Raw genomic sequence first — 396,881 nt, 5'->3', positions numbered from 1 at the left:
GGGTGGGGTTCGCGGGGGACGCCGTGAACCCGTCCATGGGGGCTTGGCCGCGGCATCCATGCGGCGGACACCCCCGCGAACCCAACCCGCCCGCCCTCTGACAATTTCCTGTGGCCGCCCGCCACGGAAGAAAGAAAGAAGAGCAAACGCGGGTCGCGCGCTTCGCTTGCTCGGAGCCGAGCATGGCTCGGCTCTACAAGGGCAATGCAGAACCAAACAAAAAGGACGCGGCGAACGCCGTGTCCTTTTTGTTTTCCATCAGTTCGTCAGTAACCCAATGCTCTTTCCCACCGTCACCGGGAAACTGTCGGGGGTGGGGCGGTGTGGGTTGGCAGGACCGTTGGCGCCATGGATGGCGCCATCGAGCCCCCAGGGACGGGTTCACGGCGTGTCCTGCCAACCCACACCGCCCCACCCAACAAGCAGCAACCCAGAGCCGCTTTGGCTTTGGCTTTGGCTTTGGCTTTCAGCCGTTGACGTTGCCCGCCGCAGGCGGACCACCGCGCGTCAGCGCGGCGCCTCCACATCCAACCCGATCGGGCAGCTCACGCCGGTGCCGCCGATGCCGCAGTAGCCGTTCGGGTTCTTCGCCAGGTACTGCTGGTGATAGTCCTCGGCGTAGTAGTAGGCCGGTGCCGGGTACACGATCTCGGTGGTGATCGGGCCGTAGCCGGCCGCATCCAGCTGCGCCTGGTAGGCCTCGCGGCTGGCCAGCGCGGCGGCGTACTGCGCCTCGTCGGTGGCGTGAATCGCAGAGCGGTACTGGGTGCCGGTGTCGTTGCCCTGGCGCATGCCCTGGGTCGGGTCGTGGCTTTCCCAGAACAGTTGCAGCAGCCGCTCCAGGCTCACCACCGCCGGGTCGAACACCACCTGCACCACTTCGGTGTGGCCGGTCAGGCCCGAGCAGACCTCTTCATAGGTCGGATTCGGGGTGATGCCGCCGGCATAGCCCACCGAGGTGCTGTACACGCCCGGTTCGGTCCAGAACTTGCGCTCGGCGCCCCAGAAACAGCCCAGCGCGAAACGGATCTGCTGCAGGCCGGCGAAGCGGTCCTTCAGCGGATGGCTGTTCACGAAGTGCTGGTTGCTGTGCAGCGGCAACGGCTGGTCACGCCCCGGCAGTGCTTCTTCCGGGCGCGGCAGGCGCTGCTTGAAGGCGCCGATGCCGAGGATGCCCTCGCCAATTCCCAACATGATGCGCTCCTACGCCGGCAGTCCGGCTATGTCGTCTGCGTCTGAAATGGGGGCGTCCGGCGCATGGCCCAAGTCCAGCCCCGCCACGATGTCCTCAGCCTGCGGGCGTGCTGCGTCGGGGATACCGACCCGCAGCACACCGAACAGCGGCAGTTCACCCATGCCGCCCAGCAACGACTCGCCGAACACGAAGGCCGGAATGCCGGCATCTTCCAGCGCGTGCTTGACCAGATGGGCGTCGAACAGGTTGTCGGCCTTGTACACGATGTGCATGCGGCGCCTCCGTGGGAGAGGGTTCCAGCATACGCCCGGGTGCTGAATGGTGGTGGTGACGGCGCATGACCGTTCTGCCGGCCAGCGGCCGGCACTACCCAATTGCACGGCGATCCACATTCCGCCGGCCAGCGGCTGGCACTACCCGACTGCACGGCGATCCACATTCCGCCGGCCCGCTGCCGGCGCTGCCGGAAGATGGGTGGGAAGTTGCGGCCGCTGGCCGGCATCCCCACACCCCACCGGGCAGCCCTGCCCCGTACGCGCTAGACTGTTGGTCTTTCTGCCCTTTTTCGCCCCAGACTCATGTCCGAGCACACCCCCGCCAGCCCCGAGACCCCCGCCGACAGCCACGAGAAGCGCGATTTCATCCGCCAGATCGTGCGCGAGGACCTGGCCAGCGGAAAGCACCAGGCGATCAAGACCCGCTTCCCGCCGGAGCCGAACGGCTACCTGCACATCGGCCATGCCAAGTCGATCTGCCTGAATTTCGGCATCGCCGGTGAGTTCAGCGGCGTCTGCAACCTGCGCTTCGACGATACCAACCCGGCCAAGGAAGATCCCGAATACGTGGCCGCGATCCAGGACGACGTGCGCTGGCTGGGCTTCGAGTGGAACGAGCTGCGCCATGCCTCGGACTACTTCCAGGCCTACTACCTGGCCGCCGAGAAGCTGATCGAACAGGGCAAGGCTTACGTCTGCGACCTGTCGGCCGAAGAAGTGCGTGCCTACCGCGGCACCCTGACCGAGCCGGGCCGTCCGTCGCCGTGGCGCGACCGCAGCGTCGAGGAAAACCTCGACCTGTTCCGCCGCATGCGCGCCGGTGAATTCCCGGATGGCGCGCGCACCCTGCGCGCCAGGATCGACATGGCCAGCGGCAACATCAACCTGCGCGATCCGGCGCTGTACCGCATCAAGCACGTCGAACACCAGAACACCGGCAACGCGTGGCCGATCTACCCGATGTACGACTTCGCGCATGCACTGGGCGATTCGATCGAGGGCATCACCCACTCGCTGTGCACGCTGGAATTCGAAGACCATCGCCCGCTGTACGACTGGTGCGTGGACAACGTCGACTTCGCCCACGATGACGCGCTGACGCAGCCTCTGGTCGACGCCGGCCTGCCGCGCGAAGCGGCCAAGCCGCGCCAGATCGAGTTCTCGCGCCTGAACATCAACTACACGGTGATGAGCAAGCGCAAGCTGATGGCGCTGGTTACCGAGCAGCTGGTGGACGGCTGGGAAGACCCGCGCATGCCGACTCTGCAGGGCCTGCGTCGCCGTGGCTATACCCCGGCGGCGATGCGCCTGTTCGCCGAGCGCGTGGGCATCAGCAAGCAGAATTCGCTGATCGACTTCAGCGTGCTGGAAGGCGCGCTGCGCGAAGACCTGGACAGCGCCGCGCCGCGTCGCATGGCGGTGATCGATCCGGTCAAGCTGGTGCTGACCAACCTGCCGGAAGGCCACGAAGAGCAGCTCACCTTCAGCAACCACCCGAAGGACGAGAGCTTCGGCAGCCGCGAAGTGCCGTTCGCACGCGAAGTGTGGATCGACCGCGAGGACTTCGCCGAAGTGCCGCCGAAGGGCTGGAAGCGCCTGGTGCCGGGTGGCGAAGTGCGCCTGCGCGGCGCCGGCATCATCCGCTGCGATGAAGTGATCAAGGATGCCGACGGCACCATCACCGAGCTGCGCGGCTGGCTGGATCCGGAATCGCGTCCGGGCATGGAAGGCGCCAACCGCAAGGTCAAGGGCACCATCCACTGGGTCAGCGCCGTGCATGGCGTGCCGGCCGAGATCCGCCTGTACGACCGCCTGTTCTCGGTGCCGAACCCGGATGATGAATCGGAAGGCAAGACCTACCGCGATTACCTCAATCCGGAATCGCGCCGCACCGTCACCGGCTATGTCGAGCCGGCCGCGGCCAGCGCCGCGCCGGAGCAGTCGTTCCAGTTCGAACGTACCGGCTACTTCGTCGCCGACCGCCGCGACCACACCGAAGCCAAGCCGGTGTTCAACCGCAGCGTGACCCTGCGCGATACCTGGTCGGCCTGAGGACCTGCGCGGGCGCCAGCACGGCGCCCGCACGCCATCGACAATGATCACCGCCCTCTCCGTCCTGTTCTGGTTCATCTCGCAGCATCCGCTGCTGACGTTCTTTGCAGCAATGGTGCTGGCCGGGCTGGTCTCGTGGTGGCGGCGCTTTCCGGGCTACGCCATCGTGGTGTTCCCGCTGGCGATGCTCAACATGTTCCTCGGCCACTTCCTCAATGCCGCCTTCCTCAACGTGGTGGGCGAGCGTGGTGAAGCGGTGATCGTCAAGGCCGAGCAAACCAGCTCCACGCTCAACGAACAGTACATCTGGCGCTACGAAGGGGTGCTGCGTACCGCCGAGGGCCGCGACGTGGAGGTGGTGTTCCACACCAACACCGCCTCGCTATGGCCGCTGGAAAACGCCATCCGCATCCCGGCGCGCGACCAGCCGTTCGTGGTGAAGTACACGCCGGGCTTCCCGCGCAACTTCGTCATCCTCACCAACGAATCCCCGCATGGTGTCGCCCAGGCCCGGACCAGCGCGCGCGAGCGCGTGGAGGTGGCGGCGCGCAAGCTGCACTTCAGCCCGGGCAATGCCGATTTCCGCGCGGACTATCGCCGCGAGCTGGAAACCTGGCTGCGCGACCACGGCAACGATCCGCAGCAGCAATCCGACGCGCAGCGATATCGCGCCGAACTCGACGCGCTCGACCGCTAGATCCCCAGGCCCTGCCTGGATGTTCCACCCCATCCACCCACAGGCCTGACATGACCACGACCTCCGCCGCCCTCCTCCCGCTGCTGCAGCAGGTCCTGCAGGACGCGAGCGTCGCCAGCCACGTCGACGGCAACGCGCTGCTGCTGGACAGCGGCCTGCGCCTGACCCCGCATGCAATGGCCGCACACGCGCGCGACAACGGTGGTTGGCAGACCTCCACCGTCATCGAAAGCCAGCATCCGCAGTTGTTCGCCGATGGCCTGTTCGAGTACCAGCACGCAAATGGTGCCGATGAGCAGGCATCGCTGTTGTCCGGCTTCCAGGCCTGGGCCCGAGTGGACCTGGTGACCCTGCAGACCGCGATCGGCGCCCAAGACGCACAGGGCCTGCCGATGATGGGCCTGACCTATCCGGCCGGTGACAATGGCGAGGAACACGAGCGCACCGTGGTGCTGGGGCCGTTGGCGCACTACCGTGCACAGGAAGTGGATGCCTCCACCTGCAGCGAAGACGATCATGGCTCCTGCCCCTGCTGCCTGTTCACCCGCAGCATGGACGCCTTCGACGAGCTGCTGAAAGCCCGCCAGTTCCTTGCCATCCGCCTGTTCGCCTCGCGCGATGCCGACGGCCTGTGCGAGGCCGATTGCCGGGTCAACGGCCACGACTTCGCCGCCGCCCTGCCCCTGCTGCGCGCCTACGCGGCCAGCTGGCCGCAGGCCGGGCTGGAGTTCCGCAAGCAGTACGTGGTGATCCGCACCGGCTCGCCGGGCTGACCCACCGCCACACCCGATACAGGCCGGTGCAGCTACACTGCGCGCCGGTTTCCCAAGCAACCGCACCTTCTTCCATTCCACTACGAGGCACCCCCGCGATGCTGTACGCGCAAGTCCACCTGACCCTTCCCGCCTGGATCCACGACCAGATCGACCTGGATCGTCGATATCCAAGCGATGAGGCCAAGGTCGCGCTGGCGATCGAGCTGTCGCGGCTGAACGTCGAGCACGCCAGTGGCGGTCCGTTCGGTGCCGTGGTGTTCGGCCCGGATGACAAGGTCATCGCCGCCGGCGTGAACCGGGTGATGCCGCACGCGACCTCGCTGGCGCACGCCGAGAACATGGCTTACATGCTGGCCCAGCAGCGCCTGCAGACCCCGCGCCTGAACGCGGTGCTGTCGCCGGTCACCCTGGCCACCAGCTCGCAGCCGTGCTGCCAGTGCTACGGCGCCACCGTGTGGGCCGGTATCGACCGCCTGCTGATCGGTGCCAACTCGGCCGACGTCGAAGAGCTGACCCCGTTCGATGAAGGTCCGCTGCCGGCCGACTGGGTGGGTGAACTCAACAAGCGTGGCATCGAAGTGGTGCAGGGCCTGAACCGCGACGCCGCGCGCAGCGTGCTGCGCGCCTATGGGGAAAGCGATGGCGCCCGTTACTGAAACCGGCATCGGCCTGCTGTGCCTGTGCCGGCAGGGCTTCGAGCCCGAGCTGGCCGGCGAGCTGCAGTTCCGTGCCGGCGAAGCCGGTTTCGCCGGCTATGCGCGTACCCAGCGCAATGACGGCTACGTGCTTTTCATGTGCGACGAAGCCGCCGCGCTGGCGCCGCGCCTGCGCTGGCGCGAGCTGATCTTCGCGCGGCAGAAGCTGGTGGCGCTGGCCGAACTGCCGCAGCTGGACCCGGCCGACCGCATTACCCCGATGCTCGACGTGCTGGCCGATGCGCCGCGCTTCGGCGACCTGTGGGTGGAACACCCGGACTCGGACGCCGGCAAGCCGCTGTCCGGGTTGGCCCGCGCCTTTGGCAATGCGCTGCGCCCGGCGCTGCGCAAGGCTGGCAAGCTGACTGACAAGCCGAACAACCGCCTGCCGCGCCTGCACGTGGTGTTCGTCGACGGCACCCATGCCTTCGTCTGCGTGGCCGACCCGGCCGACAGTGCGCCGTGGGCACTGGGCATCCCGCGCCTGAAGCTGCTGCCCGAAGCGCCTTCGCGTTCGGCGCTGAAGCTGGACGAAGCCCTGCTGACCCTGCTGACGCCGGAAGAGCGTGAAGCGCTGGCCAAACCCGGCATGCGCGCGGCCGACCTGGGTGCCGCACCCGGCGGCTGGACCTGGGTGCTGACCCGCCAGCACATGCACGTGCTGAGCATCGACAACGGCCCGCTGCGCCAGCACGTGCTGGACACCGGCCTGGTCGAGCACCTGCGCGCCGACGGTTTCCACTGGCACCCGGAGCAGCCACTGGACTGGATGGTCTGCGACATGGTCGAGCAGCCGCGCCGCGTGGCCGAACGCATGGCCACCTGGTTCCGCGAAGGCTGGTGCAGGCACGCGATCTTCAATCTGAAGCTGCCGATGAAGAAGCGCTGGGACGAAACCCGCTTGTGCCTGGACCTGTTCCAGGACCAGGCCGGCAAGCCGCTGGTGGTACGCGCCAAGCAGCTCTATCACGACCGTGAGGAGATCACGGTATTGGCCTCGCCGCTGCGCTGAGGAACATGCCCGCCGGGCATGGGTCCGGCGCTACCGAGGAAGGGAACCATGCGATACCACTCGCTCGCCATGTTGATCACCCTGCTGGCAGCCGCACCTGCCATTGCCCAGCAGCTGCCGCACACCCCTGCGCAGAGCCAGCCGCTGGGCCCCACCGGCGGCGCGATCCGCCAGCAACCGCTGGATGCTGGCCGGGTCAGCGGCAGCGTCGAGATTGCACGACCAGCCGGCGAGGCACAGGTGACCGTGCGTTCGCTGGAACCGAGCAGCGTGGTCGGCCAGTACCGCATCCACTTCGCCGCGCTGGATGTGAACGGCGATGGTTTCATCAGCCGCGAGGAAGCACAGGCCAACCCGGCGCTGGCCGATGAGTTCAATGCGTTGGACGTGAAGCGTCGCGGCAAGCTGGATCGTGCCGACCTTGCCGGTTGGCTGGTTGACTGAAAAAAGGGACGGAGGGGATTAAGTCGCATGTGCACATACGACTTAATCCCCTCCGTCCCTTTTTTTCGTTAGACGCCGGCGGCGCGCTTCCAGAATGCCTGCACCAGCGGCGGCCACTTGCCGACACAGCCCAGCGCGCGGCCACGGGCCAGGGTCAGGTGCATTTCGTCGTTGGAGAACAGGCGGTTGATCGCATCGAAGCTGTAGGCGGCGATGTGGTTGTCGCTACGCCGTTCGCGCGCCCAGCGCTGCAGGCGCTGTGGCGACAGCCGCGGCTGGCCACGGCGCTCGGCCGATGGCGCCAGCCACTGCTGCAGGGCGGCCACGTCGCGCAGGCCCAGGTTCACGCCCTGCCCGGCCAGCGGATGCACCACATGCGCGGCATCACCCAATGCCAGCACACGGCCAGCCACGTAGTGACGGGCCAACTGGCGGCGCAGCGGGAAGGCTGCGCGCGGTGATGCCAGACGCAGCTCACCCAGCCGCGCCGCGAAGGCGCGGGTCAGCTCGCGGTTGAACGCATCTTCGTCCAAGGCCAGCACACGTGCCGCCTCATCCTCGGGCAGGGTCCAGACGATCGAGCTGCGGCGCTCGGCGACCGGCAACAGCGCCAACGGCCCGGTCGGCAGGAAACGCTGCCAGGCGGTGGCCTGGTTGGGAAGATCGCTGTCCACGTAGGCCACCACGCCACGCTGGTGGTAGTCATGCTTTTCAACCTCGATCCCGGCCAGCTGGCGCAGGGTCGACTCGGCACCGTCGGCGGCCACCGCCAACGCCGCTTCCAGGCGGCGACCGTCATCCAGGCGCAGGCGCACGCCGTCTTCATCCTGTTCCAGCGCTTCCACCCGTGCCGGGCAGTGCAGCTGCACGCCCGCCGCCGGCAACGCCGCCCACAGGCGATCCTGCAGCAGGCCGTTCTCGACGATATAGCCCAGCTCACGACGGCCGAAGCGATCGGCGTCGAACAGCAGATCTTCGCCACCGGCGGCATCCCACACCTGCATGCGCCGGTAGGGCCAGGCGCGGGCCTGGGCGATTGCCGGCCACACGCCCAAGCGGTTCAACAGTTGTACGTTGTCAGCGGCGAAGGCGAACACGCGCAGGTCCGGCTGTGCGGCCTGCCACGGTGCCGGCTCACGGCCTTCCACCAGCGCAACCGACAGGCCGGCATCGGCCAGCGCCAGCGCGCAGGCGGCACCGACCACGCCGCCACCAACGATGGCCACATCAAGGCGCATGCGCCGGCTCATGCGGCTTCTCCACGGCACAAGCGCGGCACGTCGCCACGGAAGCCCATCGCGCCACCGACCAGCATCGACTGCACCGAGGCGCGCTGTGCGGCCACCAGGCCGAGACTGCGCAGCGGCCGCATCAGCGGCGCCGGGTTGCTGGTCAGCCGCGCCAGGCCGCCGGAGAACGCCACGGTCTGCCGGCGGTCTTCCTCGCGGCGTGCGACGTAGGCCTGCAACAGTGCATCACTGCCGGCATCTTCATGCGCATCCTCCAGCAGTTCGGCCAGGGTCAGCGCATCGCGCAGGCCCAGGTTGAAGCCCTGTGCACCCAGCGGGTGGATGGTCTGCGCGGCATTGCCCAGCAGCACCATGCGCTCACCGGCCAGCGCCCGCGCCAGTACCTGGATGAGCGGGTAAGCACTGCGCGGGCCGGATTCGAGCAGGCGACCGGCACGCCAGCCGATCGCGTTCTGAAGGCGTTGCAGCCAGGCCGCATCGTCCAGCGCCATCACCGCATCGGCCTGGTCGCGCGCTACGCCATGCACGGTGCCGAAGTGACGATCGCCACGCGGCAGCAGGGCAGTCGGGCCGGTATCGGTGAACCGCTCCCAGGCCGTGCCGTCCGGCGCGCGCTGGCTGCGCACGCGGGCCACGAACAGGGTCTGCTGGAAATCATGGCGGTCGACCTCGATGCCCAGCGCGCCACGCACGCCGCTGGTGGTGCCATCGGCCCCCACCACCAGACGTGCCAGCAGCATGCGTTCGCCGGCCTCGTCAGCCACCCGTACCTGGCGGTAGCCATCGACCACGTCGCCCAGGCCCACGAATCGCATCGGCCGGTAACGGCGCAGGCGCGGCAGCTCCTGCAGGCGCGCTTCCAGCGCCTGGCCGAAATCGCGCGCGACCACCACCTGGCCGAACCACGGCCGGTCGTAATCGGCCGCTTCGAGCTGCACACGGCCGAAATCGCCGGCACGGCTGACATGGATGCGCCGGATCGGGCCCGGCGCCATCGCCAGTTTCTGCATCACCCCCAGCGCGGTCAGCGCATTGACGGTAGCAGCGGCGAAACTGAGATTGCGTTGATCGAACACCGCAGGCAGCTCACCGGCCGGGCTCGCCTCGAGCAGGCCCACGTCGCGGCCGAGGCGGTCCAGGGCAATGGCCAGGCTGGCACCAACCAGGCCACCACCGACGATCAGCACGTCATGTCGTTCACTCATGGTGTTCATGATACGCGCTCGCCCCGACTGTACGCCGAACGGGCGGCACCTGCGCCAACCTGCGCGGCGGGCTAGAATGAAACCTGAATCCGCTCCGGGCCCCCACCATGTCCGACACCGCCAACCGCGCCTTCGTCCTGTCCGTGCTCGTACTGCTGCTGGCGGCGACCCGGGTCAATCACTTCGCGGCGATCCCCGATGCCTCCTGGGCCGTGTTCTTCATCGGTGGCTTCTACCTGGCCCGCTGGACGCGCTGGGCGTTCCCGCTGCTGATGGTGTTCGCGGTGCTGGTGGACTGGATCGTGATCCGCAGCAGCGGCCTGGATTTCTGGCAGCACTACTGCATCTCCCCGGGCTACTGGCTGCTGCTGCCGGCCTATTTCTCGCTGTGGGCCGGCGGCATGCTGCTGGGCCGCAACTACCAGAGCGCGCGCTGGCCGGTACTGGCCAAGGGCGCGCTGCTGCTGGTCGCCTCGGTGGCGGTCTGCCACCTGCTGGCGCAGGGCGGCTTCTACTGGACCAGCCGCAACGTGGCCGAGCCGACCCTGGCGGGCTGGGCACAGAACTACGCGCAGTGGTTCGGGCCCTACCTGCGCACCACGGCGATCTACGTGGCACTGGCCGCCGCCCTGCAGCTGGCCGTGGAGCAGGTGTTGAAGCTCCAGCAGGCCCGCCGCGACATCCGCCACTGAGCCGCGCCATGGGTCATCGCCTCTCGCGCATCTACACCCGCACCGGCGACGACGGCAGTACCGGCCTCGGTGACGGCCAGCGCGTGGCCAAGGATGACGCCCGCGTGGCGTCCTTCGGCACCGTCGACGAGGCCAATGCCGCGCTCGGCCTGCTGCTGGCCGTGCCCCTGCCCGAGGATGTGCGCGCGCTGGTGGTGCATCTGCAGCACCAGCTGTTCGACCTGGGCGCCGAACTGTGCATCCCCGGCCACGCCGCCATCCATGCCGCCGACGTCTCGGCCCTGGAACAGCAGCTGGACCATTACAACGCCGACCTGCCGATGCTGAAGGAATTCATCCTGCCAGCCGGCGGCGAAGCCGCCGCGCGCTGCCATCTGGCCCGCACCATCGTCCGCCGCGCCGAGCGCGAAACGGTCACCCTGGCCCGCCACGAAGCCGTGCGCAGCGAGGCGCTGCAGTACCTGAACCGGCTGTCGGACCTGTTGTTCGTACTGGCCCGGGTACTGGCCCGCGCCGATGGCCAGGGCGAAGCGCTGTGGCAACCACAGCAGCGCCAGCGCTGAGTCGGCACGATGCTGGTCTATACCCACCCGTCCTGCCTGTTGCATGACCCCGGTCCCGGCCATCCCGAGTGCCCGCAACGTCTGCAGTACGTACTCGATGCGCTGCATGCAGCCTTCCCTGGGCAGCTCGAATGGCGCGAGGCGCCGCCAGCCAAGTTCGGCGAACTGACCCGGGTCCACGACAGCGCCCTGCTCGACTTCGTGCTGCAGCCGCAGACCGCGCCGCTGCGCCAGCTGGACATGGACACCTGGACCTCGCCGGGTTCGGCCAGCGCCGCCGTGCACGCCGCCGGTGCCGGTGTGGCCGCAGTCGATGCGGTGATGCTGGGCGAGGACCCTCTGGCCTTCTGCGCGGTGCGCCCGCCGGGCCACCATGCCACCAGCAGCACGGCGATGGGCTTCTGCCTGTTGAACAACATCGCCATCGCCGCCGCCTATGCCCGCGACCGCCATGGCCTGGAGCGGATCGCGGTGGTCGATTTCGACGTGCACCACGGCAACGGCACCCAGGACATCTTCCAGCACGATGCCCGGGTCTCGTACTACAGCACCCACCAGGCCGGGCTGTTTCCCAATTCCGGCCTGCGCCGCGACCGCGGTGCCGGCAACCTGATGAACATCCTGTTGCCGCCGGGCAGCGGCGGCTTCCGCTTCCGCAACGTCTGGGCCGACGAGATGCTGCCGGCCATTGACGACTTCCGCCCGCAGCTGCTGCTGATCTCGGCCGGCTTCGACGCCCACCTGCGTGATCCGCAGGCGGACCTGATGCTGGAGACCGACGATTTCGCCTGGATCACCCGTGAACTGCACGCGCTGGCGCGTCGTCACGCGGCCGGCCGGGTGGTGTCGATGCTGGAAGGTGGCTACGACCTGCAGGCCCTTGCAGAGTGCAGCGTAGCCCACGTCCAGGCCCTGATGTCACCGGCGTCCAGCGCCGCCGCCGGATGAACCCGAACCGGCAGGCTCCGGCGTCCTTCATTGCCCCTATGCAAGGGATGGGGCAAGCTACCGTCCGTTTTCGCCCGAATCCGAACCGCGTGCGCCGAGCCCTCCGCCTGCTTCCCCTGCCTCTGAGCATCGCCATCAGCCTGCCGGCGATGGCCGATGAAAAGCCGCTCAACTGGGGCCTGTGCCCGGCCACCGACGTCATTCCCGCGTTCACTGACGCCCCCACCCCGGTCCCGGCCCAGGACAAGGCTGCCGCCGCGGCCGCCCGCGAGAACCAGCCGACCGACATCGAAGGCGACCAGCTGCTGGGCACCACCACCGTGCCGCAGTACGAGGGCAACGTGGCGCTGCGCCGGGGTGACCAGTTCGTCGGTACCGACAAGCTCAGCTTCGACACCGAGACCGGCAACTACATCGCCGACGGCAATGTCCGCTACCAGGACGGGTCGATCCGGATGGTCGCCAAGCGTGCCGAAGGCAACCAGGAAAGCGACACCCACAAGATCTCCGACATCAAGTACCAGCTGGTGTCGCGACGGGGCAACGGTGATGCCGAGTCGGTCGACCTGCAGGGCGCGGTCGGCCAGATGCACCGCTCCACCTACACCACCTGCGACCCCTCGCAGCCGGTGTGGAAGCTGTCGGCGCCGCAGATCGAAGTGGACAACGACGAAGGCTTCGGCACGGCCCGCAACGCCGTGCTGCGCATCGGCAAGGTGCCGGTGCTGTGGGCGCCGTACTTCAAGTTCCCGATCGATGACCGCCGCAAGACCGGCCTGTTGTTCCCGCAGCTGGGCATGTCCGGGCGCAACGGCTTCGACTACGCGCAGCCGATCTACTTCAATCTGGCGCCGAACTACGACGATACGCTGACCCCGCGCTACATGAGCCGGCGCGGCCTGCTGCTCGACAACGAGTTCCGCTACCTCTACAACGGCGGCCGCGGCGAGGTGCTGACCTCGTTCATGCCCAACGACCGCCTGCGTGACCGTGACCGCGGCCGGGTGATGTTCACCGGCTACCACAACGTGGATAGCCACTGGCAGGCCCGCGCCAACCTGGCCTGGGTCAGCGACGAGCGCTATGTCGAGGATTTCGCCAACCGCCTGGTCGGGGTCACCGCCTCCAACCTGCAGAGCACGGTGGGCCTGTATGGCACCGGCCAGAACTGGACGGCAGGCATCATGGCCGACCGCTGGCAGCTGACCGACTACACCCTCGACGAGCGCGCCCTGCCCTACAACCGCCAGCCGCGCCTGTACTTCAACTGGGACAAGCCGGTCCGTTCATGGCTGGAAACCGGCATCTACGCCGAAGCCGTGCGCTTCACCCACGACGACATCAACTTCAAGAACGCCGTCGGCACCGGCGAGGATCTGCAGTACACCCGCAATGGAGTGCAGTGGACCGACGGCGTCGGTGTCAGCGGCGGTTCGCGATTGGACGTGAAGCCGTATGTGTCATTCCCGATCAGCGGCGCGGCCTGGTATGTGACCCCGACCCTGGCCTACCGCTACACCGCCTATCAGCTGGACCGTGGCCTGGTGGATGGTGTGAGAGGCATCCAGGCCCAGATCCTGAGTTCGCAAGGCATCGACCCGAACACCGCCACACCGGAACAGCTGCGCGGCAATACCTCGCCCAGCCGCAGCCTGCCGATCGGCAGCATCGACGCCGGCCTGTTCTTCGACCGCGAAACCAGCATCCGCGGCAAGTCCTTCCTGCAGACCCTGGAACCACGCCTGTTCTACCTGCGCACGCCTTACCGCAACCAGGACGAGCTGCCGATCTTCGACACCCGTGACTTCACCTTCAGCTGGGGCCAGCTGTTCCGCGATTCGCGCTATACCGGCGCCGACCGCCAGAACGACGCCAACCAGCTGACCCTGGCGGTGAGCACCCGGTTCATCGACCAGACCACCGGCAAGGAACGTTTCTCGGCCTCGATCGGCCAGATCCAGTACTTCGATGAGTCGCGGGTGACCGTCACCCCCGGCGGCGCGCCGGTGGAAAAGGGCAAGTCGGCCTGGATCGCCGACGGCAACTACATGATCAACGACCGTTGGACCCTGGGCGCCACCTACCAGTGGGACCCGAAGTACAAGCGCGAGGATCTGGCCAGCGTCCGTGCCCGCTACCTGATGCCCAACGACGGCGTGGTCAACCTGAGCTACCGCTACCGCATCAATGCCGGCGCGCTGCCCGGCGCCAACAAGCATGACCGGACCCTGCTTGAGCAGGCCGACCTGTCGTTCCTGTACCCGCTGAACGCGCGTTGGAGCCTGGTCGGCCGCTATTACTACTCGCTGCAGGACAAGGAGCCGCTGGAAATCATCGGCGGCGTGCAGTGGGACAGCTGCTGCCTGGCCGTGCGTGTGGTCGGCCGACGCTATGTGCGCAATCGCGAAGGCGAGATGAACAACTCCATCCAGGTGGAGTTCGTCCTGAAGGGCCTGAGCTCCATCGGCCAGGACACGGACCGCACGCTGCGCCGTGCTATCCTCGGCTATAACCGCGACGACCTCTATCTGGTGCCGCCCAGCAACACCGGGGCGACCCGGGATGACTACGATCCGAATCTGATCCCATGACCAAGCGCTTCCCCGTTCTACTCGCCTCGCTGCTGGCGGTGTCCAGCGTGTCTGCCCCCCTGCAGGTGCTTGCCCAGGAGGCGCAGCCGCTTGACCGCATCGCCGCCGTCGTCGATGAGGACGTGATCCTGCAGAGCGAGCTCCAGCGTGCGATCGCCAACATCAAGGCGCAGTACGTCGGCCGTGAAAACCAGCTGCCGCCGGAAGACGTGCTCAGCCGCCAGGTGCTCGAGCGCCTGGTGCTGGTCAAGCTGCAGGTGGCCCGGGCCCAGGGCAGCGGCATCCGTATCGGCGACCAGGAGCTGAACCAGGCGATGAATGCCATCGCCCAGCAGAACGGTTCGACCCTGGACGCCCTGCGCCAGCGCCTGGCCCATGACGGCATCGACTTCAATGATTTCCGCGCTTCGGTGCGAGACGAGATCACCGTGCAGCGCCTGCGCCAGAGCTTCGCGCAGAGCCGCATCAGCGTCAGCGAGGGCGAAGTCGATGCTGCGCTGAAGCAGCAGGCCACCGTCGGCAACCAGTATCACCTGGCGCACATCCTGATTGCCCTGCCCGACGGCGCCAATGCCGACCAGATCTCCACCGGCCAGAAGAAGGCCGACGGCGTGAAGGCCCTGCTGGACAAGGGCGAGCTGGACTTCAACGCGGCCGCCGTTCGCTATTCGGACAGCCCCAATGCGCTGGAAGGCGGCGATCTGGGCTGGCGCAGCCTGGATGAAATTCCGCAGGCGTTCGCGCAGATGATGGAAAAGATGAAGCGCGGCGAAGTGGTTGGTCCGATCCGTGGCCCCAGCGGCTTCCAGCTGCTGAAGCTGGTGGACGTGCGCGATGCCAGTGCCGCTGCCGGCGCCAGCACCGTGACCGAGTACCACGGCCGCCACATCCTGGTGCGCGTGGACGATCACCAGACCGACGCGGCCGCCAAGGCCAAGATCGATACCCTGCGTGCCCGCATTGCCGGTGGCGCGGACTTCGAGACCGTGGCCAAGGAGTCCTCCGAGGACAACAACAGCAAGGGCCAGGGCGGCGATCTGGGCTGGTTCCCGGCCGACGCGTTCGGCCCGGCGTTCGGCCAGCAGGTCTCCGGCATCCAGGATGGCGGCGTCAGCCAGCCGTTCCGTACCGATGCCGGTTGGCACATCGTGCAGCGCGTAGCCACCCGCCAGACCGACGTGACCAACGACAATCAGCGTGCCCAGGTCCGCGAGACCATCGGCCGCCGCAAGCTGGAAGACGAGTACAACCGCTTCCTGCAGGAACTGCGTGGCGAAGCCTACGTCAGCTTCCGCAGCGGCGACCGCGCGGAAAACACCGCCACCCCGCCGCAGTCCTGACCGATGCGCCCCGAGCTCGCTCTGGTACCGGGCGAGCCCGCCGGGATCGGCCCGGAGCTGTGCATCCGCCTTGTCCAGCAGCCGCGTGAAGATTGCCGGCTGCTGGCCTTCGCCGATCCGGACACCCTGCGCGCGGCCGCTGCCGCGCTGAACCTGCCTCTGCAACTGCTGCCCGAGGACGCCGAAGCACGCGTCCCCGGTGATCTGCGTCTGCGCGTTGTGGCCAATACCGTGCCCAGCCACTTCGGCCAGGCCAACCCGGCCAATGCCGGTGCCGTCATCGGAGCCCTGCTCGGTGCCGGCCAGGCCTGCCTGTCCGGCGAACTGCACGGCGTGGTCACCGGCCCGGTGCACAAGGCGGTCATCAACGAAGGCGGCATCGCCTACAGCGGCACCACCGAACTGCTGGCCGACCAGGCCGGGGTAAAGGTGGTGATGATGCTGGCCAACCCCATCGTGCGCGTGGCCCTGGCCACCACCCACCTGCCATTGCGCGAGGTGGCCGATGCAATCACTGCGCCCGGCCTGGAACACACCCTGCGCACCGTGCACGCCGCGCTGCGCCGCGAGTTCGGTCTGCCCGCGCCACGCATCGCCGTGCTCGGCCTGAACCCGCATGCCGGTGAAGACGGCCATCTGGGCCGCGAGGAACTGGACCTGGTCATCCCGCTGCTGCAGCGCCTGCGCGCGGAGGGCATGGACCTGATCGGGCCGCTGCCGGCCGACACTGCCTTCCTGCCGGCCAAGCTGACCGGCTTCGACACCGTGCTGGCGATGTACCACGACCAGGGCCTGCCGGTGCTGAAGTATTCGGGCTTCGAGCAGGCGGTGAACCTGACCCTGGGCCTGCCCTACCCGCGCGTGGCGGTGGACCATGGCACCGCGCTGGACCTCGCCGGCCGCGGCATTGCCGATCCTTCCAGCCTGCAGGCGGCAACGACGCTGTGTGCGCAGCTTGCGCGGCAACGTACACTGAGCGCATGAATTCCCCGCATTCCCCCTCCGGCCCGGTGTTCACCGCCCCGGCCAAGAAGCAGCTTGGCCAGCATTTCCTGGCCGACCGCCACTACATCGACAAGATCGTGATGGCGGTCAACCCGAAAGACGGTGACCGCCTGGTCGAGATCGGTCCCGGCCAGGGTGCGATCACCCTGCCGCTGCTGCGCGTGCATCCGAAACTGACGGTGATCGAGTTCGACCGCGACCTGATCGCGCCGCTGACCGCCGCCGCCGAGCCGCTGGGCGAGCTGACCATTGTCCACCGCGACGTGCTGCGCGTGGACTTCACCGAGCTCGCTGCCGGCCAGCCGATCCGCCTGGTCGGCAACCTGCCCTACAACATCTCCTCGCCGATCCTGTTCCATGCACTGGAACATGCCGCGGTCATCCGCGACATGCACTTCATGCTGCAGAAGGAAGTGGTTGACCGCATGGCCGCCGGTCCCGGCAGCAAGGTATTCGGCCGTCTCAGCGTGATGCTGCAGGCGTACTGCGAGGTGACCTCGCTGTTCGTGGTGCCGCCGGGCGCGTTCCGGCCGCCGCCGAAGGTCGATTCGGCCGTGGTGCGGCTGGTGCCGCGCGACCCGGCCACGATCAACATCAACGACCACAAGCGTTTCGCCGAGGTGGTCAAGGCCGCCTTCGGGCAACGCCGCAAGACCCTGCGCAACGCCCTGAACAACGTGGTGTCCGCCGAACAGTTCGTTGCCGCCGGCGTGCGTCCCGATGCCCGCGCCGAACAGCTGGACGTGGCCGAATTCATCGCTTTGGCCAATGCCTCCTGATTACACTGCCGGTATGGAAGACGCTGACGTTTACGCCATCTCCGTCGAAGTCGCACCGCGCTTCCTCGACGATCAATCCGCGCCGGAAGACGGGCGCTATGCGTTCGCCTACACGATCCGCATCCACAACCAGGGACGTGTTGCCGCGCGCCTGGTCGCACGCCACTGGCGCATCACCGATGCCAACGGTCGCGTCGAGCATGTCGACGGCGACGGGGTGATCGGCGAGCAGCCACGCCTGCGTCCCGGTGAAGACTTCCATTACACGTCCGGTGTCATGCTGGGGACCGATCACGGGACCATGCAGGGCCACTACGACATGGTCGCCGACGACGGCACCGAATTTGCCGCGCCGGTCGCACCTTTCGTGCTGGCCGTCCCGCGTACCCTGCACTGACACGGAGGCCGAACGATGAGTGTGTGGGCGATCGGCGACCTGCAGGGCTGCTATGACGTCACCCAGCGATTGCTGGAGAAGATCCGTTTCGACCCGGCCCAGGACACCCTGTGGTTCTGCGGCGACCTGGTCAACCGGGGTGGCCAGTCACTGGAAACGCTGCGGCTGGTGCATTCGCTGCGCGAGCATAGCGTGGTGGTGCTGGGCAACCATGACCTTTCGCTGCTGGCCGTCGGTGCGCGCACCGAAGAGGAACAGCGCAAGGTCAACCCGGACCTGCTGCGCATCGTGCAGGCCGAGGACCGCGACGAACTGCTGGACTGGCTGCGCCTGCAGAAGCTGGTGCACGTGGACCGCGAACTGGGCTGGATGATGGTGCACGCCGGCCTGGCGCCGAAGTGGACCACGCAGATGGCCGAGAAGCATGCGGCTGAAGTCGAGGCACAGTTGCACGGCGCCGGCTACCGCAAGTTGTTCCGCAACATGTACGGCGACAAGCCGAGCTGGGCGCCCAACCTGTCCGGCTACGACCGCTCGCGCGCGATCATCAACGTGCTCACCCGCATGCGCTACTGCACCCCGCGCGGGCGCATCGGCATCGAGAACAAGGGCACGCCGGGCACGCAGGAACAGGGGCTGTATCCCTGGTTCGAAGTGCCGGGCCGGGTCGAGCGTGACCTCAAGGTCGTCTGCGGCCACTGGTCGGCGCTGGGCCTGACCATCACCCAGGGCGTGCACGCCATCGATACCGGCGCGGTCTGGGGCGGCAAGCTGACCGCGATCCAGCTCGATACCGACGAGTTGCGCGTGGTGCAGGTGCCGGGCCGCGATGTACCGGCACCGGTGCCAAACGCCCGCCCGCCGGCGCGACCGGCGCACGAGCGTCCCGCCGCTGCGGCGCAGGGCAAGGAACAGGGCGGCGGCAGTGCCCCCGCTGCCAACCCGGGCAACCGTGGCCCGCGTCGTCGTCGCCGTCGAGGCGGCGGTGGCGGCGGTGGCAGCGGTGGTTCCGGCAGTCCCAACAACAACGGCGCAGCGCCGCAGGCATGACGCGACGCGGCTGGGCACCATGGACGGTGCTGCTGCTGACGCTGGCCCTGGCCGGCGGCTGCCAGCCCACGTCGGCCCCGACTCCCACCGGCGGCGGGAGTGCAGACCACACGCCATCGCAACCGCAGGCGCCTTCGCCGCCCCTGGTGGCTGCAGCGCGCGCGCAGATCGGCGTCACCACCCGCTACGACCCTGCCTATCAGGTGCTGGCCTATCCCGGCGGAGATGTCCCGGTTGATCGCGGCGTGTGCACCGACGTGGTGGTGCGCGCCCTGCGCAGCCAGGGCCTGGACCTGCAGGCGCGCGTGCACGAAGACATGCGCGGCAACTTCAGCGCCTATCCCACGATCTGGGGCCTGTCACGACCGGATCGCAACATCGATCATCGTCGCGTACCGAACCTGATGCGCTGGTTCGAGCGGCAGGGCTGGCAGCAACCGATCACGGCCCTCGCCGCCGACTACGCGGCCGGCGACATCGTCGCGTGGAAGCTCAACGGCAACGGCCTGCTGCACGTGGGCATCGTCTCCGACCGGCGCCTGTCCAATGGCACACCGCTGGTGCTGCACAACATCGCGCGCGGCACGCGCGAAGAGAACCTGCTGTTCCAGCACACCATCATCGGGCATTACCGGAGGCCGTAGGCAATCCTGTAGAGCCGAGCCATGCTCGGCTACGGGATGTGTCCGGCAACAGCAGCCGAGCATGGCTCGGCTCTACAGGAAACCATCTTCAGCGGCGCACGTAGTGCACGAAGCGGAACGCGTAGGCGTGTCGTTCGTCGGCCGGGTGCGGCTCGCTGCTCACTTCCCGCCAGTCCTGCACGTCCACTTCGGGGAAATGGGTATCGGCAGGGACTTCGGCATCCACCCAGGTCAGGTACAGGTCACTGGCCTGGTCCAGCAGCTGGTGGAAGATCTCGCCGCCGCCGATGATGCACAGCTCGCTGGCGCCCTCGCCTTCGGCAATCGCCTTCGCCTCGTCCAGCGACGCCACCGCCCGCATGCCCTCGAACGGCACCTGGCCGCTGCGGGTCAGCACCAGGTTGGTCCGCCCCGGCAACACGCGGCCGATCGACTCGGCCGTCTTGCGGCCCATCAGGATCGGCTTGCCCAGGGTGAGCGCCTTGAAGTGCTTGAAATCATCCGGCAGGTGCCAGGGCATGGCATTGCCCTGGCCGATGCCACGGCTGCGGTCCAACGCCACGATCATCGACAGCTTCATTACGACCACCTCCTCAGCTGGCATCGATCTGCAGGCGTTCGCAGGCAGCGTTGGCGGCACTGGCGGCCCGCAACGCCGCCGCCAGCGCAGGGCTGGACGTGGACCGCTCATCCAGGCCACCGAGGATCTTCTGCTTCTGCGCCTCTTCGATATCCTTCAGGCCCGGTCCTGACAGGATGTCTGCCGACAACGCAGCCGTGTCGGTGCTGGCACGACGTGCCAGAAATGCCTGCAACTGGTCACTGGAATAGACGGTGGCAAGCTGCTGCTCGAGCGTGCGCTGATAGGCCGGATCTTCGATACCGGCCTTCAGGTGCTCGGTCATCGCCTTGTACATGCCGGTTGCCGCCTCACGCATCTGCGCCCGGCAGCCTTCCGGCACATCCTGGGGCATCATCGTGCTGCCGTTGAAGGCCCCGGCGAACGCCTGTACTTCCTCGCGCATGTGCTTGTGCACGATCTGCTCATTGACCTGCCGGGCCAACGACAGCGCATCGGCCGGTCCGGCCTGCACCATGGCCAGCGGCAGCATGCCGCACAGGCCCAGCAGGCCGCTGGAAATCAGACGGGTACTCATACCGCCACCGGCGCCTTGATGGTCGGGTGCGGATCGTAGCCGTCGATGCGGATGTCGTCGAACTGGAAACCGAACAGGTCGGTCGCCTCCGGGTTCAACCACAGCTTGGGCAGCGCGCGCGGTTCACGCGACAGCTGCTCGCGCGCCTGCTCGAAGTGATTCGAGTACAGGTGCGCATCGCCCAGCGTATGCACGAAATCACCCACGCCCAGGCCGGTGGCCTGCGCCACCATGTGGGTCAGCAGCGCGTAACTGGCGATGTTGAACGGCACGCCGAGGAAGATGTCGCCGCTGCGCTGGTACAGCTGGCAGCTGAGCTTGCCGTCCACCACGTAGAACTGGAACAGGTTGTGGCACGGCATCAGCGCCATCTGCGAGAGCTCGCCCACGTTCCAGGCACTGACCACCAGCCGCCGCGAATCGGGATTGCGCTTGATCTCGTCCACCAACCACTGCATCTGGTCGATCTCGCGGCCATCGGCAGTGGCCCAGCTGCGCCACTGCTTGCCGTAGACCGGGCCGAGGTCGCCGTTCTCGTCGGCCCACTCGTCCCAGATCCGCACTTGGTTGTCCTTCAGGTAGCCGATGTTGGTGTCGCCCTTCAGGAACCACAGCAGCTCATGGATGATCGAGCGCAGGTGCAGTTTCTTGGTGGTGACCAGCGGGAAGCCTTCGGCCAGGTTGAAACGCATCTGCCAGCCGAACACGCTGCGGGTGCCGGTGCCGGTGCGGTCGCTCTTCTCGGCGCCGTGCTCGAGCACGTGCGAGAGCAGGTCCAGGTAAGCCTTCATGCATTGTCCCCGGCAGCCACCGGCAGCTGTGGCTGCAGTACCGGCGCACGGCGCGACATCACCAGCAGCACCAGGCCGAAGGCGATCAGCGGCAGGCTGAGGATCTGGCCACGGGTCAGCCAGTCGAAGGCCACGTAGACGCCGTTGTCGGGCATGCGCACGAACTCCACCGCGAAGCGGAACAGGCCGTACATCAGCGCGAACAGGCCACCCACCAGGTAGCGGTGGCGCGGCTTGGCCGACACCGCCCACAGCACCACGAACATCACCAGGCCTTCCAGGAAGGCTTCATACAGCTGCGACGGATGGCGCGCGAACTGGTTCAGCGCGCCGGTGGCGAACTGCGCCTGCAGGGTGGCGTGGTCGAGCTGGTTCAGCGGCGCCGGCAGGCCGGACGGGAACACCACGCCCCAGGTACCGTCGGTGTACTTGCCCCACAGCTCGGCACCGATGAAGTTGCCGATGCGCCCGAAGCCCAGGCCCAGCGGCACCAGCGGCGCCATGAAATCCATGGTGTCGAAGAAATGCAGCCTGTGCTTGCGCGACCACCACCAGCAGGCGCCCAGCACGCCCAGCAGGCCGCCGTGGAAGCTCATGCCGCCATCCCATACCTTGAACAGCAGCAGCGGGTTGTGCAGGAAATCGCCCAGCGCGTAGAACAGCATGTAGCCGACGCGCCCGCCCAGCACCACGCCGAGCATGGCGTAGAACAGCAGGTCGGAGAAGCCGTTGGCGTCGACACCCGGCAGGCGCCCATCGGCAATGCGCTTGCGGCCCAGCAGCCAGGCTGCGGTGAAGCCCAGCAGGTACATGATGCCGTACCAGTGCACCTTGATCGGCCCCAGCGAGAGGGCGATGGGGTCGATGTCGTGGAAATAGATCATGGAAGGTGCCTTGCGGTTGAACGCCTATTCTCGGGCCAGCGCCGCCCCGGCTCAACCAAGGAGCTGGGGCGAGTTCGGCAACGCGTCATCGTTCGACCGCGTCGAGGCCGGAAAGTGCCCTTCGATCAGGCTGGAGACCTCGTCGATGGCATCCTGCAGCGCCTCCACCGGATGGGAACCACGCAGGCCCTCGCGCAGGTGGGTGCAGACCCGCTGCCACTGTGCGGCGCTGACCCGGCCCTGCAGGCCACGGTCGGCAATGATCTCGATGGCATGGTCAGCCAGCAGCAGGTAGATCAGAACGCCATTGTTGTGGGTGGTATCCCAGGTGCGCAGGCGCGCGAAGGCATGCTCGGCGGCCTGGCGCGGGGTGACCTTGTGCCACAGCGCGGCCAGCGGCAGGTCCGCTTCCACCGCGAACATCACCTGCCCGCCGTGGCGCTGCTCACCGGCTGCGATGGCCTCGGTGATCGCCTGCAGCGTGGCCGGCGGGAACGCGCGCCGTACCGACGGCGAAAACACATGGCGACACAGTCGTTGGATCATCACCAGCCCCCCGAAGCACCGCCACCACCGGAGCGGCCACCACCGCCGCCCCAGCCGCCGCCACCACCGAATCCACCGCCCCCGCCGAAGCCGCCTCCGCCGCCCCAGCTGCCACCTCCCCAGCCACCCCCACCGGCAAAGCGGCCCGGGTGACCGGAGAGCATGGCCACGATCAGCCCTACGACGCCTGCCAGGCCACTGGCCAGCAGCGTGGAGGTGAACAGGAACGCCGCCAGCGCCGCACCGGCACCGCCGAGCAGGCCACGCAGCGGACGCGGCACGCGCGAGAACACGCCGCGCAGGATGCTGCCGGCGAACACGCCGATGAACAGCGCCAGGAACCAGGTATCACCGCCACCGCTGGGCTCACGCCCGCGATGGCCGCTGACCGGTGCCGGCAGCGTTTCGCCGTCGATCAGCTTGACCAGCACCGCCGTCGCGTCGGTGATACCACCGGCGTAGTCACCGCTTCGGAAGCGCGGCACCAGGTATTCCTGGATGACCCGGTTGGCGATGGCATCGGGGATGGCACCTTCAAGTCCGTAGCCCGGCTCGATGCGCACACGCCGGTCATCCTTGGCCACCACCAGCAGCACGCCGTCATCCACGCCCTTGCGGCCGATCTGCCATTGGTCGAAGACCCGCGTGGTGTACTGCGCGATGTCCTCCGGCTCGGTGGTGGGCACCACCAGCACCTGCAGCTGGCTGCCCTTGCGCTGCTGCAGCTCAATCGCCTGCTGCACCAGCGCCTGCTTCTGCGTGGCATCCAGCGTGCCGGTGGTATCGACCACCGGCGAATCCAGCGCCGGAATCGGAGCGAGCTGCTGTGCATGCGAAGCCAGCGGCAGCCACAGCAGCAGGGCCAGCAGCGCAGTGGCCAGGCGCATCGATCAGTGCCCCGGCTGCGGTGCCGGCTGCTGCTGCGGCGTGTTGCCGAAATCGACCGCCGGCGCGTTGGAGATCTGCGCTTCGTTTTCCACGGTGAAGTTCGGCTTGGTCTTGTAGCCGAAGAGCTTGGCGGTGATCACCTGCGGGAACGAGCGGATGTAGGTGTTGTAGTCCTGCACCTGCTGGATGTAACGGCCGCGGGCGACGGTGACCCGGTTCTCGGTACCTTCCAGCTGCGCCTGCAGGTCGCGGAAGTTCTGGTTGGACTTCAGCTCCGGGTAGTTCTCGGTGACCACCAGCAGCCGCGACAGCGCGCTGCCCAGTTCGCCCTGGGCCTGCTGGAACTGCTTGAGCGAGGCTTCGTCGTCGGCATTGACGTTGATCTGGCCGACACGCGAACGAGCGTTGGTGACTTCGGTCAGCACCCGCTCTTCCTGGCTGGCGAAGCCCTTCACGGTCTGCACCAGGTTGGGCACCAGGTCGGCACGCCGCTTGTACTGGTTGATGACCTCCGACCAGCTGGCCTTGACCGCTTCATCCTTCTGCTGGATGGCGTTGTAGCCGCAGCCGGACAGCAGGGAGGCCAGCAGCATCAGGGGCAGGACACGGGTGAACAGGCGCATGGCGGAGGTTCCGGGTGGGCTTGGCGCCGAGCATGCCACGGTTCGGGTGAAAGACCGGCCATCGGGCGCCGCCCCCTCCGCGGTGTTGTGTTTGCTGGATATCAGGGCTGGCCGGGAGGGTGGGTTGGCTGGGGGACGCCGTGAATACGTCCATGTAGGCTCGGTCGCGCCATCCCACGGATAGCCAGCTTTTGACGTTGACGTTGATTGCAGCGGGTGCAGGGCTGCAAGCCCTGCCGGAACCCCTCCCCCTCAGCAGGCTTCAGCCACCGCAGTGCGCGGACGCCCCAGCCACGCCAGCAGCAGGCCCGATGCAGCCAGCAGGCCACCGGCCACCGGAACCGCGGCGTAACCCAGCCCCGAACTGATCACCGCACCACCCAGCGCGGCACCCACCGCATTGCCCAGGTTGAACGCACCGACGTTGATCGACGACGCCAGGCCCGGCGCCTCGCTGGCCGCCTGCATCACCCGGATCTGCAGCGGCGGCACGATGGCGAAGGTCGCTGCGCCGAACAGCAGCACGCCCAGCGCCGCAGTGGCGTGGCTCATGAAGGCCAGTGGCAGCACGAACATGAGTACGGCCAGGACCGCCAGCAGGATGCGCGTGGCGCCATCCAGCGACCAGTCAGCCATGCGCCCGCCGATGCCGTTGCCGAAGGTGAAGCCGATGCCGATCAGGGCCAGCGACATCGCGATGAAGGCGTTGGAGGCGCCGGTCAACTCGGTCAGTACCGGTGCGACGTAGGTATAGAGGGTGAACATCGCACCGGCGCCGAGCACGGTGGTGGCCATCGCCAGCAGCACCTGCGGTTGCAGGATCGCCTTCAGTTCACGGCGCACGTCCGGGCGCGGTCCCGGCGCGGACGCCGGCAGCGCGAAGCCCAGCGCGGTGATCGCGACCAGGCCCAGCACCGCAGTACCGGCGAAGGACAGGCGCCAGCCCAGCTGCTGGCCCACCCAGGTTGCCAGCGGCACACCACCAATGTTGGCGATGGTCAGGCCCATGAACATGGTGGCCACGGCGGCAGCCTGCTTTTCCTTCGGTACCAGGCTGGCGGCGACCACTGCACCGATGCCGAAGAAGGCACCGTGATTGAGGCTGGTGACCAGACGCGACAGCAACAGCAGGCCGTAGTTCGGGGCCAGTGCCGAGAGCAGGTTGCCGACCACGAAGATCGACATCAGCAACATCAGCGCGGTGCGCTTGCCGAAACGGCCCATCAGCAGGGTCATCACCGGGGCACCCAGCATCACGCCGACGGCATAGGCGGTGATCAGCATGCCGGCGGTGGGAATGCCGACGCCCACGCCGTCGGCGATGACCGGCAGCAGGCCCATCGGCGCAAACTCGGTGGTTCCGATGGCGAAGGCGCCGACGGCAAGCGCCAGCAAGGCGGCTCTGGAATTCATGGGGGGTCCTGGGGGCGGGATTCGGGAGTGCGTAGCCTGCGCGCTTTGCTGCGCCGGATTAAGCCTCGCCCCGGGAAAACACTGTTGATCCAGGTTCACAAGTGGGGCCCGGAAACCCGCTACAAGTGCAAAAAACGCAGCGCCATGGTGAAGCCGAGCCCCCACAACGCAGAACCCCCGGCATGCCGGGGGTTCCGAGGGACACACACGCCAGTGGCGCGGTTACCAGTTACCGGCACCCGGCACGTTGTGCTCGCGGGCGCGACGGCGCATCAGCAGGTTCAGCCACTCGACCAGCACCGAGAAGCCCATCGCGGCGTAGATGTAGGGCTTGGGCACGTGCACGTCCAGGCCGTCCAGGATCAGCACCGCGCCGATCATCAGGATGAAGGCCAGGGCCAGCATCTTCACGGTCGGGTTGGCATCGATGAAGCGGCCCAGCGGGTTGGCGGCCAGCAGCATCACCAGCACCGACAGCAGGATGGCGGCCACCATCACCGGGATGTGGTCGGCGATGCCGACGGCGGTGATCACCGAGTCCAGCGAGAACACGATGTCGATCACCGCGATCTGCGCGATCACGTAGCCGAACACGGCCGAGGCCTTGGTGGTGCTGGGGTCTTCGTCCTCGCCACCGCTGATCAGTTCCTTGATCTCCATGCAGCCCTTGATGATCAGGAACAGGCCGCCGACGATCAGCACCAGGTCACGGATGGAGATGCCCATGCCAGCCACCGTGAACAGGTTGGCCGCCATATGTGCCAGATACGCCAGCGACACCAGCAGGCCAATACGGGTGATGCAGGCCACCGCGATGCCGAGCTTGCGCGCGAACGGGCGGCGCTCTTCGGGCAGTTTGCTGACGGCGATGGAAATGAACACCAGGTTGTCGATGCCGAGCACGATTTCCAGCGCGCTGAGCGTGAACAGGGTCACCCAGGCATTGGGGTCGGCGAGGAACTCAAAGGACATGGAAACTCTTCAGGGCAGTGGGGGAATGGGGATCAGCCGTAATTGCCGGCCATTGCGTGCGGGACCACGACCAGCGCCCAGCACAGAAGCACGTTCATCATCAGCACGAAGACCGCCGCCGAGCCCATGTCCTTGGCGCGGCCGGCCAGCTCGTGGATCTCGCTGCCGTAACGTTCGATCACCGCCTCGATGGCCGAGTTGGCCAGTTCCATCGCCAGCACCAGCAGCATCGAACCGATCAGCAGCGCGCGCTCGACCGGGGTCTGGCCCAGCCAGATCGCGACCGGAGTCAGCAGGATCAGCAGGTAGACCTCCAACCGGAACGAGGACTCATGCAGCCAGGCGGCGCGCAGGCCCTGCCAGGACCAGCGGGCGGCCTGGAAGATGCGGCGCGGGCCGCGGGGCAGATGGCCGAACTGATCAGCCACGGGTGGAACATCCAGCAACAGGGGCGCGGCGCAGCGACCGCTCAGACGCACGGCAGGGAATCATGGGTGCACAGGGATGGGCAGATGGCCGCCATTTTGCCACAAGGCCGCCAGCCGCATCCCGCGCACCGGCCCGGTGAATGGACTGCCAGGGGCAAGCCCCGGCCCGCCCCAGCTTCTATGATGGCGTTCCCCTTCCCTGCTGGAGCGCCTGATGTCCCGTCGCCGTACCTGCCTGCTGATGCTGGGCCTGCTGACCGCCGCCCCCCTGGCCCATGCGCTGGGCCCGGCCAAGCCGCCGCGCGTGCCCGAGCAGGTCTCCAACGTGGCCTGGGCCGGCGATATGGCCCGCTTCGCCAGCGCCGACCAGGCCAGCCCGCCGCCGCGCGGTGGCATCGAATTCATCGGCAGCTCCTCCATCCGCTTCTGGGAGAGCCTGGCCACCGACTTCCCCGGCCAGCCGGTGTTCAACCGCGGTTTCGGCGGTTCGGAAGTGCGCGACAGCACCTGGTATGCCGGCCAGATCGTGGTGCCGTATGCGCCGTGCAAGGTGTTCTTCTACGCCGGTGACAACGACCTCAACAGCGGCCGCAGCGCCGTGCAGGTGCGCGACGATGTGGCCGCCTTCGTGCAGCGCGTGCATCGCGACCTGCCAAAGACCAAGGTCGAGTACCTGTCGATCAAGCCGAGCCCGTCGCGTGCGCATCTGCTGCCGGCGATCAACGAGGCCAACACGCTGATCAAGGCCGCCCTGGCCAAGCTGCCCAACACCGGTTTCACCGACATCTACACGCCGATGCTGGGTGCCGACGGCCAGCCGGATGCGTCGCTGTTCCGCGAGGACATGCTGCACATGACCCCGGCCGGGTATGCGATCTGGACCAGGGCGCTGGCGCCGAAGGTCAACTGCAACTGAGCAACCCCATCCACGCATGGCGTGGATCTACTGCGGATCGCGGGAATCTGTCGAAGGCGGGGCGGTGTGGGTTTGCAGGACCGTTGGCGCCATGGGCGGGTTTACGGCGTGTCCTGCAAACCCACACCGCCCCGCCATTCCACGGAATGCCCGCTTTTGATGTTGATGTTGCCTCGGCGGGTGCCGGGCGCAGCCCGGCAAAATCCCTCTACCGGAACATCACCGTGGCCTCGGTGCCCTGCCCCGGCTCGCTGGCCAGGCTGACCTTCCAGCCGAAGCGGTCGCACAGCCGGCGCACGATCGACAGGCCCAGGCCGGTGCCCTGCGGGCGGCTCGGCTCGGCGCGGTAGAACGGTTCGAAGGCCCGCGACAGTGCCTCGGCGGACATGCCGATGCCGGTATCGCGCACCACCACCCGGTCGTTGTACACATGCACGTCGATGCGCCCTTCGTCGGTGTAGCTGCAGGCGTTGCGCACCAGATTGCTGACCACCACCTGCAGCACCCGCGGCGGCGCATGCAGCTGCACCGGGCCATCGCTGTGCAGATGCACCGACACCGGGCGCGTACCCAGCAACTCGTTGGCGTTGTCCACTTCGTAGCGGACGATGTCGTTGACGTCGAACAGTTCGATCTGCGGTTCGACGTCTGCCTCGCGGGCCAGGATCAGGAACGCATCGATCACCGCCTCCATGTCACGGCCGGCGCGCTGGATGCGCTGCAGGCTGCGGCGCAGGCGCGGCTCCAGGCTGTCATCGCCAAGCGCCATGTCGCTGGCAACGCGAATCACGGTCAGCGGCGTGCGCAGTTCGTGGCTGGCGTCGCGGGTGAAGTTGCGCTCGCGCGCCACATGCGCGCTGACCCGGTTGGCCAGCGAATGCAGTGCGGCCGCCAGCTGCCGGGTCTCGCCCTGCATGTCCGCCGGCAGCTTGTTCGGCTCCAGGTCGGCCGCCTCCGGGTGGCCCGGGTCCCAGCGTGAGACGCGCCGCGCCAGCCAGTTCACCGGCGACACCAGGCGCTTGGAGGCCCGATAGGTGACCCAGCTGGCGCCATACACCGCAAGCAGGGTCAGCAGCACCGGTACGATGCCGAACCAGAACGCCAGCATCTCCGCGCGCGAGCGCAGGAACACCAGGTACAGGCGGCCGGCCGGGCGCACATCGACCAGCACCAGCTGGTCGTCCTTGGGCAGCTCGTGGAAGCCGGGCTCAAGATTGCGCAGGTTGGCCGGCAACGACAGGGCCGACTGCCCGCTTTCCAGCAGGTAGCCGCGGATGTTCTGGGTGTTGGGCGGCGGCTGCACCGGCGAGGCCTCGTGCAGCGTCCAGAAGTACGCCGCCTCCTCGCGCAGGGCGGCGCCGACCAGGCTGTGCTTGATCACCAGCGAGACCAGCCACGCGCCCAGCAGGATGCCCAGGCTGGCCAGCACTGCCTGCAGGATGAAAGCGATACGGATCTTGCGCGGCAGGCCGTGCGGCATTGCGGGGTCCCGGTCAGAGCGCTGCGATTATAGGCAGCGCTCTGCGCCGTAGTCGTGCACGGGGGCTGACCGGCGGCGCTGCCGACCGGTCATCAGCTGCCCGGGTGCGTGGCGATTGCCCGGCCACGCCTGTTCCTGCACCTGTGGCGGCCCTGCTCAGGCCATCGGTTGGGCGATGTCGGCAATGCGGTAACCGGCGCTCTGCACGGTGTGCAGCAGCGGACGGTCGAACGGCTTGTCGATGATCTTGCGCAGGTTGTACAGGTGGCTGCGCAAGGTGTCCGAGTCCGGCAGGCCGTTGCCCCAGATCTCGCGTTCGATCTCCTGGCGGGTGACCACGCGCGGCGATTCGCGCATCAGGATGGTCAGCAGGCGCAGGCCGATCGGCGACAGCTGCAGCTCGGTACCGGCACGGGTGGCACGCATGCTGACCGGATCGAGCACCAGGTCGGCGACCTTCAGCACTTCCGAACCCACCTGGCGACGTTCGCGGCGGATCAGCGCGCGCAGGCGGGCTTCCAGCTCCTGGATCGCGAACGGCTTGGTCAGGTAGTCATCGGCGCCGAAACCGAGGCCGGTGAGCTTGTCGTCCAGCGTGTCGCGTGCCGTGAGCATCAGCACCGGGGTGGACTTGCGCGCATCGTTGCGCAGGCGACGGCACACTTCGATGCCATCCAGGCGCGGCAACATCAAGTCGAGCACCACGACGTCATAGCTGTTCTCCGCCGCAAGGCGGTAGCCATCCAGGCCGTCCTGTGCATAGTCGACTTCGAAGCCGCGACCTTCCAGGTATTCCCCGATCATCTCGGAGATGTTGCGGTTGTCTTCGACCACCAGCACCAAGCCGGAGGTCTCCTTCGTCTGACGCATGTGATTCCCTCTAACTTCAGCTTTGTGAAACATGCCGGATCGACGGTGGACGCGATGTGAAGTTCCGTCAAGAGGTACACAAACGGTTCAGAGCAGCGGCCTGAGCAGCGGCCAGACGTTGTCCAGCACCTTTGGCTGCGCCTGCGCGGTCGGGTGCAGGCCGTCGGCCTGCATCATGCCCGGCTGCAGGGCCACGCCCTCCAACAGGAACGGCAGCAGCGGCACCTTGTACTGCGTGGCCAGCGCCTTGTAGGCCGCCGCCAGGCGCTGGCGGTAGGCCGGTCCGTAGTTGGGCGGTACGTCGATGCCCAGCAGCAGCACCTTGGCACCGGCCTTCTGGCTGGCCTGCACCATCCTTTCCAGGTTGCCCTGCACCTGCGCCGGGGTCAGTCCGCGCAGCGCGTCATTGCCGCCAAGGGCAATCACCACCACGGTCGGTTTTTCCTTGGCCAGCAGGCCTGGCAGCCGGGTGAGCGCACCGGCGGTGGTCTCCCCGCTCATGCTGGCGTTGACGATGCGCGCCGGCGTTTTCGACTGCTGCCTGACCCGCTGCTGCAGCAGGCTGACCCAGCCGGCGTCGGCGGGGATATTGTGGGCTGCACTGAGGCTGTCGCCGAGGACCAGCACGGTGCCGGCCGGACCTTTGGCACAGGCCGGCCCGGGCAGCAGCAGGAACCCTAGCAGCAGCACCATCATCACGCCGGCTCGCCGGCTCCATCCCGTCTTGCGCATTGGAGTCTCCTCATCGACAGCCTGTCCCCCCGCAGCGCGTCCGTTGCCATCGCCGTCGACCAGGTCGGCAAATCCGTGCAGGGCCCGGAGGGTGAAGTCCACATACTGGACAACATCACCCTGACCGTCCATGAAGGCACCAGCGCGGCCATCGTCGGCGCCTCCGGTTCCGGCAAGACCACCCTGCTCGGCCTGCTGGCCGGGCTGGACCTGCCCAGCCGAGGCCGCATCAGCCTGGCCGGCCAGAATCTGGCGGCACTGGATGAGGAATCTCGCGCCCAGCTGCGCGCGCGTGAGGTCGGCTTCGTGTTCCAGAGCTTTCACCTGCTGCCGGCGCTGACCGCCGCCGAGAACGTGGCGCTGCCACTGGAGCTGGCCGGGCGCGAGGACCGCGCGCGCGTCGATGAGGTGCTGGCCCAGGTCGGCCTGGCCCATCGCGCCCGCCATTACCCGCGCCAGCTGTCCGGCGGCGAGCAGCAGCGCGTGGCGCTGGCACGTGCCTTCGTCACCCGCCCGCGCATCCTGTTCGCCGATGAACCGACCGGCTCGCTGGACCACGCCACCGGCCAGCACATCAGCGACCTGCTGTTCGAACTCAACGCCGGCAGCGGCACCACCCTGGTGCTGGTCACCCACGACCTGCGCCTGGCCCAGCGTTGCCAGTACATCCACCGCATCGACGACGGCCGCCTGCTGCCGGTCGAGCGCGGGGCGCAGGCATGAACCTGCTGCGGCACGCGTGGCGCGCGCTGCGCCGCGAGGCGCTGGCCGGCGACCTGCTGACGGTGTTCGCCGCGCTGGTGCTGGGCGTAGCAGTGATGACCGCAGTGGGCACGCTGGTGAACCGGGTCAACCTGGCGCTGACCGGCAGCGCGGCGGAAATGCTCGGCGGCGACCTCGGCATCGCCGGGCGCGACGATCCATCGCAGGCGTTCGCCGACGAGGCACAGCGGCGTGGACTGGCCCACACCCGTATCGCCAGTTTCGGCAGCGTGCTGTTCAACGGCGATGCCAGCCAGATGGCCAGCATCAAGGCGGTGCAGGCGGGCTATCCGCTGCGTGGCACGCTACGGGTGCGGGCCACACCCGGCGGCGCCCTGATCGCCGAGGCCGGCATGCCGCCCAAGGGCCAGGCCTATGCCGACCCGCGCCTGTTGCAGGGACTGGGGCTGAAGGCCGGCGATGACCTCGAATTCGGCGCCGGCACGCTGCGCATCGCCGGCATCATCGAGGCCGAGCCCGATGCCGGCGGCGACCTGCTGACGCTCTCCCCCACCCTGCTGGTCAACCGCGCCGATGTGGAGGGCACCGGACTGCTCGGCCCCGGCAGCCGCATCAACTACCGGCTGATGTTCGCCGGAGCAGCCGACCAGATCGCTGCGCTGCGGCAATGGCTGCTGCCGCAGGTGAAGGGCCTTCGCCTGCTGAGCGTGGACGACACCCAGCGCGGTGTGCGCCAGGCCTTTGATCTTGCCGGACGCTTCCTCGGCCTCAGCGCGCTGCTTGCGGTGCTGCTGGCCGGCGTGGCTACGGCGCTGGCGGCCAACCGCTTCGCGCTGCGCCGCATCGACCAGGTGGCGATCCTGCGCTGCCTGGGCGCGCGCCAGCGCGACATTCTGTCCGGTCTGGCACTGCAGCTGCTGATGCTGGCAGTGCCGGCCTGCGCACTCGGCATCGGCCTGGGCATGGCGGCGCAGGAAGGTCTGGTGCAGGTACTGGGCAGCCTGGTGCCGCAGCGCTTGCCGCTGCCCGAGGCAATGCCGGCGCTGACCGGCGCCGGCATCGGCCTGTTGCTGCTGTTCGGCTTCGGCCTGCCGCCGCTGCTGCGCCTGCGCGGGGTGCCGCCGATGCGCGTGCTCAACCGCTCCTTCGCCGCCCTGCCGCCGGCCTCGCTGCTGGCCTACGTGGCGGCACTGGCGGCCAGCCTGCTGCTGGCGGTTCAGGTCACCGACGACCTCAAGCTGGCGTTGTGGGTGCTGGGCGGCCTGGCCGCGCTGGCGCTGGCCGCCGGCGTGGTCGGCTTCGTGCTGTTGCAGCTGCTGCGCGGCCTGCAGCACCGCCTGCACGGCCACTGGCGGCTGGGCCTGGCCGCCCTGACGCGGCGCCGCCTGCTGGCCGTGATGCAGCTGGTGGGGCTGTCGCTGTCGCTGTGTGCGCTGTTGCTGCTGGCTGTGACCGGCCCCGGCCTGCTGCAGCAGTGGCGCGAGCGGCTGCCGGCGGACACGCCGAACTACTTCCTGATCAACATCCAACCCGAACAGCGTGACAGCGTGCTGGCCGCGCTGCGCGGACTGGGGGCCAACGACGCCAGCATCGAACCGATGGCGACCGGCCGCCTGATCGCCATCAACGGCAAGCCGCCGTTGCGCGTGGACCGCGAGCCCGTTCAGGACGGGCAACCGGCGCAGGGCGGCCAGCGCGATGACGATGACGAGAACCGGCCGCTGAATTTCAGCTGGCGCAGCAGCTTCCCGCCGGCCAATACGCTGATGAACGGCACCTTCTGGACGCCCGACAGCACGGCGCCGGAGGCGTCGGTTGAAATCGGCTGGGCCAAGCGCTACGGCGTGTATCCGGGCGACCGCATCACCATTGCAGTCGGCGAGCAGGAGCGCGAGTTCACCGTCACCAGTGTGCGCAAGGCCGACTGGAACACCTTCCGGCCGAACTTCTTCGTGCTGCTCAATCCCAACGCGGTGGGCGACACCCCGCACAACCTGTTGTCGGCATTCCATCTGCCGGCCGGCAGGGCGGCCGGGCTGGGCGAGCTGGTACGCGCGCAGCCCAACCTGTCGCTGCTGGACGTGGACGCGGTGATCTCGCAGGTGCGCGATGTGATGGAGCGGGTCGCGCAGGCGGTGCAGCTGGTGATGGTGTTCAGCCTGCTGGCCGGCGTGCTGGTGCTGCTGGCCGCGCTGCAGGCCACGGCGGGCGAGCGCCGCTACGACAGCGCGGTGCTGCGCACGCTGGGCGCGACCCGGCGCCAGCTGCGCGGTGCGGTGCTGGTGGAGTTCGGCGCACTGGGCACGCTGGCCGCGTTGCTTGCAGTGGGTGCGGCCGCTGCCATCGGTGTGGCGGTCTCGCAGAAGGTGTTCGAGCTGCCGTTGCTGCCGCCGTGGCCGGGCCTGCTGATCGGCGGCGTGGTCGGCATCGGGTTGAGCCTGCTGGCGGGTTGGTGGGGCACGCGGGCGATCCTGCATACGCCGCCGGCATTGGCGCTGCGCGAGGCCTGAATCGGTTGCGCCTCCGGACGGCGTGCCGAGCAAGCCCGGCACCCACCGGAAGCAGGTGGATGCGGTGCCGGGTACACCCGGCACCCATCTCCATCGCGCCGATCAACCTTCCTTCGGCGCCTTTTCCACGTACTTGGCGAACACTTCGTCGATCTGCTTGTCCTTCACCTTCTTGCCGGACTGGATTTCTTCGGCCTGGGTGAACAGCGGAATGATCATCGCCATGCCGTCGATCTTGGTCTTCAGGTGCACGCCCGGGGCCTGGCCGAGGAAGCCGTCCCAACGCTGGCGCACCTTGGCCCAGTAACCGGCAGTGGCCTTCCAGTAGTCACGCGCCGGGGTGAAGTCGACTTCGGTGGTCTTCACGTAGTCGTTGAAGCCGAACTCGCGTGCGATCTCCACCTGGCTGCCGTCGGCGTTGCGCTTCACCTTGGTGTTGAACTGCTCGTGGGTCCAGCCATTGGGCGTGAGCGTGTGGCGGTTGACCACGGCCAGCGCGTTGTAGTCGCTGCGCTTGGTGTACTCACGGCGCGGCAGCGGGCGCCAGCTCAGATCGCTGGTCCAGCTCGGCACGTTGTTGGTGTAGGTCCAGCTGCCGGTGCCGCAGTAGCGCGGTGCATCGCTCACTTCGTACACGCACTGGGTCCAGGCGCCCTGGTTCACCGCCGCCGGAATGCTGCGCACCTTCCAGGTCTGGTCGGCACTGAATTCGAAGCGGTTGGGTGCTTCGTAGACCCAGTCCTGACGCCAGTGCTTGGTGATGTGGCCGCTCTTTTCATCCAGCAGCAGGTGCTGCAGCACGATGCGCTTCGGGGTGTCCTCGACCACGATGACCACTTCGCTGCCGCCGCTGCGCATCGCCGGCGCACGCTCGTAGCCGGGCTTCAGCAGCACGGTCTCGTCGAAGGCGAAATCGACGGTGTACTCGCCCTGCATGGCGAGGATGCTGTCGTGGTCACGAGCGATATCGGAGGGCTGCGCGCCGGCCGCGCCGCTGGCGGCGAGCAGCAGCATCGCGCTGGCTGTCTGGAACTTCATCAGGGTCTTCCTTCGGGGTTGCAGATTCATTGAGCGGCCATCCGTGGCCAACGGGCGTTCCATCAGGAGAGGGTCACAGGCGGATCAGCGGCAGGTCGCCGGGAACCCGCAGCGCCGGACGCCGCGCGGCATCGGCACAGCAGCAGTCGTCAATCGCCAGTTCGCCTTCAGCGTTTTCCAGGCGGGCGATGCGGCGCGCGGTGGCCGCGCCCAGCGAAGACAGGGTCGACAGGCTGGCAGCCAGCGTGCGCCCGTCGTCGGCGGCATGCAGGCGCAGCGCGCACAGGCGCCAGCGCTGGCCACCGAGATGGCCGGCCAGGCGCCGCCACAGGCGTTCGCCGACGCTGCCATCGCTGTCGTGTTCCGGTCCCGGCGGCAGCGCGGCTACCAGCCGGTCCCAGGCCAGGAAGTCGCTGTCCGGCAGCAGGTACAGGCGCCACACGCAGCGGCCGCGGCCATCAAGGAAGCACAGGCTTTCGCGCAGGCCCTCGCTGTCCACGCCCTGGCAGGCGTGCACGCGTACGGCCTGGCGCCACCCGCCCAGCTCGTTGCCGTCGGCGTGGTACAGGCACAACACGGTGCCGAGCGTGGCCAGCTGTGCCGGGGTCGGCCAGGCCGCGCTGTGCGGCGCGGCGATGGAATCATTCCTGCGTGCGGACAGTGCTCGGCTCATGAGGTCACCAGGAAACGGCAAGGCTGGCGGAGAAGGTGCGGCCCGGGCTGCTGTAACGATCGCTCAGTGCGCGATTGGTGATCAGGCTCGGGGTGATCGACGACCATTCGATGTAGCGCTTGTCGGCCAGGTTGAACACGCCGACATTGAAGGTGGCACCCGGTGCGAAGTTCCAGTGCGCCATCAGGTCCAGCACGCCGTAGCCGGCCGGCTGGTAGACGAACGGCGCCGGTGCGTTCGGATTGGTCTGCGCAGCAGGCGGCGGCAGGCGGTTCTTGCGTTGTACGAAGGTGCCAGCCAGTTCGACGCCCCAGGTATCGGTGTCGTACATCAGGCCCAGCGTGCCGCGTAATGGGTCGACCGAGGCCAGCGGTTCGTCATCGGTCCGGTTGTCACCACGCGACCATGCCAACGCACTGCGCAGCGCCCAGCCCTTCAGCGCCGGGCTGAGTTCGCCGAACTCGATGCCGGCCTTCATTTCCGCGCCGTAGATGCGCGCGTCGGCGATGTTCTGCGACTGGAACACCATCAGGCCCTGTGCGTTGCGGCCAGTGTTGACGTTGGACTCGATGAAGTCCTTGTAGTCGTTGTAGTAGCCGCTGACGCTGACGTACGCCGCCGGTGCGATGAAGCGCAGGCCCAGCTCGTAGCCGTCGCTGGTTTCCGGCTTCAGGTCCGGGTTGGCGATGGCGGTGTAACCGAAGGCCACGTTGGTCAGGCCGATGTTGACGTCGTTGTAGGGCGGCGAACGGAAGCCACGCGCATAACCGGCGAACAGCGACCACTGGTCGGTGAAGCGCCAGACCATGCCCAGCTTCGGCGACACGCTGGTCTTCTTCAGCTGCGCCACGGCCGTGGTCGGGTTGTCTTCGGCGAAGATGCTGTCCACTTCCGGCTTCAGCTCATAGCGGTCCACGCGCACGCCCGGCACCAGCGACAACCGGCCATCGGCAAAACGCATCTCATCCTGTGCATACAGGCCCAGCTCGGTGGTCTTGCTGATCGGGAAGTCACGCACCGGGAAGGTGTCCGGCAGCACCGTGTTGCTGACCACGCCAGCCTTGCTGACCTGGTAGCCGTCGCGCTTCTGGCGGATCTCGGTACGGGTGCCTTCGAAACCGTAGGTCAACGCGTGCTCGATGCTGCCGGTGGTGAACGCCTTGTTGAACTGCGCCTGCAGGCCATAGGCATGCTGGTCGAAGGAGAACACGCGGTGGCGGCGGCTGCCGTCGGTGCGGGTCTCGTCGGTCTGCTGCCGGGTCTCGCTGTTCTGCGCGTACGCCTGCCAATGCAGGCTGTCGGCGAACGGCTGGTCCAGCGCATCCATCTCGTGGGCGAAGGAGATGCGGGTGCGCTTCTGGGTGTCGTGGGACGTCATGCCAGTGGCCGCAGCCGTCGCGCCCGGCCGCGGCGCAACGCTGGCGATCGCCGACAGCACGTTGGTATCGGTGGTGTCTTCGTTGCCTTCCACGGTCAAGCGGAAGCGCTGGTCTTCACTCGGTGCATAGACCAGCTTGCTGAGCAGGCTTCGGCCGTCGCGATCCTGCGGATTGGACGCGGTGCGGGTGTCGTTGTCGCTGCGTACCGTGCCCTTGTTGTCCGTTTCCTGGCCCTGGTGGTGGTTGACGTTGACCAGGCCGCTCCAGTGGTCGCCACCAAAAGCGGCCGTGGCACCGCCGAGCAGGCCCTTCCACTCGCCGTCGTAGCCGAACTTCAGGCCGAAGTAACTGTTCTTGCCGTCCTTGAGGTAGTCGGCCGGGTCCTTGGTCACGAACGCGACCACGCCACCGAGTGCATCGGAGCCGTACAGCGAACTGGCCGGGCCACGCACGATCTCCACGCGCTTGAGCGTATCGAGGTCGGTGAAGTTGCGGTTGGAACTGGCGAACGCACCGATGTCGAACCGGGTCGGCATGACGATGCCGTCGGTCTGGATGCGCACGCGGTTGCCGTCCAGGCCACGGATGCGGAAACCATCCAGGCCGAAGCGGGTCGCGCTGCGGGTAACCGACAGGCCCGGCTCGTAGCGCACCAGATCCTTGATGTCCTGCACCAGGTGCCGGTCCATCTGCTCACGGTCGATGACGTCCACGGTGGCCGCCACGTCACTCACGGCCCGCTCGGTGCGGGTGGCGGTGACCTGCACCCGATCGAATTCGCGCGCATCGGGCGCGGCAGTGGCAGCGGCATGGGCGGACAGCGGCAGCGCCATCCAGACAGCAAGGCAAAGGGAGGTATGGCGGGTCATCGGGTTCGTTCGGTCAGGCAGGGGAACCCCCGGTTACCGGCACACCTGGAAGGTGCACGCGGTAGACCGAGGGGGAGAGAGCGGGAGCGGACGGGTCGCCCACCCTGTCGGCGCTGCCGGCAGGAGGGAGGGAGGCGGGCGACCAGACCGCGATTACTTGGTCAGGATCAGCTTGTCGTTGCTGGTGTGCCGCAGGCGATAGAAGCGGTCGCCGTGCTGGATCAGGATTTCACGACGGCCCTTGAGCAGGGCTTCGCTGTCGATGACCTCTTCCGGCGGAACGACACGGACGGGACGATCGCGGAGGGTCAGCGTTTCGGGGCGCAGCAGTACAGGTTGAGCATTCATGAGCATCTGGACTCGTGCGAGGGACGAGTTAAATGATAATGATTCTCAGTTGACAATCAACAACCATTCTCACTTTCATTGATGAGATTAATGATCGAATTCCGAAATTCGATAGATCGCATCAATTAAATGGCGAGGCAGGTATGTAGAGTCGACTGTTAGTCGACTGCTGTTGCTCGAAGCAGTCGGTTATTCGAAGCAGTCGACTAACAGTCGACTCTACCGTTCCCGTTCCTGTTCCCTCGGCCAAGGCGGCCCGACCGAGGCCCCCGAGGCCCGGTCGGCCCCAGGGTTCAGGCGAAGACGGCTTCGACCTGCGCCCAGCCGCCCGCGTCGACCTGCTCCAGCACGTCCAGTGCCTTCAGGTTCTGCAGCAGCTGGCTGACCCGGCTGGCGCCGAGGATCACGCTGGAAACGTTCGGGTTGCGCAGGCACCATGCAATGGCCAACGTGGCAGGGGCGTGCCCCAGCACGCGCGCCACCTCGCTGAAACGACGCACCTGGGCCAGGCGGGCCTCGGTGTCGTCCCCCAGCACCAGATCCTGCAGCCACTCCATGCCTTCCCGCCCCAGCCGAGCGTCGGCCGGGATGCCCCGGTCGTACTTGCCGGTGAGCAGGCCCGAGGCCAGCGGCGAGAAGATGGTGGTGCCCAGGCCAGCGCGGGCGTACAGCGGCGCATACTCGACCTCGACGCGTTCGCGGTGCAGCAGGTTGTACTGGGGCTGCTCCATCGACGGGCCCTGCAGGTTGCGCGCCTCGGCGATGTCCAGCGCCTGCTGGATCTGCACCGCCGACCATTCCGAGGTGCCCCAGTAGAGGATCTTTCCCTGGCGCACGAGAGTGTCCATGGCGTGCACGGTCTCGGCAATCGGTGCATCCGGATCCGGGCGATGGCAGTAATAAAGGTCCAGGTAGTCCACCCGCAGGCGCTTGAGCGCGGCGTGGCAGGCGTCGGTCACGTGCTTGCGCGACAGGCCGCGCTGGGTCGGCCGCGGGTCCTTGGCGCTGCCGAAGAACACCTTGCTGGACACGCAGAAGCCGTCGCGCGGCAGGCGCAGGTCGGTGATCACGTCACCCATGACCTGTTCGGCGCGGCCGTTGGCATAGCCCTCGGCGTTGTCGAAGAAGTTGACGCCATGATCCCAGGCGGCGGCCACGAGGTTGCGGGCCTCATCGCGCGGGACCTGGTCGCCGAAGGTCACCCAGGCGCCGAAGGACAAGGCTGAAATCGGCAGGCCGGTGGAGCCCAGGCGACGGTATTGCATGCGAATCTCCTGTTGCGGGCCCGCATCCGGGCCGGGATCGAACCCCATTCTACCTGCCGCCGCCAGGCGCAAGCCCTTGCCGTTGCTGGCCTGATCGGTACCGTTGGCCGCGCACACGCTGCTTTTTCTTGCCCCGGCCCCTGCCCTGCACTAGGCTTCCCGTTTTTCGCGACGCCCCAGGGGAGTCACTCACATGGTCGAAGGTTTGGGCAGGATCGGCTTCGGCCTGTTCGGGTTGGCGGTGCTGATCGGCATCACCTGGTTGTTTTCCAATAACAAGCGCGCGGTTGACTGGAAGCTGGTTGCCACCGGTATCACCCTGCAGATCGCCTTCGCGGCGCTGGTGATCCTGGTGCCGGGCGGACGCGATGTGTTCGATGCGCTGGGCAAGGGCTTCGTCAAGATCCTCAGCTTCGTCAACGAGGGCTCGGGCTTCATCTTCGGCTCGTTGATGGATACCAAGAATTACGGCTTCATCTTCGCCTTCCAGGTGTTGCCGACCATCATCTTCTTCTCTGCGCTGATGGGGGTGATGTACCACCTCAACATCATGCAGGGCATCGTGCGCGTGATGGCCTGGTCGATCACCAAGGTGATGCGCGTGTCGGGTGCGGAAACCACCAGCGTCTGCGCCAGCGTCTTCATCGGCCAGACCGAGGCGCCGCTGACCGTGCGCCCGTACATCGCCAAGATGACCCAGTCCGAGCTGCTGACCATGATGATCGGCGGCATGGCGCACATCGCCGGCGGCGTGCTGGCGGCCTACGTGGGCATGCTCGGCGGCGGTGATCCGGCGCAGCAGGCCTTCTACGCCAAGCACCTGCTGGCGGCCAGCATCATGGCCGCACCGGCCACCCTGGTCGTGGCCAAGCTGCTGATTCCGGAAACCGGCACCCCGCTCACCCGCGGCACGGTGAAGATGGAAGTCGAAAAGACCTCCAGCAACATCATCGACGCGGCCGCTGCCGGCGCCGGCGACGGCCTGAAGCTGGCGCTGAATATCGGCGCGATGCTGCTGGCCTTCATCGCCCTCATCGCGCTGCTGAACGCACCGCTGACCTGGATCGGCGATGTGACCGGCCTGGCCGCCGCCATCGGCAAGCCGACCAACCTGTCGACCATCTTCGGCTACGTACTGGCCCCGATCGCCTGGGTGATCGGCACCCCGTGGGCCGATGCCACCACCGTTGGTTCGCTGATCGGCCAGAAGGTCGTGATCAACGAGTTCGTGGCCTACACCGAGCTGTCGCAGATCGTGAACGGCCAGATCGCCGGCGTGAGCCTGTCCGAGGAAGGTCGACTGATCGCAACCTACGCGCTGTGCGGCTTCGCCAACTTCAGCTCGATCGCGATCCAGATCGGCGGTATCGGCGGCCTGGCCCCGGAACGTCGCCACGACCTGGCCAAGTTCGGCCTGCGCGCCGTGCTGGGCGGTACCATTGCCACCTTCATGACGGCGACCATCGCCGGCGTGCTGACGCACTTCAGTTGAACCCTTGGTTGAGAAAAGATTCCCTATGAGCAGCAGTGTCGTTGTCGTCGGTTCCTTCAATGTCGATCACGTGTGGCGGTGCGAGTCGCTGCCGGCACCGGGTGCGACCATTGCCGGCCGTTACAGCACCGGCCCCGGTGGCAAGGGCTTCAACCAGGCCGTGGCGGCCTGCCGCGCGGGTGCCGACACTCACTTCGTGTGCGCGCTGGGCGATGACGCTGGTGGCGCCACCGCCCGTGAGCTGGCCGCGCAGGACGGCTTCGGCCTGATCGCCGAAGCCAGCAGCGAACCAACCGGCACCGCCGGCATCTATGTCGATGCCCGTGGCCGCAACACCATCGTGATCGGCCCGGGTGCCAATGCCGCGCTCAGCACCGACTTCCTGCAACAGCAGCAGGCCCTGCTGACCAGCGCCAAGGTGGTGCTGGTGCAGCTGGAATCGCCGGTGCAGACCATCGAAGCGGCACTGGCCACGGCCCGCGAGGCCGGCGTCACCACCGTGCTCAACACCGCACCGGCCGATGCCCCCTCGACCATCGGCCTGCTCAAGCTGGCCGACGTGATCACCCCGAACGAGACCGAGTTCGCCGCCCTGCTCGGCCGCCATGTGGGCGAGCGTGTGGATGCCAACGACGTCGCGGCGCTGGATGGCGCCAGCCTGCATGCGCTGTGCCGCAAGCTGGTCGGCAACGGCACGGTGGTGGTGACCCTGGGTTCGGTGGGCGTGTTCGTGTCGCATGCCGACGAGAACCTGCGCGGCGATACCCAGCCGTACTACCGCGTGGGTGCCGAACAGGTGCAGGCCATCGACACCACCGGTGCCGGTGACGCCTTCAACGGTGCGCTGGCCGCGTCGCTGGCGCAGGTGGCCGACGCCCCGTTCGCCCGCCACGTGCGCTTCGCCAACCAGTTCGCCGGCCGTTCGACCGAGAAGGAAGGCGCTGCTGCAGCCATGCCGCGCTTCACCCCGGCCGACGCTGAAGCAAAGTAGATCCACGCCACGCGTGGATGAAGAAGCCCGGGTGTGCAGACACCCGGGCTTTTTTGTTTGCCTTTCAATGAGGCAGATCGACGCCATGCATGGATGAACGAGACCGGGCAAGCCGCCGCAGCAGCAGGCCCGCGACGATTGCCAGCAGCGCCACGGCAGCGGCCACCACGCCCAGCGAGGCAAGCCCGAAGCGTTCGATGGCCCCACCTCCCAGCAGCGCGCCCAGGCCGATTCCGGCGTTGGCCGCGGACACATTCAAGGTTCCCGCCAGCGCCTGCGCCTGGGGCGCCGCACGCATCACCCGCACCTGGCACAAGGGGAACAACGCGGTATGCGCCACGCCCCACAGGGCCAGTGCGATGAGCACGAATGTGCCGTGGCCGGCCAGCCCGACACTGGCCAGCATGCCCAGCGCCAGCACCGCGCAGAACATCAGGGTCGCGCCCAGCGGCGCGCGATCGACCCAGCGCCCACCCAGTGCATTGCCGATCAACCCGACAGCTCCGAAGCCCATCAGCCACCAGCCCACCTGTGCCGCCGGTACCTGCATCAGCCGCTCCAGCACATCGGCCAGGTAGGTGTAGGCAGCAAACATCGCGGTGAACACCAGCACCGACAGCAGCACATGGCCCAGCAACTGCGGCTGGCGCAGCACTCGTGCCTGTTCGCCCAGCGCGCGCCGCGGTCCGGCCACGGTGTCCGGCATCCACACTGCCAGCGCGCCCGCCATCAACAGCGACAGAACGGCCAACAGCCAGAAGCTACCGCGCCAACCAAGGGCGTCGGCGGCCAATGTACCCATAGGGATACCGAACAGCATTGCGGCGGTGATACCCAGGTAGACCCGCGCGACCGCACGACCTCCCTGCCCTGCAGGAGCCAGCTGCGCGGCAGTCTCACTGGCGGTGCCCCAGAACACCGGCAGGGCCAGTGCCGGCAGCACCCGCGCCAGCGCCAGCAGCCACGACTGCGTGGCCATCGCGGCCAGCGCGTTGGAACCCGCGAACAACAGCAGGATGGCCACGAACAGGCGGCGCCGGCCGACATGTGACAGCAGCGCGGTCAATGGTGGCCCGGCCAGCATCACGGTGAACGCGAACAAGGTGACCAGCTGCCCGGCACGGGCAATGCCCAGGCCAAGGTCGCGCGCCAGAGCGGGCAACAGGCCGACGATCAGGAACTCGGTGGTGACGATGACGAAGGCGGACACCGCCAGCAGGACGACCGAAAGACGTGCGCGAGCGTTGGCGCGGACAGCGGCCACGGCGGAATCAAGGGAGGACATGGGCGGGCATCAGAACAGGGGCCGCCAGCCTATTTCCTCCCTGGATTCCGATTACTGCTATGTTTTCCGTCGATTCCGGACAGACATTCTCCATGCTTCCCACCGAGCGCCTGCGCGGCATCGAGGCCTTCGTCGCCACCGCCGATGCCGGCAGCTTCACTGCCGCCGCCGAACGCCTGCACCTGACCAGTTCGGCGGTGGGCAAGACCATCGCACGGCTGGAGGCGCGGCTGGGAGCGCGGTTGTTCGAACGCAGCACGCGCCGCCTTCGCCTGACCGAGGCCGGTGAGGGCTTCTACCGCACCTGCGTACGGGTGCTGGGCGAACTGGCCGATGCCGAGTCGGTGCTGGTCTCGCATGCAGACGCTCCCGTGGGCCGCCTGCGGGTGGATGCGCCGGCCACCTTCGGGCGCCTCAAAGTCTGGCCATTGCTGCTGCAGCTGGCCGCCGAGTTTCCGCAGTTGCACCCGCAGGTGACCTTCAGCGACCGCTTCAGCGACCTCGCCGAGGACGGCGTCGACCTCGCCGTACGCATCGGCGGTCCCGAGCCGCTCCCCGCCACGCTGGGCAGCCGCCTGCTCGGTTACGAATGCCTGCGCTTCTGTGCCTCCCCGGCCTACCTGCTTCGGCATGGCCAGCCCCGCTCGGCGGCCGAGCTGGCCGGGCATGACGGTGTGTTGTTCGGACGCGCGGACGGCAGCATCGGGCCGTGGCAGGTGGCCGATGGCGGGCAGCGCAGTACACCGCTGCAGGCCCGCGCGCGCCTGGTGGTTGGCAGCGCCGAGGCCCAGGTGGCGGCAGTCGAGGCCGGCTTTGGCATCGCGCAGCTGGCCACCTGGCTGGTCGATGACGCGCTGGCGCGCGGCAGCCTGGTCTCGATCCTGCCGTCGCTGGACTGCCGCGGCCTGCCGCTGCGCCTGTTGTGGTCGCAGGGCCGGCAGCGGCTGCCACGCGTGGACGTGGCGCTGGACCGTCTCGGCGCCGGGTTGCAGATCGATCCGCCGCGCTGAGGACAGCGCCATCACCGGCCGTCGCATCGAACGGCTGCGACTGCCGGTCGCATTGCCCACACCCTGCCCCTCGCCCACCATCCGCGCAGCTTCCTTGCACGGGCAGGACATGGACGGATTCCCCTGGTTGCTGGTCGCGGCCGCCGGCAGTGCCATCGCGGCCCTGCTGCATATCGGCTGCATCGCCTTCGGTGCCCCTTGGTACAGGTACTTCGGTGCTGGCCAGCGTATGGTCCGGCTGGCACAGGCCGGGCACTGGTGGCCGCCGCTGATGACCGCCGGCATTACTGCCGTGCTGGTGGCCTGGGCGCTGTACGCACTGGCCGCCGCGGGCTGGCATTCGCCGCTGCCGGCCAGTCGTCTGGTCCTGACGGGCATCGCCCTGCTGTTGCTGCTGCGCGCGGCGATGGGCTTTGGACTGGCGCTGCTCCGGCCCGGCTACAACGGCCGGCGCTTCTGGGTAGCCAGTTCACTGGTCTGCCTCTGCCTGGGGCTGGCCTTCGCGCTGGGGACCCGGCAGGCCTGGCAGAGCCTGAGCTAGCCGCCTACCATCGCCCGCCCTTGGGGGCGGCGGAAGCAACCGTCAAGCATCTGCTGATGCCGGTACGGCATGAGGTCGGTGCCGATGGGCCTGAACCGGGGCGGGGCTGACACGGCCGTACCGCCGCCCGCGCCCTACAATGGGCGCATGCAGATCGGCCCCTACACCATTGCCCCCAACGTCGTGCTGGCGCCCATGGCCGGCGTCACCGACAAGCCCTTCCGCCTGCTGTGCAAACGGCTGGGCGCGGGTCTGGCCGCCTCGGAAATGACCATCAGCGATCCGCGCTTCTGGAACACGCGCAAGTCGATCCACCGCATGGACCATGACGGCGAGCCGGCCCCGATCAGCGTGCAGATCGCCGGCACCGAACCGCAGCAGCTGGCCGAGGCCGCGCGCTACAACGTCGACCACGGCGCGCAGATCATCGACATCAACATGGGCTGCCCGGCCAAAAAGGTGTGCAACGCCTGGGCCGGTTCGGCACTGATGCGCGACGAGCAGCTGGTGGCACGCATCCTCGAAGCGGTGGTCAACGCGGTGGACGTGCCGGTCACGCTGAAGATCCGCACCGGCTGGGACTGCGACCATCGCAATGGCCCGCTGATCGCGCGCATCGCCGAGGACAGCGGTATCGCGGCACTGGCAGTGCACGGCCGTACCCGCGACCAGCACTACACCGGCCAGGCCGAGTACGCCACGATCGGCGAGATCAAGGCTGCGCTGCGCATTCCGGTGATCGCCAACGGCGATATTGATTCGCCGCAGAAGGCCGCCTTTGTGTTGGAGCAGACCGGCGTGGACGCGGTGATGATCGGCCGCTCGGCGCAGGGCCGGCCGTGGATCTTCCGCGAAGTGGCGCACTACCTGGCCACCGGCGAGGAACTGGCACCGCCGTCGCTGGCCGAAGTGCGCGACATCCTGCTTGGCCACCTGCACGCACTGCACGCGTTCTATGGCGAGCCGCAGGGCGTGCGCATCGCGCGCAAGCACCTGGGCTGGTATGCCAGGGACCGGCCGGAGAACGCCGCCTTCCGCGCCGTGGTCAACCGTGCCGAAGATCCGCAGAGCCAGATCGCATTGACCACCGAGTACTTCGACCGCCTGATCGGCGGGGAAACGGCGCTGTCTTCGGCGGCCTGAGCGTACGGCCCGCAACCTTTCCGACCACTTCGTTACGTAGAGTCGAGCTTGCTCGACTGAATTTCCAGAGCAGTCGAGCACGCTCGACGCTACAAGAGCCCACCATGACGCCGCCGATCTCTTCCCCGACCTATCTGCACGGCTTTTCCGGCACCGAGCAGCAGCGCCTGATGACCCAGGCACGCCTGCTGGAATCGAGCATCTTCGGCCAGATCGACTACGGCGGCGCGCGGCGCCTGCTGGAAGTCGGCAGCGGCGTCGGCGCACAGACCGAAATCCTGCTGCGCCGCTTCCCCGAGCTGCACGTGACCGGCGTGGACCTGAGCGAAACGCAGCTGGCCACCGCGCGCGAGAACCTGGCGCGCACGCCGTGGTGCAGCGACCGCTACACCCTGCAGCAGGCCGATGCCGGCGAGCTGCCGTTCGAGGCACGCAGCTTCGATTCGGCGTTCCTGTGCTGGGTGCTGGAACACGTTCCGTCCCCGGCACGCGTACTCAGCGAAGTGCGCCGCGTGCTGGCACCGGGTTCGCCGGTGTACATCACCGAGGTGATGAATGCCTCGTTCCTGCTCGATCCGTATTCGCCGCATATCTGGCGCTACTGGATGGCCTTCAACGATTTCCAGTACGACCACGGGGGTGACCCGTTCGTCGGCGCCAAGCTGGGCAACCTGCTGCTGGCCGGCGGCTTCCGCGATGTGCACACCGAGATCAAGACCATCCACCTGGACAACCGCGAACCGGCACGCCGCAAGACGATGATCGCGTTCTGGGAACAGTTGCTGCTGTCGGCGGCCGACCAGCTGCTACAGGCCGGCTCGGTGGACGAGGACACCGTGGAAGGCATGCGTCGCGAGTTCCGCCTGGTGCAGAACGACCCGAACGCGGTGTTCTTCTTCTCGTTCGTGCAGGGCCGCGCGACGGTGTATTGAGCCAACGCAGCACTGCCGATGGTCCCGCCATCCACGCATGGCGTGGACCTACGGGTGCGCGGCACCGGTCGCGGAGGCTGCCGGCTCGTGCCAGATGCGCTGCCACATCGCGGCAAGCCGGCGCCCGGCGTCGGCGCGCGCGGCGGGACTGCTGTAATCCGCCCGCACCTGCCCGGGCGTGATTGGCCGCCACTGGCCGTCGACCTGCTCAGCCACGACAAAGTTGAACGTGTAGTCCGGCTCCAGCCCCATGCGCAGGTCGCTCAGCACCAGCCGCCCGTCCAGCACCTGTGCTCGCATGAAGCCGCGATTGAACCACGTCAGCTGCTGCACCGCCGGGATGCGTTCTGCTTCGCGCAAGGCCTGCACGTTGGACGCGTGGCCTTCAAACTGCATCGGCCCGTGGTCGGCCACCAGCGAGCGGTCACCCACCACGTAGCCATTCGGTGTCATCGCCACCACCCGCCACAGCAGGGTGTTGAACGGCATCGGCACCGAGAAGCGCGGTGCATCGCCCAGGCCCATCGCCGCCAGGCTCTGCTGCGCGGCACGGTCGACCTGCGCTTTGGCGATCAGGCCCCAGCCCAGATAGGCACTGCTGAGCAGCAGGGCCACGCCCAGCACCTTGCCAGCCCAGGGGCGGGCACGGCCAAACCAGGCCAGCACGCAGCCCAGCAGCAGCCATACCGTGTAGCCGAGATCGATGATGAAGACGCTGGAACCCATCGTCGGGTGTGGCCGCAGCGGCCACCACAGCTGGGTGCCGTAAACGGTGAACGCATCCAACAGCGGATGGGTGACCAGCGCCAGCTGGATCGCCCAGAACCAGCGCATCGGTGATTGCGCGACACGGCCGTTGCCGAAGCGCTTGAACAACCACCAGATCAATGCGGCCACCCAGGGCAGCACCAGCAGTGAATGGCTGAAGCTGCGGTGCTCGATCATGTTCGCCACCGGGTCGGCGGCGGTGAAGCCGAGCCACAGGGCGTCGAGGTCCGGCAGGGTGCCAAGCGCGGCACCGGCCAGCAGGGCCGCGCGGCGGTGGCCGGGCGGGGCGATGGCAGCAGCGACGGCGCCGCCGAGCACGATCTGGGTCAGGGAATCCATGGGCCGATGCTAGCGGCTTGCAGGCGGTGCATGTAGAGCCGAGCCCATGCTCCGCTGCTCTTCGTTGGGCGCCACGTCAGCCGAGCATGGGCTCGGCTCTACAGGAGGACAGACGCGCGTTATGCTGCCTGCGACATCCGCGCGCCGGGCAGCTCCAGCAGCGTCTGGCCGTTGTGGTCGAGCAGGCGCAACGCGCCATCATGGTCTTCGGCCAGTGCGGTCAGGCTCTCCACCCAATCGCCGTCGTTGGCATAGACCAGGCCATCGCGTTCAATCAACGCAGCGCGGTGGATGTGGCCGCAGACGATGCCGTCCAGGCCGCGTCGGCGCACGTCGTCCAGCCCGGCCTGCACGAAGCGCTCGATGTAGCGTTCAGCGGCCCCGCTGCGCTTCTTCAGGAACTCCGACAGCGACCAGTAGCGCATGCCCAGCCGGCGCCGCACTGCATTCAAGGCCTGGTTGCCGGTGAGGATGCGGTAGTACAGCCAGTCGCCGAATTTCTCCTGCAGGCCACCGAAGTGGGTCACGCCGTCGTACTCGTCGCCGTGTGCGACCAGCAGCCTGCGGCCATCGGCGGTCACATGGATGGCGCGGCGGCGCACCTGCATCGCTGGCAGCATCAGCCCGCACACCTGCCGCAGCGAGGCATCGTGGTTGCCGGGAATGTAGATGATTTCGGTGCCTGCACGCCGCAACGCGTGCAGGGCCTGGATGACTTCGCTGTGCGACTGCCGCCAGTTGGCGCGGCGATGCGCCATCCACCACAGGTCGATGATGTCGCCGACCAGATACAACCGTTCGCAGCGCAGCTGCGAGAGGAACCCTGCCAGCTCGGTGGCATGGCAATGACGTGAACCCAGATGCACATCGGAGACGAACACTGCGCGCCGGTGTGGCGACAGGTTCGCCAGCGCGCTCATGCCGGCGTCCCCGCGTCGCGCAGGTAGCGTCTGCGCTTGTTCGGCCGGATCGCGCACAGATCCACTTCAATCAGGCCGTCGATCGAATCACTGAAGTCCGGGTCGACACCGAAGGCGAGGAAGCGGGCACCGCCTGGTTCGCACAGATCGGTGTACTGGCGGTACAGCGTCGGGACGCCAGTGCCGAGAGCGGCCAGGTTGGCCTTGAGCACATCGAACGCGGCGCCTGCATCCAGCTCGCCGAAACTCGGCGGCGCGGCGAAGTACTGGAACGGGCGGTTCGATTCGGCCAGGCCGGCGGTGCCGCTGTAATAGCGCTGGTAGTACGCCACCAGCTGCTCGCGCGCATCACGTGGCAGTGCCGCGCTGATCGACACCGCGCCGAACAGGTAGCGGATGCCCGGCCGGCATTGCAGGTAGGCGCCGATGCCCTGCCACAGGTAGTCCAGGCTGCGGCTGCCCCAGTAGTCGGGCACCACGAAGCTGCGGCCCAGCTCCAGGCCCTCGGCAATGTGGGTGATCGCATCGTCGGAATAGCGGAACAGCGACGCGCTGTAGAGCCCGGACAGTCCGTGCCGGGCCAACGCATGGGCACCGCGCATGATCCGGTACGCGCCGGCAATGCGCTGCGCGGCCGCGTCCCAGATCACGATGTGCTCGTACCGCGGGTCGTAATCGTCCAGGTCGCGGCTGCGCCCGGTCCCCTCGCCCACCTGGCGGAACGTCAGTTCGCGCAGGCGGCCCAACTCCAGCAGCAGCGGTGAATCAGCGGTACAGGTGGCCAGCAGGATCTGCTTGCCATCGGCGGTCTGGCCCAGCTGCGTGGCCGCCGCGATGCCCGCGGCGACCTGCGAGGGCGGCACCGGGGCGGCCAGCGGCTCCGGGCCTGCGCAGGCAACGGCATTACCGGCCCCACCATTGCGGCCCAGCGCATACAGCGCGCGGCGTACCGCCAGCAGCTGTGCGCCCGGGTCACCGCCCTTGCCCAGCTGCATCGGCTCACCGATGCTCAGCCGCAACGGACGGCCACGACGGGTGAACATCTCGCGCGCCAGCAGCGCGGTACCGGCCGGCTTGAACAGGGTCGAGGCGCCGTAGAACAGCGCCGAGTTTCGCGCTTCCACACGCACCGGCAGCACCGGCGCGCCGGCGGTACGGGCAAAGCGGACGAACCCGCGCTGCCAGCGGCCATCACGGATGCCGCGCAGCGACAGCCGCGAGACCTCGCCGGCCGGGAACACGATCACGCACTGCTCGGCAGCCAGCGCCTCCTCGACCGCATGCAGGCTGCCACGCTGGGCCTTGCCACCGAGGATGCGCACCGGCAGCAGCAGGTCCTGCAGTGGCGCGATGGCCCCCAGCAGGTCGTTGGCCACGATCCGCACGTCGCGGCGGATACGGCCAACCGCGTCCAGCAGTGCGAGGGCATCCAGTGCCCCGGAGGGGTGGTTGGCGACGATCAGCAGGCGGCCGGTGGCGGGAATCTTCGCCAGCGCGGCCGGATCCACCTGGTACTGGCCGTCGATGAATTCCAGGCCGGCGGCGACGAAACCGAATCCGCGCAATCCTGCACTGCGCTGCAGGAAAGCTTCGATCTGGTCCAACCGCGACCAGCGCCCCACGCTGCGCAGCAGCGGCCGCGCCAGTTGGCCTCGGCGGCCGTGGAACCAATCAGGGAAGCGTTGCTGGAGACGCTGTTCAAGTTCCTGCATGGCGGTTCCACTCATGCCCGGCGGCCGGATTGGCCGACAGCCTGCGCCCGGCAGGCGGCAGCCAGATGGCGGTTTTGGGGCAGAACGATGACCACGGGTCCGTCTTGTCGACAGGGACGCCGCTGGCGCGGTCGGGGGCCGCAGCGCCCACCCCGTTGTCACGCTGGTGGAACACTGGGCCTCGACGCTGGGCCCCAATCCCGGCCAGACGGCCCCTGCCGGGCCTACACGGGCTTAACCACCGGCAACCGGTACAGGTTCACAATGCACAGGCGGCGCACCCCGTGTATCATTCGCGCCCATCTTTCCATCCGAATCAAGGGATATTACGCCTGATGTCCAGCTATCTCTTCACCTCCGAGTCGGTCTCCGAAGGCCATCCGGACAAGGTTGCCGACCAGATTTCCGATGCGGTGCTGGACGCGATCCTGACCCAGGACCAGCGCGCCCGCGTGGCGTGCGAGACCATGGTCAAGACCGGTGTTGCCATTGTGGCCGGTGAAATCACCACCAGTGCCTGGATCGACCTGGAAGCGCTGACCCGCAAGGTCATCACGGACATCGGCTACGACAGCTCCGACGTCGGCTTCGACGGCGCCACCTGCGGCGTGCTGAACCTGATCGGCAAGCAGTCGCCGCACATCGCCCAGGGCGTGGATCGCAAGAAGCCCGAAGAAATGGGCGCTGGCGACCAGGGCCTGATGTTCGGCTACGCCACCAACGAGACCGACAGCTACATGCCGGCCGCGATCCACCTGTCGCACCGCCTGGTCGAGCAGCAGGCCAAGATCCGCAAGAAGAAGAACTCGCCGCTGTCGTGGCTGCGTCCGGACGCCAAGAGCCAGGTCACCCTGCGCTATGAAAACGGCGTTGTCTCGGCCATCGACGCCGTGGTGCTGTCGACCCAGCACGCCCCGGGCATCAAGCAGAAGGACCTCATCGAGGCCGTCCGCGAAGAGATCATCAAGCCGGTGCTGCCGGCCAAGTGGCTGCACAAGGGCACCAAGTTCCACATCAACCCGACCGGCAAGTTCGAGATCGGTGGCCCGGTGGGCGACTGCGGCCTGACCGGCCGCAAGATCATCGTCGACACCTACGGCGGCTGGGCCCGTCACGGTGGTGGCGCCTTCTCCGGCAAGGACCCGTCCAAGGTCGACCGTTCGGCTGCCTACGCTGCCCGCTACGTCGCCAAGAACGTGGTTGCCGCCGGCCTGGCCGACCGTTGCGAAGTGCAGGTTTCCTACGCCATCGGCGTGGCTGAGCCGACTTCGATCTCGGTCACCACCTTCGGCACCGGCAAGATCAGCGACGACAAGATCGAGAAGCTGATCCGCAAGCACTTCGACCTGCGCCCGTACGGCATCATCAAGATGCTGGACCTGATCCACCCGATGTACCAGCAGACCGCGGCCTACGGCCACTTCGGCCGCAAGCCGAAGGAGTTCAGCTACCTCAACGGCGAAGGCGAGACCGTCAACGCCACGGCCTTCTCCTGGGAGAAGACCGACCGCGCCGCCGCCCTGCGCGCCGATGCGAAGCTGAAGTAAGACAGACGAAGGGCCGCTCACGCGGCCCTTCTGCTTTCTGTAGAGCCGAGCCCATGCTCGGCTTTCTTTTGCCTGCGCCAAGAGCAGCCGAGCATGGGCTCGGCTCTACAAGAGCTACGCCACGCCGATACAATCGCCCCATGTCGACCGAACTGAAAACCCACCAGCTGTCCATGACCGTGCTGATGTCGCCGGAAATGGCCAATTTCTCCGGCAAGGTCCACGGCGGTGCGATCCTGCGCCTGCTCGACCAGGTCGCCTACGCCTGCGCCAGCCGTTATGCCGGCAGCTACGTGGTCACCCTGTCGGTGGACCAGGTGATGTTCCGCCAACCGATCGCAGTGGGTGAGCTGGTCACCTTCCTGGCCTCGGTGAACCACACCGGCACCTCGTCGATGGAGATCGGCATCAAGGTGGTGGCCGAGGACATCCTCAAGCGCAGCGTGCGCCACGCCAACAGCTGCTTCTTCACCATGGTGGCCGTGGATGAGGAAGGCCGGCCGACACCGGTGCCGCCTTTGCAGCCGGTCACGTCGGACGAGAAGCGCCGCCAGGCAGCCGCGCTGATCCGCCGCCAGCTGCGCCAGGAAATGGAGCAGCGCCATCTGGAACTGCTGGCGTCGAACCCGCCGTCGCCGGAGGAATGAGGGCGTGCGGGGCAAGCCCCACACCCACCGAGGCAGGTAGCGCCGGCGGATGCAGAAGGTCAGCCCGTGTTCTGCACGCCCTGCGAAACACCGTTCACGCACGCCACCAGCGCGCGCAGCAGCTCGTCATCCTCGCGTCCGCTGGCCCGCCAGCGCTGCAGCAGGTCCACCTGCAGCACGCTGATCGGATCGACGTAGGGATTGCGCAGGCGGATCGACAGCGCCAGCCGCGCATCGTGGTCCAGCAGCGTCTGCTGGTCCATCAATGCCAGCAGCCAGTGCCGGGTGAGTTCCAGTTCGCGCTGCACCAGCGGGAAGAAGCGCCCGTGCAGGTCGCCGGACAACTGCGAGAACTGCTCGGCGATGGTGATGTCGCCCTTGGACAGCACCATTGCGATGTCGTCCAGAAACGTACGGAAGAACGGCCAGTCACGCGCCATCCCGCGCAGCGTCTGTTCGTGGCCGGCATCAACCGCCGCCTGCAGGCCACTGCCCACGCCGTACCAGCCGGGGATCACCGCCCGCGCCTGGCTCCAGGCGAACACCCAGGGAATCGCACGCAGGTTGCCCAGTGCCGCGTCCTGGCCGAGCCGGCGCGAAGGACGCGAGCCCAGCGTCATCCGCTCGATCACGTCGATGGGTGTGGCGGTACGGAAGTAATCCATGAAGCCGGCCTGGCCAACGAACCCGCGATACACCTCGCTGCTGGCCGATGACACCACGTCCATCACCGGTCGCCACTCATCCTCGCGCGGCTCGGCGGCACGCGGGCGCAGGCTGGCGCGCAGCACTGCGCCCGTGGCCTGTTCCAGCGAGCGCAGGGCCAGCGCGCGGATGCCGTACTTGCGATGGATCACCTCGCCCTGCTCGGTCACCCGCAGGCGGCCATCGATGCTGCCGCGCGGCGACGCATCGACCGCGTGCGTGGTCTTGCCACCGCCACGGCTGATCGAACCGCCACGGCCATGGAAGAAGGTCAGGCGGATGCCGGCCTCGGCCGCCACCTCCAGCAGTTCCACCTGCGCGCGCTGCAGGCCCCAGCGCGAAGCAGCAATGCCACCATCCTTGCTGCTGTCCGAATAGCCCAGCATCACCATCTGCACGTCGTCGCGTGCTTGCAGGTGCGCGCGATAGATCGGGTCGGCCAGCAGGTCACGCAGGGTCGCGGTGCCGCGCTTGAGGTCATCCACGGTCTCGAACAGTGGCGCGATGTCGAGCGGCACCGCACCGCCCTCCTCTACCAAACCGCCACGGCGCGCCAGCGCCAGTACCGCCAGCACGTCGCTGCGGTCGTGCGCCATCGAGATGATGTAGCTGCCCAGTGCATCGCTGCCATGCCGCGCGCGCGCATCGGCCAGCGCAGCGAACACCGCATCCAGCCGCTGGTTGCCCTCGTCATCACCCTTGGGCAGCGTGTCTTCGCCGCTGGCGTGCGGGCCCAGCAGGCGCGCTCGGCCCAGCGCGTCCAGCGCCTGCCAGGTTGCTTCACCGCCCAGCACGGCGGCCAGCGCGCGCGCATGCACGCTCGATTCCTGGCGCACATCCAACCGCGCCAGGTGGAAGCCGAAGGTCTTCACCCGCCACAGCAGGCGCTGCACGGCAAAGCCGCCAGCATGTTCGCCGCGATTGGCGCGCAGGCTGTCGAGGATCAGCTGCAGGTCGTCGATCAGTTCAGCGGGGCCGGCGTAGGCGCCCTCGCCGTCATGCAGCGTCGCCTGCAGGCGTGCGCGCATGCGGTCGTTGAGCAGACGGTACGGCATGTCGGCATGGCGCGGGCGCGACCGCACCTGCGGCAGCAACTGCTGGTACTGCGCCACGCGTGCCTGCAATGCGTCGCTCACCCCTACCCGCTCGGTGGACTGGCTGAGCAGGCTGGCCAGCTGCAGCAGTTCCTTCTGATAGCGCCCGAGCACCGCCTGCCGCTGCGCATCCAGCGTGTTGCGGATGGTGGTGGCATCCACGTTCGGGTTGCCGTCCATGTCGCCGCCCACCCACGTACCGAAGCGCAGCAGGCGCGGCAGCGGCAGTTCTTCGCCGTAGGTATCGCGCAGCGCCTGCTGCAGTGATTCGTACAGCACCGGAATCACGCGATACAGCACCTGCACCAGATAGAAGCCGACGTGCTCGCGCTCGTCATCGACCGTGGGCCGCACTGGCGAGGAGTCGGTGGTCTGCCACGACGCCGTGAGCGCCATGCGGAAGCGCGCCGCATCGGCGGCGGCCTCGCCCGGCGTGCGCTGGCCGTCGAGGTTGTCGACCAGGCTGGCCACCATCAGCTGCTCTTTTTCCAGCAGCGCACGGCGCACGGCTTCGGTCGGGTGCGCGGTGAACACCGGTTCGATGTCGATGCGTGGCAGCCACTGCGCCAGTTCGTCCAGGCCCACGCCCTGCGCCTTCAGGTGCTGCAGCGCGTCCTGCAGGCCATCGGGCTGCGCACCTGCGGTACCGGCGCGCTGGTAGTCACGGCGACGGCGGATGCGATGCACGCGCTCGGCGATGTTGACCACCTGGAAGTAGGTGCTGAACGCCCGCACCATGGTCTCGGCCTGCTGCGGCGTGCGCCCGGCCAGGCCTTCGGCCAGCTCGGACAGGGGCGCCTGATTCTCGCGGCGGGCGATGGCGCGGGTGCGCACGTCTTCGACATCGTCGAGAAACGCGGCCGAAACCTGTTCAACCAGCAGGTCACCGACCAGCGCGCCAAGCCGGCGCACATCATCGCGAAGCGGAAGATCGGGAGAAGCAAATTCGATGCTGCTGCGGTACTCGTTCATCGGCGACGCACAGGCCTCGGTCAACGGATCCAGGCCCCAAGCCTAAACCAGAACGGGCGTCGTGCTGCGATGCAAAAATGGTTTCATCTGCACGCATCCGCAGCAGAAGCAGAAGCAGCCGAGCGTGGGCTCGGCTCTACAGACATCATCACGCGCTATACCGTGTAGCGCCGAGCCCATGCTCGGGCGGCGGCGCAGCCGCACAGGCGGCCCCTGTTGCAGGGGCCGCCCTCATGCAGGTATCAGCGCTTCTTCTTCGCCTTGCCCCGCTCGGCCGGGCCGATGGTCTGTTCCAGCCAGCGCTCGCTCTCGGCCAGCATGGTCATGATCGATTCGCGTGCGCGGTAGGCATGCGATTCGTTCGGCAGCATCACCAGTCGCGCCGTGCCACCCAGGCCCTTCACCGCGGCGAACATGCGCTCGCTCTGCATCGGGAATGTGCCGGAGTTGTTGTCGTCCACGCCGTGGATGAAGAGGATCGGATCCTTGATCCTGTCAGCGTAATTGAACGGCGCCATCTTCTGGTAGACGTCCTGCGCCTGCCAGTAGTTGCGCTCCTCAGCCTGGAAGCCGAACGGAGTGAGCGTGCGGTTGTAGGCGCCGCTGCGCGCGATGCCCGCCTTGAACAGGCGCGTGTGCGCCAGCAGGTTGGCGGTCATGAACGCACCGTAGGAATGGCCACCGATGGCGATGTGGTCGCGATCGGTCACGCCACGGCGCACCACTTCATCCACCGCTGCCTGCGCGTTGGCCACCAGCTGTTCGATGTAGGTGTCGTTCGGCTCCTTGTCGCCCTCACCGATGATCGGCATCGACGGGCTGGCCAGCACCACATAGCCCTTGGCCAGGAACGCCTGCGGGCCCCAGTAGCTGACCGCGTTGAAGCGGTACGGCGAATCGGTCACCTGGCTGGCCGCAGCCGCGCTCTTGAACTCACCCGGGTAGGCCCACATCAGCAGCGGCCGCGGGCCGTCGCGCTTGGGGTCGTAGCCCGGCGGCAGCAGCAGGGTCGCGGTCAGGTCGACGCCATCCTTGCGCTTGTAGCGGATCTGTTCCTTCTGCACGCCTTTCAACTGCGGCAGCGGATGGGCGAAGTGGGTCAGCGCGCGCGCTGCGGTACCCGCATCGGCCAGCGACTGCACGTAGAAATTGGCCGGCTCGTCCGGGCTCTCGCGGCTCAGCAGCAGCGAGCTGCCCTGGTTGTCCAGCAATGCCACAGGCAGCGAATAGCTCGGCGCCTGCGAGTGGAACAGGCGGGTGGCCTTGCCGCTGGCGATGTCGAAGCGGTCCACGAACGGACGGTCACCTTCCGGCGAAGCACCCGCACCAACCAGATACAGGCTGCTGCCATCAGCGCTGGTCTGCAGCAGCGAGCGTCCACGATCGTCGCTGGACACCTGCGGACGACCCGGGTCGGCGTAGCGGTCCTGCGCATCGCGGTCCCACAGGAGGCGCGGCTCGGTACCGGCGTTGTCCGGGGCGATCAGCCAGGTCCTGGTCTTGCGGGTCTTCCACCACGATTCGGTCAGCAGGGCCAGGTCACCGCGGCCCCAGCTGATGCCGGCCAGGCGGCTGCCAAGCTGGGCCAGCGTCACCGGCGGCTTGTCGAACGGCGCAGCCTGCATCAGTACCGCATCGCGCACCTTGGCGTCCCTGTTCGGGTCGCCGCCATCCTGCGCTTCGGCCCAGACCAGGGTTGCATCGGCATCGCCGCGCCAGCTGATGTCGCGCACGCCGGTCACTTCAGCATCGTTGCCGGTCGGCAGGCCTTCCACCAGTGGGCGCACGGCCACGGTGTGCACCAGCGTGCCGCTGGCACGGTCGATCACTTCAATGCGGCGCGGGAAACTGGTCACCGGCACCACGTAGGAGTACGGCCGCTGCACCGGCTGGCGCAGCACGAAGCGGCCATCCGGCGACACCGAGAAGCCCATGAAGATGCCGGCCGCGCCGATCGTGCGGATGTTGCCGTCCAGGCTGACTTCCACCGGCTGGGTAGTGGCGTAGTAGTCGAACTGGCGCGCGTCGGCCTCGTTCTTCAGCAGGTCCTGGTAGGTACGGATCGACACCACGCCGCCGCCCTGGCTGGTCTGCTGCACGGCCGGGCCGGTCGGAATGCCGTCGGCGGCCGGGGCCGCACCGAGGTTGGCCGGGCGGGTGAACACCACCAGGCTGCGGCTGTCCGGCAACCACTGGTAGCCACTGCCGATCACCGTGTTCAGGCCCGCGACCAGGCGGCGGGCGCTGCCGCCGGCCACGTCCACCAGCCACAGTTCATTGGCGCCACTGGCGCCGTCCACCTGGTTGAAGGCCAGCCACTTCTGGTCCGGCGACCACATCACACTGGCGATCGACAGCTTGGCCGGCAGGCCGCTGATCTGCCGTTCCTTGCCGTCGGCCACGTTCATCAGCCACAGCTTCTCGCCGAAGCTGAAGCGGCTGTCGGAGAACGTGCGCGGGTTGATGCGCAGGCCGGCCAGCTTCAGTTCCGGTTGCGCCACCACCTGGATCGACGGCAGCGATGGCATCTGCATCATCGCGGCCACGTCGCGGCGTGGCGACAGGTACAACGAGGGCGCACGGGGTGCGTCCACCACCGCCTGCAGCGCGGCCGAGGGCAGTTCGTAGCCGTTGACGCCCTGGGCCTGTGCGGCCGTGGGCTGCGGCGCCGCCGCCCAGGCCAGCGGGGCCACCGCCAGCAGTCCCATCGACAGGACCAGGCCGGTCCAGCGCCGTGTGCGGCGCGCGTGCGTGCTCATCGTTCCACCTGTGTGATGCGTGAAAACACCGACCTTAACAGGCCGTGCACGCCCGCCCATCTGCCGATGGTTGGGTCATCCGGATGTCATGCCGGGGCCGCGATATAATGGGGGTTCTCCCCTGCCGAGGGGCGCTGCGACCGGATCCCGTGAGGCCCGGCCAGGCTCGGTGAGGTGGCTTTGTAACAACGGCGCCCGGCTAGATGCGAGCACCCGCTCGCCCACAACCGGAGCACACGAATGAATGCTGTTGCCAAGACCTTCTCCACCGAAGGTGATTACAAGATCCGCGATATCACGCTGGCCGACTGGGGTCGCAAGGAACTGGACATCGCCGAGCACGAAATGCCGGGCCTGATGTCGATCCGCCGCAAGTACCAGGCCGAGCTGCCGCTGAAGGGCGTGCGCGTGACCGGCTCGCTGCACATGACCATCCAGACCGCGGTGCTGATCGAGACCCTGAAGGACATCGGCGCCGACGTGCGCTGGGCCTCGTGCAACATCTTCTCGACCCAGGACCACGCCGCTGCCGCCATCGCCGCCACCGGCACCCCGGTGTTCGCCTGGAAGGGCGAGACCCTGGAAGAGTACTGGGACTGCACCCTGGACGCGCTGACCTTCACCCTGGCCGACGGCACCCTGACCGGCCCGGAGCTGGTGGTCGACGACGGCGGTGACGTGACCCTGCTGATCCACAAGGGCTACGAGCTGGAAAACGGCAGCGACTGGGTCAACACCGCGTCCTCCTCGCACGAAGAACAGGTCATCAAGAACCTGCTCAAGCGCGTCGCCAAGGAACGCCCGGGTTACTGGGGCCGCGTGGTCAAGGACTGGAAGGGCGTCTCCGAAGAGACCACCACCGGCGTGCACCGCCTGTACCAGCTGGCCCAGGCCGGCACCCTGCTGATCCCGGCGATCAACGTCAACGACTCGGTCACCAAGAGCAAGTTCGACAACCTGTACGGCTGCCGCGAGTCGCTGGCCGATGGCCTGAAGCGTGCGATGGACGTGATGCTGGCCGGCAAGGTGGCCGTGGTCTGCGGCTACGGCGACGTCGGCAAGGGCTGCGCCGCCTCGCTGCGTGCCTATGGCGCGCGCGTGATCGTCACCGAGATCGACCCGATCTGCGCGCTGCAGGCGGCGATGGAAGGCTATGAAGTCAATACCATCGAATCGACCCTGGGCCGTGCCGACCTGTACGTCACCACCACCGGCAACAAGGACATCATCCGCATCGAGCACCTGAGCGCGATGAAGGACCAGGCCATCGTCTGCAACATCGGCCACTTCGACAACGAGATCCAGGTCGACGCGCTGGTGTCGTTCGCCGGCATCAAGCACGTCAACATCAAGCCGCAGGTGGACAAGTACATCTTCCCGAACGGCAACGCGATCTTCCTGCTGGCCGAAGGCCGCCTGGTGAACCTGGGCTGCGCCACCGGCCACCCGAGCTTCGTGATGTCCAACAGCTTCGCCAACCAGACCCTGGCACAGATCGACCTGTGGGCGAACAAGGACAGCTACGAGAAGAAGGTCTACCTGCTGCCGAAGAAGCTGGACGAGGAAGTGGCGCGTCTGCACCTGGAGAAGATCGGCGTGAAGCTGACCACCCTGAGCCAGGAACAGGCCGATTACATCGGCGTGCCGGTGGAAGGCCCGTTCAAGCCGGACCACTACCGCTACTGATCGTGCAGGGGTCGGATCCCTTTCCGCAGGAAAGGGCTCTGACCCTTGCAATGGAAGTTGAAAGAACGGGCGCCCTCGGGCGCCCGTTCTGCGCTCCGGCCCGGGGTCGGATCCCTTTTCGCGGGAAAGGGCTCCGCCCCCTCTGCCGATGCGAGCAGGTGGTCGTGGCGCTACATGTGCTGCCGATCATCCTGCAGCGCGCTCTGGCACTGCGCGACGAAGTCGCTCTGCCAGCAAGCCAGATCGAATCCCTCGCGCTGCTGGAATGAAACGGTCTCGGCGCTGAGCGCATAGCAGCGATTCTGGCTCAGGCGCAGCGCCGCCATCGTCTCACCCGCCTCCCAACAGCGTTCGATGCAGGCCTGCATCACGGCATAGTCCGGGTTGGTCTTGGCGCCACCGAAAGCAAACCCCATCTGCTGGGCCATCGCCAGCACAGGATCGCCGGCCGCATCGGCTGCACGCAGAATCCGCAGTACACCAGGCTCGGGAATGCCGAATGCCCAGTTCGCCAGGACCGCCGCACGCGCCGACGCCACGGCCGCCGCGTGCTGCCCCAGGCGCATCTGCTGCCCTGCCAGCATGGCCCATGCCCGCTGCAGCTCGGGAAAGCGGCTGCAGGCATCTTCCAGCAGCACGATGGCTTCAGCCGGTGCAGCGGCCTGCACATGCCGCTGCGCGCGCTCAACCAGAAGCAACGGCGAATCCGCATCTGCAACCTCGTGCTCGGGTGGATCGCGATCTTCATCGTCACCGTCCCACCCGCCACCGGCATCCAGCCACCGGACGAAGGCGTCCAGCGACGAATGGCTGAAGATCATGCGCCCTTCGTCATGGAACATCTCGCAGACCACCGGCGGCTCAGCTTCGCGCCCCAGCGGCCAGTACAGACCAAACAGATCGCCATTCCCCAGTGCGCCTTCGGCGACCGGCCAGAAGCCCTGCGGCGGGTACGGTCCCGCGCACGGTTCGGCATCCAGGGTCAGGTCATGAAGGCATTGCGGAGCGCGCATGTTCGATGTCCAGGCAGTGTCTACCGTCCATTATCACCCCGCTGCGCCTGGTAGTAGCCTCGGTCAAGGCAACGCCCCCACCCCGCGCTACGATTCACCCATGACTCCGGCCATCAACCTGCTCAAGCGCGAGAAGATCGCCCACACCGTGCGCAGCTACGTGCACGACGCCCACGCCGAATCGTATGGCGGCGAAGCCGTCGACAAGCTCGGCCTCGACCCGGCCCAGGTGTTCAAGACCCTGTTGGCCAGCACCGAGACACACGAACTGCTGGTGGCGATAGTACCGGTGGCCGGCCAGCTCGACCTGAAGGCCCTGGCCGAAGCCGCCGGTTGCAAGAAATGCGAGATGGCCGCTGCAGATGCCGCACAGCGCGCGACCGGTTACCTGGTCGGTGGCATCAGCCCGCTCGGGCAGAAGAAGCGCCTGCGCACCTTCCTGGACGCCAGTGCCGAAGCGCTGCCCGCGCTGCATGTCAGCGCCGGACGCCGTGGACTGGAAGTGGAACTGGCACCCACCGATCTGCTGCGCCTGACCGGTGGCCACTACGCTGCCATCGGCAAGTCACGTTGATGCGCTGGCCGTGGTCCACATCGCCGATTCCCCGGCTCGACGATGCACAGGCCGATGTGCTGCTGCAGGACCTGTTATCGCGCGACGCAACGCGCATCACCGATGCCGCCCGCGTCGTCGCACGACTGTTCAGTGCCTCATCGTTGGACGCGTTGAGCGCGCATGTGGACCTGATCGAACAGCGCTGCCAGGGCATCGCCCTCGGCGGCATGCTGATCAGCAATGAGGCCCACCTCAAGGCAGCCCTGCAACGGCTGCGATACTGGCAGGCACGCGAAGGCTGCCTGTGCACGCTCTACCCGTCCTATGTGTTCTTCAGCCCCGAGCCGCTGCTGGAACAAGGTCACGTGCAGCTGCGTGCACGGGGCGAAGCGGAGGACGGCTGGGGCGAGTGCTACCGGCTGACATGCACCCACTGCGCACAGCAATGGCGCGCGACCGAGCGCGAGTACCACTATCGGTGGTGGGAGTGGAAGGCCGAGCCCGCCCTGTAGGCGCCTCAGTCGAGCTTGAACGTGACCGTGCCGCGTATCAGGCTCATGTCTGGCGCCTTGCCTGCCGCTTCACGCTCGTAACGCCAGTCACGCGCGTGCTTGAGCGCCGCCGCATCGAGTAGTGGGTACCCACTGGATCGGGCCAGGATGATCGCCTGGATCTTGCCCTGAGCATCCAGCAGCAGCATCAGCTCGACACCCCCCTGCTGGGCCTCGCGCATGGCGGCCGCAGGATACGTCGGGGCCGACGAAAGTCGCCGCTGGTGCCAGCCTCCCTCCCGGGCAATCAACGGCATGCTGGAAGAGAGTGGGCAACGTGCAGGCATCTGCAGGTCGAAGCCTGCAGCCCTTTGCGAAGGCTGGGTGGTGGCTGGCGCACCACAGGCGATCGCCGACACGCTCTGGAGCAACGACTGCTGACGCGAAAGCGCTGCTGCGTCATCCGCTTCCACATGGAACGTGCAGCGCCCCGACGTTGCCTGCGCCTGCAGTGAACCCACGCCCGCGTCGCGGATCAGCGTCACATCGGACAGGGCCCCACAGGCGGCGCCTGCATCGTACGTTGCTGCCGGGCTTTCACTTGCGGCCAGCAGACCTGCGGCGACCCATGCAAACGGCATCCAGCTGCGAACATCCATCCCTGTGCTCCCTGCGTTGATTCACCGCCATGGTAGCGCCCCGCTGCAATCCTCCCTGTTCACATGCCGACTGTCCGGCCACAGCGCGGGCTCACGGCCGCCAGTTGGCGTTGTTCTCCCAGAACGCCACCGAGCGCCGGTAGGCTTCCCGGTCCAGCGGCACACCGGACCCACCCTCCTCCACGCCCAGCGCATTGCGCATCATCGTGATCGGTGCCATCGGTACCTCTTCCGGTTCGGCGGTGTAGATGCAGCCGACGATGCCCCAGTCGGCCTCGATCGGTGAACCTTCCTTCGCCAGCTGCCCGGCGCTGTACAGGATCACCACCAGGTAGTTCGCACGCGGTGATTCCACGCCCTCGAACCAGCGCACCAGCACCGGCAGCTCCTCGCGGTTGCGCGCTTCGTAACCACTGCGCAGCAGGTGGCGGTTGGCCTCGGTGATCGGTACGGTCAGGCAGCGCGTGCTGGTCCAGTTCTCGTAGACGAACAGCTTGCAGAACGGAGCGTAGCCGTCGAGTACCTTCAGCGGCGCATGCGCATTGAGGTGTGCCTCGAACTGCTCGGCGGTGCAGTCCTGGAGGGTGTTGCCGCGCGGCACGCGCGGGAACAGGCGGGGGCGGGCGAAATCGGTGAGGACGATGGACATGGCAGGGCGTGATCAGGGGTTCCACCGCACAGGGTAACCGCCCCGGAGGCAGGCAAGGCCGGATGTCGATGGTCACTGGCGCCCGCGCCCGGCTTGCAGCACTCTGCGGGCGACCCAATGCAAGGATCGCCGGCTCATGGATGCAGCACGCGCGTTGCCCCGTTCCGCCCGCCGTCGGCGATGGCCGATCGTCCTGGCCACCCTCCTGCTGGCGCTGCCATTGCTGTTCGCCGCCGCACTGCTCTGGCCGCTGTCGGCACCGCCGTTGCCCGAGCCGGGCAACAGCCGCGTGATCGTCAACGCGCGGGTGGTGGACGTGGCGCGCGGCCAGGTCAGCGAACCCACGACAGTGACAGTGCGCAGCGGCACGATCATCGCCATCGGCGAAACGCCACGGGACACCACATTGCCGGTGCTCGATGCCGGCGGCCGCTGGCTGCTGCCCGGCTTCTGGGACATGCATACCCACGCCCTGCAGCTGTCACCGCAACTGCAGTTTCCGCTGATGCTGGCCAACGGCATCACTGGCACCCGCGACATGATGGACTGCCCGCAGGCCACCGATCCGCTGATCGCCTGCGTGGCCGACAAGCGCCGCTGGACCGCACAGGCCGTTGCCGGCCAGCAGGTCGCACCGCGCTTCATGCAGATCGCCAGCTTCTACTTCGAGGATCCATCACTCTCGCCAGACGCCGCCGCCGAACGCGCACGCACCTACACTGCGCGCGGCATCGATGCATTGAAGGTCTACAACCGGCTGCGTGCGGACACCTACCAGCGGCTGGCCAACGAGGCGCAGCAGCTGCGTCGCCCGCTGGTCGGCCACCTGCCCAGGGCCGTGCCTCTGGAAAGCGCATTGCAGGCGGGGCAGCGCAGCTTCGAACACGCCCATCTGTTCGTGCGGCATTGCTTCGAAAACGCAGCCGCCTGGCGTGGCGGCACCCTCGATGGCGAAGATCCGACCGCGCTGGCCGAGCGGATGGTCAGCGGATACCAGCCCGCGCTCTGCGAGGAAGCACTCGGCCTGATACAGGCAAGCGGTGCCGCGTTCGTGCCGACCCATGTCACCCGTGAAGAGGATGCACGCGCACGCGATCCGGCCTTCGTCGATGATCCGCGCCTGACCTATCTGGACCCGCTCTCACGCTGGGCGTGGCGTGATGACCTGCAGGCCACCGTGGCGCGCTATCCCGGCCGACGCGGCGAAGACGCTCTGAAGACCTACTTCGAGCATGGCCTGGCGCTCACCGGTGCGGCGCATCGCGCCGGCGTCAACGTGCTGGTCGGCACCGACACCGGATTGGGCGGCCTGCGCTACCACGACGAACTGCAGTGGCTGCGGCAAGCCGGCCTGAGCCAGGCCGACGTGCTGCGCGCAGCTACGCTGCAGGCCGCGCGTCATCTGCAGCTGCAGGCATCGCATGGCAGCGTCGAGGTCGGCAAAGCCGCAGATCTGGTGCTGCTTGATGGCAACCCGCTCCACGACACCGCCAATACCCGCCACGTGCATGCGGTGCTGCTGGCCGGCCATCTCTACGACCGCCCCCGCCTGGATATGTTGCTGGTGTATGCGCGTTCCCAGGCGCGTTCTCCAGCAGTGATGGCACGCCTGCTGTGGGGCTTCGTCACCAGCCCGGTCAGTGCCGAGCTGTAGCGGCAGCTACAACGCCATCCGCTCGCGCAGTTCACGTGCCTGCCGCCGCGACACTTCCACCTCGCTTCCATCATCCAGCGACAGGTCGTAGCCGTCTGCGATGCTGGGCGTCACGCCACGAATGCGGCGCAGGTTGACCAGGGTGTTGCGGTTGGCACGGAAGAACAGATCCTGCGGCAGGCGTGCTTCCAGCGCGCTCAGGCTGCGGGTCAGCAAGGCGTTCTGGTCACGGAACCACAGCCGGGTGTAGTTGCCATCCACCACCAGCCGGCGGATCTCGGAAACCGCCACGAACCAGCAACGATCGCCCTCGCGCACGAACACCTGATCCTGCCCACCCAGTGTGCCACGCGACTCCGGCGCCCCGGCCGAAGCCACGTCGCGCTGGCGCGCCCGCTCGAGCGCCTCCAGCAGCCGCGGCGCTTCCACCGGCTTCACCAGATAGTCCAGCGCGTTGGTCTGGAACGCACGCACCGCATAGGTGTCGTAGGCGGTGACGAACACCACCGCCGGCACTGTCTCCAGACCGTCCAGCACATCGAAGCCACTGCCCGAGGGCATCTGCACATCCAGCAGCACCAGGTCCGGCGCCAGTGTGGCGATCGCCTCGCGTGCAGCGGGTACATCGTCGGCTTCGCCCACGCACTGCACCCAGGGCAGCGCCGACAACAGCGTACGCAGCTCCTGCCGCGCCAGCCGCGCATCATCAACGATCAATACACGCAGCATGGCACTCATTGTGGAATCTCCAGCAGGGCCTGCATGCGGTCGCCGACCGGCTGCAAGGTGAAACGCCCGCGTGAACCCAGCTGCGCACGCAGGTAGGCCAGGCCGACGCCATGCCCGTGGGTGGGCTCGCTGGCGCCGCCCAGCGGGTTGTCCACCTGCAGGCGCAGCACATCGTCGTCCAATGTCGCTCGAATCTCCATCCGGCCACCGCCGGGCCGGCTGGCGATACCGTGCTTGATCGCATTTTCCACCAGCAACTGCAGCGCCATCGCCGGCAACTGTGCCTGCATGGCTTCGGCGGCGATGTGCTGGCCGACCTGAAGGCGCTGCTCGAAGTGGATCGCCTCGATGGCCAGGTAATCGTCGACCACCGCCAGTTCCTCGGCCAGCGTGACCTGCTCGCTGCGGTTATGCGCCAGCGCCTGGCGCAGCGTACGCGACAGGCGGGTGACCATGTCGCGGGCCCGCTCGGGGTCTTCCAGGATCAACGCGCGCAGGTTGTTCAGCGCATTGAACATGAAATGTGGATTGAGCCGCGCACGCAGGGCATCACGCTCCAGGGCGCTGCGTTCGGCCTCGGCGCGCAGGCGCGCCAGCTCACTGTGGCGTGCCCGCCGCAAGCCGTGCAGGCCTGCCCACAGGCCCGTCCACATCAGCAGGAACAGCGCGGTGTTCATCCAGTACACCAGCAGCGAAGACCACTGGTAATCCGCATGGCCGCCAGGCAGGTGCACCCAACCCAATGCCAGCGCCGGCAGCAACAACGCGGCAGTTACCGCCTGTGCGACGCTGGCCCCGAGCACCACACCGGCGGCCAGTTTCAGCACCAGGCTGGCCAGGCTCCCCTCCCACCAGCGCTGGCGAAGTGCAACCATGCGCAGCGCGCCACTGCACAACCACAGAGAGGCTGCCACGCTGACAGTGATCAACACGATGCCACTGAACATCACGCCGCCGCCGATCCGCATGCCGGCCCACAGCCCATAGATCGCATAGCCGGCCCATGCCAGCGCGTTGAGCATCCAGAAGCGGCGGGATGACGTGGTGGCGTCCATGCGGGCTCTCGGCGGTGGCAGGAGGGCGGACAACGGTCAGGGGTGCGCGGCCAGGAAATGCCGCAGTTGCTCCTGCAGCCAGCGCGGATCATCCCACATCAGGAAGTGGAAGCCCTGCGCGCTCATCGCGATCTGCACGCCCTGAAGCTTCGCGTACTGCGCCTGGAACACCGCACGCGTGCTGTCCTCGGTGCCACCCATCGGCTGGTAGCCGGCCCAGCTGCCCAGCACCAGCGTCGGTGCGGTGATCGAGGCGATGCTGTCGCGCAGGTCGGTGGTCATCACCGCATGCATGGCGTCAGCCGTGGTCTGGCGGTCGCTCGCTTCGCCCCAGCGCCCCAGTTCGGCCTGCCGCTGCGGATCGCGGGTCATGCCCGGCAGGCCGGCTTTCAACTGCGCCTGCCATTGCGCGGCGTCGGCAGCCAGCATGCCCTTGCGCAGCTGGTCGGCCATTGGCCGCACGCTGTCTGCGGTGGCGTTCGGGTCACGCGCCGCCGGCAGGAACGGCAGTGCATCGACCACCACCAGTGCGCTGACCGCCCTCGGCTCGGCCTGCGCCATCTGCAGGCCCAGCAGGCCACCCAGGCTGTGGCCGATCACCACCACCGGGCCCAGGTGCTGGTCATGCAGGTAAGCCAGCAGCTGCCCACGCATCGCCGGCAGGAACCCGGCCGGGCGTGGATCAGCGGCTGCGGCGCCGGCAAAGCCGGGCAGCTGCACCAGATGGCACTGCACATCCTTCAGGGCCAGGCAGGTCTCGTGCCAGACCTCGGCGCTGCTGTTCAGGCCGGGGATCATCAGCAGCGGGCGCCCCTTGCCGACCACCTCGACCTGCACCTTGCCCGCAGCCAGGGCGCCGGCGGCATGCGCCGAGCCGGAGCCGAGTACGGCCATTGCCATGCCGATCATGGCCAGCCGGGCCAGGGCCTTCATTGCGTACCAGAGTGCCAGGAAGATCTTCATCGTCAGCTCCTTCATCGGGTGGGTGTTGCCGGGATGGGATCAGCGTGCCGCCGGCCGCGGCATCCGGGTTGCGATTTCGGAGCAGCGGCCGGAGACCGGGGCAAACGGTCGCAGGCGACGGACGGTGCCTTTCCGCGCAGTCAACCAACATCCATCTTGATGAAGCGATATACTGATCCGCACCCGCCGCTGCCGCCCGTGCCATGACCGCCATCAGCTTCGAGTTCTATCCGCCCAAGACCGACGAACAGCGCAGCCAGCTGGACCGCGCCGCGGCAAAGCTGAAGGACTACGATCCCCAGTACGTGTCGTGTACCTTCGGTGCCGGTGGCTCGACCCTGAGCTATACCTCCGAAACCGTGCGCCACCTCAACCAGCACCATGGATTCGATGCAGCACCGCACCTGTCCTGCGTCGGCGGCACCCGTCAGGAAATCCGCGAGCTGCTCAAGCTGTACCGCGCCATCGGTTGCCGCCGCCTGGTCGCGCTGCGCGGCGATCTACCGTCGGGCATGGGTTTTCCCGGCGACATGCGCTACGCCGCCGAACTGATCGACTTCATCCGTGCCGAGCACGGCGATGCGTTCCACATCGAAGTGGGCGCGTACCCCGAAACGCATCCGCAGGCCGCTGACGCACTGGCCGACCTGAAGCACTTCAAGGCCAAGATCGATGCCGGTGCCGATGCGGCGATCACCCAGTACTTCTTCAACCCGGATGCCTACTTCCACTTCGTCGATGAAGTGCGGCGGCTGGGTGTACAGGTGCCGATCACCCCGGGCATCATGCCGATCGCCAATTTCAGCCAGCTGCGCCGCTTCTCCGAACAGTGTGGTGCGGAGATTCCGCGCTGGATCAGCCGCAAGATGCAGGCCTACGGCGATGATGCGGAGTCGGTGCGTGCATTCGGCACCGAAGTGGTGGCCCGGCTGTGCCAGCGCCTGATCGAGGGCGGCGCACCCGGCCTGCACTTCTACACCCTGAACCTGGCCAAGCCGACCACCTCGGTCCTGAAGCTGCTGCAGGGCTGAGAACACGGCGCGCAAGCGTGATCGGCGCTACCCTGCGGGGATGACCCGGCTTTCCTTCCTGCTGTTGCTGCTGCCGCTGTGCGTGCTGTCGAGCGTCGCCCACGCACAGTCCACGCGCCTGAACCGCTGCACCGATGCGCGGGGCCAGAGCGTGTATACCGATCGTCCCTGCGACAGCCTGGGTGCGCAGTCGCGGCTGCCACCGCCTGCGCCCACCGGCAATACCCTGCAGCGCGACACCCTGGGGGCACGCTGCCCGCGGCGACTCAGCGAACTGGTGGATGCGCTGCGCGTCGGCATCGTCAGCAACGATGTGAACCGACTGTCCTCGCTGTACCTGTGGGGCGCGGTCTCCGATGCGGGCGCGCAGCGCATCCTCGGCCAGTTGGAATCGTTGGCGCGGCGGCCATGGGTGGACGTAGTGCCGGTGTACCCCTCGCAGGCGCTGCCGCAATCGCAGGAGGAGGGTCAGAGCCCTGCTGCGCAGGGATCCGACCCTGAGCCGCCGGCCGTTCGCCATCCGGTCGGACTCCGCCTGGAGCAGACGTTGCCGGGCAGCGCAGCGCGCGCTTCGACGGTGCTGGGATTGCGGCGGCAGTACGGGTGTTTCTGGATCACGTTGTGATCGGTAGGGTCAGAGCCCCGCGTTGCGATGATCTGACCCTGACATCACGCCGGCCACAGCGCGCGAATGGCGGCGATGCCCTGCCCACCATGGCGACGCGCCTCACTAATGTGGCCACTGCCCATGCCACCCAGCGCGTAGATCGGCAGTGACACCTGCGCACGCAGCTCGGCGAAGGCATCCCAGCCCAGCGGCACCGCATCCGGATGGCTGGCCGTGGCCTGCACCGGACCCAGCACGGCGAAGTCGCAGCCCAACTGCTGTGCGGCCTTCAGCTGCTGCAGGTCGTGGCAGGAGGCGGCCACCAGCTGGCCTTCGGGCAGCGGACGCTGCGACAGCTCCGGCAGCTGTTCGCTGCCCAGATGCACGCCCACGCCCAATGCGCGCGCCAGCTCGATATCGCGGTTGAGCAACCACTGCACCCCGCTGCGACGATGCGCGCGCACGGCCTGTTCGACCATCGCCTGCCGTTGCGGATGCGCCGTCGGCAAGCGCAGCTGGATGCGCTGCTGGCCCGCGGCCACAGCGCGCTGCAGCTGTTCATGCCAATGCTGCAAGCCGCCCTCATCATCCGCTGGCGCCGGGGTGATCAGGTAGCTGTCAGGCTGGCGCAGGGCGGCCACCACCGGCAGGTCTGCCGGTGGCATTGAATAGCGGCCCAGCTTGTCCGGCGCCACCCAGGTGATTGCCTGGCCCTCCCGCCCACGCGGTGTCCCCTTCCAGCTGCGCACGTGGCGCACTTCCAGGGTCAGATGCTTGTCCGGATAGCGCTGCGGCACATCCATCAGCCACTCGCCGACATCGGCCTCGATGCCCAGTTCCTCGCGCAGCTCACGCACGAGCGCCTGTTCGGAGGTCTCGCCGGATTCACGCTTGCCGCCGGGGAATTCCCACAGGCCGGCCATGTCGCGGTTCTCGGTACGGCGGTTGAGCAGCACGCGGCCACGGGCGTCGGTGATGACGGCGGCCACAACGTGGATCGATCGGGTGGGGGAAGGCATGGGGGAAGAATGCCCAGAACAGGGCGACTGGCGCAATCACGGATCCGGTGCAGCTCCGCCGCCATAAACGAAAAGCCCCGCTTTCGCGGGGCTCTTCGGGGTCAGCTCAGCTGGCCGTGGCAGTGCTTGTACTTCTTGCCACTGCCGCACGGGCACGGATCGTTGCGGCCGATCTTCGGCTCGTCGCGCTGCATCTGCGCCACGCCCTGCTGGGCAGCCTGCACCTGCGCGGCTTCCTCGTCGGCGCTGTAGCCGCCCACATCCTGGTGCTGGAACTGCGACTGGCTCAGGCGGGCTTCGGCCTGCTGGCGTTCGGCCGCTTCCAGCGCCTGCACTTCCTCGTCGCTGCGGATGCGCACGCGCGACAGCAGGGTCACCACTTCGCGCTTGACGTTCTCCAGCATGTCCGAGAACAGTTCGAAGGCTTCCTTCTTGTATTCCTGCTTGGGCTGCTTCTGCGCGTAACCACGCAGGTAGATGCCCTGGCGCAGGTAATCCATGCGCGCCAGGTGCTCCTTCCAGCTCTGGTCCAGCACGGTCAGCATCACGTGCTTCTCCAGCGCGCGCATGGTCTCTTCGCCCACGCCGGCTTCCTTCTCGGCGAAGTGCTGGTTGACGCGTTCCTGCACCTTGGCGGCAATCGCCTCGGCGTCCAGTTCCTCGTGTTCCTTGACCAGGTCGGTCAGCGACATCTGCAGGCCGAAGTCCGACTCCAGGGTCGCTTCCAGGCCACGCAGGTCCCACTGCTCGTCGATCGAATTCGGCGGCACGAAGCGGGCCACCACGTCGAAGATCACGTCGTCGCGGATGCCGTCGACGTTGTCCTTCACCGACTCGGCGTCCAGCAGTTCATCGCGCTGGGCGTAGATCACCTTGCGCTGGTCGTTGTTGACGTCATCGAAGTCCAGCAGGTTCTTGCGGATGTCGAAGTTGTGGGCCTCGACCTTGCGCTGCGCCTTCTCGATCTGGCGGCTGACCAGGCGGTCCTCGATGACGTCGTCTTCCTTCATGCCCATCATGCGCATGGCCTTCTGCACCCAGTCGGAGGCGAAGATGCGCATCAGGTTGTCTTCCAGCGACAGGTAGAAGCGGGACGAACCCGGGTCACCCTGGCGGCCCGAACGGCCCCGCAGCTGGTTGTCGATACGGCGCGATTCATGGCGCTCGGTGCCGACGATGTGCAGGCCACCTGCAGCCTTGACGGCCTCATGGCGCTTCTGCCATTCGGCCTTGACCGCGGCCTTCTGCTCGTCGGTGGCGCCTTCGCCCAGCTCGTGGATTTCCGCTTCCAGCGAACCGCCCAGCACGATGTCGGTACCACGACCGGCCATGTTGGTGGCGATGGTGACCGCGGCCGGACGGCCGGCATTGGCGACGATGGTGGCTTCGCGGTCATGCTGCTTGGCGTTGAGCACTTCGTGCTTCACGCCCGCCTTGCGCAGGTGCTCGGATAGCATTTCCGAGGTTTCGATCGAGGTGGTACCCACCAGCACCGGCTGGCCACGCTTGGCGCACTCTTCGATGTCAGCCAGCACCGCATTGAACTTGCCCTTGCGGTTGAGGAACACCTGGTCCGGGCTGTCCTTGCGGATGGTCGGGCGGTTGGTCGGAATCACCACCACTTCCAGGCCGTAGATGCTCTGGAACTCGAAGGCTTCGGTATCGGCCGTACCGGTCATGCCGGACAGCTTCTTGTACATGCGGAACAGATTCTGGAAGGTGATGCTCGCCAGCGTCTGGTTCTCGCGCTGGACCGGCACGCCTTCCTTTGCTTCCACGGCCTGGTGCAGGCCATCGGACCAACGACGGCCGGACAGGGTGCGGCCGGTGAACTCATCGACGATGACCACTTCGCCGTCGCGCACGATGTAGTCCACGTCACGCTGGTAGATCGCGTGCGCGCGCAGCGCGGCGTTGAGGTGGTGGACCACCGTCAGGTTCTGCGGTGCGTACAGGCCTTCGGTCTCGCCGTCGAGGATGCCGGCCTCGACCAGCAGCTGCTCGGCATGCTCCATGCCCGCTTCGGACAGGTGCACCTGCTTGCCCTTCTCGTCGACCCAGAAGTCGCCTTCGCCGTCTTCCACTTCCTGCTTGACCAGGTTCGGCACGACGCGGTTGACGCGGATGTACAGCTCCGGGGAATCATCCGCCGGGCCGGAGATGATCAGCGGGGTACGCGCTTCGTCGATCAGGATGGAGTCGACTTCGTCGACGATGGCGTAGTGCAGGCCGCGCTGGTAGCGGTCGGCCTTGGACAGCGCCATGTTGTCGCGCAGGTAGTCGAAACCGAATTCGTTGTTGGTGCCGTAGGTGATGTCCGAGGCGTAGGCTTCGCGCTTGTCGCTGTGCGGCATGCCCGGGTAGACCACGCCCACGCTCAGGCCCAGCCAGTTGTACAGCTTGCCCATCTGCGCGGCGTCGCGGCGCGCCAGGTAGTCGTTCACGGTGACCACGTGCACGCCCTTGCCTTCCAGCGCGTTGAGGTACACCGGCAGGGTCGCCACCAGGGTCTTGCCTTCACCGGTGCGCATTTCTGCGATCTTGCCCAGGTGAAGCACCATGCCGCCGATCAGCTGCACGTCGTAGTGGCGCATGCCCAGCACGCGGCGACCGGCCTCGCGGCAGACCGCGAACGCTTCCGGCAGCACCTTGTCCAGGGCTTCGCCATCGGCGATGCGCTGCTTGAACTCCGGCGTCTTGGCCTGAAGCTGCTCGTCGGAAAGCTTCTCGATCTCCGGCTCCAGCGCATTGATCTTGGCGACGATGCGGTTGAGCTGGCGCAGCTGTCGTTCGTTACGACTGCCAAATACGCGGGTAAGCAGGCTGTTGATCATTGAAGGAACCGGGTTGGATGGACACGACGCCCGGCCTCCCCCTTGGGATCCGTCCGCCGCAAACGAAACAGGGCGCCTGGCGCCCTGTCGATGGCAACACCCATTGTAGCTTGGGACGGCCCGCTGAGGTTTCAACCCCGAGGGGTAGTGCCGGCCGCTGGCCGGAGCCTCGTTCGGCAACCTCAAGGAATTGCCGGCCAGCGGCCGGCACTACCAGAACGGATCAGCCGCGGCTGACGCGGCCGACCGGCGTGTTGCCGCCGTCGCCGAGGAACTTGCGCGGGTTGACCACGTTGCCGTTCTCCCACACCTCGAAGTGCACGTGGGCACCGGTCGAACGACCGGTGGAACCGGCCTTGGCCACTTCCTGCCCGGCACGGACCAGGTCGCCGACCTTCACCACCAGGCGCGAATTGTGCGCGTAGCGGGTGACGTAGCCATTACCGTGGTCGACATCGACCACGTTGCCGTAGCCGCCCTTCACACCGGCAAAGCTGACCACACCCTCGGCCACGGCCATCACCGGGTCACCGACCTTGGCGTGGAAGTCCATGCCCTTGTGGGTGGCGGCACCGCGGCCGAACGGGTCGGCACGGGTGCCGAAGCCGGAGGTCACATAGCTGTTGCGGATCGGCATGCGCGAGGGCACGGCGTTCTGCTGCAGCTGGTGGTCGAACATCAGCGATTCCATTACCGACAGCTGGCGGCCTGAAGCAGCGAAGCGCTGCTCCAGCACCTGTAAGTCGGCGTTGACGTCCTTGACCGGGATGTCGCTGGTCGGGCCGCCGGCGTCACCGTCACCGAGACCGGGGGTCTCGTTGAAGTCGAACTCGCCGTCTTCCAGCTTGCCCATCTGGGTCAGCCGTTCGCCGAGGGCGTTGAGGCGGGTGGCCTGGGCCTGCAGCTCGCCGAGGCGGGCCGCCAGCGCGTTGACCTGGGTCTGCGCATCGCGCTTGACCTTGGCCAGCTCCGCATCCTGGCGCTCGACCTTGGCCTGCAGCCGGGAATCATTCAGCGCGCTGGCGCCAATGCCGCCAGCAAGGCCGATAATGCAGCCTACCCCGAGCACGCTGCCCAGCAGGGCGCGGGGGCGGTCCTCGAAATAGAACCGCAAACGCGCGATGGGCGACGCCTTGGCCTGTCCTTCACGCGTTTTGATTACGATCTTTTTGAATGCCATCAGTGAGTTTTCATGTCTGAGCCGAAATCCAGCGTTCGCCCCGCGTCAGTGCCGAAGCCGGCGCTGGATGCGGTGATGGCGGACAAAAGCGGGAACCCGCTGCGGCGTGCCTTGTGGCTCGACGCGCTGGACCGTCAGTTGCGCCCCCAGTTGCCGCCACCTCTGCGCAGCCGTTGCCGGCTGGCCAATGTGGACGGGGAACACCTCGTTTTTCTCGTCGAGTCCCCGGTCTGGCATGCCAAGTTGCGGCTTGCCGAAGCCCAGTTGCTCGACGCGGCCCGTTCCATCGGGCTGAAGGCCACCAGGGTGACCATCAAGACTGCGTCTCCCACTCCCACGCGCTCCCCAGCGCTCGACAACCGGAATGGACCCCACGCAGTTTCAGCCGCCACGCACAAAGGGCTACGCGACGCCTTGGCTTGCCTGCAGGACGTTCCTTCGAAGCCGAAGAATCGGTCCTGACGACAACGGAGCATCCGGCTCCGCTCCCCGTCGCGCGTGTCACCACGGCGTGAAACATTTCGGGGGCCGGGTCGCATCCTAGCTGCCATCCGGGGGCCTGTCGTTAGATTGTTGTTAAAACTGCGTTAAATTCAGGCTTCCGATCCAACAGGTTCACAAAACCGTGACCTCGAACCGGCCTTGACGCGCGTCAAGCATGCTGAATGCGCCGAACCCGCCTGAAACGACAACGCCGCCCTGGAAGGCGGCGTTTTTGTCTTTCAATTCAACAACCTACAGAAATCAGGCGTAGGCCGGAGTAGCGTATTCCACCGGGTCCGGCGTCGCCGGCGAGTCGAAGCTGACCCATTCCCAGGCAGTGGCGTCGGCCATCAGCGCCCGCACCAGCTTGTTGTTGAGGGCGTGACCGGACTTGAAGCCTTCGTAGGCACCCAGCACCTGGCCACCGGCCAGATAGAGGTCGCCGATCGCATCGAGGATCTTGTGGCGCACGAATTCGTCGGCGTAGCGCAGGCCGTCTTCGTTGAGCACGCGGAACTCATCCAGCACGATGGCGTTGTCCATCGAACCGCCCAGGCCCAGATTGCGCTCGCGCATGTATTCCAGGTCGCGCATGAAACCGAAGGTGCGCGCGCGGGAGATTTCCTTGGTGTAGGCCAGCGTAGAGAACTCGATTTCCTGGCGCGACTGCTTGGCCGGGATCATCGGGTGATCGAACTGGATGGTGAAGCCCAGCTTGTAGCCCTCGTACGGGGTGAAGCGGGCCACCTTGTCGCCCTCGGTCACTTCCACGGTCTTCAGCACGCGGATGAAGCGCTTGGGCGCCTCCTGTTCCACGATGCCCGCCGACTGCAGCAGGAACACGAACGGGCCGGCCGAACCGTCCATGATCGGCAGCTCGGCCGAGGACAGTTCGACGATGATGTTGTCCACACCCAGGCCGGCCAGCGCCGACATCAGGTGTTCGACGGTCTGGATCTTGGCGTCGTTGCAGGTCAAGCCGGTGCACAGGGTCACTTCGGTGACCAGCTCGGCCTTGGCCGGCACTTCCACCACCGGGTCCAGGTCCACGCGGCGGAACACGATGCCATGGTTGACCGGTGCCGGGCGCAGGGTCATGTAGACCTTGTCACCGCTGTGCAGGCCAACGCCGGTGGCGCGGATCGTGTTCTTGAGGGTGCGTTGCTGGATCATGGGGGATGGACCGGAAGTGACACATTAGATTAACACGCACGGTCCCCTACCCCGACTGAAACGCCGGCAGGACACACCGGCGCGCCGGTAGGACGCGCGTGAAGCAGGGCGGCCGGGCCCATCCTGGCCCGGCGCCCGCGTTTTCAGGACATGGTGGCGCAACCCGGGGAGGACAAGCCCCGGGCAGCCCCGCTCAGTCCGCCTGGCGGCGCAGGAAGGCCGGGATGTCCAGGTAATCGTTCGGCAGTTCCGCTGCAGCCGGGGCCGAAGCGGCCGGGGCCGACGGGGTGGAGGCTGCCGCGGTGTCGCTGCTGGCACGACGCAGGCCCAGGCCCATCCCGCCGACAGCCTTGGACACGGCGTCGCCGCCATTGTCGAACTCGCCGAACTCCGGCTGGCCGGTGGTGGCGTTGCGGACCAGCTTGATCGGCGCGCGCTCGCCCGGACGCTGGGTCTTGCTGGCCGAGATGCGGTTCAGGCCGGTGGCGACCACCGTCACGCGCACTTCGTCCTGCATGTCCGGGTCCAGCACGGTGCCCACCACCACGGTGGCGTCTTCGGAAGCGAAGCCATCGATGGTACGGCCGATCTCGTCGAACTCGGCCATGGTGAAGTCGGCGCCGGCGGTGATGTTGACCAGGATGCCGTTGGCACCGGCCAGGTTCACGTCGTCCAGCAGCGGGTTCTGGATGGCCGATTCGGCAGCGGCCTGCGCGCGGTCATCGCCGCGGGCGGTACCGGTGCCCATCATCGCCAGGCCCATTTCGGACATGACGGTGCGCACGTCGGCGAAGTCGACGTTGATCAGGCCCGGACGCACGATCAGGTCGGCGATGCCCTGCACGGCGCCCTGCAGCACGTCGTTGGCGGCACGGAAGGCCTGGATCATGGTCGCGTTGCGACCCAGCACGGTGATCAGCTTCTCGTTCGGGATGGTGATCAGCGAGTCGCAGTGCTGGCTCAGTTCCTCGATGCCCTTCAGCGCGACCTGCATGCGGCGACGGCCTTCGAACGGGAACGGCTTGGTGACCACGGCCACGGTCAGGATGCCCATTTCCTTGGCCAGCTGTGCCACCACCGGTGCAGCGCCGGTGCCGGTGCCGCCGCCCATGCCGGCGGTGATGAACACCATGTCCGCACCCTGCAGCGCGTCCATGATGCGCTCACGGTCTTCCAGCGCGGCCTGGCGGCCGACTTCCGGGTTCGCGCCTGCGCCCAGGCCCTTGGTCACGTTGGTACCCAGCTGCAGCTGCAGCTTGGCACCACAATTCTTGATGGCCTGCGAGTCGGTATTGGCAGTGATGAATTCCACGCCATCCACTGCCGAGTTGACCATGTGCGCCACGGCATTGCCGCCGCCGCCGCCCACGCCAACAACCTTGATCACCGCATTGGGTGCCATCTTTTCGATCAGTTCAAAATGCGCCATGTCCGTGTCCTCGTTGTATCCGCTTTCGATTGCATGGGCATTCGGGCGTCCTGCCTTCGTGCTGCATGCCGTCGTTGCGGCTGTGTGGGTTATGTGTTGCCGGTGTTGCGTCGTATTGCCGGTGTTGCAACCGGGCGAGCCCGGGTAGTGCAGGTTCCGCGTCAGAACTCGCCGCGGAACCAGGTCTTGAGTTTCTTGAACATGCTTCCAGCACGCCCGGTCGGCAGCGACGGCCGCCGCGGGTGCTCGATCTGGCTGCCCATCAGCAGCAGGCCCACGCCGGTGGCATGCACCGGGTTGCCGACCACTTCGCCCAGGCCAGTGACGTGCTGCGGGATGCCCACGCGCACCGGCATCTGCAGCATTTCCTCGGCCAGTTCGACCACGCCTTCCATCTTCGAAGCGCCACCGGTCAGCACCATGCCGGCGCGCACCAGTTCCTCGAAGCCGGAACGACGCAGTTCGGCCTGCACCATCTCGAAGATTTCCTCGTAGCGGCCCTGCACCGCCTGCGCCAGCGAATGGCGCGGCATGCGGCGCGGCGGGCGGTCGCCCACCGACGGCACCTGGATGCTTTCCTCGGCAGTGGCCAACTGGGCCAGCGCGCAGGCATAGCGCACCTTGATCTGCTCGGCTTCCGGAGTCGGCGTGCGCAGCATGTGCGCGATGTCGTTGGTCACGTGGTCGCCGGCGATCGGCAGCGAAGCCGTGTGGCAGATCGCACCCTGCACGAATACGGCGATGTCGGTGGTGCCAGCGCCCATGTCGACCAGCACCACGCCCAGCTCGCGCTCGTCGGCGGTCAGCACCGCTACGCTGGAGGCCAGCGAGGACAGCACCAGATCATCCACCTGCAGGCCGCAGCGCTGCACGCACTTGCTGATGTTGGCCGCGGCCGACTGCGCACACACCACCAGGTGGGCGTGCACTTCCAGGCGCACGCCAGTCATGCCAACCGGGTTGCGGATGCCTTCCTGCGAATCGTCCAGAACGTACTCGCGCGGGATCGCGTGCAGGATCTTCTGGTCGGCCGGAATCGCCACCGCCTTGGCCGCGTCCAGCACGCGATCCAGGTCGCCCCAGGTCACTTCACCGTCGCGGATCGGCACGATGCCGGGCGAGTTCTTGCACTGCACGTGGTTGCCGGAGATCGAGGCATACACCGAGCGGATCTCGCAGCCAGCCATCAGTTCGGCTTCTTCCACCGCGCGCTGGATCGACTGCACGGTCGATTCGATGTCCACCACCACGCCGCGCTTCAAACCGCGCGACTCGTGCGAGCCGATGCCGATCACTTCGATCGGGTTGCCCGGCGAATACTCGCCCACCAGCGCCACCACCTTGGAGGTGCCGATGTCCAGGCCAACGATCAGCGATTTGTCACCCTTGCGATTCATGTCCTTTCCTGCGTCCTGCTGGCTGGGGTCGCCGACGTTTTCGCCGGCGTGGCCGGGGTACCCCAGCTCAGCGTGAAACCATTGGTGTAACGGAGGTCGGCGCGCTCGATCGGCGCGTCCTGACGGTTCAACTGCGGCAGCACCTTGACGAAACGCTGCATGCGCGAGCGTGCATCGTCGCGACCGACCACCACTTCAGTGCCGTTGCTCAGCACCAGCGACCAGCTGCCACGCGCATCCATCGTCACCCGACGCACGTCGACGCCGGCCGGTGCGAACAATGCACGCGAGTCGCTGTACAGCTTCATCACTTCTTCGGTCTGGCTGTCCGGACCGTCCAGTTCGGGCAGCGCCAGATCGGCCAGCTTCTTCGGCGTGGGGAACAGCTTGCCCTGCTCGGAGACCAGGCGGTCGTTGCCCCAGCGCGCGAACGGCTTGTGCTCCACCAGGGTCACTTCCAGCACGTCCGGCCACTGCTTGCGCACCTGCGCGCTTTCCACCCAGGGCAGCTGCTCCAGTGCGTCCTGCGCGTCCTGCAGCTTGACCGCGAAGAAGCCCGCGTGCGCGTACGGCAGCAGCACCTGCTGCAGCTGCTCGGCCGGCACCCGCTTGAACTCACCATGCACGCGCAGCTTCGCCAGCGGCCAGCGCTCGGCGCCAACCCAGCCATTGACTACGGCCACCACCGGCAGTGCAACCACCGACAGCGCCAACAGCCAGACGAAGATGCGCAGCACCGCGTTCATGCGTGCGAGGCCTCCAGGGTCTGTTCCAGCACGCGCCACACCAGTTCCTCGAAACCGATGCCGGCCTGGCGGGCCGCCTTGGGCACCAGCGAGTGGCTGGTCATGCCCGGCGCGGTGTTCACTTCCAGCAGGAAGAAATGGCCGCTGCTGCGGTCTCGCATGACATCCACGCGGCCCCAGCCACGGCAGCCGGCGGCACGGAACGCGGCCAGCGCGATGCGCCGGATCTCGTCCTCGGCGTCACCGTCCAGGCCCGGGCACAGGTACTGGGTGTCCTCGGCGATGTACTTGGCGTTGTAGTCGTACCACTGGCCCTTGGGCACGATGCGGATCGACGGCAGTGCGACGTCGCCAAGGATGGCCACGGTCAGTTCGTCGCCGACCACCATCTGTTCCATCAGCAGCTGGCCGTCGTAGCGCGCGGCCAGCGCCACCGCCTCATCCAGGCCGGCGTCGTCGGTCACCCGGCTGATGCCCACGCTGGAACCTTCGTTGGCCGGCTTCACCACTACCGGAAGACCGAGCGTGGCGGCGTTGGCATGCACGTCTTCGGCAGTGACCTTCCGGTACTGCGGGGTCGGCAGGCCCAGCGACAGCCACACCTGCTTGGTGCGGATCTTGTCCATGCTCAGCGCCGAACCCAGCACGTTCGAGCCGGTGTACGGCACGCCGAAGGCGTCCATCAGGCCCTGCACGATGCCGTCCTCACCGCCACCGTTGTGGCCGTGCAGGATGTTGAACACGCGATCGATACCACCGGCGGCCAGCGCCTTGGCCAGCGCCGGGATGCCATCCACGGCGAACGCATCGACGCCGCGCGACTGCAGGGCTTCGAGCACGTTGCGGCCGGAATCCAGCGACACCTCGCGTTCGCTGGAGGTGCCACCGAGCAGCACGGCGACGCGACCGAACACAGCCGGGTCGGTCACGCGCAGCGGCGGGAAGGTCAGCGCGCTCACGCCTCGCCCTCCCCCTTGAAGCCTTCCACCGCGATGTGGGTGGCCACGGCGCCGATGTCGCCCGCCCCCATCATCAGCAGCAGGTCACCGTCCTGCAGCACGTCCGGCAGCACGCTGGCCAGCTCGGCGGCCTTGCCCACCACCACCGGCTCGCTGCGGCCGCGCGCGCGGATGGCGCGGGCCAGCGCATGCGAATCTGCACCGGCAATGGGTTCCTCGCCGGCCGGGTAGACCTCGCTCAGCACCAGCGCGTCGACGCTGGACAGCACCGCGGCAAACTTGTCGAACTGGTCGCGGGTACGGCTGTAACGGTGCGGCTGGAAGGCCACGACCAGGCGCTTGTCGGCCCAGCCACCACGCGCGGCGGCGAACACCGCTTCCAGCTCGCTCGGATGGTGACCATAGTCATCGATGATGCGCACTTTGGCACCGCTGGCGGTGGTCACTTCACCCAGATCGTTGAAGCGACGGCCGACACCGGCGAAGCTTTCCAGCGCACGTGCGATCGCATCCGGTGCCACGCCCAGCTGCCAGCCCACTGCGGCGGCGGCCAGCGCGTTGAGCACGTTGTGCCTGCCCGGCAGGGCCAGCACCACTTCCTGGCTGGTGCCCTGCGGCAGGCGCAGGGTGAAGCGCATGCGCGACCCTTCCTGCACCACGTTCTCGGCGCGCACGTCGGCCTGCGGGCTCATGCCGTAGCTCATCACGTGGCGCGGGGTCTTGGCGGCCAGCGCGGCCACTTCCGGGTCGTCGATGCACAGCACGGCCAGGCCGTAGAACGGCAGGCGCTGCAGGAACTCGGCGAACGCCGCCTGCACGCGGGCAAAGTCGTTGCCGTAGTTTTCCAGGTGGTCGGCATCGATGTTCGTGATGATCGACATCAGCGGGTTCAGGCGCAGGAAGCTGCCATCGCTTTCGTCGGCCTCGGCCACCAGCCACTGCCCGCCACCCAGCTTGGCGTTGGCACCGGCAGCCAGCAGCTGGCCACCGATCACGAAGGTCGGGTCCAGGCCACCTTCGCTCAGCACCGCCGCGGTCAGGCTGGTGGTGGTGGTCTTGCCGTGCGTGCCGGCCACCGCAATACCCCGGCGGAAGCGCATCAGCTCGGCCAGCATCGCCGCACGCGGCATGATCGGAATGCGCTGGCTGCGCGCTTCCATCAGTTCCGGGTTGTCTTCGCGGATGGCACTGGAGACCACCACGCAGTCGGTGCCCAGCACGTTGGCCGCGGAGTGGCCGCGCATGATGCGCGCCCCCAGGCCGGCCAGGCGGCGGGTGGCCGCATTGTCGGCGTTGTCCGAGCCGGATACTTCATAGCCCAGCGTCAGCATCACTTCGGCGATGCCGCTCATGCCGGTGCCGCCGATGCCGACGAAATGCACGCGCGGGAACGCGCGCACCAGGTCGTTGGTGTCGTGCAGGCGACGGATCATGCGCGGCCTCGCGCAGGGCAGGCGCGGTGGCATGCCTTCTTCATACAGCTTCCTCAAGAATGATATCGGCGATGCGCTCGGCGGCATCGACCTTGGCCAGGGCACGCGCGGCTTGCGCCATCTGCATGCGGCGGGCGGGATTTTCGGACAGATCGCGCAGCAGTGCGGCAATGCCGTCGGCCAGCGTTCCGTCCTGCTTCAGCAAAACCGCCGCGCCGCGCTCGACCAGGTACTCCGCATTGCGGGTCTGGTGATCGTCGACGGCGGCGGGGAATGGCACCAGCACGCTGCCGACACCGACCGCGCAAAGCTCGGCCAGCGTCGAAGCGCCTGCGCGGCACACCACCAGGTCGGCCCAGGCAAAGGCTTCGGCCATGTCGGCGATGAACGGCGTGATTTCAGCCTGCACGCCGGCCTTGGCATAGGCCTCGACCGCTTCGGCATGCATCTTCTCGCCACTCTGGTGGCGCACCTGCACCGGAACCCCGGCACCGAGCGCGGCGATCGCCTGCGGCACGCCGGTGTTGAGCGCACGCGCGCCCTGGCTGCCACCGACCACCAGCACGCGCAGCGGACCCTGGCGGTCGGCGAAGCGCTGTTCCGGCGGTGCGATGGCGGCGATCTCCGCACGCACCGGGTTGCCAACGAACTCCTCGCCCTTGGCGAAGGTACCCGGGAAGCCGGTCAGCAGCCGGCGCGCGTAGCGCGACAGGATGCGGTTGGTCATGCCGGGAGCGCGATTCTGTTCGTGCACCAGCAGCGGCAGGCCGTGCAGGCGCGTAGCCATGCCACCCGGGCCCGAGGCGAAACCACCGAAGGCAACCACCGCACGGGGCTGGCGCTTGCGGATGATCATGCCGGCGGCGCGCAGCGCGCGCATCAACCGCCACGGCGCGCCGAGCAGGGCCAGCTTGCCCTTGCCGCGCAGGCCGGTGATGGCCAGCGTGTCGATCGGAATGTCGTGCTGCGGCACGAGGCGGGTTTCCATCGCACCGTCGGCGCCCATCCAGGTGACCGGCACGCCACGCTCGCGCAGCACGCGGGCCACGGCCAGGCCGGGGAAGATGTGCCCGCCGGTGCCACCGGCCAGGATCATCACTGGACGTGCGGTGTGGGTGGCCGCGTTCATGACAGCCTCCCGAAGGTCGGTTCGATGCGCGACTGCAGGCGGCTGGTGCCGCGTGCAGCATTCGGGGCAGCGGACGCGGATGCGACCGGCTCGGCGCTCATCGGTACGCTGGCGGCCACTGGCGCGGCCGGCTCGTCGCTCGGCTCGGCAGCAACGTCTTCGGCGCCACCGATGCGCACGGCCTGGCGGCGCTCGGCGCGCTTGAGTTCATAGGACACGCGCAGCAGCAGGCCCATCGCCACGCAGGTCATCAGCACCGACGAACCGCCGGAGGAGATCAGCGGCAGGGTCAGGCCCTTGGTCGGCAGGATGCCCAGGTTCACGCCGATCGAGACGAAGGTCTGCATGCTGATCCACAGGCCGATGCCGAAGGCGATGTAGCCGGAGAAGTGCCGCTTCATTTCCACGCAGCGCATGCCCAGCCAGAAGGTCCGGCCGACCAGCAGCGCGTACAGCGCCACGATCACGCAGGTGCCCAGGAAGCCGAATTCCTCGGCGGTAACCGAGAAGATGAAGTCGGTATGCGCTTCGGGCAGGTAGTACAGCTTCTGCACCGAGTTGCCCAGGCCAACGCCGGTCCATTCACCACGGCCCACGGCCATCAGCGCGTTCGACAGCTGGTAGCCGTCACCCTGCTGGTCGGCCCACGGGTCCAGGAAGGAAGTAATGCGGCGCATGCGGTACGGCTCGATGATCGCCAGCGCGCTCATGCCGACCAGGCCGATGATCACCGGCATCGACATGCGCGGCATGTTCACCCCGCCCAGCACCAGCATGCCGGCGGTGATCGCCAGCAGCAGGGTCGACGAACCGAAGTCCGGCTGCAGCAGCAACAGCACCACCAGGGCACCGGCCACGCCCAGCGGCTTGAGCATTGCCGGCCAGGTCGCATTGACCTCGTCGCGGAAACGCACCAGGTAGCTCGACAGCCAGACGATGTAAAGCACTTTCACCGCTTCGACCGTCTGGAACTTGGAGATGCCCAGGTTGATCCAGCGGCGTGCGCCGTTGACCGTGCTGCCCAGGCCCGGTGCGAACACCGCCAGCAGCAGCACGAAGCAGCCCAGCAGCAGCATCTGGTTGTACTGCTCGATGGACTTCAGCTCGGTGCGGGCGGCGATGACCGCCAGCACGATACCTACCGCCAGGAAGATCAGGTGGCGGTTGAGGTAGTAGAACGGGCTGCTCATCAAGGCGATCGAGCTGGACGCCACCATCACCACGCCCACGCCGGTGAGCGCGATGATCGCGCCCAGCAGCCACTTGTCGTAGCTGCCTTCGATGGCTTCAAGGCGTGTTGCCTGGCGGGACAGGTCGTTCATCTCAGCGCACCTTCAACGTGGCCAGGCCGATCAGCACGAGCACGACGGAGATGATCCAGAAGCGCACGATGACGCGCGGCTCCGGCCAGCCCTTCAGTTCGAAATGGTGGTGGATCGGCGCCATGCGGAACACGCGCTTGCCGGTCAGCTTGAACGAAGCGACCTGGATCATCACCGACAGCGTTTCGATGACGAACACGCCGCCCATGATCACCAGCACCAGCTCCTGGCGGGTGATCACCGCGATGGTGCCCAGCACCGCACCCAGCGCCAGCGCGCCGATGTCGCCCATGAACACCATGGCCGGATAGGTGTTGAACCACAGGAAGCCGAGGCCGGCACCGGCGATGGCCGCGCAGATGATGACCAGCTCGCCGGCGCCCGGAATCTGCGGAATCTGCAGGTAGTTGGCGAATACCACGTTGCCCGAGGCATACGCGAATACGCCCAGCGCGCAGGCCACCAGCACGGTCGGCATGATCGCCAGGCCATCCAGGCCGTCGGTCAGGTTCACCGCGTTGGAGAAGCCGACGATCCAGAAGTAGGCGATGGCCACGAAGCCGATGCCGGCCAGCGGCAGCGCGATCGACTTGAACATCGGGATGTAGAAGGTCAGCGCTGCCGGCACGTCGGCCGTGTAGAACAGGAACAGGCCCGCGGCCAGGCCGAAGATCGACTGCAGCAGGTACTTCCAGCGCGACTTCAGGCCGTTCGGGTCGCGGCGGACGATCTTGATCCAGTCGTCATACCAGCCGATGGCACCGAAGCACAGCATCACCGCCAGCACCAGCCACACGTAGCGGTTGCGCAGGTCGGCCCACATCAGCACCGACAGGGTGATGGTGAGCAGGATCAGCGAACCGCCCATAGTCGGCGTGCCGGCCTTGGAGAAATGGGTCTGCGGACCGTCCTTGCGGATCGGCTGGCCGCCCTTGAACTGGGCAAGCTTGCGGATCATCGCCGGGCCAAGCCACAGCGACAGGAACAGGGCCGTCAGCGCGGCAAGGATGGCGCGGAACGTCTGGTAGTTGAACAGCCCGAACAGGCTCTCCAACTGCTGCAACCATCGAGCCAGTTCATACAACATGCGGGGATTCCTCTCCTTGCGCCAGCAGCGCTTTGACGATCAGGTCCATGGCACTGCCACGGGAACCCTTGACCAGGCAGCGCACACCAGCGTGCAACTCGTCCTGCAGCGCCTGTGACAGCGCACCATGGGTAGCGAAATGGCGTCCGCCTTCACCGAAGGCGGACGCAGCGGCGGCACTGAGCGGACCCAGCGCATAAAGCCGCTTCAGTCCGGCGGCGCGTGCACGGATACCGGCCTGCGCATGCAGTGCCTCGCCGTCCGGGCCCAATTCGCGCATGTCGCCCAGCACCAGCCAGCCCTCTTCCGGCGCGGCGGCCAGGGCGTCGATGGCCGCAGCCAGCGAACCCGGGTTGGCGTTGTAGCTGTCGTCCACCAGCACCGCGCCATTGCGCAGCTGATGGGCAATCTGGCGGCCCGGCACCGGCTGCGCTTCGGCCAGGCCGGTCGCGATCAGCGCCAGGTCGACACCGGCGGCCAGCGCCAGGCTGGCAGCGGCCAGCGCGTTGCTGACATTGTGGCGACCCGGCAGGCCCAGCACCACGCGGGCTTCGCCGCCCGGTGCGACCAGCGTGAACTGGCTGCCCTGCGCGCCGGCGCGGATGTCGCGCGCGGTCACCTCGGCGGTGTGTTCCAGGCCGTAGCGCAGCACGCGGCAACGCGGCGGGGTGCCGACGAAGTGCTGTTCGAACCAGCGGCCGTAGGCATCGTCCACATTGATCACGGCCACGCCATCGGCCGGCAGCGCGGCATAGATCGCGCCCTTGGTCACCGCCACGCCGAGCAGGCTGCCCATGCGTTCCAGGTGCGCCGGGGCGATGTTGTTGACCAGCGCATAGCGCGGGCGGGCGATGTCGGTCAGGTAGGCAATGTCGCCCGGCTTGCCGGCGCCCATCTCGTAGACGGCGTAGTCGGCATCTTCCGGTGCATCGATCACCGCCAGCGGCAGGCCGATCTCGTTGTTGCGGTTGCCCGGGTTGGCGTAGACCACCTTGTGGGCGTGCCGGGCCACCTGCTGCAGGATCGACAGCAGCAGGCTCTTCACGCTGGTCTTGCCGTTGCTGCCGGTGATCGCGAACACCTCGGTGCCACGGTCGCGCTGCATGCCGGTGGCGATCTTCGCCAGTGCCAGTTCGCTGTCGGCCACCAGCACCTGCGGCAGTTCGATCGGCAGCAGGCGCTCGACCAGCAGCGCACTGGCACCGCGCGCCTGCGCGTCAGTCGCGAAGTCATGGCCGTCGAAACGCTCGCCGCGCAGCGCCACATACAGGCTGCCCGGGCCGAGGCTGCGGGTGTCATTGCTGACCGCATCGATGGCCACGTCGTCGCCGTGGATCTCGCCGCCGGCCCAGTGGGCGATCAGCGAAAGCAGGGTGCGCTTCATGCGGCGCCCTCCCCGGCCTGCGCGCTGAGCACACCGGCCTTGGCCGCCAGTGCAGCGGCGGCCACTTCGGTGTCGTCGAAGTCATGGCGCACGCCATTCACTTCCTGGTACGGCTCGTGGCCCTTGCCGGCGATCAGGATGATGTCGCCGGCACCGGCACGCTTCACCGCCAGGCCGATCGCACGCGCGCGGCTGCGCTGCACGGTCACGGCAGAGGCATCGGTGAAGCCGGCCAGGATGTCGGCCACGATCACGTCGCCATCTTCGCCACGCGGGTTGTCGTCGGTGACGATGACCTGATTGGCAAGGCGCTCTGCGATGGCCGCCATCTGCGGACGCTTGCCGGTATCGCGCTCGCCACCGCAGCCGAACACGCAGAACAGCGCGCCGTGCAGGTGGCCATGCAGGCTGTCCAACGCCTGCTCCAGCGCGTCCGGGGTGTGTGCGTAATCGACCACCACGGTCGGCAGACCGTCTTCGCCGCCCAGGCGGTTCATGCGGCCACGGATCGGCTGCAGTGCCGACAGTACTTCGGCGATGCGCGGCAGCGGCTGGCCCTGCGCGTGCAGGGTGCCGGCCACGGCCAGGAGGTTGTCCACGTTGAAGCGGCCCAGCAGCGGCGACTGTACCGCCGCGCGCTGGCCGTCGATGACCAGTTCGAAGGCAATGCCGCGGCCGTCCAGCTGCAGCGCTTCGGCGCGCACGCTGGCATCGGTGGCACCGCGCGAGCTCAGACCGATCGGCTGCACGCCCGCCGGCAGGCCGGCGAACAGCTGGCGGCCGAAGGCGTCGTCAAGATTGATCACCGCGGACTTCAGGCCCGGACGATGGAACAGCCGCGCCTTGGCCGCGCCGTAGCTGGCCATGTCGCCGTGGTAGTCCAGATGGTCGCGGGTCAGATTGGTGAACACCGCCACGTCGTAGTGCACGGCATCCACGCGCCCCTGGTCCAGCGCGTGCGAGCTGACTTCCATCGCCACCGCGCGCGCACCGGCGTCGCGCAGCTGCGCCAGCAACGCATGCATCTGCAGCACCAGCGGCGTGGTGAAGCCGGTCGGTTCAACCGCACCATAAAGTCCGGCGCCCAGCGTGCCGATACTGCCACTGGGCGTTCCGAGCAGATGCCAAGCCTGGGCCAGCAGCTGCACGGTGGACGTCTTGCCGTTGGTGCCGGTCACGCCCACCATCGCCATCGCCCGCGACGGTGCGCCATGGAACTGGTCGGCCATCGCGCCCATGCGCGCGCGCAGGCCCGGCACGGCGATCGCATCGGCCGGGGCCGGCAGTTCGGCAGGCGCGGGCGGTTCGAACAGGATGGCGACAGCGCCCGCCGCGCGGGCCTGCTCGACAAAGCCCAGGCCATGCGCGCCGAACCCGGCGATGGCGACGAAGGCATTGCCGGGGCGCACGGCGCGGCTGTCCAGCACCAGGCCGGTCAGAACGGGATCATGGCCTGCCAGGGCCACGTCCGGAAGCAACTGCGAAAGCAACATCGAAGGACTCATTGCGTGCCTCCCGTAGCGGGCGGCGTCTGGGCATGCGCGCTGGGCAGCGCAGCATCGAATTCAGCGGCGGCATCCACCGGCAAGGCGGCTTCGGCCGGCGGCGCAGGCAGGATCGAGGCCGAGTGGCCGACCTTGCCGGACTGCTGCGCGGCCAGCCACGACTGCAGGTCGTCCAGCGGCACGTCCATCAGGCGCAGGGTGCCTTCCATCACGTTGTGATAGACCGGCGCCGACACCAGGCCGCCGTAGAACTTGCCGGCCTGCGGATCGTTGATGACGATGACGGTGGCGAAGCGCGGGTTGGTGGCCGGCACCACGCCGGCGAACAGCGCGTTGTAATGACCCCGCTCGTACCCCCCCGGACCGGTCTTGCGCGCGGTACCGGTCTTGCCGGCCACGCGGTAGCCCAGCACCGCCGCCTGCTTGGCGCCGCCCTGGGTGACCACCGTTTCCATCATCGCCACCACCTGCCTGGCGACGCTCTCATCGATGATCTGATGCGCTTCGTTGCGCTGGCCTTTGACGAAGGTCGGCGCGATCAGCTTGCCACCATTGGCCAGCGCCGAATAAGCGGTCGCGATCTGCAGCGGCGTCACGTTCAGGCCGTAGCCGTAGGACATCGTGGTCTTGGTGGCACCGTCCCAGTTGGCCGGGCGCCGCACCACGCCACCGGATTCACCCGGGAAGCCGCTGTGCGGCACCGAGCCGTAGCCGAAGCGGCGCACGCCGTCATAGAACACCTGGTCCGGCATCTTCGCCGCAACCTTGGCCGCGCCGATGTTGGAACTGCGGGTGATCACGCCGGTCACGTTCAGCACGCCGTTGTTGCGCGGCACGTCGCGAATGGTGAAGCGGGCTACCTGCATGTAACCCGGGTTGGTATCGATGATGGTGTCCTTGGTCACCGCACCGGCCTGCAGCGCGGTGGCGATGGTCAGCGGCTTCATCGTCGAGCCCGGCTCGACCAGATCAGTCACCGCACGGTTGCGGCGCGCATCGGGCAGCGCGCCGGTCAGCGAATTCGGGTTGTAGGTCGGCAGGTTGACCATGGCCAGGATCTCGCCGGTGGTCACGTCCATGATCACCATCGAACCGCCGGCCGCCTTGTTGGCCACCAGCGCGTTGCGCAGCTCCTTGAACGCCAGGTACTGGATGCGGCGATCGATGCTGAGGGTCAGGTCCTTACCCGGTTCGGCGGCGCGCAGCAGATCGCTTTCGACGGTCTCGCCCTTGCGGTTGCGGATCACCCGCTTGGCGCCGGCCTTGCCGCGCAGCCATTCGTCGAACGCCAGCTCCAGGCCTTCCTGGCCGCGGTCGTCGATGTTGGTGAAGCCCAGCACGTGCGCCATCGCCTCACCCTGCGGGTAGAAGCGGCGGAACTCGCGCTGCGCGGCCACGCCCGGAATCTTCAGCGCGACCACCTTCTCTGCCTCGTCCGGATTGATCCGGCGACGCAGGTACATGAATTCCTTGTCCGACTTCTGCGACAGGCGGCTGCTCAGCTCGTCCACCGACATGCCGACCGCCTGGGCCAGCTCCGGGATGCGCTCGGGCGAACGCAGCAGGTCCTGCGGGTTGACCCAGATCGAGGCGACCGGCGTGGACACCGCCAGCGGCTCGCCGTTGCGGTCGGTGATCATGCCGCGCGAGGTCTTGATCGGCAGCTCGCGCAGGTAGCGGGCTTCGCCCTGGCGCTGGTAGAAGTCGCTGTTGATGATCTGCACGTAGGCGGCGCGGCCGACCAGCGACACCGAACACAGGCCGAGCGCCAGCGCCACCCAGCGCAGGCGCTGGCGCAGATTGAAGGCGTTGCGCGGGCGGTTGCGGCCGGTCTTGCTCATGGCCGCACCACCACGATGTCCCCGGCTTCGGGGAACTTCATGCCGAGCTTTTCGCGGGCGATGCGATCCACCCGGTTGGCTTCGGCCAGCGTGGCCTGCTCCAGCTGCAGGCGGCCGAATTCGAGGTTGATGTCATCGCGCTTGCGTTCGGCGCGCGACAGCTCGATGAACGTCTGCCGGTGACGGTGACGCACGAACACGACGCCGATCGCAGAGGCCACGGTCGAGGCCAACAGGATGATCAGCAGCAGCCGGCTCATGCGTCGGCCTCCCGCTTCTGCGCCACGCGCAGCACGGCGCTGCGCGCACGCGGGTTGGCGGCCAGTTCCTCGTCGGTAGCCTTGATGGCACCGCCGATCAGGTCCAGCGTCGGCACGAACGCCACCGCCTCAGGCAGGCGGCGGTTGGCCGGCGGCGCCTTGGCCAGGCGGTTCATGTACTGCTTGACGATGCGGTCTTCCAGCGAATGGAAGCTGATCACCGCCAGCCGGCCACCGGGCTTGAGCCGTTCCACGGCCGCATCGAGCCCGGCTTCGAGATCGGCCAGCTCGCGGTTGATGTGGATGCGGATGGCCTGGAAGCTGCGCGTGGCCGGGTGGATCTTGTCTTTCCCACGCGGCATCACCGAGGCGATCAGCTCGGCCAGTTCGGCGGTGCGGGTGAACGGCTGCTTCTCGCGGCGGGCCACGATGGCGCGGGCGATGCGGCGGCTCTGGCGTTCTTCGCCGTAGGTCCACAGCACGTCGGCAATTTCGCGGTCTTCCACGCGGTTGATCCACTGCGCGGCGCTTTCACCGCTGTCCGGATCCATGCGCATGTCCAGCGGGCCATCCTTGCCGAAGCTGAAGCCACGTTCGGCCACGTCCAGCTGCGGCGACGACACGCCCAGGTCGAACAGCACGCCGTCCAGGCCTTCGGCCGTCGCATCCCACTGCAGCAGCTGGGCGAAGCTGCCACGGAAGATGGACACGCGCGGGTCCGGCGCAAAATCGCGCTCGGCTACGGCGATGGCTTCCGGATCCTTGTCCATGACCAGCAGGCGCCCCTCGGGACCGAGCTGGGTGAGCACGCCACGTGCATGACCGCCACGACCGAACGTGCCATCCAGATAACGTCCGTTTTCGATCACCCTCAGGCCTTCAAGGACCTGGGTGTACAGGACCGGCAGGTGCACCGCCGGCGACTGCGACACCGGAAGGTGACCGGTCTGCGCTTCTGGGCGCATCCGGGCACCCCGGCTCACAACTTCAGGTCGAGCAACCCATCACCCAGATCCTCGTCAGACAACGTCTGCTGGATCAGGGCCCGATGCGCCTGCTCGCTCCACAATTCGAACTTGTCGCCCATACCGAGCAATACCGCCTTCTTCTCAATGCCCACCGCACCGCGGTGGCTGGCGGGGATGCTGATGCGACCGTTGCCGTCCAGCTCCAGATGGGCGGCCGAGCCGACCAGCTTCTGCTGCAACAGGCGCACGACGCGCTGGGTGTTGGGCTTGGACATGACGTCGTCGCGGACCCGCTCCCATTCCGACTCTGCGTACAGCCACAGGCAGCCGGCTTCGAACGGGTTGTAGGTCAGCACGAGACGGTTGTTGCTGGCGCGCGCGACGAGGTCGCGGTAAGCGGTGGGAACCGCCATGCGCCCTTTATCGTCAACTGTGATGGCCGTCTCGCCCTGGAACACGACGCGTGCACCTATCCTTCGCCCGGTGAAACATTGAACCACGAAAACCCACAAAACACCCGGATTTCCCTCTGATGCCCACCTTAGCAGCGGCCGAAGGGTTGTCAACAACTTTTCAGCGGGGAAATCGCCAGCCACATCAATGGCTTGCAACAACCTTTAGAGAATTGTTCAAGGCTTATCCACAAGTTGCTGATCCGTCTCAATTTTTGAGATTGAACGGAAGTTCAGGGCTGTGGACAGCGCGTGAAACATCGGCCGCGCATTCATCCAAAACGGGCCGGAAGCGGCGCCAGACTGCGCAAACCGTGCACAATGAGGCCATGTGCCTGCTCGCTCTTGGCTGGATGCACCACCCGCGCTGGCGGCTGGTGATGACCGGCAACCGTGATGAGTTCCACGCCCGCCCGACGGCGGCGCTGGCCCCCTGGCAGGATGAGACCTCCGTCATCGGGGGCCGCGACCTGCGCTCTGGCGGCGGCTGGGCCGGCGTCGGTGCCGGCGGCCGCATGGCGGTGGTCACCAATGTCCGCGATCCGCTGGCCGCCCAGACCGGTCCTTCCCGGGGCGCACTGGTGGCCGACTTCCTGCGCGGCCGCGACCCGGCCGCCGTGCATATCGACCGACTGGCCACGGTGGCCGGCGCCTACGCGCCATTCAACCTGTTGCTGGCGGACGGCCACAGCCTGGAGTTCCTGGGCAACCACCCCGCCGAGCGGCAGAGCCTGGGCCCGGGCGTGCATGGCATGTCCAACGGTGCGCTGGACGCGCCCTGGCCGAAGACCCGACGGCTGATGGATGCGCTGTCGGCGTGGCTGCAGGCCGGCGATGAGGACCTGACCCCGCTCTGGGCCGCCCTGGCCGACGAACATCGCCCCGCCGACAGCGACCTGCCCGACACCGGCATCGGCCTGGAACGCGAGCGCTGGCTGAGCCCGGCCTTCATCCGCGGCGATGACTACGGCACCCGCGCCAGCACCGTGCTGCTGATCGACGCCGACGGCCACGGCGAGATCCACGAGCGCCGCTTTGGCCCGCAGGGCGTCGCCCTGGGCCAGAGCCAGGTCGATTTCTGACCCTGTACCTGTTTTCTGTGTCTATAAATGTCTGCACGCACGCCACACGATGATCTGGCGCGGTCCTGCCGCGCGCCTCACCGATCCACAGGAAGTCATCGATGCGCCGTGTTCTCGTACTTGTCGCCACCCACCTGCTCACCCTCGGCCTCGGCTTCGGCCTGGGCGTGTACTTCCTGCCGATCCTGATCGCTCCTGATGATCCGCCGGCGGCACAGGTGCAGGCTGCCATGAGCGACGCCACCTACCACACCACGTTCCGCCGTGACCTCAAGGGCAGCGACGCGGTGCACTGGGCCGAAGGCAAGGTCAGCGTCAGCGCGCGCCAGGTGGCCTTCGACGGCAAGATGGGACCGGGACCGGACTACAAGGTCTACCTGGTCCGCGATTTCGTCGACAACAAGGCCGACTTCCTGAAGATCAAGGCACAGGCCCGGCGCATCGGCGAGGTCAAGACCTTCAACCGCTTCCTGGTCGATGTACCCGATGACGTCAACGTGGACGACTACACCACGGTGGTGGTGTGGTGCGAGCGCTTCTCGCAGTTCATTTCGGCCGGGCAGTACCGTACGCCGGGTTGAACAACATCCCGAGCATCTGAACGGAGAGCAGCCGAGCATGGCTCGGCTCTACTGTAGAGCCGAGCCATGCTCGGCTTACCGTAAGAAAGAGGCGGAGCCGGCCGATAAGCCGGGTTCTGTCGTGGACAGTCATTCCTCTAGGCGTTACGTCACCGCAACGCTCAAGCAACCTACCCGGATCCAACGCGGGCCGCGCCAAAGGATCCCTATTTGGTCTTGCTCCAGGTGGGGTTTGCCGTGCCGGTCTGTTGCCAGACTCGCGGTGCGCTCTTACCGCACCATTTCACCCTTACCGGCCTTCCGAAGAAGACGTAGGCGGTATCTTTCTGTTGCACTTTCCGTCGGCTTGCGCCGCCCAGGCGTTACCTGGCACCTTGCCCTATGGAGCCCGGACTTTCCTCGGCACCCCCGAAGGGATGACGCGACTGTCTGGCCGGCTCCGCCAGCGCGCATTCTAGCCTACGCACGCCCTTCCTGCCGTGCTGATCGCGGCGTCGGGTTCATCCATCCACGCATGGCGTGAATCTACCGATTCCGTTGCTCTGGTGGGTGCGGACCTTGGTCCGCACGATCCATCAGCTCCCGTACAACGCCTTGCGCGGTGCGCCGGTCAGCTCGGCAGCCAGCTTGGCGGCGGTCGACGGCGGCAGATGCTCGCTCAGCTTGGCGTAGACGCGGCGGCCATGCGCCAGCTGCGCTTCCTCATCGTCGCCGGCGCCCTGCACCATCACCACGAACTCGCCCTTGCGCTGGTTCTCGTCAGCTTCCACCTTCGCCAGCAGGCCGGCCAGGTCACCATCGAGCACGGTCTCGAACAGCTTGGTCAGCTCACGCGCCAGCACCGCCGGGCGCTCGCCGCCGAAGATCGCCGCCATGTCAGCCAGCGACTCGGTGATGCGGTGCGAGGATTCGTAGAACACCATCGTGCGCACTTCACCGGCCAGCGCCTGCAGACGGTCGCGGCGGCCGCTGGCCTTGGCCGGCAGGAAACCCTCGAAGCTGAAGCGGTCACTGGGCAGGCCGGCCACGCTCAGCGCGGCGATGGCGGCACAGGCGCCGGGGATCGGGCTGACCTTGATGCCGGCCGCGCGCGCGGCACGCACCAGACGGAAACCGGGGTCACTGACCAGCGGGGTGCCAGCATCGCTGACCAGCGCCAGCGATTCGCCGGCCTGCAGGCGCGACACCAGGCGCTGGGCCAGGGCCTCTTCATTGTGTTCGTGCAGGGCCACCAATGGCTGCTGGATGCCGAAATGGGACAGCAGCTGGCCACTGCGGCGGGTGTCTTCGGCACAGATGGCCGCAACCGAGCGCAGCACCTCCTGCGCGCGCGGGCTCAGATCGGCCAGGTTGCCGATCGGGGTGGCGACGACGTACAGGGTTGGCACACTCATTTCAGCGGTACTCACGGGGCAAGGGTAGAATCGTAGCGTGTACCCGGCCAAGGCCGCTGCCCTCATCGCATGGACCCGATCATGAACAAGCCCGCCGCACGGATCTCCGCCCTGTCGCTGTCGTTGATGCTGCTGGCCGGCTGCGCCACCACCAGCCTGACCAGCGCGCCCGAATCGCCGGCCCAGAGCCAGGCGCTGGCGCTGATCGAACAAGGCAAACCGCGCGACGCCGCCCTGCAACTGGAAGCGCTGGCAGCAACCCTGAAAGGTGGTGCCCGCAGCAACACCCTGGCCGATGCCGCCTGGGCCTGGCACCTCGCCGGTGACAGCGCCCGCGCGCGCAGCCTGCTCGGCCAGCTCACCGCACGCCAGCTGTCCGGCGCCAGCCTGCAGCGCTACCAGCTGACCGCTGCCGAGCTGGCCCTGGCCGACAAGCAGCCGGCGCAGGCCCTGGCTCTGCTGAAGGAACAGGGCGACAACGTCTTCCCCGCGCTGCGCACACGCTGGTACGTGGCCCGTGCCAACGCGCTGCAGGGCACCGGCGATGCGTTCGGCGCCGCCACCGAACGTGCCCGCGCCCATGCCAGCCTGACCGGCAGCGCGCGCAACGAGAACCAGGCGGCCATCGCCGGCCTGCTCGGCACCCTCGACGATGCCACCCTGCGCAACCGGGCTGCCGCACTGCCGGCCAACGACCCGCTGTACAACTTCGCCGGCCGTGCGCTGATCGCGCGTGGCCTGCCGCTGCCGCGCCCGTTCGACCGCGATGGCGCCGCACAGTTCGACACCAGCAAGCGCCCGCCGGCGATGAGCGACGGCTACCGTCCGCCGGCCAAGCTGGCGGTGCTGCTGCCGCTCAGCGGCCGCCTGGCCACCGCCGCGCAGCCGGTGCGCGATGGCCTGCTGAGCGCCTACTACGGTGAAAGCCGCCGCCGCCCGGACATCAACTTCTTCGACACCGCCGGCACCCCGGCTGGTGCCCTCGCCGCCTACGACAAGGCCGTCGCCTCCGGTGCCGACTTCGTGGTCGGACCGCTGGGCCGCGACGAAGTGGACGCCGTGTACGGCCGCCAGCAGCTGCAGGTGCCGGTGCTGGCGCTGAACCGCGGCAAGGACGCACCGCCGGCCGGCAGCGCCGGCTTCTCGCTGGCACCGGAAGACGACGGTATCGTCGCCGCCGAATACCTGCGTGGCCGCGAGCGCGGCAAGGCGCTGGTGATCAACAGCGCCGACGACACCGGCCGCCGTGCCGCCGCGGCCTTCGCCCAGCGCTTTGCCCAGCGCGGCGGCCAGGTGGTGGCCACCGTCGGCGTCAGCGACGCGGTTGGCGATATCGGCGCGCAGGTGCGCAATGCCGGCCAGGTCGATGCCGTGTTCCTCGCCGTGCGCGCCCCGCAGGCCCGCCTGCTGGCGCCGCAGTTGGCGCTGGCCGGTGCCGGCGGCGCCACCCGCGTCGGCACCTCGCAGCTGACCGTCGGTAGCGGCAAGGTGGAAGAAGACGTGGCGCTGGACGGCATCGTCTACCCGAACGAAGCCTGGAACGTGCGCAGCGTGTCCGGCCTGCCCTCGGCCAGCCAGGTGGCCAGCACGCTGCCCAGCGCACGCGGTGCGGCCGGCCGCCTGTTCGCCTTCGGCGCCGACGCCTGGAAGATCACCGCCTACCTGGACAAGCTGTCCAACGAGGGCGGCCTGGACGGCGCCACCGGCACCCTGTTCCTGGACAGCAACGGCAACATCCTGCGCCAGCCGGCATGGTCCACCTTCAATGGCGGCCGGCCGATGCCGATCGCCGGTGGTCGCTGAGCGCAGCCAACGGGGCTCGGCGGTGGAAGCCGCCGCCGAGCAGCATCTGCAGCAGGCCGGACTGCAGCCGCGCGCGCGCAACGTGCGCTATCGCGGCGGTGAACTGGATCTGGTGATGGACGATGCCGGCACCGTGGTGTTCGTGGAAGTGCGCTATCGGGCGCGATCGGATTTCGGCGGCGGCGCCGCTTCGGTGGATGCGCGCAAATGCCGACGCCTGGCGCACGCCGCGCAGCTGTACCTGCAGGACAATCCCGCGCTGGCCAATGCGCCCTGCCGTTTTGATGTGGTTGACGCCACGGGCGAGCCGCCGCAGCTGCGGTGGCTGCGTGATGCGTTCCGGCTGGATGACTGCTGATGTGTACCGTCCGCCTTGGTAGAAGCCGACCTTGGTCAGCGCTTCTGTGCCAACCAAGGTTGGCACCTACCAGAGCGCAGCCTGGTCGGCACCACCGTGGTGTGTGACTGATGCCTTCGATCATCACCCATGCCGCTGTGCCGTTGGCGCTGTGGTGCGCCGCTGATCGTGGCCGCATCCCGCCGCGCCTGCTGGCTGCGGGTGTGATCGCAGCGATGCTGCCCGATGCCGATGTACTGGCCTTCGCGCTGCACATTCCCTACGCCGATGCGTTCGGCCATCGGGGTGCCAGCCATTCACTGCTGTTTGCCGGCGTGCTGGCGGCGTTGGCGGCGGTGTTGGCATTCTTTGGTAGCGGCCGACCTTGGTCGGCACCACACAGCCCCGGTAGTCGCCGACCCTGGTCGGCGGTTTCGTGCCAACCAAGGTTGGCACCTGCCAAGGCAGGGCCAACGGTGGCATCTACCATGCAGGCGGCGGTATTCGTCTTCGTCTGCGCTGCCAGCCACCCACTGCTGGATGCGATGACCTCCGGTGGCCTTGGCGTTGCCCTCGTCTGGCCTTGGAGCGAACACCGCTTCTTCGCGCCGTGGCGACCGATCCGCGTTTCACCCTTCGCCCCACAGTTCTTCAGCGCGCGCGGCCTGGCCACCCTGATGTCCGAACTGCGCTGGGTGTGGCTGCCGCTGGCTGGCGCCGTTGTTGCGTGGAAACTGATTCAACCCGCCCCTGCTGTCCCGCGAGATCCGTCATGAGTCCTGCCCTGCCTGCTGCCCTGGTTGCCGAACTGTCCGCCCTGCTGGGCACGGAGGGCTGGCGCATGGATGACAACGCGCTGGAGTCCAACGCGCAGGACAACTCGTGGCGCCGTCAACGCCCGGCGGCGGTGGCGCTACCAGCCGACATCGAACAGGTGCAGGCGCTGGTGCGTGCCTGCCGCGCCCATGGCGTGGGGCTGGTCGCGCGCGGCGCTGGCACTGGCACCACCGGCGCGGCGGTGCCGCTGCCCGGCAGTATCGTGCTGTCGTTCACCCGCATGGACCGCATCGTGGAAATCCGCGCGGGTGACCGCTGCGCGGTGGTGCAGCCGGGCGTGCTCAATGGCGCCCTGCAGCAGGCGCTGGCGCCGCACGGCCTGTTCTGGGCACCGGACCCGTCCAGTGCCGAGATCTGCAGCGTGGGTGGCAACCTGGCCTGCAACGCCGGCGGCCCGCGCGCGGTGAAGTACGGCACCAGCCGCGACAACGTACTGGGCCTGGTGGCCGTTACCGGCACCGGCGAGGTGATCCGCTGCGGTGGCGCCTACACCAAGGATTCCACCGGCTACGACCTCACCCACCTGCTGGTGGGCAGCGAAGGCACGCTGGCACTGATCGTGGAAGCCACCTTGAAGCTCACCCCGTTGCCGGTCAGCCAGGCCGGCCTGCGTGTGCTGTACCGCGATGCCGATGCGGCCGCCGCCGCGGTGTCACGCCTGATGTCGCAGCCGGTGGTACCCACGCGCCTGGAATTCATGGACGCGCGCAGCCTTGAGCTGCTGCGTCTCAACGGCGCGGACGTGCCGGAGGCCGGTGCGATGCTGCTGGTGGAAGCCGATGGTGACCACGACACCCTGCCCTATCTGCTGCAGGCACTGGCCAGCGCCGCTGAAGGCGACGGCATGATCGAACTGGACGTAGCGATGGAAGGCCGTGCACGCGACCAGCTGTGGGCCGCGCGCAAGGCACTGTCGCCGGCACTGCGCACCGTCGCGCCCGGCAAGATCAATGAAGACGTGGTGGTGCCGGTGTCGCGCATTCCAGAGCTGGTGGCTGGCGTGCAGGCATTGGCACGCGACTACACGCTGGCCATCGTCACCTTCGGTCATGCCGGCAACGGCAACCTGCACGTCAACATCCTCTATCACCCGGACGATGCCGAAGAGAACGCGCGCGCGCATGCCGCACTGCCGAAGATCTTCGAGCTGACCTTGGCACTGGGTGGCACGCTGTCCGGCGAACACGGCATTGGCCTGGCCAAGCGCGATTTCATGGCACAGGCGTTCACCCCGGAAACGCTGGCGACGATGCGTGCGATCAAGGCCGCGCTGGACCCGGATGGCATTCTCAACCCGGGCAAGGTGCTGCCGCCGGCATAGACCGCGCGCACTCCTGTAGAGCCGAGCCATGCTCGGCTCTACAGGAGTGCGCGCGGGCTTCCCGCCTGCGGAACGCAGAGCAGCCGAGCGTGGGCTCGGCTCTACAAAGGCTTGTCGCTCGCAACACCGATCAGGGTCTGCCTGAAGCCGGGCAACAGCACGCGGTTGCCATGTCCGCTCAGATGATCGTTGTCGAAGAACAGCGGTTCCCCCCCTTCCACCGCCGAACAGGTCTGCGGCCCGCACAACAGTGGCAGCGGATCCCACACCGTCAGCGATGGATAGCGTGCTGCCAGCTCGGCCAGCAACGCCATCTGCGGCGCGCGCAGCCTCTCCAGATCAGCACGCGACATGCTCAGGCCTCCCGCGCATGCCGGGTTGTGGTGGTTGAACCAGTCAGAGCAGCGGTACGCACCGGCCTTGAACAACGGCAACGGTGCATCCACAACCACGCGCACACCTAACCGCTGCAGCCGCCCCAGTACCCGATCAGCCTCATCGCGTGCCGCCTGCGCATGGGCCGGCGTGCGTTCGGCCAGCAGCTGCCGATAGATTTCCTGTGCATCCTGTCGCTGCCAGTCGAATCCGCGCAGCTCCGGCATGCGCAACGCCGCCAGCAGCACGATGTCTCCAGGGCGGGCCTCGCGCTCGATGGTCGACAACGCGTCTTCAATGAAGCCCTGGCAGTCGGCCGGGCTGGCCCGCAACAGATTGACGAAGCTGCAGCCGCCACGATCCTGCTGGCGCACCTCCATGCCGGTCTGGCGCGCGACCATGCTGGTCATGGTGCGATAGGCCGCTGCATGTGAGTCGCCGGCCACGAACAGGCGCCGCCCCTCAAGCGCCGGTGCACTCACCGGTTCCAGCGGGCGCCACGTCGGATAGCGGCGCGCCTGCCATGCGTAACCGTCGCGGGTGGCGCTCAGCGAGACCTGCTCGTGGTACTCCACCGTGGCCCAGGCGCCTGCACCACATAGCGCCACCAGCGGCAGCGCCATCGCCAGCACCTTGGCCGGCGCCAGCCGCAGCAGTGGCACCGCACTGCGCAGAGGACGCTCGATGAAGTGGTAGGACGCGGCCGACACTGACAGCAGCAGCACTGGATACAACCACAGCGCAGCACCGTGCAGGCCATACGTCCAGCGCAGCAGCACCAGCAGTGGCCAATGCCACAGGTACAGCGAATAGGACAGCCGGCCCAGGTAGGCCAGCGGTGCCCAGCCGAGCGCGCGCGCCATGCGCGATGTTCCCGGTGCCAATACGCTCGCCAACAGCAGCAGGGTACCGGCCACGGTGGCCAGCACGCCCGGCACCGGCATCGCCAGCTGAGGTGCAATTACCACACCTGCGGCGAGCAGCGACAGACCGACCACGGCAACCCCATCACCGCTCTGGCCCGGCGCACGCGCATGCATCCACTGGTAGAGCAGCGCGCCCGCGGCCAGCTCCCAGAAGCGCGCCGGCAGCAGATAGAACGCGGCCGCCGGTGCTGCCTGCGCCTGCCAGCCTGCCCACGCCAGCGACAACGCGGTGAGCACCGGCAACAACCAGCGCGACCACGGCCAGCGCTCACGCCCGCGCAGCCGCACGAAGAACAGCAGCGGGAAGATCAGGTAGAACTGCTCTTCCACACCCAACGTCCACGTATGCAGGAACGGGTTGAGTTCGGCGCCGGGTGAGAAATAGTCGTCCTGCTGGCCGGCCAGCACGATGTTGCTGAAGCCGACCAGCGCGGCCCAGCCGGTCTGGTCGAACTGTTCATTGCGCCACGCGCGGGGAATGAACAGCGCCGACAGCACGAAGGTGGCCATCAGCATCACCAGCAACGCCGGCAACAGGCGCAAGACGCGACGCCGGTAGAAATCGAGCAGCATCGCGCCCAGCGATGCGTGAGTGCGTGAGGCCAACGACTGGCTGATCACGAAGCCGGACACCACGAAGAACAGGTCCACACCGGTGAAGCCACCGGGCAGCCACGTCGCATTGGTGTGGAAGACCACGACGGCCAGCACCGCCAATGCACGCATGCCATCGATGGCGGCATTGTGGGAACGCTCGGGAGGGGACATGCGGGCAACGGGCGGAAAACGGTCCGACAGCATCACCACCGCTGCCGCAGTCATTCAATGGACAATCGCGACAGGCCAGCTATGTGTTTAGGTTCGATGCAGCCTGTCAGCCACTGTAGAGCCGAGCCATGCTCGGCTGCCCTTCGTCCAGATCGCAGTGAGCCGAGCATAGGCTCGGCTCTACAGCAGCCGTCGGGTCGGATCCCATTGCCATGGCAATGGGATCCGACCCCGCTGCACACCCACTTACCAGGCCATGCGCAGGCCCAGCTGGCCGCCCACATTGCGGTAGCCGTAGTCACCGTACTGCACGCTCACGCCACCCCATGCGCCCCAGCGCTGGCCCAGCTTCAGCTCGGCACCGGCCTGCACTTCGTAGCGGTTGCGCGGCACGTCCGCGCCCAGCGTGTCACCGTTGAACTGCAACGTGCTGGTGCCGCTGCCACGCAGCCAGTTCACGCCCAGGTACGGCTGCACCGTGTTGCCAGCTGCAGTGCCATGGCCAAACACGCGCACGCCCAGACGCCCGCTCAGGCCACCGGCATCGGCGTGGTCGATCACCGTGCCATTGCTCTCCACGTGGCGATCGGCGCGGAAATCGACATGGCTCAGCTGCACCTGCGGCTGCACGTACAGCGCGCTGGCGGGGCCCTGCCACACGTTGAAGGTGTAGCCGGCCTCCAGCGATGCACTGACCATGCGCGAATCGTAATGCTCCGGCGTCAGGCCGATACCCTGCACCCGGTTATCGAAACGGCCGTACTGCAGGTTCGCATCCATGTACGCACCCTGCGTGCCGTCAGTCGTCTGCAACCAGGTGCCGTACACACCCATGGCACTGCCACGCACCCGACCCTTGGCGCTGTAGCCGGTCAGATCGGACACTGCGCTGCTGTCAGCACGCCCTGTGCCCAACATCACGCCGAACGCTGCATTGCCCCGGCGAATCAGGTCAGTGCCAATCTGCAGCACCGAGGTGTTGCCATCAATCGACAGCTGGCCACCAACCGCACTGAAGTCCGCCTGCTGCCGGCCCACGCGCGCCCACGCGGCACGGCGTTCATCCAGCGAAACGGCACCGATGCGGTCGTTCATACGATGGGAAAACATGTTGATGGCTGCCGACTGGTTGGCCAGATAGGCACCGGCTTCCGGACGCAGTACCGGCGGCGGCAGGATCGGATCGGTGGGATCGACCGGATCGATGGGATCCGTCGGGTCGATCGGATCCGGATCGACCACACACCCCGGCGCGGCCGGGTTGTCCTGGCAGACATCGAACCACTGCGAACGCAGGTACCAGTTGCCATCGGCGGGATCCGCCAGGCCGCCCTGGAACAGGAAGTATTCGTACGATCCGCCCACCGCGCGGCCGCTCAGAGCGTAGCTCGCCCGTGATGCACCGTCGATCTCGATCAGTTGGATGCCATCGACCGTCGGCGCGCCCACGCCACCGATGTTCTTCACCGCAATCAGCGCGTCGCCGGAGGTGTCGCCACGCACGTGCAGGCGGTCCATCGCGCTGTCATCGCCGGCCAGCGCGCCCTGGAACAGGAATGTCGCGCCCTCGCTGTGCAGGTCGCCATACACGGTGAGCGTGTTGAAGCGGCCACCGCCGTCGGACAACGCCACACCACTGTTCAGTACGCTCAGTTCGCCCACCGTGGCATCACCGCTCAGTGTCCATTGGCTGCCGCTCTCGATCGCCATCGTCTGCACCAGGTCGGAACTGCCCTGCCACAGCGCCCCCTCCGCCAGCCGCACATGCACATCCGACTGTGGCGGCAATCCCGCGTCCTCATCTTCCGGGGTGATGACGATGTCGCCCTCCATCTGCGAGCGGCCTTCCACCACCACGTCGAAGCGTCCAGCCACTGCTGCATCCAGTGCCAGCGCAATGCCGTTGCCGCCCGATACCAACGCGCCATTGGACAGCGTCAGGCCCGCATCGCGGCTGCTGCGCAGCCACACACCGCCATTCTGGGCGCTCACCAGCGAACCACCGTCGATGCGCATCCGTCCGTTGTCGTTGATCACCGCCGCCCACGCGCCCACGCCTTCGGTGCGCACATGGGTGTTTGTCAGCGTCATTTCACCCGTGCCGCCAGACAGCACACCGTGTGAGTTGACACCCGTGGTGCGCACTACACTGTCGGCCAGATGCACGCTGCCGCCCAGGCGCGCGATCGCACCGATGGCGCCATGTCCTTCGGTCAGGATGTCGGTCATGCCTGCGCTCACCTGCGGATTTTTTCCGCCGGAACCCTCCGCATACAGGCCGTGGCCGTTCTGGCCGAGCGTGCGCAATCGGCTGGACGCCACCCGGGCGGTTCCATCCAGCACCGAGATGGCCTGCCAGAACTCACCGTCCGCGGTGATCTCCGAGCCGTCCACATCCAGCTCACCCTTGCCCATCATCAGGATGCCAACACCATCGCGCGTGGTGATGGATGAGCCGAGCACGCTGGCCACGCCGTCGCGTTGGTTGATGTTGATGCCCACCGAAGTGGTTTCGAGGCGGCTGTTGCGCATCGTCACCTCTGTGCCTGCAGTCATGTGAATGCCGTGATGCCCGGACATCTCAACACCCTCCAACAGCAACGTTCCGCTGCTGCCAGTGGCAAAACTGATCACACTGGCATTGGTTCCGCCGGCATGGATGCTGCCCCCGCGCATTTCGACGTCACCACCAATCATCAAACCGGCGCCGGAGCGCTCATGGCTGAGGTTGATGTCCACATCCTCCAGTATCGTTCTTCCCAGTGCGGCCAATACCCCCGTAGCACCCGCGCCACGCCCGTTGATCTGGACCGAGCGCAGGTGCACGTCCCCGCCGTTCTTGACCGAGACACCGTAGCCACTCCCACCAATCTCGATGCGGGTCCGCTCGGCGACCACGCTGCCGGCATCCGCATCCAGTCCATTGGATTGGCTGGCATTGACCTCGATCACGCTATCCACCACATGCGCATTGCCACCCTTCACCGAGACACCGTGTGACAGCGCCGCGTGCGTGGTGATATGAACCTGATCCAGTACCAGCTGGCCACCCATTGCCTCGGCGCCATTGGATGCCGTGCCAAAGGTCTGCATACGCGTACCGGTGGCCTGCACCAGCCCGTCATTGGCGGCGGAGAGACCTGCAGCACCATAGCCGGTGGTGGTCACACTCCCTTGCTGGAGCTCGACACGGCTCCCCGTGCCTTCGGCACGCGCGGCGGCAGCATACATACCCTCGGTGCGAAGATTGACCTCACCTGCGGGAACGATGGTGCCTGCATTGATGGCATGGAAGGCGTAGCCAGCCGGATTACCCGGCTCTACCGGCTCGGTCGTGGCGTACTCGCCAGCGGGCGGCGTCTGGTCATCGCCATCCGCCACCACCTGCTGTGCAACGACGGGAGACGCAGCTGCCAGCAGAACGGCAGCGAGGGCAATTGCCAGGGTATGGCGATGAAGGGGCAACTGTTGCATGGCAGGTCTCAATGGGAACAGGCGGCCATGCTCGACGCCGGGCCCGCACCCTCACCATCGAATGCGTTGCATTCCAGGGTGCGACCGTCTGTCACAGCCGTGTCCGCCACCTGAACCCGCTCACGGGGTCAACCAGGCTTTGCAACAAATTGCATGGGAACGGAGCCAGAGGATCGGGACACTGCAGGCCGTTAAGGGCACCCGCATTCGCAATCGACCTCATTGTTCACAAAAATTTCACATGTTGCCGGCGTATACGTCGCATCGCTGAACAGGGGTTCCCGGTTGTCGCGGCGTGTCCGTTGCCTCCCTCCGCTAAGGACAAGACCATGAACCTTCATCCCTATTCCCTGCCACTGCGCCCGCTCACGCGCGGCTTGATGCTTGCCTTGGCGATGCTGCCGGCAGCCACGGTCCTGGCCGGCGATCTGGACGGGCAAACCGCCGAGATCGACGGCACCGCCCCGTACGAAGACTGGACGCTGATCAACGGCTCGAGCCTGACCGCCAGGAATGCACGCACCAAGACGCTCGCCGCGAACGATTCCTCGGTTCTGGTGCTCGAACAGAGCACCGTCGACGCCACGGGCAATGCCGAACGCGCGGTATGGCTGCAGGGAGCGGCCTCACTGACCGCACGTGATTCCGGCTTCGTTGGCGGCATCCATCTTGAACCGGGCGCAACCTCTGCTCGCATCTATGGCAGCTCAATCCTGGTTTCCACTGCCGGTGTTTCGCCTGGTTCCCAGAAGACGATCGGCGTTGATATCTCCAGCGGCAGTTCCAGTTGGCCGACAAAGGATGCCTATGCCCTGATCGATTCGACCATGATCGACGTGGAAGCACTGCCCGGGGGCAACGTTCGATCCAGCGGCCTGGGCGTGCGCCTGATGGCGGGCAGCATGGATATCGTCAATGGCTCGCAGGTGAGGGGGGAAAACGTGGGCGCCCTGTTGTGGGCCGAATCGAACCCCGCACAGCGCATCGCCCTGACCATCGACAATTCTGTGGTGATCGGCAGCAAAGGTGCAGCGATCCAGGTGTATCCTGGCTCGGAAAGCACCTATGACATCAACGTGGTCAATGGCGCCCAACTCGGCGGTGGCGATGGCCATGTGTTGTACGTGGGCCGCGAAGTGGGCGCCGTACGTCGCACAGACGTGAACTTCAATGTGGATGATTCGCGGCTGCGTGGTGACGTTGCACTCGATCCGGCCAGCATTGCCAACGCCAACGTCATTGTCGTCCTGCGCAACAAGGCGCGGATCGACGGCCGCTTCATCAACGTCTCCTCCGCCAGCATCGACAGCGACAGCACCTGGCTGATGACCGGCGACAGCAATGTCGGCCACCTGGCGCTGGGCAACACCGGCACCGTGGCACTCGGCAATGGCAGCACCTTCAACACGCTCACTGTGGATACCTTCGACGGCGCCGGTGGCACCCTGCTGTTCAACACCCAGCTGGGTGACGACAGCTCGGCCACCGACACGCTGATCATCAAGGGCGACGCCAACGGCCAGGCCAACGTGCGGGTGCTCAATGCCGGGGGCGCGGGCGCCAAGACTGACAAGGGCATCGAGCTGATCCGCGTGGGCGGCGCGTCCAATGCGCAGTTCGACCTGCAGGGCCGTGCAGTGGGCGGGCAGTACGAGTACTTCCTGTTCAAGGACGCGACCAACGGCGGCTGGTACCTGCGCTCGGAACTTGCCGGGGCACCGGATCCGTGTGTGATTGATCCGACGCTGCCGGAGTGTAAGCCGGTCGATCCGGTGGACCCGGTCGATCCGGTTGACCCGACGCCAGTGCTGCGCCCGGAAGCCGGCGCCTACCTGGCCAACCAGTTTGCGATGGACCAGCTGCTGCGCCACGGCTGGCGCGACCGCCAGGGCGGCAACACCTCCGCCGTTGATGGCGTACGTGGCTGGGCCCGCGTGGACGGTGCGCAGAGCAAGCTGTCTGCCGTGGAAGACCAGCTGGACCTGCGCGTGGACCGCTCGCGCCTGCAGCTGGGTGCGGACATCGGCGTGTTCGACAACGGCCAGGGCCGCGTGGGTGTGATGGGCACGCTGGCCAGGTCCGATGCCACCTCGCGTTCGCAGCTGACCGGCTACAGCGCACGCGGCAAGCTCAACGGCGGCGCGCTGGGCGTGTACGGCAACTGGAGTACTGATGCACTGTATGTGGATGCCAGCGTGCAGCGCGGCCAGTTCCGCAACCGCGTGCAGGGCGAAGGCCTGGCCGAGGAACGCTACGACTCGGATATCTGGCAGAGCTCGCTGGAAGCCGGCTACCGCATCGGCATCGGCCGGATCGGCAGCACCGCGCTGAGCCTGCAGCCGGAACTGCAGCTGGTCTACACCGACGCCAACACCGACCGCCACGAGGAAACCAACGGCACCGTGGTGCGCAGCTTGGGCGACAGCGGTCTGTCCGGCCGCGTGGGCCTGCGCCTGCAGGGCGAGGGCCGCAGTGCCGCCGGTGCATCGGTCAGCCCGTATGTGGTGGCCAACTGGTACCGCGACGGCGCCAGCAACGGCATGGCATTTGATGATGAAGCACTGAAGGCCAGCGTGCCGCGCAACCGCTACGAGCTGAATGCCGGTGCGCGTGTGGACTTCCGTTCCGGCCTGAGTGCTTGGGGCGGCTTCGGCGTGATGCGTGGTGACCATGGGTACCGCGAAGCGACGGCCAATCTGAGTATGTCGTACAACTGGTGAGGTAATTGAAAGGACGGCGCCGGATGATTCCGGCGCCGTTTTTTTTCTGCGCGACGCGACGTCTTTGTAGAGTCGAGCCATGCTCGACTGGCTTTTCTCGGATGTCGCCGATAACAAGTCGAGCATGACTCGACTCTACAAAGGATGTCGCATTCGGCAGGCAGCGCCCTCTGCTGCCTGCCAACTACGAGATTGCAACGCTTTCGACATTTCCAACAATTCTCATTGGCAGCATGGGCGCTTCATGCAAATCATGTGGCGCCACCGACAACGGGTGGCACGGGCTTGCAATCCCGTTTGATCGATGTTGTTTACGCTTGCCTGCCGGCGTCGCCTCCTTCCCCTGTGCCCGGGCGGCGTCGGCAGGCATTCCGTCTCTGCCTACATGGCGGACGGTGCGCGGGGGCCTCGTGCCCGCCGGCGTTTCTACATCGGTCACCGGTATTGCAACCACGCACCGTCCGCCACCCTCGCTGTTAAGCGGGGTGGCCCCTTGTTTCCTGCACAAGGATGCCGCCATGACTGCTGCGCACTACCCCTCCCTGTTCGCCACCCTCGGTGAAGCTGCCAACCAGCTGCCCGAGACCATCGCCCGCGCACTGGAAACCACGCTCAGTGCCACGCGCGGCAGCACTGTCCCCACCAGCAACACCCTGCTGGCGTGCCTGCAGCGCATCCGCCACGTGGAGGCCGCCGACGGCCAGCCCTGGCCAGACAAGGGCCGTACATCAGGACAATGCATGGCGATGGCACGTGCGGACCGGGCCAATGCCGGCCTGACGTTGCTGCTGGAACTGCTGCATGCCACCGAACGCGTGCGCGTGGACGGCGATGATGATCAGCAGGTAGGCGACGACGTGCGCGAAGGGCTGCTGCTGGCCTGCCGTGGGCTGGCAGAGTATGTGGATGTGCAGTTGCACGCGACTTGAGCAGCTCGCGTTCTGAACTGCGGAAGAGCGCTCAGTTCCAAACTGCGCGGCTCGCGATTACAACAAATCTGATGGCCCACCGTCACGCTGGCACGGATAGTTCGCACTTCTTTTCAGGGAGTGTACCGATGCACAAGATGATGGTTCCGCTGAAGCGCTATACGCAGTTCAGTGGGCGCGCCAGCCGCAGTGAGTACTGGTGGTTCCAGTTGTTCATGTTGATATTCACCATTCCGTTGAACGTGCTGGGCTTCATCGCCGGGTACATCAACTCCACATCGCTGGCGCTGGTTTCGTCCGGGCTGATGCTGGTGGTATGGCTGGCACTGGCGCTGCCACTGATCGCGGTGACCATGCGCCGGCTGCACGATACCGATCGTTCGGGCTGGTGGTTGTTGCTGGGGCTCGTGCCGATTGCCGGCCTGGCCGTGCTGGTGTTCATGCTGCTGCCCAGCACGCCGGGCGACAACCGCTTCGGCGCGCCGGTTCCGCACGTGTAACCTCCCCGCTTGGGTAGGTGTCGACCTTGGTCGACACGGTGTTGCCACGGGCGGCTGATACGTTCGTGCCAACCAAGGTTGGCACCTACCAGAGCAATGCCGAGGTGCCTCCGCCACTGTGTGGGCGCGGGCGGCTGACACATTCGTGCCAACCAAGGTTGGCACCTACCACAGCAATGCCGATGTGCCTCCGCCACTGTGTGGGCACGGGCGGCTGACACATGCGTGCCAACCAAGGTTGGCACCCACCACAGCAATGCCGATGTGCCTCCGTCTCGGTAGGTGTCGACCTTGGTCGACACGGTTTCGTGCCAACCAAGGTTGGCACCCACCAGAGCAGTAACGCTGCGGCTACGCGAAGTGCTGGTATCCGCCGTCGGCGGCTTCGCCATCCACGTGTACGCCCTGCCCTTCGGCAATACGACCGATGCGGGTAAGCGGTACGTCCAGCGATTCGGCCAGGTAGTGCAGCGCGTCGCGCTGGTCGGCGGCGGCGGTGAAGCACAGTTCGTAGTCGTCGCCACCGCGCAGTGCGCAGTCGCGTGCACCGTCGCGGCCGAGCAGCTCACGCAGCGCGTGCGAGATCGGCAGCGAATCGGCATCCACATGCGCGGCCACGTTGCTGCGCGTGGCGATATGGCCCAGATCGGCCAGCAGGCCGTCGGAGACATCCACGGCCGCGTGCGCGAAGGCACGCAGGCGCAGGCCGAGGGTCACGCGTGGCGTCGGTCGCAGCAGGCGCAGGCGCAGGCTCTCGTAGTCGGCCAGTAGGGTGGCAGTGGTTACGCTCAGCGCCCCCTGCTGCCACAGGCGCAGCGCACCGGCGGCATCGCCCAGCGTGCCACTCACCCAGAGGTCGTCGCCCACCTGTGCGCGGTCGCGGCGCAGTGCCTGGCCACGCCCGACCTGGCCCATTGCGGTCACCGACAGCGACAGCGGGCCACGCGTGGTGTCGCCACCGATCAGCGCGATGTCGTGCTGGTCGGCCAGGGCGAAGAAGCCATCGGCGAAAGCCTCGATCCAGTCTTCGGTGGCTTCCGGCAGCGACAACGCCAACGTGCACCACGCCGGGCGCGCGCCCATCGCGGCCAGGTCCGACAGGTTGACCGCCAGGGTCTTCCAGCCGATGTCGAAGGCCGGGGTTTCCACCGGGAAGTGCACGCCGCTGTTGAGCGTGTCGGCGGTAACCACCAGTTGTTCATTGGCACGCGGCTGCAGCAGCGCGGCGTCATCGCCGATGCCGAGCAGGATGTCGTCGCGCTCGAGGGTACGGGCGCGGATGCGGTCGATGAGGGCGAATTCGGCCAGGGACATGGGGCGTTCCGGCGGGTTGCATGGATGGGCGGCGGGCGCGGATGCCGACCAGGTGAACCGGCTGGGGGGGTAGAGTCGACTGTCAGTCGACTGCTCTCCCGTCCGACACTACGACTGCTGATCGAAAGGCAGTCGACTGACAGTCGACTCTACCGAAGCAGATTCCCGCGCCGTTCAATGAACGATGCGGGACGCAGGGGGTCAGTGACCCGATTCGACCTTGCGCCATTCCACGGCGGCACGATCCAGCACGCCGTTGACGTAGGTGTGGCCGTGCTCGGAACCGAAGCGCTTGGCCGATTCGATGGCTTCGTTGATCACCACGCGGTACGGCACGTCCAGGCGGTAGCGCAGCTCGTAGGCGGCCAGGCGCAGCACCGCGCGTTCGATCGCGTCCACTTCTTCGATGCCACGGTCCAGGTACGGGCCGAGCGCTTCGTCGATGTCGCGGCGGTTGTCGAGCACGCCGTGCAGCAGCGCCTCGAAGTACGCCAGGTCGGCGATTTCGCGGGCCTGCTCGTGGGCGAACTGGGCGATCAGCGACTGGGCGTTGCCGCCGGAGATCTGCCAGGCATAGATGGCCTGCACGGCACGACGGCGGGCGCGCGAGCGCAGCACCGGATCGACGCCATCGCGGCGGACGGGTTTACCGGAGGGCTTGCCCTGGGTGTTCTTGTTCATGGCAGCTGCTCCAGAAGATTGACCATTTCCAATGCGGCGAGTGCGACTTCCTCGCCCTTGTTGCCGTGGCTGCCGCCTGCGCGGGCCTCGGCGTCTTCAACGCGTTCCACCGCCAGCACGCCGTTCAGCACCGGCACGCCGAAGTCCAGCTGCACGCGCATCAGGCCTTCAGCGCAGCGGTCGGCCACGTGTTCGTAGTGACGGGTATCGCCACGGATCACGCAGCCCAGGGTGAGGATGGCGGCGTGTTCATGGGCGGCGGCCAGGCGCGCGGCCACCAGCGGCAGTTCCCAGGCACCCGGCACGCGGATCACGTCGATGTTGGCTTCGGTGATGCCGTTGCCGGCCAGGCTCTGGCGGGCGCCAGCGACCAGCGTGTCGGTGATGCGGGCATTCCAGCGGCTGGCCAGGATGGCGAAGCGCGCCGATTCGGGAGTGCGAAGATCGCCTTCGAAGTGGCTCATATGCGGCTTGGGGGACTCGATAAGGGGGTAATTCTAGCGTGGATGGGCCCCGGCCGTGGTTGGCGGGGGCCTCCAAGGGGCCTTCTGTAGAGCCGAGCCATGCTCGGCTGCTCTCTGCCGCCGGACTGGACACCCCCGCGCTGCGCGCGTAAGCCGAGCATGGCTCGGCTCTACAAGGGTGTCATGGCCGGGGCGCGGGCCTCAGCAGCCCACCGTCTCCACCACTTCCAGGCCGTAACCGGCCAGGCCGACCTGGCGGCGCGGGGTGCCCAGCACGCGCAGCTTGCCCAGGCCCAGGTCGGACAGGATCTGCGCACCGGCACCATTGCGACGCCACTGGCCCACGTCCTTGTCCTTGCCCGGCACCACCGGTGCCGGCTGCTGGCGCAGGCGGGCCAGCAGGGCTTCGCCATCGCGCGGGGCCGACAGCACCACCATCACGCCGGCGCCTTCGGCATTGATCGCGCGCAGGGCATCGGTGGCGGCCACGCCGAAGTCATCGCGGCGCCAGTGCAGCAGGTCGGCCAGTGGGTTTTCCACCTGCACGCGCACCAGGGTCGGGGTGTCCGCATCCGGGGTGCCGCGGACCAGGGCGAAATGCAGGTCGTGGGCGATGCGGTCACGGTAGGTCACCAGCTTGAACGGGCCGAACTCGGTCTCGATCTCGCGCTCATCCACACGTTCCACGGTCTTTTCGGTGGCCAGGCGGTAGGCGATCAGATCGGCGATGGAGCCCATCTTCAGGCCGTGCTCGCGGGCGAACACTTCCAGTTCCGGGCGGCGCGCCATGCTGCCATCCGGGTTCAGGATCTCCACCAGCACGCCGGCCGGTTCCAGCCCGGCCAGCATGGCCAGGTCCACGCCGGCTTCGGTGTGGCCGGCACGGGTCAGCACGCCGCCCGGCTGGGCGATCAGCGGGAAGATGTGGCCTGGCTGGTGCAGGTCCGACGGCTTGGCGTTGGGCTTCACCGCGGTGCGGATGGTGTGGGCGCGGTCATGCGCCGAAATGCCAGTGGTGACGCCCTCGGCGGCCTCGATGCTGACCGTGAAGTTGGTCTGGAACTGCGCGGTATTGGCCTGCACCATCGGCGCTAGGCCGAGGTCGGCGGCACGGGTGCGGGTCAGCGGCAGGCACACCAGGCCACGGCCGTGGGTGACCATGAAGTTGATGTCCGACGGTTTGACCAGCTCGGCGGCCATGATCAGGTCGCCTTCGTTCTCGCGGTCTTCGTCATCGACGATGACGACCATACGGCCCAGGCGGATGTCTTCCAGGATGTCCGGAATCGGGGCGAAATTCATGCGACATCTCCCTGTGGGTACTGACCGTTGGCCGGCACACTGATCAGCCGCTCCACGTAACGGGCGACCAGATCGATTTCAAGATTGACCGCGCTGCCCACGCCTGCGGCGGAGAAGGCGGTGTTGGCGACCGTGTGCGGGATCAGGGCGACTTCAAAACCTTCATCGTCCACTTCGTTGACGGTGAGGCTGACGCCGTCCACGCAGATCGAGCCCTTCTTGGCGATGTAGCGGCGCAGCGAGGCCGGCGCGGCGAAACGCCAACGCTGGGCACGCGCGTCTTCGTGGATGGACACCACCAGGCCAAGGCCGTCGACGTGGCCGCTGACCAGATGGCCGCCCAGGCGGTCGGTCGGGCGCATGGCGCGCTCCAGGTTGATGACCGCCCCTTCGCCCAGCTGACCCAGCGTGGTCAGGCCCAGGGTCTCGGTGGAGGCATCGGCCTGGAAGCTGCTGGCGTCGAATGCGATGACGGTGAGGCAGACGCCGTTGATGGCAATGCTCTCGCCCATCTGCACGCTGTCGAACGGCAGATTCCCGACATTGAAGGTGAAGCGGACATCGCCGCCGATGGATTCGCGTGCGGCCAGACGGCCGACGCCTTCGATGATTCCAGTGAACACGTAACGTTCTCCGCGAAAAGTGAGCGAAAAACGCCGCAAGGCAAACAGGCGCACGCAGGGCATAAGCCCTGTGGCACCGTCTTCTTTCATCCGGACTATGACCGTCGGCTCCGGCATTGGACCGGATCTGCTGACCCCCGGCCGTGGGCCGGGGCGCTCGCGGGCTTGTGCTTGCGCACCTACCGCCGGTGGGGAATTGCACCCCGCCCTGAAGACGTTTGTATACCGGCGAACCGGCCCGCGTAGTGTACCAGCCTGGGCTGAACGGGGCCGGCACCCCCTCGCAGCCTGTGACGGCCGTCGCTCGCATTTTGTAAAACTTTCATTAAAATCGCTCACCGGACGACATGAGGTCGCCACGGGCTGCCCGGAGGGTCGGCCCGCCAATGGACTGAAATTCACAGGAATTCCCATGCGCAAGATCCTGATCGTGGCCGCCCTGCTGGCCGCCGCCCCGTTCTCGGCTTCGGCCGACGCCCTGAGCTACACCTACGTCGAAGGCGGCTGGACGCAGGTCAAGACCAACGACGACCTGCTGGATGACCCGAAGGTCGACGGCGGCTATCTGCGTGGCTCGGTCGCCCTGTCCGAACAGGTCCATGTGTTCGGTGGCTGGACCTACGCCAGCAAGTCGTACAACTACGACTACGGCTCCTACAAGCTGAAGCTGAACCAGCCGGAGCTGGGCATCGGCTACCACATGCCGTGGACCGACCGCGTCGACTTCACCGCTGACGCCGCCTGGGTCCGCCAGCAGGCCGAAATCACCGTCAACTCCGATTTCTACGGCCGCCTGCGCAACAAGGACCACACCAACCTGGGCCGCGTCACCGTGGGCCTGCGTGGCAAGCCGTCGCGCATGACCGAAGCCTGGGTCAAGACCGGCTACATGGACGGCGGCAACAACTTCAAGGGCACCTGGGTCGGCACCCTGGGTGGCCAGATCAACTTCACCAAGACCTGGGGTCTGGTGGGCGAGATCTCCGGCTACCGCGATGTCACCCAGTACTCGGCCGGCGTCCGCGCCAGCTTCTGATCCAACGATCGCTCCTCGTCGTGCGATCGAACGGGCCCCGCAAGGGGCCCGTTTTTTGTCCACTGCACACCGTCACCTGGCTGCACCGTGCCATCGAAAGTGTGGGCAGATGCGCTAGGCTTGCGCGCCTCTGGAACAGGAAAACACCGTCATGAAGACTCCCGCCCGTACCCTTCTGGCCAGCGTGCTGCTGTGCGCCCCGCTGATTGCCAGCGCTGCACCGGCCCAACTGACGCCCGAGCAGGCCTTCGACCTGTATGCACGCGTGCTGCTGGAAGACGACGCAGCCGCCACGCGCACGCTCAACGACGCACTGAAGCCGGCGTTCGAGGGCCAGGATGCCGTGACCCCCAACCCGGGTGCGCTGGCCAAGGCATTGGCCGAACCCTGGCAGACCGTACTGGCCAGCACCGGCGCCAAGGTCGACGCTGCGGCCACCGAAGCGCTGTATGCCAAGGCGCTGCGTGATTCGAAGTGCCGCGCGACCAAAGGCGTGATCGAAGACAACGAATACGTTGAAGACCAGAAGCTGGCGCGCATCACCTACAGCTGCCAGCTGCCGGACCTGGGCAAGGTCCGCCCGCTGTTCGCCGCCAGCCTGGCCGACGATGCCAGCCCGGCCTCGCGCAAGCAGTTCACCGATGCCTATGCCCAGGCACTGCAGAGTGGCGCGCGCGTGCCGGTCAGCGGCACCTTCACCCTGTACCCGGCCAAGGACAACGGTTACTGGTACAGCGGCAACTTCGATGACCTGGTGGGCACCGTGGCTGGTGCGCTGGCACCGTTCGAGGACTGGATGCAGGACGCGCAGGCAGCCAACGCGCCGAAAGTGACCGGCGTACCCGGCTGCGACCTGCTGCTGCAGCAGCACCGCGCCTGCGTGGCGAAGATCGCACCCGACCAGATCAGCGGCGTGGGCGCAATGGCCGAGGAACTGAAGGCCAAAGCACAGGTGAAGTCGACCGATGAGATGACGCAGGAGTGCAAGGCACTGCGCCCGATCGCCGAGATGATGTGGACCGACGAGTGCGCGTAAGCGGGTAGTCGGTAGCGCCGGGCCATGCCCGGCGACACCACGCTGCCGTCATTCATCGTCATCGTCGTCCGGATGTTCACCAAACTCCGGACGATTCTGCTGGTACTCGCAGCCGTGCAGGGTCTTGCCGGGCGACCACGCACGTACGATGCGCGCGCGATCTTCCAGCCAGCCATCGGCCGCCGTGTCGGTATCGTAGAAGCCTACGAAAGCAGCGTCGCTCCAGCCATCGTAGGGTGGCAGAAGCCATTCTTCGGCCAGCGTTTCGGCGATATCCCCGTCCAGCTCTGCGTACAAGGTCTGACCCACCTTGACCAAGCGTGAAGCGGGCCTGCCGGCGATCATGATCGGTGCCGGCGGCACCCACCAGCGATTGCCCTCTTCATCTTCTCCATCCTTCCAGCCTTTGAAACGCGCATCAGTGGTGTGTGCCGACATGGTCACCGCCCAATCGGCCGTGTAATTACGCAATGCGTCGGCGTTGCAGGTCAGCACCTCATCCAGCTCCTTGACGACATCGACGCTTGGCGCCAGATAGGTATCCGGCTCCTTTCCGCGCCTGCGCAGCTGCTCCATCCGCGTGTCGTAGCGCTCCTCGCACCCCACCAGTACAGAGTCGGGGTGGGTGGAGACGCGCGACGCCGTAAGTGAACGAACCGAAAAGCCGATTTCGCTGACATTGCGCAAGGACAGGTTCCGCACATGGATGTGAGGCACGGCCGTTGCATGCAGCGGCCTCATATCCAGCTGCTTGGATATCGTCTCAAAGGAGACATCATCCAGGATGGCCATCGTCCCTTCCGAAAGCACTGCAATGCGTTGGGTCCGGTGCCGAATACAGTGATCGGATTAGGCAGCTCGACCTCATGCAGATAGGAATTGGGCTGTTTGACAACGGTCCACGCATCGAATGGCGGCTTGGCACGCTTGCCATCACCCAGCACGACATCCCACACATTTCGCGACAGCGGCTCGCGCACCGAGGTGGGAGCCCGACACTCGATGACGGCGGCCAGATCATGCAGGGCCTGCACGCTTGTGATGGCACGCACGGCAGCGGGATCATCGCCATCTGCGAAGGCGGCAGGCGATACAACCATCCCAAGCGCGAGGAGCGCTGGAAGCATACGGTTCCGGAAAGATTGCGCCACGATGATCACCGCTCTGGGGAACCCAGTACTGTGCATTCGCGTCACGAAGGCGGCTATGAGGAAAGTTTCAAATTCCCCCGACGTTTTTGCCACGAGAGCAATACGTGACTTTCAGACAAGTTGCATGGCCGCATACATCCCATACCTGCGAGGCTATCCAGATTCCTTGCCAGAGCGTACCTCTCCATGGTGAAGCCGACCCTGGTTGTGCTGATGAGCCTCTCCCTTACGGCCACTGTTGCCGAAGCCTGCCCCCTGTCACTGAAAGATACTTTCGAAACGTATTTGCGTGTCACAACCCAAGGTGACGAGGAGGCGAAGGCCCATCTGCTTGCCAGCTTTCTCAATGCGCCCCCCGGCGACCGCCCCGCCATCCGAGAAGGTTTCGACAACCTTGCTGTGATCAGATACGTAGCCATGGCGTCTGAAGAGCCAGTGGCCAGCGCCATAACCGCACGACTCAAGAAGTTGGCATGCCACGCCACAAACGTCGAGGAAAATGCCTCCTCCGGGCGAGGCATCGTCGAGTATGAGTGTTCACTACCCGATCTCTCGGATGCCTTTGTGGCCTATCGCGAGAGCCAAGCTCGCTCGGTAGACCTGGATGCGGCCAAGCGGGAATGGAAGATGTTCTTGGAAAAGTACGCAGCGGCTCTGCACAGCGCGCCAAGCATCAGCCACTCCATGAAAGCGGAGTTTTATCGTGCCGACGAGAATGGTCCTTGGATCAGCACGGACATGATGATCAACGCAAAGGACCTTGCTGACCAGTTGATGCCCATGCCGCAATGGGAAGAGCGTATCCAGGCAGAGCCGGTCATTGCCTATTCCGGCATCCCCGCCTGTGACCTGGTGTTGGACGCACAGCTGAGCTTCGCCGAGCGCTATGACCCCGATAGCCCGCTGCAGCAGGGCACGACCTTGCAGGACATCGTGGCCGAGAAAGTACGATCACTTGGACCCAGCCTGGCCGAAGCGTATTGCAGGGGCACCCACGATCGGAACCGTGCCGTGTGGGAAGGCCCGATCAGCCAGGAAGACTCTCATCGAGTCCGGACAGAATAAGAGGCTTTCCAGATGCTCACCCACTTTCGCATTCTCGTACGCGCGGCTCTGCTTCTCCTGCAGGCCTTGCTGCTCGCAGGTTGCTCACAGGCGTCGCAGCCGTCAATGGCCGTGCCCGGCTCCGTCGTCAGCCTGTCGCCGCCTCCCGGGTTCGCCCCCGCCCCCAACTTCTCCGGGTTTGTCAGTGATGACGGCCGTGCCAGCATCCTGGTCGCCGAGCTGCCCGCCGAGGCCGGCAGCACAGTCGGCGGACTATTCGTGGATGAGCCCGCCGCGCGTCGCCGCTTCGCCAGCCAAGGCGTGCAGGTCGATCGCCTGGAATCGCTCAGCGTCGAGGGGCGGACGATCCCGGTGGTCATCGGCAGCCAGGTCGCGCACGGTTACACCTTCGAAAAATGGATGGCGCTTTTCAGCGGCTCCCCCACCGTCATGATCACGGTTCAAGCCCCGCGTGACCACGCACTGACGCACAGGCAGGCGATGCAGGCCTTGGCGACCGTAACACTGCGTCCGCAGGCCACGCTTGAGCAGAAGATCGCCGCGATGCCTTTCAGCGTTGAGCCGGCGTCCCCTTTCCGCCTCCTAAACACCCTGTCCGGGTCAGCCGTGGCACTTACGGCCGGTGAACTGGACACTGATCCAGATGGTCTGCAGCCCCTGGTAATCGTCGCGTCGCAGCTTTCTCTCCCCTTTGCCTCTGACGATCCAGAGAAGGTGTCCGATCAGTTGATTGCGGAGACCGTCAGGATTCAGCGCGGAACGATTGTCTCAAGAGAGAACCTGCCGTTCGGCGGTATCACCGGGCACCGGGTTGACGGTGTAACGCCTGACGGACGCCACTACCGCCACTATCTCGCCCTATGGCCAGGTGAGCGTTTCGTTCGTTTGGTTGCCATTCTGCCGGCAGACAGTTCCAAAGAAGTGGAAGACGCGGTTGAGACCATGGCCAAATCGGTCCGGTTCCGCGGGTCATGACATAGATGATGTGGACCGACGCGTGCGCGTATGCGCGATGTAACGCCGAGCCTACGCTCGGCTCAGCGTTGCCGACGGCAAGGGCAACTGCATTTTCAGAACCGTTGCATGGCCCTGTGTCGCCTGCGTGGTCAATGCTGTTGCCCTCTTCCACCGGGGCAACCGCATGAAACACCGCATGACATCGATCGCGATCATGGTGCTGGCGCTGATGGTGTGCTGGCAGGCCGAAGCGTCCAGGTTCAAAGCCACCAGGATTTTCGTCGTCCAACCCTCGGTCGCCTTCGAGTCGACCCAGCTGAGCGACAGGCACCTGGATGCGTGGATGAGCGAAGACGACGACTGCCACGCGTTCCTGATGTATCACGACCAGTGTGCCGTGCTGGTACTGCCCCATGAGTACGACGACGGTTTCACGCGGCACCAGCTGCGGTTGAAGGCTAGGCAACTGCCGGGCGAGGCGCTGGGCGCGTACTGCCGCAACCTGCATGTGCTGTGGAAGCAGCAGTGGAAGGGCCAGTGCCCCGTCGGCGAAGAAGACGACGAAGAGGCCTGACGCCAAGGGCGTAGCCCCTACTCTGCGTTAGTCCTTCATGGGCGCAGCAGCAGCCTGATGTCCTCGCCGACCTGGCGCTGGTCAATCACGCGCAGGTGACGCTGCTGGTCCATGCATCGATGCCGAGACCGGCCAGCAGCGGGCGAATCTTTTCAGAATAGTTGCATGGAGTCTGAGAGAGTTTGACGCGAGGCTGACGATTCTTCCAATGGAACGCGCCAATGCGACGAGTCTGCCTGCTTTTCCTGTTCTGCTTTCCCATCGCCACGCATGCATCGTCGTCCGGGAAACTCACGCCAGAGCAAGCATTTGACCTGTTCGCCCAGGCATTGCTGGAAAGTGATGCCCAAGCAGGTGAAACGCTCTCTCGCGCCATGCGCGCCGCCAAACATAGCGACGCCCCCATTGCGATCAAGGCCGCGCGCCTCGTGCCGGAAATGGTCGACGCGCTTGCGAAGGGCGAGATCGAAGACGATGTGCCGGCCGAGTTCGCTGAACAGCTTGGCGAGGTGCTCAGATCGACCTATCTTCGCAGCCGCTGCCGCGCGATCTCATCAGTTCCAATGGGCCACAGCAATCAGGCCTTCCAGGAGGTGCAGCTGTCCTTCAGCTGCCAGGTTCCGGATTGGAGTGCGGCAACGCCTGCACTGACCGGCGAAGTCATCAGCAGAATGATGGCGGATCCATCGTTCGCCTATCGATTGATCACGACTACGGTACCTGGCCTGCCCCGACGCACGATTACCGATACCGTCGCTCTCACCGCCGATGCAAACGGCAACTACTTTTTCGTCGACGTCCAAGCCCTGCTTGGTCCACTGATCCAGTCCACGATGCCAATGGTGATGCTGGCCGGCCACGACAGGCCGCAACTCCAGCCATGAGAAGCGTCCGGCTCGCAGCTATGGGCCAATGAATCTTATCAGCGCGACAACCACTTGCGTTTCTTTTCCTACTGTCAGGATGATCATGCGAACACTAAGCCTTACCCTCGTTCTTTACTTCGCGCTTTCCGGAAATGCATCGGCCAATCCGGAGATGAGCCCCGAGCAAGCATTCGATCTTTTCGCCAAGGCGGTGCTGGAGAGTGACGCCGATGCGAGTGCAAAGCTGCATCGCTCAATGGTGGACATCAATCACCACGAGGCAGAATCGGTAGCGCATCTTCATCAGTTGGCTCCGGCGCTTGTCGAGGAAATGGTAGACGGACTGGTTCAGTACAAACTCTTTTCTGCCAAGTCCGCTCATGAGTACGGCACGTTGATGACCGACGCTTATGCAGGCGCCCAATGCAAAGCAACGGGGACACGAGCGGCTTCGCAGTATGTGAAGGAAAAGGAGAGAGTCACGGAAATCATCGTGCAGTTCAGCTGCAAGGTGCCGGCTTTCAATACTGAGAGCGGTGAGGTGACGGATGCGGCCATTCTGAGAAAGATGCGCAAAAGCACGAAGTATGCCTTCCGCACATGGGCGGCAATGCTCAAAAGCGGCGAGAAGCGCACGATGACTGGTGAGACGGTGCTGACTGGAGATCCTGATACTGGTTACTTCCCCGACTCCTACAACCTGAGATCCCTGACATCAGTGCTGTACTCGGCACTACCGGCGGAACGGGTGGATCCCTTTGCAGATATGGAGCTGGATGCGGAATAAAGTCCCAAGTGCCGACCAAGGTCGGCACCTACCCGAACACTACGCCCGCAGCAGTAACCGCAGGTCGTCTCCCACCTGGCGCTGGTCAACCACACGCAGGCGACGCTGCTGGTCCATGGCATCGATGCCGAGACCGGCCAGCAGCGGGCGGCCGTTGTCGCCCAGCAACGTGGGGGCCTGGTACAGCAGCAGTTCGTCCACCCAGCCACCGCGCAGCAGCGCACCGGCAAGTGTCGCGCCGGCTTCGGTATGCACTTCGTTGATGCCGCGCTCGGCCAGCAGCGCCAGCACCGCGCCCAGATCCAACCGTCCCTCTGCGCTGGGCACGCTGGCAAATTCTGCGTCCGCAGCATCCGGCGCACTCACCGCCGCATCGTGCAGGTACAGCGTCGGTGCCCCGCCCTCGCGCACGCGACTGCATTCGAGCGAACGCAGGCGCGAGTCGAGCACCACGCGCAGTGGCGGCATCACCTCGGTGCCGGCCAGGCGCACCGTCAGCATCGGGTCGTCGGCGAGTACGGTGTCGGCACCGGTCAGGATCGCACCGGCACGCGCGCGCCAGTGCTGCACGTCCTCGCGCGCGGCCGCGCCGGTGATCCACTTGGAGCTGCCATCGGCCATCGCGGTGCGGCCATCGAGGCTCGCCGCCAGCTTCACCCGCAGCCACGGTCGATTGCGCTCCACGCGCGACAGGAAACCCTTGTTGATCTCACGCGCCTGCGCCGCCATCAGTCCTTCGGCGACCTCGATGCCGGCATTGCGCAGCAGATCAAAGCCACCGCCATCAACCTTCGGGAACGGATCGCGCATCGCCGCGACCACGCGCGACACGCCTGCTTCGATCAGCGCCAGCGCACACGGCGGCGTGCGCCCGTAGTGGGCGCAGGGCTCCAGGGTGACGTAAGCAGTGGCACCGCGGGCCTCGCTGCCGGCCTGGCGCAGCGCGAACACTTCGGCGTGCGGACCGCCGGCGCGCTGGTGCCAGCCCTGCCCGACCACGCGTTCGCCATGGGCGATCACGCAGCCGACCATCGGGTTGGGACGGGTGGTGTAGGCGGCACGCTCGGCCAGGCGCAGCGCGTTGGCCATGTGCAGGTGGTCGAGGACGGAGAACGAAGTGGTCATGCGGCCATGGTAACGCTGCGGTGTTGATCCATGCCGTCAGTGCCAACCAACGGTTGGCACCCACCAGTGAATGCGGCCATCGGTGCCAACCAAGGTTGGCACCCACCAAGGCAGAGGCGGTCAGCCCTTCTTCTTCTTGGTCAGGGCAATCACATCGCCCAGCAGTTGCAGCTGTTCGGTACTGGACGGCAGGTCGCGCTCAAGCTTCTCGATCTCCTCGCGGAAATCGGCCACGTCCTCGAAGCTGCGGTAGACCGAAGCGAAGCGCACGTAGCCGACATGGTCGAGCTTGCGCAGTTCGTTCATGACGAACTCGCCGACCTTGATCGAGGGCACTTCGCGCTCGCCGCTGATGCGCAGCTGGTGGACCACGGCGCGTACCGCCGCTTCGATCTTGTCTTCGGCCACCGCACGCTTCTGCAGCGCGCGGTCAAAGCCAGCTCGCACCTTCCGCTGGTCGAACGCCTCACGGGTGCCATCGCTCTTGACGATGGCCGGCAGCTTCAGCTCGACCGTTTCCATGGTGCTGAAGCGCTCGCCGCAGGCTTCGCATTCACGCCGACGACGGATCGTCGCGCCGTCTTCGGAGACGCGCGAGTCGATGACCCGGGTATCGGCATGTTGGCAGAAGGGGCAATGCATGGAACGCCTGGCTCAGGGAAGTACCTATTGCCACGGTCATGGCAGCGTCGCAAAGGTACCTGAGAAAGGGCCCCGCAGCAAATGCTGTCTGCGCGGAAGTGCCTGCATTTCGGCCGAACAGAGCCTCCAGCGCGGTCAGCGCTGCGCGCTCAACCAGGTGCCGGCGCCGCCGTGGCCGCGCGTGCCCAGCGCAGCCACACCAGGTGCGCGGCCATCACCAGCAGCGGCGGGCCAAAGCCGAGGAAGGCCAATGTAGAGATTTCCCCGTGCTTGAAGGTGAAGTACAGCGTGGCGGCAACGACGCCCAACGCGGCCAGCGCCCCCACCCCCAGCCCTACCCAGGCAACAACCGGGGAGTGGCGCAGGCCGGTGACACCGCGCCACAGGAACATGCCGCTCAGCCACAACCAGGACAACGCGCCCAGGATTCCGGCCGACGACCACAGCAGCAACAGCCTGTGCTCGTCGCCCGTCAGGTACTTGCCGTCCCATACGACCATCAGCCCCAGCACTGCACCCGTGCCGCCCGCCGCCACGGTGGGCAGGCCCACCAGCAGGCCGGCGATCGCCATCCAGCGTTTGTGCAGACGCTCATCCATGCGTTCGATGTCCTTCCATGGGCCACGTCATGCGCGGCGTTTGATCAACACGAGCATCGCAGCCGGCACCAGCATCGACGGGCCCAACAGCAACACGCCGATGCCTTCGCCGTGCACGGCGATGCCCCACCACAGCGCCAGCCCCAGCGGGGGCAAGGCGGCGACACCGCCCGCCAGCAGCATCCACCACCAGAGGCGGTGCACGTGCAGCCCGGCACGCCCCTGCAGCAGAAAACCCGCGCTGAGCCACAACCAGGCCAGGCAGCCGGCAATGCCGGCCAGGCCCCACAGCGGCATCACGGTTACCGAGGCCAGCGTGCCGTGACCGAACTGGCCCAGCCCCATCAGCAGCAGCATCGTCGCCGCCGCGCCGCCCATCACCAGGCTGGGCAGGCCAAACAGCACCGCCAGCGCGGTGTACAGATACTTGAGGTGGCGCTCATCCATGCGCGGCATTTCTGATGGCGGGGTCAGAGCCCTTCCCTGCGGGAAGGGACCCGCCCCCCCCTCCCTGATCAGCCGTAGACCGGGTACTTGCGGCACTGCGCGCTGACGGCGTCGCGCACGCGGGCGATGACAGCGTCGTCGTTCGGCGCGTCGAGCACGTCGGCGATCCAGTTGGCCAGGTCCACGCAGTCCTGTTCGACGTAACCACGGGTGGTCACCGCCGGGGTGCCCAGGCGCAGGCCCGAGGTGACGAACGGCGAACGCGGGTCGTTCGGCACCGAGTTCTTGTTGACGGTGATGTGGGCCTTGCCGAGCGCGGCTTCCGCATCCTTGCCGGATACGTCCTTGCCGATCATGTCGACCAGCATGAGGTGGTTCTGGGTGCCGCCGGAAACGATCTTGTAACCGCGCGCGATCAGCGTGTTGGCCATCGCCTGGGCATTCTTCACCACCTGCTGCTGGTAGGCCTTGAAGCCCGGTTCCAGCGCTTCCTTGAAGGCCACGGCCTTGCCGGCGATGACGTGCATCAGCGGGCCGCCCTGGATGCCCGGGAACACGATCGACTGCAGCTTCTTGACCAGGTCTTCGTCGGCGCCCTTGGCGACGATGATGCCGCCACGCGGACCGCGCAGGGTCTTGTGGGTGGTGGAGGTGACCACGTGGGCGTGTTCCAGCGGGCTCGGGTAGACGCCCGCAGCCACCAGACCGGCAACGTGCGCCATGTCCACGAACAGGTAGGCACCGACCTTGTCGGCGATGGCGCGGAAGCGCGCCCAGTCGATCACCTGCGAGTAGGCCGAGAAGCCGGCCACGACCATCTTCGGCTTGTGTTCCAGGGCCAGGCGCTCGACTTCGTCGTAATCGATCAGGCCCTGGTCGTTCACGCCGTACTGCACGGCGTTGAACAGCTTGCCCGAGGCGTTGACCTTGGCACCGTGGGTGAGGTGGCCGCCGTGGGCCAGGCTCATGCCGAGGATGGTGTCACCCGGCTGCAGCAGGGCGAAGTACACGGCCTGGTTGGCCTGCGAGCCGCTGTGCGGCTGCACGTTGGCGTAGTCGGCGCCGAACAGCTGCTTCAGGCGGTCGATCGCAAGCTGCTCGGCGATGTCCACGTATTCGCAGCCACCGTAGTAACGCTTGCCCGGGTAGCCTTCGGCGTACTTGTTGGTCAGCTGGCTGCCCTGGGCCTCCATCACCGCCGGGCTGGTGTAGTTCTCGCTGGCGATCAGCTCGACGTGGTCTTCCTGGCGCTGGGTTTCAGCGGCGATGGCCTTGGCCAGTTCGGGATCGTAGGATTCGATGCGGACGTCACGCGGGAACATCGGGTACTCCAGCAGGCAGGGAAAAGGGGGTACGGCTCAGCCCCCGATTGTAGCCCCGCACCGGCCCGCTGGGGCCGAAACAGACGGGGCCGGCATCCCCGAAGGAATCCGGCCCCGTATGGTTTCGACTGCGCCGCCCCGGCGTACCGGTGGTGCCTCGCCATGCGTGGATGTGGCTGGCGCCTCAGCGGTTGTTGAGCACGTACTGGGCGATCACGCCGGTGGCGATGGCGACCAGCAGCATGTTGCCGCGGTCATCGCGGATCCACTGGTGCCCGTAGGGCGGGCGGCGCAGGTTGTAGCGCGGGTAGTCGTTCACCACGTAGATCGGGCCGCGGTAGTAGTCGCGGTAGCGGTGGCCGACCTTCCAGCCATAGCCCGGGCCGTAGGCCGGTCGATAGACCACGCGCGGCGGTGCCGGGCGGTAGTAGCGGTCATGGTCGCGGTGCCAGTCGCGGCGGTCGCGTTCCCAGTCGCGACGGGCCTCGCGGCGGTCGCGCTCCCAGTCGCGGCGGTCCTGGCGCCACTCACGGCGATCCTCCCGCCACTCACGGCGGTCGTGGTCGCGGCGATGGTCGTTGTCGGCGAAGGCCGGGGCCACGGCGCCCAGCGCCAGCACAGAGGCCACGGCGCCGGCCATTACTCGATTGATGCGCATGTCAGACCTCTGCTCGGGTGGGTGGTGAGCCCATATTGCGCAACCGATCTGAACCGTTTCCGGCTGGAAACGCTTCCCGTTGCAGGACTGTGACCCAGTATTCAGGCCACGGCCAGCCCGGCGGCGCTTCCCGGGCGCGGCCCGGAACCGGTTCCGGCTATAATTGGCGGTATTCCATTTCAGTCTGTGCCCGCTGCCGCAACGGGATCTTCCCGTGACGGACCGGGCGCAGGGCCGCGCCTACGGAGACCGCATGTCCTCGCAATACATCTACACCATGAACCGCGTGTCCAAGGTGGTTCCGCCCAAGCGGCAGATCATCAAGGACATCTCGCTGTCCTTCTTCCCGGGCGCGAAGATCGGCCTGCTGGGCCTCAACGGCGCCGGCAAGTCCACCGTGCTGAAGATCATGGCCGGCGTGGACACCGATTTCGAGGGCGAAGCCCGCCCGCAGCCGGGCATCAAGGTCGGTTACCTGGCGCAGGAACCGGAACTGGACCCGACCAAGACCGTGCGTGAAGCGGTCGAGGAAGGCGTGGGCGAAGTGCTGCAGGCCCAGGCCGCGCTGGAAGCGGTGTACGCCGCCTACGCCGAGGAAGGCGCCGACTTCGACGCACTGGCCAAGGAACAGGAGCGCCTGGAGGCGATCCTGGCCGCTGGCGACGCACACACGCTGGAAAACCAGCTGGACGTGGCCGCCGACGCGCTGCGCCTGCCGCCGTGGGATGCCATCGTCGGCAAGCTGTCAGGTGGTGAAAAGCGCCGCGTGGCCCTGTGCCGCCTGCTGCTGCAGAAGCCGGACATGCTGCTGCTCGACGAACCGACCAACCACCTCGACGCCGAGTCGGTGGAATGGCTGGAACAGTTCCTGGCGCGCTACACCGGCACCGTGGTGGCCGTCACCCACGATCGCTACTTCCTGGACAACGCCGCCGAGTGGATCCTGGAACTGGACCGCGGCCGCGGCATTCCGTGGAAGGGCAACTACACCGACTGGCTGACCCAGAAGGATGAGCGCCTGAAGCAGGAAGACAACCAGGAAAAGGCCCGCCAGAAGGCGATCCAGAAGGAACTGGAGTGGTCGCGCCAGAACGCCAAGGGCGGCCGCACCAAGGGCAAGGCCCGTCTGGCCCGCCTGGAAGAACTGCAGTCGGTCGATTACCAGAAGCGCAACGAGACCAACGAAATCTTCATCCCGCCGGGCGAGCGCCTGGGCAATGCGGTGATGGAGTTCAAGAACGTCTCGAAGAAGTTCGGCGACCGCCTGCTGTTCGACAACCTGAGCTTCCTGGTGCCGGCCGGTGCCATCGTCGGCATCATCGGCCCGAACGGTGCCGGTAAGTCGACCCTGTTCAAGATGATCACCGGCCAGGAAAAGCCGGATACCGGCGAGATCGTGGTCGGCCCGACCGTGAAGCTGTCCTACGTGGACCAGAGCCGCGACGCGCTGGAAGGCAACCACAACGTCTTCCAGGAAATCGCTGGCGGCCTGGACATCCTCAACATCAACGGCATCGAGATCCAGTCGCGCGCCTACATCGGCCGCTTCAACTTCAAGGGCCAGGACCAGCAGAAGATGGTCGGTTCGCTGTCCGGTGGTGAGCGTGGCCGCCTGCACATGGCCAAGACCCTGCTGCAGGGTGGCAACGTGCTGCTGCTCGACGAACCGTCCAACGACCTGGACATCGAAACCCTGCGTGCGCTGGAAGATGCGCTGCTGGAGTTCCCGGGCAACACCTTCGTCATTTCGCATGACCGCTGGTTCCTGGACCGCATCGCCACGCACATCCTGGCGTTCGAAGGCGACTCGCACGTGGAGTTCTTCCAGGGCAACTACCGCGAGTACGAAGAAGACAAGCGCCGCCGCATGGGCGACGACGCGGCGCCGAAGCGCCTGCGCTTCAAGGCGCTGAAGTAAGCAAACCGGAAAGGCCGCGCTCGCGCGGCCTTTCTCATTTTGGTAGGTCACCACCGTTGGTGGTGACGCTTTGAAGTGTACCGACCAACGGTCGATACCCACGTTCTGCATTCGGGTAGGTCACGACCGTTGGTCGTGACACCTTATTGTCGCGAGAAGCCTCATGTCCCTGTTCGAGCGCCTGTTCCAGCTGCAGCAGCACGGCACCACCGTGCGCACCGAGCTGCTGGCCGGTGTCACCACTTTCCTGACGATGTCCTACATCGTCTTCGTGAACCCCGAGATCCTCGGCACCACCGGCATGGATGCGGGTGCAGTGTTCGTGGCCACCTGTCTGGCCGCAGCGCTGGGTTCGGCGGTGATGGCACTGGCCGCCAACTTCCCGGTCGGCATGGCACCGGGCATGGGCCTGAACGCATTCTTCGCCTTCACCGTGGTCGGTGCCGCCGGACTGCCGTGGCAGCAGGCACTGGGCGCGGTGTTCATCTCCGGCCTGGTGTTCCTGGTGCTTTCGCTGACCGGTGTACGCGCGTGGCTGGTGTCGGGCATTCCGTCGTCGCTACGCTCGGCCATCGTGGCTGGCATCGGCCTGTTCCTGGCGATCATCGCGCTGCAGAAGTCCGGCGTGATCGTCGGCAATGAAGACACGCTGGTGGCACTGGGCCCGTTGAACACGGCGCCGCCGCTGCTGGCGCTGGCTGGCTTCCTGCTGATCGCGGTGCTGGAAGCGCGCCGCATCCGCGGTGCGATCCTGATCGGCATCCTGGCGGTGACCGGCGCTGGCTGGGCATTGGGCGATGTGCAGTACCAGGGCCTGGTATCGCTGCCGCCGAGCCTGGCACCCACCTTCCTGCAGTTGGACCTGCCGGGCCTGCTGCACCATGACGGCGGCGCACCCATCGCAGTACTGCTGCAGGTGGTGCTGGTGTTCGTGCTGGTGGAAGTGTTCGATGCCACCGGCACGCTGTACGGCGTGGTCGGTCGTGCCGGCCTGCTGAAGCTGCCAGGTGCGCAGAAGCGTTTCGGCCGCGCGCTGCTGGCCGACAGTACCGCCATTGTGGCCGGCTCGATGCTCGGCACCAGCAGCACCACCGCCTTCGCTGAAAGCGCCTCGGGCGTGCAGGTGGGCGGCCGCACCGGCCTGACCGCACTGGTGGTGTCGGCACTGTTCCTGGCCGCGCTGCTGTTCTCGCCGCTGGCGGCGATGGTGCCCAGCTATGCCACCGCACCCGCGCTGCTGTTCGTGGCCGGCCTGATGCTGCGTGAGCTGGTGGAAGTGGACTGGAGCGACCTGACCGAATCGGTGCCGGCCGCGCTGTGTGCGCTGGCGATGCCGTTCACCTACTCGATTGCCAACGGCCTGGCGTTCGGCTTCATTGCCTATGCCGCGCTGAAGGCCGGTACTGGGCGTTGGCGCGAAGTGCATCCGGCGGTGTGGCTGGTGGCGGTGCTGTTCACCCTGCGCTACGCGCTGGAATGATGCCAGGCTGAGGGTCGGAGCCCATTGCCGTGCAATGGGCTCCGACCCTGTCGGTAACTCCACCGGCAGCGCCGAGCCATGCCCGGCGGATAGCACGCTCAGCGCTTGGGCTGCAGGCGGCCGTCGGCGGCGAAACGCCAGCGTCCTTCAGCCCAGCCCAAGCCGAACAGGGCCAGCATCTGCGAGTAATAGGCCGGTGCATCAGCACGCTGCTGTTCGGCGCTGGGCAGGCTGGCCCGTAGCGACTGCGCGTGCTCCGCGTCGCCCTGCGCGATCAGATACGGTAGCAGGGCCGCACGGAATCCGTAGTTGCCTTCGCCCTGCCCCTGGCCACTGCGGGTGTCGATCTTTTCCCACATCGGCGCACCACTGCGCAGGCGCTGCAGCGGCCCGGACAGGGCCGCCAGCTGCGTGCGGAACAACGGATCGCGCGGCGAGGTCATGCCTGCCCAGGTGTAGCAGCGGATCGCATCGTAGCTGCCGACCGCACCGCGCGCCGGATCGACGACGAAGCGATCGCCTTTCCACGCCGCCCAGTCCGGTGCGAACCCGTGCGGGCTGCTCTGCTGCAACAGCTGCACGCTGTTGCGCGCCAGCGCCTGCCACGGCCCGCCGCGATCCTCCGCCGCAAAGCGGCGCAGCAGCGGCAGGGGCAGATAGCTGGGGTTGACCCGCGTGGCGTCCCCTTCGATGAACCCCTGTGGGCCCGGCAACAGCATCGGGCCGAGCCCGGGCAGGTCCACGATCTCGCGCGCCCGTACCTGCGCCAGCATGCCCTCGGCGATGGCCTTCAGCGCGGGACGGCGCCACAGCCGCGCGCCTTCCAGCAGCGCGTAGGCCAGCCACAGATCGGAGTCCGAAGCTGGATTGTCATCCAGTACCCGCCACGCCCCGGCGTCGTCGCGTCCCCACAGCCAGGCGGGCAGGCGCTTGCCCATGTCGCCTTCGGCGAGGTTGTCCTGGGTCCAGCCGAGGATGCGGTCGAACAGCGCCTGGTCGTTGTCCACCAGCGCGAAGAACAATGCGTACGACTGCCCTTCCGAGGTGCTGCGCTGGTCCTGCTGGCTGCGGTCGATCATGCGCCCGTCGCGGCTCAGGCTGCTGTCGACCAGCACCTTCCATGCCGGCCAGCGCGGCGCCGGCTCCGCCTGCACGCGCGACCAGCCCAGCACCGGCAGCACGGTGATCGCCTGCAACAGGCGACGGCGGCGCAGATCAGCGGAATTCGCCATAGGGCACCAATGGTGATACGGGCAGCGGCAGGTTCCCCTGCCAGGGCTTGAAGGTGTAGCGCAGGTAGAGCTGGAACGAATTCGGCGAGAAATCGCGGCTGCGCTGAAGGGTGCCGGCAGCGCCCAGCACGAAGTGGTCGCCGAGGCGGCGTTCCACCGCGCCGTACAGGCGGTACCCGGTACCCGTGCTGCTGCTCTCACCGGTGTACAGGCCGGCCTCGTCCAGCCGCAGCGGGCCGTACTGCGGCTCAAGCTGTGCAATCACGCGTTCGATCAAGGCCTGGTCGGGGAAACGGCTGATCGACGAGGTACGCGCACTGGACACACTGACCGAGCCATCCAGGCGCACCGACCACACGTCGTTGCGCCAGGCAAAGCTGACCGGCAGGCTCAGCGATGCATAGCGCTGCGGGCTGTAGTAGCCGCCCTGGCCCAGCGAGTAGCCGCCCAGGTCCTTCTGGTAGCGCCAGTACATCGCGGTGGTACCCACATCCAGCCGCATGTCGGGGCGCTGGATCAACTTGTGGTACCAGCCCACCATCGCGCGTGCGCGGGTGTTGTCGACCACATTGTGGCCAGTCAGCCGATGCCAGCTCCAGTTCGACCACACGCCATCGCGGCCACCCTGGTCGTAGCCGAGGCTGAAGGTCACGCCGTTGGCGGTGACGCCACCCCAGCTGACGCCACTGCGCGGATCGACCGCACCGGCCTGGGACAGCAGCGAATTGGTCATCGGCCGCCGCGACACCGTGGCCCCCCAACCGAAGCGCCCGAGGTCACCATTGAGGGTTACACCGCCGAGCCAGTTGCCGACCACGTAGTTGGACGGGGTGTGGCCGATATCGAAGTTCCAGCGGTCATCCAGGGTGCGCCAGCCGACGGCGAAGCCGGCACCGGAGGTGCGCCGCTGGTGCACGAAACGGGTGCAGCCCGGTGCGCGCAGGCGGCTGTTGTCGGCCTGCAGCAGATCCAGGTCGCAGCTACCGAAATCCTCGTCGTAGGCGCCGTTCCCGTCGGTCTGGAAGCGGCCGGCATCGAAGCTCACCTGCTCGATTCGCGCCCAGCCCAGGCCACCGGCGAACGGCGCGTCGAGATGCGCGATGCGGGTATCGCGCGACAGCCGCGAAATACCCGGGGTTCCGTCGCTACGGCGGCCGGTGTCCTGCATCACCGTCAGGGTGGGATTCTCCTGCTGGTACAGGGTCTCTACGTCGCTGCGCAGGCTGCGCCGCAACCAGTCATCGCCGGCCGTCTCGCGGCTCGCCAGGGTCAGCGCGCGGTTGTCGCGCGGCGTGGCCTGGCTGGAAGCCAACAGGCCGTTGTCGGCCATCGCCTGCGCGTACATGTCCAGCGCCTGCTGTGGATCATCGCGGCGCACCAGTCGTGCCGCGTCACGCCAGGACTGTGCATCGGGCCCGGTCTTGCGCGCCAGCAGCGCGCGCAGGATCGCCAAGGCCTTCCTGTCCTCGCGCAGGTCGGTCCAGATCGTGGCGAGCTGGCGCTGCTGGCCGATTTCGGCATCGTCCACTGCCGGCGGTGCGTCGTGCATCTGGCGGCGTGCGCTGGCCAGATCGCCGGTACCGATCCAGGCCTGCACCTGGCCCAGCTGCGCATCCACATTCCCCGGCTGTGCAGCAAGCACGCGCTGGTAGTAGTGCAGCGCCTGCGCGTGGTCGCCGCGCAGGCGCGCCCATTCGGCCATCAGCAGGTCGTTGTCGGTGCTGGGCGGTTGCTGCTGCAGCAGCGCGATGGCTTCGGCCTCCCTGCCCTGCGCACGCAGCTCCCACAGATGATCGACCAGCTGCTGCCGCTGCAGGCGCGCCGACAGCGCGCGGATGTCATCGTCCCACTGCGCGTGCGGCAGCGCATCGAGCACCGCCAGTGCCTGCGGCAGCCGATCGGATCCCGACAGAAAGAGCGCCTGCGCGTAGCGCGCTTCGGCACTGTCGTTGTGCGTGGCCATGTCGGCCACCACCGCGTCGGCTTCGTCCTGCCGGCCGGCGGTGCGCAGCTCGTTGCCCAGCGCGTAGGCCAGCCATGCATCGCCCGGCAGCTCCCCGCGCAGCTGCTGTCCCAACGTGATCGCAGTGGTTGCATCGCCGGCCGCCAACGCCTGCTCGCGGCGCTCACGCAGTCGACTGATCTGCAGCTGGCGCAGATCTTCGGCATACAGCCTGCGCTGGGCAGCGGGCAATGCGTTGATGAAGGCTTCCAACCGCTGCGGATCGGTTCGGCCGTACAGCTGCACCAGCTTGCGGATCACGTTGGCATCGTTGGGCGCCGAACGCCGGGCAAGCTGCAACTGGCGTTCGGCTGCGGCGTCATCGCCGCGGGCCACGGCCACGTCGACCAGGCCCAGTGCAGCAGTGACGTCGCGGGGCTGCTGGCGGCGCGCCTCCGCGTACAGTCGCTCGGCCTCGTCCAGCCGGCCGGCGGCCAGCGCCGCGTCGGCCTGGTCCAGCTGCAGCCAGTAGCGGGTGCTTGCGATCAGGTCACGCCACTTGTCGTTGCTGTCACCGGCCGGGGTGGCCTGCACCGCACGCTGGAAATAGTTGATGGCCTGCTCGCGGCGGCCCTGGCGCATCAGCGCCATGCCCAGCCCCCCCAGCAGGTCGGGCTCGCGCGGATAACCGCGCAGGGCCTGCAGGAAGGCGCGCTCGGCCTCTTCATTGCGGCCGGCATCGAGCAACTGCTGGCCACGCAGGCCGGCGCGCCACGCCGGGTCGCTGACCCGCTTGTGCTGGTCGGTGTAGCGCTCGCGTACCAACGCGATTTCGGCAAACGTCGGGTTGCGGGTGATGAAGTCCTGCAGCCGGCGCACGCTGCGGTCGTCGGCCGGCTGGTCCTTCAGGTAGGCCCACTCGGCGTCCGCCGCCATGCCGCGGGCTTCCGGATTACGCCCCATGCGCTGCAGCGCGGCCAGCGCCTCGGCATCGCGGCCGGCCGCGAACAGCATCTGCGACAGCGCCTGCAGCAACGGCACATTGCCCGGATAACTGCGGTCCAGTTCACTCAGCGCACGGATCGCCTGTGCACGCCCATCCGCCTGGGCGCCGCGCAGGCGCCAGTACTCCAGGCCCAGCTGCAGGCCGGGCGGGTCATCGTTGAACAGGCGCCGGTAGATCGCCAGCGCTTCGGCGCTGCGACCACCGGCAGCGAACAGACGCGCCTGCTGCAGGTCCTGCTGCAGGTCACCACGGTAGGCCTGCCAGAGGCGTTCGCCGGCGGCCAGTTCACGGGTACCCGCGCCGATCTCGCGCAGGCGCTTCAGGGTCGCCTCGGCATCCTGCAGCTTCTGCTGCGACAACTGCACTTCCAGGATCGCCACCAGCGTGCCGCGATCATCCGGTGCCAGCATGCGCAGCCGCGCCAGCGCGTCTTCGATCAGGCTCTGGCGACCGGTAGCCTCGCCGATGCGCACCTGCTGCAGCAGCCACTGGCGCTGCTCGGCGACGGTTCCGCCCGGTGTATCGGGCAGGGCCTGCGCCGCGCAGGGCCCGACACCGGCCAGTCCCAACAGGACCAGGCCGGACGCGGTGACCAGCGGATGCCGCGTACGTGCCATCAGTGCCCCGGGTCCAGGCGCTTGGCCGCGACCCAGCGCAGCGTGCGCCACAGCAGGAAAGCGACCATCAGCACCACCAGCGTGGCCAGCACCGCCAGCAGTGCCGGGTGGTCGGCCAGGTGGTACCACAGCAGCAGCCACCACGGCAGCGCGCCAACGTAGTAATGATCGCCGACGAACTGGCTGTGGACGCCCGAGGTACGCAGGATCGCCACCGAACCGGCAATGGCTTCGCGCTTGCCGGTATCGCTGAGTGCATCGTCGAGCAGGCCGTAGTCGGCGGCATTGCTGGCGGCCAGCGAAACGATGCTGCGCTGCGCATGCTTCGGCGACTGCATGCCAATGATCGCGGCAAACGGTGCCTGCGCGCTCACTGCTACTTCGGTCACCGCCGGGTCGCCATCGCGGCTGCCACGGCGGGCCTGTTCCATCGCCTGCTGCGGCGACGGTGACTGGCCGTTGAGCAGGCGCGTGCGCTGGTCGTCGATCAGCAGCGACAGCTGCTGGCTGCCGCGCAGTTCGGCCGGCAAGGCGCCCAGCATCAGCAGGTCCGCATCCAGTGCGCTGGCCTGCTTCCAGTCATCGGACAGGCGCAGGCCATAGGCCGGGTAGCCACTCTGCACGCCCAGCCCACCGATCAGGTTCAGCAGCAGGCTGACCTGTGCTTCGCTGGCGCTGGGCGGCACCAGCACGACCGTCTCCGACAGATCGGCCATGCGGGTGAACGGGAAACCGCTGAGTGCGAACGCAGACAGGTCCGGCAGGCCCATGTAGTGATGGAAACCGGAGAAGTCGATGGTCGAGTCTTCTTCGATCGCTGCCTGCAGGTTGGGCGGCAGCACGGTCTGGCAGTGGTCGCGCTGCGCACTGCCCATCACGCTGGCGAAGTTGAAATCGAAGCGCAGCTGGTTGCGGTCGCCCAGCTTGAGTGCCGGAATCAGCAGACGCCCGTCGTCGGCACCGGCATCGCCGGCCAGCACCGGCAGGCGGATTTCCTCCAGGCCCTGCTTGCCGTTGCGACGCACCAGCGGGAAGCTGGAGATGAACTGGTCGTTGATCGCCACGCCCAGCCGCGACTCATCGCTGCCGAACGGCGGCGTGTAGCGGTAGCGCAGGTTCAGCGGAATGCCCTGGTTGCGCCAGATGAACAGGTCCGGCGGCAGATTGAGGTTGACCGTGATCGGCTGCGGCGACACGCCGTTGGCGTGCAACTGCTGCGGGTAGTCGAGCAGTTCGGCCAGGCGGACGGCGCGGTCGGTACGTACCCAGTTCGGTGCGTCGTACGGCTTGCGCGGGACCAGCGGCTTGATCTCGTCGACGCTGACCTGGCGGCCGCGGAACAGCACGTTGCCGGCCGCCATCGCGGCCACCGCCTTCTGCAGGTCGTCATCGTTGCGGCCCAGCACCAGCAGCAGCTTGCGCTGCGGATCCTCCGGCAGCGACATCAGTTCGATCATCGGGCCCTTCACCGGGGCATGGTTGGCGATCACCGGCGGGAACCTGCCGTTGACCGCCAGCACCACCGCGTGGCCCTTGTCCGGCAGCGTGCCGAAGCTGACCGGGAAGCGCGCCTGGCGCCACCAGCCGGACAGGCTGCCGAAGTACGAGGACATCACCGCCGCCGCGCGCTGCTGCGCCAGGCTCGGTGCGGCGGCGAACACCACCGGCAGTTCCAGCCGTGCGGTATCGCGCGGATCGAAGAACGGCAGCGGGAAGTTGGCCAGGTCATCCTGCATCGCCAGCGGCTGGCCACCCAGGCGCAGCGTGCTGTTGCTGGACAGGTTGACCCACAGCGAGCTGTGCGTCGGCTCTTCGCAGATGTCGGTGTAGTGGCCGACGAATTCCAGGCGGACCTGGTTGAAATCAGCAATCAGGCGCGCGTCCAGCGGCAGCTTGGCCTGCACCGGGCGGCCCAGCTGGTCGTTGCTGATCGGCACCACGCCCATCATCGCGTCGTTGAGGTAGACCCGCAGGTGCGACAGGGTCGGGAGCAGCGATGGTGAAGGCGTGAAGCTCAGATCCAGTTCCGCATCGCGGACCAGGCGGTCACGGCGCACCTGGAACTCGAAGGTGGTGGCATTGCGCACCCCCGACAGCAGCGTGTCCTGGCGGCGCCCCAACTGCGCGAAGGTGTTCTGCCGCTGCCAGGGCCAGGCGCTGCCCGCCCAGGTCTGCGCCAGCGCAGACTCGGTACCGGCGGCGGGCGTGGTGGCGGGTGCGGCCGGCACGCTCGGCACCGGCGGCGCGGCAGGCGCTGCGGTGGGAGGAGCGACCGGCGGCGGAGCAGGCGCGCTGTTGCCTGACGCCACGGGCAGGGCCAGCAGGGGCAGCAGCAGCCAACGCAGAGAGGACGGAAGGGTCATGGACGAAGCCCTGGATCAGCGGCTGGGTCAGCCGGGTGGGAAGGAAGCGGACGTTGCGGAGCAAAGCTGGCCAGCCATCGCAGCAGGCGACGGTTCCAGTGTGCCGGGCGGTCAAGGTCGAACGGTGCGAAATCACCCATCCGCCGATAGCCGCGCCAGCCCAGGACCAGCACGCTCCACAGGCTGCGCGGCAGGCTCTTGGGTTGGTAACCGGCGTGCCAGTCGAGCCAGGCATCGGCGCGGGCGAAGGTGCACTGGGCGAACTCCACGCGCTGGCGTTCGTCCTCGAACAGCAACAGCAGGCCCAGTCGCTGGCCGACCGTGCGCTGCACCCGCGCCGGGAACGCGAATTCGCGGCGGCCCCGCCCCAGCAGCACCTGCACGCGCTGGCCCTCGGCCAGCTGTGCGTCTTCGCCAAGCTCGACGCCCACGCCATCGTTGGAGTAATCCTGAAGCACGCCGCGCAGGCGGCGGCCATCGGGTACCCGCAGCGCCATCGGCAGGTGGGTGGTAACGCGGTGCGTGCGCCGCACCTGCTGCACTTCAGCGGCCACCGCCAGCGCGCCGCCGATGATCAGCAGGTTGTACAGCACCCACAGCGAACTGACGACCACCGTGCCGCGTTCATCGAGCGGCCCGTGCATGAAGCGCCACACGGCAAAGCACAGGCCAAGCACGTTCAGCAGCGCCAGCACCAGGTAGGGCTGCGCCACGCGCCAGTCGAATCGATCGCCGGCCTGGGTGCCGCCCTTGTCGGTGACGTTGAACTTGCCACGGCCCGGGCTGAACAGTGCCACGGTGGTGGGCCGTGCGATGTACCAGGCCAGCACCGTCTCGTACACCTCGCCCCAGAACGGCCGCCGGTACTTGCCCTGGATGCGTGCGTTGGTAAGGCTGGCGTGGGCCATGTGCGGCACCACGAACAGCAGGATGGCCAGCGCCGGCGCATAGATGATGTAGACGTGCAGCAGCAGGAACGCCAGCGGCGCGGTGAGGAACACCAGGCGCGGAATACCGGCCAGGAAATGCAGCATCGCGTTGGCGTAGCAGAAGCGCTGGAACAGGCTCAGGCCCTTGCCCAGCAGCGGGTTGTCGATGCGGAAGATCTGCACCATGCCGCGTGCCCAGCGGATGCGCTGGTTGACATGCGCGCCGAGGCTGTCGGTGGCCAGGCCGGCCGCCTGCGGAATGCGCAGGTAGGCCGAGTTCCAGCCCTTGCGATGCAGGCGCAGCGCGGTGTGCGCATCTTCGGTGACGGTCTCGGTGGCAAACCCGCCGATGGCATCGATGGCCTCGCGCCGCAGTACTGCGCAGGAACCGCAGAAGAACGCCGCGTTCCACAGGTCGTTGCCGTCCTGCACGAGGCCGTAGAACAGTTCGCCTTCGTTGGGGTCGCTGCGGAACACCTGCAGGTTGCGTTCGAACGGATCGGCCGAGAAGAAGTGGTGCGGGGTCTGCACCAGCGCCAGTTTCGGGTCACGCAGGAACCAGCCGCAGGTGATCTGCAGGAACGAACGCACCGGCAGGTGGTCGCTGTCGAAGATGGCCACCAGCTCGCCATCGATCAGGGTCAGGGCGTGGTTGAGATTGCCGGCCTTGGCATGGCGGTTGTCGGCGCGGGTGATGTAGTTGACCCCGGCGCGCTCAGCGAATGCGCGGAATTCTTCGCGCTTGCCATCATCGAGGATGTGGATGCGCAGCTTGTCTGCCGGCCAGTCCAGGCCCATCGCTGCGTACACGGTGTGCCGCACCAGCGCCAGGTCTTCGTTGTAGGTGGGAATCAGCACATCCACCGTCGGCCACTGGCGGATGTCGGCCGGCAACGGCGCCGGGCGGCGGCGCAGCGGCCACGCCACCTGCACGTAGCCCAGCATCAGCACCAGCCAGGAATAGGTTTCCGCCGCCAGCAGCACCACGCCACAGACCAGGTCGAAGGTGCTGTTCCAGTTCAGCGTGGCGGTATAGCGCCACCACAGGTAACGGCAGGACACGGTGATCGAGAGCACGACCAGCACCAGCGTCGCATAGCGCCCCTGCATGCGCCTCACCAGCAGCGCGATGGCCCACAGCAGTGCAACGAACACGAACTGTGCGAGATAGGTGAACGGCTGGGTGATGCACAGCGCCGCCAGCCCCAGCGTGGCCAACCCGACCAGCAGGGTCAGCAGGTGCCGCGAACGTGGCGACAGGCTGCCCACCTTCCGGCCGAACCAGGCCGCCACGCGGCTGTTCCAGAACTCACTGGGCGCATCGCGCATCGCGCGCAGATAGCGCAGGCGGCCACGACCGGCCGCGCCACGCAGTTCGGCAATGCGTTCGCGCCGGGCCTGGGCCAACCGTTGCCGCCTCAGCGAGGGCTGCGGCACCAACCGCACCAGCGATAGCCACATGGCCTGGATCAGCAATCGCAGGGGATCACCCGGGCGCCAGCGACGGTCGCCCTGTATCTGCGGGAAGGCGTTGCGCAGGCGCGGCGCCTGCGCCTGCCATGCCGGCCCTTCCAGGCGCAGGAACGCCCAGCCCACGCATTGCAGCAGCCACAGCATTGCCCGCGTCGGCCAGGACGCATGCACCCGCTCACGCAGGCGTCCCCAGTCCAGGTAATAGACGCGGGCGCCCATCAGCGTCCTCCCGCCGCGGCCTGGCGCCGCGCGCCTTCGGCCAGGCACCACAGCACCAGCCCGTCGACATCGGCGGCGGCCAGCGAATCGGTCGCATAGCGGCCCAGTGGCTGCTTGCTGGCCAATGCGGACGGCACCCGCGCATCCTCGTGCAGCGGCTGCGGCACCAGCCGCGCCCCGTGCGCGTGCAGCCACAGCTGCATCAGATCGCGCTGCACCGGAATGACCGGGTCATAGCGGTTGGCCAGCAGCAGGCGGGTGTCATCCGGCTGTCGTTGCAGGAACACATGGCTGACCGGATCGACACAGGCCAGGCGCAGCGGCAGCGTGCAGCGCGCGTGCTGGTTGATGGCCGCAGCGTGCGCCGGCAGGCGCTGCGGCAGGTCGAACAGGATCCAGTCGAACTGGGTCTCCAGCAGCGGAATGCGTTCGGCCCAGGTGGCCGGTGCCTGCTGCAGCTGCTGTTCGATGCGCATCGCAGCCCCTGCATCGACACGACCGTAGGGCAGCACCGCCAGCCCCGCTGCGATGGCATAGGCGGCATCGCGCCAATCCGTGCCGTCCAGCTGCGCACGCGCCCAGCCGTTGTCGACATCGGCCGGCAGGCCCAGGTGCAGGCCGAGCATCTGGTCCGGACTGCATTCGACCAGCAGCACGCGCTGGCCCTGGGCATGCAGGCCCTGGCCGAGTGCGGCCAGCACCGTGGTGACGCCGGTTCCGCCATGGATGCCCTGCAGCGACAGCAAGGTGCTCATCTGCACGGCTCCAGTTCAGCCAGCAATGGCCAACGCGCCAGCGCCTGGGCACGCTCATGCTGGGCCGAGAAGTCCACGTAGGGCAGCCCCGGCATGTCCAGGCTGCGGCGCAGCAGGTCGATGTCGTCCTCTTCCACGGACAGCGTGACCGGCACGGCAAGAATGTCGGCAGGCATCAGCGCGCCTCCTCCGGGTAGGGGCTCCAGGTCTGGCTGCCCTGCAGCTGCAGCCAGGGCTTGCCAGCGTACTCGATGACCTTTGCGCCTTCGTTCTCCGATACCGACGGTGTCTGCGGCAGACCCTTCAGCAGGCTGTTCCAGTTGCGCTCGCTCTGCGGCGACTGGGCATTGAGCGCGTACACGCGCGACACCAGCTCGGACACCGCCAGGTAGCTGCTCGGTTCGGGCACATGACGTGGGCCGCCGGCCGCCGGCGCGCCCATGCCGATCAGCTTCACGCCCACCGGCACGTGGGTGATCGATGGACTGGGAATCTCACGCATGCCCGGAATCTGCATGCGGTCGCCATGCAGGGCCGCGCCGTGCTCAGGCACCACCACGATCATCGCGCGGCGCCCGCTCCTTTCCACGGCTTCGACGAAACCGGCCATGTCGCCCAGCACCATTTCCGCACGTGCCTTGTAGTCGGCGGCATTCGAACGGCCATCGGCGCCGACGATGCGGTTGCCATCGTGCAGCGAGATCGTGTTGTAGAACAGCGCCACCTGCTGGCTGGACTCGGCCAGCCGCTGTTTCCACCACGCCATCAGCACATCGCCATCGCGGCGCAACGGCGACTTGTCGAAGGCCACCAGCGCAGTCGGAAATGCGCTGATATCCATCGGCTGCGCCTGCAGCCCGCCATACTGGTGCAGTTCACCGATGAAGTCGTCGAAGTGACCGTCGTGGTTCATCGCCAGCTCGCTCTGGAAACCCAGACGCTGCAGGTTCGAGAACAGCTGGCACTCGGCCGGCACCGGATCGAACAGGCCGGTATGCGAGGTCTGGCCACAGCTGGCGCGCAGCAGGCGGATCGCCGCCGGGCCGCTGTAGGCGGTTGCCGAGTTGAAGTCGTCGAACACCACGTCCATGTGGTCGAGCAGGTTGTTCTGGCGCAGCCCCACTTCATCCAGATCGCTCCATGCCAGCGAGCAGATGTTGAGGATGATGACGTCGAACGGCGCGCCACTGCCCGGTGCGGGGAAGCTGGTCTTGAGGCTGGCCTGCTGCTGGTAGAAGCTGGCCAGCCATGCATTGAGCGTCTCGTTGTTGGCCGGCGGCAGGCCGCCACCTGAGGTGCCTCCGGCGCTGGCGGTGGCCGCGGTGGCGGTACCCTGCCCCCAGTTCCAGCCCGCCGGCATCGGTATCGCCATCACAGCCAGGCCAAGCATGCCCAGCACGCTCAGCGTGGTGATGCGCAGCCACGGCTTGAGCAGTACGTAGGCCAGCACCAGCATCGCCAGCACCGCCACCATCTGCCAGTTGATGAAGCGCTGGGCCAGCTCGAGCCAGTAGTCCGCCGAGAAGTCCAGCACGCCAGGTTGCACCAACAGGCGCCGGAACGGCGGCCACCAGGTGTCCTGATAGTACAGAGCCACGCCCACTGGTACCGCGACGACGGTGCGCGCGATGCGTACCCAGCGCCAGCGCAGTGGGATCAGCAGCGCGCCAAGGAACAGCAGGTTGGGCAGGATCTTCAGATCCAGCGCGCCCATCCAGGCCAGTACCACCTTGGACAGGAAATACAGGTTCCAGCCTCGCAGGTCGGCCCAGGCGAAGGGGGATGCCGGTACCATCTGCGGACTCATGCAGCCCTCCGCGGCGCACGCTGGCGCACGCCGGCGCGGCGCAGGTGGCGGGGTGGAAGCCAGCGCGCGACACGGCGGCGCAGCCCACGCCACAGCGTGCCAAGCATGGCACCGAAGGGAATCATCACCAGCGCGCAAGCGACGATCAGGGTCCAGAGTTGCTGGTCGGTGGTCATGCGTGATCTCCCAGTCGCAGCGGCTTCGGGGCGGTGAAAACAGGTGCCTCCGGCGCCGGGGCCACTGCCGGCAGGACCGCGGGGGCTTCAGGCAGTACTTCGGCCTCCGGATCGCTGCTGCGGGCGTTCATCGCTGCAATGTCGTACTCGGCCAGGCGCTGGTAGCCATCGAAAAGCTCGCGCCAGGGCAGGCGGAACAGATTGCCCAGGGCCTGCTCGACCGCATCACGCCGGCAACCAAACAGGAACAGGCGTACCTGCCCGCGGTAGACACAGGCCAGATCGCCCTGGCGGCGGATGCGCAGCTGCTGCAGGGTCTGCTCGGCACGCAGGCCGGCCACCGGCTGCAGCGCCAGCACGGCGCTTTCCACCGCGCTACCGTCCTGGTCGATGCGATCACCTGCGATCTGGCGGAAGCGTGCGGCGTTGACCAGGCCACTCACCGATGGCGGTCGATGCGAACGGATCAGCGGCTCTGGTTCTTCCGCCAGCTGGCCCTGCCAACGCTGCCGCTGCACTGTTTCCAGCAGGGTCAGCAGTCGCGGCAAAGGCGTAGCTGACGGCACCACCAGGCTGCAACCGCACTGCATCAGCAGCCGCTCATCGGCGTAGCGCAGGCAGGGCTGCAGCTCGCGCACCACCAGCTTCAGCGCATTGCCACGTTCGCGGCGCAGGCGGTGCAGCAGGCGGGCCAGTGCATCCACCTTGGCATTCTCGTCGATGGCCAGCACCACAGTGGCCTCCCGCGCCTGCAGCGCGGCCGGCAGCAATCCGGCCCAGCCGTCATACAGGCGCCAGGCCGCCGACAACGGCGGCGCACCTTCCAGCACTTCGGCCTGGGCCAGGAAGACATCGCGGTCACTGCCACTGGTCGCATCGATCCCAGTCTCGGCGGCATCGGCCTCGGCCAAATGGCGCAGCCCGCGGTTTTCCTGCTCGACGCCGAACGATCGCTGGGCCACCACGCCATGGCTGTTGGACCAGTAATGCAGCAGCAGCTGCAGAGCGCCACGATGCGGATGCAGCTGGGCCACACCGGCGCAGCTCCGGCTCAGTGACAACAGGCGCGGGGCCAGGGTCGCCACTTCGCCGTGGCACAGCAACAGCAGCACCTGCTGCGCCTGTCCGGCCCATTCCTGCAGGTGCTGGCACCAGCGCGCCAGCCGGGCATCATCCCAGCCGTCCAGCGCCGCCACCGGGAACTGCACCAGGCTGAGCCGGGTGCGCGCCGAGGCGGTGCGCGGCAGATCGCCGGTCAGCCCGTGCAACGCCTGCTGCATGCCGTGGTGCGAGCGCTGGAACAGCCGCAGGCGGGCGGGCCCTTGGTCGGCAGGCAGCAGCGCCAGCATCGATTCGGCTCCCCGCCCCAGCGTGACCAGCACGGCCTCGTCCATTGCCTCGGCCGTGGCCAGCACTCCGGCGCCGAGCAGGTCCGTCGACGCGCTGCCGGCAGCCACCACCCAGTACAGGCCTCCGCTGCGCATCTCGACGAACTCGGCGGGCAATCCGGCAATGGCAAGGTGGGTCGCAGGCACGCCGGATCCTTTCATTGCCCCTCAACCGGGCGGAAAGCCCAGCAGTGGAGGCGCTGCGGTGAAAAGGAGGTCACTTTCATGACGTACATCACATTCATGTTTCTGTACGGCCATGATAGCCCTGATCTTCACGTTTGCGGGATCAAGACGCAGTCAACGCCGCCCGCGGAACGGGCGACGTGAGGCTCGAAACTCAGCAATGGAAAGCGCGTACTACTCGTACTGGATCGTGAACGTCGCCTGCCCGTTGGCAGTGCCGGCACCCACCGTGCCGGCCTGGGTCTGCACGTAACGGGCGCGCAGCGGCAAGGTCATCGTGCTGGTGCCGGGGGTGGTGGTACCGACATTGACGGTCTGGCCGAAGCGCACTTCTCGCTCGGTGCTGCCATCCCGCTGGACCATCTGGATGCCGATGCGGGTGGCGCTGTTGGTGGCCGCGCTGAGCTTCAGCACGCCCGGCATGTTCGAGCTGTCCTGGTCGGCGTCGAGGCGGATGCCGATCTTGCTCTGGTAGGCGGCAACATTGCTGCCCTGGCAGTTCAGGCGGATCTCGAAGTCGCGGTCGACGGCCTTGGAACCGACACCGGTGAAGGTGGTGTTGGGCACGCTGCCGAAATCGACGGCGATGTTGCGGCTGCCGGCCTGCACTTCACAGGTCGGGCTGACCACGGTGGTGCCCGAGCCCCTGAACGTCGAGGTCAGCACCGGACGGCTGGGACCGTCACCATCGAAGTAATAGGTGGTGAATCGACCGTTCGGTGCGATCACGCCCGAGCCGGTCTGCGCGGCGGTCTTGATCAGCTGGATGCGGAACTGGCCACCGATCAGCGAGATGGTGGCGTTGGCAGCGAAATTGATGGAGTGCGGGTAGTAGGTCTGGATCGCGCCGGAGTCGCGGAACAGGCGGATGCCCACACCCGCGACGCCAGTCTCGTAAACGTTGGCAAACCCGGCCACCGGTCGCTTCTGCGGTGCGTTGACATACTCACCGGTGGAGTAGCCGCCGTACCAGTAGTCACAGCGGGCAACGCTGTTCTGCTGGTTGATCGGCACGCTGATTTCCTTGATCACGCCGCCTACCGGTGTGCTGGGCAGGATCACGATCTGACCCATGTCCATCTGCACGTCCTGCGCAACGAAACCATTGATCTGGATACGGCACGCGGCGCTGGCCTGCTGAGCCAGCAGCACGCCGCCCAGCAATGCAAGGGCACTCAGCGCCTTGCGGCCACGGGAAGAAATCATCGGCATGCTGCCTCCAGCGGGATGAAGCCGGTCTTGGACGCATCGGCGCCCGCCGGAACCTGGTAATCGACGGTGCAGCGCTGATCGGCGCCGGCGCCCCACTCCACCAGCAGGCTGCCCTGGTTCTTTTCACTGCGCACGTACAGGCGGCCACCCTGGCTGACCATGCCCACCGGCTGGCCCTGCTCGTCCTTGACCTGCGCACCGAACGGCATGGTGCGGCCGTCGGGGTTGCGCACCTGGATCAGCAGCGCGTTGCCCTTGCGGGTATCGAAGCGCAGGTAGCTGATCGCACCGGCAAACGGCGCGATCGACTGACTGGTGCTTTCCAGCTCGACGTCGTGGGCCATGCCCTGCGGGTCGAGGGTGACGGTGTTGAGGCGGTACGGCGACACGTACGGGACCACCGCGTAACCGCGGCCATCGACGCGCAGGCCCGGGGCGTTGCTGACGATCGCATCGCGTGCGTCCGGCGCTTCAACCAGCACCATGGTGTCGCCACGCTGCGGGGTGAAGGTGAAGCCGCCCGGATGCACGACCACGCTGCCGTTGGCACCCACCGAGGCCTGGCGGAAATCACGCGAGTGGCTGTAGGTGGCGTTCAACGCGGAGTAGCGGCTGCGGTACTCGGCATTGCCGACCGCAGTGGTGCCACCTTCGCGGGAATCGGACAGGGCCACGCCGTAGCTGAAGTTGTTGTCGACGCCGGCCGAGCCGGTGATGCCGACGCGGCTGTTGTCGTAGCCACCGCGCTCGCGCACGCCGAGGTCGGCGCTGAACGACACAGGGTGGGAACCACGGCCCAGCGGCACGCTCATCGACAGCAGGTACTGGGTGTCGGAGCGGCCCAGCACGCCCTCTTCGGTGCGCAGTGCAGAGAAGCCGTAGTTCACCGAGCGCCAGGCATTGTTGTAGCCCACCTGGTACTGCTTGGAGGTGCCGGAACGGTCGTAGAAGTCACGCACCGAGCCGGTCACGTACAGCGCGCCGCCGCGACGGCCGAGCGGCTGGTTCAGCGTTACCTGGAACTGGCTGCGCTGGCGACCGCGGGTAGTCGGGTCGATGCCGCGCTTGTCCGAATCCCGGCCATACAGCGCGTCCTGCAGGCTGTAGAAGCCTTCGGTCGAATAGCGGTAGGCGGCCAGGGTCAGGTTGGTCCCGGTCTCGCCGATCATGTTGCTGTAGCTCAAGCGCACACTGGCACCGGTGTGGTTGCCGTAGTGGTCGAACGTGGTACGGGCGTGGGTGACGTCGGCGGCGAACGCGCCAACCGGCGTGGACAGGCCGACGCCGTACAGCAGCGACAGGTAGCCATCGCTCAGTGCACTGCCGCCGTACAGAGTCAGCTGGTTGCCGATGCCGCGCTGGTAGGTGCCCTGCACCAGCCATGGCTCATCGGCCAGCAGCTTGTTGCGCACCTGGCCGGCGGTCAGCGAGTAACGCGACACGCCTTCGCGCAGCATCTGCGGCACCGAACCGAACGGCACCTTGAATTCGCGGCGGCGGCCATCGGCCTCGATCACGCTCACTTCCAGATCGCCGCCGTAGCCGGTCGGGTACAGGTCGTCGATGACGAAGCTGCCCGGCGACACGGTGGAGGAGTAGATCAGCTGCTGGTTCTGGCGCACTTCAACGCGCGCGTTGGTTTCGGCAATACCGCGCACGACCGGCGCGTAGCCGCGCAGCGAGTCGGGCAGCATGCGGTCGTCGCTGGCCAGGCTGGCACCCCGGTAGCCGATCGAATCGAACAGTTCGCCGGTGGTGTAGGCCTCACCGATGGTGAGCATGCCGCGCACCTGCGGAATGCCGCGCTGCGCATAGGTGGCGATGCTCTGCCAATGGCGGCCGTCGCCCTCGGACCAGGTCAGGTTGGAATCGTGGCGGAACTGCCAGCCACCCAGGTTCAGGCCGGCATTGAGGCCGAGGTATGCGCTGCGGTTGCGCTGGCCACCTTCGACGCGGCTGTCGCTGTCGATGGCATTGAAGCTGTAGCCGACGAAGCCGGCATTGATGCCGCGGTCCCACAGCGCCGGGTTCACGTAACCGCGTGCCTCACGGCGCAGGAACACCTGCGGGATGCTCAGGTCGTAGCGCAGGTTGCCGCTGTCATAGACGCCATACGCATTGGCCATGCGCTGCTGCACCGGCACGCAGCTGGTCTTGTCGGTGGGCACGGACGGATCCTGCTGCAGCAGCACGGCCTCGCTGTCCACGCCCATTTCTTCCAGCATCGGCAGCGGCAGGCAGGCGTCGACACGGCCCTGTGCATCGGCCTTGAACTGCAGATCGCGACGGCCCTGCCAGGCACCGTTGACGTAGACGTCGACACGGTAGTTGCCGGCCACCATCGGGTTGCCGTTGCTGAAGGCCGCCAGGTCGACCTGCTTGGCCTGGCCCGACAGGAAGCTGGAATTGAACTGGGCCGATTCCGGTGCACGCGCATTGGCCGCACCGCTCTGCGCCATCAGCGCCTGTTCGCCGAGATTGGCCGGAGCAGCCAGCGCCCATCCTGGGCAGGCCACGCCAGCAACCAACAGGCACAGCGCCTGATGGATCGACAATGTCAATCTGTTTCCGATCACACTGACATTCCTTCAATTCGCCGCACAGCGGCGGTGGCGGGATGCGCGGGCCAGGGGCCGGCGCGGCGCGTTCAGCCCCCGGTGCTGCCGAGGCGGATGGTGTGTTCCACCCGGCCGCCGTAGTCGTTGATGGTGATGAAGCGGACCTGGTCGGTGCCCGCCGGTGCGGCGAACTCCAGGCTCTGCTTCGGCGCGACCATCGCGCCCTTGTCCTCGACGGCCTTTTCACTGCTGCCGGTCACGGCATGTACTTCGGCCAGAGTGACGTGGAAGGGGCTCGGGTTTTCCACCCGCAGGCGATCGCCCGTGCGGGTCCAGCGCAGCGCTGCCGGCGCGTCGTTGGCGACGCCCTTCAGGCCCTGCGGCCGGTAGAAAAGCTTCAGGCGCGAACGGAACGCGACCTGCAGGTAATTCTGTTCGCCGCTTTCGGCGTTGTCCGGGGACGGCGGAACATCCAGCACGTTGAGCCAGAACACCGACTCACGGTCGGTCGGCAGCTGCGCGCCGGAGAAGATCAGTCGCAGCGCCTGGCTGCGGCCCGGCTCGACACGCGCGATCGGCGGTGTAAGCACGAACGGGGCATCGCTGGTATCGGCGGTCTGGTTGGCGTCGCCGCTGTCGATCCAGGCCTGCACCAGCGCCGGCGAATCGCCCACGTTGTCGACCTGCACAGTGACTTCGCGCGCCTGCGCCGGATAGATCACTCGCGTGCCATTGACCACCACGCCGGCCAGAGCGTTCTGGCAGAAGGGCAGCGTGAACGCTGCCAGCAGCAGCGCCCGGGGAAAGAATGCTTTCATCGGAAGTACTACGCTCTAGGGGTGTGGCCAGAGGCCGCGGAGCACTGGCCGGCGCGTACGCCGGCCAGTGCGGGTACGGCTACGATCAGTTGTAGATGATCGTGTACTTGACGCTGCTGGTGACGTCGCCCGGGGTGGCGGCGGCAGTGGCGTAGTACTCAGCGTAGTAGTTCAGGTCGGCCGAGCCGTCGGTGCCGACGGTGACCCACTGCGAGTTGGTCTGGGCCAGGCCAGCGCCAGCAGCCTTGATCGGCAGGACCTGGTTGTTCGAACCCAGCAGCTGCAGCTGCACGTTGGTGGCAGCGTTGGCCGAAGCCTGGTTCAGCAGGCGGCCGGTGTTGAAGTCAACGGTCGAACCCGGCTCGAAGTAGGTCGCGACGTTGCCGGCGCTGCACTTGGTCAGGTTGATGGCGAACGGGGTACGGCCGGCAACCGAACCTGCGGTGGCCAGGGTGTTCTTGGACACGGTCGGCAGGTTGACGGAGAAGTCCTTGCCGCCCGGGGTCGAGATGGTGCAGGTCTTGTCGGTCACCTTGCCGTTGAAGGTGATGGTGCCGTCGGCGGCGTTGGCGGCCAGCGGAGCGGCGGCCAGCATCAGAGCGGCGATGATATTGATCTTGTGCATTCGCTTTTACCTAACCCTACTGAAGAGATGAGAAGTAGAGGAGGAAGCAAGGAGCACTGCCGGGGCTATCAAGACCCATCCTTGCGTCTCACCTGTGGCCGGACTCGGACATACCTTCCCCTGAATCCGTGACGCAAGTATATGCACAACTGTGATGAAAGTCTCATTATTTTTCTGAACGCCAATTCATTGACGCCTTAAATGTGACGTGGTAAGCGAAATCAGATCGCGGGGCGCGCAGAGGATTTGACGGTGGCCGGGATCAGGTCACAAGCGACCTTGCATGACGCTCTTGGTGACGCGTTCGGCATGCGCGGAACAGGCCTTTTTAAGGTGGAAATCACCTTATTTGATGCGCATCACTCTTTGTTGGTGACGGCCCTAGCAGATTCGAAATCGTCCTATTAAAGGCGGATCGAACCTGTCGCTAACTAGGACACACCGAACCAGAGAACGTGTCATGAGGAACTCCATTCTGCTGTGCGTGGCCCTGATGTCCGTCAGTGCGCTGGCCCAGGCCAGCAGCGGCAGCATCCGTTTCAGCGGCCGTATCGCCGAGCCGGGCTGCACGACGAACCTGTCCCAGGGTGAGCTGAGCCTGGCCGCCTGCCCGCCCTCGGCCAAGGGCTCGACGGTGGCGGTGACGGCGCTGGCCGATGGCCAGGCCGCGACGCTGCGCGACGGCAAGCGCCAGGGCCAGAAGCTGTCGGTGTCGGCCAGCGCGATGCGCGCCGGCGATATCGCCTTCTCCGAGCGCTACAGCGTGCAGGCCTCGAAGCAGCAGCCGCTGCAGGGCGCCTACCTGGTGGTGGTCGACTACCTGTAAGCCGGCGCGCTGCAAGCCGACGTGTTTTACGCCGGCGGCAGTTCGAAGACCTGGCGCAGGTAGGCCAGGTAGCCCGGGTCGTCGCACATGCTCTTGCCCGGCGAATCGCTGAGCTTGGCCACCGGCTGGCCGTTGCAGCGGACCATCTTGATGACGATGTTGAGCGGCGTTGGCCCCAGATCATTGGTCAGGTGGGTGCCGACGCCGAACGCGACCTGGCAGCGCCCCCGGAAGTAGTCGTACAGGCGCATCACCTTGGCGATGTCGAGCCCATCGCTGAACACCAGCACCTTGCTGCGTGCATCCACCCGGCGCTGCTGGAAGTGCGCCAGCATGCGGTCGCCCCAGTCGAAGGGATCGCCCGAGTCGTGGCGGACACCATCGAACAGCTTGCAGAAGTACATATCGAAGTCGCGCAGGAACGCATCCAGGCCGACCACGTCGGACAGCGCGATGCCCAGATCCCCGCGATACTCGCGCGCCCACGATTCCAGTGCCGCCACCTGCGAATCGCGCAGGCGCGGGCCCAGTGCCTGGAACGCCTGCAGATACTCATGCGCCATGGTGCCGTGCGGGGTCATGCCGTACAGGCGGGCGAAGTGCACGTTGCTGGTACCGACCAGCTGCGGGCCGAGCGCATCGCGCAGCAGCGGCAGCAGCCGGGCGTGCCAGTCGCGCGAGTACCGGCGGCGGCTGCCATAGTCGGCGATGCGGCACTGCTCGAAGCCCGGGGTATCACGCAGCAGCGCGGCCTTGGCCTGCAGGCGACGCTCGCCCTCGGCAAAGTCGGCCGTGGTGGTGTTGCGGAACCAGACTTCGTTGATGATCGCCAGCAGCGGCACTTCGAACAGGATGGTGTGCAGCCACGGGCCGGTGATGTCCAGTTCGATCTCGCCGGGCACGGTCTTCGACGCGCGCAGCTGGATGTACTTGCGGTCGAGGTGGAACAGGCCGAGGAAATCGGCGAAGTCCGGCTTCACGAAACGCAGGCCACGCATGTAATCCAGCTCCGCGTCGCTGAAACGCAAGCTGCACAGGTGGTCGATCTCTTCGTCGATCTGGTCGATGTAATGAGCCAGGTCGATGCCGGGCGTGCGGCACTTGAACCGGTACTGCACCTGGGCGCCGGGGTGCTGGTGGAGCACCGCCTGCATCATGGTGAACTTGTACAGGTCGGTGTCGAGCAGGGACTGGATGATAGGCATGGGGCGGATTATGCGCCCGGCGGAGTGAACCGTGGGCGCGCCCGCCTTCCGTAGAGCCAAGCCCACGCTCGGCTGGATTGTTGCCTGAGCCGAGCGTGGGTTCGGCTCTACAACGACCTGCGCAGCAGGCGCGGCACGAGCATCAGCGCATGCGCCCAGATCGCGGCCCACACCGCAGCCCGCACCGGCAGCGAACGTTGCGCGGCCTCGAACTTCTGGAAGTAGCGCCACAGGCCCTTGTGCTTGTGCCATTCGACGAAGAACGGCCGCGAGCGGCTTGAGACGCCCCGCACATGGGTGACATGCAGATCGTTGGCGATCGCCACCACCGCGCCGGCCTCGCGTGCCCGGCGGCACAGGTCCAGGTCCTCGGCATGCAGGCGGTAGCCCGCGTCCCAGCCGCCGATGCGGTCGAACAGTGCACGCGGCATCATGAGCAGCGCACCGGACAGGGCCGGCACCCGCTGCAGCGCCTGGTGGGGATCACGCGGCACCGCCAGCTTCGAGCCCTTGCCGGGCGAACGCAGCATCAACAGGAAATCCGGATCACGGCGACGCACCGCCTCGTCGGCATGGCCATGCTCGTCCACCTGTTCGACGCCCAGCAGGCAGTCGCCCAGCGCTTCGGCACGGGAGCGCAGTTCAGCCAGGGTGTCCGGATCGACCATCAGGTCCGGGTTGATGAAGGCCAGCCATGGGCTGTGCGAGTCGGCCACGCCCTGGTTGTTGGCGGCGGCGAAGCCGGGGTTGTCCGGATTGCCGACGAAACGCACGCGCGGATCATGGCTGGCATGGCGCTGCACGATATCCAGCGTGCCATCCATCGAGCCATTGTCGATCACCCGGATCTCGGCCACATCCTGCGCCTGGCGCAGACGCGAGAGACAGGCATCAATGGTGCTGCCGCTCTGGTAGGTGACGACGATGGCGGCAATGGCAGCATTCAAACGGGAGGCTCCGGCGCAGACGGGACGAACAGGTCCCCCTGTTCCTTCGGCATTATCGCCTGCCGCATGCGCTGCCGCAGGTCGGCACGCAGGCCATGCAGCGGATCGTGCATGAGGAAGTCAGCCAACCGCGGCACCCAGCCCGGCCAGCGTGCGGCCAGGGCCTCGAGATCGCCATCACGGCTGATCGCCTCCCCTGCCCGGCTGACGAAGGCGGTCTCGCACAACACGTTGCGCCATCCCAGGCCAGCCATGCGCAGGCTCAGGTCCACCAGTGCCGCATTCCAACCGCCGTAGCTGTCCACGTCCAGGCCCCCGGCACGTCGTCGCGCGTTGCCCCGCACCAGCACCGCGTGGGTGACTGCCGACGGCAGCTCCGGGTGCAGCGTTGGCAGGCCCGCACAGGTCTGCGCCAGCAGCGCGGCATCGTCCGGTTCCGGATTGATCTCGCCCAGCCGGGGCCACGCAGCGGTTTCGCCGGCATTGCACCACGGGGTTGCGGTCGCGATGGCGGCATCGCGGGCGAAGGCATCCTGCAGCTGATGCAGCCAGCCCGGCGCCGGCACGCTGTCCGGTGCCAGCACCGCCACGTCCATGCCATCGCAGGCCCGCAGCATCTCGTCCAGGTGGGCGACTTCACCCAGCGGCCGTGCACGCCGGGTGTACTCTGCCTGCAATGGCGTTTGTGCCAACCAGTGTTCCACTACCGCCTGCGCGCGCGGCCCGGTCTGCGCATCGTCGGCCAGCCAGACCGCAGTGCCCGGCGCGGTGCCCGCATCCAGTGCAGCCAGGCAACGGTCGAGCGCGGCATCGTCCACGCACAGCGGCAACAACACGATCGCCCCCATCCCGCCTCCGTGGTTGTCGGTAGCCACAGCCTAGCACTGGGAGGGTATCGGCCGGGTTGCACCCGGCACCCGCTTCAGGCCAGGGCAACAGCAACGGCCGAAGCAAAAGCTGGGTTCCTGCGGGATGGCGGGGTGGGTCCGGTTGCGGGGGACGCCGTAAATACGTCCCTGTAGGCTTGGCCGCGGCATCCATGCCGCGGGCACCCCCGCAACCGGGCCCCTCCCGCCTTCGACAGATCTCCGCGATCTGCAGTAGATCCACGCCATGCGTGGATGAATCTCCATCGGAATCGAATATTTCGAATTTGAATCGAAAAGCATCCACGCATGGCGTGGATCGTGTCGACCAAGGTCGACACCTGCCAACAGCAGCAGGAAACTGTCGAAGGCGGGGCACTGTGGGTTTGCGGGGTGTGAGCCGCATGGATGCGGCGACCAAGCCTACATGGACGTATTTACGGCGTCCCCGCAAACCCACAGTGCCCCGCCACCCCTCAGTAAACCCGCTGTTGCCGTTGCTCTGGCTCTTGCTCCGGCTCTGGCCTCTGCGGGTGCCGGGCGCAGCCCGGCCGTAAACCCCTTACTTCTTTGCGCGCGGCTGGTTCAGCGGCTCCATCGCGCGGAAGCGCTGGCTGTACTCGTCAGTCAGATTGCGCGCTTCCTGGCTGTTGCGCACGATGCTCGGGGTCAGCAGCACGATCACTTCGGAACGGCGGCTGGTGCGGCTCTTCTGCCCGAACAGCGCGCCCACCACCGGAATCCGGCTCAGCCCGGGAATGCCGCTGCTGCCATCGGTGGCCGAATCGGTGATCAGACCGGCCAGCATGATGGTGTCGCCGCTCTGCACCGCCGCTTCGGTCGACAGCTTCTTGGTGGAAATCCGCGGGTTGCAGTTGCGCTCGGTCGGATTACAGTTGTCGGGCACGTTCGAGGCGCTGCTCACTTCCTGCACGATGTCGAGGAACACCGTGCCGTCGCGCGTCACGCGTGGGCGCACCTTCAGGATCACGCCGGTGTCGATGTACTGCACCGAGCTGTAGCTGCTGGTGCCGATGCCGGTGTTCACCGTAGTCGTGTTGATCGGCACCTTGTCGCCCACGTTGAGCGTGGCCTCGGCATTGTTGCGCACGAACACCGAAGGGGTCTGCAGCAGGCGCACATCGGTGACCTTGTCCAGCGCGCTCACCACCGCTGCGCCGTTGTGGCCGGTGAACGCCCAGCCCAGGCCTTCGCCACCGGTCGCGGCACCGGCGAAGCTGCTCCAGGAGCCACCCGCTGCTGCCGGCAGGGTCACGCCGCCCAATGCTCCCGTCAGCGCACGCCCGGCCACGGCATTGTCGAAGAACCAGTTCACGCCGTACTTCAGGTCGCCATCCAGCGAAACTTCGGCCACCTGCGCTTCGATATGTACCTGCAGCGGCATCACGTCCAGCTTCTCGATCACTTCGCGGATCGAGCGCCAGGCCTGCGGGGTCGAACGCACCAGCAGGGTGTTGGTTTCCTCCACCGCCGACACGCCCACGCGGTCGCCTTCCACTTCCAGGCTGACACTGACGTTGCCGGACTGGCGCTGCGGCAGGTTCATGCTGCCATTGCCGCCACCACTGGCGCTGCTGCCCGGGGTCGAACCGAAGCTGCTGCTGTTGTTGCTGTCCATGCCACGGTCGCCATCACTGCCCAGCTGCGATGGCATCGCGCCCGGCGCCAGCGATGCAGGGCTGGAGCCACCGCGGTTGCTGCTGCTGGCGAACGCTTCACTGAGGCGCTCGGCCAGGTCGCGCGCCTTGATGTAGCGCAGTTCGTAGGAGAACAGGCGGGCACTACCACCGGCCGTATCAATGCGGTCCAGCCACTGCTGGATCTGGTCCAGGTAGCGCACCTGCGGGGTGATCACCAGCACCGCATTGGCGTTTTCCAACGGCAGGAAGCGGAACATGCCGGCGCTTGGCGTCTTGCTCTCCTCGCCGAATACTTTCTCCAGGTCGGCGGCGACCTGCTCGGCCTTGCCGGACTGGATCGGGAACACGCCCACCGACATGCCCGACAGCCAGTCAACGTCGAAGATCTCGACGGTGCGCATGTAGTTTTCCAGCTCGGCGCGGGTACCGCCCAGGGTGATCACGTTGCGACCACTGTCGACGTTGACGATGGCGTTGGGCCGCGCATACGGCTCCAGCACCTTCTTCATCTCGGTGGCGGAGATGAACTGCAGCGGGATCACACGTACTTCGAAACCGCGCGCGCTGGCGGCCGGCGCCGTGCTCGGCGCAACCGTGCCGGCCAGCGCCTGGTCGGCGGCGACGATGTTGTAGCGGCCACCGCTGTAGACCATGCGTGCGTTGTTCCAGCCCAGCACCATTTCCAACAGGTTCAACGCCTGCGCCGGCGACACCGGCTTGGGCGTTGCCAGCGTGACCGTACCCTGCACCCCCGGTGCGATCACGTAGTTCTGGCCCAGCATGTCACCGAGAATCGCCTTGACCACCGCGTGCACCGACTCGCCTTCGAAGTTGAAGGTCGCTTCACCGGTACTGGCGCCATGCAGTGCCGGTGCCGGCGAGCGGGCTGCCTCGCGGTTGATCATGGTGCCGGTGCCACGACGGATCACCGCCTGTGGCGCACCTTGTGCGTCGCGGGCGGCATCGGCGGCCACCTCCGCTGCCTGTCCGGCATCGGTGGTGGATGTCAGGTTGCCCTTGCGCTGCACATGCGGCGCGGACACGGTGCTGCAGCCGACCAGCAGCGCGAGGGCAAAGGACCAGGGAAGAAAACGCAGGCTCATGCATTCACTCTATCGGTTGGTGCCATCGCCCGGGGGCGGCGACGGTTGTTGCTGCTGTTGTTGTTGCAGCTGGCGGCGACGGGCCTGGATGCGTTCGCGGATGGCCTGCATCTGCGCTTCGCTGGGGCCGTTGTTGTTGGCAGGCGGTGTGGCGGCCGCCGCAGCCGAAGGCGCTGGCGCACTGCCAGCAGGCGACGGCGATGGGGTTGCAGCCGCCGCCGGCGGTGCCGGCGGAGCGCCTGCCGGGGGCGGCACAACGATGGCACCTGCCGGCGGCGCACCGTTGGCGCCGCGCAGCACGGTCGGCGGCTCGCCGCCCTGCCCATTGAATACGGCCAGTTCCAGCACCTGGTTGCCACCGGGGCCGATCACCGTGGCCTGGCGTGGCGCCAGCCCCACCAGCTGCCAGCCATCCACGGCGTCGCCATTGAGGCGCAGGCGCAGCGAACGGTTCTGTTCGGTGGTGAAGGTGGCCATGCCGAAGTCGCCGGTCAGCAGCACGCCGGTCAGGCGCAGCGCGGCGCTGGCGGCGGGCTCGCTGCCCCCGAGCAGGTAGGGCTTCGGCCTGCGGTCCTCGGCGAACAGCGGTCGTTCGCCGATGGCGCTGTAACTGTCGGCGCTGGCCATGCGCTCGGCAGCCAGTGGCGGCAGGACCGGCAGCGAGGGCGCCGCATCGGCATCGCTGTCGGCACCCGGCAACCGACTGCCCAGACCAAAGCCGGTGGCCAGCCAGACCGCCGCCGCCCAGCCGGCCAGAGCCAGCAGGAAGCCGGTACGCAGGCTGATCTGCTCAAGCTTCATCGGCCACCTCCTGCCCTTCTTCCGGCGCAGCCGGTGCGGGTGTTGGTGCGGTCGATGGCGGCGGCGCCGCCGCGCCCGGCTCGGCGGCAGGTGCCGGCGCAGCGCCATCGGCAGCGGCACCGGGCAGCAGGTAACCGGCCAGTTCGAACGACACGTCCAGGCCGAGCCCGGATTCATTCGGCGACTGCTGGAAGCGCTGTGCGATCAGGTTGAGGTTGTCGACGAACAAACGCGGGCTGCCGGTTTCCAGGCTGTGCAGCACGGTGGCCAGTTCGGCCACGCCACAGCGCAGGCGTACCTGCATGGCAACGCGCACGAACTCGGCGTCGCGGCGGTTGTCGGTGAGCGGCGTGCGGTTGCTGATGGTGCAGCTGCGGTTGCCCGGGCTGGCCATCGCCACCGCATCCTGCAGCTTGGCGCCCAGTGCGGCGGCGGCGGCTTCGGCGGTGGCCTCGCGCAGGAATCCCGGCCGTTGCTGCAGGGCTTCGCGTGTGGCTCGCAGGCGCTGTTCGATCTGCGGCTGCTGTTGCAGCTGCGCCTGTACGCGCGACTCGCGCTCGCGCAGCGCCGCGACATCGGCATCGATCTCGCGCAGCGGCTGGGTGAACCAGGGGTGCACCAGCAGCAGGTAGGCCAGGCCCAGCACTGCCAGCAGCAGCGCCAGCGCCAGCCAGCGGTCACGGCGTGCGCTTGGCATCGGCATCGGCCGCCTCCCGGGTCGGGGCCGCTGCCGGCAACGGCTGCAGCTCAGCGGTCATGGTGAAGCGGTCGCGGCCACTGGCGGCGCCATCGGCCTGCAGCACACCGGTCAGGTTGACCTTGCGCCACTGCGGCGCGTCCTGCAGCAGCTGTACCAGCTGCGACGCCTCGCGGCTGAGCCCGATCAACTGCAGGTTGTTGCTCTCGATGGCCAGCTTTTCCAGATAGGTACCTTCCGGCAGGCGGCGGGTCAGTTCGGTCCAGATCTCCACCGTACCTGCGCGCTGGCTGCGCTGCTTTTCCAGGAACGCCGCACCATCGATCAGCGCCTGCAGCTGCGCTCGTTCGCTGGCCACGCCGCGTGCACTGCGCGCACTGCGCTCCACCTGCGCGCGCAGTTCTTCGGCCGCCGCGCGACGGTTGTCGAGCAGCTGCAGGCCGGCCAGCACCAGCATCACCACCGCGGCCACCGCCAGCAGCAGGTTCCAGCGCCGCATCGGATCGGTCCGCACCTGGCGCTGTGCGGGCGGCAGCAGGTTCACCTGCAGCGTGGTGCCCTGTGCATCAATCGCATCGACACCGGCCAGCGCGTCGGCCCATTGGCCCACGTCGTTGCGCCAGGCCTCCAGCTGGCGCAGAGGCCAGGCCACCAGTTCGACCTGCAGCTGGCCTTCGCCGGCCACACCGAGTTCACGCACGTCGTAACTGACCTGGCTGGATTCGAACGGCGTCTGCCGATCGATCTCGAAGCCGACCACCGCGCGCAGGCGGTCGGCCGCCGCCGCAGGCAACCGCAGCTGACGACGCAGTACATCGCTGGCCGGCAGCAGCCACACCCGCGGCAGGCTGCGCAGGCGCGCCTCCAGCACCCGGTCCAGTTCAGCCAGCGACAGCGGCCACGGCAGGCGCGCCACCGGCTCGCGACGCTCGCCCGCCTCACGCCAGACCTGCAACTGCTCGCCCTCGCACTGCAGCAGCAGGCGTGCCTGTGCCCAGCCCAGCGCCCATTGCCAACGAGCCGGCACCCAGGCCAGCAGCGATTGCCGCCACCAGCGCAGGAAGCGGCCGACGCCGGGGCCGATCCGGCCCTGCACCTGCCGCAGACTGTCCTGCCAAGCCGTCATCTTGCTGTCATTCCCTGCTCCCAGCGAAGCACTGTGTAGGACCGCCCGGGAACCCCGCCCGAGCCATTGCGTACCACCGCCTGCAACACCGACCGGCGTCCACTGCCGTCGGTGACACGGGACTCGATACTATAGGTGCCACTGCTGCTGGCAAGGGTTGACGCACCGGCAGCGGAATCGGCATCACGCTCCTGCTGGGCACGCTGGGCCAGCACGGTATCGGCGTCCAGGCCCAATGCGGTCAACACCACGGCACTGGCGAACTGCGGATCCGGCCGCGCCTGGCGGCTGTACAGGGTAAGGTGCGGCAGCATCTTCTGATACAGCGGCCCACGCATGCCGAGCACCCGCTGCAGCTCGCCAAGGGTCTCGAAACGCTTGTTGCGCGGGCCGTACGGCAACCCGGCCGCCGCGTAGTCAGGCGCCTCGGCGCCCCCTCCCGGCTGCAGCAGGCTGTCCTCGTCACGCCAGTCGACGATGGCACCGGCCAACTGCCGCGCTGCCCCTTCGTCTTCGCCCAGCGCCTTGAGGAAGGCGGTCAACAGGGTCACGTCGGCCAGGTTCAGGTTGATCTTGCCGTTCTCGTCCAGCACCTTGATCTCGATGCTGGCGTCATCGAACTGCCATCGATAGGTACGGCCATCGGCGCGCCAGGGCGCCCGCTGCGGATCGGCGGACAGCCGCGTCAATGCGTACTCCAGACCCGCCCGTGCACGCTCCTGGCCACGCGCATCGTCATCCAGCACCCGCTGCTGCAGGTGCTCGACACGCGCACTCAGCGCGAAGGCGCCGACCAGTGCGGTCATCAACGCGATCAGCCACAGCACCAGCACCAGTGCCGCGCCACGTGTCCGGATCACCGTGCACCTCCGCTGCCACCGGCGCGCGGCGCCACCACCAGCGTGGGCCAGGGCGCGCCCTTGGCTGGCACGATCTGGATCTCCACCAGCATCGGCAGGCGACGGGTATCGTCCCAACGCGGCATCCAGTCGGTCACCTGGCCGGTGCTGGCATCGATGCCGCGATAGCGCAGCTGCACCGACTTCAGGTTCTCCACCAGCACTTCCGGCGGACGTGGTGGATTCTCCGCGATGCGCTCGCCTTCCTGCAGCAGCACCAGATCCAGCAACAGACGTTGCTGGCCATTGCGGCCATCAACCTGCAGTGCATGCAGGTACGATCCCCCCCGACCGAGATAACCCGGCAGATCCGCGGCGAACAGCATGCGATTCTCTTCACCCTGGAAGAAGATCGGCTCGCGGGTGGGATCAGGCGCTTCGAGCGGCGTACGTAGCGCGCCTGCCAACTGCCGACGCAGCAACGTCTCCACTGCGCGCATGCGTTCACTCTCGGCAGCGATCTGCTCGCCGCGCTGGCTGACCGCCATCGCCGAGCGAACGCTGGCGAACGCCAACGCCAGGCCACCGGCCAGCAGCACCGTGGCCAGCATCACTTCAACCAGAGTGAAACCCGCGGCGCGGCGTTTCATCGCGCGCTCTCCAGGTCCGGCGGCAACAGGCGCAGGCTGCGCCAGCGCAGCTGCTCACGCTCACTGTCGCCCCACCGCACCTGCAGCTGCAGCTCGGCCAACCAGGGGGCACCCGGTGATTGAGATTGCGCCTGCGCCACGTTGCCGGCGCGTGGCTCCACCCACGGCTGCACCTGCAGCTGCCAGTGGTAGCGCCCTTGTTCCCAGTCACCCTGCTGACTGCCGACCTGCAGTGGCGAGGCAACCCCGGCCTCGGCCAGCAGCGACTGCGCATGCAGCACCGCACGCGTGCGCAGCTCGGCCTCGCGCACCTGTTTCGCGCCACCTGAGAGACTTCCCAACAGCAGGGTCAGCGCCAACCCGAGCAGGGCGAAGGCGATGATCACTTCCAGCAGGGTGAAGCCGCGGGCGCGCCGCTTCATTGCGACCGCCAGGGGCCGGAGCGGACCTCGCCGGTCAACCAGCCAACATCGATGCGCCATTCGGCGTCGTCACGCTGCAACCGGATGCGGCCACCGCTGGAGCCGCCATCGGGGTGAAACTCGATCACGCCCTGCCCCGGCGCGGTGGCCAGCTGCGCGGCGCCTTCGAACTGCACCTGCAGCTGTGCCGGCACGTCACCGTGGCGCTGGTTGGCGCCTTCCCAGCGCCGCTTTGCCGGCTCGATGACAAAACGCTGCGGCTCGCCGCGGGCGATCGCCTGCGCGCGCACCATGCGCAGCTGGTTGGCGATGTCCTTGCCGGCGCTGCGCAGCTGCATGCCGGCGAACCCGCGCGACAGCCCTGCAGCAGTGATCAGGCCGATCGCAGCGATCAGCGCGATCACCAACAGCATTTCCAGCAGCGACAGGCCCGCCGCACGCCTGCCGTGCAGGCGCGGGCGTGGCAGCCGGCGCGGCAGGAAATGGGTCATGCAGGTTTACGGCTGGTAACGGATGTCGGCGTCGACGCTGCTGCCGCCGGCCTTGCCGTCCTTGCCCAGGCTGAGCAGCTCGTACGGCTGACCCTCGCCCGGCGCACGGTATTCCAGCGGGTGGCCCCACGGGTCGTTCAGATCGGCCGGCTTGGCATACGGGCCCAGCCAGCCGCCGACACCGGCCGGTGCGGTCACCAGGTCGTTCAGCGAACCCGGCAGCTTGCCAGTGTCGATCTGATAGTTGTCGATCTTGGAGGCGACGGTCTGCACCTGCGCCTTGGCGATGTTGGCCTTGCCGCGGTCGGCACCACCCAGAACGCGACTGGCCACCAGGGTCAGCACCGCGCCGATCAGTACGATGACGATGATGATTTCCAGCAGGCTCATGCCCGACTGGTTGCGCGCGGCGGTGAAGGAAAGGCGGATCGGTCGACGGGAAGCAATCATGGTCGGTCCTTTCAGTTGCGGAGTTTCGGGGTTGCGTAGGGATCCATCGTCAACCGATGGCATTGGTCAGGTCGTACAGCGGTACCAGCACGGCCACGATCACCGCGCCCACCACCGAGGCCAGCACCAGGGTGATCGCCGGCACCATTGCCGCCAGCAGACGATCAATGCGGCGGGCGCTGTCCTGTTCAAACGTGTCGGCGGCCTTCAGCAGCATGGTATCGAGGGCGCCGGATTCCTCACCAACCTGGATCATCTGCAGCGCCAGGCGGGGGAAACGCTTGCCGCGTGACAGCGCCAGCGACAGGCCGGCACCGTTCTTCACTTCGTCTGCGGCGGCCTCCACATCGGCGGCCAGCGCGCGGTTGCCCAGCACGTTGCGGGCGATGCCCAAGGCACCCAGCAGCGGCACGCCATTGCGCAGCAGGGTGCCCAACGTGCGGGCCAATCGCGCGGTTTCCAGTTCACCCAGCAGGCGGCCGATGCCGCGCCGCTGCAGCAACCAGCCGTCCAGCGCCAGCCGGAAGGCCGGTTGCCGCGCCTTGCGTTCAAGGAACAGCACCAGCACCGCCGGCACCACCAGCAGCAGCACCCACCAGTCGCGCACGAACAGACCCAGCTGCAGCACCGCGTTGGTGAACCACGGCAGCGCCACATCCAGGCTCTCGTACATCTGCGCGAACTGCGGCACCACGTAGCCGAGCAGGAACAGCAGCGCACCGCCCACCACCACCAGCAGGATGGCTGGATAGACCAGCGCGTTGATCACCTTGCCCTGCAGCGCGCGGCTGCGTTCGAGATAGTCGGCCAGGCGCTGCAGGGTCTCGTGCAGGCTGCCGCCGGCTTCGCCGGCACGCACCATGTTCACGTACAGGCGCGAGAACAGGCCGTGCTGGCGTTCCAGCGCGGTCGACAGCGGTGCACCACCGCGCACCACATCGCGGATATCGGTGATCGCGCGGCGCGAGCGTTCGTCTTCCGGCAGGCCGAGCAGGATCGACAGCGCACGATCCAGTGGCTGGCCGGCCCCGAGCAGGGTTGCCAGCTGCTGGGTGAACTGCAGCAGCGCGGCGCCCTGCAGCGGGCGCTGGCGCAGCAGGTTGCGCCAGCTGCTGCCACCGATCGCGCCGCCATCAGCCAACTGCGTCTCCATCGGCAGATGGCCCTGGTCCTGCAGGCGCGCGACCAGCTCGGCCTCGCTGGCCGCTTCCATCTGACCGTCGAAGATCTCGCCGTGCGGATTGAGCGCCTTGTAGCGGTAAGTCGGCATATCAGCCCCGGGATCCTGCGCGCATCAGCTTTCCTCGGTCACGCGCAGCACTTCCTCGATGGTGGTCTGCCCGCTCAGTGCTTTGGACAGGCCATCCTCGTACATGGTGCGCATGCCGGCTTCGCGGGCGATGCGTTCGATCTCGCCCATGCCGTCGCGGCGCATCACCGCACGCCGCAGCGCATCGTTCATCACCAGGAATTCCATGATGGTGGTACGCCCCAGATAGCCGGTCGGCGCCAGCGCCGAGGGCTTGGGGCGGAACAGATGGATCGGCCCCTGCGGCTGCAGGCGGCGCAGCTCGAAGCGTTCAATCTCTTCCGGCGAGGCTTCGTAGCGCTCGGCGTGGGTCGGCTCCAGCCGGCGCACCAGGCGCTGGGCCAGGATACCGTTGATGGTTGACGTGAGCAGGTAGTCCTCCACGCCCATGTCGAGCAGGCGGGTGATGCCGCCAGCCGCATTGTTGGTGTGCAGGGTGGACAGCACCAGATGGCCGGTCAACGCCGACTGGATCGCGATGCGCGCGGTTTCCAGATCGCGCATTTCGCCGATCATGATGATGTCCGGATCCTGGCGCACGATGCTGCGCAGGGCGTTGGCGAAGTCCAGCCCGATCTGCGGCTTGGCCTGGATCTGGTTGATGCCCTCGATCTGGTATTCAACCGGGTCTTCAACGGTGATGATCTTGACGTCGGCAGTGTTGAGCTGGCTGAGCGCGGTGTACAGCGTGGTGGTCTTGCCCGAGCCGGTCGGGCCGGTCACCAGCAGGATGCCGTGCGGCTGTTCCAGCACCTTGCGGAACTGCGGCAGGAACGCGTCGGTGAAACCGAGGCGATGGAAATCGAACACCACCGTTTCACGGTCGAGCAGACGCATCACCACGCTTTCGCCATGCGCGGTCGGCACCGTGCTCACGCGCAGATCCAGCTCCTTGCCCTGCACCCGCAGCATGATGCGGCCATCCTGCGGCAGGCGGCGCTCGGCGATGTTGAGCCGGGCCATGATCTTGATGCGGCTGATCACCGCAGCGGTGAGGTTGGCCGGCGGGCTTTCACCCTCCACCAGCACACCGTCGACGCGGTAGCGCACCTTCAGCCGGCTCTCGAACGGTTCGACATGGATGTCCGAGGCACGCAGCTCCACCGCACGCTGGATCACCAGGTTGACCAGGCGGATCACCGGCGCTTCCGAAGCCAGGTCGCGCAGGTGTTCGATGTCATCGACCGCGCCGCCTTCGCCGTCGGCGGTTTCGACGATCGCGCCCATCGCGCTGCGGCCTTGGCCGAACCAGCGCTCGACCAGATCGTCGATCTCCGCGCGCATGCCCAGCACCGGCGTCACCGGTACGCCCAGCGCCAGCTGCACGGCCTGTTGCGGGTAAGGATCGTGGGCATCGGCCAGCCACAGCCGTACGCCCTGTTCATCCAGCGCCAGCGGGCAGACATGGAACTGCTTGAGGAAGCGCAGCGACAGCGGCACTCCCTCCGCCAGGCCCTGCGGTGGTGCCTCGGGCAACTGCTTGCCTTCCAGCAGCGGCAGGCCCAGCACCTCGGCGCTGGCCTGCGCCTGGTCACGTTCGGAAACCAGTCCCAGCCGCACCAGCAGGCCCAGCAGGCTGCCGCCGGCCTCTGCGTGCAGCGGACGCGCACGTGCCAGATCGCCTTCCTTCAGCCGGCCGCGCGCCAGCAGCGCATCCAGGATGCGGCCTTCAGCGTCGTCGGCAGCGGCGGTAGCAGCAAGCGCGTTCACATGACTCTCCTGTCAATCGGCTCGACTTTAGCAGTTAAGCCATGATTTACGCCGCCTCTCCGCCACCTTTCGTAAAAAGACGAAGCCCGTCACATGCGGTGACGGGCTTCGGCCATTCAACTACGACAGTGCGTGCTTACTGCGTGGCAAGGATGCTCACGCCGTTGTAGGCCGCCTCGCCCACCACCTTGATGTAGTAGGTGCCGGCCACCGGCTTGTTCACCCGCACCGTTTCGGACGTGCCAGGACGGGTCGACTTGCCGTCGTTGTCGCTGGCGCTCGGCTCGCGTCCCTGGGCGATGTAGACCGACACGTTGCCGGTGCCACCGTAGGTGATCACGCTGAGCTGCTTGCCGGCGACGGCTTCGAAGCTGTACAGGCGGCTGCTGGCGGCAGCACCATTCAGGCCACCGACGGCAGCCTTGTTGGTCAGCGGCGTGGCCACCGGCCCGCAGTTCTCGGTGCACGGTTCTTCCAGTGCCTTGGCCAGCGCGGCCTTGGCATCGAGAATACCGGTACCGATCGGGGTGGCTGCCGGAATGGCGACCGGGAACGGACGCGCGGTTTCCTTCAGCAGGGTACGCATCGCGGCCGGGGCCAGCGGATCCTTGCCCTTGGCGATCAGCGCGCTCTGCACCAGTGCGGCAACAGCAGCCACGTGCGGCGAGGCCATCGACGTGCCGCCCATGCCCATGTAGCTGTAGCTGCCCGACTCCGGTGTGGTGGCCGCATCGGAGCCGGACTGCCAGACGTAGCCGCCCGGATTGCCGTCCACACTGCCGCCACCGCCCGGACCGGACAGGTCCACACGGGTGCCGTAGTTGGAGTAGTAGGTGATCCCGCCGGTGATGCGGGTGGCGCCGACGGTCACCACGCCGTCGCAACTGGCTGGACGGTACTTGGAGGCGTTGTCGGTCTCGTTGCCTGCGGCCACGACCACGGTGGTGCCCCGCGAGATCGCGCCGTTGATCGCATCCTGGTAGGTCCCGTCGCAGCTGCCGCTGCCGCCGAGGCTCATGTTGATGACCTCGGCCGGGTTGGTATTGGCGGGTACGCCGGCCACCGTGCCGCCGGACGCCCAGGTGATGGCGTCGGCGATATCGGAAAGGTAGCCGCCGCACTTGCCGAGCACGCGGACCGGCAGCACCTTGGCCTTGTGCGCGACACCGGCCATGCCGACGCCGTTGTTGGTCTGCTCGGCCACGGTACCGGCCACATGGGTACCGTGCCAGGAGCTGTCCTCGGCGACGGAGCCGGTGTAGCACTCGTTGTCGTTCTCGACCCAGTCACCATAGTCCTGCGCGCCCGGCACGCGGTCGTTGGTGGCGCGACGCGACGTCTCGGCATCGCTGATGAAGTCGTAGCCTTCCAGCAGGTTGCCGACCAGGTCCGGGTGCTGCGGCAGGATACCGGTGTCGAGCACCGCCACCACCACGCCTTCGCCCTGCGATACATCCCACGCCGACGGTGCGTTGATGCCGCCGGTGGCGTTGTGCAGGTGCCACTGGTACTGCTGGTAGTAGGGATCATTCGGCGCCAGCGCCGGCTGCACGTCACCGGCACGCAGCTCGGTACGGCGCAGCTTCACGTCGGCTTCGGCGTACTGCACCGACGGGTCGGCCTTCAGCTCCTTCAGTACGCGCTGCAGCTCGGCCGGGGCCAGGCGACCCTGCACACGGATGAGGTCCGCACCGGTCGACAGCTTGCGCACCACCTGCGGGCCGAGGGTACTGGCGCGGGAGGTGCCGCCGGAGAGGCTGGCACGGGTCAGTGCGGACTGCACGGTGGACAGCTTCGCCGAGCGGTCGGTGGCGGCAGCAGCGCCGGCACGGTACTTGACGATGATGCGCTCGGCCCCCGGTTGGGCGGTACTGGCCTGGCGCACCGGCTCACGGGTCGGCAGTCCAGCGGCGTGGACGGCACCGACAGCCGTCATCGACAGCACGGCGGCGGCAAGCACATTGATGCGAAGGTTCTGCTTCTTGATCACGTCGAATTCCTCTTCTGGGTCATGGATCGAACCAACACTGCGGCCATCATTCCTTGACGACTCCCGGCCGGCCCAGCCGGGATTGCCGTGACCTCCCCCCAGGCCCTCATTGCAGGTTTGGCGCCGGCGTGGGTGGCCGCCGGCGCAATGGAGTGGCTTACCAGCCGAAGCCGGCACCGACGCCAACCGAGCTGTCGTCGCTGCTGAAGGCACCGCCGAGGGTGACCGTGGCGCGATCGCTGATCGCACGCTGGTAGCCCAACGACAACGCCGACTCGCCGCCCTGGAAACCAACGCCGACGCCGACCCGGTTCTGGGTACGGATACCGGCGGCACTGGTGGCCATGTTGAGCATCGCGGCACTCATCGCGCCCTGGCGGTCGATGCGGCGGTCCATGTGGCGCAGGCGTCCGTCGATCTCGCCCTTGAACACATCGAAGCTGTCGGCGACGGCCTGGACGCGACTGTCGGTGTAGCTGTTGGCGGTGGCCATGCCACGGTCGAGCTGGCCCTTGTTCACCGCATCGGTGGCCGTGGTACCGGCCGCCACGTTGGTGACCTGGCGCTCGTTGCCTTCACTGCCCACCGAGACCGTGTTGGCACGATCGGCGACAGAACCCTGGCCCAGCGCCACCGCGTTCGCAGCGGTGGCATTGGCCCCCTGGCCGATGGCCGTGGATGAAGCGCCACTGGCGACGGCGCCCTCGCCCATGGCGACGGCATTGAAGCCCGTCGCGGGAGTGCCAACCGGAATCCCGGCGCCGGCGGCGGCAGCGGTCGGCGTGCCCTGCACCCGCGCGGTGCTGGCCGGTGCCGCGTCGGCCGTTGCAGGTGCATCAGCGGTGCTGGCCAGCGGGCTCTCATCCAGCGAGGCACTCATCGCGCGCAGGTTGGCAGTCCCGGCACGCGAGCCACCGGCGCTGCGGCGATCGATCTCGCTGACCTTGCGGTCCAGCGCGCCCAGCGCATCGCCGACGTTGCTGTAGGTGGCGCCCTGGATCACATAGTTCGGCGCCACGAACACGCCCTGCATGCCGACGCTGGCGCCACCACCAAGGAAGCTGGCGGCATCGCTGAGCGACTGGAACAGCTGGCCGCCGTTGATCGCCTGGCGACTGCCCGCGGCGATGCTGCCGGCACCGACGTTGTCGATGGTGGTGCCCTGGAACCCGGACAGGGTCAGGCGATCGCGGCTGGCGTCGTCATAGCCGACTGCGCTGGCCGCAGTGGTTTCAACGGTGGCGATACGAGAATCAAAATCGCCCACGCGGGTTTCCACCGCACCCACCCGCTGGTTGGTGACGTTGAGCTGCGAACCGGTGATGGCATCGCTGCTGCCGGCGGCGATGCGGCCATCGGCCACATTGACGATGCGGCGCGTGGCCGGACCATCGGTGCCATTGCCACCGCCCACCGACACCACGTTGGCATCGAGCGCACGGGAACCAGCACCCAGCGCCACCGAGTTCGCGCCGGACGCACCGGCACTGGTACCCAGTGCAAGGGCACCGTTGCCGATGGCCATCGCGTTGGCACCCAGCGCATTGCTGCGTGCGCCGCTGGCAGTGGCCGCCGAACCGATCGCGGCGGCATCGTTGCCGCTGGCGCTGGCGGTACCCGCGCCGGTGGCCTTGACGTAGCGCGCCGTGCCATCGGCGGTAGCGGCGACCGCATCGAGCTGGCCCCGGTTGACCGCATCGGAGCGCTCGGTACCGGCAGCGACACGCGTGATCTGGCGTTCGCTGCTGGCACTACCGACCGACACGGTATTGGCACGATCGGCGACCGAGCCTGCACCCAGCGCTACGCTACCGGCCGCGCTGGCGTTGGCGCTGACGCCCACCGCGGTCGCATTGGCGCCGGTGGCCTTGCTGCCGTAGCCAACGGCGGTACCCAGACGGCCGCTGGCGTCGGCATAGCTGCCGATGGCCGACGCGCCATCGGCCGAGGCATTGGCGCGGAAACCACTAGCCTGCGACTGCGTGCCGCTGGCGATGGCCTGCGCACCGCTGGCGGTGCTGTAGGCGCCCTTGGCCTGTGCGCCGGCACCGGTGGCGCTGGAACCAAGTTCGCTGGCGCTGGCACCACTGCCCACGGCCACACTGTCGACACCACTGGCCTGTGCGCTGGTGCCCAGCGCCGCCGCGTTGTTGCCGGTAGCCAGCGCATCGAAGCCCACCGCGGTGGCGTTGGCGGCCATGGCATTGGCACCGCTGCCCAGCGCGGTGGCGCCGTTGCCGATGGCGTTGGCCGCATTGCCAGCTGCCAGCGCATTGTCGCCGTCGACCAGTGCACCGGCTTCGCCATCGGCGTTGCCGCTGGCCTGGAACTGCCGGCTGGTCTTGTCGGCGACGCTGGCGACCGCATCCAATTGGCCCTTGTTCACCGCATCGGTGGCTTCGGTGCCGGCCGCGACGTGCGTCACCTGGCGCTCACCGCCGGCCTTGCCGACGGCGACGGTGTTGTCACGGTCGGCCTTGGAGCCTGCGCCGAGCGCAACGCTGTTGCTGCCATTGGCGGTGGCGTTGGCACCCAGCGCGGTGGCGCTGCTGCCGGCCGCCCACGAATTCCAGCCAATCGCGGTCGCGTAGTCTTCGGTAGCCCAGGCACCGGCACCGAAGGCCGCCGCACCGGTTCCGCTGGCACGCGAGGGAATCAGGCCGAAGAAGGTGCTGCCGCCGATGGCCACGCTTTCAGCGCCACTGGCTTCGCTGGACTGACCCACGGCGACGGCGCCGGTACCGGCCGCAGCGGCACCGAAGCCGACTGCGGTGGTGTTGGCACCACTTGCTGCAGAGCCGTAGCCCAATGCGGTGCCGAGGCGGCCGCTGGCTTCGGCGTAGCCACCCACTGCGGTGGTGCCATCAGCCGAAGCCGCGCTGCGGAAACCGCTGGCGAGCGCCTGCCCGCCGCTGGCATTGGCTTCTGTGCCCGTGGCCGTGCTGTAGGCGCCACTGGCCTGAGCACGCGCACCCACCGCGCTTGCACCAACCTCGCTGGCGCTGGCACCGCTGCCCAGGGCCAGGCTGTCCTCGCCGGTGGCCTGTGCCGTGCTGCCCAGGGCCGCCGCGTTGCTGCCAGTGGCCAGCGCATCGATGCCCACGGCGGTGGCGTTGGCCGCCAGCGCATTGGCACCGCTGCCGAGTGCGGTGGCACCGTTGCCGATCGCGTTGGCCGCGTCACCGGCCGCCAACGCGTTGTCACCCTCCACCAGCGCGCCGGTTTCACCGTCGGCATTGCCACTGGCCTGGAACTGCCTGCTGGTCTTTTCCGCTGCCGCGGCTACGGTGTCGAGCTGGTTCTTGTTGACCGCATCATTGCCCTGCGTGCCATCGGCCACGTTGGTGATCTGGCGGGTGTTGCCGCCACCGCCTACCGACACGGTGTTGTCGCGATCGGCGATCGAATCGGCACCCAGCGCCACGCTGTTGGCGCCGCGCGATTCGGCAGCATTGCCCAGCGCGGTGCTGTTGATGCCGCCCGACCAGGCACCACCACCCACCGCGGTGGAGTAGTTGCCCGAGGCCTCGGTGGCCAGCACGCCGAACAACGAACCACCGACGGCGACGCTGTTGGTGCCGGTGGCCAGGCTGCCCTGACCGGTGGCGGTGCTGTAAGCGCCGGAGGCTTCCGAATCGCCGCCCACTGCCACACTGTTGGAACCGGATGCATTGGCGAAGTTGCCGAACGCAGTGGCATTGAACGCCGAGGCCTGTGCATAGCCACCGATGGCGGTGCTGTAACCGCCGGTGGCTTCGGCACCGATACCGAAGGCCGCCGACGCCGTACCACTGGCCACGCTCTCGCTGCCGACAGCGGTGGCCGCGTCGCCGCTGGCATTGCTGAAGTAGCCCACGGCCACGGCTTCTTCGCCGGACGCTTCGGACAGCACGCCATTGGCCGTGCTACCGGCACCGCTGGCGATGCTGGCCGCACCGAACGCCGCGCTCTGCTCGCCGCTGGCTTCGCTTTCCGCACCCTGCGCGGTTGCGTACTCGCCCGTGGCCTGTGCGTTGGCACCGACGGCGCTGGCGTTGGCCGCAGTTGCCAATGCGTTGAAACCCAGCGCCTGTGCGTTGCTGGCCAGCGCGTTGGCGCCGCTGCCCACTGCGGTGGCGCCATTGCCGATGGCGTTGGCGGCATCACCGGCCGCCAGTGCGTTGTCACCCTCCACCAGTGCACCGGCCACGTTGTCGCCGCTGCCGCTGGCCTGGAAGAAGCGGCTGGTGGTGGCAGCGGTAGACGCAACCGCATCCAGCTGTGCCTTGTTCACCGCGTCGGTGGCCTGGGTACCGGCGGCGACGTTGGTGACCTGCCGTTCGTTGCCGCTACTGCCCACCGACACCGTGCGTGCACGGCTGGCGACCGAGCCGGCACCGAGCGCGACAGCATTGCTGGCGCTGGCGTTGCTGCCGGCGCCAAGCGCGATCGCGCTTTCACCACTGGCCACCGTATTGGTGCCGATGGCGATGCTGTTGATGCTGTTGCCCAGCGCCTGGAAGCCCAGTGCCACGCTGTTGTCGCCATAGCCGAAGGCACCGCGGCCGACCGCCGTGGAACTGGTGCCGTTGGCCCAGCTGTTGTAACCGATGGACGTGGCGCCGCTGCCACTGGCCCACGCCGCATTACCGAACGCCGCGGCATTGGTGGCGGTGGCCCATGCACCCGAACCGAATGCTGCCGCGCCACTGGCAGTCGCCCAGCTGTAACCGCCTACTGCGGTGCTGTCATCGCTGCTGGCGAATGCGCTGTCGCCGATCGCGACTGCATAGCTGCCGGTGGCGCGCGACTTGCCACCTGCGGCGAAGCTGTTGTCACCACTGGCCTTGGCAGCGTTGCCGAAGGCGCTGCTGGCAGCCCCGGTGGCCTGCGCGCCACTGCCCACTGCCGTGGCATCGGCAACAGCGGTGGTACCCACCTGCTGCGCCGTGCCGTCAGCACCGATGATCGGCTGGTTGAACTCGTCGTAGGCCTGGCCGAGGCCACCGATGGCGACACCGCCATTGCCGGTGGCTGCGCTGTTGCGGCCCACGGCCACGCTGTCATCGCCGATGGCCGACGCGGCTGCACCCTGCGCGATGGCGCCTGCGCCGATCGCATTGCTCGACGAGCCCACAGCGATGGAGCCCTCGCCATCGGCCAGTGCGCCAGCGTCACTGCCCGCCTCCGGCTGTGCCTGGAAGAAACGCGCGGTGGTATCAGAGGTGCTGGCCACGGCATCGAGCTGGGCCTTGTTCACCGCATCGGTGGCTTCGCTGCCCGCAGCAACGCTGGTGATCTGCCGCTCGTTGCCTGCACTGCCGACAGCCACGCTGTTGGCACGCACCGCTTCGGAGTTCGCGCCAAGCGCGACGCTGTTGGCGCCGCGTGCGGTGGCGTAGTAACCCACGGCCGTGCTCTGCGCGCCGCTGGCCCAGGTCTGCGCGCCGAGCGCGCTGGCATTCTCACCCGGGGCGTAAGCGAAGTAGCCAACGGCCGTGGCTTCAGCACCGGAGGCTTCGGTCAGGCTGCCGTTGGCCACCGCGCGGTCACCGCTCGCGATGGCACCGGCGCCGACGGCGGTCGCCGCTTCGCCGCTGGCCTGGGTCTGCACGAAGAAGCCCAGACCGGGAATCAGGTCGGCCGGGCCACCGATGGCCACGCTGCTGGTGCCGGTGGCATTGCTCTGCGTACCCAGCGCGGTGGAGTAGTCACCGATGGCATTGGCCACCGCGCCGAATGCGGATGCCTGCGCGCCGGCGGCATAGGCGCCGACGCCGTAGGACGACGCCGCAAAGCCGCTGGCTTCGGCACTGGCGCCGACCGCGGTGCCACCGACGCCGGCGCTGGTGGCGCCGGTTTCCACCGGCACGCCACCACTGGTGATCAGCGGGTTGCCATCGGCGTCCACCGCAGCGCCACCCACGGCAACGCTGCCTGGGCCATTGGCCTGCGCGCTGTTGCCGAACGCTGCACTGTTCTGGCCCGAGGCCAGTGCGTTGTTGCCAACGGCAGTGGCGTTCTGCGCGACGGCGGTGGCGCCGGCACCGACTGCAGTGGTGCCGTTGCCGAGGGCATTGGCGGCCTCACCGGCCGCCAGCGCCTCGTCGCCCTCTGCCAGTGCACCGGCATCGCTGTTGCTGCTGCCGGTGGCCTGGAAACGCCTGGCGGTGGCATCGGCCACGGCGGCGACGCCCTTCAGCTGACCGACATTGACGGCATCGTTGTCTTCGGTGCCGGCGGCCACGCTGGTGATCTGCCGGGTCAGCCCGTATTCGGCTGCGCCGACGGACACGGTATCGACGCGGTCGGCCAGCGAGCCCGCGCCCAGCGCCACGCTGCCGGTGGCGACCGCAGCGGCATTCGAACCCAGCGCGGTGCTGTATTCACCGACGGCGGTGCTGAAGGCACCCACGGCAATCGATGCTTCGTTGGCAGCGGTAGCACCACGACCGAGCGCGGTGCTGCCCGGCCCCATCGCCACCGCACCGCCACCCACGGCAGTGGCGCCATCGGCCGAGGCTTCGGACAGCGCACCGAGGGCGGTGGCCGCGCCATTTTCGCTGGCGGCGTAAGCACTGGCACCGACGGCGGTATCGCCGAGGCCGAACGCGGCCGCGCTCTGCCCGACCACCACGCTGGCATCGCCGATCGCCAAGGCGCCCTGGCCGAACGCGCTGGCGCCCAGGCCCGCGGCAATGGCTTGGGTACCGATGGCGGTGGTGGCGTTGGCCAGCGACTGCGCGCCGGCACCGGCCGCAACCGCGCCCTGCCCGTCGATCTTCGCCGCGTCGCTGTCATCGCCTGCGCCGTCGGCCTTGAAATAGCGGTTGCCATCGGCGGCAACGTCGGCCAGCGCAGCCTGGGTAGCACGCGCCTGCGCATCCAGCTGTGACTTGTTCACCGCATCGGTGGCCTGGGTGCCTGCAGCAACGTTGGTGATCTGCCGTTCCTTGCCGGCATCACCCACGGACACGGTGTTGGCCCGCGTGGCCTTGGAACCAGCGCCCAGCGCAACGCTGTTGGCGGCACTGGCATTGCTGTTGCTGCCGATCGCCACCGCATTGCTGCCCTTGGCGCTGGCCGAGCCTTCGATCAGGCACTTTTCGAGCAGCTTGCCGCTGAAGGCCACGCAGGTGGCGCTGCCACCGATCTGCACCGACTGTGCCGCGGCAGTGCCGCTCATGCCCACCCCCACTGCCAGGCCCAGTGCCACCGCCAGCAGTGCGGGCGTGGCCTGGGTCGCATCGCGGCGCCGGTCGACGACCCCGCCACTTCTGCTGTCAGAGGAGGCCAGTTCCGAGGCCACCACCAACTGACCCAATGCTTTGTTCCAGACCTTGCGATAAATCCGATTCATCGGTACGGCTCCTGATTGGACTGGTTTTGGGCAAAGCAACGCCACCGCTGGGCTTTCCGGCCCAACGTCCCCTGGGGGCGTTTATTCGCGTGATTTACTGCGGGGTATTGCCGAACGGCGCGCAGCGACAGAAAACCGAGCGCGTGCGCCAACCGGTTACTGCGAAATGAATGATTCTGAAACGGGGTTCAAGTGTTAACGGCAACTTTCCAAATCGTCAAGACTTTGACACGGCAAATCCTATTGCCGTGAAGCAGTTCACCATTTCACGTGTTTATGAGAGTTTTTTGTTAGGCATGCGTGACGAAGTTCCGTCGCATGAAAATCGATGTAACTAGCGGTTGCGACAGGAGTTTCACGCGCGCAAAGAAAAACCCGCCGATCAACGGCGGGTTTTTCCATACGCGGCGGCATTGATGCCTGCGCGATGTGATGCGATCAACCGCACCACACCCGCGCGTTGCGGAACATGCGCATCCACGGCGAGTCACCCTGCCATTCGGCCGGGGCCCAGCTCAGGTTGAGCGCGCGCGGCGTACGTTCCGGGTGCGGCATCATGATGGTGACGCGGCCGTCGTTGCTGGTCAGGCCGGTGATACCGTCCGGCGAACCGTTCGGATTCAGCGGGTACTGGCTGGCCACGTTGCCGTTGCCGTCGATGTAGCGCAGCGAGACGCGAGCGGCCGCCTGGTCGACGGCATTGTCGAACACGGCCCGGCCTTCACCATGCGCCACCGCCACCTGCAGGCGCGAACCGGCCATGCCGCGCAGCAGGATCGACGGCGATTCCACCACCTCCAGCAGCGCGGTGCGGGCCTCGAACTGCTCGCTTGCGTTGCGGCGGAACTGCGGCCAGTGCTGGGCACCTGGAATGATGCCCTTGAGCTGGCTCATCATCTGGCAACCGTTGCACACGCCCAGCGCGAAGCTGTCTTCGCGCGCGAAGAACGCGGCGAAGGCATCACGCAGCGCGCTGCGCTCCAGGATCGAGGTCGCCCAGCCACGGCCGGCACCCAGCACGTCGCCGTAGCTGAAGCCACCGCAGGCGACCAGGCCGGTGAAGTCCTGCAATGCCACGCGGCCTTCGATCAGGTCGCTCATATGCACGTCGAACGCGCGGAAGCCGGCACGTTCGAAGGCGTTGGCCATTTCGATCTGGCCGTTGACGCCCTGCTCGCGCAGTACCGCCACGCGCGGACGCGCGCCGGTGCTGATGAACGGGGCGGCCACGTCCTCATTGAGGTCGAAACTGAGCTTGGGCTTCAGGCCCGGCGCGGTGAAGGCACGGGCGATCTCGCGCTCGGCGTCGGCATTGGCCGGGTTGTCACGGCGCTTCTGCATCGCGTGGGTGACCGACCACCAGGCGTCGAACAGCGCGTCCCAGCGCCACTCGGCCAGGTTCTCGCCGCCCAGCGACACGCGCACCACCGGTGCAGTGGTCGGCTTGGCGATGCGCTGCGCGCATTCGATCAGTGCATGGCGCTCGACCAGGTCCGCAAAGGCGGCGCGGTCTTCGCGTGCGATCTGCACCACCGCGCCCAGCTCTTCATTGAACAGGCTGCGGAACGGATCATCGCCCCAGGCATCAAGGGTGATGTCCAGGCCCAGCCGCGAAGTGAACGCCATTTCGCACAGCGCGGCGAAGGCGCCGCCGTCGCTGCGGTCGTGGTAGGCCAGCAGCAGGCCGGCCTGGCGCGCATCGCGGATCAGCTCGAAGAAGCCACGCAGGCGCTGCGGGTCATCCAGGTCCGGCGCGGCACCGGCGAAGGCCGGCAGATCGCCGTGGTCGGCATGCACCTGGGCCAGGATCGAACCGCCCAGGCGCTGCTTGCCGGCGCCCAGGCCGATCAGCCACAGCTCGCTGTCCACCTCGCGGTCGAGCAGCGGGGTCAGCTGCTGGCGCACGTCGGCCACCGGCGCGAACGCCGAGATCACCAGCGACACCGGCGACACGCTCTTGTGCGCTTCGCCCTGGTCGTGCCACTGCGCCTGCATCGACAGCGAGTCCTTCCCGACCGGGATGCTGATGTCCAGCTGCGGGCACAGTTCCATGCCCACCGCCTTCACCGCGTCGTACAGCAGCGCGTCTTCGCCCGGGTGGCCGGCCGCGGCCATCCAGTTCGCCGACAGCTTGATCTCATCCAGCGCATCAACCGGCGCCGCGCACAGGTTGGTCAGCGCTTCGCCCACCGCCATGCGTGCCGACGCCGCCGCGTCGAGCAGGGCCAGCGGGGTGCGCTCGCCGATTGACATCGCTTCGCCGGCCACGCCGTCGAAGTCGGCCAGGGTGATCGCCACGTCGGCCACCGGCAGCTGCCACGGGCCGACCATCTGTTCGCGTGCGGTCAGGCCACCGACGCTGCGGTCACCGATGGTGACCAGGAAGTTCTTCGAAGCCACCGTCGGGTGCGCGAGCACGCGCAGGCCGGCTTCCTGCAGGTCCAGGCCGCCGGTCTTCAGCGCCGGCCAGCGCGGTGCCGGCGGGTGCGCGGTGTCGCGGTGCATCTTCGGCGGCTTGCCGAACAGCACATCCATCGGCAGGTCGATCGGGGCATCAGCCGGGGTGTGACCCGGCACGGCGCCGTAAGCCACCACCAGGTGTTCCTCGGCGGTTGCCACGCCAACGGCGGCGAACGGGCAGCGCTCACGGGCGCACAGGGCGGCGAACTCGGCCAGGCGCTCCTGGGCCACGCCCAGCACGTAGCGTTCCTGCGACTCGTTGCACCACAGCTGCATCGGCGACAGCGACGGGTCATCGGTGGGCACCTTGCCCAGGTCGATGACGCCGCCGACCTTGGAGTCGTGCAGCAGCTCGGGGATGGCATTGGACAGGCCACCGGCGCCGACGTCATGGAAGAACTTGATCGGGTTGTTGGCACCCATCGCCACGCAGCGGTCGATGACCTCCTGGCAGCGACGCTCCATTTCCGGGTTGTCGCGCTGCACGCTGGCGAAGTCCAGGTCCTCGGCGCTTTCACCAGAGGCCACCGAACTGGCGGCACCGCCGCCCAGGCCGATCAGCATCGCCGGGCCACCCAGCACGATGACCGCATCACCGGCCTGCAGCTGGATCTTGTCGACCTGCACGCGATCGATCGCGCCAAGGCCACCGGCCAGCATGATCGGCTTGTCGTACGCGCGCACCAGATCGGCGCCTTCCGGCAGCTCGAAGCTGCGGAAGTAGCCGAGCAGGTTCGGGCGACCGAATTCGTTGTTGAACGCAGCACCGCCCAGCGGGCCGTCGGTCATGATTTCCAGCGCCGGGGCCATGCGCGGGTTCAGCGCGCGCGGCGCTTCCCACGGCTGCGGCAGTTCCGGAATGCGCAGGTGCGAGACCGAGAAACCGGACAGGCCCGCCTTCGGCTTGCCGCCACGACCGGTCGCGCCTTCGTCGCGGATCTCACCACCATTGCCGGTGGATGCGCCCGGGAACGGCGCGATCGCGGTCGGATGGTTGTGCGTTTCCACCTTGATCTGGAACGCGCTGGGCACCTGCGGCTCGCGGCGGTACTCGCCACTGGCCGGATCGGGGCGGTAGCGGGACGCCAGATGGCCTTCGATCACCGCGGCATTGTCGCTGTATGCGCTGAGCGTGTGCTGCGGGGTCTGCTGGTGGGTGTTCTTGATCATCCGGAACAGCGAACGGTCCTGTTCCTGGCCGTCGATGGTCCAGCTGGCGTTGAAGATCTTGTGGCGGCAGTGCTCGGAATTGGCCTGCGCGAACATCATCAGTTCGACGTCCGACGGCGACCGGCCCAGCGCGGTGAAGCGTTCACGCAGGTAGTCGATCTCGTCCTGGGCCATGGCCAGGCCGAGGCGCTGGTTGGCGGCCTCCAGCTGGTCCACCGGCACCCGTTCCAGTTCGCCACGGGCCGGCGCCGAGAACAGCGCCTGGCCCTGTTCCACGGTTTCCAGCACCGACTGCGTCATCGGGTCGTGCAGCGCCTTGACCAGCGCCTGCTGTGCGGCGGCATCGGCCGGCCAGCCCTGCACGTCGATGCGCAGGCCGCGTTCCACCCGGCTGACCGGCTGCCCGGCACCGCGGACCAGTTCGGTGGCCTTGCTCGACCACGGCGACAGCGTGCCCAGGCGCGGCACCACGATGCGGCTGACCGCGCCTTCGGCCACGGCTTCGGCCTGCGGCGCCGCTTCAAGGATGCGGCACAGGGTGTCGAGGTCGGGAGCGGCGCTGCCTTCGGGCTGCACGAAGTAGACGTGCCAGGCACCGCTGATGCGCAGGGAGGGCGCGATGGACTGCAGGCGGGATTCAAGACGTTCGCGGCGGAACGGCGACAGGGCGGGCGCGCCCTCGAGGACCATCATGTCCGGGGAACCGTAGTTGGGAAACGGGCCCGACATTGTACCGGAAGCGGGGGAAGGGCTTTGGCCGGGCGGCGCCCGGCACCCGCCGAAGCCAGGGCAACGGCAACAACAACAGCAACTGCCAAAGCAAAAGCAGGATTTCCGTGGGATGGCGGGGTGGGTCCGGTGGCGGGGGACGCCGTGAATCCGTCCATGGAGGCTCGGTCGCCGCATCCATGCGGCTCACGCCCCCGCAACCGGACCCACCCCGCCTTCGACAGATTTCCGCGATCTGCGGCAGATCCACGCCATGCGTGGACGCTCCCCGGTGGTGCCGGCCGCTGGCCGGCAACCAGGAAATGTCAGAAATCAGGCATTGAAGAGCGCAGCGACCGGCTTTTGCTTTTGATTTTTTGTTCTGTCTTTCGTGGCTGGCCGCGCAGGAACCCGCCCGGCCAACCCCCAGAAATCCGCTGTTCGCGGAAAGCCCCAGCCACGAGGGGCTCCGCCGATGGCCGCCGACCGCACGCAGCGCCGCTCTCCGCCCGATTCCCGGAACCATGCGCTTGCTCACGGATTGACCACGCGATTGATGACAACGTTGTCCCTACCTGGCGCCGGACTCTCTCCCCGGCCCCCCAGGTGCCTCCGTCCGGCCCCACCCGTCGCCTTCCCGGGCGACGCCCGGACCTGCGTCACGCGCGGCGCCATCGGGGCCCGCGCGCCCTTTGATCGGAGACTTACCCATGTACGACCCGATTGTGCGCAGTGCCGAACGTGCGACCCGAAGCTGTCGTCCCCGCCGCCTGGCCTGGCTGCTTGCCCTGGCCGCCGGTACCGCCGCCCTGCCCGGCCTGGCGCAGGCCGCCAGCTGTGCCGGCGTGGCCCAGTGGGACCAGGCCAAGATCTACCGGGCCGGCGATACCCTGCAGAAAGGAGGCGTCCTCTATCGGGCGAACCAGGACATCTGGAACGCGCCGCCGGACCATCCGGCCGGTGCGCCCTACTACACCAACCTCGGCGCCTGTGATGGCAGCGGCGCCAACCAGCCGCCGGTGGTCAGCCTGACCTCGCCGGCCAATGGCGCCACCTTCAGTGCCGGCAGCACGGTCAACGTGACCGCCAGCGCCAGTGATCCGGACGGCAGCGTCGCCAAGGTCGAATTCTTCCGCGATGGCAGCACGCTGGGCGTGGCCACCAGTGCGCCGTATGCGGCCAGCTGGGCCAATGCCAGCGCCGGCAGCCACACCCTGCGCGCGGTAGCGACCGATAACAACAACGCCACCAGCAGCACCGCGACCATCACCATCACCGTCAACGCCGCCGGTGGCGATACCACCGCACCGAGCGTGCCGGGCGGGCTGGCGGTCGGCACGCGTACCGCCAACAGCATCGCGCTCAGCTGGAGCCCCTCCACCGACAACACCGGCGGCAGCGGCCTGGCCGGCTACGACGTGTATCGCAATGGCAGCCTGGTCGGTTCACCGTCCAGTGCCAGCTATGTGGATGGCGGACTGACCGCGTCGACCACCTACCGTTATCGCGTACGTGCCCGCGACAACGCCGGCAATGCGTCGGCACAGGGCACCGAGATCAGCGCCACCACGCTGGCCGGCGACGGCGGCACCACCGGCAAGCGGGTCATCGGCTACTTCACCCAGTGGGGCATCTACGGCCGCAACTACCGGGTCAAGAACATCGACAGCAGCGGCTCGGCCGCGCGCCTGACCCACATCAACTACGCCTTCGGCAACGTGCGCAACAATCGCTGCGAAGTGGGCGTCACCCAGCCGTCGGATCCGAACAGCGGTGCCGGTGGCGACGCCTTCGCCGATTACACCAAGGCTTTCAGTGCCGCCGAGAGTGTCAGCGGCAGCGCCGATACCTGGGACCAGCCGCTGCGCGGCAACTGGAACCAGCTCAAGCAGCTCAAGGCCAAGTACCCGGGCATGAAGGTGTTGATCTCGCTGGGTGGCTGGACCTGGTCGCGCGGCTTCTCCAGCGCGGCGCGCCCGGAAAACCGCCAGGCCTTCGTCGCCTCGTGCATCGACGCCTACATCAAGGGCAACCTGCCGGTGACCGACGGTGCCGGTGGCGCCGGTGCCGCACTGGGCGTGTTCGACGGCATCGACATCGACTGGGAATACCCGGTGGCCTGCGGCATCGAATGCGGCAAGCCGGAGGACAACGCCAACTTCACTGCGCTGATGGCCGAATTCCGCCGCCAGCTCGATGCGGTGCGTCCGGGCCTGTTGCTGACGGTGGCAGTGGGTGCGGGCATCGACAAGATCCGCGTCACCGATCCGGCCGCGTACCACCCGTACCTGGACTACATCAACGTGATGACCTACGACTTCCACGGCGCGTGGGATGCGAAGACCAATCACCAGTCGGCGCTGTTCGATTCGCCGAATGACCCGTCCACCGGCGACCAGAAGCTGTACAACAGCAACGACGCCATCGAGGCCTTCATCAGCCGTGGCGTGCCCGCCGCCAAGCTCAACCTGGGCATCGGTTACTACGGGCGTGGCTGGACCGGTGTGGCCAATGCCAACAACGGCCTGTACCAGACCGCGACGGGTGCCGCCCCGGGTACCTACGAGGCCGGCATCGAAGACTGGAAGGTGCTGAAGAACCTGGCGTGGCCGGGCTACACCGACAACACTGCCGGTGCCACCTGGATCTACAACGGCAGCACGCTGTGGAGCTTCGATACCCCGGCCAACATCACCCGCAAGATGGGTTACGTGAAGACTCAAGGCCTGGGCGGCGCGTTCGTCTGGGAGTTCAGTGGTGACGATGCACAGGGCACGCTGACCAAGGCGGTCAGTGATGGCCTGAAGTAAGAAAAAGCCGGGGATGCGACACGCATCCCCGGCTTCCGACCTGTAGAGCCGAGCCCATGCTCGGCTGCCGAAACATCAGCCGAGCATGGGCTCGGCTCTACAGGAAAAGATCGGCGGCGTCAGCGCTTGGCCGACAGCTTTTCCAGCGCCGCGCGCAGCTGCGCCGGCGGCAGGTAGCCGCCCAGCTGGGTGCCATCCGGCGCGAAGATCGCCGGCGTGCCATTCACGCCCAGCTGCTGGCCCAGCGCGTACTGCATCGCCACCGGGTTGGTGCAGTTCTTGGCCGGCACGCTGCCACCGCGCTTGGCATTGGTCAGCGCCTGGCGACGATCCGCCGCACACCAGACCGAGATCATGTCGGTGTAATCCTTGCTGCCCAGGCCCATGCGCGGGAATGCCAGGTACTCGACGCTGATGCCGTTGCGGTTGAGCTCGGCGATGTCCTGGTGCAGCTTGCGGCAGTAACCGCACTCGATGTCGGTGAACACGCTGATGGTGTACTTGGCGTTCGGCGCGGCAAACACGATGCGGTCGCCGTGGTTGGCCTTGGCCAGCAGGTCACGGCGGTAGCCCAGCAGGCCTTCGCTGTTGGCCGGGCCTTTGGCGCGGGTGTCGTAGGGCTGCGACTGGAACAGGTAGCGACCATCATCGGACACATACAGCAGCTGCCCGGAAACGACGACCTCGCGGAAGCCGGGGAACGGTGCAGCGCCGATGTAGTCCACCTGGAAGCCGGGATTGAGCGCGGTCAGCGCGGCGCGCACGGCCTGGTCGGCCGAAGCGTTGGCGGCCGGGCCGGCCTTGGCCGCAGCAGCGGCGGGTGCCTTGGCGGCCGGCGGAGCCGGCTGGGCGCAGGCAGTCAGGCTGAGCGCACCGAACACGGCGGCGATGGCAAATCGGAGCATGGAGCGTTCCGCGGCAGAAGAAGACCCCGGATTCTGACACAGCCACCGCGACCGGGCCGCGACGCCGCACACGGCGCAAGGCAGGGTTCAGGCCCTCGCTCAGCCGCGTGGATGATGCCGGGCGTGCAGCTTCTGCAGGTGTTCGCGCGCAACCAGGGTGTAGATCTGGGTGGTCGACAGCGAACTGTGGCCGAGCAGCATCTGCAGCGCGCGCAGATCCGCACCGCGGTTGAGAAGGTGGGTGGCGAAGCTGTGGCGCAGGCCATGCGGACTGATCCGCACCGGGTCGATGCCGGCCACCTGCGCGTGGCGCTTGACCAGGTGCCAGAACGCCTGCCGGGTCAGTGCATGCAGCGTCGGCTCGATGAACAACGGGGTCTGCCCATCGGCCAAGGCCTGTACTCTGCCCTTGCCGACCAGCTGCGGGCGCGACTGCTGCAGGTAACGCTCCAGCCAGTGCTGCGATTCCTCACCCAGCGGCACCAGCCGTTCCTTGCTGCCCTTGCCGGTAACCCGCAGCACGCCCTGGCGCAGGTTGACCGCGGTGGCCGGCAGCAGCACCAGCTCGCTCACGCGTAGACCGGCGGCATACATCAGTTCCAGCATGGCGCGATCGCGCAGGCCCAGCGGGCTGTCGATGTCCGGGGCCGCAAGCAGCGCATCGATCTGGCTTTCGGCCAGCGCCTTGGGCAGCAGCCGTGGCAGCTTCGGCGGATCCAGCAGCGCGCTGGGGTCCTCGCTGCGTTCGCCGCGACGCACGCCATCGGCGAAGAACGCCCGCAGCGCCGACAGCAACCGCGCATTGCTGCGCGGCGACCAGCCATGCCGGGTGCGCCAGGCCAGATAGTCGAACAAGCCCGGGCGCTCGATGCCGGCCAAGCCACCGTCGCGCCCATCCATCCAGCGCGCCAGCCCTTCCAGGTCACGCCGGTAGCTGTCGAGGGTGGCGCGGGCCAGGCCGTTCTCGGCCCAGATCGCATCGAGGAAGCGCTGGATGCGCACGCTGTCGTCGGCGCGCAGTTCGGGCAGTTGCTGGACCAGCTGGCGGCGTTCGGCGGGGGTGGAAACAAGGGCCATGCGTGCAGGATACGAGGGCCACTGCGGGCACGGCCAGCTTTGCGTATGCTCGGCGCATGTCCCGCCCTGCCACCGACACGGCCCCTGCGGCCGCTACCGAAGTGCCCCGCCCGCGTGCGCTGCTGCCCTGGCGCGTGCTGGCAATGGTCTACGACGCGCTGCCGGTGCTGGCGCTGTGGATGCTGGCCGGCACGCTGTTCACCCTCGCCTACACCTTCAGCGGCCACGCGCAGCGCGAGAACATCGCGCCGTTCAGTGCCTGGCAGTGGCTGCTGTGGGCGGTGTGCTGGGCGATCACGGGGTGGTACGCCACGGCCAGCTGGCGCCGCGGCGGGCAGACACTGGGCATGCGGCCATGGCGGCTGAAACTGCAATCGCGCGATGGCACCCCATTGCGGCGCGGCCAGCTATGGCTGCGTTTCGCCGTGGGCACGCTGTCCCTGCTGCTGGGCGGCTTGGGATTCTGGTGGGTGTGGGTCGACCGCGAACGCCTGACCTGGCACGACCGCGCCAGCGGCACCCGTCTGGTGCGCATGCCGAAACGGTGATGCACGACCTGTAGAGCCGAGCCCATGCTCGGCTGGCAGGCGGTGCGCAAAAAGCAGCCGAGCATGGGCTCGGCTCTACAGAATCCAGCACGCTGGGCCGGGATGCTGGTGGTCCTGGCGCGGATGCCGAAGCGGTGGATTGTCCCGGTAGCGCCGGGCATGGCCCCGCGCTACCAGATCAGCCCGACTTGCGCCGGAACAGCAATCCGGACACCGCCAGCATCACGATCGGCGGCAGCGCATAGGCAATGCGGTAATCGAACTTCAGCGCGCCGGCCATGCGACCGAAGAACAGCTGCAGCAGCCAGAAGCCCAGTGCAAACAGGATGCCCAGGAACAGGCGCTTGCCCATGCCGCCACTGCGCAGCGAACCGAACGCGAACGGCACCGCGGCCAGGCACAGCGCCAGCACGTTCACCGGGTAGAACCAGCGGCTCCAGTACACATCCTCGAAGTCGCGCGCATCCAGCCCGTTGCGCTGGCGGTAGGCAATGCTGGTGCTCAGCTCGGCCACACTGAGGTTGCGCGGCTTGGCGATGCCGGTGGCCAATGCGGCCGCATCCAGCTTCGAATTCCACGGTTCACGCGCGATTTCCTGGCGGGTCGCCGAGCGCTCGCCGAAGGTGTCGCGCCGGACCCCGGTCAGCACCCAGCCGTCCTTGTCGTGCTCGGCGGTGTCAGCATGGGTCAACGCGGCAATCTTGCCGTCGTCGGCGATACGGTACAGGCGCACATCACGCAGGATCAGACGCGTGCCCTTGTCACCCACCAGCTGCTCCTCGCCGCTCTGCGCATTGAGGAAGGTATCGCCCTCGCGTGCCCACAGGCCCGAGTAGCGGGTGGTGGAAATGTCCCGCCCCCACTTGGCGCTGGCCTTCAGCGCATCGGCGCGGTCCTGGCCCCAGGGGCCCAGGGTCTCGGCGCTGAGCACCATCACCGCGGTCAGCAGCGACAGCGCGATCGCCACCGATACGCTCAGGCGCTTGCGCGACAGGCCCAGCGCGCGCAGCGCCGTCAGTTCCGAAGTCGCGGCCAGCTGGCCCAGGCCCATCAGCGCGCCGATCACCGCAGCGGTGGGGAACATCGTGTAGGCGCGGCGCGGCACCGTGTACAGCACCCACGCGGCGGCATGGCCCAGGGTATAGCCGTTCTTGCCGATGTCCTTGAACTCGCCGGAGAACGCCATTACCACGTCCAGGCCGACCAGCACGGCCCAGGTCAGCAGCACCGTGGTGAACACCGACTGGCCCAGGTACAGGTCGAACCGCATCGGGCGCAGCCTCATGCGCGGGCTCCCTTGGGGCGGCCCAGACGGCCATCACGTGCATACATCCAGATCGCCAGCGCCAGCAGCGGCAGGGTCAACCACCACAGGCCGAGCGCGGGCGGAATCTTGCCGTTGGCGATCCAGCCACTGCCGATGAACATCAGGTTGGTGCCGACCATGTAGGCCATCAGCGCCAGCATCATCCGGCCGTAGCGCTGCTGGCGCGGCGAGCTGCGGCCCAGCGGCACGGTCAGCAGGGCGAACGCCAGGGCGATCAGCGGCGGCGCCAGGCGGCGGTGCAGCTGCGCCTGCGCCTGCGGACGCTCATCGCCGATCAGCTTCAGGGTCGGCATCAGTTCGGGGTCATCTTCGGTGCGGGTCTGCGCGCCATCGGGCAGGGCCACGTCGTTGCGGGCGAAGGTCGCCAGCCGGTAATCCAGCGCGCCAGCCACCGGCCCCTCCACCTGGTGGCCATCATCCAGCTCCAGGAAGCGCTGGCGGGTGCCCTCGAAGAACATGCGGCCACCATTGGCGGACACCACTTCCAGGCGGTCGTCCTTCTGCCGCTGAAGGAATACCTTGCCCAGCTGGGTGCCATCGGGCGAGATCGAGGACAGGTAAACCACGCCGCCATTGGGCAGCGGGGTGAAGCGGCCCGGCTCCAGGCCCGCCATCAGCACGCTGCGGTTGGCCTCGATGATCATCTGCTCGGCCATCCGGCCGGCCCACGGGCCCAGCCACAGCGAGCAGGCGCCCACCAGGGCGACCACCGGCACCACCAGCATCAGCAGTGGCCGCAGCAGGCGTTTGGGCCCGACGCCAATGGCGGTGATCACCGCCATCTCCGAGTCGCGGTACAGGCGGGCGATGGCCAGCAGCAGGCCCAGCATCAGCGCCAGCGGCAGGATCAGCGGCAGGTAGGCGATGAACTGCAGGCCCAGCTGCGAGAACAGCAGCTTGGCCGGCAGGCGTCCGTCGGCAATGTTGCCGAGGATGTCCACCAGCACGCCGCCCACGCTGACCACCAGCAGGACGATCAGGGTAGCCAGGAAACTCTGGACGAAATCGCCCAGCAGGTATCGGTCGAGCTTCAGCATGGGGCGGTGGTTTAAACTCTGGGGTTCGTTCGCGGTGCCGCCCAGTCTACTGTCTGGGCGTAAACGGCCTGCGATTGTACGGACTCGCCAATGGAATCTGCTCAATGGCCCTCGAATTCACCCTGAACCACGTTGCTCCGGCCGCCGCCGCCGTTGATTGCCTGGTGGTCGGCGCGTATGCCGACCATACCCTGACCGCGGCCGCACAGGCCCTGGACACCGCCAGTGGTGGCCGCCTGGCCGCCCTCGCCCAGCGCGGCGACCTGTCCGGCAAGACCGGCGCGACCACCCTGCTGCACGACCTGCCGGGCGTGACCGCCCCGCGCGTGCTGGTGGTTGGCCTCGGCGAAGTCGCCCGTTTCGGCGTGCCGCAGTACCTGAAGGCCGTTGGCGACGCCGTGCGCGCGCTGAAGGCCGGTGCTGCCCGCAGCGCACTGTTCACCCTGTCCGAAGTGACGGTGAAAGACCGGGATGCGGCTTGGGCGATCCGCCAGGCGGTGATCGCCGCCGATCACGCCGCCTACCGCTACACCGCCACCCTGGGCAAGAAGAAGGCCGACGACGCCGGCCTGGCCCAGCTGGCCATCGCCGGTGACGACGCCCAGGCGCTGGCCCAGGGCCAGGCCATCGCCGCCGGTGTCGAGTTCGCCCGCGAGCTGGGCAACCTGCCGCCGAACTACTGCACCCCGGCCTACCTGGCCGAGGTGGGCGTGAAATTCGCCGGCGAGCATGAAGGTGCCGAAGCCGAGATCCTCGACGAGCATCAGATGGAAGCGCTGGGCATGGGCTCGCTGCTGGCCGTCGCCCGCGGCTCGGCCAACCGCCCGCGCCTGGTCGTGCTGAAGTGGACCAATGGCGGCGACGCCAAGCCGTACGTGCTGGTCGGCAAGGGCATCACCTTCGATACCGGTGGCGTCAATCTGAAGACCCAGGGCGGCATCGAAGAGATGAAGTACGACATGTGCGGTGGCGCCAACGTCATCGGCACCTTCGTTGCTGCGGTCAAGGCCAAGCTGCCGCTGAACCTGGTGGTGGTGGTGCCGGCGGTGGAAAACGCCATCGACGGCAACGCCTACCGCCCGTCCGACGTGATCACCTCGATGTCGGGCAAGACCATCGAAGTGGGCAATACCGACGCCGAAGGCCGCCTGATCCTGTGCGACGCGCTGACCTACGCGCAGCGCTTCGAGCCGGCCGCGCTGGTCGACGTGGCCACCCTGACCGGTGCCTGCATGGTTGCCCTCGGCCACCAGACCGCCGGCCTGATGAGCAAGCACGACGACCTGGCCAACGAGCTGCTGGCCGCCGGCGAGCACGTGTTCGACCGCGCCTGGCGCCTGCCGCTGTGGGACGAGTACCAGCCGATGCTGGATTCAAGCTTCGCCGACGTCTACAACATCGGCGGCCGCTGGGCCGGCGCGATCACCGCGGGCTGCTTCCTGTCGCGCTTCGCCGAAGGCCAGCGCTGGGCCCATCTGGACATCGCCGGCGTGGCCAGCGATGAAGGCAAGCGTGGCATGGCCACCGGCCGCCCGGTCGGCCTGCTGAGCCAGTGGCTGCTGGACCAGGTCGCCCGCGCCTGATGCCCTACCCGACCCTGGCCGGCAAACGCCGGCCGGGGCCTCGCCCGGCACCGCCGGAACCCTGCCTGACCCGGACCCTGCCATGCCCCGCGCCGATTTCTACCTGATCGCCAAGCCCCGTTTCCTGACCGAGCCGCTGCGCCTGGTCTGCGAGCTGGCGCGCAAGGCCAACGACGCCGGGCTGTTCACCCTGGTACTGGCCCGTGACCAGGCCCAGGCCGAGGAACTGGACGAGCTGCTGTGGGCGTTCGACAACGATGCCTACATTCCGCACCAGATCGTGGGTGAGGATGTCGACGAGGAAGAAGCGCTGGTGCTGATCGCCCCGCCAGGCGGTGACGCGCCCGTACGACCGCTGGTGATCAACCTGCGCGACGAACCCTGGCTCGGCCAGTGCGAACGTGTGCTGGAAGTGGTGCCGGCCGACCCGGAAGCGCGCGAACCGCTGCGCGAACGCTGGCGCCAGTACAAGACCGCCGGTTACGACCTGAACAAGCACGACATGTAAGCCCAGCGAGGCCCCCTTGATGCGCCTGTTGATCGCCCTGATTCTTCCCTGGCTGTCCTTTTTCACCATCGGCCGACCGCTGGCCGGCATCGTCTGCCTGATCCTGCAGATCACCCTGATCGGCTGGCTGCCCGCCGCCATCTGGGCCGCCTACGCGGTCAGCCAGTACCACACCGACCAGAAGATCCGGCGCGCCCTCGGGTCGCGCTGATCTCCCTTCCGCCTTGATTACCGGTTCCCCTGCATGACCCAACTCGCCTCCAGCTACGACCCGAAGTCCTTCGAGACCGACCTCTACGAGGCCTGGGAGAAGGCCGGCCACTTCAAGCCGTCCGGCACGGGCGAGCCGTACACCATCCTGCTGCCGCCGCCGAACGTGACCGGCACGCTGCACATGGGCCACGCCTTCCAGCAGACGCTGATGGATGCGCTGGTGCGCTACCACCGCATGCGCGGCTACGACACGCTGTGGCAGGTCGGTACCGATCATGCCGGCATCGCCACCGAAATGGTGGTCAGCCGCAACCTGGCACTGGAAGGCAAGGGCGAGACCCGCGATTCGCTGGGTCGCGAAGGCTTCATCGGCAAGGTGTGGGAGTGGAAGCAGCAGTCCGGCGACACCATCGAGCGCCAGATGCGCCGCCTTGGCACGTCGGCCGACTGGTCGCGCAGCACCTTCACCATGGACCCGCAGCCGTCGGCCGCGGTCAACGAAGCCTTCGTGCGCTGGTACGAACAGGGCCTGATCTACCGCGGCCAGCGCCTGGTCAACTGGGACCCGGTGCTGAAGACCGCCATTTCCGACCTGGAAGTGGAGAGCGCCGAGGAAGACGGTTTCCTGTGGTCGATCGCCTACACGCTGGATGAGGGCCTGAGCTACGAGCACATCGAGCGCGACGCCGACGGCGTGGAAACCCTGCGCGAAACCCGCGACTACCTGGTCGTCGCCACTACCCGCCCGGAAACCCTGCTGGGCGATACCGCGGTGATGGTGCACCCGGAAGACGAGCGCTACGCGCACCTGATCGGCAAGAGCGTGGTGCTGCCGCTGACCGGCCGTCGCGTGCCGGTGATCGCCGACGACTACGTGGACCGCGCGTTCGGCACCGGCGTGGTCAAGGTCACCCCGGCGCATGATTTCAACGACTACGAAGTGGGCGTGCGCCACAGCCTGCCGATGATCAACCTGTTCACCCCGGTGGCAGCGCTGAATGAAAATGCACCGGAGCGTTTCCAGGGTCTGGACCGCTACGAAGCACGCAAGGCCGTGCTGGCCGAGCTGGAAGACCTGGGCATTCTGGTCGAGACCAAGGCGCACAAGCTGCAGGTGCCGCGCGGTGACCGTACCGGCCAGGTGATCGAGCCGTACCTGACCGACCAGTGGTTCGTGAAGATGGACGACCTGGCCAAGCGTGGCCTGGAACTGGTCGAGGACGGAAGCATTTCCTTCGTGCCGCCGAACTGGATCAACACCTACCGCCACTGGATGAACAACATCCAGGACTGGTGCATCAGCCGCCAGCTGTGGTGGGGCCACCGCATCCCGGCGTGGTTCGACGAAGCCACCGGCAGCTGCTACGTCGGTCGCAGCGAAGAGGAAGTGCGGGCAAAGCACAACCTGGGCAGCGACGTGGTGCTGAACCAGGAAAGCGACGTGCTGGAGACCTGGTTCTCCTCGCAGCTGTGGCCTTTCTCCACCCTGGGCTGGCCGAACGAGCAGGCCATGACCGAGCGCGGCTTCGATCGCTACCTGCCGTCGTCGGTACTGATCACCGGCTTCGACATCATCTTCTTCTGGGTGGCGCGCATGATCATGGCCACCGACAACCTGGTCGGGAAGATCCCGTTCAAGGACGTCTACTTCACCGGCCTGATCCGCGACGGCCAGGGCCAGAAGATGTCCAAGAGCAAGGGCAACGTGCTCGACCCGCTGGACATCATCGATGGCATCACCATCGACGACCTGGTTGCCAAGCGCACTGGCGGCCTGATGCAGCCGAAGATGGTCGAAAAGATCGAGAAGGCCACCCGCAAGGAATTCCCGGACGGCATTGCTGCCCACGGTGCCGATGCGCTGCGCTTCACCATCGCGGCGCTGGCCACCCACGGCCGCGACATCAAGTTCGACATGAACCGCGCCGAGGGCTACAAGAACTTCTGCAACAAGCTGTGGAACGCCAGCCGCTTCGCGCTGATGAACACTGAAGGCGCGGCGTTCACCGGCGTTCCCAAGCCGCGTACGGATGCCGAGCGCTGGATTCTCTCGCGCCTGGCCGCCACCACCGCCGAAGCGCAGGGCCATTTCGCCGCCTACCGCTTCGACCTGCTGGCGCAGTGCCTGTACGAGTTCGCATGGAACGCGTTCTGCGACTGGTTCCTGGAACTGAGCAAGCCGGCCCTGAATGGTGCCGACGCAGCGGATGCCGAGAGCACCCGTCACACGCTGTTGTACGTGTTGGAAGCGCTGCTGCGCCTGCTGCACCCGCTCACGCCGTTCATCACCGAACAGCTGTGGCAGCAGCTGGCCCCGCGCCTGGGCCTGGCCGAAACCACGCTGTCGCTGCGCCCGTACCCGACCGCCGCCGAGTTCGAAGGCGATTTCGCCCAGGCCGAGGCCGACGTGGAATGGCTGAAGGCGGTGATCAGTGCGGTGCGTCGCGTGCGCAGCGAACTGAACGTCGCGCCGTCCAAGCAGGTGCCGCTGCGCCTGCAGGCCGGCCTGGAGCAGGACCGCGCGCGCATCGAACGCTTCAGCGCCTCGCTGTCGTTCCTGCTGAAGCTGGACAGCATCCAGTGGCTGGCCGAAGGCGAAAGCGCACCGCCGGCTGCCGCCGCGATCGTGGGCGAGCTGAAGCTGCTGGTGCCGCTGGAAGGCCTGGTCGATCTCGATGCCGAGCGCGTGCGCCTGGACAAGGAAATCGCCCGCGTCGAAGCCGAAAAGGAAAAGAGCGAGACCAAGCTGGCCAAGTTCACCGACAAGGTGCCGCCGGCCGTGGTCGAGCAGGAACGCGTGCGACTGGCCGACTGGAATACTCAGCTGGCCGGCCTGCGCGAGCAGCGCGCGAAGCTGTAAGCGCCGCACTCTGGTGCGTGCCAACCAAGGTTGGCACCTACCACTGCGGGAGAGGTTGGCACCTACCGAAGCGGAATCGGAAACGCCGGGCGATGCCCGGCGTTTTCATTTCCGCGCATGGCATCATCGCTGGATGCCTCTTTCCATTTTCCTGCTGGTCCTCGCGGCCGCGGCCCTGCATGCCAGCTGGAATGCGATCGTCAAGCGCGGGCCGGACAAATTCCTCGGCACTGTGCTGGTCACCGGCAGCGCCGCGCTGCTGTCCGCAGCCGCCCTGCCCTTCCTGCCATTCCCCGCCCCGCACAGCTGGCCGTGGCTGGCCGCTTCAGTGCTGCTGCAGGTGACGTACTACGGCCTGGTCGCCCGCTGCTACCAGCAGGTCGACATGAGCCTGGCCTACCCGCTGATGCGTGGCAGCGCGCCGATCCTGGTCGCGCTGGCGGGCACCCTGCTGGGCGAGAAGCTGCCACTGGCGGCGTGGCTGGGCGTGGCGCTGGTCAGCACCGGCATCCTGTGCATGGCAGTGGGTGCGCGCGGCGGCCAACTGCGGCTGCCGCTGCTGACCGCGGCGATGATCGCCACCTACACCCTGGTCGATGCGCAGGGCGCGCGCCAGTCCGGCAGCGCACTCAGTTACACGCTGTGGCTGTTCCTGCTATCGGGCGTTCCGCTGCCACTGTGGGCGCTGTACACCCGCGGTGGCGCGGTGCTGGTCTATGCACGCCAGCATTGGCCACTGGGCCTGGCCGGTGGCGTCGGCACCACGGCGTCCTACGCGATGGCGTTGTGGGCGATGACCCAGGCACCGGTGGCGATGGTCGCGGCGCTGCGCGAATCGTCGATCCTGTTCGCGTTGCTGATCTCGGTGTTCCTGCTGCGCGAACGGATTCCGCACGCGCGCTGGCTGGCAGCGGCGCTCATCGTCGGTGGCATGCTGGCATTGCGGCTGGCGTAGCGGTAATGCCGGCCGCTGGCCGGCAACCCTGCTCCTTTACAACGGCGGCATCGTCTGCAGGTCGCCGTCGATCAGTTCGATCGCCATCACCACCGCATCTTCGCGGCCCTGTGCGGCCGGATAGTAACGCGGGCGGCGGCCGATCTCGTTGAAGCCTTCGCTGTGGTACAGCGCCAGCGCCGGCGTGTTGGACGGACGCACCTCCAGGAACACACGCTGCGCGCCGCGGTCACCGGCCAGCTGCACCAGCGCGCGCAGCAGCTGGCGTCCGAGTCCACGCGACTGGGTCAGCGGGTCGATGCAGATGTTCAGCACATGGGCCTCGTCGGCCGCGATGCTGAGTACGCCATAGCCGATCAACTGGCCATCGCGCTCCATGGCCAGACCCGGGTAGCCCGCACGCAGGCAGTCGACGAAGATGCCGCGGGTCCACGGGAACGGATAGCCACGTACTTCGATCGCCATCACCGCGTTGAGATCGCTTTCGCGCAGCGCGCGCAGGCTGACCGGACCGGGCAGGCTGACCGCACTCATGGCGTGCCCCGCTTGCGCAGGGCACGCAGCTGCGGCCACAGCGCACGCTTGGCGGCCGGGTCCTGACGCAGCTGGTCCAGCGGCCAGCTGTCCATCAGCGCCTGCGTGGCCGGATCGTTGGGGTTGCAGCCGGACGCACGCAGCAGGGCAATCTGCAGGCGATCCGGCAGGCGCACCACCGGCTGCCGCGCATTGCCGCCCGGCAGTGGACGACTAGGAGCCGGCGCGGAATCCGGTGCGCTGACCGGAGTCTCGCGACGCGGCGGCGCCGGGCGTTCCTGTCGGGAAACCGGTGTGGCTTCAGCCCGGGGCGCGCGCGCGGGTGCGGTAGGTGCCCGCGCCTGCTCCGCCGCTGGCGCGGCAGCCGTCTCGGCTTCAGCCACACTCAGCTGCAGCGCGGCATCCAGTTCCGCGGCCAACTGGCCGTCGTGGTAGACGGTGTAGCCCATGGCCTGCAGCCAGGCCTGCTGGGCCGGTGACCACAGCACGGGCAGGTCCTGGCTCACGCGGCCTCGGGCTTCTTGCGCAGGCGCTGCACGGCCCACATCACCGGGCCGGACAAGGCGTACAGGATGCCGACTGCGAACAGCACACGCGGCAGATCGATGACCGCGATGGCGATCGCCACCGGCACCAGTGCCAGCACCAGGAACGGCACGCGGTCGGAACGGGTGCCCTTGGCGGCACCGCCCTTGAAGCTCCAGAAGCGGATGCGGCTGACCATCAGCAGCGCAGCGATGATCGTCACCGCCAGCGCCACGTAGCGCAGCTGGTTGCCGTCCCAGCCCAGGTTGCCATCGGCAAAGGCCCAGACGAAGGACATCATCAAGCCAGCCGCAGCCGGGCTGGCCAGGCCGACAAACCAGCGCTTGTCGACCACCGCCACCTGGGTGTTGAAGCGGGCCAGGCGCAGCGCGGCACATGCGGCATACAGGAAAGCGACGGCCCAGCCGACACGGCCGAGCAGCGGGTCATCGAACTTCAGCCACGACAGCGACCAGTGGTACATCACCAGCGCCGGGGCCATGCCGAAACTGACCAGGTCGGCCAACGAGTCGTACTGCACGCCGAATTCGCTGCTGGTACCGGTCAGGCGCGCAACGCGCCCGTCCAGGCCATCCATCACCGCCGCCACGAACACGGCGATGCTGGCGTTGACGAAATCCCCGTTGGCCGCGGCGATGATCGCGTAGAAACCGGCGAACAGGCCCGCGGTGGTGAACAGGTTGGGCAGCAGGTAAATCGTGCGCGAACGCGGCGGCGGTGTGATCGGGTCCATGGAATCCAGTTTAATCGACTTGCCAGTGCTCGGCGCCAATGCTGCAATCGGCGTTCTACGCCCATTCCGTGGAGTTTGCCATGCGTGCCCTGTCCTGCCTTGGATGCCTGCTGCTGTTGGCCAGTGCCAACGCCGTGGCTGGCCCGGTCTATAAATGGAAGGACGCCCATGGCGTGACCCAGTATTCGGAGACCCCGCCGGCGGGCAGGAAATTCGAGACCCGCGAGCAGGCCCGCACCCCGCAGGCCGCGGCCAGCGCCGAAACCCCGGCCACACCCGTGCCGGAGCAGTGCAGCACCGCCCGTGCCAACCTGGCCCTGCTGGAAGGCGCCGGCCAGGTGATGCAGGACACCAATGGCGACGGCAAGCCCGACAGCCCGTTGAACCCGGAGCAGCGCAGCGCGCAGAAGGGATTGGCTGAAGCGGCCATCAAGGCGTACTGCCCGGCGGAGTGAGGGTATCGGCAGGGCTTGCAGCCCTGCACCTGCCGAAGCAACGGCAACGTCAAATGCCAAAGCGGCTTCCTGAGGGATGGCAGGGCACTGTGGGTTTGCGGGGCCGCCGTGAACCCATCCATGGGGGCTTGGTCGCCGCATCCATGCGGCTCACACCCCGCAAACCCACAGTGCCCTGCCTTCGACAGTTGGCCGGTGGCCGGTAGATCCACCCCATGCGTGGATGGAATCTGTCAGATCTCGAATTGAATCCGAGGTCAGATCCGTTTTCCTGCGGAAAGCGGATCTGACCCCATCGGCCTGTCCAACAGATTGCGGGAATCTGTCGAAGGCGGGGTGGGTCCGGTTGCGGGGGTGTCAGCCGCATGGATGCGGCTGCCAAGCCCCCAAGGACGGGTTCACGGCGTCCCCCGCAACCGGACCCACCCCGCCCTACCACGGGAAACCCGCTGCTGCTGTTGCTGTTGACGTTGCTTGAGGCGGGTGCAGGGCGCAGCCCTGCCGATACCCCTCCCCCCGGCGGGGCTGGCAGAATAGAGGTCTCTGCCGTTATCCGAAGCCGACGATGCGCCTCTCCCAGTTCCACCTGCACACCACCAAGGAAACCCCCAGCGACGCCGAGCTGACCAGCCACCGGCTGATGCTGCGCGCGGGCATGATCCGCAAGCTGGCATCGGGCCTGTACACCTGGTCGCCGCTGGGCCTGCGCGTGCTGCGCAAGGTCGAACGCATCGTGCGCGAGGAAATGGACCGCGCCGGTGCCGTGGAATTCCAGATCCCGACCATCCAGCCGAAGGAACTGTGGGAGCAGACCGGCCGCTGGCAGAAATTCGGCCCGCAGCTGCTGAAGATCAAGGACCGCAAGGACCAGGTGTTCTGCTACAGCCCGACCGCCGAGGAAGCCGCCTGCGACTTCGCGCGCAGCGAGCTGTCCAGCTACAAGCAGCTGCCGGTGAACTTCTACCAGGTGCAGACCAAGTTCCGCGACGAGATCCGCCCGCGCTTCGGCGTGATGCGCTCGCGCGAGTTCCTGATGAAGGACGCTTATTCGTTCCACCTGCACGATGAATGCCTGGTGCGCGAGTACGAGAACATGAAGGCGGCCTACAGCCGCATCTTCACCCGCCTCGGCCTGGATTTCCGCATGGTGCAGGCGGACTCCGGTGCGATCGGCGGTGATGCCTCGCAGGAATTCCACGTGATCGCCGATTCCGGCGAAGACGCGCTGGTGTTCTCCACCGGTTCGGACTACGCGGCCAACATGGAAGCGGCAATCGCCGCCGATCCGGCACCGCGTGCGGCCGCCAGCGAGGCCATGCGCAAGGTCGACACCCCTACCCAGAAGACCTGCGAGGATGTCGCGGCGCTGCTCGGCATCGACCTGCAGCGCACGGTGAAGTCGGTGGCACTGATCGCCGGCGAAGGCAAGGCACAGCAGTTCGTGCTGGTGCTGGTGCGCGGCGACCATGAGGTCAACGAGATCAAGCTGGCCAAGGTGGCCGGCCTGGAAGAACAGCGCTTTGCCAGCGAGGCGGAAATCGCCGAGTACCTGGGCAGCGTGCCGGGCTTCCTCGGCCCGGTCGCCCCGGCCAAGGCCATCCGCGTGGTGGCTGATCGCGAAGTGGCGGCGATGTCCGACTTCGTCGTCGGCGCCAACGAAGCCGGTTTCCACCTGGCCGGCGTCAACTGGGGCCGTGACCTGCCGGAACCGGAAGTGGCCGACATCCGCAACGTGCGTGCCGGTGACCGCGCGCTGGACGGTGGCGAACTGAAGATCGCCCGTGGCATCGAAGTCGGCCATGTGTTCCAGCTGGGTCGCAAGTACGCCGAAGCGCTGGATGCCACCGTGCTGGACGAGAACGGCAAGGCGGCGGTGATGGCGATGGGCTGCTATGGCATCGGCATCTCGCGCGTGGTGGCTGCCGCGATCGAACAGAACCATGACGATGCCGGCATCATCTGGCCGGACGCGATGGCGCCGTGGCAGGTGGTGGTGTGCGTGATCAACCCGAAGGGTGACGCCGCCGTGGCCGATGCAGCCGCCAACCTGCTGCAGGAGCTGCGCGATGCAGGCCTGGACGCGGCGCTGGACGACCGAGGCCTGCGCCCGGGCGCGATGTTCGCCGACATGGAACTGATCGGCATCCCGCACCGCGTGGTGGTCAGCGAACGCGGCCTGGCCGCCGGTACCTACGAGTACCGCTCGCGCCGCGCCAGCGAAGCGGAAAGCCTGGACAAGGCCACCCTGCTGCAGCGCCTGCAGGGTTGATCAGTAAAAGACCGGGGCATGCCCCGGTCTTTTTTTACCTGACGCCCCCTTGAGCAATATTGCAGCAGACATAATCCGGTCAAAATCGAAGCAATGCGGCCGGCATGTCGCCAAGCCTTGTCCTGCCTGCATTTGTACTCTGATTAATTCATCTTTATTCTGTCCGCCGACGCCATGGACTGGCTCGTCCCGTCCACACATTAGTTTCCGGAGTAACCGTAAATGAGCATTGACCTGACCGGCCTGTCGGCACGCGAGCTGGGCGCCCTGATCCGCACCGCCAAGAAACAGCAGACCATCGTCGCCAAGCGCCGGCCGATCACCAAGGTTCGCGCCCAGCTGACCAAGCTGGCCAAGACCGAGGGTTACACCATCGAGGAACTGTTCGGCGACGCCCCGGCCCCGCGCGCCCGCAAGGTAGCCAAGGTCGCCAAGGCACCGTCGAAGACCGCTGGCCGCAAGCTGGGCAAGGTTGCCCCGAAGTACCGCAACCCGGCCAACCCGAAGGAAACCTGGACCGGCCGTGGCAAGCAGCCGCGCTGGATGGCCGAGCTGACCGCCAAGGGCAACAAGAAGCCGGAAGATTTCCTGATCAAGAAGGCCTGAGGCCAGATCGGGATGCAATGAAAAACGCCGGCGAAAGCCGGCGTTTTTCATTCTTCGGTGTGTGGACCGAGGTCCACACCCACAGCAAGCAGCCCTCCCGGTGTGTGGACCAACGGTCCACACCCACCGACATCATTACAGGGTTTTGCGAGCCGGCATCAGCAGGTTGCCGAACAGCAGGCCCGCCACCAGCGCCATCACCACGTTGAGCACGGTGAGGAACACGCTCTGGCCGGCGCCCACGTCCTGCTGCTGGACCAGGGTCAGCACGCCGCGCAGGCTGGTGCTGCCGGGCACCATCATGATGATGCCTGGCAGGCGGATGATCGCACCCGGTCGGCCAACGAGGCGGCCGAACAGATTGCCACCGGCGGTCAGCAGCATCGCCGACAGGAAGATACCGGCGGGCGCGCCCCAGGCGTGGCCACCGAACTTGGAGATCGCATAACCGGCCACCGAGGCGGCGATCACCCACGGGTAATCACGGCGGTTGGCCTTGAACAGCATCGCGAAGGCGAATGCCGCGGTCAGCAGCGAACCCCACTCCACCCAGGGCCCCTGCGGCCGCGTAGCGCGGATCACCGGATCCAGCCCGAGCACGTCGGCCAGGGTCACCGCGATCATCGCGCCGACACTGAGTTTCATGATGGTGGTCAGCGCACCGGCGAAGCGCGCGGTCCCCGACACCCAGTGCTGGCTGGCCAGCTCGTTGACCGCATTGGTCAACGACATGCCCGGCAGCAGCACCACCAGCGAGGCGATGATCACCGTATTGAGGTTGAGTGCACCAACAAAGGACGCGACCAGGGTGGCGACCAGGCCAGCCAGCAGCGCGGCCAGTGCCTCGGCGGCTTCGCGGGTCGCCGGGCGACGGTCGGTGACCATGCCGAGCAGGCCGATCATCAGGCCGATGACACCGGCGGTGGCGATGTCCAGCCAGGGCAGCTTCCACATGCCGGCCACGCCGGCCGCGCCGAGGGTGAACGAGAGGATGGTGCGCAGCTTGCCGCGGCGTCCCGGGTCCTTGTCCAGCTGGCGCAGCGCGGTGTGGCCCTGGGCGATGCTCATCCGCCCGTTGGCCACTTCCTCGGCGATATGGTCGGCGACGCTGAGCTTGTGCAGATCGTTTTCACCGGGCGCCAGCCGGATCACGCGGGTGATGTCACTGGAGCCGATCGCCTGCGCCGGGTCGCTGAAGCTGAGGATGATACCGGTGGGATTCGACCACGGTTCACAATCCAGATCGAGCTGGCGGGCAAGTGCCACTACCGCCGTTTCCAGGCGCTGAGCCGTTGTGCCATAGCTGTGCAGGCGTCCGGCGATCTCGGAAACGAAGGCCACGCGCTGCGCGTAGGTGGCCTGGGGCGTGGGGATCGTGTGAGCGTCTGCGGACATGCGCCGTAGTATTACCTAGGCTGGGCCTTACCGGAGAAATTCATCCGAGTTCGACGCGATGCCCAATACAGAACGGTTATGCTGCGACCCGAATGGCCCAAGTGACCCCGAACCACGCCCCCCAGCTCGAACAGGATGCCCATGACCCGGGCGTGATCCACCTGTCCGGCACCTGGACCTTGAAGACCGCGCTGGCCGCGGCCGAAGTCCTGCGCGGCGTTCCCGATACGCTGACCGGCATCGATGCCACCGCCATCGAAAAGATGGATTCGGCCGGCGTGCTGCAGGTGCTGCGCGTAGCCCATCGCGCCGACCTCGGCGAGGACGCTCTGAAGTTCCGCCCGGATCACCAGGCGCTGGTGTGCACCATCGAGGAAGTCGCCGACGACCGGCCCAAGCCCAAGCGCGACTTCGGCGTGCTGGCGGCGCTGGAACGGCTGGGTGTCAGCGTCCATGCCACCGGTCACAACATCAAGGCGCTGTGCAGTTTCCTCGGCGAGAACCTGGTCAAGGCCGCACGCCTGGTGAAGGAACCGCGCCGGTTCCGGCTCACCGCCACCGTGCACCAGATGGAACAGGTGGGCCTGGATGCGGTGCCACTGGTAGCGCTGCTGTCGTACCTGGTCGGCGCGGTGATCGCCTTCCTCGGCTCCACCATCCTGCGTGACTTCGGTGCCGAGATCTATGTGGTCGAACTGGTCAACATCGCCTTCCTGCGCGAGTTTGCCGTGCTGCTGACCGCCATCGTGCTGGCCGGCCGCACCGCCAGCGCCTTCACCGCGCAGATCGGTGCGATGAAGGCGCGCGAGGAAATCGATGCGATGCGCACCCTGGGCCTGGATCCGATCGACCTGCTGGTGCTGCCACGGCTGCTGGCGTTGCTGGTCACCCTGCCGCTGCTGACCTTCATTGCAATGGTCGCCGGCCTGGCCGGCGGCATCACCGTCGGTGCGTTCGACCTCGACATCCCGCCGCAGATGTACATCGCGCGCATGCACGAGACGATGGAAGTGCGGCACATGCTGGTCGGCCTGTCGAAGGCGCCGGTGTTCGCGCTGGTGATCGGCCTGATCGGCTGCCTGGAAGGCCTGAAGGTGGAAGGCACGGCGCAGTCGGTGGGCGAACGCACCACCTCCAGCGTAGTGCAGACGATCTCGCTGGTGATCATCATCGACGCCTTCGCGGCGTTGTGGTTCATGCACATGGACTGGTGACATGAGCACGCATCCGACACCCGAAGAAATTCCCATGCAGGACGACGACGGCCACGACCTGGCCATCCGCGTGCGCGGGCTGGTCAACCGCTTCGGCAGCCAGACCGTGCACGAAGACCTGGACCTGGACGTGCGCCGCGGCGAGATTCTGGGCGTGGTGGGTGGTTCGGGTACCGGCAAGTCGGTGCTGATGCGCTCGATCCTGGGCCTGCGCGTGCCCGATGCCGGGCAGATCGAAGTGCTCGGCCGCGACGCGCGTGCCGATGATACCGAGAGCCGCCTGCACATCGAACGCAATACCGGCGTGCTGTTCCAGGACGGCGCGCTGTTTTCGTCGCTGACCGTGGGCGAGAACGTGCAGGTACCGCTCAAGGAACACCACCGCGAACTGCCCGAGCGCTGGCATTACGAGCTGGCGCTGTTGAAGGTGAAGCTGGCCGGCCTGCCCGCCGATGCGATCAACAAGCTGCCCTCGCAGCTGTCCGGTGGCATGCGCAAGCGCGCCGGCCTGGCCCGGGCGCTGGCACTGGATCCGCCGCTGCTGTTCCTGGACGAACCGACCGCCGGTCTCGACCCGATCGGTGCGGCGGCGTTCGACCGCCTGATCAAGACCCTGCAGGAAGCGCTGGGCCTGACCGTGTTCCTGATCACCCACGACCTGGACACGCTGTATGCCATCTGCGACCGGGTGGCGGTGATCGCCGACCGCAAGGTGGTGGCCAACGCCCCCTTGCCGGACATCGAGAAACTGGATCATCCGTGGATCCAGGAATACTTCCACGGACCGCGCGCGCGTGCCGCGCGTGGCGAACAGATCGAGAGTGCCTGAGCCATGGAAACCAAAGCCAACTACGTGCTGATCGGCGCGTTCACCCTGATCACCGGCCTGGCCCTGCTGGCCTTCGGCCTGTGGGCCGCCAAGTACTCCTCCGACCGCACCTGGCAGGAGTACCGCGTGGTGTTCCGCGAAGCCGTGACCGGCCTGTCGGTGGGCAGCCCGGTGCAGTACAACGGCATCGCGGTGGGCTCGATCACCGAGTTGAACCTGGTGCCCGACGACCCGCGCCAGGTCGTCGCGCGCATCCGCCTGAACTCCAACACGCCGGTCAAGACCGATACCCGCGCCAAGCTGGCGATCACCAGCCTGACCGGCCCGTCGATCATCCAGCTCAGCGGCGGCACGCCGCAGTCGCCGGCACTGACCACGGTCAACAAGGATCCGGCGCCGATCATTCCGACCACGCCGTCGGCCCTGCAGAACATCACCGACGTCGCCAACCGCATTGTCGAGCGCATGGACCAGATCCTCAGCGACCGCAACGTGGCCTCGATCAACGCCACACTGGCCAACCTGGAAACGATCAGCGGCGGCTTGGCCGACCGTGATCAGGGCACGCAGGCGCTGCTGCTCAGCGCGCGCGATGCCGCCCGCAGCCTGGACACCACGCTGAAGACCACCAACGGCACCATCGAGCGCCTGGACAGGAATCTGGTGCAGCAGCTGCCGGGCATCATCGACAAGCTCGACGGCACCCTGGCCAAGCTCGATTCGGCCGCCGGCAACGCCGATTCGATCCTTGGCGAGAATCGCGCCGCGATCAACAGCTTCGCAAATGATGGCCTCGGCCAGCTGGGCCCGACGCTGACCGAACTGCGTGGCCTGATCCGCGATCTGCGCCGGGTCAGCGACCGCCTCGAGAACAACCCCGCGCGCTACCTGCTGGGCCGCGACGCACCGAAGGAGTTCGAACCCAAATGAGCCCGACCACCCTTCCGCGCCGGCTGCTGGCCGCTTCGATGGTCACCCTGCTGGGCGGCTGCTCCATCCTTGGCAGCAGCGAGAAAACCGCGGTGACGCTGTACTCGCCGGCCGTGCAGGTCAAGGCCGACCCGGCGTGGCCGCAGGCCAGCTGGCAGCTGGTGCTGGCCAAGCCCAGCGCCGCGCGCATGGTCGACAGCCCGCGCATCAACGTGCGGCCGACACCGTCGCAGATGGAGATCTACAAGGGGGCCAGCTGGGCACAGCCGGCCACCGACATGATCGAGGACACCCTGCTGCGCGGCTTCGAGGACTCCGGCCGCATCCGCGGCGTGGCCCGCAGCACTGCCGGCATCCGCGCCGACTACAAGCTGTCCACCGACGTGCGCCGCTTCGAATCCGATTACCAGGGTCAGGCGACGCCGACCGTGGTGATCGAGGTCAACGCCAAGCTGATCCACGTGGCCGACCAGCGCGTGGTCGCCGACCGTACCTTCCGCCAGGCGCAGCCGGTCGGCAGTACCGACGTACCGGCGGTGACCGCCGCCTTCGAGCGTGGCCTGCAGCAGCTGGCACAGGACATGGTGGGCTGGACGCTGCAGAGCGGGCAGGCCGACCAGCCGACTGTCACGCGCTGATCGATCAGCGCGGCGTAATCCAGCGCAACGTCAGGTTGATCCGTTCACCCTGCACCCGCGCCATCTTCGGCAACGCGTGCTGGTAGAACCTCTGCGTCTGCCCTGCCATCACCAGCAGATCGCCATGGCCGAGCAGATACTCGGCCTTCCGCGCCGGGTCGTCGCGCCGGCGCAGCAGGAAGCGCCGTGCCGCGCCCAGGCTCAGTGAAGCAATCACCGGCATCGGGCCCAGTTCGGGTTCGTCGTCACTGTGCCAGCCCATGTAATCGCCACCACCGCGATAGCGGTTCAGCAGTACGCTGTTGAAGCGGCCGAAGCCTTCCGCCTGCAGGCGCTCGCGCATGGCCTGTAACGCGGGTGGCCACGGGTGCGGAACGAATTCAGCCCCGGAATAGCGGTAGCGCGCCTGCGGGTCACCGATCCAGCAGCTCAACCGCGGCGAATCCACCCAGCTGCCGAACATGCGGATGCGATGGATCTCCCAGGCCACGTCGGCCTGCAGCGCGGACATGAGCCCGTCGGCATCGGCGGCGGCCAACCAGCCCGGCAGGTGCTGGACATCGGCATCGGGGAGCTCATGGGGAAACAGCATGGCCGCACAGTAACACCTGGCGGATTTGCCGTTGCAGCGGCGATTGCCGGAAAATGGCTGCAGTCCCGCCGTTGGTCCCGAATCATGCGCCGCCCCCCGTTTCCCAGGTTCCATCCATGAGCCACGCGGCGCCCGGCATCCGCCAGCTCACCTTCTCGGTCCTGCGCGCGCTGTTCCGTGCCCTGCCGATGCCTGCGTCACTACGTGATCGTCTGCGCAACCGGGGACTGGACCGTATCGGCAGCTGGAGCCCGCCACCGCCCCGCGGCCGTGTGGGTGCAGCGGCCGATGGCGCACGTGCGCTGCTGCGCGCCGATGAACGGGCGATCGGCTACGCCGCCGCAGAAGACGCGCCATTGCCGGCCACGCTGCCAGCCACGTTGGTGGCCTTCTATCTGCCGCAGTTCCATCCGTTCGAAGAGAACGATGCCTGGTGGGGCAAGGGCTTCACTGAATGGCGAAATGTCAGCCGCGCCCTGCCCCAGTTCGAGGGCCATGTACAGCCACGCCTGCCCGGCGACCTGGGCTTCTATGACCTGCGTGTTGGCGAGACGCTGCGGGCGCAGGCCAAACTCGCTGCAGACCATGGCATCGGCGCTTTCTGCTTCTACTTCTACTGGTTCAGCGGCCATACGCTGATGGAGCGGCCGCTGCGGCAGTGGTTGGCCGACAGCACGATCGACCTGCCGTTCTGCCTGTGCTGGGCCAACGAAAACTGGACCCGGCGCTGGGACGGCCGCAACCAGGACGTGCTGATCGGCCAGCAGCATAGCGAGCAGGATGATCTCGCCTTCATCGCACACGTCGCCGACTACCTGCGCGACCGCCGCGCCTTGAAGGTCGATGGACGTCCTGTGCTGCTGCTGTATCGCCCGCAGTTGCTGCCCGATCCCAAGGCCACAGCTGCACGCTGGCGCGGGTGGTGCCGTGACAATGGCATCGGCGAGATCCATCTGGCCTATGTCCAGAGCTTCGAGCGCCCGGACCCACGCGATATCGGCTTCGATGCCGCCGTGGAGTTCCCACCGAACATCGCCGCGCCACGTCAGTTGAACACCTCCCAGTTCCTGCTCAACCCCGACTACGAAGGCGACGTGCGCGATTGGCGCGAACTTGCCTCGCAGATGCGCAAAGCGCCGTTACCGGACTATCCGCTGTATCCGGGCGTCAATCCGGGCTGGGACAACGAGGCTCGACGCCCCGGGCGCGGCCGTGTCCTGCTGCACGCCTCGCCGCGGGGTTACGGCGACTGGCTGCACGACACGGTGCACGAACGACTGCGCGATGTAGCACCGTCCCGGCGCATGGTGTTCATCAACGCCTGGAACGAATGGGCGGAAAGTGCCGTGCTCGAGCCCGATGCCCGCCTCGGCCATGCCTGGCTGCAGGCCACCCGACGCGCGCTGGCACCGTCACCATCCGCGCCATCGCGGCCGTGCATCGTCATCCATGCCTGGTACCTGGATGCGCTGCCGGAGCTGCTGCAGGCGGTGAAGGACAGCGGGCTGCAGGCGCGTCTGGTCATCACCACCAGCGCGGACCGCCAGGCTCAGGTGCAGTCGATCGCCGATGCGCAGGACATGCCTGCCGAGATCTGGGCCTTCGACAACCACGGTCGCGACATCCTGCCGTTCCTGCACGCGGCCGATCGCCTGCTGCAGCAGAACGAGTCGCTGGTGCTCAAGCTGCATACCAAGCGCTCCACCCATCGCGACAACGGCGACCAGTGGCGAAGAGAGATGGTCGATGCCCTGCTGGGCCCGGCACGGGCTGCCGCCAACCTGGCCCATCTCCAGGCCGATCCCCACCTGGGGCTCATGGCGCCTGCCGGGCATCTGCTGGATGTGGCCGACTATATGGGTGGCAATGCACAGCGCATGGAGCGGCTGTGGGCACAGCTGGGTCTGGACGGCGCGCCCGGCGACGGGCAGTTCGCGTCCGGCAGCATGTTCTGGGTGCGCCTGCAGGCACTCCGCCCGCTGCTGGATGGGCATCTGCTGCCCAGCATGTTCGATGTCGAAGCCGGCCAGATCGATGGCACGCTGGCCCATGCCATCGAGCGCGCGACCGGCGCCGTGGTCACGTGCGCCGGCTTCTCGGTGGGTGACACTTCCCAGGTGCAGGGCGCCGCCGCCCCACCACCAGCATCCGCGGGCTATCCATACGCCCGCGGGAGCTGAACCTCCGGCGTCAGGCGCGGGCGAACGCCACGCCCGTTTTTTCTTTCAGTTCGTCGTCGCTGACATCCGGCGCTGCTTCCACCAGCAGCAGGCCCTTGTCAGTCACGTCGAACACGGCCAGGTCGGTGATGATGCGGTCGACCACGCCCACGCCGGTCAGCGGCAGCGTGCATTCGGCCAGGATCTTGTGCTCGCCGTTCTTGGCGGTGTGCTCCATCAACACCACCACGCGCTGCACGCCGGCCACCAGATCCATCGCACCGCCCATGCCCTTGACCATCTTGCCGGGCACCATCCAGTTGGCCAGGTCACCCTTGTCGGTGACCTGCATGGCGCCGAGGATGGCCAGGTTGACGTGGCCACCGCGGATCATCGCGAAGCTGTCATGGCTGCCGAAATAGCTGGCACCGGCACGCGCGGTGACGGTCTGCTTGCCGGCATTGATCAGGTCGGCGTCCACTTCGGCGTCGGTCGGGAACGGGCCGATGCCAAGCAGGCCGTTCTCCGACTGCAGCCACACGTCCACGCCTTCAGGGATGTGGTTGGCGACCAGGGTCGGCAGGCCGATGCCCAGGTTCACGTAGGCGCCATCGGTCAGCTCGCGGGCGGCACGCGCCGCCATCTCATCGCGGGTCCACGCCATGTCAGTTGCCCTCCGCGCGGATGGTGCGCTGTTCGATACGCTTCTCAGGATGCGGGTTGTGCACGATGCGGTGCACGTAGATGCCCGGCAGGTGCACCTGGTCCGGGTCGATGGCACCGACCGGCACCACCTCTTCCACTTCCACGATGCAGATCTTGCCGGCCATCGCACAGGCGGGGTTGAAGTTGCGCGCGGTCTTGCGGAACACCAGGTTGCCGGCCTCGTCGGCCTTCCACGCCTTGACCAGTGCCACATCGGCGCGCAGCGCGGTTTCCATCACGTAGTGCTTGCCGTCGAACTCGCGGGTTTCCTTGCCTTCGGCCACCACCGTGCCATAGCCGGTGGCGGTGAAGAACGCCGGAATGCCTGCACCGCCGGCACGCAGGCGTTCGGCCAGGGTGCCCTGCGGGTTGAATTCCAGCTCGAGCTCGCCGGCCAGGAACTGGCGCTCGAACTCCTTGTTCTCGCCCACGTAGGACGAAATCATCTTCTTGATCTGCCGGGTTTCCAGCAGCTGGCCCAGACCGAAGCCATCGACCCCGGCATTGTTGGAGATCACGGTCAGGCCCTTGGCGCCACTGTCGCGCAGCGCGGCGATCAGGGCCTCGGGGATGCCACACAGGCCGAAGCCGCCAACGGCCAGCGTCTGGCCATCGGCGACCACCCCTTGCAGGGCCTCCGCCGCACGGGCGAAGCGCTTGCTGCGCTTGCCGGTGGAAGTCGATTGCTGCATCTCTACTGCCCTACCCGGTGAGAATGTTGCCATTCTAGCGGTACACCCGTTACCGGCTGGGGTGCGCCGCAGCATGAACCGGTATGCCCGGCCGCCTTTCCGTAGAATGTCCCCTTCCCCGCTTGCGGTGCCCTTGGCAACGCGCGCCGCAGATGGAGAGGACAGGACGACGCATGGCCGTAGTATTCACCGGAGGGGAACTGTCCCGCTGGCTGGATGCCGGGACACTGGAAAGAGGCAGGCAACGCGCAGGTGCCGTGCACGCGCTGCACTACAGGGCGCCGCTGCTGACCGCGCAGGTGGAGACCTGGCAGGTGACCATCGATCTGGACGCCAGCGCCCGTGCTCCGCGCAGCCCTCTGCAGAGTCGCTGCACCTGCCCGGCGGGAGGCTCCTGCGAGCATGTCGCTTCGGTCCTGTTGGCGGCACTGGGCACGTCACTGGAGGGCGACACGGGCCCGCTACGTCCCGCTGCGCATCCGACGCTGCCAACCCTGCCGATCCAGGCGATGACACCGATCCTCCATCTGCACAGCCTGGAGTACCGACCCGACTGGCTCACCGAGCGCGATCCTTCGCAGTGGCTGGACGTTGCCACCCTCGCGTTCGAGTACGACGAGCACGTACGCTTTCTCGACGACCCGTCGCCGTTCGTGCATGGCCCGCAGGGCCAGCTCTACCTGCTGCCGCGTGACCTCCACGAGGAGGCACGGCGCGAAGATGAACTGCGCAGCGTGCATCTGCACCGTGAGCGGCAGCCACGCATCGTCCTGGACGGCGGCGGACCATTGTTCGAACTGCGCAGTTTCGACTGGACCCGCTTCCTGCTGGATGACGTGCCGCGGCTGGAGGCCCTGGGCTGGAAAGTGGAGGCAGACGACGATTTCCGCCATCGCATCACCCGGGTGGATGAAATCGATCTGGACATCCAGGCGGACCCGCAGGATGCGGGCTGGTTCAATCTGGGCCTGGAGATCCAGGTGGACGGCCACAACGTGTCCATGGTTCCGCTGCTGCAGCAGGTACTGAATGCCGATCCTCGCTGGTCGCGCGGCCAGCTGGACGCCATTGGCGATGACGAGAACATCCTGCTGACTGCCGGTGGCAATACGCGCCTGGCGCTTCGGGCGTCGCGATTGAAACCGGTCATTGCCCTGCTGGCCGACCTGTTCACCCCGCGCGATGTGCCGTTGCGGCTGTCGATGCACGATCGCGGTCGGCTGCAAGCCCTGAAGGACGACGCACACCTGCAGCTGCGGGGCCACGGGGACACCCAGGCACTCGTGCAGCGCCTGCTGCAGGCGCCTGCCCCGGAAGACGTGGCAACGCCTGCCGGATTGCAGGCGACGCTGCGTGGCTATCAGCGCGATGGCCTCTCGTGGCTGCAGTACCTGCGGCAGCAGCGCCTGGGCGGCGTACTGGCCGATGACATGGGGCTGGGCAAGACCCTGCAGACCCTGGCCCATCTGCTGGTCGAAAAGGAAAGCGGCCGCCTGGACCGGCCGGCACTGCTGGTGGTGCCGACCTCACTGCTGCACAACTGGCAAAGCGAAGCGGCACGCTTCACCCCGGACCTGCGCGTGCTGACCCTGCACGGATCGACGCGCGAGACGCTGTTCGACGCGATTCCCGCGCATGATCTCGTACTGACCACGTACCCCCTGCTGTGGCGCGACGAGCAGGCGCTGCAGGCACATGCCTACCATCTGCTGATTCTGGATGAAGCCCAGCAGGTGAAGAATCCGAAATCACGCGCTGCCGTCACCCTGCGCACGTTGCAGGCCCACCATCGCCTGTGTTTGACCGGTACGCCGCTGGAAAACCACCTGGGCGAACTGTGGACGCAGTTCGATTTCCTGCTGCCCGGCCTGCTCGGCACCGAGAAGCAGTTCAACCAGCATTGGCGCCACCCCATCGAACGCGGCAGCGACCATCGCCGTGCCCAGTTGCTGGCGCAGCGGCTGCGCCCGTTCATCCTGCGCCGACGCAAGGACCAGGTCGCGTCGGAGCTTCCGCCCAAGACCCTCATTACCCGTTCGGTCGAAATGGAGGGCGGCCAGCGTGATCTCTATGAAACCGTGCGTGCAGCGATGGAAAAGCAGGTGCGTGAGGCCATCAGCGGCAGCGGGCTGGCGCGCAGCCATATCGTGGTGCTGGATGCATTGCTGAAACTGCGCCAGGTCTGCTGCGATCCGCGCCTGCTGCCGGGCAACACACCGGCACGGGCTGCAGGCTCGGCCAAACTGGAGCTGTTGCGCGAGATGCTGCCGCCGATGATCGAGGAAGGTCGTCGCATCCTGTTGTTCTCGCAGTTCACTGGCATGCTGGCGCTGATCGCGCAGGCGCTGGACGATCTGGGACTGGCCTATGTGACCCTGACCGGTGATACCCAGGACCGGGCCACGCCGGTGCAGCGTTTCATGCAGGGTGAAGTCCCGGTGTTCCTGATCAGCCTCAAGGCAGGTGGCGTGGGGTTGAACCTGACCGCGGCCGACACCGTCATCCATTTCGATCCCTGGTGGAATCCCGCCGCCGAGAACCAGGCCAGTGACCGCGCTCACCGGATCGGCCAGCAGCAGCCGGTGTTCGTCTACCGGTTGATCGCCGCAGGCAGCATCGAAGAGCGGATTGCCGAGCTGCAGGAACGCAAGGCCCTGCTGGCCGAATCGATTCTCGAAGGCGGTGGCAGCGCCGGGCCGCGCTTCAGCGAAGAAGACGTGCAGGCACTGCTGGCGCCACTGCCGGGCCTGCCGGCCAGACGCACCCGCAGGCCGGGCCGACGGCCGCCGCAGCACTGACCGGAACACCCAGTCAGGTGGCGTTTCCCGATGGAAACGATTCCCATACGGGACTGGGACTACAATTGAGGGCTGAGCTCACAAAGGATCTGATCGATGCCCCTGCCCGCTTTCAAGGCCTACGATATCCGCGGCCGTGTGCCGGAAGAACTGAACGAGGACCTGGCCCGCCGCATCGGCGTCGCCTTGGCCGCACAGCTCGCTCCCGGCCCGGTGGTCCTCGGCCATGATGTGCGCCTGACCAGTCCGGCACTGCAGGATGCGCTGGCCGCAGGCCTGCGTGGGACCGGCCGTGAAGTGATCGACATCGGCCTGTGCGGCACCGAAGAGGTCTACTTCCAGACCGATCACCTCGGCGCGGCCGGCGGCGTGATGGTGACCGCCAGCCACAACCCGATGGACTACAACGGTATGAAGCTGGTCAAGGAGAACGCGCGGCCGATCAGTTCGGATACCGGCCTGTTCGCGATTTCCGACGCGGTCGCCGCCGATACGTCCGAAGCCCGGCCGCTGCGTGCCGGGCAGACCGCCCAGCATGACAAGCACGCCTACATCCAGCATCTGCTGAGCTATGTCGACGCCGGCAAGCTCAAGCCGCTGAAGCTGGTGGTCAACGCCGGCAACGGCGGCGCCGGCGCCATCGTCGACCTGCTCGCACCGCACCTGCCGTTCGAGTTCATCCGCATCTGCCACGAACCGGACGGCAGCTTCCCCAACGGCATTCCCAACCCGCTGCTGCCGGAAAACCGCGCTGCCACCGCCGACGCGGTGCGCGAACACGGCGCCGACTTCGGCATTGCCTGGGACGGTGACTTCGACCGCTGCTTCTTCTTCGACCACACCGGCCGCTTCATCGAGGGCTATTACCTGGTCGGCCTGCTGGCCAAGGCGATCCTGGCGCGCAACCCGGGTGGCAAGATCGTGCATGACCCGCGCCTGGTCTGGAACACCGTGGACATGGTCGAGCAGGCCGGCGGCGTGCCGGTGCAGTGCAAGAGCGGCCATGCCTTCATCAAGGAAAAGATGCGCGCCGAAGATGCAGTGTACGGCGGCGAGATGAGCGCCCATCACTACTTCCGCGAATTCGCCTATGCCGACTCCGGCATGATCCCGTGGCTGCTGATCGCCCAGCTGGTTTCCGAGAGCGGCCGCTCGCTGGCCGACTGGGTCGAAGACCGCATGGCGGCCTACCCGTGCAGTGGCGAAATCAACTTCAAGGTTGCCGATGCCAAGGCCGCCGTCGCGCGCGTGATGGAGCACTTCGCGGCGCAGTCGCCCGCGCTGGACCATACCGATGGCATCAGCGCCGACTTCGGCGACTGGCGCTTCAACCTGCGCAGCTCCAACACCGAGCCGCTGCTGCGCTTGAACGTCGAAGCACGTGGTGACGCCGCATTGATGCAGGCGCGCACCGATGATATCGCCCGCCTCATCCAGCAGTAATCAAGGAAGATCATGAGCCGCATCCAGCCTGTCATCCTTTCCGGTGGTTCCGGTACCCGCCTGTGGCCGCTTTCGCGCGAGGCGTATCCGAAGCAGTTCCTGCCACTGGCAGGCGAACTGACCATGCTGCAGGCCACCTGGCAGCGCGTCGCTCCCATCGCCGCGCACGGTCCGCTGGTCATCGCCAACGAGGAGCACCGTTTCGTCGCCGCCGAACAGCTGCAGCAGGTCGGGGCTGAACCGGCCGCGATCATCCTGGAGCCGGTGGGTCGCAATACCGCTCCGGCCATCGCCGTGGCCGCGCTGGAGGCCACCCGTGACGGTGCGGATGCATTGCTGCTGGTACTGCCTTCGGACCATGTGATCACCAACGAAGCTGCCTTTCGCGATGCGGTACAGGCTGCAGCCAGTGCCGCCGAATCCGGCAAGCTGGTGACCTTCGGCATCGTGCCGACAGGCCCGGAAACGGGCTACGGCTATATCAAGGCCGCCGACGGCCAGGGTCTGCGCGCGGTCGAGCGTTTCGTCGAGAAGCCCGACCTGGACACGGCCACCGGCTACGTCAGCAGTGGCCAGTACTACTGGAACAGCGGCATGTTCCTGTTCAAGGCATCGCGCTACCTGCAGGAACTGGAACGCTTCCAGCCGGCAATGCTGGCTGGCAGCCGCCAGGCCTGGCAGCAGGCCCGCCGCGATGCCGACTTCACCCGCCTGGACAAGGACGCCTTCAGCGCTGTGGCGTCCGACTCGATCGACTACGCGGTGATGGAAAAAACCGCAGACGCGGTGGTGATCCCGCTGGACGCGGGCTGGAACGACGTCGGTTCCTGGACCGCACTGCGCGATGTCTCGCAGCAGGACAGTGACGGCAACGCCCACCAGGGTGATGTGATCGCCATCGACTGCCGCAACACCTACGCCTATGCCCAGCGGCTGGTCGCCCTGGTTGGGCTGGATGATGTGATCGTGGTCGAGACCGATGACGCGGTGCTGGTCGGCAAGGCCGACCGCATGCAGGAGGTCAAGACGGTGGTGGCGAAGCTGAAGGCCGAAGGCCGCAGCGAAGCCACCTGGCACCGCAAGGTCTACCGCCCCTGGGGTGCCTACGACTCGATCGACAATGGTGAGCGCTTCCAGGTCAAGCGCATCACCGTCAAGCCCGGCGGCACGCTCAGCCTGCAGATGCATCACCATCGCGCCGAGCACTGGATCGTGGTCAGCGGCACCGCCGAGGTGACCCGCGGCAACGACGTGATCCTGCTCAGCGAGAACCAGAGCACCTACATTCCGCTGGGCGTCACCCATCGCCTGCGCAACCCCGGAAAACTGCCGCTGGAACTGATCGAAGTACAGTCGGGCAGCTACCTGGGCGAGGATGACATCGTGCGGTTCGAGGATACCTACGGGCGCAACTGACGCAGTGGATCCTTCGGCGGGCAGTCAGACATCGACGGCCCGCCGGCCCTGCTCATCGGTCGCCGGATACCGACGGATCGACTTTCACCGGCAGAATCGCGCGCAGCTTCGGATCATCCAGCTGGGCCTTCAGCTTCGCCGCATCCGGGTACGGCAGCTCGAACTCGCCGACGTCCAGCGCAGCCGGATCGCCGGTGACCAGATAACGCACCGCATTGGCCTGCTGTACCCGGCAGTCCGCAGCGAACTCACGGATCTTGCGGACGTCCTTGCCCACCTGGCTCAGCGGCGCCACCACCACCAGCAGCGTGAACAGGACCACTGCGGTACGCGCTGCGTGGCGCATCCGCGACGCGGGCAGCAGGTTCCAGAGCTGCAGTGCAAACCACGCATTGGCGAACAGCCCAGGTACGAACAGTTCGGTGTAGCGCGATGCAGGAACACGCATCTCATGGCCGCGACCGTAGGCAATCGCCACGCCCTGCAGCGCTGTCCAGATGCACAGGCCAGCCATCACCAGATCGGTCCTGCTCGCCTGCCTGCGCAGCAGCATGCGCGCGATCATCACCACACCGGGCAACCATACGATGATGACCGCCCAGTTCGAGCGTGCCGGCCACGCCAGGGTATGCGTTGCCGCCAGCAACAGCTCCGCCAGCGACTGTGCACGTAGCATGCCGTGACCATCGATGACGGGAATCGAGCGATAGGCAACGATCGCCAACACCGCCAGTACCGCCGTCGCACAGATTGCCGGAGTGCGCTGGCCAGGCAGGCACAGGCAGGCGATCACGCAGGTGATGCCGACCGCGACGGCCGTCAGCATGCCCGAGGCCATGGTGGTGGCGGCCAGAACGCTCAGCGCGATGGCCGCCAGCAGCGCAGGAATGCTCTGATGATGGCGCGCAGCCAGTCCAACGGCGGCAATGCTGGACAGAATGAGGAAGTAGAACTGGCTCTGGAACCCGACCAGGAAGTTCTGCCAGGCAAACGGCAGGACCGACATCAGCAGTGCAAAGGCGACCAGCAGCCGGCGTCCGTTGGCCGCTGCGGCGTCCCGCAGCGCGTACCAGACCAGCAGCGCGGGAATGAAGCAGAACACCAGCGCGCTGATGCGTGCTTCGTAGACGTTGTTCCACTGTCCGGTCAGCAGATAGGACAGCAGTGCCACCAGACGGGTCGGCAGGATGCGATGCTCGTTATGCGGCGTCAGCAACGTGCTCCACTGCAGCGTCCCGTTCAACCAGGGCTGCAGTGCAGTGGCGCCTTCTCCGTCCCACTGGTCCCAGAAGGGCATCGGCGTGCTGAAGAACTGCACGTAGAGCAGGCGCACCAACAGCGCCATCACTGCTACACCGGCGGCCACAGCCAGTGGGGACCATCCATTCCTTGCGGCGGGCGCAGTGCACGCTCTGCTCATGAATTCCTTCTCGTCGACGATGAATGCGCCGCGCGATGGTGGAGCCATTTGCAGGAGCTGTCAAAGAAAAAGGCGCGTCGCGAACCCTGTTCACGGACACGCCCCTTTGCCTGCGCTACCTCAGCCGCGGGCCGCAGCGACCTCGCCGATCACGCGCGACAGGCCGTCTTGCCACGTCGGCAGCACGATGCCGAAATCCTGCTGCAACCGACGGTTGTCCAGCACCGACCAGGCCGGGCGCTTGGCGGGCGTCGGATACTCTGAGCTGGGAATCGCCTCGACGGCGGGCACCTTCGTCAACACGCCCGTCGCCAGCGCCTCGGCAAAAATCGCCTCGGCAAAGCCATGCCAGCTGGTCTGGCCACTGGCGGTCAGGTGCCAGGTGCCCGACAACTGGCCCGGATGCTGCAGTGCCTGCGCGGTGACATCGGCGATCAGCGCCGCCGGCGTCGGCGTACCCACCTGGTCAGCTACCACACGCAACTGCTCCCGCTCGGCGCCGACACGCAGCATGGTGCGGAGGAAATTCGCACCATGCGAGGCATACACCCATGCCGTGCGGAAGATCAGGTGGCGTCCTGCCGCCGCCCGTACGGCGTCCTCACCATCACGCTTGCTGATGCCGTAGACACCCAGCGGCGCGGTCGGTTCGTCCTCACGGTACGGGGCGGTGCCCTGTCCATCGAACACATAATCGGTGGAGTAATGCACGAACGGCACGCCATGCGCCGCACACCAGCGTGCGATCACGCCCGGCGCCTGCGCGTTGGCCGCAAAGGCGGCGTCGACCTCCTGTTCGGCACGGTCGACGGCGGTGTAGGCGGCCGCATTGACCACGATTGACGGCTGCAGCCGGTCAAGCAGGGCCGGTAAGCTGTCCGGCTGGCCGAAATCGGCGGTTTCGCAGGCGCTGCCATCGGGCAGGACGCCGCTGCGGGTGGTCGCGACCACCTTGCCCAGCGGCGCCAGCGCGCGCAGCAGCTCCTGGCCGACCTGGCCGTTGCCGCCGAATACCAGAACCGTCATGGCACGTAGACCGGCAGGCGGTCTTCAGCGATGTCCTTCAGGAAGGGGGCGTTCTCGTCCTTGGCCGACAGCGTCGGTGCACTGACCGGCCAGTCCACGGCGATGTCTGCATCGTTCCAGCGCACGCCGGCATCGAAGTCCTTGAGGTAGACCTCAGTACACAGGTAGCTGAACACCGCGCGTTCGGACAGCACAGCAAAGCCGTGGGCGAAGCCCTCCGGAATCCAGAACTGCTTCTTGTTCTCCGCGCTCAGCACCACCGCTTCCCACTGGCCGAAGGTCGGCGAACCGCGACGGATGTCGACGGCCACGTCATAGACCTCGCCTTCCAGCACGCTGACCAGCTTGCCCTGCGGCCGCGGCCACTGGTAGTGCAGGCCGCGCAGCACGCCCTGCGCCGAGGTGGAAACATTGCTCTGCACAAAGCGATCCGGCAGGCCCAGCGCAGCGAAGCGCTCGGCGTTCCAGGTTTCGAAGAAGTAACCACGGGCATCGCCGAACACGGCCGGCTCGATCACCACACAGCCGGGCAACTTGGTTTCAATCACTTTCACGGAACGACTCCACGCAGGGCGAGCTTGTGCAGGTACTGGCCGTAGCCATTCTTGATCAGCGGTGCAGCCAGTGCTTCCAGCTGCTCGGCGGTGATCCATCCCTTGCCAAACGCGATTTCTTCCGGGCAGCAGACCTGCAGGCCCTGACGGGTCTGGATGGTCTCGATGAAGTTGGATGCCTCCAGCAGCGACTGGTGGGTGCCGGTATCGAGCCAGGCGTAGCCACGGCCGAGCGCCTCCAGATGCAGGTGGCCTTCACGCAGGTAGCGCTGGTTCAGATCGGTGATCTCCAGCTCGCCACGCGGCGACGGCTTGAGCTCAGCCGCATAGTCACTGGCATTGCCGTCGTAGAAGTACAGGCCGGTGACCGCGTAGTTCGATCGCGGATTCTCCGGTTTCTCGACCAGGTCGATGACCTTGCCGTCCTTGTCGAACTCGGCCACGCCGTAGCGTTCCGGGTCATTGACCCAGTAACCGAACACGGTCGCGCCCTGCTCGCGCTGGTCAGCGTTGCGCAGCACTTCGCGCAGGCCATGGCCATGGAAGATGTTGTCACCCAGCACCAGGCAGCTCGGCTTGCCGGCGACGAAATCACGACCGATCAGGTAGGCCTGGGCCAGGCCATCGGGGCTGGGCTGCACGGCGTACTGGATGTCCATGCCCCACTGCGAGCCGTCGCCGAGCAGCTGCTGGAACAGCGCCTGCTCGTGCGGCGTGTTGATGATCAGCACTTCACGGATGCCCGCCAGCATCAGCACGCTGAGCGGGTAGTAGATCATGGGTTTGTCATACACCGGCAGCAGCTGTTTGCTGACGCCCTTGGTGATCGGATACAGCCGGGTGCCGGAGCCGCCGGCGAGGATGATGCCCTTGCGCTGGGTCATGAGGTCTCCTGGGTTTTCAGGCCGCGGTGCCGATGCGCTGCAGACGGTAGCTGCCGTCGAGCACGCCGTTGACCCATTCCTGGTTGTCCAGGTACCAGTCAACGGTGAAGGTGATGCCCTGCTCGAAGGTGTAGGCCGGTTCCCAGCCCAGGTCGTTCTTCAGCTTGGAGGCATCGATCGCGTAACGGCGGTCATGGCCCGGGCGGTCGGTGACGTAGGTGATCTGGCTGCTGCGCGGCTGGCCGTCCGCGCGCGGGCGGCGTTGGTCCAGCAGTGCGCAGATGGCCTGCACCACTTCGATGTTCTGCTTTTCCGAATTGCCGCCGACGTTGTAGGTCTCGCCGACCTGGCCCTTGGCCAGCACGGTGCGGATCGCTTCGCAGTGGTCGGACACGAACAGCCAGTCGCGCACCTGCTTGCCATCGCCGTACACCGGCAGCGGCTCGCCGGCCAGCGCCTTGGCGATCACCAGCGGGATCAGCTTCTCGGGGAAATGATACGGGCCGTAGTTGTTGGAGCAGTTGGTGGTCAGCACCGGCAGCCCGTAGGTGTGGTGGAAGGCACGGACCAGATGGTCCGAAGCGGCCTTCGACGCCGAATATGGGGAATTCGGAGCATACGGCGTGGTTTCGCTGAACTTGCCGGTCTCACCCAGGGTGCCGTACACCTCGTCGGTGGACACGTGCAGGAAGCGGAAGGCCGCGCCCTGTTCGGCCGGCAGCGCCTTCCAGTAGTCGCGCACCGCTTCCAGCAGGCCCAGGGTGCCCACCACGTTGGTCTGGATGAACGCTCCCGGGCCGTCGATGGAGCGATCCACGTGGCTCTCGGCGGCAAAGTTGAGCACGGCGTCCGGCCGGTGCTCGGCCAGCAGGCGGGTGACGAGCGCCTGGTCGCCGATGTCCCCTTGCACGAACACATGATTCGGGTTGCCGTCCAGGCTGGACAGGGTCTTCAGGTTGCCGGCGTAGGTCAGCGCATCGAGGTTGATGACCTTGACGCCGCGCGCGACGGCCTCGAGAACGAAGTTACCGCCAATGAATCCGGCGCCGCCGGTGACAAGCCATGTGGGCACTACCTGTTCTCCTGATCGAAATTCATCCAAGGAGCGCCCATGAGCGCCCCGACACAGCGGCACAGGATACATGCCGATGGCCTTCACGACTGCCTGCGTGACGTGAACGGAACACCGGAACGGGCATGTTTTTGCCGCGCCGCAGCATAACCATACGCATTCGCATGGTGCCTTCAAGCCGGCTAGAATCGGGATCCCACCCCCGAACCGGTTGCTGTTCCAGAACCGGGCGTTCTCCGCAACTGTGAGCCGGCCGGTGGCCGGCACTACAAGGATCGAGCAGCAGATGAAAATCCTCGTCGCGTACAAGCGCGTGGTGGACTACAACGTCCGCATTCAGGTCAAGCCGGACGGTTCCGGCGTGGTCACCGACGGCGTCAAGCTGTCGCCCAACCCTTTCGATGAAATCGCGCTGGAAGAAGCCCTGCGCCTGCGCGACAAGGGCATCGCCAGCGAAGTGGTGGTCGCCACCATCGCCCCGGCCGATGCCCAGGCGCACCTGCGCAACGGCCTTGCCATGGGCGCCAACCGTGCCATCCACGTCGTCACCGACCAGGCCATCCAGCCGCTGACCGCGTCGCGCACCCTGCTCAAGCTGATCGAGAAGGAACAGCCGGATCTGGTGATCCTCGGCAAGCAGGCCATTGACGACGACGCCAACCAGACCGGCCAGATGCTGGCCACGCTGTGGGGCCGCCCGCAGGCGACCTTTGCCAGCAAGCTCGAGATTGCCGACGGCAAGGCCACGGTGACCCGTGAAGTCGACGCCGGCCTGGAAACGCTGGAAGTGGACCTGCCGGCGGTGGTCACCACCGACCTGCGCCTGAACGAACCGCGCTTCATCAAGCTGCCGGACATCATGAAGGCCAAGGCCAAGCCGCTGGAAACCCTGCAGCTGGCCGATCTCGGTGTTGACGCCGCCGACACCTTCAAGACCACCCACTACGCCGCGCCGTCCAAGCGCAGCAAGGGCGTGATGGTCAAGGACGCGGCCGAACTGGTTGCCGCACTCAAGCAGAAGGGGCTGCTGTAATGAGCAAGATTCTCGTCATCGCCGAGCACCACGACGGCAAGCTCAACGCCGCCACCGCCAAGACCATCAGTGCCGCCGCCGCCATCAGCGGTGCCAGCATCGATGTGGTGGTGCTGGCCGCCGACCCGGCCGGCGTTGCCGCCGAAGCCGCGAAGATCGCCGGCGTCGCCAAGGTCCTGACCGTTGCCAACGCCGCCAACGCGCAGGCCATCGCCCAGGTACTGGCACCGCAGATCGCGCAGCTGGCCAAGGGCTACACCCATGTGTTCGGCCCGTCGACCACCTTCGGCAAGGACCTCATGCCGTGCGTGGCGGCCCTGCTCGGCGTCAACCAGGTCTCCGACCTGATGACCGTCGAAGGCAGCCACACCTTCAAGCGCCCGATCTACGCCGGCAACGCGATCATCACTGTGGAAGCCCCGGCCGACCAGATCGTGGTCGCCACTGTGCGCGCGGCCTCCTGGCCGGAAGCCGCCCAGGGCGGCAGCGCCGCCATTGAAGCGGCGAGCGTCGACGCCGCGCTGCCGACCCACACCCGCTTCGTCGGCCTGGCCGCCGGTGCCAGCGACCGCCCGGATCTGCAGAGCGCCAAGCGCGTGGTCTCTGGCGGCCGCGGCGTCGGCTCGGAAGAGAACTTCAAGGTGATCTTCCAGCTGGCCGACAAACTCGGTGCCGCTGTCGGTGCCTCGCGCGCCGCCGTCGATGCCGGCTACGTGCCCAGCGACCTGCAGGTTGGCCAGACCGGCAAGATCATCGCGCCGGAACTGTACGTGGCCGTCGGCATCAGTGGTGCCATCCAGCACCTGACCGGCATCAAGGATGCCGGCACGATTGTCGCAATCAACAAGGACGGTGATGCGCCGATCTTTGAAATTGCCGATATCGGCCTGGTGGGGGATCTGTTTGCGATCCTGCCGGAGCTGGAAAAGGCGCTGTAATGTCCGGCTGCACGTCCCCGGCGCCGGTGAAGCCGGTTCGCCGGGGACGCGCAGGATTGTGGGTCGCTGCCACGGCAGCGGCCTACCTGGCGGTCCTCTGGTACATCGACCGCGACCGCAACATCCTTTCGCAGCTGGCGGACCATGCCAGCACACTGGCCCTGTGCAGCGCGCTGGTGCTGGCCAGCTACGTGTTCCGCTATCAGCGATGGCGCGCGGTGCTCGCCGCGCAGCGCCTACGCCCGCAGAGCTGGGCCCGGGGCGCGCTGGCCTACCTCGCGGGCTTTGCCTTCACCGCCTCTCCCGGCAAGGCCGGCGAGCTGCTGCGCATCCGCTATTTCGGCTGGCAGGGCATTCCGGCCAGCGCCACCCTGGCCACCTTCATCTTCGAGCGCTCGCTGGACCTGCTGGTCATCACCGTGCTGGCGATCGGTGCGGCGCACCTGATTCCGGCGTTCGGCGTGCTCGCCACCCTCATTCTTGGCGTGTTGCTGGTGCTGGCTCTGTTGGGCTGCTGGCTACCGCTGGCGCGTGCTGCGCATCGGTTCATCGAGCACCTGCCGGGTACACAACTGCGCCGCCTCGGTCATTTCCTGGTAAGCGGTGCCAGCGCACTGGGTCCGTTGCTGCGTGCGCGCTTGCTGTTGCCCGCCAGCCTGCAGGGCGCCGCTGCCTGGCTGCTGACCGCAGCGGCCTTTGACCTGCTGTGCCAAGCCCTGGGTATTGCCCTGCCGTGGCCACTGGCGCTGGGAATATACCCGCTGGCCATGCTGGTCGGGGCGCTCTCGTTCGTACCCGGTGGAGTGGGTACCACCGAGGCCGCCATCGTGCTGATGCTGGCCGCCACCGGCGTTCCCACGGAGATCGCCCTGACCGTGGCCATCGGCATCCGGCTGGTCAGCCTCTGGCTGGCAGTGTTGGTAGGCATGCTGGCCATGCTCGCGCTTGAGCTGAGGGCCGGGCCCGTGGGCCAACCAGGTGAGTGAGGACGCGCAACGCTGCGTGCCCCTGGCGCTTCCCTTATCATTCAGGCCGAACCGAACTGTGCAGAAAGGGAAGTACATGCAGCATCACGCCATTCTCTGCCAAGAGGCACGTCCGCAGTGACCACGCCACGCGCCCTCTGCGTCGACCTCGACGGCACCCTGCTTCGCTCGGACATCCTGTACGAATCGCTGTTGGCGCTGCTGGCCCACAACCCGCTCTACCTGTTCCTGGTTCCGTTCTGGTTGCTGCGTGGCAAGGCCTACGTGAAGCGCCAGCTGGCCTCGCGCGTGCAGCTGCCGGCACAGACCCTGCCCTATGACGAGCGTGTGCTGGAGATCCTGCGCACCACCACGCAGCGGCCGCGCGTGCTGTGCACCGCCTCGGACCGCCTGCTGGTGCAGCCCATCGCCGACCACCTGGGCCTGTTCGAGGAAGTCATGGCCAGCGATGGCCACACCAACCTGTCCGGTAGCAACAAGGGCCATGCGCTGGCCGAACGCTTCGGTGAGCGCGGCTTCGACTACATGGGCAACGGCCAGGTCGACCTGAAGGTGTGGGCGCATGCCGGTGGTGCGATCGTGGTCAACAACGGTGCGGGGCTCGTCCGCGCGGCGTCCAGGCAGACCGAGGTGCTGGCCCACCTGCCGTCGCAGAACGGTGGCCTGCTGACCTGGGTCAAGGCGCTGCGCGTCTACCAGTGGCTGAAGAACCTGCTGGTGCTGGTACCGCTGCTGACCGCGCACCGCTTCCTCGACCCGGCCTCGGTCATCGACGCCGGCGTGGCTTTCCTGGCCTTCGGCCTGTGCGCGTCCGGCGTGTACCTGCTCAACGACCTGCTGGACCTGACCCCGGACCGCATGCATCCGCGCAAGCGCCGGCGTCCCTTCGCCGCCGGAACGCTGCCGCTGCTGCATGGGCTGTTGCTGGCCCCCCTGATCACGCTGGCGGGCTTTGCGCTGGCCTTCGTGTGCAGTGCCGAGTTCGCGCTGGTACTGCTCTGCTACTACGTGATGACCTTGAGCTACTCGCTGAAGCTCAAGCGCATCGTGATGATCGATGTGGTGATGCTGGCCGCGCTGTACACCGTGCGCATCATCGGTGGCGCGGTGGCGATCGGCTCGGAACTCTCGTTCTGGCTGCTGGCCTTCTCGATGTTCGTGTTCCTCAGCCTGGCCATGCTCAAGCGCTATACCGAACTGGCGTCGGCACTGGCCAATGGGAAGGAAATGGCCATCGGCCGTGGCTACTCCGTGGCCGATCTGCCGCTGGTACAGTCGCTGGGCGCGGCGGCCGGCTATATCGGCGTCCTGGTGTTTGCGCTCTACATCAACAGTCCCGAGAGCCTTGAGCTCTACAGCAACCCCAAACTGCTGTGGCTGCTGTGTCCGATCCTGCTGTACTGGATCAGCCGGATGTGGATCGTCTCTCATCGCGGTGACATGCATGACGATCCGATCGTTTTCGCGGCGATGGACCGCGGCAGCCAGATCGTCATCGCGCTGTGCGTGCTGATCGTACTGATCGCCATATGAGTGCAGCGCCCGGCCAGTCCTGGGGACGATATCCGCGGGTTGAACAGCGGGTCGTTCCGGTGCTCGACCGTGCGGCCCTGCTGCCGCTGCCGCCGGAAGGCGACATGGTGCTGCCCCACGGCAATGGCCGCAGTTACGGCGACAGTTGCCTAAATCCCGGCGCCACGCTGCTGGCCAGCCGAGGCCTGGATCGCTTCATCGAGTTCGATCCTGACACCGGCATCGTGCGCTGCGAGGCCGGGGTTACTCTGGCCGCTATCCTGGATATCGCGCTGCCACGCGGCTGGTTCCTGCCGGTCACCCCGGGTACCCGCTATGCCACGGTGGGCGGTGCGATCGCCAACGATGTGCACGGCAAGAACCACCACCGCGCAGGCACCTTCGGGCACCACGTGCGCTGCCTGGAACTGCTGCGCAGTGATGGTCTGCGCCAGCAGCTCAGCCCGGCCGACGACAGCGGCGTGTTCGCCGCCACGGTGGGCGGGTTGGGCCTCACCGGCTTCATCACCTGGGCCGAATTGCAGTTGCGGCGTGTTCCTGGCCCGTGGATCGAGACTGAATCGATCCGCTTCGACAATCTCGATGAATTCTTCAGTCTGTCGCGGGAATCGGCTGACGCTTTCGAGTACACCGTGGCCTGGATCGACTGTCTGGCCAGTGGCAAGCACCTGGGACGCGGGCATTTCCTGCGCGGCGACCATGCACCGGGCAACCCGCAGGCAGCCACGCCCAGCTCGGCCCCGCGCCGCAGCATGCCGATGGTACCGCCGGTGTCGCTGGTCAACCGGCTGACCCTGCGACCGTTCAACACGCTCTACTACTGGCGGCAGCCGGCGCGACGCGCCCGCCATGTCTCGCACTACCAGAGCTACTTCTACCCGCTGGACGGCATCAACCACTGGAACCGCATGTATGGTCCGCGCGGCTTTCTGCAACACCAGTGCGTGCTGCCGCCAGAGACGGCCCGCGACGCGACTGCGGCCCTGCTGGCCGAGATCGCCCGCAGCGGCCGCGGCTCGTTCCTGGCCGTGCTGAAGGAATTCGGCCGCCGTCCCTCGCCGGGCATGCTGTCTTTTCCCCGCCCAGGCACGACGTTGGCACTGGACTTCCCCAATGACGGCCCGGAGCTGCTGAAGATGCTCGACCGCCTTGACCGCATCGTCAGCGAGGCTGGCGGCGCCGTCTATCCGGCCAAGGATGCGCGCATGTCCGGCGCGCTGTTCCGCCAGGCCTACCCGGCCTGGGAGGCCTTCTCCCGCTACATCGACCCCCGATTCTCATCCGGCTTCTGGCGCCGGGTGATGGAGTAAGCATGCAGAAGATCCTGATCATCGGCGCCACCTCGGCGATTGCAGAAGCCGTCGCCCGCCTGTATGCCGCCCGCGCGGCTGCGATCTATCTGGTGGGTCGCAACGCCGGCCGATTGGACACCATCGCCGCCGATCTGCGGGTGCGCGGCGCACAGCGCGCCGAGTACGGCGTGCTCGACGTCAACGATGTGGCCGCCCACGGTGCACTGCTTGATGCAGCCTGGAACACGCTGGGTGGTATCGACACCGTTCTCATTGCCCACGGCACCCTGCCCGACCAGGCTGCCTGCGATGCCTCGGTGGACCTGTCGCTGCGCGAGTTCGCCACCAACGGCACCTCCACCATCGCGTTGTCCGCGGCGCTTGCGCAGCGCCTGCAGACCGGCGCCACCCTGGCGGTCATTTCCTCAGTGGCCGGCGACCGTGGCCGCGCCAGCAACTACCTTTACGGCAGCGCCAAGGCTGCGGTCACCGCCTACCTGAGCGGCCTCGGCCAGCGCCTGCGTCCGGCCGGCGTCAACGTGCTGGTGATCAAGCCGGGCTTTGTCGACACCCCCATGACCGCCGCCTTCAAGAAGGGCGCCCTGTGGGCGACCCCGGACAAGGTCGCCGCCGGTATCCTCAAGACCATCGGCAAGCGCAAGGCCGTGGCGTATCTGCCCGGCTTCTGGTGGGCGATCATGATGATCATCAAGAACATTCCCGAGTTCGTTTTCCGCAGGATCAAGCTCTGACATGGCAGACAAGAACGACAAGATCGTCCTGACCGGCGCTGCAGGCCTGGTGGGGCAGAACCTCATCGTCGAGATGAAGCAGCAGGGCTATACCCGGTTGGTGGCGATCGACAAGCACGCCCACAACCTGGAGATCCTGCGCGGCCTGCACCCCGACGTAGAGACGATCCTGGCCGACCTTGCGGAGCCTGGCGACTGGGCGCAGGCCTTCGAAGGCGCGCGCCTTGTCGTGCAGCTGCACGCACAGATCACCGGCAAGACCACCGACCTGTTCGTGCGCAACAACCTGACCGCAACCGGCCACGTACTGGCTGCGTGCAAGGCCGCTGGCGTGCCGTACATGGTGCACATCAGCTCCTCGGTGGTGAACTCCGTCGCCAAGGACGACTACACCAACACCAAGCGCGAGCAGGAACAGATGGTGGTGGCCAGTGGCCAGCGCCACTGCGTGCTTCGCCCCACCCTGATGTTCGGCTGGTTCGATCCCAAGCACCTGGGCTGGCTGTCGCGCTTCATGGCGCGCACGCCGGTGTTCCCGATTCCGGGCGATGGTCGCTTCATGCGCCAGCCGCTGTACGAGCGCGACTTCTGCCGCTGCATCGCCAAGTGCATCGAGACCGAACCGGATGGCCAGGTGTTCGACATCGTGGGCGATACCCGCGTGGACTACGTTGACATCATCCGCACCATCAAGCGGGTCAAGAAGCTGCACACACTGATCGTGCACATCCCAATCGGCTTCTTTGCGTTCCTGCTGAAGGTCTACAGCCTGTTCAGCAGCAAGCCGCCCTTTACCGCCGATCAGCTCAAGGCACTCAGTGCCGGTGACGACTTCAAGGGTGTCGATACCGAGGCGGTGTTCGGCGTGAAGCAGACCCCGTTCGAAGCCGCCATCCGCGAAAGCTATACCGACCCGCGCTACAGCCATATCGTGCTGCAGCGCTGATCCGACAGAACAGACGAAGACTTCCCTCATGTCCAATTTCGCCATCATCGGCAGCGGTCCCATGGGCCTCATGGCAGCGCTGGAGCTGCTCAAGCAGGGCCACCAGGTCGACATCTACGAACGCGATGACCGCATCGGCGGCATGTCCGCGGATTTCGACTTCGACGGCCTGCGTATCGAGCGCTATTACCACTTCATCTGCAAGACAGACTACCCGTTGTTCAAGTTGCTCGACGAGATGAAGTTGTCTGATCGCCTGCATTGGACAGACACCAAGATGGGCTATTACTACGAAGGCAAGCTGCACAAGTGGGGCACGCCGTTCGCGCTGCTCGGCTTCCCGCATCTGGGTCTTGTCGACAAGGTGCGTTACGCCCTGCATGTGATGCACACCAAGGGCATCCAGGACTGGACCGCCCTGGACAAGGAGAATGCCCGCGACTGGATCACCCGCTGGATCGGCCCGAAGGCCTATAAGGTCATGTGGGAGAAAGCGTTCGCCCTGAAGTTCTTCGAATACCAGAACGACCTGTCGGCATCGTGGATCGGCACCCGCATCAAACGCGTGGCGCTGTCGCGGCGCAACCTGTTCAACGAGAGCATGGGCTATCTGGAGGGCGGATCGGCGGTGCTGCTTGAAAAGATGGCCGCGGAGGTACAACGCCGTGGCGGTCGAATCCTGCTGTCACAGCCGATCGAGGAAGTGACGGCGGTCGATGGCAAGGTCACCGGCATCCGCACCGCCAGCGCACACCAGGCGTATGACGCGGTTGTTTCGACCGCACCCATCCAATACGTGCCGAAGATGGTACCGGCACTGCCGAAGGCCTTCGCCGAGCAGGTCGATGCCATCGAGAACATCCCGGTGGCCTGCGTGATCCTGAAGCTGTCGCAGCCGGTCAGCGAGAACTTCTGGATGAACATCAGTGATGACCGCATCACCATCCCGGGCCTGATCGAGTACAGCAACCTCAATCCGGGCAAGGGTCCGGGCGAGCACATCGTGTACGCGCCGTACTACATGCCCAAGACCCACCCGAAGTGGCAGTGGAGCAACCAGCAGCTGATCGACGAAGTGATCAGCTACCTGCCGATGATCAATCCGGCGTTCAAGCCAGAATGGATCAAGGCCACGCACTGCCACCGCTATGAGTACGCGCAGACCATCTGCCCGCCGGGGTTCCAGGACATGCTGCCGCCGATGAAGACGCCGCTGCAGGGCTTCTACATGGCCGACACCGCGTACTACTACCCGGAAGACCGCTCGATCAACGAGAGCATTGCGGTGGGGCAGACGCTGGCCGAGCTTGCCTCCCGAACCCTGGTCAAGCAGTGAAGATGCCTGCCCTGTCTCGGCAGTTCATCCTGTTCCTGGTTGCAGGCGGCCTCGCGGCTGCCGTCAACTTCGGCTCACGTATTGTCATCAGCCAGTGGTTGCACTACGTGCCTGCCATTGTGATCGCCTATTGCCTGGGCATGATCACCGCATTCACGCTGAACAAGTTGTTCGTGTTCGGCCAAGCCAGCAACCGGCTGCATCACCAGGTGCTCTGGTTCGTCGTGATCAATCTGGCGGCAGTCGCGCAGACCGTGGCGATCAGTCTTCTGCTCGCCCGCTGGTTGCTGCCAGCACTGGGCGTGGATTTCCACAACGAAACGATTGCCCATGCCATCGGCGTCGCTGTTCCCGTAATCACCAGCTACATCGGTCACAAACGATTCTCTTTCCGCTCATGACTGCCACCTCCGCATGTTCTGCCTGGCTGGCCCTGATCGCAGCAGTATTCGCCGCACAACCGACCCATGCGGCAACGACGTCTGCCCCCGCAGAGGATCAGCGCTGCATCTCGAGGCTTGTAGCGGACCTCGACAGAACATGGCCGGACAACGCTACGATCAACATTGTTGCATTTGGTCACAGCGTTCCCGCAGGCTACGCCGCCACGCCCGTGGTAGATAAGCGTAATGCCTATCCCCGACTGCTGGAGGACGCTCTGCTGGATCGTCATCCGCACGCAGTGCTGAATGTGATTACGTCGGCGGTAGGGGGTGAGAACTCAGACCAGGGTAGTGCGCGCTTCAGCCGGGATGTGCTCGATCATCATCCCCGGATGGTCCTGATTGATTTCGGACTGAATGATCGGAGTCTTTCCTTGGCGAAATCAATGTCCAACCTAGAGGGCATGATATCCGAGGCCCGTGAGGCGGACATCTGCCCCGTGCTGCTCACGCCCACCTGGGACATGGCATCGAATCCTTCCGACCCGGCCGACGCTCTTGCCACCCAAGGCGAAATGATCCGCCAGCTTGGTGAACGCACTCACACCCCCGTCGTCGACAGCCTGGCTGCATTTGCGGCGTTCCGAGGCGATCGGGGGCAACTGATGGCGCAGTCGAATCACCCCAATCGCAAAGGCCACGAACTGGTGCTTCAACAGCTGCTTCGGTTGTTCCAGCCTCATCAGAATGTGCCTGCACACGCAGACTGATCGTCGCCCGGCGCTGATCCTTCACGAGGAAGGTATCTTTGCCTGCAACCTGCGCAACGTGATCGTCGCACCCGCACATTGCACGTCGCCCTGCGGACCGCTCTGCAGCACGTGGATCTGAGCCTCCTCAGGCAGTCGACTGCCATCAATTGTCACCTCATACCCGGCATGTTCGAGGCCAGGCTGTTGGAAGTGTGCGCTGACGTCCGGACGAGGCACCTGGGAGGTCGCGACGCGGTAAGACACCGTGTCGCCACTTGTGATCAGCAGGAAGGTTCCATCGTTTGTCTTGCCTTGACGCCCATCCAGCGCAGCCCAGCCACGAATCGTGAACAGGCGCTTGGGCAAATCCATGCTTGCGCTGACAGGCTGTTGATCGGCTTCATCGATGTTGCAGTCCCCGGATACAGGGTAGGAGGACAGCGGCTGGGCCGCCTGCCAATCAGGTACCAGGATCCGGTCAGCTTCAACCGACAGGGGAACGTCAAGGCGGGAGAATGCAACGCGGTAGTCCAACTTCCACAGGAGGCTGGTCCCGCGGTCGCCAGCAACACCGAACGAAACCACCCGCTTCGCGTCCAGCAGCTGGTGCATGTAGCTGGAACGGAGAGCAATGAAGTCCTTTGCATCGGAGACCGTTGGTGAGAGCAGGAAGCCGGTCTGCGCCATGCCTGCGATCATTCGATAATCGGCGGTACTACCATCTTCGTAGCGCACCTTCATCGACAGCTTGGGGGCTTTGTAGAACGTTGAAAACAGCTTGCCCAGCAGAGTGGGTTGAATATCCAGCGTCACCCATACCGGCTCCTGCCACGCTGCCACAGCAACGTCTTTCCCGAGGACGGCATTGACTTCGGACAACCTGACGGGCTGAAGCACCTCATTAGCCTCATCCCGCCGTTCGAGGACCGCGTACCCCCCTTCGAGCGCCTTGGGCGTGAAAGCAGCCAACAAGGACAGCCAGCTCGCGCCGTCTTCCAGCGCCGGGTAGCGATGATCGATGGGATCGGCGTTGAAGTACACGCGAGCAGGGGGGGCCTGCTGCAAGTGCTTGGCGTTCGCCCGCAACAAGGCAGGTGTGTAGACCGAATAACTCTGCAGTACGGGACGTGGCTTCCAGGTCGCACCAGAGCCAATCAGTGCCGCAAGGTCGACGGGATAGACATCGGCCTCCCCGACATAACCGGCGAAAGGCGCGCGCTGGCCGAATCCGGCGGTGATCGCCGCATACTGCGTGGACAACACGTCAGGCTGGGTCAGGCGTTGCCAGGTCCCCAAAAGCGGTTTGCGCACCATCTCGGCAAATCGGGCAACACTGCTGTCCCAGCCGACGCGGGCGTAGGTGTGGGTGATGCCGGCCCATGCGAGCATCGCCACCACGAACGCCGTCGCCCCCCAGCGCCCCCGTCGCGTCAGTACGATCAGAAATCCAACATATGCAAGAGCGACAGCGGCGACGAATGCATGCTCATCGTGCCGGACGAAGCCAGACTTGAACGCAACGAACAGATAGGCCGCGACCATCACTGGTGCATACCAGTATTCCCGCACCGGGCGCTGCACGGACAGGAACATCAGCACAGGCGCCGCCAGCAGATAGAAGACAATGTCGCGCAGGCTTCCGCTTACCGACATCGCATCGGTATAGCCCGAGACAATGGGCGCCTGGGCGATGAAGTAGCCCGGCAGGTCCAACAGACGCTGTCCGCTCGCCAACCACGCAGTCAGCAGGGAAATCCCGGCAACGGCAATGATCAAAAGAACGGAACGTCGCTGGACGCGCCAGCACATGATCACACTGACCAGCACCGCCAGGCCAAGCAGCAAGCCAAAGTTCCCTTTGACCAGTGGCAGGATAGCCGAAGCTGACGCCAGCAGGCACAGGGCGGCGGTGTACGCACGCCCGCGTTGCAATCCCCGGTGCAACACGAATGGGATCAGCACCGGGACCAGCATGAACACCGCATCACGCCCCCAGGCCAAACTGATGACGACTGGCAGGATCAGCAGAAACACACGCTTGCGTGCGGAGGCAACCGCAAAGAAGCCGGCGAACAGCGCGACGGCGATGAGCGCGGACCCCAACAGCATCATCCAGTCGGTGGCAGGGCTGTAGACACGCGTGTAGATCGAGGCCAGCGGCCCAAAAGTGAACACGATGTCCTTGCCAAAGCGAAGATGCTCGGCCGTGGCAATATTCATCGCGTAACTCCAGGACCCATCCAAACCCGGGAAGGGCATGGCGGGAGCCAACGGCGTGATCATCAGCACGGTCAGGACACAGGCAATGACAGACGCCAGTCTTCCCCAGGCTGATGCCTTGTCCTCGGTGTTGGGCACGTTGTATTCCGGCATGCTGTTTCCTGTTTCGGTAGGTGGGCGGGATGAAGATGCCGATCCAGCACGTGGCCGCAGCACCCATTGACACTGCCGGTTCGCTGTAGACAATCATCCATTCAGGGTCGGCCAGGCTGCCGTACGTATCCCGGCGGCGGCGATCTGATACGCCATGAAGCTTGAGCGCCCATTGTAGTCCAGCGATTTAGCGCAAGGCAGATCGAGTTCCCGCAAACCTGCCAACCGCTTGCCAACTTCATATCCGCCTTTGCCAGGCAGCCCTGCAACCCCGCCTGCTGGACCAAGAGCCTCTTTGATGCGATCGCTCAACTCCCCAGTCACACAGGACAATACCTCGAATCCAGGCAGGCCCACGTCCATACGGCGGGGTGAAAGGCTGCATTTCCTCGACGCCCTGCGAGGCATCGCCGCGACCTACGTGGTGCTGTTCCATCTGGTCTACGTGGGAGGCGTGGCAGCTCCATCCTGGTTGTCCGGATTCGTCGCCCAGGGCGGGACCGGCGTCATGCTGTTCTTCGTCGTAAGCTGTTTCTCGCTCTTCTTCACCATGCCTGCGAGATTGAAAGAAGCGCGACCGATCGTGTCCTTCTTTACCCACCGCTTCTTCAGGATTGCCCCCCTGTTCTACGCGTGGCTCGTGGTCACCTGCATCCTGATGACGCAGGTGTATCACCTTCCGGTTACCCCTGCTGCGGTGTTGCAGAGCATATTCTTCGTGTTCAACCTGGTACCGGGAAACCAGAGCGGCTTGGTCATGGCCAGCTGGACCATTGGCGTGGAGATGCTCTTCTACGCCATTTTCCCGATCATCTATTTCCGCACGCGGAATGTCGTGGAGGCATGGTCGCTGCTGCTGGCTACCCTCCTTGCTTACTTCGCGATGATTTTCCTCCTGCCTCATCTCCCGCTTTCGCCGGAGACAGCGGCCAGCATCGAGCAATGGCTGTTCATCAAAGACCTGCCGATCTTCGCATTCGGTGCCGTGTGCTATTACATGCTCAGAGAACGCTTGGTCAATGAACCCGATGAGCAGGAGCGTTCACTGGGAATTCTTCTGCTGCTGGCTGCTGCGTGCATCTTTGTGGCGCGCAGCAACAGCTGGGTGGATGACAGAATATTTGCGGGTCATCCCTACATGTGGCCAGCGGTCTGGTATTCATTGCTGATCATCGGGTTGGCGCTCAATCCCATTCGCCTGCTGGTGAATCGACTCACGCGTTTCCTGGGCACGATCAGCTATTCGCTCTATCTTGCACATGGTCCGGTTATCAACACACTGCGCCCATGGTACGACCGGCTCAATCAGCATCATGACTGGCCAGCGACGCAGACCTACATGATCGCGGCTATCGGCACTCTGCTGGTGTCAATTGCCATTGCCTACGCCACGTACCGCCTGATCGAAGTTCCGTTCATCCGCTATGGGAAGGTGTTTTACTCGCGTTTCTTCGGTAACAGGCAGGACGCCGTAACATCACGGCAGATCGGCAGCTGATCGAATCCAGGCACTGGGCTGACCCGTGCCCGGACACCGTTCAGGCAGAAAGCGTGGCCCGCAACTTCCTCACTGCACGCTGTGCGAATGTCGCGGGTTTGCGGATGGTGAAAACACCTTGGGGAAGCTGTTCGGTCGCTTCGATGAATGAGATCGATTGCGCCATCCGGCCGATCTCGCGTTCGACGAACGCTGGCGGCATTGCTGCCCAGCCGTAGTTGGATGCTTCCAACACCTCAGCGTTGCCAGCTACGGCAGCGTACACATGCTCACCGGCAGCGTAGCGACGACGGGCGTCGGCCGGGTCAGCAAACATTCTGGCGTAGTCTTCCTCGTACTGATTGCGGTCGCTGAGCTTGTAGGAACAGGCCTCACACAATTCCAGGAAGCGGTCCGTAGTGGTGGTCAGCACGAGACTTCCCCCCGGCTTCAATACCCGCATCAGCTCAGCCAACCAGAGGCGTGCCGAGGCTTCAGACAGATGCGAGAACACCGAGAACGCGTAGATGACCTCGAATCGCCCATCCGGGTGCTGCAGTCGGCCGTTGGGCTGGATCTGGGAAAGATTGCCCAGTACGCCGGTTGAGCGCGCAACCTCGAGGATCTCGGGATCGACATCAACGCCATACAAGTGGGACGGATCGACGTCATTGAGAAAGAATCGCAGGATACGACCCCAGCCGACACCAAAGTCCAGCACCGGCGAGTTGCGACGCAGACGGTGACTGCCCGTCTTTACCAGCTGGTAGAAGTGAAATGCCTCCGCTAGAGCGGCCTCGTTGGATTTCCCGACGAATACCTCCTGCTGATAGGCCGGCGGGAAGCCCGGCAAACCCAGCGAAGGATCGTTAATGGAACGGACAATGCGTTCGTACCACAACCCGTCATCCATCTTGGGCTCCATCGATTCTGTAGTCAGGTAGGGAGTACAGATATACCCTGATTCACGTAATTTTCATGACACAGCGCAGCATGCGGCTGACGGGTGGTCGCCGCAAAGTAGCCCGCCTGCTCCACCCATAGCACGAAAAGCCGCTCGATCACGTGGGCCAGGGTGGCATCCAGCTGCCCAGCTTCCGGGTCGAACTCACTCAGGGCCAGCGCCCGCTCCCGCAGGGCATTCAGCGCCGCGGGGCGGAACCAGAACATCGTTCCCGCGAAGAAGCCCAGCCGGACACGTGCGTCCTCGATGCCGGTTTCTGCGGCCAGGCGACGCAGCCGTTCCTCATTTCCGCCCCAGAAGCGGGCATTGCTGACATAGGCGTGCTCGGGACCGACGATGCCGCAACTGGACTCATGCTTGAAGGCGTGCAGGATCTTCAGCACCGTGTGTGAAGAACCCAGCAGGGACTTCATCAACTCATCCCGCCACTGGCCACCGCCATCGTGGTACACGCTCTTCTTGGAGTGGATCTTGCAGACCGCGTCGTAGCGGTCGAGCAGGCCGGTATTGAGCAGGCTGACGAAGGGACCGACGTCGCGCCCGATGTTCGGATGCACGAAGACGAAGGCACGCACCTTCCGCTCTTCGAAAAAGCGCACAGCCACCCGACGATCAGCAACCGATTTCACGGACACGAACAGATCATGATCAACGATCATGTTCTTCATGTAGCCCTGGATCGATTCGATCAGGTCCAGATGATAGAGATGAAGCACGATGGCGAACCGCGACTTCAGCTTGTCAGCAGGAATGGCGCCGACACCATAGCGCTGCAGTTCTTCCTGTGAAATTCCGTCACTGGACTGGGCGAGCAGCGGCATTGCGTTGACACGCGTGGCCCGCATCCTGGCGACTTCCTCCTCGACCTGGCCCAGGCGCACCGGGTCGGCGATCAGGCTGGGCAGGCCAACGTCCTGCACGCCATTGGGATCATCGCGCAGCACTTCGGTCTTGATGAAACCAAACTGCCGGTAGATGTCATCCCACAGGTAGTGGACCAGGTTGGCCTGCTGGATCTCGAATGCCCCAGGGGCAGCCACACTGTCCGGAGCCGCATCGCGCTCGCGCTTGCGTTTCAGGCGTGCGACCAGCTTCTGCATACCCTCCGCGCCAGGCTGGAACGCCGAAGCAATGCGTACACCGTGATGCAACAGCCACTGGGTCAAGCCGATTTCGTAGGAAAGAATGATTTCCCACTTGTCATCGAGCACCCGTACATCGCGCCAGAACTGGTGGAAGTACTGACTGAAGAAAACGTCCTTGCGGAACACCATGAAATACGACTGCAGGTGGCGGCTGACCTGCTGCGACTCGGTCATCGACCACGCGCCACACTCCACCTCCGCCATCTTCGCGAAGGCACGATCCAGGCCCTGCGGATCAATCATCAGTACGCTGTCATTGGCGATGATCAGCTCGTCGTAGGCATACAACGCCTCCACGGCCAGTACACCGGTCCGGAACGAGTAGAAATCGTATCCGACGTTCTCGCGGACGATGACTGTGATGCGCTCATCCAGGCCTACCACCTGGTCAGGGGCCAGCCGGGTCGACACCAGCACGATGCGCTCCGCGTGCCGCAGCACGCCTTCGAGCAATCGACGCGTGAAGTCAGTCAACCGGCCTTCGGCGTCGAAGTGGGCAACAACTGCAACGCGACGGACGGAGCTCATGCGTGCCACGCGTGATAGACGCGCACCGCAAAGGAACGCAGGCGGGGGAAGGGCCGCAGGCAACGGCCAATGAACGCGCGCAGGCCAGGCTTGGGCACCGAAGAGATGCCCTGCGGATTGGTCCTGCGTACCTCGGCCGAGAGCAGAACCACATCGTTGACCAGGCGTTCGCGGTCATCCAGAAGCGCCTTCATGCGCTCGCCGCCGAGTGCGCGCAGCAATGCTTCATCCTTCATCAGCGCCTCATCACCGTCGGCTCCGTTCAGCGCCGCATGGGTCGCTTCCAGGTAGGCCAGGCCGTGCTTCAGGTCCGGCTCCAGGTGGCAGCCCTCGCCCCACTCGTTCCAGGCATTGATGAACAGAATCTGGTCTTCAGGCGCGTTGTTGACGCGGGTGTACTCGACCAGGCGGCGCAGCCAGTACTCGTAGATCGACGGCGAGGCGTCCACCAGCGTGTGCGAGGTGTGCTGGCGCCGCGCGGTATTGTCCCAGGACGGCACGATGCCACGGTACCAGCGGAAGTCGGGCTTGGGCCGGCTGATGGACTGGGCGACCACCTTGCGGTAATCGACGAGGCCACCACGGAACTCGGGGTTGGTGATGTCGATCGGTCGCGTCAGACGATTCTCCGCGCCGATGAAGGTATGCGGCGGGAACTCCGCGGCCGCGTCATAACCCCAGTCACGCGGATCCACAATGCCGTAGAACTGCACCGCCACGAGATGGATCTCGCCCACGCCATTCTCGCGGGCCACTTGGCGCCAGCGCGCAACGGTCTCCTTTGCGTCCGGGAACAGGTCGGCACGGTAGACCAGCAGCATGGGCTTGCCATCGACCTTGATCGCACGACGATCCTTCAGCAGCGGCAGGATGTCTTCCAGAAACCGGCGATCCTCATCGGCGCCGTGCTTCTGCTCGAGCAGCACATCCTTCTCGAGCCCGTCCCAGGTGCGGGTCCAGTTCTCGTTGGCCCAGCACACGCAGAACGGGAACTCGATGTCACTCTTCAGGTAGTTGTCCAGCGGCAGCTCGAGGATGCGGCGGCCGTCAAACCAGTAGTAGTAGAAGCAGAACCCGTGGATGCCATACAGCGAGGCCAGTTCGGCCTGTGCCCGCATGTTGTCGATCAGGCGCAGATCATAGAAACCCAGCTCGCGCGGGATGTGGGGCTGGTAATGGCCGACGAAGTTCGGCTTTCCCTTGGCGACGTTGGTCCACTCGGTAAAGCCAGGTCCCCACCACTCCGAATTCTCCGCGACGGGGTGGTACTGCGGCAGATAGAAGCAGATTGGCTTGACGGTAGACATGTTCATCCCTAGGAGGTGGTTCAACCCAATCTGCTGATGGGTCTCTTGAAAAAATCGATTACTGGAGTGCGGCCCTCTACTTTCCCCTGCGACGCCCGGCACTCCTTCTAACGTAACATCCTGCTCGTTGGCAGGGCGTGGATCAGCGGCGCCACCAGGGCTGCAACAGCCTGTCCATCGACCGTGCCTGCGAATCCAGGTGCGGGCCCAGTGCAGCCTGAATGTCCTCAACCGTCCTGGCACGCTCCTCGGCGACGATGCGGCGCAGGTCCTCTGCCGTCACCGCGCTATGCTCGGCCCGCTCCCGCGCCTGCTGTACCTGCTGCTCGGCCTGCCGCACCTGCTCCCGGCCATCACGCACTTCCTGCTCCAGTTGCAGGCAACGCTGCTGCAGCTCATGGCCCAGCGTTCCGAGGCGGTTGACCTCGTTGCGCGCATCCACCAACCCTGCATTTACCCGCTCCACCTCTTCGGCGCGCTTGATGTTGCTGCCCAACGCGTCGAAAAAGCGATTGATCGGCGCAAAGTCACCTGCGGCTGCACGGGCCGCGAGGTCTGCCAATGCAGGAACACGCTGCCGCCCGACCAGCAACACACCCAGGCCATGGGTATGGGTGAATTCGAACGCCGGATACTGCTGACTGATCTCGCTCCAGTACTGCCAGACACCGAAACCGCGCTCACGGACGCAGGTGTCATGGAAGATCACCACTGCCCGATCGGATAGCTTGGGCAACCAGGTTTCAAAGTCCTCACGAACCGCCTCGTAGGTGTGCAGGCCATCGATATGCAGCAGATCGATCGAGCCGTCTGCGAAGTACGGGAGGGCTTCGTTGAAACGCATCCGCAGCATCTCGGAGATGCCGGCATAGTTGCGCTGCTGGTACTCGCGCAATGCGTTGTAGATCTCATCGCCATAGTAGCCGGCGTGCTCGTCACCTTCCCAGGTGTCGATGGCAAACACGCGCGTAGTGAGCCCCTGCTCCTGCACCGCCTGGCAGAGCGCAAGGAACGAGGAGCCACGATGTGTACCCAGCTCGACGATCGACTGTGGCTGCAACTGCTCGACCAGCCATGAGGCAAAGGGAATGTGACCCAGCCACGCGCTCAGCGACAGTTCGCGCGGGGAGATCAGCATGCTGTTCGACAGCGGAAAATCGTTCATGGGACAGCCGGTTTCTTGAGAGATGTTCAGAGAGTCAGGACGCACTGGCGGCAGCGATGAAGGCTTCAACGTCACCGCTGCAGAGCAGCGATTCGAAGGCACGGATGCGATCGATCGGCCAGTTCCACCAGGCAATCGCCTGCAGGCGGGCAATCGTCTGTTCGTCATAGCGACTGCGCACCACCTTTGCAGGATTGCCCGCAACGACGGCGTAGGGGGGCACGTCCCGGGAAACCACTGCCCCCGCACCGATACAGGCGCCATCGCCCACGGTCACGCCGGAAACGATCATCGCACCATGCCCGATCCAGACGTCGTTGCCGATGCGGGTGGGCCCCTTGGTGTGCGGATGCCCGTCGTGGCCTGCGCCGGGGGAATTCAGCGCGATGCGCAATGGATAGGTGGTCACCCAATCCAGACGGTGCTCGCCGCCCCCAAAGATCACTACGTCATCGGCAATCGAACAGAACGCCCCGATCTCGATGCGTTCACCTTCCGACCATACCTTCAGTTGCGGAGAACCATAGGTGTATCGACCGACGCTGATGCGCGGGTCGGTACTGGCCAGTGGTGGAATGAAGCCGTGCGCTTCGGTCACCGTCGGTCCCTGCGATGCGCTCACTGCGGCTCTCCTGTCGGCTGCGGCTGACGGGTGCGGACCATTGTCACTTCCTCGAACGGGATACCGACCAGGCCATAACGCAGCTTGGGCGAGGCCACCCGGATCAGCACCGCATCATGCAGCCAGGCGTGCTGGGTGTTGGTGTACGGGTCGCCTTCAGCGATCGAGACGGTCATCGAGTACTCGCCGTTGGGCAGCAGCGGCAGGGTGAACCGGAACGACGCTTCCAACCCGGTGCCACCCTCCACTTCCATCGGCGGCTGGATATAGGTGTAGGTGTGTTCACCGAACAGCGATTGCCCAAGGCGATCCTTGACGAAGAATCCGATCAAGGGACTCGTCAGGGGATCATGCGCAGTCGCGCGGATTTTCAGCACGACATGCTCGCCACCGGCAAACGTCGTGAAGGGCTCACCGTCCTCGTTGCACAGGGTGACCGAGTCGATGCTTGCCACGCCGGACTGCCAACCGGCTGAATTGGCGACGTTGTCGAACAGCTCGACCTTCAGGTCCTTCTCGATCCGGGCTGGCGACGGGATGCCAGGCGATGCCTCCGCGGCACGGGCAGCGGCCTGCCGTGACTGCAGCTTGACCGTATCGCCATACACTTCCTGCGAGCAGTATTCGATGTAGGCGTTGCAGGTTTCCTGCGCAGTGCCATGCATGCGCATGTCGCCGCGATCCAGCCAGACGGCACTCTGGCAGAAGTTCAGCACCGAAGAGGTATCGTGGCTGACAAACAGCAGCGTGCCGTTCTCACGGAACTTGCGCAGGTAGCGCATGCACTTCTGCACGAAGATTGCATCACCGACCGCCAGCGCTTCGTCGATCACCAGGATATCGGCATCGACATGCGCGATCACGGCAAATGCCAGACGCACGTACATGCCGCTGGAGTAGGTCTTGACCGGCTGTTCAAGGAAGTCGCCGATGTCGGCGAATGCCACGATGTCGTCGTACTTGCGATCGATCTCCTCGCGCGAAAGGCCGAGGATCGAGGCGCTCATGTAGACGTTCTCGCGACCGGTGAATTCCGGATTGAAGCCGGCACCAAGCTCGAGCAATGCGGCCACGCGACCCCGCACGGTCACTTCGCCGTGGGTTGGCTGCAGGGTGCCGCAGATGATCTGCAGCAGGGTCGACTTGCCGGAGCCGTTGCGACCGATGATGCCCACCGTGTCTCCACGGCGCACCTCGAAGTCGACGCCCTTCAGCGCCCAGAACTCGCGGTAGTACATGCCACCGGGTCGGCCGAGCAGACGGGAGAGTCGCGGCAGGACAGCCTGCTTCAGGCGGTCCTGTGGCTGCGAATACACCTGGAAGCACTTGGTGACACCGGACACCCGGATCGCAAGATCGTCCGGTTCGTGCGCGGATACATTAGATGACATCGGCAAAACCCCGGCGCATTTTGTGGAAGCAGACATAGCCCAGCCAGGCGACCACGGCGGCGAGAAGGGTGTACTTGCCCAGACCGATGAAATCAGGTGCCTTGCCCCAGATCAGCACCTCCCGCGACTGCTCGATGATGAAGGTGAGCGGGTTCAGGTAGATCCACTTGCGCATGTTCTCCGGCAATGCGGTCACCGGATAGAACACCGGCGCCAGGAACAACAGCACGGTGGTGAAGATACCGGTCATCTGGCCGATATCGCGCACGAAAACACCCAACGCCGACAGCAGCCAGGCCAGGCCCATCGTGAACAGCACCAGCGGGAACACCACCAACGGGAAATACAGCGCGGTCACGGGCAGGACGCCACGGATCAGCAACTGCGCCAGCAGCAGCACCACCAGGGTCACCAGCGCATGGAACAACGCCGCCCCCATTGCCACCCAGGGCAGCGTATCGAGGGGGAACACCACGCGTTTGACATAGCTGGCATTGCCGACAATCAGGCTGGGGGCGCGGTTGACGCACTCCGCAAAGATGCCGTGTACGAGGATGCCGACGAACAGGATGATCGCGAAGTCACCCTTGTGTGCCACATCCCCACCCCATCGGGCGTTGAAGACCACCGAGAACACGAAGGTGTACACGGCGAGCATCAACAACGGGTTGAAGAACGACCACGCCAGGCCCATCAACGAGCCACGGTAGCGGCTGATGACCTCGCGCTTGGCCAGCTGATAGATCAATACGCGGTTGCCGAGAAAACTGCGCACCATCGCCAGTGGCGAAACCGAGCTGTTGGCGGACGACACGGTCATCGGATTCACGCAGCAGTACCCGCCAGCGCCCGCTCCAGATCCACCTGCAGGTCCCCCAGCTCCTCCACGCCCACGCTCAGCCTTACCAGCGCATCGCTGATACCCAGCTGTTCCCGCCGCGCGACCGGAATCGAGGCGTGCGTCATCACCGCCGGGTGGTTGACCAGGCTTTCCACGCCGCCCAGCGACTCGGCCAGGGTGAACAGTTCGGTCTTCTCGCAGAAGCGCTTGGCCGCTTCGAAACCGCCCTTGAGCACGATCGAGACGATGCCGCCGTAACCGGCCATCTGCTTGCCGGCCAGCTCATGCTGCGGGTGCGACGGCAGGCCCGGGTAGATCACTTTCTCCACCGCCGGGTGCTTTTCCAGCCACTGGGCCAGGGCCAGCGCGTTGGCGCAGTGCGCCTTCATGCGCAGCGGCAGGGTCTTCAGGCCACGCAGGGCCAGGAAGCTGTCGAACGGGCCCTGCACGCCACCTACCGAGTTCTGCAGGAAGGCCATCTGCTCGGCCAGTTCGGCGTTGTCGCCGACCACGACCATGCCGCCGACCATGTCCGAGTGACCGTTGAGGTACTTGGTGGCCGAATGCAGGACCAGGTCCGCACCCAGCTCCAGCGGACGCTGCAGCATCGGCGAGGCGAAGGTGTTGTCGACCACCACGATCAGGCCATGGCGCTTGGCGATGGCGGTGACCGCGGCGATGTCGACGATCTTCAGCATCGGGTTGGTCGGGGTCTCGATCCACACCATCTTCGTCTTCGACGTGATGGCGGCTTCAAACGCAGCCGGATCGGTCAGGTCGACGAAGCTGAAGTCCAGCCCGGCGGTGCGGCGACGCACCCGCTCGAACAGGCGGAAGCTGCCGCCGTAGATATCGTCCATTGCCACCACGTGACTGCCGGCGTCCAGCAGTTCGATCACGGTCGAGCTCGCCGCCATGCCCGAGGCGAAAGCGAAGCCGCGGGTGCCACCTTCCAGCGATGCCACGCAACGCTCATAGGCGAAGCGGGTCGGGTTGTGGGTACGCGAGTACTCGAAGCCCTGATGCTCGCCCGGGCTGGACTGCGCATAGGTCGAGGTGGCGTAGATCGGCGGCATTACCGCGCCAGTGCTGGGGTCCGGCGACTGGCCACCGTGGATGGCCAGAGTAGCCAGGGCCAGGGCGCGATCCTGGGAAGTAGCGTTGGACATGTTGTTTCCTGAGGGGCGCCGACGCACGGCGCCATCGAAGGTGCGGAAGTCTACCAGCGCGGCCTTAACGACCTTTGACGCGGATAAACCGGGATTCAGCAGCGAACGTCTTCGATCAGCGGCTTACTGCACGCGACGGCGCAGGTAGTTCAGCAGGTCGATACGGGTGATCAGGCCCAGGAAGGCGTCGCCGTCCATCACGATCGCCACCTGGCCACGGTCGAACACCGGCAGCAGGGCCTCGATCGGCGACTTCACATCCAGCCGGTCCAGCTTGCTGACCATCGCGGTGGCGACGCTGTCGCGGAAACGGGCCTCATCGCCATAGACATGCAGCAGCACGTCGCTTTCGTCGACGATGCCGACCAGCTGGTCACCGTCCATCACCGGCAGCTGCGACACGTCATACAGCTTCATGCGCTGGTAGGCCGTGGTCAGCAGATCGTTCGGGCCGATCACGACGGTATCGCGCTGGCCGTACGGGCGCAGGATCAGGTCGCGCAGGTCGCCGTGCTGTGGGCGCTCCAGGAAGCCGTTGTCCAGCATCCAGTAGTCGTTGTACATCTTCGACAGGTATTTGTTGCCGGTATCGCAGACCAGTACCAGGACCTTCTTCGGCGTGGTCTGTTCCTTGCAGTACTTCAGCGCAGCCGCCAGCAGGGTGCCGGTGGACGAGCCGCCGAGGATGCCTTCCTTCGCCAGCAGCTCGCGCGCGGTATGGAAGCTCTCACCGTCGGTGATGGCGTAGGCCTTCTTCACCCGGCTGAAATCGGAGATGGACGGCAGGAAGTCCTCGCCGATGCCTTCCACCAGCCAGCTGCCCGACTTGTCGTTGAGCACGCCGTCATTGATGTATTCGGCTAGGATCGAGCCGACCGGGTCGGCCAACACCAGCTCGGTCTTCGGCGACAGCGTAGCGAACGCGCGCGACAGGCCGGTCATGGTGCCGGAGCTGCCGCAGCCGAACACGATGGCGTCGAGGTCGCCGCCCATCTGTTCCAGGATTTCCGGGCCCGTGCCGAATTCGTGCGCGGCCGGGTTGTCCGGGTTGCCGAACTGGTTGATGAAGTAGGCGCCCGGGGTCTGTTCGGCGATGGTCTTGGCCAGATCCTGGTAATACTCGGGATGGCCCTTGGCCACGTCCGAGCGGGTCAGACGCACCTCAGCGCCCATCGCCTTCAGGTTGAAGATCTTTTCCCGGCTCATCTTGTCGGGAACAACCAGGATCAGCTTGTAGCCCTTCTGCTGGGCGACCAGGGCCAGGCCCAGGCCGGTGTTGCCGGCTGTGCCCTCGACCAGGGTCGCGCCCGGCTTCAGGTCGCCGCGCTGCTCTGCCGCCTCGATCATCGACAGGCCGATGCGATCCTTGATCGATCCGCCCGGGTTGGCGCTCTCCAGCTTCAGGTAGAGCTCGCAGACGCCGGTGTCCAGGCGCTGGGCCTTGACGATCGGGGTCTGGCCGATGAGTTCGAGGACGGAAGAATGGATGGGCATTCGGAGGACTTTCGGTTCGCGCCACACAGGGCCGGACCGATGATTATCCGTCGGATGGCGATGAATGTCAGGTCGGCGCGGCGCCGGGCCGCAAGCCCGCAAAAAGAGATGCGGACGGCCCCGGATCGACGAGGAGACCGGTACCGCCCGCATCGGTGAGTCGTACCTGCAGGCCAAGGCACCACCGCTTGTGGTGCCTTGGCGCGGCCGCCTCATCGGCGGTGCCGCGATGCCGGGGCAGGAGCGCCCGGCGGGGCCATCGATGGCCGGGTCACGCCGTTCCGGGCGTGACGGGGTGCGTCAAAGTGTGGGGGACGTCGTTGGGAGCGGTGTTTCGTACATTCGCAGAAGTCGTTGCTTGGCCAGCAGCTTCTCACGCTTCATGCGACCCAGGGTGACATCATCGATCGGGAGTACACCCAACTCCGCGTCCATGCACTTCTTGTTCAACTTGCGGTGCTGGTCATGGAGTGCCCTGAACTCCGGATCACGCGCGCGGCGGGCGTCGATCTCGCTCTGGGGCTGATCTTCAAACATGATGGACCTCCTTCGACAGATACACGAACGCCCCGGCCGCGAGGCACGGGGCGTTGTTCATGGAGGAGCGCCGGTCGATGGCCACCTGGACGCCTGCAACGACCTGCGGCACTGGCCTGCGCACGTCGATTCGCTGCGGTTCGCGCCCTGTTTGCATCGGCCCGGCCCTCCCATCGTCCGGTCCGCGGCATTGCGTCCCGGACGATTGACCCTACGCCTGCTCAAGGCGGGGTACAAGACCCCTGCGGCAAAAAGACCGAACCCCGCCGGGGCGGGGTTCAGGCTGAATGCTCATCACAACGAAAAACAAACAATATCAAGCAATTACGGGGCGATGATGACCTCGGCCGAGCGCGCCCGGGTGGACGCCGCCTTCTTGCCGCTGACCTGGATCCGGTTGCTGGCGACACCCGCCGCGACCAGGGCATCGCGCAGTGCTTCGGCACGCTTCTGACCCACGCCATTGGCGCTGTCATAGGCCTCGATACGCAGGCGACCCTTCTTGCCGATGTTCAGGTACTCGGCCAGGGCCTTGGCCTGGTTGCGGGCCCCGCCGGACAGGCTGGAGGCGCCAGTGGCGAATGCGTCACCATTGAATGTGAAGACTTCGCCACGGCCGTCGAACTTCGAGCCCGGCAGCTTCTGCCCGGACACCAGCTCGGCTTCCTCGCGGGCCAGCTTGGCGGCGTTCTGCTGGGCGGCGCTGAGGCGCTGCTGCTGCTTGCCGGCCACGCTGGTCAGGGCGTTCTCGGCGTCCTGGCGGGCCAGGGTTTCGGCTTCGGCGGCCTGGCGCAGACGCTCAGCCTCCTCGGCCTGCATCTGCGCCTGCATGCGCAGCTGCTCGGCTTCCTGACGGGCACGGGCGGCGTCGCGGCGGCTGGCCTCGATCAGCAGGTCGCTGCGGGTCCGCTCCAGGCGGTCGACCTCGCGCGCGGCCATCGCGGTGCGCACGGCGGTCTCGGCGATCTCCACCCGGCGCTCGGCCAGGTAGGTGGCCAGCTCCTGGTCGCGGCGCTTGGCCTTGTCCAGGGTGGCGATGGCCTGCTGGGCCTGCATGCGCTCGAAGGCACCCAGCTCAGCGGTGTCGGGATTGGCCTGGATGGCCATCAGGCGCTGGCTCAGCTGCGCCACCATCGGGTTGTCGGCGGCCAAGGCCAGGGGCGGCAGCGCCAGCAGCGCGGCCAGGGTTGCGGCAGTCATCGGCTTCACCGGCGGTCCTCCCCGGTCGACAGCTGGCGTTGCAGCTGGTTGACCTCGTTGCGACGCAGCTGCAGCTGCGCGGTGACGGTGGCCTCCTCGCTGCGGACGCGGGCCAGGTCGGCATCGGCGGCGGCGCGCAGGGCCATCGCCGGGGCGTTCTTGCGCTCGCGGCGGTCGCCGGCGGCGCGCTGGGCCTGCTCCAGCCCCTGGCGGGCCAGACCGATCAGGTCCGGGGCGTACTGGTCGGCATCGGCCTGGGTGGCCTTGTCGACCGCCTGCCGGGCCTGCGCCAGTTCCAGTGCGGCGTCCTGCGCCCAGGCGGGGGCAGACAGTGCGAATGCAAACGCCATCACATACAGGCCATGGCGCATTCGTGCGAAGCTAAGTCGTTTCATTGGGGAGGCCGTACCGGTTGTCGGTTCACGGCCATTGTCGTCAAGCCGACACCGTGCTGGCAACGGGCGTCGGCCGTTTCGTTGGGGAAAATTCGCAATGGATATCGGCTACTTCCTGAAGCTGATGACCGAAAAGAACGCTTCGGACATGTTCCTGACCACCGGGGCACCGGTCTATATCAAGATCGAGGGGAAGCTTTATCCGCTGGGCAACACCGGCCTGCCGCCCGGCATGGTCAAGAAAATCGCCTACTCGTTGATGGACGAAGGCCAGGTGCCGCAGTTCGAGCGCGAGCTGGAGCTCAACATGGCCATCGCCCTGCCCGAAGCCGGGCGCTTCCGCGTCAACGTGTTCAAGCAGCGGGGCGAGGTCGGCATGGTCATCCGCGCCATCCGCAGCCGCATCCCGAGCATCGAGGAACTGAACCTGCCGCAGGTGCTGAAGGACGTCATCATGACCCCGCGCGGGCTGGTGCTGGTGGTGGGGTCCACCGGTTCCGGCAAATCGACGTCGCTGGCATCGATGATCGACCACCGCAACAGCACCACCACCGGTCACATCCTCACCATCGAGGATCCGATCGAGTACCTGCACAAGCACAAGATGTCGATCGTCAACCAGCGCGAGGTCGGGCTGGACACCCATGCCTTCCACAACGCGCTGAAGAACGCGATGCGTGAAGCGCCGGACGTGATCCTGATCGGCGAGATCCTGGATGCGGAAACGATGGAGGCGGCCATCGCCTTCGCCGAGACCGGCCACCTGTGCCTGGCTACCCTGCACTCCAACAACGCCGACCAGACCATCGAGCGCATCCTCAACTTCTTCCCGGAAAGCGCGCACAAGAACGTGCTGATGAACCTGGCACTGAACCTGCGCGCGGTGATCAGCCAGCGTCTGGTGAAGAACAAGGAGGGCCGTCGCCTGCCGGCCACCGAGGTGCTGATCAACACGCCGATGATCCGCGACCTGCTGCGCCGCGGCCAGGTGCACGAGATCAAGGCGGCGATGGAAGGCTCGCTGGAAGAAGGCATGGAGAGTTTCGACCAGTGTCTGTTCCGGCTGGCCAAGGCCGGCGTCATCGATCAGGAGGAAGCACTGCGTGCGGCCGACTCGCGCGATGGCCTGGCCCTGAAGTTCCGCCTGTCCGAAGGCAGCACTGGCGAGCACGACCCGTACGCGGACTTCTCTGCGGCCGCGCCCAGCATCACCCACGGCTTCTGACCCCACGAAAAAGGGGACGGAGGGGATCAAGTCGTTTGTGCACTTGCGACGTAATCCCCTCCGTCCCCTTTTTCTGAAGAGTTCAGGGGCGGTCTCATCCAATGAGACCCCTCATCCGTAGGTTTCCTCAATGGAAACCATCCGCAAGCTGGCCATTCTGGCCGATGCCGCCAAATACGACGCCTCCTGCGCCTCCAGCGGCTCGGGCAAACGCGATTCGCGCGCCAGCGGCGGCATCGGCAGCACCGAAGGCATGGGCATCTGCCACAGCTATACGCCGGACGGCCGCTGCGTTTCATTGCTGAAGATCCTGCTGACCAACTTCTGCGTCTACGACTGCGCCTACTGCGTGAACCGGGTATCCAGCAACGTGGCCCGTGCGCGCTTCAGCGTGGATGAGGTGGTCGCGCTGACGCTGGACTTCTACAAGCGCAACTACATCGAGGGGTTGTTCCTTTCCAGCGGCATCATCCGCAATGCGGACTACACCATGGAGCAGATGGTGGAGGTGGCACGGCAGCTGCGCGAAGAACACCGCTATGCCGGCTACATCCACCTCAAGACCATTCCCGAGGCCTCGCCGGAACTGCTGGCCAGTGCCGGGCGTTACGCCGACCGCCTGTCGATCAACGTGGAACTTCCCACCGAAGCCGGACTGAGCGCCTTGGCGCCGGAGAAGACGGTGCATTCGATACGCGGCGCGATGGGCGAACTGCGCTGGCGCATCGAGGAAGCCAAGGAAGCGCGCAAGGCCCCCGCAGCGGTGGCGCCGGCGGCCAGCCGCAGTGCACGCCCGCGCCCTCCCCGCTTCGCACCCGCCGGACAAAGCACGCAGATGATCGTCGGTGCTGATGGGGCCAACGATCGGCAGATCCTGGCCAGTGCCGACGCGCTGTATGGCAACTACCGCATGCGCCGGGTGTATTACTCGGCCTTCAGCCCGATTCCAGATGCCAGTCGCCAGCTGCCACTTCAACCACCGCCACTGCAGCGCGAACATCGCCTGTACCAGGCCGATTGGCTGCTGCGCTTCTACGGCTATGGCGTGGATGAGATCACCGACACCGCCGGCGACGGCATGCTGGACCTGGATATCGATCCGAAGATGGCCTGGGCGATCCGTCATCCCGAGCGCTTTCCCGTGGACCTCAACCGCGCACCGAAAGAGCTGCTGCTGCGCGTACCCGGGCTGGGCGTGCGCAACGTGAAGCGGGTGCTGATGGCACGCCGGCACGGCCGCCTGCGGGTGGCCGACGTAGCCCGGTTGAAGGCCCCGATGAGCAAGCTGCTACCGTTCGTGCTGCTGGCCGACCACCACCCGCGCAAGGCGCTGGATGATCCGGCCGCGTTGCGCGCGCAGCTGGCGCCGCCCCCGCGGCAGGGCTCGCTGTTTGATGCACCGCCCGCCGCCTGACGCGCAGCGCTGGTCGCTGCGGGTGGACCCGCCGTGGTCGCTGGAGCCTTGGCGCGAGGCCGCGCGCGAGGCACTGCTGCGCGACGTGGCACCGCCGCAGCTGGACTGGATCGAAGGCAGTGAGGTTTCGCTGCTGGATGCGCCGGCCGTACAGCTGGCACCGATGCCTGCCGATGCCGCTGCGCCCAGCGTTCCGCGCGACTTCCTCGACCTGGCGGCGACCTGCCTGTGTCATCGCGACGCCCAGCGCCTGGCCCTGCTGTATCGCCTGCTGTGGCGCATTACTCATGGCGAGCGCTCGGTGCTGACCAATCCCGCCGATGCCGATGTCCTGCGCGCGAACGCACTCGCCCAGGCCGTCCGCCGCGATACGCACAAGATGAAAGCGTTCGTGCGATTCCGCGAGGTGCCTGGCCAGCCCGATGCCTTCATCGCGTGGTTCGAGCCAGAGCACCACATCGTTGATCGGGTAGCCCCCTTCTTCGCACGCCGCTTCACCGGGATGCGCTGGGCGATACTGACCCCTTCGCGCAGCGTCGCCTGGGATGGGCAGGCGCTTGCCTTCGGCCCCGGCGCGCGGCGCGAGGATGCCCCGGCCGAGGATGCACTCGAGTCGCTGTGGCAGACCTACTACGCCAACATCTTCAATCCGGCGCGGCTCAACACACGGATGATGATGCAGGAGATGCCGGCCAAATACTGGCGCCACCTGCCCGAGGCGCAGTTGCTGCCGCGGCTGGTGCGCGATGCGGGCGATCGCGTGCAGGAAATGCATGACCGGCCCGCGCAGGCACCGCAGCGCAGGATTCCCATGCGTAGGGACGCTGCGTCGGCGCCCCCCGATACCGGCAGCCTGCAGACGCTGCGACAGCAGGCCAGCGCCTGCCGCCAGTGCCCGCTGTGGGAGACCGCCACGCAGGTGGTGTTCGGCCAGGGGCCGGCCGATGCGCGGGTGATGGTGATCGGCGAGCAGCCTGGTGATACCGAGGATCTGCGCGGCCAGCCATTCGCCGGCCCGGCGGGCCAGCTGCTGGACCGTGCCCTGGCCGAGCTGGGAATCGATCGCGCCACGCTGTACCTGACCAATGCGGTGAAGCACTTCCACCATGAGCGCCGCGGCAAGATGCGGCTGCACAAGCGACCGGAAAGCCGCCACATCCAGGCCTGCCGGCCATGGCTGATGGGCGAGATCGCGCGGGTGCGGCCGCAGGTCATCGTCTGCCTGGGCGCTACCGCGGCAGTCTCGGTATTTGGCCGTGATTTCAATCTGACGCACGACCGTGGACGCTGGCACACGCTGGAGGATGGCACCCGCGGCTACGCCACCGTGCATCCGGCGTGGGTACTGCGGCAGGGCGATGATGCACGCCGCGAGGATGCCTACCGGTTGTTCCGCGATGACCTCGCGCGATTGCTGCAAGAAGGGGACGGAGGGGATTAAGTCGTATGTGCACTTACGACGTAATCCCCTCCGTCCCCTTTTTGGGATCAGGCGGCGTCGGGCTGGTTTTCCGGACGCGCGCTGTCGAAGGCGTCCAGCGCTTGGCAGGCCGCCTCGATACGGCGCAGGGTCGGGTACGGCGTCAGGTCCAGGCCGAAGCGGTGTGCGTTGTACAGCTGCGGCAGCAGGCAGATGTCGGCCAGTCCGGGGCGATCGCCGTGGCAGAAGGTGCCGGTGTCGCGGCTGTTGGCCAGCATCGCTTCCATCGCAGCAAAGCCTTCGGCCATCCAGTGCAGGGTCCACTGCATGCGGGCATCGGCCGGCAGCTGCAGGTTGCGCTCCAGATACTGCATCACCCGTAGGTTGTTGATCGGATGGATGTCGCAGGCCACCAGCTGGGCCAGGGCCCGCACCCGCGCGCGGCCGGCGGCGTCGGCCGGCAGCAGCGGCACCTGTGGGAAGCGCTCATCCAGGTATTCGAGGATCGCCAACGACTGGGTCAGCGCATGCCCCTCGTGCAGCAGGGTCGGCACCAGTTGCTGCGGATTGAGGGCGCGATAGGCGTCCAGGTGCTGCTCTCCGCCTTCGCGCACCAGGTGCACCGGCCGCGCCTCCCAGGCCAGGCCCTTCAGCTCCAGGCCGATGCGCACGCGGTAGGCGGCGCTGGATCGCCAGTAGGTGTACAGCACGATGCCGTCGTCAACCAGGATGTCCATCGCCGCCTCCATGCTCAGGGCTTGGCCGCCTGTTCGATGCGCTGCTCGATCGCACCGAAGATGCTGTTGCCCGCGGCATCGAGCATCTCGATGCGGACTACGTCGCCGAAGGACATGAACGGCGTGCTCGGCTTGCCGTCACGCAGGGTTTCGACCACGCGCTGCTCGGCGAAGCACGATGCGCCCTTGCTGGTGTCTTGGTTGGCGATGGTGCCCGAGCCGACGATGGTACCGGCGCCCAGCGGACGGGTCTTGGCCGCATGCGCGACCAGCTGGGCGAAGTTGAACTGCATGTCCACGCCCGCTTCCGGCGCACCGAACCATTTCCCGTTGATGTGGGTCAGCAGCGGCAGGTGCACCTTGCTGTCCTGCCAGGCCGCACCCAGCTCATCGGGGGTGACGAACACCGGCGACAGCGCCGAACGCGGCTTGGACTGCAGGAAGCCGAAGCCCTTGGCCAGCTCGCCCGGGATCAGGTTGCGCAGCGAAACATCGTTGACCAGGCCGACCAGCTGGATATGGCCCGCAGCCTGTTCCGGGGTGGCGGCCATCGGCACGTCGTCGGTGATCACCACGATTTCCGCTTCCAGGTCGATGCCGTAGTCCTCGCTGACCACCTTGACCGCATCGCGCGGACCGTAGAAGCCGGCGCTGGTGGCCTGGTACATCAGCGGATCGGTGTAGAAGCTCTCCGGCACCTCGGCGCCACGGGCACGGCGCACGCGCTCGACATGCGGCAGGTAGGCGCTGCCATCGACGAATTCATAGGCGCGCGGCATCGGCGCGGCCAGCGCCTGCGGGTCAAGGTCGAACACGCCGTCGGCATCGCCGGTGTTGAGCGATTCGTACAGGGCGTTCAGGCGCGGCGCGATGTGGCTCCAGTCTTCCAGGGCATGCTGCAGGGTGGCGGCAATGCCGGTGGCGCGCACGCCGTGGCGCAGGTCACGCGAGACGACGATCAGGGTGCCGTCGCGGCCGCCTTCCTTCAAAGAACCAAGCTTCATGGGTGGGTGTCCGGAGTCGTGGGCAAACAAGTTTCAAGTGTAATCAAATATGCGGCGGCGCCAAGCTGCAGCGCGGCATCGTGCCACCCTACCGTAGTGGGGTTCGGCAGGGCTTGCAGCCCTGCACCTGCTCAATGCAACGGCAACGGCAACGTCAAAAGCGGCTCTGGCGTTCTGCTGGTTGGGCGGGGCGGTGTGGGTGGGCAGGACACGCCGTAAACCCCCCTCCGGGGTCCGGCCCAGCCGCCGGCGGCTGGGCGTTCGGGCGCTTGCGAAGCAGTGCTTCGCAAGCAAAGCGCCCTCACCCATGGGGGCTCGATGGCGCCATCCATGGCGCCAACGGTCCTGCCCACCCCCACCGCCCCACCCCCGACAGTTTCCCGATGACGGATCGAACATCCAGATCATTCATCGTCGAAATCCGTCAGATATCGAAATAAATCGAATGAGATTCGACAGATCACGAAAAACTGTCGAAGGCGGGGTGGGTCCGGTTGAGGGGGCGTGAGCGGCATGGATGCCGCGACCGAGCCTACATGGACGTATTTACGGCGTCCCCCTCAACCGGACCCACCCCGCCTACCCTCAGCACACCCGCTTTTGACGTTGACGTAGCTCTGGCCTCTGCGGGTGCAGGGCTGCAAGCCCTGCAGGCAGAACCCTTACCTGAACAGGCCTTTTTGCGTGAAGTCTCAAACATCGTTTAGACTTGCGGAGTCTGCAGCGGCCGTCCGTTTCCCTCCGGGATCGCCGGCGACCAGGGTCCGCCCTCTTCGCCCGCCCCCACTCCGACGCCGTTCGTCACGCATTCCAGCCTGCGCTTCGTGCCGGCTGCACCCAATTCTCGCAGCGCGGTTCACGGGAACGCTCCGAGTCAGCCGATCAGTTTGATCTGCCCCCGTCTGTCCGCTCGGACAGGCGTTTCTTGTACTTGGAGCAATCTCAATGTCTTTTGAATCGCTGGGCCTGGCGCCCTTCCTGCTGCGTGCGCTTGCCGAGCAGGGCTACGAAAACCCGACCCCGATCCAGCAGCAGGCGATCCCGCTGGCGCTGGCCGGTCGCGACCTGCTGGCCGGCGCACAGACCGGCACCGGCAAGACCGCAGCGTTCGGCCTGCCGCTGCTGCAGCACCTGGGCACCGCCTCGCAGGAAGTGCGTGCCGGCCCGCGCAAGCCGCGCGCGCTGATCCTGGCCCCGACCCGCGAGCTGGCCACCCAGGTGCATGACAGCCTGCGCGGCTACAGCAAGTATCTGCGCATTCCCAGCGCCTGCATCTACGGTGGCGTCGGCATGGGCAACCAGCTGGACATCCTGCGCCGTGGCGTCGACCTGCTGGTCGCCTGCCCGGGCCGCCTGATCGACCACCTGGAGCGTCGCAGCATCGATCTGTCCGGCATTGAACTGCTGGTCCTGGATGAAGCTGATCGCATGCTCGACATGGGCTTCCTGCCGTCGATCAAGCGCATCCTGACCAAGCTGCCGAAGCAGAACCGCCAGACCCTGCTGTTCTCGGCTACCTTCGAGGACAACATCCGCCAGCTGGCGCTGGAGTTCATGCGCAACCCGGAACAGATCCAGGTGACGCCGAAGAACACCGTGGCCGAAACCATCACCCACCGCGTGCACCCGGTCGACGGCGGCCGCAAGCGCGACCTGCTGCTGCACCTGCTGGCGCAGGACAGCCGCGAGCAGACCCTGGTCTTCGCCCGCACCAAGCACGGCAGCGACAAGCTGGCCACGTTCCTGGAAAAGTCCGGCATCAAGACCGCAGCGATCCACGGCAACAAGAGCCAGGGCCAGCGCCTGCGTGCACTGGGTGACTTCAAGGCCGGCCGCGTGACCGTGCTGGTGGCCACTGACATCGCCGCGCGCGGCATCGACATCAATGAGCTGCCGAAGGTAATCAACTTCGATCTGCCGATGGTGGCCGAAGACTACGTGCACCGCATCGGCCGTACTGGCCGTAACGGTGCAACCGGCCAGGCGATTTCGCTGGTGGCGCAGGATGAAGTGAAGCTGCTGCGTGCGATCACCCGCCTGCTGGGCCGCGATATGGACATCCGCGACGTGCCGGGCTTCGAGCTGCAGACGCCGATCCGCTGGGGCAACAGCGCACCGGGCAAGGCCGAGCACGATACCGGCGAGCGCGCACCGCGCAAGAGCCACGCACGCCGTCCGCACGGCGATGCGCCGCGCCATGCGCATGCCGGCCCAAAGAAGGCCGGTGGCGGCCGTCGCGAGGGCGGTGGCAATGGCCAGCAGCGTGCCGGTGCGGGCGCGGGTCAGGGCCAGCGTCGTGGCGGCGGCGGCAATGGTGGCGGCCGCGGTCGTGGCCAGGGCGGCAACGGCGGCGGTCGCGCCGGCTGATCCCGCCGCACCTGCAACGCACGAAGGGGCGCAGCGCAAGCTGCGCCCTTTTTTCTGCGCGTCAGGAATCAGGCATTTCCTGAATGGATCAATACCCACTGTCAGCGTCATCGCGGGCGATGTATGCGTCGCGTGAAATTTGGCTAGACTCGGCCGGCGACATGACGTCGCAGCCGGGCCACGTCACTGCACGTCCCGGTCTGGATTGGTATCTGATTAAGGACAAGCATGATGCGCAAGATTTTCCTGGTATCCGCGCTGCTGATCAGCACTCCACTGACTGCCATGGCCAGTGACGGCATGAGCTACACGTATGTGGAAGGCGGCTGGAACCGGCTCCAGATCAGCTCCAATGCCCACAACGATCCAAAGGCCGATGGTGGCTATGTACGTGGCTCCTTCGCCGTCGCCGAACAGGTCAACGTGTTCGGCGGCTGGTCGCGCGTGAGCGATACCACGCGCTACGCCTATTCCAGTGTCAAAACCACGTTCGACCAGCCGCATCTTGGCCTTGGCTACCACATGCCGATCAGCGACCGGCTGGACTTCACCGCCGACCTGGCGTGGAACCGCCGCAGCGGCAAGGACAAAGTCCACTCCGACGGCGTGACCTACACGAACAAGACATCCGTCAATACAGCCGTCGGCAATGTCGGCCTTCGCGGCAAGCCGTCTGCAATGACCGAGGCGTGGATCAAAGCAGGCTACATCGACGGGAACAACCACTTCGATGGCACCTGGACAGGCACCATCGGTGGTCAGGTCAGCTTCAACCGTACCTGGGGTGTGGTTGCCGAAGGCCAGTTCTACGACGACTTCGCCGAGTACCGTGTAGGCGTACGCGCAAGTTTCTGATCGGGATCTGCATTCTCCTGGCCCCGGACTCCCCGTACTGCGGTGCGGGGCGTCGCTGCTCCGCGTTGTCGCGCCACACAAGGACTTGAAAGATGCGCAAGATGCTCCTGGCAACCTGCCTGTTGCTGGTAACACCACTGCTGGCGTCGGCCAGCGACGAACTCAGCTACACCTATGTGGAAGGGGGCTGGAACCGCCTGCGGCTGGACGCTGACAGCGCGGGTGATATGACCTTCAACGGCGGGTATGTGCGGGGTTCGTTCGCTGTCACACCACAGTTCCATGTAATCGCCGGCGCTTCTCGCGTCAGCGCAAGTGACCATCGGGGCGATGCGCGGGTGAAGACCACTCTCGACGTTCCGTACCTGGGCCTGGGATATCACGCACCGATCAGCGACCGCCTGGACTTCACCAGCGAGTTCGCCTGGAACCACCGTTCGGCGAAGTCAGACTATGGCGTCGGCAACGAGCGGTCCCGCCAGACTTCGCGGTTCAACCAGGTGCTGGGCATGGTGGGTGTGCGCGGCAGGTTCACCGACAGTCTGGAAGGCTGGCTGAAAGGCGGCTATGCCAACGGTGGCGATGGACAGGACGCACGCTGGTATGGCGTGGTGGGCGGCCAGGTAAACATCACCGATACCTGGGGCCTTGTCCTGGAAGGCCAACTCGACAAGGACACGACCGAATACAGAGTGGGCGTGCGCGCCAGCTTCTGATCGCCGTTCCCGCTGCGCGGGGCTATCGGGGACGGCGCTGGCGCGTCGTCCTCTTCTGTTGCCGGCCAGTGGCCGGCATTACCGTTTTCCTCTTCCAGGCTCGTGCATGACATGAGCGCGCAGATCCTCAACCCCGCGCCTTGCTCGGATTCACCAGATTCCCGAAGAAGATCGCGTTGATCAGCAGGCGATCCGTGCCGTGCCAGTACTTGCGATGCGCCGGATCATCGGCGAACAGCACCACATTGCCCTGCCCCTGCGCCGACACCAGCAGCCACGCACTGCCTGCCACCCGCGCGCGGTTGCGCTCGGACAGATAGCCGTTCACCCGCGGCGGCGTGTCGATGCGCACCACCGTGGAAAACGGGTTCGCGCTCGGCTGCAGCGTCACCGTGTTCTCCTTGTTGATCGCCAGCTGCCGGCGCGGCACGCCGAACGCCAGTGGATGGCTGATATCCACGTCGGCGCTGAGGATGTTGCCGCTGACCCGCTCGATCGCGGCGATATCGCGCTGGTCGCCGAACGCGCGGCGGCTTTCGTCAGCAGTCTCTTCCTTGCCGAGCTTTTCGCCGTCGGCCAGCTTCTGTTCGATCGCCCACTTCGAGGCACCGCCGTAGGTCACCAGTGAACCACCGGCCTGCACCCAGCGCTTCAGTGCAGCCACTGCCGTGGCATCGACGCCCGTGTAGGTACCGCCGGACAACACAATCGTGGTGTAGCGGTCCAGCGGCACCTTGCCCAGCTGCTGCGGGTCCAGCTTGCTGGCCGGCAGGTGCAGCTGCTGGTCGAGCAGGAACCACGCCGATCCGATCTCGGTGGCGGCCACGCCCTCGCCCATCACCAGCGCGACCGCAGGCTTGCGCAGCGCTTTCACGCCGTCACTGCCGAGGTCGATGCCTTCGCGGCTGCGGCCGCTGGACAGCGCGTGTACCTGTACGCCCGCCTCGCGCGCGGCGGACGTCACTGCCTCAAGCAGCGCCGCCCCCTGCAGCGACTGCCCGGCAACCGGAACGACCAGGCTGCCGGCGGCGAAGCTGATGTCGCCCTGCGCGGTCGCGGTGGTGAACGGCTGGAATGCCGCGCGTGCATTCACGCCCTTGCCCTGCAGCGCGGCCAGCGCGCGCCCGGCGTTGTAGTCGCGCCAGTCGATGGCGTAGGCGAATCCGGCCTCGCCGCCCAGCACCGCGCCCTGCTCCACCGGCAGCGCGGCCACGCGTTCGCCGCCTTCGATGCGGCTGCGGCTGCCCGCAAAGGCCACGCCGTAGGCTGGTGCGATTGCATAGCTGGTGCTGCCGTAGAACACATCCCCCTTGATCGGCGGCGTCTCGGCAAAGATCGAATGCACCAGGCGGAACTGCTCCTGCTGCACCGGCACCACGTAGGCGCTGCCGGCATCGAAGCGCTGCCCATCGACAGTGACGGCACGATCCAGCGCGCGCACCTCGATGCGATGCAGCAGCAACAGTTCCAGCAGGCGCCGGGTCAGTGCCGGATCATGCGCGTCGCCGAACACGAAGCTCTTCACCGGCTGCTGCGCAGCCTGCTTCAGCGCGCTCTGGAAGAATTGCTTCTGCAGGTCGAACAGGCCGCTGCGCTCGGTCACCGCGCCACGCACCGTGCCCAGCCCGGTGGCGACCTGGTTGCGGATGGTGAAGGGGAAGGTCAGCAGGCCATTCACCGATTCCTGCACGCGGCCGCGCGAGCTGGCCTGCTCGACGGTAACGCCGACAGCGCCATGGAAGTCCGGATAGGTGGAACCGTACACCGGCGAGAAGTTGTCGAAATTCTCGCCGGTGTAGTACAGCGAACCCAAGGCATCCAGCGCCTCCGCGTGGTACCTGGCGAGGGTCTTGTTGAATTCATACGACGCCGCCGGAATCAGCGGGCTGTGCATGCTCTTCGGCGAGGGCTCGAAGTAGTAGGTGCTGTCCTTGCCCATCTCGTGGAAGTCGATCTGCACGTTCGGGTACCACTGGTGGAACACCTCCACCTTCGGCCGTGAGTCCTGCTGGGTCAGGGCCAGCCAGTCGCGGTTGAGATCGGTGAAGTAGTGGTTGGTGCGCCCTTGCGGGAACGGCTCGACGTGCTCCTTGTCGGCCGGGTCGGCAGAGGCTGGATCGGAGGCCCAGGCATTGTGCCAGTTGGCGGCGCGATCGCGGCCATCCGGATTCTGTGCCGGGTCGAACAGCACCACCGCCTGCTGCAGCCACTGCTGGGTTTCGGCACTGCGGTTGGCCACCAGGTAGTACGCCGTCAGCATCGCCGCCTCGGCACTGGAGGTCTCGTTGCCATGCACGCTGTAGCCCAGCCACACCACCACCGGGCTGTCACCGGCGGCGCTGCGCGGCTGCGCCGGATCGGCCAGGGTCGCGTGCTGCTGGCGGATCTGTTCCAGCCGCGCATGATTGCCTGCAGCGGTGACGGTGGCGATCAACAGCGGGCGACCTTCATAGCTGCGGCCGATCTCGCGCACGCTGATCTTGTCCGAGCACTTGGCCAGTTCCTGGAAGTACGCCACCAGCTGGTCGTGCCGGGTGTAACGGCTGCCGATCGGGTAACCGAGGAACTGCTCCGGCGTGGGCACCGCTGCATCGAACGCCGCTGCGTCGGTGACCTGCGGGAAGAAGTACGCACTCTGTGCCTGCGCCGGCTGCGGCGAGGACAGTGCGGTGGCGGCGGCAAGCAGCAGCGGAAGAACGGCACGGCGATGCAAGGACACGGTGACTCCCCTGGAACACAACGGCAGACGATCGCGCGGCCGGTCCCCTCAGGTGACCGGCCGCGGCGGATGGATCAGAAGCGGTAATCGAAGCCCAGCGTGAAGTAGCGGCCACGCAGGTCGTACTGGCTGAAGTCATACGGCGCGCGGATGCCCGGGAACGAGGCGTCGTACGGCGGCGTCTTGTCGGCCAGGTTCTGCACCTTGGCATACACGGTCAGCTTGTCGATGCCGGTGTAGGCCAGGTACAGGTCGTACTGGCTGTAGCTGCCGACGCGCTGCTGCACGGCCTTGGCGGCGGTGCTGGCTTCCTGGCGGTAGCTGCCGGTGTAGTACCAGGTCACGGCGGCATTGAAGTCGCCGTACTTCCAGTCCAGCGTGGTGGTGGCCTTGTCCTTGGGCAGGGTCGCGCCCAGGTTGCTGCCGGCGTAGTCCACCAGCGGGCCGCCGACCACGGTCGGGCGGCGGTAGTCGCGCACGTGGGTGTAGGCCGAGGACACGGTGAAGTCACCCAGTGCTGCGGTCGGGATGCGCTGGCGCAGCTCGACGTCGATGCCCGAGGTCTTCAGCTCGCTCAGGTTCTGGTAGCGGTTGTAGACCGCCTGCAGCTTGCCACGCTCATCGCGCTGCACCGCGCCGGCCACGTTGTCGTTGACCAGGGTCTGGGTGTTGTTGGTGCCGACCAGGTTGTCCAGCTGGATGCGGTAGTAGTCCACGCTCAGGTTGGTGTTGGCCCACGGCGACAGCACCACGCCGAAGTTCACGCTCTTGGTGCGCTCGGGCTTCAGCGCGTTGTTGCCGACGGTGAAGAAAGTCGGGTTCTGCCGCGAGCCCGGCACGTCCGGATCACGCGGATCGACCACGCTGCCGTAGGCGATGCTGGTGCTGTTTGAGTTTTCCGACAGCGACGGTGCGCGGAAGCCCTTCGACGCCGACGCTCGCACCAGCAGGAAATCCAGCGGCTGCCAACGCAGGCCGAGCTTCGGCGAGAACGCATCGCCGAAATCATCGTAGTGATCGGCACGCGCGGCGGCGGACAGCTCCAGCGTCGACGCCAGCGGCACGTTCACTTCGGCATAAACGGCACTGACCTGACGCTTGCCGTGCACTTCGGCGATGGCCGGGCGCACCTGCAGGCCGGCGTCGATCTGCCATGGGTTGTTGGAATCGAGCTTCTCGCGGCGCCACTCGGCACCGGCAGCGAAGCCGATCTCGCCGGCCCAGGTGTGGCCCAGGCTGCCGGAAATCTTCGCATCGATACCCTGCAGCTTGGATTCGGCCGGACGCAGCGTGGCGATGTTGATCGAGTCGCGCACCGACTGCGGCGTGGCCGCCGGGTTGAGCAGGTTGTAGCTGCCCGTGGCCAGCGCATCGGCCAGTGCCCACCGATTGGCGAAGCCACCGGACACGCTCTCGCGCTCGCTGCTGCGTGCACCGAACGCGGCCACTTCCCAGTCCCACGACGCGGTGGTGCCACGCAGGCCGAACACGCCGCGGTAGGCGGTGGAACGGTTGGTCTTGATCGTGCCGCCCAGGTCGAAGAAGGTGTACTCGATCGGGATCGCGCGGCCGTACGGGTTGTACGGATTGTTGGCCGGCAGCAGCGACGACACCGGCTCGGCCAGGCCGCTGTTGGCGTTCAGTGCGAAGCGGCCGCTCTCCAGGGTGAAGAACGGGCTGCTGCCGAACCACGCGGCACTCTTGATCTGGCTGTACAGCACTTCGCCGAACGCTTCGACGTTGTCGTTCAGGCGGAAGGTGCCGTTGGCGTAGGCCTGGTAGCGCTTGGTCGAGGGGATCAGCGTGGTGAACGGTGCCTGGTTGAAGCCGCAGGTGTCGCCGGCCAGGCCATCGATCGGCGCGCTGGCCACGCGGGTGGTGCCGGTCGGGCAGTTGCCGTTGGCGTCGAGCATCGGTACCGACACGCCGTTGACCAGGTAGCGCGCGCCCTTGGCCGACCAGCCGTTCCAGCGCCCACCCAGCTTGTCGGTGTAGATGCCGCTCCTGGTCAGGTTGCGTTCGTCCTGGTCCAGGCGCTCACGGTTGTACCCCTGCAGGCTGAAGAGGATGTTGTAGCCATCGGTGTCGAGATCACCCAGGCCGCCGACGAACTTCAGGTTCTGCTCGTGCAGGCCGCCCTGGTCGGCACCGCCGAAGCTGCCGCCGATCTCGGCGCCTTCGAAGTTCTGCCGGGTGATGATGTTGACCACGCCGGCCACGGCGTCGGAGCCGTACACCGCCGAGGCGCCGTCCTTGAGCACTTCGATGCGCTCGACCGCGACCAGCGGCAGCGCGTTGAGGTCGACGAAGGTATCGGACAGGCCACCGGCCGGGAAGCCGTAGTTGGCCAGGCGACGGCCGTTGAGCAGCACCAGCGTGTTTTTCTGCGACAGGCCACGCAGGCCGATGCCGGCCGAGCCGGACGCCCAACCATTGTTGGTGGTTTCGTTGCTGGCGTTGCCGGTGTTGGCCGAGATCGAGCGCAGCACGTCGGCCACGGTGGCCTTGCCGGTCTGTTCCAGCTGCTGGCGGCCGATCACCTGCACCGGGTTGGAGGCCTCGGTATCGGTGCGCTTGATGTTGGAACCGGTGACGCGCACGGCGGCCAGGGTGCTGGCGTCGCCACTGGCGTCGGCGGAGGTTTCGGCGGCGGCGGACAAAGGCGCGGCCAGAGCGACGGCCAGGGCCGCCACGAGCAGGGTGTGCTTGGGCATGACGATGTGGGGGAGGTGGAAAGGGCGACGTAGTCCCGCAGTAGTCCATGCCTGGCCAGGGTCCGGCCAATAACATCTCTTCATACGGATATAAGAGAAACTATCATCTCTTCATCCGGATGGAAAGACTTACTTCACAAAAACCCAACATCCGCTCAGGCCGGCCGGCCACCTGCGGCGTACAATCGCGCCATGGAAATCTTCAAAGTCTTCATGCTCGAGGCGGCGCACCGCCTCCCCAACGTGCCGCCGGGGCACAAGTGCGCGCGCCTGCACGGCCACTCGTTCCGGGTGGAATTGAAGGTCGAGGGCGAGCCCGGTGCGCAGACCGGCTGGATCATGGACTTCGGCGACGTGAAGGCGGCCTTCCAGCCGATCTACGACCGCCTGGACCACCACTACCTCAATGACATCCCCGGCCTGGAGAACCCGACCAGCGAGAATCTGGCGGTGTGGATCTGGAACGAACTCAAGCCCAGCCTGCCGGCGCTGAGCGAGATCACCGTGCACGAAACCTGCACCTCCGGTTGCCGTTACCGCGGCCCGGCGGCCTGATCAACCTATTGATCTGAAAGGTGTTTCAAAGGCGCCGTGGGCGCCTTTGTTATTTTTGTTGCATTGCCGCATCAACGGCGTATGCTGCATTGCATCAAGCCACTCCCTGATGCCCCATGGCCACCGCCTTCAGCGATCGCTTCAGTGATGCCACCCGCCAGTTCGCCGCCGCGGCAACGCGCGCGAACCGGTTGGCGTTGGAGAACGCGGAAAGCATGTTCGGCGTGCAGCTGAAGGTGATGGAGCGCAACCTGACCGCGACCGGCGGCTGGCTGGGTGAACTGGCCCGCAGCGACGACGCGGCCGGGATGCTCAGCAAGGGCGCACAGCTGTGGCAGGACAACCTGCAGCGGCTGGGCCAGGCCCAGCAGGACGTGGTCGGTCTTGGCCTGGTGGCCGGCAAGGCCTGGTCCGAACTGGTGCAGGGCTACAACGAATCAACGGCGGACGCGAACAACCACTGACGCGACGCAACGCTCATTGCGTGGGTCCCTCCCCCCACGCAATCCGGACCCGGCAGATCCCTCCCTCTGCCGGGTCTTTTTTGCCTGGCGTCCGGATTGCAGAGCACTTCTTCGTCTCACTTCTCTGCGAACTGATTGGCCCCGCCTGGGCGGGCAGTGGCCTGGGCAAATGTCCCCCGGCGCCGGCCGTTGGCCGTCACCTCCTCCTTTACTTTGCCCAAACCCCTGCCCGCCCCGACGAGGCTCGGCGTGCGGTAGGTAGAGCGCAGTGCTCGCGGCAGCCTTTCAAGGAGGCGCCGATAGATTTCGAACGCAGGGCGGAGGCCCTTGCGTACGAAGTAAAGGGGGAGGTGACGGCCAACGGCCGGCGCCGGAGGACATTCGTACGCAAGGGCCTCCGCCCTGCGCCGCGCAGGACAACCCGCGAAGGAACCTCAGCGCCCCCGCCCACCGTGCCAGTGCTGGTGCCATGCCTGGAACATCAGGACGTTCCACAGGTGCGTGTGCCACTTGCGCTCGCCGCGCAGGAACGCTTCCCAGATACCGCGCACGCGCGCCGCATCGAAGCAGCCCTGGTTGCGCAGCAGCTGCGGGTCCAGCAGCGCCTCGGCCCAATCGCGCAGCGGGCCGGCCAGCCAGCGTGCCATCGGCGGGCCGAAACCGCGTTTGGGCCGGTACACCAGCGGCTCGGGCAGATAGCGTGCCAGCAGGTGCTTGAGAATGCGCTTGTGCTCACCGTCGTGATACTTCAGGTGCTGCGGCAGCCGCCAAGCCAAGCGCACCACTTCCATGTCCAACAGCGGCGCACGGGTTTCCACCCCGGCCGCCATGCCGGCACGGTCGACCTTGGCGAGGATGCCCTCAGCCAGATCCATACGGAAATCCAGCAGCTGGATGCGGGCTTCGGCCGGCAGCGCCGTGTCCTGCTGCTGGAAGATCGTCATCGGCTCGCGCGCGCCCAGCACCACCTGTGCCGGCTGCCGCCAGCGCGTCACGCGCTGCAGGTAGTGACCTTCCACGTCATTGGCGGCGACCTCGGCCACCAACGCACGCCAGCCGCCCAGGCGGCCACGCTCGACGTTCATGCGGTTGCCGCTGCGCCGTGCCAGATCGCGCACCCAGTCCGGCAGGCCACCGCACAGGCGCGCATTGCGAAGCGCGCGGCCATAGCTCGGGTGGCCGAAGAACAGTTCATCGCCACCGTCGCCGGTGAGCGCCACCGGCTTGCGCGCGCCCAGCAGTTCACTGGCCAGCAGGGTCGGCAGCTGCGAGGCATCGGCGAACGGCTCGCACCAGACCTGCGGCAGCCGCTGCAGCAGATCCAGGCCCTGGCGCGCGTCCATCCGGTGCAGATGGTGCTGCACGCCCAGATGCCGCGCGACCTGCGAGGCCCAATCGCTCTCGTCATGGCCGGGATCGTCGAAACCGACCGTCCATGCTTCGATCGGCAGGGTGGATTGGGCCTGCATCATCGCCGTCACCAGCGACGAGTCGGTGCCGCCGGACAGGAACGCGCCACAGGCCAATGGCGAGTGCATGCGTGAAGCGATGGCCTTCTGCAGTACGGCTTCCAGCTGGTCTGTGGCCTGCTCAAGGCTCGGCGCCGGCAGCAGTGGTTCCTGCAATGCGCTCTGCATCGCATCGCGTGCGCACCAGTAACGCGCGCCCCCCTGCGCGGCCTGGCTGGAGTAACCCGCAGCATGGTCGCTGAGATCGATGCGCAGCACCGCGCCAGCCACCAGCTTGTGGATGCCCCGGTAGATCGTGTGCGGCGCCGGCACATAGTCGTGGCGCAGCAGCAGGCTCAGCGCATCCTGGTCGATGCTCGGCGCGAAGCCGGCGAACGCCTGCAGCGCCTTCATTTCGGAGGCGAACAGGAACTGGCCCTGGTACCAGCCGTAGTACAGCGGCCGCTCGCCAACCGGATCACGGGCCAGCCACAGCACGCGCGACTCCCGGTCCCAGACGCTGAAACCGAAGGCGCCCTCGATGCGGGAAAGTGCCCGCTCCACGCCCCATTCAACAATCGCCTGCAGCAGCAGCCGGGCATCGCTGCAGCTGCGCGGCAGCTCGTGCAGCTGCGACTGCAGGTCGGCGCGGTTGTACAGGCGGCCGTCCAGGCACAACACGTAGCGACCGCAGTCCGAGCTCAGCGGCTGCAGCGGCGTGTCGGTCGGTGCCCGGCAGTGCCCCAGTGCGAGGCCGGCCTCGGCGTCGGTCCAGTAGCCGATGCGGCCCCGGCCGCGCTGCTGCAGGGCGCGCAGCATCGGCGCCAGCTGCTGCAGCAGATGCTCGTCCTCGGCCGGCGGCAGCCAGGCGCCAACCACGCCACTCATCGGGCACCTCCGCAGTGGCAGCGGCGGGACGGGTTCAGCAGGCAGGGGGCGGCGGGCGACATGGGGGCGGCACGCGGAACGGAGGAGACTCCATGCTCAGCCCGTCCCCCGCCCTGCGTCAGTCGCGTTGCTGTCAGCGATGGTCACCGGACGTATCACGAAGGTAACGTTTTGTAACGGCAACCGGCTATGCTGGGCGGCAAGTTGTTGCCGGGGCTGAGACCCGGCCGGTGCGCCAGCAACCCCGGCTGAATGGCGCCCGCCCCCGGGACCCGGGCGGCCCGAAGGCTGGGATAGCATCGCCGCGCTCGTGCCGTGGCGGTACGTTTGCGTCCACGGAGGCCTTGAAAATGCTGGATATCGTACTGGTCGAAGACGATGCCCGCCTGGGTACGATGGTCAGTGACTATCTGCAGCGGCATGGTTACCAGGTCGCCCACGAGCGCAGCGGCGAGCGTGCGGTGACCCGGATCCTGGCTGAGAAGCCGGCCCTGGTCCTGCTGGATGTTGGTCTGCCGGACCAGGACGGTTTCGAAGTGTGTCGACAGATCCGGCCCCACTACGACGGCATCATCTGTGTGCTGACCGCCCGCACCGACAACATCGACCAGGTGCTGGGACTGGAGCTGGGGGCCGACGATTACATCGGCAAACCCATCGAACCGCGGGTGCTGCTGGCCCGCCTGCGTGCGCACCTGCGCCGCCATCGCCGGGTCGAACCGCGCGACGGCAGCCTGCGATTCGGCGAGCTGAGCATCGACCCTTCCACCCGCAACGTCCACCTGCAGGGCAGCCTGCTGGAGCTGACCACGGCCGAGTTCGACCTGCTGTTCCTGCTGGCCAGCAACGCCGGCCAGATCCTGGACCGCGATGCACTGTTGCGCGGCCTGCGTGGCATCGCCTTCGACGGCCTGGACCGTTCGATCGATGCACGCATCTCGCGCCTGCGCCGCAAGCTGGGCGACAACCCTGAACAACCGGAGCGGATCAAGACCGTCCGTGGACGCGGCTATCTGTTCAGCCGCTCGGCATGGGGATGAAGCGCACGCCTTCGGCAATGCGCGGCCACGCCTTCCACTTCCTGCGCTACGGCATTGGCTTCCTGGTTGCCCACCTGCTGCTGATCGTGCTTGGCCTGTGGGCCTGGGATGCACTGCTGGAAGACCGCACCGAAGCCAGCCTGCTGGCCGAGATGCGCGGCACCCATGTGCTGCTGCAGCAACGCTTCGCGGAAACACCACGCGAGCAATGGCCCGCCCTGGCACGCGGGCTCGACGCTGACTTCGCCTACGCCCTGCGGATGGTGCCGCTGGCCGAGGCGGAGAAGGCGCTGTCGGCCAACCAGCGACCGCCGTTCAACAACGGCCGGGTGCAGATCGACCTGGAGCACATGCGCAGCCTGCAGCGGATCGGCGACAGCGACTACGCGGTGATGCTGGGGCCACTGGACGAAGCGCTGCCGGACGAGGGCTGGCAGGACAGCGAAGTGTCCGGCGTGGCGATCCTGCTGCTGATCCTGATGGTGGCAGTGGCACTGCCGATGTACGTGATGGTCTACCGCCTGTGGCGCGACGTCTCGCAGCTGGCCCAGGCCGCCCGGCAGATGCGCGACGGCCAGCTGGATACCCGCGCGCCGCGCGCCGGAACCGCGCTGGTGCGGCCGCTGGCCAATGCCTTCAATCACATGGCCGAGCAGCTGCAGCAGCTGCTGGAAAGCCAGCGCGTGCTGGCCCAGGCGGTGGCGCACGAAGTCCGCACGCCATTGGCGCGGATGCGCTTCGGCCTGGCCGACCTGGAGGACACCGCGCTCGACGATGTGCAGCGCGATGCGCTGGGCGGGCTGCGTACCGATGTCGATCGGCTGCAGCACCTCACCGATGCCGGTGTCGAGTACGCCGCCCTCGGCCGCTGTCACCAGCTGACCCGCCAGCGCCTGCAGCTGGCGGCACTGGTACGTGGCGTGGTGGCCCAGTTCGCACCGCTGCCGATGCCGGTACAGCAGGTGCTGTCGCCGGCAGGCCTGGTCAACGTCAACCGGCACATGCTGGAACTGGCGCTGCGCAACCTGCTCGGTAACGCCCTGCGCTACGCACGGCGGCAGATCCGTATCGCCAGCACGGTCAACGACGGCTGGTTGTGCCTGCAGGTGGAGGACGATGGCCCCGGCATCGCACCCGAATTGCGCGGCCAGGTGCTGCAACCCTATGTGCGGCTGGATCCGGGCAGCCCCGGGTTCGGCCTCGGCCTGGCACTGGTGCAGGTGGTGGCCGACAAGCATGGCGGCCACGTTGAAGTAACCGACTCCGAACTGGGCGGTGCCTGCATCCGCCTGCACCTGCCGCTGGAAAGCAGCGGTGCCGTGGAGAGCGAGACGACCTGCTAGACCGCGGGTTCGGCACGCGGCAAGGCAAACACGAACAACGCGCCGCGCTCGCTGTCGCGCAGTTCGATCCGGCGCCCGTGCAGCTGCACGATGCGCTGCACGATCAACAGGCCCAAGCCGCCGTTCTCGCCGCGCCGTGCTCCCAACGCAGCCGGTGCCTGGAACAACTGGTTCCGCAGCGCTGGCGCCACCCCGGGGCCGTCATCGGCCACGCTGACCTCCACGCTGTCGGGCGTCGCACGCAGGCGCACATCGATCCGGCCACCTTCCGGCGCATGCCGCAACGCGTTGTCGAGCAGGTTGGTCAGCACCCGCTCGACCAGGCCCAGGTCGGCCCGCACCAATGGCAGGCCCGGCGGGAACTCGGCGTGCAGGCGCTGGTTGCGCGCCTGCGCGGCCAGCTCGAACTTCTGCACTACGTCCTGCAGCAGTTCCGGCAGCGCGAACACTTCCCACTCCAGGCGCACTTCGCCATGTTCCAGCCGCGCCAGCTCGAACAGCGCACGCGCAAGCCGGCCAACCTTGGCGCTCTGCGCCAACGCGATACCGAGGTAGCGGCGGCGCTCATCCGGCGACAGCGTAGCGTCCTTCAACGCCAGCGTTTCCAGATAGCCGTGCAGCGACGACAACGGCGTGCGCAGGTCATGCGAGATGTTGGCCACCAGTTCGCGCCGCTGCAGGTCCTGCTGGCGCAACTGCTGCCATTGCTCACCCAGCCGCTGCGCCATCTGCGCGTGTGCGTGTTCCAGGATCACCAGTTCGTCGCGCTCACCTGGGCGCAGCGGCTCCGGCGGCGGCAGCGGCGTCGGCGCATCGATGTCGAAGGCCTGGATGCGCCGGGTCAGCCGCCGCAGTGGGCGGGTCACCCAATAGAACGCCACCAGCCCGGCCAGCAGGCCGAGCCCCCCCACCAGCACGACCGACCACAGCGTGGTGTTCCATTGGCTGCCGGCGGCGAGATCGTCGGCCAGCATCTGCCGGTGCTCGCCCACCAGCACCACGTACACATAGCCGGCCTGGCGACCCTGCACGATCAACGGTGCGGCACTGAACACCTTGCGGCCGTCCGCGCTGCGCGGGTCATCGCCCAGGATCGGCAACGGCGCACCGGCCAGCAGGCGACGCAGTGGCGCCACGTCCACCCGATTGCGCACCAGATGCCCACTGGGCGCATCGTGGCCGAGGATACGGCCCTGGTCGTCCAGCAGGTAGACCTCGACGCTGGGATTGACCGCCATCAACTGGCCGAACAGCGCGCGCACCGCCGCATCACGCATGCCGCTGGTATCCATCAGCTCGCTGCGCTGGGCGATGTGCTCGGCCAGGCCCAGCGACAGCCGCTGCACCACCTCCTGCTCGTGGCGGGTATTGGCACGCATCTGCAGCGCCAGCAGTGCCATGCAGCACATCAGCATCAATGCAGCGATCACCACCGCCAGCTTCTGCCACAGGTTCGGTTTGATCATGTCGCCGCCCCGGCCGGGTCGACCAGCTTGTAGCCACGGCCCCACACCGTCAGCAATCGCCGTGGATTGGCCGGGTCCGGCTCGATCTTGCTGCGCAGGCGGTTGATGTGGGTGTTGACCGTGTGTTCGTAGCCATCGTGCTGGTAGCCCCAGACCTGGTTAAGCAGTTCCATGCGCGCGAACACCTGGTCCGGATGACGGGCGAAGAACAGCAGCAGGTCGAACTCACGCGGGGTCAGTTCCAGCGCATTGCCGTCCACCGAGGCGGTGCGCGCCACCGGGTCCAGTTGCAGGCCGCCCAGTTCGATTGCGCCGGCGTCGATGCGTGCGCTCTGCGCCATCGCCTCGGCACGGCGCAGCAATGCGCGCACCCGTGCCACCAGTTCCGGCATCGAGAAGGGTTTTGCCAGGTAATCATCCGCGCCCAGTTCCAGGCCGACGATGCGCTGGGTTTCGCTGCCACGCGCGCTGATGATGATGATCGGCACATAACGCGCCATCGCGCGTGCACGCTGGCAGACCTGCAGGCCGTCCACGCCGGGCAGCATCACGTCCAGCACCAGCGCATCCCACGGGCCGTCCTGCTCGAGCAGGCGCAGGCCGGCGTCGCCACTGGCGGCATGGGCGACGTCGTAGCCCTCATCGCCCAGATGCATGCGCAGCAGGTCGGCAATGTGGGCATCGTCTTCGACGATCAGCACGCGTTTGGTGGACATCGGCAGCTCGGGGCCAGTGGGGAGGCTGGCTGCATTGTGGCGCGGGATGGCCGCCGATACCTCACGAAAAATTGAATCCTGCGTGAGGATTCGTTGACCCGGGCGGGCGCAGCATGGCCCCGTCGCCCCTTCCCGGAGTCCGCCATGTCCCTGTCCCGCCGCCATCTGCTGGGCCTGGGCGGTGTTGCCACCGCCGCCGGCCTGCTCGGCCTGGGGGCCTGCAGCCGCGCCGCCCCGGCGGCCGCTGAAGCGCGCCCGCCGCGACAGTTCGAAGTCATGCACAGCGATGCGCAGTGGCGCCAGCAACTGACCCCGGCGCAGTACGCGGTGCTGCGCCAGCAGGCCACCGAGCGCCCGTACAGCAGCCCGCTCAACACGGAACACCGGCAGGGCACCTTCGCCTGCGCCGGCTGTGCGCTGCCGTTGTTCTCATCGTCCACCAAGTTCGAGAGCGGCACCGGCTGGCCCAGCTTCTGGGCGCCGCTGCACAACGCCATCGGCGAAGACCGCGACGTCACCTTCGGGATGCTGCGGGTAGAGGTGCACTGCCGCCGCTGCGGTGGCCACCTCGGCCATGTGTTCAACGACGGCCCACGCCCGACCGGGCTGCGCTACTGCATGAACGGTGCGGCGATGGTGTTCGTTCCCGGCGCCACGGATGGCACCGCCGACGGGTGGCGGGTGCCGGTCGGTTCTTCTCCTGTTTCCGGAGCCTGACCATGCTGCTGTTGCTGCTTGCTTACCTGGGGGGCGCATTGACCCTGCTCAGCCCCTGCATCCTGCCGGTGCTGCCGTTCGTGTTCGCGCGTGCCGACCGTCCCTTCCTGCGCAGCACACTGCCGTTGCTGCTGGGCATGGCACTGACCTTCACCGTGGTCGCCAGCCTGGCCGCGGTGGGCAGCCAATGGGTGGCGCAGGCCAACCAGGTCGGACGCTGGATCGCCCTGCTGTTGATGGCGTTGTTCGCGGTCGCCCTGCTGTGGCCGCGACTGGCCGACCATCTTCTGGCGCCGTTCCAGCGCGTGGGTGCCCGCTTGAGCGCGCGTGCCGATGCGGCGGATGCCGCGGGGCACGGCGGCGCGTGGACCTCGCTGCTGATCGGCATCGCCACCGGCCTGCTGTGGGCACCCTGCGCCGGGCCAATCCTCGGTCTGGTGCTGACCGGTGCTGCCCTGCATGGCGCCAGCGTCGGTACCAGTGCGCTGCTGCTGGCGTATGCGCTGGGTGCGATCACCGCGCTGGCGCTGGCGGTGTGGGTGGGCGGCCGCGTGTTCCGTGCGCTGCAGGCGCGGCTTGGCCTCGGCGATGTATTGCGCAAGGTGTTGGGTGTGGCGGCGCTGCTGGCCGTAGTGGCGATCGGCCTGGGATGGGATACCGGCCTGCTGACCCGCCTTTCGACGGTCAGCACTGCGCGCATCGAGCAGGGCTTGCTGGACGCGGTACCCGGTGCGCAGCCAGCGGCACCGCCGATGATGATGATGGCCGGTGCCAACGCCGCGGCCGATGCACCGTTGCCGGTGGAAGGCACCCTGCCCGCGCTGGACGGCGCCACCGGCTGGCTCAACAGCCCGCCGCTGACGAACCAGCAGCTGCGCGGGAAGGTAGTGCTGGTCGATTTCTGGACGTACTCCTGCATCAACTGCCTGCGTGCGATGCCGTTCGTGCACGAATGGGAACGTCGCTACCGCGACCATGGCCTGGTGGTGATCGGCGTGCACACGCCAGAGTTCGCATTCGAACGTGACCCGCGCAATGTGATGAAGGCCGTGCAGCAGCTGAAGGTCGAGTACCCGGTGGCGCTCGACAACCAGTACTCCATCTGGCGCGCGTTCAACAACCGCTACTGGCCGGCGCAGTATTTCGTCGATGCGCAGGGCAACATCCGCGGGCACCAGTTCGGCGAAGGCAACTATGCGCGCTCGGAACAGATGATCCGTCGCCTGCTGACCGAAGCAGGCCAGACGAATCTGCCACCGCCGGCCGATCCGGCCGCCGCCGATCTGAAGGGCGTGGCCGCGCAGGCCGACATGGGCAATCTGCGCTCGCCGGAAACCTATCTGGGCCACGCCCGCGCCGAGCAGTTCTCCTCGCCCGGCGGGCAGCGCAGCGATACCGCGTTCGACTACACCATGCCGGCCACGCTCGCGTTGAACCAGTGGGGCCTGTCCGGACGCTGGACCGTCAGCGACGAAGCCGCACAGCTGCAGCAGGCCGGTGGCCGCATCGCCTTCCAGTTCCATGCGCGCGACCTGCATCTGGTGCTGGCGCCGGGCCAGGGTGGAAAGCCGGTGCGCTTCCGCGTGCTGTTGGACGGCAAGCCGCTGCCCGCCGGCGATGCCGGCAGCGATGTCGGTGCCGATGGCAGCGGTGTGGTCGACGAGCACCGCCTGTACCAGCTGATCCGACAGCGCGGCACGATCGGCCCGCACCGCTTCGAGATCGAATTCCTTGACGCGGGCGTGCAGGCCTACGCCTTCACCTTCGGTTGAACCGGGAGCACACGATGAAACTCTCCTTTGAACAAGGCATCGCCGCCGGTGTTGCAGGTCTGGTGGCCACGGCGTTGATCGCCGGTGTGCTGCTGGTCGACCATGGCGCGGCCGCGGCGCCGGTCGAAGCCAGCGCGCAGACCCAGGCACTGCCGGCACCCACCGGCGATGCGGCGTTCCGCGATGACGCGACCCACGCCAGCGTGGTGTTCGCCGGCGGTTGCTTCTGGGGCGTGCAGGGCGTGTTCCAACACGTCAAAGGCGTGAGCAATGCGGTGTCCGGCTACATCGGTGGCAGCGCTGCCAATGCCCGCTATGAGCGGGTCAGCAGCGGCCAGACCGGTCATGCCGAAGCGGTGAAGATCGACTACGACCCACGCCAGGTCAGCTACGGGCAGTTGATGCAGGTGTTCTTCTCGGTGGCGCACGACCCGACCCAGCTCAACCGCCAGGGGCCCGACCACGGCAGCCAGTACCGTTCGGCGATCTTCACTGATGACGCCCGCCAGCAGGCGGCCAGCCGCGCCTACATCGCCCAGCTCGGCCAGGCCGGCAGCTACCGCGCCCCGATCGTCACCCAGCTGGTCAGCGGCCAGCGCTTCTACCCGGCCGAGAGCTACCACCAGAACTACATGACGAACTACCCGCAGGCGGCCTACATCCGCTACTACGACGCACCGAAGCTGACCGCGCTGGGCAAGCAGTTCCCGGCGCTGTACCGGCGCGAGGCGGCGCTGGTGCCGATGCGGTAGCCGGCATTCCCCCTTGGGCTGGCCGACGCTCGGCGGTGCTCTTCTGTAGAGCCGAGCCTACGCTCGGCTGCCGTTGGCGGAAGTACAGCCGAGCATGGGCTCGGCTCTACACACAAAAAAAGACGCACGGCCATCCGGCCGTGCGTTTCGAAAGACCGGCCGTGCCCCGATCAGGCCCGGCCGACAACGACATGCTAGGCTCGCCATCATCATGGGTACAGCACCAGATGGCGGGAAATTCGATGGATACAGATGACCAGAGCGCGATGATCCCACCCCGCTACCAGCGGCTGTCCGACGAGCTGGCCGAAGCCATCCACGGCGGCCGCCTTCCGGTCGGCAGCCGCCTGCCCTCGCTGCGGCAGATGGCCCTGCAGCGCAGGCTCAGCCTGAACACAGTGATTGCCGCCTATCGCCAGCTGGAGGATGCCGGCCTGGTCATTCCGCGGCCCAAGGCCGGCTTCGAGGTGGCGCCGCGGCTGTCGGTGCCGGAGCGTTCGCTGCGCGACACCCCGTCCGCGCCCACCGCGCCGCTGCAGCAGGTGCTGATGGCCCGCGTGCTGGAGGCACAACGTCGCCCCGGCGTGATCGACCTCGCCTTCGCCGGCCCGCGCGGTCGCCAGTTCTATCCAGGCGCTCAGCTGGCCCGTCACACCGCGCAGGTGCTGCGCCACGGCCAGCAGACGGTGGAGACCTATGCGCGACCAAACGGATCGCCGCGTCTGCTGGCGCAGATCGTGCGACGTGGCCCGCGCATGGGCCTGCACACCCACAGCGAACGCCTGCTGCTGACCCACGGTGCGATGGAAGCGCTGCAGCTGGCGCTGCGCGCGGTCACCCAGCCCGGTGATGCGGTGGGCATCGAGGCGCCGTCCTACTTCAACCTGTACCCCCTGCTGGCCAACCTCGGTCTGCAGGCCATCGAACTGCCCACCCACCCACAGCACGGACTGGATGTGGATGCGCTGGATGCGCTGCTGGAGCACACGCCGCTGGCGGCTCTGGTGGTGATGCCGACCGTGCACAACCCGCTCGGCTGCACCATGCCGACAGTGGCCAAGCAACGCCTGGCCGAACTGGTCAACGCACGGCAACTGCCCCTGATCGAGGATGCGGTGTACGCCGAGCTGCAGTTCTGCGAACCGCCGGCACCGCTCCTGAAGGCCTTCGATCGCGATGGCTGGGTGATGGTGGTCGGTGGTTTCTCCAAGACACTGGCGCCGGATTACCGCATCGGCTGGCTGGATGGAGGCCGCTTCGCCGAACGCATCGCGCTGCTGAAATTCCAGTCCACCGGCGGCGAGCCGCAGTTGCTCGGCGATGCGGTGGCGGCGTACCTGGAGGCGGGCAGCTACGAGCACCACCTGCACCGCATGCGTCGCCTGTATCGCGAACAGGTCGGGCGCCTGCGCCAGCTGGTGGCCGAACACTTCCCGGCCGGCACCCGTGCCACCGAACCGCAGGGCGGATTCCTGCTGTGGCTGGAACTGCCGGGCGTGGATACGCGCGAGCTGTTCGAGCGTGCACTGCAGGAGGACATCGTGTTCATGCCCGGCCAGGTCTATTCGCGCGGCGCACGCTACCGCCACTGCCTGCGGCTGTCGTGCTGCCAGACGCTGGATGCACGCTTCATCGGTGCGGTGGAGAGGCTGGGTGCGATCGCGCGGGAGCTGGCGCGGGCTGATTGATAGGTAGAGTCGACTGTTAGTCGACTGCTCTTCACCGGATGCCCGAAAATCCCGCGCTGCGCGCGCGAGTCGACTGACAGTCGACTCTACCCTCTCCGGCATCGATTTCGCGTTTCAGCAATTCAGGCGTCGAGCAGGTGCGCGCTCAGCGCTTCACCATCCGCCCCCGGCAGATGCGGCAGCCGCCCCCAGTACGGCATCGGCAGGCGCTGCTGCAGTGTGGCGATGTTTTCATCCTGGCGCTGCATCGCCGGGTCGATGTGGTTGCCGATCCAGCCCAGGCAATCCACGCCGCTGGCCTGCAGCGACTGCGCGGTCAGTCGCGCGTGGTTGACGCAGCCCAGCCGCATGCCCACCACCAGCAACACCGGCAACCGCAATGCGCGCACCAGGTCGAGCTGGTCGAGCGTGGCCGAGACCGGCGCCAGCCAACCGCCAACACCCTCCACCACCACCACATCGGCCTGTGCACGCAGACGTTCGAACGCCGCCACGATCGGCGCCAGCTCCACCTGCACGCCATCCTCGGCAGCGGCCAGCTCCGGCGCCAGTGGCAGGCGCAGCGCAAACGGGTTCAGGTCGGCATAGTCCGGCACCGGCCAACTGGCCGCCTGCAGCGCCAATGCATCCTCGTTGCGCAGGCCCTGGCCCAGGTCCTCGCTGCCGCTGGCCACCGGCTTCATGCCGACCGCGCGCAGGCCGCGCCGGCGCAGCGCATGCAGCAGTGCGGTGCTGGCCGCAGTCTTGCCGATCTCGGTATCGGTGCCGGTGACGAACAGGGCGGGCGGCAGCGTGGCGGGCAACGGCATCGACGGGCTCCAACGGGGCAACAGAGCGTGCATTATCGCCGGCCCGGCGCGCTTGCTAGACTGCAGGCATGTTCGCCAATGCCTCGCTCACCGGCAGCAAGCCGGAACAATACGCCCAGCTGCTGGAACAGGCCCGTGGCCTGGTCTACGCCGAGTCCGACCGCATCGCCAACGCGGCCAACCTCTCGGCACTGGTTTACCACGCCCTGCCCGACCTGAACTGGGTGGGCTTCTACCTGTACGACGGCAAGGAGCTGGTGGTCGGCCCGTTCCAGGGCCTGCCGGCCTGCGTGCGCATCCCGCTGGACAAGGGCGTGTGCGGTGCCGCCGCCAGCCAGCGCGTGACCCAGCGCGTGGACGACGTCGATGCCTTCCCCGGCCACATCGCCTGCGATTCGGCCTCGCGTTCGGAGCTGGTGGTGCCGCTGCTGCGCGGTGATGAACTGATCGGCGTGTTCGATATCGACAGCCCGAAGGTCGGCCGCTTCGATGCCGACGACCAGGCCGGCCTGGAAGCCATCGCCCGCGTGTTCATCGAGGCGCTGGGATGAGCACGCCGAAGCTGCGCAACATCGGCCCGAAGAGTGCGGCGTGGCTGCGCCAGGTCGGCCTGCGCAGCCGCGAAGACCTGGTTGCGATCGGTGCGGTGGGCGCCTTCGTCAAGGTCAAGCGCGCCGGCTTCAGGCCCAGCCTGAACCTGCTGTACTCGCTGGAAGGCGCGCTGCTGGACTGCCACTGGCAGGAACTGAGCGAGCCGCAGCGTGAGGCGCTGGTGCAGGATTACGAGGCGCGCATCGCCGCGCATCCGCTGAAGGCAGCCGGCCCGGCGTCGGGCCCGGTGCATGAGCAGCGCTTCGATGCCGACGATGACGCGGAAGACAGCGTGGCCGAGCACGCCGACGAAGACTGACTGCACCGGTAGTGCCGGCCGCTGGCCGGCAACTGCATGGTCTATTCATCGTTCCCAAGGCTGCCGGCCAGCGGCCGGCACTACCGATGGGTCAGGGCTGCTGCAGCTCCAGCAACTCGCCCACCAGCCCGACCTCACCGCGTTCCAGCCACACCCGCAGGCGCGTGCCGTGGTCGATGCGCAGGGCCCAGCACAGCGACATCGGCAGGCCGCAGACCTGCGACAGCACCATGCGCAGCGGGCCACCATGGCTGACCACCAGCGTCGGTACCGGATCGTCATCATCAAGCAGGCGATCCAGCGCGCGCGCAATGCGCCGCTCGAAGTGGCCCCAGCTTTCACCGTTCGGCGGCGGGAACGCGTGCGGGTCGGCATGGAAGGCGGCCAGTGCATCCTCCGGCAGGTCGAACAGCGACTGCCCGTCCCAATCGCCGAAGTCCAGCTCTTCCCATTCCTCGTCCGCTTCCACGTCCAGTCCACGCGGGGTGGCCAGGGCCATCGCCGTGTGCAGCGAGCGCAGCCGCGGCGAACTGATCACCCGCTCCCAGGGCTGCGCAGCGTAGGCATCGACCAGTTCCTGCGGCAGGCGGGCCAGCTGCGGCGGATCACTGCGGCCATCGAGGAACTCATCGCGACCGTTGCCGGCATGGCGGACCAGGTCGAGGATCATGCGCAAGTCCTGTACAGGCAACGCGGGAACAGCGGAAAACGGGCGGACATCGGCAACGGCACCACGGGATCGAGGGACCATTCTAAAGGCACAGCAAAGGCAGTCGAACACGTTCGACACTACGGGCCGCCTGCGATGCCGTAGACTGCGCGCACTTCCAGGTGACCTGCGGCCACGGCCGGCAGGTTGAAACGGGAAGCCGGTGACGCGTGATGCCACGCCATGCCGGCGCTGCCCCCGCAACGGTAAGCACGTCAGTTCCAGGCAACAACGCCACTGTGCCGCAAGCATGGGAAGGCGCCTGGACGGTGGCCTCGCGCCACCCGGCGGCAAGCCCGGAGACCGGCCCGGAAGCCTCAGGTCGCGATGCGGTGGGCATGGCGCTGGATGACGTGGCCTGTGCTGCGGCATCGGCGCGTGCCTGCCTTCGCGGCTCCTCCCCTTCGCCACGCGGGCGTGCGTGGCACCTGGAGTCCCCCATGAAGCTGCAGTCCCGAATGCTGTCCCTGGCCATGCTGGCCGCCCTGCCCGCGCTGGCCCAGGCCGCCGATGACACCACCGCGCTCGACCAGATCCTGGTCACCGCCACCCGCACCCCCATCGCGCTGCAGGACAGCATCGCGCCGGCGCAGGTCATCGACCGCGCGCAGATCGAATCCAGCCAGGCCACCTCGCTGCAGGAGCTGCTGCGCGGCCGCGCCGGCATCAACCTGACCAATGCCGGCGGCCTCGGCAAGCAGAGCTCGCTGTTCCTGCGCGGTACCAACTCGGGCCACACCGTGGTGCTGGTCGATGGCGTGCGCATCAACAGTGCCGACCTCGGCCTGGCCATGTACCAGGACCTGCCGCTGGCGCAGATCGAGCGCGTGGAAATCGTGCGCGGACCGCAGTCGAGCCTGTACGGCGCCGACGCCATCGGTGGCGTGATCCAGATCTTCACCCGCCGCAACCAGGGCGATTTCGCCCCGCATTTCCAGCTTGGCGGTGGCAGCAACGGCCTGCGTGAAGCCAGCGGTGGCATTGGCGGTGGTACCGAGCGCGGCTGGTTCGGTGCCGACATCGCCTACCAGCATTCCGATGGCATCGATGCCTGCCGCGGCTCTTCCTCGGTGTTCACCGCGGGCTGCTTTGCCGACGAGCACGACCGCGACGGCTACCGCAACCTGTCCAAAAGCCTGCGCGGCGGCTACAGCTTCAACGACCAGTGGAACGTGGAAGGCAGCGCACTGCGCGCCGACGGCAAGAACCATTACGACGGCTACTACAACTATTCGGAAACCCGCCAGCAGGTGCTGGCCGGCAAGGTGCGCTACACCCCGTCCGAGCGCCTGGCATTCACCGCAAACGTCGGCCGCAGTGACAACGAGTCGGACAACTTCGGTGATTTCGGTGCCCGTGGCAGCGCACAGACCCACCGCGACAGCGCCTCGCTGCAGGGCGACATCACGCTGGCCGAAGGTCAGCTGCTGAGCGCAGGCGTGGACTGGAGCGAAGACGATCTGGATGGCAGCAGCGCGGGCTACCTCGTCGACAGCCGCCGCAACACCGGCGTGTTCGTGCAGTACCAGGGCCGCTTCGGCCGCCACCAGCTGCAGGCCAGCGCGCGCAATGACGACAACCAGCAGTTCGGCAACCACGCCACCGGCAGCGTTGGCTGGGCCATGGAACTGGGCGACGGCCTGCGCGTCAACGCCAGCTACGGCACGGCGTTCAAGGCACCGACCTTCAGCGATCTGTACGACCCGTGGAGCGGCGTGCCGACGTTGAACCCGGAGAAGTCCAAGAGCGCCAACCTGGGCGTTTCGCAGCAGGGACAGGGCTGGCACTGGGGCCTGGACGTATATGAAACCCGCATCGATGATCTGATTACCTACGATGCGGCGACCTTCAAGATGCAGCAGGTGGAGAAGGCCCGCATCCGCGGCGCCGAACTGACCGGTGGCGTGCTGCTGGCCGGCTTCGACATCAACGCACAGCTCAGCTACACCGACCCGCGCAACCGCACCGGCGGCAGCACCCAGTTCGACAACTGGCTGCCACGCCGTGCGCAGCAGACCGGGCGCCTGGACATCGACCGTCGCTTCGGTGATTTCCGTGCAGGCCTGACCGTGCAGGGTGCCGGCAAGCGCTACGACGATGCCGCCAACGCAGTGAAGGTGGGAGGTTACGGCACGCTGGATCTGCGCGCCGAGTACGCGCTGACGCCGTCGTGGTCGCTGCTGGCGCGTGCCGCCAACGTGTTCGACCGCAGGTATGAGACGGTGGCGTGGTTCAACCAGCCCGGCCGCGAGTACCAGCTGAGCGTGCGTTACCAGCCGAAGTGACCGCAACGGTCATGGTAGTGCCGGCCGCTGGCCGGCAACATCATGACCTTCGGCAACGCATTCCGGGTTGCCGGCCAGCGGCCGGCACTACCCCCTGCTTCAGCCCCGCAACCCCGGCAGTTCACGCAGATCGTCGATCACCGCCACGGCATGCGCGGTGGCCAGGTCCAGGCCGCGCGGGTAGCCGTAGCGCACCAGCGCGATCGGCATGCCGGCATCTTCGGCCGCGCGGTAGTCGGTCAACGAATCCCCCACCATCAGACAGGCGTCCACCGGCAGCCCGAAGTGCGCGGCGATGTGCCGCAGCGGCTCACCGCTGGGCTTGCGCTGCGGCAGCGAGTCGCCCCCCAGCACCAGCGCAAACACATCACCGATACCCAGGTGCTGCAGCAGGGGCGGCACCAGCGCTTCGGGCTTGTTGGTGCAGATCGCCAGCGGCACGTTGCGTGCACGCAGTTGTGCCAGCGCTTCACCCACGCCATCGAACAGGCGCGGGCTGCGCAGCAGGCATTCGCGGTAGTGCACCATGAAGATCGGCATCACTTCGGCCAGGTCGATCACCCGGCCGACCGCCTGCAGGGCCTGCTCGACCAGGCGGCGCACACCGTCGCCGATCCAGCCCAGTACCGTGGTTTCCGGTACGCGTGCCACACCGATGTCCTCCAGCGTGCGGTTCAGCGCTTCGGCGATATCAGCTGCGCTGTCGACCAGCGTGCCATCAAGGTCGAACACGACCAGCGGATAGGGATACGACAAGGGACGGCACCTGCATGACGTGGGGCCGTCCATTGTACGCCGCTGGTTTTTGCACCGATCCGCCTCAACCGATGCGGCGCGCGCGGGTAGCCAGGAACGTGGGCAGGTAGCGGTCGATCAGGAAACGCGGCTGCGGCTGCCAGTCTTCCATGAAGCGATCGATGATGAAGCCGGCATCCAGCTGGCCACCGATCAGTTCGGTCAGGCTGTGGCCGAAGGTCAGTGCGTCGCCCCGTGCCAGCTTTGCCTCGCGCTCGGCTGGCGGCAGGTCTTCCAGGTCCGAATAGGGAATGGCGTACTGCGGCCGGATCAGGCCCTGCGCATCCAGGTGCGGATCGCGCGCGCCGACGAACAGCACCGGGTTGTAGAAGCTGGCCATCAACATGCCATCGCGCGCCAGCACGCGGCGGCATTCGGTCCACACCGGGCGCACATCAGGCACGTACAGGTTGGAGATCGGATGGAACACCACATCAAAACTGTCGTTGGCGAACACGTGCAGATCGCGCATGTCGCCCTGCACCGTGCGCAGCTGCAGGCCATCGCGCGCGGCGACCCTGCGGTCCTGTTCCAGCTGCCCGTCGGAGAGATCGAACACGGTGACGTCAGCGCCCGCAGCGGCCAGCACCGGTGCCTGCTGTCCACCGCCCGAGGCCAGGCAGAGGATGCGGCGGCCGCGCACATCACCCATCCAGTCCAGCGGCAACGCGCGGGGCGTCAGGTGCACCTGCCAACGGCCTTCGCGCGCGGCGGCAATCGTTGAACTTTCCACCGGGCGCGACCATTCGCGCACTTCGCTGGCCTGGCGGTCCCAGGCAGCACGGTTGTGGTCGATCAAGGCCTGTCCATGGTTCATGTGTTCTCCTTGCCCGGTGGGCGCCAATCCAGATCCTGGAAGGCCGGGCTGGCGAAGCACTCGCCCAGGAAATCCAGGAATCGCCGCATGATAGCGGGCTGCTGGCGCCGTGACGCGTACACGGCATGAATGCCCAGTTCGTCCAGACTGAATTCAGGCAGCAGTTCGATCAGCTCACCGCTGCGCAGCAGCGGCGCCACCTGGTAGGTCGGCAGCATGGCGATACCGGCACCGGCCCGCACCGCCTCCAACAGCAGCGAGGCCTCGTTGGCGCTGATGTTGCCGCCTACCGCCACCGACAGCGAACGGCCGTCTCGGTGCAGCTGCCACAGGCTCTTGCCGACGTAGTGGTGGGTCAGGCAGTTGTGCGCGGCCAGATGCTCGGGAGCAGTCGGCGTGCCGCGTGCCTGCAGGTAGGACGGCGTCGCGCACAGCACCGAGCGGCAGGTGGCCAGCCGCCGCGCGATCAGGCTGGGATCGATCTGGCGCGCGATGCGCACGGCCAGGTCTACCCGCTCCTCCACCAGGTTCACCGTGCGGTCGACCAGCAGCAGCTCGATGCGTGCCGCCGGATGGCGCGCAACAAAGCCGGCCACCGCCCGCGCCAGGTGGCTCTGCCCGAACGACACGCTGGCAGTCACCCGCAGCGTGCCATGCGGCTCCGGATCATCGCTGGCCAGCTCGCCCTGCAGTTCCTCGCCGATCGCCAGCATCTGCCGGAAGCGCGCCAGCGCCGCCTCCCCGGGCCCGGTCAGGCTGACCCGGCGCGTGGTCCGGTGCAGCAGGCGCGCGCCCAGCCAGCCCTCGACCTCGGCCAGGTAGCGGCTGACCATGGCCCGTGACATGTCCAGCACTTCGGCGGCGGCGGTGAGGCTGCCGCGTTCGGCGACCTCGACGAACACGGTCATGGCGGTCAATCGGTCCATATGCTCGATCCATGCAACAAACAAGCGCGTTATACGCTGTTTTTCGAGCAACTGCAGCAGCCTAGAGTGGCGCCATTCCCACCCCACACCGCTCACGGAGTCCTGCCATGAAGATCGCCCTCGTTGGTTCCACCGGCAACATCGGCCGCCAGATCGCCCGCCACGCGCTGGCCCGCGGCCACGAACTCACTGTCATCGTGCGCAGCGCGCAGGACCTTCCGGCAGAACTGGCCGGTGCGCATCCGGTGATCGCTTCGCTGGATGACCAGGACGCGCTGGTTGCCGCCATCGCCGGCCACGATGTGCTGGCCAGTGCCTACGGCCCGCGCCCGGGCGATGACATCGGTCGCGTCGGCGAGGTCGCCGCGCAGCTGGCTGCCGTCGCACGCAAGGCCGGCGTGCCGCGCCTGGTGGTGGTTGGCGGTGCCGGCAGCCTGGAGGTCGCCCCCGGCGTGCAGCTGGTCGACACCCCCACCTTCCCGGAGGCCTACAAGCCCTACGCGCTGGCCCACCGTGAAGCGTTCAACCGCCTGCAGGCAGTGGACGACCTGGACTGGACCTTCTTCTCGCCAGCCGCCGAAATCGGCCCGGGCGAAGAGCGCGGCCAGTACCGCGTGCAGCCCAAGGCTTTCCTCGCCGACGCCAGCGGCCACAGCCGCATCAGCTACGCCGACTACGGCGCCGCGTTCGTCGCCGAGCTGGAAGCGCACCAGTACCCGAAGCAGATCATCACTGCGGCGTACTGATCCACGCGCGTCCCTTGTAGAGCCAAGCCCGCGCTCGGCTCTACGCGAACCTGCAGCCGGGCATTGGCCCGGCTCTACACAAGGAATCCCCATGCGTACCGCTGCCCTGCTGCTTCCCCTCGCCCTGGCCGCCAGCTTCACCTGTGCGCCGCTGCTGGCCGCACCGGCCACCACGGCGCCGGCGGCGGCGACGAAATCCCAGCTGCACCTGCAGACCTTCCATCCCGGGCCGCAGGCGATGTTCTCGGTGTCCTCGGTGCTGATCGAAGGCCGCCACGATGCGATCCTGGTCAACGCGCAGTTCGGCGCCAGCGACGCGCGCAAGCTGGTCGAGCTGATCCGCGCCAGCGGCAAGCAGCTGACCACGATCTACATCAGCCACGGTGATCCGGACTATTACTTCGGCCTGGCCACCCTGCAGGACGCCTTCCCGCAGGCACGCATCGTCGCCACCGCGCAGACCGTCGCCCATATCCAGCAGACCCAGGCCGGCAAGCTGGCCTACTGGGGACCGAAGATGGGCGCCGACGTGCCGGCACGCATCGTGGTGCCGCAGGTACTGGACGGCGACGCCCTGCAGCTGGAAGGCCAGCGCCTGCCGCTGATCGGCCTGGATGGCCCGACCCCGGACCGCACGGTGCTGTGGGTGCCGTCGCTGCGCGCGATCGTCGGTGGCATTCCGGTGGTAGCCGGCGAGCACGTGTGGATGGCCGATACGCAGACGCCGAAGTCGCATGCCAACTGGCTGCAGACCCTGCAGCGGCTGCAGGCACTGAAGCCGAAGGTGGTGGTGCCGGGGCACTACGCGCCGGGAGTGGCACTGGATGCCGGTGCGTTGCGCTTCACCGCGGACTACATCCGCGCGTTCGATGTTGAGGCGGCAAAGGCGAAGGACAGTGCGGCGCTGGTGAAAGCGATGCAGGCGCGCTACCCGAAGCTGGCGGGCGTGGAGTCGCTGGAATTGAGTGCGAAGGTGGCCAAGGGCGAGATGCAGTGGCCTTAAGGTGAAGGGTTGTTTTGCAGGGCTGCGCCCTGCACCTGCTCAATGCAACGGCAACGCAACGGCAACAGCTGGATATCTGTAGGTTGGCGGGGTAGGTCCGATGGCAGGGGACGCCGTGAACCCGTCCATGGGGGCTTGGTCGCGGCATCCATGCCGCTCACACCCCTGCCATCGGACCCACCCCGCCTTCGACAGTTTCCCGCTATCTCTCGGAACCTGCTGCTGATGGTGGGTGCCGACCGTTGGTCGGCACGGGGTCGGATCCCGTTGCTGCGCAACGGGCTCTGACCCCACTGTTTGATGATTAGGTACCTGTGGGATTGTTCATGTCGTGCTCGAACAGCTCCCCCTGCACCACCGGCTCCTTCTCGCGGAAGCCGCCCAGCCCGACACCAACCAGGCGGTAACGGGTCTCCGCCGGCAGGTCGACGCGGGCGCGCAGGGCCAGCGCGATGTCGCGCAGTTCTTCCATCGATTCCGGCGGGCGCTCCGGGGTGAAGCTGCGGGTGAGGATGCGGAACTGCGCGGTCTTCAGTTTCAGCACCACGGTGTGGCCGACGCGTTCGGTCTTGCGCGTGGCATTCCAGGTCTTCTCCGCCAGCTGCACGATGGCCTCACCCAGATCTTCCAGCGGCAGATCCTCGGCGAAGGTGTCTTCGGAGGAAATCGACTGCACCTGCTGGTCCGGCTCCACCGGGCGCTCGTCGATGCCGCGTGCGCGGTTGTACAGGCTGCGGCCGAAACTGCCGAACGCCTCTTCCAGATCGATCAAGGCCCACTGCCGCAGGTCGCCGCAGGTGACGATACCGCGTGCGGCCAGCTTGCCTTCCATCACCTTGCCGACGCCGGGCACCCGGTTCACCGGCAACGGCAGCAGGAACGCATCCACCCGCTGCGGGGGGATCACGAACTGGCCATCGGGCTTGCGCCAGTCCGAAGCGATCTTGGCCAGGAACTTGTTCGGCGCGATCCCGGCTGAAGCAGTCAGGTTCGTTTCCTCGCGGATCTGCGTGCGGATGGTACGGGCGATGTCGGTGGCCAGTTCGATACCGCTCTTCGGCTCGGTCACGTCCAGGTAGGCCTCGTCCAGCGACAACGGCTCGACCAGGTCGGTGTGACGCAGGAAGATCTCGCGCACGTGGCGTGACACCGCCTTGTAACGCGCGAAGTCCGGCGGCACGAAGATCGCATCCGGACACAGGCGTTCGGCACGCAGCGCCGGCATCGCCGAGCGCACGCCGAACACGCGGGCCTCGTACGAGGCCGCGCACACCACCGAGCGTGCGCCGCGCCATGCCACCACCACCGGCTTGCCGCGCAGTGACGGATCGTCGCGCTGCTCCACCGACGCGTAGAACGCGTCCATGTCGACGTGGATGATCTTGCGCAGTCGGGTCATGTCAGGCGGAAAGGGCGGGGGCGTGCCGAACGGGCCACACGCCGAAGTATGGTCGTTGCACATCAACAGGATGCGCGTATTCCATTGAAAACACTACGGTTGCGTACGGTTGAAATGTTTGATCGGCGCAGTTTCCACGGGCATCCTCGAGCGCTTGTTTCCCTGTTTCCCCGCTTCCAGGATTGTGCTTCATGACCCGTCTCCACGCGTTCAACCGCGAACAGCTGCTGGCCAGCGCACGCGGTGAACTGTTCGGCGCCGCCGCCGGCCGTTTGCCCAACGATCCGATGCTGATGTTCGACCGCATCACCGACATCCGCGAGGACGGCGGACCGCATGGCAAGGGCATGGTACGCGCCGAACTGGATATCCGCCCGGACCTGTGGTTCTTCGGCTGCCACTTCATCGGCGACCCGGTGATGCCCGGCTGCCTCGGCCTGGATGCCATGTGGCAGCTGACCGGCTTCTTCCTGACCTGGCTGGGCGCCCCCGGCAAGGGCCGCGCACTGGGCTGCGGCGAGGTGAAGTTCACCGGCCAGGTACTGCCGGAGGCCAAGCGGGTGCGCTACGAGATCGACATCAGCCGCGTCATCAACCGCAAGCTGGTGATGGCCCAGTCGGACGCGCGCATGTACGTGGATGACCGCGAAATCTACAGCGCGCGCGACCTGCGCGTCGGCCTGTTCACTGAAACCGGGAGCTTCTGATGCGTCGCGTCGTCATCACCGGCATGGGCATCACGTCCTGCCTCGGCAATGATCTGGATACCGTTTCGGCCGCGCTGCGCGAAGGGCGCTCGGGCATCACCGCCCTGGCCGACCACGCCGAAGCCGGCCTGCGCAGCCAGGTCGGCGGCCGTGTCGACCTCGACCTGGACGCATTGATCGACCGCAAGCAGAAGCGCTTCATGAGTGATGCGGCAGCCTTCGCCTACCTGTCCATGCGCGATGCCATCGCCGATGCCGGGCTCAGCCCCGAGCAGGTCAGCAACCTGCGCACCGGCCTGATCGCCGGTTCCGGAGGCGGCTCCAGCGAATGGCAGATCGGCGCGGTTGACCTGCTGCGCGAACGTGGTGTGCGCAAGGTCGGCCCGTACATGGTGCCGCGCACGATGTGCTCGACGGTCTCGGCCTGCCTGGCCACCGCCTACCAGATCAAGGGCGTCAGCTATTCGCTGTCGGCCGCCTGCGCGACCTCGGCACACTGCATCGGCGCCGCCGCGGACATGATCCGCCATGGCGCGCAGGACATCATGTTCGCCGGTGGCGGTGAAGACCTGCACTGGTCGATGAGCGTGATGTTCGATGCGATGGGCGCGCTGTCGACCAGCTTCAACGAGACCCCGGCCAGCGCCTCGCGTCCGTACGACAAGGACCGCGACGGCTTCGTCATCGCCGGTGGTGGCGGCGTGCTGGTGCTGGAGGATTACGACCACGCCGTTGCGCGCGGCGCGCACATCCATGCCGAGCTGATCGGCTATGGCGTGACCTCTGACGGCGCCGACATGGTCGCGCCGTCCGGCGAAGGCGCGGTGCGCTGCATGAAGATGGCGCTGCAGGGCGTCGATCGCCCGCTGGACTACCTCAACACGCACGGCACCTCGACGCCGCTGGGCGACGTCACCGAGCTCAATGCGATCCGCGAAGTGTTCGGTGATGCGGTGCCGCCGCTGTCCTCGACCAAGGCGCTGTCCGGACATTCGCTGGGTGCGGCCAGCGTGCACGAGGCGATCTACTGCCTGCTGATGATGCGCGATGGCTTCGTCGCCGGTTCGGCCAACATCGGCGAACTGGACCCGAAGGTGGAGAGCTTCCCGATCCTGCGCGAAAGCCGCGAGCAGAAGCTGGATACGGTGATGTCCAACAGCTTCGGCTTCGGTGGCACCAACGCCGCGCTGGTGTTCGGGCGGGTATGATGGGGCAGGTGTGCCGACCAACGGTCGGCACCCACCAACGGATGTAGAGCCGAGCCATGCTCGGCTGCATTGAAAAGCGTGCCAACCAAGGTTGGCACCTACCGGGGCATTGGGCGTGCCAACCAAGGTTGGCACCTACCGAAGCATTAGGGTGTGCCGACCAACGGTCGGCACCCACCGTCAGGAGCGGTCGGCACCTACCGGTTACCTCGGCAGCAGCGGCAGCAGCAGCGCGTGCGCATCCACCAGCGAGCCGACGATGCGGTGGCCCAGTGCGCGCAGCTCTTCGTCAGGATGCACCAGGTCCGGCACCTGGATCACGGTCATGCCGGCGGCCAATGCCGCGCGCGTACCGGCCGGTGAGTCTTCCAGCGCCAGGCAGCGTTCCGGGGCCTGGCCCAGCCGCTGCGCGGCCAGCAGGTAGATGTCCGGCGCCGGTTTCGGCCGCGCCACGTCGCCACTGGTGATCACCGCATCGAAATACGGCAGCAGGCCGGCAGCGGCCAGCTTGCGGTTGGCCCGCGGCTGCCGCGTGGTGGTTGCCACTGCACGCGGTACCGCGTGCGCCTTCAACAGCTCCAGCAGCTCCAGGATGCCCGGCCGCAGCGGCAGGCCGGTCTGCGTGCGTGCTTCGTACAGCTCATGGCAACGTGCCGCCACTGCGTCGATCACGCTGTCCTCGATGCCCTGCGCGCGCAGCAGCGCGTGCGTGTCACGGTCACCGAGGCCGACCATGCGCAGGAACACCGCCTCGTCCAGGCCCAACCCGAATTCGTCGGCGGCCTCGCTCCAGCAGGCCAGCGAGACCCGCTCGCTGTCGATCATCAGGCCGTCCATGTCGAAGATGACGGCGTCGGGGAGGAACGGCAGCGCAGCAATGGTGGTCATGGAGCGAACAGCGTATCCAGGTCGGTGGAAGTGAGCTGCCGCCATTGCCCCTCGTCCAGTCCCTGCAGGTCCAGCCCGCCAACACGACTGCGGTGCAGGGCCTGCACGTGGTTGCCGGTGGCGGCGAACATGCGGCGTACCTGATGGTAGCGGCCTTCGTGCAGCACCAGGCGCGCGCGACGCGCATCCAGCACTTCCAGTTCAGCCGGCAGCAGGGGCGTCTTCTCGGACTCCAGCATCAGCGTACCGCTGGCGAACAGCGCTACCTCGTCGCCGCGCAGGTCGTCGTTCAACTCGACCTCATAGACTTTCGGCAGCTTCGACTTCGGCGAGATGATCCGGTGCAGCAGGCTGCCATCGTCAGTCAGCAGCAGCAGGCCACTGGTCTCGCGGTCGAGGCGGCCCACCGTGGACAGCACCGGATCGCGGTCGCGGAAGCGCGGCGGCAGCAGGTCGTAGATCAGGCGGCCGGTGTCCTTGGTCGAGCAGGTGTAGCCGGCCGGCTTGTGCAGCGCGATCGACAGGCCCACCGGCGGGTCCAGCGGCTCGCCGTCGACCCGGATTGCCTCGTGCGGCACCTGGTCGTCGGCGTACAGCACCTCGCCGTCGGCGTCGGTGACGCGGCCTTCGCGGAACATCCACTGCACCTGCTTGCGGCTGCCATAGCCCAGGTTGGCGATGAGCTTGACCAGCTTCACTTGCCCTTCCCCTTCACCGCTTCCACCAGCTTGAAGCCATCGCGCTCGGCGACCACGCGCACCGCGCCAAAGCTCTCGTTGAGCGTGTACTCGTACGGCAGATGGCGGTTGGCCACTACGTACAGGCGTCCGCCCGGGCGCAGCGCCTGCGCGGCCACGGCGATGAAGCGCTGGCCGATGTCAGGACGGTCGGCGCGCGACGGCGTGTGGAACGGCGGATTGCTGATGATCACGTCGTAGCCCGGCTCGATGCCGGCGGTGACGTCGCGCCACAGGAAGCGCAGCGGCAGCGGGCGCGGCGGCGGTGCCAGGTTCAGTTCGGCCAGGGCCAGCGCGCGCTGCTCGGCTTCGTACAGGTCCAGCGCGGTGATCTTCGGGCAACGCTCCAGCAGCTCGCGCGACAGGTAGCCATAGCCCGCGCCGAGGTCGGCAGCACGCCCGGCCAGGTCGGCCGGCAGGTGCTCGGCCAACAGCGCGGACGCCGGGTCGATGCGATCCCAGGCGAACACGCCCGGGCGGCTGAGGAAACGGCCGCCGACGATTGGCCGCACCGCATCCAGTGCCGACCAGCGCTTGGCCAGGTCGGCGTCGTGCTGGCCCTGCATCGGGGCGGTCCAGTACACGCGGCAGTGGTTCTTGGTCAGGCTGCCACCGAGGCCGGTCAGCTGCTTGAGGTCACCCTCGCCCGAGCGTGCCCCTTCGTTGTTGGACTGGCAGGCAACGATGCGGCCGCCGTCGGCGACCAGCGCCAGCGCGCGGGCGAACAGCGCGCGGGCTTCCTCACGCTGGCGCGGCGGCAGCACCAGCACCAGCGGGTAGCGGCCCTTGCCGGCCACATCATCCAGCTGGCCGCTGACGGTCCAGCCGGCGGCCTGCTGCAGCGGCTGCGCGAACGGGGCAAAGCTCTGCTCGCAGTGCACCTCGCGGTTGCCGGCCGCTTCGCGCAGCGGCCAGCCGTCGCGGGCACGCAGGAAGGCCACCGGGCCTTCCGGCCAGCGCAGGGCGCCTTGGGAGAACGGCAGGAACAGGGTCTGCAGGGGGGCGTCGTCGCTGGAGGCCATCGGCGCGGGTACTTCAAGCGTGAGGGCCGTCCATTGTACCGGCTTGGCCGGGCCGGCCCCGGCAGCCGCTTTGCGAAACCCGAACGGGGCCTTGATCTGCCAGCAACATTGGAACGTTCAGGGTAGAGGCTCCCCCGGAAACCCAGGAGAACCTGCATGCGAGCCTTGTTCGTCGGTGGCGTGGTCGACAACAGTGAAATGGACCTGGAAGGCAGCCATCCGCCCGTGCATTACCCCGAGGACACTGGCGGCGGCCACTCACGCTACCGGCTGCACCAGGTCGGTCATGGCGCCGACGGCAGCGTGGCCTATGCGGTGTACGGCGCACCGGATCTGGCCGATGACGAAGTGGCCCGGGTGGCGGAAGAACGCGCCTATGCGCGCCGGTTCGAGGCGACGCCGACGTTGTTCGAGCATTGACACACCGGTAGCGCCCGAGCCCACGCTCGGGCGACGGCGAAGCCGAGCGTGGGCTCGGCTCTACATCCGATCAAGGCGCCTTGGGTGGCAGGCGGTTGACGCTGGCGATTTCATCCAGCCACACATGATGCTGTTGCACCGGCGTGTCGTAGTCATCCAGGCGCAGCTGACCATTGCTGCCTTCGTCGCCGGCTTCGTTGCGGTACTGCTGCACGGTCGGTTTCACCGCCACGGTGCCGAGCAGGCGGCGACCATCGTGCAGGGTCAGCTGCACCTGCGTTTCGCCCTCCAGCTGCGGCAGCAGGGCTTCCAGGCGCGCGATCTGCGCCGGATCGGTATGGATGCGGGGAGCTGTACGGGACATCGGCAACCTCCTGTGAATGCTCAGTGCAGCGCGCTGTCGACGCGCGGCACCTGTACCTTGCGCACGGCCGACACCAGCTGCGCCACCGAATAGGGCTTGGCGACGTGCTCCTGGAAGCCAGACGCCAGCGCTCGGCGCCGGTCATCGGCACGCGCCAGCGCGGTCACGGCCACCGCCGGCAGGGTCATGGCATCCACGCCCATGTCCTCGCGCAGCGTGCGCACCAGGCCATAGCCATCCATGCCCGGCATGCCGATGTCGGTCAGCATCACGTGGTACTGCAGATGCCCGGTATCGGCCAGGAGCGCCAGCGCTTCACCGGCCGAGCTGGCTGCCGACACGCTCGCACCCTGCTCTTCCAGCATGCGCCGCAGGTACTCCAGCACTTCCGGCTGGTCTTCCACCGCCAGCACGTGCATGCCACGCAGCGGATACGGCTCGACGATCACCGGCTCCAGGATCGGCCCGCTGATCACTTCGCGCAGTGGCCGCCGTTCGGCATCGGGAATGTGCTTCGGCAGGCGTACGGTGAAGGTGGCGCCGTGGCCATGGCCCTCGCTGGCAGCGGTGACGGTACCGCCATGCAGTTCGACCAGCTGCTGCACGATGGCCAGGCCCAGGCCCAGGCCGCCATGGCGTCGGGTGGTGGTGCCATCGGCCTGGCGGAAACGGCTGAACAGGTGATTGAGGAATTCGGGCGCAATACCGTCGCCGGTGTCACGCACTGTGATCACCCAGTGGTTGCCGTCGGCCCGCAGCTGCAGGTCGATGCGGCCTTCGGCCGGGGTGAACTTGATTGCATTCGACAGCAGGTTCCACAACACCTGCTGCAGACGGGTGGCATCGCCCAGCACCAGGCAAGGCTGCTCGGGCAGCAGCAGGCTCACGTCCAGTGCCTTGCCTTCGGCGACCAGCTCCTGCGCGCCGATGGCTTCGCCCAGCAGGTCGCGCAGGTCCAGTATCTCCACCTCCAGCTGCACCTTGCCCAGCAGCATGCTGCTGAGGTCGAGCATGTCCGAGATCAGCCGCTTCTGCGCACCGGCGCTGTTGGCGATCACATTCAGGCCCTTGTACAGCGGGCTGGTGTTGTCCACGCGCTGCAGCAGCAACTCGCTCCAGCCGAGGATGGTGGTCAGCGGCGTACGCAGCTCATGCGACAACGTGGCCAGAAACTCGTCCTTCAGCCGCGCCATGTTCTCGGCGGCGCTGCGCGCGGCACGCTCGGACTGCAGCAGCTCCTCGCGGGCCAGTTCGATCTCGCGGCGTTCGGTCACGTCCGGGCTGCTGCCGGCCAGGCCGATGAAGCGGCCCATCCGCGAGAAGCGCGGGCGTGCGTTCATTTCCAGCCAACGCCATTCGCCATCGGCGCGCCGGGCCCGCACCAGCGCATGCATCGACCGCTGCGCCTTCAGTGCTTCCTGCAGTTCGTACTCGAACACCGATGCATCGTCCGGATGCACCAGGCCGCGCCAGACATCTTCCGGCACGCGTGTTTCGTCACCGCCGAAGAACTCACTGAAAGCGCTGTTGACGAAACGGGCATGGCCGCGCTCGTCGAGCACCCACACCGGCATCGGCAGGCCGTCGGCCAGCGCACTGAAGCGGGCTTCGCTTTCGCCCAGCTCCACTTCCATCTGCTTGCGTGCGGTGATGTCGAAGAACAGGATGCCGACCTTGTCCTCGCCCGGACGGCCCACGCGCACCGCATCGACCGCGAACGAACGGCCCAGCGCACGCGCTTCCATCTCGAACTGGGCGGGGCGGCCACTGCGCGCGACTTCGCCGTAGATGCGGAACCAGTCTTCCTCGTGATTCGGCTCCAGCAGGCTCATGCGCTGGCCGCAGGCGTCCTTCAGGCCGGTGTGCCGTTCGAAGGCATCGTTGACCTCGATGAAACGGTAATCCACCGCGCGGTCCCCCTCGAACAGCACCTGGATCACGCAGAAACCCGCGTTGATGCGCTCAAGCACGCCATGATGCAGGTCGGGTTCGGGCGCCGGCACCATCATCGGCGGGCGCTCCACTAGGGGCGGCAGTGTGGACAAGGGCGTCTATGCAGGCCGGATTGGAAGCACAGCATCTTCCAAAGCGCGTATTCACAGCGTCAAGCGACATCAGTCATGGTTGACGTCGATGAATTGGCGGCAACCACCCTTGCGCGCGACGCAATCGGCCATTGCGGCGATCCGGCCACAGGATCACACTCGATCTGTGATCAACATCGTCCCCAACTCGGGGACGCAGGAGACCGTCATGAAACGCTCACTCGCGATTGCCCTGCTGGCAGGCGCCTTGGTGGCGGGCGGCGCCAGCGCTGCACCGCGCACCGTAACCGATGCGGACGCGCCGCGCGCATTGCAGGCCGATGGCCCGGTCAGCGTGAAATGGGAGGATCCGGCCAAATTCACCGAGATCCGCCAGAGCACCAACCGCTTCGAAGCCGAACGCGGTGACTGGGTACAGCAGCTGGCCCGCTACCTGCAGACCACCGCTGCCAAGCCGCTGCAGCCTGGGCAGACCCTCGATGTGACCCTGGTGGACATCAAGCGTGCCGGTGACTACGAGCCGTGGCACGGCCCACGTGGCCGCGACATCCGGATCATGCGCGACATCTACCCGCCGCGGATCAGCCTGCAGTACACGTTGAAGGACGCCAGCGGCCGTATCGTCAGCGAGGGCGATGCGCGCCTCAGCGATACCGGTTACCTGCACAACCTGGGGCTGAGGAGCGACAGCGATCCGCTGCGCTACGAGAAGCGCCTGATCGATGACTGGGTGAAGCGCCAGCTGGCCAGCCAGGCGACCGCCGCGCGTTAGGCCCCCGGTAGGTGTCGACCTTGGTCGACACGCATTCACGGTGCCGACCAAGGTCGGCCGCTACCAGAGCCGCGCATGGCGACCGCTGCGTGCCAAGCCCCCGGTAGGTGTCGACCTTGGTCGACACGCATTACACGGCGCCGACCAAGGTCGGCCGCTACGAGAGCCGCGCATGGCGACCGCTGCTTGCCATGCCCCCGGTAGGTGTCGACCTTGGTCGACACGCATTCACGGTGCCGACCAAGGTCGGCCGCTGACCGGAGCCGAGCGTGGGCTCGGCGCTACACGTACACCTTCGCCACGCGCTTGACCGCGCACGGCAGCTGGTACGCGCTCACGCCACAGCGCGGCGCCAGCTCGGACAGCGTCGGTGCGCTGCCCCACAGTTCCACCACGCTGCCGATGCCGGCCTGCGCATGCGCGGTCAGGTCCACCGTCAGCATGTCCATCGACACGCGCCCGATCAGCGCACCGGGCTGGCCGTCGATCAGCACCGGGGTGCCATTCGGGGCGAACTGCGGATAACCGTCGGCATAGCCGAGTGCGACCACACCCACGCGGGTGCGCGCCTTGGCCACGAAGCGGGCGCCATAGCCCACCGGCTCACCCGCCTCGATCCAGCGTTCGGCGATCACCTTTGACTGCATCGTCATCACCGGGCGCAGGCGCCCGGTCAGTGCCGTGTTGTCCGGCAGCGGGTTTGCGCCATACAGCATCAGGCCCGGGCGCACCCAGTCGCTGCGCACGTCCGGCCAGCCCAGCAGCGCCGGCGAGTTGCACACGCTGGTCTCGCCGTGCAGGCCCTCGATGGCCCGCGCGAAGGTCGCCGCCTGTTGGTGGGTGCGTTCGCTGTCCAGCTCGTCAGCGCGCGCCAGGTGGGTCATCAGCACGATGCGCTCGACCTGCGGCAGCGCCGACAGGCGTGCATGCGCGGCACGGAAGCTGTCCGCGTCCAGGCCGAGGCGATGCATGCCGCTGTCCAGCTTCAGCCACACCGTCAACGGGCGCGGGCTGTCGAAGGCGGCGACGGCCTCCAGCTGCCACGGCGAACCCACGGCGAACCAGAAATCATGCTCGGCCACCAGCGCCATGTCGCTGGGTTCGAAGATGCCTTCCAGCAGCAGGATCGGCGCACGGATGCCGACCTGGCGCAGTTCCAGCGCCTCTTCGATGGTGGCCACGCCGAAACCATCGGCCTCGCCTTCCAGCGCCTGCGCACAGCGCACCGCGCCATGCCCATAGGCGTCGGCCTTGATGATCGCCAGAGCCTTGCCACCGCCCAGTTCACGGGCGAGTCGGTAATTGCTGCGCAGGGCGCCCAGATCGATCAGCGCGCGGGCAGGACGCATGTGCGGTTCTCTTGTTGCGGCGCGTGACCGTACTGGCCGTAGCGGAAAATATCCAGGCCTTCGGTGCTGATCTGCGGCTGGCGCGCGCTCATCAGGTCGGCCAGGTAGCGGCCCGAGCCGCACGCCATGGTCCAGCCCAGCGTGCCGTGGCCGGTGTTGAGGTACAGATTGCGGAACGGCGTGGCGCCGATCACCGGCGTACCGTCCGGCGTGGCCGGGCGCAGGCCGGTCCAGAACTGCGCACGCGACAGGTCACCGCCCTTCGGGTAGAGGTCGCTGACCACCAGCTCCAGGGTTTCACGGCGGCGCTGCGACAGCGACAGGTCGAAGCCGGCCACTTCGGCCATGCCACCGACACGGATGCGGTCGTCGAAACGGGTGACCGCCACCTTGTAGCTCTCATCGAGGATGGTCGAGGTCGGTGCCATCGCCGGATCGGTGATCGGCAGGGTCAGCGAGTAGCCCTTCAGCGGGTACACCGGCAGGCGCATGCCCAATGGTGCGACCAGCGCCGGCGAATAGCTGCCGAGCGCGACCACGAAGCGGTCGGCGGTTTCCAGCTTGCCGTCGATGCGCACGCCGGTGATGCGGTCGCCATCGAACTCCAGGCCGGTGATGTCCTGGTCGAAGCGGAACTCGACACCGGCATCCACGCACATCTGCGCCAGGCGGCGGGTGAACAGCTGGCAGTCGCCGGTCTGGTCACGCGGCAGGCGCAGCGCGCCGACCAGGCCATCGACATGGGCCAGGGCCGGTTCGGCCTGGATGATGCCGGCGCGGTCCAGCACCTCGTACGGCACGCCGTACTGGGCCAGGATCTCGATGTCCTGCGCCGAGGCATCCAGCTGCTGCTGGGTGCGGAACAACTGGGTGGTGCCCAGGTCGCGGCCTTCGAATTCGATGCCGATCTGCGCACGCAGCTCGTTCAGGCAGTCCCGGCTGTATTCGGACATGCGCACCATGCGCGCCTTGTTGATCGCGTAGCGCTCATGGGTACAGTTGCGCAGCATCTGCCACAGCCAACGGTACTGGGCCAGGTCCATGCCCGGCTTGATCGCCAGCGGTGCGTGCTTCTCGAACAGCCAGCCGATCGCCTTCTTCGGCACGCCCGGGGCCGCCCACGGCGAGGTGTAGCCGAACGACAGCTGGCCGGCATTGGCGAAGCTGGTTTCCAGCGCCGGTCCGGGTTGGCGGTCGATGACCGTGACTTCAAACCCGGCCTGTCGCAGGTACCAGGCACTGGTGGTGCCGATCACGCCGCTGCCGAGAACTAGGACTCGCATGGGACTTCTCCAACCCGATCATTCCCTGCACTGGAGCGTGCCGGGACCATAATTGGGGAAGTATAGACAGCCATTCCCAGTTGATTTGCCTGTTTTGAAATCAACCGGCAGGATGTTCTCCTGCAATTCATTCCCCAAGGTTGACGGCCATGGCCACCCGTATCCGCGAACTGGACAAGATCGACCGCAAGATCCTGCGCATCCTGCAGGCCGAGGGCCGTATTTCCTTTACCGAGCTGGGCGAGCGGGTCGGCCTGTCGACCACGCCGTGCACTGAGCGCGTGCGTCGATTGGAGCGCGAAGGGGTTATCACCGGCTACCACGCCCACCTCGACCCGGCTGCGGTGAAGGCCAGCCTGCTGGTATTCGTCGAGATCAGCCTGGCCTACAAGTCCGGCGACATCTTCGAGGAGTTCCGGCGCGCGGCGCTGAAGCTGCCCAACGTACTGGAGTGCCACCTGGTCTCGGGCGACTTTGATTACCTGCTGAAGGCGCGGATCAGTGAAATGGCCTCCTACCGCAAGCTGCTCGGCAGCACCTTGCTGACGCTGCCGCATGTACGTGAGTCGAAGAGCTACATCGTGATGGAAGAGGTGAAGGAAACGCTGAGCCTGCCGATTCCGGATTGAGGCGTTCGCAGGATGGGGTCAGAGCCCGCTGCGCGGGATCCGACCCCTGGGTCCGTCAGCGCTGCTGCGGATGCTTCTGCGAGCGCTGTTCCTGCTGCTTGCCGCCCTTGTGCTGCTGCGGCTCCATCTGCTGTTGTTGTTGCTGCTGCTGTTGCTGCGGATTACGGCCCTGCGGTTCCTTGCCGGGATGACGGTTCTGCTGGTTTTTCATGATCGCGATCCAGTGGACGAAGGACATGCGGCGGCGGAATGCCGACGCAGGGCCACGGTGGTCCCGGAACGGTTAATCGCAGGCGAAAAAGCAGTGATCTCCAGGAGGCTGTTTTCGTGCGTTCAGTCCGCACAGCGTGCGGTCGCTGCCCACCCGGGTTGGCACCAGTAGTCAGCGCTTGATCTGCTGGCCGTCACCGGCCGGCACGCTGTCGTAATAACGGCCGGTACGCGAGTCGAATACGCGGTTCGGGCCGGCCGGGCGCACGCCAGGCACGATGCGGCCATTACGGTCATAGACCTTGTCGGCCGGCTTCGGTACCGGCGCCGGCGCGATCCGGGCGGGGCCGGTGGACTTGATCGGCTGCGCCGGCTGCGGCGAGGGCAGCACCTGCGGCTGCGGGCGGGCAGCCTGTGGTGGCGGTACCACCGGTTGCGGTGCCACGGTGGTGGCACTGCGGGTGGCGGTCGGGTCGGCGGTGGGCACCTGCGCCAACGCCAGCGTGGGCAACAGGGCCATCAACAACAGGGACAGGGTCGGTTTCATGTCACGCTCCGGCGTGGTTCGCATTCACCTTGCGCCTGCACCTGTGTGCCGGCCATGAACGGCCATCACACTTGCAAGCACGCGCTGGCACCCCTACGTTTTCCGGCATCCCCAGGCCATCGACCCCACGGAGCGCCGCCATGACCGCCTTCGACCTGACGCCCCCCACCGCCACCCAGACCGAGGCGCTGGTTGCCGGTCTCAGCAGCGAGGAACGCCGCGTGCTGCTGCAGCACGGCACCGAGGCGCCGTTCTGCGGCGTATTCCTCGACAACAAGCGCGAGGGCGTCTACTGCTGCCGTCTGTGCGCACTGCCGCTGTTCCGCTCCAGCACCAAGTTCGATTCCGGCACCGGCTGGCCCAGCTTCTTCGCCCCCTTCGACCCGGCGCACGTGCGCGAGATCCGCGATACCAGCCACGGCATGGTCCGCACCGAGATCACCTGCGCGCGCTGCGGCAGCCACTTGGGCCACGTGTTTCCGGACGGTCCGCCGCCCACCTACGAGCGCCACTGCCTGAACTCCGTCTCACTTTCGTTCACCGGCAATGGCGAGCCCTGGCCCGACCCGTTGCAGCGTGGCGGCGCCGAAAGCGGCGTGGCGGGCTGAGACACCCCGCTGACCGATTTCACAGAATTCCCTCTTCAGAAAACCAGGCGACGGGCCGACAAGGAGATATCCCCTCTCCTTGCGTCGCCCCATGCTCATCATCGTTGGATTCCTGGTCGTCATCATCAGCGTGATCGGGGGCTATCTCGGTGCCCACGGCCGCCTGGGTGCCCTCTGGCAGCCCTACGAGCTGGTCATCATCGGCGGCGCCGCGCTCGGCGCCTTCCTGGTCGGTACCCCGGCCAAGACGGTCAAGCAGACCCTGCAGGCCATGGTCGGCGTGTTCAAGGGCCCGCGCTACAAGCAGCAGGACTATATCGACGTCCTCAGCCTGCTCTATGAACTGCTCAACAAGGCCCGCCGCGAAGGCTTCATGGCGCTGGAAGACCATGTCGAGCGGCCGGCCGAGAGCGCGCTGTTCGGCAACTACCCCAAGGTGCAGGCCGACCACCACCTGATCGACTTCATCACCGACTGCCTGCGCCTGATGATCGGCAGCAACATCGAGCCACATGAGCTGGAGCCGCTGCTGGAACTGGAGCTGGAAAAACACCATGCCGAGGCCATGGCACCGTCGCAGGTGCTGACCAAGGTCGCCGACGGGCTGCCCGGTTTCGGCATCGTCGCTGCAGTGCTGGGCATCGTCATCACCATGGGCTCGATCGGCGGCGACATCGTCGAGGTCGGTGGCCACGTGGCCGGCGCGCTGGTCGGTACTTTCCTGGGCATCCTGCTGGGCTACGGCTTCGTCGGCCCGATGGCGGCCGCGATGGAGGCCCGCGCCGAGCAGGACAGCCGCATCTACGAATCGGTGAAGACCGCCCTGCTGGCCTGCCTGCGCGGCTACAACCCGAAGATCGCGCTGGAATTCGCCCGCAAGACGCTGCCGTCGAACGTGCGTCCGGCCTTCTCCGATTTCGAGCAGCATCTGAAGACGGTCAAGTAAGCCATGGCCGAGACCAAGCCCACCGTCATCGTCCGTCGGGTCAAGAAGGCCGGGCACGCCGCCCATCACGGTGGTTCGTGGAAGGTGGCCTATGCCGACTTCGTGACCGCGATGATGGCGTTCTTCCTGGTGCTGTGGCTGATGGCCACCACCAACAAGAACGACCGGGCGGCCATTTCCGAGTACTTCCGCAACCCCAGCCCGCTGAGCGGACAGAACGCCACACCGGCGCCCGGCATGGCCGGCCCGGGCGGCGCCAGCACCTCGATGATCAAACTCGGCGGTGCCACCGACATCTCGCGGGGCAGCAGCAACGATCCCTTCCAGAACCAGAAGGAAGCGGTGCCGCAGCCGGTCGACCAGCAGCAGCGCGACAAGCAGCAGCTGGAAGCACTGATGAAGGAACTGCAGGAGGCGATCAGCAAGAGCCAGGCACTGGAGCCCTTCAAGGACCAGCTGCTGCTGGACCTGACCCCGGAAGGCCTGCGCATCCAGATCGTGGACAAGCAGAACCGGCCGATGTTCGACCTCGGCAGCGCCACGCTGAAGCCGTATACGCAGCAGATCCTGCACGAGCTGGCCAACTACCTGAACCACGTGCCGAACCGGATCAGCCTGACCGGACACACCGACATCACCGCCTATTCCGCCGCACGCGGCTACGGCAACTGGGAACTGAGCGCCGACCGTGCCAATGCCGCACGGCGCGCACTGGTGGACGGCGGGCTGGAGGACAGCAAGATCACCCGCGTGGTCGGCCTGTCTTCGTCGGTGCTGTTCGACAAGGCCGACCCGCAGAACCCGATCAACCGCCGCATCAGCATCGTGGTGATGACCCAGGCTGCCGAGGCCGCTGCACTGGCCGGCGCCGGCCCGCAGGTGGGGCTGTCGGCGCCCACCGCCGACCCGGACGTGCAGGCCGCGCAGGGCGAGGCAAAGTAGACGGTGGGTGCGGACCTTGGTCCGCACCCACCAGGGGCATCCCCCGGCGCACCCGCTACAATGGCGGTCTTTCCGTTTCCAGGTGATCCCACCCCATGTCCCAGAACTCCAAGGCCAAGCGCGACAAGCGCAAGAAGCAGCAGGCCAAGCGCCCGTTCCTGCGCCTGAACGCACAGCAGCAGGTGCAGAACCATGCCGTGCTGACCAACGAAGACGGCCAGGTGGTCGCGGCCATCGGCCTGCAGGGCCGTGAGTGGCTGCTGGCGATCGGCGGCCAGACCATGGGCAACGCCGAGAACCCGGTGCCGATGCTGGCCATGCTCAAGCACCTGGCCAACGTGCAGGAGAAGGAAGGCCGCAAGGTCAACCTGGAGTACTCCGAACTGCTGCAGAAGCTGCTGGACACCCTGGCGGCCGAATCCGAGCAGACCGCTGACGAATACCTGGACAAGCTGGTTGCCGAGTTCGAAGGCGTCGACGCTGCTGAAGGCGAAGAAGGCGAAGCCGTCGAAGGCGACGCGGCCGAAGAAGCCGCTGCCGAGGCCGCCCCGGCCGCTGACAGCGACAGCAAGCCGCAGGCCTGAACCGGCCGCGGCGGTGACGGTCTACGTCGATGACGCGGTGCATCCCTGGCGCGGACAGCGCTGGGCGCACCTGATGGCCGACACCCTGGCCGAGCTGCACGCGATGGCGGCGCAGCTCGGCATTCCCCCGCGGGCCTTCCAGAACAAGGCCAGCGGTGCTCACTACGACGTCACTGCCGAGCTGCGCGCACAGGCAATAGCGCTCGGTGCGCGGGCGATTTCCCGGCACACCGACCGTGACCTGGTCAAATCGGTGATTGCCAACGCCAGGGCGCAGTACCGGCCGTAGGCCACGTCGCGGGTTCGCCGGACACCAACCGGCACCGACAGGGTAGAGTCGACTGTTAGTCGACTGCTCTCCCATCCGGCCGCGAGAACCCCGCGCTGCGCGCGATAGTCGACTAACAGTCGACTCTACCCGGTCGGGTCGTCCCCAGCGGATCACCCCGTCAGGCCGCACCCAGCAGATCGTCCCCGCCGGGTCGTGCCCGGCGGATCGGCCCATCGCTCAGAACGGGTCGCTGCCCAGCCTGATTTCGACGTTCAGCAGCGAGCACAGCGCCAGCATCGCGTCATCGTCGCGGGTCAGCGCCATCACGCCGGTGAAACCGTCGCTGCCGGCATCCACGCTCCACAGCGTGTAGTTGTGCTCGCGCAGGCGGTCGAAGGCGGTGGACATCAGCTGCACGCCGTCCAGGTCTTCGGCGAAGTCCTCGTCATCCAGGTCGCCGCCCCAGTCCAGCTGCAGGTTGAAGCGCGCCGACAGCTCGTTCACCGCCGACTGCAGCGATTCCAGGTCATCACGTTCCACCTCGAAACCGGACTGCCAGGCGATGGCCGTGAACAGGGCCGGCAGCCAGTCGCTGTCAGCCTCCAGCGGCTGCCCGTCCTCGGCCAGGTGCTCGCGCCAGCGGTTGAACTGCTGCAGGGCCAGCTCTTCGTCGCCCGGGTTGATCAGTACCAGCAGGTTCCAGACCCGCGCCTCGAAGCCGTCTTCGTCGAAGTCGTGGATGTCTTCCTCGAAGTCGAAATAGTCGCTGTTGTCAGGCATGGCGGAACGTCCTCTGGGGCAGGCGGGCATTCTACGGTTTATCCTGTGCCGCTGAAGCCGGCCTTGGTGGCCGTCACTGTGAATGAAGCGATGAGCGATACCCCTCCCGACCATCTGGCGATCAACCCGGCCAGCCCCTTCCATGATGCGCAGGCGCTGGAGCGCGGCGTCGGCGTGCGTTTCAACGACGTCGAGCGCGACAACGTCGAGGAATACTCGGTCAGCGAAGGCTGGATCCGCGTGCAGGCCGGCAAGGCCCGCGACCGCCGCGGCAACCCGATGACCATCAAGGTCAAGGGCAAGGTCGAGGTGTATTTCCTGGACCAGAAGCCGGAATAAGCACGGCTTCCGGATCCTGGGGTCAGATCCCTTTCCTGCGGAAAGGGATCTGACCCCGATCAACGCGGACCAAGGTCCGCACCCACCCGGGGTACACGGTCATTCGCGCTTGCGCGATTCCAGCAGGTCCAGGTTGCGGATCAGGCGCCGCGAGATCTCATCGGAGATCACCCCGCGCCGGGTCAACCGGAACAGCTCCTCGCGCTCGGCATTGAGGCCGGCGCTGCGCAGCTGGCGGTAGCCCATTTCCATGCGCCGTACCTTCTCCGGGTCCACGTCGGGCCCATCACTGTCGCGCTCCAGGTGGCGCTGGTAGAGCAGGCTCACCCGCGAGGCGGCGTCGTTGTAGAGCTGCACGTTCTCGGTGTTCTGGTTCATCACCAGCTGCTGGCGCATGCGTTCGACCCCGGCCAGTGCGGCCTTCGATGACAGCCGGCGCGCCAGATCCTCTTCCTTGCGTTCACCCGAGTCGGACGGCAGCTGCAGGCCCTTCAACAGCCGCGGCAGCGCGATGCTGGCGCCCAGCAGCGAGAACAGGATGACCGACGCGGCCAGGAAGATCACCAGGTCACGCGCCGGGAACGCACTGCCATCGGGCAGGAACAGCGGCAGGGTCAACACACCAGCCAGGGTGATCGCACCGCGCACGCCGGCCACCGAGGTCGCCACCACGATGCGCCAGTTGGGTGCCTCGCCCCGCTCCAGGCCGCGACGGCGCGCGCGCAGCAGGTTCCAGCGCAGCGACAACCACACCCAGAGCAGGCGCAGTACGACCAGTGCCAGATTGATCACAACCACATACACCAGCAGCCACCACGCACTCTGGTGGCCGCTCTCGTTCATGGTGGTGGTGGCGCGTTCGACGATGCCCGGCAGCTGCTCGCCCAGCAGCACGAACATGATGCCGTTGAAGCTGAACTGCAGCATGTTCCAGACCCCGGCGCGCTGCACACGCATGCTGCCGGAGACGCGGCCGGTCAGCTCGACATAGCTCATCGCGATACCGGCGGCGACCGCAGCCAGAATGCCCGAGGCATGGATCTCTTCGGCCAGCAGGTAGGCCGCGAACGGAATGAGCAGGTTGACCAGCATCGCCGCGCCCGGCTCTTCGCCGAAGCGGCGCCACAGCCAGCGCTGGAACGTGGACACACCCAGGGTCACCGCCACGCCTACCGCCAATCCCGCCACCGCCACCCACACGAAGGTCAGCGAGGCCGTGGCCAGCGAGAAGGTCCCTGTCATCACCGCCGCCACTGCGAAGCGGAAGCAGACCAGGCCGGACGCATCGTTCAGCAGCGACTCGCCCTCGAGGATGTGCATCAGGCGCTTGGGAATCGGCGCCTTGGACGCGATCGCACCCACTGCCACCGGATCGGTCGGTGACACGATCGCGGCCAGCGCGAAGCACACCGCCAGCGGCATCACCGGAATCAGCCAGTGGATCAGGAAGCCGGCGCCGATGACGGTGAACACCACCAGGCCGAAGGCCAGCTCGAGGATCGCGCCCTTGTCGCGGAACAGGCCCTGCTTGGGAATGCGCCAGCCATCCAGGAACAGCAGCGGCGGCAGGAACAGCAGGAAGAACACCTCCGGCTCCAGCGCGTGGCCGCGGTTGAACACCCCGGCGATGACCGCGCCCAGGCCGATCTGCACCAGCGGCAGCGGCAACGAAAACGGCAGGACGCGAACCAGGTAGCCGCTGGCGACAACGGCCACCAGCATCGCCAGGACGACTTCAATGGTATGCATGCTTCTTCCAGGAAGCGGCGCGCGGGGAGGCTTGAAGGCCAGCGCCGGAAACCCGGAAAAAACTACCACATGCGGCCACGACCGCGACGGCCGGGGCCGTCGCGCGTCAGCCCCGGCTCATGCCCCGTCGAAGCGGTACAGGTCCATGGCCAGGAAGCCAGCGTCGATGCCGGCATCGATGCGACGCGCACCGAAGCCGCCCTCGCCCGCCGCGCCCATCGCGAAGAACAGCGGCAGCAGGTGCTCGTCGGTCGGGTGCGCACGTTCGGCGAACGGCGCCTGCCGGCGGTAATCCAGCAGCGCCTGACGGTCATCAGCGGCCAGGCGCTGCTCTACCCATTCGATGAAGGGCCGCACGTACGGCGCTTCCTTGCCGTCCTGGTAGTCGCCCCAGTCGTGCAGGTTGTGGGTGATGCTGCCGGAGCCGACCAGCAGCACGCCCTGTTCGCGCAGCGGCGCCAGCGCGCGGCCCAGCGCGAACTGATGCTCGGGGCCGAGCAGCGGCTGGATCGACACCGGCACCACCGGGATGTCGGCCTGCGGGCGCAACAGCCGCAGCGGCACCCACGCACCGTGGTCCAGGCCACGCTGCGGGTCGAGCGCCACCGGCAGGCCGGCGGCAGCGATGCGGCCGGCCACCTCTTCGGCCAGCGCCGGGTCACCCGGCGCCGGGTACTGCAGTTCGAACAGCGCGCGCGGGAAGCCGCCGAAATCGTGGATGGTTGGCGGCTGCGGATGCGCCCCGACCAGCGGCTGCCGGCCCAGCCAGTGCGCCGAGGCCATCACGATGGCGCGCGGCGTGGGCAGGTCGCGCGCCAGCTCGGCCAGGCGCACGCCGACCTGGCCCGGATGCAGGGCAGTCATCGGCGAACCATGGGAGATGTACAGCGAAGGCAGGCGGGACATGGAATTCTCCAGTTGCAGGATCAGGCGGCGATCAGCGCGAACGCAGGGTCCACTTGCCGTCGCCAACCAGGAACAGCACCACCAGCGCCAGCGCCCAGAACGCCGGGTATTCCCAGCCGCCGCCAGCATTGGCGAAACCGAAGCCGTTGGCGCCGTGCACGGTGACGATGGTGCCCAGCAGCAGCGGCACGCCGACCAGGCCCACCCAGCGCGCGTAGACGCCCAGCAGCAGCGCGGCAGTGATCACCAGCTCGACGCCGATGGTGACGTAGCCAAGCACGCCGGGCAGCCCCAGCGACTCGAAGAACGCCGCCGTACCGGCCGGGGTGAACACCAGCAGCTTGGTCAGCGCATGGACCAGGAACAGCATGCCCAGGGCCAGGCGCAGCAGGGTGGCGCCATACGGCGCCAGCGGCGAAACAGGAGGGGTCGTGGCGTGCATCGGAAAGCACCTTGAAGGGAATGGGCACAGGTTATTGCGCCTTTACGGGCCGATAAATACGATCGTTTGACCGTATTTATTTCAGAAGGCGCAACAATGGACACCCTCGAGGCGATGCGCGTGTTCGTGGCGGTGGTCGAGCGCAACGGCTTCAGTGCCGCCGCCCAGGCCCTGGACATGTCCACCGCCGGCGTCACCCGCCAGGTCGCCGCACTGGAAAAGCGCCTGTCGACCCGCCTGCTCCACCGCACCACGCGCCGGGTCAGCCCGACCAGTGCCGGCGCCGCCTACTACGCCCAGTGCGTGCGCCTGCTGGCCGAGTTCGACGCACTGGAGGCCAGCATCGGCGCGCAGGCGCTGGAACCCTCGGGCACGCTGCGCATCAACGCACCGGTCAGCTGGGGCATCGCCCGCCTCGGCCCGTTGCTGGCCAGCTACCGCGAACGCTTCCCGCAGGTGGAACTGGACCTGGCCCTGTCCGACCGCCTGGTGGACATGGTCGAGGAAGGCTACGACGTGGCCATCCGCATCACCCGCGAGCCCAGCCCCACGCTGATCGCACGCCGCCTGGGCGAATCGCGGGTGAGCCTGTGCGCCGCGCCGTCCTACCTCGCCGCACACGGCACCCCGCAGACCCCGCAGGACCTGCAGGAACACGCGTGCCTGAGCTACAGCTACTGGGCCGCCGGCAACAACTGGCCGTTGCAGGGACCGGGCGGTGAAGTGAAGGTGGCAGTGAGCAGCCTGCTGCACGCCAACAACGGCGACGTGTTGCGCGAAGCCGCGATCGCCGGCATGGGCGTGATCCTGCAGCCGGACTTCCTGCTGGAAGACGCGCTGGCCGATGGTCGTCTGGTGCGCGTGCTGCCGGAGTGGGAGGCCTCGCCGATCGGCATCTTCGCGGTCTACACCAGCCGCAGCCACCTCGCGCCGAAGGTGCGCAGTTTCATCGACCATCTGGTGGAGGCCGGGGTGTAGCCGAGCCTGGCACTACCAGTTAGGCCACCACCTCATCCAGCGCGTCGATGATCCGTTCCAGCGGTGCCGGCCGCCCCAGCAGGTAACCCTGCACCTGGTCGCAACCGTGCGCAGCCAGCCAGTCCAGCTGCCCCGGCGTTTCCACGCCTTCGGCGATGATGGTCAGGCCCATGCTGTGGCCCAGCGACAACAGCGCGCGGCAGATCGAGGCATTGCGTGGATTGGTTTCCACATCGGCAACAAAACTGCGGTCGATCTTCAGGATGTCCAGCGGCAGGTGCTGCAGGTAGGACATGCTGGAATAGCCGGTGCCGAAGTCATCCAGCGACACACTGATGCCCTGCTCGTGCAGGCGCTGCATGGTCTGCATCGCCTGCGCCGGCTTGCGCATCAGGCTGCTTTCGGTCAGCTCCACGTGCAGTGCCCCGCGGGCCAGGCCGAACTCCTGCTGGGCGCGGGTGAACTCGGCCACCAGGTCGCTGTTGAAGAACTGCACGGCAGACACGTTGACCGCGATCGGCAGCTCGCCCCAGCCGGCCTCGACCAGCCGCCGCTGCGCCTTGGCCGCCGCGCGGATCACCCAGCGGCCCAGCGCCAGGATCAAACCGGTCTCCTCGCACAGCTGGATGAACTCGTTGGGCGGAATGAAGCTGCCATCGGCCTGTGGCCAGCGCAGCAGCGCCTCCAATGCCGCCGGGCTGCCATCGCTGGCGTGCCGGATCGGCTGGAAGTACAGCTGGAACTCGTTGTCGATGGCGGCGTGGATGCGCCCGGCCAGACGCAGGCGATCGGCCAGGCGCGTGGTCACCGCCGCGTCGAACCAGACCACCACGTTGCCCTCGGCGCGCGCGGCGTGTGCGGCCTGCGCAGCCATGCCGATCACCTGCTCGGCCGAGTGGCCATCACCCGGCACATGCACGGCCACACCGATGCGCGGCTCGAACTGGTGCAGCGAATCCTTGCCCCGCATCGGTGCCGACACGATCTGCAGCAGATCGTCCAGCACGCGCTGGGTATCGTGCTCGTCCCCGATGGCGAACACGAAGTCCTCCGCCGGCTGGAACGCCAGCGTGCCACATCGCGCGCCCAGGCCACCGAGCCGGGTCGCCATCGACTGCAGCACCGCATCGCCAATCTCGCGGCCCAGCGTATCGGCCACCAGCTGCAGGCCGCGCAGCTGCACGAAGGCGATGGTGTAGCCCGCTTCCTGCTCGTCCAGCTGCTCGGTCAACGCGCGCACGTTGAGCAGGCCGGTGGCCGGGTTGTGCCGCGCCTGGTAGGCCAGGTCACGTTCGTAGGCCAGCCGCTCGCTGACATCCTCGGCCAGCACCAGGCACGCAGGCTGGCCATCGAAATCGAGCCGGGACAGATGGGCGCGCACTTCGAACACGCTGCCGTCCTTGCGCCGGTGCAGGCGCACGGTGGCGTCCTGCAGTTCGCCGACACGGGCCTTGGCGATCGCACCCTTCACCTCGTCCCAGCCTTCGCGCGGGCGGATGTCGAGGATGCTCATCGCCAGGAACTCTTCGCGGCTGAAGCCATACTGGCGCACGGCCGCATCGTTGACCTCGATGAAGCGCAGCGTGTCCGGATCGAACACCCAGAACGGCGCGGGGTTGCGGTCGAACAGCAGGCGGAAACGGCGCTCCACTTCGCTCATCTGCTCGCGGGCCTGGTAACGCTCGGTCAGATCGCTCAGCGCACCGATCATGCGCCGCTCGCTGTCGGCCACTTCCACCCGCTGCCCACGCGCGCCAACCCAGCGCACCTGGCCACCGGGCAGCACCAGGCGGAAGACCTCGTCGAGTACCGCACCGCCGGCGAACGCCTGGTCGAAGGCCTGCTGCAGCCGTGCGGCATCATCGCGGTGCACGCGTGCGAAGAAGTCCGCTACGGGCAGCGCATCGGTCTGCACGCCGAAAATCTCGCGGGCCAGTGGCGACCAGCGCAGCAGCGCGGCGTCCTCGTCCACATACCAGGTGCAGATGCGGCCCACCTGGTGGGCCAGGCGCAGCTCGGCGTGGCCCGCCTTCAGTTCCTCGGCCATCGACTGCTGGCGGCGGGTACTGCGGCGCACGGCATACAGCAGCACCAGCAGCACCACGATGTAGGCCAGCACGATCGCCACCGACGCCTGCAGGTACGGCCACCAGGGTGCCAGCACGTCCTCGTCGGCCAACCCGACCTGCACCGCCAGCGGACTGCGCTCCAGCGTGCTGATGGTGATGATGCGCGGCACCCCATCCACTGCGCCCGGCAGGCTGCCCAGCTCGACCACCGCCCGCTTGCCGAGCAGGTCGCGGCGCGGCAGATCGTAGCGGCGGCCGACCGTGCCATGTGGGTCGGGCACGCGGGCCAGCATGTAGCCTTCCGCGTCGCTGATCGAGACCAGTCCGTTGGGGCCAACATCGAGGCCACCGATGATGCGCTGCAGCTCACCGCAGCGCAGCCGTGCCAGCAGCCAGCGGTCGCCCGTCATCGGCAGCGCCAGCGGCACCACCCAGCCATCGTTGCTGGCGCGCTGGGGTGGGCCGATGTACAGCGCGCTGCCGTGGCCACGGCGTTGCGGGTCGGTCCACAACGGCAGGTTCAGATCGCCCTTGCCGGTGGTGATCGAGCGGCCATGGCGATCAAGCACGACAATGCTGTGCAGTTCGGCATGGCGGCGCAGCACGCCGTCGATCGAGGCATCCAGCAGTGCCGGGGCCTGTGCGGGCACGCTGCGGAACAGTTCGGCGGCGTCGGCTGCGATGCCGGACATCGCCCGCTCAAGGTTGCGCAGCTCAAGCGCCAGCAGACGCTCGCTGCCCACCGCCAACGCGCGGCTCTGGCGCTGCGCGGCCTCCAGCCGGCGCTGGTGGTCGTTGATCAGCATGATGGCCAGGCCAGCCACCAGCAACACGCCCAGCAGCACTCCGCCCCAGGTAATGGCGCGCAGCGGCCGGGCCAACGCCCGTTTCAGCGCGGGCATCGGTTGATCTTCCTTGTGCTGTCGGCTGGCTTCATGCGCGAACGAATCCTCCACGTCCCCGACCTCAACGGCCGGCGGACGCCATTCTTGACGCCTGACCCGCCCCGCCATGGCTACCTCCCCGTGTCCGCGCAGGGCTCCTGTGGCCAGCATGCACCACGCCGGTGACGGCGTGAAGATCGTTTCCGCGCGTTCAGCCAGATCCTGCACAGGACCGGCGGCCCCTTGGGACGGCGGGCCGGGCCGGGCCGGATTAGACTTGGCGTTTTCCGCTGCAAGAGAAGTCCATGTCCAAGCTGCGCCGTCCCACCCTGGCACTGGCCATCGTTGCCAGCCTGTCCCTGGCCGCCTGCGACCGTCCGGCCGAACCGGCAGCCGGCACCGCCGCGCCGGCCGATGCCGCGCCCGCTGCGGCCAAGCCGATGCTGGGCAGCTTCGGCTTTGATGCCAGCGGCATGGACCGCAGCATTGCCGCCGGCGATGACTTCTTCGGTTTCGCCAACGGCACCTGGGTCAAGAACACCGAGATCCCGGCCGACCGCTCGCGCTTCGGCAGCTTCAACGTCATCGCCGAGAAGACCCTGGCCGACACCCGCGCCATTCTCGAAGGCGCCGCCGGCAACACCCAGGCCAGCGGTGACGACAAGCTGATCGGCGACTACTACGCGGCTTACATGGACGAGGCCGGCATCGAGCAGCACGGCATCGCACCGGTGCAGCCGCAGCTGAAGGCCATCGAGGCCATCACCGACAAGGCCGGCCTGGCCCGCACCCTCGGCGGCGAAATGCGTGCCGACGTCGACCTGCTCAACGCCACCAATTTCTACACCGACCGCCTGTTCGGCCTGTGGGTGTCGGTGGACATGCTGCAGCCGGACCGCACCGCACCCTATCTGGTGCAGGGTGGCCTGGGCATGCCGGACCGTGATTTCTACCTGGGCGGCGGCCGCATGGCCGAGCTGCGCAAGCAGTACCAGGCCTACATCGCGCAGATGCTGCAGCTGGCCGGCGTGGCCGACCCGGCCGGCAAGGCACAGCGCATCCTCGCGCTGGAGACCAAGATCGCGCAGGCGCATGCCACCCAGGAAGAAACCAACGACGTGACCAAGGGTGCCAACCCCTGGACCCAGGCCGACTTCAATGCCAAGGCGCCGGGCATGGACTGGAACGCCTTCCTCGATGCAGCCGCGCTGGGCAACCAGCAGGACTTCATCGTGTGGCAGCCCAAGGCCGTAGCCGGCCTTTCCAGGCTGGTCGCCACCGAGCCGCTGGACGCCTGGAAGGACTACTTGGCCTTCCACGCGCTGGACCGCGCTGCCGCCTACCTGCCGAAGAAGTTCGCCGATGCCCGCTTCGCCTTCCATGGCACCGCGCTGAGCGGCACGCCGCAGCAGAGCGACCGCTGGAAGCGCGCCGTGGATGACGCCAACCATGCGGTCGGCGAAGCCATCGGCAAGCGCTATGTCGAGAAGCACTTCGACGCCAAGACGAAGGAGCGCGCGGACGAGATGGCGAAGAACATCATCGCCGCCTTCGCCAAGCGCATCGATGCGCTGTCGTGGATGTCGCCGCAGACCAAGGCGCATGCCAAGGCCAAGGTGGCCGGCCTGACCGTGGGCATGGGGTATCCGGAGAAGTGGCGCGACTACACCGGCCTGGAGATCCGCCGCGATGACGCACTGGGCAATGCACAGCGCGCTGAACTGTTCGAGTACCAGCGCAACATCGCCAAGCTGGGCAAGCCGGTCGACCACAGCGAGTGGGCGATGCTGCCGCAGACCATCAATGCGATGAACGTGCCGCTGGAAAACCGCCTGGTGTTCCCGGCCGCGATCCTGCAGCCGCCGTTCTTCGATGGCGCCGCCGACGATGCGGTGAACTACGGTGCGATCGGCGCGGTGATCGGCCACGAGATCAGCCACGGCTTCGACAACGCCGGCGCGCTGTTCGACGAGACCGGCAAGCTGCACAACTGGTGGACCGCCGAGGACCTGAAGCAGTTCAACGCGGCCGGTGATGCGCTGGCTGCACAGTTCAGCAGCTACGAACCGTTCCCGGGCGTGCATGTGAACGGCAAGCTGACCCTGGGCGAGAACATCGCCGACGTGGCCGGCCTGGGCACCGCCTACGACGCCTACCAGCTGTCGCTGCAAGGCAAGCCGGGCCAGACCCTGGAAGGCTTCACCCCGGACCAGCGCTTCTTCCTCGGCTTCGCCCAGGCGTGGCGCAGCAAGAGCCGCGAGCAGGCGCTGCGCAACTCGCTGCTGACCGATGTGCATGCACCGGGCCAGTTCCGCGCACTGACCGTACGCAACATCGACGCCTGGTATCCGGCGTTCGAAGTGAAGGAAGGCCAGAAGCTGTACCTGGCCCCGGACAAGCGGGTCAAGGTGTGGTGATGTAACGCGAACGGGCGCCGCAAGGCGCCCGTTTCATTTCCGGGCAACGGCCAACCTTGGTTGGCGAATGCCCCGCTCGGGTGGATGCCGACGTTGGTCGGCATATCTGCAGGCCTACAAGCCTGCAAACCATCCACGCATGGCGTGGATCTACCGGCGGGTGGTGGCAATCACCAGCGTGGCGACCATGGCAAGCCCGGCCGCGGCCAACAGATTCGCATGCAGGCCCACGCCATCCAGCAGTCGTCCCCCGCTCCACGCGCCCATTGCGATGCCGATGTTGAACACACCCACATACAACGCGGTGGCGACCTCCACGGCCTGCGGCACCGCTCTCATCATCCAGCTCATCAGGCCCACCGACACACCGCCATAGGCAAGGCCCCACAGCAGCAGCACCGCGATGCCAGCGGACGGTGTGCTTCCCACCCACAGGAACAGCAGAGGCGTCAGCAGCAGGCCAGACGCGATCGCCAGCAACGTACCGCGCGGATGGCGCGCAGCCAGCGGCCCCGCGATGAAGTTGCCCGCAATGCCAGCCAAACCATAGGCGAACAACAACGCGCCGATCCACGACGCATCCATGCTCGATACAGACGTCAGCAGCGGCCTCACGTAGGTAAAGGCAACGAAGTGCCCGGCTACCAGCAGCAGGGTCAGCCACAGCCCGCGTTGCAGGCCACGGTGGCCAAGCTGCTGCACGAACTGCTGCGGCCGTACGGATGTACTGACTGGCAACGCAGGCACCACCCGCAGATGCAGCAGCATCACCGCCGCACTGAACAACGCCATCGCCACGAACGCGCTGCGCCAACCCAATGCATCTCCGATCAGCGCGCCCAGCGGAACGCCCAGCACCGATGCCGCGGCCACGCCTCCGAAGATGATCGAGGTGGCCAGGCCGATGCGCTGCGCAGGTACCAGGCGCGCTGCCAGCCCACCGGCGATGGCCCAGATGCCGCCCATGCAGAACCCCACCAGCACTCGCGCGGCCAGCAGCCAGCCGATGCCTGGTGCCAGCGCCGACGCAAGGTTGGCGGCCAGCAGCAGCCCCAGCAACGCACACAGGATGCGACGACGATCGATGCCACCAGCCGCGATCACCACCAGCGGTGCGAACAGTGCCGCCAGCAGTGCCGGCAGCGAGATCATCAGGCCGGCGGTGCCGGTGGAAGCGCCGAGGCTTTCGGCAATCGGAGTCAGCAGGCCCACCGGCAGCATTTCGGTGGTGACCACCGAGAACGTGGCGAGGCCGATGGCGGAAATCGCCCACCACGGATGACGAGGCACGGGCGCGGCGTGCGCAGGCGATGAAGCGCTCACGGGATGATTCCTTCAGGGGATGTGGGCGCCGCAGACGGGCGCAGCGCACGATGCGCGAGCACGGCGGACAGCACCACACCACCGCCTGCGACCAGCGCAACGACAAAGCCGCTGCGCACGCCCCCCGCATCGACACGCTGCCCGGACAGCGCCGCGCCCAGCGCCACGCCGATGTTCAATCCGGCCAGCAACCAGGTCATGCCCTCGGTCAGGCGCGATTCGGGTACGCGCTGTTCGACCAGCGACATCGCCACGATCATCGTCGGCGCGAAGAACGCTCCGGCAAGCAGCACGGCAACGGCCAGCGCCGGCAGGTTGCCGACCCACAGCAGTGGCAACGTGGTCAGTGCGGTGGCCGCTGCTCCGATCAGCAACAGGCGCTGTAATGGTGCCTGCAGCTTCAGCGCACCGAACAGCAGGCCCGCTGCGCAGCTGCCCAGCGCATAGGCCGACAGCACCGCGCTGGCGGCTAGCGGCTGCCCCCGCTGTTCGGCGAAGGCCACGCTGGTGATGTCGACCGTACCGACAATCACGCCCATCGCCAGCATCAGCAACGCCAGCAGGCGGATCTCCGTGCGCCGCAGCAGCGAGCGCGGGGATGTTGCACCTTCGTGCTGCTGCAGCGGCGGCTCGGTGCCCCGCTGCAGCACCAGTGCAGCGACGCCAACCACCAGCAGCAGGGCGGCCGCCAGTACGCCGGCCTGTGGCCATACCGTCACCGACAATCCGACTGACAACGGTGGCCCGACGATGAAGGTCACCTCGTCGAACACGGTCTCCAGCGAGTACGCGGTCTGCAGCTGCGGGCGTCCGCGATGGATCGCGGTCCAGCGCGCGCGCACCATCGCCGACACGCTGGGCATGCAACCGGCCAGCATCGCCGCAATGAACAGCGTCCAGTCCGGCGCGGCCAGCAGCGTGCACGCGAGCAGCAACAGCAGACCGGCCGCACTGACCGCCGTGGCCCACGGCAGCACCCGGCCCTGCCCGTGCCGGTCGACCCAGCGCGACACCTGCGGCGACAGCAGCGCGTAGGTCAGCACGAAGGTGGCCGACACCGCACCGGCCAAGGCATAGCTGCCGCGCAGCTGGGACAGCAGGGTGATGATGCCGATACCGGTCATCGGCAGCGGCAGGCGTGCCAGCAGCCCGGCCAGGGCGAGGCCGGCGGTGCCGGGGGCCGCGAACAGGTCGCGATAGGGGGTGGCCATCAGGTTCTCCAGGGCAGCGACTTGCCTGGCGCACGGGGCGCCACGACAATACATACAGAGCGTATGAATAAGAGGCTACATTCATACGCGCCGTATGTAAATAATCATGCACTGTGTATGTAAGGAGCTCCGGATGGTTCGTCGTACCCGCGCCGAGATGGAAGAAACCCGCGCCACCCTGCTGGCCACCGCCCGCCGGGTGTTCAGCGCGCATGGCTATGCCGCCACCTCCATGGACGATCTGACCGCCCAGGCCGGGCTGACCCGCGGCGCGCTGTACCACCACTTCGGCGACAAGAAGGGGCTGCTGGCGGCGGTCGTCGCCCAGCTCGATGCCGAGACCGACCAGCGCCTGCAGGCGATCAGTGATACCGCCGACGATGCCTGGGAGGGCTTCGTGCAGCGTTGTCGTGCCTATCTTGAGATGGCGCTGGAGCCGGAGATCCAGCGAATCGTGCTGCGCGATGCGCGTGCAGTGCTGGGTGGCGCCTCACCGGAATCGCAGCGCCACTGCGTGCACTCGATGCAGCACCTGATCGAACATCTGGTTGCCCAAGGCATGGTTGCGCCGGTGGATGCGCAGGCGCTGGCGTCGCTGATCTACGGCAGCCTGGCCGAGGCCGCGTTCTGGATTGCAGAGGGCGAGGATGGCGACGCGCGCCTGCAGCAGGCGACGGCGGCGCTGGAGATGCTGTTGCGTGGGTTGAAGTCGGCCGGGTGACGCCCATCCACGCATGGCGTGGATCTACGGCGGCATCCGCTCTGGTGGAGGCCAACCTTGGTTGGCGCTTCTGCGGCACCGTGCGAACTGCGTGCCAACCAAGGTTGGCACCTACCGGGGAGCGGTGGGCCACTCGCGCAACACCGACACCGGCACGCCCATGCGCGTGCAGGCGCGGCTGGCGAGACCATCGGGCAGTGCGCGGCGGAACAGCGGCGCCATGCCCTGCATCAGCTTCGCCGACGCGCCCGCCTGCGCACGCTGGCGGGCATTGCGTTCCAGCATGCCGTCGGCCCAGTCCGGCAGCAGCGCCGCACCGGCGCCGAGGAACACTTCGCGCGACAGCCCCGGCACCGGTACCGGCAAGCGCACGCCGGACAACACCTCCAGCACTTCGCGCGAGCGCTCATCCACACGCAGTTCCGGTTGCCGCGCGCAGAAGTACGCCGCCACTTCCGCCTCACTGCGGGGCACATCCACCGCACCCAGTGCCTCGGCCACGCAGCGGTATTCGTCATAGTAACGATCGGCGATGTGCGCCGGCACCTCGCGTCCGTACCGACGGAAGCCCTGCAGGAAACCAAACGCTTCCGTCACGTGCACCCAGGTCAGCAGTTGCGGATCATCAGCGGCATAGGCCTCGCCCTGCGCGGTCTGGCCGCGGATCTGCGCATGGATGCGGCGTACCTTCGCCACCAGCGTCTCCACTTCGCCGGCAGGCGCATAGCTGGTGCCGGCAACGAAGGCGGTGGTGCGGCGCAGGCGTCCCACCAGGTCCTGGCGGAAGTTGGAATGGTCGTAGACTCCGGCCAACGCGCGCGGGTGCAGGGTCTGCAGCATCAGCGCGCACAGGCCACCGGCCAGCATCGACGGGAATTCCGCATGCAGTCGCCAGGTGACGCTGTCCGGGCCGAACCAGCCCGGGTCACCCAGCGGGTGGTCGTAATCGATGCCGCTCTGGCCACGCGGGAAGGCCTCCAGGACCCAGCGCCGGATCGGCGCGGTCACGGGGCGGGAGAGTCGCTGCAGCAAAGCCGGCATCACAGGTCCAGGAAAGGCGGAAGAACGGCCACGCCTTGCGCGGTCGGCCCCGATTCTGGTCGATCACGACGCCGACGGCGAGCCTCCGCGCTCAGCTACGGTTTCATGTGCGGCCGCAGCACGTTTCACCCTGCGACATCCTGTCGCAGGCTGCGGTCGTGATGCTGCAGTGCACCAACATTCACCCATTCAGACAAAACCCTTACGCCGCTAGGCATTGCGCCCATTGCACGGCTCGCTGGAAGTGCTAGAACTGAACCCGCCACACCGTCCAACGCTGATCGACGCACGTTCCACAAGGAGCCAGCCATGATTGCTTTGTTCAAGGGTTTGGGAATTCTGCTTCGCGACAACGAGCTCTACAGCAGCCCGTTCGACAAACAGGTTGCGCATTGGCGCAATCTCAGCGAGCAGCAGATCCGCGATGAAGTGGCGGTGCTGGCGCAGGCCAAGTGCCAATGGCTGATCGCCTCGATCGTCGGCTGGCAGGCAGCCTCGCTGCTGATTCTTGGCCTGATTGCCAACTACCTGTGGCGTGACGACTTCCATATCACGTTCACCCGCGTGGTAGTTGTGTTCGGCTCGTGGGTCTCGATTCTGTTCGTGATCTGGTTCATGGCCAACATGTTCGATCAGCAGGCCGGTTTCGAACGTTGGATGAAGGCGTTCAACAGCCGCGCCCGCATCAGCTCCAAGGCCGACAGCGTCGAGCACGTGGCCGAGGCGCTGGAGTTGGCCGAGCACTATCCGGAAGTGCTGGACTACAAGCAGGCGGTCACCGCCAGGCGCGAACTGCGCCATGAGGACATCCGCATCATGACCGAGATCGGGCGCATGAAGCAGCACTCAGAACTGGTCGGTCGCCTCAACCATGTCGGCGAGAACGAGCACCACCATGACCTGACACTGCAGCCTGCCTACTGACCCTTCAGGGAAGCGGGGGGGGGCCACAATGCCACCGTGGTCACTCACGGTGGCATTGTTCTATCGGTTCTTCGCTGACGCATTGGGCGAAGCCCTTCGGCAGGTCACTGAACTCCCGGGTGGTGCCGGCCGCCAACGCGAACGACCGTATCGGCGCTTTCGCACAGGCGGCGTCAGGACGACAGGCCGGATCCAGCACCAGGTAATGGCACTGACCGCTGCGGCTGGCCATGCACTCGAAACGCGCCACGCCCTCCACTACCGTGCGCTTGCTGTACAGCGTGTCCACTCCATTGGCAGTGGTGCGGGTGATCGCGGTTTCTGTGGACTTCTGGCAACCGGAAATTGCCAATGCGGCGAGGCCTACGAGCAGGAAAAAACGCATGCAATGCTCCTGGTAGCGGAAGGTGCGGCGTGGCTACATGCCGCGGAACAGGCTCATGAATGGTTGGCTGACCACCAGCGTCTCGGCACGCCCACGCAGGCGCAGTACACCGCGGCCGGTATCGTCGCGGCTGACCGCCGCCACCGCCTTCATGTTGACGATGGTCGAGCGATGGATCTGGCGGAAGTGCTGCGGATCGAGCACGTCCAGCAGTTCGCGCAACGGCGTGCGCAGCAGGCTCTCACCGGCCGCGGTCACCACGGTGGTGTACTTGTTGTCGGCGCGGAAATAGGCCACGTCCTCCAGCATGATCAGCTGCGTCTCGCGGCCGTTGCTGGCGGTGATCCAGGCCAAGGGGGGGCGCTCGGCAGCGCCCTGCGATGGCCCCAGCCGCTGCAGCAGACGTTCGAGCACGGCATCGTCCTGGCGCGTTGATGGCAGCCGCGACAGGATGCGTTCGCGCGTGGCCAGCAGGCGCTCGTCGCTGACCGGCTTCAGCAGGTAATCCATCGCGCCCTGCTCGAACGCGTCGATGGCGTACTGGTCGTAGGCGGTGACGAATACCACCTGGGTACGCGGACTCAGCTCGGACAGCGAACGCGCCACCTCGATACCACTGATGCCGGGCATGCGGATATCGAGGAAGGCAATGTCCGGCTGTTTCTCGGCCAACTGTTCCAGCGCACTGGCGCCATCCTCGCACTCGGCCACCAGCCTCAAGTCCGGCCACAGCCGGCGCAGCTGTTCCACCAGTGAGTGCCGGAGCAGTTCTTCATCTTCAGCAATCAGCGCTTCAAGCGGCATGGCTGCGCTCCTTGTTCGACTGCGGCAGGGTCATGGTCGCGGCCACGCCGCTGGGGAAGTTGGCGACGATCGCCACACCGGCCTGCTCGCCGCAGGTCAGGCGCAGGCGCTCGCGCAGATTCTTCAGGCCGATGCCGGTGCCGCTGGTGCCCTGGCCGAAGCCGAGGCCATCGTCGGCCACGGTCACGGTCACATGGTCATCAAAGCCACGCGCCAGGATCCAGATCGTGCCACCGCCGGGCTTGGGTTCCAGGCCATGCTTGATCGCGTTCTCCACCAGCGTCTGCAGCGCCATCGCCGGCAGGTGCACGCCGTGCAGTTCGTTGGGCACCTGCACTTCCACCGCCAGCCGCGCGCCCATGCGGATGCGCAGAATCTCCAGGTAGGCGCGGGTGCGCTCCAGCTCCACGCCCAGCGTGGACACCGATTCGTCCACCTGCGGCAACGAGCTGCGCAGGTACTGGATCAGGTGGCCCAGCATCTGCTCGGCACGCGCCGGGTCGGTGCGGGTCAGCACCTGCGCGTTGGCCAGCGTGTTGTACAGGAAGTGCGGTTCCACCTGCGCGTGCAGCAGATTCAAGCGCGCCACCGACAGCTCCTTCTCCACCTGGGTCTGTTCGGCGGCGGCCTGCTCATCGCGACGCTGGTCGGCCACGCGGCGGCTGATCGCACGGGTGACCGCTTCGGCGTTCTCGAAGTTGCTGCCCTCGTCCAGCGCCAGCAGGTCGGCCCACCAGCCCGCATCCGGTTCAAACAGCAGGGTGACGGTGCTGGTGCCCTGCCCTGGCGTGACCGTGGCCAGCACGCTGTTGCGCTTGATCGCCAGCCGCGCCGGCAGGTTCCAGCGCGAGGGCTGGCGGCCATTCCAGAGGTCGACCCGGCGAACGTAAGCGCGCACCTGCAGGCTGCCGGCCGAACTCTCAACGTCTTCGACACGCGGCAGCTCGGCGATTGCCGCTTCCACCACGGCGTAGGCCTGGCCGGCATCCATCGGCAGTTCCACCTGGCGGCGCTGGCGCCCGGACAACGTGGTCGAATCCAGTCGTCCGGCAACCAGCCACACCCGGCGTATATGGGTGATCGCGCTGCCCAGCGCGGAGATCATCAGGAACATCGCCAGCAGGCCGAAGACCCAGCCCGGGCCGTCGTTCATGCCGCTGAAGATGCCGCTCCAGACCATGCCGGCGACGAACAGCGCCGCAGCCCAGGCCAGCAGGTGACGGAACATCAGAGAGAGGCTGGCGAACACGGCGGCGCCTTGGAGGAAGGGGGTGAGCCGAGCATAGGGCGGCCCGCCGGGCAAACAAGCGGGCTGCGACGAAGGGCCGGAATCCGGGGATGGAAGCCGCTACGGAAATGCCGGGCATGGCCCGGCGTTTCCCCGGAGGGGCAATGCCGGCCAGCGGCCGGCACTACCGAACGCCGTTATTTGCGCTGGTCGGCGCTGGCGTCACGCACGGCGCGGAACGACTCGTCCCGGCTCCAGTTCGGCCAGCTGCGCGAATTGGCCAACTGGTTGCCCAGCGTGTACAGCACTTCCAGGTCGCGGGCGGCACCGGCGAACACCCAATCCGGCTGCCACTCGTCACCCTGCTGGTGGTAGCGCTTGGCGGTGTAGTCCTCGGACGCCTTCTTGCCTGCGGCCACGCCGCCGTCCACCCAGTCCTGGCCCGCCGACCAGGACAGCGCCGGCACGCCACGCTTGGCGAACGGGAAGTGATCGGAGCGGAAGAACAGGCCGGCTTCCGGCTTCGGGTCCGGCGTGTAGCGGATATCCCAGCCCTTGGCCACGTCCTTCAGCTGGTCCAGCAGTTCGAAGCGCGCGGCACCGTAGATGCCGAAATCACGTGACGGACCGAACGGCGCCATGCCGTCCATGTTGATCACCGCTACGGTCTTTTCCAGCGGATACAGCGGATGAGTGGCGTAGTACTCCGAACCCAGCAGGCCCTTTTCCTCGGCAGTGACCGCCAGGAACACCACCGAGCGCTGCGGGCGCTTCTGCTTGGCAAAGCCGCGCGCCAGCTCGATCAGCGAAGCGGTACCGCTGGCGTTGTCCAGCGCACCGTTGAAGATGCGGTCGCCACGCGCGTCCGGCTCACCCACGCCGATGTGGTCCCAGTGCGCGCTGTAGATGATCGTCTCGTCCGGGTGGCTGCTGCCTTCCAGGCGCGCGGCCACGTTGTGCGAGGTGATCACTTCGGTCTTCACCGCGTACTTCGCGTCCAGGCTGGCGCCGGTCAGCGGCACCGGGGTGAAGTCGCGCTGCTGCGCCTTCTTCTTCAGCGCCTCGAAGTCCTGGCCGGCCGAGCGGAACAGCTCCACCGCCAGATCGCGCTGGATCCAGCCTTCCAGCAGCGGGTGGCTGTCGGCCGGGTTGTCGCGCACCACATCGAACATGGTGTTGGTATTGGAACCGGCCACGGTGGCCCAGCCGTACGACGCCGGGGCGGTCTCGTGCACGATCAGCACGCCCAGCGCCCCCTGGCGGGCGCCTTCTTCGTACTTGTAGGTCCAACGACCGTAGTAGGTCATGCCCTTGCCGTCGAAATCACCCTGGCCCGTCTCGAAGTCCGGGTCGTTGATCAGCACGACGGCGATCTTGCCCTTCAGGTCCACGCCCTTGAAGTCGTCCCAGTTGCGCTCTGGGGCCTTCACGCCGTAGCCAAGGAACACCAGCGGAGCCTTGCTGATGTCGACGTTGCTGGCGCCGTTCATGGCGGCGCGCACGGCAATCTGCTTGCCCTGCTCCAGCGCAACGGTCTTGCCGCCCTGGTGCAGCGCCAGCTGCGGTGCGCCGACGATGTCGCCCTTGCGCAGCGGCACGGCCTGGGTCCACAGGCGCTTGCCGTCCTTGAGGTCACCGCCGGGCTGCAGACCGGCATCGGCGAACTGCTTGCTGAGATAGGCGATGGTCTTCTCTTCGCCGGCGGTGGCCGGCGAGCGGCCTTCGTAGGCGTCTGAGGCCAGTTCCTTGACGTCGGCGGAGATCCGCGCACCGTCGAATTTCGGGGTGGCCGCCATCAGTGCGCTCGACACCGACAGGGCCAGCACGCCCAGTACCACTCGTTTCATTGCTCTCTCCAGCAGGGAAATCCTTCTGGAGTGTAATGGGATTCGGCAGGGCTGCGCCCTGCACCTGCCGATGCCAGGGCAGCAGCCAAAGCCAAAGCAACAGCGGCATCCCGTGGGATGGCGGGGTGGATCCGGTTGCGGGGGACGCCGTAAACCCGTCCTTGGGGGCTTGGCCGCGGCATCCATGCCGCGGACACCCCCGCAACCGGACCCACCCCGCCTTCGACAGTTTCCGGTGGTCTGCCGGAACGGCGTTCTGCTCTGGTATCTGTCGACCTTGGTCGGCACGCCGCTGTTGGTAGGTGTCGACCTTGGTCGACACGGACGGAAACAAGAAGGGGTCAGAGTCCTTTCCCTGCGGGAAAGGGCTCTGACCCCATCTGTGTGTTGCTTCAGCCTGTTACCAGTTCGGGTCTTCGGCGGGGGCCGCCGCGGCCTTGGGCTTCGGCTTGGCCGCCGGGCGTGCGGCGGCGGCGGGAGCGGCCGAGGCGGTCGCACCTGAGGCGGCGGCAGCCGGCTTGCTGCCCAGCTTCTGGCGCAGTTCGATCTGGCCCGGGCGGAAACCGCCGCGCATCGCGTCGACGCCGTCTTCGATGGTGCCGTAGGACGTCTGTGCAGCCACGCGATCGATGCGGATGGTGCAGCACGGGTGTTCGCTGCGGCCCAGCGAGCGGCCGGTCTGCGGGTCCTTCAGTTCTTCGCCCAGGCGCACGGCCTGCCAGCGCTGGCCGGCCTGCACGGTGTCACCGCCCTGGCTCAGCACGACCTGGTCACCATCCACAGAAACCACCGACACCGGGAACAGGGTGGTGACGATGGTGGTACCGATCTGGCCAGACAGCGATTCCATCATCGCCGCGGCCATGTTGCGGCCGTTGACCACGCGCGGCAGGGTGCTGGGGCCGGTCGAGGCCAGCTGGTGGTCGAAGCTGTCGGACATCACCACCTGGCCGGTGGTGGCGTTGATCAGGCGCAGGGTGATGCGGCCGCCACCGGAGTACGAGGTCACCTGGCGGTCGGACATGCGCAGGTTGCGCACGCTGCGCGGGTATTCGAAGCGTTCGATGGTCGGGATCAGGATCAGGTCGGTCGCCAGCTGCTGGCCCACGCGTGCGGTGTCCTGCAGGCGCACGTTGCCGCTGTTGATGTGGTCGATCTCGGCCTGCAGTTCGTCGCCGAACTCACGATCCAGCACGATGAAGCGCTGGGTCTGGGTCAGCGTGTCGGACAGGCGCGCGCGGATCGCATCGGCCACTTCATCGGCGTCCACGCGGCCGTCGCCCACGGCGTAGCTGCCAGCCTTGGTGCGCGGCAGGGCCACCACGATCTTCGGCTTGCCCTGCTCGTCCGGTGCGCGGTACTGGGCGATCTGTGCGCGCACGCGCACCTTCCAGTAGCTGCGCATGCTGCGATGGGTCACATCGGAATCGAACGAGCTGGCGCCACGCTTGGCATCGACGTCGACCTTCTCGTCGTAGCTTTGCTTGACGCTGGCCGAGGCCGAACCGCTCTTGGCCGAGGCTTCGCCAGATGCACTGGCCGACGCCGAGCCCTTGAAGCTCCAGCCTTCGTCGCTGGCGCGCACGCGGGCGATGGTTTCCTCGTCCAGCTGCCGCACTTCATCCTGCGACAGGATTTCATAGCCCAGCACCGCGCCCTGCGAGCCGGCGATCATCTGCTGGGTGAACGCGTCGGCGCGGATATCGCCGACGTGTTCGTCATCCACATCCACATGCAGGCCTGCTCGCAGGCTCTGCATCTGGCTGGCCACGCGTACGCCGTTGACCTGCGCCACCGCCGACTGCAATGCCGCCAGCACCGCCAGTTCCGGGGTGCTGCCGATGCCGTCGGCTTCGCGCGCGACCTGGGTGGTGCCGCCGAAATCCGGCGTGCCACGCAGGGGCGCTGCTTCCACTGGCGCATTGCTGGCCAGTGCACTGGTTGCCTTGTCCTTGGCGGGTGCGGGCGCTTCGGCCGGGGTGTCCTGTTTGCCGCACGCTGCAAGCAGCGCGGCAGTCAGGCCCAGGCCGATCAAACGGTAGGTCATACGCATGGAGATTCGCCTCGGATCAGAGCTTGTCGAGCATCGAATCGGCGTTGGACGGCACCTTCACCTTGCTCTTCTTGGCAAAGGTCACGGCCGACTTGGTCGAGCCGTACAGACCCTGGATGAAGCCCGGCGATTCCTTGGCCACCCATGCACCGGCGGCCAGCTTGCGGCCGACGGTGGCCAGCTGGGTCGCGCCCAGGTTCTTCATGCCGGCGGTGAAGTTGCTGGCTTCGCCGCCCAGCTTCTGTGCTTCGGCGGCCGAGGACAGCAGCGAGACCAGGCCTTCGGCGTAGTGCTGCTTGGATTCAGCGTTCAGTTCCGGCTGTGCGGCCTGGCGCTCGTTGATCGCCGCCTGCGCAGCTTCGCTGACCGACACCGACTTCTTCATTGCATCGACGCTGACCGAACCCGACGACAGCGCCTGGCGCTCGGCTTCCAGCAGCTGCACCTGCTCGGCCAGGCCGAAGGCGCGGGCGAACGAGGTCTGGGCCTGCAGCGAGTGCGACTGCGAGGTAACGAAACGACGCACCAGCGCTTCCTGCGCGGCTTCGTCCGGGGCGGCGGCGCTGGAGGCGCTGCTGCTGGAGGTGCCGGTGGCGGCACCGGCCAGGTCCTTCAGCTTGCCCAGGCCAGCATGGGCGGGCATCGACAGGGTGGCGGCAGCGATGGCCACGACAAGAGCGGTATTGCGGATCATGTGAGTGTCCTTTGGGAGTGACGGCCGCGAAGCGGCACGTGGGAAATCGGTAACCCCAGGGCGATGCCAAGCGAGCTCGGCACCCACCTGGGTGGCGGATCAGCGGACCGCTTTGACGTTCAGTTCGTTGATCATCTGCTGCGCGGCCTTTTCAGCCGCCAGCTGCAGCGCGTTGGTACGGGCGACGGTTTCATTCGGGCCGGTACCGGAGAACTGCACCGGGCCCACCGACGACACGGTGCGCGGGAAACGACCGGTCACATCCAGCACCTTGCCGGTGACCGTGACGAACACGCGGGTGTTGCCACTGGCCGGGTCACGGTCGCGCATGCCGACGTCGAGGGTGCCGACAGCGATGTACGGAATGTTGGCCGCACGGATGCCGTTGGCGGTATCACGCAGGGTGGCCGGGGCCAGGTCGTTGCCGGTGCTGAAGTCCTTGCGGATGCGCTCGATGCTGAGCAGGCCGCGCGACTCGCCTTCCACGTATTCGGCTTCAACCACTTCGTAGCCGGCGGCGCTGAAGGCACCGGTCATTGCGGTGTTCACTTCGGCCGCGTTGGCCACCTTCCAGCTGATGTTGTCGCTGCGCTGGGTGGTGCTGCCGCCGCTGGTGACCGACATCGACGCATTCTGGTTGATGCTGCCGTTGGTGCTGACCGAGTTGCCACGGAAGCTGTCGCCTTCACGGGTGTTCTCGTTGTAGCTGGAGCTGACGTCGGTGCGGCGGTATTCCTTGTCCTGGAACGACTGCACAGTGTCCTGCGAGCGCGCCATGAACAGGAAGGTCAGCAGCGAGCGCTGGGCGGCGGTGGCCCCGGCCACGGCCGAGCCGGCATCCAGTTTGGTCTGCAGCAGGGTGGTGTTGATCTCGGCGCGGACGGTGACGGTGTAGGTCTTGGCCTTCTTGTCTTCGGTGTCCGACAACTGCACGGCACTGAGCACGTAGCGGTCGATCTCGCCGATGAACTCGGCGCGACGTGCTTCGAACAGGCGCAGCTTGGCCGCACCGGTTTCGGCGATGTACGCCTCCAGTGCATTGACCTTGGCCTTGTTCAGGGCCTGGGCACGGGTGTCGGCACTCAGGCGCAGGCCGTAGCTGGCCGAGCCGGTACCGCGCGAACTGGCGGTCTGTGCAGCGACCGGCGAGGCCACCACCAGGGCGATGAGGATGAGCAGGATGGTACGCATCAACGACATGACTTGATCAACTCCTGGAGGGCTTGGGTCTGCTGCTGCAACGGGCGGCCGCCCGGCTTCTGTTCGTCCAGCCAGCCGCGCGAATCGGCGCGCTTGGCGGCAGCGCCGGCGAAGGCGTCGAAGCCGGCCAGCAGGGTTTCGTAGCTGGCCGACCACTGGTCAACCTGCCACTGCGTGACCGGCACCACCTTGGTGGCCCCCTTGCGCAGTGGCTGTTCGAAATAGACCTTGCCGGAGAACGGCTCGGTCACCTTGGCGGTGAAGAACGCGCCGAACAGCATCGTCTTCATCGCCGGGGTTTCTTCGATCACGCCGTTCTTCAACGCATCCACCTGCAGGTTGATGACGTAGTCCGGCTCGGGGATCTTCAACTGGTAGACCTTGCCGTCGGCAAAGCGCGCCGCCATCGCACCACCGATCGCCTGGCCCGAGGCCGGCGGCAGCAGGCCGACACCGGTGTTGGACGACAGCGTCTTGGACAGTTCATGGGCCAGCGTGGCGCGCAACGGCGCTTCCCACTTCGGGTCGGGCAGCTTGGCGCGGACCGCGTCGGACAGGGTCACGCCACCGACCTGCAGGCGGCGCACCGCCGCGTCGGGCAGCTTGGCCTGGGCGAGGCTGGCCGCGAGTACCTGCGACAGGCTGGTCGCAGCGTTGCCGTACAGCAGATCGGCGACGATCGCGTCGATATCGTCGTTGTCCGGCCGGTAATCCTGCACGTCGATGCGCTGCAGGGTCAACGGATAGGACGCGATCACCTGGCGCTCGCGGAAGTCGAAGAACAGCGCCTGCAGCGCCACTTCCACCAGCACCTTGTACTGGTCACCGATCGGCTCGACCGAGACCAGTTCGCGGTCCAGTGCTGCGGCCAGCACGGTGGCACTGGTGGTGCCGTCGAGCATCGCCACCGGCTGGTCGATCAGTTCCAGGTTGGCCGGCGGGCGACGCTTGAGCCCCTGCGCCAGGGTCTGGTTGAGCGGAATCAAGCCACGCTTTTCCAGCACGGCATGCGCATGCGGCGTGGTCGCCTGCACGGCGGCGGCATCAGCGGTATAGGCAAAACCGGCCCAATAGGCCTGCTGTGATTTATCTGCCGCCTGCACGGCCATCGGCCATACGGCCAGGCACAGGGCACAGGCAAGCAGGCGCGCAAAAGCGCGCGATGCGCTCTTCGTCCTTGAATACATCCAACCGCTCCTCGGTCATTACGCACGGAAAGCGGACGCTCATGCGCCCACTGGGCGCGAAACATAACGGCTCGCGGGCCTGCCGACAAGTGCTGCCTTCGTCGAGGTCACTCCGCGGGGGACAGACCGGCCCTTTGCCGCAGCAGGCCGCGCTCTGCCTGGTTCTGGCTGAGTTGGGCGGCTTCCGCAAAAGCGTGACGCGCATCCTGCTCCCGCCCCAGCTGCTGTAGTAGTTCACCGCGCACCACATGCAACGGCGCGTAGTCACGCAGGCGCGTATCGTCCAGCAACGGCTGCAGCTGCGCCCAGGCCGCGAACGCACCGTCGCTTCGCAGTATCGCCACCACGCGGTTCAATGCGACAACCGGCGAGGGCTGCACCTGCAGCAGCTGCGTATAGAGTGCTGCGATGCGCGGCCAGTCGGTATCCTCTGGGCGACGCGCCGCTGCATGGCACGCTGCGATGCGCGCCTGCAGTACATAGGGATCATCAGCACCACCGGCGGCCAGCGCGCGCGCCAGCACCTGCTGTCCGCGTTCAATCTGCAGCCAGTCCCAGCGCGCTCGGTTCTGCTGGTCCAACAGCACCGGCACGCCCTGCGCATCGGTCCTTGCTGCGGCACGCGAGGCCTGCAGCTCCATCAGCGCCAGCAGGCCCAGCACCGGCGGCACCGGCAGCCGGTGCGCCAGGATGCGTGCAAGCCGAAGTGCCTCCTCGCTCAGTGCCGGTCGCATCCAGTCATCGCCGGCACTGGCCGCGTAGCCCTCGTTGAACACCAGGTAGATTGCCTCCAGCACCGACGCCAGCCGCTCGGGCATCGCGTCAGCACGCGGGACCTCGTAGGGCACCTGCTTCTGCGCCAAGGTGCGCTTGGCGCGCACGATGCGCTGGGCGATGGTCGGCTCGGGCTGCAGGAAGCCACGGGCGATCTCGGTCGTGGTCAGGCCACCGAGCAGGCGCAGGGTCAATGCCACCCGTGCGTCGGCTGGCAGCACCGGATGGCAGGCCACGAACATCAGCCGCAGCAGATCGTCACCCAGGTCATCCTCCAGCGCCTGGCTGTCATCGGGTGCCGGCAGCGCCGCTGGATGCAGTTCCTCGCCCCACTGCGCGTGCTGCTGCGCCACCCGCTGGTGCTGGCGCAGCACATCAATGGCACGGTTTCGCGCAGTGGTCATCAGCCAGGCTCCGGGGTTGTCCGGGATGCCCTGCTCCGGCCAGCGCTCCAGCGCGGCCAGCCAGGTGTCCTGGGCCAGCTCCTCGGCACGGCCGACATCGCCCCCGAGCAGCCGCGCCAGGCGCGCGATCAATACCGGCGACTCCATCCGCCAGAGGGTTTCCAGTCGCTGCGTCAGTGCGGGATCGAGCATGCGCCGATCACAGCACGCACGCCCGGCCCGCACAAGCGCCACAGCTCACGCTTCAACAATCGGCTTGAAGCCGCCCCAGAACATGCGCTGGGTATCAAACGGCATGTCCTTCGGGCCCAGCGACGCCAGCCGCGGGTCGGCCATCACCCGGGCGTTGACGCGGTCGCGCGCCGCGCGCGAGCGAAATACCACGAAGGCGACGATCACCGTTTCACCGGGCTTGGCCTTGACCGCCCGCGGAAACGACGTGCGCTTTCCCGGTTCCACATCGTCGGCCACGCACTCCATGTACTGCAGCGCGCCATGGTCCTTCCACACCGCACCGGCCTTGCGGGCAAGGCGGCGGTAGGCCGCCACCTTGTCCTGTGGGCACGGCAGCACGTAAGCATCCACGTAAGCCATGAGGGTTCTCCCTTGCGGCGGCCGTCAGCCCGGCTCGCCGTCCATGTGTGCGATTTCCCAGAGATGGCCATCCAGGTCCTGGAAGCCGCGCTGGTACATGAAGCCCAGGTCGCGCGCCGGCTGCGGCTCGCTGGCGCCGGCGGCCAGTGCCTTGTCCACCAGCACATCAACGGCCTCGCGACTGGGCGCCGAGAGCGCATTGATCACTTCCGTGTGGGTGTGCGCATCGGCAATCGGCTTGTTGGTGAACTGCTGGAAAAAAGGTTGGGTCAGCAGCATCACGTAGATGCTCTCGCTGATGACCATGCCAGCCGCATCGTCATTGGTATAGGTTGGATTGAAGCTGTAGCCCAGCGCGGTGAAGAACGCTTTGGACTTCTCCAGATCCTGTACGGGCAGGTTGACGAAGATCATCTGCGGTTGTGGTGCACTCATTGGTAACGCTCCTTGTGGATGAAGAGGAAAGAGGGAGGGATCAGGGCTGCTTCATGCAATTGACCATCCACGGCTTGCCGTAGCGATCAATCAGCATGCCCCAGCGGTGCGCCCAGAACGTTTCGGCGATCGGCATCTGCACCTGGCCACCTTCGGCCAGCGCCGCGAACACGCGTTCGGCTTCTTCGATGCTGTCGACATCGACATTGATGGTGGTCGAGCCGCCCTCGCCACCGCCGGGACCGTCGGCCGCCATCACGATGGCGCTGCCGATTTCCAGCTGGCTGTGCGCAACGTGGTCCAGGGTTTCCGGCGGCATCTCGTTGCAGCCCGGCGAGCCATCGGAGGGCGGCATGTCGCGGTATTTCATTTCCGAAGTGACCTGGCCACCGAGTGCCTTGGCGTAGAACGCCATCGCCTCATGGGCCTGGCCGCTGAAGCCGAGGAAGGGAATCAATCTCATGGCAATACTCCGTTGTGCGGTTCAGGGCAGTAGCGCCGGGTCGTGCCCGGCAGGGAGATGAATCGGGTCAACCTTCCAGCTGTACACGCAGACGCTGTTCCTGCTGCTGTAATTCGGGGGTGAAGGCCTCACCGAAGTCTTCGGCGGAGATCAGCGGGCGAAGTTCCAGCGTGCCGCCACTGTTGAACGGCGCACGGCTGGCCCATTCAACGGCCTCGTCCAGCGAGCGCACGTCCCACAGCCAGAAGCCGGCGATCTGGTCGCCGGCGGGACCAAACGGACCGGCCTCGACCCTGGGCGCGCCGCTGCCGAAGTGAATGCGGCGTCCGCGCTGGGTGGCATGCAGGCCTTCACCGGCGAGCATGATGCCGGCGGCCACCAGTTGTTCGTTGAAGGCGCCCATTTCGGACAACTCCTGTTCGCTGGGCATGCGGCCGGCTTCGGAATCGGCGTTGGCCTTCACGATCACCATCACTTTCATTGCGGTCTCCCGTGGGGACGCGTGGTGCGTTCCCTTCACTGGGTACAACGAACCAGGGGGCTGGGAATCGACACGTCTGTTGGAAATTTTTTCTTCCGCGGAAAGCGTGCCTTCGCCGATCGCCCGCCGCAGGCGGCTTTTCGCGCTGCAGCATGCCGGCAGGCAAACGTGCGCCATCATGGACACCCCGCCCCCGCCAGGACCGTGCCATGCAGCAGTACCTGCTTCTGATCTACATCGAGCCTGCCCTGCTGCAGGCCCTGCCCACCGAAGAATTCAACGCGCTGATGCGCGACTGCCTGGCCCATGCCGACAAGCTGCAGGCCGAGGGCACGTTGCTGGCGGCGCAGAAGCTGCAGCCGGTCGACACCGCGCAGACCCTGCGCGTGCGTGATGGCCACAGCCGTGTGTTGGATGGCCCGTTCGCCGAAACCCGCGAACTGCTGGCCGGCTTCAACCTGATCGTCGCCCGCGACCGCGACGAAGCCATGCGCATCGCCGGCGACTTCCCGTGGGCACGCTTCGGCAGCATCGAGGTGCGGCCGCTGGAAGACATGGACGCCGAGCGCGAACGCTGCGGCGCCCCGGCTGCCGCTATGGCAGCAGCCGTACTCTGATCTCGCGCGGGCCTACGCCTTCGTTGCCGCTGTAGTCGCGCACGCTGGCGCGCACGATGTACTCGCCCGGCGGCAGCGCCGCCGGCTGCCAGCGCCCGGTTTCCATCAGGCCATCACGCACGGTGTTGGTGGCCAGGTAGCGGAAACGGGTCACCGCACTGCCATGCACGGTGATGCCGCTGTCCGGTGCGTAGGCCACGCGCACCGCTTCCTTCTGCGGCGGCATGCGGTTGAACACGATGTTCCAGCGCGGCTGTTCATAGCCCTGCAGCGGCTGTCCGCCGGCATCGAGGATCTGGTAGCCCACCTGGTACATGCCCAGGCGACGACGCGGCAGGTTGTTGTCGACCTGGTCCCAGGCCTCGATCACGATCTGTACGCCGCGGCCCTGGCGCGCCACCATCACCATGCCATCGCTGCCGGCGGCCATCGGCTGGTCGTTGTCGTCCAGCAGCGCCACATCGGTGATGCGCGGTGCGAAGTGATCGGCGTAGTTGTGGAAGCCCAGCGCCACGGCATTGGTCTCGAAACCGCCGGTACCCACGGCCAGGTGCACGTGCGCCTGGTTGTTGATGCTGCCCAGGCGGTCGCCGACGTGGATGCGCATGCCGCGGCGCACGCGCATCCGCTCCAGCTTGCCCTGCTCGTCATACAACGCCTGCCAGCGCGCATCGTAGGGCTCATCACGCGGGGTGCGGCCGACCCGCATGTGGATGTACTTGAGGCGGTCCACGGCCAGACCCTCGGCCTGCTCGCCCAGGTTCCAGGCCGCCACCGGGCTGCTGATCTTGCCTTCGGCGATCGCCAGCACGGTCTGGCCCACATCACCGCGCACGTCGAAGCCGCCATGCAGGTGGTGGCGGCTCTCGCCGGTGAAGTTGCCGCGCACCTCACCCAACGTACCGACCACTTCATGCCAACCGTCCTGCGGCGCCAGCGGCCAGCGACCGCCCGTCTTCGGCAGCGCCGCATCGGCAGCCGGGCCGACCAGTGCCGGTGCCGGCAGGTCGCCTACCGGCAGCGGCCGCAGGCGATGCAGACGGTAGCTGGCGGCGTCGGCCACCAGCACGCTGCCATCGGCATCCATCGCCAGTCCGCTGGGGCGGGCCAGCCGCGGCAGGCGACCATTGCCAACCAGCGCGATCTGGTGGCCCTGTGGCGTCACCTGCACGATGCGGCCATCAAGATCACCGACGTACAGCACGCCGTCGTGGGTGGTGGCCAGTGACAGCGGCCCATTGATCACACCACCGGCGGCGACCACGGTGCTGACCGTGCCGTCGGCGCCTACGCGGCGCACCGCGTTGTTGAACAGGTCGGCCACCAGCAGCGCGCCCTGCGCATCAAAGGCCAACGCCACCGGCGTATCGAAGCGCGCAGCCGCGCCGGTGCCATCGGCCAGGCCCGGCCGATCGCCGCCGGCCAGGGTGCGCACCATACCGTCGGTGCCGATCACCCGGATACGGTCATTGAAGGTATCGGCCACGTAGACCTGGCCCTGCGCATCCACGGCGATGCCCATCGGCGCATCGAAGCGTGCCTGTGCGGCGGGACCATCAGCATGGCCCTGTTCGCCACCGGCCAGGGTGATCACCTGGCCATCGGTGCCGATACGGCGGATCGCATGGTTGCCGGTGTCGGCCACATACAGGTTGCCCTGCGCGTCGGCGGCAATGCCCGAAGGCGTATTGAAACTGGCCTGCAGTGCCGGGCCATCAACGCGCCCCTCGCCCTGCCCGGCCACCGTTTCAACACGGCCATCGGGAAGGCGGCGGCGGATCCGGTTGTTGTCACCGGCATCGGTGAAATAGACGCTGCCATCGGCGCTGCGCAGCAGCGCGTACGGATCGGCGAAGCGTGCCTGCGCGGACGCGCCATCACGGTCACCCGGGTGGCCATCGCCGGCCAGCGGTTCGATCTGCGCGGTCCACGCCAACGGCGTTGGGGCCGGACCCGCCGGTTCAGCCAGCGTATGCAGCGGTGTCTCCCACCAGGTCGCAGCCAATGCCACTACTGTCGCCAACGCTACGCCTGCCGCCATCCATTGCCACCGTGCCATCGTGCTGCGCTGCCTGCCTGCTGTCTTAAGAGGCACCGACAATAGTCGCTGAACGCACGATCCGCCATGGCCAATCGTGCGGACAAACGCCAGAATTCCATCCATCGCGCTTGTTCTCGCTCGCTGCAGCGGGTTCAATGCGGTTCCCACGGATGGAGATCCTCCATGCCCCGCATCCTCCCCCTCGCCACCCTGCTGGTGGCCGCACTGGCCAGCACATCCGCCGCCGCCTCGATCACGGTGGCGCCGCAGAAGCCGTCAATCACCGCCGATGCGATGCACCAGGCCTACGCCACGCGCTGGGATGAGGCCATCCAGCAGTCACGCAGTGGCAACACGCTGGGCGCGCTGATCGCAATGGAACGGCTGATGGAAGATCCGATGCTGGATGACTTCGATGCCGAACACCGCGGCCGCGCCGCACAGGTGGCGGGCTGGACCGCGATGGTGCAGAAGAAGCCGGACCAGGCCCGCCGCTACCTGCAGCGCGCGCAGGAAGCACTGCCGGACGATGCGCAGATCCTGCTGACCTTGATGTCGCTGGAGCTTTCCGAGAACAAGCCCGTTCCGGCCACCAGGCTTCTGGTGCAGGCGCTGAAGCATGCCGACGCGCCGCTGCCGCTTGAGCACCAGGCCATCAACTATCTGCAGTACCGCCTGCGCGACCAGCCGCAGCAGCGCATGGAGCTGCTGCAGGCTCTGTTCGACAACGGCTGGAAGAGCGGCGGCCTGGAGCCGACCGGACTGTGGCTGGCACTGGCCACGCTGCAGGCCGACAACGGCCGGGGCGACGACATTCCGGCCACGTTGGCGCGCATCACCGCCCCCGCCGAGATCATCCGGCTGCGCAGTGACAAGCGCTTCGATCGCTATGTCGACCGCAACGATGCCCGCTTCGATCCGGTGCAGGCTGCACAGAAGCACCTCGACGAACTGCGCGTGTCCGGCCTGCTGGATCGCAAGCTGGATGCACGCATGGCCGAATTCAGCAGCACGCTGCTGATGCTGGACCGCAACGAGGAAGTGCTGGCGCTGACCGATGGCATGGCTGGTGCGGCTGCCGAAGGCGAGTCGCCCTCGGCGGCGGAAGCCGAATGGGTGGCGTGGCTGCTCAACAGCCGGCTTACGGCACTGCGCCGGCTGGGGCGCACGGACGATGCACTGGCGGCGGCACAGCAGGCCGCCCGCATCGGCGCACTGGGCCCGGACGGCATCGAGCACCAGTTGAATGTCAGCTTCGTACTCACTTCGCTGGGCCGCATGCAGGAGGCTGCGCAGACGGCAAGCGATATCCAGGGCCTCGCCGGTTACGGCAAGGCTGCACAGGCCCTGGTGCAGTTCGCCGCCGCGCGCGAGCGGGGCGATGCCAGGGCGATGGATGCCGCGCGCGAAGTGATCCTTGCCCAGCGCAACGACGCACGCCTGTTCCATCGCGAGATGCTGCTGGACGAAGGCAACCTGGAGGGCGCAGCGGCGGTGCTGATCGAACAGCTGCGCTCGCCCGATGACCGCGGCGAGACGCTGGCCAGCCTGCAGGATATGCGTACCTATCCGTCGCTGCCGGGTGACGTGAAGATCGATGCGGCCTGGCGTGCCCTCAAGCAGCGCGCGGACGTGCAGGCCGAGGTCGCCCGCGTCGGCCGCATCGAGCGCTACGAACTGGTCAGCAGCTCAACCTCACGCTGAGCGGCATTTGTGTAGAGCCGAGCCCATGCTCGGCTGTAATTGGCGCAGCCGAGCATGGGCTGCTCTACAACGCCACGTGCAGGTAGCACCGTCCGCCTAGCGCGCCGGCACCTCGGTACGGATGCCCATCGCTTCACGGTAGCGCGCGTACAGCGCCATCACCTTGTCCACATAGGCCAGGGTCTCGGCATAGGGCGGCACGCCCTTGTAGCGGGTGACCGCGCCGATGCCAGCATTGTAGGCGGCAGCCGCCAGCGGCCGGTCACCGTTGTAGCGACGCAGCAGCGCACGCATGTAGCGGGCGCCGCCCTCGATCGACTGTTGCGGCGAGAACGGATCATTCACCCCGTACTCCTGCGCGGTGTCCGGCATCAGCTGCATCACGCCCTGGGCGCCCTTGCTGGACACCGCCAGCGCATCGAAGTTGCTTTCGGCATGGGCGATCGCGCGCAGCCATGCGTCATCCACGCCGGTGGCCTTGGCGGCAGCCTTGAACTGTTTGGCATGCTGGGCCAACTGCGGCTTGCCGACCTTGCCCAGGCCTTCGTGTGCAGGCTCACCCGGCGGCGTAGCCACGGTGAACTTCAGGAACACTTTCGAGCCGGGCAGGTTGCGGGTGGAATAGACCAGCGTGCCGTCCTGCTCGCGCTCGTACAGTACGCCGCTGAACACGCCCATGTTGCCCCACAGGTTCGGGGCCTGGATGGCGTTGTCGTCGATCTCTTTGGCGGTGCAGCGAGAGCCCGGTTCCGGGGCGGTGGCCAGGCTGACGGTGTTGCCCTGCACGCACCGGTAGACGGTACGTGCGGCGGCATGCCCGGGCCACAGGCAGGGCAGCAGCAACAGCGCAAGCAGGAGAGGGTGACGGGACATGGCGGCCGGATCATCCGGCCGCGCCCGCTAATGTTGGGTGAATGGGGGCCGGGAAGGGGCACCGGGACCCGCACCGGTAGAGTCGACTGTCAGTCGACTATCGCGCGCAGCGCGGGCCCTTCCGGTGGCCCATGGAAGAGCAGTCGACTAACAGTCGACCCTACCGATTTCCGGCGCTCCCGATTTCCGGCATTGCCGAGTCCCCACGTTCCCGGTCATTTCGCGGTCCTTCGACGCACCCAGTACCCCACGCCCAGCAGCACGAACCACACCGGGCTGGCAATCAACGCCTGGCGGGTGTCGGCCTGCAGGCTCAGCAGCACCAGCACGCCGGCAAAGAACACCAGGCAGGCCCAGCACATCGCAACGCCGCCGGGCATCTTGAAGATCGAGGCAGCGTGGCGCTCCGGGTAGCGACGGCGATAGGCCATGTAGGCCACCAGGATCAGCGACCAGACGAAGATGAACAGCACCGTCGCCAGCGTCGTCACCAGGGTGAAGGCGGTCACCAGGTTCGGAATCAGGTAGATCAGCAGCGTGCCGCCCAGCAGGCACAGGCAGGAGAACAGCAGGCCACGGGCCGGCACGGCGGCGCGTGACAACTTCGACAGCCCGCGCGGTGCGTGGCCCTCTTCGGCCAGACCGTACAGCATGCGGCTGGTGGAGAAGATGCCGCTGTTGGCCGAGGACGTGGCCGAGGTCAGCACCACGAAGTTGATCAGGCTGGCGGCGGCGGGAATGCCGGCCAGCACGAACAGCTGCACGAACGGGCTCTTGTCCGGTACCACCTGGCGCCACGGGGTGACGGCCATGATCGCGATCAGCGCCAGCACGTAGAAGATGATGATGCGCACCGGAATCGAGTTGATCGCCTTGGGCAGGTTGCGCTCGGGGTCGGCGGTTTCGGCGGCGGTGGTGCCGACCAGCTCGATGCCGACGAAGGCGAACACCGCAATCTGGAAACCGGCGAAGAAGCCGACCAGGCCCATCGGGAACATGCCGCCGTCATTCCACAGGTTCGACAGCGACGCGGTGTGGCCACTGGGCGAGGTGAAGCCCCAGGCCACCAGCCCGGCGCCGGTAATGATCAGCGCGCAGATCGCCACGATCTTGATCAGCGCGAACCAGAATTCCATCTCGCCAAACAGCTTCACCGTCACCAGGTTCAACGACAGCAGCAGCATCACGCAGGCCAGCGCCGGCTTCCAGGCTTCAAGCCCGGGGAACCAGAACTGTGCGTAGGCAGCGATCGCGATCACATCGGCGATGGCGGTGACGATCCAGCAGAACCAGTAGGTCCATCCACAGAAGAACCCAGCCCAGGGGCCGAGCAGGTCGGTGGAAAAATCGATGAAGGATTTGTACTGCAGGTTGGACAGCAGCAGCTCGCCCATCGCGCGCATCACGAAGAACAGCATCGCGCCGATGATCAGGTAGACGAAGACGATGGACGGGCCGGCCAGGCTGATGGTCTTGCCCGACCCCATGAACAGGCCGGTGCCGATGGCACCGCCGATGGCGATCAGCTGCAGGTGGCGGTTGGACAGGCTGCGGCGCAGGTGCTCGGGGGGCGTTGCGGGCTCGGTCATGGGCGTGGGAAAGGGCGGGCGAAGCGTCCGACGGTAGTCCTCTACTGCCCCGAGCGCCAGCGCCGGACGGCCCGATCACGTCAAACCTGGCCGCTTTCATCACAATGTGACCCAATACCGGATTCGTCCCATTCCACCCGGCCCGGCGCCATGCTCAGATAGCCGCATCTGCCCAAGGACCGGCCCCGCCCATGCACCCTGCCCTGCCCGCCCCGCTGGAGCTCCGGCCATGAGCCGGCTGCGCGTGATCATCGGCGGCACCGCGCTGGCGCTGCTGGCTGCTGCGGTGCCGATCGCGGTCATGGCCTACGCCACCTGGGACCGCGCGATCAGCGTCGAACAACAACGGCTGCACGACATCGCCCTGCGCACCCTGCGCCGTTCCGATCTGTCCTACCACGAGGCGCTGGCCGCGCTGAAATCGGCCGAGGCCAGCACCACCTCGGGCTGCGACGACGAGCACATCAGGCGCATGCAGACGCTGGTGATGACCACGCCGTCGGCCGACCAGATGGGTTACTTCGAAGGCGGCAAGCTGCGCTGCACCTCATGGGGCCCGTTCCGCTCCGACGTGAACCAGCCCAGGGCCGACCATGTGACCAGTGACGGCGCCGGCATTGCGGTGGACGTGCGTCCCGAAGCCAGTGGCCGTCGCCAGGTCCTGTCGATCCTGTATGGCAACTACGACGTGCTGGTCGATCCGCGCCGCTTCGTCGATGTCATCGTGGATCCCCATGTCCGCCTGGCGCTGGCCAGCCCGGATGGCCGCCTGCTGGCCAAGCAGGACGGCATGGACCCGGCACTGCTGGAGACCCTGCTGCGCAATCCCGGCGAAGGGCTGGACCAGAACACGCTCTACGCCACCGCCCGCAACCAGGAATGGCTGGCGATCGCCACCACGCCACGCACCGCGCTGGCCGCCACCTTCCGCCAGCAGGCCTGGCTGTTCGTGCCGCTGGGCCTCCTGCTGGCGGCCGCCGGCGCCGGGCTGGTGATCTGGCTGTCGCGGCGGCGCCTGTCACTGCGTGGCGAGCTGGCCACCGCCATCCGTCGCCGCGAGCTGTACCTGCATTACCAGCCGATCATCGAACTGGACACCGGCATCTGCGTTGGCGCCGAGGCCTTGATCCGATGGCAGCGCCCGGACGGCACCCAGGTGCGGCCGGACCTGTTCATTCCACTGGCCGAAGAGGCCGGCATGATCGCCGCGGTCACCGACCTGGTGATCGAGAACGTGGTGCGCGACATGCGCGAACTGCTGGTGGCCGACCGCAGCGCACATATCGCGATCAACCTGGCCGCCGAGGACATCAGCAGCGGCCGTGCCTTGCAGATGATCTCCAAGCACATGGCCGGCAGCGGCATCCTGCCGCAGCAGATCTGGATGGAGGCCACCGAGCGCGGCTTCCTCGACCTGGATCGCGCCCGCACGATGCTCGCGCAGGCACGGCGTGCGGGTCACAGCGTGGCCATCGACGATTTCGGCGTGGGCTTCTCCAGCCTGCAGTACCTGGAACAGCTGCCACTGGATGCGCTGAAGATCGACAAATCGTTCATCGATGCGATCGGCACCGAGAGCGCGACGAGCCCGGTGACACCGCACATCATCGACATGGCCAAGGAACTGGGCCTGTGGGTAGTGGCCGAGGGCGTGGAGACCGAGGCGCAGCTGGCCTACCTGCACAGCCGGCACGTGGAGTTCGGGCAGGGCTGGCTGTTTTCGCGCCCGCTGCCCCGTGATGAGTTCGTGGCGTTCCACCACAAGCGGCAGCAGCGATACGGCGCGGCGCGGGAGCACATGCAGAATCCGCGCAGCGTGCCGATCGAGCGTGAGGGAGTGGAGTAGGACGGCGAACGGCGGAGCCCCTCGTGGTGGGTCGCGTACTGCTATTCCAGGGTTGGCCGGGACGGTCGGTTTCCGGCGGCGTCCCGCCACGGAATCAACGGAAGAAGGCAAAAGCAAAGACAAACGCGGGTCGCTGCGCTCGGTAGATCCACGCCATGCGTGGATGGCGTGGACCCCGGTAGTGCCGGCCGCTGGCCGGCACCTCCGTAACGTTTGGCCTGCGCCTACGCCCAGGCCTTGGGCCGTGCCAGCAGCCACGCCACGCTCACTGCCAGCAGCAGCAACGGCAGCCATCCCAACTGGTTGGGGCCGCCCGCCTGCAGCAGCACACCCCCTGCAACGCCACCGGCGGCGATGGCCAGGTTCCAACCGGTCACCAGCATCGACTGCGCCAGATCCGCGGCGGCACCCGCACGCCGTGCCAATGCGGTCTGGAACAACGTAGGCACCGCGCCGAAGGCCACGCCCCACAGGATCGTCGCCAGCAGCAGCGGCGTCGCTTGGCCCGGCCACAACAGCAGGGTCAGCACCGGCACGATGAAACCGATCACCGCCGCCCACACCAGCGTGCGCAGATGACGGTCCACGCCCCAGCCGGCAATGCCGATGCCGGCGATGGCGGCCACGCCAAAGGCCAGCAGCAGGCGGTCCAGCCACGGGCCGGCACCCGCCTCCACCGCCAGCGGTTCGATGTAGGTGTAGAGCACGTTGTGCGCCAACACATACAGCACCATCACCAGCAGCGCGCTGCGCACGCCGGGCATGCGCCAGACCGCGCCCAGCGATGTGCGCTGGCCGGCACCGGCAGCGGGCAAGGCTGGCAGCGCCCAGCGCGCGTAGGCCAGCAACCCCACACCCAGCACGCTCATCAACGCGAACGCCCAGCGCCAGCCGATCTGCTGGCCCAGCAAGGTGCCCGCCGGTACGCCCAGCGACAGCGCCAACGGCGATCCGATCATCGCCACCGCAATGGCACGGCCCTGCAACGACGGCACGACCATGCGCGCCGCGTAACCGGCCACCAGCGACCACAGCAGGCCACCACTCACGCCGGCCAGGAAACGTGCGGCCAGGATCAGCGGGTAGCTGCTGCTCAGTGCGGTCAGCGTGTTGACCACCACGAAGCCAGCAATCGCAGCCAGCAACAAGGGGCGTCGCGGCAGGCGCTGGGTCAGCGCGGTCATCGGCAGTGCGGCCATCACCGAGCCAAGCGCATACACGCTGACCAGCTGGCCGACCGCCGCATCACTCACACCGAGGCTTTCGCCCATCGGCCGCAGTACACCGGCCGGCAAGGTCTCGGTCAGCAGGGTGATGAAGCCGCCGCCGGCCAGCGCCAGCAGTCCCGCCCAGGGCAGGCGCGTGGCGTCACCGGCCGGGCTGGCCGCATCGATGGCATGGCCGCTCATCGCACGGTCTCCAGATCGGCGTACACCGCATCACGCAGCTCATCAACGAAGGCACCGTCCATGCCTTCGTACAGGGTGTTGGTCAGCGCCACCACGCTCAGCCCACGCGCAGGGTCAACGAACCAGCTGTGCCCGTAGGCACCGCCCCAGCGCCATGTGCCTATGTTCTGCGGCGTGCCGCTGGCTGCCGCATCACGCAGCACCGCAAAGCCCAGCCCGAAGCCCCAGCCGGCTGGTTCCGGCGGCCCCTGTTCGCCTACCTGCGGGCTGGCCATCTCCGTCGCCAGTGCGGGCGGCAGCAGGCCTGAACGCTGCACATCACGCAAGGCCTCCAGCACCGCCATTACGTCATCGGCGGTACCGACCAGGCCGGCCCCGGCCGAAGGGAAACGGCTGGCATCGGTGGCACGCGCGAGGCTGTACTCGATGCCGACGGTACCCTCGAACGGAGCGACGACCTCGCCTTCCCGCAGGCGATGCGGGTGTGGCGTGTCGGTGACATAGGGCGTGGCCAACCGTGCCGCGTTGCGCGCAGCAAAGGCTGTATCGCGCAGGCCCAGCGGTGCGGCCAGCAAGCGCTCGAACAGCACCTGCAGCGTTTCACCGGTTGCTGCTTCGGCCACCGCACCGGCCACATCCACGCCCAACGAGTACAGCCATTGGCTGCCCGGCGCGAACAGCAGCGGCGCCTGGGAAATGCGGTGCACGTTGTCGGCCAGGGAGAGCGGGTTCGCGTCCAGGCCATCGCTGACGCCGGCGCGTGCATAGGGGCCGTCCGCATCTGCTTCGAGGAAGCGATAGCCCAACCCGCTGCTGTGGCTGAGCAGCTGGCGCAGGCTGATCGCCGGCGTGCTGCCATCAGCCAGCGCCGGGCGGAAGTCCGGCAGCCAGCGTTGCACCGGAGCATCGAGGTCGAGCACGCCCTCGGCCACCAGGCGCAGGATCACCGTGGTCAGCAGCGGCTTGCTGACCGATGCCAGCCGGAACACCTGGTCGCGCTGCATCAGCGTGGCCGACTCGCGATCGGCCAGCCCGGTCGCGCTGGCATGGCGCAGCACACCGTGCTCGCGCACCAGCACCACCGCACCGACCAGGCGCTGCGGGTGCACGTGCTGCAACAGCCGCTGCACCGATGGCAGCGTCGGCGAGGGTTCAAGGGAAGGAGCGGCATTCATCGCGGGAATCCGTGGGGAGAGGCCCGCCACGTTAGGCAGCGGGCGTCCGCGCAAAAAGCCGGTTCCCGCTCCGGGCATCATGGACCGTGCAGTCCGCAATCGGCATGATGGCCGGAACTGCAAGGCCGCAACGGTCCCCACGCCACCCCGCACCACAGCGTTGCGATGGCGGAGCCGCCCGCTACAGCCGCGCCGCCCTACCCTGCCGCTTTCATTGCCCGCACGCCCATGTCAGTCCTGGACAACCTCGCCAATCTGCAGACCTTCGTGCACGCGGCCGATACCCGCAGCTTCGTCGAGACCGGGCGCCTGCAGGGCATCTCGGCCTCGGCCGCCGGCAAATGCGTTGCCCGGCTGGAGCAGGCATTGGGCGTGCGCCTGTTCCACCGCAGCACGCGCAGCATCACCCTCACCGCCGAGGGCCAGCTGTTCCTGGCGCGCTGCCGGCGCATCCTCGACGAGCGCGATGCCGCGCGCACCGAGCTGGCGCAGCCGCACGCCACACCCCGTGGCACGCTGCGCATCGGCCTCCCGTTGGTGGGCGATCTCACCCTGCCGCTGATGGCCGAATTCATGGCGGCCTATCCCGATATCCGCCTCGACCTCGATTTCAGCGATCGGCTGGTCGATGTCATCGAGGAGGGCTTCGATGCCGTGCTGCGCGTCGGCGAGCCCAGCGACTCACGCATGAACGCACGACGCCTGGGTGTGTTTCCACGCCGCGTCGTCGCCTCGCCCGGCTACCTGCAGCGCCGCGGCACGCCGCGCACGCCGGCCGACCTGCTGCAGCAGACGCTGCTGCACTACCGCTTCCCCAGCACCGGCAAGCTGGAACTATGGCCTATCCACTGGCCCGACCATGAAACACCGCAGGAACTGCCGGTGCACATGGTGGCCAATACCATCGAAGCACGGGTAGCGCTCGCATTGCGCGATATCGGCCTGGCTTTCGTGCCGGTGCACTCGGTGCGCGATGCACTGGCCGACGGCCGGCTGGTGACCGTGCTCGACGAGCATGTGCACTCCTGCGGCATCTTCCACCTGCTGTGGCCCTCCGGCCGCCACGTACTGCCGAAGCTGCGGGTGTTCATCGACTTCGTCAGCGCACGCCTTGAAACCGTGCCGTAGGCCGGTAGATCCGCGCTCGATGGCCGTGCCACGTAGAGTCGAGCTTGCTCGACTGCTCCTCAAAAGCAGTCGAGCACGCTCGACTCTACAATTCGCATGCCCTGCGGGCGGTATAATCTCCCCTCATTCCTCCCAGAGGCTCGCGACCAATGCGCCATTGATGCCGCCGTCTTCCCACCAGACGGCCTGACTCTTCCCGCCCCTGCGCGCAGGGGAGAACCCGGCATCCATGGAGGTCGCATGACCCCGCATTCCCTCACGCTCGATCGCGTGTCGTATCGATTGGCCGACGGCCGTCCGCTGTTTTCCGATCTGACGTTTTCCTTCGAACCGGTCGCTACCGGCCTCGTCGGTGCCAACGGCGCCGGCAAGAGCGTGCTCGCACGCCTGCTGGCCGGCCGGTTGCTGCCCGACAACGGCGAGGTACGCGGCAGTGGCCGCGTGTTCCTGTTGCCGACGCCCGGGTATCCACCCGCCGGCACGGTCGGTGAACTGGCCGGTGTCGGCGCGGAACTGGCCGCACTGCAGCGCATCGAAGCCGGCAGCGTGGACGAGGCCGACTTCGCCTGCGTCGGCGACCGCTGGGATCTGCGCGAACGCCTGCAACAGCAATGGCGCGCGCTGCAGCTTCCCGACGACCTCGAACCCACCCAACCCGCGGCGCGCCTCAGCGGTGGCCAGGCCATGCAGGTCGCACTGTCCGGCGCCTGGGCCAGTGGTGCCGACTGGCTGATTCTGGACGAGCCCAGCAACCACCTTGATGCACGCCATCGCCAGCAGCTGTACGAGCAGTTGCAGCAGTGGCGCGGTGGCCTGCTGGCGGTCAGTCATGATCGCGAGCTGCTGGCGCACATGCAGCAGATCGTCGAGCTCGATGGGCGCGGGCTGCATCGTTACGGCGGACCGTGGCAGCACTACGCCGATGCGCGCGCTGCCGAGCGCGAAGCTGCCGCCGCCCAGCTCGACCATGCGCGTGCGCAGCACCGGCAACAGCAACGCAGCGCGCGCGAACAGCACGAACGGCAACAACAACGCCAGGCGCGTGGCAATCGCGATGCGAAGCAGGCCAACCAGGCCCCGATCCTGCTCGGCCGGCAGAAGCAGCGCGCCGAGGCCAGCCACGGCCGTGCGCAGCAGGTGCAGGCCGAGCGCCTGCAGGCCAGCGCAGAGCAGCTGCGCGCAGCGGCATCCGCGGTGCACGCGGTGCCGGAACTGGCGCTGTTTGCTGGTGCGGGGGAGCGTGGCAGCACGCGCCTGCTTCAGGCCGAGGCGCTGGTGCTGCCACATGGCTGCAGTGCACCGTTGCAGCTGGAGATCCGCCGCGGCCAGCGCATCGCCGTGGTCGGCGACAACGGCAGCGGCAAATCGACCCTGCTGCGTGTGCTGGCCGGCCAGCTGGCTGCATGCAGCGGCACCGTGCAACGGCATGCGCCGCTGGCCCTGCTCGACCAGCAGCTGCTGGGGTTGTCCGGCGAGCGCAGCATCCTCGACACCGTGCAGGCCGCCAACCCGCACGCGGACCCGGGCGAGCTGCGCACGCGGCTGGCCCTGCTCGGGCTGGATGCACAGCGCATCCAGCGGGCAGCCCACAGCCTCAGCGATGGCGAACGCGTGAAGGGTGCGCTGGCCAGCGTGCTGTACGCCGATCCCGCGCCCCAGCTGTTGCTGCTGGACGAGCCTGGTAATGCGCTGGATCTGAGTGCGTTGCACGCGTTGGAAGAACTGCTTGCGGCGTGGCCGGGCGCGCTGGTGATGGTCAGCCACGACCGGCACCTGCTGCAGGCATTGCGACCGACGCAGGTGCTGCAGGTGAGCACCGGGGGTTGGCAGTGGCGTGACGTCTTGTAGATCCACGCCATGTGTGAATTCGATTCCGTAGAGCCGAGCCATGCTCGACTCCGCCATGTCGGCCATCCGCGTGAGGGGTGGATCCAGCGCAACAGCAGCCGAGCGTCGGCTCGGCTCTACACGAGCCGTTGGCTCAGCGCTTCCACACCGGGAACGCCTGCGGCAACTGCTGCCACAGCAATGGCCCCGCGCGCAGCTCCTGGTCGTTGAGCAGGCACGCATCCAGCTGCGCGCGCACGGCACGCTCATCCATGTGCACGCCGATCACCACCAGCTCCTGGCGACGATCCCCCCACATCGGGTGCCACAACCGTTGCATCGCCGAATGTGCGGCCGCATCCGGGAATTCTTCCGGCCCCGGCAGCGGCGCGCTCCAGCAGTCGGCCTGCTGCCGCGCCCACCCGAGGTCGCTGTAAGGCAGCGGTGTCGGCGGCAACAACGGCGCGGTGTCTTCCAGCCCGGCCCGCACGCGGTCACGTGCGGCGTACCAGAAGCCCGCCGCCTGCGTGCGCGTCGCAGCGCCCACCGTGTTCAGCTCGCCAACCCAATCCATGCGGTTGGCCAACCAGAACCAGCCCTTGCTGCGGATCACGCTGGGCATGCCGGACTGCAGTGCGCGGGCGAAGCGCGCCGGGTGGAACGGACGACGCGAGCGGTAGACGAAGCTGCCGATGCCGTACTCCTCGGTTTCCGGTGTGTGCTCGCCGCGCAGTTCCTTCACCCAGCCCGGCGCACGCTGCGCACGCTCCATGTCGAAGCGACCGGTATCCAGCAGCTCGGCCAGCGGCACATCGCCGAAGCTGGACAGCAGCAGCTTCGCGTCGCGGTTCAGGCCACGCAGCACCGCCAGCGTGTCCTGCAGCACTTCGTCATCCACCTGGTCCACCTTGCTGACCACGATCACGTCTGCAAATTCGACCTGCTCGCACAGCAGATCAACCACACCTCGGTCGTCATCCGGCCCGGCCTGCTGGCCACGCTCGGCCAGTCGCGACGTCGAGCCGAAGTCGGCAAGGAACGCGCTGCCGTCGACCACCGTCACCATCGTGTCCAGCCGCGCGATATCACTCAGGCTGAAGCCGTGTTCGTCGCGCACCGCGAAGGTGGCTGCCACCGGCATCGGCTCGCCGATCCCGGTCGATTCGATCAGCAGGTAGTCATAGCGACCGGCATCGGCCAGGCGCCGCACTTCCTGCAGCAGGTCATCGCGCAGCGTGCAGCAGATGCAGCCGTTGCTGAATTCCACCAGCGTCTCTTCAGTGCGGCGCAGCTCGGCGCCACCATCGCGCACCAGCTGCGCATCGATGTTGACCTCGCTCATGTCGTTGACGATGACCGCCACGCGCAGGCCTTCGCGGTTGCGCAGGATCTGGTTGAGCAGGGTGGTCTTGCCGGCCCCCAGGAAGCCGGACAGCACGGTGACCGGAAGGCGACGGTCGGCGCGGGAAACAGTGTTCATGTCGGAGCGGGTTGGCTGCGGAACGGAAATGTTACTGTATAACAATTGTTGCGCAAGGAAACTCCCCCGATGAAGTCGCCTTCTGCCGCCCTGCTTGATGCCGGCGCGGTCGCCCTGTCCAGCCTGTGCCTGCTGCACTGCCTGGCGCTGCCCCTGCTGGCCGCCGCGCTCCCCCTGTTCGGCACGTGGGCCGAGGCGGAATGGGTGCACCTGCTGTTCGTGGCCATCGCCCTGCCACTGACCGGCTACGCATTGTGGCGGGCCGAGCGCCGTCACCCGCTGCCCGCACTGGCCTGGGCCACCGCCGGCGGCGGGCTCGGCCTGCTGCTGGCCGGCGCACTGGCCCTGCCCTCGCATGAATGGGAAACGCCGATGACGGTCACCGGCAGCCTGCTGCTGGCCGCCACGCATATCTGGAACGCGCGGCACCGGCACGCAGGGTAGAGTCGACTGTTAGTCGACTCTCGCGCGAAGCGCGGGGTTTTTCGTTGGTTGTACGAAGAGCAGTCGACTAACAGTCGACTCTACCCCCGCTCGGCCTATTTGCCGTAGCGGCGCAGCAGCTCTACCAGCACCGCGGCCTCGTCCGCCCGCTGCTGCGGGTCGTCGGCACCCACCACGTGTTCCTGCAGGTGCTCGTGCAGCAGCTCCATCAACAGGCTGTGGGCTGCACCGCGCACGGCGGCGACCTGCACCAGCACGTCCGCACAGTCGCCGGCTTTACCCTCGGGCTGGACCAGCGCCTGCTCCAACGCCGCCACCTGACCTGCGATGCGGCGCACCCGGGTCAGCAGCTGCTTTCGATTCCTGTGTACATGGGCCATGACCGGATCATATACCCTATAGGGGTATCCACTCCAGCTCCCGCCGCCATGCATTTGGACGCCCTCGCCGCCGCCCGTCGCCACGAACACCGCTTCGACGACGGCAATCCGCTGGCCGAACGCAATACCCGCCGCGCCCTGTGGCTCACCGTCGGCATGATGCTGGTGGAGATCGTCGGCGGCTGGTGGTTCAACTCCATGGCCGTGCTCGCTGACGGCTGGCACATGAGTTCGCACGCGCTGGCGCTGGGCCTCTCGGTGTTCGCCTACCGCTGCGCGCGTCGCTACGCGCACGATCCGCGCTTCGCCTTCGGTACCTGGAAGATCGAGATCCTGGCCGGTTACACCAGCGCCATCGCCCTGCTCGGCGTCGCCGCGCTGATGGCCGTGCAGTCACTGGAGCGGTTGTGGGTGCCGGCGCCGATCCACTACAACGAAGCCATCGCCATCGCCGCGGTCGGCCTGGGCGTGAACCTGCTCTGCGCATGGTGGCTGCACGACAGCCCGGGCCACGCGCATCACCACCACGGGCATGACCATGGCGATCATCACGGGCATGACCACCAACACCACGATCACGGCCATGCGCACGGTCACGACCTCAATCTGCGCTCGGCCTACGTGCACGTGCTGGCCGACGCCGCCACCTCGGTGCTGGCCATCGTCGCCCTGCTCGGCGGTAAGCTGCTGGGCCTGACCTGGCTGGACCCGGTGATGGGCCTGGTCGGTGCCGTACTGGTCACGGTGTGGGCGATCGGCCTGCTGCGCGACAGTGGCCGCATCCTGCTTGATGCGCAGATGGACGCACCGGTGGTGGCCGAAGTGCGCGAAGTGATCGAACAGGGCCCCTGGCCGGCGCGCCTGGCCGACCTGCATGTCTGGCAGGTCGGTCGCGGCAAGTACGCGGTCAGCGCCAGCGTGGTCACCAGTGATACCAGCCTGGATGCCGATACCGTGCGCAACGCACTGGCGATCCATGAGGAGCTGGTGCACGTGACGGTGGAGATCCACCGCAGCTGATTCTGTCCGACTGCCGTCGCACTTGTAGAGCCGAGCCATGCTCGGCTGCCGCCGGCATCAGCCGAGCGTGGCTCGGCTCTACTGTCAGAGCTTCAACATCATCCGCAGCAGATACATCAGCAGCGGCAGCGCGCTCAGCACCGCACCACCGATGCCGATCCACGGCCAGCGCTCGCCGCGCACGCGCGAGGCCACCGCCAGGCCGCAGCCCACCACTGCCGCACCCAGCACGCCCACGCCCAATCCCGCAGCCATGCCATTGCCGCCTGCGGCCACCGCCGCCTGCGCAGCCAATGTGCCGGCGCCCCAACCCACAGCGATCCCCAGCCAACTGGCCACGCCGCACCACGGTGCCTTGCCCTGCGCCATCCGAAAACCCCTGTGTTCTTGCCGAATTTCTGTACGGGCCGTGCCCGCATGCTGCCTACACTAGCCGCACCTGCCTTGTAGGGACATCCCATGCGCACGCTCCGCCTGCTGCTGCCCGGTGCCCTCCTGCTGCTCACCGCCTGCAGTGGCGACGCCGGGCTTCCTTTCAGCGCCGACCCGTTGCAGGGCTGCTTCGCCACCGGCGCGCGCAAACCGGCCGACTTCCGCATCGACAAGGAAGGCGGCCAGTACTTCGTCTCCTTCAGCCGCGGCGACCAGTGGCAGCGCGAGCCCAATGCGCTGCACAAGGCCACCCGCAGCGAGATCAGCCGCTACTTCCGCGATGACGCCGAACAGATCGACAGGGCATTGATCCGCATGGCCGGTGGCTTCGGCATCTTCCACTTCAACAAGGGCGCGACGCTGAAGGGCAAGGCCAGTGATAGTGACTACATGGCGCTGATGCTGATCGGGGCTGGGCCGGTGTATGCGGTGAAGTGCGATTGAACTGTAGAGCCGAGCCCACGCTCGGCTACTTTTGCAGTAGATCCACGCCATGCGTGGATGCAGGCATGGTGGAGGCAAGGGCGGGCTCGGCTCTACAACAGCTGCGGTACCATGCCCTCCCCCGAACCGCCCCGGTACCCGCCGTGCCCCATTACACCGGCCCCCTGCTGACCCGCGACAGCGCCGACACCCTGCGCCGTGCCCATGACAAGGGCGCTGCCGACTGGCAGGGCTCGCTCGACCTCGGTCGCAGCGAGGACAGCGTGGCGCTGGACGCCGACGGCTTCCACTTCCGTGGCCAGCCCTACCCGTGGCCGGGCAAGCTGAAGGACCGCACGCTGTACTACTGGGATGGCGAGGACTTCGCGCCGATCTCGCGCTACAGCGGTTCGCTGATCAAACTGGTGCCGACCGAATGGGGCGCACCGACCTTCGAGATCGACGGCATCAAGATGCTGCCGACCTCCAAGCTGTCACCGTTCGAGGACGCTCGCCGCAAGGTCGAGCTGGTCGCCCCGGCCGGCAAGGTCATCCTCGATACCTGCGGCGGCCTCGGCTACTTCGCCGCCTGCGCGCTGGAGGCCGGTGTCGGCCAGATCCGCTCGTTCGAGAAGAACGCCGACGTGATGTGGCTGCGCACGCTCAACCCGTGGTCGCCGGATCCGGACTCGACCGCGGCTGGTGGCCGCCTGCAGTTCAGCCACGGCGATGTCTCGCGGCAGATCGAACAGGTGGCCAGCAATAGCGTCGACGCGATCCTGCACGACCCGCCGCGCTTCGGCATCGCCGGCGAACTGTATTCACAGGTGTTCTACGACCACCTCGCCCGCGTCATCCGCAAGGGCGGGCGCCTGTTCCACTACACCGGTGCGCCGAACAAGCTGACCAGCGGCCGCGACGTGCCGCGTGAAGTGGCCAAGCGCCTGGAAAAGGCCGGCTTCAAGGCCGAGCTGGCGCTTGACGGTGTGCTGGCCGTCAAGCGCTGAGCCTCATTCCGAGTCTACCTTCGCCAGCTTCATCACCCACTTCGGCACTTCCGGTTCACCGGCGTAGAAGTCCTTCGGTTTCTTCTCCGCCATCGCCCAGCGGTGCAGCCAGCTCGGGCCGTAGCGACCGCTGTAGCCTTCGGCCGCACGTGCATAGGCCGGATCACGCATCGCCTCGTCCAATGAAATGAAGCGATAACCGCGGCGCTTCGTCGCCGCCACCAGTTCGGCAAACGTGGCTGCATTGAGTTCGTTCGCGTGCATCAGCCAGACCTGCGGCAGCGCGTAGCCCAGCAGCGCCAGCGACTGCTTCTCGTAGTAGTCCAGCTTGTTCAGCATGTACGGCACGTAGCCCTTGCGCAGCTGTGCCAGCGTCGCCTCGCGCGCCGGGGAATCCGGCTGCTCGTTCATCACGTTGGCGTAGGCGAACGCCCACACCCACTCGCCGTTGTCGACCGTCACAGGTGCCACGCGGTAGCCATGCTGCTTGAAGAACGCGTCCATCTCCGCGCGTTCGTCCGGCGTGCGCCCGGCACGCAGATAGGGGTGACGCATCCACTGCGGCTTCAGTCCGCGCTCGGCCAGCAACGGCCGCAGCACGGTCTCGCCACGCAGGAAATCCTGCTGGAACGCAGGCACGCCCTTGGCGTTCAGATCCATGTGCGAGTAGGTGTGGTTGCCCAGCACATACCCGGCGTCCAGCCAGTCGCGCAGCATCTGCACCCGCGCCGGCTGCACCTGCCCGCCGATCTCAAGCTTGTTCTCGTTGACGAAGCCGACCACCGGCACGTCTGCCTGATGCAGCTGCGCCATCAGCGCTTCGTGCCGCGACTGCAGGTCCGGCGGAACGATCTCGTCCACCCGCGCCCAGGGCAGGTCGTCGATGGTCATCGCGATCCGACGATCCACTTCAGCGGCATGCACCGCCAACGAACACAGCAGCAATGGCACAGCACGCAGCAACCAACGCATTAGCACTTCCTTGCAGGAGCGAAGCGCAGACTGTAGCGCGATTGCGGGCGCGTGGCCGGTCAAACGCCCGCTATGGGCTGGGTGACTGCACCTGACGTTCGCGCACGATCGCCCGCCACAGCATGAATCCTGCGGCCATGGCCATCAGCAACAACGCGACCAGCACCAAGGCAAGGTCATCGGGATTGCGCAGCAGCGGCGCGTGCTCGCGGGTGAGGATGCCAAACACCGCCTCCTGCGCCTGTGCCAGCGGCAGCCGGCCCTGCTCGTCCAGTTCCACCAGGCACGCCGCTGGGGACAGTTTGGCCACGCTGGTCCATGCCATGTCGTACAGGTGCAAGGCCCTGAGGGCCAGCGCCAGGATCGCGGCATGCAGCGCCATCACCCCCCAGTTGGCGCGTCGCAGGCGTTCCGACACGCGGCCCAGCCGGTAGACGCTGATCGACATCGCGCCCAGCAGCGCCATTACCACGCCCGCCATCGGAATCCACTGCAACGGTTGCCACGGTGCAAGCGCAGCGGACCGCGCCAGCAGCTGTTCGGCCACCTGCATGCGCGCGACCGGATCGGGCCCACCGCATGCGTCATCCACCGGCTCAAGCAGCAGCCCCACGCGGTAGTGGAAGAAGCCGGCTGCAAGGGCTACCGCCAGCAGCGCCACCACCTGCAGTGCCAGCAGGATCGGGCCGGGACCACAGATACGACAGAAGCGGGCAGCAGCAGAGACCATCGGTTCATCCGTGACAACAAAGGACCATCCTAACCAAGCGCCCTGTGATTGTCGGCTGGCGGATACGACAACCGCCGCGTGGTCCCGGTAGGATGTGGATGAGCATGGATGGTCGTATGTAGAGGTGTTGTGGATGGTCACGCTGTATCTATGGGTACGAACGCTGCTTCCGCTGCTGGCGTTCGTGATCGCCTGGATGCTGCTGTCGCGCCTGATCAAGGCCCGCGTGGCGCGCCTTCCACGGATTCCCTTGAACCTGCCCGAGCACAGCAGCAGCCCGCGCAGGAAGGACCGGCGCATCTACGCACGCAAGCTGCGGCGCAGACCGGGCCTGCGCACCGCAACGCGCCCGGCCACCGCGCCGCGCAGCTGGAACCTCGCGGCGGTGTTCGTTTCGTTCTCCGCATTGATCGCCGCCGTGCTGGTCTTGCCGGATGGCGCGCGCTTCCAGGTGATGGTCGAGAGCCTCACCGGCTACCCGGCCACGATTGCTGAAGTACATGTTCCCGCTGCCGGGCAGCCCCTCGTGCTGCAGGCGTGGCAGCCAGCGCTGGCGCAGCTGTCACGGCCGGTAACAATGCGCTACCCGATCGGGCGCACCGGCGGCCAGCATGACGCGCACGCCACGCTACCGGTACAGGTGAGGCATCAGGGTGATCGGCTGCAGGTGGCTACGGCCGTGCCGGTGGACTCCGAACTGCTGCGTGCAGAGCTTGCACGCTTGGCCGGGATGCCGGTTGAGGCAATCACGGTTCGACAGGTGAAGATTGCGCCGTGGATCGAATCGGGTTGGACGCCGTTGGCCGACCTGTAGAGCCGAGCCCATGCTCGGCTGCTGCTGCCGCCGCCCTAAAGACACGCGCTGCGCGCGCAAGCCGAGCATGGCTCGGCTCTACCGATCAGGATCCGCGCGGCAGCTTCGCGGCCCACATATTGTCCACCAGATTCGGATAACGCCGGCCATTCTCTTCCGCCCGCTGCCGCGCCGCCTCTTTCTGTGCAGGCGACAGCGGCTGCGAGGTCTGGCCCTTGGGGTTGGGCTTCTTCCACGGGGGTGTCTTGGTCTGGCGCATGGCCGCAGCTTACCGCTTCAGGAAGTTCAGCAGCGCCAGATTGAAGCGATCGGCATGGCTGGTGTTGCAGCCGTGCGGCGCGCCTTCAAGGATCACCGCTTCGCTGCCCGGAATGGCCTGGTGCGTGCGCTGGCCCGAGCCTTCAAACGGCACGATGGCATCGCTGTCACCGTGCAGGATCAAGGTTGGCACCGTGATCTTCTTCAGGTCTTCGCGGAAGTCGGTGGTGGCGAACGCCTTCATGCACCCCAGCGCTGCGTTCTGGTCGGATTGGTGGCACAGCGCGATAGCCGCCTGACGCGTCTCTTCAGTCACCATCAGCTGGCCATTGGCACTGAAGAAATCGCGGGTGAAGCCATCGAAGAAGGCTTCGCGATCCTTCTCCAGACCGCTGCGCATTTCATCGGCCTTGTCCTGGGTGAGCGGACCTTCCGGATTGTCCTCGCCGCGCAGCAGATACGGCGGCACGGCGGCTGCAAACACCACGCTGTGCAGGCGCTCCTGCCCGTGATTGGCCACATAGCGCGCCACCTCACCGCCGCCCATCGAGAAGCCGACCAGGGTGACGTCGCGCAGGTCACGCTCCTCGATCAACCTGGCCAGATCTGCCGCCAGCGTGTCGTAGTCGTAACCTTCTGCCGGCTTGTCAGAACGCCCGAAGCCACGGCGGTCGTAGCTGATCACCCGGTGCTGCGCGTCGCGCAGGATCGACACCTGCGTCTTCCAGGCATCGGCGGACAGCGGCCAACCGTGAATCAGGATCACCGGGCGGCCGTCGCCACCGGTGTCTTCAACGTGCAGGCGGATGCGGGAAGCAGGCATGGGAGCTCCTGTGGGAGGGGAGGATTTCAGACTATGGGCCGGCCCCTATCGCGACCGTGATGGAATCGCCGGTCGCCATGACATCCCCTGCACAGACGACGGCCCCGACGCTGGAGCCGAGCCGCCAATGCGGGCGTTCACTCCGTGGAAGGGCCGTTTCGTCGGACGCCGGCTGCAGCCACCCAAAGGCCGTGCGAGCCTGCGTGAACCCTCGTTGGAGCCTCGCCATGTTGCTGCTCACCCTGCCCTTGCTGGCCGCCGGCCTCACCACCGCACCCGTGTCCTCCGATGACCTGCGCGAGCAGATCCGCCAGGCCGACACCCAGCTGTTCGCCGTGGCCTTCGAGGCCTGCGATGCCGACAAAGCCGCCGCGATGACCACCCAGGACATGGAGTTCTTCCATGACAAGGATGGAAAGTCGGCCAGCAGCCGCGAAGACTTCCGCCGCAGCGTGGCCAACCTGTGCAGCAATGCGCGCAAGGGCGGCTGGAGCCTGCGCCGTGAGCGGGTGGAGCCTTCGCTGCAGGTGTTCCCGCTGCATGACGAGCGCGCACTGGAGATCGGCGACCACCGCTTTCATGAGCGCGGCAAGGATGGCGTGGAGCGCTGGGTGGGCCAGGCCCGCTTCATCCAGGTCTGGCGTCGCGTGGACGGGCGCTGGTTGGCCGAGCGGGTGATCAGCTACGACCATCGGCCGGCAGACTGACCCCTCGGGCGCGCTTCACGGGCCGGATCTATACTTAGGGGGTTCACCCACGACCCACCGCTACCGTTCGATGGCCATGGCAGAGATCACCCCCAACCACCCCGACTATGGCCTCAACCAGCAGGTCCGCCAGGGCGTGGCCGCACTGGATGCCCAGCACGGCCGTGCGTTCGACCAGACCAGCGAACGCCTGACCGCCAGCCTGACCGTGCTCGCGCGCGAGCAGGGCCTGCAACAGGTCGACCACGTGCTGGTCAGCAACGCCACGGCCCAGCACCCGGCCGGGCACAACGTCTTCGTGGTGCAGGGCGACCCGGCCAATCCGGCGCACCTGCGCGCGATGATGCCGACGGCTGTGGCGGCGCAGACGCCGGTGGAGCAGTCGATGCAGAAGTTGGGGGTGGGTGTGCAGCAGCAGGTCGAAACCCAAGCCCAGGAAATGCAGAATCCCGCGCCGCGGCTGGGGTAAACGCTGCAGCTTGAAAAGGGGGCAGCGCATTGCGCCCTGCCCCCGCGTTTACAGCCTGGGCACCGCAGTTACAGCTGGATGCGCGCCACGCTCTCGTCAGCGCCCTTGTCGTCCTTCTCGCCGTTCTTGATGCTCACGAACAACACGTTGTTCTTCGCATCCAGCGCCAGGCTGTTCGGGTGGGTCGGCACCGTGTAGGTCGCCACCTTCTGGTAGCTGTCACTGTTGTAGGCGGTCACCGTGCCTGCTTCGCGGTTGGTCACGTACAGGCGCTTGCGCGGTGCATCCAGCAGGATGCCCAGCGGGCCGGCATCGGTCGGGATGCTGGCCAGTTCCTTGCCGGTGCTGCGGTCGAGCACCAGCACGCGCTGGCCCGGGTGCTTGCTGACCAGGCCGCTGCTCTTGGCCTGGTAGCCACGCAGGAATTCCGAGCCCTGGTCGGTCACGAACAGGCGCTTGCCGGCCGGATCCAGCGCGATGTTCATCGGCTGCTCGGCGGCGATCCTGTGCTGCGCCACCACCTTGTTCGAATCGGTGCCCACCACCACCAGATCGGCCAGCAGGTTGCTGGTGTAGACGCGCTTGTTGGCCGCATCCAGTGCGAGGCCCGGTGCCTTGGCATTGCCCAGGCCGTCGATGGTGTTGATCACCTTCAGCGTGGTGGTATCGATCACGAACAGCACGCTGCTCACGTCCGGCTGGCTGCTGTGGCCGGTCACGTACAGGCGGTTGGCGGCGCTGTCGACCACCAGCTCGCGCAGGTCATGGGTGTAAGCGGCCTTGCCGTCCTTGCCGGTCTTCTTTTCCATCAACTGGATGGTGCCGACGGCCTTGTTCTGCGCGGTGTCGACCACGGTCACCGACAGGTCCACGGTGTTGCCCACGTACAGGCGGTTGTGGGCGTCATCCAGCACCACGCCGAAGGCTTTGCGCTCCAGCGGGATGCGGGTTTCCACGGCCAGCGTGGTCGGGTTCAGGCGCAGCACCTGGGCCGGGCCAGCGTCATCGCCGAAGCCGCCGGAGGAGGCCACGAACACGGCGTTCTGCTTCGGGCTGTAGGCCAGCTCGTACAGGCCCTTGGCCACGGCCTGGCGCTGCACGGCGGTGGTGGCGCTGGCGGCAGGCGCGTTGTCAGCGAATGCAGAAGGCGCGCCGAGGCTGAGCGACACAGCGAGGGCCAGCGCGGCCGAACGGAAGAGAGGAGTACGGAACATGCGAGCGTCCTTGAATGGGCACGGGAAGGTGTCCTGGCTCGCTGGGCCGTACTGCGACGGCCCGCCCCGCATCTGTCTGCGCAGGGTGGGCTGGCTGGGGTTGCGGGGGAATGGTAGCAGGTGGGGCGCGTGGCGTGCGCCGGCGCGCGTATGGCAGGCGCGCGGGTTACTGCTCCTTCAAGCGAAGCGAATCGGCCACATCGGTCTTGGCCGCCACTTCTGTAGCGATGCTGGCGCGGCGGTGCCCCGGGTCGTTGCGATCGCCCTGCACGATGAAGATGCTCTCGGCTGCATGACTGCTTTTTGTCGGCCGGCTGAGCAGCACGTGGTCCACCCGCGAGAGATTGTTCTGCTTGGCCAGCACCAGCAGGCTGGCGCTGATGCGCTGGCTGGCGGCATCGAACGGGCGACCATGCGCCGCATCCAGCTCGGCCACTTTCTGGATGAGCTGCGAGAACAGACGATGGTCTGGATGCGAGGGGTCCAGCAGCGTGCCGGCCACTTCGATCGGCGTCGGCGGCGGCTCATCGCTGGCGCGGTCGCCCTGGCGATGACGCTCGGCCTCGCGCTCGGGCATCCCGTGATGGGTTTCGGCATTCAGATCGCTGCCCGGGAACGGCGCGGCAATGCACTGTATTTCCGGCAGGTTGAACAGCACCGCGAACTCGCCCAGGTTGCTGCCGCCGTCCAGCGGGGCCGGCAGCGGATGCAAGCCGGCGTAGTGCAGCGCCGCCCAGACGAAATCGCTGCAGCGGTTGATGGTGGCCGGGCGATCGACATCGAACTCGAACTCGGCCGGTTCCTCGGCGAAATCACGCAGGCAGCCGTAATGCTCCGCGGTGATCTCCAGAGTGCGGCTGTAGTACGGGTCCAGATGCTCGTCGGCATCATCGTGGCGCACCTGCGCGTACTGCACGCCGGTGGGGGCTTCGCCCGGCGCGTGGCCCGGTGGTGCGAAGCCATAGCTGTGGGCCTCGTCGCCTGCTGCCACCTGCAGGTACATGTGGCCGCGCGGCGAAATGCCCCCGCTCTTCAGTGGGGTGCCGGGGGCGGCCAGGTACAGCGTTGCCGTGTAGCGTGTTGCCTGCTCCATGCCTGTTCAGCCTTGATGGGTGCTGCGGTCCTGGCCGGATGATGGCATAGGTGGGATGGGCGGTAGGTGGAGGACAAAGTTGGGGCCACGACTGGCATGCTGAATGTGTGAACCAGCCAGCAATCCAAGAAGCTGACTGCTTCGCTACTTGGGCCTGCGCAGGTAGGCAATCAGCAGTTCGGGGTGATACGGATCAAGCTGCGTCAGAGGCGAATGCAGTTGCACTTCAACCCGGTATCGGCCCGGCGAGGGATTGCGTGCCCATGCGAAGGCCAGCTGTGCGTAGGTATCACCGGGTCGTTCCAGCCCAGCATTCTGCAGCGCCAGTACGTCAGCATCGTCCAGCCACGCGCTGGTTACTCGACCATCGGCGGGGATGGGAATCGTCCGGGTAGGTTCCCCAATGATGGATTCCAGCCGGAGCAACGGCACGTCCGTCCATCCACTCGATTCCAGGCGCTCCATGGAGACGTTGGCCTGGAACCCGGATGCCTGAACATCGACCAGTGCCTCCAATGCCGCGATGTCGTCCGTACGATTGACCCGAATGCCGATCATGAGCGTCGGAGAGGAATTCCTGCTGGGAACATCCACATCGAATTCCACCGCCAATGGTTCATCCATTGACGAGGTGGGCATGGCGCGCACAAGCGGCACCAGATCCGGACGATGGGCCTCTGCGATCGAGCCTGCGTCGCGAGCCGCCTCGGGTCGGCACGCCGTAGCCAGAAGAACGAGCAGTCCAGCGAGCATGCAGATCCGGCGTTTTCCATGTGGCGTCATCTTCAGTCCTCCGTGCAGGTCGCCAGTGCAGCGCGTGCCTTGCTCATCCCCCGCTGGCCGCACGAATCTGTATGTCGTGCTGCACCCGCTGATCTTCCAGCTGCTGGTCCATCTGATCGGCAAGCGCACGCTGATGTGCTTCACGGCTGACCGCATCGAACTGCTGCAGTGATTCCTCCACCGGTGTCTGCGCCGCTATCTCGGTAGGCATCGCAGCGCGCTGATGGGCCGGATTGCTGGGCTCACCCTGCACCACGAACAGCGTGTGCCCAGCCGGGTGTTCACGCGTGGCGTTGCTCACTAGAACATGGTCCACCCGGTCCAGGTCGTTGTCCTTGGCCAGTACCAGAAGGCTGGCCGTCATGCGTTCGCTGACTTCGTCGAAGCTGCGGCCGTGCTTGGCGTCCAGCGCTTCCACGCCCTCGCGGATCTGCCGATACAGCGCATGATCGGGGTGGCCGGGCTGCGTGGGATCCTGCAGCGCCCGGTGCCGGCCCGATGGCTCATCCGGTGCGGGCGCGGCTGGCTCAGGGCCTGGCGCTGTCGTGGGCTCGGCAGGAACAGTGAAAGCCGCAGTGACGGGCTGGAGGTCATCCAATGGCGCCGGTTCGGGCTCTGGCACGTGTTGTGCCGCCTCCTGCTCCAAAGGCCATGGATCGCGCGCAGGCTCAGCAGGCAGCGGCTCCTTGAAGGGCACCGGTTCCACCTCCTGAACTGCCATGTCCTGCTTTGGCGTGGGAGCAACCGCAGGCACCGCGGCCATCCGCTCCGGCTCCGGTACCTGCTCTGTGCGCTGCGTGGGCATCGCCTGCGTTGCCGCATCCAGAGGCGCGGCGGCATGTGGCGTCGCGCGCTCAGGTGCGGCCGTGTGTGCCTGCATCGGCCCAGCGGGCTCCGGCGTCTGTGAAGCGGTACGGCTTTCGGTGGGCGCCTCGCTGTTTGGATGGGGCTGAGGTTGCGGCTCCGCCTCACGCCGCGGCGGATCCCGCTGCTCGGCGTGCCGTTGAGGCGCGGGCTTGTCCTGTGGCGCGGGCGTAGGTGGTGGTGCGACCGCTACCGCTGGCGTGACCGCTACCGCCGCAGGCGCAATGGGCTGCGCAGTCGCCGGCTCTTCGGGCCGCTCTTCCACGTTCCCGCCCTGCTCGGATGGCTTGTCGCCATGTGCCACCTGCGCGGCCGCTCGGGCAGCCTGCCCAGCATCCACCTGCGCAGCACCCAGCCGATTTGCCTCCTGCATTGCCTGCCGGTACGCCTCCTGCTCACCCGCCGACAGCGCTGCAATGCGCAGCTCGGGTGAGTCCGGCACCGGCGCCTGCTCATTGGCACGCGCCCGCACCTCATTCCATGCGGCCTGCAGCTCCTGCGTACTGGTGGTCGCGACGGCGCGCGCCACGCCATCCTGACCCACTTGGTAATGCGTGATGGGCCGGGAGGCGCCCGCGTTGCCCTCGGCTACAGGCCCCAGCTCCTGCAGCGTGGCCCCGGTTATGCCGTGCTGCTCGCGCGTGCGCGCCGTGGCCAGCGCAATGGCCTGCTCCCACGCCGGTGACAGCGCAACGCCCGCAGCGTAGTAGCTGTGGCGCAGCTCGTTCTGGTTCACCTCCGCCGCAGACGGCAGCGGCCGCGATTCCAATGCGGCAATAGTCTGGTTGAACTGATCGAGCGACGGCTGCTGGATGGTGCGGGTTAGTTCCAGCTCCAGCGCCATGTTCCCCTGCGCGATCTGGCCAGCGTGGTGCCATTGCCCTTCTTCATCGCGCTGGTAAAGCTGGTTGTCCGAGCCCTGGATGGCGTCGGGCCTGGCACGCGCCTGCTCCACCGCTTCCGGCACCAGCGGCACGAAGTCGCTGGCGCGGGTAGTGGCGTAGGTCTCCAGGTAGCTGGCGGCAATGGCGGCCTTGCCATTGGCGATGTTGTTCTCGATGCGCTGCACCGCCTCGCGATTCAACTCGTTGGCGCGCTCGGGGCTGGCGGTCTGCGTCTCATACACTCCCCGGTCGTTGGCGCCGGACACACCGATCTTGACCTGCCGGGTCCACTGCTCGGTCTGCGCATCGCGGTGCCAGTTGGGATTGTCCAGACGGCCCTCGCCGTCCTTCGCCGGGATGCTGAAAGGATCCTGCGGCGGCGGCGCCTTGCCCAGCGCCAGCTCTACCGCTTTTACGTGGGCGTATGCGCCCAGCTCGCGGGCCTTCTCGTAACTGGCACCCACACTGCGCTCAGCCGGATTGCCCAGGCCGTCGCCTGTGCTGTCCATAACCGCCTGGCGCTGCCAGTTGCGGCCATCGAACTGCCATGTGACATCGGCCTTGTCGGTCTGCCGGTAGACGGCGCGGTTGTCGAGCAGATCGGCGCCCTTGTCGAACGCCTTGCTCATCAGCAGCGCATCGCCCGCGACGATGGCCGCAGGGACGAAGCTGGAGGTGCCGATCACCGACGCGGTGGCCATGCCACCGACCCAGCCACCGCCGTTGCGCGCCAAGGCATGGGTGAGCTCGGACTGGGCGGCGGTGCCGTTGCCCTCTTCCAGCAACTGCGAGGTGCGGCGGGCGGTGATAACGGCGTCGGCGCCGGAGGCGAGCAGGCCGCCGGAGCGGATCAGTTGGCTGGTGGAGGCTTCGCCGAGGAGGATGCTGGTAGTTGCAAATCCTCGCTGACCTTGCGGAACGCGCAATGGGTCTGCCGCTTCCTTACCCAGAGCATTCTCAACTATCAGGACTCCCTCTGAGGATATGCTCAGCCTGCCACCGTGGTAGGCGCTGGAGATTGCCTCCGAAAGGCCTTGACGCTGCAACTCCGCTCCACCTCCACGTGTTAACGGATTGGGAGATGACTGAATGTGCCGGAGCGTGGCCACTACACGATGCTCCGAATGAGTAACACCCGCCCAGCCGCTATCGATCGGCGTGAAGCTCCTAAGCTGTTGAAGCTGGGGAGCGTTCAACTGGCCATAACGGGCTTCGTTGAAGAAGAAGCTCTGAACCTGTGGCCGAATATCGTCAGGCTTTAGACCATAGGGAGCGTTGGTGTAGAGATCACCATTGATCAGGCCGACCCGTACCGTGTCGCGCAGTGCCTCTACCCGCCCGGAAATCCGCGCCTGTGCCGCAGCGTCTCCGTTTAACGCGGCCACTCCGTCGGGCGTCTGCTCCAAGCGACGCAAACGTTGCAGGAGGCCGATCTGATAGTCGGCGATAGGGCCACCACTGTGCGGAGTGATTCCCAGCGTTTGAGCAAACGCCGGATCAGCCGGGAGAAAGATCCGATTCTCCGGGGCGTGGATATCAAAATGACCGGAGTCGGCGAGCATCCTGAGCAGTGGGCTACGCGCTAGCGTACGCTGCTCGATCGCGTGATGCTCTTGAAAGTCAGGTCCGTTGCGAGGCATCGATCAGGCTCCTTCCTGCTCAGCAGCTGCAACGCGGCTAGATATCTGCAGCGTCAATAAACCACATGCCATCGGCATCATTGTCAGTAGCCACGCCAGCGCTTTCCACTGCGTCTTTGAACACGTGGTCGCAAAAGACAGAGGCTGTATAAGGTGTCTTGAAGACGTGCGCCTGGCCGAGCGCGCCACGATCAAACGTCACACTTGCACCACCGCCAAGATCGTAGAACTTCCCGTTGATGAAATCTTCGGAGGTATCAATAAAGAGCTTGGAAGCACCTTCGTCCAACGCATCAACTACCCGGATCACAGTGCACAAGTAGCGGCGGTCGCCTTGGCTGCCATCTTCCAGCCGATAGTCAATCTCCGCAAAGGCAAAGGCGTGAGGATCAACGGAAATCATCACGTCATGCAGTCGTTTCGAGACGAGCCAGTATCCGCTGAATCCCGGCTCCAGATCCCGCGGCGGTGCGCCCATGCTGGGATTGAAAGCCAATCGCGGAACTTCGCGGAGTGGTGGAATGCCCCCCTCCTCTGGTAGCAGGATCATGCGGGGAGGAGACAGCAGACGATCCAGATTCTCGAAGACGACCCCGCATGCAGGGCCGCTGATTGCACCGGCCTCAAGGAGAAAGAACTCCCCCTTCCGGGGGCGATTAGCTGAGGTCGAATCCATGCGCTATCTCCATCTCATTCTGATTCCTGCACTGGACACAGCTTACCGGGGGCCGCTCACGGAGCAATACTCGCAATCCTAAAGATACGTGCTGAATGGGCATACTTCCTGTAACCCGGTCTGCAGCAGCCGGAAATCGGATGACAACAAGATCCATTACACGTAGATCACCCGTCCAATGGGAGCCCTTCACTCGGTCGTCATCGACAATAGCCAGGTCGGCTTGGACGACCACCCGCTGGGCTGCTACGCGGACCTTCCACCGCACGAGGCAGTCCTGGTGTTCGGCAGCAACTACGACGTGGAGCCGGACGATGGGCAGCGGCTACAGCCGGGCGTGCCTGACTGAACCGTGCGGCTGTTCAACACGTCGCAACTGGTTTGCCATCAGTTGTCTGCTCCCTAAGGTCAGATTGCCGCAGCGTCCACGAAGGAGATGCCGCTATCCCGAGGATTCGCGGGAAGCCCCGCCGCGTGAACTGCATCAACAAATTCGCGGCTCGCGATCACGAAGGTGCTGAATGGAGTCAGGAAGACATGCCCATCTCGCACCACCTCAGAGCGAATGGCCAGACTCGCCCCGCCTGCAATCGAATAGAACTTTCCGTTGACGAAGTCCTCATCGATCTCGATATCAAGCCTTGAATGCTCCTCGTCTATCGCGTCCAGTTCACGCATCACGTCGCACAGGAAACGCCGTGGCATAGGTGTGCCATCGGCCAGGCGGACATCACACTCAACAAAGTCGAACGCATGCGGATCCACGGATTTCATCACCTGCCACAGCCGTTCCGAGACGAGCCAGTAGCCGCTGAAGCCGCCCTCCAGATCACGTGGCTCAGGGCCCTTGAAAGCATCGAAGACGATGCGTGGCTTCTCGCGAAGCGCCGGGAAACCCCCATTGTCCGGGCGCAGAATGATGCGCGGTGGATCGAGCAACACCGACAGGTTCTCAACCTCGGCGCCCCGGAAAGGACGGCTGCTTTCCAGATCTGGTGAGAACAAGTAGAACTGGCCCGCTTGAGGGCCTTGGATGGGGCTTTGCTTCATCTCCTGCGTCCCTGGATTCGCTTCAATGACACCGCAGATGGAGCTTACCCCTCTTGGCATGGTCGTTTCGAGGCAGCGACAGGCTCACGGTTTCCGCTGATGCCGCCCAGTGATGACTGAGAGGCAGATTGTGCCCTCCATCGCATCCTCTGAGATGGAGGCAGACCATTCTCCCTCCCCCACTGGAGGATGCCCATGACCAAGATCGACCCCGCATGGCTGGAAGCCTTCGACAAGGAGCTCCTCCGCCTGTTCGCCATCGACCATCGCGATGCCGGCATGGATGAATACCTGCTGGGCTGCTACACAGACCTTCCGCCGCGTGAGGCTGCCCTGGCGTTCGGCAGCGACTACGACCTGGAGCGCGACGATGCACTGTGGCCACGGCCGGGCGTGGCGCTGCAAAGTTAAGCTGTGTCGCAATCGGCCCGCTGCACGTATCAGCTCGGCGGGCTAGGTGTCGCTTTTGGGATCCTACACGGCTGCAAACCGTACTTTTTGAAGCGCATTCGGGCGGTAGCTTAACAACGGCCCCAACCGCTGCACCGCAAGGGTTCTGTCGCGCGTGCGCCATGCAACAATGCCGTAAGCGTCAGCATTTGCGGCCTCTGCGGCCTACGGTTTCTTGGCATCTCGCAGCCATGCGAGTACACCTTGGCATGCCACCTCACACAGGGTGGCACGGGCGTCGAAAACCCGGTCAACAACCATGTGTTTGCGCTTGCCAGCCGGCGTCACGTTCGTGTGACGCCGGCTGGCAATCCGTTCGCGGTCCATGGCGGGCGGTGCGTGGGGGTCTTCGGACCCGCCGGATTGGTTGTTGACCGGTTTTCGAGCCTCGCATCGTCCGCCACTTTTATCGGTGGCGCTGCTGTCTGTCCTGTACGGAGCATTGCCATGAACACATCGGACTTCCGTTCCCTGCACGCGCAGTACGATCCGGACAACACCGAACCCGACCGCGAACGATCCATCGATCCCAACGCCTTCGTCGCCACGTTGCATCGCATCGGCACTGGTGCGGCTGCGGACGGCCAGCCTTGGCCGGAGCGGCATCAACTGCCTGGGCGTTGTCTTCAACTGGCGGATGCGGATTGCGCGCTGGCCGGGCTGCGCGTGGTGGCGGAGCTGATGTTGGCTGCGGAGCGGACTCGGCAGAACGGCGCGCCCGAGGAGTACCTCGGGGATCGGGTGATGGAAGGGTTGAAGATGGCGTGTGTGGCGTTGACCGCGCAAGTGGCTGAGCGGTTGCACGTGCGGGAGTAGCGCCCAAGGCTTGAACCTCAAAGCAATAGGCTGTGGGCTGTCGTCGCGGCCCCGTTGTCCGTTCGCCTCTGATCTGCAGGACTTCCAATGAAGTCTCTGACGTACGCAGTACTGTGCTTGGCAGCGCTGATTGGTTCAGCGCTCGCCCACTGCCACCTGCCCAAAGACGATTTGGAGCTGAAGATCTACCCCAAGCTCTCGGCTACCGAATTTGCTGTCATGCGCGAGGAGGCCCTAAGCCTAGCGGCTGAAGATGCAACGCTCGGCACCGGGCGCTTCGAAGCAAGGTACTTCGAGCTCACTTGCCGAGGCGAGCCCGCTCTGCTGGTGGACAACTCATCATCACAGTTGCTCATCCTAGGCTTCACAGGCCAAGCCAGTGAGACGCCTTGCGTTCAACCTCTACTCCAGCGCTGGAGTAGCCGACTACTTCCGGGCGATTAGGGCTTTGCAACTGAGCTCCACATACAAGACGCATCGAGGGGCCTGAACAGTCTGCGGTTTGCGCTGGCACACTACGCTCCTCCGCCTCAAGCCATTAGCGGCTCATTGTGTCGTTTACGGCATACTTTCCCCAGAACGCCACGTGCGGTCGCGGATAGGGGAAGGCTGTGAGTAGGTGGACTGAAGACGAATTGGCTGCTGCCGTTGAGGCGTATCGCCAAATGGAGGCCCGTCTTGCCAATGGATCAGCCCTTGAGAAGGCAAGGGTCTATCGGGAACTGGCCGCCCGCCACGGGCGTACGTCCAAGGCCTGGGAGTACCGCATGCAGAACATCTCCCACGTTCTGGATCAGGCAGGCAAGCCCTGGCTACCCGGGCTTCTTCCAGCATCGAACGTGGGTGCAAAGGTTGAGCCGAAACTTGCCAAGCTCCTCGGGCTTTCCGGTGAGACGCTCACGTCGGTCTCTGGTCCTACAAGAGGGCTGTTGCAGCAGGAGGCCAAAGCGGCAGAGGCATCTGGCAGTTTCTCCCCAACAGACGAGGTGGACGAGAGGCGGCGTGTGCTGGCAGCTATCGTTCGGCGCCGCGGGCAGCCTGCCTTCCGCAAGGCACTGCTGGACGCATACGGCGGTCGGTGTGCGATGACTGGGTGCGATGTGGTCGATGCGCTTGAGGCGGCCCACATCCGCCCCTATTCCGGCCAGTCGAGTAGCGTGGTCAGCAACGGTCTTCTGTTGCGCGCAGACGTTCATACCCTTTTTGACCTCTACCTTATCGCCGTGGACCCGACGTCCCTGCAGATGTCCCTGGCCCCTGCATTGCACCAATCAAGCTATAGCGACCTTGTCGGCAAGGAACTGGCGTCTCCAGTATCAGCGACACTTTCGGTCAGCCCTGACTCGCTAGCCTGGCACCGATCACAATGTGCCTGGGCGTAGGGCCCCCGCCTGGTTGTCTCAGCTCCTGAGACAGCAGAGGGAGATCCTTCCCGTCCGGATTTCACTTGCCTCACTTGACGTATAGATCAATAATTGAACCGTATCGAGTACGGAAGACGGGCGTGAAGACCCTCCAAGAACTAGGCTGTCAAGTAGCGGCTAGGCGTAAGCAGCTGGGCTTGAAGCAGATCGACGTAGCGAAGACCAGCGGCGTAACTGCTGAACTGCTTTCACGATTCGAAAGGGGTCGCCTTTCTGAGCTCGGCAGCAGAAAGCTGATTGCAGTGTTGTCGGCTTTGGGCATGGAAATCTCACTCAGCACGACGCCATCCTTCATTTCGGAAGAAGGATGATCGCGTCCAAGTCTATGTGGACCACTGGTCCAATCAAGAAAAATTCACTGGAGTATTGGAATGAGATCGGTTGAGCTTTTCGCAGGAGCCGGCGGTTTGGCCATGGGATGCGAAATTGCCGGTTTCGAGCACTTGGCCGTGGTCGAATGGGACAAGTGGGCATGTGACACGGTCCGCGAGAATCAACGGCGCGACTACCCCCTTGTTCGTGGATGGACCCTGCATGAAGGTGATGTCCGCTCGTTCGACTGGTCTTCCATCCCGCAGGACATTGAGCTTCTGGCTGGAGGACCACCCTGCCAGCCATTCTCCATTGGCGGCAAACACAAGGCGCATGAAGACGGACGGGATATGTTCCCGGCGACTGTCGAGATCATCAGGCAACTGCGACCGAAGGCCTTCATTGTTGAGAACGTGAAGGGGCTGACTCGCGCCAAGTTCGCGAACTACTTCCATTACATTCAACTGCAGTTGGAGTTCCCGGATGTCCCTCCCCGCAAGGACGAGGACTGGTCAGATCACCTGGCGCGCCTTCAGGTCGAGAAGACATCAGGCAAGCGGAAGGGGAAGGGCCACACTTACAATGTCATCCCTACGCTGGTAAATGCTGCGAACTTCGGTGTACCGCAGAAGCGTGAGCGTGTGTTCTTGGTGGGCTTCAGAGACGATCTTGGCGTGGAATGGTCGTTCCCGCATGAGACCCATAGCTATGACGCTCTTCTGCATGATCAATGGGTGACCGGGATCTACTGGAAACGTCACGGCATACGTCAACCCAAGATGCCCGCGAAGCTCGCAGCACGCGTTGCTAAGTTGCAGCAGTTCCGTACGATGCTGCCTACGCAAGCATGGCGGACGGTTCGAGACGCACTGCAAGGGCTTCCAGATCCGGAAGGTCGTGAGGCAAAGAAGTTTGCGAACCACATCCACCAGGCAGGTGCACGCTCCTACCCTGGACATACCGGTAGCCCTCTCGATCTGCCCGCAAAGACGCTCAAGGCCGGCGGTCATGGAGTGCCAGGCGGGGAGAACATGCTGGTGAAAGATGACGGCTCAGTGCGCTACTTCACGATCCGGGAGAGCGCTCGAATCCAGACGTTCCCCGATGGATTCCAGTTCCACGGGAGTTGGTCGGAAACCATGCGTCAGCTTGGGAATGCAGTCCCCGTGTTGCTGGGGCAGCGGGTCGCGGCAAGTGTTGCGGAGCAACTCGCGATTGCGGGACTGTCGCAAATCGCCAAGAATGAAGCAAACACCAAAAGAAAGCGCGCATGACGGCCAAAGTAATTCAATTCAATCCACTGGATAAGAAGAACCTCGGCGCGAGCGTTGCCGAGGCTCTGCTTACGAAGGAAGTGCATCCACTTGGCCAGCTTCCCCAGTTTGATGGTGCAGGCATTTATGCCATCTATTACACAGGCGACTTCGAAGCTTACGAGCAAATCGCCCGGCTCAACAACGATGGAAAGTTCATGCTACCCATCTACGTGGGGAAGGCTGTTCCAGCCGGCGCTCGTATGGGCGCAAGTACCGACGTTCCGCCTGGCAAGGTCCTCTTTAAGAGGCTTAAGGAGCACGGGGAAAGCATCAGGGCTGCGACGAACCTAAACATCGAGGACTTTTTTTGCCGATTCCTGGTTGTCGATGACATTTGGATCCCGCTCGGCGAGTCCCTCATCATCTCCCGTTTCACACCTGTGTGGAATTCACTGATTGATGGATTTGGAAACCATAACCCTGGGAAGGGCCGCCACGCCGGAATGCGGCCTAGGTGGGACGTCCTCCATCCCGGACGCGAATGGGCTCAGCGTCTTTCAGATCGGCCAGAGAGCCAGTCAAGAGTAGCGGAAGATGCTGCAACTTATTTAAAGGTTCTCCCAACCTGTCTATCAGACAAATTTATTGAGGCTAAAGGAGATTAATTTTTTCTCAATCGTAGAGTTAACTCATCGTGCAATAACTGCGATCACAGAAATCGCGCAACCAGGAAAAATATTGAATAATTGCAATCTCCACTCTTGGACCAGAGACCGGGCCGCTAGATAAATTTCCTTATCTTCTCAACCATGCGCGCGACCCGGGGATCCTCTCGACTCGAATTCACCTTTTCGACGCTTTCAGCCATCTGCTTGAGCGCAAGCGCTCTCCTCTCCAAATCGCCGGCTGGACGTCCTTTGCGACCTGGATGAAGCGAATCCCAAAGGGAGGCCACTTGCTCCTGTCGTCGTTTACCTACGACTTTACTTCCAAAGCCGATCCCATTCCATGCCGGCCTAAACGCTGCAATCAGCACAGACTCCGCCAAGTTAATATACGCATCGTCCAACACCAAGTATCGGCAGTGAAAGTCCTTCTCTCTGAGATCGAACTCGCCACAGCCAACAACCGACCTAATCGATTCCGCGTGATTTTTGAGGCGATTCCATATCCTGGCCTCAGTAGTTGGACTGGGATTAAACCCCTGCTTCGCGTTCTCCCTGGCCGCGCTTCCGATGTAAATGGGGTATCGGAGCCCACCTTCACCACCATCTCGACATACTATGCCTGCATACGCCGGATGCGGACCTGAGTAATAAATGGCGTAGACCCCAGCTCCAGGAAATTTAGCAGGGGGAAGCGGACAGATGTCCTGCTCCAGAAGCTCAACCGCCAGAGTTACGCCAATATTATTGACGTCCAACGGATTAAATGACTCTACCATCCCTCCCCCTGAATAAAATAATCATCTAAGGCGCTAGAGAAAACCTTCTCCCATACTAATATATGGCACCTTAGATTCGAATCAGCTCGACTCAACCTGAAAATTCCGAAACGAATTTCTGAAGAATATTGAACCTAGTTCGATAGGTATGCTCATCATTTGCGCTTCGTGAAGCCAGATTGTACGCCGCAACGTCTTTTCTATTCGGATTAGCTCGCCGAAATTTCTCGAAGTGATCAATGCAATCTCGGGCACTAAAGCCGCTCGCATTTTCCACACCACTTCGATAAATCCAGTAATAGACCGGCAGATTGCCAGACGATCGCAAGAGGCTGTCGCTTGCATAAAACTCGATCGACATTTGCCGCAGAACAGAACGCGCGCGTTTAAATGCCCGCTCAAAACTCTGCTCGGTAAGGATAGCTTCAGCCGCGAACCTATCGAGCGTGGCCTTCTTTGTATCTACGAAGTCCTCCCGATGCTCCAGGAGGAGTATCTTCGCGGCAACGTTCTCATGTTGCTTGCGAGAATTGCTAAATGATACGCATCGAGAGAAAAATTTGTGATCGGCTAGGCTCTTGATATAACCAGGGACCGCACCGAGCATCGCGCTACGGACTTCAGCGCCCGTAAGTGGCTTGCTTCTGTTTAGCCTCACAAACAGATCATTAATCCTGCTTTCTTGATCAGTGATCACCGACATAACCGAGAGAGGAAAGGCTTCAATTCTCGCTAGTATCCTTGGATGCTTTTCTCTCAGCTCCACGACATCAAGGCCGGCAAGCCTTACAGAAGGATCAGCAAAATACACAGAGTCCTTGCCCAGCCGAAATTTCCCATCCAAGAAGCCGAAGATTGCTTCCAGCCGCTGCCTACCATCAATCACTGCGTACGGTTTACCAGACTTGTTGAGCTTGCTCCCGGAGTAACTGAAATCAGCGATGTAGAACTTGGGAACGTCGTATCCGTTGATTATTGAATCAATCAGATAGGCTCGATCCGCAACACCCCATACTCCTGATTTCCTTTGGTACGCAGGAGAAAAATCAATCTGGTCCCGCTCTGCATACCACCACGATATGCTACTGGATGAGAATGGGCGGACAACAAAGACGTTTTCCATCACTGAAATCCAAATGTAGTTTTAATTTCGGTACCAAGTCCCGAGAGATCCGGATAGACCACAGAATGCGTGTACCCTATTCGCAACAAGTTTCCGTGCAGGAATTGCTTCCTTGCAGCGGGAACCTTCAAACAAACCAACGAGTCTTCTGCATAGGCCTTCTTTTCCATACTCTCTGTCGATCTGCAGAACATGACGAAGTTTCCTCGCTGGGCGGTGATTCGACTATTCGTGTGATTTCCGAGAATCGCGATTGGGTCAGATGGAGCAAAATCGCCTCCGGGATCCTTAAGAAACTCCGCAGCCTGAGGCATAGTCGGATCTGGGACACGGTCCAACCGCTCATTATTTAAGGCCCTTTTATTCCATGCAACAGGATCAAGCATCCAAACGCAAGCGTCTGCTTCTGGACGACTACTGGAAAGAGCAAAGTACAGTGCGATGTATGGGTTTTCAGTCCAATCCAGCAGCCGGGTAGGTACACCATAGTGCTGTTGAAGAAACAACCAATCGAAGTCAGTCGCCGGCGTTGACTTCAAAAATGGCGCACTTGTCTGCAGAAACCTGGACTTGAGTCGCAATTCGAACGTCAAGGCATTCGACGGATCTGCAACCACGTCCGGGTGTCTCATAAGGCTTGGAACCAGCTCGTAGACGGGGTGATTCCCTGATCCTCGGAACCATCGCGGTCCGGTGCTTTGCGCCAACCATTCTTCCACTGAGCTCATTAGCTCAGACAGAGAATTGATTTCTATCTCTTTCGCCGACATCCCGCTCCCCTGTGGTCCTTTTCCGTTGGACTCTCGCGGCCGCGACTCCGGCAGCAATGCTGCCGGAGTCGCATTTCCTCTAGGTAACGCTCTTAATCTCAATCAAACCCCAACGGGATTAGCCTTCTCCGGATCAATCTTGTACTGCTTGATCGCCCGGGCCACATCCTTTGCGGTCATCTTCCCTTCCTTCGCCAGCGCCGCAATCGCGGCATGCGCGATGTAGTAGCGGTCCACTTCAAAGAACCGACGCAGGTTCGCACGCGTATCCGAGCGACCAAACCCATCCGTACCCAGCACCGTATAAGACATCGGCACGAACGCGCGAATCTGGTCCGCATACGCACGCACGTAGTCGGTGGCGGCAATCGCCGGACCCTGGCGGCCTTCCAGCAGCTCGGTCACGTAGGCCTTGCGCTGCTCACCTTCCGGATGCAGGCGGTTGGCACGTTCCACGTCGAAACCATCGCGACGCAGTTCGTTGAAGCTCGGGCAGCTCCAGATATCGGCGGTCACGCCGAAGTCCTTGTCCAGCAGCTCGGCAGCAGCAATGGCTTCGCGCAGGATGGTGCCCGAACCCAGCAGCTGCACGCGCAGCTCGCCCTTCTTCGGCTTGCCGGCGTCGGTCAGCAGGTACATGCCCTTGACGATGCCTTCGGCCGCGCCTTCCGGCATTTCCGGGTGGGTGTAGTTCTCGTTCATCAGGGTGACGTAGTAGTACTCGTCCACCTGGTCTTCCATCATGCGCTTGGTGCCGTGCTGCAGGATCACCGTCACTTCGAAGCCGAAGGTCGGGTCGTAGCTGCGCACGTTCGGGATGCCACCGGCCACCAGATGGCTGAAGCCATCTTCGTGCTGCAGGCCTTCACCGTTCAGCGTGGTGCGGCCGGCGGTGCCACCGAGCAGGAAGCCGCGGGTACGCATGTCGGCGGCCTGCCAGGCGATGTCGCCCACGCGCTGGAAGCCGAACATCGAGTAGTAGATGTAGAACGGCAACATCGGCACATTGCTGACCGAGTAACTGGTACCGGCCGCCATCCACGAGCTGATCGCGCCCGGCTCGCTGATGCCCTGCTGCAGCACCTGGCCGCTCTGGTCTTCGCGGTAGAACATCAGCTGGTCGGCGTCGACCGGCTTGTACTTCTGGCCGAACGGCGCGTAGATGCCGATCTGGCGGAACAGGCCTTCCATGCCGAAGGTACGGGCTTCATCGGCCACGATCGGCACGATGTGCGGGCCCAGTTCCTTGTCGCGCAGGGTGATGTTCAGGCTCTGCACGAAGGCCATGGTGGTGGAGTAGCTGCGCTCGCCGCTGCTCTTCAGCAGGCGCTCGTAGGCTTCCAGCTTCGGCGCCACGAAGGTCTTGTCGGCCTTGCGGCGGCGCTGCGGCAGGTAACCGCCCAGCGCGGCACGGCGTTCCTGCAGGTACTGCACTTCCGGCGAATCCGGGCCGGGGTGGTAGAACGGCACCTGGCCGTCGGCCAGCTGCGCGTCGGTCACCGGAATGTTGAAGCGGTCGCGGAAGTGGCGCACCGCTTCGTCGTCCAGCTTCTTGGTCTGGTGGGTCGGGTTCAGTGCCTCACCGGCGCTGCCCATGCCGTAACCCTTCACGGTCTTGGCCAGGATGACGGTCGGCATGCCCTTGGTGTTCACGGCCTGGTGGTAGGCGGCGTACACCTTGTGCGGGTCGTGGCCACCACGGTTCAGGCGCCAGATGTCGTCGTCGGAAAGGCCGGCGACCATCGCGGCGGTTTCCGGGTACTTGCCGAAGAAATGCTCGCGGGTATACGCGCCGCCGAAGGCCTTGCAGTTCTGGTATTCGCCGTCGACGGTTTCCATCATCAGCTTCTTCAGGACGCCATTGGTGTCCTTGGCCAGCAGGGCATCCCAGTAACCGCCCCACAGCAGCTTGATCACGTTCCAGCCGCCGCCACGGAACACGCCTTCCAGTTCCTGGATGATCTTGCCGTTGCCGCGCACCGGGCCGTCCAGGCGCTGCAGGTTGCAGTTCACCACGAAGATCAGGTTGTCCAGGCCTTCACGGCCGGCCAGGGCGATGGCACCCAGGGTTTCCGGCTCGTCGCTCTCGCCGTCGCCGATGAAGCACCACACCTTGCGGTCGGACTTCTCGATCAGGCCACGGTTTTCCAGGTAGCGCATGAACTGCGCCTGGTAGATGGCGGCCAGCGGGCCCAGGCCCATCGACACGGTCGGGGTCTGCCAGTAGTCCGGCATCAGCCACGGGTGCGGGTACGAGGACAGGCCACCGCCGTCCACTTCCATGCGGAACTTGTCCAGCTGCTCTTCGCTGATGCGGCCTTCCAGGAAGGAACGCGCGTAGATGCCCGGGGCGCTGTGGCCCTGGATGAACAGCAGGTCGCCCGGGTGGTTTTCGCTCGGGGCGCGCCAGAAGTGGTTGAAGCCCACGTCGTACAGGGTGGCGCCGGAGGCGAACGAGGCGATGTGGCCGCCCAGGTCACCCGGCTTGCGGTTGGCGCGGACCACGGTGGCCATCGCGTTCCAGCGGATGATCGAACGGATGCGCCATTCCAGCTCGGCATTGCCCGGGCTCTTGGCCTCGAACTGCGGTTCGATGGTGTTGACGTATTCGGTGGTGGGAGAGAACGGCAGGTAGGCGCCCGAACGACGGGTCAGTTCCACCATGCCTTCCAGCAGCTGATGCGCGCGCTCGGAGCCCTCGACATCAATAACGGCCTTCAACGACTCGATCCACTCCTGGGTTTCCACAGGATTCGGGTCGTTGTTCAGCACCTCGTTCAACCAGTTCATTAGCGCTCCCATAACCGCACGCACGCGCGCGACTGTTGTATAGATTTCTAGACCGCAAAGTGTAGCGCACCAAGGGCTTTCGTCACTTGGCTACGCAGGCGTATGGATGCAACCGGCCAGTGTCCGCAAGGGGCTTGCCGGGCCCGCTGAAGGCCCTGCGGCGGGCCTTGGTGGCTGCACGGGCTGTCGCTTGCGGGCCGCTGCGCCCATGTGCAGGACGCAGTGTTACCGCTGCCGATGACGGTTGTAGGGCAGCGCCACGCCCACCTGTATCGGCTGCGCGTGCCGGCGCTGAACCGGCGACAACGTGTCGCACCTGCCTCTGGATCTGTGGGGGCAGCGGGCCCAGGGTGGGCCGTGAGTGATGGGCCTGACGGCCCTGCTCCCTTCCACGGTTTCGCCGGGGCGCCCTGCAAGGGGCGCCCCTTTTGCCGTGGGCACGCGGCCGGCCGTGGCCCAAAACAGAGCGGCTTGTGGCCGGATCGGTGATTGTCGTCTTCGATATATCGATATATCGTTTTCACACTCGTTTACCGATATATCGAAATGAGCCGCACCGCTTCTCCCAGAGCCCGTTCCACCCATTCGGAAGTGCCGCGCCGCAACGGCCAGCCGCGGGTGCTCAGCCGCGGCGACCTGCGCCTGCTGGTGCTGGCCCTGATCGGCGAGCAACCCCGCCATGGCTACGAGCTGATGCAGCTGATCAGCAACCAGTTCATGCAGGCCTACACGCCCAGCGCCGGCACCATGTACCCGCTGCTGGCCAGCTTCGAGCAGGCCGGTTGGATCGAGGCCGAGGAAGTGGACGGCAAGCGGATCTTCCGCATCACCGCCGCCGGCGAGTTCGAGCTGAAGGTGCAGCGCACCCAGGTGCGCCTGGCACAGCGGCGTGCCTTCGACCGCGCCCGCGAGATCACCAAGGCCTCGCTGCCGCCGCCGCTGGCCGGTGCCCTGCGCGAGTTCAAGCGGGCGCTGGTGCATCACCACGGCCGCTGGGCCGAGGGCGAAGCGGAAGAAGTGGCGACGCTGCTGACGCGGGCGTCTGCCCTGCTCAACGGTACGGCCGGTAGCGAGGCATCACCGCTTTCAACGACCCAGCCAGACTGAATCCAGCCAGGTCTCCCCTACGCCGCGCGCCCCCGCGCGACACCTTTACAGGTAACCCCATGACCGAACATAACAACACGCGCCTGCGCCTGGATGTGCGCTTCCGTGAACTGACCGTGCTGCGCACCGAAGAAGTCACCCCGCACATGCGCCGCGTGGTGCTGGGCGGCGACGCGCTGGCCGGCTTCGATTCGCCCGGCGCCGACGACCACATCAAGCTGTTCTTCCCCAACGCTGCGGGCGAGATGGTGCTGCCGGTGCTGACCGCCGAAGGCCGCAGCTACCCGGACGGCAAGGAGCCCTCGCCCGCCCGCGACTACACCCCGCGCTGGTGGGACCACGAGACCGGCGAGCTGGCCATCGACTTCGTGCTGCACGACCAGGGCATTGCCGGGCCGTGGGCCGAACGCGCGCAGCCGGGCGACGTGCTGGTAATCGGTGGCCCGCGCGGTTCGTTCGTGGTGGCCGACAGCTACGACGCCTATGTGCTGATCGGCGATGAAACCGCGCTGCCGGCCATCGCCCGCTGGCTGGACGTGCTGCCGGACGGTGCCGAGGTGCAGGCCTTCATTGAAGTGAGCGACGAGGCCGAACGCCAGGACCTGCCGCAGTACGAGAACGTGCGCATCCACTGGCTGGAGCGCAACGGCTTCCCGGCAGCAAGCAGCACGCTGCTGGAAGACATGCTGACCGACTTCGAGGCACCGGACGGCGATGTCTTCTACTGGATCGCCACCGAATCGCGCCGCGCCCGGATGATGCGCAAGTTCATCGAAGGCCATCTGGGCGTGCCGCGCGACTGGATCCGCTCGACCGGCTACTGGAAGGCGCACCCGGACGAAACCGACGGCGATTGACCGGGCAGCCGGTGGATGCGGACCCTGCTTGGTGGGTGCGGACCGTTGGTCCGCATGCCCTTGATTGTGTAGAGCCGAGCCCACGCTCGGCTGCTCTCCGCTCGGCCACCGATGGACCCATCGCGCTATGCGCGATGAGCCGAGCATGGGCTCGGCTCTACAGGAGTGACCGCGACCGGCGGCTTGGCCACCTGCCCCGCCCACCCGAACCGCTGCGCGGCCCAGATCTCCAGCGCCACCAGCAGCGCGATGATCAGCAGCGGCAACAGCAACCCGAAATACACGCCGGGCATCATGCCGTTGATCTGCGCCTTCACCAGCCGCAGCACGCCACGGGTGTGCAGCAGCTCATTCACATGCATGGTCAGCGCCTCACGCACCACCTTGGGCTCCAGGCCGACCGTGCCGGCCTTGTCCACCAGCGTGTCTTCCACCATGCCGCGCAGCAGGCCTTCGCGCACCTTGCCGATCACCCAACCGGTGCCGCGCGCCAACGGGCCGTTGCCAAGACGATCAAGACCGGGCAACGGATGTTCGCTGAGATAGGCCGAGGCGATGGTGTCGGCCACATCGCCCACCGTGCCCTCGCTGCGCAATGCCTCGCGCATGCGCGGGTCGTCCAGCGAGTCGGTGAAGCCTTCGCTCCAGCCTTCCACCAGGGTCTGCAGGTGCGGCTGGAAATGATCGAGCTGCTTGAACAGCGCGCGGTGCGCACCGGCGGTGAAGCCCAACTGCAGCCCGAAGAAGGCGGTGGCCAGCGGCAGCAGCACCACGTAGCTGGCCAGCAGCCAGTGATGCCAGCGCTTGCGCCGCTGCAACCAACCCCGGCGGTGCAGCCAGCGCCAGCCGAGGATGCCCAGCGCCAGGCCAAACAACGTGCCGAGCAGGCTGCCGCCCACTAGGTCGAGCAGGCTCAGGCCCGACCAGAATTCGTTCAACCAGTACTGCGCGTCCTGCATGGGTCTTCCTTCCGTGGATGAAAAGCGGGCCATTGTAGAGCCGAGCCCATGCTCGGCTGCTCTTCGTTCCGCGATCGGTGAACCCTCGCGCTGCGCGCGATGAGCCGAGCGTGGGCTCGGCTCTACAGGTATTCCGCCGCCCGGTTCAACGCGTCAGCCGCCAACCAATGCGACAATCGCGCTCCTTTCCTGCAGCAACGAGGCCCACATGGCCAAACTGACCCTGGCCAGCGTGGACGCGCTGCGTACCCGCTTTGCCGATGACGCCGCCTGCGATGCGGCACTGGCCGCCTTCGCCGACACCGCTGCGTTGCGCGCGCCGCTGCGTGAGCTGGTGGAGGCACAGCACCGCTACCTGCAGGCCGAATTCGAAGTGGCGCAGGTGGCCGATGTACTGCGCCGCGACCAGAAGTACGCGCCGGTGGGCCGGCCTTCGGTGCACATCGTGCAGCTGCGCAAGCAGCAGGCCGCGACCAAGCAGGCGGCGCTGATCGCACGCCAGGTGGTGGCGCAGGCCGCGCAGACCTTCGTGCGCGTGAGCGGCATGACGGTGAAGGCCAAGCAGAGCCCGAGCGAAGCATGCGTGGCATGGTTGGGCGCGTTGCGCTGAGCGCGCTGCGCACGATGTGATGGAACTGACCAGCGCGTGATGGAACCGACCAGCGCGTGACCGAACCGACCAGCGGTAGAGTCGACTGTTAGTCGACTATCGCGCGCAGCGCGGGGTTTCGGCATCCCGCGAAGAGCAGTCGACTAACAGTCGACTCTACCAAGGCAGGTTTTCCGCGCAGTGCGGAGTTCCCACGCGCCATCGACGCGGATTGCAATCCCAAAAAGAAGGCCCGCTTTTCAGCGGGCCTTCTGCCTTCTCACGACGAGTGAGTTGGATACATCAAGCCGCCGGCTTTTCGCCGGTGGCTTCGGTGGTGATGCGGATCTTCACTTCATCGCTGACGTTCGGGGCATAGGCGCCGACGCCGAAATCGCTGCGCTTCAGGGTGGCGGTGGCATCGAAGCCAGCCGCCGGAACCTTGGCCATCGGGTGCTCGCCGCCGCCGTTGACGGTGACGTCCAGGGTGACCGGCTTGGTGATGCCCTTGATGGTCAGGTCACCGGTGACGGTCAGCTTGTTGGTGCCGGCCGCTTCCACCTTGGTGCTCTTGAAGGTGGCATCGGCGAACTTGGCGGCGTCGAAGAAGTCGGCGCTCTTCAGGTGCTCGTCGAACTTGGCGGTGAAGCTGTTCAGGCCGCTCAGCGGCAGCTTCACTTCCACGGTGGACTTGGTCACGTCTTCGGCGTTGTACACCAGGGTGCCTTCGACGTTGCCGAAGTGCGCGCTGGGGTTGGAGAAGCCGAAGTGGCTCCACTGCGCCAGCACGTCGGTGTGGCTCGGGTCCAGCTTGTAGGTGCCCGAGGCGATCTTGATCGCTTCGGCGGCCGGCGCAGCAGCAGCGGCATCGGCGGCCGGGGTGGCAGCCTGCTCGGTGGTGGCCGGGGCCGCGGCATCGGCAGCCGGGGCAGCGGTGTCGGCCGGCTTGGAGCAGGCGGCGATGGCCAGGGTCAGGGCCAGCGGCAGCAGCAGTTTACGGGTGGCGCTCATCTCAGGAACTCTCCGGATCGTAGGGTGGGGACAACAGGGGCCGCCAAGGTGACGGCCCGAAACCGATACAGCGACTTACGCGATGCGCGCCGCTTCGTCGAACGACAGGCGCGGCAGACGCGGGAACAGGCCCGCCGGGTCACCGTAACCCAGGTTGACCAGGAAATTCGACTTGATGGAGGTGCCGGCGAAGAAGGCTTCGTCCACCTTGGCCGCATCGAAGCCCGACATCGGGCCGGCATCCAGGCCCAGCGCGCGCGCGGCCAGGATCAGGTAGGCGCCCTGCAGGCTGCCGTTGCGGAGGGCGGCTTCGTGGCGGCCTTCCTGCGGGCCATCGAACCAGGCCTTGGCATCGGTGTGCGGGAACAGGTACGGCAGCTTCTCGTGGAAGTCCAGGTCGAAGCCGATGATGGCGGTGACCGGGGCAGCCATGGTCTTGTCGTGGTTGCCTTCGGACAGGGCCGGGGCCAGCTTGGCCTTGGCTTCCTTCGAGGTGACGAAGACGAAGCGGGCCGGCGTGGTGTTGGCAGCCGTCGGGCCCCACTTCACCAGGTCGTACAGTTCCTGCAGCAAGCTGGCCGGGACCGGCTTGTCGAGGAAAGCGTTCTGGGTGCGGGCCGTACGGAACAGCTGGTCGAGGGCAGCAGCGTCGAGCGCGTGGGACATCGGTGGATCTCCAGGGCGGCGAAGGGAAGGTCAGTGCCCGCGGGCGGCGCGGGGCGAATCGACGAGCCGCAGTGTAGAGTGTCGCGACTGTTGCAACACCCAGCAGGGCTGAAACGAATTAATGCCACAGGTGAAACGATCGAGTGCGCCCTGGACGGTCACGGACGGCCGTGCGGGCAATGTCCGCCAGGCGGTCGCGCTGGCCTCTGCGCTGCGCCAGGGCACCCATCGGCCGCTGGTCCTGCAGCCCCGCGCACCCTGGCGCTGGCTGTCGCCGCGGCGGCTGCCCGCTGATGTGAACGGCTACGGCGAGGCCTTCACGACACTGGCGGCCGAGGCGCCGCCGCTGGCGATCGGCTGTGGCCGTCAGGCCGCTGGCGCGCTGCGTGTGCTGCGCGCGCGTGGCAGCCAGGTGGTGCAGATCCTCGACCCGCGCATCAACGCCCGCCACTGGGATGTGGTGGTGGTGCCCGAACACGATGCCCTGCGTGGCAGCAACGTGTTGACCCTGCTCGGCAGCCTCAACCCGGTGGACGATGACTGGCTGGCCTGGGGCCGCGCCGCGTTCGCAGGCTTCAGCACCCTGCCCGGCCCGCGCACCGCGCTGCTGGTGGGCGGGCCGACGCCGCTGGCGCCTTGGGATGAGACCGCGATGGTGGGCGTGTTCCGGGCACTGGCCGAGCAGATCCGCAGCGAGGGCGGCAGCCTGCTGGCCACCACCTCGCGACGCACGCCGCCGGCGCTGGCCGAGATTCTGCGAGCGACCTTCGCCGACCTGCCGCACGTGATCTGGGGCGATGGCGGCGACGGTACGAATCCTTACGGCGGCCTGCTCGGCTGGGCCAACCGCGTGGTGGTCTCGCCCGATTCGGTGAACCTGCTGTCCGAAGCCTGCGCCACGCGCATGCCGGTGATGGTGGCGCTGGCCGATACCGCGCAAGGCCGGTTGGCGCGCTTCCAGCAGCAGCTGCGCGAGCGCGGGCGGCTGCAGGCGCACTGGCTGGACTGGCAGTACGACCGCATCGAGCCATTGCGCGAGACCGCGCGGGTGGCGGCGGAACTGAAAGCGCGGCTTGGCTTTTCGCAAGAGCCCGGGAAAAGAGCGAAGGAGTTGTAGAGTCGACTGTTAGTCGACTACCGCGCGCAGCGCGGGGTTTTCAGCCATACCGCCAACGGCAGTCGACTAACAGTCGACTCTACCCCGCCGTGGCCCAAGCCCCTCCGCCGTGGCCCAGCGCCCAACATGGCCCAAGCCCCCCGCCGGGTCCGGCCCTCCGTTACCCCGATGCGCAGCGATTTCTGAACATTTCGATCCGCCCGCACCGTTAGAGTCCAGCCTCCCCCATCACGCTGAACGTCTTCATGCGCACCCTGCTCCTGCTGCCCCTGGCCCTGCTCGCTGCCTGCTCCACCTCGCCCACCGAGCTGGATCCGATTTCCTACCAGTGCCAGCAGCAGCTGGATGCATACCGCGAGCAGCCGGCGCTGCGAGATCCGAAGACGGGCGAACGCCCGCCGCTGCCGATCGCGCCGATCAGCGAAGCCTGCGACCGCGAGCTCAAGCGCAAGGGCGTGGACCGTCCGCTGCGCTGAGCAGCGTATGATCGGCGCGCGGGCCTGCCCGCCGCTGAAGGTACCGACATGGATCGTTTTTCCCGACTGCCCCGCGCCGTGCTGCTGATCGCCAGCCTGCTGGTGACTGCACCGGCCTGGGCCAACAGCACCGAATGCCGCGAGCGCTACCCGAGCGTGGCCGCGCAGGCGGCGATGCTGGACGTGGCCTGGACCACCGCCGAGCGTCTCGATGCGCTGCCCGATGTGGACGTGGTGGTGGCCGCACGCGGTGGCCAGGACCTGAGCCGCTACGGCCTGCGCCACAGCCACCTGGCGTTCCTGCTGCGCGAAGACGACGGCCGCTGGCGCGCGATGCACCTGCTCAACCGCTGCAAGACCGACAGCTCGCAGCTGTACCACGAAGGGCTGGGCAACTTCGTCGGCGAGAGCGGTGGCCATACCGACCTGCGCATCGGCGTGCCGTCGGCACCGTTGCGTGCGGCACTGCGGGCGATGCTGGTGTCACCCTCGATCCAGCCCAAGGCGCTGCACGAAACCAGGTACAACGTGGTTGCCTACCCGTTCGCAACCGACTACCAGAACTCCAACCAGTGGGTGCTGGAAGTATTGGCCGCGGCGATGGCGCAGACCGAAGGCGCGCCGGCCATCGTCAAGCGCGAACAGGCGCAGCAGTGGCTGCGCCAGCAGAAGTACCAGCCCAGCGTGCTGCATATCGGCCTCGGCAAGCGCGTGGGTGCGCGCCTGTTCGTGGCCAATGCCACCACCACCGACCATCCGGCCGGCGAACGCATCTCCGGCAACTATTCGGTGGTGACGGTGGAATCGGTGTTCGATTTCCTGCACCAGCGCAGCCAGCTGCAGCAGGAACTGGTGATCCCCCATGTGCCAGTGGCCGGTGCTGCTGCCGCCACGCCCTGAATCCCGCGAGGAGAACGACATGCGTCCGCTGCTACCTTCCCTAATGTCGATGGTGTTCGTCGCCAGCCTGTTCGCCGCGAATGCCGCCCATGCCGAACGCCGCATCGTGATCATCCATGACCCGGGTCCGCAGGGGCCAAGCCTCGAGATGTCCACGCAGATGGTCACCTCGGCACGTGCGGCTGCAGCGCAGGAAGCGCAGGATGCGGCCGATGCGGGTCGCCCGTTGGCCCGTCAGCAGCAGATCAAGCTGCCGCAGATGGAGGTGAGCGCCATCGCCACCACCGTCGACGGCCGCCGCGAAGTGCTGCTGCGTGATGCCAACAACCCGCAGAACACCGCCTCGATGCAGTACCCGCGCGGCATCGGCGATCCCGCCGTGCAGTTCACCGTGGGCCAGACCGTGAACTTCGAGCCCACTGGCAACGACCAGGGCTGGCAGCTGAAGGACAACCAGGGTCGCCCGCTGGAATACCTGCCCGAGGCCACCGGCCCGCGCGACATCTTCGATACCCGGCGCTGAGCCGCCGTCCCCATCCTGACCAGGAGGTCTCCATGTTCCGTTGCCTGTGCGTTCCCGCCACTGCCCTGCTGCTTTCGGCACTGGTGGTGCCCACCGTCCATGCCGGCGCCGCGCCGCAGTTGAACAGCAGCCAGGCCAGCGTGATCGTGACGTCGTTCGTGGTGCTGTCGTTGCCACTGGCGGCCTCGATGGGCCTGTCCGAACTGTCCAAAGCGCCGTTCAAGGCCAGCGAGCGCAACGGCCGGGCCGCGCGCACCAAGGCCGTGCCACTGCCACCGATGGAAGTGAAGAAGGTGGAGACCACGCAGGCGGGCGAGCGCCAGGTGCAGCTGCAGGTGCCGGACAAGGCCGACCAGACCGCCACCCTGCACTGGCCGGTAACACCGAAGGATGAAGATCCGACGGCTGCGTTCGTGGTCGGCCAGCAGGTGCGCTTCGAGCCGACCCCGGCCGGTGCCGGCTGGAACGTAAAGGGCGCCCAGGGGCAGACGTTGGCCTATGTGCCGACCGCCTACGCCGCCGGCGACGTGATGAGCGAAGCGCTGTAAAGCTGAACGACCGGTTTTGGCTTTGCCGCGGGCCGGGCGGATAATGGGCGATCCCCTTTGTCTCCCTGGCTCGCCATGTCCGTGCGCCCTGCCCCTGTGTTTGCCCCGCTGACCGCCCGCGCCCTGGTGCTGGCGGTACTGGCGATGGGCGCGGTGGTGCTGCTGTCCAACGTACTGGTGCAGTACCCGATCAACGATTGGCTGACCTGGGGTGCCTTCAGCTACCCGGTCGCGTTCCTGGTCAGCAACCTCATCAACCGCCGCTTCGGCCCGGGCCCCGCCCGCCGCGTGGCGTGGATCGGCTTCCTGGTGGCGGTGCTGCTGTCGGTATGGGTTGCCACGCCGCGCATCGCCATTGCTTCGTGTTCGGCCTTCATCGTGGCGCAGCTGCTGGACATCACCGTGTTCGACCGCCTGCGCCGTGGCAGCTGGTGGCGCGCGCCGATGGTGGCCACCACCTGCAGCGCGACGGTGGATACCACCATTTTCTGGTCGATCGCGTTTGCCGGTTCGGCGCTGCCGTGGGTGAGCTGGGCCGCAGGCGACCTGGCGGTGAAGCTGGCGATCGGCGTGTGCCTGCTGGCCCCGTTCCGCGCGTTGTTGTGGAAGATGGCGCCGCTGCGCGCGACCAGCTGACTGCACATGCTCTGGTAGCTGCCAACCTTGGTTGGCACGCTGTTGCCGGGGTCATGAACGCTGATGGATTGTGCCAACCAAGGTTGGCGCCCACCAACAGCAGGTCATCGCCAGGCCATAGCTCTGGTAGGTGCCAACCTTGGTTGGCACGCTGTGGCCGGGGTCATGAACGCTGACGGGTTGTGCCAACCAAGGTTGGCACCCACCAACAGCAGGTCATCACCAGGCCATAGCTCTGGTAGGTGCCAACCTTGGTTGGCACGCTGTTGCCGGGGTCATGAACGCTGATGGATTGTGCCAACCAAAGTTGGCACCTACCAACAGCAGGTCATCGCCAGGCCATAGCTCTGGTAGGTGCCAACCTTGGTTGGCACGCTGTTGCCGGGGTCATGAACGCTGACGGGTTGTGCCAACCAAGGTTGGCACCTACCAACAGCAGGCCAACGTTCAGATCATCGGTCCAGCGGGTCATCGCAGGGCCATTGCTCTGGCGGATGCAACCATTCAGGCGAACGGCAACGCTGCCGCTCTGCACGCTGCCGTAATCGCCGCACACGCCTCTTCAATCGCGGGCGTGGTCGGTGCCAGTCGCGGACGTCGGTCCAGCGTGCAAGCCAGGCCTACATCGAGCAGCGTCGCATGCGCGGTATGCAGTGCCTGCGCGGTGCCTTCCGGCAGAAAACCGGCAACTGCCAACGCATCGATCAACGACGGCGTATCGCGCGGCTGCAGCAGCGCCGCATGCTGCGCACTGCGCGCCAGCACGCCGGTCTGCAGCAGGAACTCCAGGTCCACTACGCCACCGGCGCCCTGCTTCAGGTCCAACCGTGCGGCGTCGCTGCGGTCCAGTTCGGTACGCATGCGGCCGCGCATCTTCAGCACATCGGCATACAGCGTGGCCGGATCGCGTTCACGACCCAGCGTCTGTGCACGCACCTGCTCGAAGTCGGCCAGCAGGCTGGCATCGCCGGCCACGCCGCGTGCGCGCACCAAGGCCTGGTGCTCCCAGGTCCATGCACGTTCGCGCTGGTACTCGGTGTAACTGGCCAGCGAAGACACCAGCGAACCCTTGCCGCCATCCGGGCGCAGGCGCACGTCAATGTCGTACAGGCGCCCGGCAGCGGTGACCGCAGCGAGCAGTGCCATCACCTTCTGTGCCAGGCGCGCGTACCAGCGCCCCGGCTCCAGCGGACGCGCGCCATCACTGGCGTCCACACCGGCCGGGTTGTCGTGTAGGAACACAAGGTCCAGATCGGAACCGAAACCCAACTCAAGACCTCCCAGGCTGCCGTAGCCAATGATCGCGAAGCGTCCACCGGGAATCTCGCCGTGCGCGGCGCGCATGTCCGCCTCGGCCATCGCCAGCACGGTGACCACCACCGCCTGCGCCAGTTCGGCCAGTTGCCGGGTGCTGTCCACCGCGCCCTGGCGGCCGTCCAGCGTGGCCATCGCCATGCGGAAGCTGAGTGCCAGCCGCGTCTCGTTGAGCCAGCGCAGCTGCGACTCGGGATCTTCCACCGGCAACACCTGCTGGCATTCGGCCAGCATGCCGGCGAAGTCGGGCATCGGGCCGGACACGCGTACATCCAGCAGTTCGTCCAACAGCAGCGGATACGCCGCCAGGCGCTCGGCCAGCAGCGCGCTGCGCGCCAGCACATCGACCAGCCGCGCCAGCGCACTCGGTTGTTCATCCAGCAGCGCGAGATAGCTGGTCCGGCGCAGCACCGCCTGCAGCAGGCCAAGCACGCGCTTGAGCGCTGCATCCGGCTGCGGTGAACGCGTGGCGGCATGCAGCAGCGCAGGCAGCACGCGATCCAGCCGCGCACGCGCGGCATCAGACAACGACTTCACGCCCGTGCCCTGGGCGAAATCGCGCAGCGACTGGTCGGCGCCATTGGCATCGAGGAAACCGGCTTCGGCCAGCAACGGCGCGTTGCTGCCTCCGGGCAGACTGCGCCAGTAGTTGGCCAGTGCATCGGGCGCGGCCTGGCCCTTGCGCGGCGCCAGCAGCGCGGCGAATTCGGTACTGACCCGCTGCTGCTGTTCGGCCAATACCGCGCGCAGCACCTCCCAGTCCGGATACCCCAGGCCGACGGCGATGCGTTCGCGGTCCAGCGCATCGCTGGGCAGCACATGCGTCTGTGCATCACGCAGCATCTGCAGGCGGTTTTCCAGGCGGCGCAGGAACAGGTAGGCCTCGCGCAGTGCACTGCCATCCTCGGGCGCGATCTGCCCAGCGGCGACCAGTGCGTCCAGCGCCACCAGCAGGCGACGCTCGCGCAGCGCGGGCTCGCGGCCACCGCGGATCAGCTGCAGTGCCTGGCACAGGAATTCGATTTCGCGGATGCCACCGGCGCCGCGCTTGATGTCTTCATGCAGTTCACGGCGCGCGACTTCGGCGGTGATCGCCGCCTTCATCTCGCGCAGGCCATCGAGCGCGGTGAAATCCAGGTAGCGGCGGTACACGAACGGGCGCAGGGTCTGCAGCCACGCCTCACCGGCCTCGATGTCGCCGGCCACCGCGCGCGCCTTCAGCCAGGCATAGCGTTCCCAGTCGCGGCCTTCGCGCTGGAAGTACTGGTCCATCGCCGCGAACGACAGCGCAACGCGGCCGGCGCTGCCGAACGGGCGCAGGCGCAGGTCGACGCGGTGGCTGAAACCATCGACGGTGGTTTCATCCAGCAGCTTGGCCAGGCGCTGGCCGAGACGGGCAAAATATTCTTCCGCCGCCAACGGGCGCGGTCCGTCCGATTCGCCGCCCTGCGAGTAGGAATAGACCAGATCCACATCGGAACTGAAGTTGAGCTCGCCACCGCCGAGCTTGCCGAGGCCGAACACGACCAGCTGCTGCGGCGCACCCTGTTCATCGGAGATGACGCCGTGGCGCTGGGCGAATTCCTGCTGCAGGGCATCCAGTGCCAGCCGCAGGCAGTCCTCGGCCAGGGCGGTGGCGCCGGCCAGGGTCTGCGCCACGTCGTCCAGACCGGTCAGGTCGCGCCAGATCAGCCGCGTGGACATCGCCGTGCGCCAGCGCCGCAGCTGCGCGGGCCAGTCGCTGGGCTGCAGCGGATCGAGCACCGGCGCCGGGATCGGCGGGCAGCCGGGCGCGGCCAGCTGTGCCAGCAGGCCCGGCTGGCGCACCAGGGTGTCCAGCGCGAAGTCACTGGTCACCGCCAGCCGGGTCAGCAACGGCAGCAGGTCGGCCGGAATGGGCTCGGGCAGGACCTGGGCCAGACGCGCCAGGGCGCGGTCGACAACAGGCTGCAGGGAGGCGGGCAGGTCAGCGGGGGCGAGGGTCATGGGCTGATTGTATCGACCCGGTAGTGCCGGCCGCTGGCCGGCAGATCCGACGACCCCGCCGTAGGTTACTGGGGTTGCCGGCCCGCGGCCGGCACTACCGATAATGGAGGCCGCGCATTCATACTGGGCGACAGGCAATAAAAAAGCCCGCTTGCAGCGAACTGCCAGCGGGCTCTGCTCCCTCCCCCACGTCGGGATGCAGGGCCATCGTGCGGGCTGCGAAAGCACTTTGCACGCTGCACTGCAAAACAAAACCGGCGGGTTTGGGTGAGCCCCCGGGGAAAAGCCATTCCACGAAGGTAGAACCCCCCGTACGGATGAGGATGGCCGATAATCGGGATTCCCCCCAGCAACACGTGTCGTCATGTCTGTTGATCGCATCGCCAACGCGCGTCTCCGTGACCGCGTGGTCTCCGCAGAGGCCGCAGCCGCGCTGATCCAGCCCGGTGAAACCGTGGCCATGAGCGGCTTTACCGGCTCCGGGTATCCCAAGGCCGTTCCCGTGGAACTGGCCCGCCGCATCGAAGCGGTGCATGCCCAGGGCCTGCCCTTCCAGATCAGCCTGATGACCGGCGCGTCCACCGCGCCGGAGCTCGATGGCGCGCTGGCCAAGGCCGATGGCATCGCCATGCGCATGCCGTTCCAGAGCGACCCGGATGCGCGCAACCGCATCAACGAGGGCAAGCTGGATTACATCGACATCCACCTCAGCCACGTTGCCCAGCACGTGTGGTTCGGCTTCTACGGCGAGATCGATACCGCCGTGATCGAGGTCTCGGCCATCCGCGAAGATGGCTCGCTGGTGCCCTCCACCTCGGTCGGCAACAACAAGACCTGGCTGGACCTGGCCAAGAAGGTGATCGTCGAGGTCAACGAATGGCAGCCGGCCGGCGTCGACGGCATGCATGACATCTACTACGGCACCGCGCTGCCGCCGCACCGCAAGCCGATTCCGCTGGTGAACGCCAACGACCGCATCGGCGACACCGCGCTGCGCTGCGACCCGGACAAGATCGTGGCCGTGGTGCGCACCAACGGCCCGGACCGCAACAGCCCGTTCAGCCCGATCGATGCGACCAGCGAACAGATCGCTTCGCACCTGATCGAGTTCCTCAAGCACGAAGTGAAGAAGGGCCGCCTGCCCCCGAACCTGCTGCCGCTGCAGTCGGGCGTGGGCAACATTCCGAATGCTGTGCTGGCGGGCCTGGCCAAGAGCGGTTTCCGCGACCTGGCCGCGTTCACCGAAGTGATCCAGGACGGCATGCTCGACCTGCTGCGCGACGGCGTGCTGAGCTATGCCTCGTGCACCGGCTTCGCGCTGAGCCCGCAGGCCAACGAGACGTTCAAGGAGAACATCGATTTCTACCGCGAGCGCATCATCATGCGCACGCAGGAAATCTCCAACCATCCGGAACTGGTGCGCCGCCTGGGCTGCATCGGCATGAACGGCATGATCGAGGTGGACATCTACGGCAACGTCAATTCGACGCACGTGATGGGCACACGCATCATGAACGGCATCGGCGGTTCGGGTGACTTTGCCCGCAACGGTTTCCTGTCAGCGTTCCTCAGCCCGTCCACCGCGAAGAACGGCACCATTTCGGCGATCGTGCCGATGGCCAGCCACGTGGACCACACCGAGCACGACGTGTCAGTGATCGTCACCGAACAGGGCCTGGCCGACCTGCGTGGCCTGACCCCGCGCAAGCGCGCGCAGGTGCTGATCGACAACTGCGCGCATCCGGATTTCCGCCCGCAGCTGCAGGACTACTTCGACCGCGCCAGCCGCGAGAGCTACGGCAAGCACACCCCCCACCTGTTGCCGGAAGCGTTGTCGTGGCACCAGCGCTGGCTGGATACCGGCACGATGAAGGGCTGAAACCCGCTCTTGTAGAGTCGAGCCATGCTCGACTGCTTTCCTCGGCAGCCGAGCATGGCTCGGCTCTACAAAGAGCAGCTCCGCAGAATCAATGTAGAGCCGAGCCCACGCTCGGCTCCACGGCAAGCGGGTTACCCGCGCAGCGCCGTCAGCGATTCGGCCTGCAGCCGCTCGTAGATCTCGAACTCGTCATTCACCGCCACGCCCAGCGCCTGCTCGAAGGCCTCGCGGTTGGCATGGGCGGCGTAGGCGCGCTGTTCTTCACCGCCGAGGTTCGACTGGAAGATGCCCGCGGCACTGACCGGCAGGAAGTCCTCGTAGACGATCGGGTCGGCCGTGGCCAGCCCCGCAGCCACCAGCACTTCAGCCGGCAGATCGGCCACGCGCTCCGGCGCGGCACGGCCGGCATCGGTCAGCTGGTAGCGGTAATACCCCAAGCCTTCCTGGCGCAGCGTGTCGTGGTCATCCGGGAAGCTGGCGAACACCGCCTGCAGGCGCTGGCCGTAGTCGCCACCGGTGCTGCCTTCGCCACCGGCATCGCGGGCCTGCGACAACAGCTGGTCGTACAGCGCGCGCCCCTTCGGGGTCAGCGCAAGGCCGCGCTGTTCGATCTCGCCGAAGCGCGCGGTATGGGTGCCGGCATCACCACCGTCGCTGTCCGGGAAATGCACGGCTTCTTCCAACGCCTTGAAGCTGGTCTGGCGCAGCAGGATCGGGCAGGCACGGCGCGGCGGACCTTCAATGACCGCCTTGGCCGCCATGCCGTGTTCGATCATCGCGGCCTGCGCGGCGTCGATGTCCAGCGTGCGCGGCGTCAGATGGTTGATGTGCGGACCACGGAAACTGACCACGTCGGCCACCAGGCGGTGCGCGTTGTGCAGCGCGTGGTAGGTCGGCAGATCGACCGTGGCATCGCCGTGCCAGCGGAAGGTTTCCAGTGATTCGTCGACGAAGCGCTCGGCATCGGCCTGCGACAGGCCACCGTCACGCTCGGCCTGGTCGATCAGCGCCAGTGCGCCTTCGGTGAAGATACGGCGGCGTTCGAGGATGCGCGCGGACTCGGCACGCAGCGCTTCGTCTTCGATCAGCTCCAGGCGCAGCAGCGAGGTGAACACGCGGAACGGATTCTGCGCCAGCGCGGCGCCGGTCAGCGGGCGGAACGCGGTGGAGTGCACCGGCACGCCGGCCACCGACAGGTCGTAGTAGCCCACCGGGTACATGCCCATCACCGCGAACAGGCGGCGCAGCGTGGCCAGTTCCTGCACGGTGCCGACGCGGATCGCGCCGTGGCGCTCTTCATCCAGGCGCGCGCGCTCGTCGTTGCGCTGCAGCTGCGCGGCCAGCGCCGGGTCCTGGGCAAGCACCTGCGCGTTGATCCGCTCCACCAGTTCCACCAGCGTGCCGTACAGCGGCACTTCGGTGCGGTACATGCGGGACATGGCCTGTGCGAACAGGCGGCGGATCACATCAGGCGAAACGAAAGAGGCGCTCATCAGTCACTCGATTACGGGAACGGGGAACAGCTCGGACCCGTATTGTCGCCGGAGCGCACGGCGGCGGCGATATGCAGAGCAACATGACGCCTGTCCTGTTGCCAGGGGGACGACCTGTGAGCCGCTCTTGGTGGGTGCGAACCTGGGTTCGCACTGATCTGTCAGCGGCTGGTGCAGAAGCAGTGCGAACCAAGGTTCGCACCCACCAGACGCAGCCCAACATTACCGCTTGAGCTGGCGCTTCAGGGTGGCATCCAGGGTGATCGGCCGGTCCCAGTGCTGGTAGCTGGCCACGATGGCGTGGCGCACGGCACGGTAATGCAGGTTGTCCGGCTTGATGGGCATCCGCTTCACCACCGCCTCCCAGCCGCCCTCCGGGTCCTGGCTGAAGGCGCGCACGCTGTCGCGGCAGGTCTGGCCGCTGGCCTTGGCCCAGAAGCAGGCGAAGTAGATGTCCCCGGCCTGCCAGCCATGGGTGGTGAACAGCGCGCTGATGTAGCCGCGCGGCACGCCCGCATAGCGCGAGACTTCGTCGAGGAAGGCGTCGGGGTAGCGCTCGGCGTAGTGATTGATGTCCTGCAGCTGGGCATCGACCCAGCTGTCACCGGTTTCCACCTCGTAGGCCGCCGAACGCTCGGCGGTCTGCTGGGCCAGCACGGTGGCCGGCACCAGCAGCAGGGACAACAACAGCGCGCGCAGTCGGACGTTCATGCCCCGATTCTGCCGCAGCCGCCGGGCCCTGTCAGGCCGCCGCAGCGGCCTTGGCCTCGATCACCGCCAGTGCGGCCGGCCAATCGTGGGCGGTGTCGGCGGTGACCATGCGCGGTTCGTCGTCGGCCACGCCGTGCTGGGTCTCGTGGGCCCAGGTCACCGCGTAGGGGGTATGCACGCCCCAACCACCGAGGGTGACCACCGGCTCGATATCCGAACGCAGCGAGTTGCCGACCATCACGAACTGCTGCATCGGCAGATCGAATTCGGCCAGCACGCGGGCGTAGGTTTCCGGGTCCTTCTCCGAGACGATCTCGATGCGCGGGAACAGCTCGCCGAGGTTGGCGACCTTGATCTTGGCTTCCTGGTGGAACAGGTCGCCCTTGGTGATCAATACCACCGGGTAGTGCTCGGCGATGGCCGCCACGGCTTCGCGCACACCGTCGATCAGCTCGACCGGGTGGCGCAGGGTATCGTGGCCGATATCAAGGATGCGCTGGATATCCTTGGCCTCGATGCGCTGGCCGGTGATGTCGATGGCCGCTTCGATCATCGACAGGGTCATGCTCTTCACGCCGTAGCCGAAGGTGCCCAGGTGGCGCTGCTGCACTTCCAGCAGGTGGCGCGCAGTCTGGGTGTCGTGCACGTCGACGTAGCGCGACAGCAGGTCAAGGTAATCCTGCTCGGCCTTGCGGTAGTAGTCCTCGCTCTTCCACAGCGTGTCGTCACCGTCAAAACCGACCAGGCCGATGGCGCGCGACGGCGCAGGCGTGGAGGTGTTCATCGCGCAAGGATACAGGGGCCGTGGTGACGAAAAAAACCCGGGCGGCCGCAGCCGCCCGGGTCCCCATGCACCGGTCTTCCCGAATCAGGTGTAGATCAGCGGCCCTGGGCCGCGCCGGCACCTGCACCGGCCTGCTGCGCGGCCACATAGGCCTTGTACTCATCGGCGCTCAGCTCGCCGTCCTTGTTGGTATCGGCCTGGTCGAACACCTGGGCCAGGCCCGCGTTCACCTGTGCCTCGGTCTTGCTGATGGTGCCGTTGCCATCGGTATCGATGCTGGCCCAGGTCTGGCCACCGCCATTGGCCTGCGCCGATGCCGCTGCGGCTGCGTTGGTCGCCTGGTCGGCGGCCTGGCCAGCCTGCGCAGCCGCCTGCTGGGCCTGTGCGGCCTCGTTCTGCGCATGCGCCGCCTGCTGCTTGGCCGACTGCGCCATCGCCGGAATGGCCAGCACGCTGCCAGCGGCGACGATCAGGGCGATCAGGGGCTTGCGGTTGCGAATAGTCATCAGGGGTGTCTCCTGCCAATTGGGTGGTGTTGCGCGGCGTGTTGTCTCCGCACGGCACCTACCCTGCCACCGCGTTTCTGAATCGATTTTGCGTCGCGAGCGGCGTGCACACACACGATTAACCACTCGCCTCCACCCATGCATTAGCGCGGTGGTTAGCAGCAAGTGAGCAGCTCATAAGATGCGCATTCAGCGCCGCAGGATTTAACCGGCAACCAACGAAAAACCTGCGTCAGTCGACGGTTTTTTTCGATGACCGCGAACTGAACAACACCCAGCCGAGCGCAACACCAGCGAGCGCGCCGGCGATTTCCAGCACCACGCGACTGCCGAGTTCGTTCGGATCGTGGATGGTTGCCAGGAACAGGCGCGCATACAGCGGCGACTCCAGCCGCACGATGCCCATGTAGAACAGCTTCCATGCATCGATGCCGGCGGAGATGATCACCGCGATGACACAGGACCAGCCGATCGCGTGACCGACTGTCCAGTGCAGGAGCCGGCACAGCTGCGACCACAGGAAGTACACCAGCAGCCCGACCAGCAGGGCGATGGCGCCGGCTTCCAGGGTACCGAGCAGGCCGAAGTGCAAAGGAAGGTTCATCGGATGGGCAGGGATGAAGAGGCGGCCAGTGTAAGGGATCTGCCCCGGACCCAATCCGGCAGCCACGGTAGATCCACGCCATGCGTGGATGAATCTCCACCGAGATCGAGTATCTCGACGATTGAACGGAAAGCATCCACGCATGGTGTGGATCTACCGTGTCGACCAAGGTCGACACCTACCAAGAGCAGCGGGCTATTGTCGAGGGCGCAGCCCTGCCGATACCTCTACCGTACCGGGACGTCGTACGCGGTGCCGGGATCCGGTTCGGGCTGCAGGGTGTAGTGCCACCACTCCTGCGGATAGTTGACGAAGCCACGGCGCGCCATCGCCTGCACCAGCTGCTGGCGGTTCGCCTGCTGCACAGTGCTCAGCCCGCTCGTCCGGGTATGCGCGCGCGGGCCAAAGAAATCGAAGTCGGTGCCCATGTCCAGCGGCGTGCAGGCGCCAGTGCGGCAATCCAGCAGGCCCAGATCAACCGTGGCGCCACGACTATGGCCAGAGCGCTCGGCGATGTAGCCGTCGGCCAGCAACCGTGGCTTGTCCAGGTCCGGGTACTGCTGTGCCTTGCGCGAGAGCTCGCGCGGATCGTTCACCCAGGCCATGAAGGCCTGCACCGAGCGCACCGGCCGGTAGCAGTCGTAGAGGCGCAGGCCGAAGCCCCGCGCACGCAGGTCCTGTTCCACCTGTGCCAGCGCCTTCGCCACCGGCGCCAGCAGGTAGCATGACGGCGCCTCGTAGCCGGGTACGCGCGCGCCGGTGAAATTGTTGGCGCCGGCGTAGCGGATGTCCATGTCGATGCCCGGCGACAACGTGCGGATCTCCACCAGTCCGGCACTGGCCGCATCGGTGGCGGGTGAAACGCGCGGTGGCTCAGCGGCGTTGGCGGTCGCCGCCAGGGCAGTCGCCAGTACGAGTGAAATGCAGGTCCTGGAAGTCATAGCTGAAGTCGATGTCCGGGTCGATGGCACGCAGGTCCAGTGTGGGCGGCGCACCCTCACCTGGCTGCAACCAGGCCTGTGCGTCGTCGTCCAGCGTATCCCAGCGCAGCAGCCAGCGGCCCTGCAGCTGCAGCACGGCCGCCTGCAGCTTGGGCGACTTGTCCACGCTGAAACGCAGGCCGTCCTTGCCCGGGCACAGCGAAGCCGGGCCCAGCCAAGGATCGCGGTAACGGCCCTGCCAACGTGGCAGATCCGTGCGGCTCGTCTCCTGCGCCGCAACGGTGGGCGGCCGCGAATGGCCGGTCGCCGCCCGCGTTGCCTGGTCTGCCTTCAACTCGACCAGGTACTCCATCGCCGGCCGCGCATCGTCGGGTGCAGTGAAGCGCTTCAGCATCGCCTGCATCAGCGCTGTGCGCGCGTCCTCGCCGTCGCCATTGATCAGCATCACCACACCCACCTTGCGGTCGGGCAGCAGCGCCAGCGACGAGTACATGCCCGACAGCGTGCCGGTATGCGCCACCATCCACTGCCCGTCCATGTCGGACACGCGCCAGCCATACCCATAGCCGTAGAAGTGCGCATTGTCCCAGCGCCGCTGCCGCTCACCCAACGGCATCGGCATGTGCAGGGTCCACAGCGTGCGGCGCTGCTCAGCGCCCAGCCAGTCCGGCACCAGCGCGGGATCGAGCAGCACCTGCATCCAGCGCGTCATGTCGCGCAGTGAACAGCGGATGCCGCCGGCCGCCATCGAGGGCAGGTCCGGGCTGATCGCAGCATCGGCGTTCACCACCTCGTTGCGTTCACCACGCCAGGCATGCGGCTGTGCCACGTTGCCCACGCGCTTCACCGACCACGCACCCACCTGGCAGCGCGTCATGCCCAGTGGTTCGAACACCTGCTCGCGCATCAGCTGGTCATACGGCTTGCCACCCGCTGCCGCCGCCACTTCGCCGGCCACCACATACATCAGGTTGTCGTAGGCATAGTGGCTGCGGAAGCTGCTGACCGGCTTCAGGTGCGCCAGCCCGGCGATGATGTCGGCACGGGTGAACGCGTTCGGCTCCGGCCACAGCATCAGGTCACCGGCGCCCAGGCCAAGGCCACTGTTGTGGATCAGCAGGTCGCGCACCTGCATCTGCTCGCCCACCCAGGCGTCATGCATGCGGAAACCCGGCAGGTGCTGCTGCACCGGATCATCCCAGTGCAGCTTGCCCTGCTGCACCAGTCGCGCCAGAAGCGCGGCGGTCATCGCCTTGCTGTTGGAGGCGATCTTGAACAGCGTGTCCTCGTCGATGCGGCCGCCATCGCCGCGCGCGCCGGCCGCGTGGCGATAGACAACCTGCCCATTCTCGACCACCGCCATCGCCAGCCCGGGCAGGTGCTCGTGCCGGACCACGGCGGCGACATCGGTATCGATCGGGGCGGTCGCGGTGGTCTGCGCCGCCGCAACCGGGAGCACCGCCAACGCCGCCACACAGAAGCAGCGCTGAGCATGCTGGACGGGCTTCAGTAGGCCCATGTGACGGTCAGCTGCGCATAGCGCGGCGACTGGAACCCGGTGCCGTAGCGGTACAGCGGGTTCGGCGTACCGATACTGTCCTGCGGCTCGTAGTCCTGGTCCACGGTCACCACGCGCTGCTGGTTGAGCACGTTGTACACCGCCAGCTTCAGGCGCAGATCGGTGGGGACCGGCACCTTGTACGACACGCTCACGTCCAGGTCGTAGGTCCACGGCGTGCGGCCGTCGCCACCGCGCGGGGAATGCACGAACACGCGCTGGGACGGAACCGTCGCCTGGCAGTTGGACACGCACACGTAGTAGCTGTGGAAGTCGGTGTCATCGAACGGGTTGCCGGCGCCAAAGCGCGTGATCGGGCTGCCCGACTGCACGCCCAGCGTAGCGGCCACGCTCAGGTTTTCGGTCAATGCATAACTGCCTCGGAACTTGAACTGGTGGCGGCGGTCATTGGCCAGATAGCCGTAGCCGCGGTAGTTCACCCACGGATTGTCGAAGTTCTCGGTACGTCCGGCATCAGCGAAGTCGGTATCGGAGTTGACCGGGCCTTCTGCATTGCCGCGACCATATGCGAGGGTATAGGACGCATTGAAACCCCATTTGCCGTCCCAGGCGCGGTCGACCTGTAGTTCCAGCGCCTTGTAGTCGCGCTTGGGCTTCACCCAGCCGCGCTGGCCCACGTAGTTGCCATCATCGTCGTACAGCGCCCAGCCTTCCTTCGAGGTGTCGATGCTGATCCAGCCATCGTTGGCGCCATCACAGTTGGTGTCACCCCAGACAGTGTTGGTGCGGCCCGGGTTACCCATGATCCACACCCCGTCAATGGCACCGCATTGGCCGGTGGCGGTGATGTTCATGTCATCGATAGCGTTGTGCAGCCGGCGATAGGTCACGCTGGCACCCACCGACCAGGCTTCGTTGATCATCTGCTGGAAGCCGAGGATCGCTTCGTCCTGGTACACCGGGTCCATGTCCCGGTTCACTTCGGCACGCAGGTCCGGCACGCTGCCGTCGCCCTGCGAGTTGTCCACCGGGCCGATCTGCGCACCGAGGTTCGGGATGTTGTTGGCCGCTCCGCTATAGCCAAGGAATTCATACCAGGTGCGTTCGTCGAGGAAGCCACCGGCCTGCTTGATGTTGATGACGTTGGCCACCGGCAGGAAGTAGCGGCCCAGATTGCCGAACACCTTGGTGGTGCCATCGCCGCGCACGTCCCAGGAGAAGCCCAGGCGCGGGGCCAGCATGTCGTCGATCTTGATGTAGCTGCTGCCGTCGCCGCCCTTGTTGTCGAAGGCTTCCAGACGCAGGCCCATGTTCAGCAGCAGATTCGGCATCACCTGCCAGTTGTCTTCCAGGTAGTAGGCCGAGTTGATCGTCTCGAAGGCGCCTTCCACTTCATAGCGACGGGTGCGCGCCACCAGGCCGCTGGCGGGCACGACACCGCCGTTGAGCGAGCTACCGGGCGTACGGGCGTAGATGTCATAGCGCAAGCCGCCGGGACCGGGGTAGGCGCGGCTGTAGTCGGACGTGTTTTCCTCGTGATCCAGGCCGAAGCGCAGCAGGTGGTTGCCCAGCGTCCATTCAAAATCGGCGCGGGCGGCCTTGCGGGTGTCCAGTGCGGATTCCAGCTGCGAACTGCTGGTGCAGCTGCGGTCGCCCTGCAGCGACGGCGGCACGCCCTGGCTGGCGGTGCGGTTGTCGAACACGCGATTGCAGTTCTCGTCCATCAACGAGCTCTGCACACGGTTGCGCTTGTTCTCGCCGTACATCAGCTTCATGGTCAGGTCGTTGTTGACCTGCCAGCTATAGGTGCCGGACCAGTTCTTTCCGCCCACGGTGTTGTAGATCTGGTTACTGCGCTCACCCATTGCCTGGCCGCTGGCGTAGTCGTATGCATACACGTCGGTGAGCGTCTTGCTCTTGTCCGAGAAGCCGAACAGCGACAGCATCTGGTTGTCGGTGATCTGCCAGTCGATCTTGCCGCCCCAGAACGGATCATCGGCCTTGCCCTGGCTCAAGCGTGTACCGGCATCATTGGTCGAGGTCGGGCGGTAATCTCGTGCTTCGTACATGCCGAAGAAGAACAGCCGATCCTGCACCAGCGCACCGGAGGCGAACACGTTCAGCGCGCTGCGGCTGTAGTCGTCGCGGCTGGCGGTGATATAGCGGCTGCCGTCGCGGTCATAGCGGTCGCGCGCCTGCGATTGCCATGCCCGCGGCTCGAAGACCAGTTCGGCGCCGGCCTTGAAGTCGTTACTGCCCGAACGGGTCACCGCGTTGATGACACCACCGGTACTGCGCCCGAACTCCACCGAGTAGCCGCCGGTCTTGACCTGGAATTCCTGGTAGAACGAGAACGGTACCGACGAGAAGCCAACCCGGTTGTAGAAGTCGGTGACGTTCAGGCCATTGATGTAGACAGTGTTCTCGGCAACTGACGAACCACCGAAGGAAATGCCTTGGCCACCCAGCGAGCCCTTGCCCTTCACCGCACCCGGTGCCAGCAGCGCCACGGCGGTGATGTCACGGTCCACCGGCAGGCGCGAGAGCTCTTCGCGGGTGATGTTGGTGGCCGACTCGGTGGACTTCACGTCCACCATCGACACCACCTGTGGCGCCCGCACTTCGACCGTGCCCAGCGTGTTGACCGCACCCAGCGGCACGTTGACCGTGGTGGCACTGCCGAGGCTGACCGTCACCTGGCCGACACGGCTGGCGCCTCCAGCCGGCAGGCTCACCTCCATGTCATAGGTGCCGACGGGCAGCAGCGGAATGCGATAGCTGCCGTTGGCCTCGGCCTGCACGGAGCGAACGAAGCCCGTTGCCGGATTGCGTACGGTCACCGTGGCGCCGGCCGGCACCTGGCCGGCATCGCTGACCAGCCGGCCAACTACGGAACCATCCTGTGCGAATGCGCTGGGCGCGATCACGCCCAGACACGCCCCGAGGGCGACGCACAACGCCGCCCGCTTGATGCTGTAAGCCTTCATCCCCTGCTCTCTCCTGCAAGAATTGAATGGTGTGGAATGCGATGTGTCGCGCTAGCGTTGCCTGGCTGGCAGTACCCGCCACTGGAAGTCGTAGCTCCATTGGTCGAAGTACAGGTTGCCGCCTGCCCACTCGACCTCGCCGCGCTGCGAGTCGACCGTTTCCGAGCGGAAGTGCTGCTTGGCCGGCACGAAGGGCTGGCCGAAATCGTCGTTGAAAGCGATGCGGTAGCCGTCGAGGCCACCCAGATAGAAATCGCGCAGTGCAGGCACATCGCTGGCAAGCGCGCCGGTGGTCACGTCCATCGGCAGCCAGCCATACGGCGCCAGGTAGACCTGCCCCCAGTCATGCAGGTTGTTGTAGCCGCTGCCATCGTCGGAGAACACCATGCCCGACTGCCAGCGCGCGGGAATACCGTTCATGCGCAGCAGCGCGATCAGCAGCAGGGTCTGCTGTCCGCAGTCGGCATGGCCAGCATGCAGCGCGTAGTCGCTGATGTTGCTGAGCGTGGAGTATTCGCGCGCACCGGCCCAGGGAATGCGATCCACGGCAGCAAACAGCTTGCGCAGCACTTCATACGGACGTGTCTCGCCCTGCAGTACCTGGTCGGAGAACAGCTTCAGCGCCGGGGTGAAGCGCACATGCGGCAGCTGCTCGGCCAGGTAGGGCTTCAAGGCCGGATCAGCCGGGGCTGGTTGTACCTTGGCCGGGTCGATCCCGGCATGCCGGGCGAGGATCGTGACCGCGTAGCGGATCTCGAAGCGCGTCGGCTGCCCAGCCACTGCCTTGGCTTCCAGGTAGGCGGTGCGCTGCAGGGTACTGGCCGGTGCCACCCGCGCCTTGCCCGGAGCGCTGCCCAGCCACTGCACCTGTTCCTGCTGCCCGGGGATTTCGCGCGGGTACGGAATCCAGGCCCGTACAGTTTCGCCGGCCGGGACGGCGTCGGCCTTTACCGTGAGCGACTGGGTGAATTCGATGCGCTGTGGCAGTACCGATGCCTGGCCACTCTGTTCGGCCGCGGCAACCACACGCGCATGGTGTGCATTGAGCACCTCGTTCGGGCCCGGCGCTGGCATCGGTGCATCCGCGCGGCGGCGTGCGCGCGCTTCGTCGCTGAGCAGGAACAGGTTTGACGGTGCGCGCTTGAAATACCAACGCGTGCCATCGATGTCGAGATGCTCGATCAGGCCGAGCTGGTCCCAGCGTGCGAATTCCTCGTCGGTCAGGTCGGGAATCCAGCGCCGCACGGCGGCCTTGGCGGCGGTTTCGTCGAGGGAAAAATCCAGAAGGATGCGGCGCATGCGTTCTTCCTGGAACGCGATGTCGTCGAAACTGACGCCAGGCTCCGCCGCGTCGGCGGCCGACCAGGTGTTCAGTTCGCTGTGAGCCTCAAAGAACCGTCCCGCGTCGATCATCTGCACGACACGCGCAAACTGGATGGCTGAGGGTGGTGGCTCCGCCCCCGCCGACCACGCCCACAGCAGCAGCGCGGCACACAGGCCGGCGGCGGCAGGCAGACGCGGTTTGCGAACGGCAGACTCCACAGCGACACTTCCCCAGCGCGGGTGGTAACGGCTGTGTAACACGGGCCGGGATGCCGGTCAATAATTTATTCTTGATTTCGATGCCGAAAGGAATAAATATTCCAACAGGCATTCGAGGAGGGTGTGCACCGCATGAGCCTGGCTTCCCGCGAACCGCGCCGGCGTTGGCCGCGCCGGTTGACCCTGGCCCTGTGCCTGCTGGCCGCACCGGCCTTTGCACAGGCGGCACCACCGCCCGATCCGGGTGCGCCGCTGCCCTATGTGATCGGCCTGCACGAGGCCTATCTCACACCGCAGTACTGGGCCGCACGCCTGGACAACGCCGATGCGCCGATCCTGGATCGCGCGCAGATCGAGGCACAGAACGCACGGATGCGGGCACAGGACAGCCACATCCAGGACATCGCCGCACTGCCCGCCCGGCTTGATGCGGCGACGGTGCGTGCCAGCATCACCGCGCTGTCGAGCTGGCCCACGCGTGCCCTCTACAACGACAAGGGCCAGGTGATCGCGCCCGCGCTGCGCAGTACGATCGAAGCCAACCTCGGCCTCGATACGATCCCCGCCGAGGTGGCACCGGCCTACGGGCTGGTGGTGAAGCGCGCGGCACTGCGTACCTTCCCCACCCGCGAGCGCGTCTTCAGCACCGCCGGTGACACCGACATCGACCGCTTCCAGGAATCGGCGCTGTTCCCAGGCGACAAGGTCGCGGTGGTTCACCGCAGTGCCGACGGCCGCTGGCTGTTCGTGCACAGCGAGCGCTACAGCGCATGGATCGAGGCCGATGCCATCGCCAGCGGCGACAAGGCCACGGTGCTCGGCTACGGCGCGAAGGGGCCGTACCGCATCGTCACCGGCGCCACCGCACAGACCGTCTACACCCCGGAAGAACCGCGCGTCTCGCGCCTGCAGCTGGACATGGGCGTGCGCCTGCCGGTGCTGGCCGACTGGCCTGCGTCTGAGCCGGTGAACGGCCAGCAGGCGCACGCCTCGTGGGTGGTGCAGCTGCCGGTCCGCGAAACCGACGGCGGCCTGAAGCTGGTGCCGGCCCTGCTGCCGCGCTCGCAGGACACCGCCGCCGACTACCTGACGCTCACCCCGCGCCTGCTGCTGCAGCAGGCCTTCAAGTTCCTCGGCGAACGCTACGGCTGGGGCCACGACTACGACACCCGCGATTGCAGCGGGTTCGTATCCGAGATCTACCGCAGCTTCGGGGTGCTGCTGCCGCGCAATACCAGTGCACAGGCGGTCAGCCCGGCGCTGGACCGCCTGCCGTTCACCAGCAAGGACGGCAAGGCACTGCGCGACCGCGCCGTCACCGACCTGCAGGTGGGCGATCTGGTCTACATCCCCGGCCACGTGATGATGGCCATCGGCCACGTCGACGGCCGCACCTGGGTCATCCACGATACGGCGGGCGGCAGCTGGTTCGGTGCCGACGGCACGCGCGTACAGGCCCATCTCAATGGTGTTTCGGTCACGCCGCTGGAGCCGATGATGGCCAGCGATACCGTCCGCTACATCGACCGCATCACCAACATCCAGCGCCTGCGGGCCAAGACTCCTGAATGAAGATCACCGCCATCGAACTGGGCATGCTGCGCGTGCCGCTGAAGACGCCGTTCAAGACTGCCCTGCGCACGGTGGAAACCGTGGAAGACGTGGTGGTGCTGATCCGCACCGACACCGGCCACACCGGCTACGGCGAAGCCCCCGCCACCGCCGTGATCACCGGTGATACGCACGGCTCGATCATCGAAGCGATCCGCCACTTCATCGCCCCGCGCCTGATCGGCCAGGACGTGGTCAACCTCAACCATCTGTGCACGCTGGTGCAGACCGCGATGGAGCGCAACACCAGCGCCAAGGCGGCGGTGGAGATCGCGCTGTACGACCTGTGGGCGCAGCTGCACGGTGCGCCGCTGTACCAGATGCTCGGTGGTGGCGACCCGGTGATCACCACCGACATCACCATCAGCGTGGACTACATCGACAAGATGGTGGCCGACTCGCTGTCAGCGATCGAACGCGGCTTCGAGTCGCTGAAGATCAAGGTCGGGAAGGACATCGGCCTGGACATCGAACGGGTCAAGGCGATCCACGCCGCCGTGGAAGGCCGCGCCCTGCTGCGCCTGGACGCCAACCAGGGCTGGACCGCCAAGCAGGCGGTGCATGCGATGCGCGCGCTGGAAGACGCCGGCGTGGTGCTGGAACTGCTGGAACAGCCGGTGAAGGCCGCCGACATCAGCGGCCTGAAGTACGTCACCGACCGGGTCAACACGCCAGTGATGGCCGACGAAAGCGTGTTCAGCCCGAGCCAGGTGATGGACCTGATCCAGCAGCGCGCGGCCGACATCATCAACATCAAGCTGATGAAGACCGGCGGCCTGTCCAATGCGATCCGCATCGCCGACATCGCCGGCATCTACGGCGTACCGTGCATGATCGGCTGCATGATCGAGTCGAGCATCAGCGTGGCCGCCGCCGTGCATCTGGCGGTGGCCAAGAGCGATGTGATCACCAAGGTCGACCTCGACGGCCCGTCGCTGGGCCAGTTCGACCCGGTCAGCGGCGGCGTGCATTTCAACGAATCGGAGATCAGCATCAGCGACGTGCCGGGGCTGGGCATTACCGAAGTGCGCGGGCTGGAGATGCTGGGGTGATTTGCGCCTTGCGGCTGGCTTGGACCTCAACTGATCCTGGGTCGCGCGTTACTTTTCTTTGTGCGCAAAGAAAAGTAACCAAAAGAAACGCTCCGCCATCCGCGAGCCGACGTGCTCCGCACGTCGGTGCCCTGCGCTCCTCGGTCCGCCGAGGGACGGCGCGGAACTCGCTGCGCTCAGACACCCGCGCCTCTTCGCCCTCGCCGGACCTGCGGTGCTCGGCTCGCTTGAAGGCGGACTCAACGTCAAAGGCAACAACTGCATCCCGTGGATCCACGCCATGCGTGGATGCTTTTGCTCTTGCTTCTGCTCTACCCCGTATCCCCTTCGCGGCTGGCACGCGCGCGATCTGTCCGGGGTCGGGCGGGTGGGGCTTGCAGGGGTGTCCGCGCCA

Annotated in this window: 350 protein-coding genes, 1 other RNA gene, 1 pseudogene and 3 riboswitches; of the genes and pseudogenes, 147 read left to right on the top strand and 205 right to left on the bottom strand. The window is 66.7% G+C overall.

Annotated features, from left to right (window positions below):
- Positions 1-507 precede the first annotated feature (507 nt).
- Positions 508-1,173 (bottom strand): peptide-methionine (S)-S-oxide reductase MsrA, encoded by a 666-nt coding sequence (gene msrA / locus HLA98_RS10385; RefSeq protein WP_032968772.1) that lies wholly within the window; start codon positions 1,171-1,173, stop codon positions 508-510.
- 30 nt (positions 1,174-1,203) lie between these two features.
- Positions 1,204-1,467: a putative signal transducing protein gene (locus tag HLA98_RS10380; RefSeq protein ID WP_049444214.1), complete on the bottom strand. Its 264-nt coding sequence runs from the start codon at positions 1,465-1,467 to the stop codon at positions 1,204-1,206.
- A 306-nt stretch (positions 1,468-1,773) separates the two neighbouring features.
- On the opposite strand from HLA98_RS10380, the gene HLA98_RS10375 reads away from it, so the two are divergent.
- From HLA98_RS10375 to HLA98_RS10350, 6 genes are all read left to right on the top strand, one after another.
- Complete coding sequence (locus HLA98_RS10375; RefSeq protein ID WP_057502041.1) at positions 1,774-3,522, top strand: glutamine--tRNA ligase/YqeY domain fusion protein; 1,749 nt, start codon at positions 1,774-1,776, stop codon at positions 3,520-3,522.
- A gap of 43 nt (positions 3,523-3,565) precedes the next feature.
- A complete protein-coding gene (locus HLA98_RS10370) occupies positions 3,566-4,219 on the top strand; it encodes a hypothetical protein (protein ID WP_057502040.1) in 654 nt (217 codons plus the stop codon).
- A 50-nt stretch (positions 4,220-4,269) separates the two neighbouring features.
- Entirely contained in the window at positions 4,270-4,992 is a 723-nt protein-coding gene (locus HLA98_RS10365; RefSeq protein WP_057502039.1) for a DUF6348 family protein, read from the top strand.
- Between the two features lie 98 nt (positions 4,993-5,090).
- The gene (locus HLA98_RS10360; RefSeq protein WP_057502038.1) at positions 5,091-5,651 is read left to right on the top strand and encodes a nucleoside deaminase; all 561 of its coding nucleotides are present in this window, start codon (positions 5,091-5,093) and stop codon (positions 5,649-5,651) included.
- Positions 5,635-6,702 (top strand): 23S rRNA (cytidine(2498)-2'-O)-methyltransferase RlmM, encoded by a 1,068-nt coding sequence (gene rlmM / locus HLA98_RS10355; protein WP_057502037.1) that lies wholly within the window; start codon positions 5,635-5,637, stop codon positions 6,700-6,702. The genes HLA98_RS10360 and rlmM overlap by 17 nt, the downstream gene beginning before the upstream one ends.
- Before the next feature lie 48 nt (positions 6,703-6,750).
- On the top strand, positions 6,751-7,146 hold the full coding sequence (locus HLA98_RS10350) for an EF-hand domain-containing protein (RefSeq protein WP_057502036.1): 396 nt from the start codon (positions 6,751-6,753) through the stop codon (positions 7,144-7,146).
- Between the two features lie 68 nt (positions 7,147-7,214).
- Here the strand turns inward: HLA98_RS10350 and HLA98_RS10345 are convergent, their stop codons facing one another.
- Complete coding sequence (locus HLA98_RS10345; RefSeq protein WP_057502035.1) at positions 7,215-8,396, bottom strand: UbiH/UbiF family hydroxylase; 1,182 nt, start codon at positions 8,394-8,396, stop codon at positions 7,215-7,217.
- Positions 8,393-9,601 carry a 2-octaprenyl-6-methoxyphenyl hydroxylase gene (ubiH, locus tag HLA98_RS10340; protein ID WP_057502034.1) on the bottom strand — a complete coding sequence of 403 codons (1,209 nt, stop codon included), beginning with the start codon at positions 9,599-9,601 and terminating at the stop codon, positions 8,393-8,395. The genes HLA98_RS10345 and ubiH overlap by 4 nt, the downstream gene beginning before the upstream one ends.
- Before the next feature lie 107 nt (positions 9,602-9,708).
- On the opposite strand from ubiH, the gene HLA98_RS10335 reads away from it, so the two are divergent.
- The 10 genes from HLA98_RS10335 (at position 9,709) to HLA98_RS10290 (ending at position 19,610) form a co-directional block, all read left to right on the top strand.
- Positions 9,709-10,293: a hypothetical protein gene (locus HLA98_RS10335; protein ID WP_049446374.1), complete on the top strand. Its 585-nt coding sequence runs from the start codon at positions 9,709-9,711 to the stop codon at positions 10,291-10,293.
- 8 nt (positions 10,294-10,301) lie between these two features.
- Complete coding sequence (locus HLA98_RS10330; protein WP_057502033.1) at positions 10,302-10,856, top strand: cob(I)yrinic acid a,c-diamide adenosyltransferase; 555 nt, start codon at positions 10,302-10,304, stop codon at positions 10,854-10,856.
- Between the two features lie 9 nt (positions 10,857-10,865).
- Positions 10,866-11,804 (top strand): histone deacetylase family protein, encoded by a 939-nt coding sequence (locus HLA98_RS10325; protein WP_049446378.1) that lies wholly within the window; start codon positions 10,866-10,868, stop codon positions 11,802-11,804.
- 89 nt (positions 11,805-11,893) lie between these two features.
- Positions 11,894-14,395, top strand: a complete 2,502-nt coding sequence (gene lptD, locus HLA98_RS10320) for an LPS-assembly protein LptD (protein ID WP_080392963.1) — start codon at positions 11,894-11,896, stop codon at positions 14,393-14,395.
- Positions 14,392-15,735, top strand: a complete 1,344-nt coding sequence (locus tag HLA98_RS10315) for a peptidylprolyl isomerase (protein ID WP_057502031.1) — start codon at positions 14,392-14,394, stop codon at positions 15,733-15,735. Before lptD ends, HLA98_RS10315 begins: the two co-directional genes overlap by 4 nt.
- Before the next feature lie 3 nt (positions 15,736-15,738).
- A complete protein-coding gene (gene pdxA, locus HLA98_RS10310; protein WP_049446383.1) occupies positions 15,739-16,719 on the top strand; it encodes a 4-hydroxythreonine-4-phosphate dehydrogenase PdxA in 981 nt (326 codons plus the stop codon).
- Entirely contained in the window at positions 16,716-17,519 is an 804-nt protein-coding gene (rsmA, locus tag HLA98_RS10305; protein ID WP_049446386.1) for a 16S rRNA (adenine(1518)-N(6)/adenine(1519)-N(6))-dimethyltransferase RsmA, read from the top strand. The genes pdxA and rsmA overlap by 4 nt, the downstream gene beginning before the upstream one ends.
- 13 nt (positions 17,520-17,532) lie before the next feature.
- Positions 17,533-17,916, top strand: coding sequence for a Co2+/Mg2+ efflux facilitator ApaG/CorD (apaG, locus tag HLA98_RS10300; RefSeq protein WP_049446387.1), 384 nt, complete (start codon positions 17,533-17,535; stop codon positions 17,914-17,916).
- Between the two features lie 15 nt (positions 17,917-17,931).
- The gene (locus HLA98_RS10295; RefSeq protein ID WP_129550572.1) at positions 17,932-18,966 is read left to right on the top strand and encodes a symmetrical bis(5'-nucleosyl)-tetraphosphatase; all 1,035 of its coding nucleotides are present in this window, start codon (positions 17,932-17,934) and stop codon (positions 18,964-18,966) included.
- On the top strand, positions 18,963-19,610 hold the full coding sequence (locus tag HLA98_RS10290) for a DUF1287 domain-containing protein (RefSeq protein WP_129550573.1): 648 nt from the start codon (positions 18,963-18,965) through the stop codon (positions 19,608-19,610). Before HLA98_RS10295 ends, HLA98_RS10290 begins: the two co-directional genes overlap by 4 nt.
- 88 nt (positions 19,611-19,698) lie before the next feature.
- On the opposite strand, the gene HLA98_RS10285 is transcribed toward HLA98_RS10290, so the two are convergent.
- From HLA98_RS10285 to HLA98_RS10240, 10 genes are all read right to left on the bottom strand, one after another.
- A complete protein-coding gene (locus tag HLA98_RS10285) occupies positions 19,699-20,190 on the bottom strand; it encodes a dihydrofolate reductase (RefSeq protein ID WP_129550574.1) in 492 nt (163 codons plus the stop codon).
- A gap of 13 nt (positions 20,191-20,203) precedes the next feature.
- Positions 20,204-20,767 carry a hypothetical protein gene (locus HLA98_RS10280; protein ID WP_232015477.1) on the bottom strand — a complete coding sequence of 188 codons (564 nt, stop codon included), beginning with the start codon at positions 20,765-20,767 and terminating at the stop codon, positions 20,204-20,206.
- Entirely contained in the window at positions 20,764-21,558 is a 795-nt protein-coding gene (locus HLA98_RS10275; RefSeq protein ID WP_129550575.1) for a thymidylate synthase, read from the bottom strand. The genes HLA98_RS10280 and HLA98_RS10275 overlap by 4 nt, the downstream gene beginning before the upstream one ends.
- Positions 21,555-22,442 carry a prolipoprotein diacylglyceryl transferase gene (gene lgt / locus HLA98_RS10270; RefSeq protein ID WP_129550576.1) on the bottom strand — a complete coding sequence of 296 codons (888 nt, stop codon included), beginning with the start codon at positions 22,440-22,442 and terminating at the stop codon, positions 21,555-21,557. Before lgt ends, HLA98_RS10275 begins: the two co-directional genes overlap by 4 nt.
- Positions 22,443-22,493: 51 nt before the next feature.
- Complete coding sequence (locus HLA98_RS10265) at positions 22,494-22,988, bottom strand: TPM domain-containing protein (RefSeq protein WP_129550577.1); 495 nt, start codon at positions 22,986-22,988, stop codon at positions 22,494-22,496.
- The gene (locus HLA98_RS10260) at positions 22,988-23,875 is read right to left on the bottom strand and encodes a TPM domain-containing protein (protein ID WP_129550578.1); all 888 of its coding nucleotides are present in this window, start codon (positions 23,873-23,875) and stop codon (positions 22,988-22,990) included. Before HLA98_RS10260 ends, HLA98_RS10265 begins: the two co-directional genes overlap by 1 nt.
- Positions 23,876-23,878: 3 nt before the next feature.
- A complete protein-coding gene (locus tag HLA98_RS10255) occupies positions 23,879-24,499 on the bottom strand; it encodes a LemA family protein (RefSeq protein WP_057499847.1) in 621 nt (206 codons plus the stop codon).
- Positions 24,500-24,751: 252 nt separating this feature from the next.
- Positions 24,752-25,912, bottom strand: coding sequence for an MFS transporter (locus tag HLA98_RS10250; RefSeq protein ID WP_057501064.1), 1,161 nt, complete (start codon positions 25,910-25,912; stop codon positions 24,752-24,754).
- A 222-nt stretch (positions 25,913-26,134) separates the two neighbouring features.
- Entirely contained in the window at positions 26,135-26,884 is a 750-nt protein-coding gene (locus HLA98_RS10245) for a TerC family protein (protein ID WP_005408127.1), read from the bottom strand.
- Positions 26,885-26,916: 32 nt separating this feature from the next.
- Positions 26,917-27,312: a diacylglycerol kinase gene (locus HLA98_RS10240; RefSeq protein ID WP_049435654.1), complete on the bottom strand. Its 396-nt coding sequence runs from the start codon at positions 27,310-27,312 to the stop codon at positions 26,917-26,919.
- Between the two features lie 214 nt (positions 27,313-27,526).
- Between HLA98_RS10240 and HLA98_RS10235 the strand changes: the two genes are divergently transcribed.
- A complete protein-coding gene (locus HLA98_RS10235; RefSeq protein WP_057501063.1) occupies positions 27,527-28,228 on the top strand; it encodes an SGNH/GDSL hydrolase family protein in 702 nt (233 codons plus the stop codon).
- Positions 28,229-28,436: 208 nt separating this feature from the next.
- On the opposite strand, the gene HLA98_RS10230 is transcribed toward HLA98_RS10235, so the two are convergent.
- From HLA98_RS10230 to HLA98_RS10220, 3 genes are all read right to left on the bottom strand, one after another.
- On the bottom strand, positions 28,437-29,708 hold the full coding sequence (locus HLA98_RS10230; protein ID WP_057501062.1) for a sensor histidine kinase: 1,272 nt from the start codon (positions 29,706-29,708) through the stop codon (positions 28,437-28,439).
- Positions 29,709-29,864: 156 nt separating this feature from the next.
- Positions 29,865-30,578 (bottom strand): response regulator transcription factor, encoded by a 714-nt coding sequence (locus tag HLA98_RS10225; protein WP_002811889.1) that lies wholly within the window; start codon positions 30,576-30,578, stop codon positions 29,865-29,867.
- A gap of 87 nt (positions 30,579-30,665) precedes the next feature.
- Complete coding sequence (locus HLA98_RS10220; protein ID WP_057501061.1) at positions 30,666-31,310, bottom strand: arylesterase; 645 nt, start codon at positions 31,308-31,310, stop codon at positions 30,666-30,668.
- A gap of 75 nt (positions 31,311-31,385) precedes the next feature.
- On the opposite strand from HLA98_RS10220, the gene HLA98_RS10215 reads away from it, so the two are divergent.
- The gene (locus HLA98_RS10215) at positions 31,386-32,033 is read left to right on the top strand and encodes an ABC transporter ATP-binding protein (RefSeq protein ID WP_080392899.1); all 648 of its coding nucleotides are present in this window, start codon (positions 31,386-31,388) and stop codon (positions 32,031-32,033) included.
- Entirely contained in the window at positions 32,030-34,543 is a 2,514-nt protein-coding gene (locus tag HLA98_RS10210) for an ABC transporter permease (protein ID WP_057501060.1), read from the top strand. The genes HLA98_RS10215 and HLA98_RS10210 overlap by 4 nt, the downstream gene beginning before the upstream one ends.
- A 102-nt stretch (positions 34,544-34,645) precedes the next feature.
- On the opposite strand, the gene HLA98_RS10205 is transcribed toward HLA98_RS10210, so the two are convergent.
- The 5 genes from HLA98_RS10205 to HLA98_RS10185 all read right to left on the bottom strand — a co-directional run bounded on the left by HLA98_RS10205 (position 34,646) and on the right by HLA98_RS10185 (position 40,115).
- Positions 34,646-35,581, bottom strand: a complete 936-nt coding sequence (locus HLA98_RS10205) for a DUF6607 family protein (protein ID WP_057501059.1) — start codon at positions 35,579-35,581, stop codon at positions 34,646-34,648.
- Between the two features lie 73 nt (positions 35,582-35,654).
- Positions 35,655-36,254: a ChuX/HutX family heme-like substrate-binding protein gene (locus HLA98_RS10200; protein WP_049448974.1), complete on the bottom strand. Its 600-nt coding sequence runs from the start codon at positions 36,252-36,254 to the stop codon at positions 35,655-35,657.
- Between the two features lie 4 nt (positions 36,255-36,258).
- Positions 36,259-38,502 (bottom strand): TonB-dependent hemoglobin/transferrin/lactoferrin family receptor, encoded by a 2,244-nt coding sequence (locus HLA98_RS10195; protein WP_351159752.1) that lies wholly within the window; start codon positions 38,500-38,502, stop codon positions 36,259-36,261.
- A gap of 153 nt (positions 38,503-38,655) precedes the next feature.
- Entirely contained in the window at positions 38,656-38,850 is a 195-nt protein-coding gene (gene hemP, locus HLA98_RS10190; protein ID WP_005412278.1) for a hemin uptake protein HemP, read from the bottom strand.
- Positions 38,851-39,143: 293 nt separating this feature from the next.
- The gene (locus tag HLA98_RS10185) at positions 39,144-40,115 is read right to left on the bottom strand and encodes an aldo/keto reductase (RefSeq protein ID WP_057501067.1); all 972 of its coding nucleotides are present in this window, start codon (positions 40,113-40,115) and stop codon (positions 39,144-39,146) included.
- A gap of 193 nt (positions 40,116-40,308) precedes the next feature.
- On the opposite strand from HLA98_RS10185, the gene HLA98_RS10180 reads away from it, so the two are divergent.
- Both HLA98_RS10180 and HLA98_RS10175 read left to right on the top strand, forming a co-directional pair.
- Complete coding sequence (locus tag HLA98_RS10180) at positions 40,309-41,607, top strand: NupC/NupG family nucleoside CNT transporter (RefSeq protein ID WP_049448970.1); 1,299 nt, start codon at positions 40,309-40,311, stop codon at positions 41,605-41,607.
- Positions 41,608-41,632: 25 nt separating this feature from the next.
- Positions 41,633-42,598 (top strand): ribokinase, encoded by a 966-nt coding sequence (locus tag HLA98_RS10175; RefSeq protein WP_049414049.1) that lies wholly within the window; start codon positions 41,633-41,635, stop codon positions 42,596-42,598.
- A 64-nt stretch (positions 42,599-42,662) separates the two neighbouring features.
- Here HLA98_RS10175 and HLA98_RS10170 read toward each other — a convergent pair whose 3' ends face one another.
- Positions 42,663-43,883: an MFS transporter gene (locus tag HLA98_RS10170; RefSeq protein WP_057501057.1), complete on the bottom strand. Its 1,221-nt coding sequence runs from the start codon at positions 43,881-43,883 to the stop codon at positions 42,663-42,665.
- Between the two features lie 92 nt (positions 43,884-43,975).
- Between HLA98_RS10170 and HLA98_RS10165 the strand changes: the two genes are divergently transcribed.
- The 4 genes from HLA98_RS10165 (at position 43,976) to HLA98_RS10150 (ending at position 47,509) form a co-directional block, all read left to right on the top strand.
- Entirely contained in the window at positions 43,976-44,893 is a 918-nt protein-coding gene (locus HLA98_RS10165; protein WP_057501066.1) for a LysR family transcriptional regulator, read from the top strand.
- A gap of 109 nt (positions 44,894-45,002) precedes the next feature.
- Positions 45,003-45,434: a hypothetical protein gene (locus tag HLA98_RS10160; protein WP_057501056.1), complete on the top strand. Its 432-nt coding sequence runs from the start codon at positions 45,003-45,005 to the stop codon at positions 45,432-45,434.
- 147 nt (positions 45,435-45,581) lie between these two features.
- The gene (dusB, locus tag HLA98_RS10155; protein ID WP_057501065.1) at positions 45,582-46,577 is read left to right on the top strand and encodes a tRNA dihydrouridine synthase DusB; all 996 of its coding nucleotides are present in this window, start codon (positions 45,582-45,584) and stop codon (positions 46,575-46,577) included.
- 104 nt (positions 46,578-46,681) lie between these two features.
- Entirely contained in the window at positions 46,682-47,509 is an 828-nt protein-coding gene (locus HLA98_RS10150) for a methyltransferase domain-containing protein (RefSeq protein ID WP_057501055.1), read from the top strand.
- Between the two features lie 48 nt (positions 47,510-47,557).
- Here the strand turns inward: HLA98_RS10150 and HLA98_RS10145 are convergent, their stop codons facing one another.
- From HLA98_RS10145 to olsF, 3 genes are all read right to left on the bottom strand, one after another.
- A complete protein-coding gene (locus tag HLA98_RS10145) occupies positions 47,558-48,616 on the bottom strand; it encodes a metal-dependent hydrolase (protein ID WP_057501054.1) in 1,059 nt (352 codons plus the stop codon).
- Positions 48,617-48,735: 119 nt separating this feature from the next.
- Complete coding sequence (locus tag HLA98_RS10140; protein WP_049448987.1) at positions 48,736-49,536, bottom strand: UDP-2,3-diacylglucosamine diphosphatase; 801 nt, start codon at positions 49,534-49,536, stop codon at positions 48,736-48,738.
- Positions 49,533-51,248, bottom strand: a complete 1,716-nt coding sequence (gene olsF / locus HLA98_RS10135) for a bifunctional ornithine lipid synthase OlsF (RefSeq protein WP_057501053.1) — start codon at positions 51,246-51,248, stop codon at positions 49,533-49,535. Before olsF ends, HLA98_RS10140 begins: the two co-directional genes overlap by 4 nt.
- Positions 51,249-51,583: 335 nt before the next feature.
- Between olsF and metK the strand changes: the two genes are divergently transcribed.
- Both metK and HLA98_RS10125 read left to right on the top strand, forming a co-directional pair.
- The gene (metK, locus tag HLA98_RS10130) at positions 51,584-52,795 is read left to right on the top strand and encodes a methionine adenosyltransferase (RefSeq protein ID WP_005408103.1); all 1,212 of its coding nucleotides are present in this window, start codon (positions 51,584-51,586) and stop codon (positions 52,793-52,795) included.
- 140 nt (positions 52,796-52,935) lie between these two features.
- A complete protein-coding gene (locus tag HLA98_RS10125; RefSeq protein ID WP_014036006.1) occupies positions 52,936-53,442 on the top strand; it encodes an acyl-CoA thioesterase in 507 nt (168 codons plus the stop codon).
- A 59-nt stretch (positions 53,443-53,501) separates the two neighbouring features.
- Here HLA98_RS10125 and ppc read toward each other — a convergent pair whose 3' ends face one another.
- Both ppc and HLA98_RS10115 read right to left on the bottom strand, forming a co-directional pair.
- A complete protein-coding gene (gene ppc, locus HLA98_RS10120) occupies positions 53,502-56,213 on the bottom strand; it encodes a phosphoenolpyruvate carboxylase (protein ID WP_057501052.1) in 2,712 nt (903 codons plus the stop codon).
- Between the two features lie 242 nt (positions 56,214-56,455).
- The gene (locus HLA98_RS10115) at positions 56,456-58,972 is read right to left on the bottom strand and encodes a S9 family peptidase (RefSeq protein WP_057501051.1); all 2,517 of its coding nucleotides are present in this window, start codon (positions 58,970-58,972) and stop codon (positions 56,456-56,458) included.
- A 120-nt stretch (positions 58,973-59,092) separates the two neighbouring features.
- Positions 59,093-59,176, top strand: a riboswitch (S-adenosyl-L-homocysteine riboswitch).
- A 36-nt stretch (positions 59,177-59,212) separates the two neighbouring features.
- Between HLA98_RS10115 and ahcY the strand changes: the two genes are divergently transcribed.
- Entirely contained in the window at positions 59,213-60,658 is a 1,446-nt protein-coding gene (ahcY, locus tag HLA98_RS10110) for an adenosylhomocysteinase (RefSeq protein ID WP_004154241.1), read from the top strand.
- Positions 60,659-60,828: 170 nt separating this feature from the next.
- Here ahcY and HLA98_RS10105 read toward each other — a convergent pair whose 3' ends face one another.
- The gene (locus HLA98_RS10105; RefSeq protein WP_057501050.1) at positions 60,829-61,671 is read right to left on the bottom strand and encodes a hypothetical protein; all 843 of its coding nucleotides are present in this window, start codon (positions 61,669-61,671) and stop codon (positions 60,829-60,831) included.
- A gap of 100 nt (positions 61,672-61,771) precedes the next feature.
- On the opposite strand from HLA98_RS10105, the gene ybaK reads away from it, so the two are divergent.
- Together ybaK and HLA98_RS10095 are read left to right on the top strand one after the other, a co-directional pair.
- Positions 61,772-62,245, top strand: coding sequence for a Cys-tRNA(Pro) deacylase (gene ybaK, locus HLA98_RS10100; RefSeq protein ID WP_057501049.1), 474 nt, complete (start codon positions 61,772-61,774; stop codon positions 62,243-62,245).
- Complete coding sequence (locus tag HLA98_RS10095; protein WP_057501048.1) at positions 62,245-62,739, top strand: hypothetical protein; 495 nt, start codon at positions 62,245-62,247, stop codon at positions 62,737-62,739. The genes ybaK and HLA98_RS10095 overlap by 1 nt, the downstream gene beginning before the upstream one ends.
- A gap of 5 nt (positions 62,740-62,744) precedes the next feature.
- Here the strand turns inward: HLA98_RS10095 and HLA98_RS10090 are convergent, their stop codons facing one another.
- Positions 62,745-63,377, bottom strand: a complete 633-nt coding sequence (locus HLA98_RS10090; RefSeq protein ID WP_057501047.1) for an energy transducer TonB — start codon at positions 63,375-63,377, stop codon at positions 62,745-62,747.
- Positions 63,378-63,468: 91 nt separating this feature from the next.
- The gene (locus HLA98_RS10085) at positions 63,469-64,026 is read right to left on the bottom strand and encodes a DUF3228 family protein (protein WP_057501046.1); all 558 of its coding nucleotides are present in this window, start codon (positions 64,024-64,026) and stop codon (positions 63,469-63,471) included.
- A gap of 136 nt (positions 64,027-64,162) precedes the next feature.
- On the opposite strand from HLA98_RS10085, the gene HLA98_RS10080 reads away from it, so the two are divergent.
- Positions 64,163-65,680, top strand: coding sequence for an amidohydrolase family protein (locus tag HLA98_RS10080; protein WP_057501045.1), 1,518 nt, complete (start codon positions 64,163-64,165; stop codon positions 65,678-65,680).
- A 6-nt stretch (positions 65,681-65,686) separates the two neighbouring features.
- On the opposite strand, the gene HLA98_RS10075 is transcribed toward HLA98_RS10080, so the two are convergent.
- The 3 genes from HLA98_RS10075 to HLA98_RS10065 are packed head-to-tail and all read right to left on the bottom strand — an operon-like array spanning position 65,687 to position 68,427.
- Entirely contained in the window at positions 65,687-66,418 is a 732-nt protein-coding gene (locus HLA98_RS10075) for a LytR/AlgR family response regulator transcription factor (RefSeq protein ID WP_057501044.1), read from the bottom strand.
- Positions 66,415-67,464 (bottom strand): sensor histidine kinase, encoded by a 1,050-nt coding sequence (locus tag HLA98_RS10070; RefSeq protein WP_057501043.1) that lies wholly within the window; start codon positions 67,462-67,464, stop codon positions 66,415-66,417. The genes HLA98_RS10075 and HLA98_RS10070 overlap by 4 nt, the downstream gene beginning before the upstream one ends.
- A 36-nt stretch (positions 67,465-67,500) precedes the next feature.
- The gene (locus HLA98_RS10065) at positions 67,501-68,427 is read right to left on the bottom strand and encodes an alpha/beta fold hydrolase (protein ID WP_057501042.1); all 927 of its coding nucleotides are present in this window, start codon (positions 68,425-68,427) and stop codon (positions 67,501-67,503) included.
- A gap of 203 nt (positions 68,428-68,630) precedes the next feature.
- Here HLA98_RS10065 and metF point away from each other — a divergent pair, with 203 nt between their 5' ends.
- Together metF and HLA98_RS10055 are read left to right on the top strand one after the other, a co-directional pair.
- On the top strand, positions 68,631-69,458 hold the full coding sequence (metF, locus tag HLA98_RS10060) for a methylenetetrahydrofolate reductase [NAD(P)H] (protein ID WP_049448938.1): 828 nt from the start codon (positions 68,631-68,633) through the stop codon (positions 69,456-69,458).
- Between the two features lie 40 nt (positions 69,459-69,498).
- Entirely contained in the window at positions 69,499-70,083 is a 585-nt protein-coding gene (locus HLA98_RS10055) for a DUF4124 domain-containing protein (protein WP_057501041.1), read from the top strand.
- Positions 70,084-70,127: 44 nt separating this feature from the next.
- On the opposite strand, the gene HLA98_RS10050 is transcribed toward HLA98_RS10055, so the two are convergent.
- The 3 genes from HLA98_RS10050 to HLA98_RS10040 all read right to left on the bottom strand — a co-directional run bounded on the left by HLA98_RS10050 (position 70,128) and on the right by HLA98_RS10040 (position 75,098).
- Entirely contained in the window at positions 70,128-71,084 is a 957-nt protein-coding gene (locus HLA98_RS10050) for a Nudix family hydrolase (RefSeq protein WP_057501040.1), read from the bottom strand.
- Positions 71,085-71,185: 101 nt separating this feature from the next.
- The gene (gene secA / locus HLA98_RS10045; protein ID WP_057501039.1) at positions 71,186-73,918 is read right to left on the bottom strand and encodes a preprotein translocase subunit SecA; all 2,733 of its coding nucleotides are present in this window, start codon (positions 73,916-73,918) and stop codon (positions 71,186-71,188) included.
- 223 nt (positions 73,919-74,141) lie between these two features.
- Positions 74,142-75,098 carry a M23 family metallopeptidase gene (locus tag HLA98_RS10040; RefSeq protein ID WP_057501038.1) on the bottom strand — a complete coding sequence of 319 codons (957 nt, stop codon included), beginning with the start codon at positions 75,096-75,098 and terminating at the stop codon, positions 74,142-74,144.
- 12 nt (positions 75,099-75,110) lie between these two features.
- Here HLA98_RS10040 and HLA98_RS10035 point away from each other — a divergent pair, with 12 nt between their 5' ends.
- Positions 75,111-75,560, top strand: a complete 450-nt coding sequence (locus HLA98_RS10035) for a DciA family protein (protein ID WP_057501037.1) — start codon at positions 75,111-75,113, stop codon at positions 75,558-75,560.
- A 282-nt stretch (positions 75,561-75,842) separates the two neighbouring features.
- On the opposite strand, the gene lpxC is transcribed toward HLA98_RS10035, so the two are convergent.
- The 15 genes and pseudogenes from lpxC to mraZ all read right to left on the bottom strand — a co-directional run bounded on the left by lpxC (position 75,843) and on the right by mraZ (position 92,672).
- Positions 75,843-76,754, bottom strand: coding sequence for a UDP-3-O-acyl-N-acetylglucosamine deacetylase (lpxC, locus tag HLA98_RS10030; protein ID WP_049448929.1), 912 nt, complete (start codon positions 76,752-76,754; stop codon positions 75,843-75,845).
- A 193-nt stretch (positions 76,755-76,947) separates the two neighbouring features.
- On the bottom strand, positions 76,948-78,183 hold the full coding sequence (gene ftsZ / locus HLA98_RS10025; RefSeq protein WP_049448927.1) for a cell division protein FtsZ: 1,236 nt from the start codon (positions 78,181-78,183) through the stop codon (positions 76,948-76,950).
- Positions 78,184-78,344: 161 nt separating this feature from the next.
- A complete protein-coding gene (gene ftsA / locus HLA98_RS10020; protein ID WP_005408083.1) occupies positions 78,345-79,580 on the bottom strand; it encodes a cell division protein FtsA in 1,236 nt (411 codons plus the stop codon).
- A gap of 68 nt (positions 79,581-79,648) precedes the next feature.
- Positions 79,649-80,326, bottom strand: a pseudogene (locus tag HLA98_RS10015) (cell division protein FtsQ/DivIB); the annotation flags it as partial.
- The gene (locus HLA98_RS10010) at positions 80,323-81,285 is read right to left on the bottom strand and encodes a D-alanine--D-alanine ligase (protein WP_057501036.1); all 963 of its coding nucleotides are present in this window, start codon (positions 81,283-81,285) and stop codon (positions 80,323-80,325) included. The pseudogene HLA98_RS10015 and the gene HLA98_RS10010, both read right to left, overlap by 4 nt.
- Positions 81,282-82,718: a UDP-N-acetylmuramate--L-alanine ligase gene (gene murC / locus HLA98_RS10005; protein WP_057501035.1), complete on the bottom strand. Its 1,437-nt coding sequence runs from the start codon at positions 82,716-82,718 to the stop codon at positions 81,282-81,284. Before murC ends, HLA98_RS10010 begins: the two co-directional genes overlap by 4 nt.
- A gap of 40 nt (positions 82,719-82,758) precedes the next feature.
- Positions 82,759-83,847 (bottom strand): undecaprenyldiphospho-muramoylpentapeptide beta-N-acetylglucosaminyltransferase, encoded by a 1,089-nt coding sequence (gene murG / locus HLA98_RS10000; protein ID WP_057501034.1) that lies wholly within the window; start codon positions 83,845-83,847, stop codon positions 82,759-82,761.
- Positions 83,844-85,169: a putative lipid II flippase FtsW gene (gene ftsW / locus HLA98_RS09995; protein WP_049448918.1), complete on the bottom strand. Its 1,326-nt coding sequence runs from the start codon at positions 85,167-85,169 to the stop codon at positions 83,844-83,846. The genes murG and ftsW overlap by 4 nt, the downstream gene beginning before the upstream one ends.
- Before the next feature lies 1 nt (position 85,170).
- A complete protein-coding gene (mraY, locus tag HLA98_RS09990; protein WP_010481929.1) occupies positions 85,171-86,256 on the bottom strand; it encodes a phospho-N-acetylmuramoyl-pentapeptide-transferase in 1,086 nt (361 codons plus the stop codon).
- Positions 86,246-87,640, bottom strand: coding sequence for a UDP-N-acetylmuramoyl-tripeptide--D-alanyl-D-alanine ligase (locus HLA98_RS09985; protein WP_057501033.1), 1,395 nt, complete (start codon positions 87,638-87,640; stop codon positions 86,246-86,248). Before HLA98_RS09985 ends, mraY begins: the two co-directional genes overlap by 11 nt.
- A complete protein-coding gene (locus tag HLA98_RS09980) occupies positions 87,637-89,145 on the bottom strand; it encodes a UDP-N-acetylmuramoyl-L-alanyl-D-glutamate--2,6-diaminopimelate ligase (RefSeq protein WP_057501032.1) in 1,509 nt (502 codons plus the stop codon). The genes HLA98_RS09985 and HLA98_RS09980 overlap by 4 nt, the downstream gene beginning before the upstream one ends.
- Positions 89,142-90,986, bottom strand: coding sequence for a peptidoglycan D,D-transpeptidase FtsI family protein (locus HLA98_RS09975; protein WP_057501031.1), 1,845 nt, complete (start codon positions 90,984-90,986; stop codon positions 89,142-89,144). Before HLA98_RS09975 ends, HLA98_RS09980 begins: the two co-directional genes overlap by 4 nt.
- Entirely contained in the window at positions 90,983-91,246 is a 264-nt protein-coding gene (ftsL, locus tag HLA98_RS09970; protein WP_005408074.1) for a cell division protein FtsL, read from the bottom strand. The genes HLA98_RS09975 and ftsL overlap by 4 nt, the downstream gene beginning before the upstream one ends.
- Complete coding sequence (gene rsmH / locus HLA98_RS09965; RefSeq protein ID WP_019661066.1) at positions 91,243-92,211, bottom strand: 16S rRNA (cytosine(1402)-N(4))-methyltransferase RsmH; 969 nt, start codon at positions 92,209-92,211, stop codon at positions 91,243-91,245. Before rsmH ends, ftsL begins: the two co-directional genes overlap by 4 nt.
- 14 nt (positions 92,212-92,225) lie before the next feature.
- A complete protein-coding gene (gene mraZ, locus HLA98_RS09960) occupies positions 92,226-92,672 on the bottom strand; it encodes a division/cell wall cluster transcriptional repressor MraZ (protein ID WP_004143635.1) in 447 nt (148 codons plus the stop codon).
- 323 nt (positions 92,673-92,995) lie between these two features.
- On the opposite strand from mraZ, the gene HLA98_RS09955 reads away from it, so the two are divergent.
- Both HLA98_RS09955 and HLA98_RS09950 read left to right on the top strand, forming a co-directional pair.
- On the top strand, positions 92,996-93,748 hold the full coding sequence (locus HLA98_RS09955) for an NRDE family protein (RefSeq protein ID WP_057501030.1): 753 nt from the start codon (positions 92,996-92,998) through the stop codon (positions 93,746-93,748).
- Between the two features lie 101 nt (positions 93,749-93,849).
- Positions 93,850-94,329 (top strand): DM13 domain-containing protein, encoded by a 480-nt coding sequence (locus tag HLA98_RS09950; protein ID WP_057501029.1) that lies wholly within the window; start codon positions 93,850-93,852, stop codon positions 94,327-94,329.
- An 89-nt stretch (positions 94,330-94,418) separates the two neighbouring features.
- Here HLA98_RS09950 and rnpB read toward each other — a convergent pair.
- Positions 94,419-94,770: RNase P RNA component class A (rnpB, locus tag HLA98_RS09945), an RNA gene on the bottom strand.
- A gap of 134 nt (positions 94,771-94,904) precedes the next feature.
- Positions 94,905-95,723, bottom strand: a complete 819-nt coding sequence (gene rsmI, locus HLA98_RS09940) for a 16S rRNA (cytidine(1402)-2'-O)-methyltransferase (protein WP_057501028.1) — start codon at positions 95,721-95,723, stop codon at positions 94,905-94,907.
- A gap of 81 nt (positions 95,724-95,804) precedes the next feature.
- Between rsmI and HLA98_RS09935 the strand changes: the two genes are divergently transcribed.
- The 4 genes from HLA98_RS09935 to HLA98_RS09920 all read left to right on the top strand — a co-directional run bounded on the left by HLA98_RS09935 (position 95,805) and on the right by HLA98_RS09920 (position 100,021).
- Entirely contained in the window at positions 95,805-97,526 is a 1,722-nt protein-coding gene (locus HLA98_RS09935) for a penicillin-binding protein activator (protein ID WP_057501027.1), read from the top strand.
- On the top strand, positions 97,516-97,884 hold the full coding sequence (locus HLA98_RS09930; protein ID WP_170272468.1) for a YraN family protein: 369 nt from the start codon (positions 97,516-97,518) through the stop codon (positions 97,882-97,884). Before HLA98_RS09935 ends, HLA98_RS09930 begins: the two co-directional genes overlap by 11 nt.
- A 110-nt stretch (positions 97,885-97,994) precedes the next feature.
- Positions 97,995-98,639 (top strand): metal-dependent hydrolase, encoded by a 645-nt coding sequence (locus HLA98_RS09925; protein ID WP_057501025.1) that lies wholly within the window; start codon positions 97,995-97,997, stop codon positions 98,637-98,639.
- The gene (locus tag HLA98_RS09920; RefSeq protein WP_057501024.1) at positions 98,636-100,021 is read left to right on the top strand and encodes an FAD-binding oxidoreductase; all 1,386 of its coding nucleotides are present in this window, start codon (positions 98,636-98,638) and stop codon (positions 100,019-100,021) included. Before HLA98_RS09925 ends, HLA98_RS09920 begins: the two co-directional genes overlap by 4 nt.
- A 101-nt stretch (positions 100,022-100,122) precedes the next feature.
- Here the strand turns inward: HLA98_RS09920 and HLA98_RS09915 are convergent, their stop codons facing one another.
- Positions 100,123-102,144 carry an acyltransferase family protein gene (locus HLA98_RS09915; RefSeq protein ID WP_057501023.1) on the bottom strand — a complete coding sequence of 674 codons (2,022 nt, stop codon included), beginning with the start codon at positions 102,142-102,144 and terminating at the stop codon, positions 100,123-100,125.
- Positions 102,145-102,336: 192 nt separating this feature from the next.
- Entirely contained in the window at positions 102,337-105,564 is a 3,228-nt protein-coding gene (locus HLA98_RS09910; protein WP_057500333.1) for an autotransporter family protein, read from the bottom strand.
- Positions 105,565-105,893: 329 nt separating this feature from the next.
- On the opposite strand from HLA98_RS09910, the gene HLA98_RS09905 reads away from it, so the two are divergent.
- The 3 genes from HLA98_RS09905 to HLA98_RS09895 all read left to right on the top strand — a co-directional run bounded on the left by HLA98_RS09905 (position 105,894) and on the right by HLA98_RS09895 (position 109,713).
- Positions 105,894-108,284, top strand: a complete 2,391-nt coding sequence (locus HLA98_RS09905; RefSeq protein ID WP_057500332.1) for an autotransporter family protein — start codon at positions 105,894-105,896, stop codon at positions 108,282-108,284.
- Positions 108,285-108,802: 518 nt separating this feature from the next.
- Positions 108,803-109,213 carry a hypothetical protein gene (locus HLA98_RS09900; protein ID WP_057500331.1) on the top strand — a complete coding sequence of 137 codons (411 nt, stop codon included), beginning with the start codon at positions 108,803-108,805 and terminating at the stop codon, positions 109,211-109,213.
- A 128-nt stretch (positions 109,214-109,341) separates the two neighbouring features.
- A complete protein-coding gene (locus HLA98_RS09895) occupies positions 109,342-109,713 on the top strand; it encodes a DUF805 domain-containing protein (protein ID WP_057500330.1) in 372 nt (123 codons plus the stop codon).
- Positions 109,714-110,064: 351 nt separating this feature from the next.
- Here the strand turns inward: HLA98_RS09895 and thiL are convergent, their stop codons facing one another.
- The 5 genes from thiL to HLA98_RS09870 form a co-directional block, all read right to left on the bottom strand.
- Positions 110,065-111,027, bottom strand: coding sequence for a thiamine-phosphate kinase (thiL, locus tag HLA98_RS09890; RefSeq protein ID WP_057500329.1), 963 nt, complete (start codon positions 111,025-111,027; stop codon positions 110,065-110,067).
- Between the two features lie 201 nt (positions 111,028-111,228).
- Positions 111,229-111,708, bottom strand: a complete 480-nt coding sequence (nusB, locus tag HLA98_RS09885; protein WP_005408062.1) for a transcription antitermination factor NusB — start codon at positions 111,706-111,708, stop codon at positions 111,229-111,231.
- Positions 111,705-112,172, bottom strand: a complete 468-nt coding sequence (ribH, locus tag HLA98_RS09880) for a 6,7-dimethyl-8-ribityllumazine synthase (RefSeq protein ID WP_005408061.1) — start codon at positions 112,170-112,172, stop codon at positions 111,705-111,707. Before ribH ends, nusB begins: the two co-directional genes overlap by 4 nt.
- A 201-nt stretch (positions 112,173-112,373) precedes the next feature.
- Complete coding sequence (gene ribB, locus HLA98_RS09875; RefSeq protein WP_057500328.1) at positions 112,374-113,474, bottom strand: 3,4-dihydroxy-2-butanone-4-phosphate synthase; 1,101 nt, start codon at positions 113,472-113,474, stop codon at positions 112,374-112,376.
- The gene (locus HLA98_RS09870) at positions 113,471-114,097 is read right to left on the bottom strand and encodes a riboflavin synthase (RefSeq protein WP_057500334.1); all 627 of its coding nucleotides are present in this window, start codon (positions 114,095-114,097) and stop codon (positions 113,471-113,473) included. The genes ribB and HLA98_RS09870 overlap by 4 nt, the downstream gene beginning before the upstream one ends.
- 74 nt (positions 114,098-114,171) lie before the next feature.
- Positions 114,172-114,317, bottom strand: a riboswitch (FMN riboswitch).
- A 192-nt stretch (positions 114,318-114,509) separates the two neighbouring features.
- On the opposite strand from HLA98_RS09870, the gene HLA98_RS09865 reads away from it, so the two are divergent.
- Together HLA98_RS09865 and HLA98_RS09860 are read left to right on the top strand one after the other, a co-directional pair.
- On the top strand, positions 114,510-115,133 hold the full coding sequence (locus HLA98_RS09865) for a hypothetical protein (protein WP_049445008.1): 624 nt from the start codon (positions 114,510-114,512) through the stop codon (positions 115,131-115,133).
- A gap of 151 nt (positions 115,134-115,284) precedes the next feature.
- Positions 115,285-116,169, top strand: coding sequence for a hypothetical protein (locus HLA98_RS09860; RefSeq protein WP_057500327.1), 885 nt, complete (start codon positions 115,285-115,287; stop codon positions 116,167-116,169).
- Positions 116,170-116,217: 48 nt separating this feature from the next.
- Here HLA98_RS09860 and HLA98_RS09855 read toward each other — a convergent pair whose 3' ends face one another.
- Positions 116,218-116,961 carry a hypothetical protein gene (locus HLA98_RS09855; protein WP_232015479.1) on the bottom strand — a complete coding sequence of 248 codons (744 nt, stop codon included), beginning with the start codon at positions 116,959-116,961 and terminating at the stop codon, positions 116,218-116,220.
- Between the two features lie 74 nt (positions 116,962-117,035).
- Here HLA98_RS09855 and HLA98_RS21240 point away from each other — a divergent pair, with 74 nt between their 5' ends.
- The 6 genes from HLA98_RS21240 (at position 117,036) to HLA98_RS09830 (ending at position 121,569) form a co-directional block, all read left to right on the top strand.
- On the top strand, positions 117,036-117,428 hold the full coding sequence (locus HLA98_RS21240; protein WP_232015480.1) for a hypothetical protein: 393 nt from the start codon (positions 117,036-117,038) through the stop codon (positions 117,426-117,428).
- Between the two features lie 105 nt (positions 117,429-117,533).
- A complete protein-coding gene (locus tag HLA98_RS09850; protein ID WP_129550580.1) occupies positions 117,534-118,385 on the top strand; it encodes a hypothetical protein in 852 nt (283 codons plus the stop codon).
- A gap of 12 nt (positions 118,386-118,397) precedes the next feature.
- Positions 118,398-119,360, top strand: a complete 963-nt coding sequence (locus tag HLA98_RS09845) for a hypothetical protein (RefSeq protein WP_057500325.1) — start codon at positions 118,398-118,400, stop codon at positions 119,358-119,360.
- Between the two features lie 178 nt (positions 119,361-119,538).
- On the top strand, positions 119,539-119,916 hold the full coding sequence (locus HLA98_RS09840; protein ID WP_080392872.1) for a hypothetical protein: 378 nt from the start codon (positions 119,539-119,541) through the stop codon (positions 119,914-119,916).
- A gap of 221 nt (positions 119,917-120,137) precedes the next feature.
- Positions 120,138-120,800 (top strand): hypothetical protein, encoded by a 663-nt coding sequence (locus HLA98_RS09835; protein WP_049451388.1) that lies wholly within the window; start codon positions 120,138-120,140, stop codon positions 120,798-120,800.
- Positions 120,801-120,885: 85 nt separating this feature from the next.
- Complete coding sequence (locus HLA98_RS09830) at positions 120,886-121,569, top strand: hypothetical protein (RefSeq protein ID WP_057500323.1); 684 nt, start codon at positions 120,886-120,888, stop codon at positions 121,567-121,569.
- A 39-nt stretch (positions 121,570-121,608) separates the two neighbouring features.
- Here HLA98_RS09830 and ribD read toward each other — a convergent pair whose 3' ends face one another.
- The 6 genes from ribD to HLA98_RS09800 form a co-directional block, all read right to left on the bottom strand.
- Entirely contained in the window at positions 121,609-122,694 is a 1,086-nt protein-coding gene (ribD, locus tag HLA98_RS09825) for a bifunctional diaminohydroxyphosphoribosylaminopyrimidine deaminase/5-amino-6-(5-phosphoribosylamino)uracil reductase RibD (protein ID WP_057500322.1), read from the bottom strand.
- 120 nt (positions 122,695-122,814) lie between these two features.
- Positions 122,815-123,336 carry a transcriptional regulator NrdR gene (gene nrdR, locus HLA98_RS09820; protein ID WP_004143350.1) on the bottom strand — a complete coding sequence of 174 codons (522 nt, stop codon included), beginning with the start codon at positions 123,334-123,336 and terminating at the stop codon, positions 122,815-122,817.
- A 149-nt stretch (positions 123,337-123,485) separates the two neighbouring features.
- Positions 123,486-123,935 (bottom strand): hypothetical protein, encoded by a 450-nt coding sequence (locus HLA98_RS09815; RefSeq protein ID WP_057500321.1) that lies wholly within the window; start codon positions 123,933-123,935, stop codon positions 123,486-123,488.
- Between the two features lie 27 nt (positions 123,936-123,962).
- On the bottom strand, positions 123,963-124,382 hold the full coding sequence (locus tag HLA98_RS09810; RefSeq protein WP_129550581.1) for a hypothetical protein: 420 nt from the start codon (positions 124,380-124,382) through the stop codon (positions 123,963-123,965).
- A 68-nt stretch (positions 124,383-124,450) separates the two neighbouring features.
- Complete coding sequence (gene glyA, locus HLA98_RS09805; RefSeq protein ID WP_010481990.1) at positions 124,451-125,704, bottom strand: serine hydroxymethyltransferase; 1,254 nt, start codon at positions 125,702-125,704, stop codon at positions 124,451-124,453.
- A gap of 184 nt (positions 125,705-125,888) precedes the next feature.
- Complete coding sequence (locus HLA98_RS09800; RefSeq protein ID WP_088480877.1) at positions 125,889-126,362, bottom strand: RcnB family protein; 474 nt, start codon at positions 126,360-126,362, stop codon at positions 125,889-125,891.
- Positions 126,363-126,615: 253 nt separating this feature from the next.
- Between HLA98_RS09800 and ettA the strand changes: the two genes are divergently transcribed.
- Together ettA and HLA98_RS09790 are read left to right on the top strand one after the other, a co-directional pair.
- Entirely contained in the window at positions 126,616-128,280 is a 1,665-nt protein-coding gene (gene ettA, locus HLA98_RS09795; RefSeq protein WP_005408049.1) for an energy-dependent translational throttle protein EttA, read from the top strand.
- Between the two features lie 163 nt (positions 128,281-128,443).
- On the top strand, positions 128,444-129,760 hold the full coding sequence (locus HLA98_RS09790) for an NCS2 family permease (RefSeq protein WP_005408048.1): 1,317 nt from the start codon (positions 128,444-128,446) through the stop codon (positions 129,758-129,760).
- Between the two features lie 98 nt (positions 129,761-129,858).
- Here HLA98_RS09790 and bcsZ read toward each other — a convergent pair whose 3' ends face one another.
- The 13 genes from bcsZ to HLA98_RS09725 form a co-directional block, all read right to left on the bottom strand.
- Positions 129,859-130,992, bottom strand: a complete 1,134-nt coding sequence (bcsZ, locus tag HLA98_RS09785; protein WP_057501366.1) for a cellulose synthase complex periplasmic endoglucanase BcsZ — start codon at positions 130,990-130,992, stop codon at positions 129,859-129,861.
- The gene (gene bcsC / locus HLA98_RS09780; protein WP_057501365.1) at positions 130,976-134,557 is read right to left on the bottom strand and encodes a cellulose synthase complex outer membrane protein BcsC; all 3,582 of its coding nucleotides are present in this window, start codon (positions 134,555-134,557) and stop codon (positions 130,976-130,978) included. The genes bcsZ and bcsC overlap by 17 nt, the downstream gene beginning before the upstream one ends.
- Positions 134,557-136,920, bottom strand: a complete 2,364-nt coding sequence (bcsB, locus tag HLA98_RS09775; RefSeq protein ID WP_212757515.1) for a cellulose biosynthesis cyclic di-GMP-binding regulatory protein BcsB — start codon at positions 136,918-136,920, stop codon at positions 134,557-134,559. The genes bcsC and bcsB overlap by 1 nt, the downstream gene beginning before the upstream one ends.
- Positions 136,917-139,541 carry a UDP-forming cellulose synthase catalytic subunit gene (gene bcsA / locus HLA98_RS09770; protein ID WP_049444992.1) on the bottom strand — a complete coding sequence of 875 codons (2,625 nt, stop codon included), beginning with the start codon at positions 139,539-139,541 and terminating at the stop codon, positions 136,917-136,919. The genes bcsB and bcsA overlap by 4 nt, the downstream gene beginning before the upstream one ends.
- Entirely contained in the window at positions 139,541-140,296 is a 756-nt protein-coding gene (gene bcsQ / locus HLA98_RS09765) for a cellulose biosynthesis protein BcsQ (RefSeq protein ID WP_049444990.1), read from the bottom strand. Before bcsQ ends, bcsA begins: the two co-directional genes overlap by 1 nt.
- The gene (gene bcsR, locus HLA98_RS09760) at positions 140,293-140,472 is read right to left on the bottom strand and encodes a cellulose biosynthesis protein BcsR (protein WP_057501364.1); all 180 of its coding nucleotides are present in this window, start codon (positions 140,470-140,472) and stop codon (positions 140,293-140,295) included. The genes bcsQ and bcsR overlap by 4 nt, the downstream gene beginning before the upstream one ends.
- Positions 140,472-142,103, bottom strand: coding sequence for a cellulose biosynthesis protein BcsG (gene bcsG / locus HLA98_RS09755; protein ID WP_057501363.1), 1,632 nt, complete (start codon positions 142,101-142,103; stop codon positions 140,472-140,474). Before bcsG ends, bcsR begins: the two co-directional genes overlap by 1 nt.
- Positions 142,100-142,279 carry a cellulose biosynthesis protein BcsF gene (gene bcsF / locus HLA98_RS09750; protein ID WP_033836073.1) on the bottom strand — a complete coding sequence of 60 codons (180 nt, stop codon included), beginning with the start codon at positions 142,277-142,279 and terminating at the stop codon, positions 142,100-142,102. Before bcsF ends, bcsG begins: the two co-directional genes overlap by 4 nt.
- Positions 142,276-143,814 (bottom strand): BcsE family c-di-GMP-binding protein, encoded by a 1,539-nt coding sequence (locus HLA98_RS09745; RefSeq protein ID WP_057501362.1) that lies wholly within the window; start codon positions 143,812-143,814, stop codon positions 142,276-142,278. Before HLA98_RS09745 ends, bcsF begins: the two co-directional genes overlap by 4 nt.
- Before the next feature lie 213 nt (positions 143,815-144,027).
- Entirely contained in the window at positions 144,028-145,065 is a 1,038-nt protein-coding gene (locus HLA98_RS09740; RefSeq protein ID WP_057501361.1) for a fimbrial protein, read from the bottom strand.
- Entirely contained in the window at positions 145,056-147,620 is a 2,565-nt protein-coding gene (locus tag HLA98_RS09735) for a fimbria/pilus outer membrane usher protein (RefSeq protein ID WP_057501360.1), read from the bottom strand. The genes HLA98_RS09740 and HLA98_RS09735 overlap by 10 nt, the downstream gene beginning before the upstream one ends.
- Positions 147,621-147,712: 92 nt before the next feature.
- Positions 147,713-148,441 (bottom strand): fimbrial biogenesis chaperone, encoded by a 729-nt coding sequence (locus HLA98_RS09730; RefSeq protein ID WP_049444978.1) that lies wholly within the window; start codon positions 148,439-148,441, stop codon positions 147,713-147,715.
- A gap of 85 nt (positions 148,442-148,526) precedes the next feature.
- Positions 148,527-149,066, bottom strand: coding sequence for a fimbrial protein (locus tag HLA98_RS09725; protein WP_049444976.1), 540 nt, complete (start codon positions 149,064-149,066; stop codon positions 148,527-148,529).
- A gap of 460 nt (positions 149,067-149,526) precedes the next feature.
- Between HLA98_RS09725 and HLA98_RS09720 the strand changes: the two genes are divergently transcribed.
- Positions 149,527-149,892 carry a fimbrial protein gene (locus HLA98_RS09720; protein ID WP_014645902.1) on the top strand — a complete coding sequence of 122 codons (366 nt, stop codon included), beginning with the start codon at positions 149,527-149,529 and terminating at the stop codon, positions 149,890-149,892.
- Positions 149,893-149,918: 26 nt separating this feature from the next.
- On the opposite strand, the gene pncB is transcribed toward HLA98_RS09720, so the two are convergent.
- The 17 genes from pncB to purL all read right to left on the bottom strand — a co-directional run bounded on the left by pncB (position 149,919) and on the right by purL (position 177,821).
- On the bottom strand, positions 149,919-151,097 hold the full coding sequence (pncB, locus tag HLA98_RS09715) for a nicotinate phosphoribosyltransferase (protein ID WP_010482009.1): 1,179 nt from the start codon (positions 151,095-151,097) through the stop codon (positions 149,919-149,921).
- Positions 151,098-151,204: 107 nt separating this feature from the next.
- Positions 151,205-152,044 carry a glycosyltransferase family 2 protein gene (locus HLA98_RS09710; protein WP_057501359.1) on the bottom strand — a complete coding sequence of 280 codons (840 nt, stop codon included), beginning with the start codon at positions 152,042-152,044 and terminating at the stop codon, positions 151,205-151,207.
- On the bottom strand, positions 152,041-152,892 hold the full coding sequence (locus tag HLA98_RS09705) for a glycosyltransferase family 2 protein (RefSeq protein WP_057501358.1): 852 nt from the start codon (positions 152,890-152,892) through the stop codon (positions 152,041-152,043). Before HLA98_RS09705 ends, HLA98_RS09710 begins: the two co-directional genes overlap by 4 nt.
- Positions 152,893-153,472: 580 nt before the next feature.
- Positions 153,473-155,674, bottom strand: a complete 2,202-nt coding sequence (gspD, locus tag HLA98_RS09700; protein ID WP_057501357.1) for a type II secretion system secretin GspD — start codon at positions 155,672-155,674, stop codon at positions 153,473-153,475.
- A gap of 9 nt (positions 155,675-155,683) precedes the next feature.
- Complete coding sequence (locus HLA98_RS09695; protein ID WP_057501356.1) at positions 155,684-156,475, bottom strand: type II secretion system protein, XpsN-like; 792 nt, start codon at positions 156,473-156,475, stop codon at positions 155,684-155,686.
- Positions 156,465-157,178, bottom strand: coding sequence for a type II secretion system protein GspM (gspM, locus tag HLA98_RS09690; protein WP_057501355.1), 714 nt, complete (start codon positions 157,176-157,178; stop codon positions 156,465-156,467). Before gspM ends, HLA98_RS09695 begins: the two co-directional genes overlap by 11 nt.
- The gene (locus tag HLA98_RS09685) at positions 157,153-158,298 is read right to left on the bottom strand and encodes a PilN domain-containing protein (protein WP_057501354.1); all 1,146 of its coding nucleotides are present in this window, start codon (positions 158,296-158,298) and stop codon (positions 157,153-157,155) included. The genes gspM and HLA98_RS09685 overlap by 26 nt, the downstream gene beginning before the upstream one ends.
- Complete coding sequence (locus HLA98_RS09680; protein WP_049443613.1) at positions 158,295-159,158, bottom strand: type II secretion system minor pseudopilin; 864 nt, start codon at positions 159,156-159,158, stop codon at positions 158,295-158,297. Before HLA98_RS09680 ends, HLA98_RS09685 begins: the two co-directional genes overlap by 4 nt.
- Positions 159,155-159,787 (bottom strand): type II secretion system protein J, encoded by a 633-nt coding sequence (locus HLA98_RS09675; protein WP_057501353.1) that lies wholly within the window; start codon positions 159,785-159,787, stop codon positions 159,155-159,157. Before HLA98_RS09675 ends, HLA98_RS09680 begins: the two co-directional genes overlap by 4 nt.
- Positions 159,784-160,209, bottom strand: a complete 426-nt coding sequence (gene xpsI / locus HLA98_RS09670) for a type II secretion system protein XpsI (protein WP_049443609.1) — start codon at positions 160,207-160,209, stop codon at positions 159,784-159,786. Before xpsI ends, HLA98_RS09675 begins: the two co-directional genes overlap by 4 nt.
- Complete coding sequence (gene xpsH / locus HLA98_RS09665; protein WP_049443607.1) at positions 160,206-160,700, bottom strand: type II secretion system protein XpsH; 495 nt, start codon at positions 160,698-160,700, stop codon at positions 160,206-160,208. Before xpsH ends, xpsI begins: the two co-directional genes overlap by 4 nt.
- A 6-nt stretch (positions 160,701-160,706) precedes the next feature.
- A complete protein-coding gene (gspG, locus tag HLA98_RS09660) occupies positions 160,707-161,150 on the bottom strand; it encodes a type II secretion system major pseudopilin GspG (RefSeq protein WP_057501352.1) in 444 nt (147 codons plus the stop codon).
- A 49-nt stretch (positions 161,151-161,199) separates the two neighbouring features.
- Positions 161,200-162,420: a type II secretion system protein XpsF gene (gene xpsF, locus HLA98_RS09655; RefSeq protein ID WP_057501351.1), complete on the bottom strand. Its 1,221-nt coding sequence runs from the start codon at positions 162,418-162,420 to the stop codon at positions 161,200-161,202.
- Between the two features lie 24 nt (positions 162,421-162,444).
- The gene (gene gspE, locus HLA98_RS09650) at positions 162,445-164,169 is read right to left on the bottom strand and encodes a type II secretion system ATPase GspE (RefSeq protein WP_049443602.1); all 1,725 of its coding nucleotides are present in this window, start codon (positions 164,167-164,169) and stop codon (positions 162,445-162,447) included.
- 136 nt (positions 164,170-164,305) lie between these two features.
- Complete coding sequence (locus HLA98_RS09645; protein ID WP_057501350.1) at positions 164,306-166,159, bottom strand: S8 family peptidase; 1,854 nt, start codon at positions 166,157-166,159, stop codon at positions 164,306-164,308.
- A gap of 157 nt (positions 166,160-166,316) precedes the next feature.
- A complete protein-coding gene (locus HLA98_RS09640; RefSeq protein ID WP_057501349.1) occupies positions 166,317-173,498 on the bottom strand; it encodes an ESPR-type extended signal peptide-containing protein in 7,182 nt (2,393 codons plus the stop codon).
- 438 nt (positions 173,499-173,936) lie between these two features.
- Positions 173,937-177,821: a phosphoribosylformylglycinamidine synthase gene (gene purL, locus HLA98_RS09635; protein ID WP_129550583.1), complete on the bottom strand. Its 3,885-nt coding sequence runs from the start codon at positions 177,819-177,821 to the stop codon at positions 173,937-173,939.
- 725 nt (positions 177,822-178,546) lie between these two features.
- Here purL and HLA98_RS09630 point away from each other — a divergent pair.
- A complete protein-coding gene (locus tag HLA98_RS09630) occupies positions 178,547-180,646 on the top strand; it encodes a glycosyl hydrolase family 18 protein (RefSeq protein ID WP_129550585.1) in 2,100 nt (699 codons plus the stop codon).
- 119 nt (positions 180,647-180,765) lie between these two features.
- Here the strand turns inward: HLA98_RS09630 and HLA98_RS09625 are convergent, their stop codons facing one another.
- Both HLA98_RS09625 and xerD read right to left on the bottom strand, forming a co-directional pair.
- Positions 180,766-181,551 carry a DsbC family protein gene (locus HLA98_RS09625; RefSeq protein WP_049447586.1) on the bottom strand — a complete coding sequence of 262 codons (786 nt, stop codon included), beginning with the start codon at positions 181,549-181,551 and terminating at the stop codon, positions 180,766-180,768.
- Positions 181,552-181,650: 99 nt separating this feature from the next.
- Positions 181,651-182,628: a site-specific tyrosine recombinase XerD gene (gene xerD / locus HLA98_RS09620; RefSeq protein WP_049447585.1), complete on the bottom strand. Its 978-nt coding sequence runs from the start codon at positions 182,626-182,628 to the stop codon at positions 181,651-181,653.
- A gap of 56 nt (positions 182,629-182,684) precedes the next feature.
- Here xerD and HLA98_RS09615 point away from each other — a divergent pair, with 56 nt between their 5' ends.
- Positions 182,685-183,176: an RDD family protein gene (locus tag HLA98_RS09615; protein ID WP_057499637.1), complete on the top strand. Its 492-nt coding sequence runs from the start codon at positions 182,685-182,687 to the stop codon at positions 183,174-183,176.
- Positions 183,177-183,354: 178 nt separating this feature from the next.
- Here the strand turns inward: HLA98_RS09615 and lptG are convergent, their stop codons facing one another.
- Positions 183,355-184,461, bottom strand: a complete 1,107-nt coding sequence (lptG, locus tag HLA98_RS09610) for an LPS export ABC transporter permease LptG (RefSeq protein ID WP_049447583.1) — start codon at positions 184,459-184,461, stop codon at positions 183,355-183,357.
- A complete protein-coding gene (gene lptF, locus HLA98_RS09605; RefSeq protein ID WP_088479992.1) occupies positions 184,458-185,540 on the bottom strand; it encodes an LPS export ABC transporter permease LptF in 1,083 nt (360 codons plus the stop codon). The genes lptG and lptF overlap by 4 nt, the downstream gene beginning before the upstream one ends.
- 104 nt (positions 185,541-185,644) lie before the next feature.
- On the opposite strand from lptF, the gene HLA98_RS09600 reads away from it, so the two are divergent.
- From HLA98_RS09600 to HLA98_RS09580, 5 genes are all read left to right on the top strand, one after another.
- Positions 185,645-187,123, top strand: a complete 1,479-nt coding sequence (locus tag HLA98_RS09600; protein WP_057499806.1) for a leucyl aminopeptidase — start codon at positions 185,645-185,647, stop codon at positions 187,121-187,123.
- An 82-nt stretch (positions 187,124-187,205) separates the two neighbouring features.
- Positions 187,206-187,631 (top strand): DNA polymerase III subunit chi, encoded by a 426-nt coding sequence (locus HLA98_RS09595; protein ID WP_049447578.1) that lies wholly within the window; start codon positions 187,206-187,208, stop codon positions 187,629-187,631.
- Positions 187,632-187,650: 19 nt separating this feature from the next.
- Entirely contained in the window at positions 187,651-187,842 is a 192-nt protein-coding gene (locus tag HLA98_RS09590) for a YqaE/Pmp3 family membrane protein (RefSeq protein WP_014035920.1), read from the top strand.
- A gap of 33 nt (positions 187,843-187,875) precedes the next feature.
- Positions 187,876-190,704, top strand: coding sequence for a valine--tRNA ligase (locus HLA98_RS09585; RefSeq protein ID WP_057499807.1), 2,829 nt, complete (start codon positions 187,876-187,878; stop codon positions 190,702-190,704).
- Between the two features lie 133 nt (positions 190,705-190,837).
- Positions 190,838-191,659 carry an EamA family transporter gene (locus tag HLA98_RS09580; protein WP_057499808.1) on the top strand — a complete coding sequence of 274 codons (822 nt, stop codon included), beginning with the start codon at positions 190,838-190,840 and terminating at the stop codon, positions 191,657-191,659.
- 36 nt (positions 191,660-191,695) lie between these two features.
- Here HLA98_RS09580 and rimI read toward each other — a convergent pair whose 3' ends face one another.
- Genes rimI through pssA form a run of 3 tightly spaced genes read right to left on the bottom strand, consistent with a single transcriptional unit; the run spans position 191,696 to position 193,472 of the window.
- Entirely contained in the window at positions 191,696-192,193 is a 498-nt protein-coding gene (gene rimI, locus HLA98_RS09575; protein WP_057499809.1) for a ribosomal protein S18-alanine N-acetyltransferase, read from the bottom strand.
- Complete coding sequence (locus tag HLA98_RS09570; RefSeq protein ID WP_057499810.1) at positions 192,190-192,642, bottom strand: hypothetical protein; 453 nt, start codon at positions 192,640-192,642, stop codon at positions 192,190-192,192. The genes rimI and HLA98_RS09570 overlap by 4 nt, the downstream gene beginning before the upstream one ends.
- A 53-nt stretch (positions 192,643-192,695) precedes the next feature.
- Positions 192,696-193,472, bottom strand: coding sequence for a CDP-diacylglycerol--serine O-phosphatidyltransferase (pssA, locus tag HLA98_RS09565; RefSeq protein WP_005415206.1), 777 nt, complete (start codon positions 193,470-193,472; stop codon positions 192,696-192,698).
- Between the two features lie 80 nt (positions 193,473-193,552).
- Between pssA and HLA98_RS09560 the strand changes: the two genes are divergently transcribed.
- The 3 genes from HLA98_RS09560 to HLA98_RS09550 all read left to right on the top strand — a co-directional run bounded on the left by HLA98_RS09560 (position 193,553) and on the right by HLA98_RS09550 (position 196,802).
- Positions 193,553-193,927 carry a DUF4124 domain-containing protein gene (locus HLA98_RS09560; protein WP_057499811.1) on the top strand — a complete coding sequence of 125 codons (375 nt, stop codon included), beginning with the start codon at positions 193,553-193,555 and terminating at the stop codon, positions 193,925-193,927.
- Positions 193,928-194,492: 565 nt separating this feature from the next.
- Positions 194,493-196,196 (top strand): proline--tRNA ligase, encoded by a 1,704-nt coding sequence (locus HLA98_RS09555; RefSeq protein ID WP_057500364.1) that lies wholly within the window; start codon positions 194,493-194,495, stop codon positions 196,194-196,196.
- Positions 196,197-196,418: 222 nt separating this feature from the next.
- A complete protein-coding gene (locus HLA98_RS09550) occupies positions 196,419-196,802 on the top strand; it encodes an H-NS histone family protein (protein WP_005415203.1) in 384 nt (127 codons plus the stop codon).
- A 135-nt stretch (positions 196,803-196,937) separates the two neighbouring features.
- On the opposite strand, the gene HLA98_RS09545 is transcribed toward HLA98_RS09550, so the two are convergent.
- Entirely contained in the window at positions 196,938-198,197 is a 1,260-nt protein-coding gene (locus tag HLA98_RS09545) for a threonine/serine exporter family protein (protein WP_004142069.1), read from the bottom strand.
- Positions 198,198-198,289: 92 nt separating this feature from the next.
- Between HLA98_RS09545 and HLA98_RS09540 the strand changes: the two genes are divergently transcribed.
- From HLA98_RS09540 to HLA98_RS09525, 4 genes are read left to right on the top strand one after another with little or no spacing between them, the layout of a single operon-like run.
- On the top strand, positions 198,290-199,411 hold the full coding sequence (locus HLA98_RS09540; protein WP_057500365.1) for an ABC transporter permease: 1,122 nt from the start codon (positions 198,290-198,292) through the stop codon (positions 199,409-199,411).
- A gap of 1 nt (position 199,412) precedes the next feature.
- A complete protein-coding gene (locus HLA98_RS09535; RefSeq protein WP_057500366.1) occupies positions 199,413-200,240 on the top strand; it encodes an ABC transporter ATP-binding protein in 828 nt (275 codons plus the stop codon).
- Positions 200,241-200,243: 3 nt separating this feature from the next.
- Positions 200,244-201,170, top strand: coding sequence for an MlaD family protein (locus HLA98_RS09530; RefSeq protein ID WP_057500367.1), 927 nt, complete (start codon positions 200,244-200,246; stop codon positions 201,168-201,170).
- Positions 201,167-201,808 (top strand): ABC-type transport auxiliary lipoprotein family protein, encoded by a 642-nt coding sequence (locus tag HLA98_RS09525; protein WP_057500368.1) that lies wholly within the window; start codon positions 201,167-201,169, stop codon positions 201,806-201,808. Before HLA98_RS09530 ends, HLA98_RS09525 begins: the two co-directional genes overlap by 4 nt.
- A gap of 4 nt (positions 201,809-201,812) precedes the next feature.
- On the opposite strand, the gene HLA98_RS09520 is transcribed toward HLA98_RS09525, so the two are convergent.
- The gene (locus HLA98_RS09520) at positions 201,813-202,400 is read right to left on the bottom strand and encodes an alpha-ketoglutarate-dependent dioxygenase AlkB family protein (protein ID WP_057500369.1); all 588 of its coding nucleotides are present in this window, start codon (positions 202,398-202,400) and stop codon (positions 201,813-201,815) included.
- 116 nt (positions 202,401-202,516) lie between these two features.
- Between HLA98_RS09520 and HLA98_RS09515 the strand changes: the two genes are divergently transcribed.
- Positions 202,517-204,580 carry a glycoside hydrolase family 99-like domain-containing protein gene (locus HLA98_RS09515; protein ID WP_057500370.1) on the top strand — a complete coding sequence of 688 codons (2,064 nt, stop codon included), beginning with the start codon at positions 202,517-202,519 and terminating at the stop codon, positions 204,578-204,580.
- Between the two features lie 10 nt (positions 204,581-204,590).
- On the opposite strand, the gene HLA98_RS09510 is transcribed toward HLA98_RS09515, so the two are convergent.
- Positions 204,591-205,223: a CoA transferase subunit B gene (locus HLA98_RS09510; protein ID WP_057500371.1), complete on the bottom strand. Its 633-nt coding sequence runs from the start codon at positions 205,221-205,223 to the stop codon at positions 204,591-204,593.
- Position 205,224: 1 nt separating this feature from the next.
- The gene (locus HLA98_RS09505) at positions 205,225-205,956 is read right to left on the bottom strand and encodes a CoA transferase subunit A (RefSeq protein ID WP_057500372.1); all 732 of its coding nucleotides are present in this window, start codon (positions 205,954-205,956) and stop codon (positions 205,225-205,227) included.
- Between the two features lie 173 nt (positions 205,957-206,129).
- Between HLA98_RS09505 and HLA98_RS09500 the strand changes: the two genes are divergently transcribed.
- The 3 genes from HLA98_RS09500 (at position 206,130) to HLA98_RS09490 (ending at position 211,613) form a co-directional block, all read left to right on the top strand.
- Positions 206,130-208,754 carry a DEAD/DEAH box helicase gene (locus HLA98_RS09500; protein ID WP_057500373.1) on the top strand — a complete coding sequence of 875 codons (2,625 nt, stop codon included), beginning with the start codon at positions 206,130-206,132 and terminating at the stop codon, positions 208,752-208,754.
- Between the two features lie 96 nt (positions 208,755-208,850).
- The gene (locus HLA98_RS09495) at positions 208,851-210,197 is read left to right on the top strand and encodes a phosphohexomutase domain-containing protein (RefSeq protein ID WP_057500374.1); all 1,347 of its coding nucleotides are present in this window, start codon (positions 208,851-208,853) and stop codon (positions 210,195-210,197) included.
- Between the two features lie 12 nt (positions 210,198-210,209).
- Positions 210,210-211,613, top strand: a complete 1,404-nt coding sequence (locus HLA98_RS09490; protein WP_057500375.1) for a mannose-1-phosphate guanylyltransferase/mannose-6-phosphate isomerase — start codon at positions 210,210-210,212, stop codon at positions 211,611-211,613.
- Positions 211,614-211,665: 52 nt separating this feature from the next.
- On the opposite strand, the gene HLA98_RS09485 is transcribed toward HLA98_RS09490, so the two are convergent.
- The 5 genes from HLA98_RS09485 to rfbB form a co-directional block, all read right to left on the bottom strand.
- Positions 211,666-212,958 carry a hypothetical protein gene (locus tag HLA98_RS09485; RefSeq protein WP_129550586.1) on the bottom strand — a complete coding sequence of 431 codons (1,293 nt, stop codon included), beginning with the start codon at positions 212,956-212,958 and terminating at the stop codon, positions 211,666-211,668.
- Between the two features lie 195 nt (positions 212,959-213,153).
- A complete protein-coding gene (gene rfbD / locus HLA98_RS09480; protein ID WP_057500377.1) occupies positions 213,154-214,059 on the bottom strand; it encodes a dTDP-4-dehydrorhamnose reductase in 906 nt (301 codons plus the stop codon).
- Positions 214,056-214,613, bottom strand: coding sequence for a dTDP-4-dehydrorhamnose 3,5-epimerase (gene rfbC / locus HLA98_RS09475; protein ID WP_004141806.1), 558 nt, complete (start codon positions 214,611-214,613; stop codon positions 214,056-214,058). The genes rfbD and rfbC overlap by 4 nt, the downstream gene beginning before the upstream one ends.
- Positions 214,610-215,497: a glucose-1-phosphate thymidylyltransferase RfbA gene (gene rfbA, locus HLA98_RS09470; protein ID WP_057500378.1), complete on the bottom strand. Its 888-nt coding sequence runs from the start codon at positions 215,495-215,497 to the stop codon at positions 214,610-214,612. The genes rfbC and rfbA overlap by 4 nt, the downstream gene beginning before the upstream one ends.
- Before the next feature lie 16 nt (positions 215,498-215,513).
- Positions 215,514-216,569, bottom strand: a complete 1,056-nt coding sequence (gene rfbB, locus HLA98_RS09465) for a dTDP-glucose 4,6-dehydratase (protein WP_019660969.1) — start codon at positions 216,567-216,569, stop codon at positions 215,514-215,516.
- Between the two features lie 286 nt (positions 216,570-216,855).
- On the opposite strand from rfbB, the gene HLA98_RS09460 reads away from it, so the two are divergent.
- The 10 genes from HLA98_RS09460 to HLA98_RS09415 all read left to right on the top strand — a co-directional run bounded on the left by HLA98_RS09460 (position 216,856) and on the right by HLA98_RS09415 (position 226,538).
- A complete protein-coding gene (locus tag HLA98_RS09460; protein WP_057500379.1) occupies positions 216,856-217,602 on the top strand; it encodes an electron transfer flavoprotein subunit beta/FixA family protein in 747 nt (248 codons plus the stop codon).
- On the top strand, positions 217,602-218,540 hold the full coding sequence (locus HLA98_RS09455) for an electron transfer flavoprotein subunit alpha/FixB family protein (protein WP_057500380.1): 939 nt from the start codon (positions 217,602-217,604) through the stop codon (positions 218,538-218,540). The genes HLA98_RS09460 and HLA98_RS09455 overlap by 1 nt, the downstream gene beginning before the upstream one ends.
- Complete coding sequence (locus tag HLA98_RS09450) at positions 218,540-219,526, top strand: lysylphosphatidylglycerol synthase transmembrane domain-containing protein (protein WP_057500381.1); 987 nt, start codon at positions 218,540-218,542, stop codon at positions 219,524-219,526. Before HLA98_RS09455 ends, HLA98_RS09450 begins: the two co-directional genes overlap by 1 nt.
- Before the next feature lie 117 nt (positions 219,527-219,643).
- Entirely contained in the window at positions 219,644-221,059 is a 1,416-nt protein-coding gene (locus tag HLA98_RS09445; RefSeq protein ID WP_057500382.1) for a UbiA family prenyltransferase, read from the top strand.
- Complete coding sequence (locus tag HLA98_RS09440) at positions 221,056-222,369, top strand: FAD-binding oxidoreductase (protein WP_057500383.1); 1,314 nt, start codon at positions 221,056-221,058, stop codon at positions 222,367-222,369. The genes HLA98_RS09445 and HLA98_RS09440 overlap by 4 nt, the downstream gene beginning before the upstream one ends.
- A gap of 2 nt (positions 222,370-222,371) precedes the next feature.
- Positions 222,372-223,103: an SDR family oxidoreductase gene (locus HLA98_RS09435; protein ID WP_057500384.1), complete on the top strand. Its 732-nt coding sequence runs from the start codon at positions 222,372-222,374 to the stop codon at positions 223,101-223,103.
- Between the two features lies 1 nt (position 223,104).
- Complete coding sequence (locus tag HLA98_RS09430; RefSeq protein ID WP_057500385.1) at positions 223,105-224,049, top strand: NAD-dependent epimerase/dehydratase family protein; 945 nt, start codon at positions 223,105-223,107, stop codon at positions 224,047-224,049.
- Positions 224,050-224,077: 28 nt separating this feature from the next.
- Positions 224,078-225,385 (top strand): NAD(P)/FAD-dependent oxidoreductase, encoded by a 1,308-nt coding sequence (locus HLA98_RS09425; protein WP_057500386.1) that lies wholly within the window; start codon positions 224,078-224,080, stop codon positions 225,383-225,385.
- 2 nt (positions 225,386-225,387) lie between these two features.
- A complete protein-coding gene (locus HLA98_RS09420) occupies positions 225,388-225,786 on the top strand; it encodes a GtrA family protein (RefSeq protein ID WP_057500387.1) in 399 nt (132 codons plus the stop codon).
- Positions 225,783-226,538, top strand: coding sequence for an SGNH/GDSL hydrolase family protein (locus HLA98_RS09415; protein WP_080392875.1), 756 nt, complete (start codon positions 225,783-225,785; stop codon positions 226,536-226,538). Before HLA98_RS09420 ends, HLA98_RS09415 begins: the two co-directional genes overlap by 4 nt.
- Positions 226,539-226,559: 21 nt before the next feature.
- Here HLA98_RS09415 and HLA98_RS09410 read toward each other — a convergent pair whose 3' ends face one another.
- Positions 226,560-228,893, bottom strand: a complete 2,334-nt coding sequence (locus HLA98_RS09410) for a hypothetical protein (protein ID WP_057500389.1) — start codon at positions 228,891-228,893, stop codon at positions 226,560-226,562.
- Positions 228,894-229,191: 298 nt separating this feature from the next.
- Here HLA98_RS09410 and HLA98_RS09405 point away from each other — a divergent pair, with 298 nt between their 5' ends.
- Positions 229,192-230,391: an acyltransferase family protein gene (locus tag HLA98_RS09405; RefSeq protein WP_057500390.1), complete on the top strand. Its 1,200-nt coding sequence runs from the start codon at positions 229,192-229,194 to the stop codon at positions 230,389-230,391.
- A 40-nt stretch (positions 230,392-230,431) separates the two neighbouring features.
- Here HLA98_RS09405 and HLA98_RS09400 read toward each other — a convergent pair whose 3' ends face one another.
- The 12 genes from HLA98_RS09400 to HLA98_RS09345 form a co-directional block, all read right to left on the bottom strand.
- Positions 230,432-231,283 (bottom strand): class I SAM-dependent methyltransferase, encoded by an 852-nt coding sequence (locus tag HLA98_RS09400; RefSeq protein ID WP_232015481.1) that lies wholly within the window; start codon positions 231,281-231,283, stop codon positions 230,432-230,434.
- A gap of 23 nt (positions 231,284-231,306) precedes the next feature.
- Entirely contained in the window at positions 231,307-233,070 is a 1,764-nt protein-coding gene (locus HLA98_RS09395; protein WP_249341888.1) for a rhamnan synthesis F family protein, read from the bottom strand.
- Entirely contained in the window at positions 233,004-234,314 is a 1,311-nt protein-coding gene (locus HLA98_RS09390; RefSeq protein WP_057500402.1) for a glycosyltransferase WbsX family protein, read from the bottom strand. Before HLA98_RS09390 ends, HLA98_RS09395 begins: the two co-directional genes overlap by 67 nt.
- Before the next feature lie 142 nt (positions 234,315-234,456).
- Positions 234,457-235,548: a class I SAM-dependent methyltransferase gene (locus tag HLA98_RS09385; protein WP_227417163.1), complete on the bottom strand. Its 1,092-nt coding sequence runs from the start codon at positions 235,546-235,548 to the stop codon at positions 234,457-234,459.
- On the bottom strand, positions 235,514-236,101 hold the full coding sequence (locus HLA98_RS09380; protein WP_080392876.1) for a CatB-related O-acetyltransferase: 588 nt from the start codon (positions 236,099-236,101) through the stop codon (positions 235,514-235,516). Before HLA98_RS09380 ends, HLA98_RS09385 begins: the two co-directional genes overlap by 35 nt.
- Positions 236,098-237,492, bottom strand: a complete 1,395-nt coding sequence (locus HLA98_RS09375) for an ABC transporter ATP-binding protein (RefSeq protein WP_057500393.1) — start codon at positions 237,490-237,492, stop codon at positions 236,098-236,100. The genes HLA98_RS09380 and HLA98_RS09375 overlap by 4 nt, the downstream gene beginning before the upstream one ends.
- A complete protein-coding gene (locus HLA98_RS09370; RefSeq protein WP_057500394.1) occupies positions 237,482-238,312 on the bottom strand; it encodes an ABC transporter permease in 831 nt (276 codons plus the stop codon). Before HLA98_RS09370 ends, HLA98_RS09375 begins: the two co-directional genes overlap by 11 nt.
- A 5-nt stretch (positions 238,313-238,317) precedes the next feature.
- A complete protein-coding gene (locus HLA98_RS09365) occupies positions 238,318-239,502 on the bottom strand; it encodes a cystathionine gamma-synthase (RefSeq protein WP_057500395.1) in 1,185 nt (394 codons plus the stop codon).
- A 123-nt stretch (positions 239,503-239,625) separates the two neighbouring features.
- Positions 239,626-240,996: a pyridoxal-phosphate dependent enzyme gene (locus HLA98_RS09360; protein WP_057500396.1), complete on the bottom strand. Its 1,371-nt coding sequence runs from the start codon at positions 240,994-240,996 to the stop codon at positions 239,626-239,628.
- A gap of 300 nt (positions 240,997-241,296) precedes the next feature.
- Positions 241,297-241,533 (bottom strand): HP1242/YdcH family protein, encoded by a 237-nt coding sequence (locus HLA98_RS09355; protein ID WP_005407964.1) that lies wholly within the window; start codon positions 241,531-241,533, stop codon positions 241,297-241,299.
- Positions 241,534-241,857: 324 nt separating this feature from the next.
- On the bottom strand, positions 241,858-242,742 hold the full coding sequence (locus tag HLA98_RS09350; protein WP_080392877.1) for an OmpA family protein: 885 nt from the start codon (positions 242,740-242,742) through the stop codon (positions 241,858-241,860).
- Positions 242,739-243,104, bottom strand: coding sequence for a DUF4398 domain-containing protein (locus HLA98_RS09345; protein WP_005415160.1), 366 nt, complete (start codon positions 243,102-243,104; stop codon positions 242,739-242,741). Before HLA98_RS09345 ends, HLA98_RS09350 begins: the two co-directional genes overlap by 4 nt.
- A gap of 121 nt (positions 243,105-243,225) precedes the next feature.
- On the opposite strand from HLA98_RS09345, the gene HLA98_RS09340 reads away from it, so the two are divergent.
- The 3 genes from HLA98_RS09340 (at position 243,226) to HLA98_RS09330 (ending at position 247,208) form a co-directional block, all read left to right on the top strand.
- On the top strand, positions 243,226-244,353 hold the full coding sequence (locus HLA98_RS09340; RefSeq protein WP_057500397.1) for a PilT/PilU family type 4a pilus ATPase: 1,128 nt from the start codon (positions 243,226-243,228) through the stop codon (positions 244,351-244,353).
- Positions 244,354-244,483: 130 nt separating this feature from the next.
- Complete coding sequence (locus HLA98_RS09335; RefSeq protein ID WP_057500398.1) at positions 244,484-245,767, top strand: putative DNA modification/repair radical SAM protein; 1,284 nt, start codon at positions 244,484-244,486, stop codon at positions 245,765-245,767.
- Positions 245,748-247,208, top strand: coding sequence for a UdgX family uracil-DNA binding protein (locus HLA98_RS09330; RefSeq protein ID WP_057500399.1), 1,461 nt, complete (start codon positions 245,748-245,750; stop codon positions 247,206-247,208). Before HLA98_RS09335 ends, HLA98_RS09330 begins: the two co-directional genes overlap by 20 nt.
- A gap of 47 nt (positions 247,209-247,255) precedes the next feature.
- Here HLA98_RS09330 and maiA read toward each other — a convergent pair whose 3' ends face one another.
- Complete coding sequence (gene maiA / locus HLA98_RS09325; RefSeq protein ID WP_057500405.1) at positions 247,256-247,924, bottom strand: maleylacetoacetate isomerase; 669 nt, start codon at positions 247,922-247,924, stop codon at positions 247,256-247,258.
- Between the two features lie 14 nt (positions 247,925-247,938).
- Entirely contained in the window at positions 247,939-248,928 is a 990-nt protein-coding gene (locus HLA98_RS09320) for a fumarylacetoacetate hydrolase family protein (protein ID WP_057500400.1), read from the bottom strand.
- Positions 248,929-249,873: 945 nt separating this feature from the next.
- Here HLA98_RS09320 and HLA98_RS09315 point away from each other — a divergent pair.
- The 3 genes from HLA98_RS09315 (at position 249,874) to HLA98_RS09305 (ending at position 252,866) form a co-directional block, all read left to right on the top strand.
- Positions 249,874-251,295, top strand: coding sequence for a DEAD/DEAH box helicase (locus HLA98_RS09315; protein WP_057499856.1), 1,422 nt, complete (start codon positions 249,874-249,876; stop codon positions 251,293-251,295).
- Positions 251,296-251,526: 231 nt separating this feature from the next.
- Positions 251,527-252,150: a hypothetical protein gene (locus HLA98_RS09310; RefSeq protein ID WP_057499855.1), complete on the top strand. Its 624-nt coding sequence runs from the start codon at positions 251,527-251,529 to the stop codon at positions 252,148-252,150.
- A 92-nt stretch (positions 252,151-252,242) separates the two neighbouring features.
- Positions 252,243-252,866, top strand: a complete 624-nt coding sequence (locus tag HLA98_RS09305; RefSeq protein WP_057499854.1) for a porin family protein — start codon at positions 252,243-252,245, stop codon at positions 252,864-252,866.
- Between the two features lie 127 nt (positions 252,867-252,993).
- On the opposite strand, the gene HLA98_RS09300 is transcribed toward HLA98_RS09305, so the two are convergent.
- Together HLA98_RS09300 and HLA98_RS09295 are read right to left on the bottom strand one after the other, a co-directional pair.
- A complete protein-coding gene (locus HLA98_RS09300; protein ID WP_057499853.1) occupies positions 252,994-255,585 on the bottom strand; it encodes a M14 metallopeptidase family protein in 2,592 nt (863 codons plus the stop codon).
- A gap of 74 nt (positions 255,586-255,659) precedes the next feature.
- Positions 255,660-258,299 (bottom strand): TonB-dependent receptor, encoded by a 2,640-nt coding sequence (locus HLA98_RS09295; protein WP_057499852.1) that lies wholly within the window; start codon positions 258,297-258,299, stop codon positions 255,660-255,662.
- 192 nt (positions 258,300-258,491) lie between these two features.
- Here HLA98_RS09295 and queD point away from each other — a divergent pair, with 192 nt between their 5' ends.
- Together queD and HLA98_RS09285 are read left to right on the top strand one after the other, a co-directional pair.
- Positions 258,492-258,854: a 6-carboxytetrahydropterin synthase QueD gene (gene queD, locus HLA98_RS09290; RefSeq protein ID WP_049444904.1), complete on the top strand. Its 363-nt coding sequence runs from the start codon at positions 258,492-258,494 to the stop codon at positions 258,852-258,854.
- Between the two features lie 116 nt (positions 258,855-258,970).
- Positions 258,971-259,318 carry a phasin family protein gene (locus HLA98_RS09285; RefSeq protein ID WP_057499851.1) on the top strand — a complete coding sequence of 116 codons (348 nt, stop codon included), beginning with the start codon at positions 258,971-258,973 and terminating at the stop codon, positions 259,316-259,318.
- 434 nt (positions 259,319-259,752) lie between these two features.
- On the opposite strand, the gene asnB is transcribed toward HLA98_RS09285, so the two are convergent.
- Positions 259,753-261,654: an asparagine synthase (glutamine-hydrolyzing) gene (gene asnB / locus HLA98_RS09280; RefSeq protein ID WP_057499850.1), complete on the bottom strand. Its 1,902-nt coding sequence runs from the start codon at positions 261,652-261,654 to the stop codon at positions 259,753-259,755.
- Positions 261,655-262,004: 350 nt separating this feature from the next.
- Between asnB and HLA98_RS09275 the strand changes: the two genes are divergently transcribed.
- Entirely contained in the window at positions 262,005-262,694 is a 690-nt protein-coding gene (locus tag HLA98_RS09275; RefSeq protein WP_049444898.1) for a winged helix-turn-helix domain-containing protein, read from the top strand.
- Positions 262,691-264,037 carry an ATP-binding protein gene (locus HLA98_RS09270; RefSeq protein WP_057501682.1) on the top strand — a complete coding sequence of 449 codons (1,347 nt, stop codon included), beginning with the start codon at positions 262,691-262,693 and terminating at the stop codon, positions 264,035-264,037. Before HLA98_RS09275 ends, HLA98_RS09270 begins: the two co-directional genes overlap by 4 nt.
- On the opposite strand, the gene HLA98_RS09265 is transcribed toward HLA98_RS09270, so the two are convergent.
- Together HLA98_RS09265 and HLA98_RS09260 are read right to left on the bottom strand one after the other, a co-directional pair.
- The gene (locus HLA98_RS09265; protein WP_057501681.1) at positions 264,034-265,503 is read right to left on the bottom strand and encodes a sensor histidine kinase; all 1,470 of its coding nucleotides are present in this window, start codon (positions 265,501-265,503) and stop codon (positions 264,034-264,036) included. The two genes, HLA98_RS09270 and HLA98_RS09265, sit on opposite strands and share 4 nt — an antisense overlap.
- Positions 265,500-266,219, bottom strand: a complete 720-nt coding sequence (locus HLA98_RS09260; protein ID WP_057501680.1) for a response regulator transcription factor — start codon at positions 266,217-266,219, stop codon at positions 265,500-265,502. Before HLA98_RS09260 ends, HLA98_RS09265 begins: the two co-directional genes overlap by 4 nt.
- Positions 266,220-266,363: 144 nt before the next feature.
- Here HLA98_RS09260 and msrB (HLA98_RS09255) point away from each other — a divergent pair, with 144 nt between their 5' ends.
- The 4 genes from msrB (HLA98_RS09255) to HLA98_RS09240 all read left to right on the top strand — a co-directional run bounded on the left by msrB (HLA98_RS09255) (position 266,364) and on the right by HLA98_RS09240 (position 271,148).
- Positions 266,364-266,936 carry a peptide-methionine (R)-S-oxide reductase MsrB gene (gene msrB, locus HLA98_RS09255; RefSeq protein WP_057501679.1) on the top strand — a complete coding sequence of 191 codons (573 nt, stop codon included), beginning with the start codon at positions 266,364-266,366 and terminating at the stop codon, positions 266,934-266,936.
- A gap of 2 nt (positions 266,937-266,938) precedes the next feature.
- Positions 266,939-268,708, top strand: a complete 1,770-nt coding sequence (locus HLA98_RS09250) for a cytochrome c biogenesis protein DipZ (protein WP_057501678.1) — start codon at positions 266,939-266,941, stop codon at positions 268,706-268,708.
- Between the two features lie 14 nt (positions 268,709-268,722).
- Complete coding sequence (gene msrA / locus HLA98_RS09245) at positions 268,723-269,460, top strand: peptide-methionine (S)-S-oxide reductase MsrA (RefSeq protein ID WP_057501677.1); 738 nt, start codon at positions 268,723-268,725, stop codon at positions 269,458-269,460.
- 242 nt (positions 269,461-269,702) lie between these two features.
- Positions 269,703-271,148, top strand: a complete 1,446-nt coding sequence (locus tag HLA98_RS09240; protein ID WP_057501676.1) for an aminotransferase-like domain-containing protein — start codon at positions 269,703-269,705, stop codon at positions 271,146-271,148.
- A gap of 122 nt (positions 271,149-271,270) precedes the next feature.
- Here HLA98_RS09240 and bioD read toward each other — a convergent pair whose 3' ends face one another.
- Positions 271,271-271,957: a dethiobiotin synthase gene (bioD, locus tag HLA98_RS09235; RefSeq protein ID WP_057501675.1), complete on the bottom strand. Its 687-nt coding sequence runs from the start codon at positions 271,955-271,957 to the stop codon at positions 271,271-271,273.
- A 68-nt stretch (positions 271,958-272,025) separates the two neighbouring features.
- Here bioD and HLA98_RS09230 point away from each other — a divergent pair, with 68 nt between their 5' ends.
- Together HLA98_RS09230 and HLA98_RS09225 are read left to right on the top strand one after the other, a co-directional pair.
- A complete protein-coding gene (locus HLA98_RS09230) occupies positions 272,026-272,508 on the top strand; it encodes a free L-methionine (R)-S-oxide reductase MsrC (RefSeq protein WP_049444878.1) in 483 nt (160 codons plus the stop codon).
- The gene (locus HLA98_RS09225) at positions 272,505-272,867 is read left to right on the top strand and encodes a TfoX/Sxy family protein (protein ID WP_057501674.1); all 363 of its coding nucleotides are present in this window, start codon (positions 272,505-272,507) and stop codon (positions 272,865-272,867) included. The genes HLA98_RS09230 and HLA98_RS09225 overlap by 4 nt, the downstream gene beginning before the upstream one ends.
- Before the next feature lie 91 nt (positions 272,868-272,958).
- Here HLA98_RS09225 and HLA98_RS09220 read toward each other — a convergent pair whose 3' ends face one another.
- Positions 272,959-273,537, bottom strand: coding sequence for a histidine phosphatase family protein (locus HLA98_RS09220; RefSeq protein ID WP_032128728.1), 579 nt, complete (start codon positions 273,535-273,537; stop codon positions 272,959-272,961).
- 142 nt (positions 273,538-273,679) lie between these two features.
- Positions 273,680-273,902: riboswitch (cobalamin riboswitch) on the top strand.
- Positions 273,903-274,016: 114 nt separating this feature from the next.
- Here HLA98_RS09220 and btuB point away from each other — a divergent pair.
- Positions 274,017-275,861 (top strand): TonB-dependent vitamin B12 receptor, encoded by a 1,845-nt coding sequence (btuB, locus tag HLA98_RS09215; protein WP_057501673.1) that lies wholly within the window; start codon positions 274,017-274,019, stop codon positions 275,859-275,861.
- Positions 275,862-275,960: 99 nt separating this feature from the next.
- Here the strand turns inward: btuB and gph are convergent, their stop codons facing one another.
- The 3 genes from gph to HLA98_RS09200 form a co-directional block, all read right to left on the bottom strand.
- Positions 275,961-276,617: a phosphoglycolate phosphatase gene (gene gph / locus HLA98_RS09210; RefSeq protein ID WP_049444873.1), complete on the bottom strand. Its 657-nt coding sequence runs from the start codon at positions 276,615-276,617 to the stop codon at positions 275,961-275,963.
- A 64-nt stretch (positions 276,618-276,681) separates the two neighbouring features.
- Positions 276,682-277,473, bottom strand: coding sequence for a class I SAM-dependent methyltransferase (locus tag HLA98_RS09205; RefSeq protein ID WP_057501672.1), 792 nt, complete (start codon positions 277,471-277,473; stop codon positions 276,682-276,684).
- A complete protein-coding gene (locus HLA98_RS09200) occupies positions 277,470-278,399 on the bottom strand; it encodes a LysR family transcriptional regulator (protein WP_032128732.1) in 930 nt (309 codons plus the stop codon). Before HLA98_RS09200 ends, HLA98_RS09205 begins: the two co-directional genes overlap by 4 nt.
- Before the next feature lie 107 nt (positions 278,400-278,506).
- On the opposite strand from HLA98_RS09200, the gene HLA98_RS09195 reads away from it, so the two are divergent.
- Together HLA98_RS09195 and HLA98_RS09190 are read left to right on the top strand one after the other, a co-directional pair.
- The gene (locus tag HLA98_RS09195; protein ID WP_057501671.1) at positions 278,507-279,145 is read left to right on the top strand and encodes an NAD(P)-dependent oxidoreductase; all 639 of its coding nucleotides are present in this window, start codon (positions 278,507-278,509) and stop codon (positions 279,143-279,145) included.
- 91 nt (positions 279,146-279,236) lie between these two features.
- Positions 279,237-280,148 carry an MBL fold metallo-hydrolase gene (locus tag HLA98_RS09190; RefSeq protein WP_057501670.1) on the top strand — a complete coding sequence of 304 codons (912 nt, stop codon included), beginning with the start codon at positions 279,237-279,239 and terminating at the stop codon, positions 280,146-280,148.
- Between the two features lie 304 nt (positions 280,149-280,452).
- Here HLA98_RS09190 and dinB read toward each other — a convergent pair whose 3' ends face one another.
- A complete protein-coding gene (gene dinB / locus HLA98_RS09185; RefSeq protein ID WP_057501669.1) occupies positions 280,453-281,547 on the bottom strand; it encodes a DNA polymerase IV in 1,095 nt (364 codons plus the stop codon).
- Positions 281,548-281,738: 191 nt separating this feature from the next.
- On the opposite strand from dinB, the gene fabA reads away from it, so the two are divergent.
- Positions 281,739-282,254, top strand: a complete 516-nt coding sequence (gene fabA / locus HLA98_RS09180) for a 3-hydroxyacyl-[acyl-carrier-protein] dehydratase FabA (protein WP_049445920.1) — start codon at positions 281,739-281,741, stop codon at positions 282,252-282,254.
- Positions 282,254-283,462: a beta-ketoacyl-ACP synthase I gene (gene fabB / locus HLA98_RS09175; protein WP_057501668.1), complete on the top strand. Its 1,209-nt coding sequence runs from the start codon at positions 282,254-282,256 to the stop codon at positions 283,460-283,462. The genes fabA and fabB overlap by 1 nt, the downstream gene beginning before the upstream one ends.
- A gap of 204 nt (positions 283,463-283,666) precedes the next feature.
- Here fabB and HLA98_RS09170 read toward each other — a convergent pair whose 3' ends face one another.
- The 3 genes from HLA98_RS09170 to HLA98_RS09160 are packed head-to-tail and all read right to left on the bottom strand — an operon-like array spanning position 283,667 to position 286,109.
- Entirely contained in the window at positions 283,667-284,350 is a 684-nt protein-coding gene (locus HLA98_RS09170; protein WP_049445923.1) for an HAD family hydrolase, read from the bottom strand.
- Entirely contained in the window at positions 284,347-285,048 is a 702-nt protein-coding gene (locus HLA98_RS09165; protein WP_049445925.1) for a pseudouridine synthase, read from the bottom strand. Before HLA98_RS09165 ends, HLA98_RS09170 begins: the two co-directional genes overlap by 4 nt.
- The gene (locus HLA98_RS09160) at positions 285,045-286,109 is read right to left on the bottom strand and encodes a class I SAM-dependent methyltransferase (RefSeq protein ID WP_057501667.1); all 1,065 of its coding nucleotides are present in this window, start codon (positions 286,107-286,109) and stop codon (positions 285,045-285,047) included. The genes HLA98_RS09165 and HLA98_RS09160 overlap by 4 nt, the downstream gene beginning before the upstream one ends.
- Positions 286,110-286,265: 156 nt before the next feature.
- Between HLA98_RS09160 and HLA98_RS09155 the strand changes: the two genes are divergently transcribed.
- On the top strand, positions 286,266-286,529 hold the full coding sequence (locus HLA98_RS09155; protein ID WP_005407925.1) for a hypothetical protein: 264 nt from the start codon (positions 286,266-286,268) through the stop codon (positions 286,527-286,529).
- 70 nt (positions 286,530-286,599) lie between these two features.
- On the opposite strand, the gene HLA98_RS09150 is transcribed toward HLA98_RS09155, so the two are convergent.
- Both HLA98_RS09150 and HLA98_RS09145 read right to left on the bottom strand, forming a co-directional pair.
- A complete protein-coding gene (locus HLA98_RS09150) occupies positions 286,600-286,893 on the bottom strand; it encodes a DUF3247 family protein (RefSeq protein ID WP_057501666.1) in 294 nt (97 codons plus the stop codon).
- Between the two features lie 20 nt (positions 286,894-286,913).
- On the bottom strand, positions 286,914-288,902 hold the full coding sequence (locus tag HLA98_RS09145) for a hybrid sensor histidine kinase/response regulator (protein ID WP_057501665.1): 1,989 nt from the start codon (positions 288,900-288,902) through the stop codon (positions 286,914-286,916).
- Positions 288,903-289,146: 244 nt separating this feature from the next.
- Here HLA98_RS09145 and HLA98_RS09140 point away from each other — a divergent pair, with 244 nt between their 5' ends.
- Positions 289,147-289,710: a DUF3016 domain-containing protein gene (locus HLA98_RS09140; RefSeq protein WP_049445936.1), complete on the top strand. Its 564-nt coding sequence runs from the start codon at positions 289,147-289,149 to the stop codon at positions 289,708-289,710.
- Between the two features lie 281 nt (positions 289,711-289,991).
- Here HLA98_RS09140 and alr read toward each other — a convergent pair whose 3' ends face one another.
- The gene (alr, locus tag HLA98_RS09135; RefSeq protein ID WP_057501664.1) at positions 289,992-291,059 is read right to left on the bottom strand and encodes an alanine racemase; all 1,068 of its coding nucleotides are present in this window, start codon (positions 291,057-291,059) and stop codon (positions 289,992-289,994) included.
- On the bottom strand, positions 291,038-292,342 hold the full coding sequence (locus HLA98_RS09130; RefSeq protein WP_005412127.1) for a D-amino acid dehydrogenase: 1,305 nt from the start codon (positions 292,340-292,342) through the stop codon (positions 291,038-291,040). The genes alr and HLA98_RS09130 overlap by 22 nt, the downstream gene beginning before the upstream one ends.
- Positions 292,343-292,491: 149 nt before the next feature.
- Between HLA98_RS09130 and HLA98_RS09125 the strand changes: the two genes are divergently transcribed.
- Complete coding sequence (locus HLA98_RS09125) at positions 292,492-292,971, top strand: Lrp/AsnC ligand binding domain-containing protein (RefSeq protein ID WP_019660918.1); 480 nt, start codon at positions 292,492-292,494, stop codon at positions 292,969-292,971.
- A 55-nt stretch (positions 292,972-293,026) separates the two neighbouring features.
- On the opposite strand, the gene HLA98_RS09120 is transcribed toward HLA98_RS09125, so the two are convergent.
- Complete coding sequence (locus HLA98_RS09120; RefSeq protein WP_057501663.1) at positions 293,027-293,209, bottom strand: hypothetical protein; 183 nt, start codon at positions 293,207-293,209, stop codon at positions 293,027-293,029.
- A 144-nt stretch (positions 293,210-293,353) separates the two neighbouring features.
- Positions 293,354-293,728 carry a hypothetical protein gene (locus HLA98_RS09115; RefSeq protein WP_057501662.1) on the bottom strand — a complete coding sequence of 125 codons (375 nt, stop codon included), beginning with the start codon at positions 293,726-293,728 and terminating at the stop codon, positions 293,354-293,356.
- A 140-nt stretch (positions 293,729-293,868) separates the two neighbouring features.
- Between HLA98_RS09115 and msrB (HLA98_RS09110) the strand changes: the two genes are divergently transcribed.
- From msrB (HLA98_RS09110) to HLA98_RS09090, 5 genes are all read left to right on the top strand, one after another.
- Complete coding sequence (msrB, locus tag HLA98_RS09110) at positions 293,869-294,336, top strand: peptide-methionine (R)-S-oxide reductase MsrB (protein WP_005412124.1); 468 nt, start codon at positions 293,869-293,871, stop codon at positions 294,334-294,336.
- A 91-nt stretch (positions 294,337-294,427) separates the two neighbouring features.
- Entirely contained in the window at positions 294,428-295,282 is an 855-nt protein-coding gene (gene motA, locus HLA98_RS09105) for a flagellar motor stator protein MotA (RefSeq protein ID WP_005407915.1), read from the top strand.
- A gap of 3 nt (positions 295,283-295,285) precedes the next feature.
- Positions 295,286-296,224, top strand: a complete 939-nt coding sequence (motB, locus tag HLA98_RS09100; RefSeq protein WP_057501661.1) for a flagellar motor protein MotB — start codon at positions 295,286-295,288, stop codon at positions 296,222-296,224.
- A gap of 95 nt (positions 296,225-296,319) precedes the next feature.
- The gene (locus tag HLA98_RS09095) at positions 296,320-296,808 is read left to right on the top strand and encodes a hypothetical protein (RefSeq protein WP_049408290.1); all 489 of its coding nucleotides are present in this window, start codon (positions 296,320-296,322) and stop codon (positions 296,806-296,808) included.
- Positions 296,809-296,821: 13 nt separating this feature from the next.
- Positions 296,822-297,097, top strand: coding sequence for a DUF4031 domain-containing protein (locus HLA98_RS09090; RefSeq protein WP_057501660.1), 276 nt, complete (start codon positions 296,822-296,824; stop codon positions 297,095-297,097).
- 219 nt (positions 297,098-297,316) lie between these two features.
- Here HLA98_RS09090 and HLA98_RS09085 read toward each other — a convergent pair whose 3' ends face one another.
- Positions 297,317-297,859, bottom strand: a complete 543-nt coding sequence (locus tag HLA98_RS09085) for a DUF6630 family protein (RefSeq protein ID WP_005407911.1) — start codon at positions 297,857-297,859, stop codon at positions 297,317-297,319.
- A gap of 90 nt (positions 297,860-297,949) precedes the next feature.
- On the opposite strand from HLA98_RS09085, the gene HLA98_RS09080 reads away from it, so the two are divergent.
- Positions 297,950-298,198, top strand: coding sequence for a DUF3297 family protein (locus tag HLA98_RS09080; RefSeq protein WP_005415112.1), 249 nt, complete (start codon positions 297,950-297,952; stop codon positions 298,196-298,198).
- Between the two features lie 99 nt (positions 298,199-298,297).
- Here HLA98_RS09080 and HLA98_RS09075 read toward each other — a convergent pair whose 3' ends face one another.
- The 3 genes from HLA98_RS09075 to HLA98_RS09065 all read right to left on the bottom strand — a co-directional run bounded on the left by HLA98_RS09075 (position 298,298) and on the right by HLA98_RS09065 (position 301,295).
- The gene (locus HLA98_RS09075) at positions 298,298-299,947 is read right to left on the bottom strand and encodes a Na+/H+ antiporter (RefSeq protein WP_057501659.1); all 1,650 of its coding nucleotides are present in this window, start codon (positions 299,945-299,947) and stop codon (positions 298,298-298,300) included.
- 117 nt (positions 299,948-300,064) lie between these two features.
- Complete coding sequence (locus HLA98_RS09070; protein WP_049443501.1) at positions 300,065-300,853, bottom strand: dioxygenase family protein; 789 nt, start codon at positions 300,851-300,853, stop codon at positions 300,065-300,067.
- Positions 300,854-300,884: 31 nt separating this feature from the next.
- Positions 300,885-301,295 (bottom strand): DoxX family protein, encoded by a 411-nt coding sequence (locus HLA98_RS09065; protein ID WP_057501658.1) that lies wholly within the window; start codon positions 301,293-301,295, stop codon positions 300,885-300,887.
- 96 nt (positions 301,296-301,391) lie between these two features.
- On the opposite strand from HLA98_RS09065, the gene HLA98_RS09060 reads away from it, so the two are divergent.
- Positions 301,392-302,273: a LysR family transcriptional regulator gene (locus tag HLA98_RS09060; RefSeq protein WP_049443505.1), complete on the top strand. Its 882-nt coding sequence runs from the start codon at positions 301,392-301,394 to the stop codon at positions 302,271-302,273.
- A 19-nt stretch (positions 302,274-302,292) separates the two neighbouring features.
- Here HLA98_RS09060 and HLA98_RS09055 read toward each other — a convergent pair whose 3' ends face one another.
- Complete coding sequence (locus HLA98_RS09055; protein ID WP_057501657.1) at positions 302,293-305,355, bottom strand: bifunctional diguanylate cyclase/phosphodiesterase; 3,063 nt, start codon at positions 305,353-305,355, stop codon at positions 302,293-302,295.
- Positions 305,356-305,531: 176 nt separating this feature from the next.
- On the opposite strand from HLA98_RS09055, the gene HLA98_RS09050 reads away from it, so the two are divergent.
- Positions 305,532-307,643: a M13 family metallopeptidase gene (locus HLA98_RS09050; RefSeq protein WP_057501656.1), complete on the top strand. Its 2,112-nt coding sequence runs from the start codon at positions 305,532-305,534 to the stop codon at positions 307,641-307,643.
- Positions 307,644-307,793: 150 nt separating this feature from the next.
- On the opposite strand, the gene HLA98_RS09045 is transcribed toward HLA98_RS09050, so the two are convergent.
- Both HLA98_RS09045 and HLA98_RS09040 read right to left on the bottom strand, forming a co-directional pair.
- On the bottom strand, positions 307,794-308,966 hold the full coding sequence (locus HLA98_RS09045; RefSeq protein ID WP_057501655.1) for an MFS transporter: 1,173 nt from the start codon (positions 308,964-308,966) through the stop codon (positions 307,794-307,796).
- On the bottom strand, positions 308,963-310,177 hold the full coding sequence (locus tag HLA98_RS09040) for an MFS transporter (RefSeq protein ID WP_057501654.1): 1,215 nt from the start codon (positions 310,175-310,177) through the stop codon (positions 308,963-308,965). Before HLA98_RS09040 ends, HLA98_RS09045 begins: the two co-directional genes overlap by 4 nt.
- Positions 310,178-310,310: 133 nt before the next feature.
- Here HLA98_RS09040 and HLA98_RS09035 point away from each other — a divergent pair, with 133 nt between their 5' ends.
- Positions 310,311-310,898, top strand: a complete 588-nt coding sequence (locus tag HLA98_RS09035) for a TetR/AcrR family transcriptional regulator (RefSeq protein ID WP_057501653.1) — start codon at positions 310,311-310,313, stop codon at positions 310,896-310,898.
- A 111-nt stretch (positions 310,899-311,009) separates the two neighbouring features.
- Here the strand turns inward: HLA98_RS09035 and HLA98_RS09030 are convergent, their stop codons facing one another.
- Positions 311,010-311,939, bottom strand: a complete 930-nt coding sequence (locus tag HLA98_RS09030; protein WP_057501652.1) for an oxygenase MpaB family protein — start codon at positions 311,937-311,939, stop codon at positions 311,010-311,012.
- 309 nt (positions 311,940-312,248) lie between these two features.
- Between HLA98_RS09030 and HLA98_RS09025 the strand changes: the two genes are divergently transcribed.
- Positions 312,249-312,863, top strand: a complete 615-nt coding sequence (locus tag HLA98_RS09025; protein WP_049443519.1) for a hypothetical protein — start codon at positions 312,249-312,251, stop codon at positions 312,861-312,863.
- Between the two features lie 40 nt (positions 312,864-312,903).
- Here HLA98_RS09025 and HLA98_RS09020 read toward each other — a convergent pair whose 3' ends face one another.
- The 13 genes from HLA98_RS09020 to HLA98_RS08960 all read right to left on the bottom strand — a co-directional run bounded on the left by HLA98_RS09020 (position 312,904) and on the right by HLA98_RS08960 (position 325,412).
- The gene (locus tag HLA98_RS09020; protein WP_057501651.1) at positions 312,904-313,248 is read right to left on the bottom strand and encodes a hypothetical protein; all 345 of its coding nucleotides are present in this window, start codon (positions 313,246-313,248) and stop codon (positions 312,904-312,906) included.
- 33 nt (positions 313,249-313,281) lie between these two features.
- The gene (locus HLA98_RS09015; RefSeq protein WP_049443523.1) at positions 313,282-314,052 is read right to left on the bottom strand and encodes a LytR/AlgR family response regulator transcription factor; all 771 of its coding nucleotides are present in this window, start codon (positions 314,050-314,052) and stop codon (positions 313,282-313,284) included.
- Positions 314,042-315,301: a histidine kinase gene (locus tag HLA98_RS09010; protein WP_049443525.1), complete on the bottom strand. Its 1,260-nt coding sequence runs from the start codon at positions 315,299-315,301 to the stop codon at positions 314,042-314,044. The genes HLA98_RS09015 and HLA98_RS09010 overlap by 11 nt, the downstream gene beginning before the upstream one ends.
- A gap of 176 nt (positions 315,302-315,477) precedes the next feature.
- A complete protein-coding gene (locus HLA98_RS09005) occupies positions 315,478-317,127 on the bottom strand; it encodes a M28 family metallopeptidase (protein ID WP_049443527.1) in 1,650 nt (549 codons plus the stop codon).
- Between the two features lie 400 nt (positions 317,128-317,527).
- Positions 317,528-319,180 (bottom strand): CsgG/HfaB family protein, encoded by a 1,653-nt coding sequence (locus tag HLA98_RS09000; protein ID WP_057499631.1) that lies wholly within the window; start codon positions 319,178-319,180, stop codon positions 317,528-317,530.
- 16 nt (positions 319,181-319,196) lie between these two features.
- On the bottom strand, positions 319,197-319,874 hold the full coding sequence (locus HLA98_RS08995) for a hypothetical protein (RefSeq protein WP_010484141.1): 678 nt from the start codon (positions 319,872-319,874) through the stop codon (positions 319,197-319,199).
- Positions 319,875-319,973: 99 nt separating this feature from the next.
- Positions 319,974-321,074, bottom strand: a complete 1,101-nt coding sequence (locus HLA98_RS08990; RefSeq protein WP_049443871.1) for a hypothetical protein — start codon at positions 321,072-321,074, stop codon at positions 319,974-319,976.
- Complete coding sequence (locus HLA98_RS08985; RefSeq protein WP_049443873.1) at positions 321,065-322,261, bottom strand: hypothetical protein; 1,197 nt, start codon at positions 322,259-322,261, stop codon at positions 321,065-321,067. Before HLA98_RS08985 ends, HLA98_RS08990 begins: the two co-directional genes overlap by 10 nt.
- 107 nt (positions 322,262-322,368) lie before the next feature.
- Positions 322,369-323,631 carry an RNA polymerase sigma factor gene (locus HLA98_RS08980; protein ID WP_057499632.1) on the bottom strand — a complete coding sequence of 421 codons (1,263 nt, stop codon included), beginning with the start codon at positions 323,629-323,631 and terminating at the stop codon, positions 322,369-322,371.
- A 45-nt stretch (positions 323,632-323,676) separates the two neighbouring features.
- Positions 323,677-324,033: a DUF1428 domain-containing protein gene (locus HLA98_RS08975; protein ID WP_049443877.1), complete on the bottom strand. Its 357-nt coding sequence runs from the start codon at positions 324,031-324,033 to the stop codon at positions 323,677-323,679.
- A gap of 24 nt (positions 324,034-324,057) precedes the next feature.
- The gene (locus HLA98_RS08970; protein ID WP_049480831.1) at positions 324,058-324,468 is read right to left on the bottom strand and encodes a VOC family protein; all 411 of its coding nucleotides are present in this window, start codon (positions 324,466-324,468) and stop codon (positions 324,058-324,060) included.
- 40 nt (positions 324,469-324,508) lie between these two features.
- Complete coding sequence (locus HLA98_RS08965) at positions 324,509-324,931, bottom strand: VOC family protein (RefSeq protein ID WP_005415090.1); 423 nt, start codon at positions 324,929-324,931, stop codon at positions 324,509-324,511.
- Positions 324,932-324,998: 67 nt separating this feature from the next.
- Entirely contained in the window at positions 324,999-325,412 is a 414-nt protein-coding gene (locus HLA98_RS08960; RefSeq protein WP_057499633.1) for a YciI family protein, read from the bottom strand.
- A gap of 209 nt (positions 325,413-325,621) precedes the next feature.
- On the opposite strand from HLA98_RS08960, the gene HLA98_RS08955 reads away from it, so the two are divergent.
- Complete coding sequence (locus tag HLA98_RS08955) at positions 325,622-326,029, top strand: YciI family protein (protein WP_057499925.1); 408 nt, start codon at positions 325,622-325,624, stop codon at positions 326,027-326,029.
- Here the strand turns inward: HLA98_RS08955 and HLA98_RS08950 are convergent.
- Positions 326,007-328,088, bottom strand: coding sequence for an NHL repeat-containing protein (locus tag HLA98_RS08950; protein WP_057499924.1), 2,082 nt, complete (start codon positions 328,086-328,088; stop codon positions 326,007-326,009). The two genes, HLA98_RS08955 and HLA98_RS08950, sit on opposite strands and share 23 nt — an antisense overlap.
- 165 nt (positions 328,089-328,253) lie before the next feature.
- Here HLA98_RS08950 and HLA98_RS08945 point away from each other — a divergent pair, with 165 nt between their 5' ends.
- Positions 328,254-329,774 carry a hypothetical protein gene (locus HLA98_RS08945; protein WP_057499923.1) on the top strand — a complete coding sequence of 507 codons (1,521 nt, stop codon included), beginning with the start codon at positions 328,254-328,256 and terminating at the stop codon, positions 329,772-329,774.
- Positions 329,775-329,870: 96 nt separating this feature from the next.
- Here the strand turns inward: HLA98_RS08945 and HLA98_RS08940 are convergent, their stop codons facing one another.
- Together HLA98_RS08940 and cycA are read right to left on the bottom strand one after the other, a co-directional pair.
- Positions 329,871-330,647, bottom strand: coding sequence for a lytic transglycosylase domain-containing protein (locus tag HLA98_RS08940; RefSeq protein ID WP_057499922.1), 777 nt, complete (start codon positions 330,645-330,647; stop codon positions 329,871-329,873).
- A gap of 215 nt (positions 330,648-330,862) precedes the next feature.
- A complete protein-coding gene (gene cycA / locus HLA98_RS08935; RefSeq protein WP_049449299.1) occupies positions 330,863-332,236 on the bottom strand; it encodes a D-serine/D-alanine/glycine transporter in 1,374 nt (457 codons plus the stop codon).
- Positions 332,237-332,465: 229 nt separating this feature from the next.
- On the opposite strand from cycA, the gene HLA98_RS08930 reads away from it, so the two are divergent.
- A complete protein-coding gene (locus HLA98_RS08930) occupies positions 332,466-334,082 on the top strand; it encodes an EAL domain-containing protein (protein ID WP_057499921.1) in 1,617 nt (538 codons plus the stop codon).
- Positions 334,083-334,306: 224 nt separating this feature from the next.
- On the opposite strand, the gene HLA98_RS08925 is transcribed toward HLA98_RS08930, so the two are convergent.
- Positions 334,307-335,491, bottom strand: a complete 1,185-nt coding sequence (locus HLA98_RS08925) for an MFS transporter (protein WP_057499920.1) — start codon at positions 335,489-335,491, stop codon at positions 334,307-334,309.
- The gene (locus HLA98_RS08920; RefSeq protein WP_057499919.1) at positions 335,488-336,666 is read right to left on the bottom strand and encodes a serine hydrolase domain-containing protein; all 1,179 of its coding nucleotides are present in this window, start codon (positions 336,664-336,666) and stop codon (positions 335,488-335,490) included. Before HLA98_RS08920 ends, HLA98_RS08925 begins: the two co-directional genes overlap by 4 nt.
- A gap of 228 nt (positions 336,667-336,894) precedes the next feature.
- Between HLA98_RS08920 and HLA98_RS08915 the strand changes: the two genes are divergently transcribed.
- A complete protein-coding gene (locus HLA98_RS08915) occupies positions 336,895-337,794 on the top strand; it encodes a LysR family transcriptional regulator (protein WP_057499918.1) in 900 nt (299 codons plus the stop codon).
- A gap of 240 nt (positions 337,795-338,034) precedes the next feature.
- Entirely contained in the window at positions 338,035-339,642 is a 1,608-nt protein-coding gene (locus tag HLA98_RS08910) for an ATP-binding cassette domain-containing protein (RefSeq protein ID WP_057499917.1), read from the top strand.
- Positions 339,643-339,775: 133 nt separating this feature from the next.
- Here HLA98_RS08910 and HLA98_RS08905 read toward each other — a convergent pair whose 3' ends face one another.
- Complete coding sequence (locus HLA98_RS08905; RefSeq protein ID WP_057499916.1) at positions 339,776-341,101, bottom strand: GTP-binding protein; 1,326 nt, start codon at positions 341,099-341,101, stop codon at positions 339,776-339,778.
- 69 nt (positions 341,102-341,170) lie between these two features.
- On the opposite strand from HLA98_RS08905, the gene HLA98_RS08900 reads away from it, so the two are divergent.
- Positions 341,171-341,545 carry a MerC domain-containing protein gene (locus tag HLA98_RS08900; protein ID WP_057499915.1) on the top strand — a complete coding sequence of 125 codons (375 nt, stop codon included), beginning with the start codon at positions 341,171-341,173 and terminating at the stop codon, positions 341,543-341,545.
- Positions 341,546-341,640: 95 nt separating this feature from the next.
- On the opposite strand, the gene HLA98_RS08895 is transcribed toward HLA98_RS08900, so the two are convergent.
- Positions 341,641-341,925 carry a metal-sensing transcriptional repressor gene (locus tag HLA98_RS08895; RefSeq protein WP_057499914.1) on the bottom strand — a complete coding sequence of 95 codons (285 nt, stop codon included), beginning with the start codon at positions 341,923-341,925 and terminating at the stop codon, positions 341,641-341,643.
- Between the two features lie 48 nt (positions 341,926-341,973).
- Here HLA98_RS08895 and dmeF point away from each other — a divergent pair, with 48 nt between their 5' ends.
- Positions 341,974-342,945: a CDF family Co(II)/Ni(II) efflux transporter DmeF gene (dmeF, locus tag HLA98_RS08890; RefSeq protein WP_057499913.1), complete on the top strand. Its 972-nt coding sequence runs from the start codon at positions 341,974-341,976 to the stop codon at positions 342,943-342,945.
- Positions 342,946-343,029: 84 nt separating this feature from the next.
- Here the strand turns inward: dmeF and HLA98_RS08885 are convergent, their stop codons facing one another.
- Entirely contained in the window at positions 343,030-343,314 is a 285-nt protein-coding gene (locus HLA98_RS08885) for a hypothetical protein (protein WP_129550587.1), read from the bottom strand.
- 90 nt (positions 343,315-343,404) lie between these two features.
- Between HLA98_RS08885 and HLA98_RS08880 the strand changes: the two genes are divergently transcribed.
- Both HLA98_RS08880 and HLA98_RS08875 read left to right on the top strand, forming a co-directional pair.
- Positions 343,405-343,821, top strand: coding sequence for a hypothetical protein (locus HLA98_RS08880; protein WP_057499848.1), 417 nt, complete (start codon positions 343,405-343,407; stop codon positions 343,819-343,821).
- Positions 343,822-343,886: 65 nt separating this feature from the next.
- On the top strand, positions 343,887-344,807 hold the full coding sequence (locus HLA98_RS08875; RefSeq protein WP_249341887.1) for a class I SAM-dependent methyltransferase: 921 nt from the start codon (positions 343,887-343,889) through the stop codon (positions 344,805-344,807).
- Positions 344,808-344,810: 3 nt separating this feature from the next.
- Here the strand turns inward: HLA98_RS08875 and HLA98_RS08870 are convergent, their stop codons facing one another.
- Positions 344,811-345,779 carry a polysaccharide deacetylase family protein gene (locus tag HLA98_RS08870; RefSeq protein WP_057499950.1) on the bottom strand — a complete coding sequence of 323 codons (969 nt, stop codon included), beginning with the start codon at positions 345,777-345,779 and terminating at the stop codon, positions 344,811-344,813.
- Positions 345,780-345,849: 70 nt separating this feature from the next.
- Positions 345,850-346,509, bottom strand: coding sequence for a hypothetical protein (locus HLA98_RS08865; protein ID WP_057499949.1), 660 nt, complete (start codon positions 346,507-346,509; stop codon positions 345,850-345,852).
- A 133-nt stretch (positions 346,510-346,642) separates the two neighbouring features.
- Between HLA98_RS08865 and HLA98_RS08860 the strand changes: the two genes are divergently transcribed.
- Positions 346,643-347,323 (top strand): hypothetical protein, encoded by a 681-nt coding sequence (locus tag HLA98_RS08860; RefSeq protein ID WP_057499948.1) that lies wholly within the window; start codon positions 346,643-346,645, stop codon positions 347,321-347,323.
- 85 nt (positions 347,324-347,408) lie between these two features.
- On the opposite strand, the gene HLA98_RS08855 is transcribed toward HLA98_RS08860, so the two are convergent.
- Both HLA98_RS08855 and HLA98_RS08850 read right to left on the bottom strand, forming a co-directional pair.
- Positions 347,409-347,582 (bottom strand): hypothetical protein, encoded by a 174-nt coding sequence (locus HLA98_RS08855; RefSeq protein WP_005412082.1) that lies wholly within the window; start codon positions 347,580-347,582, stop codon positions 347,409-347,411.
- A 9-nt stretch (positions 347,583-347,591) separates the two neighbouring features.
- A complete protein-coding gene (locus tag HLA98_RS08850; RefSeq protein WP_057499947.1) occupies positions 347,592-348,404 on the bottom strand; it encodes an alpha/beta fold hydrolase in 813 nt (270 codons plus the stop codon).
- Between the two features lie 227 nt (positions 348,405-348,631).
- Here HLA98_RS08850 and HLA98_RS08845 point away from each other — a divergent pair, with 227 nt between their 5' ends.
- The gene (locus HLA98_RS08845; protein WP_057499946.1) at positions 348,632-349,111 is read left to right on the top strand and encodes a DUF4440 domain-containing protein; all 480 of its coding nucleotides are present in this window, start codon (positions 348,632-348,634) and stop codon (positions 349,109-349,111) included.
- 76 nt (positions 349,112-349,187) lie between these two features.
- Complete coding sequence (locus HLA98_RS08840; RefSeq protein WP_057499953.1) at positions 349,188-349,580, top strand: XVIPCD domain-containing protein; 393 nt, start codon at positions 349,188-349,190, stop codon at positions 349,578-349,580.
- Between the two features lie 68 nt (positions 349,581-349,648).
- On the opposite strand, the gene HLA98_RS08835 is transcribed toward HLA98_RS08840, so the two are convergent.
- From HLA98_RS08835 to HLA98_RS08810, 6 genes are all read right to left on the bottom strand, one after another.
- The gene (locus HLA98_RS08835) at positions 349,649-350,794 is read right to left on the bottom strand and encodes a YncE family protein (protein WP_057499945.1); all 1,146 of its coding nucleotides are present in this window, start codon (positions 350,792-350,794) and stop codon (positions 349,649-349,651) included.
- A 166-nt stretch (positions 350,795-350,960) separates the two neighbouring features.
- The gene (locus HLA98_RS08830) at positions 350,961-351,887 is read right to left on the bottom strand and encodes an XVIPCD domain-containing protein (protein WP_057499944.1); all 927 of its coding nucleotides are present in this window, start codon (positions 351,885-351,887) and stop codon (positions 350,961-350,963) included.
- A gap of 144 nt (positions 351,888-352,031) precedes the next feature.
- Positions 352,032-352,640, bottom strand: coding sequence for a hypothetical protein (locus HLA98_RS08825; RefSeq protein ID WP_129550588.1), 609 nt, complete (start codon positions 352,638-352,640; stop codon positions 352,032-352,034).
- A gap of 73 nt (positions 352,641-352,713) precedes the next feature.
- Complete coding sequence (locus tag HLA98_RS08820) at positions 352,714-356,058, bottom strand: XVIPCD domain-containing protein (protein ID WP_080392851.1); 3,345 nt, start codon at positions 356,056-356,058, stop codon at positions 352,714-352,716.
- Between the two features lie 37 nt (positions 356,059-356,095).
- A complete protein-coding gene (locus tag HLA98_RS08815) occupies positions 356,096-356,734 on the bottom strand; it encodes a DUF1629 domain-containing protein (RefSeq protein ID WP_057499941.1) in 639 nt (212 codons plus the stop codon).
- Between the two features lie 408 nt (positions 356,735-357,142).
- Positions 357,143-357,784, bottom strand: a complete 642-nt coding sequence (locus HLA98_RS08810; RefSeq protein WP_057499940.1) for a DUF1629 domain-containing protein — start codon at positions 357,782-357,784, stop codon at positions 357,143-357,145.
- Between the two features lie 195 nt (positions 357,785-357,979).
- Between HLA98_RS08810 and HLA98_RS08805 the strand changes: the two genes are divergently transcribed.
- The 6 genes from HLA98_RS08805 to HLA98_RS08780 all read left to right on the top strand — a co-directional run bounded on the left by HLA98_RS08805 (position 357,980) and on the right by HLA98_RS08780 (position 362,707).
- The gene (locus tag HLA98_RS08805) at positions 357,980-358,195 is read left to right on the top strand and encodes a hypothetical protein (protein ID WP_170272467.1); all 216 of its coding nucleotides are present in this window, start codon (positions 357,980-357,982) and stop codon (positions 358,193-358,195) included.
- A gap of 486 nt (positions 358,196-358,681) precedes the next feature.
- Positions 358,682-359,050, top strand: a complete 369-nt coding sequence (locus HLA98_RS08800) for a hypothetical protein (RefSeq protein WP_057499938.1) — start codon at positions 358,682-358,684, stop codon at positions 359,048-359,050.
- Positions 359,051-359,817: 767 nt separating this feature from the next.
- Complete coding sequence (locus HLA98_RS21235) at positions 359,818-360,432, top strand: HNH endonuclease (RefSeq protein ID WP_232015482.1); 615 nt, start codon at positions 359,818-359,820, stop codon at positions 360,430-360,432.
- A gap of 122 nt (positions 360,433-360,554) precedes the next feature.
- Positions 360,555-360,785, top strand: coding sequence for a helix-turn-helix domain-containing protein (locus HLA98_RS21365; RefSeq protein ID WP_160320751.1), 231 nt, complete (start codon positions 360,555-360,557; stop codon positions 360,783-360,785).
- Between the two features lie 60 nt (positions 360,786-360,845).
- Positions 360,846-362,060 carry a DNA cytosine methyltransferase gene (locus HLA98_RS08785; protein WP_057499935.1) on the top strand — a complete coding sequence of 405 codons (1,215 nt, stop codon included), beginning with the start codon at positions 360,846-360,848 and terminating at the stop codon, positions 362,058-362,060.
- Positions 362,057-362,707, top strand: a complete 651-nt coding sequence (locus HLA98_RS08780; protein WP_057499934.1) for an Eco29kI family restriction endonuclease — start codon at positions 362,057-362,059, stop codon at positions 362,705-362,707. The genes HLA98_RS08785 and HLA98_RS08780 overlap by 4 nt, the downstream gene beginning before the upstream one ends.
- 116 nt (positions 362,708-362,823) lie before the next feature.
- Here the strand turns inward: HLA98_RS08780 and HLA98_RS21450 are convergent, their stop codons facing one another.
- The 4 genes from HLA98_RS21450 to aceE form a co-directional block, all read right to left on the bottom strand.
- Positions 362,824-363,486, bottom strand: a complete 663-nt coding sequence (locus HLA98_RS21450) for an Eco29kI family restriction endonuclease (RefSeq protein ID WP_080392849.1) — start codon at positions 363,484-363,486, stop codon at positions 362,824-362,826.
- 91 nt (positions 363,487-363,577) lie between these two features.
- Positions 363,578-364,609 carry a DUF262 domain-containing protein gene (locus HLA98_RS08770; RefSeq protein WP_080392848.1) on the bottom strand — a complete coding sequence of 344 codons (1,032 nt, stop codon included), beginning with the start codon at positions 364,607-364,609 and terminating at the stop codon, positions 363,578-363,580.
- Entirely contained in the window at positions 364,609-365,379 is a 771-nt protein-coding gene (locus tag HLA98_RS08765; RefSeq protein ID WP_080392847.1) for an FRG domain-containing protein, read from the bottom strand. Before HLA98_RS08765 ends, HLA98_RS08770 begins: the two co-directional genes overlap by 1 nt.
- Positions 365,380-365,481: 102 nt before the next feature.
- Entirely contained in the window at positions 365,482-368,169 is a 2,688-nt protein-coding gene (gene aceE, locus HLA98_RS08760; protein WP_012478970.1) for a pyruvate dehydrogenase (acetyl-transferring), homodimeric type, read from the bottom strand.
- 546 nt (positions 368,170-368,715) lie between these two features.
- Here aceE and HLA98_RS08755 point away from each other — a divergent pair.
- Both HLA98_RS08755 and HLA98_RS08750 read left to right on the top strand, forming a co-directional pair.
- Positions 368,716-369,276 (top strand): PadR family transcriptional regulator, encoded by a 561-nt coding sequence (locus tag HLA98_RS08755; RefSeq protein ID WP_057499933.1) that lies wholly within the window; start codon positions 368,716-368,718, stop codon positions 369,274-369,276.
- A gap of 59 nt (positions 369,277-369,335) precedes the next feature.
- The gene (locus HLA98_RS08750; RefSeq protein ID WP_057499932.1) at positions 369,336-370,133 is read left to right on the top strand and encodes a siderophore-interacting protein; all 798 of its coding nucleotides are present in this window, start codon (positions 369,336-369,338) and stop codon (positions 370,131-370,133) included.
- A gap of 125 nt (positions 370,134-370,258) precedes the next feature.
- Here HLA98_RS08750 and HLA98_RS08745 read toward each other — a convergent pair whose 3' ends face one another.
- Positions 370,259-371,092: a hypothetical protein gene (locus HLA98_RS08745; protein WP_057499931.1), complete on the bottom strand. Its 834-nt coding sequence runs from the start codon at positions 371,090-371,092 to the stop codon at positions 370,259-370,261.
- 208 nt (positions 371,093-371,300) lie between these two features.
- Here HLA98_RS08745 and HLA98_RS08740 point away from each other — a divergent pair, with 208 nt between their 5' ends.
- Positions 371,301-371,702: a hypothetical protein gene (locus HLA98_RS08740; protein ID WP_057499930.1), complete on the top strand. Its 402-nt coding sequence runs from the start codon at positions 371,301-371,303 to the stop codon at positions 371,700-371,702.
- A gap of 282 nt (positions 371,703-371,984) precedes the next feature.
- On the opposite strand, the gene HLA98_RS08735 is transcribed toward HLA98_RS08740, so the two are convergent.
- On the bottom strand, positions 371,985-372,692 hold the full coding sequence (locus tag HLA98_RS08735; protein WP_080392846.1) for a YceI family protein: 708 nt from the start codon (positions 372,690-372,692) through the stop codon (positions 371,985-371,987).
- A gap of 75 nt (positions 372,693-372,767) precedes the next feature.
- Positions 372,768-373,358 (bottom strand): malonic semialdehyde reductase, encoded by a 591-nt coding sequence (locus HLA98_RS08730; RefSeq protein WP_049449362.1) that lies wholly within the window; start codon positions 373,356-373,358, stop codon positions 372,768-372,770.
- 121 nt (positions 373,359-373,479) lie between these two features.
- On the opposite strand from HLA98_RS08730, the gene HLA98_RS08725 reads away from it, so the two are divergent.
- The 6 genes from HLA98_RS08725 to HLA98_RS08700 all read left to right on the top strand — a co-directional run bounded on the left by HLA98_RS08725 (position 373,480) and on the right by HLA98_RS08700 (position 377,558).
- On the top strand, positions 373,480-374,475 hold the full coding sequence (locus tag HLA98_RS08725; protein WP_057499929.1) for a mitochondrial fission ELM1 family protein: 996 nt from the start codon (positions 373,480-373,482) through the stop codon (positions 374,473-374,475).
- Between the two features lie 245 nt (positions 374,476-374,720).
- Positions 374,721-374,951, top strand: a complete 231-nt coding sequence (locus HLA98_RS08720) for a hypothetical protein (RefSeq protein ID WP_057499928.1) — start codon at positions 374,721-374,723, stop codon at positions 374,949-374,951.
- 48 nt (positions 374,952-374,999) lie between these two features.
- A complete protein-coding gene (locus HLA98_RS08715) occupies positions 375,000-375,851 on the top strand; it encodes a DUF2145 domain-containing protein (RefSeq protein ID WP_057499927.1) in 852 nt (283 codons plus the stop codon).
- Positions 375,852-375,870: 19 nt separating this feature from the next.
- Positions 375,871-376,374, top strand: a complete 504-nt coding sequence (locus HLA98_RS08710) for a hypothetical protein (protein WP_057499951.1) — start codon at positions 375,871-375,873, stop codon at positions 376,372-376,374.
- Positions 376,375-376,406: 32 nt separating this feature from the next.
- Positions 376,407-376,922, top strand: a complete 516-nt coding sequence (locus tag HLA98_RS08705; RefSeq protein WP_057499926.1) for a hypothetical protein — start codon at positions 376,407-376,409, stop codon at positions 376,920-376,922.
- Positions 376,923-376,997: 75 nt separating this feature from the next.
- On the top strand, positions 376,998-377,558 hold the full coding sequence (locus HLA98_RS08700) for a queuosine precursor transporter (protein ID WP_049437059.1): 561 nt from the start codon (positions 376,998-377,000) through the stop codon (positions 377,556-377,558).
- A gap of 504 nt (positions 377,559-378,062) precedes the next feature.
- On the opposite strand, the gene glnE is transcribed toward HLA98_RS08700, so the two are convergent.
- The gene (gene glnE, locus HLA98_RS08695) at positions 378,063-380,858 is read right to left on the bottom strand and encodes a bifunctional [glutamate--ammonia ligase]-adenylyl-L-tyrosine phosphorylase/[glutamate--ammonia-ligase] adenylyltransferase (RefSeq protein WP_057501970.1); all 2,796 of its coding nucleotides are present in this window, start codon (positions 380,856-380,858) and stop codon (positions 378,063-378,065) included.
- 364 nt (positions 380,859-381,222) lie between these two features.
- On the opposite strand from glnE, the gene scpC reads away from it, so the two are divergent.
- Entirely contained in the window at positions 381,223-382,737 is a 1,515-nt protein-coding gene (gene scpC, locus HLA98_RS08690; protein ID WP_057501969.1) for a succinyl-CoA:acetate CoA-transferase ScpC, read from the top strand.
- A 131-nt stretch (positions 382,738-382,868) separates the two neighbouring features.
- Here scpC and hglS read toward each other — a convergent pair whose 3' ends face one another.
- The 9 genes from hglS to HLA98_RS08645 form a co-directional block, all read right to left on the bottom strand.
- Positions 382,869-384,230, bottom strand: a complete 1,362-nt coding sequence (gene hglS, locus HLA98_RS08685; RefSeq protein WP_057501968.1) for a 2-oxoadipate dioxygenase/decarboxylase HglS — start codon at positions 384,228-384,230, stop codon at positions 382,869-382,871.
- A gap of 222 nt (positions 384,231-384,452) precedes the next feature.
- A complete protein-coding gene (locus HLA98_RS08680) occupies positions 384,453-384,941 on the bottom strand; it encodes a hypothetical protein (protein ID WP_049449376.1) in 489 nt (162 codons plus the stop codon).
- 31 nt (positions 384,942-384,972) lie between these two features.
- Complete coding sequence (locus HLA98_RS08675) at positions 384,973-385,725, bottom strand: HAD family hydrolase (RefSeq protein WP_057501967.1); 753 nt, start codon at positions 385,723-385,725, stop codon at positions 384,973-384,975.
- A 95-nt stretch (positions 385,726-385,820) separates the two neighbouring features.
- Positions 385,821-386,231: an EF-hand domain-containing protein gene (locus HLA98_RS08670; RefSeq protein WP_049437070.1), complete on the bottom strand. Its 411-nt coding sequence runs from the start codon at positions 386,229-386,231 to the stop codon at positions 385,821-385,823.
- Positions 386,232-386,463: 232 nt separating this feature from the next.
- Positions 386,464-386,835, bottom strand: coding sequence for a hypothetical protein (locus HLA98_RS08665; RefSeq protein ID WP_049449379.1), 372 nt, complete (start codon positions 386,833-386,835; stop codon positions 386,464-386,466).
- A 227-nt stretch (positions 386,836-387,062) separates the two neighbouring features.
- Positions 387,063-387,776, bottom strand: coding sequence for a M15 family metallopeptidase (locus HLA98_RS08660; protein ID WP_057501966.1), 714 nt, complete (start codon positions 387,774-387,776; stop codon positions 387,063-387,065).
- The gene (locus HLA98_RS08655; RefSeq protein ID WP_057501965.1) at positions 387,709-389,295 is read right to left on the bottom strand and encodes a serine hydrolase domain-containing protein; all 1,587 of its coding nucleotides are present in this window, start codon (positions 389,293-389,295) and stop codon (positions 387,709-387,711) included. Before HLA98_RS08655 ends, HLA98_RS08660 begins: the two co-directional genes overlap by 68 nt.
- A complete protein-coding gene (locus HLA98_RS08650; RefSeq protein WP_057501964.1) occupies positions 389,283-392,282 on the bottom strand; it encodes a TonB-dependent receptor in 3,000 nt (999 codons plus the stop codon). The genes HLA98_RS08655 and HLA98_RS08650 overlap by 13 nt, the downstream gene beginning before the upstream one ends.
- A 51-nt stretch (positions 392,283-392,333) precedes the next feature.
- Entirely contained in the window at positions 392,334-393,824 is a 1,491-nt protein-coding gene (locus tag HLA98_RS08645) for a transglutaminase-like domain-containing protein (RefSeq protein WP_057501963.1), read from the bottom strand.
- A gap of 132 nt (positions 393,825-393,956) precedes the next feature.
- On the opposite strand from HLA98_RS08645, the gene HLA98_RS08640 reads away from it, so the two are divergent.
- Both HLA98_RS08640 and HLA98_RS08635 read left to right on the top strand, forming a co-directional pair.
- Positions 393,957-395,396, top strand: coding sequence for a C40 family peptidase (locus HLA98_RS08640; protein WP_057501962.1), 1,440 nt, complete (start codon positions 393,957-393,959; stop codon positions 395,394-395,396).
- Positions 395,393-396,487: a dipeptide epimerase gene (locus HLA98_RS08635; protein WP_049449390.1), complete on the top strand. Its 1,095-nt coding sequence runs from the start codon at positions 395,393-395,395 to the stop codon at positions 396,485-396,487. Before HLA98_RS08640 ends, HLA98_RS08635 begins: the two co-directional genes overlap by 4 nt.
- Positions 396,488-396,881: the final 394 nt, after the last annotated feature.

Source organism: Stenotrophomonas africana, from assembly GCF_013004645.1.
Lineage (GTDB): Bacteria > Pseudomonadota > Gammaproteobacteria > Xanthomonadales > Xanthomonadaceae > Stenotrophomonas > Stenotrophomonas africana.
Note: the sequence above shows the minus strand (reverse complement) of the source record. Positions and strands in the feature narration are given on the sequence as shown.

What these genes read in the sequence shown, in the direction of transcription:
- HLA98_RS10380 (WP_049444214.1), bottom strand. Translation starts at nt 1,467, where the DNA reads ATGCACATCGTGTACAAGGCCGACAACCTGTTCGACGCCCATCTGGTC.
- HLA98_RS10375 (WP_057502041.1), top strand. Translation starts at nt 1,774, where the DNA reads ATGTCCGAGCACACCCCCGCCAGCCCCGAGACCCCCGCCGACAGCCAC.
- HLA98_RS10370 (WP_057502040.1), top strand. Translation starts at nt 3,566, where the DNA reads ATGATCACCGCCCTCTCCGTCCTGTTCTGGTTCATCTCGCAGCATCCG.
- HLA98_RS10365 (WP_057502039.1), top strand. Translation starts at nt 4,270, where the DNA reads ATGACCACGACCTCCGCCGCCCTCCTCCCGCTGCTGCAGCAGGTCCTG.
- HLA98_RS10360 (WP_057502038.1), top strand. Translation starts at nt 5,091, where the DNA reads ATGCTGTACGCGCAAGTCCACCTGACCCTTCCCGCCTGGATCCACGAC.
- rlmM (WP_057502037.1), top strand. Translation starts at nt 5,635, where the DNA reads ATGGCGCCCGTTACTGAAACCGGCATCGGCCTGCTGTGCCTGTGCCGG.
- HLA98_RS10350 (WP_057502036.1), top strand. Translation starts at nt 6,751, where the DNA reads ATGCGATACCACTCGCTCGCCATGTTGATCACCCTGCTGGCAGCCGCA.
- HLA98_RS10345 (WP_057502035.1), bottom strand. Translation starts at nt 8,396, where the DNA reads ATGAGCCGGCGCATGCGCCTTGATGTGGCCATCGTTGGTGGCGGCGTG.
- ubiH (WP_057502034.1), bottom strand. Translation starts at nt 9,601, where the DNA reads ATGAGTGAACGACATGACGTGCTGATCGTCGGTGGTGGCCTGGTTGGT.
- HLA98_RS10335 (WP_049446374.1), top strand. Translation starts at nt 9,709, where the DNA reads ATGTCCGACACCGCCAACCGCGCCTTCGTCCTGTCCGTGCTCGTACTG.
- HLA98_RS10330 (WP_057502033.1), top strand. Translation starts at nt 10,302, where the DNA reads ATGGGTCATCGCCTCTCGCGCATCTACACCCGCACCGGCGACGACGGC.
- HLA98_RS10325 (WP_049446378.1), top strand. Translation starts at nt 10,866, where the DNA reads ATGCTGGTCTATACCCACCCGTCCTGCCTGTTGCATGACCCCGGTCCC.
- HLA98_RS10315 (WP_057502031.1), top strand. Translation starts at nt 14,392, where the DNA reads ATGACCAAGCGCTTCCCCGTTCTACTCGCCTCGCTGCTGGCGGTGTCC.
- pdxA (WP_049446383.1), top strand. Translation starts at nt 15,739, where the DNA reads ATGCGCCCCGAGCTCGCTCTGGTACCGGGCGAGCCCGCCGGGATCGGC.
- rsmA (WP_049446386.1), top strand. Translation starts at nt 16,716, where the DNA reads ATGAATTCCCCGCATTCCCCCTCCGGCCCGGTGTTCACCGCCCCGGCC.
- apaG (WP_049446387.1), top strand. Translation starts at nt 17,533, where the DNA reads ATGGAAGACGCTGACGTTTACGCCATCTCCGTCGAAGTCGCACCGCGC.
- HLA98_RS10295 (WP_129550572.1), top strand. Translation starts at nt 17,932, where the DNA reads ATGAGTGTGTGGGCGATCGGCGACCTGCAGGGCTGCTATGACGTCACC.
- HLA98_RS10290 (WP_129550573.1), top strand. Translation starts at nt 18,963, where the DNA reads ATGACGCGACGCGGCTGGGCACCATGGACGGTGCTGCTGCTGACGCTG.
- HLA98_RS10285 (WP_129550574.1), bottom strand. Translation starts at nt 20,190, where the DNA reads ATGAAGCTGTCGATGATCGTGGCGTTGGACCGCAGCCGTGGCATCGGC.
- HLA98_RS10280 (WP_232015477.1), bottom strand. Translation starts at nt 20,767, where the DNA reads ATGAGTACCCGTCTGATTTCCAGCGGCCTGCTGGGCCTGTGCGGCATG.
- HLA98_RS10275 (WP_129550575.1), bottom strand. Translation starts at nt 21,558, where the DNA reads ATGAAGGCTTACCTGGACCTGCTCTCGCACGTGCTCGAGCACGGCGCC.
- lgt (WP_129550576.1), bottom strand. Translation starts at nt 22,442, where the DNA reads ATGATCTATTTCCACGACATCGACCCCATCGCCCTCTCGCTGGGGCCG.
- HLA98_RS10265 (WP_129550577.1), bottom strand. Translation starts at nt 22,988, where the DNA reads ATGATCCAACGACTGTGTCGCCATGTGTTTTCGCCGTCGGTACGGCGC.
- HLA98_RS10260 (WP_129550578.1), bottom strand. Translation starts at nt 23,875, where the DNA reads ATGCGCCTGGCCACTGCGCTGCTGGCCCTGCTGCTGTGGCTGCCGCTG.
- HLA98_RS10255 (WP_057499847.1), bottom strand. Translation starts at nt 24,499, where the DNA reads ATGCGCCTGTTCACCCGTGTCCTGCCCCTGATGCTGCTGGCCTCCCTG.
- HLA98_RS10250 (WP_057501064.1), bottom strand. Translation starts at nt 25,912, where the DNA reads ATGAATTCCAGAGCCGCCTTGCTGGCGCTTGCCGTCGGCGCCTTCGCC.
- HLA98_RS10245 (WP_005408127.1), bottom strand. Translation starts at nt 26,884, where the DNA reads ATGTCCTTTGAGTTCCTCGCCGACCCCAATGCCTGGGTGACCCTGTTC.
- HLA98_RS10235 (WP_057501063.1), top strand. Translation starts at nt 27,527, where the DNA reads ATGTCCCGTCGCCGTACCTGCCTGCTGATGCTGGGCCTGCTGACCGCC.
- HLA98_RS10230 (WP_057501062.1), bottom strand. Translation starts at nt 29,708, where the DNA reads ATGCCGCACGGCCTGCCGCGCAAGATCCGTATCGCTTTCATCCTGCAG.
- HLA98_RS10225 (WP_002811889.1), bottom strand. Translation starts at nt 30,578, where the DNA reads ATGCGTCAGACGAAGGAGACCTCCGGCTTGGTGCTGGTGGTCGAAGAC.
- HLA98_RS10220 (WP_057501061.1), bottom strand. Translation starts at nt 31,310, where the DNA reads ATGCGCAAGACGGGATGGAGCCGGCGAGCCGGCGTGATGATGGTGCTG.
- HLA98_RS10210 (WP_057501060.1), top strand. Translation starts at nt 32,030, where the DNA reads ATGAACCTGCTGCGGCACGCGTGGCGCGCGCTGCGCCGCGAGGCGCTG.
- HLA98_RS10205 (WP_057501059.1), bottom strand. Translation starts at nt 35,581, where the DNA reads ATGAAGTTCCAGACAGCCAGCGCGATGCTGCTGCTCGCCGCCAGCGGC.
- HLA98_RS10200 (WP_049448974.1), bottom strand. Translation starts at nt 36,254, where the DNA reads ATGAGCCGAGCACTGTCCGCACGCAGGAATGATTCCATCGCCGCGCCG.
- HLA98_RS10195 (WP_351159752.1), bottom strand. Translation starts at nt 38,502, where the DNA reads ATGACCCGCCATACCTCCCTTTGCCTTGCTGTCTGGATGGCGCTGCCG.
- hemP (WP_005412278.1), bottom strand. Translation starts at nt 38,850, where the DNA reads ATGAATGCTCAACCTGTACTGCTGCGCCCCGAAACGCTGACCCTCCGC.
- HLA98_RS10185 (WP_057501067.1), bottom strand. Translation starts at nt 40,115, where the DNA reads ATGCAATACCGTCGCCTGGGCTCCACCGGCCTGCCGATTTCAGCCTTG.
- HLA98_RS10180 (WP_049448970.1), top strand. Translation starts at nt 40,309, where the DNA reads ATGGTCGAAGGTTTGGGCAGGATCGGCTTCGGCCTGTTCGGGTTGGCG.
- HLA98_RS10175 (WP_049414049.1), top strand. Translation starts at nt 41,633, where the DNA reads ATGAGCAGCAGTGTCGTTGTCGTCGGTTCCTTCAATGTCGATCACGTG.
- HLA98_RS10170 (WP_057501057.1), bottom strand. Translation starts at nt 43,883, where the DNA reads ATGTCCTCCCTTGATTCCGCCGTGGCCGCTGTCCGCGCCAACGCTCGC.
- HLA98_RS10165 (WP_057501066.1), top strand. Translation starts at nt 43,976, where the DNA reads ATGCTTCCCACCGAGCGCCTGCGCGGCATCGAGGCCTTCGTCGCCACC.
- HLA98_RS10160 (WP_057501056.1), top strand. Translation starts at nt 45,003, where the DNA reads ATGGACGGATTCCCCTGGTTGCTGGTCGCGGCCGCCGGCAGTGCCATC.
- dusB (WP_057501065.1), top strand. Translation starts at nt 45,582, where the DNA reads ATGCAGATCGGCCCCTACACCATTGCCCCCAACGTCGTGCTGGCGCCC.
- HLA98_RS10150 (WP_057501055.1), top strand. Translation starts at nt 46,682, where the DNA reads ATGACGCCGCCGATCTCTTCCCCGACCTATCTGCACGGCTTTTCCGGC.
- HLA98_RS10145 (WP_057501054.1), bottom strand. Translation starts at nt 48,616, where the DNA reads ATGGATTCCCTGACCCAGATCGTGCTCGGCGGCGCCGTCGCTGCTGCC.
- HLA98_RS10140 (WP_049448987.1), bottom strand. Translation starts at nt 49,536, where the DNA reads ATGAGCGCGCTGGCGAACCTGTCGCCACACCGGCGCGCAGTGTTCGTC.
- olsF (WP_057501053.1), bottom strand. Translation starts at nt 51,248, where the DNA reads ATGCAGGAACTTGAACAGCGTCTCCAGCAACGCTTCCCTGATTGGTTC.
- metK (WP_005408103.1), top strand. Translation starts at nt 51,584, where the DNA reads ATGTCCAGCTATCTCTTCACCTCCGAGTCGGTCTCCGAAGGCCATCCG.
- HLA98_RS10125 (WP_014036006.1), top strand. Translation starts at nt 52,936, where the DNA reads ATGTCGACCGAACTGAAAACCCACCAGCTGTCCATGACCGTGCTGATG.
- ppc (WP_057501052.1), bottom strand. Translation starts at nt 56,213, where the DNA reads ATGAACGAGTACCGCAGCAGCATCGAATTTGCTTCTCCCGATCTTCCG.
- HLA98_RS10115 (WP_057501051.1), bottom strand. Translation starts at nt 58,972, where the DNA reads ATGAGCACGCACGCGCGCCGCACACGGCGCTGGACCGGCCTGGTCCTG.
- ahcY (WP_004154241.1), top strand. Translation starts at nt 59,213, where the DNA reads ATGAATGCTGTTGCCAAGACCTTCTCCACCGAAGGTGATTACAAGATC.
- HLA98_RS10105 (WP_057501050.1), bottom strand. Translation starts at nt 61,671, where the DNA reads ATGCGCGCTCCGCAATGCCTTCATGACCTGACCCTGGATGCCGAACCG.
- ybaK (WP_057501049.1), top strand. Translation starts at nt 61,772, where the DNA reads ATGACTCCGGCCATCAACCTGCTCAAGCGCGAGAAGATCGCCCACACC.
- HLA98_RS10095 (WP_057501048.1), top strand. Translation starts at nt 62,245, where the DNA reads ATGCGCTGGCCGTGGTCCACATCGCCGATTCCCCGGCTCGACGATGCA.
- HLA98_RS10090 (WP_057501047.1), bottom strand. Translation starts at nt 63,377, where the DNA reads ATGGATGTTCGCAGCTGGATGCCGTTTGCATGGGTCGCCGCAGGTCTG.
- HLA98_RS10085 (WP_057501046.1), bottom strand. Translation starts at nt 64,026, where the DNA reads ATGTCCATCGTCCTCACCGATTTCGCCCGCCCCCGCCTGTTCCCGCGC.
- HLA98_RS10080 (WP_057501045.1), top strand. Translation starts at nt 64,163, where the DNA reads ATGGATGCAGCACGCGCGTTGCCCCGTTCCGCCCGCCGTCGGCGATGG.
- HLA98_RS10075 (WP_057501044.1), bottom strand. Translation starts at nt 66,418, where the DNA reads ATGAGTGCCATGCTGCGTGTATTGATCGTTGATGATGCGCGGCTGGCG.
- HLA98_RS10070 (WP_057501043.1), bottom strand. Translation starts at nt 67,464, where the DNA reads ATGGACGCCACCACGTCATCCCGCCGCTTCTGGATGCTCAACGCGCTG.
- HLA98_RS10065 (WP_057501042.1), bottom strand. Translation starts at nt 68,427, where the DNA reads ATGAAGATCTTCCTGGCACTCTGGTACGCAATGAAGGCCCTGGCCCGG.
- metF (WP_049448938.1), top strand. Translation starts at nt 68,631, where the DNA reads ATGACCGCCATCAGCTTCGAGTTCTATCCGCCCAAGACCGACGAACAG.
- HLA98_RS10055 (WP_057501041.1), top strand. Translation starts at nt 69,499, where the DNA reads ATGACCCGGCTTTCCTTCCTGCTGTTGCTGCTGCCGCTGTGCGTGCTG.
- HLA98_RS10050 (WP_057501040.1), bottom strand. Translation starts at nt 71,084, where the DNA reads ATGCCTTCCCCCACCCGATCGATCCACGTTGTGGCCGCCGTCATCACC.
- secA (WP_057501039.1), bottom strand. Translation starts at nt 73,918, where the DNA reads ATGATCAACAGCCTGCTTACCCGCGTATTTGGCAGTCGTAACGAACGA.
- HLA98_RS10040 (WP_057501038.1), bottom strand. Translation starts at nt 75,098, where the DNA reads ATGGCATTCAAAAAGATCGTAATCAAAACGCGTGAAGGACAGGCCAAG.
- HLA98_RS10035 (WP_057501037.1), top strand. Translation starts at nt 75,111, where the DNA reads ATGTCTGAGCCGAAATCCAGCGTTCGCCCCGCGTCAGTGCCGAAGCCG.
- lpxC (WP_049448929.1), bottom strand. Translation starts at nt 76,754, where the DNA reads ATGATCCAGCAACGCACCCTCAAGAACACGATCCGCGCCACCGGCGTT.
- ftsZ (WP_049448927.1), bottom strand. Translation starts at nt 78,183, where the DNA reads ATGGCGCATTTTGAACTGATCGAAAAGATGGCACCCAATGCGGTGATC.
- ftsA (WP_005408083.1), bottom strand. Translation starts at nt 79,580, where the DNA reads ATGAATCGCAAGGGTGACAAATCGCTGATCGTTGGCCTGGACATCGGC.
- murC (WP_057501035.1), bottom strand. Translation starts at nt 82,718, where the DNA reads ATGATCCGTCGCCTGCACGACACCAACGACCTGGTGCGCGCGTTCCCG.
- murG (WP_057501034.1), bottom strand. Translation starts at nt 83,847, where the DNA reads ATGAACGCGGCCACCCACACCGCACGTCCAGTGATGATCCTGGCCGGT.
- ftsW (WP_049448918.1), bottom strand. Translation starts at nt 85,169, where the DNA reads ATGAACGACCTGTCCCGCCAGGCAACACGCCTTGAAGCCATCGAAGGC.
- mraY (WP_010481929.1), bottom strand. Translation starts at nt 86,256, where the DNA reads ATGTTGTATGAACTGGCTCGATGGTTGCAGCAGTTGGAGAGCCTGTTC.
- HLA98_RS09985 (WP_057501033.1), bottom strand. Translation starts at nt 87,640, where the DNA reads ATGAAGCGCACCCTGCTTTCGCTGATCGCCCACTGGGCCGGCGGCGAG.
- HLA98_RS09980 (WP_057501032.1), bottom strand. Translation starts at nt 89,145, where the DNA reads ATGAGTCCTTCGATGTTGCTTTCGCAGTTGCTTCCGGACGTGGCCCTG.
- HLA98_RS09975 (WP_057501031.1), bottom strand. Translation starts at nt 90,986, where the DNA reads ATGAGCAAGACCGGCCGCAACCGCCCGCGCAACGCCTTCAATCTGCGC.
- ftsL (WP_005408074.1), bottom strand. Translation starts at nt 91,246, where the DNA reads ATGAGCCGGCTGCTGCTGATCATCCTGTTGGCCTCGACCGTGGCCTCT.
- rsmH (WP_019661066.1), bottom strand. Translation starts at nt 92,211, where the DNA reads ATGCGCCCAGAAGCGCAGACCGGTCACCTTCCGGTGTCGCAGTCGCCG.
- HLA98_RS09955 (WP_057501030.1), top strand. Translation starts at nt 92,996, where the DNA reads ATGTGCCTGCTCGCTCTTGGCTGGATGCACCACCCGCGCTGGCGGCTG.
- HLA98_RS09950 (WP_057501029.1), top strand. Translation starts at nt 93,850, where the DNA reads ATGCGCCGTGTTCTCGTACTTGTCGCCACCCACCTGCTCACCCTCGGC.
- rsmI (WP_057501028.1), bottom strand. Translation starts at nt 95,723, where the DNA reads ATGAGTGTGCCAACCCTGTACGTCGTCGCCACCCCGATCGGCAACCTG.
- HLA98_RS09935 (WP_057501027.1), top strand. Translation starts at nt 95,805, where the DNA reads ATGAACAAGCCCGCCGCACGGATCTCCGCCCTGTCGCTGTCGTTGATG.
- HLA98_RS09925 (WP_057501025.1), top strand. Translation starts at nt 97,995, where the DNA reads ATGCCTTCGATCATCACCCATGCCGCTGTGCCGTTGGCGCTGTGGTGC.
- HLA98_RS09920 (WP_057501024.1), top strand. Translation starts at nt 98,636, where the DNA reads ATGAGTCCTGCCCTGCCTGCTGCCCTGGTTGCCGAACTGTCCGCCCTG.
- HLA98_RS09915 (WP_057501023.1), bottom strand. Translation starts at nt 102,144, where the DNA reads ATGACTGCGGCAGCGGTGGTGATGCTGTCGGACCGTTTTCCGCCCGTT.
- HLA98_RS09910 (WP_057500333.1), bottom strand. Translation starts at nt 105,564, where the DNA reads ATGCAACAGTTGCCCCTTCATCGCCATACCCTGGCAATTGCCCTCGCT.
- HLA98_RS09905 (WP_057500332.1), top strand. Translation starts at nt 105,894, where the DNA reads ATGAACCTTCATCCCTATTCCCTGCCACTGCGCCCGCTCACGCGCGGC.
- HLA98_RS09900 (WP_057500331.1), top strand. Translation starts at nt 108,803, where the DNA reads ATGACTGCTGCGCACTACCCCTCCCTGTTCGCCACCCTCGGTGAAGCT.
- HLA98_RS09895 (WP_057500330.1), top strand. Translation starts at nt 109,342, where the DNA reads ATGCACAAGATGATGGTTCCGCTGAAGCGCTATACGCAGTTCAGTGGG.
- thiL (WP_057500329.1), bottom strand. Translation starts at nt 111,027, where the DNA reads ATGTCCCTGGCCGAATTCGCCCTCATCGACCGCATCCGCGCCCGTACC.
- nusB (WP_005408062.1), bottom strand. Translation starts at nt 111,708, where the DNA reads ATGAACAAGAACACCCAGGGCAAGCCCTCCGGTAAACCCGTCCGCCGC.
- ribH (WP_005408061.1), bottom strand. Translation starts at nt 112,172, where the DNA reads ATGAGCCACTTCGAAGGCGATCTTCGCACTCCCGAATCGGCGCGCTTC.
- ribB (WP_057500328.1), bottom strand. Translation starts at nt 113,474, where the DNA reads ATGAATTTCGCCCCGATTCCGGACATCCTGGAAGACATCCGCCTGGGC.
- HLA98_RS09865 (WP_049445008.1), top strand. Translation starts at nt 114,510, where the DNA reads ATGCGCAAGATCCTGATCGTGGCCGCCCTGCTGGCCGCCGCCCCGTTC.
- HLA98_RS09860 (WP_057500327.1), top strand. Translation starts at nt 115,285, where the DNA reads ATGAAGACTCCCGCCCGTACCCTTCTGGCCAGCGTGCTGCTGTGCGCC.
- HLA98_RS09855 (WP_232015479.1), bottom strand. Translation starts at nt 116,961, where the DNA reads ATGGCCATCCTGGATGATGTCTCCTTTGAGACGATATCCAAGCAGCTG.
- HLA98_RS21240 (WP_232015480.1), top strand. Translation starts at nt 117,036, where the DNA reads ATGCAGATAGGAATTGGGCTGTTTGACAACGGTCCACGCATCGAATGG.
- HLA98_RS09850 (WP_129550580.1), top strand. Translation starts at nt 117,534, where the DNA reads ATGAGCCTCTCCCTTACGGCCACTGTTGCCGAAGCCTGCCCCCTGTCA.
- HLA98_RS09845 (WP_057500325.1), top strand. Translation starts at nt 118,398, where the DNA reads ATGCTCACCCACTTTCGCATTCTCGTACGCGCGGCTCTGCTTCTCCTG.
- HLA98_RS09840 (WP_080392872.1), top strand. Translation starts at nt 119,539, where the DNA reads ATGACATCGATCGCGATCATGGTGCTGGCGCTGATGGTGTGCTGGCAG.
- HLA98_RS09835 (WP_049451388.1), top strand. Translation starts at nt 120,138, where the DNA reads ATGCGACGAGTCTGCCTGCTTTTCCTGTTCTGCTTTCCCATCGCCACG.
- HLA98_RS09830 (WP_057500323.1), top strand. Translation starts at nt 120,886, where the DNA reads ATGCGAACACTAAGCCTTACCCTCGTTCTTTACTTCGCGCTTTCCGGA.
- ribD (WP_057500322.1), bottom strand. Translation starts at nt 122,694, where the DNA reads ATGACCACTTCGTTCTCCGTCCTCGACCACCTGCACATGGCCAACGCG.
- nrdR (WP_004143350.1), bottom strand. Translation starts at nt 123,336, where the DNA reads ATGCATTGCCCCTTCTGCCAACATGCCGATACCCGGGTCATCGACTCG.
- HLA98_RS09815 (WP_057500321.1), bottom strand. Translation starts at nt 123,935, where the DNA reads ATGGATGAGCGTCTGCACAAACGCTGGATGGCGATCGCCGGCCTGCTG.
- HLA98_RS09810 (WP_129550581.1), bottom strand. Translation starts at nt 124,382, where the DNA reads ATGGATGAGCGCCACCTCAAGTATCTGTACACCGCGCTGGCGGTGCTG.
- glyA (WP_010481990.1), bottom strand. Translation starts at nt 125,704, where the DNA reads ATGTTCCCGCGTGACGTCCGCATCGAATCCTACGATCCCGAACTGGCC.
- HLA98_RS09800 (WP_088480877.1), bottom strand. Translation starts at nt 126,362, where the DNA reads ATGCGCATCAATCGAGTAATGGCCGGCGCCGTGGCCTCTGTGCTGGCG.
- ettA (WP_005408049.1), top strand. Translation starts at nt 126,616, where the DNA reads ATGTCCTCGCAATACATCTACACCATGAACCGCGTGTCCAAGGTGGTT.
- HLA98_RS09790 (WP_005408048.1), top strand. Translation starts at nt 128,444, where the DNA reads ATGTCCCTGTTCGAGCGCCTGTTCCAGCTGCAGCAGCACGGCACCACC.
- bcsZ (WP_057501366.1), bottom strand. Translation starts at nt 130,992, where the DNA reads ATGGCGAATTCCGCTGATCTGCGCCGCCGTCGCCTGTTGCAGGCGATC.
- bcsC (WP_057501365.1), bottom strand. Translation starts at nt 134,557, where the DNA reads ATGGCACGTACGCGGCATCCGCTGGTCACCGCGTCCGGCCTGGTCCTG.
- bcsB (WP_212757515.1), bottom strand. Translation starts at nt 136,920, where the DNA reads ATGACCCTTCCGTCCTCTCTGCGTTGGCTGCTGCTGCCCCTGCTGGCC.
- bcsA (WP_049444992.1), bottom strand. Translation starts at nt 139,541, where the DNA reads ATGGGCGCCCGCGTCTATTACCTGGACTGGGGACGCCTGCGTGAGCGG.
- bcsQ (WP_049444990.1), bottom strand. Translation starts at nt 140,296, where the DNA reads ATGAGCACCTTGCTGTCGCTGCAGGGCATCCATGGCGGAACCGGCGTC.
- bcsR (WP_057501364.1), bottom strand. Translation starts at nt 140,472, where the DNA reads ATGCCTGCCGACATTCTTGCCGTGCCGGTCACGCTGTCCGTGGAAGAG.
- bcsG (WP_057501363.1), bottom strand. Translation starts at nt 142,103, where the DNA reads ATGAGTCCGCAGATGGTACCGGCATCCCCCTTCGCCTGGGCCGACCTG.
- bcsF (WP_033836073.1), bottom strand. Translation starts at nt 142,279, where the DNA reads ATGACCACCGACCAGCAACTCTGGACCCTGATCGTCGCTTGCGCGCTG.
- HLA98_RS09740 (WP_057501361.1), bottom strand. Translation starts at nt 145,065, where the DNA reads ATGCCGATGATTTCTTCCCGTGGCCGCAAGGCGCTGAGTGCCCTTGCA.
- HLA98_RS09730 (WP_049444978.1), bottom strand. Translation starts at nt 148,441, where the DNA reads ATGAAAGCATTCTTTCCCCGGGCGCTGCTGCTGGCAGCGTTCACGCTG.
- HLA98_RS09725 (WP_049444976.1), bottom strand. Translation starts at nt 149,066, where the DNA reads ATGCACAAGATCAATATCATCGCCGCTCTGATGCTGGCCGCCGCTCCG.
- HLA98_RS09720 (WP_014645902.1), top strand. Translation starts at nt 149,527, where the DNA reads ATGAGGAACTCCATTCTGCTGTGCGTGGCCCTGATGTCCGTCAGTGCG.
- pncB (WP_010482009.1), bottom strand. Translation starts at nt 151,097, where the DNA reads ATGCCTATCATCCAGTCCCTGCTCGACACCGACCTGTACAAGTTCACC.
- HLA98_RS09705 (WP_057501358.1), bottom strand. Translation starts at nt 152,892, where the DNA reads ATGGGGGCGATCGTGTTGTTGCCGCTGTGCGTGGACGATGCCGCGCTC.
- gspD (WP_057501357.1), bottom strand. Translation starts at nt 155,674, where the DNA reads ATGAGCCTGCGTTTTCTTCCCTGGTCCTTTGCCCTCGCGCTGCTGGTC.
- HLA98_RS09695 (WP_057501356.1), bottom strand. Translation starts at nt 156,475, where the DNA reads ATGAAGCTTGAGCAGATCAGCCTGCGTACCGGCTTCCTGCTGGCTCTG.
- gspM (WP_057501355.1), bottom strand. Translation starts at nt 157,178, where the DNA reads ATGCCGATGCCAAGCGCACGCCGTGACCGCTGGCTGGCGCTGGCGCTG.
- HLA98_RS09685 (WP_057501354.1), bottom strand. Translation starts at nt 158,298, where the DNA reads ATGACGGCTTGGCAGGACAGTCTGCGGCAGGTGCAGGGCCGGATCGGC.
- HLA98_RS09675 (WP_057501353.1), bottom strand. Translation starts at nt 159,787, where the DNA reads ATGAAACGCCGCGCCGCGGGTTTCACTCTGGTTGAAGTGATGCTGGCC.
- xpsI (WP_049443609.1), bottom strand. Translation starts at nt 160,209, where the DNA reads ATGAAGCGGCGCGCCCGCGGCTTCACCCTGCTGGAAGTGATCATCGCC.
- xpsH (WP_049443607.1), bottom strand. Translation starts at nt 160,700, where the DNA reads ATGACCCATTTCCTGCCGCGCCGGCTGCCACGCCCGCGCCTGCACGGC.
- gspG (WP_057501352.1), bottom strand. Translation starts at nt 161,150, where the DNA reads ATGATTGCTTCCCGTCGACCGATCCGCCTTTCCTTCACCGCCGCGCGC.
- xpsF (WP_057501351.1), bottom strand. Translation starts at nt 162,420, where the DNA reads ATGCCGACTTACCGCTACAAGGCGCTCAATCCGCACGGCGAGATCTTC.
- HLA98_RS09640 (WP_057501349.1), bottom strand. Translation starts at nt 173,498, where the DNA reads ATGAATCGGATTTATCGCAAGGTCTGGAACAAAGCATTGGGTCAGTTG.
- purL (WP_129550583.1), bottom strand. Translation starts at nt 177,821, where the DNA reads ATGATGGTCCTCGAGGGCGCGCCCGCCCTGTCGCCGTTCCGCCGCGAA.
- HLA98_RS09630 (WP_129550585.1), top strand. Translation starts at nt 178,547, where the DNA reads ATGTACGACCCGATTGTGCGCAGTGCCGAACGTGCGACCCGAAGCTGT.
- HLA98_RS09625 (WP_049447586.1), bottom strand. Translation starts at nt 181,551, where the DNA reads ATGCTCCGATTTGCCATCGCCGCCGTGTTCGGTGCGCTCAGCCTGACT.
- xerD (WP_049447585.1), bottom strand. Translation starts at nt 182,628, where the DNA reads ATGGCCCTTGTTTCCACCCCCGCCGAACGCCGCCAGCTGGTCCAGCAA.
- HLA98_RS09615 (WP_057499637.1), top strand. Translation starts at nt 182,685, where the DNA reads ATGTCCCGCCCTGCCACCGACACGGCCCCTGCGGCCGCTACCGAAGTG.
- lptG (WP_049447583.1), bottom strand. Translation starts at nt 184,461, where the DNA reads ATGAGGCTGCGCCCGATGCGGTTCGACCTGTACCTGGGCCAGTCGGTG.
- lptF (WP_088479992.1), bottom strand. Translation starts at nt 185,540, where the DNA reads ATGCTGAAGCTCGACCGATACCTGCTGGGCGATTTCGTCCAGAGTTTC.
- HLA98_RS09600 (WP_057499806.1), top strand. Translation starts at nt 185,645, where the DNA reads ATGGCCCTCGAATTCACCCTGAACCACGTTGCTCCGGCCGCCGCCGCC.
- HLA98_RS09595 (WP_049447578.1), top strand. Translation starts at nt 187,206, where the DNA reads ATGCCCCGCGCCGATTTCTACCTGATCGCCAAGCCCCGTTTCCTGACC.
- HLA98_RS09590 (WP_014035920.1), top strand. Translation starts at nt 187,651, where the DNA reads ATGCGCCTGTTGATCGCCCTGATTCTTCCCTGGCTGTCCTTTTTCACC.
- HLA98_RS09585 (WP_057499807.1), top strand. Translation starts at nt 187,876, where the DNA reads ATGACCCAACTCGCCTCCAGCTACGACCCGAAGTCCTTCGAGACCGAC.
- HLA98_RS09580 (WP_057499808.1), top strand. Translation starts at nt 190,838, where the DNA reads ATGCCTCTTTCCATTTTCCTGCTGGTCCTCGCGGCCGCGGCCCTGCAT.
- rimI (WP_057499809.1), bottom strand. Translation starts at nt 192,193, where the DNA reads ATGAGTGCGGTCAGCCTGCCCGGTCCGGTCAGCCTGCGCGCGCTGCGC.
- HLA98_RS09570 (WP_057499810.1), bottom strand. Translation starts at nt 192,642, where the DNA reads ATGGGCTACACCGTCTACCACGACGGCCAGTTGGCCGCGGAACTGGAT.
- pssA (WP_005415206.1), bottom strand. Translation starts at nt 193,472, where the DNA reads ATGGACCCGATCACACCGCCGCCGCGTTCGCGCACGATTTACCTGCTG.
- HLA98_RS09560 (WP_057499811.1), top strand. Translation starts at nt 193,553, where the DNA reads ATGCGTGCCCTGTCCTGCCTTGGATGCCTGCTGCTGTTGGCCAGTGCC.
- HLA98_RS09555 (WP_057500364.1), top strand. Translation starts at nt 194,493, where the DNA reads ATGCGCCTCTCCCAGTTCCACCTGCACACCACCAAGGAAACCCCCAGC.
- HLA98_RS09550 (WP_005415203.1), top strand. Translation starts at nt 196,419, where the DNA reads ATGAGCATTGACCTGACCGGCCTGTCGGCACGCGAGCTGGGCGCCCTG.
- HLA98_RS09545 (WP_004142069.1), bottom strand. Translation starts at nt 198,197, where the DNA reads ATGTCCGCAGACGCTCACACGATCCCCACGCCCCAGGCCACCTACGCG.
- HLA98_RS09540 (WP_057500365.1), top strand. Translation starts at nt 198,290, where the DNA reads ATGGCCCAAGTGACCCCGAACCACGCCCCCCAGCTCGAACAGGATGCC.
- HLA98_RS09535 (WP_057500366.1), top strand. Translation starts at nt 199,413, where the DNA reads ATGAGCACGCATCCGACACCCGAAGAAATTCCCATGCAGGACGACGAC.
- HLA98_RS09530 (WP_057500367.1), top strand. Translation starts at nt 200,244, where the DNA reads ATGGAAACCAAAGCCAACTACGTGCTGATCGGCGCGTTCACCCTGATC.
- HLA98_RS09525 (WP_057500368.1), top strand. Translation starts at nt 201,167, where the DNA reads ATGAGCCCGACCACCCTTCCGCGCCGGCTGCTGGCCGCTTCGATGGTC.
- HLA98_RS09520 (WP_057500369.1), bottom strand. Translation starts at nt 202,400, where the DNA reads ATGCTGTTTCCCCATGAGCTCCCCGATGCCGATGTCCAGCACCTGCCG.
- HLA98_RS09515 (WP_057500370.1), top strand. Translation starts at nt 202,517, where the DNA reads ATGAGCCACGCGGCGCCCGGCATCCGCCAGCTCACCTTCTCGGTCCTG.
- HLA98_RS09510 (WP_057500371.1), bottom strand. Translation starts at nt 205,223, where the DNA reads ATGGCGTGGACCCGCGATGAGATGGCGGCGCGTGCCGCCCGCGAGCTG.
- HLA98_RS09505 (WP_057500372.1), bottom strand. Translation starts at nt 205,956, where the DNA reads ATGCAGCAATCGACTTCCACCGGCAAGCGCAGCAAGCGCTTCGCCCGT.
- HLA98_RS09500 (WP_057500373.1), top strand. Translation starts at nt 206,130, where the DNA reads ATGGCCGTAGTATTCACCGGAGGGGAACTGTCCCGCTGGCTGGATGCC.
- HLA98_RS09495 (WP_057500374.1), top strand. Translation starts at nt 208,851, where the DNA reads ATGCCCCTGCCCGCTTTCAAGGCCTACGATATCCGCGGCCGTGTGCCG.
- HLA98_RS09490 (WP_057500375.1), top strand. Translation starts at nt 210,210, where the DNA reads ATGAGCCGCATCCAGCCTGTCATCCTTTCCGGTGGTTCCGGTACCCGC.
- HLA98_RS09485 (WP_129550586.1), bottom strand. Translation starts at nt 212,958, where the DNA reads ATGGCGCTGTTGGTGCGCCTGCTCTACGTGCAGTTCTTCAGCACGCCG.
- rfbD (WP_057500377.1), bottom strand. Translation starts at nt 214,059, where the DNA reads ATGACGGTTCTGGTATTCGGCGGCAACGGCCAGGTCGGCCAGGAGCTG.
- rfbA (WP_057500378.1), bottom strand. Translation starts at nt 215,497, where the DNA reads ATGACCCAGCGCAAGGGCATCATCCTCGCCGGCGGCTCCGGCACCCGG.
- HLA98_RS09460 (WP_057500379.1), top strand. Translation starts at nt 216,856, where the DNA reads ATGAAAATCCTCGTCGCGTACAAGCGCGTGGTGGACTACAACGTCCGC.
- HLA98_RS09455 (WP_057500380.1), top strand. Translation starts at nt 217,602, where the DNA reads ATGAGCAAGATTCTCGTCATCGCCGAGCACCACGACGGCAAGCTCAAC.
- HLA98_RS09450 (WP_057500381.1), top strand. Translation starts at nt 218,540, where the DNA reads ATGTCCGGCTGCACGTCCCCGGCGCCGGTGAAGCCGGTTCGCCGGGGA.
- HLA98_RS09440 (WP_057500383.1), top strand. Translation starts at nt 221,056, where the DNA reads ATGAGTGCAGCGCCCGGCCAGTCCTGGGGACGATATCCGCGGGTTGAA.
- HLA98_RS09435 (WP_057500384.1), top strand. Translation starts at nt 222,372, where the DNA reads ATGCAGAAGATCCTGATCATCGGCGCCACCTCGGCGATTGCAGAAGCC.
- HLA98_RS09430 (WP_057500385.1), top strand. Translation starts at nt 223,105, where the DNA reads ATGGCAGACAAGAACGACAAGATCGTCCTGACCGGCGCTGCAGGCCTG.
- HLA98_RS09425 (WP_057500386.1), top strand. Translation starts at nt 224,078, where the DNA reads ATGTCCAATTTCGCCATCATCGGCAGCGGTCCCATGGGCCTCATGGCA.
- HLA98_RS09420 (WP_057500387.1), top strand. Translation starts at nt 225,388, where the DNA reads ATGCCTGCCCTGTCTCGGCAGTTCATCCTGTTCCTGGTTGCAGGCGGC.
- HLA98_RS09415 (WP_080392875.1), top strand. Translation starts at nt 225,783, where the DNA reads ATGACTGCCACCTCCGCATGTTCTGCCTGGCTGGCCCTGATCGCAGCA.
- HLA98_RS09410 (WP_057500389.1), bottom strand. Translation starts at nt 228,893, where the DNA reads ATGCCGGAATACAACGTGCCCAACACCGAGGACAAGGCATCAGCCTGG.
- HLA98_RS09405 (WP_057500390.1), top strand. Translation starts at nt 229,192, where the DNA reads ATGCGATCGCTCAACTCCCCAGTCACACAGGACAATACCTCGAATCCA.
- HLA98_RS09400 (WP_232015481.1), bottom strand. Translation starts at nt 231,283, where the DNA reads ATGGATGACGGGTTGTGGTACGAACGCATTGTCCGTTCCATTAACGAT.
- HLA98_RS09390 (WP_057500402.1), bottom strand. Translation starts at nt 234,314, where the DNA reads ATGTCTACCGTCAAGCCAATCTGCTTCTATCTGCCGCAGTACCACCCC.
- HLA98_RS09375 (WP_057500393.1), bottom strand. Translation starts at nt 237,492, where the DNA reads ATGTCATCTAATGTATCCGCGCACGAACCGGACGATCTTGCGATCCGG.
- HLA98_RS09370 (WP_057500394.1), bottom strand. Translation starts at nt 238,312, where the DNA reads ATGACCGTGTCGTCCGCCAACAGCTCGGTTTCGCCACTGGCGATGGTG.
- HLA98_RS09365 (WP_057500395.1), bottom strand. Translation starts at nt 239,502, where the DNA reads ATGTCCAACGCTACTTCCCAGGATCGCGCCCTGGCCCTGGCTACTCTG.
- HLA98_RS09360 (WP_057500396.1), bottom strand. Translation starts at nt 240,996, where the DNA reads ATGCCCATCCATTCTTCCGTCCTCGAACTCATCGGCCAGACCCCGATC.
- HLA98_RS09355 (WP_005407964.1), bottom strand. Translation starts at nt 241,533, where the DNA reads ATGTTTGAAGATCAGCCCCAGAGCGAGATCGACGCCCGCCGCGCGCGT.
- HLA98_RS09345 (WP_005415160.1), bottom strand. Translation starts at nt 243,104, where the DNA reads ATGCGCCATGGCCTGTATGTGATGGCGTTTGCATTCGCACTGTCTGCC.
- HLA98_RS09340 (WP_057500397.1), top strand. Translation starts at nt 243,226, where the DNA reads ATGGATATCGGCTACTTCCTGAAGCTGATGACCGAAAAGAACGCTTCG.
- HLA98_RS09335 (WP_057500398.1), top strand. Translation starts at nt 244,484, where the DNA reads ATGGAAACCATCCGCAAGCTGGCCATTCTGGCCGATGCCGCCAAATAC.
- HLA98_RS09330 (WP_057500399.1), top strand. Translation starts at nt 245,748, where the DNA reads ATGCACCGCCCGCCGCCTGACGCGCAGCGCTGGTCGCTGCGGGTGGAC.
- maiA (WP_057500405.1), bottom strand. Translation starts at nt 247,924, where the DNA reads ATGGACATCCTGGTTGACGACGGCATCGTGCTGTACACCTACTGGCGA.
- HLA98_RS09320 (WP_057500400.1), bottom strand. Translation starts at nt 248,928, where the DNA reads ATGAAGCTTGGTTCTTTGAAGGAAGGCGGCCGCGACGGCACCCTGATC.
- HLA98_RS09315 (WP_057499856.1), top strand. Translation starts at nt 249,874, where the DNA reads ATGTCTTTTGAATCGCTGGGCCTGGCGCCCTTCCTGCTGCGTGCGCTT.
- HLA98_RS09310 (WP_057499855.1), top strand. Translation starts at nt 251,527, where the DNA reads ATGCGCAAGATTTTCCTGGTATCCGCGCTGCTGATCAGCACTCCACTG.
- HLA98_RS09305 (WP_057499854.1), top strand. Translation starts at nt 252,243, where the DNA reads ATGCGCAAGATGCTCCTGGCAACCTGCCTGTTGCTGGTAACACCACTG.
- HLA98_RS09295 (WP_057499852.1), bottom strand. Translation starts at nt 258,299, where the DNA reads ATGCCCAAGCACACCCTGCTCGTGGCGGCCCTGGCCGTCGCTCTGGCC.
- queD (WP_049444904.1), top strand. Translation starts at nt 258,492, where the DNA reads ATGGAAATCTTCAAAGTCTTCATGCTCGAGGCGGCGCACCGCCTCCCC.
- HLA98_RS09285 (WP_057499851.1), top strand. Translation starts at nt 258,971, where the DNA reads ATGGCCACCGCCTTCAGCGATCGCTTCAGTGATGCCACCCGCCAGTTC.
- asnB (WP_057499850.1), bottom strand. Translation starts at nt 261,654, where the DNA reads ATGAGTGGCGTGGTTGGCGCCTGGCTGCCGCCGGCCGAGGACGAGCAT.
- HLA98_RS09275 (WP_049444898.1), top strand. Translation starts at nt 262,005, where the DNA reads ATGCTGGATATCGTACTGGTCGAAGACGATGCCCGCCTGGGTACGATG.
- HLA98_RS09270 (WP_057501682.1), top strand. Translation starts at nt 262,691, where the DNA reads ATGAAGCGCACGCCTTCGGCAATGCGCGGCCACGCCTTCCACTTCCTG.
- HLA98_RS09265 (WP_057501681.1), bottom strand. Translation starts at nt 265,503, where the DNA reads ATGATCAAACCGAACCTGTGGCAGAAGCTGGCGGTGGTGATCGCTGCA.
- HLA98_RS09260 (WP_057501680.1), bottom strand. Translation starts at nt 266,219, where the DNA reads ATGTCCACCAAACGCGTGCTGATCGTCGAAGACGATGCCCACATTGCC.
- msrB (WP_057501679.1), top strand. Translation starts at nt 266,364, where the DNA reads ATGTCCCTGTCCCGCCGCCATCTGCTGGGCCTGGGCGGTGTTGCCACC.
- HLA98_RS09250 (WP_057501678.1), top strand. Translation starts at nt 266,939, where the DNA reads ATGCTGCTGTTGCTGCTTGCTTACCTGGGGGGCGCATTGACCCTGCTC.
- msrA (WP_057501677.1), top strand. Translation starts at nt 268,723, where the DNA reads ATGAAACTCTCCTTTGAACAAGGCATCGCCGCCGGTGTTGCAGGTCTG.
- HLA98_RS09240 (WP_057501676.1), top strand. Translation starts at nt 269,703, where the DNA reads ATGGATACAGATGACCAGAGCGCGATGATCCCACCCCGCTACCAGCGG.
- bioD (WP_057501675.1), bottom strand. Translation starts at nt 271,957, where the DNA reads ATGCCGTTGCCCGCCACGCTGCCGCCCGCCCTGTTCGTCACCGGCACC.
- HLA98_RS09230 (WP_049444878.1), top strand. Translation starts at nt 272,026, where the DNA reads ATGTTCGCCAATGCCTCGCTCACCGGCAGCAAGCCGGAACAATACGCC.
- HLA98_RS09225 (WP_057501674.1), top strand. Translation starts at nt 272,505, where the DNA reads ATGAGCACGCCGAAGCTGCGCAACATCGGCCCGAAGAGTGCGGCGTGG.
- HLA98_RS09220 (WP_032128728.1), bottom strand. Translation starts at nt 273,537, where the DNA reads ATGATCCTCGACCTGGTCCGCCATGCCGGCAACGGTCGCGATGAGTTC.
- btuB (WP_057501673.1), top strand. Translation starts at nt 274,017, where the DNA reads ATGAAGCTGCAGTCCCGAATGCTGTCCCTGGCCATGCTGGCCGCCCTG.
- HLA98_RS09205 (WP_057501672.1), bottom strand. Translation starts at nt 277,473, where the DNA reads ATGAACCATGGACAGGCCTTGATCGACCACAACCGTGCTGCCTGGGAC.
- HLA98_RS09200 (WP_032128732.1), bottom strand. Translation starts at nt 278,399, where the DNA reads ATGGACCGATTGACCGCCATGACCGTGTTCGTCGAGGTCGCCGAACGC.
- HLA98_RS09195 (WP_057501671.1), top strand. Translation starts at nt 278,507, where the DNA reads ATGAAGATCGCCCTCGTTGGTTCCACCGGCAACATCGGCCGCCAGATC.
- HLA98_RS09190 (WP_057501670.1), top strand. Translation starts at nt 279,237, where the DNA reads ATGCGTACCGCTGCCCTGCTGCTTCCCCTCGCCCTGGCCGCCAGCTTC.
- dinB (WP_057501669.1), bottom strand. Translation starts at nt 281,547, where the DNA reads ATGACCCGACTGCGCAAGATCATCCACGTCGACATGGACGCGTTCTAC.
- fabA (WP_049445920.1), top strand. Translation starts at nt 281,739, where the DNA reads ATGACCCGTCTCCACGCGTTCAACCGCGAACAGCTGCTGGCCAGCGCA.
- fabB (WP_057501668.1), top strand. Translation starts at nt 282,254, where the DNA reads ATGCGTCGCGTCGTCATCACCGGCATGGGCATCACGTCCTGCCTCGGC.
- HLA98_RS09170 (WP_049445923.1), bottom strand. Translation starts at nt 284,350, where the DNA reads ATGACCACCATTGCTGCGCTGCCGTTCCTCCCCGACGCCGTCATCTTC.
- HLA98_RS09160 (WP_057501667.1), bottom strand. Translation starts at nt 286,109, where the DNA reads ATGGCCTCCAGCGACGACGCCCCCCTGCAGACCCTGTTCCTGCCGTTC.
- HLA98_RS09155 (WP_005407925.1), top strand. Translation starts at nt 286,266, where the DNA reads ATGCGAGCCTTGTTCGTCGGTGGCGTGGTCGACAACAGTGAAATGGAC.
- HLA98_RS09150 (WP_057501666.1), bottom strand. Translation starts at nt 286,893, where the DNA reads ATGTCCCGTACAGCTCCCCGCATCCATACCGATCCGGCGCAGATCGCG.
- HLA98_RS09145 (WP_057501665.1), bottom strand. Translation starts at nt 288,902, where the DNA reads ATGATGGTGCCGGCGCCCGAACCCGACCTGCATCATGGCGTGCTTGAG.
- HLA98_RS09140 (WP_049445936.1), top strand. Translation starts at nt 289,147, where the DNA reads ATGAAACGCTCACTCGCGATTGCCCTGCTGGCAGGCGCCTTGGTGGCG.
- alr (WP_057501664.1), bottom strand. Translation starts at nt 291,059, where the DNA reads ATGCGTCCTGCCCGCGCGCTGATCGATCTGGGCGCCCTGCGCAGCAAT.
- HLA98_RS09130 (WP_005412127.1), bottom strand. Translation starts at nt 292,342, where the DNA reads ATGCGAGTCCTAGTTCTCGGCAGCGGCGTGATCGGCACCACCAGTGCC.
- HLA98_RS09125 (WP_019660918.1), top strand. Translation starts at nt 292,492, where the DNA reads ATGGCCACCCGTATCCGCGAACTGGACAAGATCGACCGCAAGATCCTG.
- HLA98_RS09120 (WP_057501663.1), bottom strand. Translation starts at nt 293,209, where the DNA reads ATGTCCTTCGTCCACTGGATCGCGATCATGAAAAACCAGCAGAACCGT.
- HLA98_RS09115 (WP_057501662.1), bottom strand. Translation starts at nt 293,728, where the DNA reads ATGAAACCGACCCTGTCCCTGTTGTTGATGGCCCTGTTGCCCACGCTG.
- msrB (WP_005412124.1), top strand. Translation starts at nt 293,869, where the DNA reads ATGACCGCCTTCGACCTGACGCCCCCCACCGCCACCCAGACCGAGGCG.
- motA (WP_005407915.1), top strand. Translation starts at nt 294,428, where the DNA reads ATGCTCATCATCGTTGGATTCCTGGTCGTCATCATCAGCGTGATCGGG.
- motB (WP_057501661.1), top strand. Translation starts at nt 295,286, where the DNA reads ATGGCCGAGACCAAGCCCACCGTCATCGTCCGTCGGGTCAAGAAGGCC.
- HLA98_RS09095 (WP_049408290.1), top strand. Translation starts at nt 296,320, where the DNA reads ATGTCCCAGAACTCCAAGGCCAAGCGCGACAAGCGCAAGAAGCAGCAG.
- HLA98_RS09085 (WP_005407911.1), bottom strand. Translation starts at nt 297,859, where the DNA reads ATGCCTGACAACAGCGACTATTTCGACTTCGAGGAAGACATCCACGAC.
- HLA98_RS09080 (WP_005415112.1), top strand. Translation starts at nt 297,950, where the DNA reads ATGAGCGATACCCCTCCCGACCATCTGGCGATCAACCCGGCCAGCCCC.
- HLA98_RS09075 (WP_057501659.1), bottom strand. Translation starts at nt 299,947, where the DNA reads ATGCATACCATTGAAGTCGTCCTGGCGATGCTGGTGGCCGTTGTCGCC.
- HLA98_RS09070 (WP_049443501.1), bottom strand. Translation starts at nt 300,853, where the DNA reads ATGTCCCGCCTGCCTTCGCTGTACATCTCCCATGGTTCGCCGATGACT.
- HLA98_RS09065 (WP_057501658.1), bottom strand. Translation starts at nt 301,295, where the DNA reads ATGCACGCCACGACCCCTCCTGTTTCGCCGCTGGCGCCGTATGGCGCC.
- HLA98_RS09060 (WP_049443505.1), top strand. Translation starts at nt 301,392, where the DNA reads ATGGACACCCTCGAGGCGATGCGCGTGTTCGTGGCGGTGGTCGAGCGC.
- HLA98_RS09055 (WP_057501657.1), bottom strand. Translation starts at nt 305,355, where the DNA reads ATGGCGGGGCGGGTCAGGCGTCAAGAATGGCGTCCGCCGGCCGTTGAG.
- HLA98_RS09050 (WP_057501656.1), top strand. Translation starts at nt 305,532, where the DNA reads ATGTCCAAGCTGCGCCGTCCCACCCTGGCACTGGCCATCGTTGCCAGC.
- HLA98_RS09040 (WP_057501654.1), bottom strand. Translation starts at nt 310,177, where the DNA reads ATGGCCACCCCCTATCGCGACCTGTTCGCGGCCCCCGGCACCGCCGGC.
- HLA98_RS09035 (WP_057501653.1), top strand. Translation starts at nt 310,311, where the DNA reads ATGGTTCGTCGTACCCGCGCCGAGATGGAAGAAACCCGCGCCACCCTG.
- HLA98_RS09030 (WP_057501652.1), bottom strand. Translation starts at nt 311,939, where the DNA reads ATGCCGGCTTTGCTGCAGCGACTCTCCCGCCCCGTGACCGCGCCGATC.
- HLA98_RS09025 (WP_049443519.1), top strand. Translation starts at nt 312,249, where the DNA reads ATGATTGCTTTGTTCAAGGGTTTGGGAATTCTGCTTCGCGACAACGAG.
- HLA98_RS09020 (WP_057501651.1), bottom strand. Translation starts at nt 313,248, where the DNA reads ATGCGTTTTTTCCTGCTCGTAGGCCTCGCCGCATTGGCAATTTCCGGT.
- HLA98_RS09015 (WP_049443523.1), bottom strand. Translation starts at nt 314,052, where the DNA reads ATGCCGCTTGAAGCGCTGATTGCTGAAGATGAAGAACTGCTCCGGCAC.
- HLA98_RS09005 (WP_049443527.1), bottom strand. Translation starts at nt 317,127, where the DNA reads ATGAAACGAGTGGTACTGGGCGTGCTGGCCCTGTCGGTGTCGAGCGCA.
- HLA98_RS09000 (WP_057499631.1), bottom strand. Translation starts at nt 319,180, where the DNA reads ATGCGTATGACCTACCGTTTGATCGGCCTGGGCCTGACTGCCGCGCTG.
- HLA98_RS08995 (WP_010484141.1), bottom strand. Translation starts at nt 319,874, where the DNA reads ATGATCCGCAATACCGCTCTTGTCGTGGCCATCGCTGCCGCCACCCTG.
- HLA98_RS08990 (WP_049443871.1), bottom strand. Translation starts at nt 321,074, where the DNA reads ATGTCGTTGATGCGTACCATCCTGCTCATCCTCATCGCCCTGGTGGTG.
- HLA98_RS08985 (WP_049443873.1), bottom strand. Translation starts at nt 322,261, where the DNA reads ATGTATTCAAGGACGAAGAGCGCATCGCGCGCTTTTGCGCGCCTGCTT.
- HLA98_RS08980 (WP_057499632.1), bottom strand. Translation starts at nt 323,631, where the DNA reads ATGCTCGATCCCGCACTGACGCAGCGACTGGAAACCCTCTGGCGGATG.
- HLA98_RS08975 (WP_049443877.1), bottom strand. Translation starts at nt 324,033, where the DNA reads ATGGCTTACGTGGATGCTTACGTGCTGCCGTGCCCACAGGACAAGGTG.
- HLA98_RS08970 (WP_049480831.1), bottom strand. Translation starts at nt 324,468, where the DNA reads ATGAGTGCACCACAACCGCAGATGATCTTCGTCAACCTGCCCGTACAG.
- HLA98_RS08965 (WP_005415090.1), bottom strand. Translation starts at nt 324,931, where the DNA reads ATGAGATTGATTCCCTTCCTCGGCTTCAGCGGCCAGGCCCATGAGGCG.
- HLA98_RS08960 (WP_057499633.1), bottom strand. Translation starts at nt 325,412, where the DNA reads ATGAAAGTGATGGTGATCGTGAAGGCCAACGCCGATTCCGAAGCCGGC.
- HLA98_RS08955 (WP_057499925.1), top strand. Translation starts at nt 325,622, where the DNA reads ATGCAGCAGTACCTGCTTCTGATCTACATCGAGCCTGCCCTGCTGCAG.
- HLA98_RS08950 (WP_057499924.1), bottom strand. Translation starts at nt 328,088, where the DNA reads ATGGCACGGTGGCAATGGATGGCGGCAGGCGTAGCGTTGGCGACAGTA.
- HLA98_RS08945 (WP_057499923.1), top strand. Translation starts at nt 328,254, where the DNA reads ATGCCCCGCATCCTCCCCCTCGCCACCCTGCTGGTGGCCGCACTGGCC.
- HLA98_RS08940 (WP_057499922.1), bottom strand. Translation starts at nt 330,647, where the DNA reads ATGTCCCGTCACCCTCTCCTGCTTGCGCTGTTGCTGCTGCCCTGCCTG.
- cycA (WP_049449299.1), bottom strand. Translation starts at nt 332,236, where the DNA reads ATGACCGAGCCCGCAACGCCCCCCGAGCACCTGCGCCGCAGCCTGTCC.
- HLA98_RS08930 (WP_057499921.1), top strand. Translation starts at nt 332,466, where the DNA reads ATGAGCCGGCTGCGCGTGATCATCGGCGGCACCGCGCTGGCGCTGCTG.
- HLA98_RS08925 (WP_057499920.1), bottom strand. Translation starts at nt 335,491, where the DNA reads ATGAGCGGCCATGCCATCGATGCGGCCAGCCCGGCCGGTGACGCCACG.
- HLA98_RS08920 (WP_057499919.1), bottom strand. Translation starts at nt 336,666, where the DNA reads ATGAATGCCGCTCCTTCCCTTGAACCCTCGCCGACGCTGCCATCGGTG.
- HLA98_RS08915 (WP_057499918.1), top strand. Translation starts at nt 336,895, where the DNA reads ATGTCAGTCCTGGACAACCTCGCCAATCTGCAGACCTTCGTGCACGCG.
- HLA98_RS08910 (WP_057499917.1), top strand. Translation starts at nt 338,035, where the DNA reads ATGACCCCGCATTCCCTCACGCTCGATCGCGTGTCGTATCGATTGGCC.
- HLA98_RS08905 (WP_057499916.1), bottom strand. Translation starts at nt 341,101, where the DNA reads ATGAACACTGTTTCCCGCGCCGACCGTCGCCTTCCGGTCACCGTGCTG.
- HLA98_RS08900 (WP_057499915.1), top strand. Translation starts at nt 341,171, where the DNA reads ATGAAGTCGCCTTCTGCCGCCCTGCTTGATGCCGGCGCGGTCGCCCTG.
- HLA98_RS08895 (WP_057499914.1), bottom strand. Translation starts at nt 341,925, where the DNA reads ATGGCCCATGTACACAGGAATCGAAAGCAGCTGCTGACCCGGGTGCGC.
- dmeF (WP_057499913.1), top strand. Translation starts at nt 341,974, where the DNA reads ATGCATTTGGACGCCCTCGCCGCCGCCCGTCGCCACGAACACCGCTTC.
- HLA98_RS08885 (WP_129550587.1), bottom strand. Translation starts at nt 343,314, where the DNA reads ATGGCGCAGGGCAAGGCACCGTGGTGCGGCGTGGCCAGTTGGCTGGGG.
- HLA98_RS08880 (WP_057499848.1), top strand. Translation starts at nt 343,405, where the DNA reads ATGCGCACGCTCCGCCTGCTGCTGCCCGGTGCCCTCCTGCTGCTCACC.
- HLA98_RS08875 (WP_249341887.1), top strand. Translation starts at nt 343,887, where the DNA reads ATGGTGGAGGCAAGGGCGGGCTCGGCTCTACAACAGCTGCGGTACCAT.
- HLA98_RS08870 (WP_057499950.1), bottom strand. Translation starts at nt 345,779, where the DNA reads ATGCGTTGGTTGCTGCGTGCTGTGCCATTGCTGCTGTGTTCGTTGGCG.
- HLA98_RS08865 (WP_057499949.1), bottom strand. Translation starts at nt 346,509, where the DNA reads ATGGTCTCTGCTGCTGCCCGCTTCTGTCGTATCTGTGGTCCCGGCCCG.
- HLA98_RS08860 (WP_057499948.1), top strand. Translation starts at nt 346,643, where the DNA reads ATGGTCACGCTGTATCTATGGGTACGAACGCTGCTTCCGCTGCTGGCG.
- HLA98_RS08855 (WP_005412082.1), bottom strand. Translation starts at nt 347,582, where the DNA reads ATGCGCCAGACCAAGACACCCCCGTGGAAGAAGCCCAACCCCAAGGGC.
- HLA98_RS08850 (WP_057499947.1), bottom strand. Translation starts at nt 348,404, where the DNA reads ATGCCTGCTTCCCGCATCCGCCTGCACGTTGAAGACACCGGTGGCGAC.
- HLA98_RS08845 (WP_057499946.1), top strand. Translation starts at nt 348,632, where the DNA reads ATGTTGCTGCTCACCCTGCCCTTGCTGGCCGCCGGCCTCACCACCGCA.
- HLA98_RS08840 (WP_057499953.1), top strand. Translation starts at nt 349,188, where the DNA reads ATGGCAGAGATCACCCCCAACCACCCCGACTATGGCCTCAACCAGCAG.
- HLA98_RS08835 (WP_057499945.1), bottom strand. Translation starts at nt 350,794, where the DNA reads ATGTTCCGTACTCCTCTCTTCCGTTCGGCCGCGCTGGCCCTCGCTGTG.
- HLA98_RS08830 (WP_057499944.1), bottom strand. Translation starts at nt 351,887, where the DNA reads ATGGAGCAGGCAACACGCTACACGGCAACGCTGTACCTGGCCGCCCCC.
- HLA98_RS08825 (WP_129550588.1), bottom strand. Translation starts at nt 352,640, where the DNA reads ATGCTCGCTGGACTGCTCGTTCTTCTGGCTACGGCGTGCCGACCCGAG.
- HLA98_RS08820 (WP_080392851.1), bottom strand. Translation starts at nt 356,058, where the DNA reads ATGCCTCGCAACGGACCTGACTTTCAAGAGCATCACGCGATCGAGCAG.
- HLA98_RS08815 (WP_057499941.1), bottom strand. Translation starts at nt 356,734, where the DNA reads ATGGATTCGACCTCAGCTAATCGCCCCCGGAAGGGGGAGTTCTTTCTC.
- HLA98_RS08810 (WP_057499940.1), bottom strand. Translation starts at nt 357,784, where the DNA reads ATGAAGCAAAGCCCCATCCAAGGCCCTCAAGCGGGCCAGTTCTACTTG.
- HLA98_RS08805 (WP_170272467.1), top strand. Translation starts at nt 357,980, where the DNA reads ATGACCAAGATCGACCCCGCATGGCTGGAAGCCTTCGACAAGGAGCTC.
- HLA98_RS08800 (WP_057499938.1), top strand. Translation starts at nt 358,682, where the DNA reads ATGAACACATCGGACTTCCGTTCCCTGCACGCGCAGTACGATCCGGAC.
- HLA98_RS21235 (WP_232015482.1), top strand. Translation starts at nt 359,818, where the DNA reads ATGCAGAACATCTCCCACGTTCTGGATCAGGCAGGCAAGCCCTGGCTA.
- HLA98_RS08785 (WP_057499935.1), top strand. Translation starts at nt 360,846, where the DNA reads ATGAGATCGGTTGAGCTTTTCGCAGGAGCCGGCGGTTTGGCCATGGGA.
- HLA98_RS08780 (WP_057499934.1), top strand. Translation starts at nt 362,057, where the DNA reads ATGACGGCCAAAGTAATTCAATTCAATCCACTGGATAAGAAGAACCTC.
- HLA98_RS21450 (WP_080392849.1), bottom strand. Translation starts at nt 363,486, where the DNA reads ATGGTAGAGTCATTTAATCCGTTGGACGTCAATAATATTGGCGTAACT.
- HLA98_RS08770 (WP_080392848.1), bottom strand. Translation starts at nt 364,609, where the DNA reads ATGGAAAACGTCTTTGTTGTCCGCCCATTCTCATCCAGTAGCATATCG.
- HLA98_RS08765 (WP_080392847.1), bottom strand. Translation starts at nt 365,379, where the DNA reads ATGTCGGCGAAAGAGATAGAAATCAATTCTCTGTCTGAGCTAATGAGC.
- aceE (WP_012478970.1), bottom strand. Translation starts at nt 368,169, where the DNA reads ATGAACTGGTTGAACGAGGTGCTGAACAACGACCCGAATCCTGTGGAA.
- HLA98_RS08755 (WP_057499933.1), top strand. Translation starts at nt 368,716, where the DNA reads ATGAGCCGCACCGCTTCTCCCAGAGCCCGTTCCACCCATTCGGAAGTG.
- HLA98_RS08750 (WP_057499932.1), top strand. Translation starts at nt 369,336, where the DNA reads ATGACCGAACATAACAACACGCGCCTGCGCCTGGATGTGCGCTTCCGT.
- HLA98_RS08745 (WP_057499931.1), bottom strand. Translation starts at nt 371,092, where the DNA reads ATGCAGGACGCGCAGTACTGGTTGAACGAATTCTGGTCGGGCCTGAGC.
- HLA98_RS08740 (WP_057499930.1), top strand. Translation starts at nt 371,301, where the DNA reads ATGGCCAAACTGACCCTGGCCAGCGTGGACGCGCTGCGTACCCGCTTT.
- HLA98_RS08735 (WP_080392846.1), bottom strand. Translation starts at nt 372,692, where the DNA reads ATGAGCGCCACCCGTAAACTGCTGCTGCCGCTGGCCCTGACCCTGGCC.
- HLA98_RS08730 (WP_049449362.1), bottom strand. Translation starts at nt 373,358, where the DNA reads ATGTCCCACGCGCTCGACGCTGCTGCCCTCGACCAGCTGTTCCGTACG.
- HLA98_RS08725 (WP_057499929.1), top strand. Translation starts at nt 373,480, where the DNA reads ATGCCACAGGTGAAACGATCGAGTGCGCCCTGGACGGTCACGGACGGC.
- HLA98_RS08720 (WP_057499928.1), top strand. Translation starts at nt 374,721, where the DNA reads ATGCGCACCCTGCTCCTGCTGCCCCTGGCCCTGCTCGCTGCCTGCTCC.
- HLA98_RS08715 (WP_057499927.1), top strand. Translation starts at nt 375,000, where the DNA reads ATGGATCGTTTTTCCCGACTGCCCCGCGCCGTGCTGCTGATCGCCAGC.
- HLA98_RS08710 (WP_057499951.1), top strand. Translation starts at nt 375,871, where the DNA reads ATGCGTCCGCTGCTACCTTCCCTAATGTCGATGGTGTTCGTCGCCAGC.
- HLA98_RS08705 (WP_057499926.1), top strand. Translation starts at nt 376,407, where the DNA reads ATGTTCCGTTGCCTGTGCGTTCCCGCCACTGCCCTGCTGCTTTCGGCA.
- HLA98_RS08700 (WP_049437059.1), top strand. Translation starts at nt 376,998, where the DNA reads ATGTCCGTGCGCCCTGCCCCTGTGTTTGCCCCGCTGACCGCCCGCGCC.
- glnE (WP_057501970.1), bottom strand. Translation starts at nt 380,858, where the DNA reads ATGACCCTCGCCCCCGCTGACCTGCCCGCCTCCCTGCAGCCTGTTGTC.
- scpC (WP_057501969.1), top strand. Translation starts at nt 381,223, where the DNA reads ATGTCTGTTGATCGCATCGCCAACGCGCGTCTCCGTGACCGCGTGGTC.
- hglS (WP_057501968.1), bottom strand. Translation starts at nt 384,230, where the DNA reads ATGAGCGCCTCTTTCGTTTCGCCTGATGTGATCCGCCGCCTGTTCGCA.
- HLA98_RS08680 (WP_049449376.1), bottom strand. Translation starts at nt 384,941, where the DNA reads ATGAACGTCCGACTGCGCGCGCTGTTGTTGTCCCTGCTGCTGGTGCCG.
- HLA98_RS08675 (WP_057501967.1), bottom strand. Translation starts at nt 385,725, where the DNA reads ATGAACACCTCCACGCCTGCGCCGTCGCGCGCCATCGGCCTGGTCGGT.
- HLA98_RS08670 (WP_049437070.1), bottom strand. Translation starts at nt 386,231, where the DNA reads ATGACTATTCGCAACCGCAAGCCCCTGATCGCCCTGATCGTCGCCGCT.
- HLA98_RS08665 (WP_049449379.1), bottom strand. Translation starts at nt 386,835, where the DNA reads ATGAACCTTCCTTTGCACTTCGGCCTGCTCGGTACCCTGGAAGCCGGC.
- HLA98_RS08660 (WP_057501966.1), bottom strand. Translation starts at nt 387,776, where the DNA reads ATGACTTCCAGGACCTGCATTTCACTCGTACTGGCGACTGCCCTGGCG.
- HLA98_RS08655 (WP_057501965.1), bottom strand. Translation starts at nt 389,295, where the DNA reads ATGGGCCTACTGAAGCCCGTCCAGCATGCTCAGCGCTGCTTCTGTGTG.
- HLA98_RS08650 (WP_057501964.1), bottom strand. Translation starts at nt 392,282, where the DNA reads ATGAAGGCTTACAGCATCAAGCGGGCGGCGTTGTGCGTCGCCCTCGGG.
- HLA98_RS08640 (WP_057501962.1), top strand. Translation starts at nt 393,957, where the DNA reads ATGAGCCTGGCTTCCCGCGAACCGCGCCGGCGTTGGCCGCGCCGGTTG.
- HLA98_RS08635 (WP_049449390.1), top strand. Translation starts at nt 395,393, where the DNA reads ATGAAGATCACCGCCATCGAACTGGGCATGCTGCGCGTGCCGCTGAAG.